The following is a 451734-nucleotide window of genomic DNA, read 5'->3' on the forward strand; positions in this document are numbered from 1 at the left end:
AAGACCCGGAGGGCGGCGCACAGGAGGTGCGCCGTTTTTCGCTGGCACAGGATGTGCCATCGAAAAATCCCGGCGCACGCTTCGATCTCGCGCGGGAGCTCTGGCGAAGCGTTTTTCTTTGGTTACTTTCTTTTGACGCTTATCAAAAGAAAGTGACCCGGCCGCTTGCGGACGGAAGCTGTTGCTGTTGCTTCCACCCACACACCCACACACCGCGAGTTCGGAGCGGATCGCGGCTCACGCCGCTCCTACAGAAGGCACATCGCGCAGAGACCGAAGCGTTCGTCGTAGGTGTGGATTCGCGGTCGCAGCTTGCGCAGCTCCTACAGCGGCGGCCGCAGCATTTGTCGTAGTGGTGGGTTCGCGGTCGCGGCTTACGCCGCTCCTACCCCGAAGCGCAAGGCGAATTGCGGCTCGCGTGCGCGCGCATATACCTATACAAAGCCTGCACAAATATAACTGGAAGCGGTTACTGCTCATATGCATGACGGGCATCACGAAGCCTGCCGGACTTGCGTCCTAATCGCGCTTGTTCCGTCGCTAGGCGCCGCTTAGCGTCGTGACCGGGCAGTAGGGGCTGCCCAGCACCATCGTTCGAGCGCAACACGCGGCACATCGCGGGTTGCGGCATTGCCTGTATCAACCGCTGGAACAACCACGCGTTCCCAACGATTGATCCGCGCTCGCCGTCGCGGCCGCCATGGCCGCGACAAGAGCGGCGAGCCGGTCATGCCCTCTACTACGGATGGAGAGAGACTCATGAAACGACTGTACGGTTCCCTGGTCCTGCTCGGATTTTCCTCGCTCGCCGCCGCGGCGCCGGGCGCGCGTCCGGCCGCCTTCGACCGCAACCTCACCGCGCTTTCGAACGTCGAAATGCGCACGATGCAGGCGGTGGACGTGCCGGCGCTGCAGGCCGAGGATCGCCAACGCGAAGCGCAAGACCTGCCGCCGCGCTACGCGCAATCGCTGTCGGTGGATCTGACTCCGCTGAATTCCGGCGTGTGGGAAGAATCCGGCAACGACATGGTCTGGCGCTTGCGCGTGCAATCGCGCGGCGCGCTGTCGCTGAACTTCGGCTTCACCGAATACAAGATGCCCGCCGGCGGCCGCCTGCTGGTGTACCCGGCCGACCAGGGCCGCAATTCCGATCCCTCGCAGATACGCACCTTCACCGCCGCCGACAACGAGTCGCACGGCCAGCTGTGGACGCCGATCGTCAACGGCGCCGAAGCGGTGATCGAAGTGGTGGTGCCGCGCGACCAGGCCGGCCAGCTCAAACTGCGCCTGACCAAGGTCGGCCACGACTACCGCGGCTTCACCCGCATGGCCCAGCGCCTGCAGTCCGGCGACATGGTCACGCCGATGGGCACCTCGGGCAGCTGCAACGTCGACGTGGCCTGCCCGGAAGGCGATGCCTGGCGCCAGCAGATCCGCTCGGTCGCGGCCATCTCCACCGGCGGCAGCCTGTTCTGCTCGGGCAGCCTGCTCAACAACGCCGCCAACGACCGCAAGATGTACTTCCTGACCGCGAACCATTGCGGCATCAGCGCATCCAACGCGGCCTCGCTGGTCACCTACTGGAACTACCAGAACTCCACCTGCCGCGCGCCGGGCAGCGCCGCCAGCGGCCAGAACGGCAACGGCTCGCTGAGCCAGACCCTGACCGGCGCCTTCCACCGCGCCTCCAACGCCGCCTCCGACTTCACCCTGGTGGAACTGGACGACGCCGCGCCGGCCGCCTACAACCTGTACTGGAACGGTTGGGACGCGCGCAGCGGCGATTACAGCGGCGCCACGGGCATCCACCACCCCAACGTCGCCGAGAAGCGCATCAGCCACGGCACCAGCGCCACCCGCACCACCAGCTACGGCGGCGCCAACAACAATCCGCCTTCGCCGGGCGACGGCAGCCACATCTTCGTGCGCTGGATTCCGGGCATCGGCGTGACCGAAGGCGGCTCCTCGGGCTCGCCGCTGTACAGCCCGGAAAAGCGCGTGATCGGCCAGCTGCACGGCGGCCCGTCCTCGTGCTCGGCCAGCGACCAGAGCAAGGCCGACTACTACGGCCGCATCTCGGTGTCCTGGACCGGCGGCGGCACCAACGCCACCCGCCTGAGCAACTGGCTGGACGCCGGCGGCACCGGGGCGACCTTCATCGACGGTCTGGATTCGACCGGCGGCGGCAACGCGGCGCCGGTGGCGAACTTCACTTCGTCGGTCAGCGGCTCCACGGTCGCCTTCACCGACAGTTCCACCGACAGCGACGGCACCATCGTCTCGCGCAGCTGGAACTTCGGCGACGGCACCACCTCCACCGCGACCAACCCCAGCAAGACCTATAGCGCCAACGGCACCTATACGGTCACGCTGACGGTCACCGACGACGACGGCGCCAGCAACACCAAGACCGGCACGGTCACCATCGGCAGCGGCCCGCAGACCTACACCAACGGCACCGACGTCAACATTCCCGACAACAACGCCACCGGCGTGACCAGCAGCATCGTGGTCTCCGGCCGCAGCGGCAACGGGCCGACCAACGCGCAGATCGCGGTCAACATCGTCCATACCTACAAGGGCGATCTGATCGTGGACCTGCTCGCTCCGGACGGCACGGTGTACAACCTGCACAACCGCAGCGGCGGCAGCGCCGACAACATCGTGACCACCTACACCCGCGACCTCTCCAGCGAGGCCCTCAACGGCACCTGGCGGCTGCGCGTGTCCGATCGCGCGTCGATCGACGTGGGCTACATCAACAGCTGGAGCGTCACCTTCTGATGCGTCGCGCCCTCTCCGGCCTTGGCCGGGGAGGGCGCCAACGCAAGCAGTCCGACGCGTCTCCCGTCCCGCCACCGCGGGGCGGGAGCGCAGCCAACCCCTTGTCTTTCCGGCACGTTAAAGAGCGGGCCCGGGCCCGCGCGTCACGGAGATTCCCATGCGCCTCGTCCATGCCCTGGCTTTGCCCCTGCTCGCCGTCGCCGCCGCCGCCGTCGCGGCCGAAGACGCGCCGGTGTTCGTCACCGCTCACTACCGCGACCAGGCGCAGCTGCGCCGCATCGCGCCGCAGTTCCAGCATTTGATCGTGGACCGCACCGCCCGCACCGTGCGCGTGGAAGCATCGCCCGACGACATCGCGGCCTTGCGCCGCGCCGGCCTGCGGGTGGAAGTGGATGCGGCCGCCACCGCGCAACTGCAGCGTATGCAGGCGGCGATGGCCAAAGCCCCGCTGATGGGCCCGGCCAGCATCCCCGGGTACGCCTGCTACCGCACGGTCGAGGAAACCTACGCGACCATGGACGATCTGGCCGCGGCCAAGCCGCAGCTGGCGCAACTGCGCAACATCGGGCCGAGCTGGGAGAAGAGCCGCAATGCCGCGGCCGGCTACGAAATGCGCGTGCTGCGCATCAGCAACACCGCCACCGACGCGGCGCTGCCGAACAAGCCGACCATGGTGGTGCTGGGTTCGATCCATGCGCGCGAATACACCCCGGCCGAACTGCTGACCCGGTTCGCCGAATGGCTGGTCAACGGCTACGGCAACGACGCCGAGGCGACCTGGCTGGTCGACAACTTCGCCTTCCAGTTCGTGCTCCAGGCCAACCCCGACGGGCGCAAGAAGGCCGAGGCCGGCGCGTCCTGGCGCAAGAACACCGACAACGCCAACGGCAGCTGCAGCGCCTCGTCCATCGGCGTGGACCTCAACCGCAACTTCCCCTTCCACTGGAACGGCGCCGGCGGCTCCAGCGGCAATGCCTGCGCGGAGACCTACCGTGGCCCGTCCAGCGCCTCCGAGCCGGAAACCCAGAACCTGGTGCGCCTGATCGCCGGCACCCGCAACGCCAACGGCGTGTACACCGGCGGCCTGTTCCCAGACCGCCGCGGCGACGCGACCAGCAGCCCGGCGCCCGACGACTACCAGGGCCTGTTCTTCGACATCCACAGCTATTCGCAGCTGGTGCTGTGGTCCTGGGGCGACACCACCGCGCCGGCGCCCAACAGCACCGCGCTGCAGACCCTGGGCCGGCGCCTGGCCTACTTCAATAACTACCGGCCGCAGCAGTCCAACGAGCTGTACCCCACCGACGGCACCACCGACGACACCATGTACGGGCTGCTGGGCGTGCCCAGCTACACCATCGAGTTGGGCGTGGCCTTCTTCGAGAGCTGCTCGAGCTTCCAGAACTCGACCCTGCCCAACAACCTGCGCGCGCTGCGCTACGCCGCGCGCAACCTGCAGGCGCCGTACCGCTATCCGGCCGGCCCGGACACGCAGAGCGTGAGCGCCTCGGCCGCGACCGTGCCGGCAGGCACGCCGGTGACCATCACCGCCAGCGTCAGCGACGCCACCTTCAACCAGAGCAACGGCACCGAGGCGGTGCAGAACATCGCCTCGGCCAGCGCTTACCTGGACGCGCCGCCGTGGGCGCCGGGCGCATCGGCCATCGCCATGAGCGCCAGCGACGGCAGCTACAACGCCAGCGCCGAGACCGTGACCCTGAGCCTGTCCACCGCCGGCCTCAGCCCGGGCGTGCACACCGTCTACGTGCAGGCCACCGACGCCGCCGGCAAGCCGGGCACGCCCAATGCGGTGCGCTTCACCGTCAGCGGCAGCGGCGGCAACGCGCCGCCAGTGGCCAACTTCACCTCCTCGGCCAGCGGCCTGACCGTAGCGTTCAACGACACCTCCAGCGACAGCGACGGCAGCATCGTCTCGCGCAGCTGGAACTTCGGCGACGGCACCACGTCCACCGCCGCCAGCCCGAGCAAGACCTACGCCGCGGCGGGCAGCTACACCGTCACGCTGACGGTGACCGACGACGATGGCGCCACGAACACCAAGACCGCGTCGGTCACCGTCGGCACGGGCGGCGTGCAGACCTACAGCAACGCCACCGACGTCAACATTCCCGACAACAACGCCACCGGCGCGACCAGCAGCATCGCGGTGAGCGGGCGCTCGGGCAATGCACCGGCCGATGCCAAGGTGTCGGTGAACATCCAGCACCCGTACCGTGGCGATCTGGTCGTGGACCTGATCGCGCCGGACGGCACCGCTTACAACCTGCACAACCGCAGCGGCACCAGCGCCGACCACGTGATCATCACCGACCGCGTCATCGACCTCAGCAGCGAGACGCTCAACGGCACCTGGAAACTGCGCGCCATCGACCGCGCGTCCCAGGACGTGGGCTACATCAACAGCTGGAGCCTGACCTTCTGACGCGCACCGCGCCGCCTGCCCGGTTGCGGCCGGGCGGCGGCGCGGCCGCGTCGCCCGCGCGGCCGGAGCTTCCCCCGGTTCGATCCGATCACGCCCCGGCCGATTCGTCCCTGCGCACCGCGCCGATCGGCCGGGAGCGCCCTGACCCCTGGAGTGCCGTCCCATGTCCCTGTCGCCCCGTCCCTTGCCGACCTTGCTCGCCCTGGCGCTGCTGTGCGCCATCGCACCGGCCAGCGCGCAGCACGCCCACGAACACGCACGCCCCGCAGACGCCAGCGACGATCCGTTCGCGCCGGTGTTCGTGGTCACTTCGCGCGACACCTACGACGCCGGCGTGAAAACCTTGGCGCGCCAGGCGCGCACCGCGCAGGACGCCAGCGGCGCGACCCTGGTGATCTCGGAAGTGCAGACCCACCAGCTGGCCGACATCACCCGCCACGTGCACGAGAAGGAACGCCGCTGCGGCGGCTACTTCGCCTTCGCCAGCCGCGCCGAGGCCGAGGCCTTCGTGCGCAGCGACCGCAGCCGCCAGGCCATGGCCGGCAAGTTCCTGGCCGCCTACACCATCGACAACCAGGCCACGGTCAATCCCTGGCTGGGGCAGGTGGCCGAAGCCAACATCCGCGGCACCATCTCGCACCTGTCCACCCAGTACCCGAACCGTTATTACGCCTCCACCACCGGCCGCACTTCGGCCGAATGGATCCGCAGCACCTGGCTGGGGCTGGCCAACGGGCGCAGCGACGTCAGCGCCGAGCTCTACACCGGCTGCACGAATTGCTCGACCCAGCCTTCGGTGATCCTGACCATCCAGGGCAGCGAGCTACCCAACGAAGTGGTGGTGCTGGGCGCGCACCTGGATTCGATCTCCAATTCCGGCAGCGGCAACGCCATGAACGCGCCGGGCGCCGACGACGACGCCTCCGGCATCGCCACCCTGACCGAGGTGCTGCGCATCGCCATGGCCTCGGGTTACAAGCCCAAGCGCACGGTCAAGTTCATGGGCTACGCGGCCGAGGAAGTGGGCCTGCGCGGCTCCAAGGCCATCGCCACCGCGTATCAGCAGCAGGGCGTGAACGTGGTCGCGGCGCTGCAGCTGGACATGACCAACTACCGCACCAGCGGCGACCCGCACGTCAAGGTCATCACCGACTACTCCAACGCCTCGATGGTGCAGTTCCTGCAGGACCTGTTCGGCGCCTACATGGGCAGCAGCGGCCTGACCCTGGCCACCGAGGCCTGCGGCTACGGTTGTTCCGACCATGCCTCATGGACCGCTGCGGGCTTCCCCTCGGCCATGTACCACGAGGGCCGCTTGTTCTCGCGCCTGCACACCTCCGGCGACACCCTGGCCAACATGGGCAACTCGGCGGTCAACAGCGTGCCTTTCGCCAAGCTGGGCCTGGCCTTCCTGGGCGAAGCGGCCAAGACCGCCGGCAGCGGCGGCAACGCACCGCCGGTGGCGAACTTCAGCTCCTCGGCCAGCGGCCTGACCGTGGCGTTCACCGACAGCTCCAGCGACGGCGACGGCAGCATCGTCTCGCGCAGTTGGAACTTCGGCGACGGCACCACCTCGACGGCGACCCACCCCAGCAAGACCTACAGCGCCGCCGGCACGTACACGGTCACGCTCACGGTCACCGACGACGACGGCGCCACCCACACGAAGACCGCCTCGGTCACGGTGAGCAGCGGCGGCGGCGTGCAGACCTACACCAACGGCACCGACGTCAACATCCCCGACAACAACGCCACCGGTGTGAGCAGCAGCATCGTGGTCTCCGGCCGCAGCGGCTCGGCGCCGGGCGACACGCGGATCTCGGTGAACATCCAGCATCCGTACAAGGGCGATTTGGTCGTCGACCTGATCGCGCCGGACGGCTCGGTCTACAACCTGCACAACCGCAGCGGCGGCAGCGCCGACCACGTGATCCTCACCAATCAGGTCATCAACCTCAGTACCGAACTGCTCAACGGCACCTGGCGGCTGCGCGCGTCCGATCGCGCGGCGCAGGACGTGGGTTACATCAACAGTTGGAGCCTGACTTTCTAATCCGCTGACACGCGTGCGGATCGCGCCACGGCGCGGTCCGCACGCGCGGCGGCGCCTCATGGACGGCCCGCGCGCGAGCGCGACGGCCGCGTTTTCGTTCGTGCCGCGTGAACGCGCGATGCCGCGATGTTTCATCGCTGCAATGCTGTGCGCGCAAGAACGCGAACACCGTTCGTCGGCCATCGCCGCGTGTAAGCGCTTACGTGGCCGTTGCTTGAAGCGCATCACGTCGTGGCACCAAAAGAGTGTCTAGTTTCGGCCGGCGGCCGCCGGCTCTGCCTGTGTCCGTAGCTAACGTCAGGGCGCCGTCGCAGGACCGACCGCCCAGGTCGTTCCGTGCGGGTCCCGACGTATCGCCACAGGAGTGGCATTCAACCTTCGGGGGTTATCACGATGTCCAAGTCTAAGTCGCGTCGCATTCGCATCCATGCGCTCGCCGCCGCCACCGCGGTCGTGCTGTCTTCCTCGCTGTTCGCGCTGCCCGCCGCCGCGGCCGGCCGCGTCGACACCAGCGGTCTGGCCTCGGCCGACACGCATGCGCAGTTCATCGTCAAGTTCCGCGACGGGTCCGCCGCGCGCAGCAGCGCGGGCACCCTGCAGAGCGCATTGACCACCGCCGCTACCGCCGCACGCGGCAACCGCGCCTTCGGCCTGAAGGCGCTGCGGCGCATGGCCATCGGCGCCGAAGTGGTGCGCAGCGATCGCGCCCTGGACCGGGTCGAGGCCGAGGCGCTGATGCGCCAGCTGGCCGCCAATCCGGATGTGGAGTCGGTGGAGGTCGACCGCATGCTGCAAGCGCTGGCCACGCCGAACGACACCCGCTACAACGAGCAGTGGCATTACTTCGAGACCGTGGGCGGCCTGAACCTGCCCAGCGCCTGGGACAACGCCACCGGCACCGGCGTGGTCGTGGCGGTGCTCGACACCGGCATCACCAACCACACCGACCTCAACGCCAACGTCATCGCCGGCTACGACTTCATCACCAACACCACCACCGCCGGCGACGGCAACGGCCGCGACAGCGACCCCAGCGATCCGGGCGACTTCTACAGCATCTACAACTCCAGCTGGCACGGCACCCACGTGGCCGGCACGGTCGCCGCGGTGACCAACAACAACTCCGGCGTGGCGGGCGTGGCCTACAACGCGCGGATCTCGCCGGTGCGCGTGCTCGGCCGCGGCGGCGGTACCATCTCCGACATCGCCGACGCCATTGTCTGGGCCTCGGGCGGCACGGTCAGCGGCGTGCCGGCCAACGCCAATCCGGCCGAGGTCATCAACCTCAGCCTGGGCGGCAGCGGCTCGTGCAGCGCGGCCATGCAGACGGCGATCACCGGCGCGGTCGGCCGCGGCACCACCGTGGTCATCGCCGCCGGCAACAGCAACGCCAACGTGTCCGGCTTCACCCCGGCCAACTGCAACAACGTCATCGCCATCGCCTCCAACGACCGCGAGGGCAACCGCGCCTCGTATTCCAACTACGGCGCGCTGATCGACGTGACCGCGCCCGGCGGCGAAACCGCGGTGGCCGGCAACGGCGTGCTGTCCGCGCTCAACACCGGCACCACCACGCCCGGCACCCAGACCTACGCCTTCTACCAGGGCACCTCGATGGCCGCCCCGCACGTGGCCGGCGTGGTCGCGCTGATGCAGTCGGTGGCCTCGCCAGCCAAGACCCCGGCCGAGATCGAGACCATCCTGAAGAACACCGCACGCGCGCTGCCGGGCACCTGCAGCGGCGGTTGCGGCGCCGGCATCGTCGACGCCAACGCCGCGGTGCTCGCGGCCGCGGGCGGCGGCAACGCCGCGCCGGTGGCCAACTTCAGCGTCAGCACCAGCCTGCTCACCGCGACCTTCACCGACAGCTCCACCGACAGCGACGGCAGCATCGTCTCGCGCAGCTGGAACTTCGGCGACGGCAACACCTCCACCGCGACCAGCCCCAGCCATACCTATGCGGCGGCCGGCACCTACACCGTCACCCTCACGGTCACCGACGACGACGGCGCCAGCAACACCAAGACCGCTACGGTCACGGTCAGCGACAGCAGCGGTCCGCAGACCTACAGCAACACCGCCGACTACACCATCAACGACAACAGCACCGTCGAAAGCCCGATCAGCGTGTCCGGCCGCACCGGCAACGCGCCGACCAACGCTTCGGTCTCGGTGAACATCGTCCACACCTACCGCGGCGACCTGGTGGTCGACCTGGTGGCGCCGGACGGCAGCGTCTACAACCTGCACAACCGCGCCGGCGGCAGCGCCGACAATCTGGTCCAGACCTATACGCGCAACCTGTCCACGGAAGCGCTCAACGGCACCTGGAAGCTGCGCGTGCGCGATGCGGCCACGCTGGACACCGGCTATATCAACAGCTGGAGCATCACGTTCTGAAGCACGACTCCGGCGCGCCCTGGCGGCGCGCCGGACCCGCTCGCATCGAACGCACACTGCCCGTCATTCCGGCGTAAGCCGGAACCCATTGGGCCTTCTGCTCTCAGCGCGAGGTTATGCGGCGCTACCAGCGTGGCTGCAACGAGCAAGTCAAGATGGATTCCGGCTTGCGCCGGAATGACGGGGTGGAGTGACGGGTTAAATCGGCCGGCAGGCGCCTCACACCGCTTCGAAGCGGTTCGCGGCCACGTTCTTGCGCACCTTGCGCGGGTCCCAGATACGCCCGTTCATGGCGATGTACACCCCCGGCGGCAGCGACTGCACCGCGCCGACCGCGCAACCGACGTTGAACTCGGCATCGGAGCCGCGGAAGCGCGCCGGACTCAGCGCGCCGGTGAGCACGATGGTCTTGTCTTCCAGCGAGGCCAGCACCTTGGCCGTTTCGACCATGGTGTCGGTGCCGTGGGTCACCAGTACGTGCTTGGCCGGCTGCGCCGCGATCGCGGCGCGGATCAGCTCGCGGTCTTCGGCGGTGATGTGCAGCGAGTCCTTGCGGATGATCGGAATCACGTTGAACTGAAAGCCCACGCCCAGCTCGCGCAGGATGCCGCCGATCTGCGGCTCGCCGATCTGGTAGTCGGACTTGTCGTCGAAGTAGATCTTGTCGATCGTGCCGCCGGTGGTGACGATGCAGAGCTGGTCCATCGAAGCAGGGTCGCGTGGCTGGGGGTGGCCGCAATTATAGGCCCGCGCGCACGGCGCCTGTGGCGGCAATAGAGGCGCAGCGGAACTGTGGGAGCGGCGTCAGCCGCGATCGGCCGCCGACGCAGCTTCGGCCTTTGCGCGGCCAGGCCATCGCGGCTGACGCCGCTCCGACAGCGAAGCGAACCCGCGCTTGCGCGGTCAGGCCCCGGGCTTGGCCCCGAAGCGCAGGCGCAGCCCCGGCAGGCTGGCCGAGAACACCACCGCCACCGCCAGCAGCAGCTCGGCCCAGGCGTAGAGCCGCTCCGGCGGCCGCGACCAGGCCACCATGACCCCGTGGCTGAACCAGGCCAGCGCCAGCACCGCCGACCAGAAGCCGGCGCGCGCGCCACCGCGCCACACGCCCAGCGCCAGCCAGGCCGGCGGCAATGCGAACACCGCCAGCGCCACCCAGTCCGCCGCCACGCCGAACCAGGCCGCGTACAGCGCCGCCAGCGCCAGCAGCGAGCCCAGCAGCATCTTGCGCGCAGCGCTCACCGGCTCACCTTGAGGGTCAGTTCGGCCACGCGCCGGCCCAGGGCGCGCGCCAGCCGCGCCTCGTCCTCGCTGGGTTGCGGGTCGTCCTGGTTGCCGGCCACGTGGCTGGCTCCATAGGGCGTGCCGCCGGTGCGGGTGCTGCTCAGCGCCGGCTCGGTGTAGGGAATGCCGACGATCACGCAGCCGTGGTGCAGCAGCGGCACCATCATGGTCAGCAGGGTCGATTCCTGGCCGCCGTGCTGGGTGGCGGTGGAAGTGAACACCGCCGCCGGCATGCCGACCAGGGCGCCGCTGGCCCATTCCGCGCCCAGCCCGTCCAGCCAGTGCTTGACCGGCGCGGCCATGTTGCCGAAGCGGGTGGGGCTGCCCAGCACCAGGCCCGCGCATTCGGCCAGGTCGCGCGCCTCGACATAGGGCGCGCCGTCCTCGGGTACCGGCGGCGCCGCGGTCTGGGTGACCGCGGCCACCGGCGGCACGCTGCGCAGGCGCGCCTGCACGCCCTCGACCTCGCCGATGCCGCGCGCGATCTGCCGGGCCAGCCGCGCCACCGATCCGCCGCGGCTGTAATAGAGCACCAGTACTTCGGTCATCGCTGTCTCCTGAGTGCCGCCAGGATAGAGGCGAGCCGCCGCGCGCGCGAGCCGCCGAGGCAGGGCCGCGGCCCGCAGCGCCCGTGCATGCCGTCCGCACGCGCCATCGGTTACCCTGCCCGGCGATGGAACCGCTGACCACGATCAACCGTTGGGGCGAGCGCGTGCGCGACCGCGCGCGCGTGAGCACCTTCTTCCGTTTCCTGGCCCGCCGTTTCCTGGACGACAACCTGTTCCAGGCCGCCGGCGCGCTGTCCTACACCACGGTGTTCGCGTTGGTGCCACTGTCGATGGTGGTGTTCGGCGTGCTCTCCGCGTTCCCGGTGTTCGGCGAATGGAGCGACCGCCTCAGCGACTACGTGTTCTCCAACTTCGTGCCCTCGGCCGCGCGCTCGGTCGAGGCCAGCCTGAAGCAGTTCTCGGCCAACATCGGCCAGCTCACCGCAGCCGGCGTGATCGCCCTGGTGGTGTCGCTGCTGATCACCCTCAACGGGGTCGAGGCCAGCTTCAACCGGATCTGGCGGGTCAAGGCGGCGCGGCCGCAGGTCGGCCGCTTCCTGGTCTATTGGACGGTGCTGACCCTGGGCGCGCTGATGGCCGCGGCCAGCCTGGCGGTGTCGGCCAAGTTCTTCGCCATGGACGTGTTCGAGACCCAGCCCGGGCGCTGGCTGGAAACGACCATGCTGCGGCTGGCGCCGGTGCTGATCGAATGGATGGCGTTCACCGCGATCTACCGGGTGGTGCCGCACCGCACCGTGCACTGGCGCCATGCGGCGGCCGGCGCGCTGCTGGCCACGGTGCTGTTCGAACTGGTGAAGTGGGGCATCGGCCTGTATCTGGGCAGCTTCGGCTCCTACTCCAAGATCTACGGCGCCTTCGCCGCGGTGCCGATCTTCCTGCTGTGGATCTACCTGAGCTGGATCGCGGTGCTGCTGGGCGCCTCGCTGGCCTCGTCGATCTCGGCCTTCCGCTACCAGCCGGCGGCCATGCGCCTGCCGCTGGGCTTCGAAATGTACGGGCTGCTGCGGCTGCTGGCGCGCTTCAACGAGGCGCGCGCCGATGGCCGCGGCCTGCACAGCGACGAGATCCAGCAACTGGAGCCCATGCTCACCGACACCCTGGTCCAGCAGATGCTCTCGCAGCTGTGCGAGATCAAGGTGGTCGCGCGCGCCGAGGCCGGCGAATGGCTGCTCTCGCGCGACCTGGACGATCTGTCGCTGGGCGAACTCTACGAAGCCTGCGGCCTGCGCATTCCGATCGCCGAAGCCCGCCTGCCCTGCCGCGACGACTCGCTGGGGCGCTCGGCGGTGGCGGCCATGGACGAACTACGGGTGCCGCTGCGCGAACTGCTCAAACGCCGCGTTTCCACCATCCACGCCGACGAGGAATGAGACCGATGACGCCACGCCGCTACGCCCCGACCCTCGTGCTGCCGCTGCTGGCCCTGGCGCTGGCGGCCTGCGACCGGCCGGCGCCCGCGCCGCCGGCCGCGCCCGAGGCGCCGAAGCCGGCGCAGCCCGCCGCGGCGCCCGACGCGCCGACAGCCGCGCCCGAAGGCGCCGCGCCCTCGGACACGCCGGAGCTGAACATCGCGACCCTGGACAAGGGCCAATACGACCTGGCCGCGCACCGCGGCAAGTGGGTGGTGGTGAATTTCTGGGCGACCTGGTGCGCGCCGTGCCTGAAGGAAATGCCCGAGCTGTCGGCGATGGACGCCATGCGCGAACACATCGAAGTGATCGGCCTGGCCTACGAGGAAATCGAGCCGGCCGACATGCGTGCGTTCCTCAAGACCCATCCGGTGGTCTACCCCATCGCCATCGTCGATACCTACGATCCGCCCAAGGCCTTCGAAACCCCGCGCGGCCTGCCCATGACCTATCTGATCGGCCCGGACGGCAAGGTCGCCGACAAGTTCCTGGGCCCGGTCACCGCGGCCATGATCGAAGGCGCGATCGCCAAGGCCGGCGGTCCCAAGCCCGGCGAATCGGTCGAGGCTAAGGCCGGCACGTGAGCGCGGCGCGCTACTACGTCAGCGGCAAGGTCCAGGGCGTGTGGTTCCGCGCGTCCACGCGCGAGCAGGCGCTGGCGCTAGGCCTGCGCGGCTACGCGCGCAACCTGGCCGACGGGCGGGTGGAAGTGCTGGCGGCCGGCGCGGACGACGCGCTGACCCAGTTGCAAGCCTGGCTGCAGCGCGGACCGACGCATGCGCGCGTGGACCGCGTGCTGCGCGAGGACGCCGGCGAACACGAGGCCGGGGACGGCTTTGTTTGCAGCTGAGCGCGGCGCTCAGGCCGGGCCGGGCTCGGCCATGAGCCGACCGCCGCGCCATTCGCGCTGCTCGCGGATGTAACCGCACCGCTGCAGGTAATCGAAGATCGAGCGCACCGTGACCACCGGATAGTCGCCGGACAGGCGCGTGGCCACCGGATGATCGGTGAAGGCGACGTTGGCCGCGAACAGCCCGCCCAGCACGCGCTTGGTGTAGGGCACATGGATGCGGTCGGGCTTGAATCCATCGGCCTGCGCGCGCCGGTAGGCCGCACGGCGGTCGCCGATGCCCGCGCCTTCGTCCGCGCTCGCGGCCAGCATCTCCAGCACCCAGGCGGTGGAGTTCTGATACTCCTTGCTGCCCGGCCGGGCGATCAGGCTGTAATGCGGCTGGTGCAGCGCGCGCTGCGGCAGCGCCTGCATCCGCGCGGCCAGCCGCTGCGCCTGCGCCGGCTGCAGCCAGACGATGCGCGCGTCCTGGTTGACCAGGTCGTCGCTGAAGAAATTGACCAGCCCTTGCGCATACAGCCGCGAGCGATCGCTGCCGCATTCGTTGAGCAGATGCACCACGGTCCAGCGGCCGTTGGCGTGATCGCGCACCGCGAAGCCGACGTGGCTGTAGACCAGGCCTTGCGCCGACAGATCCGTGCCCACGCGCGCCACCAGCGCCGCCGGCGCGTCGGCCTGGTCCAGCGCCTGCGCCACGCGCAGCGCCGTGGCCGCGGCGGCGGCGACTTTCTCCGCCGGCACGGTTTGCGTTTCGCAGTGGGTGCCGGCCAGTGCGGGCGGTGCGAACGCGGCGGCCAGCAGGGCGGCGCACAGGATCAGTGCTCGCCAAGACGAGGTGGGGTTACGCATGGGGAGTGGCTTCCTTCGGAGCAATGGGACGTCAGCCGATCGGCCGGCTATGCAGCAGCGAGCGCGCGCGCTCGTTGGGCACGAAGCACAGCTTGTGACCGTCGACGCTGAGCAGCCAGCCGGCGGCGACCGCGCTGACCACCACCGCCTGGCCCGCGCGCAGGCCCAGTTCCTTGGCCGCCTCGGCCGACAGGTAGACCACGAACGAGGCGCCCACGCCCACGGCCGACACGGTCACGGCCACGCCCTGGGCGCTGGCGCCGACCGCGGTGACCGAGAACTTGGCGCCTTCCGACAGCGCCAGCGACACCGCCACCGGTACTTCGACCGAGGCGTTTAGGCTGGCTTCGGACTGGCGGCTGACGGCGTCGGACTGCACGGCGGCAAAGGCTGGCGTCCCTGCCAGCAGGCCGAACACGGCCATCGAAACCACCACTAGGGTCGGAGTGCGGCGGGGCGGGATCCTGGCCATGGCGCTGACTCGTTGGGGAGTGCGGCCACGCTGTTCGTGGCCGCGGGCCCGTGCAAGAGGCACCGGTGAGGTGCCTCCCTAAGCGCCGCGCGGTAGCGTATTTTTATACCCCATGGCCCTGTCCCTGGAACTCGTCGACGCCCTGAAGCGCTTTCTGCGCGCCCAGGACCTCACTTACCGCGACCTGGCCGCGCGCCTGAAGCTCAGCGAGGCGGCGGTCAAACGCATGTTCTCCAAGCGCGCGATGAGCCTGGAGCGGCTGGAGCAGATCTGCGACGTGCTCGACATCGGCCTGGTCGAACTCAGCGCCGAGGCCGCGCGCGGCCGCACCGCCATGGCCGAGCTCAGCGAGGCCCAGGAACAGGCGCTGGTGGACGAGCCGGCGTTGCTGCTGGCGCTGTTTCTGACCTTGAATCGCTGGAAACAGGCGGACGTGCAGGAGCATTTCCTGTTCGACGACGCGCAATGGACGCGGTTGCTGGTGCGCCTGGACCGGCTGGGCATCATCGAGCTGATGCCGGGCAACCGCGGCCGCCCGCTGACCGCGCGCAATTTCCGCTGGCGCGCGGACGGGCCGATGGAGCGCTACTTCCGCCTGAACCTGCTGGGCGACTACTTCGCCGATCCCTTCGACGGCGAACAGGACGTGCTGTTGCTGCTCAGCGGCAGCCTCAGTCCGGCCGGCATCCGCCAGCTCAAGCAGCGGCTGGGCGAGGTGGCGCGCGAGTTCGACGCGCTGCTGGCGCGCGATGCGGCGCTGAGCGCGCAGCAGCGGGTGGGGGTGAGCCTGGTGCTGGCGCAGAAGCCTTGGTTGCTGCAGTTGTTTCATCCCTATCGGCGGTCGCAGGCGGGGTGAACGCCGGGCCGGTGGATGGGTCTCGGAGCGCGGGGCTCGGGGGAATCGCGGCTTACGCCGCTCCCACAGGAAGCAGAGCAAGCTTTCGCGCCTTTGCCTCTGATTCCCCCTTTGAAAGGGGGCTAGGGGGGATTTGCTTTTGCTTCGAAGCACCGCGATCTGCGCAACATCACGGTCGCGGCTCACGCCGCTCCTACCCCAAGGCCGAAGCGCTGGCCGGCTTACTTCTTCTTGGCGACGGTGTTCTTCGCGCCCAGCGGTTTCAGCGCCCGGTAGCGCTCCTTCTTCGGCTTGCCCGTCAGCGGCGGGAACTCGATCTTCTGCGCCGGCACCTTGTGCTCCGGCGCGCGCGCGAGCAGGTCGCGGATCAGGGTCAGCCGGCCCTGGCGCTGGTCGTTGAAGTCCACCAGGGTCCAGGGTGCGTGCTTGGTATGGGTGGCGGCGAGCATGGCCTCGCGCGCGCGGGTGTAGTCGTCGTAATGCTTGCGCGCTTCCACGTCGATGGGCGAGAGCTTCCAGCGCTTGAGCGGGTCGGCCAGGCGTTCGGCGAAGCGCTCCTCCTGCTTGTCCTGGTCGCAGCACAGCCAGTACTTGAACAGCACGATGCCGTCGTCGGTGAGCAGCTTTTCGAACGCGGGCGCCTGCTTGAGGAAGGCCGCCACCTGCGCGGGCTTGGCGTAGCCCATGACCTGTTCCACGCCGGCGCGGTTGTACCAGCTGCGGTCGAACAGCACGATTTCGCCGGCGGCCGGCAGATGCGAGACGTAGCGCTGGAAATACCACTGCGTGCTTTCGCGGTCGCTGGGCTTGGGCAGCGCGACCACGTGGCATTGGCGCGGGTTCAGATGCTGCGAGATCGCCTCGATCACGCCGCCCTTGCCGGCGGTGTCGCGGCCTTCCAGGATCACCATCACCCGCTGGCCGCTGTGCTGCACCCAACGCGCCACCTCGACCAGCTCGCGTTGCAGCGGTTCCAGCTGGGCTTCGTAGTCCTTGCGCTTGAGCTTACTCATCGTGCGGCCTTCTTGCGCGGCGCGCGGCTGCGCTTGGTGCCGGCCATGGCGCTGGCCACCTCCAGCAGCGCGCCTTGCTGGCTGCTGTTGAGCGCGCGGTAGGCGGCGAGCAGGTCGTGCTCGCCCTGGGTGCGGGCCGGGTCCAGGGTGCTGGCCAGCTCCGACAGCAGCGCCCCGGCGGGCACGCCGAAGGTGCGGGCCAGGGCGTCGAGCTGGTCCTTGCCGGGCAGCTTGTCGCCCTGCAGCCAGGCGCTGACGGTGGCCACGCCCGCGCGCGGGATCGCGGTGGCGATGTCGGCCGCGTTCATGCCGCGGGCCTTGGCGAGCAGACGCAGGGTGGTGCCTAGCGGCATGGCGAGCACTCCTTGTGAGCGGAACACGATTAACTGGGTTCGTGCAGACGCGGACGCAACGTGGCCAGGTTGCAGGGCCGGGTGCGGGCGTCGAGCTGGGCGCGGACGATGCGCTCCCAGGCGGTGCGGCAGGCCGAGGTGGAGCCGGGCAGACAGAACAGGAAGGTGCCGTTAGCCAGGCCTGCGAAGGCGCGCGACTGCAGCGTGGACGTGCCGATCTCTTCGAAGCTCAGCGCGCGGAACAGTTCGCCGAAGCCCGGCATTTCCTTGTCCAGCAGCGGCAGCAGCGCTTCGGGCGTGGAGTCGCGGCCGGTGAAGCCGGTGCCGCCGGTGACCAGGATGCCGTCGGCGCGGCGGTCGGCGATCCACTGCGACACCACCGCGCGCAGACGGTAACGGTCGTCGGGTAGGAGCTGGCGGTCGTACAGCTGGTGGCCGGCGTCGCGCAGCGCCTGGACGAGGTAATCGCCAGAGCTGTCTTCGGCGAGGGTGCGCGAGTCCGATACGGTCAGCACGCACAGTTGCAACGGGATGAAGTCGCGTTCTGCGGTCATCGGCGCAGCCTAACCGATCGTGCGCGATCGCGGCCACGCCCGCGCGGCGGCGGCGCGAACTCGGCGGTCAGCCAATCCCACACCGCCTGTTGCGCTGGACCGGCGTGGCCGCGTTGGCGCAGCAGGCGCCCGGCGGGCGCGGGCAGCTCCGGGCCGAACGGCGCGACCAGCACGCCGCGCGCCAGATCGTCCTGGACCAGGCTGTGACTGAGCAGGGCCACGCCCTGGCCGGCCACCGCGGCCTGGATCGCATGGCTTTCCTCGCTGAAGCGCAGGCCGCCGCGCACATCGCCGTGGCGCAGCCGGGCTTGGCGCAGCCAGTGCGTCCACGTCGGGCGGTCCGGCGCGGGGCGATGCCAGTCGAAATGGATCAGGCGCTGCGCGGCCAGGTCGGCGGGCGTGCGCAAGGCCAGGCGCGGACTGGCCACGGGCAGGAAACGGTCGTCGGGCAGGGCCTGCGCTTCCAGCTCCGCTTCGTCGCGGCCGCCGTAGCGCACCGCCAGGTCGGCGCCGCCGTGGGTCAGGTCGACCACCGCGTGCGAGGCCAGGATGCGCAGTTCGACGCGCGGATGCAGTTGCTGGAAGCGCGGCAGCCGCGGCAGCAGCCAATGCGCGGCAAAGGCCGGCGTCACCGCCAGGGTCACCGCCTGCGCGCGCGGCGGCGCCAGCGCGGCCAGCGCTTCGGCGAAGGCGTCGAAGCCCTGGCGCAGCACCGGCAACAGGCTGTGCGCGGCGGCGGTGAGCTCGACCCGGCGGGTGTGGCGCTCGAACAGCGCCAGGCCCAGCCAGGTTTCCAACTGGCGGATCTGGTGGCTAACCGCGGCGGCGGTGACCGCCAGTTCCTCGGCGGCGAGCTTGAAGCTGCGGTGGCGCGCGGCGGCTTCGAAGGCGCGCAGTTGCGACAGCGGCGGAAGACGGCGCATAGATGAATAAAATTTGTCTGTTACGGCAAATCTTATCGTTTGTCGCGTGATCTTGCTGGGAGGAAAGTGGTCGCCATTCCGGGGACGCACAAATCCACATCATTCATCAGGAGATGACCATGGCGACCTTGCTCCACCTCGATGCCAGCGCGCGGCCGGGCCGTTCCGGCGAGCGGCCGCACGGCTCGCATACCCGCCGCTTGTCGGCGCGCTTCGTCCAGCAATGGCGGCAGGCTCGCCCCGGCGACCGGGTGATCTACCGCGACCTGGGCCTGGCGCCGCCGCGGCCGGTCACCGGCGACTGGATCCATGCGGCGTTCACCCCGCCCGCACAGCGCGAGCCCTGGATGCACCAGGCGCTGGCCGAAAGCGATGCTCTGGTCGACGAACTGCTGTCGGCGGACCTGATCGTGGCCGGCGTGCCCATGTACAACTTCGGCGTGCCGGCGGGGTTCAAGGCCTACATCGACAACATCGTGCGCGTGGGCCGCACCTTCGGCTTCGACCGCGAACGCGTGGGCGAGCCGTACTGGCCGCTGCTGGCGGGGCAGGGCAAGCGCATCGCGGTGCTGAGCGCGCGCGGCGACTACGGTTACGACGAGCGCCTGCGCGCGATGAACCATGTCGAGCCCGCGATCCGCACGCCGCTGGGCTACCTGGGCGTGGACTGGGCCGGCTCGGTGGCGGTGGAGTACGACGAGTTCGGTGGCGAGCGGCTGCAGCGGTCGATGGAGGCGGCCGAGGCGGGCGTCGATGCGTTGGTGGCGCAGCTGCTCGCGGATGAGACGGCCGTGGCAGCCTGAGCCCACCGCTGATCTTCCCCCTTTGTTGAGGGGGACTGAGGGGGATTTGTTTTTTGGCGCAGCGGGGTAAGAGCAACAGCAAAAGCAAAATCCCCCGTCATCCGCTGTGCGGATGCCGCCCCCTTTTTCAAAGGAGGCTAAAAGCGGGCTGGTTGTTCCGGGGTGTTCTTAAGCCCGCTTTGCCATAGTTTTGACCGCCACCGCGAAATCCGCCGCGAAACCGTCCATATCGAACAGGCCGCTGTCCGCGCGCCGCTGCTCCACGGCCGCGCGCAGCGCCGCCAGCGCGGAGGGATCGCGTCCCAGTTCGACCGCGCGCGCCACGAAGGCCTCGTCGCTGTCGACGTTGAGCGCGTCCAGGCCCAAATGATGGTTGAGGCTGCCGGCCACGCGCGCGGCGAAGGTCGCGCCAGGTCGGGTCAGCACCGGGCAGCCGGCCCACAGCGCGTCGGAGGCGGTGGTGTGGGCGTTGTAGGGTTCGGTGTCCAGGAACAGGTCGGCGTGGCGCAGCCGAGCCAGATAATCCGCATGCGGCTGCTTGGCCATGAACACCAGCCGCTGCGGTTCCACGCCTTGCGCCTGCGCGTACGCGCGCAGGCGCGCATCGGCCTGGCCGGGGCCGGACAGCAGCCACAGCACGCTGCCGGGCACCGCGCGCAGCACCGCCAGCGCGCGCGCCATGCTGCGCGGGTTGAGCTTGTAGCTGTTGTTGAAGCAGGCGTAGACGGTGCCGTGCTCGGGCAGGCCGCAGTCGGCGCGCGCGGGCGGCAGCGGCACCGCACGCGCGGTGTCGGAGGGCTGGAAGCAGCGTGGCAGCCGCAGCACGGTCTCGCTGTAGTGCGCTTGCATCCAGTCGGGCAGGGCGTAGCCGTCGGCGAGCACGTAATCGATCCACGGCGCGCCCGAGGTGCCGGGGTAGGCCAGCCAGTTCACCTGCACCGGCGCCGGGCGCAAGGCCAGCGCTTCCGGCGCGCCGCCGCCGCCCCAGCCGCGCAGGTCGAACAGCACCTCGATGCCGGCGGCGCGGACGGCCGCGGCGATCTGCGCATGCGGCCACCGCGAGACGTCGTGCAACGCATGCGCCGCGGCCTGCAGGCGCCGCCGGATCGGGCTGCCGTCGTCGCCGTTGAGCGCGAACAGATGCAGTTGCAGATCGGCCTGCGCGCGCAGCGCTTCGAACAGGGCCACGGTCAGCAGGCCGGTGGGATGGGCGCCGAAACCGTTGGACAGAAAGCCCACGCGCAACGGGCCGCCGCCGTCGCCGCGCGGCGCCGGCGGCAACGGGCGCACCACGCGGGCGATCGCATCGGCGCGCAGGCGCGCGCAACGCAGCTGCTCGGCGGCGTCGGCGTCCTCGCTGAGGAAGGCGAAGGGTTCCACCGCGGCCTGTCCGGCGGCGACCGCGGCGCGTACCTGCCGCGACAGCGCGTCCAGGTCGCGCCAATCGCAGAGCTTGCGCCGCCAGGCCAGCAGATAAGCGGCCAGCTGCGGTTCCTGCGGCGCCAGCGCATGCGCGCGCGCATACGCGTCGGCGGCGGCTTCGGCTTCGCCGCTGTCTTCCAGTGCATGGCCCAGCCACACCGCGATGCCGGGGTGATCGGGCGCGCGCTGCGCGGCTTCGCGCAGGCTGGCCACCGCGTCCTCGCGGCGGTCCAGCATCCATTGCGCGCGGCCCAGCCGCGCCAGCGCTTCGGGGTGGCCGGGGCGCAGGGCCAGCGCGCGGCGCGCGGCGGCCTCGCCGGCGGCGGCGTCGCCGGCATCGAGCTCGTGTTCGGCCAGCACGATCCAGGCGAATGCGTCGCCGGGGTCGCGTTGCAGCGCCTGGCGCAGGCTCGCGCGCGGATCGTTCAAGGGCTCAGGCCGCGATCAGCGGCAGGTGGTAGCGCTGGGTGCCGTCGTAGCGGCGCCAGCCGGCGCCGTCGTACAGCGCCTGCGCGGTGGCGTTGTCGTGGTCGGTTTCCAGTTCCAGGCGCACCGCGCCGTCTTCGCGCGCGTGCTCCACCGCGGCCGCCAGCAGGGCCTGGGCCAGGCCGCGGCGGCGCGCGTCGGCGTCCACGTACAGATCGTTGAGCACCCACACCCGCGCCGCGCGCACCGAGGAGTACATGGGGTAGAGCTGGGTGAAGCCGGCGCTGCGGCCGTCGAGCTCGGCCAGGAACACCACCGATTCGTCGCGGCGCAGGCGCTCGCCCAGGAACGCGCGCGACACGGCTTCGTCGTTCTTTTGGGTGTAGAAGTGACGGTAGCGGTCGAACAGCGGCGCCAGGGCGTCGAGGTCGTCGATATGGGCGCGGCGGACGATGGGCGGCATAAGCGGGTGCGGTGGCGGACTGGGCCCGATTATGGCGCCGGGTCTGCCGGCGCGTCATGCGCTGGGGCCGGACGTGTGTGTGCACAGGCGCGCTTTTCGCGGGCGTCGGGGTGCGGATTGTCAAAAGGGGGCGTTTCACCATGGGCAGGAACGCCGCTGCTATCCGGTATCCGTCTTTCCGGCGTAAGCCGGAACCCATGTCGCTTTCGCCCTTTCCGTGGCTGGAGCGAGGTCAAAATGGGTTCCGGCTTACGCCGGAATGACGGGGGAAGGTCCGGGCCGGCGTATCGCCCACTGTGGGAGCGGCGTGAGCCGCGATGGCGATCGGCGACGGCGCCCGATCCGAGATGCGATCGCGGCTCACGCCGCTCCCACAGCAGGCGCGTGGGCGCGCTCAGTCGTCGGTCAGGCGCGCCAGTTCGTCGGCCTGGTGTTCCTGCATCAACCGGTCGGTCAGCGCGTCCAGGCCGCCTTCGATGACGTTGGGCAGGTCGTACAGGGTCAGGCCTTCGACGCGGTGGTCGGTGATCCGGCCCTGCGGGAAGTTGTAGGTGCGGATGCGCTGGCTGCGGTCGCCGCTGCCGACCTGCAGCTTGCGCGTGGCCGCCTGCGCGGCCGCGGCCTTGGCTTCCTGCGCTTCGGCCAGCATCGCCTTGAGCCGCTTCATGGCCTTGTCGCGGTTGGCGTGCTGGCTGCGCTCGGTCTGGCTTTCCACCACGATGCCGCTGGGCGCGTGGGTGATGCGGATGGCCGAGTCGGTCTTGTTGACGTGCTGGCCGCCGGCGCCGGAGGAACGGAAGGTGTCGATGCGCAGGTCGGCCGGGTTGATCTCGATCGGTTCGCCCTCGGGCTCCACCGCGATGATCGCCACCGTCGCCGCCGAGGTGTGGATGCGGCCCTGCGACTCGGTCGCGGGCACGCGCTGCACGCGGTGGGTGCCGGATTCGAACTTCAGCCGCGAGTAGGCGCCGCGGCCTTCCACGCGCGCGATCACTTCCTTGTAGCCGCCGTGCTCGCCGGCGCTGGCCGATTCCACTTCGACCTTCCAACCCTGGCGTTCGGCATAGCGCGCGTACATGCGGAACAGGTCGCCGGCGAAGATCGCGGCCTCGTCGCCGCCGGTGCCCGCGCGCACTTCCAGGTACACGTCGCCTTCGTCGCGCGGGTCCTTGGGGATCAGGTGCGCGAGCAGTTCGGCGTCCAGCCGCTGCAGGCGTTCCTGGGCCGCGGCGATTTCCTCTTCGGCCAGTTCGCGCAGTTCGGGGTCGGTGCGCATGGCCTCGGCCGAGGCCAGGTCGGCCTTGGCCTGGGCTTCGGCGCTCAGCGCCAGCACCACGGGTTCCAGCTGGGCGAACTCGCGCGAACTCTTGCGGAAGCGCTCGGCGTCGGCGATCACGCCGGGGTCGGCGAGGAGGCGTTCGAGTTCTTCGCGGCGTTCGGCCAGCGCTTCGAGTTTGCGGCGTAGGGTCGGGGTCATGGGCGGCGGCGGACGATGGAGTAGGGCGGGCGTGCGAAGGGCGGCATGGCCGCCTCGCTACGACTCGCGCTCGCCGTCGTCGCCGTGCTCGGCGCCCGTGTGCGGGAACAGTTTTTCCGCCGCGCGCGCGAGTTCGGCGTTGCCGCTGAGCGCGGCCTCGCGCAGGGCCACGGTCGGCGCGTGCAGCAGGCGGTTGGTCAGGGTGTGGGCGAGGAAATCCAGCACCTGCGCCGGGTCCTGCCCGGATTCGAGTTGCTGCCGGGCCTTGGCCAGCACGTCGGCGCGCGCGGCCTCGCCGTGCGCGCGCAGGCGCTTGAGCGGCGCGGTGCGGGTGCTGGCGGCCAGGGTTTCGGCATAGCGCGCCACCTGCAGGTCGACGATGGCCTCGGCCTCGGTCGCGGCCTCGCGGCGGCTGCGGCGGTTGTCTTCGATCGCGCGTTCCAGGTCGTCCACGGTGTACAGGAACACGTCCTTGAGGTCGGCCACGTCGGCGGCGATGTCGCGCGGCACCGCCAGGTCCAGCAGCAGCATGGGCCGGTGCTTGCGCTGGGCCAGCGCGGCGGCGACCTGGGCGCGGTGCAGGATGGGTTCGCGCGCGGCGGTGGCCGACAGCACCACGTCGGCCTCGGCCAGGTGGCGGTCGATCTCGCTCAGCGGCAGGGCCACGCCGCCGTGGCGGGTGGCCAGGTCCTGGGCGTGGGCCAGGGTGCGGTTGGCGATCAGCAGGCGCTTGGCGCGCGCCTGCACCAGGTGGCGCGCGGCCAGCTCCACGGTCTCGCCGGCGCCGATCAGCAGCACGGTGGACTCGTCCAGGCGGGCGAAGGATTCCTGCGCCAGGCGCACCGCGGCCGAGGCCACCGACACCGGGTTGGCGCCGATGCGGGTGTCGGTGCGTGCGCGCTTGGCGGTGGAGAAGGCCTGTTGGAACAGACGATCGAGTTGGCCGCCCAGGCTGCCGGCGTTGCGCGCGGCGGCCCAGGCGTCCTTGACCTGGCCCAGGATCTGCGGCTCGCCCAGCACCAGCGAATCCAGCCCGGTCGCCACGCGGAACAGGTGGCGCACGGCCTCGTCGTCGCGGTGACGGTACAGATAGGTGTGCAGATCGCCGACATCGTCGGGATGGGTGGCCAGCCAGTCGGCCAGCGCGTCGCCGCCGTCGTCGGCCACCGCGTACAGCTCGGTGCGGTTGCAGGTGGACAGCAGCGCGACCTCGCGCACCTGCGGCAAGGCATGCAGCTGCGCCAGCGCCGCCGGCACGGCGTCGGCCGAAAACGCCACGCGCTCGCGCAGGCTGACCGGCGCGGTCTGGTGGTTGATGCCGAGGACGAACAGGCTCATCGCGCGCTCAGGCGTCCGGGAGCATGCGCCGACCGGGGCCGACGGGGCGGGGTGGGAAACATCCGTTCAGGTGCTTGCGATAAGCTGCGGGCTGCTGAAGGCCGCCATTCTACCGGCCCCGCGGGTTTCGACGAATTCGATGGATTCGATGGCTTCCATTCACGGTTCCTTGCCCCGCCGTCGCGCCAGCGGCACCCCTGCCAGGCTCCTGCTGAGCGCCTCCCTGGCCCTGATCCTGTCGCCGGCCCTGGCCGCGCCGGCCGCGCGCTCCGCCGCGGCCGCGCCGCTGGACGCCTCGGCCGCGACCAGCGCCGCGCTGGAGCCGCTGCTGACCGGCGAGTTCGCCTTGCAGGCCGGCAAGCTCAAGGAAGCCGCCACCGCCTACGCCGACGCCGCGCGCGCCTCGCGCGACCGCGAACTGGCCGCGCGCGCCACCGACATCGCCATCGTCGCCAAGGAAGACGCGCTGGCCGCGCAGTCGCTGGCGCTGTGGCGCGAACTGGGCGGCAGCGGCGCACCGCTGCTGGCGTCGCAGGCGGTGCTGGCGCTGCGCAGCGGCGACGAGCGCGCCGCCCTGCGTCATCTGGACCAGCTGATGACCGCCGACGAGAGCGGCTGGCGTCGCGCCCTGGCCGCGCTGTCCACCGGCTCCAAGGACCCGCCGCAGGCCGCGCGCCTGCTGCAGAAGCTGATCGAGGGCGGCAAGCTGCCCAACGACCTCATGGCCTGGGTCGCCTACGGCCTGTACGCGCAGCGCCTGGACCAGCCCAAGCTCACCGAGCGCATCGTCGCCGAGGTGGTGCGCCGCTTCCCCGGCAACCCGCGGGTCAGCCTGCTGCGCGCCAGCCAGTTGCGCGAGGACGGCAACAAGGACGAGGCGCGCAAGGTGCTGGAATCGGTCGCCGGCCAGGCCGACGCCGATCCGCAACTGCGCGGCCTGATCGCGCAGGAATACGATGCCCTGGGCGACCTGCAGACCGCCGCCGCCACCCTCGGCCGTGGCACCCAGGACGACCAGACCTATGCCCTGCGCGCCTCGCTGCTGGCGCGCGCGGAAGACAAGACCACCCTGACCGCGCTCTACGACGAACTGCGCCGCAACGCCCACCGGCCCGAGCCCGGCCGGCGCCTGCTGCTGGGCCAGATCGCCGAGTTCCTGGAGCGCAACGAGGAAGCGCTGGACTGGTACCGCGGCGTGCCCGGCGGCCCGCAGCGCTGGGTCGCGCGGTTGCGCGCGGCCAACGTGCTGCACGAACTCAAGCGAGGCGACGAAGCCTACGCCGCGCTGCGCGCGCTCCAGTCCGACGCCTCCGCCGAAGAGGACACCCGCCGCGACGCCTACCTGCTGGAAGCGGCGCTGTATGCGCAGGACAAGAACAACGCCGCCGAGCTCGATGCCTACGCCCGCGGCCTGGCCGCGTATCCGGACGAGCCGGAGATGCTCTATGCGCGCGCGCTGAGCTACGAGCGCAACGACGACATCCCGCGCGCCGAAGCCGATTTCCGCCGCATCCTGGTGGCCGAACCCGACAGCGTGGCCGCGCTCAACGCGCTGGGCTACACCCTGGCCGACCGCACCACCCGTTATCAGGAAGCGCTGGAACTGATCCAGCGCGCGCGCACCGCCGAGCCCGACAACGCCGCCATCATCGACAGCTACGGCTGGGTGCTCTACCGGCTGGGCCGCAACCAGGAAGCGCTGGTCGAACTGCGCCGCGCCCTGACCCTGCAGAAAGACCCGGAAATCGCCTCGCACCTGGCCGAGGTGCTGTGGGTGAGCGGGCAGAAGGACGAGGCGCGCAAGTATTTCGAGCAGGCGCGCAAGCTCGACCCCGAGAACCGTGCGCTCAAGCGCGCGCTGGAAAAGACCGGCGCATGAGCGCGCGTGCCCTGACCGCTGCGGCCCTGGCCGCGCTGCTGAGCGCCTGCGCCGGCACCGCCGTGCGCGGCCCCGCGCCGCCGCCGCTGGCCCCGGCCGCGGTCGCCGCCGCGGAAGCCGCGCAGACCCAGCGCGAAACCGCGCTGCGCCTGCAGCCGCAGTGGTCGCTGAGCGGCCGCATCGCCCTGAGCAACGGCCGCAACGGCGGTTCGGGCCGGATCGACTGGCGCCAGGACGGCGAACGTTATGAAGTGGCGCTCAGCGCGCCGGTGACCCGGCAGAGCTGGCGCCTGAGCGGCGACGCCGGCGGCGCGCGCCTGGAGGGCGTGGAAGGCGGCCCGCGCCGCGGCCCCGACGCGGCCACCCTGCTGCGCGAGACCACCGGCTGGGACATCCCGGTCGCGGCCCTGAACGACTGGGTGCGCGGCCTGCGCGCGCAGGGCCAGGGGCCGGCGCGAGTGGACTACGGCGCCGACGGTCGTCCGGCCCGGATCGAGCAGGGCGGCTGGCGCATCGACTACCGCTGGCCGGAGGCCGGCGGCGCGGAGCCGGTGCTGCCGGCGCGGCTGGATGCGGTGCGCGGCGAGGCCAAGGTCAAGTTGATCGTGGACGAGTGGCAGGCCAACGCTGCGCCTTCCGGCTAATTGCTTCACGCCACACGCCCGGCGCGCTTTGCTTTTGCTCGTCATTCCCGCGAGGGCGGGAATCCAGGGCTTTACGTGCGAGAACGCCTGCCATTCTGGATTCCCGCCTTCGCGGGAATGACGAGCAAGGGTGGTGCGTTGGCGCGAACTGAACCTTGAAACGAATGTCGTAGTCCCCAAGCAGCGCCCTCGGACCGAACCCGCACCCCGCCTCATGTCTATCGACACCGACGCTACCTGGTCCCTCTGGCCCGCCCCGGCCAAGCTGAACCTGTTCCTGCGCATCACCGGCCGCCGCGCTGACGGCTACCACCTGCTGCAGACCGTGTTCCGTCTCCTGGACTGGGGAGACTCCATCCGCCTGCGCCCGCGTGCGGACGGCCGCATCGTCCGCCACGGCGGTTCGGTGGAAGGCGTCAGCGAGGATCAGGACCTGACCGTTCGAGCCGCCAAGCTATTGCAACGGGACGCCAACTGCGGTCAAGGTGCGGATATCGTCATCGAAAAGCGTATTCCCGCCGGCGGCGGCTTCGGCGGCGGCTCCTCCGACGCGGCTACCGTGCTGGTGGCCCTGAACGCGCTCTGGGACACGCGACTCAATGCGGACCGTCTGGCCGACCTGGGCCTGCGCCTGGGCGCCGACGTCCCGGTGTTCGTACGCGGCGACAACGCCTGGGCCGAAGGCGTGGGCGAGGCCCTGCGGCCGATCGCGCTGCAGCCGGCCTGGTACCTGCTGGTCGACCCCGGCGTGCACGCGCCGACCGCCGGCTTGTTCCAAGCCCCTGAATTGACGCGGGATGCGCCGCCCGCGACAATGTCGGACTTCGTTTCGGGTACGCCGCTCGGGAATGCGTTCGAGCCGGTACTGCGCCTGCGCGAACCGGCCGTGGAGGCCGCGTTCGCCGCCCTGGCGCGGGTCGGTTCGCCACGCCTGACCGGGTCGGGCAGCGGCTGTTTCGTCGAGTTCGCCACGCGCGAATCGGCGCAGGCGGCGCTGACGCAACTGCCCCCGGGCCTGCGCGCCTGGACGGCGCAGGGCGCGGCGCGGTCGCCGTTGCTGGCGGCGCTCGAAACGTGGAGCGGGAAGGGCTGAGCCCGACCCGTTGCGCAAGCTTCCGCAGGGGCGTCGCCAAGAGGCCCAAGGCACCAGGTTTTGATCCTGGCATCCGTAGGTTCGAATCCTACCGCCCCTGCCAAAAACGAAATAACGGCCTTAACCCGCCACGGTCAGAGCGAAGCGGAGAACAAACGTGCACAACGATCGCAGCCTGCTGGTCTTCAGCGGCAACGCCAACCGCCCGCTCGCCCAGGCGGTGTGCAAGGAACTCGGCATCCGTCTCGGCAAGGCCCTGGTGGGGCGCTTCTCCGACGGCGAGGTGCAGGTCGAGATCGAAGAAAACGTGCGTCGTCAGGAAGTGTTCGTGATTCAGCCCACGAACGCGCCCACGGCCGAGAATTTCATGGAACTGCTGGTGCTGATCGACGCGCTCAAGCGCGCATCGGTGGCCAGCGTGACCGCGGTGGTGCCGTACTTCGGCTACGCCCGCCAGGATCGCCGCATGCGCTCCTCGCGCGTGCCGATCACGGCCAAGGTCGCGGCCAAGATGTTCGGCGCGGTCGGCGCCGACCGGGTGCTCACGGTCGATCTGCATGCGGATCAGATCCAGGGCTTCTTCGACATCCCGGTCGACAACGTCTACGCCTCGCCGCTGCTGCTGGCCGATATCTGGCGCGCGCACGGCACCGACAACATGGTGGTGGTGTCTCCGGACGTGGGCGGCGTGGTCCGCGCCCGCGCGATCGCCAAGCGCCTCGACGACGCCGACCTGGCGATCATCGACAAGCGCCGCCCGCGCGCCAACGTCTCGACGGTGATGAACATCATCGGCGACGTGTCCGGCAAGACCTGCGTGCTGGTCGACGACATCGTCGACACCGCCGGCACCCTGTGCGCGGCGGCGGCGGCGCTGAAGGCGCAGGGCGCGACCAAGGTGGTCGCGTACTGCACCCACCCGGTGCTGTCGGGCGCGGCGATCGACAACGTGACCCGTTCGCAGCTGGACGAGCTGGTGGTGACCGACACCATTCCGCTCACCGACGCGGCGCGGGCCTGCGGCCGGATCCGTCAGCTCAGCGTGGCCGAGCTGCTGGCCGAAACCATCCGCCGCATCGCCTTCGGCGAGTCGGTGAGTTCGCTGTACGTGGATTGACCCGAATCCGCGCTCGCGGCGCAAGCCGAGAGCGCAACACCGCTCACCTGGTCGCGGGTGAGCGTTCTTTCCGCCGCGAGGCGGTCCAACGCTGTAAACGTGAGTAAACGAACATGTCCGAACACATCATCAAGGCCACTGGCCGCAACGTCGAGGGGAAGGGTGCGAGCCGCCGCCTGCGTCGTGCCGCCAGCATCCCGGCCATCATCTACGGCGGCAAGTCCGCTCCGCAGCCGGTCCAGCTCGACCATGAGAAGGTCTGGCTGGCCAGCCAGAACGAGTGGTTCTACTCGTCGATCCTGACCCTGGACGTGGACGGCAAGTCCGAGAGCGTGCTGCTGCGCGATATGCAGCGCCACCCGTTCAAGCAGATCATCATGCACCTGGACTTCCAGCGCGTGGACCAGAACCAGGCCCTGCGCGTGGCCGTGCCGCTGCACTTCCTCAACGAGGACAAGTCGCCGGCCGGCAAGTCGGCCGACGTCGTGGTCACCCACGAACTCAACGAAGTCGAAGTCAGCTGCCTGCCGAAGGACCTGCCGGAGTTCATCGAGATCGACCTGTCGGGCCTGAAGGTCGGCGACATCGTCCACCTGTCGGAACTGAAGCTGCCCAAGGGCGTCGAGATCCCCGAGCTGAAGCTGGGCAAGGAACACGACGTCGCCGTCGTGATCGCCAAGCACGGCAAGGAAGAGGCCGAGACCCCGGTCGACGCGCCGGCCGCCGACGTGCCGGCCGCCAAGGTCTCCAAGAAGGACGACGACAAGAAGTGATCGGCGTCCGGCGCGCCCCCAGCGGGCGCGCCGGGCTTCGTACGCTGATTGTCGCTCCGCCCGATGGCTGGCCTGCGCCTGATCGTCGGCCTCGGCAACCCGGGGCCCGAGTACACCCGAACCCGGCACAACGCCGGGTTCTGGTTTGTGGACGCCCTGTGCGAACGCCTGGGCGGCCGCTTCGGCCTGGAATCCAAATTGTTCGGCGAGACCGCCAAGGTCGAGATCGCCGGGCGTCCGGTCTGGCTGCTCAAGCCGGCCACCTTCATGAACCTCTCCGGCAAGTCGGTCACCGCGGCCCTGCGCTACTGGAAGATCGAGCCCGAAGAGGCGCTGCTCGCGCACGATGAGCTGGACCTGCCCCCGGGCACGGCGCGGCTCAAGTTCGACGGAGGCCACGGCGGCCAGAACGGCCTGCGCGACACCATCAAGCTGCTCGGCCACGGCAAGTTCCACCGCCTGCGCGTGGGCATCGGCCACCCCGGCCACAAGGACAAGGTCACCCCCTGGGTGCTCGGCCGTCCGGGCAAGGACGACGAGGCCTCGATCCTGCGTTCCATCGACGACGCCATCGACGTGCTGCCCCTGGCGGTGTCGGGCGACGTCAACGAGGCGATGAAGCGCCTGCATACGAGCAGGGTTTAGGGATTGGGGATTAGGGATTCACGCCGCTCAGGCCGCTACGAATCCCTAATCCCGAATCACGAATCCCGGATTTACAGCCATGGGCATCAAATGCGGCATCGTCGGCCTGCCTAACGTCGGCAAGTCGACCCTCTTCAACGCCCTGACCAAGGCGGGCATCGCCGCGGCCAACTTCCCGTTCTGCACCATCGAGCCCAACGTGGGCGTGGTGCCGGTGCCGGATCCGCGCCTGAATGCGCTGGCCGAGATCGTCAAGCCGCAGAAGCTGATCCCGACCGCGGTCGAGTTCGTCGACATCGCCGGCCTGGTCGCCGGCGCCGCCAGCGGCGAAGGCCTGGGCAACAAGTTCCTGGCCCACATCCGCGAGGTCGACGCGATCACCCACGTGGTGCGCTGCTTCGACCACCCGGACGTGATCCACGTGGCCAACCGCGTCGACCCCATCGCCGACATCGAGACCATCGACACCGAACTGGCCCTGGCCGACCTGGAATCGGTGGACAAGGCCCTGCAGCGCGCCGAGCGCAGCGCCAAGACCGGCGACAAGGACGCCAAGGCCCGGGTCGAGGTGCTGGCCCGCGTGCGCGCGGCCCTGGACGACGGCAAGCCGGTGCGCGGCCTGGGCCTGAGCGAGGACGAAGTGGCCGCGATCCGCGACCTGTTCCTGCTCACCCTCAAGCCGGTCATGTACGTGGCCAACGTGCTCGAGGACGGTTTCGAGAACAATCCGCACCTGGACGCCGTGCGCGCCCGCGCGGTGGGCGAGGGCGCCCAGGTGGTGCCGGTCTCGGCCGCGATCGAAGAGGAGCTGAGCCAGCTCGACGATGCCGACCGCGACGCCTTCCTCACCGATCTGGGCCTGGCCGAGCCGGGTCTGAACCGGGTCATCCGCGCCGCCTACACCTTGCTGGGCCTGCAGACCTACTTCACCGCCGGCGTCAAGGAAGTGCGTGCCTGGACCGTCCGCGCCGGCGCCACCGCGCCGCAGGCCGCGGCGGTGATCCACACCGATTTCGAAAAGGGCTTCATCCGCGCCGAGACCATCGGTTACGACGACTACATCAAGTACAAGGGCGAAGCCGGCGCCCGCGACGCCGGCCGCCTGCGCCTGGAAGGCAAGGAATACCGCGTCCAGGAAGGCGACGTGCTGCACTTCCGCTTCAACGTCTGAGCCCGGCGGGGCCGGGGCCGGCATGGGGCGGGAACCGGGGCGGGAATGCCCGCACTGCAGCCCCCACTGCACGAAGATAAAAAAATTTGCGAAACTTGCGTTCGGACGCGTTGACTTCCTGCCTTTCGAGCGCCAGAATTGCGGGCTCTTTGGAGGGATACCCAAGCGGCCAACGGGGGCAGACTGTAAATCTGCTGGCTCACGCCTTCGGTGGTTCGAATCCACCTCCCTCCACCAAAGGTTCCAACGCTGGCAGTGGTTTTACGGCGCGGGAGTAGTTCAATGGTAGAACTTCAGCCTTCCAAGCTGATTGCGCGGGTTCGATTCCCGTCTCCCGCTCCATTGATTCCGCTCCGCCCGGACCCCATTGCAAGGCAACAAGGTTTCACGCTCACGTAGCTCAGTCGGTAGAGCACCTCCTTGGTAAGGAGGAGGTCGAAGGTTCGATTCCTTTCGTGAGCACCATCTTCAGTACGACCAAGCAGTACGTCTCAATCAAGCCACCGTAAGCAAACAGCGAGTAGCGACAGCCATGGCCAAGGGTAAATTCGAGCGCACCAAGCCGCACGTGAACGTGGGCACCATCGGTCACGTCGACCACGGCAAGACCACGCTGACGGCCGCTCTGACCAAGGTCGGCGCCGAGCGTTTCGGTGGCGAGTTCAAGGCATACGACGCGATCGACGCGGCGCCGGAAGAGAAGGCGCGCGGCATCACGATCTCGACGGCGCACGTGGAATACGAAAGCCCGAACCGTCACTACGCGCACGTGGACTGCCCGGGCCACGCCGACTACGTGAAGAACATGATCACGGGTGCGGCGCAGATGGACGGCGCGATCCTGGTGTGCTCGGCCGCTGACGGTCCGATGCCGCAGACCCGCGAGCACATCCTGCTGTCGCGTCAGGTCGGCGTGCCGTACATCGTCGTGTTCCTGAACAAGGCCGACATGGTGGACGACGCCGAGCTGCTCGAGCTGGTGGAGATGGAAGTGCGCGAGCTGCTGTCGAAGTACGACTTCCCGGGCGACGACACCCCGATCATCAAGGGCTCGGCCCGTCTGGCGCTGGAAGGCGACCAGTCGGAGATCGGCGTGCCGGCGATCATCCAGCTGGTGGAAGCGCTGGACACGTTCATCCCGGAGCCGCAGCGCGACGTGGATAAGCCGTTCCTGATGCCGGTGGAAGACGTGTTCTCGATCTCGGGCCGCGGCACCGTGGTGACCGGCCGTATCGAGCGCGGCATCATCAAGGTGGGCGACGAAATCGAAATCGTCGGTATCCGTCCGACCCAGAAGACGACGGTCACCGGCGTGGAAATGTTCCGCAAGCTGCTGGACCAGGGTCAGGCGGGCGACAACGCCGGTCTGCTGCTGCGCGGCACCAAGCGCGACGACGTGGAGCGCGGCCAGGTGCTGTGCAAGCCGGGTTCGATCACCCCGCACACCGAGTTCGAGGCCGAGGTGTACGTGCTGTCGAAGGACGAGGGCGGCCGTCACACCCCGTTCTTCAAGGGCTACCGTCCGCAGTTCTACTTCCGCACCACGGACATCACCGGTGCGGTGACGCTGCCGGAAGGCGTGGAAATGGTCATGCCGGGCGACAACATCAAGATGGTGGTGAGCCTGATCAACCCGGTGGCGATGGACGAAGGCCTGCGTTTCGCGATCCGCGAAGGCGGCCGCACCGTCGGCGCCGGCGTGGTGGCGAAGATCATCAAGTGACGAACTGACCGGGCGCGCCCTGCGCGCCCGGCTCTGTCAGTTCGTCATCCCCGCGAAAGCGGGGATCCAGGCCACCCGCGTGGCGGCCTGGGCCCAAGCGAACGGCGGGCCGGGAACTCGGTCCGCCTTCGTTGTTTCAAAGCGCCGTACTTTCGAACACAATGTTCGGCCGACGGTCCGCCCGCCAGGGCGGCGAAGCGGCCGGAAGATTTCAAGACGATACGCCAGTAGCTCAATTGGCAGAGCAGCGGTCTCCAAAACCGCAGGTTGGGGGTTCGAGTCCCTCCTGGCGTGCCACCTAGGCAATGCGGGTCCCTCCGCAAGCCCGGTCAGTGCCGGACTTTCACCAAGCAGGCGGCTGCGCAAGCGCCGCGCGATGGACGCGATAGGACTGGATGAACAGCAAGGTCGAACAACACGATTCCGCTTCCGCCGGGGACTTGGCCAAGTACGTCGTCGCGGTGCTCCTGGTCGGTGCCGGCGTGTTCGCCTTCTACTGGTTCAGCGACTGGGCCACGCCGCTGCGCGCGCTGGCCGTCGTCGCCGGCCTGGTTGCGGCCGCCGCGCTGTTCATGACCAGCGCCAAGGGTCACCAGACCCGCGAATTCCTGTCCGAATCGCGCTTCGAGCTGCGCAAGGTGGTCTGGCCGACCCGCCAGGAAGCCATGCGCACCACCTGGGTAGTGATGATCGCCGTGACGATCATCAGCCTGATCCTGGCCGCCTTCGATCTGGGCATCGGCGCCCTGATCGAGTTCATCCTGAGGCGTTGAGGCAATGACGGAAGTCAACAAGCGCTGGTACGTGGTCCACGCCTACTCCGGCTTCGAGAAGTCGGTGGCGCAGGCGCTGCGCGATCGTATCGTGCGTTTCGAAATGCAGGACCGCTTCGGCGACGTGCTGGTCCCGACCGAAGAAGTGGTGGAAATGCGTTCCGGCCAGAAGCGTCGTTCCGAGCGCAAGTTCTTCCCGGGCTACGTGCTGGTGCAGATCGCCACCCACGATGAAGCCGGTATCCCGCGCATCGACAGCGAAAGCTGGCACCTGATCAAGGAAACCCCGAAGGTCCTGGGCTTCATCGGCGGCACCGCCGACCGTCCCCTGCCCATTCAGGATCGCGAAGCGGACATGATCCTGCAGCGCGTTCAGGAAGGCGTGGAGAAGCCCAAGCCCAAGGTCCTGTTCGAGCCGGGCGAAATGGTCCGGGTCATCGACGGCCCGTTCGTGGACTTCAACGGCGTGGTCGAGGAAATCAACTACGAGAAGAGCCGCCTGCGCGTGGCGGTGCTGATCTTCGGCCGCTCGACCCCGGTCGAGCTGGAGTTCGGGCAGGTCGAGAAGGCCTGATCCGGGCCCCCGGCCCCTCCCGCCAGGGTCCGCAAAAACCTGATATACTTGCCGGCTGCGCAGTCTAGGGCGCGCACCGAACCAGGGAGCCGCAGCCGCCGCAAGGCGGCTGTCGGCGTCTCGGCGAATTACAACGTGAAAGCCCGGGACACGCATTTCCCGGCCCGATGGGGAGCCTGCAACCCAGGCGTTAGCACCCGGAGAGAGGAAGATGGCTAAGAAAGTAGTTGGTTACATCAAGCTGCAGGTGAAGGCCGGTCAGGCCAACCCGTCGCCGCCGGTGGGCCCCGCCCTCGGTCAGCGCGGCCTGAACATCATGGAGTTCTGCAAGGCGTTCAACGCCGCGACCTCCAAGCTGGAGCCGGGTCTGCCGACCCCGGTGATCATCACCGCGTACTCCGACCGTACCTTCACCTTCGTCACCAAGAGCACCCCCGCTTCGGTGCTGCTGAAGAAGGCCGCCGGCATCAGCTCGGGCTCCAAGCGCCCGAACACCGAGAAGGTCGGCAAGGTCACCCGCAAGCAGCTCGAGGACATCGCCAAGGCGAAGGAAGCCGACCTGACGGCGGCCGACCTGGACGCCGCGGTGAAGACGATCGCGGGCTCGGCCCGCAGCATGGGTTTGGTGGTGGAGGGCTAAGCAATGGCGATCAGCAAGCGTGAGAAGGCCATCAAGGCCGCCGTGGTTCCGGGCAAGGCCTACGCCTTCGAGGAAGCCATCAAGATCGTGAAGACCTCGACCAAGGCCAAGTTCGTCGAGTCCGTCGACGTCGCGGTGCGCCTGGGCGTGGACGCGAAGAAGTCCGACCAGCAGGTGCGCGGTTCGACCGTGCTGCCGGCCGGCACCGGCAAGAGCGTGCGCGTGGCGGTGTTCGCCCCCGCGGGCGCCAAGGCCGACGAAGCCCTGGCCGCTGGCGCCGAGGCCGTGGGTATGGACGACCTGGCCGAGAAGATGCAGGCCGGCGACCTGAACTACGACGTCGTCATCGCCACCCCGGACGCCATGCGCGTGGTCGGTAAGCTCGGTCAGGTGCTGGGCCCGCGCGGCTTGATGCCGAACCCGAAGGTCGGCACCGTGTCGCCGAACCCGGCCGAGGCGGTCAAGAACGCCAAGGGCGGCCAGGTGCGTTACCGCACCGATAAGGCCGGCATCATCCACTGCACCATCGGCAAGGTGTCCTTCGAGGACGGCTCGCTGAAGGACAACCTGCAGGCGCTGCTGCTGGACCTGATCAAGGCCAAGCCGTCGACCGCCAAGGGTCAGTACCTGCAGAAGATCTCGATCAGCTCGACCATGGGCGCCGGCGTCACCGTCGACCAGACCTCGCTGACGCTGAAGTGACGATTTGACCCGCGCGCACAGCGCGCGGCTGTGTCAGATCGTCATCCCTGCGAAAGCGGGGATCCAGCACCCCTGCGCACTCCCGCTTCGTGCGGCGTGCGCAGATCGGAGCAGCCAAACTCCGACGCAACCGAAACATCCGGGTTCCGCCTCACCGCGGCACCCATGCTCTACCAGGCCCACGGCAGCCCACCGCCGCGAGCCGACACTTTTGAGGGCGCCGCAACCGGTCGTACCGGAAGCGAGCCGTCAAAGACCGCAGGTGCGGTCAGCGCGTGACGACGACGGGCAGGGACGCTCGTATTGGCAGGGAATCGCCGTCGCCACTAGCGGGATCGCTTAATCGGGCTTCCCCGGAAGCAGCCTGCGTAGATGGTGCAGCCCCCTCTGGAATTCCAGAAGGGCCACCACGGGACGCGCGAGCGTCCCCGGCGTCAGGACGATGCCGCCCAGGACCGTGAACGGCAGGAGCCGTAAGCGGAGTTCTAGAAGCCGAGATTCGAGATCGCGGCCCGACACGCGCAAGCTCCGCTTTCGCTGGTCGCCCGCCTCCGAATCCGGTTTTGGAGGAGTGCAATGGCTCTTAATCTGTCTCAGAAGCAAGAAGTAGTCGCCGAGCTGGCAGAAGTCGCCGCCAAGGCCCACTCCTTGGTCGCAGTCGAGTACGCGGGCACCACCGTCGGTCAGATGACCGCGATGCGCAAGAAGGCCCGCGAGACCGGCGTGTACTTGAAGGTTGTCAAGAACACGCTGGCGTCGCGCGCCGTGGCCGGTACCGAGTTCGAGGTCGTCAAGGACGCCCTGACCGGTCCGCTGCTGTACGCGTTCTCGCTCGAGGAACCCGGCGCTGCCGGTCGCCTGATCAAGGAAGCCGCCAAGGCTAACGACAAGCTCAAGCCCAAGCTGGTGTCCGTGGAAGGCAAGCTGCTGCCGGCGTCGCACGTCGACGTGCTGGCCTCGCTGCCGACCCGCGAACAGGCCCTGGCCATGCTGGCCCGCGTCCTCGCCGAACCCGCCTCGATGTTCGCCCGCGCCGTCAAGGCCGTGGCCGACAAGCAGGGCGGCGGCGAAGAAGCCGCTCCGGCCGAATCGGCCGAGGCGTCCGCCGAAGCCACCGAAGCCTAAGCCGTTAAGCGACTTACCAACCGATTCGCAAGATCAACATTCCAGAGGTAAACACCATGTCCCTGTCCAACGAACAGATCGTCGACGCCATCGCCGCCAAGTCGCTGATGGAAGTGATGGATCTCGTCAAGGCCATCGAAGAGAAGTTCGGCGTGTCCGCCGCCGCCCCGGTCGTCGCCGCTGCCGGTCCGGCCGCCGCTGCCGCCCCGGTCGAAGAGCAGACCGAGTTCAACGTCATCCTGAAGGACGCCGGCGCCAAGAAGGTCGACGTCATCAAGGCCGTCCGCGCCATCACCGGCCTGGGCCTGAAGGAAGCCAAGGACCTCACCGAGGCCGGTGGCGTCCTGAAGGAAGCCGTGTCGAAGGACGACGCCGCGAAGATGAAGAAGGAACTCGAGGCCGCTGGCGCGACCGTCGAAGTGAAGTAAGTTGCACCGCGTCGCCGGATTGATCCTGGCGACCACCTGAGGCTGGGGACGAAAGTCCCCGGCCTTTGGCCGTTGTTGGAGCGCCGCTTTTCCAAGAGTTCATTGGGCGCTGCGACAGGCGGCCGGGCCGTACCGAAATAGCTGCAAAAGCCGAGTTGACAGTCGGAAGTAGCGGGAGAAGGCGTGCTGGTGCCGGCAATACCAGCGACTTCCCACTGTCAGTTCTTCGTTCCCCCCAGGACCGGCGGTCGCGGACGCGCGACACGCACCGGGCGCCGCAACGGCGTACCGAAGGTCCGTAAAAAAAACCGAGGCGGTAGCTCACCATGACGTACTCGTTCACCGAAAAGAAGCGCATCCGCAAGGACTTCGGCAAGCGCAAGTCGATCCTCGAAGTGCCGTTCCTGCTCGCGATCCAGGTCGACTCCTATCGCGAATTCCTGCAGGAAAACGTCGAGCCCTCCAAGCGCGCCGATCGCGGCCTGCACGCCGCCCTGAAGTCGGTGTTCCCGATCTCCAGCTACAGCGGCAACGCCGCGCTCGAATACGTCGGCTACAAGCTGGGCGATCCGGCGTTCGACGAGCGCGAGTGCCGCAACCGCGGCCTGTCCTACGGCGCCCCGCTGCGCGTAACCGTGCGCCTGGTCATCTACGACCGCGAGTCGTCGACCAAGGCCATCAAGTACGTGAAGGAGCAGGAGGTCTACATGGGCGAGATTCCGCTCATGACCGACAACGGCACCTTCATCGTCAACGGCACCGAGCGCGTCATCGTCTCGCAGCTGCACCGTTCGCCGGGCGTGTTCTTCGACCACGACCGCGGCAAGACCCACAGCTCGGGCAAGCTGCTGTACAGCGCCCGCATCATCCCCTACCGCGGCTCCTGGCTGGACTTCGAGTTCGACCCCAAGGACGCGCTGTTCACCCGTATCGACCGCCGCCGCAAGCTGCCGGTCACCGTGCTGCTGCGCGCGCTGGGCTACAACAACGAGGAGATGCTGGCCGAGTTCTTCGAGATCAACACCTTCCATATCGATCCCAAGGAAGGCGTCCAGCTCGAGCTCATCCCCGAGCGCCTGCGCGGCGAAACCCTCAACTTCGACCTCGCCGACGGCGACAAGGTCATCGTCGAGGCCGGCCGCCGCATCACCGCGCGCCACGTCAAGCAGCTGGAGCAGTCGGGCATCGCCGCGCTGGCCGTGCCGGACGAGTACCTGGTGGGCCGCATCCTGTCCAACGACGTCGTCGACGCCAAGACCGGCGAGCTGCTGGCCACGGCCAACGACGAGATCAGCGACGACCAGCTGGCCGCGTTCCGCAAGGCCGGCATCGAATCGGTCGGCACCATCTGGGTGAACGACCTCGACCGCGGTCCGTACCTGTCCAACACCCTGCGCATCGACCCGTCGAAGACCCAGCTGGAAGCGCTGGTCGAGATCTACCGCATGATGCGTCCGGGCGAGCCGCCGACCAAGGACGCCGCGCAGAACCTGTTCCACAACCTGTTCTTCACCTTCGAGCGCTACGACCTCTCGGCCGTGGGCCGGATGAAGTTCAACCGCCGCATCGGCCGCAAGGAAACCACCGGCGCCTCGGTGCTGTACGACGCCAAGTATTTCGCCGACCGCAAGGACGACGAGTCCGTGCGCCTGCGCGGCGAGCTGGGCGCCACGTCCGACATCCTGGACGTGATCCGCGTGCTGACCGAGATCCGCAATGGCCGCGGCACCGTGGACGACATCGACCACCTGGGCAACCGCCGCGTGCGTTCGGTCGGCGAAATGGCCGAGAACGTGTTCCGCGTCGGCCTGGTCCGCGTCGAGCGCGCGGTCAAGGAGCGCCTGTCGATGGCCGAGTCCGAAGGCCTGACCCCGCAGGAGCTGATCAACGCCAAGCCCGTGGCCGCCGCGATCAAGGAGTTCTTCGGCTCCTCGCAGCTGTCGCAGTTCATGGACCAGAACAACCCGCTGTCGGAAGTCACGCACAAGCGTCGCGTGTCGGCCCTCGGCCCGGGCGGTCTGACCCGCGAGCGCGCCGGCTTCGAAGTGCGCGACGTGCACCCGACCCATTACGGCCGCGTCTGCACCATCGAGACGCCGGAAGGCCCGAACATCGGCCTGATCAACTCGCTGGCGGTGTTCGCCCGCACCAACAAGTACGGCTTCCTCGAGACGCCGTACCGCAAGGTCGTGGACGGCAAGGTCACCGACGACGTGGAGTTCCTCTCGGCGATCGAAGAGAACGAGTACGTCATCGCCCAGGCCAACGCCACCCAGGACGACAAGGGTCTGATGACCGACCAGTTCGTCGCCTGCCGTTACCAGGGCGAGTCGCTGCTGAAGCCGCCGAGCGAAATCCACTTCATGGACGTCTCGCCGATGCAGACCGTGTCGGTCGCCGCGGCGCTGGTGCCGTTCCTGGAGCACGACGACGCCAACCGCGCGCTGATGGGCGCGAACATGCAGCGCCAGGCCGTTCCGACCCTGCGTTCGCAGAAGCCGCTGGTCGGCACCGGCATCGAGCGCGCCGTGGCGCGCGACTCGGGCGTGACCGTGAACGCCCTGCGCGGCGGCGTGGTCGAGCAGATCGACGCCGGCCGCATCGTGGTCAAGGTCAACGAGGAGGAAATCTCCGGCGTGACCGACGCGGGCGTCGACATCTACAACCTGATCAAGTACACCCGTTCGAACCAGAACACCTGCATCAACCAGACCCCGCTGGTGAAGGTCGGCGACGTCATCGCCCGCGGCGACGTGCTGGCCGACGGCCCCTCGACCGACATCGGCGAACTGGCCCTGGGCCAGAACATGCTGGTCGCGTTCATGCCGTGGAACGGCTACAACTTCGAAGACTCGATCCTGCTCTCCGAGCGCGTGGTCGAGGAGGATCGCTACACCACGATCCATATCGAAGAGCTGACCTGCGTCGCGCGCGACACCAAGCTGGGTCCGGAGGAGATCTCGGCCGACATCCCGAACGTCTCCGAGCAGGCGCTGAACCGTCTGGACGAGTCCGGCGTGGTCTACATCGGCGCCGAAGTGCGCGCCGGCGACATCCTGGTCGGCAAGGTCACGCCGAAGGGCGAGTCGCAGCTGACTCCGGAAGAGAAGCTGCTGCGCGCGATCTTCGGCGAGAAGGCGTCGGACGTTAAGGACAGCTCGCTGCGCGTGCCCCCGGGCATGGACGGCACCGTCATCGACGTGCAGGTCTTCACCCGCGACGGCATCGAGAAGGACAAGCGCGCCCGCCAGATCGAGGAATCCGAGATCAAGCGCGTCAAGAAGGACTTCGACGACCAGTTCCGGATCCTGGAAAGCGCGATCTACGCCCGCCTGCGTTCGCAGCTGGTCGGCAAGGTCGCCAACGGCGGCGCCGGCCTGAAGAAGGGCGACACCGTCACCGATGCGTTCCTCAACGGCTTGAAGAAGTCCGAGTGGTTCACGCTGCGGATGAAGGACGACGAGGCCATCGACGCCATCGAGCGCGCGCAGAAGCAGATCGACGCGCACGAGAAGGAGTTCGAGCGCCGCTTCGCCGACAAGCGCGCCAAGATCACCCAGGGCGACGACCTCGCTCCGGGCGTGCTGAAGATGGTCAAGGTGTTCCTGGCCGTTAAGCGCCGCATCCAGCCGGGCGACAAGATGGCCGGCCGTCACGGCAACAAGGGCGTGGTCTCGACCATCGTCCCGGTCGAGGACATGCCGTACATGGCCGATGGCCAGACCGTCGACATCGTGCTGAACCCGCTGGGCGTGCCGTCGCGTATGAACATCGGCCAGATCCTCGAGGTGCATCTGGGCTGGGCCGCCAAGGGCCTGGGCCAGAAGATCCAGCGCATGCTGGAGGCGCAGCAGAAGCTCGCCGACCTGCGCAAGTTCCTCGACGACATCTACAACCACGACAGCAAGCTGCACGGCCAGCGCGTCGATCTGAAGCAGTTCTCCGACGAGGAGCTGCTGACGCTCGCCCGCAACCTGACCGACGGCGTGCCGATGGCCACCCCGGTGTTCGACGGCGCGGCCGAGGTCGAGATCAAGAAGATGCTCGAACTCGCCGAGCTGCCCAGCAGCGGCCAGACCATCCTGCACGACGGTCGCACCGGCGAATCGTTCGATCGCCCGGTCACGGTCGGCTACATGCACATGCTGAAGCTGAACCACCTCGTCGACGACAAGATGCACGCGCGTTCGACCGGTCCGTACTCGCTCGTCACCCAGCAGCCGCTGGGCGGCAAGGCGCAGTTCGGCGGTCAGCGTTTCGGCGAAATGGAAGTCTGGGCGCTGGAAGCCTACGGCGCGGCCTACACCCTGCAGGAAATGCTGACGGTGAAGTCCGACGACGTGCAGGGCCGCAACCAGATGTACAAGAACATCGTCGACGGCGAGTACGAGATGGTCGCCGGCATGCCGGAGTCCTTCAACGTGCTGGTGAAGGAAATCCGTTCGCTCGCGATCAACATGGAGCTGGAAGAGAACTGAGGACATCCGGCGTCCGACGCGGGCGCGCCCAACGGCGCGCCCCGGCGGCCCCGGCCTGAAGCTTCCCTTTTCTCTACCCCGATTCCCGGAGAGTTCAAATGAAAGACTTGCTCAATCTCTTCAACCAGCAGCGTCCCGCGCTGGACTTCGACGCGATCAAGATCGCGCTGGCTTCGCCCGACCTGATCCGTTCGTGGTCGTTCGGCGAAGTGAAGAAGCCGGAAACCATCAACTACCGCACCTTCAAGCCCGAGCGCGACGGCCTGTTCTGCGCCGCGATCTTCGGTCCGATCAAGGACTACGAGTGCCTGTGCGGCAAGTACAAGCGCATGAAGCACCGCGGCGTGGTGTGCGAGAAGTGCGGCACCGAGGTCACCCTGGCCAAGGTCCGCCGCGAGCGCATGGGCCACATCGACCTGGCTTCGCCGGTCGCCCACATCTGGTTCCTCAAGTCGCTGCCCTCGCGCATCGGCCTGATGCTGGACATGACCCTGCGCGACATCGAGCGCATCCTGTACTTCGAAGCCTACGTCGTCACCGAGCCGGGCCTGACCCCGCTCGAGCGCGGCAACCTGCTGACCGAAGAGCAGTACCTGCAGGCGCGCCAGGAACACGGCGACGACTTCGAGGCCGCGATGGGCGCCGAGGCGGTCTACGACCTGCTGCGCACCATCGACCTGCAGGCCGAGATGATCCAGCTGAAGGAAGAGATCGCCTCGACCAACAGCGAGACCAAGCTCAAGCGCCTGACCAAGCGGATCAAGCTGGTCGAGGCCTTCCTCGAATCCGGCAACCGTCCGGAGTGGATGGTCATGACCGTGCTGCCGGTGCTGCCGCCGGACCTGCGTCCGCTGGTCCCGCTGGACGGCGGCCGCTTCGCGACCTCCGACCTGAACGACCTGTACCGCCGCGTCATCAACCGCAACAACCGCCTGCGCCGCCTGCTCGAGCTCAACGCGCCCGACATCATCGTGCGCAACGAGAAGCGCATGCTGCAGGAATCGGTGGACGCGCTGATGGACAACGGCCGCCGCGGCCGCGCCATCACCGGCACCAACAAGCGCCCGCTCAAGTCGCTGGCCGACATGATCAAGGGCAAGCAGGGCCGCTTCCGCCAGAACCTGCTCGGCAAGCGCGTGGACTACTCGGGCCGTTCGGTCATCGTGGTCGGCCCGACCCTGCGCCTGCACGAGTGCGGCCTGCCGAAGAAGATGGCGCTTGAGCTGTTCAAGCCCTTCATCTTCGCCAAGCTGCAGCGTCGCGGCCTGGCCACCACCATCAAGGCCGCCAAGAAGCTCGTCGAGCGCGAAGAAGCCGAAGTCTGGGACATCCTGGAAGAGGTGATCCGCGAGCACCCGGTGCTGCTGAACCGCGCCCCGACCCTGCACCGCCTGGGCATCCAGGCGTTCGAGCCGGTGCTGATCGAAGGCAAGGCGATCCAGCTGCACCCGCTGGTCTGCACCGCGTTCAACGCCGACTTCGACGGCGACCAGATGGCCGTGCACGTGCCGCTGAGCCTCGAGGCCCAGCTGGAAGCGCGCGCCCTGATGATGGCGTCGAACAACATCCTGTCCCCCGCCAACGGCGAGCCGATCATCGTGCCGTCGCAGGACGTGGTGCTGGGCCTGTACTACATGACCCGCGCCCTGGAGAACAAGAAGGGCGAGGGCATGGCCTTCGCCAACGTCGCCGAGGTCAAGCGCGCCTACGACAACCGCACCGTCGAACTGCACGCCAAGTGCAAGGTCCGCATCAGCGAGACCGTGATCGCCGAGGACGGCTCGCGTAGCCCGAAGACCAGCGTGGTCGACACCACCGTCGGCCGCGCCCTGCTGCGCGAGATCCTGCCGGAAGGCCTGCCGTACGCGCTGGCCAACGTCGAGCTGACCAAGAAGAACATCAGCCGACTGATCAACTCCTGCTACCGCATGCTCGGCCTGAAGGACACGGTCGTGTTCGCCGACAAGCTGATGTACACCGGCTTCGCTTACGCGACCCGCGCCGGCGTCTCCATCGGCATCGACGACATGATCATCCCGAAGGAGAAGGAGGGCATCGTCGCCGAGGCCGAGGCCGAGGTGCTCGAGATCCAGCAGCAGTACCAGTCGGGTCTGGTCACCGCCGGCGAGCGCTACAACAAGGTCGTCGACATCTGGTCGCGCACCAACGAGCGCGTGGCCAAGGCGATGATGGACGCGATCGGTACCGATCACATCACCAACGCCAAGGGCGAGGCCGTCGACCAGAAGTCGATGAACTCGCTGTACATCATGGCCGACTCGGGCGCCCGCGGTTCGCAGGCGCAGATCCGTCAGCTGGCCGGTATGCGCGGCCTGATGGCCCGCCCGGACGGCTCGATCATCGAGACGCCCATCAAGGCGAACTTCCGCGAAGGCCTGAACGTGCAGGAGTACTTCAACTCCACGCACGGTGCCCGTAAGGGTCTGGCCGACACCGCGCTGAAGACCGCGAACTCGGGTTACCTGACCCGTCGCCTGGTCGACGTGGCGCAGGACGTGGTGATCACCGAAACCGACTGCGGCACCGTCGAGGGTCTGATGATGACCCCGATCGTCGAAGGCGGCGACGTGGTCGAGCCGCTGCGCGACCGCGTGCTGGGCCGCGTCGTGGCCGAGGACGTGTTCCTGCCGGGCAACGACGAGGATCCCATCGTCACCCGCAACACCCTGCTCGACGAAGCCTGGGTGCAGAAGCTCGAGGACGCCAGCGTCCAGTCGATCAAGGTCCGTTCGACCATCACCTGCCAAAGCGCCTTCGGCGTGTGCGCGAACTGCTACGGCCGCGACCTGGGCCGCGGCCACCTGGTCAACCACGGCGAAGCGGTCGGCGTCGTCGCCGCTCAGTCGATCGGCGAGCCCGGCACCCAGCTGACCATGCGTACGTTCCACATCGGTGGTGCGGCTTCGCGTGCGGCGGCGATCGACAACGTCACGGTCAAGACCACCGGTTCGATCAAGTTCAACAACCTCAAGCACGTCGAACACGCCAACGGCCATCTGGTCGCGGTGTCGCGCTCGGGCGAGCTGTCCGTGCTCGACCCGCACGGCCGCGAGCGCGAGCGCTACAAGCTGCCTTACGGCGCGAACATCGCCGTCAAGGACGGCGCCGAGATCAAGGCCGGCCAGCAGGTCGCCAACTGGGATCCGCATAACCACCCGATCGTGTCGGAAGTGGCCGGCTTCATCCGCTTCGTCGATTTCGTCGACGGCGTGACCGTGATCGAGAAGACCGACGAACAGACCGGTCTGGCCTCGCGCGAAATCACCGACCCGAAGCGTCGCGGCTCGCAGGGCAAGGACCTGCGTCCGGTCGTGCGCATCGTCGACAAGAACGGCAAGGACCTGAGCATCCCGGGTACCGACCTGCCGGCGCAGTACCTGCTGCCGCCGCGTTCGATCGTGAACCTGCAGGACGGGGCCGCGGTGGGCGTGGGCGACGTGGTCGCCAAGATCCCGCAGGAAGCCTCCAAGACCCGCGACATCACCGGCGGTCTGCCGCGCGTGGCCGACCTGTTCGAAGCGCGCAAGCCCAAGGATCCGGCCGTGCTGGCCGAGGTCTCCGGCATCGTGAGCTTCGGCAAGGACACCAAGGGCAAGCAGCGCCTGATCATCAAGGAAACCGACGGCAACGAGCACGAAGAGCTGATCCCCAAGTACCGCCAGATCATCGTGTTCGAAGGCGAGCACGTGGAGAAGGGCGAGACCGTGGTGGACGGCGAGCCGAACCCGCAGGACATCCTGCGCCTGCTCGGCGTCGAGCCGCTGGCCGCGTACCTGGTCAAGGAAATCCAGGACGTCTACCGCCTGCAGGGCGTGAAGATCAACGATAAGCACATCGAAGTGATCATCCGCCAGATGCTGCGCAAGGTCGAAATCACCGACCAGGGCGACAGCAAGTTCCTGCACGGCGAGCAGATCGAGCGTCAGCGCTTCATCGAGGAGAACGCCCGCCTGCTGAACCGCAACGAGATCGCGGCCAAGTACGAGCCGGTGCTGCTGGGCATCACCAAGGCCTCGCTGGCGACCGAGTCGTTCATCTCGGCCGCCTCGTTCCAGGAGACCACCCGCGTGCTGACCGAGGCCGCCGTGCGCGGTACCCGCGACGGCCTGCGCGGTCTGAAGGAGAACGTGATCGTCGGCCGCCTGATCCCGGCCGGTACCGGTCTGGCGTACCACACCCAGCGCCGCAAGAACGCCTCCGGCCTGACCGACTCGGAGATGGAGGCCCTGGCGGGCCCGGTCTCGGCCGAAGTCGTGGCCGAGGCGGTCGAAACGGCCGGCGAAGCCGCCGACCAGGCCGACCAGGCCTGAGTCCGGCGGCCCGTTCCTCCCCCGCGCGCGGGGGAGGGCGGGTCCGGTGGGTGGCCGCACTGGCGGCCTCCCGCCAAGTAACGTATAGTTAGCAATTCGGATGGCCCTTCGGGGCCTCCCAGATCACGAAATGAGGCGCAGGGAGCGCCTCGTGTTCGGCCCAGGGTAGGGCGGGATCGCCAGAAGTAGAACGACCAGACCGGCACGGCAACCCCGTGGACGCTTGGCGTTCCGATAGCTCGCGTTGACGGTAACGTCGGACGCGGGCTATACTTTTTCGTCTCGGTGGGCCGGGTGCATTCGGCTTGCCGCTCGTTTCTCCACGTAGTGGCTACACCGGCCCCTCACCAAAGAGTTCCTGATGGCAACGATCAACCAGCTCGTCCGCAAGCCGCGGCAGGCGACCACCTACAAGAGCGCCTCGCCGGCGCTGGCGAACTGCCCGCAGCGTCGCGGCGTTTGCACCCGCGTTTACACCACCACCCCGAAGAAGCCGAACTCGGCGCTGCGCAAGGTGGCCAAGGTGCGTCTGACCAACGGTTACGAGGTCATCTCGTACATCGGCGGCGAAGGCCACAACCTGCAGGAGCACAGCGTGGTGCTGATCCGCGGCGGCCGCGTCAAGGACCTGCCGGGCGTGCGCTACCACACCGTGCGCGGCTCGCTCGACGCCGCCGGCGTGGCCAAGCGCCGCCAGAGCCGTTCCAAGTACGGCGCCAAGCGTCCGAAGAGCTGATCCGTACGGGCTCGTGCCCGGAACAGCTAGGGCGGCCATGCGTGGCCGCACTTTCCATCAAAAGCATCTGATTCAGGCGAATAAACATGTCGCGTAAAGGCTCCACTCCGCAGCGTTCGGTCCTGCCCGATCCCAAGCACGGCAGCGAAACGATCGCGCGCTTCATCAATATGGTCATGCAGAGCGGCAAGAAGTCCGTCGCCGAAAAGATCGTCTACGGCGCCATGGACGTGATCGGGGAGAAGAACCCGAACGCGCTCGAGCTGGTCGAAAAGGCCCTCGGCAACGTCTCGCCTTCGGTCGAAGTGAAGTCGCGCCGCGTCGGCGGCGCCACCTACCAGGTGCCGGTCGAAGTGCGTTCCTCGCGCCGTATGGCCCTGGCGATGCGCTGGCTGATCGAGTCGGCGCGCAAGCGCGGCGAGAACACCATGCCGCGCAAGCTGGCCGCCGAACTGCTCGACGCCTCGGAAAACCGCGGCGGCGCGATCAAGAAGCGCGAAGAGACCCACCGCATGGCGGAAGCGAACAAGGCGTTCGCCCACTACCGCTGGTGATCGCAGCGCCCCGGGCCTTCGCGCCCGGGCACCGGCAGCGCGCCGCGCGCTGCCTTGGCGGTTGCATAACCGCCTAGCGAACCGGAGGCCGCCCACGAGGCGGCGTCCGGCCATCTGGAATTCGAAAACTTACGAGAGGGTCCCGTGGCTCGCACCACTCCCATCGAGCGTTACCGCAACTTCGGCATCATGGCTCACATCGATGCCGGCAAGACCACCACGTCGGAACGCATCCTGTTCTACACCGGCGTCAGCCACAAGATCGGCGAAGTGCACGAAGGTGCCGCGACGATGGACTGGATGGAGCAGGAGCAGGAGCGCGGCATCACCATCACTTCCGCCGCGACCACCGCGTTCTGGAAGGGCATGGACAAGTCCCTGCCGGAGCACCGCTTCAACATCATCGACACCCCCGGGCACGTCGACTTCACCATCGAAGTCGAGCGTTCGCTGCGCGTGCTCGACGGCGCGGTGTTCGTGCTGTGCGCCGTGGGCGGCGTGCAGCCGCAGTCGGAGACCGTGTGGCGTCAGGCCAACAAGTACTCCGTGCCGCGCATGGCGTTCGTCAACAAGATGGACCGCACCGGCGCCAACTTCGATAAGGTCGTCGAGCAGCTGAAGTCGCGCCTGGGCGCGTACGCCGTGCCGATGCAGGTGCCGATCGGCGCCGAAGACGGCTTCGAGGGCGTGGTCGACCTGCTGAAGATGAAGGCGATCCATTGGGACGTCGCCTCGCAGGGCACCAAGTTCGAGTACCGCGACATCCCGGCCGACCTGCAGTCCAAGGCCGAGGAAGCGCGCGGCTTCATGATCGAAGCGGCGGCCGAGGCCACCGAAGCGCTCATGGACAAGTACTTGAACGAAGGCGAGCTGACCGAGGAAGAAATCATCGCCGGTCTGCGCGAGCGCACCCTGCGCGTGGAGATCGTGCCGGTGTTCTGCGGCTCGGCGTTCAAGAACAAGGGCGTGCAGGCCATGCTCGACGGCGTGATCAACCTGCTGCCGTCGCCGGCCGACCGTCCGCCGGTCCAGGGCATCGACGAGGACGACAAGGAAGACAGCCGCAAGGCGTCCGACACCGAGCCGTTCTCGGCTCTGGCGTTCAAGATCATGACCGACCCGTTCGTGGGCGCGCTGACCTTCTTCCGCGTGTACTCGGGCGTGCTCAACTCCGGCGACCAGGTGTTCAACCCGGTCAAGTCGAAGAAGGAGCGCATCGGCCGCATCCTGCAGATGCACGCCAATCAGCGCGACGAGATCAAGGAAGTGCGCGCCGGCGACATCGCCGCGGCCGTGGGCCTGAAGGACGTGACCACCGGCGACACCCTGTGCGCCGCCGATCACGTCATCACCCTGGAGCGCATGACCTTCCCGGAGCCCGTCATCTCGATGGCGGTGGAGCCCAAGACCAAGTCGGACCAGGAAAAGATGGGCATCGCCCTGGGCCGTCTGGCGCAGGAAGATCCCTCGTTCCGCGTTCGTACCGACGAGGAATCCGGCCAGACCATCATCGCCGGCATGGGCGAGCTGCACCTGGACATCATCGTCGACCGCATGCGCCGCGAGTTCAACGTCGAGGCCAACGTCGGCAAGCCGCAGGTGGCGTACCGCGAGACGATCCGCAAGTCGGACGTCAAGTCGGACTACAAGCACGCCAAGCAGTCCGGCGGTAAGGGTCAGTACGGTCATGTCGTGATCGAGCTGTCGCCGATGAACGAAGCCGACCGCGCCAACGAGGATGTCGAGAACGATTTCCTGTTCGTCAACGACATCACCGGCGGCGTGATTCCGAAGGAATTCATCCCGGCGGTCGAGAAGGGCCTGCGCGAAACCATCACCAGCGGTCCGCTGGCCGGCTTCCCGGTGGTCAACGTCAAGGTCAAGCTGGTGTTCGGCTCGTACCACGACGTCGACTCGTCGGAAATGGCGTTCAAGCTCGCCGCTTCGATGGCCTTCAAGGAAGGCTTCCGCAAGGCCGATCCGGTCCTGCTGGAGCCGATGATGAAGGTCGAAGTGGTGACCCCGGAAGAGTACGTCGGCGACGTGATGGGCGACCTGAGCCGTCGTCGCGGCCTGCTGCAGGGCCAGGACGACACGCCGTCGGGCAAGACCATCAACGCGATGGTGCCGCTGGGCGAGATGTTCGGTTACGCGACCACCATCCGTTCGCTGACCCAGGGCCGCGCCACCTTCACGATGGAATTCGATCACTACGCCGAGGCGCCGAACAACATCGCCGAGACCGTGATCAAAAAGGCCTGATCAGAATCCCGCGGGCCGGCGAGTCCGGCCCGCTTCCAAGCATTCAACTAGCAACTTTAAAGAGAGATTAGCCATGGCTAAGGGTAAGTTCGAGCGCACCAAGCCGCACGTGAACGTGGGCACCATCGGTCACGTCGACCACGGCAAGACCACGCTGACGGCCGCTCTGACCAAGGTCGGCGCCGAGCGTTTCGGTGGCGAGTTCAAGGCATACGACGCGATCGACGCGGCGCCGGAAGAGAAGGCGCGCGGCATCACGATCTCGACGGCGCACGTGGAATACGAAAGCCCGAACCGTCACTACGCGCACGTGGACTGCCCGGGCCACGCCGACTACGTGAAGAACATGATCACGGGTGCGGCGCAGATGGACGGCGCGATCCTGGTGTGCTCGGCCGCTGACGGTCCGATGCCGCAGACCCGCGAGCACATCCTGCTGTCGCGTCAGGTCGGCGTGCCGTACATCGTCGTGTTCCTGAACAAGGCCGACATGGTGGACGACGCCGAGCTGCTCGAGCTGGTGGAGATGGAAGTGCGCGAGCTGCTGTCGAAGTACGACTTCCCGGGCGACGACACCCCGATCATCAAGGGCTCGGCCCGTCTGGCGCTGGAAGGCGACCAGTCGGAGATCGGCGTGCCGGCGATCATCCAGCTGGTGGAAGCGCTGGACACGTTCATCCCGGAGCCGCAGCGCGACGTGGATAAGCCGTTCCTGATGCCGGTGGAAGACGTGTTCTCGATCTCGGGCCGCGGCACCGTGGTGACCGGCCGTATCGAGCGCGGCATCATCAAGGTGGGCGACGAAATCGAAATCGTCGGTATCCGTCCGACCCAGAAGACGACGGTCACCGGCGTGGAAATGTTCCGCAAGCTGCTGGACCAGGGTCAGGCGGGCGACAACGCCGGTCTGCTGCTGCGCGGCACCAAGCGCGACGACGTGGAGCGCGGCCAGGTGCTGTGCAAGCCGGGTTCGATCACCCCGCACACCGAGTTCGAGGCCGAGGTGTACGTGCTGTCGAAGGACGAGGGCGGCCGTCACACCCCGTTCTTCAAGGGCTACCGTCCGCAGTTCTACTTCCGCACCACGGACATCACCGGTGCGGTGACGCTGCCGGAAGGCGTGGAAATGGTCATGCCGGGCGACAACATCAAGATGGTGGTGAGCCTGATCAACCCGGTGGCGATGGACGAAGGCCTGCGTTTCGCGATCCGCGAAGGCGGCCGCACCGTCGGCGCCGGCGTGGTGGCGAAGATCATCAAGTGACGAACTGACCGGGCGCGCCCTGCGCGCCCGGCTCTGTCAGTTCGTCATCCCCGCGAAGGCGGGTATCCAGGGCTCTTCGTGCGAGGACTCCTCGGTCACTGGATTCCCGCTTTCGCGGGAATGACAGCCGAAGAGATGCGAGCCCCCTCGGTCTCTGGATCCCCGCCTACGCGGGAATGACGGACCAAAGGGCTCGCAGCCCCGGATAGTGATCCAGTCTCACCCAGCAACGATCCAGCGGCGGCCCCGGGCCGCCGCGCTTTACCCAGGTCCGGCCGCCCCTGAATAGGGCGTCCGGGCGGTCCGCACGGCCACCAGGCAGGGTGCTTGCATCGCTCCTGCGTATCCGGCTAGAATGCGCGACCACCGTGCCAGTCCTGCTAAATCCAGGGCGGCACGACCAGCGAAATGAGGAGCAGGACGCGCCTCGTATTCGCCAGACAGGGATATGTCGCACGGCCTCGCTCCGTACGTTCCGGGCCCCTACGGGCTTCCAAGGAACGCTAGACGGAGCGTTTCGTGCGTTCTGCTCAGTCTGGGGCGGGTCGGGAAACCGGCCTGCTTTCGTTTTTTCCAGGCAAGGAAGCTCCGGGGCGAGGGTGCTGCCCTGGAGTGTTTGCGTTTTCGTGGGGCTCGGCACACCCAGAAGCCGGCCCGTCGCTCTTTCAACCAAGGAATTCCGTCATGGCGGACCAAAAGATCCGGATTCGGCTGAAGGCGTACGATCATCGTCTGATCGACCGCTCGGCCAGCGAGATCGTCGAGACGGCCAAGCGGACCGGCGCGCAAGTGCGCGGCCCGATCCCGCTGCCGACCAAGATCGAACGCTACACCGTCCTGGTGTCCCCGCACGTCGATAAGGACGCGCGCGACCAGTACGAAACCCGCACGCACAAGCGCGTGCTCGACATCGTCGACCCCAACGACAAGACCGTGGACGCGCTGATGAAGCTCGAACTCGCGGCTGGCGTCGACGTGCAGATCAAGCTGACCTGAGGCAAGCCACCATGACCGCGAAGAAATATTCGTTGGGCATCGTCGGCCGTAAGGCCGGCATGAGCCGCGTCTTCCTCGCCGACGGTAAGTCGGTGCCGGTGACGCTGATCGAAGCCACTCCGAACCGTATCACCCAGATCAAGACCACCGAGACCGACGGCTACAGCGCCGTGCAGGTGACGGTGGGCGTGCGCCGCGCCGCGCTCGTCAACAAGCCCGAAGCCGGTCACCTCGCCAAGGCGAAGGTCGAAGCCGGTCGCGGCCTGTGGGAGCTGCGCGTGGAAGCCGACCAGATCGGCGCTTTCGAGATCGGCGGCGAAATCAAGGCCGACATCTTCTCCGAAGGCCAGATCGTCGACGTCCAGGGCGTCACCAAGGGCAAGGGCTTCCAGGGCACGATCAAGCGCTGGAACTTCCGCATGGGCGACGCGACGCACGGTAACTCGCTGTCGCACCGCTCGCCGGGTTCGATCGGCCAGCGCCAGACGCCGGGCCGCGTTTTCCCGGGCAAGAAGATGTCCGGTCACATGGGCGCCGTCCAGCAGAGCACGCAGGGCCTGGAAGTGGTGAAGGTCGACGCCGAGCGCGGCCTGATCGCCATCAAGGGTGCCGTGCCGGGCGCTCCGGGCGGCGACGTGATCGTCCGCCCGTCGAGCAAGGGAGCATAACGATGGAACTTGCCATCAACGGTAGCGACAAGAAGCTGTCGGTTTCCGACGCCATCTTCGATCGCGAATTCAGCGAAGACCTGGTCCACCAGGTCGTTGTGGCCTACCGCAACGCGGGCCGCGCCGGCACCAAGGCGCAGAAGACGCGTTCGGAAGTCAACGGCACCACCAAGAAGTCGAAGAAGCAGAAGGGCGGCGGCGCGCGTCACGGCGCGCTGACGGCTCCGATCTTCGTCGGCGGCGGCGTGACCTTCGCGGCCAAGCCGCGCAGCTTCGCCCAGAAGGTGAACCGCAAGATGTACCGCGCCGCGATCGCCGCGATCCTGTCCGAGCTGAACCGCCAGGGCCGCATCAGCGTCGTCGAGTCGCTGGACGTCGACGCGCCGAAGACCTCGGGCCTGGTCGCCAAGCTGAAGACGCTGGAAGTGGGCCGTCGTCCGCTGCTCGTCACCGAGGAAGCCTCCGAGAACCTGTACCTCTCGGCTCGCAACCTGCCTTATGTGGAAGTCCGCGACGTGCAGGGACTCGATCCGGTCGCCCTCGTCGGCGCCGACTCGATCGTGTTCACGACCGATGCGGTCAAGAAGATCGAGGAGTGGCTGGCATGAACGACGCCAAGCTCTACAGCATCATCCGCGCGCCGCGCGTGTCCGAAAAGACCGCGCGTCTGCAGGAAGTTTCCAACCAATACGTCTTCGAAGTCGCGACGGACGCTACCAAGGCCGACATCAAGGTCGCCGTGGAAAAGCTGTTCGACGTTAAGGTCGAGGCGGTGAATGTGGTCAACGTGAAGGGCAAGAGCAAGGCCTTCCGTTTCCGCATGGGCCGTCGCGGCGACTGGCGCAAGGCGTACGTGAAGCTGGCCGAAGGCCAGTCGATCGACGTGATTGCCAAGCCCTGAGGAAAGACCCATGGCATTGATGACTTTCAAGCCCACGTCCGCCGGCCGCCGCAGCGCGGTCCGCGTGGTGACGCCGGGCCTGCATAAGGGCGCGCCGCACGCGGCGTTGGTCGAAAAGCAGAGCAAGAGCGGCGGCCGCAACCACCACGGTCGCATCACCACCCGCCACATCGGCGGTGGCCACAAGCAGCACTACCGCATCATCGACTTCAAGCGCGACAAGGTCGGCATCCCCGCCCGCGTCGAGCGGATCGAATACGATCCGAACCGCACCGCGCACATCGCGCTGCTGTGCTACGTCGATGGCGAGCGTCGTTACATCATCGCCCCCAAGGGCCTGAAGGACGGCGACCAGGTGATCGCCGGCCGCGACGCCCCGATCCGCGTCGGCAACACCCTGCCGCTGAGCAACATCCCGGTCGGCACCACCGTGTGCTGCGTCGAGATGAAGCCGGGCAAGGGCGCCCAGCTGGCCCGTGCGGCCGGCGCCAGCGCCTACCTGGTGGCTCGCGAGCAGGGCTACGCCACGCTGCGTCTTCGCTCCGGCGAAATGCGCAAGGTGCCGGTCGAGTGCGGCGCCACCATCGGCGAAGTCGGCAACGACGAGCACAGCCTGGAGAAGCTCGGCAAGGCCGGCGCCAAGCGCTGGCGCGGCATCAAGCCGACCGTTCGTGGCGCGGCCATGAACCCGGTCGACCATCCGCACGGCGGTGGTGAGGCCAAGGCTGGCCAGGGCAACCCGCATCCGGTGACGCCGTGGGGCGTTCCGACCAAGGGTTACAAGACGCGTAAGAACAAGCGTACGCAGCAGTTCATCGTTCGCGACCGCAGGAGCTAATCGGCCATGGCACGTTCCCTCAAGAAAGGTCCGTTCGTCGACCACCATCTGCAGAAGAAGGTGGAAGCGGCCGGCAACAACAAGAAGCCGATCAAGACCTGGTCGCGTCGTTCGATGATTCTCCCGGAGATGATCGGCTTCACCATTGCCGTTCACAACGGCAAGAACCACATCCCCGTGCTGGTCAACGAGAACATGGTTGGCCACAAGCTTGGCGAATTCGCCCTGACCCGTACGTTCAAGGGTCACGGCGGCGACAAGAAGTCGGGCAAGTAAGGAGATGACCATGGAAGCGAAAGCCATCCTGCGCACCGCGCGCATCTCCCCGCAGAAGGCCCGCCTGGTCGCCGACCAGGTGCGCGGTCTGTCCGCCGAGCGCGCCGTCAACCTGCTGAAGTTCTCGGACAAGAAGGCAGCTGCACTGATCCGTAAGGTCGTGGAGTCCGCCATCGCCAACGCCGAGAACAACCAGGGCGCCGACGTCGACGAACTCAAGGTCAAGACCATCATGGTGGACGAGGGTCCCGCACTGAAGCGCTTCATGGCGCGTGCGAAGGGCCGCGGCACCCGCATCCTCAAGCGCACCAGCCACATCACTGTGGTTGTGGGCGCGGGCAAGTAAGGCGGAGTCAGACAATGGGTCATAAAGTTCATCCGACCGGCATCCGCCTTGGCATCTCCAAGGATTGGAGCTCCAAGTGGTTCGCCGGCAAGAAGCAGTACGCCGAGTACCTGGCTGCCGACCTCAAGGTCCGCGAGATGCTTCGCAAGAAGCTCGCGCAGGCGGGCATCTCGAAGATCTTCATCGAGCGTCCGGCCAACAACGCCCGCGTGACCATCCACACCGCCCGTCCGGGCGTGGTGATCGGCAAGCGCGGCGAGGACATCGAGAAGCTGCGTAAGGAAGTCAGCGCGCTGATGGGCGTTCCGGCGCACATCAACGTGACCGAGGTCCGCAAGCCGGAACTCGACGCGCAGCTGGTCGCCGAGTCGATCGCTCAGCAGCTGGAGCGCCGCATCATGTTCCGTCGCGCCATGAAGCGCGCGGTGGGCAATGCGATGCGCCTTGGCGCCCTGGGCATCAAGGTCAACGTGGCCGGCCGTCTCAACGGCGCCGAGATCGCGCGTTCTGAGTGGTACCGCGAAGGTCGCGTGCCGCTGCACACGCTGCGCGCCGACATCGACTATGGCTTCGCTGAAGCCAAGACGACGTACGGCATCATCGGCATCAAGGTCTGGGTCTACCGCGGCGAAATCTTCGATTTCACCCAGGTCGGCCAGGAAAAGCAGGACGATTCGCCGCGCAGCGATCGTGGTGACCGCGGCGATCGCGGCGACCGTAACGACCGCCCGGGCCGTCCTGCCCGCGAACAGAGGTAATCCGCCATGTTGCAACCCAAGCGAACCAAGTACCGCAAGGTACACAAGGGCCGCAATGAGGGCCTGAGCTGGAACGGCAATGCCGTCAGCTTCGGCGAATACGGCCTCAAGGCGACCGCACACGGCCAGCTGACCGCGCGTCAGATCGAAGCGGCGCGCCGCTCGATCAGCCGCTACGTCAAGCGCGGCGGCAAGATGTGGATCCGCGTGTTCCCCGACAAGCCGATCACCAAGAAGCCGATCGAAGTCCGAATGGGCTCCGGTAAGGGCAACGTGGAGTACTGGGTCGCCCAGATCCAGCCCGGCCGCATGATTTACGAGATCGAAGGCGTTGCCGAAGATGTGGCGCGCGAAGCGTTCCGTCTGGCTGCCGCCAAGCTCTCGGTTACCACCACCTTCGTTACCCGTACGGTGCGCTAATGGAACTGAAAGAACTCCGCGCGAAGTCGGCCGACGAGCTCAAGGCCCACCTGGTCGACCTGCACAAGGAGAGCTTCGCTCTCCGCATGCAGAAGGCCACCGGCCAGCTCGCCAAGACCCACGAGGCCCGCCGTGTTCGCCGCGAGATCGCTCGCGTGAACACGCTGCTGGGTCAGAAGAAGTAAGGACCCTCGCCATGACCGACAACAATACAGAGAAGGCTGTGCGCACGGTTGAAGGCCGGGTCGTCAGCAACAAGATGGACAAGACCGTCACCGTGCTCGTCGAGCGCCAGGTCAAGCACGCGCTGTACGGCAAGTACATCCGCCGCTCGACCAAGCTCCACGCCCACGACGCCGAGAACGCCTGCAAGGAAGGCGATATTGTGCGCGTGAAGGAGATTGCTCCCCTGTCGAAGACCAAGAACTGGAGCGTGGTTGAAATCGTCAGCCGCGTGGCCGAATAAGAGGAGGCTGAACCATGATCCAGATGCAAAGCTACCTCGACGTGGCCGACAATTCCGGTGCCAAGGAAGTGATGTGCATTAAGGTGCTCGGTGGCTCCAAGCGCCGTTACGCCCACATCGGCGACATCATCAAGGTCACCGTCAAGGACGCGATTCCGCGTGGCAAGGTCAAGAAGGGCGACGTCTACGACGCCGTCGTGGTGCGTACCCGCAAGGGCGTGCGCCGTCCGGACGGTTCGCTGATCCGCTTCGACGGCAACGCCGCGGTGTTGCTCAACAACAAGCATGAGCCGATCGGCACCCGTATCTTCGGGCCCGTGACTCGCGAGCTGCGCTCCGAGAAGTTCATGAAGATCGTCTCGCTCGCGCCTGAAGTGCTCTGAGCGGAGGAACTAGACCATGAACCGTATCAAGAAGGGCGATCAGGTGATCGTCACCGCCGGCAAGGACAAGGGCAAGAAGGGCGACGTGGTGCGTGTGCTCGGCGACAAGGTCGTCGTGGCCAACATCAACGTGGTCAAGCGCCACACCAAGCCGAACCCGCAGGCCAACCAGCCGGGCGGCGTGATCGAGCGCGAAGCGCCGATTCACATTTCCAACGTCATGCTGTTCAACCCGGCCACCGGCAAGGGCGAGCGCATCGGTTTCAAGGTGCTGGAGGATGGACGCAAACTGCGTGTGTTCCGCTCCAGCGGTGAGGCGGTTGACGCCTGAGGAATGCTGAAATGACCACCCGGCTCGAAGAGTTCTACAAGAATGAAGTGGTTCCTGCGCTGACCGAGAAGTTCGGTTACAAGAACCCGATGGAAGTGCCGCGCCTGACCAAGATCACGCTGAACATGGGCGTGGGCGAGGCCGCCACCAACAAGAAGATCCTGGAAAATGCCGTCGCCGACATGACCAAGATCGCCGGCCAGAAGCCGATCGTGACGAAGACCCGCGTGTCGGTGGCTTCGTTCAAGATCCGCGACGGTTGGCCGATCGGCGCCAAGGTCACCCTGCGCCGCGCTAAGATGTACGAGTTCCTGGACCGCCTGATCAACATCTCGCTGCCGCGCGTGCGCGACTTCCGCGGTGTCTCGGGTCGTTCGTTCGACGGCCGTGGCAACTACAACATGGGCGTCAAGGAACAGATCATCTTCCCGGAAATCGATTTCGACCAGGTCGACGCGCTGCGCGGCATGGACATCGCGATCACCACGACCGCGAAGACCGATGCCGAGGCCAAGGCCCTGCTCGAAGCCTTCCGCTTCCCGTTCCGCAACTGAGTCTAGGATTGAACTATGGCTAAGACCTCCATGATCAACCGCGACCTCAAGCGGGCCAAGCTGGCGAAGAAGTTCGCCGGCAAGCGTGAGGAGCTGAAGAAGATCGTTTCCAGCGAGACCGCCTCGTACGAGGAGAAGCTGGAGGCCGCCGTCAAGCTGCAGAAGCTGCCGCGCGACTCCTCGCCGTGCCGTCAGCGCAACCGTTGCGCCCTGACCGGCCGCTCGCGCGGCGTCTACCAGAAGTTCGGCCTGGGCCGCAACAAGCTGCGTGAAGCCACCATGCGCGGCGACGTGCCTGGTCTTCGCAAGGCAAGCTGGTAAGATAGCCGGCTTTCCCGGTTCCACCGCCGCGGCCCCCGGGCCGCGGCGGCGTTGTTGATTCGCTGTAACCCGTTGTATTACAACTGAAATTCGCAATCCCGCGGATATCGGTGCTACTCATAGGTGACTCAATGAGCATGACTGATCCCATCGCCGACATGCTGGTCCGCATCAAGAATGCGGCCGCTGTTCGGAAGCAGACGGTGAAGATGCCGTCGTCCAAGACCAAGGTGGCCATCGCCGCCGTGCTGAAGGACGAGGGCTACATCCTGGATTCGCGCGTGACCCAGGTGGGTCCGGGCAAGTCCGAACTCGAAATCTCGCTGAAGTACTACGAAGGCAAGCCGGTGATCGAGCGCCTGGAGCGCTACTCCCGTTCGGGCCTGCGTCAGTACCGCGGCAAGGACGCGATCCCGAAGGTCCTGGGCGGCCTGGGCGTCGCGATCATCTCCACCTCGAAGGGCATCATGACCGATGCGCAGGCGCGCCAGCAGGGCGTCGGCGGTGAAGTCCTGTGCTTCGTGGCCTAAGGGAGGAATAGCCATGTCCCGAGTTGCCAAGAAGCCGGTCGCCCTGCCGAAGGGCGTCGAGCTGAACATCCAAGCCGACAGCATCAGCGCCAAGGGCCCGAAGGGCGCCCTGTCGATCGCCAAGCCGGCCGCCATCAACCTGAAGGTCGAGAACGGCGAAGCCGTGTTCGTCACCGAAGACGCCGCGCTGATCCCGCTCACGGGCACCCTGCGCGCGATCCTGGCCAACATGGTCAAGGGCGTCTCCGAAGGCTTCGAGCGCAAGCTCGAGCTGGTCGGCGTCGGTTACCGCGCCTCGATGCAGGGCCAGGACCTGAACCTGGCGCTGGGTTTCTCGCACCCGGTGCTGTTCAAGGCTCCGGAAGGCATCACCATCGCGACCCCCACCCAGACCGAAATCGTGGTCCAGGGCGCGGACAAGCAGCGCGTCGGTGAAGTCGCCGCCAAGATTCGCGGTTTCCGTCCGCCGGAGCCCTACAAGGGCAAGGGTGTGAAGTACGCCGGCGAAGTCATCATCCGCAAGGAAGCCAAGAAGGCATAAGGCAGGTCCCTCTGCGAAAAGCCCGGCCATCCATGGCCGGGGATTCAAAGAAGAGCCGCCGCGCCAATCCGCTTCTTAGGAGTAATCGAAATGAACAAGAACACCGCCCGCCTGCGCCGCGCCAAGTCGACCCGTGCGCACATCCGCGAACTCGGCGTGCCGCGCCTGTCGGTGCTGCGCACCGGCCAGCACCTGTACGCCCAGGTCTTCACCGCCGACGGCTCCAAGGTCCTGGCTGCCGCCTCGACCGTGCAGGCCGACGTCAAGGAAGGCCTGAAGAACGGCAAGAACGCCGACGCCGCCGTCAAGGTCGGCCACGCGATCGCCGCCAAGGCCAAGGCCGCCGGCATCGACAAGGTCGCTTTCGACCGTTCGGGCTACCGCTACCACGGCCGCATCAAGGCTCTGGCCGATGCGGCCCGCGAAGGCGGTCTGCAGTTCTAAGTCTTGAAGGCGAGGGGATCCGTCCCCACGCCTGAACGAGACATGCTGCCGGCGCGGCCTGCGCCGGGCGTCAGGACGGGTTTCCGTCCTGGTCGCGACACCCGATCCACATCACAACCATAAGCGGCGACGCCGCAAATCCCATAAACCTACGAGATATTCGAAATGGCTGAAGAACAGCGTGCACCGCGGGGTCGTGATCGCGACCGTAACCGCGAAGAGATCGACGACGGCATGATCGAGAAGCTGATCGCGGTCAACCGCGTCAGCAAGACCGTCAAGGGCGGCCGCCAGTTCACCTTCACCGCGCTGACGGTGGTGGGCGACGGCAACGGCAAGGTCGGCTTCGGCTACGGCAAGGCGCGCGAAGTGCCGGTCGCGATCCAGAAGTCGATGGAATACGCCCGCAAGGCGATGAACAACGTCGATCTGAACAACGGCACCTTGTGGCACGCCGTGAAGTCGGGCCATGGCGCGGCGCATGTGTTCATGCAGCCGGCGTCGGAAGGTACCGGCGTGATCGCCGGCGGCGCCATGCGCGCCGTGCTGGAAGCGGTCGGCGTCAAGAACGTGCTGGCCAAGGCCACCGGTTCGCGCAACCCGATCAACCTGGTCCGCGCCACCCTGAAGGGTCTGACCGGCATGCATTCGCCGGCCAAGATCGCGGCCAAGCGCGGCAAGAAGGTGGAGGATCTCAACCATGGCTAAGGCTGCTAACAAGCCGGTCGAAGGCGGCACCGTGACGGTGCGCCTCGTCAAGGGTCTGCGTGGCTGCCAGTCGCGTCACCGCCTGTCGGTGAAGGCGCTGGGCCTGAACAAGCTCAACGACGTGCGGACGCTGAAGGACAGCCCGCAGGTTCGTGGCCTGATCAACACGGTCCACTACCTGGTTCAGGTCGAGGGCTAAGGAGCACATCATGCGTCTCAACACTCTCAAGCCGGCTGACGGCGCCCGCGAAGACCGCAAGCGCGTCGGTCGCGGTATCGGTTCGGGCCTGGGCAAGACCGCGGGCCGCGGCCACAAGGGTTCCTTCGCCCGTTCGGGCAAGGGCAAGATCAAGGCCGGCTTCGAAGGCGGCCAGACTCCGATGCAGCGTCGTCTGCCGAAGATCGGTTTCCGCTCCAAGACCGCCAAGGACACCGCCGAGGTGCTGTCCTACCAGCTGGACAAGCTGGAAGCGGGCGAGGTCGATTTCGCCAAGCTGCTCGCGGCCAAGCTGGTTCCCAGCACCGCCAAGCAGGCGAAGATCGTCAAGAAGGGCGAGCTGAGCAAGGCGTTCGTGCTCAAGGGCGTGCTGGCTACGGCCGGCGCTAAGGCCGCTATCGAAGCGGCCGGCGGCAAGGTCGGGGAGTAAGCGATACATGGCGCGGAGCAGCAACGCGATGGCCGGTCTCGGCGGCGGTCTCGGTAAGTTCACCGAGCTCCGCCAACGTCTGCTGTTCGTGGTCGGCGCGTTGATCGTCTATCGCATCGGGTGCTACATCCCGGTGCCGGGCGTCAACCCCGAGGCGATGCTCAAGCTCATGGAAACGCAGAAGGGCACGATCGTGGACATGTTCAACATGTTCTCGGGCGGCGCCCTTCACCGCTTCAGCCTGTTCGCGCTGAACGTGATGCCGTACATCTCGTCGTCCATCATCGTGCAGCTGCTGGTGCAGATCGTGCCCAGCCTGAAGGCCATCCAGAAGGAAGGCGAGTCGGGCCGGCGCAAGATCAACCAGTGGTCGCGCATGGGTGCGATCCCGCTGGCCGTGTTCCAGGCCTGGGGCATCGCCACGGCCTTGCAGGCCGGCGGTGCGAGCCAGGGCATCCCGGTGGTCTACAGCCCCGGTCCGGGCTTCATCCTGACCGCGGTGATCGCGCTGACCGCCGGCACCATGTTCCTGATGTGGATCGGCGAGCAGGTGACCGAGCGCGGTATCGGCAACGGCGTGTCCCTGATCATCTTCGCCGGCATCGTCGCGGGCCTGCCCGCCGCGGTCGGCACGATGTTCAACCAGATCAACGACGGCACCATGAACGCCATCACGGCGGTCGTGGTCGTGGCCATCGTCCTGGTGTTCACCTACCTGGTGGTGTTCGTCGAGCGCGGACAGCGCCGGATCACGGTGAACTACGCACGGCGTCAGGGCGGCCGCAACGCCTACATGAACCAGTCCTCGTTCCTGCCGTTGAAGCTGAACATGGCGGGCGTGATCCCGGCCATCTTCGCCTCCAGCATCGTGATGTTCCCGGCCACCGCGGCGACCTGGTTCAGCCAGGGCAACCAGGCCACCTGGCTGCAGCGTCTGAGCCAGTGGCTGAACCCCGGCGAGCCGCTGCACATGATCCTGTACGCGGGCCTGATCGTCGGCTTCGCGTTCTTCTACACGGCGCTGGTGTTCAACTCGCAGGAAACCGCGGACAACCTGAAGAAGTCGGGCGCGCTGATTCCGGGCATCCGCCCGGGCAAGGCGACGGCCGACTATGTCGACGGCGTGCTGACCCGCCTCACGGCGGCCGGCGCGGCCTATCTGGTGATCGTCTGTCTCCTCCCGGAGATCATGCGCACCCAACTGGGCACCTCGTTCTACTTCGGCGGCACCTCGTTGCTGATCGTCGTGGTCGTGGTGATGGATTTCATCGCCCAAATCCAGGCTCATCTGATGTCGCATCAGTACGAGAGCCTGCTGAAGAAGGCGAACTTGAAGGGCGGCTCGCGCGGCGGTCTCGCGCGCGGGTGAGCCGGGGCCATTCCGCGCGCCAGAGTAGCGCGCGGGGCGAGTGGGGCGGGATCGCCCTGTTCAGCCAGTCCTGGTTCGTCGCCGGAGCATGGGCACACTCCCCATGCCGTGGTTCCGTGGCACCCCCGGGTGCCGCGGGGCTTCCTATTAACCCGAGACCTTGTTAAAATTTCCAGTTCACTCCGCCGGGATTAATCCGTCTCGGCCGCCAAACTCAGTTGGAGATCGCGTTATGGCGCGTATTGCGGGCGTCAATTTGCCTGCCCAGAAGCATGTCTGGGTCGGGTTGCAAAGCATTTACGGCATCGGCCGTACCCGGTCGAAGAAGGTGTGCGACGCCGCCGGCGTCAACTCCTCGACCAAGATCCGTGACCTGTCCGAGCCGGAAGTCGAGCGCCTGCGCGCCGAAGTCGGCAAGTACGTGGTCGAAGGCGACCTGCGCCGTGAAGTCGGCATCGCCATCAAGCGTCTGATGGACCTGGGCTGCTACCGCGGCCTGCGTCACCGCCGCGGCTTGCCGCTGCGTGGTCAGCGCACCCGTACCAATGCCCGTACCCGTAAGGGTCCGCGCAAGGCCATCAAGAAGTAAGGGGCATAGACCATGGCTAAGCCGGCTGCTGCCAAAACCAAGAAGAAGATCAAGCGCGTCGTCACCGACGGCATCGCTCACGTCCACGCTTCTTTCAACAACACCATCATCACGATCACCGACCGCCAGGGCAACGCGCTGTCGTGGGCGACTTCGGGCGGCGCGGGTTTCCGCGGTTCGCGCAAGTCGACCCCGTTCGCCGCGCAGGTCGCCGCCGAAAAGGCCGGCCGCGCTGCGCTCGACTACGGCGTGAAGTCGCTGGAAGTGCGCATCAAGGGTCCGGGTCCGGGCCGTGAGTCCGCCGTTCGTTCTCTGAACAACGTCGGTTACAAGATCATGAACATCATCGACGTGACGCCTATCCCGCACAACGGGTGCCGTCCGCCGAAGAAGCGTCGCGTCTGAGGAGCTGAAGAATCATGGCTCGTTATATCGGTCCCACCTGTAAGCTCGCCCGTCGCGAAGGCGCCGACCTCGGCCTGAAGTCGTCGGCGCGCGCCCTCGACTCCAAGTGCAAGCTCGAGCAAAAGCCCGGCCAGCACGGTCCCACCGCCCGCAAGGGCAAGCTGTCCGACTACGCCACCCAGCTGCGCGAAAAGCAGAAGGTCAAGCGTATTTACGGCCTGCTGGAACGTCAGTTCCGCAACTACTACAAGAAGGCCTCGACCAAGAAGGGCAACACCGGCGAGAACCTGCTGCAGCTCCTGGAGACGCGTCTGGACAACGTGATCTACCGCATGGGCTTCGCGGTCACCCGTCCGGCCGCCCGCCAGCTGGTTTCGCACCGCGGCGTCACGGTCAACGGCAAGTCGGTCAACCTGCCTTCGTACCAGGTCAAGGCCGGTGACGCGATCGCTCTGTCCGAGCGTGCCCAGAAGCAGCTGCGCGTGCAGGAATCCCTGACCGTGTCGTCGCAGATGGACCTGTCGCCGTCCTGGGTCGAGGTCGACAGCAAGAAGTTCAGCGGTGTGTTCAAGGCTGTGCCGGATCGTGCCGATCTGCCGGCCGATATCAACGAAGCGCTGATCGTCGAGCTGTACTCGAAGTAATCATCTTTGAAGCCCCGGTTCGCCGGGGCCTCGCAGGAGACACCGAAACATGACGGTTACCGCCAACCAGGTACTGCGCCCGCGTGGTCCGCAGATCGAACGACTGACCGGCAATCGCGCCAAGGTCGTGATCGAGCCGCTGGAGCGCGGCTACGGCCACACCCTCGGCAACGCGCTGCGCCGCGTGCTGCTGTCGTCGATCCCCGGCTTCGCGATCACCGAGGTCGAGATCGACGGCGTGCTCCACGAGTACACCACGGTCGAAGGTCTCGAAGAGGACGTGCTGGAAGTCCTGCTGAACCTCAAGGACGTCGCCATCCGCATGCACACCGGCGACGCTTCGACGCTGTCGCTGGCCAAGCAGGGCCCTGGCATCGTGACCGCGGGCGACATCAAGACTGACCACAACGTCGAGATCCTGAACCCCGAGCACGTGATCTGCCACCTGACCAAGGACACGGCGATCAACATGCGTCTGAAGATCGAGCGCGGTTTCGGCTACCAGCCGGCCGCCGCGCGTCGCCGCCCGGACGAAGAGACCCGTGCCATCGGCCGCCTGATGCTGGACGCCAGCTTCTCGCCGGTGCGCCGCGTCGCCTACGCCGTGGAAGCCGCGCGCGTCGAGCAGCGTACCGACCTCGACAAGCTGGTCCTGGACATCGAAACCAACGGCACGATCGACGCCGAGGAAGCTGTGCGCACCGCCGCCGACATCCTCACCGATCAGCTGTCGGTGTTCGGCGACTTCACCCACCGCGACCGCGGTGCGGCGAAGCCGGCCACCAGCGGCATCGACCCGATCCTGCTGCGTCCGATCGACGACCTCGAGCTGACCGTGCGTTCGGCCAACTGCCTCAAGGCCGAGAGCATCTACTACGTCGGCGACCTGATCCAGAAGACCGAGGTCGAGCTGCTCAAGACCCCGAACCTGGGCAAGAAGTCGCTCACCGAGATCAAGGAAGTGCTGGCTCAGCGCGGCCTGTCCCTCGGCATGAAGCTCGAGAACTGGCCGCCGGCCGGTATCGCGCAGCATGGGATGATGGGCTGATAACGGCCTTACGCGACCGCGCCTTCGGGCGCGGTTCGCGCTTGCAGTACCGCAACACCACCGACGGATCGCAAAGATCCGCGGCACGCCGGCCAAGGAACGGTCGGTTCGGACCAACCGCAGTCCAATGCAACAACGCCTGGATGGCGACAGCGAAGTCCAACAGTTCTTACATTCACTCGATTCATAAGGAATTCCCGTCATGCGTCACCAGAAATCCGGCCGTAAGTTCAGCCGTACCAGCGCCCACCGCGATGCCATGTTCACCAACATGGCGGCCTCGCTGATCAAGCACGGCCTGATCCGCACCACCCTGCCCAAGGCCAAGGAACTGCGCCGCGTCGCCGAGCCGCTGATCACCCTGGCCAAGGTCGATGGTGTGGCCAACCGCCGCCTGGCTTTCTCGCGCCTGCGCGACAAGGAAGCCGTGGGCACGCTGTTCACCACCCTGGGCCCGCGTTACGCGAGCCGCCCGGGCGGTTACCTGCGCATCCTCAAGTGCGGCTTCCGCGCCGGCGACAATGCGCCGATGGCTTACGTCGAACTGGTCGACCGTCCGGAAGCCGCTGCCGAGTAATCTTCGGCCGCGCGTCCTGCCGCATTCGATCGTGCCTGCGTTCGCGCAGGCACCCGTAAAAGCCCCGGCCCTGGTCGGGGCTTTTGCATTCCGGCAACGGTTACGTCGGCAACGGTTTCCGCAGCAACGGCACGCAACTTTCGCCGCCTGTCGGAGTCTTCTGTCGCCATAACCCACCGTTGCGTCGCGGCCGCTAGGCACGACGCGGCCCAAGACGTAAGGTGACCGCATGACCATGCCCTTGTCCGCCTCGTTCCGCACCCAATACCTGCTGGGCTTCCTGGCCTGCGCCGGCCTGCTCGGCTACGCCTTCTACCTGCAGCTGCACGACGGCCTGGAGCCGTGCCCGCTGTGCATCTTCCAGCGCGTGGCCTTCTTCGCCCTGGGGCTGGTGTTCCTGCTCGGCGCGATCCACGGCCCCAAGGGCGCGCGCGGCCGCAAGGCTTACGGCGTGCTCGGCCTGCTGGCGGCGCTGGCCGGCATCCTGGTCGCCGGCAACCACGTGCGCCTGCAGCACCTGCCGCCGGACCAGGTGCCCGCCTGCGGCCCGGGCCTGGATTACATGCTCGACGCCATGCCGATCACCGGCGTGATCCGCAAGGTCATGACCGGCTCGGGCGAGTGCGCGGCCGTGGACTGGACCTTCCTGGGCCTGGCCATGCCGGCCTGGAGCCTGATCTGTTTCGTCGTACTGGCCCTGTGGGTCGCCTACGCCTCGTTCCGCAAGCGAACGCCGGCCCCCTGATTCCTTCCCCCGCAACAACCCTGGACCCATCGCAATGAGCGCCTCCGATCGCAACCTCCGTGCCGTCAACCTGCCCGCCGACTGGACGCCCTCGTCCTGGCGCGGCCGCACCGCACTGCAGTTGCCGAGCTATCCGGACGAGGCCGAACTGAACCTGGCGCTGCAGGAGCTGCGCAACCTGCCGCCGCTGGTGACCTCGTGGGAGATCCTGGCGCTGAAGCAGCAACTGGCCGAGGCGCAGGAAGGCAAGCGCTTCCTGTTGCAGGGCGGCGATTGCGCCGAGAGCTTCGACCAGTGCTCCTCGGACGTGATCTCCAACCGGCTCAAGGTGCTGCTGCAGATGAGCCTGGTGCTGGTGCACGGCATGCGCAAGCCGGTGGTGCGCGTGGGCCGCTTCGCCGGCCAGTACGCCAAGCCGCGTTCGGCCGACAGCGAGACCATCGGCGGCGTGACCCTGCCCAGCTACCGCGGCGACATGGTCAACGCGCCGGAGTTCACCGAGGCCGCGCGCCGCCCGGACCCGCGCCGCATGATCAAGGCGCATGCGCGTTCGGCGATGACGATGAATTTCGTCCGCGCCCTGATCGACGGCGGTTTCGCCGACCTGCACCACCCCGAGTACTGGAACCTGAGCTGGGTCGGCCACTCGCCGCTGGCCGACGAATACCGGCGCATGGTCAATGCCATCGGCGACGCCGTGCGCTTCATGGAGACGCTGTCGGGCAGCGAGGTGCACAACCTCAACCGCGTCGACTTCTACACCTCGCACGAGGCGCTGCTGCTGCCGTACGAGGAGTCGCTGACCCGGCAGGTGCCGCGCCACTGGGGCTGGTTCAACCTGAGCACCCATTACCCGTGGATCGGCATGCGCACCGCCGCCGCCGACGGTGCGCACGCGGAGTACTTCCGCGGCATCCGCAATCCGATCGCGCTGAAGGTGGGCCCGTCGGTCACGCCGGACCAGCTGCTGCGCACGGTCGACCTGCTCAACCCCGAGGACGAGCCGGGCCGCCTGAGCTTCATCCATCGCATGGGCGCGACCCAGATCGCGGAGAAGCTGCCGCCGCTGCTGGAGGCGATGCGCCGCGACGGCCGCCGCGTGTTGTGGGTCTGCGATCCGATGCACGGCAATACCGAGAGCACCAGCAACGGCTACAAGACCCGCCGCTTCCGCAATATCCGCAGCGAGATCGAGCAGGCCTTCGAGCTGCATGCGGCGGCCGGCACGCGCCTGGGCGGCGTGCACCTGGAGCTGACCGGCGAGGACGTGACCGAGTGCCTGGGCGGCGCGCGCGAGCTCACCGAGAGCGATCTGGAACGCGCCTACCGTTCCACCGTGGACCCGCGCCTGAACTACGAGCAGGCGTTGGAAGTGGCGATGCTGATCGTGCGCAAGCAGGCGCAGATCGCGGCGCCGGCTTGAGTCCTGCGTTCGTATCGTCGTGATGCGAGGCCCGCCGCAAGGCGGGCTTCGTTTTTGTGGCGACTACCCCTGTAGGAGCTGCGTCCCACGGGATTTCCTTCGGTCACAAGCTGCGACCGCGAATCCTCAATAACGACGATTGTTCGATTACTACCTGTAGGAGCTGCGTGAGCTGCGACCGCGAGTTTTCAACTACGGCGAAAGCGTCGGCCTCCGCGGGATCTGCTTTCTGTGGGAGCGGCGTGGGCCGCGATTAGCTTCGAACTGGCGAAGGTGTATGGGTGTGCTCGGAAACAACAGCAACAGCTTCCGTCCGTAAACGGCCGGGTTACTTTCTTTTGATAAGCGTCAAAAGAAAGTAACCAAAGAAAAACGCTTCGCCAGAGCTCCCGTGCGAGAGCGGTGCGGGCGCCGGGATTTTCCGATCGGGCCTCCTGCCCGAGCGGAAAACGGCGCACGTCCTGTGCGCCGCCCTTCGGGTCTGCTATTGGTACTGCGAGTTCGGTGCCCAAGCGAGGATCAAGAGCATTCGCTTCGCTCATCCCCTCACCCTAGCCCTCTCCCGCAAGCGGGAGAGGGGACACGTCCGACGCCGCTGTTGCTTTAGCCCCTCTCCCGTTCACGGGAGAGGGGTTGGGGTGAGGGCACGCGGAGTTCAAATCACGGCGCGACCGCCGCCGCCTCAACCACCGGCAACGTAGGCAGAAACCGCGGCGCAATGCGCGCCTGCGTGCGCTGCTCGAACGCATAGGCGTAAGCCAGCAACTTCGCCTCGCTCCACTTCGGACCCATGAACGCCAGGCCCAGCGGCAAGCCGCGGGCGTCGCCCATGGGTACGGTCAGGCTGGGATAGCCAGCCACCGCAGCGGCGCCATAGCCTGCGCCGTTGAAGTGGTCGCCGTTGACCGGGTCGCGGGTAAAAGCGGGGCCGGTGGCGGGAGCGACCAGTGCGTCCAGGCGGTGTTTGGCCAGGATCGCATCGATGCCTTCGGCGCCTGCCAGGCGGCGGGCCTTGGCCGCGGCGTCGCGGTAGCCCGGTTCGCTCAGCGGGCCCTTGCGCGCGGCGCGCTCCAGGTGCTCCTGGCCGAACACCGCCAGCTCGGTGTCGGCGTGCGCCTGGTTGTAGGCGATCAGCTGGTCCAGCGTGCGCAGCGGCGCGCCGCTGTCGTTGAGATAGCGCTCCAGCCCGTCCTTGAATTCGTACAGCAGCACTTCGTATTCGGCCTCGCCCCACTGCCCGGCGGTGGCCAGTTCGACCTCGATCACTTCCGCGCCGGCGGCGCGCAGGGTCGCGATGGCGCGGTCCAGGCTGGCGTTGAGTTCGCGCTGATAGCCCACGCCGGACTCGTGCAGGAAACCGATGCGCGCGCCCTTGAGCGCATCGGGTTTCAGGCCGGCGGTGTAGTCGCTGGCGCGATGGCGTGCCGCGTCTCCCGCAGCCGCGTCGCCGCCGGCCTCGGCCGCGACCAGGGCGTTGAGCAGCGCCGCGGCGTCGGCGACGCTGCGCGCCATCGGCCCGGGCGTGTCCTGGCTGGCCGAGATCGGAATGATGCCGCTGCGGCTGATCAGGCCCACGCTGGGCTTGAGCCCGACCAGGCCGTTCATCGCCGCCGGGCACAGGATGCTGCCGTCGGTTTCGGTGCCCACGCCCACCGCGGCCAGGCTGGCGGCGATGGCCGCGCCGGTGCCGCTGCTGGAGCCGCAGGCGCTGCGGTCCAGCGCGTAGGGGTTGCGGGTCAGGCCGCCGCGCGCGCTCCAGCCCGAGGTGGACTGGATCGAACGGAAGTTGGCCCACTCGCTGAGGTTGGTCTTGCCCAGGATGATCGCGCCGGCCTTGCGCAGCGCGGCCACCAGCGGCGCATCGGCCTTGGGGCGGTGCTCGGCCAGGGCCAGCGAGCCGGCCGAATTGACCATGGGCGTGGCGTCGATGTTGTCCTTGATCAGCACCGGGATGCCGTGCAGCGGCCCGCGCAGCGCGCCGGCCTTGCGCTCGGCATCCAGGCGGGCGGCCTCGGCCAGGGCCTCGGGGTTGAGCTCGATCACCGAGCGCAGTTGCGGCCCGCTGCGGTCCAGCGCGGCGATGCGGTCCAGGTAGGCCTGGGTCAGCTGCGCGCTGCTGAGCTTGCCTTCGCGCAGGCGGCGTTCGAGTTGGGCGAGGTCGGCTTCGACGATGCCGTGCGGGTCGGCGACGGCGAACGCGGCCGCGGCGATGGCCGGCTCGCTGGCGGATTCGGCGGCGGTCTGGCCACGCGCCTGCGGCGCGATCGCGCAGGCGCACAGCGCCAACGTCAAGGTCGGTGCGGCGAATCTAGGCAAGAACGGCATCGGCAACCCCCTGTCCCTGGATGGGCCGGAGTATGCCCGAGCACGGGCCGCGAGCGGCGAGGAGAGGCTAGTGGCGGCGCTTGAACAGGTCGCGGCCGAGCACCCAGACCACGATCAGGTTGATCACCAGCACCGCCACCGCGATCCAGCCGGGGTGCTTGAACAGCGCGTAGATGTCGAAGGGCAGGTAGATCGCCGCGCCCAGGCAGCCCAGCCACGAGGCCCAGGCGCGCGCGCGCCACAGGCCCCAGGCTTCGACCAGATGCAGCGCGCCGTACAGCAGCACCACGGCCGCGGCCAGGTGCACCGAATGCGGGCTGATCATGTCGGCGAACTTGGCCAGCCCACCGTGCTCGGGATTGAGATGGAAGCGCGCGATCAGCTCATGGATCCAGCGCTGCAGCGGCGCCGGTCCCAGCAGCTCCAGGCCGCTGGCGGCGAGCAGGGCCAGCGTGCCCTTGGCCGCCTCGACCAGGGCGATCACGTGCAGGCCCGGGTGGGCCTGCGGTCGCAGGTCGTAATGTGGGTCGGCGCCGTCGCTCACGCGAGCATCGTATCCGGATCGTGTCCGTTACGGCGCCGGCCTTGTGCCGTCTCAGGCCGCGCGCGAAGCGCGCTTGCGGTCGGTCTCGCTGCGGAACTTCTTGCGCAGACGGATCGCCTTGGGGGTGATCTCGACCAGTTCGTCGTCGTCGATGAACTCCAGCGCCTGCTCCAGCGAGAACTTGATCGGCGGGATCAGGCCTTCGTCGTCGTCCTTGCCGGCGGCGCGGAAGTTGGTCAGCTGCTTGCCGCGCAGGGCATTGACGGTGAGGTCGTTGTCCTTGCTGTTGATGCCGACGATCTGGCCTTCGTAGATCTCCTCGCCCGGCTCGATGAACAGACGGCCGCGTTCCTGCATGGCCGCCTGCGCGTAGGCCGGCGAGGGGCCGGTGCCGTTGGAGATCAGCACGCCGTTCTGGCGCTGGCCGATCTGGCCTTCGGCCTTGGGACCGTAGTGGTCGAACACGTGGAACAGCAGGCCGGTGCCGGCGGTCAGGGTGCGGAACTCGGTCTGGAAGCCGATCAGGCCGCGCGCCGGGATCATGTAATCCAGGCGCACGCGGCCCTTGCCGTCGGGTTCCATGTTCTGCAGCAACGCCTTGCGCTCGCCCAGCCGGCCCATCACGCCGCCCTGGAACTGCTCTTCCATGTCCACCACCAGCGACTCGAACGGCTCCTGCATGACGCCGTCGATTTCCTTGATGATGACTTCCGGGCGCGACACGGCCAGCTCGTAGCCTTCGCGGCGCATGTTCTCGATCAGGATCGACAGGTGCAGCTCGCCGCGGCCGGAGACCTTGAACTTGTCGGCGTCCTGGGTGTCCTCGACCTTGAGCGCCACGTTGTGCTGGGTCTCGCGGGTCAGGCGGTCGCGCAGCTGGCGCGAGGTCAGGAACTTGCCGCCGCTGCGGTCCTTGACGCCGGCGAACGGCGAGTCGTTGACCTGGAAGGTCATCGAGATCGTCGGTTCGTCGACCGCGAGCACCGGCAGCTGTTCCACCGCGGCCGGATCGCACAGGGTGTCGGAGATGCCGATGCCTTCGATGCCCGAGAACGCGATGATGTCGCCGGCCTGCGCTTCGCCCACTTCCACGCGCTCTAGGCCCATGAAACCCAGCACCTGCAGCACCTTGGCGCTGCGCGTCTTGCCGTCGGCGGCATTGATCACGGTGACCTGCTGATTGGTCTTGACCTTGCCGCGCTGGATCCGGCCGACGCCGATCACGCCGACGTAGTTGTTGTAGTCCAGCGAGGTCACGCGCATCTGGAACGGGCCTTCCGGGTCCACCGGCGGGGCCGGCACGTGCTCGCAGATGGCCTCGAACAGCGGGGTCATGTCGCCGTCGCGCACGCTGTCGTCCATGCCGGCGTAGCCCTGCAGGCCCGAGGCGTAGACGGTGGTGAAGTCGAGCTGGTCGTCGGTGGCGCCCAGGCGGTCGAACAGGTCGAAGGTCTGGTCCAGCACCCAGCTGGCGCGCGCGCCCGGGCGGTCGACCTTGTTGACCACCACGATCGGCTTGAAGCCCATCGCGAAGGCCTTCTGGGTGACGAAGCGGGTCTGCGGCATCGGGCCGTCCATCGCGTCGACCAGGACCAGCACCGAGTCCACCATCGACAGCACGCGCTCGACCTCGCCGCCGAAGTCGGCGTGGCCCGGGGTGTCGACGATGTTGATGCGCCAGACCTCGTTGGTCTTGGGGTTGGTCCAGCGGATCGCGGTGTTCTTGGACAGGATCGTGATGCCGCGTTCCTTTTCCAGGTCGTTGCTGTCCATCACCCGGTCCGGGACCACGGCGCGCTCGCTCAGGGTGCCCGACTGCTTCAGCAGCTGGTCGACGAGGGTGGTCTTGCCATGGTCGACGTGGGCGACGATGGCGATATTGCGCAGGCGTTCGATGGACATGCGGAGTGCGCTCTTCGACGAGAGCGTAGGGGCTGGAAGGAAGCCGAACATTATACCTTGGGATTGCGGCAAATACTTGTGCGGCCGGGGTTTTTCGTTCATGCCCGGGCGCTGCCCCGGCCGCCGGCGGCCGCGCCGGCCGGCAAAAGCTGAATCCGCGGTCAGAGCAACCGCCGTCCGGCGGGGGCGCGTAGCCCTGGGCCGGACGCCGCACCGAGCGCGGGGGAGGGATCGGGTACCCTTGAGGATTGTCCGCGCCGCCGCCATCTCGGCGTCGACGCTGTCCCCTTCCGACCCGCACCACCTGGAGTCCGCCGTATGAGCCTGACCGCCACCTTCGACACCGACCGCGGCCCGATCCGCATCGAGCTCGCCGCCGACAAGGCGCCGCTGACCGTCGCCAACTTCGTCAACCTGGCCCAGCGCGGCTTCTACGACGGCCTGAACTTCCACCGCGTCATCGCCGATTTCATGGTCCAGGGCGGCTGCCCGCTGGGCACCGGCACCGGCGGCCCCGGCTACCGCTTCGAGGACGAGACCCGCAACGGCCTGGCCCACGAGCGCGGCGTGCTGTCCATGGCCAATGCCGGCCCGGGCACCAACGGCAGCCAGTTCTTCATCACCCACATCGCCTGCCCCTGGCTGGACGGCAAGCACACCGTGTTCGGCAAGGTCGTGGAAGGCCTGGACGTGGTCGACGCGGTCAAGCAGGGCGACAAGATCAAGTCGGTGAAGATCGAGGGCGACGCCGCCGCCGCGCTGGCCGCCAAGGCCGACCGCGTGGCCGAGTGGAACAAGATCCTGGCCGCCTGAGCCCAGGCGCACGGTTTCACCCCCGAAACGCCGCGGCCCCTGCCGCGGCGTTTTCGTTTGGGCGGCGCGGACGCGGTTTCGGCGGGCTCGCTCGCTGCGCCGCTCCCACAGGACCGGTCCGGCGCGGGCGATGCGCCGGCGTATCCAGGCGGCTTGCGCGGCCTTGCCGGAACGGGCTTTCCCAGCGCGCGCGGGGCCGGCGCCGCAGCGCGCTGTGCTACCATTTTGGGGCTCGATTGCGGTGGTTCCGGATGCATTCGGTCACCGTATGCAGCGCGTTCGCTCGCACACCTCCCCGCATCCGTCGTACACCACCCCACGAGGTTTCACGATGCCCCAGCTTGCCCGGCGCATCGGTCGCGCCAAGCCCAGCGCGATCATGCAGGTCGCCGAAAAGGCCAAGCGGCTCAAGTCCGAAGGCCGCGACATCATCAGCTTCTCGATCGGCGTTCCCAACTTCCTGCCCGGCGAGCACGTCTACGCCGCCGTGCGCGAGGCGCTGGCGAAAGACAGCGGCCAGTACGGCAGCAACCGCGGCGCCGACGCGCTGCTGGACGCCTTCATCGAGCACATGGCCAAGATCGGCCTGACCGGCTACGGCCGGGTCAACGTGGCCACCGGCATCGGCGCCAAGCACGTGATCTACAACCTGGCCGAGGCGCTGCTGGACGAAGGCGACACCATCGTCTTCCCCACGCCGTACTGGACCAGCTATCTCGACATCGCCGAGATCGTCAACGCCAAGATCGACCTGCTGCCGTGCCCGGCCGAGCAGGACTACAAGCTCACCCCGGCGCAGCTCGACGCGGCGCTGGCGAAGAAGCCCAAGGTGTTCCTGTTCAACAATCCGTCCAACCCGACCGGCATGGTCTACGGCAAGGACGAGATCGACGCGCTGGCCGCGGTGCTGGTGAAGTATCCGGACACCTGGATCATCACCGACGACATCTACAACCGCATGGTGTTCGACGGCCTGGGCTATCACAACTTCGTGCACGCGCGTCCGGAACTGCGCGACCGGGTGATCTTCCTGGATTCGCTGTCCAAGACCTACGGCATGCCCGGCTGGCGCGTGGGCTTCATGGCCGGTCCGGAGTCGGTGGCGCAGGCGCTGGCGACGATGAATTCCAACCACATCACCAACGTGCCGGAAATGGTCACCGCCGCCGCGGTGGCCGCGCTCACCGGCCCGCAGGACGTGCCGACGCAGAAGTGCGCCGAGTTCCAGGCCAAGCGCGACCAGGTGATGGACGCCATGGCCGCGATTCCGGGCGTGATCTGCCCGCGTCCGCAGGGCGCGTTCTACGTGTTCCCCGACATCAGCGTGGCCTACGGCAAGACCCATGGCCCCAGCGGCCTGAAGATCGGCAACGACATGGATTTCTGCAACGCGCTGCTGGAGACCAAGGGCGTGGCCTGCGTGCCGGGCTCGGCCTTCGGCGAGCCGCGCGCGCTGCGCATCAGCTACACCTGCCCGACGCCGCAGCTGGCGCCGGGGCTGCAGCGCTTCCAGGAGTTCTTCGCCGAACTCGTCTGAGTTCGGCGCGGACCGGCACGGCCCAGACGAAAGGAATCGACCGCATGCGCGTGATCACCGTCCTGTGGATCGCCGGCGCGCTCGCCGTCGGCGTCGGCGGCTACAAGGCGCTCAAGGCCAGCGGCGCGGCCGCCTGGTTCGGCGCCGGTCCGGTCCAGCTGCACCCCGACGACCCGCGCCAGCTCACCGGCGACAGCAAGATCGTGATGCTGGCGGCGGAGTGGTGCGGTTACTGCCGCAAGCAGCGGAAGGATTTCGAGCAGGCCAACGTGCGTTACCGCGTGCTCGACGTGGACACGCCCGAAGGCGCGCGCGCGGCCAGCGCGCTGCGTTCCAACGGCGTGCCCGTGACCGTGATCGGCCAGGACGTGATCCACGGTTACAACACCGATGCGCTCAAGGACAAGCTCACGCCCTTGGGCTACACCATTTACTGACGCGGGCCCGCCCGCACTTCCATCCAGCGTAAGGAATCACCCCATGAAGAATCCCGTCCGTGTTGCCGTCACCGGCGCTGCCGGCCAGATCGGCTACTCGCTGCTGTTCCGCATCGCCTCCGGCGAAATGCTGGGCAAGGACCAGCCCGTGATCCTGCAGCTGCTGGAGCTGCCGCTGGAGAAGGCCCAGGCCGCGCTCAAGGGCGTGATCATGGAGCTGGAAGACTGCGCGTTCCCGCTGCTGGCCGGCATCGTCGGCACCGACGATGCCGAAGTCGCGTTCAAGGACGCCGACATCGCCCTGCTGGTCGGCGCGCGTCCGCGCGGCCCGGGCATGGAGCGCAAGGACCTGCTGCTGGAGAACGCCAAGATCTTCACCGCTCAGGGCGCGGCGCTGAACAAGGTCGCTTCGCGCGACGTCAAGGTGCTGGTGGTCGGCAACCCGGCCAACACCAACGCCTACATCGCGATGAAGTCGGCGCCGGACCTGCCGGCCAAGAACTTCACCGCCATGCTGCGCCTGGACCACAACCGCGCGCTGAGCCAGCTCGCCGCCAAGGCCGGTGTGGCCGTGGGCGACATCGACCAGCTGATCGTGTGGGGCAACCACAGCCCGACCATGTACCCGGACTACCGCTTCGCCAAGGCCGGCGGCGTGTCGCTGAAGGACAAGATCGACGACGCCGACTGGAACGCCAACACCTTCATTCCGCAGGTGGGCAAGCGCGGCGCGGCGATCATCGAAGCGCGCGGCCTGTCCTCGGCCGCCTCGGCCGCCAACGCCGCCATCGACCACATCCGCGACTGGGTGCTGGGCAGCAACGGCAAGTGGGTGACCATGGGCGTGCCGTCCGACGGCAGCTACGGCATTCCGGAGGGCGTGATGTACGGCGTGCCGGTGACCACCGCCAACGGCGAATACACCCGCGTGGAAGGCCTGGAGGTGGACGAGTTCAGCCGCAAGGCCATGGACAAGACCCTGGCCGAGCTGGAAGAAGAGCGCGCCGGCGTGGCCCACCTGCTGGGCTGATCGACCGCGCGATGCGCAGAAGGAGGGCGGCCTTGGCCGCCCTTTTTTTGTGCGGCCGCGCCAGCGTGTAGCATCCTGGCGTCATGTCCCAATGCCTTTAGCCGATGAGCGTCCCCCTGCGCGTCCTGATCGCCGACGACCATCCGATGTTCCGCGCCGCCCTGCGCCATGCGCTGGGCGAGATCGCGCCGGGGCTGAGCGTGGATGAGGTCGCCAACCGCAGCGCGCTGGAGGCGGCGGTGGCCGAGGGCGCGCCTTACGACCTGGCGATGCTGGACCTGACCATGCCCGGGGCGATGGGGTTTTCCTCGCTGGTCTACCTGCGCGGCGAGCGCCCGGAGCTGCCGGTGCTGATCGTGTCCTCCGACGACCATGCGCGCACCATCCGCCGCGCCCAGCAGTTCGGCGCCGCCGGCTTCGTGCCCAAGTCGGCGCCGGCCGAGTCGCTGGCGCAGGCGGTGCAGGCGGTGCTGGACGGCGGCCTGTGGTTTCCGCCGCAGCAGGCCGAACGCAGCGAGGACGACGCGCGCCTGGCCGAGCGCCTGGCGCAGCTGACGCCGCAGCAACTGCGCGTGCTGATGCGCGTGGCCGACGGCCTGCTCAACAAGCAGATCGCCTACGAGCTGTCGCTGTCGGAGAACACGGTGAAGATCCACGTCACCGCGGTGCTGCGCAAGCTGGGCTGCCATTCGCGCACGCAGGCGGCGGTGCTGGTGAAGGCGCTGGCGCTGGATTCGGCTGGGGTGGCGGGGGAGGAGGATGAGGTGGGTGGGTAGGGGCGCCGCTTAAGAGCGAATCCCCGAGCCCCCCTCAACAAAGGGGGGAGCCACAACCGTCGCCTTTGATTGTCTTCCCTCTTTGTTGAGGGGGATTCGCTTCTACCCCAGCAAGCGCATCATCAACGCCCGCAATGCCGCCGGACGCACCGGCTTGGGCAGGAAACTCCAGCCCAATTCCTCCGCGCGTGCGCGCAAGCCCGGATCGGCGTCGGCCGACATCAGGATCGTCGGCGGCAACGCCTGCCAGGCGCGCTGCAGGCGCGGCGCCAGTTCGATGCCGGTGTCGTCGCCCAGGCGGTGGTCCAGCAGCAACAGTTCGGGCATGGCCGCGTAGCGCGCCTGCATCTCGGCGTCGGCGGCCGAGCGCGCGGCGGTGACCTCGCAGCCCCAGTCGCTCAGCAAACGCGTGGCCGCGTCGCGCGAGGCGTCGTCGTCGTCCACTACCCAGACCTTGCGGCCTTGCAGGGTCGAACTGTCGCGCGGCTCATTCGACGTGGCGGCCGCCACCGCCGCTGGATCGCCGTAGGGCAGGTCCACCGAGAACACGCTGCCGCGCCCCGGCCAGGAGCGCACCTGCACGCGGTGGCCGAGCAGTTGCGCAACGCGGCGCACGATCGCCAAACCCAGGCCGGCGCCGCGCGCGGGCGCGTCGGCGCCGTTGTCCAGGCGCTGGAACTCCTCGAAGATCGCGTCCAACTTGCTCTCGGGAATGCCGCGTCCGCTGTCCCACACTTCCAGGCGCACGCCACCGGCGATGCGCCGCGCGCCGAGCACGATGCGGCCGCCGCGCGGAGTGAACTGCAGCGCGTTGGAAACGAAGTTCTGCACGATGCGGCGCAGCAGCGCTTCGTCGCTGTCGATCACCGCGGCGCTGGCGACCACGCGCAACTCCAGCCCGCGCGCCTGCGCCAGGATGCGGAACGGGCCCTCGATCGCGGCCAGCAGCCGCGCCAGCGGGAATGCGCTGCGCCGCACCTGCAGCGCGCCCGATTCCAGCCGGGCGATGTCGAGCAGGCTGGCCAGGATGTCGTCCTGCGCCGACAGCGCGGCGTCGATGTGCGCGACCAGTTCGGCGCTCTCGCCCTGGCTGCGCCGGCGCAGCGAGGACAGGTACATGCGCGCGGCGTTGAGCGGCTGCAGCAGGTCGTGCACGGCCGCGGCGACGAAGCGGGTCTTGGAGCGGTTGGCGCGCTCGGCCTCGCCCTTGGCGGTCTGCAGGTCGCTGGTGCGCTGCTCGATGCCGCGTTCCAGGCTGTCGGCCAGGCTGCGCAGGTCGCGCGCGGCCTGCTTGTAGGCGGTGATGTCGGCGTAGCTGGTGACGAAGCCGCCGTCGGGCAGCGGGTTGCCGCGGATCTCGATCACGGTGCCGTCGGGGCGCTCGCGTTCGTGCAGGTAGGACTGGCCGCGCAGCAGATGATCCAGACGGCGCCGGATCGCTTCTTCCGGATCGGGGCCGAGCAGGCCGCGGCGCGCGTTGTAGCGGATCAGGTCTTCGATCGGGCGGCCGGCCTGCAGCAGTTCCGGCGGGTAGCGGAACAGTTCGGCGTAGCGCTGGTTCCAGGCCACCAGGCGCAGTTGCGCGTCGACCACGCTCACGCCCTGCGGCAGATGCTCCAGGCTCTGGCCTTCGCCCATGCTGGCCTGGCGCGCGGCGTGGACCAGGCCGTCCTGGGCGTTGCGCAGCGCCTCGGCATGGTGCTCGACCATGCGTTCCAGTTCCTGCCGGCTGCGCAGGCGCAGCGCGGCGATGCGGTTGCGCTGGATCAGCAGCAGCGCCACGGCCACCAGCAGCAGCCAGGCGCCGGCGGCCACCGCGCGCGCGATCCAGGCGGTGCGCAGGCTGGGCGTGGTGTCGCGCAGCAGGTGCAGGGTCCAGTTCTCGCGCGGCAGGTGCAGCGACTGCCACAGCATGGGTTCGCGCAGGCGCGGCTCGCGCAGGCGCACCACGCGCGCATCGCCGCCCAGGCCGCGTTCCTCGCGGAGGCTGGCCGTGCGCAGGCCTTGGCCCAGGTATTGGCGGGTGTCCTGCAACGCGCGTCGCTCGGCCGGATTCAGCGCGCGCAGCATGCGGTAGCGCCATTGCGGCTGCGCGCTCAGGAACACCACGCCGGCGGCGTCGCTGAGCAGCACCAGGTCGCCGCGCTCGCTCCAGTCCGAACGGATGTCCTCCAGTTCCACCTTCACCGCCACCGCGCCGATCGCGCGGCCGCGCTCGTCGTGGATCGCGCGGGCGATGAAATAGCCGGGCACGCGCGTGGTCACGCCGATGGCGTAGAACTCGCCGGTGCCGGTGTCCATCGCGCGCCTGAAGTAGGGGCGGAACGCGTAGGAATGGCCGACGTTGCTGCTGGCCTGGTCCCAGTTGCTGGCGGCGATGCCCATGCCGTGGCGGTCGATCAGGGTCAGGGTGCTGGTGCGGTTGGCGAAGTTCAGCTGCACCAGGCGCTGGTTGGCGCGCTGGCGCAGCGCGGCGTCGTCGGGCGCGGCCAGGGTGGCGCGCAGCTGCGGGTCCAGCGACAGCACCGCCGGCATGATCCGGTAGCGGTCGATGTGCTGCTCGATCACCTGCGCGCGCTGGGTCAGCAGGGCGCGCGCCTCGCCGGCTTGGCGCTGCAACGCGCGCTCATAGGCGATGCGGCCGGCCACCCACATCGACAGCAGTGCGCCGGCCGCAATCAGGGCGGTCCATAGCGCAAGGCGGAGCTGGCGGCGGTGCGGGATCACGGCGTGGGCGGCGGCAGGGGCGGCGGGCCAGCCTAGAGACTAACCCTTGCCGACGCGGTCGCGCCGCCTGCGGCCGGCGGCGTTCAGAACTGCACCTGCGCGCGCACTTCGACCACGTCCGGGTCGGCCGACAGCAGGCCCTTGTCGGCGTTCACGTGCACGTAGTTGGCCTGGAACTTGAGGTGGGTGCCGACGTACCAGTTCGCGCCCAGGGTCCAGTCGCGCTGGCGGCCGCCTTCGATGCCGCCGTCGTCCAGGTCCAGCGATCCGTAGCGCGCCAGCACTTCTACCGCGCCGTAGTCGTGCGCGGGTTTGACGTTGCCCAGGTTGTTGCCGTTGTAGCTGCGGCTTTCGCCGGTGAGCACCCAGCTGCCGGTGACGTAGTAGCCGGCGGCGGTGAAGTCGGGGCGACCGGCTTCGCGCTCGGCGGTGGCGCGCAGATATTCCGCCTGCACCGACCAGGGGCCCTCCAGCCACAGCGCCTCCAGGCCGTTGCGGACGATGCGATCGGTGTCGCTCAGCGCACCGGAATCGACCAGGCGCACCGCGGTCAGGCCGCTCATCGGCCGCGCGCGGAAGCGCGCCGACGGCCCGAACCAGGTGCCGCGCCCGTCGCGGAAACCGTGCGGGTTCTCGACCGAACCGGTCAGGCCAAGGTGGATCACCCGGTCCTTATCCTTCACCGGCGTCCACACCGCGCGCGCGGCGGCGGTGGTGCCGGGGTTGTCGCCCTGCAGGTCGTGGCCGAAGAAATAGGCGGTGCTGAGCGCGTAACGCGGGCGCTCCAGCGACCATTCCACGCCGGTGCGGCGGCCCTGATAGATCGCCTGCGACGCGGCCGAGGCCTCCATCAGCGCGGTCGAGCGCGACGCGGCCACGCTCTCCATGCTCACCGGCGTCTTGAAGTAGCCGATGCGCACGCGGCCGTAGTCGCTGCCGAACAGCGCGCGCGTTTCCATGCGCAGGGCCACGTCCAGCCAGAGCTTGGATTCGAAGTCCATCACCGCGGTGAAGTCGTAGACGTCCTTCTTCTTCAGATTGACGCCGAACTCGCGGCGGCGGAAATGGCCGTCGGCGGACAGGTCGGTGGCGGCGGTGCCGTAACCGTCGCCGCGGAAATCGACGCTGTCGTAGGCGAAGTTGCCGGTGGCCGCCAACTCGGTGCCGTCGGCGAAGAGGATGCGCGTGGGCCAGTCGTCCAGGCCGGCGCGCGCGGCGGCGGGCGCGGCGCACAGGCCGGCGAGGGCGAAGACTAGGGCGGGGCGGGGGCAGCGCGGCATGGTCGTGCTCCGGTGGGGGCCGCCGTCCAGGCAGCAGGGCGCCGTGCCGGGCGCAGGGCGCCGGCCAGGGGTCGTTGCGTGGTGTCGGGGGAACGGCGCGCGGGCGCGCCGCCGGCCTCAGGTCTGGCGTTCGGCCAGCGGACCGTGGTGGTCCGAGGGCAGGTCGACGTCAAGATCGGTGGCGCTGGGCGGATTCAGCAGTTCGTGCTGCAGCTTGTCGCGGTCCAGCTCGTTCTCCCAGCGCGCGACCACGATGGTGGCCACGCCGTTGCCGACGAAGTTGGTCAGCGCGCGCGCCTCGCTCATGAAACGGTCGATGCCCAGGATCAGCGCCAGGCCCGCCACCGGTACCGAGGGCACCACGGTCAGGGTCGCGGCCAGGGTGATGAAGCCGGCACCGGTCACGCCCGAGGCGCCCTTGGAGGTGAGCATGGCCACCGCCAGCAGGGTCAGTTCCTGGGTCAGGCTCAGGTCCACATTCAGGGCCTGGGCGACGAAGATGGTCGCCATGGTCAGGTAGATGTTGGTGCCGTCCAGGTTGAACGAATAGCCGCTGGGCACCACCAGGCCCACCACCGGCTTGGAGCAGCCCAGGCGCTCGAGCTTGCGCATCAGCGGCACCAGCGCCGACTCCGACGACGAGGTGCCCAGCACCAGCAGCAGCTCGTCGCGGATGTAGCGGATGAAGCGCAGGATGTTGAAGCCGGTGGCCCAGGCGATCGCGCCCAGCACCACCAGCACGAACAGCGCGCAGGTCAGGTAGAAGCTGCCCATCAGCCGCGCCAGCGGGCCCAGCGAATCCACGCCGTACTTGCCGATGGTGAAGGCCATGGCCGCGCCCGCGCCGATCGGCGCCAGCTTCATGATCATGCCCATCATGCCGAAGAACACCTTGGACATGATCTCGAAGAAGTCGATGACCTTCTCGCCGGTCTTGCCCAGGTGCAGCAGGGCGAAGCCGAACAGCACCGCCAGCAGCAGCACCTGCAGCAGGTCGCCGTTGCCGGTGAAGGCGTCGGTGAAGGTCTTGGGAATGATGTGCAGCAGGAAGTCGACCGTGCTCTGTTCCTTGGCCGCGCTGGCGTACTTGGCCACCGCGCTGGCGTCCAGGGTGGCCGGATCGACGTTGAAGCCCGAGCCCGGTTTGAGCGTGTTGACCACCAGCAGGCCGATCACCAGGGCGATGGTGGACACCACCTCGAAATAGATGATCGCCTTCACCCCGACGCGGCCGACCTTTTTCACGTCCGACACGCCGGCGATGCCCAGCACCACGGTCAGGAAGATGATCGGCGCGATCAGCATCTTGATCAGCGAGATGAAGCCGTCGCCCAGCGGCTTGAGCTTGACCGCGAACTCGGGCGCGTAGTGGCCGAGCACGCCGCCGGCGACGATGGCGCCCAGCACCCACAGGTAGAAACGCGATCCCGACTTTTTCATGGCGATGGTCCTGGGCGGTGGACGTGGTGCGGACGTGAGGCCGACGTGGGGGAGGGCGTTCAGTCGCGGTCGATGGCGGAATGTTTGCGGGTGTCGCGCATCAGCGCGTACACCAGCAGCGAACAGGCGATGCAGACGCTGACGTACCAGAAGAAGCCGTCTTCCATGCCGGTCTTCTTGAACCACAGCGCCACCGGCTCGGCGGTGCCGCCGAACAGGGCCACGGTCAGCGCATAGGGCAGGCCCACGCCCAGGGCGCGGATCTGCACCGGGAACAGTTCGGCCTTCACCACCGCGTTGATCGCGGTGTAGCCGCTGACCGCGCTGAGCAGGATCATGATCAGCCAGAACGCCTGCATCGGCGTTTGCGCGTCGCGGATCAGGTGCATCACCGGCACGGTCAGCACCGCGCCCAGCACGCCGAAGGCGATCAGGATCGGGCGCCGGCCGATGCGGTCGGACAGCGCGCCCACCAGCGGCTGCATCAGCATGTAGACGAACAGGGTCGCGGCGTTGATCAACGACGCGGTCTCCTTGTCGAAGCCGGTGCTGATGGTCAGGAACTTCAGCATGTAGTTGGTGTAGGTGTAGAACGCCAGCGTGCCGCCCATGGTCAGGCCGACCACGGTCAGCACCGCGCGCGGGTGCTGCATCAGGGTGCGCAGCGAACCCTCGCGGTGCTGCGGCTGCGCCCCGGCCTTGAGCTTGGAGAACGACTCGGTCTCCTGCATGTTGCGGCGCAGGTACAGCGCGGTGATCGCGGCCAGCGCGCCGATCGCGAACGGGATGCGCCAGCCCCAGTCCTTGAGCTGTGCTTCGTCGAGCACGAACTGCTGCAGCACGATCAACACCAGCAGCGCCAGCAGCTGGCCCAGGATCAGGGTGACGTAGAGGAAGCTGGACCAGAAGCCGCGATGGCGCTGGCTGGCCATTTCGCTCAGATAAGTGGCCGAGCTGCCGTATTCGCCGCCCACGCTCAGGCCCTGCATCAGCCGCGCCGCCACCAGCAGCACCGGCGCGAGCACGCCGATGGTCTCGTAGCCGGGGGTGAAGGTGATGATCAGCGAGCCGGCGCACATCAGCAGCACCGACCGCATCAGCGCGGCGCGGCGGCCGTGGCGGTCGGCGTAGCGGCCGAACACCCAGCCGCCCAGCGGGCGCATCAGGAAGCCCACGGCGAAGATCGCGCCGGCGTTGAGCGCCTGCGAGATGCGGTCGCCCTTGGGGAAGAACACGTGGGCGAAATACAGCGAGAACGCGCTGTACACGTACCAGTCGTAGTACTCGACCAGGTTGCCGACCGAGCCGGAGAAGATCGACTTCAGCCGCTGGCCCGCGCTCATCGGCGCGGTGCTGGGGACGGCGGCGGGGTCGGTGCTGACTGCGCTCACGGAAGGCTCCTGCTGGGCGGCGCGCGCCCGGAACGGACCGCGGCGCCGGGAACGATGGTGGTCGGGGAGGCGGCGGCGGCCAATAGCACCATAAGGCTAGCCGGAATGGGTTAGGGGGCAGGGGCAAGGGCAAATTCTCCCCAACCCTCCTCAACAAAGGAGGGAGCACATCCGCGAGCGCTCCCAAGTCGCTGCGGTCCGCTTGTCTTCCCCCTTTGTTGAGGGGGATTGAGGGGGATTCGCTTTTCGGGCCCCACCCAACCGCCCCTACCAAGGTCGTAACGCGCCCCGGCGCAGCCTGGTCTAGCCTGCCCGGGTAGCCCGGAGCGCGGAGCGCCGCATGAACTACGAGGACTTCCACCGCCGTTCGATCGAGCAGCCCGAGGCCTTCTGGGCCGAGCAGGCCGCGGCGATCCACTGGCGCACGCCGCCGCAGCGCATCCTGGACTACGACCGCCCGCCGTTCCGGCGCTGGTTCGTGGGCGGACAGACCAACCTGTGCTTCAACGCCCTGGACCGCCACCTGGACGAGCGCGGCGAACAATTGGCCTTGGTCGCGATCTCCAGCGAAACCGGGCAGACCCGCGAACTCAGCTATCGCCAGCTGCATGCCGAGGTCAACACCTTCGCCGCGGTGCTGAAGTCGCTGGACGTGGGCCGCGGCGACCGGGTGGTGATCTACATGCCCAACATGGCCGAGGCGGTGTTCGCGATGCTGGCCTGTGCGCGCATCGGTGCGGTGCATTCGGTGGTGTTCGGCGGTTTCGCCGCGCACAACCTGGCCCTGCGCATCGACGACGCCAGACCCAAACTGCTGATCTGCGCCGACGCCGGCATGCGCGGCGGCAAGGTCATCCCCTACAAACCGCTGGTGGACGCGGCCTGCGCCGAGGCGGCCGCACCGCCGCCCAGGGTGCTGGTGGTGAACCGCGGCCTGGATCCGGACCACGACTGGGTGCCCGGCCGCGACGTGGACTACGCGCCGCTGCGCGAGCGCCACGCCGGCGCTACGGTCGAAGTGGAATGGCTGGAGTCCAACGAACCCAGCTACCTGCTCTACACCTCCGGCACTACCGGCAAGCCCAAGGGCGTGCAGCGCGACGTGGGCGGCTACGCGGTGGCGCTGGCCCTGTCGATGTGGGCCATCTACGACATCCGCGCCGGCCAGGTCATGTTCTCCACCTCCGACGTGGGCTGGGCGGTGGGGCATTCCTACAACGTCTACGGCCCACTGATCGCCGGCGCCACCTCGGTGCTGTACGAAGGTCTGCCGACGAACCCCGACCCCGGCGTGTGGTGGAGCATCTGCGAGCGCTACGGCGTGCGCACCATGTTCTCCTCGCCCACCGGCATCCGCGTGCTCAAGAAGCAGGACGCGGCCTGGCTGAAGAAACACGATCTGTCGCAACTGCAATGGCTGTTCCTGGCCGGCGAGCCGCTGGACGAACCCACCGCGAACTGGATCACCGACGGTATCGGCAAGCCCATCATCGACAACTACTGGCAGACCGAAACCGGCTGGCCGGTGCTGGCGCTGATGCCGGGCCTGGACATGAAACCGGTACGCGTCGGCTCGCCCGGCCTGCCCATGCCCGGCTACCGCCTGCGCGTGATCGATGAGGCCAGCGGCGAAGACGTGGGCCCGAACCAGAAGGGCGTGCTGGTGATCGTGCCGCCGCTGCCGCCGGGCTGCCTGAGCACCGTGTGGAACGACGACGCGCGTTTCCTGTCCAGCTACTTCGGTCACTTCAAGGAACTGCTGTACAGCTCGCTGGACTGGGCGGTGCGCGACGAGGACGGCTACACCTTCATCCTCGGCCGCACCGACGATGTGATCAACGTCGCCGGTCATCGCCTGGGCACGCGCGAGATCGAGGAGTCGGTGTCCGCGCATCCGGCCGTGGCCGAGGCCGCGGTGATCGGCGTGCGCGACGAGCTCAAGGGCCAGGTGCCGGTGGTGTTCGCCACGCTCAAGGCCGGCGGTCAGGCCGACGCCGCGGCGGCCGCGGCCGGCATGCGCCAATGCGTGGTCGAACAACTGGGCGCGGTGGCGCGGCCGGCGCGGGTCTACGTGGTCGGCGCGCTGCCCAAGACCCGCTCGGGCAAGCTGCTGCGGCGCTTGCTGCAGGCGCTGGCCGAGGACCGCGACCCCGGCGATCTATCGACCCTGGACGACCCCGGCGCCCTGGACGAAGTGCAGCGCGCGCTGCAACGCGGCGCGGACGCCTGACCCTCGGCGCGCCGGCACGCAACTTGCGCATTCCTGGCGCGAGCGTCCGCACGTTTGACGCCGCTTTTAACCTCGCTCGCTTAGGATGGGCGTCCCCACACGCCACGGAACCCCCACGATGAGCCAGGACGAGGACAGCGCACCGGGCTGGGAGGCCATCGACCGCGCGCTGCAGCCCCTGTACGGCACGCAGGAGCCGCGCCATTACGGCACCCTGCTGCGCTACTCGTTGGGCGGCCCCGATCCCCTGGACGGCATCAGCGTCTACAAGCGCGAGCAGCCGGTGCCGCACTGGCACTACGTCACCTACGGCCTGTCCGAGCTGTACGCCAAGGAGTCCGAGGACGCCGAGGTCAGCGGCTGGGGCTTCGAACTGACCTTCCGCCTGCGCGACGACAGCGACGCCGACGAACCGCCGATGTGGGCCCTGGCGTTTTTGCAGAATCTGGCGCGTTACGTGTTCACCAGCCGCAACGCCTTCAGCCATGGCCACTACCTCAACGCCAACGGCCCGATCGCCGCCGACACCGACACCCGCATCCGTTCGGTCGCCTTCGTGCGCGATCCCGAATTGCCGCCCACCGACACGCCCAACGGCCGCCTGGAGTTCCTGCAGGTGGTGGGCCTGACCAACGAAGAAGAGCACGCGGCCAAGCGCTGGTCGACGGTGCAGGCGCTGAAGGTGTTCGAACCGCACATGCCGCTGTTCGTGACCGACCTGGAACGCGTCTCGCTGATGCAGGAGTCGGAGATCGCCGCCGAGATCGCCGCCGGCGCCGCGCGCGAGGGTTCCACCACCGGTTTCCTGTTCATCGACCAACTGTCCTGGGAGCAGCGCCCGCGCATGCTGCGCGCGCCGCTGACCGAGCTGGTGCTGGGCGCGCGCCAGATCGGCGAGCTGCTGTCGCTGCTGCCGCTGCGCCTGCCGTTCGACAAGCCGCTGCAGCTGATCGGCCCGGAGACGCGGGTGGTGTTCGCCCCGGGCCGGCGCAACGCCGCCGCGGCCGAGGACGGCGCCCTGCGCCTGACCTTGAGCCCCGAGACGGTCAAGGACCTGGTCGCGACCCTGCAGGCGCGCGAGGGCCGCTATGCCCTGCGCAGCTTCGACACCCTGTCGGTGCAGGTGCGCAAGACCCAGATCAAGGACGGCGAGGGCCGGGTGGTGCAGACCATCGGCTGAGCCGGCGCCCGCCGAAGGGGCGTAGCCGGGCCGCCACGGCGGCTGGGGTAAAATGGCCGGATCGCCCCGGGTTGCCGGGGCCGATCACAACGGAGTCCCCATGAGCCACGTTTCCGCCGGCGCGCAGTTCCGCGCCGCCCTGTCCGCCGAATCGCCGCTGCAGGTGATGGGCGCGATCACCGCCTACGCCGGCCTGATGGCCAAGCGCACCGGCTACCAGGCGCTGTACCTGTCCGGCGGCGGCGTGGCCGCCAATTCGCTGGGCATGCCGGACCTGGGCATCTCGACCATGGAGGACGTGCTCACCGACGCGCGCCGCATCGTCGACGCCACCGGCATGCCGCTGCTGGTCGATATCGACACCGGCTGGGGCGGGGCGTTCAACATCGGCCGCACCATCCGCAACTTCGAGCGCATCGGCGTGGCCGCCGTGCACATGGAAGACCAGGTCGGGCAGAAGCGCTGCGGCCACCGTCCGGGCAAGGAAGTGGTGAGCAAGGACGAGATGGTCGACCGGGTCAAGGCCGCGGTCGACGCGCGCAGCGACGATCGATTCGTGATCATGGCGCGCACCGACGCCGCCGCGGTCGAGGGCATCGACTCGGCCATGGAGCGCGCCGTCGCCTATGTCGAAGCCGGCGCCGACATGATCTTCCCCGAGGCCATGAAGACCCTGGACGACTACCGCCGCTTCAAGGCCGCGGTGAAGGTGCCGATCCTGGCCAACCTGACCGAGTTCGGTTCCACCCCGTTCTTCACCACCGACGAACTGCGCGAGGCGGGCGTGGACATCGCCCTGTATTGCTGCGGCGCCTACCGCGCCATGAACAAGGCGGCGCTGCACTTCTACGAGACCGTGCGCCGCGAGGGCACCCAGAAGGGCATCGTCGACACCCTGCAGACCCGCGCCGAGCTGTACGACTTCCTGGGCTACCACGCCTACGAAGACAAGCTCGACGAGCTATTCGCCCAGAACAAGTAAGAGGAAGCAACGACGATGAGCGAACAAGTCCTGCCCAAGGCCAAGAAATCGGTCGCCCTCAGCGGCACCGCGGCCGGCAACACCGCCCTGTGCACCGTCGGCCGCAGCGGCAACGACCTGCATTACCGCGGCTACGACATCCACGACCTGGCGACCAAGTCGACCTTCGAGGAAGTCGCCCACCTGCTGGTCCACGGCGTGCTGCCGACCGTGTCGCAGCTCAAGGCCTACAAGACCAAACTCAAGCGCCTGCGCGGCCTGCCGGCCATCGTCACCGACGCGCTGGAACTGGTGCCGGCCAACGCCCACCCGATGGACGTGCTGCGCACCGGCTGCTCGGTGCTGGGCACGGTGCTGCCCGAGCGCGAAGGCCACCCGGCCAGCGAGGCGCGCGACATCGCCGACCGTCTGATCGCCAGTTTCGGTTCCATGCTGCTGTACTGGTGGCACTTCACCCGCAACGGCCGCCGCATCGACTGCGAGACGGACGACGACAGCGTGGCCGCGCACTTCCTGCACCTGCTTCACGGCGAGCCGCCCAGCCCGCTGCATGCCGACTCGCTGGACAAGTCGCTGATCCTGTACGCCGAGCACGAGTTCAACGCCTCCACCTTCACCGCGCGCGTGATCGCCGGCACCGGCTCGGACCTGCATTCGTGCATCACCGGCGCGATCGGCGCGCTGCGCGGCCCCAAGCACGGCGGCGCCAACGAAGTGGCCATGGACATCATCTCGCGCTACCACAGCGCCGATGAGGCCGAGGCCGACATCCGCGCCCGGGTGGAGCGCAAGGAGATCGTGATCGGCTTCGGCCACCCGGTCTACACCATCGGCGACCCGCGCAACCCCATCATCAAGGAGCTGTCGCGCGCGCTGTGCAAGGACGGCGGCAACCAGACCCTGTTCGACGTCAGCGAGCGCATCGAGACGCTGATGTGGGATCTGAAGAAGATGTTCCCGAACCTGGATTGGTACTCGGCTTCGGCCTATCACATGATGGGCATCCCCACGCCGATGTTCACCCCGCTGTTCGTGATCGCGCGCACCACCGGTTGGGCCGCGCACGTGATCGAGCAGCGCGAGGACGGCAAGATCATCCGTCCCAGCGCCAACTACACCGGGCCGGAAGATCGGGCTTACGTGGCCTTGGATCAGCGCTGAGCCGAGCCGGGTTCGATCGCAAAAGGCCGCGCTCTTGCGCGGCCTTTTGCGTTCTGGGGGCAGGCTGCGGGCGCGGCGGCGCGCGTGCGGGCTTCATCCTTTGGTCTAAGCGCGGCGTTCGCGGGGCGGGGCGGTGGCATAGTCGGGCCTCAGCCCCGAAGCGCGAACCGCATCGCAGCCCGCACGGGCCGATCGGCGTAGGGTCGGGCTGCGGCCGGCCGCTGCCGGCGCGAGCGTGCCGGAGGGGGCCATGCGCGACCACGACATACCCAGCAAGACCCAGGCCGGTCGCGACGAGATCGATCGCCGCACGCGCCGGCTGGCACCGGTGCTGCGCTCGCTGCTGCTGGTGGTGGACGGCCAACGCGATGTGGCCCAGCTGCGGGCGATGGCGGCATCGCTGCACGGGCCGGGCGATGCGCTGGAGCAACTGCAGGCGCTGGGGCTGGTCGGGATCGGGCCGCAGGCGGCCGCGCCGCCACCGCAGGCTGCGGCGGTCGCTCCTGGGGCCAATGGCGACGCCGGCAGCCGTTACAGCGTGCTGTATGCGCTGATGTCCGATGCGGTGCGCGAGCAACTGGGTCTGCGCGGGTACTTTCTGCAATTGAAGATCGAACGCTGCACGACGCTGGCCGAGTTGGTCCAGGTGTTGCCTGAGTTGCGCGCGGCCGTGGTCAAGGCGCGCGACGCGGCCTTGGCCGACGAACTGGATCGCCGCCTGCGCACCGCCGCGCAGCTCTAAGGCTTGCGCTCCGGGGCATTGGCGGCGTAAGCCGCGACCGCGAACCCGCAACCACGACGAGTACCGCGATTGCCCCTGTAGGAGCTGCGCAAGCTGCGACCGCGAATCCACAGTTACGACCAAGGCCCCGGTCTGCGTGGGGTCTGCGCTGGCGCCTTGGGGTAGGAGCGGCGTAAGCCGCGATCAGCTCCGAACTCGCGAAGGTGTGTGGGTGTGTTGGTCGAAGCAACAGCAACAGCTTCCGTCCGCAAGCGGCCGGGTCACTTTCTTTTGATAAGCGTCAAAAGAAAGTAACCAAAGAAAAACGCTGCCCCAGAGCTCCCGTGCGAGAGCGGTGCGGGCGCGGGGATTTTCCGATCGGGCCTCCTGCCCGAGCGGAAAACGGCGCACGTCCTGTGCGCCGCCCTACGGGTCTTCTATTTGCGTGGCGAGTTCGGTGCCCGAGCAAGAGCATTCGCGCTTTGCGCTCATCCCCTCACCCTAGCCCTCTCCCGCAGGCGGGAGAGGGGATACATCCGACGCCGCTTGCTGCTTTAGCCCCTCTCCCGTTTACGGGAGAGGGGTTGGGGTGAGGGCATGCGAAACAGTCAATACCCGCGCAACCCCACCGCGATGCTCCCTCAACTCAATCCTTCCGCCTCCAACGCCGCGCGCACTCCCGCGTCCGCCTCCATCCGCTGCTTGAACGCATGCAGATTCTCCAGCCCCGACAGGTCGATCTGCTGCGCCTGAGCCCAGCGCAGCGTGATGTACAGATACGGGTCGGCATAGCTGCGGAAGCCTGCGAGCCACTGCTTGCCTTCGAGCTGCTTGTCGGCCGCTTCGTACAGCGCGCGCAGACGTTTGTGCGCGGCTTGCTTGAGCGCCGCATGATGGCTGGCGTCTTCTGCGAAGCGCGCCGGCGCGAACAGCGGCAGGAACGCGGGGTGCAGATCGGAATTCACGAAAGCCAGCCAGCGCGCGGCGGTGGCGCGCTGACGCGGGCTGCCGTCGCCGGCCAGTTGCGCGGCGGGGTAGCTGTCGGCGATATAGCCCATGATCGCCGCGTTCTGGGTGAGCACGAAATCGCCGTCTTCCACCGCCGGCACCGCGGCAGCGGGATTGATGCGCAGGAACTCCGGCGACTTCATCGACTCGCGCGTCATCACCTGCAGCTCGAACGGCTGGCCGGTCCATTGCAGGGCGATGTGATCGGCGGTCGAACACGCGCCGGGTTTGGCGTAGAGCTTCATGGCGGACTCCTGCGCTGGGAACGGGTACAGGCTAATCCTAGCCAGCGTGCAGGCCGCGTGCGAATGCTTGATGCGCTGCCGCTACGAGCCGCCTCAAGCCGCACGCATGCGCAACAAAAAAGGAACGAGCGCCAGGCGCTCGTTCCTTTCAATGGTCTTGCCAACTACCGCAGCGATTACAACAACGAACTCAAGACTTGCGCGGCTTCAGCTTCTGCACCTGATAGAAGGTGTGATCGCCGATGGTCGCGACTTGATAGGCGTTGCGCCAGCTCGGGCTGGCGATGGCGTGCGCGGCGAAGTGGCTGGCGCCGGGCACGATCTCCTTGCGCTGGCCGGCCGGCAGCGCCCAATTGCGCTCGGCTTCCAGGGCGATCTGCACCGACTCGGCCCAGGCTTCGGTATTGCTCAGGCGCGTGCCCGGCGAGACCAGGGTCGGCGCGAACTGCTTGCGGGCGGTGACCACCTCGCAGACCGAATCCCCCCACAGGCCGCTGTCGCGGCGGCGCAGGGCGACCTCGGCCACGGCCTTCTGGCCGCGGATGGACTGGTCGCGGGCTTCCAGGTACACGGTGGTGCTCAAACACAGCGAATCGGCGGGTTGCGGCGGCAGCACGGAGGCCAGCCACAAGATCCAGGCGAGTTTCATATCGGACTCCTTGCTCCGTTGCGCCGGACCGCACTGCGACCTCCGTCTCCTCCTAGTGGGAGATGGCTGACACGGTATGGACCGGCATGGCGTACTGGGGAGGGCAGCGGCTCTGCGGCGCGCTTTTGCCCCGTGCCGTGGACCGCATGGACGATGCGGGCGGCGAGGGTGTGCCACCTGAAGCGGCGGCGTGAAAGTTGGCGCACGGTAGCGGCGGCTAACTAAACGCTCGCTGAATCGCTATGGCTAAGTACGCGAAATAACTTAAGTTTTTACTCTGAATAGGCGCTAAGGCCTTGCCAGCACAGGGTATCTGCCCGGGGCGAGACGGTGCAGCAAGTGTGACGCAGGCCGCCCTAGGGTCGGCCTGGAAACGGTTTACAGCGCCGCCGCCAGGCGGCTGCCCTGGGCGATGGCCCGCTTGGCGTCCAGTTCGGCGGCCACATCGGCGCCGCCGATCACGTGGGCGCTGCGCCCGGCCGCGGCCAGCTCGGCCGCCAGCGGCTTGTACGGCTCCTGGCCGGCGCAGACCACCACGTGGTCCACCGCCAGCACCTGCTCGCTGCCGTCCACGCGGATGCGCAAGCCCTCGTCGTCCATGCCCAGGTATTCCACCCCGCCCAGCATGCGCACCTGCTTGGCCTTGAGCGTGGCGCGGTGGATCCAGCCGGTGGTCTTGCCCAGGCGCGCGCCGGGCTTGCCGGGGCTGCGCTGCAGCAGCCAGACCTGGCGCGCCGGCGGTTCGGGCCGCGCTTCGCCCAGGCCGCCGCGGTTGTCGCCGTAGCCCAGGTCCACGCCCCATTCGGCGCGCCAGCGTGCCGGGTCCAGGCTGGCGCTGTCGTGGCCGGCCGGATGCACCAGGTATTCGGCCACGTCGAAGCCGATGCCGCCGGCGCCGACGATGGCGACCTTGGCGCCGGCCACGGTGCCGCCGCGCAGCACGTCCAGATAGCTGAGCACCTTGGGGTGGTCGCTGCCGGGGAAATCGACCTCGCGCGGGGCGATGCCGGTGGCCAGCACCACTTCGTCGTAGCCCTGCAGCGCGGCGGCATCGGCGCGGGTGTTCAGGCGCAGGTCCACGCCGGTGGTTTCCAGCTTGCGCCGGAAGTAGCGCAGGGTCTCGTGGAACTCTTCCTTGCCCGGGATCTTCTTGGCCAGGTTGAACTGGCCGCCGATCTCGCTGGCGGCATCGAACAGGGTCACGCGGTGGCCGCGCTCGGCCGCGACCGTGGCGCAGGCCAGGCCGGCCGGGCCGGCGCCGACCACGGCCACGCGCTTGGGCGCGGCGGTGGGGCGGTAGACCAGTTCGGTCTCGGCGCAGGCGCGCGGGTTGACCAGGCAGCTGGCGTGCTTGTTCTCGAACACGTGGTCCAGGCAGGCCTGGTTGCAGGCGATGCAGGTGTTGATCTCGTCGCTGCGGCGCTCGCGTGCCTTGGCCACCCAGGCCGGGTCGGCCAGCAGCGGCCGCGCCATCGACACCATGTCGGCCTCGCCCTCGCGCAGGATGCGCTCGGCCACGTCGGGCATGTTGATGCGGTTGGTGGTGACCAGCGGCAGCGACACGTGCGGCTTGAGCCGCGCGGTGATGCCGGTGAAGGCCGCGCGCGGCACCGAGGTGGCGATGGTGGGTATGCGCGCCTCGTGCCAGCCGATGCCGGTGTTGATCAGGGTGGCGCCGGCGGCCTCCACCGCCTGGGCCTGGGCGATCACTTCCTCCCAGGTCGAGCCCTGGTCGACCAGGTCGATCATCGACAGGCGGTAGATGATGATGAAATCCGGACCGCAGGCGGCGCGGATGCCGCGCACGATCTGCACGGCGAAGGCGATGCGGCGCGCGGCGTCGCCGCCCCAGGCGTCGTCGCGGCGGTTGGTGCGCGGCACCGTGAACTGATTGAGCAGATAGCCCTCCGAGCCCATGACTTCGACGCCGTCGTAACCGGCCTCGCGTGCGAGCTGCGCGCTGCGCACGAAGGCCTTGATCTGCGAACGCACGCCCCAGCCGGTCAGCGCGCGCGGGGTGAAGGGGTTGATCGGCGCCTTGAGCTTGGACGGCGCCACCTGCAGCGGGTGATAGCCGTAGCGGCCGGCGTGCAGGATCTGCAGGCAGATGCGGCTGCCGTGCTCGTGCACGGCGGCGGTGACCTGGCGGTGCTTGCCCGCTTCCCAGCGCCAGCTGAGCTTGCCGCCGAAGGGCTTGAGCCAGCCGACGATGTTGGGGGCGAAGCCGCCGGTCACGATCAGGCCCACGCCGCCGGCCGCGCGCTCGCCGAAGTAGGCCGCCAGCTTGGGGAAATCCGCCGCCTTGTCTTCCAGCCCGGTGTGCATGGAGCCCATCAGCACGCGGTTGGGCAGGGTGCAGAAGCCCAGGTCCAGCGGCTCGAACAGCTTGGGGTACACAGGGTGCGGGGCGGTCGATGAGCTGGCGGCCGTCATGGCGAAAGTACGCTGGCGTATGGAGCGCGCACGATGCCGGGAAAACGGCTGGGATTCAACCACCGCCCGGCGGCGGCCGGTGGCCCGCATGGCGGCGCAACGCTGCATCCCGCCGCGCGCACCGCGGCGGCCGTTGACTCCGGCGCGGCCGCCCCTACTCTATGTGCACCCATCACCCGGTCCAGGCCGCCCATGACGTCGTACCCGCTGCTGATATCGCTGCATGCCCTGCGCGCGAGCGCGGGCCGGGTGCGCCTGCCTCCTGTGATCTGCGGTTGCGTTGCGGCTTAGTCCGGCGCCTCCGCCGCCACACCGAACAGAGCACCCGCAAGGGTGCTTTTTTTTTGGCCCGCCGTCCGGCCCGGAGCCCGCTCCGGAGTCCGCAACCCCACCACTCAAGCAACCGAGAAACCAAGGAGAACGTGTCGTGAATACCGCGGCCGAGACCGAACCCTAGCCGCGCGCTGCGTTGCCAACCGCCGCGCGCGGCCTCCCGTGTTGGCAACGAACAGCGAGCTTCATATGAACACCACCACCACCTCCACCACCACCGTCTCCCGCTGGCGCAACCTCGGCATCATCGCCCACGTCGACGCCGGCAAGACCACCCTGACCGAACGACTGTTGTGGAAGACCGGCGCGATCCATCGCACCGGCGAAGTGCACGACGGCGCCGCCACCACCGACTTCAATCCGATCGAGCGCGATCGCGGCATCACCATCGGCGCCGCGGCGGTGCAGACGCATTGGACACCGGCCGGGCAGGACCCGCATCGGCTGACCATCATCGACACGCCGGGCCATATCGACTTCGCGATCGAAGTTGAGCGCTCGCTGCGCGTGCTCGACGGCGCGGTCGCGGTGTTCAGCGCCGTGGACGGCGTGCAGCCGCAATCGGAAACCGTGTGGCGCCAGGCGCGCCGGCACGGCGTGCCGCTGCTGGCCTTCGTCAACAAGATGGACCGCGTAGGCGCGTCCTTCGACGGCGTGCTGGCGCAGATGCGCGACAAGCTCGACGCGGTGCCGTGGGCGCTGGGTCGGGCCGTGGGCGCCGAAGGCGAGCTGCAGGGCTGGATCGACTACGTGACGCGCGAAACCGTGCTGTGGGACGCGCAAGCGGCGCTGTCGCGCCGGCCGTGGACCGCCGAGGAAGCGCGCGCGCACGAGCCCGCACGCCTGCGCCTGGTCGAGGCCGTGGCCGATGCCGACGACGAACTCGCCCTGGCCTATCTGGAAGGGCGCGAGGTCGACGCGGCCGCGCTCAAGGCCGCGCTGCGTCGCGGCACCCTGAGCGGCGCCGGCACCCCGGTGCTGGCCGGTTCGGCGTTCAAGAACAAGGGCGTGGAAACGCTGCTGGACGCGATCGTCGATTACCTGCCTTCGCCGCTGGACCGCCCCTGGGTGCGCGCCGACAGCGAAGGCGGCGACGTCGCGCTCGCGCCCGACGCCGCCGGTCCGCTCGCGGGTCTGGTGTTCAAGATCGTGCACCAGGAACACGGCGCGCTCTCGTTCGTGCGTCTGTACTCGGGCACGCTGCGGGTGGGCGACACGGTGTGGGCCTCGCGGCGCGAACGCGCCCTGCGCGTGGGCCGCCTGGTCGTGGTCCAGGCCGACCAGGGCCGCGACGTGGACGCGGCCTATGCCGGCGAGATCGTCGCGGTGCAGGGCTGGAAGGACGCGGTCAGCGGCGAGACGCTCAGCGCACCTGCGCGGACTCTGCTGCTGGACGCGATCCAGGCCCAGCCCGCGGTGCTGTCGTGGCGCTTGAACGCGGCCCAGTCCGGCGACTTGATCCGGCTGGGCCAGGGACTGGCCAGCCTGGTCCAGGAGGATCCGTCGTTCCGCGTCGGCAGCGACGAGGACACCGGCGAGACCCTGATCTGGGGCATGGGCGAGCTGCACCTGGAGGTCATGGTCGAACGCCTGCGGCGGGAGTGGAAGGTGGAAGTGCGCACCGGCTCGCCGCGCGTGGCCTATCAGGAAACGCCCAGCGGCGCGGTCGCGGGCGTGGAAGGCAAGGTGTCCAAGCGCAACGGCGGCGTCGGCCAGTTCGCGCGCGTGGTCATCGACGTCGCCCCGCGCGAGGACGGCGGCTTCGAGTTCCTCGACCGCACCAGCGGCGGCGTGGTCCCGCGCAACTTCGTCCAGGCCACGGAGAAGGGCCTGCGCAGCGCGCTGATGGAAGGCCCGCGCGGCTGTCCGGTGGTGGGCCTGACCGTGACCCTGGTAGACGGCGAGACCCACGTGGTGGATTCGTCGGAACTGGCGTTCCAACGCGCGGCGGCCGAGGCGCTGAAGGCGGCGCTGGCGATCGCCGGCACGACCCTGCTGGAGCCGGTGATGGCGCTGGTGGTGGACACGCCGGCCGGCAACGTCGGCGACGTGGTCGGCGACCTGCAGCGCCGCAGCGGGCGGGTGCTGGCTATCGACGACAAGGGCACGCGCGCGGACGTGAGCGCACGCGCGCCGCTGGCGCAGTTGTCGGGCTACAGCACCGCGCTGCGTTCGCTGACCCAGGGACGCGCCTCGGCCTCGCTGGTCTTCAACGGCTACGAGGTCGCGCGCGGGCACTGAGCCGCGATGCAGCGAGCAACAGGGGAGGGGCCGGCCATGCCGGCCCCTTTTTATGCGGCCGCCGCCGGCCGCCAGCGCAGCAGGCTCAACCCCATCGCGGCGTAGCCCGTACCCAGCACGCGGTTGAACCAGCGCGCGCGTTGCGGCGTGGCCAGCCAGCGCCGCAGCACGCCGGCCAGGCCGACGTAGCACAGGTGCGAGAGCACGGTGCAGGCGGCGAAGCTCAGGGTCAGGGCGAAGAACTGCGGCAGCAGCGGCGCGTCGGTGCGCATGAACTGCGGCAGCAGCGCGGTGAAGAACAGGATGCTCTTGGGGTTGGTGGACGCGACCAGCAGGCCTTGCAGGAACAGGCGCCGCGTCGCGCCCGCGCGCGTGGGTTCGGGCACGCGCGCGAACAGGTCTGCGCGCTGGCGCCATTGGCGCAGGCCGAGCCACAGCAGATAGAGCGCGCCGGCGAGCTTGAGCGCGGCGAACAGCCAGGCCGAGGTCTTCAGCACCGCGCCCAGGCCCAGCATGGCGGTGGCCGAGACCAGAAACACGCCCAGCGCGTTGCCGGCCGAACCCAGCAGCGCGCGGCGCGGGCCGTGCGCGGCGGCATTCGACAAGGCCAGCAGCACCGCCGGTCCCGGACTGAACGCGGTCAGCAGGGCCAGGGAGCAGAACAGCCACCAGGCGGCGGCGTCCATGCGCTTACCAGCCGGCCAGGGTCAGCTTGCCGATGGTGCTGCCCGATTCCAGGCGGCGGTGCGCCTCGCGCAGCGTCGCCGCGTCGATGCGGCCCAGCGTTTCGTTATGGATGCCGCGCAGCTCGCCGCTGTCGATGAGCTTGGCCACGCGGTCCAGGATGCGCGCCTGTTCGACCATGTCGGCGGTCCGGAAACGCGGACGCGAGAACATCATTTCCCAATGGATGCCGATGCACTTGGCCTTGTACGGATCGCCGATGCGCAGCGCGCCGGCGGGCTCGACGATCAGGCCCACATGACCCTGCGGCGCCAGCAGTTCGCCGATGGCGTCCCAGTAGCGGTCGGTGTCGGCCAGGTTCAGCACCGCCTCGACCTGGGCGTGGCCCAGCGCCTGCAACTGCGGCAGCAGCGGCTGGCGATGATCGATGACGTGGTGCGCGCCCATGGCCTTGCACCAGGCCACGGTGGCCTCGCGCGAGGCGGTGGCGACCACGTTGAAGCCAGCGCGGCGCGCGAGCTGGATCGCGATGGAGCCCACGCCGCCGGCGCCGGCGATGATCAGCACGGTCTTGCCGATGCCGCCCTTGTCGGCATCGAAGGGCATGCGCTGGAACAGCAGTTCCCAGGCGGTGATCGCGGTCAGCGGCAGCGCCGCGGCCTGGGCCGCGTCCAGCGACTGCGGCGCGTGGCCGGTGATGCGTTCGTCGACCAGCTGCAACTGCGCGTTGCTGCCGGGGCGGGTGATGTCGCCGGCGTAGTAGACGCGGTCGCCGACCTTGAAGCGGGTGACCGCATCGCCCACGGCCACCACCACGCCGGCGGCGTCGTAGCCGAGCACGCGCGGCTGCGCTTCCACCGTCGGCTTGGGTGCGCGCACCTTGGTGTCCACCGGATTGACCGAGATCGCCTCCACCTGCACCAGCAGGTCGTGGCCTTGCGGCGCGGCGGGGTCGGGCAGGGTGAGGTCGAGCAGGGACTCGGGATCGTCGATGGGCAGGTAGCGGGTCAGGGCGACGGCTTTCATGGCAGCTCCGGAACTTTGCGATGTCTTAGGGAAAGGGGAATCAGAACGCCGACAGCACCAGGCCGCCTTCGGCGCGGATCGCCGCGCCGTTGACCACCGAGGCTGCCGGGCTGGCGACGAAGGCGACCACGCGCGCGATCTCGGCCGGTTCGGCGAAGCGCCGCAGCAGCGAAGTCGGGCGCGCGGTGTCGAAGAACTGCTTTTCGAACTCCGCCGCGCTCACGCCCTGCTGCTGCGCGAGTTGTTCGACGAACACGCCCACGCCTTCGGAACGGGTGGGGCCGGCGAGCACCGAATTGACCGTGACCGCGGTGCCGGTGGTGAGCTGGGCCATGCCGCGCGCGAGCGCGATCTGCGCGGCCTTGGTCACACCGTAGTGGATCATTTCGGGCGGGATCTGCAGGCCGGATTCGCTGGACAGGAACACCACCCGGCCGCGGTCGCGTTCGAGCATGCCGCCGAAGTAATGGCGCGACAGGCGCACGCCGCTCATGACGTTGGCGTCCCACAGCTTCTGCCATTCCTCGTCTTCGATCCGGGCGAAGTCGGTGGGCACGAAGATGCCCAGGTTGTTGATCAGGATGTCGGCCTGCGGCACCGCGGCGATGAATTGCGCCGCGCCTTGCGCGCTGGCCAGATCGGCGGCCACGCCGCGCAGGCGCGCGCCCGGCACGGCGGCGGTGAGCGCGGCCAGCGCCGCGTCCACGCGCGCTTGGCTGCGGCCGTTGACCACCACGTCGGCGCCGGCGCGCGCGAGTTCCTCGGCGATGGCGTAGCCGATGCCGGCGGTGGAACCGGTGACCACGGCGGTCCAACCGGAAAGGGAGGCAGTGTCCATGTGCGTTCTCGAGTGAGCGGGGAAGGAGGGGCGAATCAGACCGGCGGCGGCGTGCGCTCGGCGAACATGCCGTTCCAATACGGGTAGTAGGGATAAGGCGGCGTGACGCGGCTGGCCTCGTCCAGCGCGGCGACCTGCGCGGGGCTGAGGTTCCAGCCTACCGCGCCCAGGTTCTGCAGCAGCTGTTCCTCGTTGCGCGCGCCGATCAGCACCGTGGACACGGTGGGCCGCTGCAGCAGCCAGTTCAGCGCCACCTGCGGCACGGTCTTGCCGGTTTCGGCGGCGACCGCGTCCAGCGCGTCGACCACGCGGTACAAGCGCTCCTCGTCCACCGGCGGGGCGAAGCCCGCGGTTTCATGCAGGCGGCTGCCCGCGGGCAGCGGCTGGCCGCGGCGGATCTTGCCGGTCAGCCGGCCCCAGCCCAGCGGGCTCCACACCACCGCGCCCACGCCCTGGTCCTGCGCCAGCGGCATCAGCTCCCATTCGTAGTCGCGGCCGATCAGCGAGTAATAGGTCTGGTTGGCGACGAAGCGCGAATAGCCGTAGCGCTCGGCGACGGCCTGCGACTTCATCAGCTGCCAGCCCGAATAGTTGGACACGCCCAGGTAGCGCAGCTTGCCCGCGCGCACCAGGTCGTCCAGGGTCGACATCACCTGTTCCGCCGGCGTCTGCGCGTCGTAGTGGTGCAGCTGCAGCAGGTCGATGTAATCGGTGTCCAGGCGTTGCAGCGCGCGATCGACCGCGCGGATCAGGTGGTGGCGCGAGGCGCCCACGTCGTTGGCGCCGTCGCCCGCGCGCAGGCTGAGCTTGGTCGAGACGATGGCGCGGTCGCGGCGGCCCTTGAGCGCGGCGCCCAGGATGGATTCGGAGGCGCCGTCGGAATACACGTCGGCGGTGTCGAACAGATTGGCGCCGGCCTCCAGGCAGAGGTCGATCAGGCGCTGCGCCTGCGCCACGTCGGTGTTGCCCCAGGCGCTGAACAGCGGGCCCTGGCCGCCGAAGGTGCCGGCGCCGAAGCCGAGCACGGGAACCTTGAAGCCGGAACGGCCGAGAAAACGGGTGTCCATGACGAGTCCTTGAGTGGGGCGCGCGGCGCGGAGCCGCGCGCTGAAGAGAGAAGAATCAGCCGGCCGGGCAGGCTGCGGCGGCATCCAACGACGGCGTGCGTGCCGACGCGTCCAGGCGCGCGGCCCACAGCGCCAGGGCGATGCCCGACACCGTCACCAGTGCCGCCACCCAGGTCACCGCGCCCAGGCCCAGGCCCACGTCGATCACCGCGCCGCCCAGCCACGCGCCCAGCGCGTTGCCCAGGTTGAAGGCGCCGATGTTGAGGCTGGAGGCCAGGTTGCGGCCGGCCGCGTCGGTCTTCTGCAGCACCCACAGCTGGATCGGCGAAACCGTGGCGAAGGCGGCGATGCCGAGCAGCAACACGAACACCACCGCGGCGATCTTGCTGTGCAGGGCGAACGTCATCAGGCCCAGCACCACCGCCAGCGCCATCAGGGTGCCGACCAGGGCGCGCGCCAGACGGCGGTCGGCCAGGCGGCCGCCGAGCAGGTTGCCGGCGATCAGGCCCACGCCGAACACCAGCAGGATCGGCGACACTGCGCTTTCGGCGAAGCCGGTCACCTGGGTCAGGATCGGCTGGATGTAGGTGAACACGGTGAACACGCCGGCGAAGCCGAGCACGGTCATGGCCAGGCCCAGCAGCACCTGCGGGTGGGTCACGGCCTGGATCTCCTGGCGCAGCGGCACGTTCTGCACCGCGCCGCGGTCGCGCGGCACCAAAGCGGTGATGACGATGGTGGCGATCACGCCGATCAGCGCCACCGCCCAGAAGGTCGCGCGCCAGCCCAGGTGCAGGCCCAGCCAGGCGCCGGCCGGCACGCCGAGCAGGGTGGCCACGGTCAGGCCCACGAACATGATCGAGATCGCCGAGGCCTTGCGGTCTTCGGCCACCAGGCCGGTGGCGACCACCGCGCCCACGCCGAAGAAGGTGCCGTGGGCGAGCGAGGTGATGACCCGCGCGACCATCAGCGTGGCGTAGTTGGGCGCGATCGCGCAGGCGATGTTGCCCAGGGTGAAGATTAGCATCAGCGCCACCAGCACGGTCTTGCGCGGCAGGCGGCGGGTGGCGCTGGTCAGCAGCGGCGCGCCGACGAACACGCCCAGAGCGTAGCCGGAGATCAGCAGGCCGGCGGCGGCGATAGTGACTTTGAGGTCGGCGGCCACCTGCATCAGCAGGCCCATGATCACGAATTCAGTGGTGCCGATGCCGAAGGCGCCGGCGGTGAGGGCGTACAGCGCGATCGGCATGCGCTGCTTCGGCGCGCCGGGCTGTGAACGGGGGAGGGCGAGGGGTTCCATGACGGGCATCCGCAGGGGAGGCGCGCAGTCTGGAAGCTTGCATATTCAGCAGAAAGCACCAAGATGGCTAATCAGTTTCAATAATTTGTTGATAAAGCCATGGACCGAGTCGGCGACCTTTCCCTGTTCCTGCGGGTGCTGGACCTGGGCTCGATCAGCGCCGCCGCGCGCAGCCTGGACCTGTCGGTGGCGGTGGCCAGCCAGCGCCTGAAGCGGCTGGAGCGCGACCTGGGCGTGCGCCTGTTGCACCGGACCACGCGCCAGCTGCGGCCCACGCCCGAGGGCGCGGCGCTGGCCGAGCAGGGCCGGGCCCTGGTCGAGGATCTGGAAGCGCTGACCGGCGGCCTGCGCCAGGCCGCCACCGAGATCGCCGGCACCCTGCGCCTGACCGCCTCGGCCTCGTTCGGGCGCCAGTACCTGTCGCCGCTGCTGCCCGAGTTCCTGGCCCTGCACCCCAGGCTCAAGATCAGCGTGAACCTCAGCGACCAGCTGCTGGACCTGGTCGGCTCGGGCTTCGATCTGGCCATCCGCATCGGCGCGCTCGAGGATTCGACCCTGGTCGCGCGCAAGCTCGCGCCCAACCGACGGGTGATCTGCGCCTCGCCCGATTACGTGCGCCGCCACGGCATGCCCAACTCGCCCGAGGAACTCGCGCGCCACGACTGCCTGCTGCTGGTCGGCAGCCAGGGCCGACAGGACCTGTGGCGCATCCGCGACCGCCAGGGCCGCGAAACCGCGGTGCGGGTGTCGGGGCGTTTCGAAAGCAACCTGGGCGAGCTGCTGCGCGACGCGGTGGTCGCCGGCCTGGGCATCGCCGTGCATTCCACCTGGCACGTCAACGAGGACCTGCGCGCCAAGCGCCTGATCCCGGTGATGCCCGATTACAGCGTGGCCGAATCGGGCATCTACGCGGTCATGCCGCAACGCCGCCTGATCCCGCCGCGCGTGCGCGCCTTCGCCGACTTCCTGGCCGAACGCTTCGGCGAGCATCCGCCGTGGGAGCGGTACGAACTGTCGGTGCCGTAGCGCCAGCAACCCCATTGCTACGCAACAGCTTTGGGGTAGGAGCGGCGTGAGCCGCGACCGCGTCAAGACGATTACGGCGCTGGCTTCGCAATTGAGGTGTCGCGGTCGCGGCTCACGCCGCTCCTACCCCAAGGCAAGCGCTGTGATGGCTCAATCGAACGCGAACGCATCCAAAGCCAGCGTGCCCAACTCATGCGAGCGATGGATCGCGCGCACCGACGCCTGCTCGCCCGCCGCGCCCAGCGCCACGAACAGCGGCATCAGATGCTCCACGGTCGGATGCGCGTGGCGCGCATTCGGCGCCTGCCGCTGCCAGTCCAGCAGCGCGTCCAGGTCCTGCGCGTCCAGTCGCTCGTGCATCCACTGCGCGAAGGCCTGCGCCCACGGCGCCAGCGGCGCGTCGCGGTGCTGCCAGTCCAGATCGCCCAGGTTGTGGACGAAGCCGCCGGAGCCGATCACCAGCACGCCTTCCTCGCGCAGCGGCGCCAGCGCGCGGCCCAGCGCATAGTGCTGCGCGGCGTCGCCGTGCGGCATCACCGACAGCGGCACCACCGGAATCGCCGCCTGCGGATACATCCGCCGCAGCGGCACCCACACGCCGTGGTCCAGTCCGTGCGCCTCGCGCACCTTGGGCCGCAGGCCCGCGGCTTCCAGACGCTCGCGCAGCGATTCGGCCAGCGCGGGATGGCCGGGCGCCGGATACCGCAGCTCGTACAGCGGCGCCGGGAAGCCTCCGAAGTCGTGCACCGTGTGCGGCGCCGCATGCCCGCCCAGCATCGGCCGGTCGGTGAGGAAATGCGCGGACGCCACCACGATCGCCTTGGGCCAGGGCAATTGCGCGCCCAGGCCGTCGAGGAAGCGGCCGGCCGGCGTGTCGTCGATGGCCAGCATCGGCGAACCGTGCGACAGGAACAGCGTGGGCAGGCGGGTGGGTATGTCCATGGCGGCAGAATGGCGGCGGGCGCGGACCCCGACTAGCCTGCACCCGCGCGCCGCTGCGTTCCAGCCTTGGTGGCGCCGCCGCCGCCGCGATGACGCCGCCGTCGCCGACGAACGGGCACCATCGCCGCCATCCGTCGCCACCGGCCGCGCCCATGAGCCACCCCGACCTGCGTTCCGCCGTGCGTCCGCCGACCGACCCGTCGCTGCAGGCCATCGCCGACTACGTGGCCGACTACCGCGTGCGATCGGCGCTGGCCTACGACACCGCGCGGGCCATGCTGCTGGACTCGTTGGCTTGTGCGGCCCTGGCGATGGAGCATGCCGACTGCGTGCGCCACCTGGGCCCGCTGGTGCCCGGCGCCGAACTGAGTGGCGGCGCGCGCGTGCCGTATACCGGCTACGAACTGGACCCGGCGCAGGCCGCCTACAACATCGGCGTGCAGATCCGCTGGCTGGATTTCAACGACACCTGGCTCGCGGCCGAGTGGGGCCATCCTTCCGACAATCTCGGTGCGATCCTCGCCGTCGCCGACTACAGCGGCCGCCGCGCGCAAGCCGCGGGCGGCCGCGCGCTGAGCATGCGCGACGTGCTGGGCTACGCGATCAAGGCGCACGAGATCCAGGGCGTGTACGCGCTGCGCAATGCGTTCAACCGCGTCGGCCTGGATCACACGATCCTGGTGCGGCTGGCTTCGACCGCGGTGGCCACGCAACTGCTGGGCGGCGACCGCGACGCCATCGCCGCCGCGGTCTCGCAGTCGTGGCTGGACAACGGCGCCTTGCGCGCCTATCGCCACGCGCCCAACACCGGCCCGCGCAAGAGCTGGGCCGCCGGCGACGCCTGCCGGCGCGCGGTGATCCATGCCTTGAACGCGGTCAAGGGCGAGCCCGGCACGCCCAGCGCATTGTCCGCGCCCAACTGGGGCTTCTACGACGTGGCGTTCGAAGGGCAGGCCTTCGAGTTCGAACGCGACTTCGGCAGCTACGTGATGGAAAACGTGCTGTTCAAGCTCAGCTTCCCGGCCGAATTCCACGGCCAGACCGCGGTGGAGTGCGCGCTGCAGCTGCACGCGCTGGTCGAGCATCGCATCGCCGACATACAACGCATCGAGATCGAAACCCAGCAGGCGGCGCTGCGCATCATCGACAAGACCGGTCCGCTGGATAACTACGCCGACCGCGACCACTGCATCCAGTACATGGTCGCGGTGGCGCTGATTTTCGGCCGGCTCACCGCGCAGGACTACGGCGACGACGTCGCGCGCGATCCGCGCATCGACGCGCTGCGCGAGCTCACAGCCGTAAGCGAACGCGCGCAGTTCACCCGCGACTACTACGACCCCGACAAGCGCTACATCGGCAACGCCGTGCAGGTGTTCTTCCGCGACGGCACGGCCACTCCGCGCGTGGCCATCGACGCGCCCATCGGCCACCGCGAGCGCCGGGCCGAAGGCCTGCCGGTGCTGATGGCCAAGTTCGACGCCGCCATCGGCGCGCGGCTGCCGGCGGCGCGGGCGGAGGGCTTGCGCGCGCTGGCGCGCGACCCGCAACGCCTGGACGCGCTGCCCGTGACCGACTTCATGGCCTGGCTGCAGGCCTAGGTCCGTTTGTGCCACCAGGCCACACCCCCTGTGGAGCGTGCCGGCATGGCGGGCCAATGTTATTTGGTCGTTAACATGACTTTCACATAGGCAAACCTAACCTGCGCGGGATGGCGCCGGAAGGCGTCTGTAACAGCGGACCGGAATCTCGCAGCAGCGGTTTCCCTCATTCACCTAGGAGCCTCAGCATGAATAAGAAACTACTCTGCGCCGCCCTGCTCGGTGGCCTGGGTTTGGCCCAAGCCGCCAGCGCGCAGGATTTCGACGACCGTTGGTACCTGACCGGTACGGCCGGCATGAACATCCAGGACAACGACCGTGGCACCCGCAACGCGCCGTTCCTGGGTCTGGGCGTGGGCAAGTTCATCAGCCCGAACTGGTCGGTCGACGGCGAGCTGAACTATCAGCACCCGAAGTTCGACGCCGACCAGGACCTGTCCTGGAGCCAGTACGGCGTGTCGCTGGACTTCCGCCGCCACTTCATCACCGAAGGCCGCAACTGGAATCCGTACGCCCTGCTGGGTATCGGCTACCAGCGTTCGGAAGAAGAGTTCAACGCCTTCCCGTCGCCGAACTCGCCGGGCCGCCGTGAAGACGGCAACCTGGCCGCCAAGGTCGGTCTGGGCATCCAGGGCGATCTGGGCCGCGTCGGCATCCGCACCGAGCTGGCCTACCGCGCCGATTTCGACGACACCAGCGTGGCCGCTCCGGACGAAGACTGGTTCGGCGACGTGCTGGCCTCGGTCGGCATCGTGGTGCCGCTGGGTCCGGAACCCACCGAACCGGTCGCTCCGGCTCCGACGCCGGTCGCTCCGAACTGCGCCGACGGCGACGACGACGGCGACGGCGTGAACAACTGCGACGACAAGTGCCCCGGTTCGCAGGCTGGCCAGACCATCGGTCCGGACGGCTGCCCGGTGCCGATCACCATCGACCTGAAGGGCGTGAACTTCGACTTCGACAAGTCGACCCTGCGTCCGGACGCGATCGCGATCCTGAACGAGGCCGTCGAGATCCTGAAGCGCAACCCGTCGCTGCGCGTGGAAGTGGCCGGTCACACCGACCAGTGCGGTAAGGACGGCTACAACCAGGGCCTGTCCGAGCGCCGCGCCCGCGCCGTGTACGACTACATGACCAGCAACGGCGTCGACGCCGGTCGTCTGGCCGGTCCGATCGGCTACGGGGAGAGCCGTCCGCTGGAAGACATGGGTCAGGCCTTCCCGGGCTGCAAGAGCGAGAAGAACCGCCGTACCGAGCTGAACGCCCAGAACTGAATGGGTCTCAGCTGGACTGAGCAAAACCGCTAAGTAAGGAGAGAGGCCCGGCCTTTTGCCGGGCCTCTCTTTATTTAGGAACCACTCTTAAACCTGAACGTTAAGTGGTATTAACAATCGTCTTGACAGTGTATTATCTGGCCGGCCAGTGACCCCCTGACGGCCAGACGCGCCAGACCGAGTCCCTGTCACGCGATTGCGCCGTGAATCAAACCGTTCCCCGATCTGAAGGAGTTAGATGATGAAGATCCGTTTGTTGAGCACCGCACTGCTCGCGGGCTTGGCGTTTGCCCAGGCGGCCAGCGCGCAGGATTTCGATGACCGCTGGTACCTGACCGGCACCGCCGGCATGAACATCCAGGACAACGACCGTGGCACCCGCAACGCGCCGTTCCTGGGTCTGGGCGTGGGCAAGTTCATCAGCCCGAACTGGTCGGTCGACGGCGAGCTGAACTATCAGCACCCGAAGTTCGACGCTGACCAGGACCTGTCCTGGAGCCAGTACGGCGTGTCGCTGGACTTCCGCCGCCACTTCATCACCGAAGGCCGCAACTGGAACCCGTACGCCCTGCTGGGTATCGGCTACCAGCGTTCGGAAGAAGAGTTCAACGCCTTCCCGTCGCCGAACTCGCCGGGCCGCCGTGAAGACGGCAACCTGGCCGCCAAGGTCGGTCTGGGCATCCAGGGCGACCTGGGCCGCGTCGGCATCCGCACCGAGCTGGCCTACCGCGCCGATTTCGACGACACCAGCGTGGCCGCTCCGGACGAAGACTGGTTCGGCGACGTGCTGGCCTCGGTCGGCATCGTGGTGCCGCTGGGTCCGGAAGCCGCTGAGCCGGTCGCTCCGGCTCCGACGCCGGTCGCTCCGAACTGCGCCGACGGCGACGACGACGGCGACGGCGTGAACAACTGCGACGACAAGTGCCCCGGTTCGCAGGCTGGCCAGACCATCGGTCCGGACGGCTGCCCGGTGCCGGTCTCGATCGACCTGAAGGGCGTGAACTTCGACTTCGACAAGTCGACCCTGCGTCCGGACGCGATCGCGATCCTGAACGAGGCCGTCGAGATCCTGAAGCGCTATCCGGAGCTGAAGGTCGAAGTCGCCGGTCACACCGACTCGAAGGGCACCGACGCTTACAACCAGAAGCTGTCGGAGCGCCGCGCGTCGGCCGTGTACGACTACCTGACCAGCAACGGCGTCGACGCTTCGCGTCTGGCCGGCCCGAACGGCTACGGCGAGAGCCGCCCGATCGCTCCGAACACCAACGAAGATGGTTCGGACAATCCGGAAGGCCGTGCGAAGAACCGCCGCACCGAGCTGAACGTCCAGAACTAAGGACGTCGCGGGTTCCTCGGAACCCGAAAGCAACACCGCGAAGCCCGGCGCAAGCCGGGCTTCGTTTTTTTGCGCCGCCGAAACCTGCCGATCCCCAGCGTCATCCCCGCGAATGCGGGGTTCAGGGCTTCATCCAGACAGCGCCCCGAAGCGCTTCATCCTCATCCGGTCGCGGCCGCCTGCTCCCCTTCGTCATCTCCGCGAACGCGGGGATCCAGGGCTTCATCCAGGCAGGGCTGCGAAGTCTCGGATCGCGCCTTCGCAAGATTGGCGCGACCCAACTTCGCCGCCGATTCGCCCCAACACAGGGGAATGTGAGCGCGATCCGCTCCCCCGCGGTTGTCCGATCCGCCCCCCGCGCCTACACTCCCCGGGGTCGGGTCCGCGCCAGTCGGGGCACCGCGACGGACAAGACCGGGAGGAGTTCGCCATGCATCGTGTCCTAGCCGCAGCGCCGCTGCTGTTGATCGCCCAGCTCGCCCAGGCCGAAGTCGGCAACTGCGGCTCGCTGACCCTGCCGGCGCTGCCGGTGCAGCCCACCGTGATCGCACCGATCTCCTCGGAACTGGTCGCGCCCACGCATCAGCTAGGCGCGCCCACCGGCGTGCTCTCGCAGGCCTTCGACGAATCGCTGTCGGTGGACCGCGTGCTGCTGCGCATGCGCATCGACGGTTGCAACCTGGCCCGCGCCACCCCGGCCTCCAGCGGCATGCCCAGCGCCAACGATCCGGCCGCGTACAAGCCCAAGACCCAGTTCGACAACACTCCCTGGCGCTTCGACATGAGCCAGGGCGGCAAGCGCATGACCGCCGACGAGTTCAGCGCCTGGATGAAGGCCAAGGGCGTGCGCGTGGCCCGCGGCGCGCCGGGTTCGGCGCCTGCCGCCGCGGCGACGCCGGCACCGGCGCCCGCGCCGGCCGAGCCGCCCAAGGACGAGAAGAAGGGCAAGAAGAAGTAAGCCCGCCGCAGCGCGCCCGCGCCCGCGCGCGGTCCGCGCCGCCATGAACGCCACCCCCCGCCACGGCTTGGCCCGCGTGCTGTCCAAGCACGGCCTATGCTCGCGTACCGAAGCCGCGCGCTGGATCGCCGACGGCCGCGTGCAGGTCGACGGCCGTGTGGTGCGCGATCCCGAGTTCCCCATTCGGCGCGACCCGCGCGGCCGCCAGCGCATCGCCGTGGACGGCCGCGAGCTGGACCGCGCCGAGCCGATCTACCTGATGCTCAACAAGCCGCGTGGCCTGGTCACCAGCGCCCGCGACGAGCAGGGCCGCGACACCGTCTACCGCTGCTTCGACGGCGCCGTGCTCGACGGCGCGCCGCTGCCCTGGCTCGCGCCCGTGGGCCGGCTGGACCGCGCCAGCGAGGGCCTGCTGCTGTTCTGCAACGACCCCGAGTGGGCCGCGCGCATCACCGATCCCGAGCACGGGCCGGACAAGACCTACCACGTGCAGATCGACCGCGTACCCACGCCCGAACTGCTGGCGGCGCTGGTCGCCGGCGTGGACGAGCAGGGCGAACGCCTGCGCGCGAAATCGGCCGTGCTGCTGCGTCATGGCGAGAAGAACGCCTGGCTGCAGATCGTGCTCGACGAAGGCCGCAACCGCCAGATCCGCCGCCTGCTGGCCGCGCTGGACATCGCCGTGCTGCGCCTGCTGCGCGTGGCCATCGGCGAGCTGGCGCTGGGCGAATTGCCCAAAGGCCAGTGGCGGCGCCTGAGCGCCGCCGAAGCCGCCGCGTTGCGGCGCTGAGGCCTCGTCCGCGCGCAGTGCGACGCGCGTGCTGAACCGCCGCGTTCGCGTTCCGAAAAAACAGTGCGCCAGCACGCAACCGCAACGTGCGTTCGCGCCGCGAACGGATGCCCGAATGCAGGGCTCACGCGAGAGTGTGCGGCGCTTCACCGTTTCGCATCTTTGGGTTGCATCTAGACTCGCCGCCGACGTTCGGGGAGACGAAACGATGCGTGCGATCGCGATGGTGCTGCCGTGGCTGTTGTGTGCGGGCGCGGCGTACGCGCAGGAACCCGCTTGCGCGGGCGAAGAGGCCAGGGCAATGCCCTTGCTGCTGCAACCGGCCGCGGCCGGTGCGCAACCGATGCGCGAACGTGCGGCCGCGCCGTCCGCTCTGGCGGCGTTGGCGGGCGCGCAAGCGCCGTCGGCGCATGCGGGCCTGGCCTCGCCGCTGGCCGCCTGCGGCGAGCTCAGCGCGCGCCGCAGCAAGCCACCGCGCACGCGCAGCGCGGCCGGCAACGATCCCGCCACGTACAAACCCAAAACTCGCTACGACAACACGCCCTGGCGCTTCGACATGGAACAGAACGGCCGGCGCATGACCGCCGACGAGTTCGACGCCTGGATGAAGGCCCGCGGCGTGCGCGTGGCCAAGGGCGCGCCGGCGGTGAAGGCACAGCAGGAAAGCAAGCGCCGCCGCATCGCGCGTGCGGAGCGCGGGCGCTGACGCGCGGCCATGCATTCTGGCTTAGCTCCCTCCTTTGTAGAGGGTGAGGGCGTGCGCTTGCGAACCGCAGGTTCGCGCACGATCGAATGCCAGCAAGCTGCGCTTGCTGGCCGGGCGGGCTGGGGAGGATTTGCTTCTTGGCGCAGATCGCTGCGTATAGCGAAAAAGCGCATCCCCCTTAATCCCCCTTTTTCGAAGGAGGAGACAGCCACGGTGTAGCTGGCGCTCGCATCGCGCGCATCTGCTCGCGATCTTCACCCCGCGCGGCACTGGCCCCGCATCGCAAGCATCGGCTAGGCTGCCTCCGCCGCCCCGGCCGCGCATTCGCGCCGCCGCGCCGGCCGCGTCCATGACGGGCGCGCTATCCGCACAAGGAGGTGGCCGCCGGCCCGGATCGCCCGATCCGCCTACAGACCGGTTTCGACGACATACGCCGCACCCGGCCCGGATGTCCGGCGCCGGCGTCTTACCGCGCGCACGGTTGCGCGCTTCCCCCATCCTCATGGAGAGCACACATGCGTCATACCCCCAAGTCCGCCCTGCAGGCTCTGATGCTGCTGCTGATGCTGGCCCTGGCCCCGCTGGCCTCGGCCGATCCGGTCGTGGCCAACCAGAAGCTGCAAGTGGCCAAGCTCAACTTCGCCCAGGTCCAGCTGCAGCACCAGATCGCGGTGATGCACGCCAACGCCGGCCGCGTGAACGAAGCCCGCGTCGCGTTCACCACGGCCAACGTGCAGAGCCAGATGCTGACCCTCTCGCTGTTGCAGTTGAAGCAGGAGAACCAGCTGACCTACAACAACGGCCAGTACACCAACGGCCCGGCGCAGCAGCGTGCGGTGGCGCAGACCGAGCTGGCCAGCCTGAACTCGCAGCAGCTGAACCTGGACTACGCGGTGTTGCAGCAGATTCCGACTTCGCCGGCCTATCTGGCGCAGGCGCAGGTCCATTTGCTGATGCTCACCCAGAGCATGCTGCGGGTGGAGCAGGAAATGATCGCGGCGCAGCAGTAAGCGCCCGATACGCACGGGCCGCCCTTGCGGCGGCCCGTGACCAACACTTGCATCGCGGCGCCCAGGTGGCGCCGCGGTCGTTTCGACCCGGCCCGATCAGGCCGGAATCACGCCCAGTTCGCGACCGATCTTGGTGAATGCCGCGATCGCGCGGTCCAGGTGTTCGCGCGTATGCGCGGCCGACATCTGCGTGCGGATGCGCGCCTGGCCCTGCGGCACCACCGGGAAGAAGAAGCCGATGGCGTAGATGCCTTCTTCGAGCAGGCGCTGGGCGAACTTCTGCGCCAGCGGCGCGTCGTACAGCATCACCGGACTGATCGGGTGCACGCCGGGCTTGATGTCGAAACCGGCCGCGCCCATGCGCTCGCGGAAGTAGGCGGTGTTGGCGGCCAGGCGCTCGCGCAGCTCGCCGGCGGCCGACAGCATCTCGAACGCCTTGATCCCGGCGGCCACCACGTGCGGCGGCAGCGAGTTGGAGAACAGATAGGGGCGCGAACGCTGGCGCAGCAGTTCGATCACTTCCTTTTTGGCGGTGGTGAAACCGCCCAGCGCGCCGCCCATGGCCTTGCCCAGGGTGCCGGTGAAGATGTCGATCCCGTCCATCACGCCCTTGACCTCGGCCGAGCCGCGGCCGGTCGCGCCGAGGAAGCCGGTGGCATGGCATTCGTCGATGTGCACCAGCGCGCCGTACTTCCTGGCCAGGGCCACGATCTCGTCCAGCGGCGCGATGAAGCCGTCCATCGAGAACACGCCGTCGCTGGTGATCAGCTTGGTCTTGCAGCCGGCCACGTCGGCGGCCTGCAGCTGCTTTTCCAGGTCGGCCATGTCGCAGTTGGCGTAGCGGAAGCGCTTGGCCTTGCACAGGCGCACGCCGTCGATGATCGAGGCGTGGTTGAGCGCGTCGGAGATGATCGCGTCGTTCTCGTCCAGCAGCGGCTCGAATAGGCCGCCGTTGGCGTCGAAGCAGGCGGCATAGAGGATCGTGTCTTCAGTGCCGAAGAAATCCGCGATGGTCTTTTCCAGCTGCTTGTGCAGGTCCTGGGTGCCGCAGATGAAGCGCACCGAGGCCATGCCGAAGCCGTGCGTATCCAGCGCGTCCTTGGCCGCCTGGATGATGTCCGGATGGTCGGCCAGGCCCAGGTAGTTGTTGGCGCAGAAGTTGAGCACCGTGCGCCCGTCCTCGAGCACGATCTCGGCCGACTGCGGGCTGGTGATGATGCGCTCGGCCTTGAACAGGCCGGCGGCGCGGATCTCGTCGAGGGTATCGGCGTAGCGTTGGGTCAGGGACATGGTGGCGTCGTCTTTGGCGGGGCGGCGGGGCGAAAAAATAGAAGGTAGGAGTTAGGAAATAGCGAAAGCAGGGGCGGAGACAGCTTTCGCTATCTCCTAACTCCTATCCGCTATCTCCTACTACTCAGTTCCAGCTAAGTACGACCTTACCCGCCTTGCCCGTCTCCATCAGGTCGAAGCCCTTCTGGAAATCGTCGATCGGCAGCTGGTGGGTGAGCACCTTGCCCAGCGGGAAACCCGACAGCACCAGCTGGGTCATCTTGTACCAGGTCTCGTACATCTTGCGGCCGTAGATGCCGTGCAGGGTCAGGCCCTTGAAGATGATCTTGTCCCAGTCCACGCCGGCGCCCTTGGGCATGATGCCGAGCATGGCGATCTTGCCGCCGTGGTACATGCAGTCGAGCATGTCGTTGAACGCGCGCGGATTGCCGCTCATTTCCAGGCCCACGTCGAAGCCTTCCATGTGCAGGTCGGCCATCACGTCCTTCAGCGACTGGTTGGCCACGTTGACCACGCGGGTGGCGCCCATGTCGGCGGCCAGCTTCAGGCGGAAGTCGTTGACGTCGGTGACCACCACGTTGCGCGCGCCGATGTGCTTGCAGATGCCCGCGGCGATGATGCCGATGGGGCCGGCGCCGGTAATCAGCACGTCCTCGCCGACCACGTCGAACTCCAGCGCGCAGTGCGCGGCGTTGCCGTAGGGGTCGAAGAACGCGGCCAGCTCGGACGGGATCTGGTCCGGGATCGGCCACAGGTTGCTGGCCGGCATCACGATGTACTCGGCGAAGGCGCCGTTGCGGTTCACGCCGATGCCGGTGGTGTTCGGGCAAAGATGCTGGCGGCCGGCGCGGCAGTTGCGGCAGTGGCCGCAGACGATGTGGCCTTCGGCCGACACGCGCTGGCCGATGCTGTAGCCCGACACGCCCGCGCCCAGTTCGACCACGCGGCCGACGAACTCATGGCCGATGACCAGGCCCGGCTTGATCGTGCGCTGGCTCCACTCGTCCCACAGGTAGATGTGCAGGTCGGTGCCGCAGATCGCGGTCTTCTCCAGCTTGATCAGGACCTCGTTGGGGCCCGGCGCGGGCACCGGCACCTGTTCCATCCAGATGCCCTTGCCGGTTTCGCGCTTGACCAGCGCCTTCATCGTTTGCGTCATGGGGATGCATGCCTTGGGGACCGCGCGGAAGGCGCGGAAACGGGACGAAATTATACGCGCCCCGCCCGGCGGCGCCCCGTGCCGGCCCCGGCACGCGTTTGCCGCACCCGGCGGCAATCGCCTATCGTCGCCGCTCCCCAGCGATCCGGAACGACCATGCGCCCCCGTCTGTTAGCCCTGTCCCTGGCCCTGTGCGCCGCGCCCGCCCATTCCGACGAGGGCATGTGGATGCCTTCGCAGCTGCCCGAGATCGCCGGCCAGCTGCGCGCGGCCGGTTTCCAGGGCGAGCCGGGCGACCTGGCCGAGCTGGCCAAGCCGCCGATGAACGCGGTGGTCAAGGTCGGCGGCGCCACCGGCGCCTTCGTCTCCGCCGACGGCCTGGTGCTGACCAACCACCACGTCGCCTTCGGCGTGATCCAGTACAACTCCAAACCCGAGCGCGACCTGATCGGCAACGGCTACATCGCCGCCGACCGCGCCGCCGAACTGCCGGCCAACCCCGATTACCGCGTGCTGGTGACCACCGGCTTCGACAAGATCACCGACCGCATCCTGGCCGGCGCACGCGGCAAACGCGGCCGCGCCTATTACGACGCCGTCGATGCGGCGACCAAGGCCGCGGTGGCCGAATGCGAGCGCGAGGCGGGCACCCGCTGCAGCGTGGCCAACATGTACTACGGCACCGACTTCTACCTGATCCGCCAGCTCGAACTGCGCGACATCCGCCTGGTCTACGCGCCGCCGGACGCGATCGGCAATTACGGCGACGAAGTCGACAACTTCATGTGGCCGCGCCACAGCGGCGACTTCACCCTGCTGCGCGCCTACGTGGGCAAGGACGGCAAGCCGGCCGACTACTCGCCCGACAACGTGCCCTATCAGCCGCCGGGCCATCTGCAGATCGGCACCGACCCGGTGCGCGAGGGCGATTACGCCATGCTCGCCGGCTACCCGGGCGTGACCTTCCGCCATCGCATGGCCTCGGAGTTCAAGCAGCAGATCGAATGGCAGCTGCCGTCGCGCGTGGCCCTGTTCGACCGCATGATCGACACCATCGAGGCCGCCGCGGCCAAGGACGCCGACGCCAAGGTGCGCTACGCCGCGCAGGTGGCCAGTTTCAAGAACACGCTCAAGCGCGCCCAGGGCGAGCTCGACGGCCTGCGCCGCAGCGACGCGGTGCGCGTGCGCGGTCAGGACGAGGCCGCCATGCTCACCTGGCTGGATAAGCAGCCGCAGGCCAAGGCCACGCGCGCCGACATCGACGCCGCGCAGAAGGTGCTGGACGCGTCCGCGGCCACGCGCGAGCGCGACCAGTTGCTCAGCGCGATCCGCAACCAGACCCAATTGCTCAACGCCGCACTGACCGTGCAGCGCCTGGCGTTGGAACGCGCCAAGCCCGACGCCCAGCGCGAGTCCGGCTACCAGCAGCGCGATGAAGTGCTCATCACTGGCCGCCTCAAGCAGGTGCAGCGCCGCTACGCGCCGGCGGTGGAGCGCGAGCTGTTGCTGTACTTGCTCAAGCAGTACAAGGCGCTGGCGCCGAACCTGCGCGTGGCCGAGATCGATCAGGTGTTCCCGGGCGAGGACGAGGCCGCGATCAGGCGCGGCATCGACGCGGTCTACGCACGCACCGGCCTGGGCGAGGAAGCCGCGCGCCTGCAGGCCATCGGCGCCGACGCCAAGACCCTGCAAGGCGCCGACGACTCGCTGCTCCAGGCCGCCGCGATCCTGACCCCGGCCTTCATGCGCCTGGAAGACGAGGGCAAGACCCGCGACGGCGAACTGCTGCGCCTGCGCCCGGCCTACATGCGCGCGCTGATCGGCTATCGCAAGTCGCAGGGCCGCGCGGTCTATCCCGACGCCAACTCCACCCTGCGCGTGAGCTACGGCAAGGTCAGCACCATGGATCCGCGCGACGGCGTGCGCTACCGCCCGCTGACCACGGTGCAGGGCATTATCGAGAAACACACCGGCACCGCGCCCTTCGCCGCGCCGCAGGCGCTGCGCGAGGCCATCGCCCAAGGCGATTTCGGCAGCACCGCCGATCCCGAGCTCAAGACCCAGACCGTGGATTTCCTGACCAACCTGGACACCACCGGCGGCAATTCCGGCTCGCCGGTGCTCGACGCCCACGGCAAGCTGATCGGCCTGAATTTCGACAGCAACTGGGAGGCGGTCAGCGCCAGCTGGATGTTCGACCCGCGTTACAAGCGCGCGATCCACGTCGACATGCGCTACCTGCGCTGGCTGCTGGCCAAGGTCTACCCGGCGCCGCATTTGCTCAAGGAAATGAACCTGCCGGCGGAGTGAGCGCCATCGGGCCAGGCCCGAGGGCCGTCGGCCTTCGGAGTCATGCCTGGATGAAGCCCTGGGTTCCCGCCTTCGCGGGAACGACGGGGACACCTCACCCGTCATCCCCGCGAAGGCGGGGATCCAGAGGCTTCAGAGCCATCTCCCCAGGGCCCCAGGCCTCCAATCCGGTCACACCTGAACGGCCCGGGCAGGACTTTAGTCATACCCGGGCCTCCATCCCGGCGGGCTAGACTCGCCGGTCGATTACCGTAAGGAGAGTTGCATGCGTTACACGGCGTTGGCTGCGGCCATGGCGATGACGGGGACGTTCGCGGTGGGTCTGGCCCAGGCGGGCGAGGGCATGTGGGTGCCGCAGCAGCTGCCGGAGATCGCCGGCCCGCTGAAGAAGGCCGGCCTGAAGTTGAACCCCAAGCAGCTGGCCAACCTGACCGGCGACCCGATGGGCGCCGTGGTCTCGCTGGGCGGCTGCACCGCCAGCTTCGTCTCCCCGCAGGGCCTGGTGGTCACCAACCACCACTGCGCCTACGGCGCGATCCAGCTCAACTCCACCGCCGAAAAGAACCTGATGCGCGACGGCTTCAACGCCGCCACGCCGGCCGCCGAGGTCTCCGCCGGCCCGAACGCGCGCATCTACGCCCTGGATTCGATCCAGGACGTCACCGCCGAAGTGAAGGCCGCCATCGCCGCCGCGCCCGACGCGATCGGCCGCACCCGCGCGCTGGAAGACGTGGAAAAGCGCCTGGTCGCTGCCTGCGAAGCCGAAGCCGGCTTCCGCTGCCGCCTCTACAGCTTCTCCGGCGGCAACACCTACCGCCTGTTCCGCAACCTCGAAATCAAGGACGTGCGCCTGGTCTATGCGCCTCCGGGCAGCATCGGCAACTACGGCGGCGAGGTCGACAACTGGATGTGGCCGCGCCACACCGGCGATTTTTCCTTCTACCGCGCCTACGTCGGCAAGGACGGCAAGCCCGCCGCCTACGCCGCCGACAACGTGCCCTACCAGCCCAAGCACTGGCTGAAGATCGCCGACAAGCCGCTGGGCGCGGGCGACTTCGTCATGGTCGCCGGCTATCCGGGTTCGACCAGCCGATACGCCCTGGCCGAGGACTTCGACAACACCGCGCAGTGGACCTATCCCACCGTGGGCGGCCACTACAAGAAGCTGGTGGCCATGGTCGAAGCCGAGGGCAAGAAGACCCCCGAGATCGGCGTGAAGTACGCCAGCACCGTGCGTGGCTGGCAGAACGCGATGAAGAATTACGACGGTCAGCTGGAAGGCTTCCAGCGCATCGGCGCCAGCGACAAGAAGCACGCCGAGGACGCCGCCGTGCTCGACTGGCTGCGCAAGCAGGGCGCCAAGGGCCAGCCCGCGCTGGCCGCGCACGACACCCTGGTGCGGGTGGGCGGCGAAGCCCGCGCCAACCGCGAACGCGACCTGATCTTCAGCCAGTTCCGCAACACCGGCGCGGTCGGCGCCGCGCTGCAGCTGTACCGTCTGTCGATCGAAAGCGCCAAGCCCGACGCCCAGCGCGAGCAGGGCTACCAGCAGCGCGATATGCCTTCGTTCGAAGGCGCGATGAAGCAGATGGAGCGCCGCTACGATCCGAAGATGGACCGCCAGCTGCAGGCCTACTGGCTCGCCGAATACGTCAAGCTGCCGGCCGCGCAGCGCATCCCGCAGCTGGACAAGTGGCTGGGCGGCAACGACGAGAAGGCGATCAAGCGCGCGCTGGACAAGCTGGCCAAGACCAAGCTCGGCGCCACCGACCAGCGCCTGGCGCTGATGAAGACCGACCGCGCCGCGTTCGAGAAGAGCAAGGACCCGGCGATCCAGCTGGCCGTGGCGATCATGCCCGCCGTGCTCAAGCTGGAAGAGGAAGGCAAGGCCCGCGCCGGCGAAACCCTGGTCGCGCGCCCGGTCTACCTGCAGGCCGTGGCCGACTACAAGAAGAGCAAGGGCCAGTTCGTCTACCCGGACGCCAACTCCTCGCTGCGCATCACCTTCGGCAACGTCATGGGCTACACCAAGACCGACGGCAGCAAGCAGGTGCCGTTCACTAAGCTCGAGGAAGTCGCGGCCAAGGCCACCGGCGCCGACCCCTTCGACGCACCGCAGTCGTTGCTAGACGCCATCGCCGCCAAGCGCTACGGCGGCCTGGCCGACAAGCGCCTGGGCACGGTGCCGGTGAACTTCCTGGCCAACCTGGACATCACCGGCGGCAACTCCGGCTCGCCGGTGCTGGACGGCAACGGCAAGCTGGTCGGCCTGGCCTTCGACGGCAACTGGGAATCGGTGAGCTCGAACTGGGTCTTCGACCCGGCCATGACCCGCATGATCTCCGTCGACCAGCGCTACATGCGCTGGATCATGCAGGAGGTCTATCCGGCGCCGCAGTTGTTGAAGGAACTGAACGTCGCGCCGAAGTAAGGCGCGGCGTTGCAGGCCACACCCGAAGGCCGGTCAAGGACCGGCCTTCTCTTTTTCGTGGCGCTCGCTCTCTGTGGGAGCGGCCCTACAGGAATCTCCTGTGGCCATAAGCCGCGATCTCGGCTCCCCCGATCGCGAATCCGCTTTGGGTAGGAGCGGCGTAAGCCGCGACCACGAAAGCACGTCAACGGCGACTGCGACGTAACCGAGTTTCACTGTCGCGGCTTACGCCGCTCCTTTCCCCAAGGCTCCGCGCCAAGCAGAAAGGCCGGGCAGCGCCCGGCCTTCCCAACTTCGACAGTGCACGGGGCCGATCAATCCCCCGGGCAGAACGCCTTGCCCGAGCTGTAACGGGACGTCAGCACGCCGGACTGGTAGTAGGTGCCTTCGCAGTCCATGGACGACTCGCCGACGACGTGGCCGTTGGCGTCGAAGTAGACGTAGAACTCGCCGATCTCGTCGGCGATGGGCGGGCGGGCGAGGGCGGCGGTGGCGTACAGGGCCAGGGCCAGGCCCAGGGCGACGATGAGGCGCTTACGCATGGTGGATCTCCTTGGCTGCGGCGCAGGCAGCGCGGTGCGCGGCGGGCGCCGAGTGGCTATGGTGGTGGGCTGGGCGCACGCGCGCTGGGCGGCGTGCGCAGGTCGCGTCGGGGTCAGCGCGGATCGGGATCGCAGATGAAATAGCCGTCCGCGTAGTTCTTGGTGAACTTGCCCCAGGACGTGCGGTTGCCGTAGCAGTCGATGGCTTGGTAGCCCACCACCGCACCGTTGGCGTCGTAGTAGTAATAGAACTGGCCCGGGCCGGTCGGGCCCACCGCGGCGATGGCCGCACCCATGGCGGCCGCGGCCAGCAGGCCCAGCGTCCAGGCGGTCTTCTTACGCATCTTCCACTCCCTGTCGTCGAATGCGCCGGCGTCGGTGCCGGCCCGGCGACCCTAGGGCGAAATTTGTTGGCATCAGGTGAGGCGGAAGCTAGAAATCCGTGTAGTTGTGACCGCGGTCCGTGCGGCTGTCGCGAATTGCCGGCGCCGGCACATCGCGGCAGTGACGGCGGTGCCGCGCTTGCAACCGGGCACGGCTTTGCTACTCTGCGCCTTCAGTCGCGGATTCCCATGCCAGCCGGCCCCGTCTCCCGACCCGTGTCAGATGCCGCCTCCGTGCGGCCGCGCTACCCAAGGTCCGTCCGTATCCCGGGCCCTGACGTAGCCGAACCTGTTCCCGCTGTGCCGGCTCGCAGGCTTTCCGCGCTCCCATTCCCCAAGGAGCTTGCGATGAAAGTACTGGCCTGCGATGGCATCCACGAAGACGGCTTGGCCCTGTTCCGCGAGGCGGGATGGGACGTAGTCGTGGCCCCCGCCCCGATCAAGGATCCCGACGTGCTGGCCCAGGCCCTGGCCGAGGTCGACGCCGTGCTCGTGCGTTCGGCCACCCAGGTCCCGGCCGAAGCCCTGCGCGAGGCGCGCAACCTGCGCGTGATCGGCCGCGCCGGCGCCGGCGTGGACACCATCGACGTCGACGCGGCCACCGCGCGCGGCATCGCGGTGATGAACGCGCCCGACGGCAACACCCTGGCCGCGGCCGAGCACGCGATCTCGCTGCTGTTCGCGCTGGCCCGCCACATCCCGCGCGCCGACGCCGGCATGAAGGCCGGCGAATGGCCCAAGGCCGGTCTGACCGGCTTCGAGCTGGAAGGCAAGAAGCTGGGCGTGATCGGCCTGGGCCGCATCGGCGGCACCGTGGCGCGCAAGGCCCAGGGCATCGGCATGGAGGTGGCCGCGCACGATCCGTTCCTGCCGGCCTCGGCCGCGGGCAAGGGCAGCGTGCCGCTGAAGACCCTGGACGAACTGCTGGCCTGGGCCGACGTGGTCACCCTGCATATCCCGCGCACCAAGGAAACCACCAACCTGCTGTCGGAAGCGCGCATGCGCGCGATGAAGAAGGGCGCCTACCTGATCAACGCCGCGCGCGGCGGCCTGGTCGACGAGGCCGCGCTGCTGACCCTGCTGGAGGAGGGACACATCGCCGGCGCCGCGCTGGACACCTTCGCCACCGAACCGCTGCAGGCCGACTCGCCGCTGCGCGCCAACGCCAAGCTGATCCTGACCCCGCACCTGGGCGCATCCACCAGCGAGGCGCAGCAGGCGGTCAGCACCATCCTGGCGCGGCAGATCATCGACTTCGTCGCCACCGGCGCGGTCGCCGGCTGCGTCAACCTGCCGCCGCTGACTGCCGAGGCCGCGCGCGAAGTGGGCCCGTGGATGCCGCTGATGTCCTCGCTGGGCCGCCTGGCCGCGCGCCTGGTGCCCGCGCCCACGCGCCTGGAAATCACCTACGCCGGCCGCACCGAAGCGTTGGACACGCGCCCGCTGTCGCGCCTGCTGGTCGCCGCGCTGCTCGGCACCGCGTCCGGCCGGGTCACGCCGGTCAACGCGCTGCAGGAAGCCGCCGCGCGCGGCCTGACCGTGTCCGAAACCCTGGGCGGCGACGGCGACGGTTTCGACCGCCTGCTCAAGCTGCGCGTGGTCGGCGAACACCGCACCCGCGAGATCGAGGCCACCTTGCACCGCGGTCCGCGCGTGGTCCGTCTGGACGGCGTGGAAATCGAGTTCGATCCGCAGGCGCACGTGCTGCTGCTGCGCAACGAAGACCGCCCCGGCATGATCGGCACGGTCGGCAGCCAACTCGGTGCGGCCGGCGTGAACATCGTCAACTTCGCCCTGGGCGCGGCCGGCGACGGCCAGGCGCGCGCGGCGATCACGGTGGACCGCCCGGTGGCCGAGGAACAACTGGCCGTGCTGCGCGCGACGCCCGGCATCCTCTCGCTGGCGCAGGTGTAAGCATGCGCATCCTGCTCGCACGCCATGGCGAAACGCCCTGGAACGCCGAAGGCCGCTACCAGGGCCAGGAAGACATCCCGTTGTCGCCGATCGGACAAGCGCAGGCTGCCGCCTTGGGCGAACGCCTGCGCGAAGTGCCGATCACCCGCGCGGTGGCCTCGCCGCTGGTCCGCGCCCGCCGCACCGCCGAACTGGCGCTGGGCGCGGAACGCGCCGCCACGCTGCAGCTCGATCCGGGCCTGATGGAGATCGCGCACGGCAGTTGGGAGGGCCTGCTCGCCAGCGAAATCCGCGAGCGCGACGGCGACCGCCTGCGCGCCTGGCGCGATACCCCGCACGAGGTGCTGATGCCCGGCGGCGAATCGATCCAGCACGTGCTCGACCGCGCCTGGCCCGCGTTCGCGCGTGCCGCGCAAGGCTTGGGCGACGACGACACCTTGCTGGTGGTCGCCCACGACGCGGTCAACCGCGTGTTGCTGTGCCAGGTGCTGGGCATCCCGCTGGCCAAGCTGTGGACCTTCCGCCAGGCGCCGACCACGCTGAACTTGCTCGAAGGGCCCGACGTCGATCACCTCGATGTGGTGCGGTTGAACGATTGCAGCCATCACACGCTGTTGTTCGGCGAAGCGGTGCACAGAGCGCTGTAAGGCACGGGGAGGCTCTGTCGGATCTCCATCGCGGCCTCAATCCCGTCATTCCGGCGTAAGCCGGAACCCATCTTGATCTTGCTTGGTTTCCCGTCGCCGTCGAATCCCGAGGCGCAAGCAAATGGGTTCCGGCTTGCGCCGGAATGACGCAGTAGGGAGCGACGGGACAGGGCGCATCGGCAGTGGGTTTCGAGCCTCGCCGCCGGCATGGGGAGCGGTGCCAGACCCCCTATGCCCCGGCCGGATCGGCGACAATAGCGCCATGCAACGCACGCTCGCCGACTGGCTGTCCTACATCGAACGCATCCATCCCAAGACCATCGACATGGGCTTGGAACGCATCCGCATCGTCGCCCGGCGCCTGGGCCTGGGGCGGCCGGCCAAGAAGGTGATCACCGTCGGCGGCACCAACGGCAAGGGCTCGACCGTGGCCTTCATCGAGGCCATCGCGCGCGCCGACGGCCGCCGCGTGGGCGCCTACACTTCGCCGCATCTGCTGGCCTACAACGAGCGCATCCGCATCGACGGGCGCGACGCGGGCGACGCCGAGATCGTCGCCGCGTTCGAAGCCATCGAGGCCGCGCGCCTGGGCGCGGCGGGCGGCGGCGAAGTCGCGCTGACCTATTTCGAATACGGCACCCTGGCCGCGCTGTGGCTGTTCGAGCGCGCCCGGTTGGACCTGGCGATCCTGGAGGTCGGCCTGGGCGGGCGCCTGGATGCGACCAACATCGTCGATCCCGACGTGGCGGTGATCACCACCGTCGATCTGGACCACCAGGATTATCTGGGCGAGGACCGCGAGGCCATCGGTTTCGAGAAGGCCGGCATCGCCCGCGCCTGGAAGCCGCTGGTGCTGGGCGACGACGATCCGCCGTCCAGCGTGCTGGGTCACGCCTACCGCATCGGCGCCTCGGCGCTGCGGGCGAATTGCGATTTCTTCTTCGAGCCGCTGCCATCGCGCGCCGACGCCGCGCCGCAGTGGCGCTGGCGCGAGGTCGGTTACCGCGCCGATCTGCCGCTGCCGCAGCTGGCCGCGCCGGCGCAGCTGCGCAACGCCGCCGTCGCCATCGCCGCGTTGCGCGCGCTGGGCGGCGCGCCGGGCAAGGCCGAACTGGCGCAGGGCGTCGCTAACGCGCACGTGCCCGGCCGCCTGCAGCGCTTCGAGCGCGGCGGCGTGGACGTGCTGGTGGACGTGGGCCACAACCCGCAGGCCGCACGCGAACTGGCGGCCTGGCTGGCGGCCGTGCCCGCGCCCGGCCGGGTGCGCGCGGTGTTCGCCGCGCTGGGCGACAAGGACGTGGCCGGCGTGGTCGCGGCGCTGGCCGATCGCATCGACGAATGGCATCTGGCCGGCCTGGCCGACAGCGGCCCGCGCGGCATCGACGTCGACGCCTTCGCCCAGCGCCTGCACGGCAGCGCCGCGGCCGAAGGCCAGCGCCATGCCGATGTGGCCGCCGCCCTGGACGCCGCGCTGGCGCGCGCCGAACCCGGCGACCGGGTGCTGGTGTTCGGTTCCTTCCACACCGCCGCCGCCGCGCTGCAACGCCTGTCCGCGCGCTGAGCGCGGCTTTGCGCCGAAGCGGTGGCGCCCGCGCTAGCCGCTGCGGGCGGACGCGCGCGATACTGTGCGTCCGGGCGTGGGGACGCCCGTTTTCTCAGGGGAATACCGACATGTGGAAGTGGATGCTGTGCGGCCTGCTGGCCGTGTCGGCCGGCGCGCATGCGCAGGCCGCGGACGAGGCCGCGCGCGAACAGGCCGAGCAGCGCGCGCGTGCGTTCGCGCAAAGCCTGCAGTACCAGCAAGGCCAGGTGGCGGTGGCGCCGGCCGATGCGCAGCTCAAGCTGGGCAAGGACTTCCGTTATCTGGGCGCGGCCGACGCGCAGAAGGTGCTGGAGCAGCTGTGGGGCAATCCGCCCGACAGCGACGTGCTCGGCCTGATCGTGCCCGCCGGCGTGGACCTGCTGGACGAACACAGCTGGGCGGTGGTGGTGACCTATGTCGACGAGGGCTATGTGTCCGACGAGGACGCGGCCAAGATCGACTACGCGCAGATGCTCAAGGACATGCAGGAGGGCACCCAGGAAGCCAACGCCGAGCGCCGCAAGGCCGGCTACGAGGCCATCGAACTGGTGGGCTGGGCCGAGCCGCCGCGCTACGACGCGGCGACCAAGAAGCTGTACTGGGCCAAGGAGCTGGCGTTCGAAGGCAGCCCCAACCACACCTTGAACTACGACATCCGTGTGCTCGGCCGGCGCGGCTACCTCAGCCTCAACGCCGTGGCCGGCATGGGCGAGCTCGCCCAGGTCCGCAGCGGCATGCAACGGCTGCTGCCGCAGGTGGAGTTCGACGCCGGCGCGCGCTACGCCGACTACGACTCCAGCACCGACAAGACCGCGGCCTACGGTCTGGCGGCGCTGGTCGGCGGCGGCCTGGCCGCCAAGGCCGGCCTGTTCGCCAAGATCGGCGCGCTGCTGCTGGGCCTGAAGAAGCTGCTGATCCCGCTGGTGCTGGTGGTGGGCGCGGCGTTCGGCAAGCTGATCGGCTTCTTCCGCGGCAAGAAACGCGACCAGGGTGGCACGGTGAGCTGAGCCGAGCGCTCGATCCCAAGCGCTGTGCGACTCCTCCGGCGACGGGGGAGTCGCCGTTTTTGGAGCCCGCGCACGCGGCCCGTAGCCTTAGCTGAACACCGCCGCCAGCGCCGGCACCGGCGGCTGCGCCCATGGGCGCTATAATCGCGTCACCGCAACCGGCCCTGCGAGCGATCGAGTAGCGATGGAACCTGCCCTGAAACAGCGACTGATCGGCGCGACGGTGTTGGTCGCGCTGGCGGTGATCTTCCTGCCCATGCTGATCAAGGGGCCGGCTCCGGAGAGCAGCGCCTCCGACGTGCCGCTCAACCTGCCCGACCAGCCCGATGGCCAGTTCGAAACCCGCGAACTGCCGCTGGTGGGGCCGGGTACCGCGCCCGACGGTGGCGTGGTCGGCATGTCGCCCGGCGCCGACGGCCAGGGCGAGCGCCTGCCCACCGTGGACACCGCCACCCAGACGCCCGCACCGGTCAGCGAGGCCTTGCCGGCCAGCGCCGCCGGCGGCGACTACGCGGTGAGCTTCGGCAGCTATGCCACCTCCGCCGACGCCGACCGCGTGGTCGCGGCGCTGCGCAAGGCGCAGCTGCCTGGCTACCAGGAACCCGTCGACAGCAGCGGCCGCACCCTGCACCGCGTGCGCATCGGGCCCTACGGCTCGCGCGCCGACGCCGAAACCGCGCGCCTTGCTTCGACCAAGATCAATAGCGCCGTCAGCGCCAAGGTGGTGGCCCTGGATGCCGACGCGTCCGCACCGGCCTCCACCCCGGTGGCCGCGGCCGCGCCTTCGGTGTCGGCGCCGGTGCCGCTGGAAACCCGCCCCGCGGCGACCCAGCCGGCCGCGCTGCCGCCCGAGCGCGCCACCGCCGCCAAGCCGCCCGCGACCGCGCCGGCCAAGCCGCCGGTGGTCGCCGCCGCCAAGCCCGCGGCCAAGCCGGTCGAACCGGCCAAGCCCGCGGCGGTGCCCGCGCCGACCAAGCCGGCCGCATCCAACACCGGTTTCGCCGTGCAGCTGGGCGCGTTCGGCAATCCCGACGAGGCCAACAAGCTGCGCGACCGCGCGCGCGCCGCCGGCTTCAGCGCCTTCGTCGAGCAGGTGCGCACCGACAAGGGCTCGCTCAGCCGCGTGCGCCTAGGTCCGGTCGCCGACCGCGCGGCCGCGGACAAACTCAAATCCCAAGCCGCCGCCAAGATCGGCGTCGACGGCATCGTCCGTCCGCATCCCTGAGGGCCTGACGCGATGGGCGCCGCCGATCTGATCCTGCTGGCGGTCGTCGCGATATCCGCGCTGTTGGGCATGATGCGCGGCTTCATCGGCGTGGTCGCCTCGCTGGCGGCGTGGATCCTGGCCGGCTGGGCCGCGTTCGGTTTCGGCGGCGCCACTGCGATGATGCTGGCCGAGGACGGCCGCCCGGGCTTGGGCGCCATGTTCGGCGGCTACGCGCTGAGCTTCGGCGTGGTCCTGGTGACGGTGTGGATCGTGGGCTACGTGGTCAAGCGCATGGTGCACGAGTCCGGCATGTCCGGCGTGGACCGCGCCCTGGGCCTGATGATCGGCACCGTGCGCGGCGGCCTGATCGCCAGCATGCTGGTGCTGCTGGTCAGCTTCACCCCGCTCGCGCACCAGCGCGAATGGCGTTCCTCCTCGCTGGTGCCGCTGTTCTCGCCCGGTGCGCGCATGGTGCGCAGCTGGATGCCGGACTGGACCGCGCGCGCCATCGATTTCAGCGGCGGCGTGCCGGCCTGGATGCCCAGCCTGCCCAAGCTCGATCAGGTCAATCTGCAGAATCTGCCGGCGCTGGCCGGCGCGGGCGCGCACCAGCCTTACGGCCAGGACGTGCTGCCCATCCTCAACGAGGGCGTGCTGCCCCTGCTCAAGGGCGTGGGCTTGAAAGGCGCCCACGCCGACGGCATGGAGGGGGTCCAACGCATACCCACGCGCGACCCGCTGCAGGTCTCGCCACGCAAGGATCGCGACGACGCCCTGCCGATGCCGGTCGAGCAGGACGAAGCTTTCGTGATGTGAATCCTCGCTCCAATCGCTTGCTCCAATCGCCTCGTTCCAAATCGCCTCGCTCCAATCGCTCTCTCAGCAGGACACAGACCCATGTGCGGCATACTCGGCATCGTCGGCCATAACGACGTCGCGGCCCAGCTTTACGACGGCCTCACCGTGCTCCAGCACCGCGGCCAGGACGCGGCCGGCATCGCCACGGCCGACGGCGCGCGCCTGCGCGTGCACAAGGGCAACGGTCTGGTCAGCGACGTGTTCGACGAAGGCGCCATGCGCCTGCTCGAAGGCCGTGTGGGCATCGGCCACTGCCGCTACCCCACCGCCGGCAGCGAGGGTTCCGACGAAGCGCAGCCGTTCTACGTGAACTCGCCGTTCGGCATCGCCCTGGCCCACAACGGCAACCTGATCAACACCGACACCCTGCGCCGCGAGGTGTTCGAGCAGGACCGCCGCAACGTCAACACCGAGTCCGATTCGGAAGTGCTGCTCAACGTGTTCGCGCACGAGCTGGACCTGCAGCGCGGGCTGACCCCGGAGGCCGCGTTCAAGGCCATCGAGGGCGTGCACCGCCGCTGCGTCGGCGGTTACGCCGTGGTCGCCACCGTGCTCGGCCTGGGCCTGGTCGCGTTCCGCGACCCCAACGGCATCCGCCCGCTGGTGCTGGGCAAGCGCCGCAGCGGCGGCCAGGACGAGTACGCGATCGCCTCCGAATCGGTGGCGCTGGACCTGCTGGGCTTCGAGCGCGTGCGCGACGTGCGCCCGGGCGAGGGCATCGTGGTCACCCCGCGCGGCGAGCTGTACGAGCGCCAGTGCGCGCCGGAGCGCAAGCACACCCCGTGCATCTTCGAGTTCGTGTACTTCGCCCGTCCCGACTCGATGATGGACGACGTGTCGGTGCACAAGGCGCGCATGCGCATGGGCCAGGCCCTGGGCGAGAAGATCCTGCGCCTGCGGCCGGACCACGACATCGACGTGGTGATCCCGATTCCGGATACCTCGCGCGATGCCGCGCTGGAAATTTCCAACGTGCTGGGCGTGAAGTACCGCGAGGGCTTCATCAAGAACCGCTACGTCGGCCGCACCTTCATTATGCCGGGGCAGGGCGAACGCGCGAAATCGGTGCGACGCAAGCTCAACCCGATTCCGCTGGAATTCCGCAACCGCGTGGTGCTGCTGGTCGACGACTCGATCGTGCGCGGCACCACCTCCAAGCAGATCGTGCAGATGGCGCGCGACGCCGGCGCGCGCAAAGTCTATCTGGCTTCGGCCGCGCCCGCAGTGCGCCACCCCAACGTCTATGGCATCGACATGCCCTCGGCCGAGGAACTGGTCGCGCACGGCCGCAGCGACGACGACGTGCAGACGCTGCTGGGCTGCGACTGGCTGATCTATCAGGATCTGGACGCGCTGGAGCAGGCGGTGTCGGGGCCCAAGCACCGCATCGACCACTTCGATTCGTCCTGCTTCAACGGCGACTACGTGACCGGGATCGAACCGGGCTATTTCGAGCGTTTGCAGCAGCTGCGCTCGGACGACGCCAAGAAGACCCGACGGGCTTGAGCGGGGCGGTACCCGTGCCGCCCGCATCGTCTGTGCATGCGGTTAAGCCATAGGCCGTCATTCCGGCGAAAGCCGGAACCCATTCCGACTTCCGCGCGATCGAATCGACGCAGGGGCGTGAACGCAGTATGAGCTTCGCTCCCACCAACCTGTTCGACGCCGCGCGCGCCTGCCTGGATGCGGCGACGCCCGAGGCGAAGGTCGAGACGACCTTCGCCTCCGCGCAGGCTTACGCGCGCGGCGAACTGACGCTGCCCGACGACGCGCCCGCGCCCGAACCGATCCGCATGCCCGGCCGCCCGCCGCGGCCGCGGCTGGTGCACCCGCGCGAGCTGCCCCGGCGCGGCTTCGGCAGCGACGAAGGCCGCGCCGCGTTCGTGCATGCGATCGCGCATATCGAATTCAACGCCATCGACCTGGCCTGGGACGCGGTCTACCGCTTCCGCGGCCTGCCGGCCGAGTTCTACGCCGACTGGGTGAGCGTGGCCCGCGACGAGGCCCGCCATTTCCAGCTGCTGCGCACGCGCCTGCAGGAACTGGGTTACGACTACGGCGATTTCGACGCCCACAACGGGCTGTGGGAAATGGCCGAGAAAACCGCGCACGACGGCCTGGCGCGCATGGCCCTGGTGCCGCGCGTGCTCGAGGCGCGCGGCCTGGACGTGACCCCGGGCATGATCGTGAAGCTGCAGTCGCTGGGCGATGCGGCCACCGTGGCGATCCTGGATGTGATCCTGCGCGAAGAGGTGGCCCATGTCGCCGCCGGTTCGCGCTGGTTCCGTTGGTACTGCGAGCGCGCCGGGCTGGCGCCGGCGCCGCGCTTTCGCGAACTGCTGGCCGAGTACGCGCGCGCCGTGCTGTACGGGCCGTTTAACCTCGAGGCGCGCAGCGCGGCCGGCTTCGACGAGGAAGAGCTGCGCATGCTCGAGGCCTTCGTCGAGGGCTGAGGTGCGCCGGGCGCGGCGCCTGTTTCGCGCTGCACTGTATCTGCCCAAGCAGAACCACGAGTTCTTCCGCAACGATGCCTATTACGCGCGGCGGATGTGGGATTACTTCGTCGAGCATCTGATGGGGGCGAGGCCGCCGGCGAATTATGCGTTGAAGCCGCCGAGTGATTGATCGCCGCGCGGCCCTCACCCCAACCCCTCTCCCGCAAGCGGGAGAGGGGCTAAGAGCCAGCAAGCGCCGTCGGATGTGTTCCCTCTCCCGCTTGCGGGAGAGGGCTAGGGTGAGGGGGTGAGCGCAAAGCGCGAATGCTCTTTATCTCAAGCCACCCTAACCAACACCCACCGCTGCGCGAACGCGTTGTTCAGCGAGGTGCTCGGATAGTGGTGATACAGCTTCACCGCGCTCCCATTGGCCGTATTCGCCCCGTACACGTCCAGCACCGAGTGCGGCGCATGCTTCGGGCTGATCGAGAAAGCACCGCCTTCGCGGTCGAACTTCCACAGCTGGCCGGCCTGATCGTTCCATTGCTCGGCCGTGATCGCCGTGCCGTCCGCCGTGGAGCCCCCCGCGACTGTCAGCACCTTGTTGCGGTCGCTCATCGAATGCAGCCGGTAGCGTCCGTTGCCCGCATCCTGCAACTGCCAGCGCTGCGAGGCCGAAGTAGGCAGCGGCGCAGGCAGCGCCAGCGGCGGCGGGATACCGAGCAGCCCCGGCAGCGAGGGCAGCGGGATGTCGGGCAGCGCCTGGAAGATGCCCACGGAGTGGCCGTCGCCCAGCACGGTCAGCCGGCTGTCCAGCGCCAGCCGCGGCCGCAGCTCGTAGGTGGCCCAGTCGCACAGGCGGTCGCTGGGGTTGGCGCTGACGATGGCGGCGATCAGGTCGTGCTGCATGCCGCCGGTGAACTGCTCCGGATAATCCATGGGCACGATGCCGTAGCGGCCCGGTCGGGCGCCGACGAAGTAGCCGTACAGCTTGGGGTTGGTGGTCTCGGCCAGGGTGGCCGGCCAGACCGTGCCGGTGCCGCTGGCGAAGTTGATGAACAGCTTGTGCGGGTCTTTGTCGTTCACCGCGTCGCGCAGGGTATCGAGTACGTAGGCGTCGAACTTCTTGTCGCGGTTGGCGTGGGTGTAGACCTCGAACTCATCCTGCACGTCGAAACTCACGCCGTCGCCGTTGAGCTTGCGGAACGGACAGTTGCGCGGCCAGTAGGTGGCGTCGATGCCCTGCGTGCCTTCGCTGTAGCGGCGCAGCAGCACCATCTTGCGCCGCACCTCGCCCAGCGTGGGCACAGTCTTGCCGGTGTGCCAGTACTCGCTGCGCGCGCGCACGCCGATCGTGGCCTCGAACAGTTGGGCGAAGGCGCGGGCATCGTCCTGGTCCGGACGGTCGTTCTTGATCGACACGACGATGGTTTCGTGGTTGTGCGCGCTGAGGAAACGCTCGCACACCCCCAACACATAGCCGAAATCCCGCTCCATGTCCGACTTGCCGTGGCACAGCCGCAGCACCGGCTGCTTGCCCGAGCTGTCGTAGCGCAGGCGGATGTCGAGGAAACGGATGCCGCGTTGCAGTTGCTCCTCGATCATCAGGTCCTGGCAGCGGGTCCAGCCCTCGACCATGCCGATGCCGCTGTGGAACAGCGCGGTCACGCTGTCGTGGGTGCCGGGAATGCTGAGTTCGCTGAGGTAGCGGCCATCGTCGATGTAGCGCATCCAATCGCCGACGACGCCGCGCGTAGCCTGGGGCATGGCGGTCTCCTGGGTTGGTTTCGGCCGCATGCTCGCGCCCGCGGGCGCGGGCGGCAATCGCCGAAATCAGGTAGCCGGCTGCCGCCTCCGGCGCCTTGCGGCCTCGACTCGGTCGCAATCCGCGCCCGCGCGTAGGCAACTGCCTTCTGCCTGCAATCTCGCGTACACACGATCTGGACAGACTTCCGCGGCTTCGCTCTGCACGCCGCCCGGAGTGAGTTGCGCCAACGCGCGGCGGTCCGACTAGGAAATCCCCAATGACGACGAAGACGACGATCCTCGCCGCCTCGATCCTGCTTTGCCTGTACGCCGGCGCCGTGCGCGCCGAAAGCCCCGCCGAAGCCCCCGCCGCGCAGCCCGACGCCTCCGCGTCCGCCGCGGACGACGCCACCACCCTGGACGCGGTGTCGGTGGTCGGCACCGGCCAGACCCGTCAGGTGCAGGCCCTGGGCCTGGCCGAGCTGCAGCGCGACGCCGCCGGCACCAGCCCGCTCAAGATCATGGCCAAGCTGCCCGGCGTGCACTTCCAGAGCTCCGACCCTTGGGGCAATTACGAGTGGGCGAGCAAGCTCAGCATCCGCGGCTTCTCGCAGCAGCAGCTGGGCTTCACCCTGGACGGCGTGCCGCTGGGCGACATGAGCTACGGCAACCACAACGGCCTGAACATCAGCCGCGCGATCATCAGCGAGAACCTGTCCGGCGCCGAACTGTCGCAGGGCAGCGGCGCCATCGACACCGCGTCCAGCGGCAACCTCGGCGGCACCCTGCGCTTCTTCAGCAGCGATCCTTCGACCGAATACGGCGTGCGCCTGGCCCAGACCTTCGGCAGCGACGCCACCCGCCGCAGCTATGCGCGCGTGGACACCGGCGACCACAACGGCTTCAGCGCCTACCTCAGCGGCGCCTTCCACACCACCGACAAGTGGAAGGGCGAGGGGCCGCAGCGCAACGCCCAGTTCAACAGCAAGCTGGTCTACGCCACCGAAGACCTCAAGCTCACCGGCTACGCCGCCACCTCGCGCCGTCGCGAGACCGACTACGCCGACCTGTCGCTGCAATCGGCGCGCCGCCTGGGCATGGACTGGGACAACTACGCCGGCGACTGGCAGCGCGCGATCGACGCGGCCGGCGGCCGCTTCAGCGGCGGCGTGACCAGCCTGGACGACGCCTACTACATCGCCCGCGGCCTGCGCGACGACGACCTGCTGTATGTGTCCGCCGACTGGCAGGCCAACGCCGACCTGAGCCTGGCCGCCACCGTCTACTACCACCGCAACGAAGGGCAGGGCCACTGGGCCACGCCCTATGCGTCCTCGCCGGACGTGCCGATCGCCATGCGCACCACCGAGTACGACATCGAGCGCACCGGCATCATGCCCAGCCTGACCTGGCAGATCGGCAACCACCGCCTGCAGGCCGGCCTGTGGCTGGAGCAGAACGCCCACGGCGTGCAGCGCAACTTCTACAACCTGCGCCGCGATACCCCGCCGGACCGCATCTACTTCCTGCGCGATCCCGACGCGCGCGTGTTCCGCCAGCGTTTCGACACCGACACCCGCCAGTACTACCTGACCGACCGCATGGAGTTCGCCGACGGCCGGGTCACGGTGGATGCCGGCTTCAAGGGCACGCGGGTGGAGACCGACGGCAAGAACCTGATCGGCAGCCGCGCCGGCGGCAAGCTGGTGGCCAAGGACAACTTCCTGCCGCAGGTCGGTGCGCGCTGGCAGTTCAGCGAGCACGAGGAAATCTTCGGCTCCTACAGCGAGAACATGGCTGCCTTCCGCACCGGCGTGAACGGCCCGCATTCCACCAGTCAGGCCGCCTTCAATGCCGCCGTGGCCTCGCTGGAACCGGAAACCTCGCGCACGATCGAGGCCGGCCTGCGCACCAGCCGCGACAATCTGCAGGCCTCGCTGGCCGTGTACCGCGTCGATTTCGAGAACCGCCTGCTGGCGATCGCGCGTTGCGCCGGCATCGTCGGCTGCGCCTCCAGCTTCGCCAACGTCGGCGACGTGGAAACGCGCGGCGCCGAGCTGACCGTGCAGTGGACGCCGATCGAAGGCCTGAGCTGGTACAACTCGCTGGCCTGGAACAAGTCCGAGTACGCCTCCGACTACATGGACGGCACCACGCTGATTCCGGCCAAGGGCAAGGACGTGGTGGATGCGCCCAAGCGCCTGTACGCCACCGAGCTGCGCTGGATCCAGGGCGGTCTTTCGGCGCAGCTGGCGGCCAAGTTCACCGACCGCCGCTACCTGACCTACCTCAACGATTCCAAGGTGGATTCGTTCTGGGTCGCCGACGCGGCGGTGTCGTACGAGTGGAGCGAACTGTCCTGGGCCGATGCGTTCAAGCTGCAGCTCAACGTCACCAACCTGTTCGATGAAGAATACTTCGGCAGCATCGGCACCAACGGCTTCGTGACCTCGGACCCGACCGGCCTGAACTACACCCTGCAGTCCGGCGCGCCGCGACAGGCGTTCCTGACCGCGGAAGTGCGGTTCTGATGTGATGGCGGCCGCTCCGGCAGGAGCGGCCTCGCAGGGTGCGGTGAGCCGCAGGCGAACCGCACCAATGCGGCGATGCGGCCATCGCCGCATCCAACGGCTTTAGCTCAAGCCTTCCAGCTTCATCATGTTCGCGTTCACCCGCAGCACCGAGCCCTGGTCGTACCAGTCGCCCAGCACCACGCGCCGGCGCGGGCGGCCGCCGGCCATCAGCTCGTGCACGGCCGGGCGGTGGGTGTGGCCGTGGATCAGGGTGTCCAGGCCGTAGCGCACGAACACGCTGTCGACCTCGGCCGGCGACACGTCGGTCAGGGTCTCCATGCGGCCGGCATCGCGCAGGCCGGATTGATGGGCCTTGCTCGCCGCGCGCGCCTGCTGGGCGAAGGCCAGGCGAGCGGCCAGCGGCTGGGCCAGGAACTGCGCCTGCCAGGCCGGGTCGCGGGTCTGGGCGCGGAACTGCTGGTAGGCCACGTCGTCGATGCACAGCTGGTCGCCGTGGCCGATCAGCACCGGATGGCCGTACAGCATCACCACCGAGGGGTCGGCCAGGATGCGCATGCCGGCGCGGCGGGCGTAGTCGTCGCCGAGCAGGAAATCGCGGTTGCCGCGGATGAAGTACACCGGCACGCCGGACCCGGCCAGGGCGCGCAGCTCGGCGGCGACGAAAGCACCGGTTTCGGAGGGGTCGTCGTCGCCCACCCAGGCCTCGAACAGGTCGCCCAGGATGTACAGCGCGTCGGCGCCGCGGGCCTCGGAGCGCAGGAAACGGCCGAACAGCTCGGTGGTCTGCGGGCGTTCGGCGTCCAGGTGCAGGTCGGAAATGAACAACGTGGTCATGGCGCTAGTGTAGGGCATGGCCGCAGCGGGCCCGGCGCCGGCGCGGCCGCTCCGGTAAAATGCGGCGTTTTCCGCCCCCCTGAGCCCCGCATGAGCTGCCGCACCCGCTTCGCCCCCAGTCCCACCGGCTACCTGCACATCGGCGGCGCGCGCACCGCGCTGTACTGCTGGCTGGAGGCGCGCCGCGCGGGCGGGCAGTTCATCCTGCGCATCGAGGACACCGACCAGGAGCGCAGCACCCAGGCCGCGATCGACGCGATCCTGGAGGCGATGGACTGGCTGGGCCTGGGTTACGACGAAGGCCCGATCTACCAGACCCAGCGCCTGGCGCGTTACCGCGAAGTGGCCGAGCAGATGGTCGCCGCCGGCACCGCCTACTACGCCTACGAGACCAAGGAGGAGCTGGCCGCCGCGCGCGACGCGGCGATGGCGGCCAAGGAGAAGCCGCGCTACAACGGCGCCTACCGCGACCGCAACGAGCCCTACCGCGACGATCCCAACCGGGTGATCCGCTTCAAGAACCCGCTCGAGGGCACGGTGACGTTCGAGGACAAGGTCAAGGGCACCATCGAGATCGCCAACAGCGAACTCGACGACCTGGTGATCTTCCGCGCCGACGGCTATCCCACCTACAACTTCGCCGTCGTGGTCGACGACCTGGACATGGCGATCACCGACGTGGTGCGCGGCGACGACCATGTCAACAACACTCCGCGCCAGATCAACATCTACCGCGCGCTGGGCGCGCCGGTGCCGCGCTTCTCGCATCTGCCGATGATCCTGGACGAGGAAGGCAACAAGCTGTCCAAGCGCACCGGCGCGGCCGACGTGATGCAGTACCGCGACGCCGGCTACCTGCCGCACGCGCTGCTGAACTACCTGGTGCGGCTGGGCTGGTCGCACGGCGATCAGGAGATCTTCTCGATCGAGGAAATGACCCGCTTGTTCAAGCTCGAGGACGTGAATTCCAAGGCCTCGCGCCTGGACGCGGCCAAGCTGGGCTGGCTGAACCAGCAGTACCTGAAGAACGACGCTCCGGCCGACGTGGCCCGGCACCTGGAATGGCACCTGCGCGAGTTGGGCTACGACCTGGCCGCGGGCCCGGCGCCGGCCGACGTGGTGGTGGCGCTGCGCGACCGCGTGCAGACCCTGAAGGACATGGCCGAGCGCGCGGCGGTCTGGTACCGCCCGCTGGAGCAGTACGACGAGGCCGCCGTGGCCAAGCACCTGACCGCGGCCGCGCAGGCGCCGCTGGCCGAGGCGCGCAGCCGCCTGGCCGCGCTGGACGCGTGGACCGCCGAGGGCGTGGCCGCGGCCCTGCACGCCGCCGCCGAGGCCCTGGGCATCGGCATGGGCAAGGTCGCCCAGCCGCTGCGCGTGGCCATCACCGGCACCCAGGTCAGCCCCGACATCTCGCATACGGTCTACCTGGCCGGCCGCGACGGGGCCTTGCAGCGCATCGACGCCGCCCTCATTAAGATTCCCGAATAAGCGAGTCGAGCGCATCCGCGCCCCGGAGGCCGCCATGAACGCCAGCCACGCCTGCACCGACCCCCAGCACCATGTCCACGACGGCGACGCCTTCGTGCACGAGGTGGAGCGGGCCTGCGAACAGCGCGGCCTGCGTCTGACTCCGATCCGCGCCCACGCGCTGCGGCTGATCGCCGACGCCGGGCGCCCGATCAAGGCCTACGACCTGCTCGACCAGATGAAGGCCACCCACGACGCCGCGGCGCCGCCCACGGTGTACCGCGCGCTGGACTTCCTGCTCGAGCACGGCTTCATCCACAAGCTCGCCTCGATCAACGCCTACGTCGGCTGCCACCATCCCGGCGCGGCCCAGCACGCGGTGCCGTTCCTGATCTGCGACAACTGCCAGTCGGCGACCGAGCTGGAGGACGAGCGCATCGTCGACCTGCTCGATGCCCGCGCCCGCGCACTGGGCTTCGTGCCGCAGGCGCAGACCTTGGAAGTGCATGGCTTGTGCGCGGATTGCGTCGAGGCCAAGGCTAAGGCCTGAAGTTGCGGCTTCTTCGACACGCCGCCTTGGGGTAGGAGCGGCGTGAGCCGCGACCCGTATCGCTATCGAAGTTGCGCGGTCGCGGCTTACGCCGCTCCTACCCCAAAGCTAAAGCAAGGCCTCACGCCGGCTGCAACACGGCTCGTTGCACCCGCGCCTCGCGGATCGGCAGATTGGCCGCCGCGGCCAGCAGCGCCAGCACGATGTCGGCGTACCACATCCAGCTGTAGTCGCCGAACTTGGCCATGGCCAGGCCACCGAACCAGGCGCCGAAGAAACCGCCGATCTGGTGCGAGAGCAGGGTCAGGCCGAACAGCGTGCCCAAGTAGCGCGGGCCGAACAGCTTGCCGACCAGGCCGGCGGTGGGCGGCACCGTAGCCAGCCAGGTCAGGCCCAGGCCGGCGGCGAACACGTAGAAGGTCAGCGGCGTGGGCGGCGCCATCAGGTAAATGCCGACCATCGCCGCGCGGCTGGCGTACATCGCGGCCAGCAGATACTTCATACGGTAGCGCTGGCCCAGCGCGCCCGCGGCCAGGCTGCCGGCCACGTTGAACAGGCCGATCAGGCCCAGCGCCACCGCCGACACGTTGTCGGACAAACCGCATAGCGCGATCTCGCTGGGCAGATGGGTGACCAGGAAGGCGATGTGGAATCCACAGGTGAAGAAGCCGATGTGCAGGCACCAGTAGCTGCGATCGCGCAGGGCAATGCGCAGTTGTTCGCGCAAGCCTATGCCAGGCGCGGCCGCCGCCGCCGCGGTGGCGGGCGTCGCCGCTTCGCGCTTGCGGCGCAGCGGCCAGGCCAGCGGAATCGTCGCCAGCGCGGCCGCGGCCAGCGCCCACATGCCCGCGGCCCAGCCGGCGGCGTTGATCACCGCCTGCGCGAACGGCGCGAACAGGAACTGGCCGAAGGAACCGCCGGCGTTGATCACGCCCGCGGCCATGGAGCGGTTCTGCGCCGGCACGCGCGCGGCGGTGGCGCCGATCAGGATCGAGAAACTGCCCGCGCCCGCACCGGCCGCGGCCAGCACGCCCAGGGTCAGCAACAGGCCCCATTCGCTGGCGAACATCGGCGCCAGCGCCATGCCCGCCACCAGCAGCGCGCTGCCCAGCAGCAGCACCCGTCCGGGCCCGCGCTGGTCGGCGACCGCGCCGAACAGCGGCTGCACCGCGCCCCACACCAACTGGCCGATGGCCAGGGCGAAACTGATCTGGGCGATGGTCAGGCCGGTGTCGGCGCCGATGGGCTTGACGAACAGGCCCAGCGACTGGCGCACGCCCATGGTGATCATCAGCATCAAGGTCGCCGCGATCACCAGCGGCCAGTAGCGCGGAGCGGGAGGTGCGTCGGTGGGGTTCATGCGTCGCGTTCCTTCAGGTGCCCGATCGCCAGATCGAGCTGTTCGTGCAGCGCTTGCAGGCCGGCGGTGCCCAGCCTGCGTTCGATGTCGTCCTGCGCGCCCAGCCACAAGGGCTCGGCGCGGGCGATGGTGCGGCGGCCGGCGGCGGTCACGCGCACGCGGCGCTGGCGTGCGTCCTCGCCGGGCGCGGTGTCGACCCAGCCGGCGGCGATCAGCGGCTTGAGGTCGCGGCTGAGCGTGGTGCGGTCCATGCCCAGCACCAGCGCCAATTCGCCGATGCTGCGCGGCACCGCGTCGGCGCGGCGCAGGATCGAATACTGGTTGAGATTGAGCCCGGCCGGCGCCAGCGCCTGGTCGTAGCGCTGGCTCATCAGCCGGGTGAGCTTGCGCACCCGGAAGCAGGTGCAGCGCGGCAATGCGGCGCCGGCGGGTGGCGGGGCGACGGCGGCGGCACGGGACTTCGGTGGCGGGCGAGGGGCCATTAGGTGCATATGCATGGAATTAGAGTGCATATACACCTATCTGGCCGAGCGACGCAAGCTCGGGCGCTCGCACGGGCGCGAAAAACGCAGCGCGCAGACCGCAGCGGTCACCGGCCGCGCGCCTGTAGCCCAGTCGCGCCCGTTTGTCCTATTCGGCAAAGCCCATGCGTTTACCCGGGCACATGGAGTTACGCGGCCAACCCGGCCGCCATACCGGCGACGCCCACGGCGCGCCGACAGTCGACACGACAAGGAGACATACATGCCTGGCGATATCTTCATCAACGGCAACCCGTTCATCGAAATCCTCTACAAGTTCCCCTGTCCGCAGCGCATCCTGATGGTCGCCGACAGTTCGCTGGACTTCGGCACCGGCGGCTTCGGCCTGTCCGAGTTCGTGCAGATCGTGCGCAACGCGGGCCACACGGTGATTACCGCGCACCGTTCCGGCGCCGGCGCGGGACTGAGCATCGCCGGCAACTACAACTTCGCCACCGCCGCCACTGCGGTGACCGTCGCCAACTACGATCAGATCTGGCTGTTCGCCTTCAGCACCACCGCGCTGCAGCCGGCCGAGCAGCAGAAGATCGCCCAGTTCATGCGCGACGGCGGCGGCATGTTCGCTACCGGCGACCACGACACCATCGGCGCGGGCATGGGCGCGAACCTGCCGCGCATCCGCAGCATGCGCGATTGGTCCAGCATTCCGATGGCCACGGTGGACCGCCACGACACCGTGCTCGAACCCGGCGCGGACGGCATCAAGCAGTTCAACGACCAGGCCGACGCGATTCCGCAGCGCATGTTTCCGGTGTTCTTCTCCAACGGCGGCGATCCCTTCGTCGCCTCGACCTGGGCGGTGCACCCGGTGCTGCGCCACAGCTCGGGCGCGGTGGACTACCTGCCCGATCATCCGCACGAGAGCCGCTGCCTGGCGCCCACGCCGGTGGCCGGCAACTTCGCCGGCATCGAGGAATGGCCGGCGCCCAGCGGCGGCGGCGCGCGCATCGCGCCGGTGGTGGTGGCGGTGTCGATGTCCGCGGGCCGTTTCATCGTCAGCGGTGCGCCCACCGCCAGCGGCACCAAGCCGCCGGTGTACCCGCGCAGCTTCGGCGCGATCTCGGCCTACGACGGCGATCCGGCCGCGGCCGGACGCATCGTCTGCGACGCGACCTGGCACCACTTCGTCAACATCAACCTCAACGGTTCCGGCGCGGGCAACGACCCGACCACCGGCCTGCCGCGCACGGGCCTGTACGCCGGCGGGCTGCCCACGCCGGAGTACCAGAAGATCCGCGCCTATTACCTCAACGCCGTGCGCTGGCTGGCGCCGATCGGCCGCCGCTACTGCTGGCCGTTCCTGGTCGCGGCGGCGCTGCGCTTCGACTACGAGATCGCCGAACTGCGGCTGCCGCATCCGCATCCCTGCCCCTGGGATCCGCTGTTGAAGATCGGCCGTGCGGCGGAGGAAGTGCTGCTGGGCCGCCTGGGCCAGGGCGCGCTGGCGGACGTGGTCGACGGCATGCTGGCCACGGCCGGGCGCGGTTCGGGCCTGGCGCGTTTGCTGGATACCGCGCAGGCGCAGGCCGAACGCAAGGAAGGCGAAGCGCCGTTGTCGCTGCTGCCGCTGCAGGACATGCGGCGGGCGGTGCTGGGCACCTTCGTCAACCTGCTGGCGGCCAAGCTGCCGGAGGACGAGCAGAAGCTGGCCTCGATCATGCGCGACCACGACGGCCTGGCCATCGAGGGCATCGCCGAGAGCCTGCGCGCCGCCGAAGCGGTGATCGTGGAGCAGATCGGCAAGGCGCTGGAGGCCACGGCCGGGCAGTTGCAGACGCTGCGCGCGCAGCCGGTGACGGCGGGCAAGCCGGTGAAGCGGCCGGTGGCCGGCGGCGCCAAGGCCGCTGCGGCGAAGAAGGCCGCGGCCAAGCCGAAGAAAACGACGCGTAAATAACACCGCGCCGCCGCAGCGACCGTCCGAAGCCGGACGGCACTGCGGCGGCGGCAGCGGCGGCGGCGCATCCGACTGACGGATGCGCTGCCGCGCGGACGCGATCAGAAGAACATGCGCACGCCGAAGGCCACGCCGCGGCCCGGCAGCGGCGCCACGTCCTTGAGGAAGGAGGTGTGCGCGCGCGCTTCCTCGTCCAGCAGGTTGCTGCCGTCCAGGAACACTTCCCAGGCGTTGCCGGCCGGGGTGTCCGAATGCCAGGCCAGGTGCGCGTCGACCAGGGTGTAGCCCGGGGTTTCGCTTTCGAACTGTGCGACCTCGTCCTGGCGCGCATAGCGCACCGCGCCCAGCGAAGCGCGCCAGCCGGCGCGTTCCCAACGCAGCTCGCCACCCACGCGCGAGGGCGCGATGCGCGGCAGGTTGCCGCCGCGCGCCAGGTCCACCACGTAGTCGTGACTGTGGTCGCCGTGCGGCACCGAGAACTCCAGCTCGCGAGTGCCGCTACCAGCCAACTTGCCGCGTACCACGTCGCCGAACACGCGCAGTTCCCAGGCGCCGCTGGCATTGTCGGCGAAGGCCCAGTTGAACTCGGCTTCCGCGCCGGTGAAGCGCGCGTCGTCCTGCGCCCACACCCGCACCGGGCCATCGTGCTCTTCGATGCCGGTGTCGGCCAGGTAGATGAAGTCGTCGTAACGCACGTGGTAGAGCGATGCGCTCAGCTTGAACGGGCCGTGGTGCCAGTGCAGGCCGAGTTCGGCGCGGTTGGCGGTTTCCGGGTCCAGCTCGGTATCGCCGACCTCGACGCTGCCGGTGGCCACGTGCAGGCCGCTGGAGTACAGCTCCTCGGCGGTGGGCGCGCGCTGGGCGCGGTCCAGGCCGAAGGACAGGTGCAGGTCGTCGCTCAGGTTCCACTTGAATGCGGCCGACAGGCTGGTGGTGTTGAAGTCGCGGTCCGGGCGGATCAGGCCGGTGGCTTCGACCACGGCATCGTCGACGTCGATCTTGTTCTGGTCGTGGCGCGCGCCCAGTTCGACCTTGACCGGGCCGAAGTTGCGCTCGCCCAGCCAGAACAGGCCGGCGTCGCGCGACTTGGAACCGGGCACGAAGGCTTCCTCGCCGATCGCGGAGAATTCGCGTTGGCCCCATTGCAGGCCGAACGCGCCGTCCCAGCCGCCCCAGGGGCGGTGCACCAGCTCGACGCGCGCTTCGGTGCTGTCGTTGTCGAACACGGTGCCGACTTCCTCGCCCTCGTATTCGGTGTGGGTGTAGTCGGTGCGCGCGACCTTGGCGCGCAGCGACTTGAACGGGCCCAAGTCGTCCAGACCGGCGCGCACTTCGTAGCGGCGCTGATCCATGCCGATGCTGACGCCGCCTTCTTCGCCTTCGGCGTGTTCGTCGTCCGGGCCATGGCCGTGGTCGTCGTCGCCGTGTTCGTGCTCGTGGCCGGGCACGCCGTAGCGGGTGTCGAACAGGCTCGCGCCCACGCCCAGGTAGCCGCGGCTGCCGACCCAGGTCAGGCCCAGCGCGCCGCTGTCGGTGCGCACGAAGCTGTTGCGCAGCACGCCCTTGTCGGCCGGATCCGGGGTCTCGCCTTCCTCGGCCATGTGCGCCTTGCTTTCGGCGTAACCGGGAATATCGTAGTCGCCGGTTTCGCGGTGCAGGCCGTCGATGTGGAACACGAAGTTGCCCGAAGCCGAGGTGCCGTCCAGACGGAACATGCCGGTGCGCTCGTCGTTGACGGTGTTGCCGCGCAGCTCGGCGCGGCCCTGCAGCGGCTGCTCGGTGGCGCGCTCGGGAATTCGGCCGTCGACCACGTTGACCGCGCCGCCGATGGCGCCGCTGCCGTAGAGCAGGGTGGCCGGGCCCTTGAGCACTTCGATCTGATCGGCCAGGAACGGCTCGATGCTGACCGCGTGGTCGACGCTGACCGTAGACACATCGCCCGAGCCCAGGCCGTCGCTGAGCACCTGCACGCGTGCGCCGTCGAAGCCGCGGATGATCGGGCGACCCACGCCGGGGCCGAAGTAGGACGATTGCACGCCTGGCAGCTTGCCCACGGTTTCGCCCAGCGAATTGGCCTTGGCTTCGTCCAGCTTCTCGCCGGCCAGCACTTCGACCGGGCGGGCCAGGTCTTCGGCGGTGCCGGCCAGCGGCGTGGCCTGCACTTCCACCGCGGCCAGGTCGGTGGGGTCGTGGTCGTCGTGGCTGGAGGTCGGCGCGGTCTGCGCCGCGGCGGCCAGGGGGAGGGCGGCGACCAGTGCCAAAACGAGGGGAAGGCGACGCAATGGGAGGCGCGGGGAGCTGGGCATGAGGTAAAGTGACGGTGTTGGGGGTCCGAAATGTTATAGTATTACAAAACCGGTCCCGGTATCCCCCGAAAGTCACCCCTGCCCATGCCTCCCTCCCGACCCCGCCGCCTGCTAGACCGTCTTGGTGCCTTCGGCTCGCTGCTGTGCGCGGTGCATTGCGCGCTGCTGCCGCTGCTGATCGCGACCCTGCCGACCCTGGGCGTGGCCGGCTGGTTCGACGACAGTTTCGAGCTGGCCTTCGTGATCTTCGCCAGCCTGCTGGGGCTGTTCAGCGTGATCTGGGGCTATCGCCGCCACCACGCCGTGCGCGCGCTGTCGCTGCTGGCGCCGGGCCTGGTGATCCTGTGGCTGGGCGTGCTGTATTCGCCGCTGCACCATTCGGTGGTGCCGCACGCGATCGTGATGACCCTGGGCGGGACCCTGGTCGGCCTGGCCCATCTGGCCAATCTGCGCCTCAACCACGGCCATATCCACGACGCCAGCTGCGCGCACTGAGCGGCCCCGGGGCCGGAAAGGGCGGCTTGTGCTAGGCTGCGCAGCCTCGCGCGCGACGCGCGGGCCCGATCGACCGTCGACCGCGCCCGTCCGGCGCGCCGTCGCATCGGCTAAAACCGCATTCCGCAGTACATTTAATTCAGGAGCACGACCATGGGTAAGGGCGACCGCAAGACCGCCAAGGGCAAGCGCTACAACTCCAGCTACGGCAACGCCCGCAAGGCTGTGACCAAGGCTACCGGCGCGGTGGCCGCGCCCGCCAAGAAGACCGCCAAGCAGCCGGCCGTGGCCAAGGCGCCGGCGGCGAAGAAGGTCGTGGCCAAGAAGGCCGCCACCAAGGAATAAGCGCCGGCAGCGGCGTGACCCGAAAGACCCCGCCCCGGCGGGGTTTTTCGTTTGTGGCGCCAGACGCCTTGGGGTAGGAGCGGCGTAAGCCGCGACCGCGAGTCCTCACCTGCGACGAGAGCACGCGCGCCCCGTGTAGGAGCTGCGCAAGCTGCGACCGCGAATCCGCACCTGCGACGAACGCCACGCTTGCCCCCCGTAGGAGCTGCGCAAGCTGCGACCGCGAATCCTCAACTACGTCGAACGCTTCGGTCTCTGCGGGATGTGCTTTCTGTAGGAGCGGCGTGAGCCGCGATCCGCTCCGAACTCGCGAAGGTGTGTGGGGGTGCTGCTTTGAAGCAACAGCAACAGCTTCCGTCCGCAAGCGGCCGGGTCACTTTCTTTTGATAAGCGTCAAAAGAAAGTAACCAAAGAAAAACGCTTGGCCAGAGCTCCCGTGCGAGATCGGAGTTTGCGCGGGGATTTTTCGCTGGCACATCCCTGTGCCAGCGAAAAACGGCGCACCTCCTGTGCGCCGCCCTCCGGGTCTGCTGTTGGGACGGTGAGTTCGGTGCCCGAGCGAGGGTCAAGAGCATTCGCTGCGCTCACCCCCTCACCCTAGCCCTCTCCCGCAGGCGGGAGAGGGAATGCATCCGCCGCCGCTTTGCTTTAGCCCCTCTCCCGCTTGCGGGAGAGGGGTTGGGGTGAGGGCACGCGCAGCGACACCCTCGCGGCGCCGCCCACCTTCGTGGCGCTTACCGCGCAGCCTTAGACACCGCCTCCACCTCGCGCCACACCCGTAGCAGGTTCTCGCCGAGGATCTTGCGGATGTCCGCATCGCTATGGCCGCGCGCCTGCAGCCCGGCGATCAGGTTCGGGTAGTCGGCGACCGTGCGCAGGCCCTCGGGCAAGGCGCCGCCCACGCCGTCGAAATCCGAGCCGATGCCGACGTGGTCCACGCCCAGCAGCTTCACCGCGTAATCGATCTGGTCGAGCACGGCGTCGATCTTGACCGGGTGCGGCGGATGGTCGCGCTCCCACTGCTGGTCGAACTCTTCCACCGTCTTGGGCTTCTCGCCGCGCGCGGCCGCCTCGGCCTGGGCGCGATCGAACTCGGGGCGCGCGCGGAAGTAGGCGGTGGTGTCGGCGGCGGTCTTGGGGTCGACGAAGCCGTTGCCGAACACGATCTGGACCACGCCGCCCTTCTTGGCGATGGCCTGAGCGAGTTCGTCGCTGAGGTTGCGCTCGAAGCCCGGGGTGAAATGGCGCAGGCCGGAGTGGCTGGCGATCACCGGCGCGCGGCTGGCGGCCAGCGCGGCCACGGTGGCGTCGTCGCTGAGGTGGGACACGTCGACCATGATGCCCAGACGGTTCATCTCCGCGATCACCTGCGCGCCGAACGGGCTCAAACCCTTCCACGGACGATCCAGGCTGTAGGAGCCGTCGGCGATGCGGTTGCTGTGGCTGTGCGCCAGGGTGATGTAGCGCACGCCGCGCGCATGGAACTGCTGCAGGCGCTTGAGATCGCCTTCGATCGGCGCGCCGTTCTCCATGCCCAGCGCCAGCAGCACGCGGCCGCCGTCGACCAGGCGCCGGTAGTCGTCGGGCGAGCGCAGGATCGCGAACTTGTCGGGGTGGCGGCCGACCATGGCTTCGACGCCGTCGATCTGGGTGTTGGCGATCTGCCACGCGGTGCCGGCCTTGTCCTGCTCGGGCGAGGTGTAGATGGACATGAAGGCCACATCCAGGCCGCCCTGGCGCGCGCGCGGGTAGTCGAATTCGACCTTGGGCGCGTCCAGGCCCAGATCGTTCCAATGCTTGAGCAGCTCGGTGGGCGCGTCGATATGGGTGTCGACGATGACCGACTCGCGCGCGAACTTCTGCGCCGCGCTCAGCGGTTCGTCCGCGCGCGCGGCGCCGGCGGTCAGGGCGAGGGTGCAGGCCAGGGCGAGCAGGGTGCGCATTCGGTGATCCTCGGCTAGGAAAGGGAAACCGCGATTTCGGGATTCAGCCCGCGCCACCCACGCGGCGGCCGCCGGCATAGACGTCGCCGGCCAAGGCGCCGCCCAACCAGTAGCACAGTTCGGACGGGTGGCCGATGGTCCAGCGCACGAAGTCGGCGCGCGCGCCGGGCTTGAGCACGCCGCGATCGCGGTGGCCCAGCGCGCGAGCGGCGTGTTCGCTGGCGCCGCGCAACGCCTCCAGCGGGGTCAGGCGGAAGTGGGTGCAGGCCAGCTGCATCGCCTGCCGCAGCGACTGCAGCGGCGAGGTGCCGGGGTTGCAGTCGGTGGCCACGGCCATGGCCACGCCGTGCGCGCGGAACGCGTCCAGCGGCGGCAGCCTGGTTTCGCGCAGCACGTGGAAGGCGCCGGGCAGCAGCACGGCCACGGTGCCGTGCGCGGCCATCGCACGCACGCTGTCCTCGGAGGTGTACTCGACATGGTCGGCCGACAGGCCGGAGAACTCGGCCGCGAGCGCCGCGCCGCCCAGGTCGCTGAGCTGGTCGGCGTGCAGCTTGACCGGCAGGTCCAGCGCGCGCGCGGCCTCGAACACGCGCCGGGTCTGCGCGGGGCTGAAGCCGATGCCTTCGCAAAACGCATCGACCGCATCGACCAGGCCTTCGCCATGCAGGCGCGGCAGCCATTCGCAGACCGCATCGATGTATTCGTCGCTGCGGCCGGCGTATTCCGGCGGCAGCGCATGCGCGCCGAGGTAGGTGGTGCGCACCTGTATGCCCAGGGTCTGGCCCACCTGCCGCGCCACGCGCAGCATCTTGCGTTCGTTGGCGTAGTCCAGGCCGTAGCCGGATTTGATCTCCAAGGTGGTGGCGCCGTCGTTCACCAGCGTCCGCGCGCGCGGCAGCGACTGGCGCAGCAATGCGTCCTCGTCGGCCTCGCGGGTGGCGCGCACGGTGGAGACGATGCCGCCGCCGGCGCGCGCGATCTGCTCGTAGCTGGCGCCCTGCAGGCGCAGTTCGAACTCGCGCGCGCGGTCGCCGGCGAACACCAGGTGGGTGTGGCAATCGACCAGGCCGGGGGTGATCCAGCCTTCGCTCTCGATCACCTGCGCGGCCAGCGCCTCGGGCGCGCCGGGCAGGGCCGAGCGCGGACCCACGTAAGCGAGCAGGCCGTCGCGCCAGCCCAGCGCGCCATCGGCGATCTCGCCGTAGCCCTCGCCATCCAGGGTAGCCAGGTGCACGCCCAGGATCAGGCCGTCGTAAAGCCGATCCTGCGGTACGGCGGCGGATGGGGCGGGGCGGTCGGCGGTCGGGCTCATGCGGCGATTCTAGCCGAGGCGCTCTGGCCGAGCCCTCTGCGGCGGACGGTGCGCGCCAGGCGGCATCGGCGGCGGGCCGAATGTTTAGAATCCGCGTATGGAAACCTTGCACGCGACTTCGTTGTGGACCCCGGAGGGCTGGCGCAGCGACGTCGGCCTGCGCATCGGCGACGACGGCCGGCTGGCCGCGCTGGACCCCGGCACCGCCAGCGGCACCCGCCGTGTCGTGCCCGGCATCGCCAACCTGCATTCGCATGCGTTCCAGCGTGCGATGGCCGGCATGGCCGAGCGCCAGACCGACCCCAGCGACAGCTTCTGGACCTGGCGCGAGACCATGTACCGCTTCGCCGCGCGCTTCAGCCCGCAGAGCCTGTACGACGTGGCCGCGCAGCTGTACGTGGAGATGCTGGAAGCCGGCTACACCACGGTCTGCGAATTCCACTACCTGCACCATGCGCCCGACGGCCGCGCTTACGACGACCCGGCGGCGATGTCGCGCGCGCTGATTGCCGCCGCGCGCGACACCGGCATCCGCCTGACCCTGCTGCCGGTGCTGTACATGACCGGCGGTTTCGACGGCCGCCCTCTGGGCGAGCGCCAGCGCCGCTTCGGCCACGACGTGGACGCCTACCTGCGCCTGTTGCAGATCCTGCGCGCCGATGCCGGCGACGGCGTCGCGGTAGGCTGCGCCCTGCACAGCCTGCGCGCGGTGCCGGAGCAGGCCATGGCCCAGACCCTGGCCGCGCTGCCTAGCGATGCGCGCGTGCACATCCACATCGCCGAGCAGATCGGCGAGGTGCAGGACTGCCTGGCGATCCGCAATGCGCGCCCGGTGGAGTGGCTGCTGGATCATGCGCCGGTGGACGCGCGCTGGACCCTGGTCCACGCCACCCATCTGACCTCCGAGGAAACCCAGGCGGTGGCGCGCAGCGGCGCCACCGTGGCCATCTGCACCACCACCGAGGCCAATCTGGGCGACGGCCTGTTCCCGGTGCGCGAGTACTTCGACGCCGGCGGGCGCTGGGGCGTGGGCTCGGATTCGCATATCTCGGTGTGCCCGGTGGAGGAGCTGCGCTGGCTCGAGTACGGCCAGCGCCTGATCACCCGTCACCGCAACATCGCGGTGAGCGTGGAGACGCCCAGCGTCGGCGAGACCCTGATGCGCGGCGTCGCCGCCAGCGCCGGCGATTCCAGCGGCCACGCGATCGGTACGCTGCGCGTGGGCGAGTACGTCGATGCGGTGGTGCTGGACGAAGCCGCGCCGGTGTTCGCCGGCGCGCGCGACGAGGACGCGTTGGATCGCTGGCTGTTCGCCGGCAACCGCCGCGCGGTGCGTGAGACCTGGGTCGGCGGACGCCGCGTGGTCGCGCAGGGCCGCCATCGCGACCGCGATGCGGTGGCCGCGCGTTACGCCGACACCCTGCGCGGCCTGCTGGCCGCGGACTGATCGTGGCGGCAGCAATCAATCCGTTCCTGCTCGCGGGCGGGATACTCAGCGCGCTCGCTGCCTTGGCCCATCTGGGCTGCATCGCGTTCGGGCCGTCGTGGTACCGGTTCTTCGGCGCGGGCGAACGCATGGCGCGCATGGCCGAGGCCGGGCAGTGGCAGGCCGGCGCGATCACCCTGGCGGTAACGGCGGTGCTCGCGCTGTGGTCGCTGTACGCCTTGTCCGGCGCGGGCATGTTGCCGCGCTTGCCGCTGCTGCGCCTGGCCCTGTGCGCGGTTGCCGGCGTCTATCTGTTGCGCGGGCTGGCGTTCGTGCCGTTGATGGCGCGCATTCCCGGCAACAGCTTGACCTTTTGGCTGGTCAGTTCGGGGATTTGCCTGACGATCGGCGCGATCCATGCGATCGGCTTGCGCCAGGAGTGGGCGCGGTTGTGAGGGGCGCCAGCGTTTCGGCGGTGTAGGTCGGGACCGCTTCTTCCTTTGCTGTCATTCCCGCGAAGGCGGGAATCCATGCTGGTTATCTGGCCCCGGGGGCGGCTATGGCCTCGGTCTGGATTCCCGCCTTCGCGGGAATGACGAATCGGGGCATTGGCGGGAATGATTGGACGTGGCAGACGCTCACGCCCGGCGCAGCGCGCTAACCGAATAGATCGTCGGTAGCGGGCGCGAGCGCGCCCTCCAGCTCCAGCAGATAGCGCTTGGTCGGCAGGCCGCCGCCGAAGCCGGTCAGGCTGCCGTCGGCGCCGATCACGCGGTGGCAGGGCAGCACGATGGGCAGCGGGTTGCGGCCGTTGGCCGCGCCGACCGCGCGCGTGGCGCTGGGTTGGCCAATATGCCGGGCCATCTGCGCATAACTCCAGGTCGCGCCGAACGGGATCAGCGCCAGCGTGCGCCAGCACTGCAGCTGGAACGGGGTGCCGTGCGGCGCCAGCGGCAACGAGAACTCGCGGCGGCTGCCGGCGAAGTATTCGTCCAGCTGCGCGCGCGCGGCCTGCAGCACCGCGTCGTCGCCTTCGCGCCAGTGCGCGTCCATCGCCACCGGGTGCCAGGGCGCTTCGAATTCGATCAGGCGCAAGCCGTCCTCGCCGCTGGCCAATAGCAGCGGGCCCACCGGGCTGGCGATGCGCTGCCAGGTGACAGCGCCGGATTTGAGTCGGATCGTGCTCATCGGATCGTGCTCAACGAATCGTGCTCAACGAATCGTGCTCAACGAATCGTGCTCATGCGGCCTTGCGCGACTTCTTCGGTGCCGCGGCCGGCGCGGCGGCGCGCGCCAGCGGCACGGTCATGCTGTCGCGCCAGGTGTGGATCACACCGTAGGCGCGCCAGGGGCGCCAGCTTTCGGCGCGCGCGGTCAGCGCCTTGGCGCTCATGCGCACGCCGTCCTCGGGCACCGCCTTTTGCAGGACCAGATCGTCGGCCGGGAACGCGTCGGGGTGGCCTAGCGCGCGCATCGCGATGTAGTGCGCGGTCCAGGGGCCGATGCCGGGCAGGGCGACCCAGCGCGCGACGAAGTCGTCGAGCACGCGCTCGGCGCGGAAGTCCACGCGGCCGTCCAGCAGCGCGCGCGCGACCGTGCGCACCGTGTCGGCGCGGGCGCGGGTCACGCCGATCTGCTGCAGGTCGGCATCGGCCAACGCTTCGGGCGTGGGGAACAGATGCTCCAGCCCCGGCGCGAACGGCGTTTCCAGAGCCCGGCCGAAACGCTGCGACAGGCGCGCGGCCAGGGTGCGCGCGGCGGCCACGCTGACCTGCTGGCCCAGGATCGCGCGCACCGAAATTTCGAAGCCGTCCCAGCCGCTGGGCAGGCGCAGGCCCGGGCGTTGCTGCAGCAGCGGGCGCAGGCGCGGGTCCACCGACAGCGCATCGGCGATGGTGCCGGGGTCGGCGTCCAGGTCGAACATGCGGCGCAGGCGGTTGATGATCTGCAGCAACTGCGAAGGCGCCGGCCCGTGCAGTTCCAGTTTCAGCGCGTGCTCGCCGCCGGGCCAGGCGCTCACGCGCAGCCAACCCGGGTGTTCGATCGGACCGGTTCCGACCGTGCCGATCACGCGCGCGTAGCTGTGCGCATCCACGACTTCCACACCGGGCAGGGCGCGACCGCGCAGGAAGTCCAGCATGGCGGCGAAGTCGTACGGCGGGCGGTAACCCAGGCGCAGCACCAGGGTGTCGCGGCCGGCCGTCGCGTCTTCGTTCGGGCGCCGGCGCAGATCGCGCGGGGCCATGCGGTAGGCGTCGCGGAAAGCGGTGTTGAAGCGGCGCAGGCTGCCGAAGCCGGCAGCCATGGCCACCTCGGTGATCGGCAGCGCGGTTTCGGTGAGCAACTGCTTGGCGAACAGCAGGCGGCGGGTGCCGTGCACACCGATCGGCGCGGCGCCCAGGCGGTCGACGAACAAACGCCGCAGCTGACGTTCGCCCAGGCCCACGCGCGCGGCCAGGGCCGACAGCGGCTGTTCGGCCAGCAGGCCCTGGTCGATGAGTTTCAGCGCGCGCGCCACCGCCGCGTCGCCGCGGCGCCAGGCGCCGTCGCCGGGCGACAGCTCGGGACGGCAGCGCAGGCAGGGGCGGAAGCCCGCGGCTTCGGCGGCCGCGGCGTTGCCGTAATAGACCACGTTCTCGCGTTTGGCGGCGGGCGCCGGACACACCGGCCGGCAATAGATGCGGGTGCTGGTGACGGCGGTGAAGAACAGGCCGTCGAAACGCGGGTCGCGGCTCAGCCGCGCCTGCTCGCAAACGCGCCAGTGCGGCAGGGTCTCGGGGGCGGCGGGAGCGGGTTGGAAGGCCATGGACCCCAGGCTAGCACCGGCGAGGCGCCCGGACTCGCCGGATTCGGACATGAACGTGGCCGGCTCATCCGGGCGCATACTGCGGCCACCGCCATCGGAAGGAGCCGCCATGAACCGTTTCTTCGCCGCCTGCGCGATCGCCGCCAGCCTGACCGGCTGCGCCAGCTCGGCCGACTCGGCGGGCGCGGCGTCCACGACCGGCGAACGCCGCCTGGTCGTCGCCGACGCCAACGGCCCGGTGCAATTGCAACCGGGCGAGGTCGTGGTGCTGGACCTGGAGGCCAATCCCAGCACCGGTTACGGCTGGATCGTCGACACCACCGCCGCGGCCGGCGTGATCGAGCAGATGGGCGAACCGTCGATGGCTCTGTCCAATCCGGGCGCGGTCGGCGGCGGCGGTACCCAGACCTGGCGTTTCCGTGCAGCAGCCAAGGGCCGGGGCGTGCTGCGCCTGGATTACCGCCGCGCCTGGGAAAAAGACGTGGCGCCGGTGCGCAGCGTGTCCTGGAACATCGAGGTGCGTTAAGGCGCCGGCGTGTCGCGCAGCGCCGGCAACAGCGGCGCGATGTCGCCGTCGTTGTTTGCCGGCTCGATGCCGATCAGCCGCGCCAGCAACGGATAGACGTCGACGTTGTCGAACGCAGGGATGCGCTCGCCCTGGCGGAACGCGGGGCCGCGCGCCAGGAAGATCGCACGCATCGAGGCCAGCGCGGGGTCGTAACCGTGCGAACCGCGATCGGCGTTGGGGCGCTTGGCCAGATTCGCGCGCAGGATCGCGTCCCAGCCTTCGTCCATCTGACAGACGATGGGCGGCACGCGCGGGTGGCGGCCGTACGCCCAGCGCGCGGGCAATTCCTGCTTGCGCCAGCATTCGTAGTGCTCGTGGCGGCCCAGCAGTTTGCGCTCCACCGCCGCCTCGAAACCGGGGCGCGGTGCGATGCCGATGGACTGGCCGATCGACGTCACCGCGGCTTCCTCCATCGTCACCATGTCTTCCACCGCGATGGCCTGACCGGGCGGCACCGTCGCCATGCCGTGGTCGGAGACCACCACGATGTTCACCTGGTCCAGCCGGTCGCGCGCGGCCAGCCCGTCGATCAGCCGGCCCAGCGCGGTGTCGATGCTGCGCAACGCGTCGCGCGTCTGCGCCGAATCCGGGCCGTATTCGTGCCCGGCTTTGTCCAATGCATGGAAGTACAGCGTGATCACGCGCGGACGCGTGGCCGCCGGTTCGCCCAGCCAGGCCAGCACTTCGTCGGCGCGCGCGTTGTCGCTGACTTTTTCGTCGTACACGCGCCAGCGGCTGGGGCGCACGCCCTGCACCGGCGCTTCGCTGCCCGGCCAGAACAGGGTCGCGCTGCGCAGGCCGGCCTTTTCCGCGCCGACCCAGATCGGCTCGCCGCCCCACCAGCGGCCGTCGCCCACGGCGACCGGGTCGGCGTTGCGGAAGGTGCCCAACTCCGGGTCGAGCATGCTGTTGTGGATCACGCCGTGGTGGTCGGGACGCAGCCCGGTGACCAGGGTGTAGTGGTTGGGGAAGGTCAGCGAGGGGTACGAGGGGTTCATCCACTCGGCGCGCACGCCCTCGCGCGCGATGCGCGCCAGGTTGGGCGTGAGGCCGCGGTCGAAATAGTCGTAGCGGAAGCCGTCGATGGAGATCAGCAGCAGCGGCGCGGGCTCGGTCGCGGCGGGGCGCGGCGCGGTGGCGCAGGCGGACAGCAGCAGGGCGAGCAGGGCGGCGGCGGCCGCGGGGGCATGGAAACGCATGCCCGCATGATAGCGGCCGCAGATTGCGGCTAGACGTCGCCATGACTTCCGCCGCTGGCGCGCGCGCGGGCCTGTGCCGATAGTGGCCTGGCCCTTTGCCTGGAGAGCCGTCATGCGCGCCATCGCCTTCCGTCGCTGCGTTGCCGTCCTGGCCCTGGCCGCGTCGGCACCGCTGTGCGCGCAGACGCCGGCCGCGCCGCCGCCGGTACCGGCGCACAGCGCGGCCGAATGCCAGGTGTGGGCGCGCGAGCTCAGCTTCGCCCGTTCGGTGGCCGACCACGACGCGGCCGCGTTCGCCGCGCACCTGCGCGACGGCGCCGCCTTCGGCGCCAGCCGCGTCGAGCCCACGCGCGGCCGCGCCGCGATCGCCGAGCGCTGGGCGGGCATCGTCGAGGGCAAGGCGGTGCGCCTGGAGTGGTACCCCACCCGGGTCACCATCGGCGGGGCGCAGGACGTGGCCTGGTCCAGCGGCCCCTCGCTGTTCGAGGACCGCGCGCCCGACGCCAAGCAGCGCTACGCCATCGGCGCCTTCCATTCGGTCTGGCACCGCGACGCCGACGGCGTATGGCGGGTGCTGTTCGACGACGGCGTGGCGCCCAGGCCGGCCACCGAGGCCGAGGCCCTGGCGTTCCGCCGCGACCGGCCCACGGCCTGCCCGCAAGGCTGACGAGCGCCTAAACGCCCGGCGCGCGTTCGGTCTGGGGCCAGGGTCGGAGGCGTAAGGTGAGGCCTTGGCTACGGCCTATCCCTTTCCCGCGATACCGAGGTGTTCCATGAAACGTGTACTGCTCGCCAGCCTGATCGCGGCCTGCGCTTTCGCGGCCTCGGCGCAAACCGTGTCCGCCACCGCCGACGTGTCCGCCCAGGCCGGCACCGACGCCCAGGCCAAGACCTCGCTGCAGGCCGAAGCCCGGGCCGACCGCGCGGTGGACCGCAACTGCCTGCGCCACACGGGCACCCATATCCGCGACCGCGCGGCCAAGGATGCGCAGGGCGGCAAGGACAAGAAGCGCTGCGTGGCCGCCAATGGCCGGGTGTATACGCGCGGCGATATCGAGAGCACCGGCGAGACCAATATCAACGAGGCGCTGCGGCGCTTGGATCCGTCGATTCGTTGATGGCTTCTAACGGCTAAAAGCAAATCCCCCTCAATCCTCCGGCCAGCAAGCACAGCTTGCTGGCGTTCGATCGTGCGCGAACCTGCGGTTCGCAAGCGCACGCTCTCACCCTTTTTCAAAGGGGGAAGACAAGCAAGTCGCCGTGATGGGTTCCCTCCTTTGAAAAAGGAGGGCTGGGGAAGATTCGCTTTTCGCGCTCTACGCGCGCAAGCCGTCGAGCAGCCGGCCCAGCGAGGCCTCGTAAAACGCCCGGAACGCGCGCTCGTCGTAGCTGAAACGTCCCGCGCGGTACAGCGCGATCAGCCCATGCGAATGCGCCCACAGCGTCATCGCGATATCCCAGGCGTCGCCTTCGCGCAGCTCGCCGGCGCGCTGCGCTTCCTCCACCACGTCGGCGGCCACGTTCAAGGTCGGCGAGCGGCGCGCGCGGAAATCCTCGGGATAGCGGCGGGCGTTGCCGCGGCGCATCGAGAAGGCGTGGTCGAACAGGTGCGGATGGGCGAGGGCGTAGTCCAGGTAGATGCGCTGGATCGCGAGCAGGCGCGCGATCACGTCGCCGCCCTCCTTGCGCGCGCTCCAGTGGTGGGCGATCTCCTGGAAGCTGTCGTCGCTGATGCGTTGCAACAGCGCCTCGCGATTGGGGAAATGGCGGTAGAGCGCCATCGGCGTCAGGCCCACCGACTCGGCCACGCGGCGTATGCTGACCGCGTCGGCGCCGTCGCGCTCGAACAGGCTGCGGGCGGCGCGCAGGATGCGGTCGGCGGTGGTGGGTGCGCTCATGTATACAGCGTATACTTTTGCCGCTCGCGACGGCAAAAAGGCCGCTCTAACCCCCGATTAAGGCCACGTCCGGCCTTGCGCCGTCTGGTGGGGGCTCGGAACGCGGCGCGATAATTTCCGCATCCCACCCCATGCCGGAAACCGCCATGTCCGCAGCCAGCCGTCACGATCCCAGCCGCGTCATCCGCGCCCCGCGCGGCAGCGAGAAGACCTGCAAGTCGTGGCTGAGCGAAGCCGCCTACCGCATGATCCAGAACAACCTGGACCCGGAAGTGGCCGAGAACCCGGCCGAACTGGTGGTCTACGGCGGCATCGGCCGCGCCGCGCGCGACTGGGCCAGCTTCGACGCCATTCTCAAGTCGCTGCGCGAGCTGGAAGACCACGAGACCCTGCTGGTGCAGTCGGGCAAGCCGGTGGGCGTGTTCCCCACCCATGCCGACGCGCCGCGCGTGCTGCTGGCCAATTCCAACCTGGTGCCGCATTGGGCGACCTGGGAGCACTTCAACGAGCTCGATAAGAAGGGCTTGATGATGTACGGCCAGATGACCGCGGGCAGCTGGATCTACATCGGCTCGCAGGGCATCGTCCAGGGCACCTACGAGACCTTCGTCGAGATGGGCCGCCAGCACTACGACGGCGACCTCAAGGGCAAGTGGATCCTGACCGCCGGTCTGGGCGGCATGGGCGGCGCGCAGCCGCTGGCGGCCTCGCTGGCCGGCGCCTGCTCGCTCAACATCGAATGCCAGCAGAGCCGCATCGACATGCGCCTGCGCACCCGCTACGTGGACGAGCAGGCCGCCGACCTGGACGACGCGCTGGCGCGCATCGCCAAGTACACGGCCGCCGGCGAGGCCAAGTCGATCGCGCTGCTGGGCAACGCCGCCGAAATCCTGCCCGAGCTGGTCAAGCGCGGCGTGCGCCCGGACTGCGTGACCGACCAGACCTCGGCGCACGATCCGGTGCACGGTTACCTGCCGATCGGCTGGACCGTGGAGCGCTGGCTGCAGGCGCAGAAGAGCGACCCCAACGGCGTGCGCGACGCGGCCAAGCGGTCGATGCGCGTGCATGTGGAGGCCATGCTGGCCTTCCACGCCCAGGGCATTCCCACCGTCGACTACGGCAACAACATCCGCCAGATGGCCTTCGACGAAGGCCTGAAGAACGCGTTCGATTTCCCCGGTTTCGTGCCGGCCTACGTGCGCCCGCTGTTCTGCCGCGGCGTCGGCCCGTTCCGCTGGGTCGCGCTCAGCGGCGATCCGGAGGACATCTACAAGACCGACGCCAAGGTCAAGGAACTGATCCCAGACGACGCCCACCTGCACCGCTGGCTGGACATGGCGCAGCAGCGCATCAGTTTCCAGGGCCTGCCGGCGCGCATCTGCTGGGTCGGCCTGGGCCTGCGCCACAAGCTGGGCCTGGCCTTCAACGAGATGGTGCGCAACGGCGAGCTCAAGGCGCCGGTGGTGATCGGCCGGGATCATCTGGACAGCGGCTCGGTGGCCTCGCCCAACCGCGAGACCGAGGCGATGAAGGACGGCAGCGACGCGGTCAGCGATTGGCCGCTGCTCAACGCCATGCTCAACGTCGCCGGCGGCGCCACCTGGGTGTCGCTGCACCACGGCGGCGGCGTGGGCATGGGGTATTCGCAGCACTCCGGCGTGGTCATCGTCTGCGACGGCAGCGAAGCCGCCGACCAGCGCCTGGCGCGCGTGCTGTGGAACGACCCCGGCACCGGCGTGATGCGCCATGCCGATGCGGGCTACGAGATCGCGCAGAACTGCGCGCGCGAGCAGGGGCTGAAGCTGCCGATGCTTTGAGGATCTCCGGGCGCTGCCTGTAGGAGCGGCGCGAGCCGCGACCGCGAAATCGCGGTTCGCGGCGGAGGTTCCGTTGTAGGGGTGGTGTCGCGGTCGCGGCTTGCGCCGCTCCTACAGGGAGCTGGCGCGCATTCGATGCCGTCGTGGCGCGGCGAGCTTAGGCCTGCCCCGTCCACGCCCGAATGAACGGCGCCAGCTGCGGCAGCAGGTCGACCATGCCGTGCAGCGGCACGATCAGCCACAGCGAGCGCGTGCGCGCCCACAGCACGCCGAAGGCGATGCCGGCCGGTGCGATCATCACGATGGAATAGGCCACGGCCCAGGCGGGCGTGGCCTGGGCCACGCCTTCCATCAGGTGCGCGCCGCGCAACCATAGGCCGGGCGCATGGGCCAGGCCGAACAGTAGCGAAGCCCAGGCCACCGCGGCCACTTGCGAGCGGCTGGCGATGGCGAGTTTTTCCTGCAGGATGCGGCGGAACAGCACTTCCTCGCACAGCCCCGCTTCCAGCGTCTGCCACAGCCAGCACAGCGGTATCGCCCAGACCAGCGTCGCCGCCGACGGCGACAGTTCGCCCAGCGTGGTCAGGCCGCGGCCGAACACGGACTGCATGGCCAGGTAGGCCAGCGACATCAGCACGAAGGCTAGCAGCAGCCTGCGCGGCGGCAGGGTCGCGCGCGTGCTCAGGCGCAGGCCCAGGAACAGCCAGGCCGGCAGCGCGACCATGGTCGCCAGCTTCACCGCCAGCTGCACCACCGATTGCGCGGGTTCCTGCGGGAATGCGGCATTGACCGCGCTGAAACCCCAACCCAGCACCGCGATTGCGAACACGGCCAGATACAGCAGAGTGCCGGGCAGTTGCGCGGTTTCGGCGGTGGCCGGCACCGGCCGCGGCTTGCGCGTGCAGGCCCAGGCCAGCAGCGGGAACACCACGCCCAGGCAGGCCAGCAGGAACAGCGGCTCGGCCAGGCTGGCGCCAGACTGGCGCATCAAATAGGCCAGTGCGCCCAGATAGATCGCGCCGACGACGGTCAGAGCGAGCGCGGCAGGGCGGCGGCGGGCGAGCGCGAACATGGGCGCAGTGTGCCCGCACGCGATGGCGCGGCCTTCGCCCGATGGTTGCCCAACCTATGGCAGGGCGGGGCGGCCCGGTCGCCCGGGCCGCCCCGCGCCCCGGTCACTCGGGGATGGTCGGTTCCACCAGTCGTTCCAGCAGGGTCAGCGATTCCTGCCAGCCCAGATAGCACTGCTCCGGCGGGATCACGTCGGGGATGCCTTCTTGCACCACCTGCAGTTCGGTGCCGCAGGACACGGCGCTCAAGGTGATGGTGGTGACCATGGTGCCGGGCAGGTTGGGGTCGTCGAAGCGGTCGTCGTGGACGATGCGCTCGTTGGGCACCAGCTCCAGGTAGGTGCCGCCGAAGGCGTGGCCGTTGCCGGTGGTGAAGTTGGCGAAGCTCATGCGATAGCGCCCGCCGACCTTGGCTTCCAGTTCGTGCACAGTGCAGGTGAAGCCGTCCGGCGGCAGCCATTTGGCCAGGGCGGCGGCATCGAGGAAGGCGCGGTAGACGCGCTCGGGCGGGGCGGTGAAGACGCGGTGCAAGCGGACGGTGCCGGACATGGCGATCTCCTGAAACATTTCGTTACGAGGCGGATTCCTCACCCTATAGGACGAACGGGGAGGGCGCGGATCGACATCCGATGCTAGCCCGGCAGGACGTAAGGCCGATGTGCATGCACGCCATTCAGTTTATGGTGCGCGCGGATGTCGAATTCCGGCCCGCTGGATCGTCGTCTGGGAGTGTCGCCGGCTGGATCGGGCATCGGGCCCTGTCCTGCGCCGGCGCACTCATGTTCTTGGAGCCAATGATGACCGATCCGTCTCCTCCTGCTTCCGCAGCCAACGATGCCCACGACGCGCCCACGTCGTTGTGGGGCGAACTGCGCGACGCGGTCCGCGGCACCAACGCCGACTACACCAAGATCCCTTTGCGCCGCGCGGTGTTCCTGCTCGCGGTGCCGATGGTGCTGGAGCTGGTGCTGGAGTCCACCTTCGCGGTGGTGGACATTTTCTTCGTCGCCAAACTGGGCCCTTCGGCGGTGGCCACGGTGGGCCTGACCGAGAGCTATCTGTTCCTGTTGTACGCGGTGGCCATGGGCCTGGCGATGGCGGTGACCGCGGTGGTCGCGCGGCGCATCGGCGAGGGCAAGCGCGAGGAAGCCGCGATGACCGCGGTGCAGGCGATCTTCATCGCCTTGCTGGTGTCGGTGCTGCCGGCGGTGGTCGGCATCGTCTACGCCCAGGACCTGTTGCGGCTGATGGGCGCCGACGCCTGGAGCATCGAGCACGGCTACCGCTATACCCAATGGATGCTGGGCGGCAACGCGGTGATCATGCTGCTGTTCGTGATCAACGCCATCTTCCGCGGCGCCGGCGACGCGGCCATCGCCATGCGCGTGCTGTGGCTGTCCAACGGCCTGAACATCCTGCTGTGCCCGCTGCTGATCTTCGGCATGGGGCCGGTGCCGGCGCTGGGCATCGAAGGCGCGGCCATCGCCACCAACATCGGCCGCGGCGTGGGCGTGCTGTTCCAGCTGTGGGTGCTGTTCCGCGGCGGCAAGCACATCTCCGTGTCGCTCTCGCAACTGGTCTGGCGCGGAGCGATGCTGTGGAACATCGTGCGCACCTCGCTGGGCGGCGTAGGCCAGATGATCGTGGCCATGACCTCGTGGATCTTCCTGATGCGCATCCTGGCCAGCATCGGCAGCGAGGCGGTGGCCGGCGCGACCATCGCCATCCGCATCATGATGTTCGTGATGATGCCGGCCTGGGGCATGTCCAACGCCGCCGCCACCCTGGTCGGGCAGAACCTGGGCGCGCAGCAGCCCGAGCGCGCCGAGGCCTCGGTGTGGCGTATCGGCTGGTACAACATGGCCTACCTGGTGGTGGTGTCGGTGGCCTTCTTCGCTTTCCCGCAGGCCCTGGTCGGCTTCTTCAGCGACGATCCCAAGGTGGTGGCGGTGGGCGCCGAATGGCTGCGCATCCTGTCGTATTCGTTCTTCGTCTACGGCTGGTGGATGGTCACGGTGCAGGCCTTCAACGGCGCCGGCGACACGGTTACGCCGACCAAGATCAATGTGGTGTTCTTCTGGCTGATCCAGATCCCGCTGTCCTACCTGCTGGCCATCCACCTGGGCTGGCAGCATTCGGGCGTGTTCTGGGCGGTGTTCTTCTCCGAGACCTCGGTTGGCCTGTTCACCCTGTGGCTGTTCCGGCGCGGGCGCTGGAAGACGGTGCAGGTGTGATCGCTTGAACCTCCGCGCCCGCCGGTGTCGGCGGGCGCGGATCGGGTCAAGGCGCTTTCTTTTCCTTGCCCAGCTGTTCCAGCACCTGGGCCTCGAAGGCCTTGCCCGCGCGCTCGGACTCGGCCGGATCGCCCGGCGTGAGCAGCTTCTGCGCGAGCGCGGCGTCGATGGCCGCGCGCGGCCCGCCGACCACGATCAGGGTCTGGTCGCCGGTGCCCAGCGGCAGGAAGCGGTCGGCCGACTTGCGCGCCTGCAGCAGTGTGTCGAGCAGGCGCAGCACCGCGTCCACGTCGTACCAGTCGCCCTGGTTTTCGGCGCGGGTGCGGTAGATCTTGCCGTCGGCATAGGCCACGAGCTGGTAGGGGCCTTCGTCGTCCTCCGGCGCGATCTCTTCGAACACCACGCCGCTGAGCGACGGGCGCACCAGCGCGGCCAGCTCGCGCAGCAGGCTGTCGTGGGCGTTGGGGAACTGGCCGGTCTCGACGTCGAACCAGTGGGCGTAGCCGGCGGCCATCAGTACCGAGACCACATCGGCGCCTTCCAGCGCGCTGGGGTCGGCGTCGACGACGCGGGTGAAGCCCATGGCCTGCAATTGCTCGATGCGCGCACGCACGCGGGCGGGGTCGGCCTTGGACGGTTCGACTTCGGCGGCCTCGGGCTTGCTCGGCTTGCGCAACTGGGTGCAGATCGGATCGTCGACGCGGCGGCTGCAGGCCAGTTGCAGCTGGGTCTGGCCGATGCGGCTGTCGCTATGGGCGAAGGCCATGGCGACGTGGTCGGCACGCTCCTGGCTCTCGGCTCCTTGGGCGCTGAGCTGCGTGTGCAGGCGTTCCAGGGCGGCGGTGGCCTCAGGCTGGCGCAGTTCTGCCATGACGAAAGCCGCGCTGCGTGCCTGGAGCTCATCGTCGCCCTGCATCAGCGCGCGAGCCGCGCGCTCCAGGCGCGGATCGAACGCGGGCGGCGGGCCAGCGCGCATGCTGTCCAGATCGTAATAGGCCAGCACCGCCAGATCCGGAGTGTCGGCGCGCAAAACCACGGGCGCGTCGGCCAGCGTCGCGCATTCTTGGGCGAAGGCCGGCATCAGCGCGCGGCGCAGGTTGGAATCGGGCTCCGCGGCGATCTTGCGCACCGACTCGCAAAACGCGGGCGCCAGCGTGCGGTACTGCAGCCGCTGCCGCCATTGCTCGGCCCACGCCCCGGCGTCGGCGGCGGGCACCGCGTCGGCGCTGCGACGCAGGCGCGCGATCCAGCCCGCGTCGCCGCTGGCGATACCATCGGTGGCATGCATGATCGGCGGGAAGCGTTTGTCGTCTTCCCACCAGTCGCGCAGTTCTGCGGACGTGGTCGGCAAGGCGGCCGCGTAGCGCGCCGGCAAGGGGCCGGTTTCCACGCTGACCCGCGTCGCAGCGGGATCGGAGAAGGCGATGCGGCCGCCGGCATCAGCGGCCGCGACGGCGGGCGGAGACGCCGGTTCGCCGCAGGCCGACAGTCCTGGCGCTAACAGCAACACCAGCAACAGCTTGGAATTCGAGCGCATCCGTTCTCCCCAACGGCAAGCGAATGCGCCCGATTGTTCCAGCCTGGGCGGGCGCGGTAAAGCCGAGCGGCGGCTACAGTTCGATGAAGGGCTTGAAGCCGCCCCAGAACATGCGCATGGCGTCGAAGGGCAATTTCTTCGGATCCATCGAATCGCCCAGGCGCGGATCGGCCATGACCTTCTTGATCACTTGGTCGCGGTGCCGGCGCGACTTGTACACCGCCCACGAGAACACCACGACTTCGCCCGGCTTGAGCTTCACCGACTGCGGGAACGAGGTGACCTTGCCCGGCTCCACATCGTCGGCAACGCATTCCACGTAGGCCAGCGCGCCGTGCTCGCGCCAGATCCTGCCGGACTTGCGCGCCAGCTTGCGGTAGGCCGCCAGGTTCTTTTCCGGCACCGGCAGGACGAAACCGTCTACATAGCTCATACATCCTCCATGGCTGCGGAGAGATCGCGGGCCGAGCCTACGACGGGCGGCGGCAAAGCGCGATGACGCGGATGTGCATAAAACGCGAAGAACCGCCGCGCCGCCGCCGTCACCGGCCGGTCGCAAAGCCTGAGATGCAGGCCGTCTCCAATGCCGGTTCCGCTCCGGTTTGGATTCGCTGCGCCCATGCTGACCACGCTCGCCGTCGCCCATTACCGCTCGCTGCACGAGTTGATCGTGCCGATGGCGCGCTTGAACCTGGTCACCGGCGCCAACGGCAGCGGCAAGTCCAACCTCTACCGCGCCTTGCGCCTGCTGGCCGAGACCGCTCAGGGCGGGGTGGTGCCGGCGCTGGCGCGCGAGGGCGGTCTGGGCTCCACCCTGTGGGCAGGGCCGGAGCGGTTGTCGCCGCGCATGCAGCGCGGCGAGGTGCCGGTGCGGGGCGGGCCGCGCCAGCAGGCGGTGTCGCTGCGGCTGGGTTTCGCCGGAGAAGAGTTCGGTTACGCGATCGATCTGGGCCTGCCGACGCCTTCGCAGTCGGCCTTCGCCCTGGACCCGGAGATCAAGCGCGAGGTCATCTGGAGCGGTCCGTTCCTGCGTGCCTCCAATCTGCTGGTCGACCGCCGCGGCGCGATGGCGCGCGCGCGCGACGGCCGCGGCTGGCGCGTGGTGGCCGAGCACCTCAACGCTTACGAAAGTCTGTACACGCAGATCGCCGATCCGGTCGGTGCGCCGGAGGTGCTGAGCCTGCGCGAGACCATCCGCGGCTGGCGCTTCTACGACCACTTCCGCGCCGACGGCGAGTCGCCGGCGCGGCAACCGCAGCTGGGCACGCGTACGCCGGTGCTCAGCCACGACGGCCGCGACCTGGCTGCGGCCTGGCAGACCATCGTCGAAATCGGCGATCGCGGCGCGCTGGACGCGGCGGTGGCCGATGCGTTCCCGGGCGCACGCGTGAACGTGGTCGCCGACGGCGGCCGCTTCGGCCTGGAGTTCAGCCAGCACGGGCTGCTGCGGCCGCTGTCGGCGGCGGAACTGTCCGACGGCACCTTGCGTTATCTGCTGTGGATCGCGGCCCTGCACACGCCACGGCCGCCGCCGCTGATGGTGCTCAACGAGCCCGAGACCAGCCTGCACCCGGATCTGCTGCCGGCGCTGGCGCGGCTGATCGCGCACGCGGCCCGGCGCACCCAGATCTGGGTGGTCTCTCACGCCACGCGCCTGATCGCGGCGCTGGAACAGGAGCCGGGTTGCAATACCTTGCGGCTGGAGAAGGCGATGAGCCGCACCACGTTGCAGGGGCAGGGGCTGCTGGATGCGCCGGCCTGGCATTGGCCGGAGCGTTGAGCCTCGCGCGACGGCTCAGCCACCACGATTCCGTTCCGTCATTCCGGCGGAAGCCGGAATCTATTTTGATCTTCGCTGAGATTCGCGACGGAAGCGAACAGCAACGTCAACATGGGCTCCGGCTTTCGCCGCAATGACGGGGGCTATCGCGCTCGCGGACCGGCCCAGCAAAGCAAAAGGCCGCCTCGCGGCGGCCTTTCGCGACAACCGGATCGCGGCGGCTTACTTCGACAGCTCCAGCGCCAGCGAGGTGACCCAGCCCTTGTTGCCCATTTCGTCTTCCACTTCCCACATGGCGCCCTGCTTGTTGCCGGTGGGGTACAGCATCATGCCCACTTCCAGCGAACGCACCACCTTGCCCTTGCCGCTGGCGTCGGTGTACAGGCGGCCGGGCTTGACCACGGTGACGGCCTGCTGCGCGTTCGAAGCCGAGGCGTTGGCGGACACGCCGCCGAGTTCGCCGACCAGTTCGGTATAGGCCTGCAGGTAGGCCAGGGTGATGACCTGGCCCAGCTCGGTGTTGGCGTAGCCGGACACACCGGCGCCGCCCAGGCCGCTGCTGCCCCACAGCGCGCCGCTGGCGCCGAAGCCGATGTCGGTCTTCTTGGCGTGGCCCTCGGCCATGGCCACCTGCTCGGACGAGCGCACGTCGGTCAGGGTCAGGACCACGTCGGCGGTCTTCTTGCGGAAGTTGAGGTTGCCGGCCACGCGGCCGACATCGCCGCCGACCAGGCCGCCCAGCAGGCCGCCGATGGCGTTGCCGCCGGCGTTGTTGTTCTGCGCGATCAGGTCCGGCACCAGCACGTAGTCGGCGGCCTTGATCTGGCCCTTGCCGATGTTGGAGCGGTTGCGCAGCTGGCCGCTGGAGGCCAGTTCGCGTTCGCGCATGGCCATGTCCATGCCGGCACCGCGGTCGACCAGGGTGAAGCAGCGCGACTTGCTCACGAACACCTTGATCAGCTTGCTCGGCGCAGGCAGCTGTTGGCCGCTCCACCAGTTCACCGAATCCTCCGGCTCGATCACCGAGATCGTGCCCAGGCTCTTGGCGCAGGTCGGAATCTGCGCGGTCTTCTCGGCGCGCTGTTCCTGCGCGCTCTTGCGCTGCGCCGAAGCGGGCGTGGCGGTCAGCGTCAGGCCCAGGCCCAGCGTGCAGGCCAGGGCGAGGCCGGCGGACGAGATGCCCCTGAGTGCGGTCTTCATTGTGCGGTTATTCCTTCAACGACTAGCGAAAAGCCGACGCGCGGGCGCCGGCACCAGTGGAGTCCGTTCGTCCTGTCCGGCCCTGCCAGCGGCAGCGGTCCGGTCCCCAAGCGAGCCGGAGACGGCAGGGCCGTCGCCGTGGCGACTCACACCGGCATGATAACGTGACTTACGTCGGATTTAGGACGCGGTCGGGGCGGCACGTAGCCGCCACGTTCCGCCAATACGCGTGGCGGGCGCTCGCGCCGGGCCGCGCGGCTTGCCTTACCATCGCCGGCCGCGAACAGGGGAGAGCGCGCAAGGATGATCGTTCCAGCCTATTGGGCCGAGGCGCGGCTGCAGCACCGCAGCCATCGCCGCCAAGTCACCGTGCGCCGCTTCGGCTGGTCCGATTCGAGCCTGGCCGACGCCCAGGCGCACGCCGACGCGCGCGTGCAGGAGGCGTTGCAGCGCATCCTGGCCGGCGAGCCGCTGCCGCGGCGCGAACACCGCGTGGGTTACGGCGGCAGCGAAGGCCTGCCGATCCGCGAGGAGATCGTCGAACGCCACGGCGATGCGGTGATCACCCGCAACAGCTACGGCGCGCTCTGCCTCAACACGCCCGACGTGCTGTTCGCCGATGTCGACTTCGACGCCGAGCCCGGGGGCGCGCTGTCGTGGCGCGGCTTGCTGGCGGTGCTGGTCGCGGCGATCGCCGTGGGCGTGTGGAAGGGCTCGTTCGCGCTGTTCCTGGGCGTGCTGGTGGCCACGGTCGTCATCGCCACGATGGTGGTGCGGCGCCTGCGCCGGCGCGCCTACCAGGCCCAAGGCGGGCCGGAAGCGCGCGCCCGTGCGCGCATCGACGCCTTCATCGCCGCGCGTCCGGACTGGCGCCTGCGCCTGTACCGCACCCCGGCCGGCTTCCGCCTGATGGCCTTGCACCGCACGTTCGCGCCGCGCGAGGCGGAGGCGGCCGAGGCTTTTCGCGCGCTGGGCGCCGACGGCCGCTACGCCGCCATGTGCGTGGCCCAGAACTGTTTCCGCGCGCGCGTCAGCCCCAAGCCCTGGCGCATCGGCATCGCCCGCAAGATCGTGCCGCCCACCGCGGCCTGGTCGCAGGAACAGGCGCAGTTGCCCGCGCGGCTGGCCTGGCTGGTCGACTACGCGCAGGCGGCCCTGGGCTACGCCTCCTGCCGCTACGTCGCCGACTTCGGCGATGCGCCGCTGGACCCCAAAGCCGAAGCCCTGCGCGAACTGCACGACCTGCTGTGTCGCGCCGACGAGGCGCTGCCCATCGCCTGAAGCGGTGGCCTGGGCGGCGCGCCTCAGCGCGCGGCGATCACCCGGATTTCCATGCCCTGCCAGCGCACGGTCTGGCCGGCGTGGATCTTGCAGGTCTTGCGCAACTCGACCTGGCCGTCGACCGTGACTTCGCCGCTGGCGACGATGGCCTTGCCCTGGCCGCCGCTGCCGCACAGCCCGGCCAGCTTGAGCAGCTGGTTGAGTTCGACGTGATCGCGGTCGAGTTCGAAATCGATGGGGTTCATGGGCATCGTTGCGGGAATTCGCCGAGCAGGGTCGCAGCGCCGGCCGCCGCGCGCAAGCGCCGCCGGCGGAGTAACGTGGCGGCAGGCCCGGTCCGGGCGCCCCCAATGGAGTAAGCGATGAAGCAGGCCCGATACGAGCAGCGCGGCCCGGTGCCGCAGGACGTGATCGCCGCGGTCGAATCGGCCACGCCGGCGCCCGCGCCCGGGCAGGTGCTGGTGGAGGTGCTGGCCGCGCCGATCAATCCGTCCGACCTGCTGACCCTGACCGGCGAGTACGGTCTGCTGCCGCCGCTGCCGGCGGTGGGCGGCAACGAAGGCGTGGGCCGGGTGGCGGCGCTGGGCGAGGGAGTGAGTGCGCCGGCGATCGGAACCGTGGTGCTGCTGCCGCCCAGCGGCGGCAGCTGGAGTACGCACCTGCTGGCCGACCCGCGCGCCTTGCTGCCTTTGCCCGAAGCCGATCCGGTGCAGCTGTCGATGATCACGGTCAATCCGCCGACGGCGCGTTTGCTGCTGACCGAATTCGTCGACCTGCAGCCCGGCGACTGGGTGATCCAGAACGCGGCCAATTCGGCCGTGGGCGGGTACTTGGTGCAACTGGCCGCGCTGCGCGGCCTGCGCACGCTCAACGTGGTGCGGCGCGAGTCGGCGGTGGCCGGCGTGCGCGAGCTCGGCGGCGACGTGGTGCTGGTGGATGGCGACGATCTGTCGCGCCGCGTGCGCGAGGCCACGGACGGCGCGCCGGTGCGGCTGGGCATCGACGCGGTCGGCGGCGGCGCCACCGAGCGCCTGGCGCAGTCGCTGTCCGAGGGCGGGGTACTGGTCAACTACGGCGCGATGAGCGGCGAGGCCTGCGCGTTGTCGCCGGCGCAGTTGGTGTTCCGCGACATCGCCCTGCGCGGCTTCTGGCTGGCGCGCTGGTACCGTCTGGCGCCGATGGCGCAGCGGGTGGGGCTGTTGCAGGAGCTGGCGGGGTTGATCACGCAAGGCGCACTGCGCACGCGGGTGCAGGCGGTGTACGGCATCGACCGGATCAAGGACGCGGTGGCGGCCGCGGCGGCGGGCGAGCGCGAAGGCAAGATCGTACTGGTGCCGAATCAGACCTAAGCCACTGCCCAGCGCTGCCGGACCGCCATCCGCACCGCACAACTGCGACGAAGGCCGCGATCGCCCCTGTAGGCGCTGCGCAAGCTGCGACCGCGAATCCACAGTTACGACCAAGCCCTCGGTCGGCGTGGGGTCTGCTCTGACGCCTTGGGGTAGGAGCGGCGTAAGCCGCGATCAGCTCCGAACTCGCGAAGGTGTGTGGGTGTGCTGGTTGAAGCAACAGCAACAGCTTCCGTCCGCAAGCGGCCGGGTAACTTTCTTTTGATAAGCGTCAAAAGAAAGTAACCAAAGAAAAACGCTACACCAGAGCTCCCGTGCGAGATCGGAGTGGGCGCGGGGATTTTTCGATGGCACGTCCCTGTGCCAGCGAAAAACGGCGCACCTCCTGTGCGCCGCCCTCCGGGTCTTCTATTGGGGCTGCGAGTTCGGTGCCCGAGCGAGGGTCGAGAGCATTCGCTGCGCTCACCCCCTCACCCTAGCCCTCTCCCGCAGGCGGGAGAGGGAATGCATCCGACGCCGCTTTGCTTTAGCCCCTCTCCCGCTCGCGGGAGAGGGGTTGGGGTGAGGGCACGCGCAGCGACAACCTCGCGTCGCAACACGCGTCATCCATCCTCGATCCCCCCCCATCACGGCGGCAACCGCTCCCCCGCGCACAGCGCCCACTTCCGCTCCGGCGCCAGCCGCTTGATCGCATGCTCCGCTCGCTGCGCCGCGGACCGGTCGGGGTACTCGAAGCTGGCCAGCAGCCGCAGCGGCGGGTGGGCGCGGGTGTAGCGCGCGCCCTTGCCGGCGGCATGCTGGGCGTAGCGGCGCTGCACGTCCACGGCCACGCCGGTATAGACGCTGCCGCCGCGGCATTCGATCAGATAGACGTGCCAGACGCTCATGCCGCCAGGGTAGCCCGGGGCCGGCGAGCGCGGGAATCCGGATGAACATCACAACCCTACGCCAGCGCACGTCATTGCAGCGCCATCGTTCGCCTCCGACAATGGGTCTCCTTCCAGGAGAATCCGCTTGAGCGCCCCCGCCGAACCGTCCGTCGCCGCCCAACTGCGCCAGCTGTGCGCCCGCTACGCCCAACCGCACCTGGGCCGCGCGGTCTGGCAACTGATCAACACCCTGTTGCCGTTCGCCGCCTTGTGGGCCCTGATGGCCTGGAGCCTGGTCGGCGACTGGGGCTACGGCTGGACCCTGCTGCTGGCGCTGCCCACCGCGGGCCTGTACGTGCGTTTGTTCATCATCCAGCACGACTGCGGCCACGGCTCCTTCTTCGCCAGCCGCCATGCCAACGACACCGTCGGCCGCTGTCTGGGCCTGGTGACCCTGTTCCCCTACGGTTACTGGAAGAAGACCCACGCCGTGCACCACGGCACCTCGGGCAACCTGGACCGCCGCGAGATGGGCGACATCGAAACCCTGACCGTGGCCGAGTACCGCGCGCGCTCCTGGCTGGGCCGCATGAGCTACCGCCTCTACCGCAGCACGCCGGTGCTGCTGGGCATCGGCCCGGTCTACCAGTTCGTGCTCAAGCACCGCTTCCCGTTCGACCTGCCCTTCACCTGGAAGAAGGAGTGGGCGAGCGTGCTGCTCAACAACCTGACCCTGCTGCTGGCCTTCCTGGGCCTGGGCTTCGCGATCGGCTGGGGCACGGTGCTGATGGTGCACCTGCCGGTGGTGTTGATCGCCGGCGCCACCGGCGTGTGGCTGTTCTACGTGCAGCACACCTTCGAAGAAGCCTACTGGACGCGCAAGGACGACTGGAGCTCGCAGGAAGCGGCGATGGCCGGCAGCTCGTACTACGACCTGCCGCGGGTGATGCATTGGTTCACCGGCAACATCGGCTACCACCACATCCACCACCTCTCCAGCCGCATCCCCAACTACCGCTTGCGCGAGGCCTTCGAGTCCAGCGCGCTGCTGCAGTCCGCGCCGCGGCTGACCCTGTGGACCAGCCTGAAGTGCGCGCGGCTGAAGCTGTGGGACGAAGAGCTGCAGCGCATGGTCGGCTACCCCAAGCGCGTGCGCGCCCGCGCCTGAGCGCGCCCGGCCGCGGCGGCTCGCGCCGCGGCCTGAAGCAGGGGCCCGGGACACCCGGGGCCCCTGATCCATTCCCCCGCATCCGCTCTCCGCAGCATGCCGACGAACGGCGCTTGACTTGCCGCGATTTGTATTTAGCATTTTAGTTAAATAAACAAATAGCTAAATCCGAGGAGCAAGGCCATGATCGAAACCGCCGTCGTCACCCAGTTCAGCCTGCTGGCCTACCTGGCCATTTCCATCGCCATGACGATCTGGGTGGCCCGCACCCTGTCGCGCAACGGCGAGGTGTTCCTGGTCATGTGCTTCGGCCAGAACGAGACCCTGGCCCGCTCCACCAACCACCTGCTGGTGGTCGGCTTCTACCTGATCAACATCGGCTTCATCGCCCTGCGCCTGGACGGCTGGAACACCGACGCCCTGCTCGGCAATCCGGTGGCCCACGTGGGCAGCAAGATCGGCGTGTCGGTGCTGATGCTGGGCGCCATGCACTTCTTCAACATGCTGATGATCTCGCGCTACGGCCGCACGGTCGCCGGCTGGATGCGCGACCAGCGCTACGAGCAGGAAGTGGCGCAGGCCGCCGGCCGCGGCGCGCCGCCGCCGCTGCCGGGCTCGATGCGTTGAGGCGCATGCGCCGCACCGCAGCTGGCGTGAACCGGGCCGCGACGGGGACCTCCCCGCCGCGGCTGCGGCGTTCGCGCGCCCCGCGATTGCGGCCCCGGTCATCCGCCGCCCGCGCGCAGGGCTATCATGGGCTTGCGCTCGGCGCAGGCCTTTCCCGTTCGCTCCTTCGGTGCCCATCGCCATGATGCAGGACAAGATTTTCGAAGCTTTGGCGTCCAGCCCGCGGCGGCAGATCCTGGCCTACCTGTCGGAGCAGGAACTGCCGGCCGGCGACATCGCCGCGCGCTTCAACATGAGCGCTCCGGCGGTGTCGCGGCACCTGTCGGTGCTGGTCAACGCCGGCCTGATCAGCAGCGAGCGGCGCGGCCAGTACGTGGTCTACAAGCTGGTGCCCGACAACCTGGTCAACACCCTGACCCAGTTCGCGTTCGAGATCTGCCCGGTCGGCGGGCCGCTCAAGCGCGAAAGCCGGCGCGCCAAGAAAGCGGCCGGCTGAGCGCCGGCCGTTGGGGAAAGCGGCGGGGCAGGCGCCTCACTCGCGTTCGAAACGCAGCACCTCGTCCAGCGCCGCCTGCGCGCGGCGCAGGCTGTCGCCGGTAATCGCATCGTCCATCGCCCGGGCCAGGCGCGGCCGGCTGGGATGGCGCGACCAGCGATGGAACCAGGCCGTGGCCAGCAGGCCCGCCGCGCCGCCGGCCAGGCCGCCCCAGACCAGTCCCGGCACGCGCGCCAGCAGGTCCACGTCGCCCAGTCCGGCCAGGGTCATCAGCAGCGGCACCCACAGGAACCACCAGGGCAGGCCGGCGAACATGCCGGTGCGCACGTACAGGCGGCGCAGCCGCGCCAGTTGTTTCTGGATCTCCACCACCGGCGCGGCGTAATCGATCCTGCCGATCTGCCCCAGCACCACGCCCGCGCAGATCAGGGTGATCACGCCGTAAACGTGGATGACGATGCCGGCGACGATGGACGAGGGGTGTTGCGGCGCGCTCATCCACAGCAGCGAAGCCAGGGCCACGAAGGCCAGGCCGAAGGGAATCTGCAGCAACTGCCCCCAATACAGCGGGCGCAGGCTGCCGCGCGCCTGGTCCAGCTTGCGCTCGCGCAGCAGCTGCAGGTTGAGTGCGTTCTGGGTTTCCAGTTGCCGGTCCAGGCTCTGCCAGGCCAGCTTGAGATCGTCGAGTTCCATGGTGTGGCTGCTCATGTCGGTCGTCTATGGTCGGTAGCGGCGCTCAGGCCGTCAGGTCGTCGCGGATGCGTTGCTTGAGGCGGTTGATCTTGGTCGCCACGTTGGTTTCGCTGATGCCCAGCACCTCGGCGATCTCGCGGTAGCTGCGGTCTTCCAGGTACAGCAGGAGCAGGGCGCGGTTGAGCGGCTCCAGTTGCTGGATCACCCGGTGCAGGGCGCGCACGCGCTGCGCCGCTTCATGGTCGGCGCTGTCGTCGGCGAGGTCGTGCAGGTCTTCGTCCAGCGGCACCGCCAGGCGTTGGCGCGGGCCGTCGCTGCGTACGTAGGAGATCGCCACGTTCAAGGCGATGCGGTACATCCAGGTCGAGAACGGACGCTCGGGGTCGTAACCGGGATAGGCGCGCCACAGCTGCGCGGCGATCTCCTGGGCCAGGTCGGCGCGATCGTCCGCGTGCCGGCAATAGGTATGGCAGACCTTGAACACGATCTTGCGGTGCGCCTCCAGCAGCGCGCCGAAACGCTGCCGGACCTGCTCGCCTGCGGCCGTCCCTTGCCTGCCCACCTGTCCCCCCAACCGTTCCATGCCCGTATGCCGTAGTGTCTAGTCGAACACATGATTCGCGGCGGCGGGCGAATCCTCACACGGGGCCGGGCAGGGGCTCAGACCGGGGGCGCGGCCTCGGCGCGGTGGCGGTAGAAGTCCAGCAGCACCTGGCACTGGTTGCCCAGCAGCCAGCGCGCCAGCGGCGCGGCGTACCAGTCGAAGCCGGTGCTGACCCGGTAGCTCATGCTCACCTTCAGCTCGGTGCCGCCCTCGCGCGGGATCAAGGTGTAGGTGGTGTCGCGCAGGTCGAAGTATTCGCCGCCGATGCGCACGTGGTCGTCCAGCGCACCGGGCGGGACCGAATCCTCGTCGAAGGCGTACTGCCAGCGCACGTAGCGCTGCGGCTGCCAGTCGGTGGAGAGCTGGCGGAAATGGATGCCTTTGCCCATGCGCACCTCGCGCACCAGACCGCGCGCGTCCTCGTGGACCAGGCCCGACAGCGGCTTGGGCACGCCGATGCGGTAGCTCCAGGCCGCGTCGACCTCGTCGGGGCGGATCGCGTCGGCGCGCATCAGTTGCTGCCATACCGCTTGCGGGGTCGCGGCCACCGCGACCGTGCGTTCGACCTGCTCGATCCGGCCTTGCGGCTGCGGGTTTTCCAGCGCGCCCAGCACCAGGGGCAGGGCGAGGAAGCCATACAGCGGCGGCTTGGGCCGAGCGGTGAAGCGGAAGATCGCGCTCATCAGCAATCCGCCGGCACCGCCGATCAGGGTGAAGATCGGCGACGCCAGGATCGCGCAGATCGCACCTTCCCAGCCCATCACCATCGTGCCGATGATGAAGAACACATTGGCCAGCACGCCCAGGCCGAAATGCATGGCCCAGTGCTGCGGTCCGCGGCGTTGCGCCACATAGGCCGCGACCATGCCCACCACCAGCGGGGCCAGCAGCACGAACGACACCAGCATGGTCGCGTAAGCTTCGCCGGCCTTGGCGCTGAACACCCAACGCAGGCCCAGGCCGACCGCCACGCCGGCCACCAACGGCCACAGCCATTGGATCGGCGAACGCCGCGCGCGCGGTGCGGGCGCGTTCATGGCGTCACCGCCTGGCGCGGGGCGCGGCAGCAGGCACGTGGCGGCGGTTCGGGCAGGCGCCGCAGTTCCGGCCGCGGCGGCAGGTGTTCGGGCAGGCGCAGCCGGCTCACCCAGCCCAGTCGTTCCAGTCCGCGCAGCAGCCACCAGCCCGGATCCCATTCGCCCGGATACAGGCCCAGCCGCGCCGAACCGGGAAAGGCATGGTGGTTGTTGTGCCAGCACTCGCCCATGGTCAGCAGCGACACGAAACGCACATTGCGCCCCTGCACCGCGGCGCCGCGCACCTCGTGGTGCATGCAGCCGTGGTTGTGGGCGTAGTAGCCGATCAGCCAATGGCCGAACACGCCCGCGGTCACCCGCGCGCACACGCCCCAGAACACCCAGCCCCAGCCGCCCAGCGCGTAGAACAGCAGTGCCCAGGGCAGGTGCTGGGCCATCCAGGTGCTTTGCAGAAAGCGGTAGACGCGGTCCTGGGCGATGCGCGGTTCCAGCTCGATGCGCGGCGGCCGCGTCAGGCGCAGTTCGCAATGCAGCTGCCACCAGGCATCGGTGAGCGGCCCGCGCGCATGGGCCAGATAGTCGTGGCACTGCGGCAGCCGCTGCGCGTAATCGCGCAGATCGTGGGTGCGCACCAGCCCGATCGGGCCGGCCAGCCCCACTTGCACGCCGCAGTACACCAGCAGGTACTCCAGCCATTTGGGGCAGTCGTAGCTGTCGTGGATCAGCTTGCGATGCATGCCCAGCGAATGGCCGAGCAGCAGCACGGTGGCGGTGCTCGTTATGAACAACGCCAGTGCGCTCCAACTGAAAGTCAGCGCACTGCCGATGGTCGCGCCCAACGCCATCGCCGTGAACCACAGCGAGCGCACCGGCTCCCATACCACGCGTCCTTCGCTGACCGCGCGCACCGCAGCGCCGGCATCGGGCAGGGAACGCACGCGGTGTGTGTGCAAGCTGTCGGGCAGGGCGTGCATGGCGGCTCCTGGATCGTGATGGACAAGCCTTCGGAGGCCCGCGCCGGGACGCGAGCGCGGCTTGAATTCAATAATTAACTAATTTGCTAAATGCTTTATCGAGCCGAAGCCGCTGTCAAGTCTGCCCCGACCGGCGGTAGGCGTCCGCGGCCGTGCCCTCACCCCAACCCGCCCCGGGTGCAGTGCGAGCCAATGGCTCGCAAGCGCTGCCCCTCATCCTGTGAGCGGGAAGGGCTAGGGTGAGGGGGATGAGCGCAGCGCGCGAATGCTCTTGATCGCAAACGCCGTTACCGCCCTCGCGGTCCCAATCGGAAGACCCGAAGGGCGGCGCACAGGATGTGCGCCGTTTTTCGCTGGTGCAGGGATGCACCATCGAAAAATCACCGCGCCCGCCCCGACCTCGCCGCGCACGGCGTCGAAATAACACTGCCCTTCTCTTTGGTTACTTTCTCTTGGGCAAGCAAGAGAAAGTGACCCGCATGCGCAGCAGGCGGAAGCTGTTGCTGTTGCCTGTAAGAGCAACAGCCAAGGCAAATCCCCCTCAGTCTCCCTTTTCCAAAGGGGGAAGACACGCAAAGGGGGATAGGCAGGACGGAGCCGTCGCTCTAGCCCGGAACATCACTCTACAAAGTCGTACAACCGATAAATCCAAGACAACTCATAAGCCAACCCGAACACCACGAACCCCCGATGGAACCATTCCGAACGCGTACGCATCGCCACCAGGCACAGCACGACATAAACCGCGTTCCGCACCGGATACTCCGCGCCCATGCTGTCGAAGTACTCCCGCCCCTTGATCGCCGTATCGATGAAGTCGATCAGGAAACTCAGCGCCATGATCCCGAAGAACCACTGCCGCCGCGACAGAAAGTAGTCCTGCCAGCCCCGGTAATCGCCGATGTCGTCCGGGAACAACAGCGTGCACAGCAGGAACAGCACCACCACGTAGGCGATCAGGAAGGCATAGGCGGTGAAACTCCACGGGTGCAGATGGATCAGCCGGAACTCCCACCACCAGAAATGCGCGAGCAGAACGAACACCGAGATCGCCCAGCCCAGATGCACCCAGTAGATGCGCTCGCGGCCAGGGTGCTGGACGAAGCGCGCCATCCCCTTGAGCAGCGTGGTGATGGCCAGGCCGAGCACGATGCCCAGCAGGATGCGTACGTGGGTGAATTGCGGGTCCATGCGCAGGCTCCGTACCGGCCGGGCTGCCGCGGCCGCCGCCTCAGGATAAGCCGGCGCGGCGCCTGGAGCGCAGGCTCGGCCCAATGCTGCGATCATGTGGCATGAACCAGACTTCCGCCGTCCCCCCTTCCGATTTCGCCTCGCTGCCGCTGTCGCCGGCCCTGCTGCAGGGCGTGGCCGCGCTCGGCTACGAGCGCATGACCCCGATCCAGGCCCAGGGCCTGCCCGCGATCCTCGACGGTCGCGACCTGATCGCGCAGGCCCCCACCGGCAGCGGCAAGACCGCCGCTTTCGGCCTGGGCCTGCTGCAGCGGCTGGACCCGGGGCTGGGCCGTACCCAGGCGCTGGTGCTGTGCCCCACGCGCGAACTGGCCGATCAGGTCGGCCGGCAGCTGCGCAAGCTGGCCTACGCCATCGCCAACCTGAAGGTCTCGGTGCTGTGCGGCGGCATGCCGCTGGGCCCGCAGCTGGCCTCGCTGGAGCACGCGCCGCACATCGTGGTCGGCACGCCCGGCCGCATCCAGGAACTGCTGCGCAAGCAGGCGCTGCGCCTGGACGGCGTGAGCGTGCTGGTGCTGGACGAAGCCGACCGCATGCTGGACATGGGTTTCGAGGAACCGATCCGCGAGATCGTCGGCAAGACCCCGCGCACGCGCCAGAGCCTGCTGTTCTCGGCCACCTTCCCGGAGCCGATCCGCGCGCTGGCGGCCAAGATGCTGCGCGACCCGGTCGAAGTCACGGTCGAGGGCGGCGAGGCGCAGCCGCAGGTGGAGCAGCATTTCTACGAAGTGGAGCCGGCCAAGAAGACGCCGCTGCTGGCCGCGCTGCTGCTGGAGTTCCGCCCCGAGTCCTGCGTGGTGTTCTGCAACATGCGTCGCGACACCGAAGAGGTGGTGGGCTCGCTGAACCACTACGGCTTCGCCGCGCTGGCCCTGCACGGCGACATGGAACAGCGCGACCGCGACGAGGTGCTGGTGCGCTTCGCCAACCGCAGCTGCAGCGTGCTGGTGGCCAGCGACGTGGCCGCGCGCGGGCTGGACGTGCAGGACCTGGCGGCGGTGGTGAATTACGAGTTGCCCACCGATCCGGACGTGTACGTGCACCGCATCGGCCGCACCGGCCGCGCGGGTCGCGGCGGCGTGGCGCTGAGCCTGTGCGCGCCGCGCGAGGTCGCGCGCGCGCAGGCGTTGGAGGAGCGCCAGGGTCGGCCGTTGCGCTGGGAGCGCGCGAATCCGCTGGGCGGCAAGCCGCCGCAGGTGCCGCAGGCGCCGATGGCCACGCTGCGCATCGACGCCGGCCGCACCGACAAGCTGCGCCCCGGCGATGTGCTCGGCGCGCTGACCGGCGACGCCGGCCTCAAGGCCGACCAGGTCGGCAAGATCGACGTGTTTCCCACCCGCAGCTACGTGGCCGTGGCCCGCGCGCAGGCCGCGCAGGCCTTGGCGCGGCTGCGCGAGGGCAAGATCAAGGGGCGCAAGTTCCGGGTCCACCGGTTGTAAACGGCGACTGGGCGGAGCGTGCGTCTAAGCGGCTTTCACATCGCCGTCGTACAGTAAGCCCACCGCCGCCGGCCCCGCCGGGGCTCGGTCTACAGGCCCCATGATCAAACCGTCGACGCCGGACAACGAAAGCGAACGCCTGGCCGCGCTGCAGCGCTACGCCATCCTCGACACACCGCCGGAAACGGCCTTCGACGATCTGGTCGCCATCGCCGGCGCGATCTGCGCCACGCCGATGAGCACGGTGTCGCTGATCGACACCGACCGGCAGTGGTTCAAGGGCCGCCGCGGCATCGAGGCCGAGCAGACGCCGCGCGACCATGCCTTCTGCGCGCACGCGATCCTCGAACCGGAAAAGGTGATGGTGGTGCCCGACGCGCGCGACGATGCGCGCTTCAGCGACAACCCGCTGGTCACCGGCAATCCCAACATCCGTTTCTATGCCGGCGCGCCGCTGGTCACGCCCGACGGTTATGCGCTGGGCACCCTGTGCGTGCTCGACGACGAGCCGCGCGAGCTGGCGCCCTATCAGGTGCGCGCGCTGGAGGCGCTGTCGCGCCAGGTCAGCCATCTGCTGGAACTGCGCCGGGTCAGCCGCGAACTCAACCACCAACTGACCGAGCGCAACTGGTACGAACAGCAGCTCAAGCGCTACCAGCAGGAGCTGGAGGCGCAGAACGCCGATCTGACCGAGCAGACCCGCACCGATGCGCTGACGGGCCTGGCCAACCGGCGCGCGTTCAACGTCGCCTTGGAGCAGGCGTTGCAGGCCGGACGCGAGGTTGCGGTGGCGGTGGTCGACGTGGACCATTTCAAGGTGGTCAACGACGTGCACGGCCATGCCACCGGCGACGAAGTGCTGCGCGACGTGGCCGGCGTGTTGCGGGCGACCGGCGCGGCCAGCGGCCTGGTCGCGCGCTACGGCGGCGAGGAGTTCGTGTGGCTGATCTACGACCGCGCGCTGGCCGACGCCGCGTTGCAGTGCGAGTACCTGCGCCAGGCCGTGGCGCATGCCACGCAGACCCTGGCGGTCACCGTCAGCGTGGGCGTGGCGGTGGCGCAGGACGGCGACAGCGCCGAGCGCCTGTTCGCCCGCGCCGACCAGGCGCTGTACGCAGCCAAGCGCGGCGGACGCAACCGCGTGGTCGCGTCCGAGGACTAGCCGGGCGGCTTACTTGCCGTTGGCGCTGAAACGGCCGGGGCCGAGCAGGGCCAGGGCCAGGCCGGAGACCAGGAACATGGCCTGCAGTTCCAGCGCCCAGCCGCCCTGGCCGTTGAGGTCGTTGAGCTGGCCCATGTGGACCAGGAAGATCGCGAACAGCATGTTGATCGCGACCAGGGCGCCGCCCACGCGCGCATGCCAGCCCACGATCAACAGGATCGGCGCCAGCACCTCGCCCAGCAGCACGCCGTAGCCGAGGAAGCCGGGCAGGCCGCGCGACTCCACCAGATCCACGATCCCGCCCATGCCGCCGTTGAGCTTGGCGATGCCGTGCATCAGGATCAGCGCGCCCAGGACGATGCGCATGAACAGTCGGGCTAGGTCTTGCTGGGTGTTCGGGTCCATCGGGGTTCCTGGCGCGGATGGGTAACGGGACGATCCGAAGGATAGTCGGCGCGGGCGCCCGTGTCTGCGGGGAGCGCGATTGACCGGCCCGCGCGGGCATCGCCACAATCGCGCTACCTTCCTCCTAAGCGGTCCGCATGCGCATCGTTGTGGCGTTCTGGCTACTGGCCTCGATGGGAGCGGCCCAAGCCGCGCAGAGCCTGGACACCGTGATCGCGTCGGCGCAGGAGCGGGCCTACCGTTCCTCGCACGTCGATTGGCCGCAGGTGCGGGCGCAGGCCGAATCCATCGAGCGGACGCAGGGCGAAGATGCCGCCATCGCTTACGTGCTGCGCGCCCTGGGCGACAAGCACACGTTCTATCGGCCCCCCGCCGCCGCGGCGGTTGCAACGGTCGCACCGGCACGCCCCATCAGGGACCCCATGCCGGTGCCCGCGATCGCGGTCGCACGGCCGGCGCAGCAGGGCATCCCCGTGCTGCGGATCAACGCCTGGAGCGGACAGGACCAGCCGGCGGCGGCGCTGCGCGTGCGCGACGCCCTGATCGCCGCGCTCGCGCAATCCGACTGCGGCCTGATCCTGGATTTCTCGGCCAACACCGGCGGCAACATGTGGCCGATGGTGACCGGCCTGGCGCCGCTGTTGTCGCAAGGCAGGTTGGGGGCTTTCCGCGATGCGAAAGGCGTGGAGACCCCGATCGAGAATCGCGACGGCGCGATCTACTACGACGGCAACGCGCATTTCCTCAACCCGTCGCTAAGCCGTCTACCGCCGCGTTTGCCCAAGTCCATCGCCTTCGTCATCGGCCCGCGCACCGCGAGCTCGGGCGAGATCACGCCCATCCTGTTCCGCGGTCAGGCCGGCGTGCGCTACTTCGGTGCGCCCACGGCCGGTTATTCGACTGCGAACACCACGATCCGTTTGCCCAACGGCGGCCTGCTGGCGCTGACCACCGCCGCGACCGTGGATCGCAACGGCCAGGCCTATGAGCACGAGCTCGTGCCCGACGTACGCACCGAGGAACCGATCGCGCAGGCCGCGCAGTGGGTGGCGGCGCAATGCCGGCGCTGATGGTGTGGCGAGCCGGAGCGGCCTGAGCGTGCAGACCCGCATGCGTCGGACAAGGACGTCAGGCGTGGGCACGAGCTGGGCGCTGTGGCTGATCGCGCCAGGTCGGCGCGCGGCCGCTGAGGGTCTGGACACGCGGCTGGATGGAGCACCCGCTGCCAGTTCTGGCGAGCGATGAAACCGGCGCATGGATTGCCTTCGCTTTGGGGTAGGAGCGGCGTGAGCCGCGACTGCGCAGTTGGCCGAAGCATGGCGGTCGCGGCTCACGCCGCTGCTACCCCAAGGCAACGGCTTTGGTCGTACAGGAAGCGCGCCTACTCGGACAACTGCTTGGCTTCCGCCGTACCCAGCAGCTCCGGCTGCGAAACCGCGCGCGGCCGGCTGATCAGCGGATGCACGAACACCGCCGACAGGATGATCGCCACGCCCACGTAGAACAGCGCGCTCAGCTCACGCTGCTCGCCGAGCAAGGCGATCGCCAGCACGATCGCGTACACCGGCTCCAGGTTGATCGCCAACTGCGCCGCGAACGCGGTCATGTGCCGCAACGCCACCAGCGACAGCGCGAACGGCAGCAGGGTGCAGGCCAGCGACAGGGTCACCAGCAGGGCCGCGTCGTGCGCGTCGGGCAGGATCAGCAGCGGCCCGGCGAAGGCGGGGAAGATCAGCGGCATCAGCGGCGCGAGCAGGGTCAGCGCCAGGGTGCCGGCGCCCAGCTCCAGCGCGGTCACGGTCAACGGATCGCCGTGTTCGACCAGGCGCTTGTTGAGCGAGGAGAACAGCGCCACCAGCAGCGCCGAGACCGCGCCCACCACGATCCCCAAGCGCATGCCGGCGGGCACGCCGCCCACCACCAGGGCCACGCCCGGCAGCACCGCGATGCCCAGCGCCAGTTCGCGCTTGGAGAAGCGGCGCCGCGCCAGCTTGGGTTCGATCAGGGCGGTGAACACCGTGGCCAGCGCGATGCAGGTCGCGGCCACCGAGGCGTTGGCCAGCTTGATCGCGCCGTAGAAGGTCAGCCAGTGCAGCGCCACCAGCACGCCGATGCCGGCGTAGGACCAGCGCAGCCGCGCCGGCATCGCGCGCAAGCCGCGCCAGACCTTGGGCAGCAGCGCCAGCGCCGCGACCACGATCAGCATGCGCCACCACACCAGCGGCAGCGCGGGCAGGGTGATCAGCTTGCCCAGGATCGCGGTGCAGCCCCACAGCAGCACGCAGAAGTGGATCTGGAACTGGGCCTTGGCGGTGGGACTCATCGGCATCGGCAGGTGGGGGTCGGTAACGGATCGGGATTATCGCGGGCCTGGGCGGCGGCCGGCCGGGGCATGGCCCGGACCCGGCCGCCCGTCGCAAATCTTTAGCAAAATTTTCACATTCGGCGTCCATACGGCCAGGAATCCCCTTAGGCTAGGCCACCAAGTCCATACCTGGGGAGAGGGGAATGAGGCAGCACCGCACGCGTTTGTTCCGCGCCGTCCGTGGCGCGTTGTGGCTGGCCGGCGGGCTCGCCGTGGCCGTGCCGGCTCTGGCCCAGGAGGCGCAGGCTCCGCAGGAGCAGCCGGCTCCCGAGCAGTCGTCCAGCCAAGCCACCACCTTGGAAACCGTGTCCGTGCTGGGTTCGCGCCGCAGCCAACGCTCGTCCGATACCGCTTCGATCTCGCCGGTGGACGTGCTGCCGATGGCGCAGGCCACCGAAGAGGGCGCCCAGTTCGACCTGGCGCAGTCGCTGCAGTACGCCGCGCCTTCGTTCAACTCCACCCGCCAGACCGGCGCCGACGGCGCCGACCTGATCGACTCGGCCGCGTTGCGCGGACTGGGTTCGGACCAGACCCTGGTCCTGGTCAACGGCAAGCGCCACCACACCACCGCCCTGGTCAACCTGTTCGGCGCGCGCAACCGCGGCAACACCGGCACCGACCTCAACACCATCCCGCTGATGGCGATCGACAGCGTCGAGATCCTGCGCGACGGTGCCGCCGCGCAGTACGGCTCCGACGCCATCGCCGGCGTGATGAACATCGGCCTGAAGAAGCGCAAGGGCTGCGAGGCGGTGGCCGGCTGGGGCCAGTATTCGCGCGGCGACGGCGAGAATTGGCTGGCGTCGGGCTATTGCGGCGTGGGCCTGGGCAGCGACGGCGTGCTCGGCATCACCCTGGAGTACCAGGACCGCGGCCGTTCCGACCGCTCCGAGCCCAAGGGCAGCCCGCGCATCATCGGCGACTCCAAGATCCGCAACCAGACCCTGTTCCTCAACGGCGAGAAGCCGCTGACCGAGAACGCCACGCTGTACTTCGTCGCCGGCCTGCAGAACCGCGATGCGTCCTCGGCCGCGTTCGCGCGCGAAGGCATCGGCTCGGAGGACATTCCCTCGCGCAACTCCGCGGCCATGTACCCCGACGGCTTCGTGCCCTTCATCGACGGCGATCTGGAAGACCGTTTCGGCACCCTGGGCGTGCGCTGGAGCATGGGCGAGTGGCAGGCCGATCTGTCGGCCACCCACGGCCACAACGAGCTGCGCTACGACATCAACCACACGCTCAACGCGTCGATCGCCAACCTGGACCTGCTCAACGGCGGTCGCGGCGTCAGCGCGTCCAGCTTCGATGCCGGCGGCTTCTCGTTCCGCCAGAACACCTACAACTTCGACGTCAGCCGCTACTTCGACGGCGTGTTCAACGGCTTCAACCTGGCCTTCGGCGCCGAGCGCCGCGACGAGCGCTACACCATCTACGCCGGCGAGCCGGGCTCCTACATCGACGCCGACGGCGTGGGCACCGGCGGCAATGCCGGCAGCCAGGGCTTCCCGGGCTTCCAGCCCGGCGACGCCGGCAGCCACGAGCGCGACAGCTGGGCCGCCTACCTGGACCTGGAGGCGGATTTCACCGACCGCCTGACCGCCGGCTTCGCCCTGCGTTACGAGGACTACAGCGACTTCGGCGACACCCTCACCGGCAAGCTCGCCGCCGGCTTCCGCGCCACCGACACGCTGATGCTGCGCGCCTCGGCCAGCACCGGCTTCCGCGCGCCGTCGCTGCAGCAGAAGTATTTCTCGTCCACCATCACCGACTTCATCAACGGCGAGCCGGTGGACGTGGTGATCGCGCCCAACGGCGGCACCATCGCCGACGCCGCCGGCCTGCCGTTGCTGCAGGACGAGACCTCGAAGAACTACACCCTGGGCCTGACCTGGTCGCCGACGGCGAACACCTCGTTCACCCTGGACGCCTACCGCATCAACATCGACGACCGCATCGTGCTCAGCGGCCGCTTCGACACCAGCGACCCCAGCATCGGCCCGATCCTGCAGGCGCTGGGCGTGGGCCAGGCGCAGTTCTTCGTCAACTCGGTGGACACCAAGACCGAAGGCCTGGACCTGACCTTCAACCACGAGGCCGACTGGGCCGGCGGCAAGCTGGGCACCTTCGTCGCCGTGAACCTCAACCGCACCAAGGTCACCGGCATCCACGCGCCGCCGGCCCTGGTCGGGCGCGAGGACGTGCTGCTGTCCGAGCGCGAGCGCTTGTTCATCGAGCAGGGCGCGCCGCGTTCCAAGGCCATCGTCGGCTTCGACTACAGCCGCGGTGCCTGGGAAGGCGACCTGAAGGTGATCTACTTCGGCCCGCAGACCCTGGGCACCTTCTCCGGCACCGCCGCCGGCGTGCCCAACGCGCGCTACGAGGCCAAGACCTCGGCCGATCTCAGCGTGACCTACGCCTTCAGCGAGAACACCAAGCTCACCGTCGGCGGCGCCAACATCTTCGACGTCAAGCCGACCCGGCAGGACCCGAACGAGACCGACAACGGCCACGTATTCGACAGCGTGCAGTTCGGCCTGAACGGCGCGGCCTACTTCGTGCGCGTCTGGCACCGCTTCTGAGCGAAGGTGCCCGCCTCCGGCCTGGCGCCGGAGGCGGTACGCGGATGAGCGACTACCTGGACTACCTGCGCGAACTGATGACCGGCTTCGGCACGGTCACGGTGCGGCGCATGTTCGGCGGCCACGGCCTGTACCGCGACGGCGTGTTCTTCGCCGTGGTCGACGACGACACGCTCTACCTCAAGACCGACGAACTCAACCGCGCGCGCTTCGAAGCCGCGGGTTGCGTACCCTTCGCCTTTCCCAAGCAGGGTGAGCTCGTCGTAACCAGCTACTGGTCGGTACCGGAGTCGGCCCTGGATTCGGCCGACGACTTACGGCCCTGGCTGGATTTGGCGTACGCAGCCGCGTTGCGCAAGGCCAAGGCGCCGGCGAAGCGGGGGAAGCGCGGGAGCTGATCGCGAGGCCGGGCTTTGGTATCGGCGCGATTTGTCATTTCGCGTGCCCTCACCCCAACCCGCACCCCGGCCCGACCGCATAGCGGTCGGGCGTTCGGTACAGCGCGAGCCAGTGGCTCGCAAGCGCTGCCCCTCACCCCGCAAGCGGGAGAGGGGCTAAAAGCGGCGGCGTCGGATTTGTCCCCTCTCCCGTTTACGGGAGAGGGCTAGGGTGAGGGGATGAGCGCAGCGAATGCTCTTGATCCTCGCTCGGGCACCGAACTCGCCATGCCCAATAGAAGACCCGTAGAGCCTGCCCCCGCGAAGGCGGGGGGCGGCGCACAGGAGGTGCGCCGTTTTTCGCTGGCACAGGATGTGCCATCGAAAAATCCCCGCGCCAACTCCGCTCTCGCACGGGAGCTCTGGTGTAGCGTTTTGGTTACTTTCTTTTGACGCTTATCAAAAGAAAGTAACCCGGCCGCTTGCGGACGGAAGCTTTTGCTGTTGCTTGAAGGCAAAAGCAAATCCCCCTCAATCCCCCTTTGTCAAAGGGGGAAGACAAGCAAAGGCGGAAGCAGGCGGCGAAGGTTGCGACGTGGGTGAGGATTCGCGGTCGCAGCTTGCGCAGCTCCTACAGGGGCAATCGCAGCATTCGTCGTAGTGGCAGATTCGCGGTCGCGGCTTACGCCGCTGCTACCCCAAGGCGGATCAGTCTTTCTCTACGGACAGCAGCCAATCCAGGAACAACTGAGCCGAGGCGCGCAGGCGGCGGTGCGCGGGGTAGACGATGTAATAGCCCCAGCGCGCCTTCACCGATGGGCCCGGCAGCCGGCACAGCTGCCCCGATTGCAGATAGGGCACCGCCACCTGCTCGCGCGCCAGCGCCGCGCCCAGCCCGTGCACCGCCGCGTTGAGCGCGTCGGTGGTGTCGCTGAAGGTGTAGCGTTCGTCCAGCTTGACCCCGTGCACCTCCGCCGCGCGGAACCAATCGTGCCAACCCTGGCGCGCGTGGTCCGAGATCAACGGCAGCCGCGCGATGTCGGCAGCCTCGCGCATGGTGTCCATCCCGGCCATGCGCGGCGAGGCCACCGGGAACAAGTAATCGTCCATCAGATGGTGCGCGGTCAGGCCCGGCCAATGGCCGGGGCCGTGGCGGATGCCCAGGTCCGGTCCGCCGTCGTCGAAGCGGGTCAGCGCGATCTCGGTGTCCACGCTCAGGCGCAGCTGCGGGTGCAGCGCGACGAAGGCGGGCAGGCGCGGCATCAGCCAGGTGTAGGCCAGCGAGTGCAGGGTGGTGATGCGGACCCGGTCGTGCTCGATGCGCGCCGCGCGCAGGCTGCGCAGCACGCCTTCCATGTCGGCCATGGCCGAGCCGGCGGCGTCGGCCAGCTGCCGGCCCTCGGCGGTCAGCGACACGCCGCGTGCATGGCGCTGGAACAGGCTGACTTCCAGCCGCGCCTCCAGCTTGCGCACGTGGTGGCTGACCGCGCTGGCGGTCAGGTGCAGCTCTTCGGCGGCGTGGGCGAAATTCTGGTGGCGGGCGGCGGCTTCGAACGCCGCCAGCGCCGGCAGCCAGTCGGAACGCAGGGCCATGGCGAGCCTCGGATGAGTCGCAAACAAGGTTTGTGGCTGACCGCGAAAGTATGCGCTTGTGGGCCCTGAAGATGCGAGGAAAATAGGCCCAGGCAGAAATCTGGCTGTTGCCGACGACCGGCTCGGGCCGTGGCCCGCGCCGCAGCGATCCGCCCCCCTCACCGCACCCGCACCCCACGCGAGTCCCTCATGTCCTCCATCGATCCCTCCGTGCCCTTGTCGACGCCCGCCGCCCGCGCCTGGCTCAACCCGCTGGAACTGTGCGTGCTCGGCGCGATCTGGGGCGCCTCGTTCCTGTTCATGCGCGTGGCCGCCAACGACTTCGGCCCGATGCCGCTGGTGGAAGTGCGGCTGGGCCTGGGCGCCCTGGTGCTGCTGCCGTTCCTGTGGCGCGCGCGCGCGCAGTTCCCGGCCAGGCTGTGGCCGAAGATCGCGCTGATCGGCGCGATCAACTCGGCGGTGCCCTTCATGCTGTTCGCCTGGGCCGCGCAGCGCGCGCCGGCCGGCATCGGCGCGATCGCCAACGCCATGACCGTGCTGTTCACCGCCCTGGTCGGCTTCCTGTTCTTCGGCGAGAAGATCGGCGCGCGCCGCAGCATGGCGCTGCTGGTCGGTTTCGCCGGCGTGGTGGTGCTGGCCAGCGGCAAGACCGCCGGCGCCAGCGTGAGCTGGGCGGTGGCGGCCGGCGCGGGCGCGGCCTTCCTCTACGGCATCGGCATCAACCTGGTGCGCCGCCACCTGACCGGCCTGCCTCCGGCGGCGGTGGCCTCGGCCACGCTGGGCGCGGCGGCGTTGCTGACCCTGCCGTTCGCGTTGGCGCAGTGGCCCAGCGAGCCGATCCCGGCCAAGTCCTGGTTCTCGGCGGCTATGCTCGGTGTGCTCTGCACCGGCGCGGCCTTCGTCATGTACTACCGCCTGATCGCGCGCATCGGCGCCAACCGCGCCTCCACCGTGACCTACCTGATCCCGGTGTTCGGCGTGGCCTGGGCCTGGTTGCTGCTGGACGAGCCGCTGACCGTGACCATGGGCATCGCCGGCGCGATGATCCTGGGCAGCGTGGCGCTGAGCCAGCGCGCGGGCCGCTGAGGAGCACGCACATGGCCGACAGCAACCCCGCACAGCAGCACCGCGTGCGCTTCGACTTCGATTTCGAATTCACCAACGGCGGCGGCATACAGGGCCAGGACTTCCGCCTGGACATCGACGGCGACGACATCGACGACGCGGCGCTGGTGGACTACATCGTGCGCGACCTGCGCCTGCTCATGGTCGGCCGCGCGCGCATCCTCAACAAGGCCATCATCGTCGAAGCGCACAAGCGCAAGGCCGATGCCGACGAGCCGGGCCGGCGGATCTACGTGGATCTCAGCCACACCATCGAGGACGGCCTGGTCACCTACCCGGGGTTGCCGGCGGCGCGCATCTGCGACTACCTCAGCCGCGAGGACTCGCGCGCGCTGTACGCGCCGGGCACCGAATTCCAGATCGCGCGCATCGACATGGTCGCCAACACCGGCACCTACCTGGACTGTCCGTTCCATCGCTACCACGACGGCGCCGACCTGGCCCAGCTCAAACCCGAGGACTGCGCCGACCTGGACGGCATCGTGGTGCGCGCCGATCACCGTCAGGTCCAGGCCATCGACGCGTCCTGGTTCCGCGACAAGGAACTGCGTGGGCGCGCGGTGCTGGTGCACACCGGCTGGGACGCGCACTGGGCCAGCCCGGACTATGCCACCGGCCATCCGTTCCTGACCGAGGACGCGGCGCTGTACCTGCGCGACTGCGGCGTGCGCCTGGTCGGCATCGACTCGATGAACATCGACGACACCCGCGGCAAGGCGCGGCCGGTGCACAGCGCGCTGCTGGGCGCGGGCATCCTGATCGTCGAGCACCTGCGCAATCTGTCGGCGCTGCCCGACGAGGGCTTCGCCTTCAGCGCGGTGCCGCCCAAGCTGCGCGGCGTAGGCACCTTCCCGGTCCGCGCGATGGCCAAGCTGCGCTAAACGCCGCTACCCGCCCCCCCTTGAAAGCCCAATCCAATTCCCCCTTTGAAAAAAAAGGGGGCTAGGGGGATTTGCTGTTGCTCCCCCTCAATCCCGCAAATACTCCTGCAACGCCGCAATCGCCAACCGTACCTTGGCCGGCTGCGAATCGCGTTGCGCGGTCACCGCGTACACCCCGAGCGGCGCCATCGCCCATTCCGGCAGCACCGTCAGAGCACGGCCTTCTGCCAGTAGCGGCGCGGCATCGGGTTCGGGCAGGCGGACGATGCCCAGGCCCTGCAGCATCATCTGCTTCAGCGCCTCGGCGCTGTTGCCGACGATGCGACCGCCCACACGCACGCGCCGCGCGGGTTCGCCGGCGCGGTGCAGCTCCACGTACTCGGGGCGGTTCATCACGCTCAGGATCAGCATGGGGTGCTGACCCAGCTCCTCGGGCGTGCGCGGCAGCCCGTGCGCCTGCGCGTAGGCGGGCGCGGCCAGCAGCAGGTGGCGCCATTCGGCCAGGCGGCGCGCGATCAGGTTGGAGTCCGGCAGCGAACCCACGCGCACCGCCAGGTCGATGCGCTCGCCGATCAGGTCGATCTGGCGGTCCTCGGCGAACAGGCGCAGCGACAGCGCCGGGTGCGCGCGCAGCAGCGGCGCCAGCGCAGCAGCCAGGTGGCTGGCGAAACCCACCGGCACCGCGATGCGCAACTCGCCGCGCGGCTCGTCGCGCAGGTCGCCCAGCCGCCGTTCGGCCGCGCGCGCCGCGTGCAGCATGGCCGCGCAGTCCTCGTAGTAGGCCTGGCCGGCCTCGGTGGTGGTGAGCTTGCGGGTGGAGCGGTGCAGCAGGGCCACCCCGGTCTCGGCCTCCAGCCGGCGCAGCTGCTGGCTGACCGCCGAGGGGGTCATGTCCAGCTCGCGCGCGGCCGAGCTCATCGAGCCCAGCTCGACCACGCGGGCGTACAGAGCCATACGCTTGAGGCGGTCTATTGTGTAGTCCAGCTTCATGGTCCTGGCCTGGATACGGGTCTTATCGCCGGATATTGCAGTGCCGATACTAGCTGCATTCCCCAGCAACGGAGCAAACCCCATGCATATCGCCCTGATCGGCGCCAGCGGCTACATCGGCTCGGCGCTGCGCGAAGAAGCCCTGTCGCGCGGCCACCGCGTCACCGCCCTGGTCGGCAACCCGGACAAGCTGGCGCCCGCCGCCGGCCTGACCGTGGCCGCCGCCGACGCCCTCGACGCCCAGCGCCTGAGCGCGCAACTGGCCGGCCACGACGCCGTGATCAGCGCTTTCAGCGGCCATGCCCAGGACGACGTGCGCGGTTACTACAACCGCGGCATCGCCGCCATAGTCGAAGCCACCAAGCTGGCCGGCGTACCGCGCCTGCTGATGGTCGGCGGCGCCGGGAGCCTGGAAGTGGCGCCGGGCGTGCAGCTGGTGGACACGCCCGAATTCCCCGAGCAATACAAGGCCACCGCGCTGGGCGCGCGCGACACCCTGGAACGCCTGCGCGGCGAGACCGCGCTGGACTGGACCCTGTTGAGCCCGGCCGCGCTGATCTCCCCCGGCGAACGCAGCGGCCGCTTCCGCCTGGGCGGCGACCAGTTGCTGGTGGACGAGCAGGGCCGCAGCGCGATTTCGGTGCAGGACTATGCGGTGGCGATGATCGACGAACTGGAGCATCCGGCGCATACGCGGCGGCGGTTCACCGTGGCGTACTGAGCCGCCGCGACGCGGGCGCCACGCCTGCCCGCGTCGCCTGGTACCGGCATCGGCTAGGCTGTGGCCATCGCACAGTCGGGCCGGTGCCGGGCACCGGTGGGGGAGCATGAGGATTCGGATCGTCGCCGCGGCGCTGGCCGCCGGCTTCCTCTGCGGGCCGTCGACGGCCGCCGCGGCGGATTTGGATTGCGACCGTCTGGGCGCCCAAGCCACCGAGGCCGAGCGTTGGCGCCGCCCCTTGCTGCAACGTAGCTATGAACGCCGCCGTGCCGCGGGCCTGGCGTTGGCCGAATGCGCCTACCGCACGCAGGCCGATCGCGCCTTGAGCGCGGCCATCGACGACCGCCGCTTCGCCCGGCTCACGCCGGAGCAGCGGCGCCTGACCTTGTCGACGGCGGCGATGAACGCCTGGCGGCTGGAACAGCTCGAGCGCGCCCGCGACCGGTACATGCGCGCCTTGGCCGCCGATCCGCACGATCCGGACGACTGGTACCGCCTGTCCATCCTGGAGCGCGTGCGCGGTCAGAACGACGTGTCCGCCGAGGTCCTGCTGCACCTGATCGAAACCTGGCCGGAGCTGCTGGACCGGCTCGACGATCAGCACGTGTTCGGTCTGATTCACGGGTTGGCGCCGGAGTCGCGCAGGCGTCTGGACCTGCTGCAGGCCTTGTTCGACGCCAACTGGAACCGCGCCGGCAAAGGCGCCGACCCGGCCTGGTACGAGTTGGCGCTGATGCGCATCGTGCGCGGCGAACCCGAGGCGGCGCGCGCGGCGATCCGCCGCATCGATACGCCGGGCGAGCTGATCAAGTTGCGCGCCGACCGCCGCTTCGACGGCCTGGTGGACCGCGATGCGGCCGCGTTCGACGTAGGCCAGGCCGCGCAGCGCCAGATCGACCGCTACCGCGTGCTGGCGCAGTCCCAGCCGGATTCGCTGGAACTGCGTATGGAGCTGAGCTATGCGCTACTCAGCGCCGGCCGCGAGCAGGAAGCCTTGGCCTATTCCAATCAAGTGCTGGCGGCCATTGCCGAAGCGCCTGCCGACGCTCCGGCATTTGCCGACCTGGGCGACGAAGTGTGGTTGATGAACAATCGTGCCATCGCCCTGCGCCGCCTGGGCCAGACCGACGAAGCCCTGCTGGAGCTGCAGCGTGCCAGCCGCTATCGCGAAAGCGGCAGCATCAATGTCAGCCAGGCCCTGAACCTGGGCGGCTACTACGCCGCGCTGGGGCGCGCCGACGAAGCGCTGGCCGCAGCGGCGCGCGCCGGCGACGACATCAGCGGCTACGGCCGCATGGTGCAGGCCCAGGTGCAGCTGCGCGGCGCCGTGCTCAAAGGCGACCGGGCCGGCGCACAGCGCGCGCTGGACTACCTGCGCGAACATCGCGCCGATGCGCATACGCTGTGGTTGGAAGCGTTGCTGCAAGCCGCGCGCGTGGATGAGGCGCAAACCGCGTTGCTGGAGCTGCTGGCCTCGCCCACCGAACGCAGCGACGCGCTGGCCTGGCTGCAACGCTACCGCGAAGCGCCCGTGCTGCCCGGCGACCGCGAATGGCTGGCGCGCAAGGCCGAGCTGTTATCGCGTGCAGGCGGCGGTGGCGCAGGTCGGCCGCATCGAGCCTTATCCGATCTACGCGGCCAACGAGCTGTAGCGTCGCGGCGCTGGCGCGCTGGCATACTGCGGGGCCGTCCGCCGCACCGGAGCCCCGCATGCACGGCCCCGATCCCAGCGACCCGCACCCCATGCGCGGCTTCCCGCAGATCTGCTACATCCGCAACACCATCGATAATCCGCAGATCCAGGTCGGCGAGTACACCTACTACGACGATCCCGAGGATTCGGAAGGTTTCGAGCGCAACGTGCTCTACCTGTTCCCGTTCATCGGCGACAAGCTGGTGATAGGCCGCTATTGCGCGATCGCGCGCGGCGCGACCTTCGTGATGAACGGCGCCAACCATCGCATGTCGGGTTTTTCCACCTATCCGTTCAACATCTTCGGCAACGGCTGGGAGCGCATCACGCCGCTGCCGGAGGAACTGCCTTACAAGGGCGACACGGTGGTCGGCAACGACGTATGGATCGGCTACCAGGCCATGCTGATGCCGGGCGTGCGCGTGGGCGACGGCGCCATCGTGGCCGCGCGCTCGGTGGTGGCCTCGGACGTGCCGCCGTACGCGGTCGTGGCAGGCAATCCGGCGCGGGTGCTGCGCATGCGCTACGACGAGGAGCAGGTGCGGCGGCTGCAGCGGATCGCGTGGTGGGATTGGGACGCCGACAAGGTCAGCCGTCATCTGGAACTGATCGTCGGCGGCGACCTGGACGCGCTGGAAGCCGCGCGCTGATCAGCCCGCTTCCGGATCAGCCCGCCTCGGCGGGCGGCGCGGCGGCCTGGCGCGTTTGCGCGCGCGCCAGGCTGGCGCCGGTGTAGGCCCAGGTCAGCGCGATCGCCACGCCGATCAGCATCGCCAGCGCCGGGTGCTGGGCCAGTGCGTCCAGGCCTGCCTTGACCCAGCCGCTGACCGCGTCGGCGCCGCGGTAGACCACCGAATCGATGAAGTTCTTGGCCTTGTACTTGGCCTGCGCCGGCACCGAGGTGAACAGCATCTCGCGCCCCGGCCGCACCAGTGCGTATTCGCCGGCGCGGCGCACCACCATGACCACGGCCAGCACCGCGAACACCGGCGACAGCGCCAGCCACAGGAAGCCGCCGGCGATCACCAGCGGCACCGCCACCAGCAACACGCCCACGCCCAGGCGCTGGGCGATGCGCCCGGTGAAGAACAGCTGGGTCAGCAGGGCCAGGCTTTGCACGATCACGTCGATGGTGCCGAACACCTGGGTCTGGGTGGTGCGGTCGGGGAAGTGCGCTTCCACCAGCCGTGCCTGCTCGAAATACAGGAAGGTGGTGACGCTGGCCAGCAGCAGCACGAAGGCGGCGATGCCGAGCAGGTAGGGCGAGCGCAGCACGTCGGAGAAGCCGGCGAAGGGGCTGCCGCCCAGCGGCCGCGCGCGTGCCGGCGCGCTGGCCTGCACCGGCGTGGGGTGCGCATCGCGCCAGCGCTGCAGCCACTGCGCCGCGGCGATGGCCGACAGCAGCAGCGCCGCCGACAGCCACAGCAGGCCGGCATGGCCGATGCGGCCGACCAGGGCCACACCCAGCAGCGGCCCGACCAGGCCGCCGACGCTGGCGCCGGAGGCCATCAGGGCGAAGGTGCGCTTGGCCTGCGCGGTGGGGAACAGATCGGCCAGCACGCTCCAGCCCACCGAGATCGCGATCAGGTTGAACACCGAGAGCCAGATGTAGAAGCCGCGCGCGAACCACAGATTGTCGGGCAGCCAGTGGAAGCCCAGGGCGAAGCCGGCCAGGTTGAGAGCGAAGAAGCCATAAGTCCACGGCAGCACGCGCCGCCGCGGCACGCGCGCGGCCAACCAACCGAACAGCGGCATCGCCGCCAGGGTGGCGACGAAGGTGCCGGTGAACAGCCATTGCAGGTTGTCCACGCCGCCGGCCACGCCCATGGTCTCGCGCACCGGGCGCAGCATGAAGTAGCCGGCGAACAGCAGGAAGAACATCAGCACGCCGGCCAGCGCCGGCGCGGCCTCGCTTGGCTCCACGCCGAACAGGCGCGCCAGTCCGCGCTGGGCCAGGCTCATGCGCGACTCAACCGACGGCCGCGATCAGCGCATCGCGCTGGCGCCGGTCGAGCAGGGCGCCGACGCCGGCCTTGAGGTTGTCGGTCTGGTTCTTGGGCTTGGAGGTGGCGGGAATCACCACGGTCACCGCCGGCTCGCTGAGCACGAACTTCAGGAACAGTTGCGCCCACGAATCGGCACCGACTTCGGCCGCCCACTCGGGCACCGGCTTGTCGCGCACCTGCGCGAACAGACGCCCGTCCTCAAAGGCGCGATTGATCATCACCGCGATGCCCAGTTCGCGCGCGAGCGGGAAGATCTCGCGCTCGGCGCCGCGCGAGACCGGCGAATAGTTGATCTGGACGAAGTCGGGCTTGAGCGCGCGCATGTCCTGGGCCAACTGCGCCTGCGAGTCCTCGCGGTAATGGGTGAGGCCGACGTAACGCACCTTGCCCTGCTGCTTGAGTTCGCGCGCCAGCGCCAGCTGGGTCTGGGTGTCGCGCAGGTTATGCACCTGCAGCAGGTCGATGCGCTCGCTCTTCAGCCGCTGCTGCGACTGCGCGAACTGGGCCAGGCCTTCCTCGCGGCCGCTCACGCCGGACAGCTTGGTGGCCAGGAACAGCTTGGGCCGCAGCTGAGCCTCGGCGACCAGATCGCCGAGCACGTCCTCGGCGCTGGAATAGGTGGGTGCGGTGTCGATCACCGTGGCGCCGGCATCGACGAAGCGGCGCAGCACTTCGCGCAGCGGATCGCGCGCCTGCGCGCCGTCGCCGACCTCGAAGCTGCCCGAGGTACCCATGCCGATGACTGGAATCTGTTCGCCGCTGCTGGGAATGGCGCGGCGCAGCAGGGTGCCCCGGAACGGTGGCTCGTCCACCCGGGCGCCGGCGGGTTTGACGGCGCCGGCCGCGCCTTGCGGCGGCGGGGCCTCGCGGCTGCAGGCGCTCAGCGGCGCCAGTGCCAGCGCGGTGCCGGCAAGACCGGCGGTGGCGAGAAAATCCCGACGACTGACCATGGCGCGACCTCGCGTGGCGGAAGGCGTGGATCGTCGCAGCCTCCCGCGCGCCGGCCACGGCCGACAGTGCCGTTAGCCATGCCCGATGCGACCGGCGTCGCGCTGGGGTCAGCGCGCGCCCAGGCGCTGCAACAGCGCCATCGCCGCGGCCGGGTTGCGCGCCTTGGCGGCGCTGATGAAGTACAGGTAGACCTCGCGCCGCAGCTTCGCCGCTTCGCCGGCCGTGCCCGCATGCGGCAGCTCGGCCGGGTCGCCGCCTTGCGCCCACTGCTGCGCGCGCTGCGTCCATTGGTCGAGTTCGTCGTCTGAGTAGCCGGTGGCGACGTCGGCGCGCGAGCGCATCAGGCGCGCGTAGACGAAATCGCCGGTGAGATCGGCCAGCGACGGGTATTCGCCCGAATCGGTGAACACCGTGACGATGCCGCGCTCGCGCGCCAGGCGCACGTAGGCCGGATCGCGGAAACTGTCGTGGCGCACTTCCAGCACGTGCTTCAGCGGCCGGCCCTCGAGCGCACGCGGCAGGGCATCGAGGAAGGCCGCCACGTCGTCGGCATCGAATACGCGGCTGGGCGCGAGTTGCCACAGGATCGGGCCCAGGCGCGTGCCGAATTCGGCCAGGCCGCCGTCGATGAAGGCCTGCGCGGCCTTGCCGCTGCGCGCCAGCGCGCCGGACTGGGTGATGCGACCGGGCGCCTTGAGCGAGAACACGAACGACTCCGGCGTTTCCGCCGCCCACTTGGCGTAGGTGGCCGGCTTCTGCGCGCTGTAGAAGGTGCCGTTGATCTCGATGCTGCTGAGCTGGCGGCTGGCGTATTCCAGCTCGCGCCGCTGCACCAGGCCGGCCGGATAGAAATTGTCGCGCCAGGGCGCGTAGGTCCAGCCGCCGATGCCGACACGGATGCCCTGCACCGGCGGAACGCCGCGCTCACGCTCGTCGTGGGCGGCGGGGGCGGAGAACAGGTCGCCGGCGGGTGCGTTCTTCTTCATGCGCGGGGGCTCGTCCATGCGTGGCCAGCGGGGGATTGTAGGTGCGTCATGAGCGCGGTGGCGCGTCGCGGCGACGCCCTGCGCCGACGGGCGGGCGATTCGGCAAGGCCAAGGCCAGAGCATAGCCATGCAAGGTGAAGCGTTCGTGGATGCGGACCGCGCGTGCGGCTCCGGCCGCGATCAAGCTCCGCAGTCGGGCCGCTGCAGTCGCTCGCGCCCGCGCTCGGTCAGCACGGCGACCTGGCTCTCGCCTCGCGTCTCCACGCGCACCCAGCCCGGGCCGGCCTGGCCGCCGATCGCGGCCTCGCCGATCCAGGCCAGTTCGCGCAGCAGCACGCTCATGCGCACGCGCAGGCGCTTGCACAGGCGCGGCAGCGACACGCCCTCGGGCGCGTCGGCCAGCGCCGCCAGCAGCGGCTCAGTCAATTCGGACAAGGCCGATGTCCCGCGCCGATCGCAGGCCCTGCGCCGGCTGCGGCTGATGCGCGTACACGATCACCGGGATCGACTTGGAGGTGGGCGTGCGCGCCTCGTCGGCGAAGCTCGACAGCGGCACCAGCGCGTTGGTCTCGGGGTAGTAGGCGGCCAGGCAGCCGCGCGGGATGTTGTACTCCACCAGCAGGAAGCGCCGGGCGATGCGTTGCACGCCGTCCTCGCACAGGCTTTCCAGGTCGACCCAGTCGCCGGCCTGCAGCCCCAGTTCGGCGATGTCGTCGCGGTGGATGAACAACACCCGGCGTTCGCCGAACACGCCGCGGTAGCGGTCGTTGGTGCCGTAGATGGTGGTGTTGTACTGGTCGTGCGAACGCGTGGTGGCCAGGGTGAACACCGGCTGCTCGCGGCCGGCGCGGGCGCGGTGCACCGGCAGGTCGGTGGGTACCGCATGGGCCTTGAACAGCGCCTTGCCTTCGGGATTGGTCCAGCGCCGTTGCGCGGCGGAGTTGGTCAGATGGAAGCCGCCGGGCACGCGCACGCGCCGGTTGAAGTCGTGGAAGTCGTCGAACACCGCGGCGATGCGGTCGCGAATGCGGTCGTAGTCGCCGATCAGCCACAGCCACGGCACTTTGCTGCGTTCGCCCAAGGTCGCCGCGGCCAGGCGGGCGACGATCGCCGGTTCCGACAGCAGCTCCGGCGAGGCCGGCGCGTTGATGCCCGCCGACAGGTGCACCATGCTCATCGAGTCCTCGACCGTGACCGCCTGCGCGCCGGCTTCCTGGATGTCGATCTCGGTGCGGCCCAGGCAGGGCAGGATGTAGGCGTCGCGGCCGTGGACCAGGTGGCTGCGGTTGAGCTTGGTGGTCACGTGCACGGTCAGGTCGCAACCCCGCAGAGCGCGGTGGGTCGCTTCGGTATCCGGCGTGGCCGTGGCGAAGTTGCCGCCCAGGCCGAAGAAGGTCGTGCAGCGGCCGTCGAGCATGGCTTCGATCGCGCCGACGGTGTCGTGGCCGTGCTCGCGCGGCGGCTCGAAGCCGAACACGTCGCGCAGCCGGTCCAGGAACTCCGGCGCGGGCTTTTCGTAGATGCCCATGGTGCGGTCGCCCTGCACGTTGCTGTGGCCGCGCACCGGGCAGGGGCCGGCGCCGGGGCGGCCGATATTGCCGCGCAACAGCAGCAGGTTGCAGAGCATCTGGATGGTCGCGACCGAATGCTTGTGCTGGGTGATGCCCATGCCCCAGCAGCAGATCACGCTCTTGGCCTGCAGGTAGATATCGCCGGCACGCTCGAGCTGGGCGCGGGTCAGGCCGGATTCGGTTTCGATGGTGTCCCAGGATTCGCCGGCGACTTCCGCGGCGAAGGCCTCGAAGCCCTGGGTGTGTTCGGCGATGAAGTCCAGGTCGATGACCCGTTCGCGGCCGTCGCGCTGGGCCTGGGCGTCGACCTCCAGGGTGCGCTTGATCATGCCCTTGACCGCGGCCAGGTCGCCGCCGATGCGCAGTTGGAAGTAGTCCGACGAGATCCGGGTCGAGCCGTCGTGCAGCATCTCCAGCGCGTCCTGCGGGTCGGCGAAGCGCTCCAGCCCGCGTTCGCGCAGCGGGTTGAACGACACGATCGCAGCGCCGCGCTTGGCCGCCTTGCGCAGCTCGCCGAGCATGCGCGGGTGGTTGGTGCCCGGATTCTGGCCGAAGATCAGGATCGCCTCGGCGATCTCGAAATCGTGCAGCTGCACCGTGCCCTTGCCGATGCCGAGCTGGGCCTTCATCGCCGTGCCCGAGGGCTCGTGGCACATGTTCGAGCAGTCGGGGAAGTTGTTGGTGCCGTATTCGCGCACGAACAGCTGATACAGGAACGCGGCCTCGTTGCTGCAGCGCCCGGAGGTGTAGAACAGCGCGCGGTCGGGCGAGTCCAGCGCGTTGAGGTGCGCGGCGATGCGGGCGAAGGCCTCGTCCCAGGCGATGGGCAGATAGCGGTCGCTGGCCGCGTCCCAGCGCATGGGGTGGGTCAGTCGGCCCAGATTCTCCAGCCATTGGTCGCTGTAGCCGGCCAGCTCCGCCACGGTGTATTGGCCCAGCAGTTCCGGGGTGGCGCGGTGGCGGGTGGCTTCGGCGGCCACGGCCTTGGCGCCGTTCTCGCAGAACTCGAAGGTGGAGGTGTGGTCGCGGTCGGGCCAGGCGCAGCCGGGGCAGTCGAAACCGTCGGGCTGGTTGGCCGACAGCAAGGTGCGCGCGCCGTGCACCGGCACGTCCTGTTCCAGCAGATGCTTGGCCACACTGCGCAGCGCGCCCCAGCCGCCGGCCGGTCCGTTATAGGGGCGGATGACTTTCTTGCTCATGGCTTGCGTTCCGTGGCCTTCGCGCGCGGACGCGCCGGCGTTGCGTGTGGCGCGTCGCCGTCGAGCAGGCGCTGCGCATGGGTGTAGACCGCGTGGCCGTCGTCGCGGGCGAAGCCGATCAGGGTCAGCCGGGCCGACTGCGCCAGCGCGATCGCCAGCGCGGTGGGCGCGGAGATCGCGGCCAGCAACGGTATGCCGGCTTGGGCGGCCTTCATCGCCATTTCGTAGCTGGCGCGGCTGGTGACCACGGCGAAGCCTTGCAGCGGATCGTGGCCGGCCTGGGTCAGCGCGCCGATCAGCTTGTCCAAGGCGTTGTGGCGGCCGACGTCTTCGCGTACCAGCACGACCCCGCCGTCCCGGCCGGCCCAGGCGGCGGCGTGGGTGGCGCCAGTCAGGGCATTGAGCGGCTGGCGGTCTTGCAGTTCGCGCAGCGCGCGTTGCAGCGCCGCTGCGCGGATCGGCGCGCTGTCGCCGACCCGCGGCGGCGGGCGCAGCACCGCTTCGATGCTTTCGCTGCCGCAGATGCCGCAGCCGCTGCGGCCCTGCAGGTTGCGGCGGCGCTGCTCCAGCGCGGCGGCGCGCGCTTCGGGAATGCGCAGCGCCAGGCTCACGCCTTCCAGCGAGGTCTCGATCGCGTCGATGCGCAACTCGTCGGCGCGGGCGACGATGCCCTCGCTGAGCGAGAAGCCCAGGGCGAAATCGCCCAGGTCCTCGGGCGTGGCCATCATCACCGCGAACGGCGTGCCGTTGTAGGCCAGCGCCACCGGCACCTCGGCCGCGATCGTGTCCAGGCTCTCGCTGACCTGCGCGCCGCGGCGGCGGCGCACGCGGCGTTGCACGGCGCCGGCGGCTGGGGGCGATTCGGGTCGGGGCGGGGCTGGATTCATCGTGGCTCGATGGGCCGGGCGCATCGGCTCGCGTAGCGGCTCGGCTTGCCGGCCAGGATATACGAAACCCCTTGGCGCTTCCGCGCCCGGGCCGGCGCGCGCTGGCCGGCGAACGCTCTGCCGTAACGTTGCGACCGACACGCGCAGGCAACGCCGTCGCCGCGCTAAGCTCCGCGTTCGCCGATCAGGGCGTGCCCACCCATGAGGCTGAAATGACGACGCACACCGGCAGCTGCCATTGCGGCAAGGTCGCTTACCAGGTCGAAGGAGAGATCGACCAGGTCCTGGATTGCAATTGTTCGATGTGCCACCGCCGCGGGGGCCTGCTCTGGTTCGTGCCGCGTTCGGCGCTGCAGGTGACCAGCGGCGAGGCCGAGATGGGCACCTATCGCTTCAACACGGGCAAGATCGCTCACCACTTCTGCCCCGATTGCGGGATCTCGCCCTTCAGCGAGGGCACCGGGCCGGACGGGGCGGCGATGGGGTGCATCAATGTGCGCTGCCTCGAAGGCGTGGATCTGAAGTCGCTGACGATCGTGCCTTGGAATGGGCGGGATCATTGAGGAGCAAAAGCAAATCCCCCTGGCCCCCCTTTTTCAAACGGGGGAAGCGAAGCGCCGGCATTGCTCGGGGTAACCCCAACGATCTCGCCTGCGGTTCCCCTTTGAAAAAGGGGGGCTAGGGAGGATTTAAGGGCAGTCGGCATCCGGCGAACCCCCGCTGCCATGGCGCTTCCCCCAACCGTCATTCCCGCGAAGGCGGGAATCCAGCGACCTGGTGCGTGGTGGCGGGTTGCGATGCTTCGCAGAAAAAGGACCGGCGCTTGTGGCGCCGGTCTTGGGCTAGCTAGCGATGTCCCGTAGCTTCGCGCTGAAGCTACTGGATCCCCGCTTTCGCGGGATGACGATCCGGCAAAGCCGTGCGCACAGCGCACGGGCCGGATCGTCACTTAATCGGCTCATCCAACATCATCTGCCGCACGAACCGCACCGGCGGGGCGCCGTAGGACAGGACCTGGTCGTGATAGGCCTTGGCGTTGAACTGCGCGCCGAGCTTGGCCTCCACCGCCTTGCGCATGTCGAAGTGCTCCTGCGCGCCGACGAAGTAGGTCGGCAGCTGCGCCGAGGTCAGCTGCGCGCGCACCCACTTGCCTTCAGCCTCGCTGGCCTGCTGGAAGGCCTGCTGGGTCATCAGCGCCATCGCCTGTTCCTTGCTCCAGTTGTCGACCTGCACGCCCTGGTCGAGGATCGCGTTGGCGATGGTGCGCAGGTAGAACTTCAGCTGGACCAGGCGGAACAGCGGGTCGTTGTCCAGGTAGCCGGCGTCGGCCATCACGTCTTCGGTGTAGACCGCCCAGCCTTCGGCGAACAGGCCCGAACGCAGCACCGCGCGCAGGGTCGACTTGGCCTTGGCCGAATGCGCGCCTTCCAGATAGTGGCCCGGCATCGCCTCGTGGATCGACAGCAGGTGGATCATGCGGTTGTTGTATTCACGCAGGAACGAGTCGACCTGCTTGTCGCTCCAGTCCTCCGGAATCGGCGAGATCGCGTAGTAGGTGTCCAGGCCGCGGTCCAGCGGGCCCGGCGAGTCGCAGTAGGCCACCGCCACGCCGCGCTGGAATTCCGGCATCAGGATGATCTTGACCGGATCGCTGGGCACGGTGACCAGATCCTTGGCGCGGGTGAACTCGGTGGCCTGGGCCAGGGTCTGCTTGGCGAACTCCACCACCTGCTCGCGCTTGGGCTTCTCGGCGTAGGCCAGCTCCAGCGCGGCCTCGATCGCCTTCTGCTGCTGCGCCGCGTCGGGCTTGTCCGGCAGCGCCGGCGCCTTGGGTTTGTCCTTGAGCACCTGCTGGGCGATGGCGTACATCTCGCCGCGCACGCGCGCCAGTTCGGATTCGGCGCGCTGCTTGATCTCGGCACGCGACAGCGACGAGTTCAGCGAGTACTGCAGCTTTTCGTCGTACAGGGTCTGGCCGATGCGGAAATTGCCCTTGGCATTGGGGACCAGGGTGCCGTCCAGCCACTTCTGCTGCTCGGCCACGGCCGCGCGCAGGCCGGCCACCGCCGCGTCCAGGCGCTTGCGGTCCTCGCCCTTGAGCTGGCCGGCGTTGGGGGTGATGAAGGTGTCGACCAGGCTGAGCACGCCGGCGTTCTGCTTGGCCACGGTCTCGGCGTGGATCTTGGGCACGCGGTTGGGGTCGAGGTTGGCGCGCGCCTGGGCGAAGATCTGCGGGATCTTCTCCATGCGCGCGGTCGCCGACTTCAGCCGCTGCGGCATCGGCGCGAATTCGCGCGCCATCAGGTTGTAGATCGCGCCGCCGGCCAGGCCGCTGTAGGCCTGCGGATCCCAGGCCCAGCTCTGCAGTGTCTCGATGCCCCACACGTCCGAGCGCAGCTGGTTGCGCAGGATCGCCGCGTCGATCTGGTTCTCGCGCGAGAGCTTGCTCAGGTCCAGCGTGTCCAGCTCGGTCAGCAGTTTGCGCGCGAAGTCGACCTGGGCCTTGCGGCCGGCCTCGCTGAGATCGTCGACCTCGCTGTCGTAGCGGTGCTCGCCGATCTGGGTGGCCGAAACCGGGTTGAGCTTGAGCCAGCCATCCAGCCACTGCTTGGACAATTCGGCGAAGCGCGCGTCCACCGCGGCGTCCGAAGCCGGTGCCGCCGCAGCGGCGGCCGCGGCCGGCGCCTGCGGCGCATCGGTCGCCTTGGGCTGGCAGGCGGCCAGGGTGACGGTCAGCAGGGCCAGGGCTAGCGGCGACTTACGCAGGCGCATACGGGGTCTCTAAAGAGCGGCCGGCGGCCGCGATCCGCCCAGGATATCGCGGCGGTATGGCCGGCCGCATAGGCCGTTGGTCGCGGCTGGTCGGGCGCCATCGCCTATCCGGGTGCCTTTTCTCCCGTGGGAATGCGCGTGGGCGCGGTGCCCGGATCGGCGCAGACGTCGTCGCCTGGGCGACGCGGCGGGCGGGTCTGGCTCAATGCGTACATAACCATCGCTTATGGAGCCATGGAGCATTGCTGCGTCAGGCGACTCTGCGTGCTTTACCGCGATCGTCGCGCTACCAAGGCTGTCGGCCCGGCGATTGCAAGCCGCCATGCGCGTGGCATCTGCGGTGTGCACGATCGCTCGTATTCAGTGTTCGTTCGGATTAGCGCATGACACCGAATCGCGACACGCATTGCGCTGCGAAGCGGCGCTTGACGCGCGCCTGCCGCAATGCAACAAATTCGCCATCGCCGCACCGTTGCGGTTCTAGCCAGACCCCACGCCGTGATCGCCATCGGACTATCGAACCACCGCCGCCCGCCGGCGCGTCGCTGTCGAATGCAGACCTGTCGCCGCTGAATCGGCGTTGCCCAGGCTGTACCCCGACAGTGCTCTAGGTTTCGAGTTCCGCATGATCCGCCCGTCTTCCTCTCTGTTAACGATGCTCCGCGCGAAACCTTCGCGCCATCGCCGCGCCGCGGCATACCGCTGCCCGCCGTGTAGACCGCAGGCCATGCCCCACACCGGCTGAGCCTGCCGACTTTTCGCCGCCCGCAGCGGCGCGCCCGCGAATTCAGACCCGCGGCGCTTCTCTCCCTCTCCCAGGTTTGCCGCTTCGGCGGCGACGCGGGTGCGGCGTGCCGCTGCGGCCGGCCTTTTTCTTCGCTTGCCTTTCCTTGCTACTGGAGCCGTCGCCATGCCTTACCCGTCCCTTCCCGCGCGCAGCCGTTACCGACGTCTGACGCTGGCCTTGGCCATCGCCCTGGCTGCGCCGCTGGCGCAGGCCGACGAAGCCGCCGCCGATGCCGGCGTCACCCTCGACACCGTCCAAGTCACCGGCACCAATCTGCGCCGCAGCGACGAGGCCGGGGTCAACCCGGTGCTGGTGCTGGACCGCGCGCAGATCGAACGCAGCGGCAAGGTCACCGTGTCCGACCTGCTGCGCAGCCTGACCGCCAACAGCGGCAACAGCTTCAACGAGCAGTACACCGGCAGCTTCGCCAACGGCTCGGCCGGCGTATCGCTGCGCGGCCTGAGCCAGAAGAACACCCTGGTGCTGGTCAACGGTTATCGCGTGGCCGCCTACGGTTTCGCCCAGAACACGCAGGACAACTTCGTCGACCTCAACGCGCTGCCGCTGGGCGCAGTGGAGCGCATCGAGGTGCTGAAGGACGGCGCGTCGGCGCTGTACGGTTCCGACGCGATCGCCGGCGTGGTCAACATCCTCCTGCGCCGCAAGATCGAGGGCGTGGAACTGGACGCGGCTTACGGCGCGGCCACCGAGGGCGGCATCGACCAGCGCAGCCTCGGGCTGCGCGCGGGGCTGGGCGAACCGGATAAGGACGGCTACAGCCTGCGCTTCAGCCTGGACGTGCTCGATCGCGGCCGACTGGACGCCGACGAGCGCGACCTGACCCGCGACGGCGACTACCGCGACCAGCCCGGCGGCCGTCTGGCCGGCTGGTCGACCCAGGGCGGCGCCTACCTGAGCAATCCGCGCGCGCCGCAGCGTTTCGCGGTCTGCCAGCCCGGCACCCAGGCGCGGCCTTACGCCGATTTCGGCAGCCCGCTGCCCGGCGAGGCTTGCGCCTTCAACACCCAGCCCTATCGCACCCTGCTGCCCGATGCCGAGCGCTACCAGGCCTCGCTGGCCGGCGACTACTGGTTCAACGAGCGCGTGCAGGGCTTTGCCGAGATTCTCTACAGCGCCAGCCACAACGGCACGTACTTCGGCGCGCCGCTGTCGGTGGGCGCAGGCCTGCGCGCCTACGACCGCAACACCGGCCGCCTGGTCGACATCCCGGTGGTGCTGCCGGTGGGGCATCCGAACAATCCCTTCGGCGTGCCCACGCCGTTCGAAACCACCTTCCTGGACCTGGGCCCGCGCTACAAGATCAACAAGTCGCGCTTCCAGCGCACCTTGCTGGGCCTGCGCGGCCGCGGCGAGGTTTGGGACTGGGAGCTGGCGGCGAACTATTCGGCCAGCGAGCAGCGCGAATACGTGCGCAACTTCGTCGACCGCTATGCGTTCCAGCGCGTGCTCAACGACGGCAGCTACGACTTCCTCCATCCTTCGCGCACGCCGCAGGCGCTGGAAGCGTTGCGTCTGTCCACACGCCGCCCTGGCACCTACCGCCTGGCCACGCTCAACGCCAAGGTGTCCGGCTTCCCCTGGCAGTGGCGCGCGGGCGACGTGGGCGTGGCCGCGGGCGTGGAGTTCCGCGACGAGAGCCAGGACGCGCGCACCAGTCCGCAGGTGCTGTCGGGCACCGAACTGCGTCCGGCGATCAACCTGATCGACGGCCAGCGCCGGGTGTCGGCGGCGTTCTTCGAGTTGAGCCTCAAGCCGTTCGAGACGATGGAGGTGCAGCTGGCCGGACGCGGCGACCACTACAGCGACTTCGGCAGCGCGTTCTCGCCCAAGCTCGGCCTGCGCTGGCAGCCGGCCGAAGACTGGCTGCTGCGTTTCAACGCTTCGCGCGGCTTCCGCGCGCCGTCGCTGCCGGAGATCGCGCAGAGCACCACGATCAGCTACGGCAGCGTCATCGATCCGTTCGATCCGGTGCAGCCCGGCGCCTCGCGCGGCGTGACCATCCTGCGCGCCGGCAACCCGGACCTGGATGCCGAGCGCTCCAGCAATCTCAACCTGGGCGTGCTGTGGTCGCCCAGCGCGGACAGCAGCCTGGGTATCGACGTCTACCGCATCCGCCAGCGCGACCTGATCGCGCCGGACAATCTGCAGACCATCGTCTCCAACCCGGCCGCGTACCCGGGCCGGGTAACCCGCGATGCGCAGGGCCGCCTGCAGCTGATCGAGAACCACTACGCCAACCAGGGCACGCTGACCACTACCGGTTTCGACATCGAAGGCCGCCAGGTTTGGCATGCCGGCGACACCGAGTGGACCCTGGACGGCAGCTGGACCCGGTTGTTGAGCTACGAGCAGCCGCAGGTGGCCGGCGAGCGCGCGCTGGAAGGCGCGGGCGGCAACCGCTTCGGCGCGCTGCCCAAGTGGCGCGGCCTGACCTCGCTGGGCGTGGCGCGCGGCGATTGGAACGCGCAACTGAGCTGGCGCTACATCGGCGGCTACGCGCAGCAGGTGGTGGACGCGCGCAGCAATCCGGGCCTGCGCGCCAAGGTCGAGGGCAGTCATACCTTCGACCTGCACCTGGCCTACGAAGGCGTGCGCGACACCACGCTGTACCTGAGCGTGCAGAACCTCAGCGATCGCGATCCGCCGTTCGATCCCGCCGGCGGTGCGCTGCCTTACGACATCACCCAGTACGACGGGCTGGGCAGGTTCGTGACTTTGGGGGTGAAGCACCGGTTTTGATGGGAGTGGAGCGCGCGGGGCTTGGTACCCGTGCGCCTTACACCGCTGGCGATGGCTTGCGCCGCGCTGAATGCCCCTTGCCCGCCCCGCTGGCGAACGCCGGCGGGGCGGTGCCATAGTCGGCCGGCCCATGGGGCCTTAGCGACGGGGGATCTTCGATGCGCAGCGTTTGCACCGCGGCCGTGCTGGCCGCGACCCTGGTGGCCTTGGCCGCCTGCAGCAGGCACCAGCAAAGCGAGGAGATGACCGCCTCGGCGCCAGTGGCCGCGGCCGACACGGCCCCCAGCGCCGGCAACGCGCGCGCGGGCGACGCCGACCTGGGCGTCAAGCTGGCCTACGAACACGACGTCGAGCTCAAGGTCGAAACGGCCGAAATGCCCAAGCGCGTGCGCGCCGCCCAGGACGCCTGCACCTCCGGCAAGTTCGGCCCCTGCGCGGTGCTGGGCCTGCAGCAGCAGGGCGGCGACACCCCCAGCGCCAGCCTGATGGTGCGGGTGGTGCCGGCCGGGGTGGACCAGCTGATCGCCCTGGCCGGGCAGGGCGACGAGATCGCCAGCCGCAACACCCGCGCCGAAGACCTGGCCGTGGCCATGCGCGACAACACCTTGCTGCAGGACCGCCTGCGCAAGGAGCACGCCCGCCTGCTCGAATTCCAGGGCCGCAGCGACCTGAAGATTCAGGACATGATGCTGCTGTCCAACCAGATCGCCCAGATCGAGGCGCAGTTGCAGCAGGCGCAGCAGGAAGGCGCGCAGCACCAACGCCGGGTCGATACCCAACTGCTGACCCTGCGCTTCAATGCGCCGCAGTCGCAGGCCAACCGCAGCGAGATCGGCCAGGCGCTGTCCGACTTCGGCAGCATCGTCACCGGCGTAGTGGCGTGGATGATCCGTGCGTTCGCGGTGCTGCTACCGCTGGGCGTGGTGGTGGTCGCGATCGTCTGGTTGGCGCGGCTGTGGCGGCGCCGGCGCAAGGCCGCCTGAGGCACGCCGCGGTGGCCGCTACCGGACGCAATGGCACTCGGTTCGCGGCCTTGCCGGCGTGGCGGCGCGACCCGGCCGCGCCCCTGCCTGCGGCTTGTGCGCGCGCCGTGCCGCCCGGCGTGGTCGCTACCCTGAAAGCGCCGCGCTAGGCGCGCCGCGGCTCAGCGTTCTTCGTCGGTCTCGAACTCGACCAGCACGTCCAGGTCGAAGGCCAGCGCCTCCACCGCCTCGCGCACCTTGTCGGCGGTGGCGCGGTTGGGCGCGTCGATCTCGATCTCGTGGGTGCCCGGGCCCTGGTCGTCGGGCAGGCCGGCCGAACTGGAATCGTCGTCGTCCATGCGCGGCATCAGGTCGGCCACTTCCTCGACGTGTTCGATACCGTCCAAGCTGGACAGGAGGTTGCCGATGGCGCGGGCATCGTCGTCGCTACCGGTCAGGCGCAAGCGCAGCAAAGGCATGGCGAGTCGTTCCGTGTGGACCGCGAACGAGGCTAGCGCGGTGCGCGCAAGGCAGTGTGACGGCGCGGTATTCGTTAGGCGCGCTGTCATCCGCACGGCGCCGCGCCGGCGTAGGCTAGGCGGCATGAACCCCGAACGTGCCACCCCCACCGTGAGGCTGCGCCCGCTGGAGCGCGGCGACCTGCATTTCGTCCATCAGCTCAACAACAACCGCAGCGTGATGAGCTACTGGTTCGAGGAGCCTTACGAGTCCTTCGTCGAACTGGAGGAGCTGTTCCGCAAGCACATCCACGACCAGTCCGAGCGCCGCTTCATCGTCGAGGACGCCGATGGCGAGCGGGTGGGGCTGGTGGAACTGGTCGAAATCGACCACCTGCACCGGCGCGCCGAGTTCCTGATCATGATCTCGCCCGAGCGCCAGGGCCGCGGCTACGCGCGCGCGGCCACGCGGCTGGCGATCAGCTACGCCTTCCGGGTGCTGAACCTGTACAAGCTGTACCTGCTGGTGGACGTGGACAATGCGCGCGCCATCGCGATCTACGAGGGCGTGGGCTTCCAGCGCGAAGGCGTGCTGGTGGACGAGTTCTTCAGCGACGGGCGCTACCGCAGCGTGGTGCGCATGCGCCTGTTCCAGCACGAGGCGCTGGCGGACGCCTGAGCCGCCAGCGCGGCTCCGCGGCGCGAACGCCGCGGAGCGCGTGTGTTTATTTGGACTTGGATTTGCCCTTGGCCGGAGCGGGCGCCGCGGCCGGGGTTTCGCGCGTCGGCAGCGGCACGTTGCACAGGTCGATGTGGCCGGCCGGGTGCTTGTACCACTCGTCGCGGCGGTTGCGGCGCGATTCGATGATCTCGTCGAAGGCGGCGCTGTCGGTGCGCAGCACCTCGATCGCCACGCGGTCCTTCTTGGCCACGTCGGCGGCCAGGCGGATGGAGGTGATCGGCACGCGCTGGGCCGGGTTCTCGTAGAAGCCCAGCGGGCCGGTGCCGCGCGGCAGCACCGACAGCAGCTCCATGCCCTGGACCACGCGGCCGACCACGGTGATGTTGCGATCGAGCTGGCGCGGCGACTGGCCGATCACCACATACAGTTCGGTGCCGTTGCTGGAATCGGCGGCCACGTCGCGGCCGGCGCCGACCATGCCGTAGCAATGCGCGAGCCAGGCGCGCTTGGCGCCGGTGTCGCGCGCGGCCGGGAAGCCGTCGGCGAAACCGACCTGCGGCGCCCAGCCGTCCGGGTCGGGCAGCACGTGGAAGGGCAGCTTGTCGCTGCTGCGCTCGAACTCGGCCGGCAGCTTGGCCTTGGTGCCCTTGCCCAGCGGCTTGCGGCTCTTGTCGTCCTCGGCCGGGTCGCCCCACTGCACGACGAAGTTGTCCTGCGAGCGGTTGATGCTGAGTTTGTTCCAGTAGCCGTTGCGCGCCAGCGCGCGGATGTTGGTCGCGTGCTGCGGCGCGAACTCGGGCGCCAGCTCGATGACCACGCGGCCGCGCGGCAGGTCCAGATAGAGGGTGTCGCGCGGGTCGAGCGCGCGCCAGTCGCCGGGCTTGGTCGCGTCCAGGATTTCCTGCATGGAACGCGGCTTGGCCGAATCGGCGGCGCCGGCGCTCAAGGGCAGGGCCAGGCCCACGGCCAGCGCGGCGGCCAGCAGCGGCGACAGCCGGGTGTTCGACGGACGTGCGGTGCGCGACCGGGCGTGCAGCTTCATCGGCAATTCTCCCCTTCAGGTCGGGCGAGTGTAGTGCGCGCGCGTGAAATCGGTGAAGTCGTTACGCGCGCGAAAGCGGTGATCGATCACGAAGCGGCGATGCGAGCGCGTCGTGCTTGCGCGTTCGTTGGAGGTGGCGGTGTCCGCCTCTCGCGTTCGCCCCGAGGTGGCCGCTTGGCGGCCGGCTTCGATGGCGGCGCGGCCTAGCTAGTAAGACCCAATGACTAATGGCATGCGCGGTATACCGAACTTCGCACTACTGTGAACCCCAAGCTAGTGGCCATAGGGCCAAAAGGGGGGGCGGCCATGACCGACCTGGAACTCCACCTACGCAAATTCCAGAAAGAGCTCAGCGCCGGCACCGTGTCGCTGGCGCTGCTGGCGGTGCTGGGTGCCGCCAGCGAGCCCATGTACGGCTACCAGATCGCCAAGCGCCTGGAGCGCGAAGGCGAGGGCGTGCTCAGCGGCAAGCAGAGCGCGCTGTATCCGGTGCTGCGCAACCTGGGCGCGGCGGGTCTGCTCGACAGCCATGTCGAGCCTTCGGTGTCGGGCCCGCCGCGCCGCTACTACCGCATTACCGACGCAGGCCGCGATGTGCTGCGCGAATGGGCCGCCGCCTGGCGCGCCACCCGTGATTCCGTCGATTCCGTCCTTGAAGGGCCGTCCGCATGAACGCCACCCACGACACCCCGCTGCCCCGCTCGATCCCCGAGTACCTGGAGCGACTGCGCGAGTCCCTGGCCGGGGCCGACCCGGCGCTGGTCCAGGACGCGCTGTACGACGCCGAGGAGTACCTGCGCGCCGAAATGGCCGAAAACCCCGGCAAGAGCGAGGCCGAGGTGATCGCCTCGGTGGCCGGCAGCTACGGCGCGCCCGACGAGGTCGCCGACATCTACCGCGACACCGAGGTGAAGGTGCAGACCGCGCTGCGGCCGCCGGCGCCGAAGCCGCGCAAGTCGCCGTGGGGCCAGTTCTTCGGCGTGATCGCCGAGCCGCGCACCTACGCTTCGCTGTTCTACATGCTGCTGTCGCTGGCCACGGGCATCTTCTACTTCACCTGGGTGGTGACCGGCGCTTCGCTGTCGGCGGGCCTGGCGGTCCTGATCATCGGCATCCCGTTCGTGATCCTGTTCCTGGGCTCGGTGCGGATCCTGTCGCTGGTGGAAGGCCGCCTGGTCGAGGTGATGCTGGGCGAGCGCATGCCGCGCCGGCCGCTGTACGCCAGCCGCGGCAAGCCCTGGCTGGAGCGGATTAAGGAGATGTTCACCGATCCGCGCACCTGGGGCACGCTGCTGTACATGCTGCTGATGATGCCGCTGGGTATCGTGTACTTCACCATCGCGGTGACGGGCCTGACGCTGTCCTTGTCGCTGATCGCCGCGCCGGTGGCGCTGATGCTGAGCGGTACGGTGTTGGTGGACGGGGTCGATCTGGCGTCGAGCAGCCAGCCCTGGACCTGGCCGCTGGCGATCGGGGCGGGCGTGGCGCTGCTGTTCCTGACGCTGCACATCGCGCGCTGGGTGGGCACGTTGCACGGGATGCTGGCCAAGCATTTGCTGGTGAAGTCGGCGCAGTACAGCTGAGGGCGTTAGCGCTGGAGAATGAGCAAGGCCCGGCGTGAGTCGGGCCTTGTGCTTTTTTGCAGCGAACATCAAAGGCATTCGCGCTTCGCGCTCATCCCCTCACCCTGACCCTCTCCCGCAAGCGGGAGAGGGAAGCCAAACGCCGCAGCTTGCTGCTTTAGCCCCTCTCCCGTTCACGGGAGAGGGGTTGGGGTGAGGGCACCCGGGGCCGCAAATCGCGGCGCAAACCACCCAACCTCAGCCCGCGTACTTGGCGATGAACTCCCGCACCTGCGGATACACCTGCTCGCGCCAGCGGCGGCCGCTGAAGATGCCGTAGTGGCCGGCGCCCTGGACTTCGATATGGGCGCGGTCGGCCTCGGCGATGCCGGTGCACAGGCGGTGCGCGGCGCGGGTCTGGCCCGAGCCGGAGATGTCGTCCAGTTCGCCTTCCACGGTAAGCAGGGCGGTGTCGGCGATGGCGCCGGGGTTGACCCGCTCGCCGGCCACGTCCCACAGGCCGCGCGGCAGCAGGTGTTCCTGGAACACCACGCGGATGGTGTCCAGGTAGTACTCGGCTGGCATGTCCAGCACCGCGTTGTACTCGTCGTAGAAGCGGCGGTGCGAGGCCGCGTCTTCCAGGTCGCCCTTGACCAGGTCCTGGTAGAAATCCCAGTGCGACTGGAAATGGCGTTCCGGGTTCATGGCGACGAAGCCGCCGTGCTGCAGGAAGCCCGGATACACGCGGCGCCCGCTGCCGGGATAGTTCACGGGCACGTGGTGGATCAGGTTGCCTTCGAACCACCACAGCGGCTTGTGCACGGCCAGGTCGTTGACCTGGGTGGGGCTTTCGCGGGTGTCGATCGGGCCGCCCATCATCACCAGCGAACGCGGCGTGGTTTCGCCGCGCGCCGCCATCAGCGAGACCGCGGCCAGCACCGGCACGGTGGGCTGGCAGACGCTGATCACGTGCAGCTTGTCTGCGCCGATCTGGCGGATGAATTCCTGGATGTAGCCGACGTAGTCGTCCAGGGTGAAGGCGCCCTCGCACGCCGGCACCATGCGCGCGTCGATCCAGTCGGTGATGTAGACCTTGTGGTCGCGCAGCAAGGTGCGCACGGTGTCGCGCAGCAGGGTGGCGTGGTGGCCGGACAGCGGCGCCACCACCAGCACCGGCGGATCGTCCTTGAGTTCGGCGATGTTGCCGGCGTCGTCGGCGTAGCGCTTGAAGCGCAGCAGACGGCAGAACGGCTTGCGCTTCATCTCGCGCTCGATCACCGGGTAGGTCTCGCCGTCGATCTCGATGGAGTGGATGCCGAACTCGGGCTTTTCGTAATCCTTGCCGATGCGGTACATCAGCTCGTAGCCGGCGGCCAGGCGCGAGGCGCCGGGAACGCTGGACAGCCAGCTGCCGGGGGCGGCGAACATCTTGGCGCCGGCGTCGGCCCAGTAGGTCATCGGCGCCAGCCAGGCGCGGCCGAGTTCGTGCATCTGATACAGCAGCATGCGGACGGATCCCCTAGCAGGTGGTTGAAAGCCCGCATCCTGCGTGCGTTTCAAGGCCGCGGACGCGGGGAGGCCCCGCCCGGCGGTTCTTGCTGCGGCGCAGCATAACGGATCGGCGGGCCGGCGGCGTTAAGCCGGCCGGGGCGTTCAGGCCCCGGTTTCCAGGGCCGCGGCGTCGGCGCGCAGGGCCGGGCCCAGCCACAGGTGCGAGCCCAGCGGGGCGAAGCCGGCGGCGGCGAAGCGCTCGCGGTACCAGCGGGCCGGGCGGCGCTTGAAGCCGACGGTGTCGCCGTCCACGCCGTCCTCGCGGGCGAAGGTTTCCAGGAAGGCGACGCCGCCGGTCAGTTCGGCCAGGCCGGGCAGGCCGCGCTCGAGTTCGCGGGACTCCAGGTAATGCAGCACGTCGCTGCACACCAGCAGGTCCACCGGCGGGCAGGGGCGCAGCGCTTCGAAATCGCCGAAGCGGGCGTAGTGCAAGTTGCGGCGCGCGCCGTAGCGGGCCACCGCGTATTGGCTGCTGTCGAAGCCCAGATAGCGCAGCTTGGGGCGCAGCTTCAGCAACGGCGCGCGCCATGCGCCTTCGCCGCAGCCCACGTCGAGCACGCTGCGGATCGGTCGCTCCAGGTGGTATTCGGCGCTGGCCACGGCCAGCGCGACCTTGCGCTGCAGCCGCGCGCGGCCGCCGATCTCGGGATCGCGGTACCAGCGCTGGAAGTAATCGCGGTCGTACTGTTTGCTCATCGTGTCCGAAGGGGGCGGCGGCCGGCGGCGGCGTGGCATCCTAACGCGGCCACTGCATCTCCGTTGACTGCCGCCACCGCTCAGGAAGCCCGCGATGAACGCCTACCTTTGGACCAAGACCGCCCACCTCGTGTTCGTGATGGCCTGGATGGGCGGGGTGTTCTACCTGCCGCGGATCCTGGTCAATCTGGCCGAGGCCGGCGACGAGCCGGCGGTGCGGGCGCGGCTGGTGCTGATGGGGCGGCGGCTGTACCGCTTCGGCCACGTCATGTTCGGCTTGGCGGCGATCCTGGGGCTGACGCTGTGGCTGCACTTCGGCATGAGCGGTGAGTGGCTGCACGCGAAGCTGACGCTGGTGGTGCTGATGCTGGGGCACTACGTGATGTCGGGGCGCTGGCTCAAGGGCGTGGAAAAAGGACGCGCTCTGCCTGGCGCGACGACGTTGCGCTGGTTCAACGAGCTGCCGGTGCTGTTGCTGGTGGGTGTGGTCTATCTGGTGCTGGCCAAGCCGTTCTGAGCACCCGCCGCTCCGCTTCGGGGTAGGAGCGGCGTAAGCCGCGACCGCGAACCCACCGCTACGACGAGTGCTGCGCATGCCCGGTGTAGGAGCTGCGCAAGCTGCGACCGCGAATCCCCGCCTATTACCAAGCCCTCGGTCGGCGTGGGGTCTCCTCTGGGGCCTTGGGGTAGGAGCGGCGTGAGCCGCGACCAGCTCCGAACGCGCGAAGGTGTTTGGGTGTGTTGGTCGAAGCAACAGCAACAGCTTCCGTCCGCAAGCGGCCGGGTAACTTTCTTTTGATAAGCGTCAAAGGAAAGTAACCAAAGAAAAACGCTTCGCCAGAGCTCCCGTGCGAGAGCGGAGTTGGCGCGGGGATTTTTCGATGGCACATCCCTGTGCCAGCGAAAAACGGCGCACCTCCTGTGCGCCGCCCTCCGGGTCTTCTATTGGAGCGGCGAGTTCGGTGCCCGAGCGAGGAGCAAGAGCATTCGCTGCGCTCATCCCCTCACCCTCACCCTAACCCTCTCCCGCAAGCGGGAGAGGGGATGCATCCGACGCCGCTTTGCTTTAGCCCCTCTCCCGTTTACGGGAGAGGGGTTGGGGTGAGGGCACGCGCAGCCGCACTTACGGCGTGCGGAACGCTTCCGGCTTCGGCAGTTCCACCGGCACGCCGTTCGCGTCGCAGCTGCGTTTGGCGCACAGCGCGGCGCGCAGTTTGGGCATGGACTGCAGCATGAAGTGGAAGATGGTGTTCTGTTCCACGCTGCCGCGCACGGCGTCGCTGCCGGGGCCGCGCGCCCAGATGCCGACGTCGTCGCCGCCGTGGGATTCGTTGCTGGTGGGCACCAGGGCTTCTTGCAGATAGTCGGGGTGCTGGGTGTCGACGTCGGCCAGGTTGGGGCGGCCGTGTTCGGCCTGCTGGGTGCCGCTGGCGGTGTGCAGGAAGCGCTTGGGGCCCTCGGGCTGCTGGGCGCTGGCGCCGACGTAGCCGGGGCCGTTGCTGTAGCTCAGGGTGGTGTAGGGCATGCCCAGCGCGTCGCGCGCGTAGTCGGCGGCGTCGCCGTCTTCGCCGCTGGTGCCGCGCACCTTGCCCAGGATGGGATTGCCGCGAACCGGGTAGCCGACGAAGCTGAGCGTGTGCGAGTGGTCGGCGGTGACCAGGATCAGGGTGTCGTCGGCCGAGGTCGCTTCGCTGGCCGCGCGCACCGCGTCGCTGAGGGCCACGGTTTCGGTCAGCGCGCGGTAGGCGTTGCCGTAGTGGTGCGCGTGATCGATGCGGCCGCCCTCGACCAGCAGCACCCAGCCGCTGTCGCCCTTTTCGGCGCTGAGGCGGTTCAGGCGTGCGATCGCCGCGCGGGTCATCTCGGCCAGGGTCGGCTCGCCGGCGCCGTCCTGCGGGCGGTCGTGCGAGAACTGCATGTGGTCGGGCTCGAACAGGCCCAGCAGCGGCTTGCCCGCGGGTGCGGCGGCCAGCTGCTTGGCGTTCCAGACGTAGGCGCCGCCGGGGTGGCGCTGCTTCCAGGTGGCGATCAGGTCGCGGCCGTCCAGGCGCTGGCCGACCTTGTCGTCGTACTCGGGGTCGCGCTGGGTGACCGGCATGAAGTTGGTGCGGCCGCCGCCCATGAGCACGTCGGGGCCGGTGCCGTAGGGCGATTCGACCATTTGCCGGGCGATGTCGGCGCAGCCGGCGGACTTGGCGTCTTCGGGCAGGTCGGCGTCGTTCTCCCAGTTGCGGTCGGCCGAATGGCTGAAGGTGGCGCCGGGCGTGGCGTGGGTGACGCGGGTGGTGGTGACTACGCCGGTGGCCAGGCCGCTGCTCGCGGCCAGTTCCCACAGGCTCAGCACCGGCGCGGCCAGCGCGCCGACGCAGCTGCCGCGCGGTGCGATCTGGCCGATGCTGAGCACGCCGGCGCGGGTCTTCACGCCGGTGGCCATGGCGCTCATGGTGCCGGCCGAGTCCGGGGTCTGCGAATCGGTGTTGTAGGTCTTGCTCAGCGCGGTGGACGGAAAGCGCTCCCAGCTCAGGCGGTTCTCTTCGCCCGGGCCGCCCTTGAGCTGGCCTTCGAAGATGCGCGCGGCGGCCACCGTGGTCAGGCTCATGCCGTCGCCGACGAACAGGATCACGTTCTTGGCCTTGCCGCCCATTGCGCCGCGCGCGGCGGCCTGGCTGGCGCCGTCGCGGAACCACCACTGCGCGGTTTCGTTCTGCGGGTGGGCGATGTTGGGGACATCGACCTGGATCGCGGCGTTGGAAAGCGGAGCGGGGCCGGGACCTGCAGCGCCAGAATCGGTGCGCGTGGGCGCGGAGCTGGCGCAGGCGGCCAGGGACAGGGTGACGGCGAGGGCCAGACAGGCGGTGCGCGTTGCGGGCATCGTGGGGTCGGAATCGGGACGAAACCGCGATTATGCCCTGGGGTTGTTGCTGGAATGGGATACCGGTGTTGCAGCGGCGGGGGTCGCGGGCGCCGCGCCGCTGGTCTAAGGTGCGGGACGATCGTAGCGAGGTGCGCGCATGGCCCTGGTGTCTGCCTGGTTCAAGATCCCGTTCTGGCAACGGGTGCTGGGCGGCTTCGTGCTCGGCGCCCTGGCCGGCTGGCTGATGGGGCCGGCCGCGGAGACCTGGTTCGGCCCGCTGGGCAAGCTCTACGTGACCCTGATCAAGATGATCGCGGTGCCGCTGGTGCTGTTCGCGGTGATCAACGCCGTGGCTTCGCTGCACGGGCAGAAATCGGTGGCCGCGCTGGGCGGGCGCACGTTCGCCTGGTTCGCCTTCACCGCGATGCTGGCGGTGGGCGTGGGCCTGCTGGTCGCGCACCTGGTGTCGCCGGGCGAGGGCGTGGGCACGCTGCAGATCGCCGGCGACTACAAGCCCAAGGACGTGCCGCATTGGACCGAGGTGCTGCTGAGCGTGGTGCCGTCCAACCCGTTCCAGGCCATGGCCGAAGGCAAGGTGCTGCAGGTGATCTTCTTCGCTGGCCTGGTCGGTTTCGCCCTGGTCAAGCTCGGCGACCGCGTGGCGGGGCTGCGCAAGCTGGCCGGCGAGGCCAGCGACACCATGATCCAGATCACCCGCTTCGTGCTGGAGTTCACGCCGCTGGGCACCTTCGGCCTGATCGCCGCGCTGATCGGCGGCTACGGTTTCGAGAAGCTGCTGCCGCTGGGCAAGTTCGTGATCGCGCTGTACCTGGCCTGCGGCCTGCACATCGCCGTGGTCTACAGCGCGCTGCTGCTGGCACACGGCTTGAATCCGCTGAAATTTTTCCGGGGCGCGTTCCCGGGCATGCAGGTGGCGTTCGTGGCCTCGTCCAGCTTCGCCGCGCTGCCGGTGTCGCTGCGCAGCGTCACCCACAACCTGGGCGTGGACAAGAACTACGCCGCGTTCGCGGTGCCGCTGGGCGCGACGATCAAGATGGATGGCTGCGGCGCGATCTATCCGGCGATGGCGGCGGTGTTCATCGCCCAGTACGCGGGCCTGGACCTGTCGCTGACCCAGTACGTGGTGATCATGCTGGCTTCGGTGCTGGGCAGTTTCGGCACCGCCGGCGTGCCCGGCACCGCGGTGGTGATGGCCACGGTGGTGCTCAGCGCCGCCGGCCTGCCGCTGGAAACCATCGGTTATCTGTACGCGATCGACCGCGTGCTGGACATGATGCGCACCATGACCAACGTGACTGGGCAGATGCTGGTGCCGGTGCTGGTGGCCAAGGAAACCGGCTTGCTGGATCGCGCGGTGTACGAGGCGGCGCCGACCAACGTGGGCCTGGAGTCCGCGCAAGCCGGCAACGATCGCCCTTGATGCCGTTGCATCGGTGCCGGCTTGGTGCCGGCATCTGAACGGACCCTTCATGCGCCTGCGCTAAGGTAAGCGCGGACGCACACAGGGGGCGGGATGGATCCGCAGCAGATCGTTTTCCTATTGATTCTCGTCGCCACGCTGGCGCTGTTCGTCAGCGAGAAGCTGCGGGTCGACCTGGTGGCGATGCTGTCGATGCTGGCGCTGGCCCTGACCGGCGTGCTGTCGCCGAAGGAAGCGTTGTCGGGTTTTTCCAGCGAACCGGCGATCATCGTCGCGGCGGTGTTCGTGCTGTCGGCGGGCCTGTCGGCCACGGGCATCACCGACCGCATCGGCGCCGCCATCGGCCGCGCCGCCGGCGGCAGCGAGGCGCGCGCGATCGCGGTGGTGATGCCCGCGACCGCGGCCATGGCCGCGTTCTCGCACCATCTGATGGTCACGGCGATGATGCTGCCGATCCTGATGCGGCTGGCGCAGGAAAAGAAACTCGCGGCCTCGCGCCTGCTGATGCCGATGTCGCTGGCCGCTTCGCTCGGCACCACCCTGACCCTGATCAGCGCGCCGGCCTTCCTGCTCGCCAACGATCTGCTGCGGCGCGCGGGCGTGGGCAGCCTGGACCTGTTCGCGATCACGCCCATCGGCGCGGCGCTGGTGCTGATCGGCGCGGTCTACATGCTGGCCGGGCGTTGGCTGCTGCCGCGCCGCCAGGGCGAAAGCGGCAACGTCGACTATCTCAAGCTGGACCGTTACTACACCGAGTTGGTGGTGGACGCCGAGTCGCCCTGGGACGGCAAGACCCTGGCCGCGTTCGACAAGGCCTTCAAGGGGCGTTTGCAGGTGGTGGACTGGCTGCGCTACGGCCTGCGCCGGCGCGAGCAGAGCTGGGACAGCCCGCTGGCGGCCGGCGATGTGTTGCTGGTGCGCGCCTCGCCGGAGGAGATCGCTTCGGTGCGAGACGAGCCCGGTCTGTCGCTGCATGCGGTGGTCAAGTACGGCGAGCAGCCGCGTGAAGGCGCCGCGCCCGAGACCTTGGGCGAGGAACGGCTGGTGCAGGCGGTGGTCGCGCCGCGCTCGGAATTCCTGGGGCGCAGCGTGTCGGAGATCGATTTCCTCAGCACGCTGGGCGTGGTGGTGGTGGGCCTGTGGCGCAAGGAGGGTTGGCTGCGCGGCGAGTTGTCCGAGCAGCGCCTGGAGGAAGGCGACCTGCTGGTGCTTTGGGGCGCGCAGCCGCGCCTGGAGCAACTGGCCGCGCACCGCGCCTTCCTGATGCTGATGCCGTTCGACGCGCGCGGCCATGCGCGCCGGCGCGCACCGGTGGCGCTGGCGATCATGGCCGGCTCGATCGCGCTGGCGGCCAGCGAGTTGCTGGCGCCGCAGATCGCCTTCCTGCTGGGCGCGGTGGCGATGGTGCTGTCGCGCTGCGTCAGCGTGGAGCGCGCCTACGAGGCCATCGACGTGCGCATCTTCGTGATGATCGCCGGCGTGATTCCGTTGGGCATCGCGATGGACAAGACCGGTACCGCGGATCTGATCGCGGACCTGTTGGCGCGGCATGCGCAGGGGCTGCCGGTGCTGGGCTTGCTGTTGCTGATGTTCGCCGCCGCGGCGCTGCTGACCCAGATCCTGTCGGACGCGGCGACCACGGTGCTGCTGGCGCCCATCGCATTGGCGCTGGCGCAGAGCCTGGGCTTGTCGCCGCTGCCGTTCGTGGTGTGCACGGCGATGGGGGCGGTGGCGTCGTTCCTCACTCCCATCGGCCACCACGGCAATCTGCTGATCCTCAATCCCGGCCAATACACGTTCGGCGATTTCCTGCGCGTGGGCGTGCCGCTGACCAGCCTGATCGCCGTGACGGTGGCGTGGCTGTCGCGCTGGCTCTGGCTGGGCGGGCCGTTGCTGCCGTTCTGAGCGGCGCGCAGTGGGCGGCGCAGGATCGCCGCCCGGCCGCGGGAGCGCGCTCAGGCGGGCAGGGCGCCGGCGTCGTAGTTCTGCGCGTACTCCGCGCTGGGCGGGATCGGCTTGATCACGTCGATCAGCACGCCGTTGGGGTCGGCGGTGATGAAGTGGCGCTGGCCGAAGTCCTCGTCGCGCAGCGAGCGCAGGATCGGCAGGCCGGCGGCCTGCAGGCGCTCGTGCACCGCGTCCACGTCCTCGACCTCGAAATTCAGCAGCAGGCCGGAAACGCGGCCGCGGCCGGATTCGGGAATGGTTTCGTGGCTGCCGTCCAGCACGGCCAGGTTTACGGCAGGGTCGTCCTGCAGCTGCAGGTGCACGTACCAGTCGGCGGTGAACAGCTCGATGAAGCCGAAATGCTCGCGGTAGAACGCGGCCGTGCCGGCGACGTCGGCGGTCATGACCACGGGGTAGTAGCTGGTGACTTTCACGGCTGGTCTCCTGGCGGGGGCTGACATACAGTCTGTATGTGGATCTAAATTAAAATACAGGCTGTATGTATGTCAATAGACCAGGCTAGGACCAATCGCGAGCGCACCGAGGCCACCCGCAGCGCCCTGCTAGACGCGGCCCGCGCGCTGTTCATGGATCGCGGTTATGCCGACACCTCGACCCCCGACATCTGTGCGGCGGCCGGGATCACCCGCGGCGCCCTCTATCACCACTTCGCCGATAAGCGCGACCTGTTCCGGCACGTGCTGGAGCGCGACGCCGCGGCCGTGGCCGCCGAGATCGCCTACGCCACGCCACCGGCGATGGCGCCGCGCGAGGCCCTGGCCGCGGGCAGCCACGCCTATCTGCGCGCCATGGCGGCACCCGGGCGCACGCGCCTGCTGCTGATCGACGGGCCGGCGGTGCTGGGGCTGAGCGAGCTGCTGGCAATCGATCGGGCGCACGCGGCGCAGTCCCTGCGCGAAGGTCTGGCCGCGGCCATGGGGCGCAGTCCGGAAGATGTCGACGTATTGGCGCGGTTGCTGTCGGCCGCGTTCGACCGCGCGGCGCTGGAAATCGACGCGGGCACCGATACCTACGCGGTCACCGCGGCCATGCTGGCCTTGCTGGACCGTGTGATCGGCCACGCATGAGCCACGCAGCCGCCGGCCAGCCGCGTGCGCGCACGCGCCGCCCTTCGGAATCCCGGCTGCGGCCATGACCTGGTTGACCAGCGGCGATCCGGATTCCCTGCACAGCCCCAGCACCGGGCGCTGCTATCTGTACGTGTTGCCTTGCGCCTACGAGGATCTGCTCAAGCTGGGCTTCTCGCGCGACCCACTGCGCCGGCTGCACGAGTTGCAGTCGCGCTACTACGAAAGCTTCGACCTGCAGCGCGCCTTCCTGGTCGAAACCGAGACCGTGCGCGACGCGCGCGCCCTGGAACTGCAACTGCAACGCGTGCTGGCCGCGCACCAGGCGCCGGCGCCGCTGACGATCCGGCGCGAGGCGGCCGGCCACACCGAGTGGTATCGCGGCGCCTATGCGACCTTGCAGGCGCGTGCGCAAGCGCTGGGCGAGGGCGGGCATCGCCTGCATGCGCCGCTGCGCGGCTGGGTGGCGGCGCAGTTGGATGCGCGCAGCGACGCGCTCTACGCCTGGGCCTCGACCGTGCTGGACGCGCTGAGCGGCGAGCCCGAGCAACTGGACGCGGCGCCGCTGGCCGACCTGCGCCGCCGCGTGCTCGACTCCCTGGATGCCTATCCGGCCCTGGACCTGCGCTTGGACGGCCGCCTGCCGGATGCGCTGCTGCAGTGGTACCGCGCCCGCCGCTGAGCGCGTCTTCACGCGCGCGGCGCGGCCGCGTTCCTGAGCGATAGGGGCAAGGGCCGCGCGCCGGATCGCCCCACCGGCGAGCGGGCTCCGCTCGCGCGCGCCGTTGCGCTTCGGCCCAGCCTCAGGAGCAAGCTCATGTCCGTTTCCGGCGAAGTCACCTTCACCCTCAAGTCCGGCAAGGTCTGCGGCCCTTATCAAGCCACCTACACGGCCGAAGACAACTACGTCGACGTCACCAAGGGCGGCAAGGACTATCCGACCAAGCTGGACTTCACCAAGTTCAAGACGGTTGCCTCGATCACCTTCAAGCCCGGCGTGGGCAAGGCCACCAGCTGGACCAGCTGGACCTATTTCAACAACGGTCAATGGGCGGTGGATCGGTTCACCAACCTGGGATAAGGGGCGGCGCGCGGCTGGAGATCGCAGTGCGTTTTCGCTCTTGCGCAGGGCGGTGGGCTAGGTGCGTCCTTCTTTTGGTTTGTCAGGCGCACCAATCACCATCCGGCGCGGAGCCAATCGCGGCTTACGCCGCTCCCACAGGGGCGGCGGTGCAGGGAGGCCTTGAGGTGTTCTGCCTTTGGAGGCGCGGTCGCAGCTTGCGCAGCTCCTACAGGGGCAGGCGCGGGGCCGTCGTGGTTGAGGAGGCGTGGTCGCGGCTTATGCCGCTCCTGCCCCAAAGCAGGGCGGCGTTTTCGCTGGCGGCGGTGGCCGCTATGCTGCGCGCCACTCCCGCTACCCCAGGAGCCAGCGTTGGATCTGGCGCTATTCGATTTCGACGGCACCATCACGCAGCGCGAACTGTTCGTCGAGTTCGTAGCTTCGGTCATGCCGCCCTCGCGCATGCGGGCGGGGCGGTTGCGCGTGTTGCCGACCTGGCTGGGCTACAAGCTCGGGCTGGTGTCGGGCTCGACCATCCGCGCCCAGGTCGCGCGCCTGGGCTTCCGCGATCTGCCGCAGGCGCAACTGGAAGAGGCCGGTCGCCGTTTCGCCGAGCAGGTGATTCCCACCGCGCTGCGGCCGGAGGCGATGGCGCGCATCGCCTGGCACCGCGAACGCGGCGACACGGTGGCGGTGGTGTCGGGCGCGTTCGACGTCTACCTGCGTCACTGGTGCCAGGCGCAGGGCCTGGACTGGCTGTGTTCGTCGCTGGAGGCGCGCGACGGCGTGCTGACTGGGCGCTACCACGGCGCCCAATGCGTGGGCGCCGAGAAACCGCGGCGCGTGCGCGAGCGCTACCAGCTCTCGCGCTACGCGCAGATCCACGCCTACGGCGACACTCGCGAAGATCGGGAGCTGTTGGCGTTGGCGCACCATCGCTGGTACCGCTGGCAGCCGCTGGCCTGAGCCGCGCGGGCGGCGCTCATTCCGCCGCCGCCCACAAGCGCTGCGCCTCCTCGGCGACCACGTCGGGGCGTTCCTCCGGCCAGAACAGCTTGCTGCCCTCGAGCCGGCGCACGCCGTGCAGGTTGCCGAACGCGCCTTGCAGGTGCGCCAGGCCGGCCGGCGAAAAGATGGTGTCGCCCATGCCCCAGACGACGCGCACCGGCGCGCGGCTGCCGGCCAGACCCGCGGCCACGCCGGCCAGCACGTTGTGGTCCAAGGCCGTGGCGTAGTCGTGCACGCGCTGCTTGCTCGCGGCCGAGACCACCATCGGCGAGAAATAGGCGTCCAGCGCTTCGTCGGTGGGCTGGTTGGGATCCAGGTAGCACATGCCGCCGATGCCGTCCTTGGAGCGCGCCAGCGCCTTGTCGGCCAGCCACGGCGCCAGCCACTGGTCGACGAACTTGCCTTCGCGCGCGAGCGCGATCACCGGCAGCATCGCCGGGGGCGGGCATTCGATCTCGGTGTCGCAATTGGCCAGCAGCAGGCTGCGCACGCGCTCAGGGTGACGCGCCAGCAACAACTGCGCGACCGCGCCGCCGCTGTCGCTGGCGATCACGTCGGCGCGGTCCACCTTCAATCCATCGAGCAGGGCCAGCAGCATGTCCACCTGGGCATCGGGCGCCACGCTCTGGCCCGGCGCGACTTCGGTGTGGCCCAGGCCGAGGAAGTCCGGCGCGATGCAGCGTCGCTGCGGCGCCAGGCGTTCGATCGCGCCGCGCCACTGGTAGCCGTTGAGCGGGAAGCCATGCAGGAACAGCGCCGCCGCGCCGCGGCCGCGTTCGACGTAGGCGATGCGGCCGTGGCGGGTGCTCAGGTAACGGCGCGCACCGTGGAACACGGCGGCTTCGCGTGCGGAGGCGCTGGCGGGAGCGGCAGCGCCGGCCAGACCGGCGAAGGCGCCGGCGGCCAGGGTGGTGGCGGTAGCGGTGAGGAAGCGCCTGCGGTTCATATCGCGATCTCCATCGAAGGACCGTCCTTCGTTGGCGCAAATGATTGGCCCGGCAGGTCATGCGCTCAATGTCGTCGCAGGTCATGCATGCATGACCTGGCAGGTCATGGTTTCGCGGCAAGGCGCTGCGTAAGATCCGGCCCATGGATACCGCTGCCCGTTCCGTTCCCGCCCCTGCCCAAGTGGGCGTGCTGTTGCGCGAATGGCGTGCGGCGCGACGTCTGAGCCAGCTGGACCTGGCGCTGGACGCCGGCCTGTCGGCGCGGCACCTGAGCTGCGTGGAGACCGGCAAGTCGCACGCCAGCCGCGAGCTGATCGTGCGCCTGGCCGATGCGCTGGAAATGCCGCTGCGCGAGCGCAATGCCCTGCTGGTGGCGGCTGGCTATGCGCCGCAGTATCCCGAGACCGCGCTGGACACGCCCGAACTGTCGCAGGTGCGCCGCGCGATCGAATTCATCCTGGCCCAGCAGGAGCCGTATCCGGCCTTCGTGCTCAACCGGCGCTGGGACATCCTGATGGCCAACGCCGCCGCGGCCCGGGTCAACGCCTACGTGATGGACGGCCGCCCCAATCGCCACGCCAACATGATCCGGCAGATCTTCGATCCGCAGGATCTGCGTCCGGCGGTGGCCAACTGGGAGGAGGTGGCCGGCGACCTGATCCGCCATCTGCACGACGCGGTGGCGGCCACGCCCGGCGACACCGCCACGCGCGCGCTGCTGGACGAGGCCCTGGCCTACCCGGGCGTGCCCGCGCGCTGGCGCCGGCGCGAGCTGGGCGCCGCGCCCACGCCGCTGCTGACCACGGCGCTGCGCCGCGACGGCCAGGTGCTGCGCTTCTTTTCCACCATCACCACCTTCGGCACGCCGCGCGACGTGACCATCGACGAGCTGCACATCGAATGTTGCTTTCCGGTCGACGACGCCACGACGCAGTTGTGTCGCACGCTGGCACGCGACGGCGCAGCGGACTAGGTGCGATCAGTCCGGCGCAATCGGATAAGAGCGGCCCACGTCCCGCCGCAGCGGACTACCGGTTCGCCGCAATAACGCCCCCGCCAACTGGCTGCAGGCGTCGCCGCGCGCTCCAATGTCGGTAGCTCGAAGCGGGGCCGCCGACCGTTCCGCGTCCTCGGCACGTCGGCACCGTTTCGAGCACCCTCTTTCGTGAGTTGCCAGGGACGGCGACGCTTTTTGCGGCTCCAAGGCCCGTCGTCCCTCCGGGATGCCGCGCGCCGGACTTGGTCGCAGGGCGTCGGCATCGGAGAATTCGGCTTGCCTTACTCCAGTCTCGCCGCCGCATGATTCCGACCGCCCCTGCCGTTCCCGCCGCCGCCCCGCTGCCGGCGCCGCATCGAGGGCGCTGGCTGTGGCTGTCGGTACTGGCGCGGCTGTTCCTGGCCGGCTGCACCCTGCTGATCGCGCTGCCCTCGGTGGAGAACCGGGACGAGACGGTCTATTGGGCGACCTTCCTGCTGGCCAACCTGTTCTGGATGTCCCCGCTGACCGCGATCCAGCACCTGTTCTGGCGTCGCGGCACGCCGAAGTGGACGGTGGTGGTGGCGCTGCTGGCGATCACCTACGCCATGTCGGTGACCAGCAACGTGGCCGCGCACTGGATGGCCAACACCGCCGGCTGGGAGACCCGCCTGTCCGGCGATTGGACCCAGATCTTCAGCGGCACCGCCGGCTGCTGGCTGGTGCTGGTGGCCTACTGCGCGATCCAGTCGGTGATCATCTATTACGCCGACCTGCAGTTCGCGCGCGAGCGCAACCGCCGGGCGATGGCGCTGGCCCAGGACGCCGAACTGCGCGCGCTGCGCTATCAGCTCAATCCGCACTTCCTGTTCAACACCCTCAATGCGATCTCGGCCCTGGTCGCCGACGGCCGCAGCGCCCAGGCCCAGCAGATGATCGCGCGCCTGGCCGAGTTCCTGCGCGCGACTCTGGACGGCAGCGAGGGCCACGAGGTGGCGCTGGCCGAGGAGCTGGCGCTGACCGACACCTACCTGGAAATCGAGCGCGCGCGCCTGGACAAGCGCCTGCTGCTGAAGTGGCACATCGGCCCGGACACCCTGCGCGCGCGCGTGCCCATGCTGCTGTTACAGCCTTTGGTCGAGAACGCGATCCGCCACGGCATCTCGCAACGCACCGAACCGGGGCAGCTGGAGATCCGCATCGAGCGCGACGGCGAGCGTTTGCAGTTGCGCGTGGCCAACGACGGCGTGCCCGAACCGGTGCGCGGCGGCGAGGCGATCCAGCGCAACGGCGCCTCGATCGGCCTGCGCAACACCGCCGAGCGCCTTCAGGCGTTGTATCCGGGGCAGCACGCGATCGAATCGGGCGCGCGCGGCGACGGGGGTTACGAGGTCAGGCTGACGCTGCCGTTCCGCGAGTCGGAGGCGGCGCCTAGGGAATGGGAGAGGGAGATATGAGGATGCGAGTAGCGGTCATAGACGACGAGCCCCTGGCGCGCAGCGGGGTAATCACCCGGCTGGCGGCGCATGCCGACGTGGAAGTGGTGGGCGAGTTCGCCGACGGGCCCTCGGCCCTGGAGGGCATTGCCGCCCTGGCGCCGGACCTGGTGTTCATCGACGTGCAGATGCCGGGCATGACCGGGCTGGAGGCGCTGGCCGCATTGCCGCCGGCGCAGCGGCCGATGGCGGTGCTGCTGACCGCGTACGAGAACTTCGCCGTGCGCGCGTTCGAACTGCAGGCGGTGGACTATCTGCTCAAGCCTATCGACGACGAGCGTTTCGCCGAGGCGCTGGAGCGTGCGCGCCAGGCCCAGCCCTACCGCCGCAGCGCCGCGCCGGCCGCGTCCGCGCAGGTCGCCGCCGCCAACGGCGAGGACGCCAGCTGGCTCAACCGTTTCGTGGTGCGGGTGGGGCGGCGCGTGGCCTTCGTCGAGGCGGCCGAGGTCGAATGGATCCAGGCCGACGGCGACTACGCGACCTTGCACGTGGGCGATCGCGCCTACCTGCTGCGCGAGTCCATGGGCCGCTTGTCGCGTCAGCTCGATCCGGCCCAGTTCGTGCGCGTGCACCGCTCCACCATCGTGCGCATCGACTGCGTGGCCGAACTGCAGCCGCTGTCCAACCGCGACGCCATGCTGCGCCTGCGCGACGGCACGCCGGTGCGCGCCAGCCGCACCTACATCGAACCGCTGCTGGCGCGCCTGCACGGGCGGCCGGGCTTCGGCGGCTGAAGCCGGGGCTGGTCCGGCGGCGCGCGAGGCAGCAGAATCGGGCTTCCGCATCGCAGCCAGCGCCGGCAGGCGACATGAACGCGCCCGAGCATCCGCCCGAAGACTCGTACGCCGCTCTTTACCCTGAGCCGCCGCAGTCGCTGCCCAAGGCGGCATCGCCGTACTGGCTGCCGGTGATGGCCTGCGTGCCGATCGGTCTTTGCACGCTGATGATGGTGCTGCCGGTGATCGATCAAGGTCGCGCGGTGATCTACTTCGCGATGAGCATGATCGTCAACATGGCCTGGCTGTGGCCACTGACGCTGTTCCAGCGGTGGCTGCGCCAGCGCGGTACCGGGACCTGGACCACCGTGATCGCGCTGCTACTGGCGACCTACCTGATGTCGTCGGCCAACAATGCGTTCGCTTATGCGATGGGCCAGTATTTGGGGTGGTCCTACAGGCTCACGCTGATAAGGATGATATTCATCGGCGTGGACAGCAGCTGGATGGTGTTGTCGATGTATTGCGCCGTCCACGCCGTGGTCGCGTACTACAGCGACCTGCAACAGGCGCAGCTGCGCCAGCAGCGCGCGCTGGCGCTGGCCCGCGACGCCGAGTTGCGCGCGCTGCGTTACCAGCTGCATCCGCATTTCCTGTTCAACACCCTGGGCGCGATCTCGTCGCTGGTCGACGATCAGCGCAACGGCGACGCGCGGCAGATGATCGGCCGCCTGGCCGAGTTCCTGCGCGCGACTTTGGCCGACAGCGACCGTCCCGAGGTCAGCCTGGCCGAGGAACTGGCGCTGACCGAAACCTACCTGGAGATCGAGCGTGCGCGCCTGGGCGATCGGCTGCAGCTGAAGTGGCGGATCGGTCCCGACGTGTTGCGCGCGCGGGTGCCGGCGCTGTTGCTGCAGCCGCTGGTGGAGAACGCGGTGCGCCACGGGATCGCCCAGCGCAGCCAGCCCGGCAGCCTGGACATCCATATCGAACACGACGGCGACCGCCTGCACCTGAGCGTGTACAACGACGGCCCCGCCAAGCCCACGCTCAGCGAGACGGCCGAGCGCCGCGCCGGCGCGGTGGGACTGCGCAACGTGGCCGAGCGGCTGCGCGCGCTGTACCCGCAGGCGCATTCCTTCGACGCCGGCGCGCGTGGCAACGGCGGCTACGAGGTGCGGCTGTCGCTGCCGTACCGAGAGGTCGCCGTTCCGCGGACCGCGGTCGCCGCCGCGGCCTGAGCCGGCCGCCGCAACCGCGGCGGCGCCAGCGGTATCCCCTGCTGCGATCCCGGCCGCCGGCCGGGCGCCGACGGAGCCGCCGCATGCAATCGCCGATCCTCCCGGGCCTGATCCTGGGCCTGATTCTGAGCGGGCCGGCGCTGGCCGCCGCGCCGACTGCGCCCACCGCGTCGCCCGTGCCAGCCGGCTTGGACGCTTATGTCGCCGACTATGCGGCCCGCCACGATTTCAGCGGCACCGTGCTGGTCGCGCGCGAAGGCCGCACCGAAGTGCTGCGCAGCTACGGCGAGGCCGACCTGGGCTTCCACATCGCCAACACCACCGACACGCGCTACAAGATCGCCTCGATCACCAAGCTGTTCACCGCCGTGCTGGTGCTGCAGCTGCGCGACGAGGGCAAGCTGGCGCTGGACCGGCCCATCGGCGATTACCTGCCGGACTACGCCGGCGAGGCCGCGCGCCGCAGCAGCGTGCACCAGCTGCTCAACCACACCTCGGGCCTGGCCAATCCCGATGCCGCGGTCGATGCGGCCCGCGCGATCCGCGACGGCTTGCCGCTGTACCAGCTGCCGCGCAGCAGCGATGCGCTGCTGCGCGATTACTGCGGCGGCAAGCTGGTGCGCGCGCCCGGACAGGCCTTCGACTACAACAATTGCGACTACATCGTGCTGGGCAAGCTGATCGAACGGCTGACCGGGCAGGAGTATGCGCAGGCGCTGCAGCAGCGAATCCTGCAACCGCTGGGACTGCGCGATACCGGCGTGCTGCGCCAGGACCGCATCGTCGAGCGTCTGGCGGCCACCTATTTCGCCCGCGACGGGTCGCCGCGGATGACGCCGGATCTGCCGGTGTATGCCGAGAACTGGTATGCGGCCGGAGCGATGTATTCGACCGCGCGCGACCTGGCCGTATTCGCCGATGCGCTGTACGGCGGGCGCCTGCTCAGCGCCGATTCGTTGCAGCGTCTGCTGCGGCCGGGCCTGGACGACTACGGCTACGGGCTGTGGAGTTACGAGATGCGCGTGGGCGACCGCAAGCGCTGGGTGGCCAAGCGGCCGGGGCAGATCATGGGCGCGCGCACGCAACTGCTGCGGGTGATCGAACCGTGGGTCACGGTGGTGATCCTGAGCAACGCCGGCAGCGCCGACCTGGACGAATTCGCCGCCCAGCTCGCGCGCCGCGCGGCCTCGCCCTGATCGCTCAGGCCTTGGGCTTGAGCTGGTGCAGCAGGATCGAGTTGCCTTCGCTGTCCAGGCACACGGCCATGCGGCAGACCGGGCTGTGGATGACGTCGCTCTTGAACTGCACGCCCTTGCCCTTGAGGTCGGCGATCAGCGCGTCCAGGTCGGCCACTTCCAGGGCGATGGTGCCGCCGGCGGTGTCGCTGGGCGCGTCGGGCACGAAGTTGGTCAGCGCCAGGCAGCCGCCTTCGGGCAGGTCGTACTCCAGCCACCACTGGTCGCCGCGATTGCCGTGCGAGCTCAGGCTCAGGCCCAGGGTTTGTTCGTAGAACGCGCGGGCGCGGGCCACGTCGTGGATCGGGTATAGGGTGAAAGCGACTTTGCGCAGCATGGTCTGGGTCCTGGAGGGGTGGACGGGCGAGGGATCAGCGGCGGAGCCACCAGCCGCCGAGCAGGCAGCACGGCGGGCCGGTCACGGCCACGCCGATGGCGTACCAGGCCGGCCCGAATTCGGGGCCGCGGCCCCAGGTGGCGACCACGCCGGCGATGCCCAGTACGGCGCCGATCCCCGCCAGCGTCCACACGTGCGCCATCGGCCGGTACGGCGCCAGCCGCGCGGCGAGGTAGCCGCCGAGCAAGGTGTAGAGGGCGCGATAGCTCAGGGCCAACAGCCACAGCTCCGTGGCCATGGGCTGCATCGTCGGCGGATACACGCCGCTGGCATGCAGGGCCAGATCGGTGAGGGTGGACAGGATCACCGTGACCAGCAGGCCGGCCAGCACGGCCAGCAGGCTGCGGCCCAGGCGGCGCCGCTGCGGCGCCGGCGTTGCGATGGATGCGTTCATGGGCGAACTCCGCGCTCGCGCGCGTGCGAGGGAAGGGCGCCGTCAGCCGGCGGCGGTGGAGGTGTCGGCAAGGAAGGCTTCGAGGCGGTCGTAGCCGGCGGCGATGCCCTGTTCCATGTTGGTGGCCAGGGCGCCATCGCGCGCCTCTCGCGAGGCGTAGACCACGGTCGTCGTCAGCGTGGTCTTGCCGTCGCGTTCGCTGAGCACCGCGGTGCCCACGGTTTCGCCGCCGGTCCAGTCCATGTCGTAGCGTTCGGTGCGCACGATGCGTTCGGGCCGCAGGATGTCGCGGTGCACGCCGCCCATGCCCATCTCCACGCCGTCGGGCCCGCGCCAGACGAAGCGGTAGGCGCCGCCCACGCTCAGGTCGACTTCGCACACGACCAGGGTCCAGCCGTCCGGGCCGTGGAACCAGCGCAGCAGCAGCTCGGGCCGGGTGAGCGCGTCGAACACCAGTTCGCGCGGCGCATCGAAGGCGCGGGTGATGACGATCTCGCGCTCGCCGGGGGCGGTCACGGTGAGGATGTTGGCGGAACGGTGCATGGCGCTGGCTCCTTTAGCGTTTTTTGGCAGGGGTGGGACGCTGCTGTGTCTGCAATTCGTCCAGCAGCGCGTCTAGCCGCTGGTAGTTGCGTTCCCAGATGCGGCGGTAGTGCTCGATCCAGACGTTGGCCTCGGCCAGCGGTTGCGCTTCGATCCGGCAGGGCCGGCGCTGGGCGTCGCGGCCGCGGCTGATCAGGCCAGCGTGCTCCAGCACCTTGAGATGCTTGGAGATCGCCGGCTGGCTCATGGCGAAGGGCTCGGCCAGCTCGGTGACGGTGGCTTCGCCGCTGGCCAGGCGCGCGAGGATCGCGCGCCGGGTGGGGTCGGCGAGGGCGGCGAAGGTGGCGTCGAGGCGGTGGGTCTGGTTCTGCATATAACCGTAAAGTTACATAACTTTTGGGTTATATACAGGTTGCGCTACAACGCGTCAATGCCTTGTGCGTCGATTCGGGAGGGCAGCCGACGGGCGGCTGAGGGACCGGCAATGGCCTCAGGCTAGTGCAGGCGACGAATCTCGGATGGCGGCTGCATGCGTCCTTGTTCGACATCCTGCGAATGCGAGAAGCGCAAAGACTTCGGAGTCATGCCTGGGTGGAGCGCTGGATCCCCGCCTTCGCGGGGATGACGAATCGTGAGATCGGACCAGCGATGCTGGTCGCTGTCGATGGAAGCCGATCAGTGCGCTTGCGCGGCGGCGTCCTCGCGGCAGTCGGCGTGCGCTATCGCATCGCTGGTGCCGGCACAGGGCTGAAAGCGGTCGGGCAGGCCCACCACTTCGCGGCTTTCGCCCACGGCCAGGCTGAAGCGCTCGAACGGCGCGGCCTGGCAGGCGGCGGGCTGGGGCGCGCAGGCCTGGGCGAACAGCGCGTAATGGCAGCGACCGCTGGCGCTGGCGATGCATTCGAAGCGGGCCACGCCCGCGTGCAGGCGGGTGCGCGCGTGCAGGGTGTCGCGCCCGTCCTGGCTGGCGCGCGCGATCCAGGTGGTGCCGCCGCCGTCGCAGCCGATCAGGGCCAGCAGGAAGTACACCAGGGCGAGCAGGTTGCGCATGGCGGAACTCATAAATGCAGGACTCGTCGGTCGCGTGGCAGTCGGATCACATGTTGCGGAACAGGGCCATGAACGGCTGGCTCACGCTCAGCGTTTCCGGCCGCTGCTTCAGGCGCAGGCTGCCGCGGCCGCTTTCGTCGCGGACCACGGCGGCCACCGCCTTGAGGTTGACGATGGTGGAGCGGTGGATCTGCTTGAACACGTTCGGGTCCAGCGCGGCCACCAATTCGCGGATCGGCGTGCGCAGCAGCGCTTCGCCGTCGGCGGTGACGACGGTGGTGTATTTCTGGTCGGCGCGGAAATAGGCGACGTCGTCGACCAGGATCAGCCGCGTTTCGCGCCCGGCGCTGGCGGTGATCCAGGTCAGCGGCGGCCTGGCGTCCTGGCGCGGCAGGCCGGCGCCGAGCTGGCGCAGCAGGCCGGCCAGCGCTTGCGCGTCGCCGCCGCCGTCGGCGATGCGCGCCTGCAGGCGCTGCACCGTGGCGGCCATGCGTTCGGGCGCGATCGGCTTGAGCAGGTAGTCCACCGCGCCGCGCTCGAAGGCGTCGATCGCGTACTGGTCGTAGGCGGTGACGAACACCACGTGGGTGCGCGGGCTGGCCTCGGCCGCGGCGGCGGCCACGTCCAGGCCGCTCAGGCCGGGCATGCGGATGTCCAGGAACGCGACCTCGGGCTGGTGCGCGGCGATGGCTTCCAGCGCCTCGGCGCCGTCCTCGCAGGAAGCCACCACGTCCAGCTGCGGCCAGGCCGTGGTCAGCAGGTCCAGCAGCGCCTGCCGCAGCAGCGCTTCGTCTTCGGCGATGACGGCCTTAGCCATGGCGGGACTCTCGATGAAAAGCGGCGGGCACGCTCAAGGTGGCGGCCACGCCGTTGGGGAAGTTGGCGACCACGGCCAGCGACGCCTCGTCGCCGTAAACCAGGCGCAGGCGTTCGCGCACGTTCTTCAGGCCGATGCCGGTGCCGCTGGGCTGACTGCCGAAGCCTTCGCCGTCGTCGGCCACGGTCACCGCCACGCGCTCGCCATCGCGGCGCGCCAGGATCCACACCGTACCGCCGCCGCTGCGCGGTTCCAGGCCGTGCTTGATCGCGTTCTCGACCAGGGTCTGCAGCATCATCGGCGGCAGCGCGGTTTCGCGCAGCGACTCGGGCACGTCGATCTGCACGGCCAGGCGCGGGCCCATGCGGATGCGCAGGATTTCCAGGTAGGCCTGGGCGCGTTCGAGTTCCTCGCCCAGGCTGGACAGCGCGTCCTCGGTGCGCGGCAGCGAGCGGCGCAGGTACTGGATCAGATGCCCGAGCATCTCGTCGGCGCGCGCCGCATCGGTACGGGTGAGGTATTGCGCGCTGGCCAGGGTGTTGTAGAGGAAGTGCGGTTCGACCTGGGCGTGCAGCAGGTTGAGCTTGGCCACCGCCAGTTCCTTGTCGGTGGCGGTGCGCGCGCTCACCGCGCGTTCGTTGCGGCGGCGTTCGGCGACGCGGCGGGTGATCGCGCGCGAGATCGCCTCGGCGTTCTCCAGGTTGGTGCCGTCGTCGACCCGGAACCAGTCGCTCCAGGCGCCGCTTTCGGGTTCGCATACCAGGGTCACGCTGCCGCTGTCGTCGCCGGGGGTGACCGTGGCCAGGATCTGGTTGCGCGGGGTGCCGAACCAGTTGAGCGGGTTGTAGCGGCCCCAGGGACGGCGGCCGTAGGTGTCGGGACGGCGCACCTTGGCGCGGATCTGCAGGCTGTCGCGCGCGCTTTCGATCTCCTCGCTGCGCGGCAGTTCGCGGATCGCGGCATCGAGCAGGTCGAAGGCTTCGCCGGCCTCGAACGGCACTTCGATTTGGCGGCGCTGGCGGTTGGCCAGGGTGCCGCCGTCGATATGGCCAGCGATCAGGCGCACCCGGCGCAGGTGCGAAAACGCGCCGGTGAGGACGAAGGCGCCGACCACCAGGCCGAGCAGGAACACCGGCGCGGGGTCGCTGTCGGGTGAGCCATCGATCGTGGGCAACACCGTCCACAGCAGGGCCAGCATGAAGAACAGCGCCGTCCAGGCGGCGGCGATGCGGGCTAGGAAGAACAGGCTCTTGATCACGGTCCGATCCGGCGGGCGTCAGTGCAGCGAAGCATAGCCACGAGCGGCCACCGGGCTAGGGGGCGGGCGACGAAATGGGGTTTGGGGCGACGAAATGGGGCGGTGTGGGGGGGAGGGGGTGCCTGCCCTCACCCCAACCCACACCCCGGCCCGACCGCATAGCGGTCGGGCGTTCGATGCAGCGCGAGCCGATGGCTCGCAAGCGCTGCCTCTCACCCCGCAAGCGGGAGAGGGGCTAAAGCAAAAGCGGCGGCGTCGGATGTGTTCCCTCTCCCGCTGGCGGGAGAGGGCTAGGGTGAGGGGGTGAGCGCAACGCGCGAATGCCCTTGATCTTCGCTCGGGCCCCGAACTCGCAGTCCGAAATGAAGACCCGTAGGGCGGCGCACAGGATGTGCGCCGTTTTTCGCTGGCACAGGATGTGCCATCGAAAAATCCCCGCGCCCACTCCGCTCTCGCACGGGAGCTCTGGGGCAGCGTTTTTCTTTGGTTACTTTCTTTTGACGCTTATCAAAAGAAAGTGACCCGGCCGCTTGCGGACGGAAGCTGTTGCTGTTGCTTCAACCAACACACCCAAACACCTTCGCGAGTTCGGAGCGGATCGCGGCTCACGCCACTCCTACAGAAAGCAGATCACACGCAGACCGAGGCCGTCGCAGTAGTTGCGGGTTCGCGGTCGCAGCTTGCGCAGCTCCTACATGGGAGCCGCGGCTTTCGAGGAAATTGCAGGTTCGCGGTCGCGGCTTACGCCGCTCCTACCCCAGAGCGGCGGCGCCTATCCGGAGCTGGCTACCGGCCTATTTCGCGCCGCTTACGTAGCGGTCCTGCGGGTCCGGGCAGGGCGCGTCGGCCGACGCCGGGCAGGGCCACAGCGCGCGCGGCACGCTGTCGCGCACTTCGAAGCCGTCGCCGTTCCAGATCACGAAACCGGCATGCGACTTGTAGCCGCCCTGGAACACGCGCTCGTCCTTGGCGGGCAGCGGCTGTTCGGGATCGGCGTTGACCACCCAGCGCAGCGTAGGCGCCGCGTCGATTCGGCTGTCGTCGACGGCGATGGGATCGGCGCCCTGGGCGTCGTAGCGGTCCAGGCGCGCGCGTCCCAAGGCCCGCTCGGGTGCCTTCAGGCTCGCGCTCACGTCCTCCGGCGCCTGACCGTCGGCGATGCGGTAGGCGCGCAGTCCGGTGTCGGCGTACTCGGCATGCGCCTGCGCGCAGGCGCGGCGCGCGGCACTGAGGTCTTCTTCCTCGGCTTGCGCCTGCGCCGCATCGATCGCGCTGCAGGCCATGCGCATCTGCAGCAGGTAGCCGGTGGTGCCCGGCTCGCGGCCCTGGAAGCTGCGCAGCCACAGGCTGTAGCGCGCGCCGTTCTGATCGGCCAGCAGGTAATCGCTGCGGCCGCCGGTGCCGGGCAGGGTACGCAGGTAGACCTGGCCCGACAGCAGTTTCTGCCGCAGCGACACCGGCAGCAACACCGACTGCGTGGGCAGCGCGGCGACGAAGGCCACGACCGAAGCGGGCGCCTGCGTGTAGCGGCCGTCGCGGACCACCGGCCCGCTGACCGGCGAGAAACCGGGCAGGGCGGCAGCCGCGGCTTTGGGCGGCGCGCTGCCGGCGCTGGCGCAGCCGGTCAGCAGCAAGCCGGCGAGCAGGTACTTGGAGCGTAGGGGCACGGGGGTACTCCTGTGGGGTCGTGGATTACTGCGCGCGACGCTGCAGCGGTTCCTGCTGCTGCACGCGCTGCGGTTCCTCCATCGTCGGCTGGTTCGCGGCCTGGGTACGGTTGATCGCGTCCAGCCGATTCAGGCTGGCCTCCGGCGTGGCATGGGTGGCGGCGTCGGCCGAGACCGACACGCGCGCGGCCGCCGGATCGCCGGGGCGGCCCTGGACCAGGAACAGGGTTTCGCCCGCGCGCAGGTTGGCGGTGGCGTTGTTGGTGGCGATCGCGTCGACCTGGGTCAGGTTGCCGCGCTTGGCCTCGGCCAGCAGGTGCAGGCTGACGGCTTCGTGATTGCGCTCGTAGGCGGTGCCCAGGCCGCGCACGTGGCCGTCGATCTGGGTGTAGAGGCGGTGATCCGGATGGTCGGCATTGCGCGGGTCGGCCGGCGGGCGGGCTTGACCGTCCTGCGCCGGCGTGGCCTGGTTGCGCTCCTGCTGCTGGCCGGGCGCGACCGAGGTCAGCACGTACTGCCAGCGGTCCTGGTTGGGATTGCCGCGCACGGTGTTGATGAAGTCGGTGTGCTCGCCGCCGCCGATGGTCTGGCAGCCCGCGGAATCGGTGTTGGTGTTGCTGCCGCGGTGGATCTTGAAGGTGTTGTTGAGGTCCTGCACGCCGTTGACGTCGCGCGAGTCGAACCAGCCGTCGGCGTTGGTGTCGCGCTCGACCCGGTTGGCGCCGTTGCGCACGGCCTCATCGGAGGGGCGCAGCGAGAACTCGCGGCCGTTGCGGGTGTGGCCGTTGCTGGCGTGCACGGTCTCCACCATCTCGACCGTGCCTTCGGACAGGCGGCCCATGTCGCGCACGCGGTCGCCGTTGACGTCGTCGCCTTCGATCTTGCGCGTGCGCACGTTCTCGTAGCCGGGCGAGGCCGCCAGCCGCGGCGCCTGGCGCTGGGTATCGGCGTAGATGCGGTTGCCGTCGCTGCCGGCGTGGTGGTCGTACTGCGCGGTGGGCTCGGTGGTCACCTGATTGAATTCGCGCGCGTGGCGGCCGCCGTCGGCGTCGCGCCAGACCACCACCATGCGGTCGTCGTACTGGCCGCGTCCGCTGTTCTGGGTGGTCTGGGTTTCGTTGCGCATGCCCAGGATCACCCGGTCCTGGCCGCCTAGCGCGTCGCGCGCGGCCTGGGTGCCGCGCGCGGCGATCACGCTGGCGTAGACGTCGTACTGCTGCGCCTGCGACAGGGTCGCGGTTTCGTTCTCGGCGGGGAAGCGCGGCGCCGCGGTCGCGGTGCGCAATCGGTCCAGGGTGGGGTTGAGCGCGGTGGCGTCGTCGCCGGTCAGCGCATTGGGCGCGCGCAGGGCGGTCAGCCGGTCCTGGCCGCGCACGGCCACGTAGCGGTCCAGCGCTTCCTGCACCACCACGCTCTGGTCCTGGCGCAGCGCGTCCAGCCGGGCCGCGGCTTCGCGGTTCTGGCCGCGGTTGAGCAGGGCGACGACTTCGTCGGCGGAGGCGTTGATGTCGAGTTCGGGCATGGGAATTCCTTTCCGGTTGGGCGTACGCGCCGGCCAACGCCGGGCTCGCGCGTGGGCGATCCGTGCCGCCGTCGGAGCGAGCGTAGCATTGGCGTGTGAATCGCAGGCAAGGCCGCGCGCGGCCAGCGAACGGTTTGCGCACGAAGCGGCGGCGCCGGCGCGCGCCGCGGCACCGTGAATGCGCCCTCAGGGCCCAGCCGGCCTCAGCCCATGCGGCGCGGCGCGGCGTCCTGGCCTGGCGCCTGCTCCGCTGCCTGCGGCGCGGCCGGGTTGGCGTCTGCCTGGTTGAGGGCGTCCAGCCGCGCCAGGCTGGCCTGCACCGGCGTGCTGGCGGCCAGTTCCACCGACAGCGCCACCCGTCGCGCGGCCGGGTCGCCGGGGCGGCCCTGGATCAGGAACAGGGTTTCGTCGGCCTGCAGGCCGTTGTCGGCGCGGTTGGGCACCAGGCTGTCGGCCTGGGTGATCTGGCCGGCCTTGGCCGCGGCCAGCAGGCTCAGGCCGATCGCGTCGGCGTTGCGTGCGTACTCGCCGCCGAGCGCGCGCAAGTGGCCGTCGATCTGGCCATGCAGGCGATGGTCGGCATGGGGCGGGTTCGCAGGATGGCGCGGGTCGGCGCCCTCGGGCGTGCCCGCGTCGGCGCGCGGACCCGCGCCGCCGGCGGGCTGCGCGCGCTGCTGGGTCTGCGCCGGCGCCACCGAGGTCAGTACGTACTGCCAGCGCGTCTGCTGCTGGTTGCCGCCGACGGCGGTGATGAAGTCGTCGTACTCGCCGCCGCCGATGGTCTGGCAGCCGGCCGAGTCGGTGTTGCTGCTGCCGCCGCGGTGGATCTTGAAGGTGTCGTTCAAGGCCTGCAGGCCGTTCACGTCGCGCGCGTTGAACCAGCCGTCGGCGTTGGTGTCGCGCTGCACGCGGTTCGCGCCGGCGCCCACCGCCGCCGCGGTCGGGCGCAGGGCGAATTCCTCGCCCGGATTCGCGCCGTAGGTGGGGTGCGCATCGGCGCGCATCTCGGTGGTGCCTTCGCCCAGGCGCCCCATGTCGCGGATGCGGTCGTTGTTGACGTCCTCGCCTTCGATCTTGCGCGTGTCGACGTGCTCGTAGCCGCGCGACGGCTTCAGGCGCGGCGCGACCTGGCCGCCGCTTTCGGCGATCACGCGGGTGCCGTCGCTGCCGGCGTGGTGGTCGTACTGGGCGCTGGGCTCGGTGTTGGAATGGTTGAACTCGCGCGCGTGGCGGACGCCCTTGTCGTCCTTCCACACCACCACGATGCGGTCGTCGTAGACGCCGGCGCCGTGGTTGGCGGTGGTGCGGGTGTCGTTGCGCATGCCCAGGATCACGCGGTCCTGCGTGTTCAGCGCAGCCCGCGCGGCCTGGTCGCCGCGCACGCCGATCACGCTGGCGTAGATGTCGTACTGCTGCGCCTGCGACAGGCGCGCGGTCTCGCTGTCGGCGGGGAAGCGCGGCGCGGTGTAGTTGGCCGCGATCAGCCGTCCCAGCGGTTCGCTCGGCGCCACCGCGTCCATGCCCGGCATCGGCAGCAGGCTCAGGGCGTACATGGCGTTGACCTCGGCGGTCGCGCGCCGGGCGACGTAGCGGTCCAGGGCTTCCTGCACCACCGGCGGCTGGCCGTGGCGCAGGGTGTCCAGGCGGGCCAGGGCATCGGTGCCGCGTCCCTGCTTGAACAGGGCGGCGACCTGGTCGGCCGAGGCGTTGATGTCGAACTCCGGCATGGCCGAACTCCTTGTCCTGCGCCGCATTGCGCGGCGCGTCCCCTTGGCGCCTGGGCCTATCCCGGGCCTCGCGGGCAGCCTAGCACTGTCACCCATGTGTGACAAAGCGCACATTATTTCGACCTGTGAGGGCCGCCGGGGAGAGGCTCAGCCCGGCTCGCCCTTCTTGCGCCGCTTGGCGCTGTACATGGCCTGGTCGGCCTTGTGCAGCAACTCGCCCAGGTCGTGGCCGTCGTCGGGGTAAATGGCGCAGCCGATGCTGGCCTGCAGCGGAATGGCGCTGTCGTCGAAGGCGAAGGGCGGGTCCAGCGATTCGGCCAGGCGCTGGGCCTGGGCGATGGCGCCGTCGCGGTGCTCGATGCCGGGCAGGATCACGCCGAACTCGTCGCCGCCGACGCGGGCCACGGTGTCGCCGCTGCGCGCGCTGCGCTTCATGCGCGTGGCGAATTCCACCAGCGCGGCGTCGCCGGCGCGGTGGCCCATGCGGTCGTTGACCGGCTTGAGCCCGTCCATGTCCAGATTGAGGATGCCGATGCGGCGGTGGTCGCGCTGGGCCTGGGCCAGGCAGTGGCGCAGGCGGTCGTAGAACAGCGCGCGGTTGGGCAGGCCGGTGAGCGCGTCGTGGGTGGCCTGGTGGAACAGCTCGTCGGTTTCGTAGCGGGCGGCGTGGTACATGGCCGCGCCGATCAGGCCCGACATCAGGTCGAGCATGCGCAGGTCCTCGGCGTCGAACGCCGCCGGCGCGGCACCCATGACCTTGAGCACGCCGACCACCGCTTCGTGGTGCTTGAGCGGCACCACGATCATCGAGCGCAGGCCGACCGCGCGGCAGGCCTCGCGATCCACGCGCGGATCGGTTTCCGAATCCTCGCAGCTCAGCGGCGCGCCGACCGCGACGCAGGCGCCGGACAGGCTGGCCGCGCGGCTCAGGCGCAGGCCCAGGCTGGGCTCGGCGATGCCGGAGGCGGCGCGGTAGACCATCTGCTCGCCTTCGGCCAGTTCGACCACGGCGCCGACCGCGTGGGTCAGGGTCTGCGCACGGCGGGTGACCAGGTCCATCACTCCGCCCAGGTCCAGGCCCAGGCGTGCGATCTCGGTCTGGGTCTGGATGACCTGGAGCAGGCGCGAGGCGTCGTCGGTGGCGGGCAGTTCGACGGCGCTCATGGCCGGCTCCGGCGGGGAGTGGGGGCGAGGATAGCCGGCAAACCTCGCGGCGTTGCAGGCGGAACCGGCGTCCCTGCGGTTCGCACGCATTTGATGCGCAAATATTGTGTCGTTTTCATGGCAGTGCGAGCGGTGCGCCGCCCCCGGACCGAATCGTTCGCGAGTCCGTTCGCCATGGCGCGGCGCGAGCGCCGCGTTGCGGCCGGCCCTGAGGCCGGCCGCGGTTCGCAGCTTACGCCTCGGCGTCTTCCTTGTAGGCGTCGACCGGGATGCAGGCGCACATCACGTTCTTGTCGCCGTAGACGTTGTCCACGCGCGCCACCGGCGGCCAGTACTTGACCAGCTTCAGGCCGGGCAGCGGGAACGCGGCCAGCTCGCGCGGGTAAGCGTGGGTCCACTCGCTGGCCGAGACCGCGGTGGCGGTGTGCGGGGCGTGCTTGAGCGGGTTGTCCTCGCGGTCCAGCTTGCCGTCCTCGACCGCGCGGATCTCTTCGCGGATCTGGATCATGGCGTCGATGAAGCGGTCCAGCTCGTGCTGCGATTCGCTTTCGGTCGGCTCCACCATCAGCGTGCCGGCGACCGGGAAGCTCAGGGTCGGGGCATGGAAGCCGAAGTCGATCAGGCGCTTGGCCACGTCCTCGGCGCCGATGCCGGTGGCGTCCTTGATCGGGCGCAGGTCCAGGATGCACTCGTGCGCGACCAGACCGTTGCGGCCGGTGTACAGGGTCTCGTAGTGCGGGGCCAGGCGCCGGGCGATGTAGTTGGCGTTGAGCAGGGCGACCTGGGTCGCCTTGCGCAGGCCGGCCGCGCCCATCATGGTGATGTACATCCAGCTGATCGGCAGGATCGAAGCCGAGCCGTAGCTGGCCGCGCTGACCATGCCCACCGCGCCTTCGCCGCCCAGGGTGCGCGGCAGGAACGGCGCCAGGTGCGACTTGACCGCGCAGGGGCCGACGCCGGGGCCGCCGCCGCCGTGCGGAATGCAGAAGGTCTTGTGCAGGTTGAGGTGCGACACGTCCGAGCCCCAATGACCGGGCTTGGCCACGCCGACCAGGGCGTTCATGTTGGCGCCGTCGGTGTAGACCTGGCCGCCGTGGTTATGGACGATCTCGCAGATCTCGACCACGTCCTCCTCGAACACGCCGTGCGTGGACGGGTAGGTCATCATGATCGCGGCCAGGCGGTCGCTGTACTTCTCGGCGTTGCGGCGGATGTCCTCGACATCGACGTTGCCGTTGCCGTCGCACTTGGTCACCACCACCTGCATGCCGCACATCTGCGCCGAGGCCGGGTTGGTGCCGTGCGCGGATTCCGGGATCAGGCAGATGTCGCGGTGGCTCTGGCCGCGCGAGCGGTGGTAGGCGCGGATCGCCAGCAGGCCGGCGTATTCGCCCTGCGCGCCGGAGTTGGGCTGCAGGCTGACCGCGTCGTAGCCGGTGCATTCGACCAGCATCGCTTCCAGGCCGTCGATGAGTTCCCGGTAACCGGTGGTCTGGTCTGCGGGAGCCAGCGGATGGATGTTGCCGAACTCCGGCCAGGTCACCGGGATCATCTCGGCGGTGGCGTTGAGCTTCATGGTGCAGCTGCCCAGCGGGATCATGGTGCGATCCATGGCCAGGTCCTTGTCGGCCAGCTGGCGCAGGTAGCGCAGCAGTTCGTGCTCGCTGTGGTGGGTGTTGAACACCGGGTGCTGCAGGAAGGCGCTGTCGCGGCGCAGGCCGGCGGGCAGGGCGTCTTCGGTGGCGGCGTCGAGCGCGTCGATGTCGTCGATGCGCGCGCCGAACAGCGCGGCCAGCTGCACGATCTCGTCGCGGGTGACGGTCTCGTCCAGGCTGATGCCGACGCGGCCCGGGTCGCCGCAGTAGTTGAGGTTGATGCGCGCGGCCACGGCCTTGGCGCGCAGCGCGTCGGCGTCCACGCCGACCACGTCCAGGGTGTCGAAGAAGTCCGGGCCCACGGTCAGGCCGGCCTGGCGCAGCGCGGCGGCCAGGATCGCGGCCAGGCGGTGCACGCGGCGGGCGATGCGGGTCAGGCCTTCGGGGCCGTGGTAGACGGCGTACATCGAGGCCATCACCGCCAGCAGCACCTGCGCGGTGCAGATGTTGGACGTGGCCTTCTCGCGGCGGATGTGCTGTTCGCGGGTCTGCAGGGTCAGGCGGTAGGCGGGCTTGCCTTCGGCGTCGATCGACACGCCGATCAGGCGGCCGGGCATGGAGCGCTTGTAGGCGTCGCGGCAGGCCATGAAGGCCGCGTGCGGGCCGCCGAAGCCGAACGGCACGCCGAAGCGCTGGCTGTTGCCGACCACGATGTCGGCGCCCCACTCGCCGGGCGCGGCGATCAGGGTCAGGGCGAGCAGGTCGGTGGCCACCGCGACCAGGCCGCCGCGCGCGTGCACGGCGTCGGCCAGGGCCTTGTGGTCGCCGATCTGGCCGCGGGTGTTGGGGTACTGCAGCAGCACGCCGAAGCTGTCGACGTTGAGCGCCTGGCTGTCGTCGCCCACCTGCAGGTCGATGCCCATGGCCTCGGCGCGGGTGTGCAGCACTTCCAGGGTCTGCGGGTGCACGTCCTGGGAGACGAAGAACAGGTTGGATTTGGACTTGGCCGAACGCTTGGCCAGGGTCATGGCCTCGGCCGCGGCGGTGGCTTCGTCCAGCAGCGAGGCGTTGGCGATCTCCATCCCGGTCAGGTCGGCGACCATGGTCTGGAAGTTGATGAGCGCTTCCATGCGGCCCTGCGAGATTTCCGCCTGATAGGGCGTATAGGCCGTGTACCAGGCCGGGTTCTCGAGGATGTTGCGCAGGATCACGTTCGGGGTCAGGGTGCCGTAGTAGCCCTGGCCGATGTAGCTGCGGAACACCTGGTTCTTGTCGGCCAGGACGCGGATCTTGGCCAGTGCCTCCACTTCGGTCATCGGCGCCGGCAGCGCCAGCGGCGCGGGCGACTTGATCCGGGTCGGCACGATGGCGTCGGTCAGCGCTTCCAGCGAGTCGTGGCCGACCACGCGCAGCATGTGCGCGATCTCGGCGTCGTTGGGGCCGATGTGGCGCTCGAGGAAGGCGTCGTGGTGCTCGAGGTCGCGCAGGGAGGCGCGATTGACAGCTGAAGTCATGGCAGGGGGCGTCCGTAGGCAGCGTGCGGTGCCGCACGCGAGGCGCCCCTCTGTCCTTTTGCCTGAGAGTTTGGAAGCGCCGCTGCATACAGGCAGCTGGGGGAGGGATTCCCGTTCGGGAATGCTCCTGTACGGCTCGCTTCGTGCCCCTTCGGCGCCGGTTCCGTCCGATGGTCCGGGCGGGCGGTCTCTCCAGAGTTTTGTACACGCGGCGGTATGGGGCCTGAGCGATTACGGGCGTTGCGCCTTCGGCAGCGGACGTTCCCTTGCGGGGCCGGCCGGCTTCTCCCACCGCGTGTTTCAAGCCCGGGATTATAGCCGCATGGCGCCGCCGGGGTCAGGGTGCGGCCGGTTCAGTTTGCGAGTCCAGGCCGTACCATGGGGCTCCGCCGCCAGGGGCCCTGCGCCGTCTCATGCCTACACGCCAAGTCGAGGGGATCCAGGGGGATCGACCGGCCGTATGTCCCGCCCGCTCGTACCGGGCGAGCGCCGCCGTGCAGCGCAGCGGGGCGCGGCCATGAGCGACGGTTCCGGCGCGCCGCCGTCGCAGCGCGGCAAACGCAAGCGCCAACGCGCCCAGGCCGCGGCCGTCGCCGCGCCGGCCGAGCGGCAGGCACCGCCTGCGCCGCCGGCCGTAGCCGACGCGAGCGGCGCCGACGTATCCCTGGCCCTGCGCGCCTGGCGCCGGCTGGTCCGCGAACCCAGCCTGGGCCTGAGCGCGGCCTATGTGCTGGTGTCGATGATCGGCCTGTGGGCCAATTACTGGTTCTACCGCCAGTTCGACCTGCCGGTGCTGGAGTACATGCAGGCCGGCGACTACCTGGTGGCCGGCCTGCGCGATCCCAGCTACGCGCTGGTGCTGGCGCTGTCGGTGCTGATGTCCTGGCTGGTCAGCTGGCCGGAGATCTACCGTGCGCGCCACCCGCAGCGCGCGGCCGCCTACCAGCGGCGCTGGTGGGGACGCCTGGTGTTTCCCAGCTCGGACTGGTTCCGCTGGACGCTGCTGCGGCTCAAGCCGGAAACCGGCATCGCCCTGGTGGTGTTCATGGGCATGGCCATGACCACCTGTTCCTATGTGATCAGCAAGGCCAGGCTGATCCGCGATCAGGGCAGCGGCTCCGTGGTGCAGGTGACCCTGGCCGGCGAATCGGCGCCGTTGCCCGGCACCGCGCGCCTGCTCGGCACCAGCAGCGCCTATGTGTTCCTGTGGTGGCCGGATGCGCGCCGCGCCGAGGCGGTGCCGATCGAGAGCCTGGGCCGCTTGCAGGCGCTGCCTTCGCGCAAGCGCGAGCCGGCACCGGCGTCGCGTGCGCCGGCTGCCGCGCCTTGAACGCGTGGCGATGGCGAGCATGCGAAACGACCGGTTGCGACAGGCGCGCATGACGCTGCCGCGGCGGCGCGGTTGTATGCTGTGACGACCACCACGGCCCCCGCGATCCCACACCGCATGAGCGCTCCTCCGTTCCAGTTGTTGCACCTGGACCACGTGGTCCTGCGGGTGCGCGATCCCGAAGCCATGGTCGCGTTCTACTGCGACGTGTTGGGCTGCAGCGTGGAGCGCCGCCAGGACGCGATCGGCCTGATCCAGTTGCGCGCGGGCCTGTCGCTGATCGACCTGGTCGACCTGGACGGCAAGCTCGGCCGCATGGGCGGCGCCGGCCCCGGCGCGGAAGGGCGCAACATGGACCACCTGTGCCTGCGCGCCGATCCCTTCGACCGCGACGCCATCGTCGCCCACCTGCAGGCGCATGGCGCGCGCATCGGCGATTTCGGCTCGCGCTACGGCGCCGAGGGCGAGGGGCCGTCGCAATACCTGTTCGACCCCGAGGGCAACCTGGTCGAACTCAAGGGCCCGCCCGACGAAGTGCCGATCGACACCGGCGCGGCCACGGCCGCCACCTGATGAGCGAACCGGCGACACCGCGCGGCGCCGCCAAACCGGCGCGTTACCTGGCGCCGCTGCTGGCGGGCCTGGCCATGTTCGGCCCGTTCTCGATCGACACCATCTTTCCGGCGTTCCCGGCGATGGGCGCCGAGCTGGGCGCCGACAAGCTGGCGATGCAGCAGACCATCAGCGTCTACCTCATCGCCTACGCGCTGATGAGCGTGGTCCACGGGCCGCTGTCGGACGCGATCGGACGGCGCCGCGTCATCATCGGCGGGCTGGTGGTGTTCACCCTGGCCTCGGTGGGCTGCGCGCTGTCGCGCGACCTGGGCACCCTGCTGGCGTTCCGCGCGGTGCAGGGCCTGTCGGCGGGCGTGGGCCTGATCGTGGGGCGCGCGGTGATCCGCGACGTGCTGCAGGGCGACGATGCGCAGCGGCTGATGAGCCAGGTGTCGATGATCTTCGGCATCGCCCCGGCGATCGCGCCCATCATCGGCGGCTGGATCCTGGGCTGGAGCCACTGGCCGGCGATCTTCTGGTTCCTGGTCGCGTTCTCGGTGCTGCTGCTGGTGGCCACGCTGCGGGTGCTGCCGGAAACCCATCCGCCGGCCTCGCGCCTGCCGCTGGTGCCGCGGCGACTGCTGCGCGACTACTTCGCGATCTTCGTCAACCCGCGCTTCCAGCGCCTGACCGCGGCCAGCGCGCTCAACTTCGGCGCGCTGTTCCTGTACATCTCCTCGGCGCCGGCGTTCGTGCTGGAACTGCTGCGGCTCAACGAGCGCGAGTTCGCCTGGTTCTTCGTGCCCATGATCGGCGGCATGGTCGCCGGCGCGTTCGTGTCCGGGCGTACCGCGGGCAAGGTCGGCGGCCAGCGCATGGTTCGCATCGGCTTCGCCTGCAGCATCGCGGCCATGCTCTTGAACGTGGCCTACAACCTGTTCGACGCCACCCCTCAGGTGCCGTGGGCGGTGATCCCGATCTCGCTGTGCTCCTTCGGCGTGGCCCTGGTGTTCCCGATCGTGACCCTGGCCATCCTGGACATGTACCCGCGCCAGCGCGGTTCGGCCTCGTCGCTGCAGGCCTTCACCGGTCTGGTCCTCAACGCCCTGATCGCCGGCGTGCTGTCGCCGCTGGTCAGCGGCAGCGGCCTGAACCTGGCCCTGGCGGCGCTGGCCTTCGTGGTCGCCGGCTGGGGTTTCTGGCGCTGGGAATCGGCGCGCACGCGGCAGGGCCCGCCCACCCCGGACACGCCCGCGATCGAGCCGCCGGAAACGCTGTAGGCGCATCGACGATGGTGCCGCGACAGCGTCCCGATATCGGTTGGCTCGATCTCGCCTGCGCCGCGGCCTACACCTTGCGCGGAGGCGACAGCGCACGCGCCCAGGCCCAGGCCGAGGCCGCTGCCGACGAGCTCGCCGGCGACGGCCGCCATGCGCTGGTCAGCCTGTCGGTGCGCAGCGGTTTCGATCGCCTGCTCGCGACCCTGGCCTTGCCGCCGGGCAGCGAGGTGCTGGTGTCGGCGGTGACCATCCGCGACATGGTCGCGGTGATCGAGCATCACGGCCTGCGCGCGGTGCCGGTGGACCTGGATGCCGAGACCCTGGCCCTGGACGAAACCGCGCTGGCCGCGGCGCTCACGCCGCGCAGCCGCATGCTGCTGGTGGCGCATCTGTTCGGCAGCCGCATGCCCCTGCAGGCTGCGCTGGCCTTCGCGCGCCGGCACGGCCTGCTGCTGGTCGAAGACGGTGCCCAGGCCTACACCGGCGATGGCTGGTTCGGCGAACCGGGCTGCGATGTCAGCCTGCTCAGCTTCGGTCCGATCAAGACCGCCACCGCGCTGGGCGGTGCCGTGCTGCGCTTCGCCGATCCGCGACTGTGCGGGCGCGTGCGTGCGGCACAGGCCTTGCAGCCGCTGCAGGCCGGCACGGCGTTCGCGCGGCGGGTCGGCAAGTACGCCTTGCTCAAGGCCCTGACCGGACGCGTCGCCTACGGCCTGGTCTGCGGCGCCTGCCGCGTGCTCGGGATCGACCACGACGGCTTGATCAACCGTTCGGTGCGCAGCTTCGCCGGTGGCGAACTGTTCCAACGCGTTCGCCAGCGGCCGTGCGCGGCACAGTCGCGGCTGTTGCTGCGGCGCCTGCGCGGTTATCCGCGGGCGCGTGCGGCCTTGCGCGCGCAGCGCGGCGAACGCCTGCTGGCGGCCTTGCCGCTGGCGCGGCCGGGCCGTGCCGCCACCGGCGCCAGCCATTGGGTGCTGCCGGTGCTCAGCCCGGACCCGGCGCGGCTGATCGCCGGCCTGTACGCGCGCGGCTTCGATGCGACCTGTGGCGCGTCCAGCCTGTACGCCGTGCCGGGCGCGGTGCCGGCGGGTGCCGGCGATCTGCGCAGGGTCATGGCCGCGGTGGTGTATTTGCCCGCGCCGGAGCGCGAGGGCGACCTCCAGGGCTTGGCCTTGGCCGTGCGCGCGACGCTGGGGGACGGCGCGTCGCTGGTATGAGCCGCGGTCCCGGCGCCGGTACGCGCTCGTTCAAACGGACCGCGGCCGGGGACGCTAGACTTCGCTCGATCACGGCGGCATGACGGAACGAATGGCTCAGGGCAGGGAAACGAACGCGACCCAAGCGCGCTGGCGCCGGCCGATCGGCTGGGCCTTGGCCGCGGTTCTGGCGTACGCGATGCCGGCGATGGCGCGCGACTTCGACGTGCGCCACTACATGGCCCGGATCGAGCCCGACCTGCAGACCCGCAGCGTCAAGGGCGAGGTCTCGATCCGCTTCGCCGCCACCGTCGACTCCACCGATCTGATCGTGCTCGACCGCGACGGCCTGGACATCGACCGGGTGCGCGAGGGCGAGCGTTCGCTGTCCTTCGACCAGACCGGGCGCGTGCTCAAGGTGCGTCTGCCGCGGCCGGCGCTGCGCGGGCAGCTGCGCGAGATCAGCGTGAGCTACCACGGCACGCCGCGCTTCGGCCTGCAGTTCCATCCCGACAAGCGCCAGGTCTACACCCTGTTCGCGACCACGCAGTGGCTGGTCGGCGTGGACGCGCCGGACGAGCGCGCCTCGCTGGACCTGAGCGTGGTGCTGCCGGCCGGGCTCAAGGCGGTGGGCAACGGCTACCTGGTCGGCCGCCGCAGTCTGGGCAAGGGCAAGGAACTGCACCGCTGGCGCCAGACCGTGCCGATGCCGGCCTACACCTACGGCTTCGCCGCCGGCCCGTTCGAGGAGGCCAGCGACCGCGGCAGCCGCGTGCGCCTGCGCTACCTGGGCGCCGGCTACAGCCAGAACGACCTGCGCAAGCTGTTCGCCGACACCGGCGACATGCTGCGCTACTTCGAGCGCCGCGCCGGCGTGCCTTATCCCGGCGGCGTTTATACCCAGGCCCTGGTCGCGCGCACCATCGGCCAGGAGCACGCCGGCTTCGCCCTGCTGTCGGAGGAATACGGCCGCGGCGTGCTCGGCGACCGCCGCGACGAATCGCTGATCGCGCACGAGACCGCGCACCAGTGGTGGGGCAACCTGGTCACCTGCCGCGACTGGACCCAGTTCTGGCTCAACGAGGGCTTCGCCAACTTCCTCGCCGCCAGCTACATGGAGCAGCGCTTCGGCCGCGACGAATACCTCAAGCAGGTCGACGGCTGGCGCCGCCGCTACGAGAGGCTCAAGGAGGCCGGCAAGGACAAGCCGCTGGTGTTCCCGGACTGGGACAAGCCCAGCGGCGACGACCGCGCGGTGGTCTACCAGAAGGGCGCCTACGTGCTGCACCTGTTGCGCGAGGACCTGGGCGAGGCCGCGTTCTGGAACGGCCTGCGCGAATACACCCGTGCCCATCGCGGCGCGTCGGTAACCAGCCAGGATTTCCAGCGCGCGATGGAGCAGGCCAGCGGCCGCGATCTGTCGGCCTTCTTCGCGAACTGGGTCTACCCGGCCGCCCCCGCGCGCTGACGCGGGCCGGGGCTGCGCCCGGCCGGGCGCGAGTTCGCCCCTGCGCTCGGGCACAATGGCGCGCAGCTTCGTTCAACGCATGCGCCGGCTGCGCGCAACAGGGGGTTCCCGGCTATGAAGACGATCGCATGGCGCATCGCGCCGCTGTTGCTGGTCCTGCCCTTGCAGGCGATGGCCGCCAGCGCCTCGGAGTACGACCGGCTCTACGGCGCCTGTGTCGACAAGCACGGCCCGATCAACAATGCCGTGGTCGAGGCCTGCTCCGGCGAGGTCTCGGATCGGGCCAAGGCCGAGATCACGCGCCAGTACAAGGCCATCCATGCGCGCCTGAGCGAAGCCAATGCGGATGATGCGGCCAAGTTCGAAGCGTCGCAGCAGGCCTGGCTGAAGTACCGCAACGCGCATTGCGAGCTGGCCGGTTCCTACATCGGATCGCCGATGTACGGCTACTGCCCGATGCAGCTCAACGCCGAGCGGGCGCTGCAGCTGCGCGAGCTCAACGGCGAATAGGGCGCTGGGCGTCTATTGGCGCGTGACGACGCGGCGCCGCCGCCGCCACCAATGCAGCGGCAGCCCGGCCACGATCAGCGCCGTGCCCCATAGCAGCGCCTGCGCGCCGATGCCGGCCAGCGCATACAGGCTGTACAGCAAGGCCAGTGCCGCTACCGTGCGGCCGCGCTCGCCGCGCAGCAGCCAGGCCAGGCTGCCGGCCACGTAGGGCAGCAACGTGGCCGCGGTGGACAGCAGGATGGCGAAGGTGAACACCTGCACCAGCGAGCGGCTGTAGTTGGCCAGCACCAGGGCCGATGCCAGCGCCGAGGACAACAGCACCCCGGCCTGCGGCGTGCCGTGCGCGTCCACGCGCGCGAACAGCGCGGGGAACAGGCCGTCGCGGGCCGCCGCCAGCGGCAGCTGCGCCGACAGCAGCACCCAGCCGTTGAGCGCGCCGAAGCAGGACACCGCCGCGGTCAGCGCCAGCAGCGTACCGGCGGTGGGGCCCCAAAGCGCACGCGCGGCGTCGGCCATGGGCGCGGAGGAATTCTGCAGCGTCGATGCCGGCACCGCGTCCAGCACGGCGGTGCAGGCCAGCACCGTGGCGACGCCGGCGACCAGGGTGCCGAGCAGGGTCGCGCGCGGCACCGTGCGCGGCGCATCGCGAACCGCGCCGGCCGGCACCGTCGCCGCTTCCAGGCCCAGCAGCGCCCACAGCGCCAGCGCCGCGGTGGCGTGGGCGACCTGCGGCAGCGGCAGGCCGCTGGGATTGAACGGCGCCTGCGGCCGCGCGTCGCCGGCGAACCACAGTGCGGCCGCGGCGAACAGCAGCAGCGGCAGCAGCTTCAGTGCGGTGGTCAGCAACTGCACCCGGCCGGCTTCGCGCAGTCCGGCCAGATTGATCGCGCTGCAGGCCCACAGCGCCGCCAGCGCGCAGCCGGCCGCGCGCGCGGGGCTGGCGATGGCGGCGGGAAACAGCGCGCCCAGGCTGCCGGCGAAAGCGATCGCGATGGCCGCGTTCGCGCACCAGATCGAAATCCAATAGCTCCAGGCCACCACGAAGCCGGCGCTGTCGCCGAAGGCCGCGCGCGCGTACACATAAGGCCCGCCGCTGTGCGGCCAGCGCGCCGACAGGCGGGCGAAGGTCGCCGCCAGCAGCAGCGCGCCGCACAGGGTCAGCGCCCAGCCGATCAGGCTGGCGCGTCCATAAGGCGCGAGCGAAGACGGCAGCAGGAAAGCGCCGCTGCCGATCATGCTGCCGGCGACCAGGGCTGCGGCCGACCAGAACCCCAGGGGCCGGCCGGCTTCGCTCATGCGCCGCGCGCGGCGGCGTCGCGGTAGGTCGCGCGCAGCAGTTCGTGGAAGTGGTGGACCGCGTTCTCGCGCAGCGGGTTGAGCCGCCCGGCGACGTAGGAACCCGAGGCCAGGCCGCGCTGCACGTCCTCGCAGATGGTCAGGTCTTCCACCTGCACTTCGTCGCTGAAACGCAGGTCGGCTTCGCGCCGCGCCTGCGCCTGCTCCGAGTCGTCGCGGCGGTAGTAGAAGTCGAACACCACCCGGCAGCGGTCCACGCCCAGCGGCACCACCCGGTTGGTCTGCAGCCGGCCGGGCAGGATGTTGAGCATGGTGTTGGGCCACAGCCAGTAGTACAGCGCGTCGCCGTCGCCGTAGAGGCCGTCGCCGCTTTCCAGCGGGCTCCACTGGTAGGAGTACCAGCGCGCGGTTTCGGTCACGTAGCTGCGGTAATCGAGCAGGCGGTTGAGGCCGGGATGGATGTGCGGGACGTGATAGCCCTCCAGGTAGTTGTCGACGTAGACCTTCCAGTTGCAGGCCACGTCGTAGCTTTCCCGGTGGTGATGGCCGTAATCGGCCAGGCCGCGTTCGGCGCCGATGCGCGCATCGATGCCGGCGACGAGTTCGTCGAAGTCCATCGCCGGCACATCGACGCTGGCGAACACCAGGCCCTGCCACACGCGCACGCGCAGCTGCGGCAGGCGCACGTCCTCGGGCGCGAAGTCCGGCGCCTGGCCCATTTCCGGCGCCGAGCGCAGCACGCCGTCCAGGCCGTAGGTCCAGCCGTGGTAGCGGCAGCGCAGCGAGCGCGCGGCCAGGCCGTCGCAGCTGGCGATGGGGCCGGCGCGGTGGCGGCAGACGTTGTGGAACACGCGGATCTCGCCGTCGCCGCCGCGCACCGCGATCACCGGCAGGCCGGCGAAGTCGCCGATCACGTGGTCGCCGGCCTCCTGCAGCTGGCAGACGTGGGCGAGCAGCTGCCAGCCGGGGTCGAACACCGCGCGCCGGTCCAGCGCGGCCATGCCGGCCTGCGCGTAGTAGCGCGCCGGCAGGGCGATGGCGTGGGTCAGCGGCTGCGCGGCCAGTTCGTCGGTCGGGGCGGGGGGCGGCGTCATCGCCGCAGTATCGCGCCAGCGCGGCGGCGGGCGCCAGAAGGGCGCTGAGCGGTGGAAGAACGCGCGGCCGGCGTAAGGGGGACGCCGGCCGCGCGCGGTATCGCCTGCGGGATCAGCCGCAGCAATAGCACTGCAGCGGCTGGCCCGGGCCGCCGGGGCCGAGGTCGCCGCCGAAGCCCTGGCATTCCTGCCGGCAGGCCCAGGCGCTGCAGGCTTCGCTGTCGGCCTGCACGCCGACGCCGTCGCCGGCGACGACCTGGAAGGCGCCGAAGCTCATCGCGGTGGAAAACAGCAAGGCAGCCAGAGCGATGCGCACACTGCGTGTCCGATGCTTCATTTCAACTCTCCTTGGTGGTGGGACCCGCCGCCGACGCCTCCGTGCGCCGCACCGCGGTCAGTACGCCATTGACGCCGTCCTTGGTATTGATCGCGCCCACGCGCGCATAGCGCACGCGGCCGTCGCGTCCGACCACCAGCAGCAGCGGCACGCTGCGCGCGCGGAACAGCATGGCGCTGCGCCGGTCCTGGGTGGCGACGATGGGGAATGCGAAGCCGTGCTCGCGCGCGTAGGCGCCGGCCGCATCGGCCGGATCCAGGGCCACGCCGATGAGTTCGGCGCGGCCGCCGGAGGCGCTGTCGAGCTGGCCGGCGATGGATTTCACCAGCGGCGCGGACGCGCGGCAGTAGGGACAGCCGGTGGTGAAGAAGTACAGCACCTGGTAGTCGGCCGCGGGCTGGCCCAGGGTTCGCGCGGCGCCGTCGAGGGTGGTGGCGGCGATGCGCGGCACGTACATGCCGATGTAGGGCTGGGTAGCGCGCTTGGCCAGCCAGCGCTGGTTCTCGCGCGCGTTGTGCAATTGCCAGCCCAGCGTCACCACCAGGGCGGTGGCCAGCGCGAGGGCGATCAGCAATATCGCCACGGTGCTGCGCGAGGCGGCCCGGCTGTCCTTAGGTGGGGGCGTCGACATGGAGGCGACCGTAGCAGCGCGCGCCGATGCATAACTTGACGAGGCTCACATCGAGGCGATGCGAGCGGTGGCGATGGCGAGCGCTTGCTCGCGCGGCAACGAAGTTTTCGACAGTTTCAAAGTCGGGAAATCGTCGCCGACAGCGACGCCTGCTTTTGGGGTAGGAGCGGCGTAAGCCGCGACCGCGAATCCTCACCTGCGACGAGAGCCACGCGCGCCCCGTGTAGGAGCTGCGCAAGCTGCGACCGCGAATCCGCACCTACGTCGTAACCCTCGTTCCCTCTGCTTCCGCCTTTGCCTGTCTTCCCCCTTTGGAAAAGGGGGATTGAGGGGGATTTGCTTTGGCTGTTGCTCTTGCTTAGGAGCAACAGCAACAGCTTCCGTCCGCAAGCGGCCGGGTCACTTTCTTTTGATAAGCGTCAAAAGAAAGTAACCAAAGAAAAGCGCTTCCCCAGAGCTCCCGTGCGAGAGCGGAGTGGGCGCGGGGATTTTTCGATGGCACATCCTGTGCCAGCGAAAAACGGCGCACATCCTGTGCGCCGCCCTTCGGGTCTTCTATTGGCGCTGCGAGTTCGGTGTCCGAGCGAGGGTCAAGAGCATTCGCGCTTTGCGCTCACCCCCTCACCCTAGCCCTCTCCCGCTAGCGGGAGAGGGGATACATCAGATTCCGCTTGCTGCTTTTAGCCCCTCTCCCGCTTGCGGGAGAGGGGTTGGGGTGAGGGCAGCGCGATACGGGAAGCAAAACGAACAAGGCCGGCTTGCGCCGGCCTTGCTCCAACCGCATGCGGCTGCGCGGAACTCAGCCCTTGCCGGCCGCCGGCTTGGCCGCGACGGCGACCTTTCCATCGGCTTGCCAGCCGCAGGTCTTGCCTTCGTTCTGCTGCTTCAGCCAGGTCTGCAGCGGCGCGAAGTATTCCAGCACCGCCGAGGCGTCCATCTTCTCGCCGCCGGTCAGCTCCTTCAGCGTCTGCTGCCAGGGCTGGCTCTGGCCCTTGCTCAGCATGGCCTGGAAGCGCTTGCCGGCTTCCTTGTTGCCGTAGAAGCTGCACTCGTACAGCGGGCTCTTGTAGCCGGCCGCGTCGCACAGCGACTTGTAGAACTGGAACTGCAGCACGTGCGAGAGGAAGTAGCGGGTGTACGGGGTGTTGCCCGGCACGTGGTACTTCGCGCCCGGGTCGAAGAATTCCTCGCCGCGCGCGCTGGCCGGAGCAACGCCCTGGTACTTGGCCTTGAGCTGCCACCAGGCCTTGTTGTAGTCGGCCGGCTTGATCGAGCCGTCGAACACGCCCCAGCGCCAGCGGTCGATCATCAGGCCGAACGGCAGGAACGAAACCTTGGCCAGGGCCATGCGCATCTGCGCGTTGATCAGCGCTTCCTGGCTCTGCTGCTGGTCGCCGACCAGGCCGATCGACTGCAGGTATTTGGGCGTCATCGCCAGCACGATGGTGTCGCCGATGGCCTCGTGGAAGCCGTCGTGCGCGCCGCCCTGGAACAGCGGCGGCTGCTGGTTGTAGGCCATGTAGTAATAGACATGGCCCAGCTCGTGGTAGATGGTGGTGAAGTCTTCCTCGTTGGGCTTGATGCACATCTTGGTGCGCACGTCGCCGGCCATGTTCATGTCCCAGGCGCTGGCGTGGCAGACCACGTCGCGGTCGCGCGGCTTCACGAACTGGGTCTTGCTCCAGTAGCTCTCCGGCAGCTTGGGCATGCCCAGCGAGACGTAGAAGTCCTGCGCGCGCTCGGTCATCAGCTTGGCCGTGGCGGTGGCCGCGTCGACTTCCAGCTGGGCCTGCTGCTGCGGCTCCTGCGAATCCGGGTTCTTGGCCATCTGCGCGTCCAGCTGCTGCTGGTACTGCGCGGCCAGGGCGCTGGTGATGTCCAGGCTGCCGGCGTCCTTGTACGGCTGCAGGATGTCCCAGAGGTTGCCCCAATCCTGCTGCCACATGTTGCCCATCAGGTGCGCGGGCAGCATGTTGCCGGCGACGTGGCCCTTGTCGGTGCCGTACTTGGCGTCGAGCTGGGTGCGCGCATAGCAGTGGAGCTGTTCGTACAGCGGCTTGACCTGGCCCCACAGGCGGTCGGTCTCGGCGGCGATCTCGGCCGGGCTCATGTCGTAGCCCGAGCGCCACATCTCGCCGGTGTCGGCGTAGCCCATGTCGCGGGCGCCTTCGTTGACCAGTTCGACGAAACGCACGTAGTCCTTGCGCATCGGCTGGGCGATGCTGTGCCAGCCCTGCCAGGCGTCGAGCTGGGCGTCGTAGTCGCGGCTGTTGCGCAGCACTTCTTCCAGGTCGCCGAGCTGGCGGCAGTTCTGCTCGCCTTCGCCCTTGCAGTAGCGGCCGGCGCCGTACATGCCGTCCATCTTGACCGCGATCTTGGTCAGCTCGGCCAGCTTGGCCGGGTCCTTGGGCGCGGGCATCGCGGTCATCAGCTTCAGCAGCTGGATCGAACGCGCGGTTTGCGGCGACATCTGCTGGCCTTCGAAGCGCTTGGACTGCTCGATCCAGCTGTTGAGCTGCTGCAGCCAGCGCTCGTTGTTCTTGGCCGCGATCAGCGCGCTGTCGTCGTTGATGTAGGTCGCCGACAGCCACTGCGCCGAGCTCATCTCGGGGTACAGGGCCTTGTATTCGGCGTTGACGCGGGCGATGAACTCGTCGGCGGTCTCGCCCTTGGGCGCGGTGGTCGCTACCGGGCCGGTGACGGGGGTCGGTTCTTTCTTGCAACCGGCCACGCCGATGACGGCGGCGGCGATGCTGAGCGCGAGCAGGGCGCGTAAGGGCTTCATGAGGCGGTTCTCTCCAGGACGAATGCACCGCGCCGGGGCGCGGGGTGCACCGAGGCTAGAGGCCGATCCGGCGGGGCGCAAGGCCGCAAAGTCGCGGGTGGGGCAGGCTTGGCCGGGTCTGGCGGCAGGCGTTGCGGGTCGGGTCGTGGCGCGGTTTTCGCGCAATGGGCGCGGGCGAGTGGGGCCGCATAACGCAAAGGGTGACGTAGGGCGGCAACGAGCATGCCAATGATATTTATCTATCGTTCATGTTTGGGTGAATTATGGGTGAGGCCTATGCCGGCATCGCCGCGATTCATGCGATCTAATGCCGCTAAGTGACGATAAATTCGGATAAAACTCGCTTAGTTCTCCAAATGCGCAGACCCCTTGCCGCGGCTGAACGCATCCATTACAACCGGACTCAGTCATAAAAGAATCATTTGATTTGTGACCCAAAAGCGGGAAAGGTGACGCTCCGGGACAGGTTCGCGGTGGTCGCCCGGTACGCCACGGAAGGTCTGATTCCGCGCAGGCGCACAGCGCCACGCAGGTCGGGCGGTCCGGCGCCGGGGAGGGCGCCAGGACACGCGGCTACGGTCACCGTGCAAGGGGTTTAGGGAGTGGTGTGAATGCTCGTCGGCGTGCGCCTGGACGGCCGCGTCGAGCCATGGATGCTCGTCCGCGGTCACGGCCGCCGGGCGCGAGGTAGGAGCTGGACCGGTCGCCGGCGGCCAGGGAGGCCGACGGGACGTCAGCGGCGGTGGTGATGGGGGTTGGAGTTATCGGACTCGGCGGCTACGTCTGGACGACGGCAGCCGCAGCGACGGATCGCACGCCGGGGCACGGGCCGCAAGGCCGGGTGCCGGGCGCGGGAACCCATCGGATCGACGTGCCAGGGACGGTATCGAATTCGGGGCTGTAGCGAGCCCCAATGCGCGCGTCCAGCGGACGGGCGTGGCGGCCGCGGGGCCGCCGGGCGGAGGCGCTTGCGGGCGCACCGCGCGGCGGCGTCGCGAACGCCGAACTTTATTCTGTGCTTATGGGTGCAGGCCGGCCGGGTCCGTCTGCCCAGCGTGGGCTGCGCCGCGAGTTCGCGGCTTGGGTCTGCCCTCACCCCAACCCCTCTCCCGCAAGCGGGAGAGGGGCTAAAGCAGCAAGCGGCGTCGGATGCATCCCCTCTCCCGCTTGCGGGAGAGGGTTGGGGTGAGGGGATGAGCGCAGCGAATGCTCTTGATCTTTGCCCGGCCCCCGAACTCGCAGCACCAATAGAAGACCCAAAGGGCGGCGCACAGGACGTGCGCCGTTTTCCGCTCGGGCAGGAGGCCCGATCGGAAAATCCCCGCGCCAACTCCGATCTCGCAAGGGAGCTCTGGGGCAGCGTTTTTCTTTGGTTACTTTCTTTTGACGCTTATCAAAAGAAAGTTACCCGGCCGCTTGCGGACGGAAGCTGTTGCTGTTGCTCCTCAAGCAAGAGCCAAAGCAAATCCCCCTCAATCCCCCTTTTCCAAAGGGGGAAGACAAGCAGGGCGGAAGCAGGGGAAACGAAGGTTGCGGCGTAGGTGTGGATTCGCGGTCGCAGCTTGCGCAGCTCCTACGGGGGCGATCGCGGCGTTCGTCATAGTGGTGGATTTGTGGTCGCGGCTCACGCCGCTCCTACCCCAAGGCGCTAGGGCAGGTCCCACGTCGTCGTTGCGGGTTCGCGGTCGCAGCTTGCGCAGCTCCTACAGGGGTGGGCGCGGCGTTCGTCGTAGCTGTGGGACGCGGTCGCGGCTTACGCCGCTCCTACCCCAAGGCGCTAGAGCAGGTCCCACGTCGTAGTTGCGGGGTCGCGGTCGCACATGGCGCCGTTCCTACGGGGGGCGGCGCAGGTCGGTTAGGGCAGGCGCAGGCTGCGCGCGGCGGCGTCGGCCAGGCCGCGGTCGTGCAGCCATTGCCAGGCGCTGTCGGCGTCGGATTCGACGTAGGCGCGGGCCGAGCCCAGGCGGAAGGTGTAGCCCCAGGCGTCCATGTCCGCGTACACGCGTTCGCGGCCCACGCCGGGCAGGGCATCGCCGAGCAGGCATTGCAGCACGCACACCGCGTCCTCTTCCTCGACCGAATCGGTGGCGTCGGTGTGCACCGCCGCGCGGCGCTCGTCGGGCAATACGATCAGGTGCGCGGCCTCGTGCAGCAGCGAATGCAGCGGCGTGTCGCCGCGCGCATACACCGTGCTGCCGATCAGTCCGGCCTCGCTGTCGCCCCAGTAACTGCCGGGAATCGGCTCGCCGTCGGCCACGCGCGCCAGCGCCAGCCCGTAGCGGGCGAGCAGCGCCGCGACCGCGGCATGATCGATGTCGGCCAGGGTGAGCATGGGAGGAGCTGGAGATGGAAGATAGGAAATAGGAGTTAGCGAGAGCGGCTTTCGCTAGCTCCTAACTCCTGACCGCTAACTCCTGAGCCCCACGCCTCAAGCCGGACTGGGGCGGTCCGGCAGGGCCACGGAAATATCGAGCACGTCGTGCTCGCCTTCCTTGACCACGTCCACCTTGACCGCTTCCACGTCGACGTTGACGTACTTGCGGATCACCTCGAGCAGCTCGCGCTGCAGCATCGGCAGGTACTCCGGGCCGCCGCGGCCGGCGCGCTCGTGGGCGACGATGATGCGCAGACGGTCCTTGGCCACCGCCGCGGTCTGCTTCTTGGCCAGCAGGAAGTCGAACAGTCCCATGCTCAGCCTCCGAAGATCTTGCTGAAGAAGCCCTTCTTTTCCACCTGCGTGAAGCGCATCGGGCGGGTGTCGCCGAGCAGCCGCGCGACCGCGTCGTCGTAGGCCTGGGCGGCGTCGGACTCGGTTTCCAGGATCACCGGCTCGCCCTTGTTGGAGGCGTTGAGCACATCGCTGGATTCGGGGATCACGCCCACGGTCTTCAGGCCCAGGATTTCCTCGACGTCGCCGATGCTGAGCATCTCGCCGGTTTCCACGCGCTTGGGGCTGTAGCGGGTCAGCAGCAGATGTTCCTTGACGCGCTCGCCGTTCTCGGCGCGGCGGGTCTTGGACGCCAGCAGGCCCAGGATGCGGTCGGAGTCGCGCACCGAGGACACTTCCGGGTTCACCACCACGATCGCCTGGTCGGCGAAGTACATGGCCAGGAACGCGCCCTTCTCGATGCCGGCCGGGGAATCGCACACGATGTAGTCGAAGCCGTCGGCGGCCAGGTCTTCGAGCACCTTCTGCACGCCTTCCTTGGTCAGCGCGTCCTTGTCGCGGGTCTGCGAGGCAGCCAGCACGTACAGGTTTTCGAAGCGCTTGTCCTTGATCAGCGACTGCTTGAGCGTGGCTTCGCCGTTGACGACGTTGACGAAGTCGTACACCACACGGCGTTCGCAACCCATGATCAGGTCCAGGTTGCGCAAGCCGACGTCGAAGTCGATGACGGCGACCTTGTGGCCGCGGCGTGCGAGCCCGCAGGCGACGCTGGCGCTGGTGGTGGTCTTGCCGACGCCGCCCTTGCCCGAGGTGACTACGATGATTTCGGCCAAGTTGTGTTCCTCCTAAAGAGCGGCCCTCACTCCAGGGCCGCGATCATGATCTGTTCGTCTTCGAGCCAGACCTGCACGGCCTTGCCGCGCAGGGTCTTGGGGATGTCTTCCAGCACTTTGTAGTGGCCGGCGATGGCCACGAGTTCGGCATGGAACTCGCGGCAGAAAATGCGCGCCTGGGCATTGCCCTGGGCACCGGCCAGCGCGCGTCCGCGCAGCGGGCCGTAGATGTGCACCGAGCCGTCGGCGATCACCTCGGCGCCGGCGCCGACCGCGGTCAGCACGGTCAGGTCGCGGTTGTCGGCGTAGATCTGCTGGCCCGAGCGCACCGGCGCGGACTGGATCAGGCCGGGCGAGGCGGTTTTGGCGGGCGCGGCGGCCGCGGCCGGTGCGGGCGCTTCCCGGCGCGGCGCGGCGGCGGGCGCCGGCGGCGCTTCGTCGTCGCGTTCGTACTGGGCGCGGAACTTGGCCAGCAGGGGCAGGCCCAGGGCCTCGGCCAGGCGTTCGGTCTCGCTGCTGCCGTAGGCCAGCGCCACCGGCAGCACGCCGGCTTCGCGCAGGCCGTCGATCAGGGCCTGGGCGACGTTGGCGTCGGGCGTGCGGCTGAGGCCGCCGAAGTCGATGACCACCGCGGCGCGCGCGAACAGCTTGGGCGCGCGCTGCACGCGGCCGCGCATTTCCTCGACCAGACGCGGCACGTCCAGGCTGCGCACGCGCAGGTTGGCGATGCCGACCTGGCCGATCTTGAGTTCGCCCGCCTGTTCGTAATCCACCGCCACGCTCACGGGCAGGTACCCGTCGGGCGCGGCGCCAGCGTGCCGTGCGCGGGCGTGGCCACGCGCGGACGCGCGAGCCAGGGCTCGTCGGGCAGGCGCTCGCCGTAGGTGTCGCGCACCCAGGGGTAGCTGCACAGCGGTTTCATCAGCATGGCCGCGCGCACGTCGGCCTCGGCCATCACGTGCTGGCCCACTTCGCGGAAGCCGAAGCTGCCGTGGAACAGCAGCGCCGGATCGTTGCCGCCTTCCAGGAACACCTCGCAGGCCAGCTGCGGATAGCGCAGCTCGGCATAGCTCTGGGCGTCGGCATAGAACGCGCGGCCCACGCCGCCGCCGCGGCGGCGGCTGGCGACCACGATGCGGTCGATATAGAAGAAGTCGGGATAGCGCTCGCGGAACCAGCGGAAATTGCTGCTGTCGTGCTCGCAATGGCTGCCCAGGCCGATCAGGAAACCGGCCATGGTGCCGTCGCGCTCGGCGACGCGGAAATATTCGGCGCTGTCGTAGAAGTGGCGCAGTCGCGCCGCATCCAACGGCAGGATCGCAGGGCCCGCGGCGTTGTTCAGTGCAAGGACGGAATCCAGCTCGTGCTCGCGCACGTCGCGGACGACGATCGACATTCCGGGCTCCAATATTCGCAAACCGGCCACGAAATCGGTGGCCGGCATCGCCGATTATCGCATGGACGCCCCCGCCGGGCGACCGGCCAAAAACCGCCGCGCTGGACCGCTCGGGGGCGCAGGCCGCGGCGTTGCGCCGGGTCCGCCGGTGCGGGGATCGGGCAAGACCAGGACGGATTTGTCCAGGTTCGGCAAAGCGCCCGGCCAGGGGCCATGACTTTCGGACGGCTCCGGTGGCCCGGTGCAGCCGTTAGCATGCGTTCATGCTGGCGCGCCTCACCCATACCCGACTGCTGCGTTACGCGGGCCTGTTCACCTGGGCGCTGCTGGGCTGCTGGCTGCTGTCGATCTGGCTGGATCCGAGCTATTTCCAGCTCGAGCCCGGCCAGTCGCCGATGCCGGTCTACCTGCAGGTGCTGCGCTGGGTCGCGGTCTACCTGACCTTCGGCGTGGTCTATTGGTGGATCACCCGCTCGCTGGGCGAGCGCCAGACCGGCGCCTTCGACCATCTGCTGCTGCTGGTGCTGACCGGCTGCGCGATCGGCGTCAGCTACTACTCCAACACCGGCCTGGGCAGCGTGCTGTTCATGGTCATCGCCGGCCTGCTGCCGTGGATGCTGCCGCTGCGGGTGGGCATCGTCTGGCTGCTGGTGGGCAACCTGGCGATCACCCCGGTGTTCGTGCAGGCGCTGGACATACCGCCGCTGGTGGCGGTGCTGCAGTCGCTGCTGTACATGGGCTTTTCCAGCTTCGTGTTCGTGACCGCGCTGGTGGCGCTGCAGCAGACCCAGGCGCGCGAGGAGCAGCGCCGGCTCAACGCCGAACTGCGCGCCACCCGCGCGCTGCTGGCCGAGAGCGCGCGCATCAACGAGCGCACCCGCATCTCGCGCGAGCTGCACGACCTGCTCGGCCATCACCTGACCGCGCTGAGCCTGAACCTGGAGGTGGCCGGCCACCTCTCCGACGGCCGCGCCAAGGAGCACGTGCAGCAGGCCCACACCCTGGCCCGGCTGCTGCTGACCGACGTGCGCGAGGCGGTGAGCCAGCTGCGCGAGAACGGCGCCATCGACCTGGGCGTGGCCCTGCGCCCGCTGGCCGAGAACGTGCCGGCGCTGGACATCCGCATGGACATCGAGTCGCCGCTGACCCTGGACGACCCCGAGCGCGCCCACGTGCTGATGCGCTGCACCCAGGAAATCATCACCAACGCCGTGCGCCACGCCGGCGCGCGCCATCTCGAGATCCAGATCCGGCGCGACCGCGACTGCATCGTGATGGACGCGCGCGACGACGGCCGCGGCGCCGACAATCCCGTCTCCGGCAATGGACTGCGCGGCATGCGCGAGCGTCTGGTCCAGCACGGCGGCGATCTTCGTATCGAAACCCGGCCGGACGCGGGCTTTTGCCTGCACCTCACCCTGCCGGCCTCGGCGGCCGCGGCCGCCGCTTGTGAAGGAGTCACCGCATGACCCCCAGCTCCGACAATTCCCCGCCCGGCAAGGCGATCCGCGTGTTGCTGGTCGACGACCAGACCCTGGTGCGCCAGGGCGTGCGCTCGCTGCTGGCCCTGGCCGAAGGCATCGAAGTGGTGGCCGAGGCCGGCGACGGCCGCCAGGCCGTAGAAATCGTGCCGCAGGTGCGCCCGGACGTGGTGCTGATGGACATGCGCATGCCGGTGATGTCCGGCCTGGAAGCGCTGCAGGCGCTGGCCCGCGCCGGCAACCTGCCGCCGACCATCATCCTGACCACCTTCGACGACGATCAGCTGGTGCTGGCCGGGCTCAAGGCCGGCGCCAAGGGCTATCTGCTCAAGGACGTGTCGCTGGAGCAACTGGTGGGCGCGATCCAGACCGTGGCCGACGGCGGCTCGCTGGTGCAGCCGGCGGTGACCCAGCGGCTGCTGTCGGGCCTGGAGCACATGCGCAACGATTTCGTCAGCCTGGACCGCCCGGACCCGCTGACCGAGCGCGAGACCGAGATCCTGCGGCTCATGGCCGGCGGCTTCTCCAACAAGGAGATCGCCAATTCGCTGGGCGTGGCCGAGGGCACGATCAAGAACCACGTGTCCAACATCCTGTCCAAGCTCGGCGTGCGCGACCGCACCCGCGCGGTGCTCAAGGCTTTCGAGCTGCAGCTGGTCTGAGCCTGGCCGGCCTGGCGCCGCGCGCCGGGCCGCGACCTGCTCGCGGCAGGGGGGCGATTGGCGCGCGGCGCAGGTCCGTGTGCCGGTCCTTGTGCTCGTCATTCCCGCGTTCGCGGGAACGACGGTTTGGACTTTCGCGGGGCAGGGCTGCGCCATGGGCCCGAATTGCGATTTTCCCCGCGCTGCCGCCCATGCCCGGTCCTCCGAACCGGCCCGTATGTGCCGCAAAGCCTTATGCGGCGGGCGTCTGCGCCCCTCCGAGCCCCGGCGCTTGCCACGATAAGTCGGTTGCGCGGGATGACTGCCCGGACCGCGGCTTCCTTGATACGATTGTGGGTCTGCGCCCCGGCCCGACCCGGGTCCCGGCCCTGGAGAAACCTGAATGACCCGTCTTATCGAGTTTTTGATTTCCTTGGCGATCGTCGCCGTGCTGTTCCTGATCGTCGGCGTGGTCCTGCCGTCGAGCCGCCACCTGTCGCACTCGGTGGAGACCAACCGCAAGATGACGATCGTGTTCGACACCTTGAACAGCCTGCAGCGGTTCAAGGATTGGAATCCGCTGGTCATGAAGGACCCCAACATGCAGCTCAAGCTCGTCGGCCCGACCTCGGGCGTCGGCGCGCGTCTTGAGTACTCGTCCAAGGAAAAGAGCCTGGGCGACGGCAGCTGGGAGATCACCGCGTCCGAGCCGGGCAAGCGCGTGGCCTACAAGATCGACGACGTGATGCGCGGCAGCAACAAGCGCACCGAGTTCACCCTGCGTCCGACCGGCCGCAACAACCGCAACGTCCAGGTCACCCAGACCTACGACGTCGAATACGGCTGGAACATGCTGGGCCGCTACTCCGGCCTGTACGTGAGCAGCAGCGTGGGCGAGGACATCAAGCTCGGCCTGGCGCGCCTGTCGACCATGCTGGCTTCGGTGCCGAACTACGACTACGCCGAGCTGAGCAAGGACAACCCGGCCAACGCGCCGAAGTTCGTCCAGCGCGACGCCGAGAACCTGCTGATCGTCACCGCCGCCGTGGACCGCGACAACGCCAAGGTCCAGGGCCAGATGAACAGCAACATGGAGTGGATCAAGAAGGTGATGGCCGCCAACGGCCTGGAAGCCGCCGGTCCGATGCGCATCATCACCAACGAGTTCGGCGCCGAGACCTATTCGTTCGACGTCGCCCAGCCGGTGCGCAAGATCGGCGCGACCGGTCCGGCCACCGAACTGCAGGTCAAGCTCGAGGGCCCGGTCAAGGCCGTGTTCCTGGGCCCGGCCAAGGTCGCCACGGTGCCGTTCAAGGGCCACATGGCCAACCTGCCGAAGGTCCGCGACGCGCTGCGCGCCTGGTCGATGACCCAGGGCACCGAGACCATCGACCGCCCGTACGAAACCTGGAAGGCCGGCGTCGAGAAGGGCTTCACGGAAGAGGGCGACTACGACGTGTACTGGACCATCAAGCAGTAAGCCGTCCAGACAGGATCGTTACGAAACGCGCCGCGGATTCCGCGGCGCGTTTTTTTTTGCGCATCGCAAGAAGGCCGAGGCAATCGCGGCTCACGCCGCTCCCACAGCGGCCGACCGGCAAGACCGGTGTGGGAGCGGCGTGAGCCGCGATTCGAGCGCCGGCGAAATCCCGCGACCGGCGCTTGCGGCGCGCGGCGCGCCTGTTATCGTGCGGCCACGCACGATCGGACCCGACCATGACGCCGCTTTCCCCGAATCCTCCCGCCGCGCGCGCATTGGCCGTCGCCGGCGCGATCCTGGCCGCCGCCGCGGTGGCGCTGTCGGCGTACGCCGCGCACGTGGCCGACGCGCTCGCGCAGTCGCGCCTGCAGACCGCCGCGGTGTTCGCCTTCGGCCACGGCGTGGCCCTGGCCGCGCTGGCGCCGCAGGCCGCGCGGCGGTTGGCGCGCGTCGCCCTGATCGGCCTGCTGCTGGGCGTGCTGCTGTTCTCCGGCGGATTGGCTTCGGCCCATTTCTTCGCCACCTCCACCCGCCTGCTGCCTTACGGCGGCAGCCTGATGATCCTGTCGTGGCTGCTGTACGCGGCCGCCGCGGCGAGGCGCTGAGCATGCCGCGCCACGCCCGCGGCTTCGACACCCAGGCCGCCTACGTGCACCTGAGCCAGCGCGACCGCAAGCTGGGCGCATGGATGAAGAAGATCGGCCGGATCGCGCCCGATCCGCGCTGGCGCAAGTCCTTCGACCCGGTGGACGCGCTGGCGCGCGCGATCCTGTACCAGCAGCTCAGCGGCAAGGCCGCGGCCACCATCGTCGGCCGGGTCGAGACCGCCATCGCCAGCGACCGTTTCCACTGCGACACCCTGGCGCGCTGCGACGACGCCACGATCCGCGCCTGCGGCGTGTCCGGCAACAAGCTGCTGGCGCTGCGCGACCTGGCCGCGCGCGAGTCGCGCGGCGAGATCCCCGACCTGCGCCGCATGAGCACGATGGACAACGACGCGATCATCGCCGCGCTGGTGCCGGTGCGCGGCATCGGCCGCTGGACCGTGGAGATGATGCTGATGTTCCGCCTGGGCCGCGCCGATGTGCTGCCGGTGGACGACCTGGGCATCCGCAAGGGCGCGCAGGCGGTGGACCGGCTGGAGGAAATGCCCGCACCCAAAGTGTTGGCCGAAACCGGCGAGCGCTGGGGGCCGTACCGCACCTACGCGAGCCTGTACCTGTGGAAGATCGCGGATTGGGCGGGCGCGGCGAAGAGCGAGACCAAGCGTTCGCAGGATTGAGCGACTGCGGTTAGCCCTACGTTCGGCGCAGGCATCGAGATCAACGACAGCGTCGTTCCCGTCTCATGACGTTTGCGCCGCCGGCAGCGGCTCCGGTGCGGTCGGTGCGTGCGGATCGGTGCGCGCGCCGAAGCGCGGCTTCAGGCGCAGCGCCGGGCGTTCGACCAGGTACCACGACAGCGCCGCCAGCGCGCCGGCCAGCGCGGTGGCCCAGGCTACGTTCGCCAGCGGGCCGGTGCCGGGCGCGAGGTATTGCACCAGTTGCTGCGCCGGCCAGCCGTAGAGGTACAGACCGTACGACAGGTCGGTGTGGCGGATCTGCGGCAGCTTGGGCACGAAGGCCAGGAACAAGGTGGTGTAGCTGAGCGCGGCGAAGTAGGCCAGGAAGTAGTAGGGCCGGTCGCGCATCAGCGCCGCCACCGCCAGCAACAGGCCCAGCAGCCACCAGCGCAGCGGCACGCGCTGGCGGTTGTGCCAGGCCAGGCTGCCGACCAGGAAGTAAGCGGTGCAGTAGAGGAAGTTCGACTTCTCCGGGGTGAGTTCCTTGCCGCCGTAGGACACCACGCCGGCGATCAGCAGGATCACGCACACCAGGTTGAAGCGCAGCGGGGTGAACAGCCGCAGCAGCGCGAACAGGGCCAGCCACAGGTACAGCCGCACTTCGATCGGCAGCGACCACAGCGAGCCGTTGATCGCCTGGCTGGGCTGGCCTTCGAACATGCCCGGCAGGAAGTACTGGGTGTTGCGGCTGAGCAGGGCGTTGGCCTTGAGGTATTTCCAGGTCTGCGGCGAGTTCCAGTAGTCGGCGGCGGTGGTCAGCAGCGGTCCGAGCACGAACACCGACAGCAGCACGCACACCAGCAGGGCAGGGAAGATGCGCAGCGCGCGCGCGGCCAGGTAGGCGGGCAGGCGGTTGCGCTCCAGGCTGGCGGCGATCAGGAAGCCGCTGATGACGAAGAACATGTCCACGGCGATGCCGCCGGCGAACTTGATGTGCACCAGCTGCAGCAACAGGTCCTGTTCGCCGCTGCCGGTGATGGGGTAGGCATGGCCGTAGATCACCAGCCAGGCGGCGATCAGGCGGATCAGGTTGAAGTTGTTGCGGCTTTGGGCGTGGCCGTTGGCGAGGGTACGCGGGGTCATGGCGGGCATTGTGCCCGTTTCCCGCGCAGTTGCCCCAAGCGCCCGCCTTGGGCTAGGAGCGGCGTCGGCCGCGACCGCGATCTTCATCCACCACGAAAGCCACGCCCACCCCTGTAGGAGCTGCGCAAGCTGCGACCGCGAACCCGCAACTACGACGAATGCTGCGGTCTGTGTGGGATGCGCTTTCTGTAGGAGCGGCGTGAGACGCGATCCGCTCCGAACTCGCGAAGGTGTTTGGGTGTGTTGGTCGAAGCAACAGCAACAGCTTCCGTCCGCAAGCGGCCGGGTCACTTTCTTTTGATAAGCGTCAAAAGAAAGTAACCAAAGAAAAACGCTTCCCCAGAGCTTCCCTGCGAGATCGGAGCGTGCGCCGGGATTTTTCGATGGCACATCCCTGTGCCAGCGGAAAACGGCGCACCTCCTGTGCGCCGCCCTACGGGTCTACGATTCGGACTGCGAGTTCGATGCCCGAGCGAGGATCAAGAGCATTCGCGCGCTGCGCTCATCCCCTCACCCTAGCCCTCTCCCGCAGGCGGGAGAGGGAACACATCCGACGCCGCCGCTCGTGCTTTTAGCCCCTCTCCCGCTTGCGGGAGAGGGGTTGGGGTGGCGCGCGGGGCCGCAAGTCGCGGCGCGCGTGCGCAGCGATGGCGCGCATCAACCCCCGCCCAAGTCCACCCACACCAAATGATGGTCGCTGCCATCGGCGATCGCCGCGTCGGCGCTCTCGCGCGCCGGCCAGAACACTCCGGAGTCGCGCAAGCGCAGGTTGCGCGAGGGCAGCACGTAGTCCAGGCGCAGGGTGCCGGCCTTGGGGCCGAAGTCGCCGGTGTGGGTGGCGGTGTCGCCGCGGCGGGGCAGGCCGTAGTCGGCCGCGCGCTGCGGCGCGCCGGCGCTGCGCGGGGCCGGCGCGTCGTTCACGCGCGGGTGCTGCAGCAGTTGCGCGATCGCGCCTGGCGCGCCGTCGCCGTCGACCGGATCGGCGTTCATGTCGCCCAGGATCACGAAGGCGGCGTCGGCGGCCAGGCCGCCGCAGCGGCCGGCGTCGTCGCACAGCCAGGGGCGTTCGCCGGCCGAGAGATACTCGGCCCACAGGCGGATCTCGTCGTGGTTGCGCGCGCCGTTGCGGTCTTCGGGGCCGTCGAACACCGGCGGCGTGGGATGCGAGACCAGCATGTGGACCACGCCCAGCGGCGTGCGCACCGGCACGTCCCAATGCGACTTGGACGACAGCCGCAGCTGCGACCACACCGCCGGCGGATACCAGGCCGCGCCGCTGGCCGGGTCTTGCTTGCTAGGAGCGCGCGGTACGCGCGCGCCGGGCAGGGCGCTCCATTTGAACTGCTGGAAGCTGCGCACCTGCGCCGCGTCGATGGGGTAGCGCGACAGCAGCAACATGCCGTACTGGCCCGGGTGCAGGCCGTACCCCCAGGCGTCGTTGCCGCGCGCGCGGCCTTCGCCGCCGACGCGTCCGTCGCGGTCCAGGTCCAGGCCGCTGGGCACGCCGGTGTTGACCGGGGCGTAGTAGCGATACGCGTAACGCAGCGGTTCGCCGCCGTGCTGCGGCACGTCCAGATAGCGGCGTTGGAACAGTTCGGCGGCGCGGCCGTCGGCGTCGTAATCGAATTCGTTGAGCAGCACCACGTCCGGGCGCACGCGCTGCAGCACCGCGGCGATCTTGCGCGCGCCGTCGTCCCCGGCTTCCAGGCGCCGGATCAGGCCCTGGTCGGCGTCGTCGTACAGCGAAGTGTTGTAGGTGGCGATGCGCACGGGAGTATCGGCGGCGAGCGCGGCCGGATCGCCGTGCACCTGCACGCGCACGCAGGCGGTGAGGGCGAGCAGCGCGGTGGCCAGCAAGGTCAGGGAGGTTCGCATCGCGCGATGATCGCATGCGCGAGTGACAGGCCGCGCAAACGAAAACGCCCCGGCGGACCGGGGCGTCGGGGCTCGCGGCGGAGGCGCTTAGAACGCGCAGCCGAACGAGGTGTACTGGGCCTTGGCCTGTTCCATCGTGGTCTTGCAGGCCTGGGCCAGGCTGGCCTTGCTGGCCGGGTTGGCGGCCGCCTGCTTCCACATGGCGCGGCTGCTGTCCAAGCCGCTCTGGAACATGGCGCGCTGGTCGGCCGGGACCTTGTCGTTGAGGCAGGCGGAGACCTTGTTCAGATAGTCGTCGCACTCGGGGATGCCGACGCTGTCGGCGGCGGCCACGGGAGCGGCGGCCGGATCGGTGGCGGCCGGCGCGGCGGCGGCCGGATCGGTAGCGGCGGGTGCGTCGGTGGTGGCGGCAGGCGCATCGGTCGTGGCGGCCGGAGCGGCGCCGTCGGCCGGCTTGTCCGCAGGCTTGGTGCAGGCGGCCAGGGCCAGGGTCGCGGCGGCGGCCAGGATCAGAGCGGTGTGCTTCATCGGTATTCCCCGTTGAGATGAGTGGTAGGCGGCGGCTCCATGCCGAACACAGTGCCGACTCCGTCGCGTCAGTGGAACGCGACGGGCACTAGGTACACGAGTCCGGCGCGGATCGTGTTAGCACCTCGTAAAGCCCGGCCTCCTAAGGCACCCGTTGCCGACCGATCGCGGCCAGCATGCTGCGCTGCGGTGCGGTCTTGCGCGAGCTACATCGCGCAGCCGAAACCCGCGTATTCCTCGCGCGCCTGTTCCTGGGCGATGGCGCAGGCCTGCGGCAGCGCGGCGCGGTGGGTGGGGTTGGCGGTGGCTTCCTTCCAGCTGTCGTACTGCTGCGAAATGTTCGCGCGCAGCGCCGCGCGCTGCGCTTCGGGCACCTTGTCGTTGAGGCAGGCGGCGACTTTGCTCAGGTAGTCGTCGCACTGCACGATGCCGATGGCGTCGTCGACTTTGCCGCCGCTGCCGCTGGCGGAAGAGCAGGCGGTCAGGGTCAGGCAGGCGGCCGCGAGCGCGGCCAGGGTCCAGGCGTGGGAGGTCATGGCGTCGGTTCGGAGGGAGTCGAGGGGCGCGGGGTCCGTCGCCGCGTCGTGCATCCGGCCCGGCCATCGCTGCGCGCGCGTCGGTTCCGAAATCGCCGTCTTTGTATGCGACGCCGGTTACAGATTGATGAAGTCGTCGTCCATGTCGCGCCAGTGGTGGCCATCGAAGGCTTCCAGCGGACGGTAGCGGCGCTTGTAGTCCATCTTCGGATGGCCGGCGATCCAGTAACCCAGGTACAGATGCTCGCGCCGTTCGCGCCGTGCCCATTCGATCTGACGCAGGATGCCCAGCGTGCCCAGGCCGCGATCGGCCAGTTCGGGTTCGTAGAAGGTGTACACCGCCGACAACGCGGTCTCGACCACGTCGGTCACCGCCACCGCGAGCAGGCGCTTGTCTTCGCGCAATTCCAGGAAACGGCCTTCGCTCCAGCTGCCGATCAGGAACTGGTCGAACTCGGCCGCGCCGTGTCCGTCCATGCCGCCGCCAGCGTGGCGCGAGGCCAGGTAGCGGCGGTACAGGGCCAGGTGTTCCTCGCTGCGTTCGGCCGGACGCACGCGCATCTCCACGCGTGCGTTGCGCGCCATGCAGCGGCGCTGGCTGCGGTCGGGGCGGAAGCGGTCCACCGGTATGCGCACCGCGACACAGGCGCGGCAGGCGCCGCAGTGCGGGCGGTAGACGATGTCCCCGGAGCGGCGGAAACCCCAGCCCAGGGCGTGCGGGTACCAGGCGCGCAGGCGCGGATCGCGCGGGTCCAGCACCAGGTCGCGGGCCACGCGCTCCGGCCAGTAGCCGCAGGCGTGCTCGCCGGTGTGGAACAGGCGCAGGTCCTCGCTGTCCGGCTGCGGTTGGGTGCCCATGGGGGCAGCATAGCGCCGTCTCCGCGCGGCGGTGCTGGCGCGGCGTTCACGTTTCCGTCCACGGGCGTGTCAACCGCCGCCCGCCCCGGGCGTTGATTCCTGCATCGGCGCCGCCCCGGCGCCCCCGCAGGAGTCAACGCATGAAACGTTCCACCTTGCTCGTGGCCGCGCTGGCGGCCGCCGTTGCCGGCGCCGCCCTGGCCGCCCCGCAGGGCGAAGGCCGCGAAGGCCGTGGCGGACGCCCGTCGCTGGACAGCAACCAGGACGGCGCCATCGACCGCAACGAAGCCGCGGCCTCGCCGCGCCTGGCCCAGGCCTTCGACCGCCTGGACAAGAACGGCGACGGCCGGATCAGCGCCGATGAGCGCCCCGCGCGCGGCGGCCATGGCAAGCGCGGCGGCCACGGCGGCCGCCACGGTGGCATGGGCGGCGTGATCGGCGCCGATGCCGACGGCGATGGCCGCCTGAGCATGGCCGAGGCGGCCAAGCTGCCCAAGCTGGGCGACCAGTTCGCCGCCATCGACCGCAACCGCGACGGCTACCTGGTGCGCAGCGAACTGCGCGCCTATCACGACAGTCAGCGCCCGCAGCGCGAGGCCGAGCGCGCCAAGCGTTTCGACCAGCGCTTTGCCGAGGCCGACGCCAACCGCGACGGCAAGCTCAGCAAGGCCGAAGTGGGCGAAAAGATGCCGCATCTGGCCAAGGCCTTCGCCTTCATGGACGAGGACCGCGACGGCTATCTGACCCGCGACGATCTGCGTCAGCCGTCGCGCCGCTGAATCTCTGGCCGGTCGCCAGGCCGGCGGGCGTTGCACCCAGTTGTAAGCAGGTAGGGAAAGTTTGCCCCTCCAGATTCCCGTGCCGTCCCGCGGCACGGGTCTTTTTTTGCGCGAAGGATTTGTGCGCCGATCGCGCCGCAACTTGTTGTATCGCGTGCCCTCACCCCAACCCCTCTCCCGTAAACGGGAGAGGGGCTAAAGCAGCAAGCGGTGTCGGATGTATCCCCTCTCCCGCTTGCGGGAGAGGGCTAGGGTGAGGGGATGAGCGCAGCGAATGCTCTTGATCCCCGCTCGGGTACCGAACTAGCCACGCACATAGAAGACCCAGAGGGCGGCGCACAGGACGTGCACCGTTTTCCGCTCGGGCAGGAGGCCCGATCGGAAAATCCCCGCGCACGCAACGCTCTCGCACGGGAGCTCTGGGGAAGCGTTTTTCTTTGGTAACTTTCTTTTGACGCTTATCAAAAGAAAGTTACCCGGCCGCTTGCGGACGGAAGCTGTTGCTGTTGCTTGAAGCTAAGAGCAAATCCCCCTCAATCCCCCCATTTTTTTTAAAGGGGGAAGACCAGCAGGAACGAAATGGGTTCCGGCTTTCGTCGGAATGACGGAACCAGGATTCGGATCGGGGAGGGAACCTACAAGCGCCCGGATTCGATCAGGCCCAGCACCAGACCGCCCAGGCCGCAGCCCACGCCGACCACCAATCCCAACCAGCTCTGCACGCGCTCGCGCCGCCGCTGCCGTGCCGCCGCCAGCGGATCGCGCGCGGCTTCCAACGCATGCCGCCGGCGCAGCGCGCGCGGCTGGGTGACTTGGGTCTGCCACATCACCACGCCGATGAAGGCCAGCGTGGCCGCGGTGGGCAGCCACCAGCCGCCGCGGCCGCTGTGCGCGATCAGCATCAGCGCGGCGACGAAGGCGATGGACACCAGCGCGCAGATCACCGCGCTGCGGATCAGCGCGTAGCGCTCGGCGGCGTCGATCGCGCCCTTGAGCTGCTTGCGCAAACCCAGGTAGATGCCGGCGAACGCCGCGACCAGGGCGAAGGCGATGCTGCCGGCCGCGCCCAGCAGCACCTGCGCCAGGGTCTTGCCGCCGGCCGCGGCGCCGGCGCCGAGCAGACCCGCCGCCGCGGCCGGCGGGCTGGCCACGGTCAGCGCGGTGGCGACCAGACTGGTGAAGGCCAGCGAGGGCGCGCTGTCCAGGGCGAAACGGCCGAAGCGCGCGAGCATTTCCTCGCGCACCGCGGCGCGCGCGCGCGACAGGCGCTTGCGCACCGCCGCGTCGCTCAGGCCCAGCAGCGCGGCGACCTGTTGCGAACTCTGGCCCTCGCGGTAATACAGCAGCAGCACCTCGCGGCTGTCGTCGGGCAGGGCCGAGATCAACTCGGCCGCGGCGCGTTGGCGCTCGTCGTCGAGCAGGCGCTCGCAGGGCGTGGGCTGCGGATCGGCCGCGGCTTCGATCGCCGCGTCCACGTCGTCCACGCCGCGCGGCGCGCGCTTGCGCGCACGCAGGTGGTCGCGGGCCAGGTTGCGGGTGATCTGGCGCAGCCACGGCAGGAAGCTGGCCGGGCTCTGCAGCCGGCGCAGGTTCTGCCAGGCGCTGAGGAAGGCTTCCTGGGCGATGTCCTCGCTGGCCGGCACGTCGCGCACGATCGCCAGGGCGATGGCGGTGACCGAGTTCTGGCACAGGGCGACGATGCGCGAGTAGGCGGCGCGGTCGCCGGCCGCGGCGGCGGGCAGTTCGGCGTGGATGGCGGCGGTGAGGGCGTCGGCGGTCATGGCGATGGCGGCGATGGGGTCTTGCTCCCAGACGCGCGGGCGTGCCCGATGTGACCGACCGCCGCCGGCCTACATCGCCACGTGGCGCACGGTGCGCACCACCTGCCAGTCGCCGTCCACCGACTTCACTTCCAGGGTCTTGTAGGACGCCGACATGCGGTGGTGGTAGCCCTCGTACTGGATGGTCCCGGCGTCGCGGGCGCTGGGCTTGAACGCGCGTACGTCGGCCAGCAGAGCGGGGTGGCCGGAGGCGCGATGCACGCTGCCGGTTTCCTCGTCGGGGTTGCGCACGCACTCGGAGGCCGGCGCCAGGCGACGGCCGCGCAGCTGCGCCTGCAGCCCGTCGAGCAACGCCTTGGACGGATCCTTGCCGTCGATGGACAGGCACACCGTGTCGATCGGCGCGGCCTTGGCCAGTTCGTGCAGGAACACGGTCGCGGCCAGCGGTTGCGGGATCGGCGCGGTGCTGCCGTCCAGCGGATGCTTGGCCAGCGCGGCGCTGGCCGGGTCCTGGCTGAGCGAGCGCACGATGGCCAGCGCCAGCACCACGGCGATGCCGCCGATCAGCGCCAGCTTGATCCGGAACGCGCGCTTCTGCGCCGGCGTGCGCGCGGGCGCGAGTTGTTCGGCCGGGCGGAAGCTCATCGCGGCGAAGCCTTCGCCGCCGCGTGTGGAATCGATCAGGCCGGCCTCGCGCAGGATTTCGCGCGCGCGCACCTGGTCGTCGGACTTCACCACCCACACCGCGGGCTTGGCCGATTCCTGGTCGCTGTAGCTGAAGCCGCTGCGGCGCTTGCCCTTGTAGGAGCGGTCGTTGCTGATGCGCACTTCGATCTGCGCCTCGCGCAGCATCTTGGCCACGGCTTCGACGTTCTCAAGGCGCGCGCTGGAAAATACCTGTCTCATCTCAGTCCTTGGACGGCACGTGCTTGGCGGCGGCAGCGTCCTTGACTACACGGATCAGGCCTTCCTGGGCGGTGCTGGCCACCAGGTGGCCGTGGCGGTCGTAGATCTGCCCGCGCGCCAGGCCGCGCCCGCCCTGGGCGCTGGGGCTGTCGATGGAATACAGCAGCCAGTCGTCGGCGCGGAACGGGCGGTGGAACCACAGCGCGTGGTCCAGCGAGGCCATCTGCACGTTGGGCTGGTAGTAGCTGATGCCGTGCGGGAAGGTCGCCGTGCCCAGCAGGTGGAAGTCCGAGGCGTAGGCCAGCAGCGCGCGGTGCAGCTCGGGCGCGTCGCCCACGGTTTCGCTCAGCCGGAACCAGACCTGCTGATAGGGCGGGCGCTTGGGCGGGTTGAGCTCGTCGCGCGGGTAGACGTGGCGGAACTCGAACGGGCCCTGCCGCGTCAGCCAGCGCTGGATCTTGGTCGGCAGCGTGGCCATCACTTCCGGCGGCACCGCGGGCGCGGCGTCCAGGTCCTCGGGCTTGGGCACTTCCGGCATCGACAGCTGGTGCTCGCCGCCTTCTTCCTCCTTCTGGAACGAGGCGGCCAGGAAGAAGATCGGCTGGCCGTGCTGGATCGCGGTGACCCGGCGCACCGAGAAACTGCCGCCGTCGCGGGTGCGGTCGGCCTGGTAGACGATGGGCGCTTCGATGTCGCCGGCCTTGAGGAAGTAGGCGTGCAGCGAATGCGCGGTGCGCGGCGCTTCCAGGGTGGCCTGCGCGGCCGACAGCGCCTGCCCCAGCACCTGGCCGCCGAACACGTACTTGGTGCCGATGTCGCGGCTCTGGCCGCGGAACAGGTTGTCCTCCAGCCGCTCCAGCGACAGCAGTTCGATCAGTTCGGAGACGGGGGAGGAAGGCATCGAGGCATTCGAAGCGTGACTGAGCCGTCAGTATAGCGAAGGGCAGATCGCGGCCGATGCCGCAGCTCCGCGGACCGGTGCCGCGGGTTCGGGCGGGCGAGGGGCGCGCTCGAAGGCCGCTGAGGCGGCCCGTCGCGCGCTTATCGCGCGCGCAGGGAGCGATGGGCAGGTAGGGAGCCCGATGCGGCAGGGATCCGAATCGATCGGGTAGACCTTGTTGGCGGCAACGCCGGAGTCTGCGATCAGACTGCCGGCGTTGGACGCGCACACCATCCCATGCTTCAGGCATCGAGTACTGGCCGCCGGAGGCTCTCCGACAGCCTCAGCACAGTGCTTAGTCCGGCTGTACCACGCTGGAATCGGACAAGTACACCATGGTTGCGTTGACCGGCACGGTATTGGCGACCAGGTCGCCGTAGGCGCTATGGAACACCACTCGCTGTCCATCGCCGCTGATCGAGGGGCGGCCGCTGTCGTCGGCATTGATGGAGCGCGGGACCAGGGGCTGATTCAACCATTCATCGGCGCCGGTCGACAGATTTCGACGGTAGACACCGACGGGCGGATCGGAGGGCTGCAAAGGCAACGGCCATTGATGGGCGACAAAGGCCAGCCAGCCGTCATTTTGACTCAATGCCGGATAGTGCGTGGCGACCCGGCCGGTTTGCCCGTTCGGATACAGACTGACGATGCTGATCCTCTTGGAGTGCAAGTCATGGAGGAAGAGATGCCTGCGGCGTTCCACTTGGGGAGATTCTTCGGAGGGCGTCGACACGGCAGGTTCCATGTTCGGCCAGATGTTCTTGGCCTCGGTGGAGAACGCGCTGAAGCGGCCGCTGCCGCTGATCGAAGTGATGTAGTTCGCGCTGGAGACGGCGACGTCGCCGCTGACGTTATCGCGGTCGAGCAAGAGGTTGGCGGCTTGAACGGGGGTTGTCGTCCCCAAGTCGCGCGAGTAGGCATGGGCGGCCGACCACAACGTCGGTGGATCGATCATCCTGGTAGACCCTGCGTGGAACACGATTCGACTGCCATCGGCGTTCAGCTCCGGGAAACTGCCGCCGTCGCCTAGCGGGGGATTGCCCTGAAAGTCGCGACTGGCCAAGCTGATCCCATTGCCCTTTTGGCCGCCGATCTCGCCGACGACTCTGTAGCGGAACACGTTCTGGATCCCCAGATTGGGGTCGGTCACCAAGTTCCTGGCGGTGGAGTCGAAGCTCAGCCAACGCCCGTCGGCGCTGAACGTCGGGTTCGAACTGGTGCCGTCGCCGGCTTGGGTGCGGTTGGGCGTGCGGGTGATCAGGGTGACGCTGTTGGTCAAGCGGTCGACCATCACGATCTGGTTGTGGTTGGCCGGCGCCGGGGAGCTGAGCCCCGTATTCACCAGGTTGGGCGCCCGGGTAGCGAACGCCACATAGCGACCATCGCCGCTGATGGCCGGGCGCCCTTCGATGATGCCGTTGGCCTCAGCGCCGCTGCTGGTCAAGCTGACGCGTGCGGCGGTGCCTTCCACAAGGTCGTAGACGAAAACATCGGGAAGGTTATTGGTGTCGGGTTCGAGGGCGCCGTCGTGGCCGACCAGATTGGTTGCGGTGGAGCGGAACGCGACGAAGCGGCCGTTTGCGCTGATGACCGGATCTGCGCCGTGAGCGGCGAGCTGATTGTTGTTGTAGGCGTGGCTGACCAAGCGCAGCGTGCCGGTTTGGGCCAGGGCCAGCGACGGCAAAGCGATCGCCACCGCGGCGGCGAGCAGGGTTTTGAGCGACATAGAAGAGCGTCCGTGTTCTGTAGCGGGAAGGGGCGGCGCGCGGCGGCGGTCATGCGGCCGCGACGTTGCATATGTACAGCTGTACTAGCTGTACTAGTTCAGTCTAAATATGCGTCGCGGCGATGCGCAAGTCCGGCCGCGCTGGCCTCACAGGCGCTGCAGCCCGCACGCCGCCAGCACCTGCGCCCACGGGAAGCGCGGGCCCGGGTCGAGCTTGCGCTGCACCTGCACCCCGGGATCGTCGCTGGCCTCGACCCGGGTGGTGTCCAGGTCCTCGTGGCCGGCGATCCAGCGCAGCGCCGGCAATTCCTCCCGCAGACGCGCCAGCAGCGCGACCAGGGCCTGGATCTGCGCCGGCGTGTAGTCCTCGTCCATGGCCTGGTGGCGCGAGTCCAGCCAATGCGGGTAGCGGCCGGTGTTGACCAGTTCGATGCCGACCGAGCGCGGATTGTAGCCGCGGGTGTGGTGGGCCACGCGCAGCGGGTCCACGTAGCGGTGGGTGCCGCCGTCGCGGTCGATGTAGTAGTGGCCGCTGTTGCCGGTGCCTGAGCCCGGGTAGAGCACGCGCTCGCCGTACTCGCGCGCGGTCGCCAGGTCCGGCAGTTCGGTGCAATGCACCACCACCAGATCGACGTCTGCGGCCGCGCGCGGCTGCAGCAGGGCCTCGTAAGGCAAGGGGTCCAGGCGCAGGTCGGGCGGGGGCGGCATGGGGCCGGATGCTAACATTCGCCCCTGTACCGGAGCCCGTCATGACCCTGCCCCCCGCCGACTCCGCGCTAGGCCGCCTGATGGCCACGCTGCCGCGCCCCGGGCGGGTGGAGTGGATCGGCCTGCGCCCCAAGCGCGATGTGCCGATGCAGGAAGTCGAGCACGTGCTGGCCCAGGCCGGGCTGGGGCTGGTCGGCGACCGCTACGCCGGCGGCAGCGGCAAGCGCGGGGTAACCCTGATCCAGGCCGAGCACCTGCCGGCGATCGCCGCCCTCAGCGGCCACGCCCAGGTCGCGCCGGCCACCCTGCGCCGCAACGTGGTGGTCTCCGGGCTGCCGCTGGTCGCGCTCAAGGGCCGCCGCTTCCGTTTGGGCGATGCGCTGCTGGAAGGCACCGAGGAATGCGACCCCTGCTCGCGCATGGAAGACGCTCTCGGTCCCGGCGGTTACAACGCGATGCGCGGCCACGGCGGCCTGTGCGCACGCATTCTCGAAAGCGGCACGATCCGGCGCCTGGATGCGCTGGTGGTGCTGCCGGATTGAACGCGCGCGCCGCAGCGGCGCGCCTTCCTTCGCAATTACCGGACACGCATGAGCACGCGCGGACACTGCATTCTTTCCCATGGCTTCGAAAGCGGCCCCGACGCGACCAAGGTCGCGGCGCTGGCGCAGGCCGCGCAGCGCCTGGGCTGGAGCCACGAGCGGCCGGATTACACCGACCTGGATGCGCGCCGCGAGGTCAGCGAACTGGGCGACGTGCCGCAGCGCATGCAGCGCCTGCTGGCGCTGGCCCAGGCCGCCGCGCAGCGCGGGCCGTTGGTGCTGGCCGGTTCCAGCCTGGGCGCCTATATCTCGGGCCTGGTCTCGTTGCAGGTGCCGGTGGCCGGTTTGTTCCTGATGGCGCCGCCGGTGCAGATGGGTCCTGCGCCGCGTTTGCAGGCGGCGCAGGTGCCCACCGCCATCGTCCACGGCTGGGACGACGAACTGATCCCGGCGCAGGACGTGGTCGGCTGGGCGCAGCCGCGCCGCGCGCGCCTGCTGATGGTCGACGACGGTCATCGCCTGTCCGCGCATGTCGAGGCCAGCGCCGAGGCCTTCGCCGAATTGCTGGTGCGCCTGTGACGGCCGCCGTCCGTAACGCCTGCAACGGAGCGGCGCGATGAAGTTCTACGTCAGCTGCGGCAAGGGCCTGGAATACCTGCTCGCCGACGAGTTGGTCGCGCTGGGCTGCGCGCGCGCCACTGCGGCGCTGGCCGGCGCCAACGCCGAGGGCGAACTGATCGATGCGCAGCGCGCGGTGCTGTGGTCGCGCCTGGCCAGCCGTGTGCTGTGGCCGATCGCCGAATTCGACTGCCCCAACGAGAACGCGCTCTACGCCGGCGTGGCCGCGATCGACTGGACCGAGCACCTCACCGCCAACGACACCATCGCCGTGGACGCGCACGTGTCCGGCACCGCGATCACCCACGCGCGCTACGCCGCGCAGCGGGTCAAGGATGCGGTGGTCGACACCCTGCGCGCGCGCACCGGCGCGCGCCCGGACGTGGACGTGGACGCGCCCGACGTGCGTTTGAACCTGGTGGTGCGCAAGAACCGCGCGATCGTTTCCATCGACCTGGGCGGCGGCTCGCTGCACCGGCGCGGCTGGCGGCAGAAGCAGGGCGAGGCGCCGCTGAAGGAGAACCTGGCCGCGGCGGTGCTGCTGCGCGGCGGCTGGCCCGCGGTCTACGCCGAGGGTGGCGCGTTGCTGGACCCGATGTGCGGCAGCGGCACCTTGCTGATCGAAGGCGCGCTGATGGCCGCCGACGTCGCGCCCGGCCTGCTGCGCCACGAGGGCTTGCCGCCGACGCGCTGGCGCGGTTTCGACGCCGCGCTCTGGCGCACGCTGTGCGAGCAGGCGCGCGCGCGCGAAGACGCCGGCCGCGCCGCGCTGCGCCCGGTGTTCTACGGCAGCGATCTGGACCCGCACGCTATCCGCGCGGCGCGCGACAACGAAGTCATGGCCGGCCTGGCCGGCGTGATCCAGTGGCAGGCCGCCGCGGTCGAACAACTGCAATGGCCCGCGGACGCGCTGCCCGCGAACGGCGTGGCGGTCTGCAATCCGCCTTACGACGCGCGCCTGGCCGCCGATCCGGCGCTGTACCGCGCGCTGGGCAACAGCCTCAAGCGCTTGGTGCCGCAGTGGCGCGCCAGCCTGCTCTGCGGCGACGCCGATCTGGCCCAGGCCACCGGCCTGCGCGCGCAGAAGAAATATCAGGTGTTCAACGGCGCCATCGAGTGCAGCCTGATCGTCTGCGATCCGGTCGCGCCGCCGACGCGCGCGCAGACCGAGGCTGAGCCGGTCGCGCTGTCCGAGGGCGCGCAGATGGTGGCCAACCGCCTGCGCAAGAACCTGCACAAGCTCAAGCGCTGGCGCCAGCGCGAAGGCGTCAGCTGCTACCGCGCCTACGACGCCGACCTGCCCGAATACGCGGCTGCCATCGACGTGTACGAAACCGCGAGCGAGCCTGCGGAACTCTGGCTGCATGTGCAGGAATACGCGGCGCCGGCATCGATCCCCGAAGCCGACCAGCGCCGGCGTTTGAACGAACTGCTGGCGGCCGCGCGCGAGGCCTTCGCGGTGCCGCGCGAGCGCATCGCCCTGAAGACCCGCGCGCGCGGCAAGGGCGGCAGCAAGTACGGCCGCTTCGACCGTCGCGGCGAAGTCCTGGTGGTGCGCGAAGGCGCCGCGCGCCTGCGCGTGAACCTGCACGACTACCTCGACACCGGCCTGTTCCTGGACCACCGTCCGCTGCGCCTGCGCATCGCCGAAGAGGCGCGCGGCCGCCGCTTCCTCAACCTGTTCGCCTACACCGGCGCGGCCACCGTGCACGCGGCGGTGGGCGGCGCGGCGCAGACCACCACGGTGGACCTGTCGGCGACCTACCTGCAGTGGTGTTCGGACAACCTGCGCGAGAACGGCATCGGCGGCGCCGAGCACCGCCTGGTCCAGGCCGATGCGGTGGCCTGGCTGGAAGCCGACCGCGGCCGCTACGACCTGATCTTCTGCGACCCGCCCACGTTCTCCAACTCGGCGCGCGCCGACGACTTCGACATCCAGCGCGAGCACGTGCGCCTGCTGCGCGCGGCGGTGGCGCGGCTGGCCGACAACGGCGTGCTGTATTTCTCCAACAATTTCCGCCGTTTCCGCCTGGACGACGAAGCCGTGGCCGCGTTCGCCGACTGCCAGGAGATCAGCGCCGAGACCATTCCGCCCGATTTCGCCCGCGATGCGCGCATCCATCGCTGCTGGCGGCTGCAGCCCCGGTGAGCGACGCCATGCAGCCCCGCAAGCCCGGCGCCTGGACCTTCTTCCGCCAATGGCTGAAGAACCCGCTGCGCACCGCGGCGGTGGCGCCTTCCGGCCCGGAGCTGGCGGCGGCGATGATCGCCGAGTTGCCCGACGACGCGCGCCGGATCATCGAACTGGGCGGCGGCACCGGCGCGATCACCCGCGCCCTGCTAGACGCCGGCATCGCCGACCGCGACCTGCTGGTGCTGGAGCTCAACGAGGAACTGCACGCCCACCTGCACCGGCGCTTTCCGCAGGCGCAGGTGTTGCTGGGCGATGCGCGCTCGCTGCCGGCGCTGGCGCGCGCCAACGGCTATCTGGACGCGGGCCCGGCCGATGCGGTGGTCTCGGGCCTGGGCCTGCTGACCATGCCGCCGCCGCTGCAGCGCAGCCTGCTGGCGGCCGCGTTCGAATGCCTGCGCCCGGGCGGGTCCTTCGTGCAGTTCACCTACGGCCCGGCCGCGCCGGTGGCCGACACGGTCATGCGCGAACTGCGCCTGCACGTGCGCCGCGGCGAATTCGTGCTGCGCAACGTGCCGCCGGCGACGGTGTACGTGTACACGCGCGAAGCCGCGGCGTAGCCGACGCAGCATCGAAGAGACGCGCGCTGCGGCCTTTCGGGGTTCGCTTCAGGCCAGACCCTGCTTCCACTCCCGCGGCGACACCCCCAACTGCGCCTTGAACGCGCGCGACAGCGTCGACTCGCTGCCGTAGCCCACATCCTCGGCCACGCGCTTGAGCGGCCGCCCCTGGCGCAGCGCGCGCTGCGCCAACGCCACGCGCCACTGCTGCAGGTAGGCGCCGGGCGTGCTGCCCACCGCCTCGCGGAAGCTGTTGGCGAACACGCTGCGCGACATGCCGGCGGTGGCCGCCAGCGCGTCCAGCGTCCACTCGCGCGCCGGCGCTTCGTGCATGGCCACCAGGGCCAGGCGCAGGCGCGGATGGCCCAGGCCGGCGAGCATGCCGGCCTGGGTCTGGCCATGGTCCATCAGGTGCCGCAGCACCTGGATCAGCACCACTTCGAACAAGCGGTCGAGCAGGGCGCGGCGCCCGCAGCGCTGGTCGAAGGCTTCCTCGAACAGCAGCGCGAGCGTGCCCTGCAGCGCCGGCACCTGCTCCAGCGGCAGGCAGGCGTAGTCGGGCAGGGCGGCGGCGATGGGGTGCGCGCTGCCGCCGTCGAAGCGCAGGTGCGCGCAGGTCAGCTGCGCGCCGGTGTGGGGGTCGCTGACGAAGCGGTGCGGCAGCGGCCGCGGGTACAGCAGCAGGCTGGGCTGTTCGACCTGCAGCGCCGGGGTCGCGCCGTCGCCGTGGTACACGGCCACCGGGCCGCGTTGGATCAGATGCAGCTGGCCGCTGTCGCCGTCCGGTGCCAGGTCGTTGATGCCGCACAGCACGCCGGCCTGAAATACCTGGGCACGGACCGAAAAGCGTTCGAACAGGGCCTCGAGGCGGTCGGCCATTTCGATACTCCTGGCAATGTTTTCAGGACTGTACGCATCCAATGGTATCAGTCGGGCGCGCAAAGTACGTCCTGCCGACAGGCAACGCGACATCACCGCCTCTCACCCCGAACAGGAGTCCCGCCATGAACGCTCTGCACCGCACCTCCCTCGCCCTGGCCCTGCTGGCCGCCTCCGCCGCCCCGCAGGCCCTGGCTGCGCCCGCCACCGCCGCCGCCCCGTCCGCCGCCAGCGCCATCGAAACCAGCGCCGGCTACGTCACCACCCGCGATGGCGTGCGCCTGTATTACAAGGACTGGGGCCCGAAGAACGGCCCGGTCGTCACCTTCAGCCACGGCTGGCCGCTGAGCTCGGACAGCTGGGAGTCGCAGATGCTGTTCCTGGCCGAGCAGGGCTACCGCGTGGTCGCCCACGACCGCCGCGGCCACGGCCGCTCCAGCCAGCCCTGGGACGGCAACGACATGGACCACTACGCCGACGACCTGGCCGCGGTGATCGAAGCGCTGGATCTGAAGGACGTGACCCTGGTCGGCTTCTCCACCGGCGGCGGCGAAGTGGCGCGCTACATCGGCCGCCACGGCACCTCGCGGGTGAAGAAGGCGGTGCTGGTCAGCGCGGTGCCGCCGTTGATGCTCAAGACCGCCGACAACCCCGGCGGCCTGCCGATCGAGGTGTTCGACGGCCTGCGCAAGGCCTCGCTGGAGAACCGCTCGCAGTTGTATCTGGACATCGCCTCGGGCCCGTTCTACGGCTACAACCGCGCCGGCGCCAAGCCTTCGCAGGGCCTGATCCAGTCGTTCTGGGTGCAGGGCATGCAGGCCGGGCACAAGAACACCTACGACTCCATCGCCGCGTTCTCGGCCACCGATTTCCGCGAGGACCTCAAGCGCATCGACGTGCCGGTGCTGGTGATCCACGGCGACGACGACCAGATCGTGCCGATCGACGCATCGGGCAAGGCTTCGGCCGCACTGATCAAGAACGCGCAGCTGATCGTGTATCCGGGCGCGCCGCATGGCCTGACCGACACGCACAAGGACCGCGTCAACCGCGACCTGCTGGCGTTCCTGCGCAAGTAAGCGAGAGTACTGGCGATACCAAGGCCGGCGCCCACGGGCGCCGGTTTTTTTTGCGCGCCGTTCGCTCAACTCGCCGCCAGCGTGCCTGCGGCCATGGCCACCAGTCCGCCGGACACGCCTTCGACGCAGCGCCGTCGGCGGTCGCTGTAGGCACGGCCGCGTCCGCCCCAGGCCAGCACCAGACTCAACACCGTGTACACCAACGCGCACAGGGCGATGAACACCGCCGACAACAACAGTGCCTGCATCGCCGCTGTGTCGTGGCCGTGCATGAACTGCGGCAGGATCGCGAAGTAGACGGTCATGCCCTTGGGATTGAGCGCGGCGGTGAGGAAGCCGCGGCGGAACGGTGCCGGGCTTGCTTGCTGCGTCGGATTGGCGGCGCCCGGTCGCAAGGCCGAGCGGATCAGACGCAGCGCCAGCCAGGCCAGGTAGAGCACGCCAGCCCAGCGCAGCGCGGCGAACAGCAGCGGCGAGGCGGCCAGCAGCGCGGCCAGGCCCAGCGTCACCAGCAGCGAGTGCAAGACGTAGCCGGCGCAGACGCCCGCGGTCGCACGCAGGCCGGCGCCGGCGCGGCCGCCCAGCGCCTGCGAGGCGATGAACAGCATGTCCGGACCGGGGGTGCAGATCAGCGGCAGTACGGTGGCGGCGAACAGCAGCAGGCGAGGGGTGTCCATGCCGGCATGCTAGGGCGGATCGCGCGCAATCGGCTTGCGAATGTTTCCTGATCTATCCGTTTATTGGAATTTAATGCCAACGATCGAAGCCGATTTGACGGCCCATGCCCGACTAAGACCCTTGGAACGATAGGGTTGGTATCGGTTCTATTGTTCTATATTTGTAAATGATGTTCCCGCGCATGGTGGTTTCGTTCTGCCCATGCGGTGTCATTCTGTGCCCAACGCCGCAGGGCGAACCACACAGGAGAGAGCCATGGCCACCGCCACCCTAGACACCACCCGCTACGCCCGCGTCGGCCGCAAGCTGCAGGGCCAGGCCACTTCGGACGGCGCCGGCGTGCGTCTGACCCGGGTGATCGGCGGCCAGCAGCTGCCCGATCTGGATCCGTTCCTGCTGCTGGACGAATTCGGCACCGACCGCGCCGAGGACTACATCGCCGGCTTCCCCGAGCATCCGCACCGCGGCTTCGAGACGGTGACCTACATGCTCGACGGCCGCATGCGCCACAAGGACAACCACGGCAACGAAGGCGTGCTGGTGCCCGGCAGCGTGCAATGGATGACCGCCGGCCGCGGCCTGGTGCATTCGGAAATGCCCGAGCAGCAGGAGGGCCGCATGCGCGGCTTCCAGTTGTGGGTGAACCTGCCGGCGCGCGAGAAGATGACCGATCCGCGTTACCAGGAGTTCGCGCCCGAGCGCATTCCGCAGCTGCAGCCAGCCGCGGGTGTGACGGTGAAGCTGATCGCCGGCCGCGTCGGCGACACCGTGGGCCCGATCGTGCAGCCGGCGACGCAGCCGGTGTACCTGGACATCGGCCTGGATGCCGGCGCCGCTTGGGAATACGAATTGCCCGAAGGCCATAGCGCGTTCGTCTATGTGTTCGAGGGCGCGGCCAGCATCGGCCAGGGCGAGGACGCCCGCGCGGTGAATGCGCAGGAACTGGCGGTGCTGACCACGGGCAACGTGGTCAAGCTCGCCGCCGGCGCGCAGGGCGCGCGCGCCATCCTGGTCGCCGGCCAGCCGCTGCGCGAGCCGGTGGCGCGTTACGGCCCGTTCGTGATGAACACCAAGCAGGAAGTGATGCAGGCCTTCGTCGATTTCCAGGAAGGCAAGTTCTGAGGGCTGCATCGTAACGACCGCCGTGGGCTGCGACAGTCGCAGCTCACGGCGTTGCGGTTCGGAGGATGGCAGCACCAGGATTCATCGTCGCTGCGGCGCAAATCGCAACGCCCGATCTCGTCCTTACGGCGTGCGCGGCATCCTCCGTTCACCGTCATTCCGGCGTAAGCCGGAACCCATTTTGATCTTGCTTGTCGTAAGTACGGAAAGCCAAATGGGTTCCGGCTTACGCCGGAATGACGGGCTGGGGCTGGGGCTGGGGAGGTCGAGCCTTGCGATCGCGCGGCTCAATCCATGAACAAGGAACGATGCGCGGAGACGCCCGCCAGCATGCCCGCCGCCACCGCCGTCGCCACGCTGGCCATCGCCATGCTCGCGTCGCCCGCCGCGAACACGCCAGGGACGCTGCTGCGCTTGGTGTCGTCCACGCGCAGCAGGGGCCCCCAGGGGCCGTCGTCGTACTCGCAGCCCAGCTGCTCGGCCAGGGCACTGCTGGGATGGATCGTCGGCGCCACGAACAGGCCGGCCAATTCCACTTCGCGCCCGTCTTGCAGGCGCACCGCCGACAGCGCATCGCCTTCGCCCAACACCTCCACCACGGGGCTGGGTTCGATACGCACGCCGCGCGCGGCCAGTTGCGCAGCTTCTTCCGCAGTGGGTTCGAATTGCCCCTGGGTGAAGTAGGTGGTCGGCCCCCAATCGGGGACGAGCAAGGCCTGATGCATCGACGTGGCCTTCACGGCTAGCACGCCCAGCGGCCGCTGTTCGAATTCGTAGCCATGGCAATAGGGGCAATGCACCACGCTGCGGCCCCAGCGTTCGCGCAGGCCGGGAATCGGCGGCAGTTCGTCGCGCACGCCGGTGGCCAGCACCAGCCGCTGCGCGCTCAGGCGGCGGCCGTCGGACAGGGTTAGCGCGAAGCCGTTGCCGTCGCGCTGCGCCTGCACCGCTTCGGCGGCGATGAAGTCGACGGTGGGGTAGGCCGACAGCTGCAGCACCGCCTGGTCCAGCATGTCCTGCGGCGCCCAGCCGTCCATGCCGAAGAAGCCGTGCGAATGGCCGGCGTAGCGGTTGCGCGGGCGGCCCGCGTCGATCACGGCCACGCGCCGGCGCGCGCGCGCCAGCGGCATGGCCGCGGCCAGGCCGGCGTAGCTGCCACCGACCACGATGACTTGGTAGTCCATAAACGCTCCTGGGTGAGGGCTGCGGCGCGGCTGCGCCGCTTCACGTATCAACTGAAGTTACGTTTTAGCACCGCCCGGCGCGTTCATGCAACTATATTTGTTACGTAATACGGCCGCGCTGTTAAGATCGCCCCGAACCCCGAGCAGGACCGCGCGATGCGCAACGACAACCGGCTTTCGCGCATGCTGCATGTGCTGATCCACATGGCCCAGCATCCCGAGCCGGTGACCTCCGAATTCATCGCCGGCATCCTCAGCACCAACGCGGTGGTGGTGCGGCGGACCATGGCCGGATTGCGCGAGCAGGGCTATGTGCGCTCGGTGAGGGGGCACGGCGGCGGTTGGACCCTGGCCCAGCCGCTGGACGGCATCAGCCTGCTCGACGTGTACCGTGCCATCGGCGAGCCGCCGGTGTTCGCGCTGGGCCTGTCCGACGACCACGCGCGCTGCCTGGTCGAGCAGGGCGTCAATGCCGCGCTGCGCGGCGCGCTGGACGAGGCGCGCGAGCGTTTGCTGGCGCGTTTCGCCGCGACCAAGCTGGACGGCATCGCCCGCGATTACGAAGCGCGCATGGCCCAGCACCCTGGCTTCAAGCCACGCTGGGAGCGCTGAAGCGCAACGGGCCGCGCCCTCGCGGACGCGGCCCGTGGTGAACGACTGGCGTCGCGCTCAGTCCTTGCCGAACCAGCGGTAGATCACGCCGCCGAGCAGCCCGCCCAGGATCGGCGCCAGCCAGAACAGCCACAGCTGCGAGATCGCCTGCGAACCGGCGAACAGGCCCACGCCGGTGGAGCGCGCCGGGTTCACCGAGGTGTTGGTGACCGGGATGCTGATCAGGTGGATCAGGGTCAGGCCCAGGCCGATGGCGATGGGCGCGAAGCCGGCCGGCGCGCGCGGGTGGGTGGCGCCCAGGATGATGACCAGGAACATCGCCGTCATCACCACTTCGCACAGGAACGCCGCGGCCACCGAGTAACCGCCGGGCGAATGCGCGCCGTAACCGTTGCTGGCGAAGGCGCCGGCGGCGTTGGGGTCGACCGAGAATTCCGGATTGCCCGAGGCGATCTGCCACAGCACGAAGCCGGCGAAGATCGCGCCCAGCACCTGGGCCACGATGTAGGGCAGCAGGTCCTTGCCGGCGAAGCGCCCGCCGGCCCACAGGCCGAAGCTCACCGCCGGATTGAAGTGGCCGCCGGAGATATGGCCCAGCGCGTAGGCGCCGGTCAGCACGGTCAGGCCGAAGGCCAGCGACACGCCGAGCAGGCCGATGCCCAGCGGATTGCCCACGCCGCCGAAATTGGCCGCCAATACCGCGCTGCCGCAACCGCCGAGTACCAGCCAGAACGTGCCGATGAATTCGGCGCCGAGTCGCTTGATCATGATCTTCCTCCTGGATGACGGATCGAACTTCGGGGATGTGGCGCGGGCCGCGCGCGCAGGCGCCTCCGCGCCCACGCACAAAGTACGCCGGTCGCGCGAGCGCGCCTAGCCTGGGTGGGGAGGGACATAAGCTGCGGCGGCCGGTTCGCGGCCGCCGCAGCGTCATCGGATCACTTGCTGCTCAGTCGCGCGGACGGAAACCGCAAGCCCTGGGTGAGGTTTTGGATCTCGCCCAGCTGGGCCGGGTTGGCGGCCTGCAGCCAGATGTGGGCGACGCGGCCGTCGCCGAGTTCCAGCAGGGTTTCGCGCACCTGTACATCGGGTTTGCCCGCCAGTTCGCCGCGGTACCAGTACATCGGTTTGCCGTCGATGGTGCCGGCCTCGGCGCGGTCGCCGCGCTTGGGCACGAACGGCGACTTGGCCGCGATGTACATACCGAAGGCTTCGCTGCCGTCCTCGCGCAGGGCGCGGCAGAAATCGGAACCGGCGTTGGCCTTGTGGTCCCAGGCCAGTTGCGACGAAGGCGGCAATTGCGGGCAGCCGTCCTGGCTTTGTGCCTGCACGCTTCCGGCGTACAGGAGCCCGACGAGCACGGGCAGGATCGACATGCGGCATGCCGGCACTTTCATGACTGTTCCCCCTAGTGGCCACGCGACGAGAATCGTGACCTGCGTCAGAACATAAGGCAGTTCCGGGGGATTGACAAATCCTGTGGTTTCGGATGCAACTGAATGGGCGCCTGGCGGTCCCGACCCCCTCGCAGGCGGGGTCGGCGGGGCTCAGCGCTCCGGCAGGGGGATGAACTCGTGCTCGCCCGGGACCTGGCCGAAGCGGCCCTGCTGCCAGTCCTCCTTGGCCTGCTCGATGCGCTCGCGCGAGCTGGACACGAAGTTCCACCACAGGTGGCGCGGGCCGTCCAACGGCTCGCCGCCCAGCAGCATGGCCTTGAGCGGGCTGCGTGCGCGCAGCACCGGGCGGGTGCCCGGGTCCAGCACCACCAGGTGCTTCTCCGGCAGGTCGGCGCCGTCGAGCTGGGCCGCGCCTTCCAGAATATAAAGCGCGCGCTCGGCGTGGCTGTCCTCGATCGCCAGTTCGGCGTCCGGGTCCAGGTCGATGGCCACGTACAGGGTGTCGCTGAACACCTTCACCGGCGCTTCCTCGCCGAAGCCGCGGCCGGCGACGATGCGCAGCCAGGCGCCGTCGCGGCGCTGCTGCGGCAGGCTTGCGGCGGGGTGGTGGTGGAAGGCCGGCGCGGTTTCCTCGAACGAGCGCGGCAGCGCCACCCAGGTCTGCATGCCGTGCAGCGGGTGCTCGCCCTCGCGCAACAGCTGCGGGGTGCGCTCGGAATGGGCGATGCCGCGGCCGGCGGTCATCCAGTTCACGTCGCCGGGGGCGATGTCCTGCGCGCTGCCCAGGGTGTCGCGGTGGTGGATGCGCCCCGACCACAGGAAGGTGACCGTGGCCAGGCCGATATGCGGGTGCGGGCGCACGTCGATGCCGTGGCCGGGTTCGAACACGGCCGGGCCCATGTGATCGACGAAGACGAAGGGCCCGACCGAACGCGCCTGGATCGAGGGCACCGCGCGGCGCACCTGAAACCCGCCCAGGTCGTGGACGCGGGGGGCGATGATCGTGGTCATGGGACGGCTCCGGTGGACTGTGCAGGCGCCATCGTGTCACGGCCGCGGCGACGGCGGCGGCCGCGGCGCGCAACGGGCTGTTGCGGCGGCGGGCATGGTGGCCGCCGCGGGCGTCCGCACTGGCCGGCGCCGGCGCGCGCCGACTAAGCTGCGGCTTCCGTCCGCGTGGGGAACCTGCATGTCCGCAGTCCATTCGTTGCTGCGCACGCTGCTGCTGTGCGCGCTGTTGCTGCCGCAGGCCGCGCTGGCCCAACGCATCGCCCTGGTCGGCGGCACCCTGGTCGACGGCACCCTCAAGGAGCCGATCCGCAACAGCGTGATCCTGATCGAAGGCGAGCGCATCCGCGCAGTCGGCACGGTCGGCTCGCTCGCGGTGCCGCAGGACGCGCAGGTGATCTCCACCGAGGGCATGACCGTGCTGCCCGGGCTGTGGGACATGCACGTGCACCTGATGATCAACGGCCACGCCGACTACGTGCATTGGGACAAGACCTATCCGCCGCAGTTCCGCGACGTGATCATGCCGGCCTCGGCCAAGCAACTGCTGCTGGCCGGCGTGACCGGCGCGCGCGACCTGGGCGGGCCGCTGGAGGAGTCCATCGCCGTGCGCGATGCGATCAACGCAGGGCGCATTCCCGGGCCGACCTTGTTCGTGTCCGGTCCCTTCATCCAGAAGAAGCCTTACCCCGGCACCGAGCAGTTCCGCTGGGGCGTGGACTCGCCCGCCGATGCGCGCGCCAAGGTGCGCAAGCTGGCGCAGGCCGGCGTGGACGTGATCAAGCTCATCGACCAGGACCAGATGAGCGACGAGGAAGTACGCGCGGTGGTCGCCGAGGCGCATGCGCACGGCCTGCCCGTGGTCGCGCACGCGCACCGTCCCGAGGAGATCCGCCGCGGCCTGGCCGCGGGCGTGGACTGCTTCGAGCACACCGGCCTGGGCGCGTCGCCGGAGTACCCGGCCGACGTGATCGCCGCGCTGCGCGAACGCACCGCCAACATGGCCGCCGGACCGCTGTTCTGGACGCCGACCATCGAGGGCTTGTTCAACTTCCCCTACACCGTGCAGCACCACGAGTTCATCGACGGCGACGCCTGGCACGAAGGGCTGACGCCGGAGATCGTCGCCGACATCCGCCGCTCGCTGGAGAACCCCGAGCGCATCGCCTATTTCCAGCAGACGCCGCAGCGCTGGCCGACGCTGAAGCGCAAGTTCCAGCAATTGCGCGAGAGCGGCGCGTTATTGCTGATCGGCACCGACTCGGGCATCCCGATGAAGTTCCACAGCGGCAGCACCTGGAACGAACTGGACGTGTGGGTGAACCAGCTGGGCGTGCCGGCGATCGATGCGATCCGCGCGGCCACCTATTGGCCGGCCGTGGCGATGAAGGCGGACCAGGATTACGGCAGCGTGGTCGAAGGCAAGTACGCCGACATCATCGCCGTGCGTGGCGACGCGCTGAAGCAGGTGGCGCTGCTGCAGCGCGTGGACCTGGTCATCAAGCACGGGCGCCGGGTGAAGTAAGCCGGCGCGCGCCTGGCTCAGGGCGCGGCGGCGATGCGCAGCGTCGCCGCCGGCGCCTCGCCCGGCGCCAGCTGCTGCAGTTCGAAATCCCAGCCGCCGGCGCTGAGCCGGGTCGTGCGCTCGGTGTTGAACGCCAGCGGCAAGGCTTCGCCCTGCGCGGGCTTGAGTTCGAAGTTGACGTCGGCGTCGCCGGCGCGGATGCACTGCACGTTGGGCGGGCAGCGCGAGTCGTTGCTCACGCCCAGGTAATGCAGTTGCGAGCGGTCGGACAGGGCGATGCTCTCGCCGGGCTTCAGGATCGCGGTGCGCTCGCCCGCGGGGCCGGTGCCGCCGCCGGCGGCGCAGGCGGACAGGGCGGCGAGCGAGAACAGGGCGGCGAACAGTCGGGTCATGGCGCGGGCGCTGCGTGGGGGTGGCCGGATCGTAACGCAAGCCACCGCAACACCGCCTTCACCGCGCGGCGGCCGCCGCGCGCCCGCGCCGGCGCGCCAGCCCGATGCCGGCGGCGATGGTCACGGCCGCCAGCACGGCCGGCGCCAGCACCATGCCCAATACGCGCTGACTGTGCTCGCGCAGCGCCACCGGATCGGGCCCGGCATAGCGCATCGGATCGATGAAGGTGATCTGCGCCCAGTAGGCGAAGGCCGCGGCGGTGGCGGCGACCGCGAGCAGGGCGATCAGCCGCGGCGCGGCGGCGTAAGGGCCGGCGCCCAGAACGCGGTGGGCGGCGAAGCTGGCGACGTAGTAGACGCCGGCATAGGCCAGCAGCGCAGTGAGAAACAACACGCCGTGCATGGTTCGTGTCCTTACGGGTTGCGTATCGCGGCGAGCTTAGCCGCACGTTCCCGCCGGCGATGGCGCTGGACATGCGCTAGCGCCAAGACGTGGCTGCGCCGCGCCGAAACGGTGCCGGTTGCGCGCCTTATTTCGTATCGCGGCGCGAGGCCAGGCGGTCGGCCAGGCGCGTGGGTTCGGGCAGGCGGTAGCCGCGCAGGCAACGCAGCACCTGCGCCACGGCCGTCTCCATCGATACCTTGTGCCCGGGCGAGACGATCAGCGGCAGGCAGCGCGCCTTGCTGCGCAGCACGGTGCCGATGACGCGGCCGCGGTAGCGCAGCGGCGAGCGGTCGCCGGGCGTCGGCCCCGGCGGTTCGTGCTGCCCGGCCAGCACCTTCTTGGCCACGCCGATGCTGGGCAGGCCGGTGGCCACGCCGAAATGCGCGGCGATGCCCAGGCCGCGCGGATGGGCGATGCCGTGGCCGTCGACGAAGACGAGGTCGGGCTGGCGTTCGAGCCGGTCCAGCGCCGCCAGCAAAGCGGGCAGTTCGCGGAAGCTCAGCAGGCCCGGGATGTAGGGCATGCGGGTGGGGATGCGCGCGACCTGCGACTCCAGCGGCTGCAGCGTGTCCGCGTCCAACACCACCGCGGCCGCGCGCGTGGTCGCGCCTTCGTCTTCGAAACCCACGTCGAAGCCGGCGAGATAGCGCAGCGGAGCGGGCAGCTCGTCCTGCAGCGACACCTGCTGCGCCAGCGTTACCTGCAAGGCGCGCGCGGCGGCGACGTCGCCATCCCACTCCGGCAGCGCCGGCACGGCCATCAGTAGCGCGTCTGGCTCAGGGTGGCGCGGCCCTGGGCGTCGAAGGAGATGCCGATGCGGCGGTCGAACTCGTCCTCGGCCATCGGCGCCACCTCGCAGCCGCACAGCGCGGCTGCCAGTTGCGGCACGGTGTTGCTGTGGCCCACCACCAGCACGCTGCCTTGCGGGTGGTCGCTGCGCAGGCGCGCGGCCAGTTCGGTGGGCGGGGACTGGGCGTTGTAGATCGTCAGCGCAAGACGATGGCCATCGGCGCTGGGCTGCGCGGTCTCGCGCGTGCGCCGGTAGTCGGTGCTGTAGACGGCGACGAGCTTGCCCTTGCCCAGGTCCGACGCCAGGCGTTGCGCACGGGCCTGGCCGGCGGCGCTCAGGTGCGGATCGCGCGGGTCGTCGCTGCCCTTTTCGGCGTGGCGCACCAGCACGAATTCGGACACGGGTGCGGTCGCGGTCGGCGCGCTGGCGCAGGCGGTCGACAGGCAGAGCAGGGCAGGCAGCAGGAATCGCATGGTGTCGGTTCTCTTATTCGTCCAGCAGCGCGGCGCCCGCGCGCGCGATTTCGCCGTCCTGTACCGCCGGCGCACCGGACACGCCGATCGCGCCGACGAGCTGGCCGCGGTGCAGCAGGCACACGCCCCCTTCCAGCGGCAGCGACCGCGGCAGGCCCAGCACCACGTGCTGCCCTTGCGCCAGCAACTGCTGGTGGAAGACCGTGTCGCGGCGGTAGTTGGCCGAATGCTCGGCCTTGCCGATGGCGACCGTCACGCTGGCATTGGGCGTGCCGTCCATGCGCCGGAACAGCAACAGCCGCCCGGCTTCGTCGACGATCGCTATGGCCACCGCATGCCCATCGTCGCGCGCCTTCGCTTCCGCGGCCTGCGCGATGCGCTCGGCGGCGGCCAGCGTGAGGACGGTGCGGGTGGAGAGCAAGTCGTGCATGGGCGGTGATTGGGTGGGGATGTCGAATCGTACGCGCAATAGGGCTTGGCTGGAGTGGGCTTTGGGTGACGACGATGGTGGTGGGCGGCCCTCACCCCAACCCCTCTCCCGTAAACGGGAGAGGGGCTAAAGCAAAGCGGCGTCGGATCTGTCCCCTCTCCCGCTTGCGGGAGAGGGTTAGGGTGAGGGGATGAGCGCAGCGAATGCTCTTGATCCTCGCTCGGGCACCGAACTCGCAGTGCCAATGGAAGACCCGTAGGGCGGCGCACAGGACGTGCGCCGTTTTCCGCTCGGGCAGGAGGCCCGATCGGAAAATCCCCGCGCAAACTCCGATCTCGCACGGGAGCTCTGTCCAAGGACAGCGTTTTTCTTTGGTTACTTTCTTTTGACGCTTATCAAAAGAAAGTGACCCGGCCGCTTGCGGACGGAAGCTGTTGCTGTTGCTTGAAGGCAAGAGCAAATCCCCCTCAATCCCCCTTTTTCAAAGGGGGAAGACAGGCAAAGGGCGGAAGCAGGAGGAGCGAGGGGTTGCGACGTAGGTGCGGATTCGCGGTCGCAGCTTGCGCAGCTCCTACAGGGGGCTGGCGGGGCTGTGTGGCTATGAGCGCAGCGCGTTGGGGATGTAGAGGCGCATCGACAGGTCTTCCAGCGGCGCATCGCCGCCCGGTATCGCCGCCACCCACGCGCTCAGGCGCTGCCGGGTCACACGCTCGCCCTCGACCCACAGCGTGGGCCCGGCGAACGCCGAATCGCCGCCGGCCTTGGGCTGCAGATCGCGGCCCTGGACGACGATCCCGGCCAGGCCCCAGCGCTCGCCGTCGTGCCAGAACACCGGGCCGCCGCTCATGCCGCTGAGATTGTTCGCGTCCACCGGCGCATCCAGCTCGTGGATCATGCGCAGATAACGGCCGTCTATCGTGGTCAGCGCGGCTACAGCCTCGACGAAGCGCACCACCAGCGTCGCGATCAACTCGTTGCGCGGGCGCAGGCGGCGGCCGGCTTCGACGTAGCCGGCGGCGACCGCGGTCTGGCCGCGACGGTCCTCGTCGCCGTCCGCGTCCAGGCGCTCGAACGGAATGGCGCGCGCGCCGAAGCGAGCCGGCAGCCCGTCGGCCACCCGCGCGATCGCCGCGTCCGGCGCGGGCTCGCCCGCGTGGTCGGCGGGCACGGCGTAAAAACGGGCGTTGACGTGGATGTGGTCGTCGCCGTGCGGCACGAACAATTGCGGCCGTTGCCGTTCCGGGAAATCCACGCCGTGGCGCTGCAGGTTCGAAGCGCGTTCGCGCTCGCGCAGATCCTGCAGCGCCTGGATCACATGGCGGCAGGTCAGGGCGTACGTCGCTCCCTGATACGACACGAAGGTCAAAGTGCCGTTGCGCAGCAGCGCCTGCTCGCCGTCCTCGCTGCGCAGGGTCGGGTCTTGCAGCTGCAACTGCATGCGGTCGCCGATGAACACCGGCGCGCAATAGGCGCGCGTCTCGACCTCGTCCTGCGCCCCGTCCACCACGCTCAGGCCGCCTGCCGCAGCACGGTCAGCAGGCCCTTGGCCGCGGCCAGGCGCGACGGCGGATCGGGCAGGTCCAGCTTGACCCGCAGCTTGTCGGCGCCGTCCATCTGGTAGAGCTTGGACTGGGTCTGGATCAGGCGGATCACCGCCATCGGGTCCACGTTCGGCTTCTCCACGAACTGCACCCGGCCGCCCTTGTCGCCCAGGTCCAGCTTGCGGATGCCCAACTCGGTCGCCGCCAGCTTGAGCTCGGCCACCGCGAACAAATGCTTGGCCGGGTCGGGCAGCAGGCCGAAGCGGTCGATCATCTCCACCTGCAGCTCGCGCAGCTCTTCGACGTTGCGCGCGCCGCTGACGCGCTTGTACAGGGTCAGGCGGGTGTGCACGTCGGGCAGGTAGTCGTCGGGGATCAATGCCGGCAGGTGCAGTTCCACTTCGGCGCCGCGCGCCTCCACCGCGTCCACGTCGGGCAGTTTGCCCTGGCGGATCGAGCGCACCGCGCGTTCCAGCAGTTCGGTGTACAGGCTGAAGCCGACCTCGGCCATCTGCCCGCTCTGGTCCTCGCCCAGCAGTTCGCCGGCGCCGCGGATTTCCAGGTCGTGGGTGGCCAGGGTGAAACCGGCGCCCAGCTCGTCCATGGCCGCGATCGCGTCCAGGCGCTTGCGCGCGTCGGCGGTAATCGCGCGCTGCTCGGGCACCACCAGGTAGGCATAGGCGCGGTGATGCGAGCGGCCGACGCGGCCGCGCAGCTGGTGCAGCTGGGCCAGGCCGAACTTGTCGGCCCGATTCATGATGATGGTGTTGGCGTTGGGAATGTCGATGCCCGATTCGATGATGGTGGTCGCCAGCAGCACGTTGTAGCGCTGCTTGTGGAAATCCAGCATCACCCGTTCCAGCTCGCGCTCGGCCATCTGGCCGTGGGCCACGCCGATGCGCGCCTCCGGCACCAGTTCCTGCAGCTGGCGCTGCATGCGGCCGATGCTTTCCACGTCGTTGTGCAGGAAGTAGACCTGGCCGCCGCGCGCCAGCTCGCGCTGGAAGGCCTCGCGCAGCTGGGCGTCGTCCCAGGGCACCACGAAGGTCTGCACGGCCAGGCGGTGCGCGGGCGGAGTGGCGATGATCGACAGATCGCGCAGGCCGGCCATGGCCATGTTGAGCGTGCGCGGAATCGGCGTGGCGGTCAGGGTCAGCAGGTGCACGTTGGCGCGCAGCGCCTTCAGCGCTTCCTTCTGGCGCACGCCGAAGCGCTGCTCCTCGTCCACGATCACCAAACCCAGGTCGGCGAAACGTACGTCCGGCTGCAGCAGGCGGTGGGTGCCGACGATCACGTCGATCTTGCCCTCGGCCAGCTTGTCCAGTTCGGCCTTGATCTCCTTGGCGGTCTTGAAGCGCGACAGCACTTCGACCTTGAGCGGCCAGTCGGCGAAACGGTCGCGGAAATTGCGGTAGTGCTGCTCGGCCAGCAGGGTGGTGGGCACCAGCACCGCGACCTGCTTGCCGGCCGCGGCGGCGACGAAGGCGGCGCGCACCGCGACCTCGGTCTTGCCGAAGCCGACGTCGCCGCAGACCACGCGGTCCATGGGCTGGCTGCTGCCCAGGTCGCGGATCACCGCTTCGATCGCGGCGTGCTGGTCCGGGGTCTCCTCGAACGGGAACGCGGCGGCGAAGGGTTCGTACATGGCGCGGTCCACGTCCAGCGCCAGGCCGGCGCGGGCCTGGCGCTTGGCCTGGATCTCCAGCAGTTCGGCGGCCACGTCGCGGACCTTTTCGGCGGCCTTCTTCTTAGCCTTGGTCCATTGCTCCCCGCCCAGCGAATGCAGCGGCGCGGTTTCCACCGAGGCGCCGGAGTAGCGGCTGATCAGATGCAGCTGCGCCACCGGCACGTACAGGCGGTCGCCCTTGGCGTATTCGATTTCCAGGTATTCGCCGGGCAGGCCGCCGGCTTCCAGCACCACCAGGCCGCGGTAGCGGCCCACGCCGTGGTCCTCGTGCACGATCGGCGCGCCTTCGGACAACTCGCCCAGGTCGCGGATGATCGCTTCGGGTTCGCGCCCGGCGCGCTTGCGCCGGCGCGGCTGCGAGGCGCGCTCGGGGAACAGCTGGCGCTCGGTGAGCAGCGCGTAAGCCGGCTCGGTGAGCGCGAAGCCGTCGTCCAGCGGCGCCACCGCGATGGCGAAGCGCGCGTTGCCGGCGACGAAGGCGCGCCAGTCCGGCAGCACCTCGGGGCGCAACTCGGCCGCGTGCAGCAGTTCCAGCAAGGCTTCGCGGCGGCCGGCGCTGTCGGCGGCGATGAGCACGCGGCCCGGGTAGTGCTGCAGGAAGGATTTGAGCGCCTGCGCGGGCGCGGCGTCCTTGGCCGCCACCGGCAGCGACGGCGCGGGCTGGTCGCCCAGCGCCTGCGCGCGTTCGCGCTGGGCATGGCCTTCGCCGCAGATTTCGATGCGCTCGCCGCGGTTGAGCCGTTCGCGCAGCGCGTCCGGCGGCAGGTACAGCGCGTCGGGCGGCAGCAGCGGGCGTTCCAGGTCGTGGCGGCGCTGTTCGTAGCGCTCGCCGGTGTGCGTCCAGAACTGTTCGGCCGCTTCCAGCGCGCCGTCGCCCAGCACCGGCAGCGCGCGTTCGTCCAGGTAGTCGAACAGGGTCGCGGTTTCGGCGAAAAACAGCGGCAGGTAGTACTCGATGCCGGCCGGCGCCAGGCCAGCTTTGAGGTCCTGATACAGGCCACTGCGGCGGGTGTCCAGGTCGAAGCGGTCGCGCAGCGCGTCCAGCGCGCGCTTGAGCGAAGCCTCGTCCAGCGGCACTTCGCGGCCGGGCAGCAGGCGCACCGCTTCGATCTTGTCCAGCGAGCGCTGCGATTCGGGATCGAAGGCGCGGATGGTGTCGATCTCGTCGTCCAGCAGCTCCACCCGGAACGGCGACGTGGCGCCCATCGGATAGACGTCGAGCAGGCCGCCGCGCACGGCGAAGTCGCCCGGGTCCAGCACCTGCGGCACGTGGCGGTAGCCGGCCGATTCCAGGCGCCGCTGTTCGGCGTCCAGGTTCAGGCGCTGGCCGACACGCACGTCGAAGCTGCCGCCGACCACGTGGCGCAGCGGCGCCAGCCGCTGCAGCAGGGTCTGCACCGGCACCACCACGATGCCGCGTTCCAGCGCGGGCAGGCGGTGCAGCGCGGCCAGGCGCTGGGAGACGATGTCCGGGTGCGGGCTGAACTGGTCGTAGGGCAGGGTTTCCCAGTCCGGGAACGGCAGCACCGGCAGCGCGGCGTCGTCGCCGATCAGGGTGCGCAGGTCGGCTTCCAACTGGTGCGCGCTGTGGTTGTCGCGGGTGATCGCCAGCAGCGGGCCGGTGTGGGCGGCCGCGGCGGCGGCCAGGTGCAGGGCCAGCGCGGACGGCGAGGCCGGGGCGCGCCACCAGGCGCGTTGCTGGCCGGCCTTGGGCAGCGGCGGGGTGGGGAGCTGGGTGCTGGGCATCGTCCGGGGGCTGAAGAAAACGAGTGCAGCGCCGGCAGCCTTTCGCCGCCAGCGCAGAGGGCGCCGAGTGTACGCGAGGGCGCCGTGGCGGCCGCGTGCGTATCGGCCTGAGCCTTGTAGACAGGTGGCGTCGCAGCGGCTAAGACCTGGGCCGCGTTTGAGGAAGAATTTACCCGGCATTCATTAAATAGCTTGCAATTAAATAGCGCGCTATGTAAATTTCCGTCCCATGACGAAGCCCACCGCCCCCGCCGCCCCGACCGCAGGCTCGCTGAAGCTCGACGACCAGCTGTGCTTCGCCCTGTACTCGACCGGGCTGGCGCTGAACAAGGTCTACCGCAAGCTGCTCGCCGGCCTGGGCCTGACCTACCCGCAGTACCTGGTGATGATGGTGCTGTGGGAGCGCGACGGGGTGAGCGTGTCGGAGATCGGCCAGCGCCTGTACCTGGACTCGGCCACCCTGACCCCGCTGCTCAAGCGCCTGCAGAGCGCGGGCCTGGTCGACCGCAGCCGCGCCCGCGGCGACGAGCGCCAGGTGATCGTGAGCCTGACCCAGGCCGGCCGCGCGCTGCAGGAACCGGCGCGCGCGGTGCCGCTGGGCATCTTCGGCGCCGCCGGCTGCGCCCCCGAGGTCGCCGGCTCGATCAAGTCGCAGTTGGAAGACCTGCGCACCCACCTGATGCGCCACGGCTGACCCCATTCGAACAACCCGGCGCCGGCGACGGCGCCGTCCTGCACGACCCACCCCACTAGCGGAGTTCTGCCATGTCCCTCGAACAAGTCCTGTACACCGCCACCGCCACCGCCACGGGAGGCCGCGACGGCCGCGCCGTTTCCTCCGACGGCATCCTCGACGTCAAGCTCACCACCCCGCGCGAGCTGGGCGGCGGCGGTGGCGAAGGCACCAACCCCGAGCAGCTGTTCGCGGCTGGTTACTCGGCCTGCTTCATCGGCGCGCTGAAGTTCGTCGCCGGCAAGGAAAAGGTCGCGCTGCCGGCCGACACCTCGATCCAGGGCTCGGTCGGTATCGGCCCGATCCCGGCCGGTTTCGGCATCCAGGCCGAGCTCAAGATCTCGCTGCCGGGCCTGCCGCGCGAACAGGCGCAGGCGTTGATCGAGAAGGCGCACCAGGTGTGTCCGTACTCGAACGCGACCCGCGGCAACATCGACGTGACCCTGACCCTGGTCTGATCGCGAGGGCCTGCAGCGTCCGATCCCGGCGCGGCGACGCGCCGGGATTTTTGTCGTCCGTCAAGGCCGCGCCTCCAGCACCAGATTGAAGGGCGTTTGGGTGGCGCGCCGGAAGCGGCCGAAACCGCCTTCGCTCATCACCTGCTGCAGCCGCGCCTGCCCGGCCTGCGCGCCCAGCGCCGGGCCGTTGCGCGCCAGCGACACCGGCACGCAGATCTGCGAGGACGCGCCGTAGTACACGCGCCCCACCGGATTGAGGTTGTCCTGCACGCTGTCGCCCGCGTAGGGCTCCACCAGCAGGCAGTGCCCGTCTTCCTTGAGTGCCTGACGCGCATGCCGCGCCGCGCCCACCGGATCGCCCATGTCGTGCAGGCAATCGAAGAACGCGATCAGGTCGAAGTCGCGCCCGCCGTAGCCGGTGGCGTCGGCGACCTCGAACTGTGCGTTGTCGATGCCGGCTTCCTGCGCGCGCTGGCGCGCGGTCTCGACCGAAGCCGCGTGGTAGTCGTAGCCGACGAAGCGGGAATTGGGATAAGCCTGGGCCATCAGCGTGGTGCTGGCGCCGTGGCCGCAGCCCACGTCGGCGACGTGGGCGCCCTGGCGCAGCTTGTCCACGGCGCCGTCCAGCGCCGGCAGCCATTCGCCCAGCAGGTGGGCGTTGTAGCCGGCACGGAAGAAGCGTTCGGTGCCGTGGAACAGGCAGGGGTGGTGCTCGCCCCATTCCATGCCGGCGCCGCTGCGGAAGTTGTCCTTGGTGCGCTCCAGGGCATGGAAGACGGCTTCGACCACGTAGTAGGCGCCGGGCAGGTCCACCGGGCCGCCCGGATCGGCCAGGCACAGCGCCTGTTCGGCGCTGAGCGAATAGCGGCCGTGCTCCGGGTCGTATTGCACGTAGCCGCCGGCGGCCTGGTTACCCAGCCATTCGCGCGCATAGCGCTCGTGGGTGCCGGTGCGCGCGGCCAGTTCGGCCGCGGTCAGCGGCTCGGCCGCCAGCGCGCGGTAGTAGCCCAGCGCGTCGCCGACCAGCATCAGGCTGGCGCTGATGGCCGCGCCCAGATCGCCGACCGCGCGGCCTAGAAATTCGTTCAGACGTGCTTCGTCGATGCCCATGCTCGCGCTCCGACCGGCCCGTCCCTGGGTGTGCGGCACGGCCTGCCGCTGGCCCCCGATGCATAGCCAGCCAACGCGGCGGCGCGGCGGCTCCGGCCAGCGGCCGCCGCCGTCGACGCTTATGAGCGATCAGGGGGCGTCGGGGGTCTTGCGCAGGTCCAGCGAGACCCGGATCAGCCCCGGCGCGTCCTGCTGGAACTCGCGCTCGAAGCCCAGCGACTGCGCCAGCGCCAGCATCGCCAGGTTGTGCTCGAACACGTCGCCGTAGATGCGCTGCACCTTCTTGCCGCGCGCCCACTTCACCAACCGGGTCATCAGATAGCGGCCCAGGCCCATGTGGGCGATGTAGCGGCTGACCAGGATCGCGAACTCGGCGTCCAGGCCGTTGTCGTCGATGGCGATGCGCGCCACCGCGCCCACCAGGGCCTCGCCCGGCGGCAGCGGCTCGGCCGCGACCAGAGCGAATTCGGTCTTGGGGTTGACCCGGGTGAAGCGCTCGGCCATCTCCGGGGTGAGTTCCTTGAGCGCGTAGAGGAAGCGCTGGCGGACCTCATCGGGTTGCAATAGCCCGAAGCCGGCGCGCAACGGTTCTGCGTCCTCCGGTCGGATCGGACGGATCAACACCTCGCGTCCGTTGGGGAGACGCTGGCGTTCGTGCCAGGGCGGGAGTCTTTCGCGCGCGGCCATGACCCGATATTGGCACACTGCAGGGTGAAAGCGTGTCATTCCGGGGGCCGTATGAACGAAAAATCCTTACGCGCCTGCGTTTCGGCCTGGCCGGGGGTGGTCGAGGACCTGAAATGGAAGGAAGTCACCGTGTTCTCGGTCGGCGGCCGCATGTTCTGCGCCTGGCGCCTGCAGGGGCCGGAACCGGGCGGGCTCAGCTTCCGGGTCGAGGACGAGCGCTTCCTGGAACTGACCGAACGGCCGGGCTTCCGCCCGGCGCCGTACCTGGCCCGTGCCCACTGGGTCAACGTGCCGCAGCCCGAACGGCTACCGGCGGCGGAACTGCGCGCCTTGTTGCGGCGCAGCTACGAGTTGATCCGCGCCCGCCTGAGCAAGAAGCTGCAGCGCGAACTGGCCGACTGAGCGGCCCGCCGCGGGCCGCGCCGGCGCCCGCTGGGGCGTGCGCAGGCGGATGCTAGACTCCGCCGCTTCCGACCTCAGCAGCAGGACCGACCATGGCAGGTGGTGGTGACTCGACCCGCGCGATCTTGTTCGCGCTGGGCGCCAATTTCGCGATCGCCGTGGCCAAAGGCGTGGCCGCGTTCTTCACCGGTTCCAGCGCCATGCTGGCCGAGACCGTGCACTCGCTGGCCGACTGCGGCAACCAGCTGCTGTTGTTGCTGGGCTTGCGCCAGGCCAAGCGCCCGCCGTCGCCGGACTATCCGCTGGGCTACGGCAAGGCGATCTATTTCTGGTCGTTCCTGGTCGCGGTGATGCTGTTCACCGTCGGCGGCATGTTCTCGCTGTACGAGGGCATTCATAAGCTGCAGCACCCCGAACCGCTGAAGCAGTGGTGGTGGGCGGCCGGCGTGCTGACCTTCGGCATCGCCGCCGAGGCGGTGTCGATGCGCGCCTGCCTGCAGGAAGTGAACAAGGCGCGCGGCCGCCGCAGCCTGTGGCAGTGGTTCCGCGAGAGCCGCCAGGCCGAACTGGTGGTGATCTTCGGCGAGGACCTGGCCGCGCTGCTGGGCCTGGTGTTCGCCCTGGCCGCGGTGCTGCTGGCGGTGTTCACCGGCAACCCGATGTGGGATGCCATCGGCACCATCGCCATCGGCGCGCTGCTGATCATCGTGGCGGTGTTCGTGGCCATCGAGGTCAAGGCCATGCTGATCGGCCAGAGCGTGGACCCGGCGCGCCAGCAGCAGATCCGCGATTTCCTCGAGGCGCGTCCGGAGATCGGCAAGGTCATCAGCCTGATCACCTTGCAGCTGGGCAACGAGGTCATGGTCTCGGTGCAGGCGCGCATGCGCGAGGAGCAGAGCGTGAGCGCGTTGACCGAGCAGATCGACGCGGTCGAACGGGCGATGAAGCAGGCCTTCCCGGAAGTGCGCTGGAGCTTCTTCGAGCCGGACACCAAGACGCGCTGAACCAAGCTGCGCCGAACCCGGTTCGGCGCAAGACGTGCGCCAGAACGCCGCGGCCGGTCCGCGGCGTTCTTGGTTTTGGGCTGCAGGCGCGATACTGGGCGCATGGGAATCGGGAGCTTGGCGTGAAGACTTACCAGGCGGTGTTGCTGTCGACGGGGCTGGTGCTGGCGATGGGCGGGGCGGCGGCGTACGGCGTGTACCGTTTGGCCGGGATGTCCAAAGGCGCGCACGAGCGCGAAGTCGAGTTCCTCGCGGCCGAACGCGAGCGCTCCGCGGGCGCGGTGGACGAGATCCTGGCGCCGGCTCGAGCGCGCCTGGCCGCGACCGAGCGCGATCTGCTGCGCATCGAACTGGCGCCGATGGCCACCGATGAGCTCAAGGCCAGCAAGCTCGGCGGCCGCGCCTACTGGGCGGCCGGGCGCGACTGGCCGCGCGACCCGGACGGCCATCCGTTGCAATTGCTGGCGCAGATCGACCTGGCCCAGGCGCGCCTGCCGGGCTATCCGCAGCAGGGCCTGCTGCAGTTTTTCATCTCAGGTCGCGGCGATTATTACGGGGCCAACTTCGACGACCCGCAGCGCGACGGCATGAACGCGCTGGCGCAGCCGCGCAGCTTCCGTGTGGTGCATTGGCCGGACGCGAGCGCGCCGGCGGTGGCGCCGCCGGACGGCGCGAGCCAGGCGGGGCAGCTGCCGTTCGAACCGGGGTCGCCGCGGCGCATGCGCTTCAGCGCCGCGCGCGAAAGCATCGGCGCCAACGACGCGCGCCTGCCGCAGGTGCTGGGCCGACCGCTGGACGAACTGGCCGCGGCCTACGCCGCCCGCCATCCCGGGCAGCGGGCCGAGGCGCTGAGCGATGCGGCCTACGAGGCGCTGGCGCGCGGCGGCCACAAGCTCGGCGGCCATCCCGACTTCACCCAGAGCGATCCGCGCGAGGCCGAGGACCGCCACGTGCTGTTGCTGCAGCTGGACAGCGACGACACGCTGATGTGGGGCGATTCGGGCATCGCCAACTTCTTCATCGATCCCGACGACCTCGAACGCGGCGAGTTCGACCGCGTGGCCTATCACTGGGACTGCTATTGATGACGCTGCGGCCGTACACGCCTGCCGATCGCGACGCCTGTCTGGCCCTGTTCGCCAGCAACGTGCCGGACTACTTCGCCCAGATCGAGCTGGACGACTTCGTCGATACCCTGGACCACAGCGAGCATTACTTCGTGATCGAACTCGAGGGCGAGGGCATCGTCGCCTGCGGCGGCTACGACGCGCTGGATCAGCCCGCCGGCGCGGCCGGACTGTGCTGGGGCATGGTCCGGCGCGACCTGCACGGGCGCGGCCTGGGCGAGCGCTTGCTGCGCGAACGCTTGCAGCGCATCGACGCAGACCCGGAGCTTGGGCCGGTGCTGATCGAGACCACCCAGCGCACCCAGGATTTCTTCGCCCGCCATGGCTTCCTGGTCACGCGCATCGTCGCCGACGGTTTTGCCGCGGGTTACGACCTGGTGGAGATGGTGCGGCCCGCGCCCCAGCGTTGAGATTCGCCGCCGCTTCGGCCACCCTTGCCGGCACTCGAGGGGGAGAGCGGCATGGCGGCAGCGGTGAGCGTGGCGTTGAACTGGACCTGCGTGGAGTGGCATCCGGAAGACACCTGGACGCGCGATCTGCTTCCGCGTCTGGTCGAGGCCGGCGCCTATGCGCCGTATCTGGCCCGCGCCGTGTACGTGATCCGTCTGGCCGGCAACTTCGCCATCAGCTATCCCAAGGGCGACACGCCCGCGGTCTACGTGGGCGAGGGCAGTTTCGGCAGCCGCATCCAGAGTCATAAGCGCTGGGCATCGCAATTGGAGGAACTGGTCGGCGAATTCCAGTTCGAGGTCTGCGTGGCCACGCCGCGCGTGCGCAACTGCCCGACGACCTACCTGGACTGCGAGGCGGTGGTGCTGCAGCGCTTCCGCGACCGTTTCGGCTCGGCGCCGCTATGGAACAAGCAGATCGAGCGCCGCCGCCATCCGCACCACGAGTACAGCCAGCGCAAGCTCGACTACGCGATCAGCAAGCGCAGCGGTGCGCGCTACCACTGGGCGCTGAAGCCGCTGCCGTCTTCGCCGTTCTACGCCAGCTACCAGCGCACCCACGTCTAGGCGCGGCTCAGGCCTCGGCCTGGGCCAGCCAGTTCACCGGCGCGGCCGCGTCCGCGGTTTCGCCCAGCGCGCGCGCCAGCAGCGGCAGCACCGCTTCCAGGGTGCGGTCTAGCTGCCAGGGCGGATTGAGCAACAGCAGGCCGCTGCCGTTCATGCGCAGCGGCGAATCGTCGGCGCGCACCAGCAGTTCGGCGGTCAGCACCGACTTGGCCGGCAGGGTGGCGGCGCGACGGTAGAAGGGCTGCAGCGCGCGGCGGCGCTTGATCGGGTACCACAGCGCGTAGCAGGCCTGCGGCCAGCGCGACAGCGCCTCGCGCAGCGCGCCCAAGGCGGTGTCGAATTCGTCGAGTTGGGCCTCGAACGGCGGGTCGATCAGGACCAGCCCGCGGTTGTAGCGCTGCGCGCCGATCTTGGGCGGCAGCAGCGCCTTCATCGCCGTGTAGCCGTCGCGCGCATGCACGGCCACGCGCGCATCGCCGGCGAAGTTGTGCTTGAGCTGGGCGGCCTCTTCCGGCTGCAGTTCGCAGGCGGCGATGCGGTCGTCCTCGCGCAGGGCGTGGGCCAGCAGCCAGGGCGAGCCGGGGTAGGCGGCGGCGCCGTGGGCGACGCGGCAGGCGCGCACCGCGGCCAGATAGCGTGCCACCGCCGGGTGCTTGGGCGCCTCGGCGATGAGCCGGGCGATGCCGCCCTCGGCTTCGCCGGTGCGCAGGGCGGAGTTGCCGTCCAGCGCATACAGGCCGCGCCCGGCGTGGGTGTCCAGCGCGAACAGCGGTGCCGGCTTGACCGTGAGGGCGTCGCACAGCGCCAGCAGGGCGACGTGCTTGAGCACATCGGCGTGGTTGCCGGCGTGGAAGGCGTGGCGGTAATTCATTGAGCAGGGAATAGAGGGTAGGAGCTAGGAAATAGGAGGTGGTGGCGGGGCGCCATGGAGCCATTATGCTTGTCCGGCCGCCTTCCGATTCCTCCTTGCCCACATTCCGGCCTTTATGCCCCGCATCCTGCTGGTCGACGACGAGCCCGCGATCGCCGCCACCGTGCTCTACGCCCTGCGCGCCGAGGGCTTCGAAGCCGAGCACTGCCTGACCGGCGGCGAGGCCCTGCGCGAGGCCCGGCGCCAGCCCTACGATCTGGCGGTGCTGGACGTGGGCCTGCCTGACATCGGCGGTTTCGCCCTGTGCCGCGAGCTGCGCCGCGAGCGCGACCTGCCGGTGATCTTCCTGACCGCGCACGACGCCGAGGCCGAGCGCATCCTGGGCCTGGAGATCGGCGCCGACGACTACGTGACCAAGCCGTTCTCGCCGCGCGAACTGGTCGCGCGCATACGCGTGGTGCTGCGCCGCGGCGCGCGCGCGCCGGAATCGGCCGCCGCCGGCGCGGGCCCGGCCTTCGTCCACGACAGCGAAGGCAAGCGCATCCGCTACCGCGGCCAGGCGCTGGACCTGACCCGTTACGAATACGGCCTGCTGGCCGCGCTGCTGCAGCGCCCCGGCGCGGTGCTGTCGCGCGCGCAGCTCATGGACCGCGTCTGGGGCGACGCGCTGGACAGCGGCGACCGCACCGTCGACACCCACATCAAGACCCTGCGCGCCAAGCTGCGCGAAGTCGACGGGCAGGCCGATCCGATCCGCACCCATCGCGGCCTGGGCTACTCGCTGGACGCGGGCTGAGCCGGCGGCATGAAGATCGGGCTGCGCATCTTCCTGGGCTATTTCGTGATCGTGGCGCTGGCCGCGCTGCTGCTGACCCGGGTGTTCCTGGCCGAGGTCAAGCCGGGCGTGCGCCAGGCGATGGAAGACACCTTGGTGGATTCGGCCAACGTGCTGGCCGAGCTCGCCACCGACGATTTCCTGGCCGGGCGCATCAACGACGGCGCCTTCGCCCGCCGCGTGCGCGAACTGCGCGGGCGCGATTTCGGCGCCGAGATCTGGGGCTTCGGCAAGCGCGCGTCCAACTACCGGCTGTACATCACCGACGCGCGCGGCACCGTGGTGTTCGACAGCGACGGCAAGGATCTGGGCCGCGACTACTCGCGCTGGAACGACGTCTACCTGACCTTGCGCGGCCGCTACGGCGCGCGCTCGACGCTGGAAGACGCGAACGACCCCAGTTCCAGCGTGATGCACGTGGCCGCGCCGATCCGCGACGGCACGGGCCGCATCGTCGGCTCGCTGACCGTGGCCAAGCCCAATCGCACCATCGCGCCCTTCATCGAGCGCAGCCAGCGCGTGGTGCTGCGTTGGGGCGGCGTGCTGATGGGCGCGGCGCTGCTGATCGGCCTGATCGCGGCCTGGTGGCTGTCGCGCCAGCTCGGCCGCCTGCGCCGCTACGCGCACGCCGTCACCGCCGGCCGCCGCGCCGAACTGCCCGAGGCCGCCGGCGAGTTCGGCGAACTCGGCCGCGCGCTGGAAACCATGCGCACGCGGCTGGAAGGCAAGCAGTACGTGGAGCACTACGTGCACACCCTGACCCACGAGATGAAGAGCCCGCTGGCGGCGATCCGCGGCAGCGCCGAGCTGCTGGAAACCCGCCCCGGCGAAACGCCGATGGCCGAGGAGGACCGCGCGCGCTTCGCCGCCAGCATCCGCCGCCAGAGCGAGCGCCTGGCGCAGATGATCGACAAGCTGCTGGCGCTGGCCGCGGTGGAGCATCGCCAGCGCCTGGACAAACCCGAGCGCGTGGATCTGGCCGAGCTCGCGCGCGAAGCCGCCGAGCAGTGCGCGCCGCGCCTGGCCCAGGGCGGACTGAGCCTGGACCTGGCGCTGGCCAGCGACCTGCCGACGCTGGACGGCGACCCCTTCCTGCTGCGCCAGGCGCTGGTCAACCTGATCGACAACGCCGCCGATTTCTCGCCCGCGCACGGCCGCATCGAACTGCGCCTGTACCGCGACGGCGAAGCCCAGCGCGTGGACGTGTCCGACCGCGGCACCGGCGTGCCCGACTACGCGCTGCCGCGCGTGTTCGAGCGCTTCTATTCGCTGTCGCGCCCGGCCGGCGGCAGCCGCAGCAGCGGCCTGGGCCTGTGCTTCGTGGCGGAGGTCGCGGCCCTGCACGGCGGCCATGCCGACCTGAGCAACCGCGAAGGCGGCGGCGCCGTCGCCAGCCTGATCCTGGCGCGCGGGTTCTGACCGGCGGAGCTTTCGGCGCGATCAAATCGGTTCCTATCCGTCATTCCGGCGAAAGCCGGAACCCATTTTGCCGTTGCTTTGGACGCCGGTTCGTCGCAATCGCGGAGAGAAATCAAGATGGGTTCCGGCTTTCGCCGGAATGACGGTGTAGAGAAGAGGTGCAAAGGGACATACCTTTCCACTTCACCGACGCTTCACCCTTCCTCCATCCTCCCCACGCAGCCTCCGCCCAAGCTTTCCCCAACTCACGACGGGAGAGCGACATGCGACTGTGGTTGAAAATCATCCTGGTGCTGGGCATGACCCTGGCCATCCTGGTGCCGCTGCTGATGATCCGCGGCGTCATCGACGACCGCCAAGCCCACCGGCAGCAGGCGGTGGCGTCGATCGCGTCCAGCTATGCCGGCGCGCAGTCGTTCTCCGGCCCGGTGCTGGTGGTGCCCTATACCGACACCGTCACCACGCAGGAAAAGGACGCGCAGGGCCGCGTCGAGACCAAGATCAGCGAGGAGCCCGGCCAGTGGGTCTACTTCCCGCAGAGCCTGGACGTGCGCGGCCCGCTCAAGCCCAGCACGCGCCGCCTGGGCCTGCACGAAGTGCGGGTGTACGAATGGCAGGGCACGGCGCAGGCCGATTTCCGCGTCGAGATCCCGAACGAAGCCCTGGCCGCGGGTCGTAGCCGCGCGATCGGTCAGCCCTGGCTGAGCTACGGCTTCGCCGACGTGCGCGGCCTGCTGTCCACGCCGACCCTGCGCATCGACGGCGCGGCGGTGGCGGTGGAGGAGGGCATGGGCAGCCGCAGCGGCGGCGGCGTGCATGCGCGGCTGGCCGCGCCCGTCGCCGGCCAGGCGTTGAGCCTGAAGACGCGCCTGGACTTCAGCTTGGGCGGCACCGAATCGCTGGCGCTGGTGCCGCTGGGCAAGAGTAACCGCTTCGCCCTGCAATCGAGCTGGCCGCACCCGCGCTTCGGCGGCAGCTTCCTGCCGCGCACCCGCGATATCGGCGCCCAGGGCTTCAACGCGCAGTGGGATGTGTCCTCGCTGGCGACCAGCGCGCAGCGTCAGTTCCGCGAAGGCAAGTCGGTGGTCGAGGCGCCCGAAGGCGCAGCCTTCATCGACGCCGCCGCGATGCCGGCCGCCGGCATCGACGCGGTCTCGGTGGCCCTGGTCGATCCGGTCAACGTCTACAGCCAGGCCGACCGCGCCAGCAAGTACGGCCTGCTGTTCGTGCTGCTGACCTTCGTCGGCTTCTTCATCTTCGAACTGATCAAGCAGCTGCCGATCCACCCGATCCAGTACGGCCTGGTCGGCCTGGCGCTGGCGATCTTCTTCCTGCTGCTGGTCAGCCTGAGCGAGCACATCGCTTTCGTCTGGGCCTACCTGATCGCCAGTCTGGCCTGCATCGGCCTGCTCGGCTTCTACCTCAGCGCGGTGTTGCGTAGCGTCGGCCGCGGCCTGGGCTTCGCCGCCATGCTCGCCACCCTGTACGCGGCGCTGTACGGGCTGCTGGTGTCGGAAGACAACGCCCTGGTGCTGGGCGCCGGCCTGCTGTTCCTGATCCTGGCGGCGGTGATGGTCATCACCCGCAAGGTCGACTGGTATCAACTGGCCAGTGCGCGTCCGCAAGCGCGCGCCTGAGCCTGCCCCACGCCGCCGCGGTTGCGACCGCGGCGGTTTTTTTGTGCGCCGCCGATCGGCGCGGCGGCACGCTTCGTCCGAGCGCCGCACCTGCCGCGCCGGGCTGGCCTAAGATGACGCTCATGAACGCCTCCGCGATCGAAGTCCGCTGCTACTCGGGCGCCGCCATCGCGCCCTACCTGGACGACCTGGCGCGCCTGCGCATCGAGGTCTTCCGCGACTGGCCCTATCTCTACGACGGCGACGCCGCGTACGAGGCGCAGTACCTGGCCACGTATCTGCGCTCCTGGCGCAGCGTGGCGGTGCTGGCCTTCGACGGCGCGCAGGTGGTCGGCGCCTCCACCGGGCTGCCGCTGGCCGACGAGTCCGATGCCTTTCTGGCGCCGTTCGCCGACAGCGGCCTGGATCCGGAGCGGGTGTTCTACTGCGGCGAGTCGGTGCTGCTGCCGGCCTACCGCGGCCGTGGCCTGGGCCACCGCTTCTTCGACGAACGCCATGCGCATGCGCGCGCGCTGCAGGGCTATCACTGGACCGCGTTCTGTGCGGTCGAGCGGGACGCCAAGGATCCGCGGCGGCCGCCGTTCCAGCGTTCCAACGAGGACTTCTGGCGCAAGCGCGGCTATCAGCCGCGGCCGGAGCTGCGCGCCAGCCTGCCCTGGCGCGAAGTCGGGCGCGGCGAGGCCGAACACACGCTGGGCTTCTGGCTGCGTCCGCTGGAGCGGCAGCGATGAAGGTGGCGGTGGCCAAATACACCATCGACGCGCCGCGCAGCTACGCCGAGTTCGCCGACAAGCAGGCGCGCTGGCTGGGCGAGGCGCGCGCCGCCGGCGCGGAGCTGGCGGTGCTGCCGGAGTACTTGGCGCTGGAGCTGGGCGCGACCTTCGGCGCGGCCACCCAGGGCGACCTGCACGCCTCGCTGATCGCGATCCAGCAGTACCATGGCGCCTGGCTGGAACTGTACGGCCTGCTCGCGCGCGAGCTGCGCATGCACGTGGTCGCCGGCAGTTTCCTGATCGCCGCCGGCAACGGCCGCTACCGCAACCGCAGCTATGCCTTCGCGCCCGACGGCGGGGTGCTGTGGCAGGACAAGCTGCAGCTGACCGGCTTCGAAAAGCGCGCCGCGGTGATCGAGCCCGGCGACGCGCTGCGGGTGTTCGCGTTGGGCGCGGTGCGCGCGGGCATCGCGATCTGTTACGACCTAGAGTTTCCGCTGCCGGTGCGCGCGCAATGCGAGGCCGGCGCGCGCCTGCTGGTCGCCCCCAGCTGCACCGACACCGAAGCCGGCGCGACCCGCGTGCGCGTGGGCGGGCTGGCGCGCGCGTTGGAGAACCGCTGTTTCGTCGCCCAGGCCGTGACCGCCGGCGACGCGGCCTGGAGCCCGGCCTTGGACACCAACACCGGCGAAGCGGCGATCTACGCGCCCATGGACGTGGGCCTGCCCGCCGATGGCGTGCTGGCGCAGACGCGCGGCAGGCAGCGTTGGGCGGTGGCGGATCTGAACTTCGCCGCGTTGGACGCGAGTCGCGAACAGGCGCAGGTAGCTAACGACCGCGATTGGGCCGGGCAGGGGGCGCCTGCCATCCGGCGCGCTGCGTTGACGGAGTGGAGCGCGGATCTGCCGTGAATTGCAGCGCGAGCTCGTGGCTCTGCGTGCCCTCACCCCAACCCGCACCCCGGCCCGCCCGCATAGCGGTCGGGCGTTCAGTGCAGCGCGAGCCAATGGCTCGCAAGCGCTGCCCTTCACCCCGCAAGCGGGAGAGGGGCTAAAGCAGCAAGTAACATCGAATGCATCCCCTCTCCCGCTTGCGGGAGAGGGTTAGGGTGAGGGGGTGAGCGCAAAGCGCGAATGCTCTTGATCTTCGCTCGGGCACCGAACTCGCAGCCCCAACAGCAGACCCGGAGGGCGGCGCACAGGAGGTGCGCCGTTTTTCGCTGGCACAGGGATGTGCCATCGAAAAATCCCCGCGCACGCTCCGCTCTCGCAGGGGAAGCTCTGGCGAAGCGCTTTTCTTTGGTCACTTTCTTTTGACGCTTATCAAAAGAAAGTGACCCGGCCGCTTGCGGACGGAAGCTGTTGCTGTTGCTTAAACCAGCACACCCAAACACCTGCGCGAGCTCGGAGCTGATCGCGGCTCACGCCGCTCCTACAGAAAGCAGATCACACGCGGACCGAGGCCCTCGCAGTAGTTGCGGATTCGCGGTCGCAGCTTGCGCAGCTCCTACAGAGGTGGGCGCGGCGTTCGTCGTAGTTGCGAGTTCGCGGTCGCGGCTCACGCCGCTCCTACCCCAGAGCGTGGAGCTTGGAGCCTCAAGAGAACAGCGACACCCCAGGCACCAGCCACAACGACAGTCCCGCCAAGCCGCTGCCGATCGCCGTCGCCGCCAGCACGTCGCTGGGGTAGTGCAGGCCCAGCACCACGCGCGAAGCCGCCACGCTGGCGGTGAACGGCACCAGCAGCCAGGCCAGCGCCGGGTAGTGCGCCATCGCCACCAGACTGAAAGCCACCGCATGCAGCGTGTGCCCCGAGGGAAAGCTGAACTCGTCCAGCGGCGCGACCCAGGCGTGGATGCGCGCGTCCGAGGCGAACGGCCGCGGGCGCCGGGTCCAGCGCTTGAGCAGCTTGTACAGCGTCAGCGCGATCACCCCGGTCGCGGCCAGATGCGCCGAGGCCATCAGCCCGTCGTAACCGTCGGCGACGATCAGCGCGGCCATCAGCACATACCAGAACACCCCGTCGCCGAGGCGGCTGATCGCGGCGAAGTAGACGCGCGAGCCGCTGCGTTCGCAGACCCGGTTCGCGCGCAGGCACCAGCCCGAGTCGTTGGCGTTGAGGCGCTTGCGCAAAGTGGCGCGGTTCATACGACCTCCCGTTCGTCTTGCGGGGACACTGCCCGGCCCTGCCGGCGCGGCGCGGTTTCGGCCAGGCCGTGCAGCAGGGCATCGAAGTCGGCCGCGACCTGTTCGGGGCGCAGCCCGGCGACCGCGGTGCGGCCGGCCACCGACATGGCCGCGCGCAGCGCGTCGTCGCCGGCGATGCGTTGGGCTGCGGCCACGAAGGCCCGATCGTCGCCGTCGGCCACCGCCGCGCCGTGCACGCCGTCGCGCAGATACTCGTGCGCGGCGCCGTAGTCGAAGGCCACCGTGGCCACGCCGCTGGCCATGGCTTCCAGGGTCACGTTGCCGAAGGTCTCGCTGCGGCTGGGGAACAGGAACAGGTCGCCGCTGGCGAAATGCGCGGCCAGCTCGGCACCGCGGCGCAGGCCGCAGAACACGAAGTCGGGGTGCTCGCGCTGCAGCTTCTCGCGCGCCGGACCGTCGCCGACCCAGACGAAGCGCGCCTGCGGGCGCTGCTGCTGCAAGGCGCGGAACGCGCGCACCGCCAGGTCCAGATTCTTTTCCGGCGCGATCCGGCCGACGTAGATCGCCGCCAGCTCATGCTCGCCCACGCTCCATTGCGCACGCAGCGCCTGGCTGCGGTGGCGGGGATCGAACAGCGCGGTGTCGACCGCGCGCGGCAATCGCACCACATCCTGGAAACCTTGCGCGCGCAGGAACTCGGCCAGCTCGCGCGTGGGCACCAGGGTGGCGTCGGCGCCGTTGTGGAAGCGGCGCATCCAGCGCAGCGCGGTGCCGACCAGGAACGGCGCGCCGTAGTCGCGCATGTATTCGTCGAAGCGGGTGTGGAAGCCGGTCGCGGCCGGTATGCCCAGCGCGCGCGCCGCGCGCAGCGCCGACCAGCCCAGCGGGCCTTCGGTGGCGACGTAGATCGCATCGGGCCGGCGCTGCGTCCAGGCCCGGCGCAGGCGGCCGGTCGCGGGCAGGCCCAGGCGCAGGCCGGGGTAGCGCGGCAGCGGCGCGCCGCGCACCAGCAATTCGTGCCCGGCGCTGTCGCGCTCGTGCGGCTGGCGCGGCCGCACCAGCGAGACCTCGTGTCCACGCGCGCGCAGACCCTGCTCCAGCCCCTGCACGGTCAGGGCCACGCCGTTGATTTCCGGCGGGTAGGTCTCGGTGACGATCGCGTAGCGCATGCGCGGCTCCGGGTTTGCGCAAGCCTGGGCGGCGGCGGTTAAGCGGCCATGTCACTGCCGTGACCGCGGCATGACGCACGATCGCCGGCTTGCGACGAAAGCCCGTATAGGCCGACGGACACGGTTGACGGTGCGGGCCGCCTTTGCTGTACTAGTTAAAACAGTACAGTTGGTACAGCCAGGAGCACGCCAATGGCCCGAACCCAGGCCCTGATGATCCAGATCGCCACCGGCGACCCGCGACCGATCGGCAAACAGATCGTGGACGCGGTGCGGATGAAGATCGCCACCGCCGAACTCGCGCCCGGCGACCAGCTGCCCAGCGTGCGCGGCCTGGCCCAGCAGCTGATGGTCAATCCCAACACCGTGGCCAAGGCCTACGCCGAACTCACCGCCGAGGGCTGGCTGGAGTCGCGCCAGGGCCTGGGCCTGTACGTGGCGCCGCCGCGCCAGCGCCTGAGCGAGGCCGAACGCGCGCGCCGCCTGGACGAGGCGGTGCAGCGCTTCGTCCACGACGTGATCGCGCTGGGCTACGCGCCCGACGAACTGCTCGCGCGCCTGCGCGAGGAACTGCATGCGCTGCAGCCGCGCATGAGCGCCTGAACTCACGACCCCGGTATTTGGCCATGTCCGACTACGACTACGTGATCCAGACCGAGGCGCTGAGCAAGCGCTACGGCCGCAAGCTCGCCCTGGACCGCCTGGACCTGCGCATCCCGCGCGGGCGCATCCACGCCATTGTCGGCGCCAACGGCGCGGGCAAGTCGACCCTGTTCCGGATCCTGCTCGGCTTCCTCGCGCCCAGCGCCGGCAGCGCCCGCATCCTCGGCCGCGACAGCGGCCAGCTGCGACCGCAGGACCGCAGCCGCATCGGCTTCGTCAACGAAGAACACACCCTGCCGGGCTGGATGACGGTGGCGGCGGTGATCGACATGCACCGGCGCCAATACCCGCGCTGGAACCACGCCGCCTTCGACGGCGTGCTCGGCCACTACCACGTGCTGCCCGAGCAGAAGGTGGGCCAGCTCTCGCGGGGCGAGCGCGCCGGTTTCAACCTGGCCCTGGCGCTTGCGCAAGGCCCGGAACTGCTGGTGCTGGACGAGCCGACCCTGGGCCTGGACGTGGTCGCCAAGCGCGCGTTCCTGGAGTCGCTGCTGTACAGCAACGCCAGCGAGGACTGCACCGTGGTGTATTGCTCGCACCAGATGGAGGAGATCGAGCGCGTCGCCGACAACCTGATCATCCTCGAGCGCGGCCAGCTCAAGAACATGTCGGCGCCCGACGATTTCCGCGCCCGGGTCAGCCACTGGGTCGCCGACATTCCGTTCAAGGGACCGGACCCGAACACGGTGCCGGGCCTGCTGCAGGTGCAGCGCCTGGACGGCCTGCACCACTACCTGGTGCTGGACCAGGACGAGGACTTCGCCGGCTTCCTGCGCAGCTGCGGCGCGCGGTCGGTGCAGAGCATGCCGGTGAGCCTGGACCGTGCGGTCAACGGCTTTTTGGCCAAGAACCATGCGACGCCGGCGCAGGCCGCCGACGCGCGCGCCTGAGCGGAGCGGGGATCGAATCATGTGGGATCTGTTCAAAGCCGAATTCCTGCGCTTCCGTCTGTGGGCCGCGCTGTACGCGTTGTTCCAGCTGATGGTGCTGGGCTTCATGACACGGGTGGTGGACCTGGCGCAGCAGCCCTTGATCGTCTATCAGGCGGTCGGCGGTTTGTACGCGCTGACCGGTCTGCTGCTGGGCCTGTACCAAATGGGCGGTTACCGCCGTCCCAATGCCTGGCTCAATCTGCTGCACCGGCCGCTGGCGCACTGGCGCGTGGCGGCGATGCTGACGTGCGCCGGCGCGGCCTTGCTGGCGATCGCGGTGCTGCTGCCGCTGCTGGCCATCGCCGGCTGGCAGGAGTTCATGACAGCGCGCGTGGTCGACCTGCGCCACTGGCTGCTGCCGCTGTCGTCGCTGCTGATCGCGCTGTGCGCCTACCTGGCCGGCGGCTACGCCATGCTCGCCGACAAGCGCTACAGCTGGTGCGGCCTGGTGCCGCTGCTGTGGCTGTTCTTCGGCAAGGCCAGCGGTTTCGGCGCGATCGCGGTGCAGGCGCTGGTGCTGGCCTGGCTGGCGGCGATGCTGGTGACCGCGTTCAAGCCCGACCTGAGCGCAGCACCGCGCGACGCCGCGGGCACGGTGCTGACCGCGCTGCCCTTGCAGGTGGGCCTGTGGTTCGTGCTGGTGCTGGTGGGCATGGGTGTGGAATTCGTCTGGATCGCGCAGGGCTCGCATCCGAACAACCTGACGGTGCCGCTGCGGGGCGGGGAGAAAGAGGCGGAGTTCGCCGACGGCAAGGACCTGATCCGCGCCGGCCTGGCCGGCAGCCGCGATCCGCAGGCGGCGCTGTGGCGCGAGCAGGCGCAGATCTCGCAGATCCACGGCGTGGGCCCCGGGCTGCGTTCGCCGTCGCAGCGCAACGAGCTGACCAATCGCCAGCCCATGGAGTTCGACGACGGCGAGCGGCGCACGCGCTGGGTGTTCAGTCACGACAACATGCGTTTCGAAGGTTACGGCCTGGTCGACCAGCGCAGCGCCGGCCGCCTGGGTTCGGACGGCCAGGCCGCGTTCCCGCAGCCGGTGCAGCCCGGCGGCGACGGCATCCTGTTCGGCCGCAACGAGATCTATCAGTACGACGGCGACGAGCAGCGGATCCTGCCGCGCGCACGCCTGCCGGCCGACGAGGTGTTGACCGGTTACGGCCGCGCCGGCGAGAACGCGCTGGTGCTCAGCGACCGCGCGCTGTACTTCTACGACCTGCGCGAACTGGACGACGACGACGGCGTGCTGCAGCCGCGGCAGCGCATGCCGCTGCCCGGGCGCACCGGCGATCTGGTGCGTATCGACGTGATGGAATTGCTGGACGGCTACCTGGTTTCGTTCCTGTTCTCCTACGCCTCGCACAATGCCGAGGGCGTGCCGCCCTACCAGCAGATGCTGCGCAGCGACGGCAACGGCCAGGTGCACAGCGTGGCCCGGCGCGAACTCAAACGCGATTACCCGGTGCTGTGGCGCTATCAGAACTGGTACACCTCGCCGCTGATCTACGTCACCCAGAAGGCCGCGCTGCGCCTGTGGTCCGGCTATCGCCCCGGCGACGATCGCGACACGCCGCCGCCGCCGCTCGCGGCCTGGATCGCCGCCGGCGTGCTGACTCTGCTGTCGCTGCTGGCCGCCTGGTGGCGCCTGCCGCGCACCGGCCTGTCCTGGCCCGCGCGCGCGGCCTGGCTGCTCGCCTGCGCGGCGATCGGACCGCCGGCGCTGCTGAGCCTGTGGCTGATCTACCGGCCGCGCGAAGCGCTGGACGAATGGCCGCAGACACAGCCGGACGCGGCCCGCGCCTGAGCACAGAACCCTAGTCATGGCCCGCGTCCGCGCGGGCCGGTTGGAGACGCCGATGAACCTGTTCCCGATCGCGCCGTGGGCGCGGGCGCTGGCGCGTTGCGCCGCGGTGCTGGCCTTGCTGGGCGCCAGCGCCGCGGCGCTGGCCGACGACGCGTCCGACTTGCGCACCGCCGTCGCCGCCGAGCGCGTGCGGCCGCAGGCGCCGGCCTATAGCCGCGCGCAGTTCCTGGCCAAGCCGGCGTTGCTCGGCGCCTGGCTGTCGCCGGACGGGCGCCAAGTGGCTTACCTGCTCGAAGGCGAGCGTAATCGCGGCGTGTGGCTGCTGCCCACGGCCGGCGGCGCGCCGCGCCGGCTGCTGGCGCACACCGACGCCAACGCGCTGAGTTGGTCGCGCGACGGCCGCTGGCTGTTCCTGCAGACATCCAAGCAGTTGTACGCCTTGGCCACGGCGGGGCAGGCGGGTTCGGGCGCGATCGCCGAACTCGGCGGCCGCCGCCCGCGCAACTTCGAAAGCGTGGACCCGGCGCTGCCGGCCGCGGTGGTGGTGTCGGAAAGCCCGCCGCCGGTGTCGCGGCTGCCCAAGCGCTGGCGTCTGTACCGCGTCGATGTCCACGGCAAGCAAAGCCTGCTGCACGAAGACACGCGGCCCATCGCCGATTTCGCTTTCGACGCGCGCGGCCGCCTGGCCTATGTGATTCGCGCCGAGGCCGACCATTACGCGATCTACCGCAAGCACGGCGCGCGCCTGGGTCTGGCGATGCGCTGCGTGCAACTGCAGCGCTGCTCGGTGCTGGCGATGGAGGGCGAGCGCTTGTGGCTGCTCAGCGACGCAGGCCATGGCCACCAACGCCTGGCATCGCTGGAGGCCGACGGCCGCTTGCGCACCGCGCACGCCGACCCGCGCGGCGAAGCCGACCTGGACCAGGTGGTGCTGGATCCGATCAGCCAACAGCCCTTGATCGCGGCCTATCGCAGCACCCGCGCGGCCAACTACGGCCTTACTCCGGAAGCCGCGCGCCGGGTGCAGGCGATCGAGCGGCGCCTGCCCGATCGCAACCTGCGCATCCAGGCCGGCAGCGGCGCCGGCGCGCGCTGGCTGGTGCAGGAGCGCGCGGGTTCACAGAAGGGCGAGCGCTACTACCTCTACGAACCCAATGGCGACGGCCTGCGCGAGATCTTCGCCGACGCCGGCTTGCGCCAGGGCCGAGCGCCGGTGGCGCGCATTCCCGAGTCCTCGCTGGCGCGCAAGATCGCGTTCGCCTATCGCGCCTCCGACGGCATGCGCCTGCACGGTTTCGTCAGCGTGCCGCCGGGCGTGGACCCGGCGCATGCGCCGCTGGTGGCCAACGTGCACGGCGGCCCGTTCAATCTGTCGCGGCCCGAATTCAGCGCCCAGTCGCAGCTGCTGGCCAATCGCGGCTACGTGGTGTTCGAACCCAACTTCCGCGGCTCCACCGGCCACGGCCGTGCCTACATGACCGCCGGCCGCGGCGACTTCGGCAATGGCCGGGTGCAACAGGACATCGTCGAAGGCGTGCGCTATCTGCTGGCCCAGGGCATCGGCGACGGCGCGCGCGTGGGCATCGTCGGCGCGTCCTTCGGCGGCTATTCGGCGCTGCAGGGTGTGACCTTCCAACCCGAGCTGTTCAAGGTGGCGGTGGCCGCGGTGCCGCCGGCGGACTTCGGCTGGGTGCTGCGTGCCTACGCGCGTGGGCAGGATCAGTTCTCGCGCGGCATCCCGCTGGCCACCACCATGCGCCTGCTCGCGCTGGACCCGGCCGACCCGGCGGTGGCCGAACGCCTGCGCGCGCAATCGCCGGTGGCCAACGCCGCGCGCCTGCGCCGGCCTGTGCTGCTTTTGGCCGGTGGCGACGACGAGCGCGTGCCGATCCGCAGCGTGCTGCACTATGCGGCTACCCTACGCGCCCTCGACAAGGACGTGAGCCTGTTCGTCGACGCCGAAGGCGGTCACCACCTGGTCGACCCGCTCACGCGCGAGGCCTATCTGTATCTGCTGGAAGATCTGCTGCACCGCCGCCTGGGCGGCGCCGCGCCGTCCGCACCCACGCGGCCCTTGCGTGCGCACCTGCGCAATAACCTGCGCCTGGCCGGCAGCGACCTGGCCACGCTGGCCCGGCCGCGGCCGCCGTCAACCGATGCCACGGCGATGCGTTGATGCCGGCGCCACCACTTTTCGAACCGACGTGCGTACGTCTTGGTTCGTCCCCCAAACCCCGGCTCACGCCGGGGTTTTTTTATCGTTAACGTGAACTGGGTTGCATGTAAACGATTACCCATCATCCGCGCATGCGTACGAACGCTGCGTGTCGCGGCTGCCTTAACAACTCACTCCCTACAATCGCCCGCTGTGAGTTGAAGAGGAGCGCGCATGCGCCGACGTGAATTGGTCCTGGCCGGACTGTCGTGGCCCGTGTTGGGCCTGTGGGGCGCGAACGGAAACGCGCGCGCGGCGCAAGCCGCCGGAGCGTCCGCCAGCGCGGGCGAGGGCGAGGGCGCATTGCAAGGCGGCGGCAAGTTCGACGACGGCACGGTGCCGGCGCTGGCCAGCGCGCTGGCCGCGCAGCCGTTCCGTGCCCAATCCAAACAGTTGCCGGCGTCGCTGGAGAAGATCGGCTACGACCAGTACCGCAGCATCCGCTACAACCCGGATCGGGCGCTGTGGCGCGCCCAGGGGCTGCCGTTCCAGGCGCAGTTCTTCCACCGCGGTTTCTTCTTCCGCGACCGCGTCGACATCTTCGAAGTCGCCGACGGCCGCGCGTCGCCGGTGACCTACAAGCCCGAGCAGTTCCGTTTCGACGGCACCGCCGCGCCGCGCGAGAACGATCTGGGCTACGCCGGCTTCCGCCTGCACGCGCCGATCAACCGCGCCGATTACTTCGACGAGGTCTGCGCCTTCCTAGGCGCCAGCTATTTCCGCGCCGTGGCCAAGGGCCAGGCCTACGGCCTGTCCGCGCGCGGTCTGGCCTTGAAGACCGCCGATCCGGCCGGCGAGGAATTCCCGGTGTTCCGCGCGTTCTGGCTGCAGCGGCCCGCGCGCGGCGAGAACAAGGCGGTGGTGCATGCGCTGATGGACAGCCCCAGCGTGGCCGGTGCGTTCCGTTTCGAGATCGTGCCGGGCGCGGAAACCGTCTTCGACGTGAGCGCGCGCCTATACCCGCGCGTGGCGCTGGATCGCGTGGGCATCGCGCCGCTGACCAGCATGTACCAGTTCGACGCCAGCGACCGCCACGGCATCGACGACTACCGCCCGGCGGTGCACGACTCCGACGGCCTGGCCCTGATCAACGGCCGCGACGAGCAGATCTGGCGGCCGCTGCACAATCCCTCGACGGTGCAGGAGAGCGCGTTCGAGGACCGCGGCCCGCGCGGCTACGGCCTGATGCAGCGCAAGCGCGCGTTCGCCGACTACGCCGACAGCGAAGCGCATTACGAGCGCCGGCCCAGCCTGTGGGTGGAGCCCAAGGGCGACTGGGGCGAGGGCAGCGTGCGCCTGATCGAAATCCCCACCGCCGACGAATTCCACGACAACATCGTCGCCTACTGGCGTCCGGCGCAGCCGCTGGCCGCCGGCCGCGAGCACCGCTACGACTACCGCCTGCACTGGTGCGACCGCCACGAATGGAAGCCGGCGCTGGCGCGGGTGACCGACACCCGCATCGGCGCCGCCGGCAAGGGCGTGCGGCGCGTGGTCATCGATCTGCAAGGCGGCACGCCGGCCGCGCTGCCGGCCGGCAGCGAACCGCGCGCGGTGGTGTCGGCCAGCCAGGGCCGCGTGAGCAACGCGGTGGCCCATGCCATGCCCGGGCGCGAGGCCTGGCGCATCGCCTTCGAACTGGACCCGGAGCAGGAACGCAGCATCGAATTGCGCGCGCGCCTGGAAGACGCGCGCGGCCCGCTGTCGGAAACCTGGTTGTACCGATGGACGGCGTGAGCGGGGGACCTATGAGCAGCGCACCCACGAGCAGCGCACCGCCTGCCGCTGCCGGCGCCGCCGTCGCGGGCGTGTCCGCCTCGATCCTGCCGGCCGAAGCGCCGCTGGACATGCCGATCCAGTCGCTGGGCGAAGGCCGACTGGCGCAGCCGCAGCTGCCGACCACGCCGAACCGCATGGCCTGGCGCCGCGCCTACATCATCGGCGGTTCGGCCTTGATGACCCTGATCGCGGCCTACCAGATCTGGTGGGTGCTGCGCGGCGGTGGCATCAACCTGCTCGAAGCGCTGCTGCTGGTGCTGTTCATCGCGCTGTTCGCCTGGATCGCGCTGGCCTTCTTCAGCGCGCTGGCCGGCTTCGTCCAGATCGTCTCGCGCCGGCGCATGCGTCTGGGCCTGGACCCCGACGCGCCGCTGCCGGCGCTGCGCACGCGCACCGCGCTGCTGATGCCCACCTACAACGAAGACCCGCGCCGCCTGCTGGCGGGCTTGCAGGCGATCTACGAATCGGTAGACGCGACCGGCCGCCTGGACGATTTCGATTTCTTCGTGCTCAGCGACACCACCCGCGAGGCGATCGCGCAGGACGAGCTCGCCGCTTTCGACGCGCTGCGCACGCGCGTGCGCGATCCGTCGCGCCTGTACTACCGCCGCCGCGACGACAACGCCGAGCGCAAGGCCGGCAACATCGCCGAGTGGGTGCGCCGCTTCGGCAACGCCTATCCGCAGATGCTGATCCTGGACGCCGACAGCCTGATGAGCGGCGACACCGTGGTACGGCTGGCGGCGGCGATGGAATCGCACCCGGACGTGGCGCTGATCCAGACCCTGCCGATGATCGTCAACGGCAACACCCTGTTCGCGCGCATGCAGCAGTTCGCCGGGCGCTTGTACGGGCCGGTGATCGCGCACGGCGTGGCCTGGTGGCACGGCGCGGAGAGCAACTACTGGGGCCACAACGCGATCATCCGCACGCGCGCCTTCGCCGAGCACGCCGGCCTGCCGGAACTGCGCGGCTACCGGCCCTTCGGCGGCACCGTGCTCAGCCACGACTTCGTCGAGGCCGCGCTGCTGCGTCGCGGCGGCTGGGCGCTGCACATGGTGCCGGGCCTGGGCGGCAGCTACGAGGAAGGCCCGCCGTCGCTGACCGACATGCTGGTGCGCGACCGCCGCTGGTGCCAGGGCAACCTGCAACATTCGGCGGTGCTGCCGGCCAAGGGCCTGCACTGGGTCAGCCGCTGGCATTTGCTGATCGGCATCGGCCATTACTTCACCGCGCCGATGTGGGCGATGCTGATGCTGATCGGCCTGGCGATTCCGCTGGAGCGCGCGGGCTTCGTCTGGACCCGCCTGGCACTGCCGGGCTTCTCGCCGACGAACTATTGGCGCGAGCAGGACCCGGAGCGCTTCACCTGGGTGTTCGTGTTCACCATGGCGGTGCTGCTGGCGCCCAAGTGCATGGGCTACCTGGCCTCGATGACCGATGCGGCGACCCGGCGCGGCTGCGGCGGCGCCTTGCGCGCGCTCGTCGGCATGATGCTGGAGACCCTGCTCGCCGCGCTGATGGCGCCGGTGACCATGTACGTGCAGTCGCGCGGCATCGCCGAGGTGCTGGCCGGCAAGGACTCGGGCTGGGAATCGCAGCGCCGCGACGACGGCACGCTGCCGCTGTCGGGGCTGGTGCGCAGCTACGGCGGCGCGACTTTATTAGGGCTGCTGAGCCTGGTCATGGCCTATATGGTCTCGCCGTCGCTGGCGGCGTGGATGGGGCCGGTGATCGCGGGCTTGTTGCTGGCCATTCCGATCGTGGCGCTGACTTCGGCGCGCGCGCCTGGGCGCTGGTTGCGACGCATCGGGATCTTCCGGATTCCGGAAGAGGTGGCGCCGCCGGAGGTGCTGCGGCGTGCGGCGGAGTTGCGGCGGGCGATACCGCCGGCCTAGTTCGCGCGGAGCAAAAGCAAATCCCCCGTCGTCCGCTGCGCGGCCGCCCGCCCCCTTGGTCATAGGGGGCTAGAGCCAGCGCTGCGGGACTACTTCGCCTCTGCTTGTCTTCCCCTTTTGAAAAAAGGGGGATTGAGGGGGATTTGCTTTTAGCAGCACCCAACCAACGACTTAGCCGCACTGCCCATCGCCGCCCTTCACCGTTACCCGCTCGTACCCCGCCTCTTTCAACGCCCGCAAAGCAAACGCGATGTAGCGATAGTCGATATCGGCCTTACAGCCCTGCAGGATCACTTCCGTGCTCGCCGGCGGCCCTAGCGCGCGGATCGCCAGCGGCAGTTCCACCGGACCCTGCGCGCTGTGCGCGCGCCCGTCATCGCGCAAGAGCAGATGCCGCACGCCGCCGGCGGCGGGCGTCGCCGCTGCCTGTTGCGGCAGCTTCACGTCCGCCTGCGCAGTCAGCGGGTTCTTGTCCGGCTCGCAGCCGGCGGCCAGGGCCAGGATCGGCAGTAGGACCAGCAGGGCGGCGCGGTAGGGGGCGTTCGAGCGCATCGGAGCGGGAGCGGCGGCGACGGGAACCGCATCATCCGGCAGCCCTTACGGCCATGCAATCGGTCGCGCCGATCAGGCCGCCAGCAGTTTCAGCGATACGCCCAGACCCGCCGCGTCCTGCGGTTCGCCTTCCAGGTCCGCGCGCACCAGCGGCCGCGAATCCAGCCAGCGCTTGGACACGGTCAGCGTGAGGGTGCTGCCCTCGGCCTGCGCGTCCAGCTGCGGAATCGGATCGGCCTCGTGCGCGCGGTGCAGCAGCACCGCCAGGCGCAACAGCGCGGCGCTGCGGCGCGCGGCGTTCAACAGGCGGTCGGGCAGGGCGTCGAAGGCGCTCTTGGGGATGCCGCGGCGGTGGGTGCGCAGCAGCGCGGCCAGGAACTGCTGTTGCTGGCGCGAGAAACCGGAAATGTCGGAGTGCTCGACCACATAGGCGCCGTGCACGTGGTACTGGCTGTGGGCGATGGCCAGGCCCAGTTCGTGCAGGCGCGCGGCGCGCTGCAGCATCAGGCGGTCGTCCGGGTCCAGGCCCCAGGCCGGCGCGACCTGGTCGAACAGGCGCAGCATCGTCGCTTCCACGCGCGCGGCCTGGCCTTCGTCGATGCCGTAGCGCTGCATCAGCGCGGCCACCGATGCATCGCGCGGATCGTCGGCGCCGCCGCGGCCGAGCATGTCGTAGAGCACGCCTTCGCGCATGGCCGCCTTGCTCACCGCCATGCGGCTCAGGCCCAGCGCGTTGAACGCGGCCTCCAGCACCAGGATGCCGCCGGCGATCACCGGGCGGCGGTCGGCGGACAGGCCCGGCAGGTCGATGGCCTCGATGCGGTCGGCCTGCAGCAGGCGGTCGCGCACCTGCGGCAGCGCCTCGGCGGTGACCGCGCCCTTGGTCAGCTTCATCGCCGCGCAGATCTCGCCGATGGCCTTGTTGGTGCCCGAGGAGCCCAGCGCTTCCTGCCAGCCCAGCGCGCGGTAGGTGCCGGCGAACTGCTGGAACTCGGCGGTGACTTCGGTCAGCGCCTCGCGCCAGCGCTTCTTCGACAGCTTGCCGTTCTCGAAGAAACGGCGGGTGGTGGCGATGCAGCCCAGCTGCAGGCTTTCGCGCTCGATCGCCTCGAAGCCGCTGCCGATGATGCATTCGGTGGAGCCGCCGCCGATGTCGATGACCAGGCGCAGCTCGCCGGGCTTGGACGGCTGGGCGTGGGCCACGCCCAGGTAGATCAGGCGCGCCTCTTCGCGGCCGGCCACCACTTCGATGGCGTGGCCCAGCGCGGTTTCGGCCGGCATCAGGAAGCTCTGCGGCGCGGCCAGGCGGCGCACGGTGTTGGTGGCGATCGCGCGCACCCGCTGCGGCGGGATGTCGCGCACGCGCTGGCCGAAGCGCGACAGGCATTCCAGCGCGCGCTGGCGCACCTCCGGCGCCAGCCCGCCCTTGCGGTCCAGGCCCTCGGCCAGGCGCACGGTCTCGCGCAGTCGGTCGACGATGCGCAGCTGGCCCAGCACGTACCTGGCGACCACCATGTGGAAACTGTTCGACCCCAGGTCGACGGCGGCGAGCAGGTCGCCGTCCTGGAGCGGCAGGGCGGTGGTCGGGTAGGCGTCGTTCATCCGCAGATTTTCGCCAACAAAGTGGCCTGAGCGGAATGGGGCATGGCGTCGTCTTGCGGCACCACCCGGTCGTAGCCGCCGTCGGCGCGCAGTTCCCAGGCGTTGAGGTTGTCGGCCAGGTAGTTGCTCAGGGCTTCGTCCCAGACGCGTTCGGCCAGCGCCGGGTCCAGGATCGGGAAGCCGGTTTCGACCCGGCGCAGCAAGTTGCGTTCCAGCCAGTCGGCGCTGGAGCAGAACAGGTCGGGCTCGCCGTCGTTGCCGAACCAGTACACGCGGTGGTGTTCCAGGAAGCGGCCGACGATGGAGCGCACGCGGATGTTGTCCGACACCCCCGGCACGCCCGGGCGCAGGGTGCAGGCGCCGCGCACGATCAGGTCGATCTGCACGCCGGCCTGCGAGGCCTGGTACAGCGCGCGGATCACCTGCGGCTCGTTGAGGGCGTTCATCTTGGCCACGATGCGCGCGGGCTTGCCGGCGCGCGCGTGCTTGGTCTCGCGGTCGATGCGCTTGAGCACACCCGCATGCAGGGTGAACGGCGATTGCAGCAGGCGCTTGAGCTTGAGCGACGGCGCCAGGCCCGAGAGCTGCTGGAAGATCAGGTGCACATCGTTGCCGATGTCCGCATCGGCGGTGATCAGGCCGAAGTCGGTGTAGGCGCGCGCGGTGCCGCTGTGGTAGTTGCCGGTGCCCAGGTGCACGTAGCGGCGCAGCTTGCGGCCTTCGCGGCGCACGATCAGCAGCATCTTGGCGTGGGTCTTGTAGCCGACCACGCCGTACACGACCTGCACGCCGGCTTCCTGCAATCGGTCGGCCAGGCCCAGGTTGGCCTCTTCGTCGAAGCGCGCGCGCAGCTCGACCACCACGGTCACGTCCTTGCCGTTGCGCGCGGCCTGGACCAGCTGTTCGACGATGGGCGAATCCTTGCCGGCGCGGTACAGGGTCTGCTTGATCGCCAGTACGTTGGGGTCTTCGGCGGCCTGCCGGATCAGTTCCAGCACCGGCGAGAACGCATCGAAGGGATGGTGCAGCAGAACGTCGCCGTGGCCGACCTTGTCGAACATGCTTTCCACGCCCGGCAGCTGGCGCTGCTGGTAGGGCGGGAACTTCAGTTCCGGGCGCTGGACCAGGTCGTAGACCTGGATCACGCGGTTGAGGTTGACCGGGCCGTTGATGCGGTAGACCGCGTTCTCGGGCAGGTCGAAGTTCTCCAGCAGGCTGCGCACGATCGGCTTGGGGCACTGCTCGGCGATCTCCAGCCGCACCGCGCGCAGGTAGCCGCGGCCGACCAGTTCGTCGCGCAGGGCCAGGGCGATGTTGTCGACCTCTTCCTCGTCCACCAGCAGCTCGGAGTTGCGGGTCACCCGGAACTGGTACGCGCCCTTGACCTCCATGCCCGGGAACAGCTCGTCGACGAAGCTGGACAGCACCGAGGACAGGAACACGAAGTCGTGCTTGCCGCCGGACACGCTCTCGGGCATCTGGATGATGCGCGGCAGCGAGCGCGGCGCGCGCACGATGGCCAGGCCGCCGGCGCGGCCGAACGCGTCCTTGCCTTCCAGCACCACCACGATGTTGAGCGACTTGTTGAGGATCTTGGGGAACGGATGCGCCGGGTCCAGGCCCAGCGGCGACAGCACCGGCATGATCTCGTCGCGGAAATAGGCGCGCAGCCAGCGGGTCTGGCGCGCGTTCCAGGAATCGCGGCCCAGCACGCGCACGCCGGCGTCGAACAGCGCCGGGCGGACCACGTCGTTCCAGCATTCGTATTGCGACTTGACCAGTTCGGCCGCGCGGTCGTGGATGCGCGAGAGCACCGTGGCCGGGGCCAGGCCGTCGGCGCCCGGCGCCAGGCCCAGGTCCTGCGCGTGGCGCAGGGTGCCGGCGCGGATCTCGAAGAACTCGTCCAGGTTGGTGCAGGAGATGCACAGGTACTTGAGCCGCTCCAGCAGCGGCACCTGCGGGTCCTGCGCCTGCGCCAGCACGCGGAAGTTGAAGTCCAGCTGCGACAGCTCGCGGTTGAAGTACAGGCCGGGGTCGCGCAGCGGATCGGTGTCGTGGGCGTCGGGCAGCGCGTTGCTGAGGGCGGCGTTCATGTCGGACTCGAAGTTCACGGTGGGCGCGCTGTGTGGTCGCTAGGGGTACATCAAGGCATTGCGTCGGGCAGGGTATCGAAATACCCCTGGTCGCGGCTGCGCACGCGGTCGGCGCCGAAGTGGCAGGCGAAGGTGCTGCCGCGGCCCACTTCGCTGGCGATTTCCAGCCGCGCCTGGTGCAGGTTGAGCACGTGCTTGACGATGGACAGGCCCAGGCCGGTGCCGCCGCTTTCGCGCGAACGGCTGGTCGAGACCCGGTAGAAGCGTTCGGTGATGCGCGGCAGGTGCGCGGCCGGGATACCGTAGCCGCTGTCGATCACTTCCAGCACCACGCCGCGGGCCATGCCGCCTGCTTCCGGGCGGAAGCGGATACGGATCGAACCGCCGGCCGGGGTGTAGCGGATCGCGTTGCTGACCAGGTTGGAGAACGCGCTGTGCAGCTCCTTGTTGGAGCCCCACAGGTCGACCCCGGCCAGGTCCTCCATCGCGATCTCGTGGCGGTTCTGGCTCAGCGCCAGCGCCTCGCGCTTGAGCGTGGCCAGCATCGAGGACATGGCCACGGTTTCCTCGCCAGGCAGGCTGTCCTGCGATTCCAGCCGCGACAGCATCAGCAGGTCTTCCACCAGTTGGGTCATGCGCTGCGACTGGCGCTGCATCTCGGCCAGCATCGGCGCCCAGTCCGGGTGCTCGCTGGGGTCGAGCATGTCCAGGTAACCGTGGACCACGGTCAAGGGCGTGCGCAGCTCGTGCGAGACGTTGGCGACGAAGTCGCGGCGCATCTGCTCCAGTTGCAGCAGCCGGCTGACGTCGCGCGCGACCAGCAGCCACAGGTTTTCCGAGTACGGGATCAGGCGCAGGCTCAGCGTGGCCGCCGGGTTCCAGGGCGAGGGCGCTTCCAGCGGTTCGGCGTTGCGGCCGGCGGCCAGCCAGTGCGCCAGCTGCAGCGGCTGCAGCTTCTGCGACAGCGAGCCGCCGATGTCGCGCGGGTAGCGCAGGTTGAGCAGGCCGTTGGCGGCCGCGTTGAACCATTGGATGCGCTGGCTGTTGCGCTCCACCACCACGATCGCGTCGGGCAGGGCGGCGGCGGCGGCGCGGTAGGCGCGCAGCATCTCGATCAGGCGGCGCTTGCGCCCGCGCATCTCCGCCTGGCTACGGTGCAGCAGACGGTCGAGCTCGTTCCAGATGCCCTCGCCCAGCGGCGGGGTCAGGCGCTGGCGCGCGGTCAGCCGGATCAGCACCCCGCGCAGGCGCCAGTAGTGCCAGGCCACCACGCACAGGGCGGCCAGGGTCACCACCGGCCAGGGGTGGCCGATCAGGAAGCCGGCCAGGGCCGCGGCCGCCAGGACCAGCAGCAGCTGTCCCAGGGTGCGGAGCCAGGCGGATCGGGCGCGGGGTGGCATACCCGCCAAGCTTACGCGGCGAGCGAGGCGGAAAAGCGATAGCCGGCGCCGCGCACCGTCTGGACCATGCCGTCGAGGCGGTGCGGTTCCAGGGTTTTGCGCAGGCGGCGGATATGCACGTCCACCGTGCGCTCTTCCACATAGACGCTGCCGCCCCAGACGTGATCCAGCAGTTGGGTACGCGAATACACGCGCTCGGGGTGGGTCATGAAGAAATGCAGCAGGCGGTATTCGGTCGGACCGATCTGCACCGGCTGGTCGCCGCCGTCGCCCTGGGCGAACACGCGGTGGGCGGCGCCGTCGATGCGCAGCGGGCCGATGCCCACGCTGCCGTCCTCGTCGTCCTCGCGCGAACGGCGCAGCACCGCGCGGATGCGCGCCAGCAGCTCGCGCGCCGAGAACGGCTTGACCACGTAGTCGTCCACGCCGGCTTCCAGGCCGCCCACGCGGTCGTTCTCTTCGCCGCGCGCGGTCAGCATGATGATCGGGATCTCGCGGGTCAGCGATTCCTTGCGCCAGCGCCGGGCCAGCTCCAGGCCGCTGGTGCCGGGCAGCATCCAGTCCAGCAGGATCAGGTCGGGGACGCGGTCGGCGATCGCCGCCTGGGCCTCGCGGGCGTCGCCGGCATGGATCGGATCGTATTCGCCCTTGCGCAGGGCGAAGGACACCATGTCGCGGATGGCGGGTTCGTCTTCGACTATGAGGATGCGTTTCTGCACGCGGTCACCGGGGGAGTGGTTGCAGGGTTCCTTGAAACCGCGCCAGTACACTACCGTTTTGTGACGGCCCCGTGACACTGTCGCAAAGCCGGTGCTGCGCGAGCGCCGTTCTGCGACGGATTCGGCAAAGCCGGGGCCCGTCAGGCCCGGCCGATCAGCGCTTGCGCAGGTCCTCGTCCTTCACGCCCTGGCGCCGCAGTTCCAGCACGGTGGGGGTGATCGCGGCGATCCGGGCCTCGATCCGGGCGCGCGCGTAGTAGTCCAGCTCGGGTTTGGACTTGAGCGTGTTCAGCTGGACCAGGGCCTGCTCCGGGCGGCCGCCCAGGTAGGCGGCCTCCGCATAGGCCTCGCCGGCGCGAATCGGGTCGCCCGCGATCTCACAGGCCCGTGCGAACACCTGCTGGAACACCGCGTCCTCGGACGAGGCGCCCAGCAGCGGCCGCAGCACCGCCTGGGCGCGCTTGCCGGCCTCGACCGTGTTGCGCTCGGACAGGGCGCGGGCGTAGGTCAGGGCCACCGAGCGGTTGGTCGGCATCTGCCGCAGCAGGGCCTCGAAGCGGGCGTCGGCGGCGGCGGCCTTGCCGCCCTGGGAATCGGCCTCGGCCAGGGCCAGGCTCAGCCACAGGTGGCCGGGGTGGCGCTCCAGCAGTTCGGCGAACACCGGCGCGGCGACGCCGGGCTGGTTGGCGCGCATGCGCGCCAGGGCCAGGCCGTAGCGCTGGCCCTCGTCCAGGGGCGCGGCCTTGGCCAGGCGCTCGTACTCGGCGATGGCGTCGCGCGGCGACTCCGCGCTGAGCACGCGCATGCGCTCGCGCGCGTAGCCGAACAGGCCGGTGTCGCCGCCGGACAAGGCATACCCCGACAGGCGCAGCGCGCTGGGCAGCAGCGGGTTGCTCAGGCCGCGGTCGTCGTCGCCCAGGCTGTAGCCGTTGCGCGGGATGCGCTCGCTGCGGCTGGCGTTGGGCGTGCTGGTGGTGGCGACCACGGTGTTGCGCTCGATCTGTTCGGCGCGCGCCTTGGCCTCGCTGATGCGGGTGGTGGTGACCGGGTGGGTGAGCAGGTAGTCCGGCGCCGGGCCGTCGTAACCGGCGCGGTTGCTGCGCGACCTGGCCTGCATCTTGGCGAAGAAATCGGCCATGGCGTCCGGGTCGTACTGGCTGCGCGCCAGGGTCTGGATGCCCAGGCGGTCGGCCTCGGATTCGTTGGAGCGGGTGTAGTCGATCTGGCGCTGCTGGATCAGGCCCATGGCCGAGACCATGGCCGCCTGCGCGGCGTCGTCGGCGGAATTGCCGCCGGCGGCCTGCGCGGCCACGATCGCGCCGAGCATGGCCAGCAGGATCGGCAACTGGTCGCGCTGGGCGCGTTCCACGCCGCGCAGCACGTGCAGCTGGGTGACGTGGGCGATTTCGTGCGACATCACCGCCGCCACTTCGTCCTCGCGCTCGGCCGCCAGTACCAGGCCCACGTTGACGCCGATGTAGCCGCCCAGGGTGGCGAAGGCGTTGATCTGGCGCTGGCGCATCATGAAGAAGGTGAAGGGCTGGCGCGGGCGGTCGCTGGCCGCGGCCAGGCGCGTGCCCAGGGTGTCCAGCCAGCTGTTGATCAGCGGGTCTTCCAGCAGGTAGTCGTAGTGGCGCAGCTGCGCCAGCATCATCGCGCCGTATTCGCGCTCCTGCGCCGGGGTCAGCAGTTCGCGCGCGGAGGAGCCGATGTCGGGCAGGCCGCTCTCCTGCGCCCGCACCTGGGTGCACAGGCCGGCGATAGCGAAGGTGACTGCGGCGGAAAGCAGGGCGATGCGGCGCAAGCGGGAATCCTCGTCGCGGACGGCCGCCCGCGCTGCTAACGGTATGAATACTTCAGGTGGTTCAGGATGCGGGGCGCGGCGTCCGGCCGGGTGAATCGTGCATTAATTCGTGCCGTCCCGCGCGCCGGCCGCAGGCTCCATACCGGTGCCGATGGACGACAGCGTTCCGCTGGCGCGGTTTAATGACGCCCCAGCCGCACCCACTATGACCGCAGGCAAGCCGCCGAGTTTCACTGGAGAACCCTCTTGAGCGCCACAGAATCCGCTGCGCCGGAAAAAATCGTCATCTACACCACCGCGATCTGCCCCTATTGCGTGGCGGCGAAGAACTTCCTCAAGAGCCGCGGCGAGACCTGGGCCGAGGTGCGCATCGACCTGGACCCGGCCGAGCGCGAGAAGATGGTCGCCATGACCCGCCGCACCAGCGTGCCGCAGATCTTCATCCGCGGCACCCATGTCGGCGGCTACGACGACATGATGGCGCTGCACCGGGCCGGCGGCCTGGAGCCCTTGTTGGCGGGCCAGCCCTGACCGTAACCTCGCGCCGCGCGTCCTTCGATCCCCAGGAGTAGTTTGTGAGCCAAGATCCCAGCCAAGGCGGCGAAGCCGACCGCGTCGCCGAGTTCACCGCGTTCCGCAAGCGCATGAACGAGCGCATCCTGGCCGAACCCAACCAGGTCGTGCGCCGCTTCTTCGCCCTGGACACCCAGACCTACCAGCCCGGGGCGCTGGATCTGAAGACCAAGGAACTGCTGGGCCTGGTGGCCTCGATGGTGCTGCGCTGCGACGACTGCATCAGCTACCACGTGGCCCAGTGCAAGGAGGCCGGGGTCAATCGCGACGAGATGTTCGAGGCCTTCTCGGTGGGCCTGGTGGTGGGCGGCTCGATCGTGATTCCGCATCTGCGCCGCGCCGTCGACTTCCTCGACCGCCTGGAGCAGGGCGAGGCCGCCGCGCCGGCCGGACACGACCACGGCTGAACGGGCGGGCAAGCCCGACCATCGTCCAATACGGCCCCGAATGCAGGGCGGGGCCGCTTCCGGCATAATTACGGGGCTAAACACCTCGCGCGCCGCGCTGCCTGCGCCGCGCCCTTTCGCTGGAAGAAACCCCTCATGACGCAAACCATTACGGTCATCCGTGGCGACGGCATCGGCCCGGAGATCATGGACGCCACGCTGTACGTGCTCGACGCGATGAAGCTCGGGCTGTCCTACGAGTTCGCCGATGCCGGCCTGGTCGCGCTGGAAAAGCACGGCGAGCTGCTGCCGGCGGCCACCATGGACTCGATCCGCAAGAACCGCATCGCCCTCAAGAGCCCGCTGACCACGCCGGTGGGCGAGGGCTTCAGCTCGATCAACGTGGAGCTGCGCAAGCGCTTCGACCTGTACGCCAACGTGCGTCCGGCCAAGTCGTTCCCGAACACCAAGTCGCGCTTCCCCTCGGGCGTGGACCTGATCACCGTGCGCGAGAACACCGAAGGCGCCTACATCGGCGAAGGCCAGACCCTGTCGGAAGACGGCGAGACCGCCACGCTGACCCAGAAGATCACCCGCCGCGGCTCCGAGCGCATCGTGCGCTACGCCTTCGACCTGGCGCGCAAGACCGGCCGCAAGAAGGTCACGGTGGTGCACAAGGCCAACATCCTGAAGTCGACCTCGGGCCTGTTCCTGAAGACCGCGCGCGAAGTGGCGCAGCAGTACCCCGACATCCAATGCAACGAGATGATCGTGGACAACACCTGCATGCAGCTGGTGATGCGTCCGGAGCAGTTCGACATCATCGTCACCACCAACCTGTTCGGCGACATCATCTCCGACCTCTGCGCCGGCCTGGTCGGCGGCCTGGGCCTGGCCCCGGGCGCCAACATCGGCACCGACGCGGCCATCTTCGAGGCCGTGCACGGTTCGGCCCCGGACATCGCCGGCAAGGGCATCGCCAACCCCTGCGCCCTGCTGCTGGGCGCGGCGCAGATGCTCGACCACCTGGCCCAGCCGGAAAAGGCCGCGCGCCTGCGCGAGGCCATCGTCGCCACGCTGGAAGCCAAGGACTCGCTGACCCCGGACCTGGGCGGGGAGGGCAATACCATGTCCTTCGCCAAGGCCATCGCCAGCCGCGCGGTCTGAGCGGCCCGCCGCCGCTGGGACCACGACGGGGCGCCTTCGGGCGCCCCGTTGCGTTTCAGGGGTAGGGCGGGCGCGAGCGGCCCTCGACAAGGCTCTTGTTGCACCGCAAAATAACGATCTTAACCAATCCATTCGGATGAAGAGATGAATGCCCCGGTCCGCCCCAGCGCCCTCGCGCTGACGCCGCTGCTGCTGTTCCTGGCGCTGTTCTTCGGCGCCGGGCTGTACTTCACCACCCACGGCGAGGCGATGGGCTTCTACCAATTGCGCGCGCCGGTGGCGATCCTGCCGGCGCTGGCGCTGGCCGCGTTCATCGCCTGGCGGCGCAAGCTTCGTCCGCTGGACACGCTGCTGGAGGGCATGGGCGACCACAACGTGGTGCTGATGTGCCTGATCTTCCTGCTCGCCGGCGGCTTCGTCGAAGTGTCCAAGGCCATCGGCGCGGTCGACGCCATCGTCGCCCTGGGCATCGGCCACGTGCACCCGGCGCTGCTGCTGCCGGCGCTGTTCGTGGTCGCCGGTTTCATCTCGCTGTCGCTGGGCACGTCCATGGGCACCATCGCCGCGGTCGCGCCGATCGCGCTGGGCGTGTCCGACGCCTCCGGCCTGGATCGCGCCCTGGTGCTGGGCGCGGTGATCGGCGGCGCCACCTTCGGCGACAACCTGTCGGTGATCTCCGACACCGCCATCGTCGCCAGCCGCACCCAGGGCTGCACCATGCGCGAGAAATTCCGCGAGAACCTCAAGCTGGCGCTGCCGGCCGCGCTGCTGACCCTGGTGGTGCTGGGCTTCGTCGGCGACACCGAGCCGGTGGCGCCGCTGGAGCCGGTCACGCCCTGGCTGATCCTGCCTTACCTGATCGTGCTGGGCCTGGCCCTGGCCGGCGTGGACGTGATCGTGGTGCTCAGCGTGGGCCTGATCGTGGCCGGCGGCTTCGGCGCGTTCTTCGCCGACGACTTCGGCCTGGCCGCCTATGCCGGCCATATCTGGGACGGTTTCGAGAGCATGGTCGAAATCACCCTGCTGTCGCTGCTGGTGGGCGGCCTGGGCGCGCTGATGAAGGCCACCGGCGGCCTGGCCTGGCTGGCCCAGGTGATCGGCCGCTTCGCCCGCGGCCACAAGAGCCGCCGCGCCGGCGAGGTCAGCATCGCCGCGCTGTCGGCCACCACCGACGTGTTCACCGCCAACAACACCGTCGCCATCCTCATCAGCGGCGGCCTGGCCCGCGACATCGCCCAGCAGCACGGCGTACCGCCGGCGCGCGCGGCCAGCGTGCTCGACATCTTCGCCTGCGTGACCCAGGGCGTGCTGCCTTACGGCGCGCAGATCCTGCTGGCCGCCTCGCTGGGCGCGGTCTCGCCGCTGGCCCTGGCCGGCAGCGTGCACTACAGCTGGCTGCTGGGCGGCATCACCGTGTTGGCGATGCTGTGGTCCTCGCGCAAGCGCGCGCCGGAGCAAGTGGCGGCGGGCGAGGGCGCCTGAGGCCGAGAACTAGACGCGAACGACAATCCCGTCATTCCGGCTTTCGCCGGAATTACGGAGTGGTGGCACGCAAATAAACTCGACGCGCAGGCAAAGAAAAAGGGCGCTTTCGCGCCCTTTTTCGTGCGTTGCGCCAGCCGCGCTCAGTTGCGCGATTGCAGCTTCGACAGCAAACGCAGGAACTCGATGTACAGCCACACCAGGGTGACCATCAGGCCGAACGCGGCGTACCACTCCATGTACTTGGGCGCGCGCTGCTCCACGCCGGTTTCGATGAAGTCGAAGTCCAGCACCAGGTTCAACGCCGCCACCACCACCACGAACAGGCTGAAGCCGATGCCGATCAGGCCGGACTCGTGGATGTAAGGCATTTCCTTGCCGAACAGGCGCATGCCGAAGCTGACCAGGTAGAGCACGAAGATGCCGCCGGTGGCCGCGGCCACGCCGAGCTTGAAGTTCTCGGTGGCCTTGATCAGGCCCGAACGGTAAGCCAGCAGCAGACCGAACAGGGTGCCGAAGGTCAGCATCACCGCCTGCATCACGATGCCGGGGTAACGCGCCTCGAACATCGACGAGATCGCGCCCAGGAACAGGCCTTCCACCAGCGCGTACAGCGGCGCGGTGACCGGCGCCCATTCCTTCTTGAACACCGTGACCATGGCCAGCACGAAGCCGCCAATGGCGCCACCCAGTGCCAGCGGCAGGAAGGGCCCGGCGATTTCGCCGTTGACCACCGAGATCTGGCTCCAGGCGAAAGCCGCGGTCAGCACCGTCAGCAGCAGCAACAGGCCGGTCTTGTTGACCGTGCCGTTCAAGCTCATGGCCTGGCTGTCGCCCTGGACCACCGAGCCGGTGGCGAGGTCGAGAAAGGTCGATTCCTTCAACGCGGGATTGCCGCTGCGCATGTCTGCTCCCCTGGGTTCCTGTATGAACGGTTGTTCACGACGCCCGAGCATACACGGCCATGGTGGCCGCCGGCAGCCGGCATCGTTGACAGCGCGGCGGCCGCCGCCCAAACTATGCGACCTTTCGCGGCGTTGGCGCGCAACGAGAGACCTGGCTTCGGGGTATAGCTCAGCCTGGTAGAGCGCCAGCTTTGGGAGCTGGATGTCGTGGGTTCGAATCCCTCTGCCCCGACCATCCGCTACTCAGGCTGGGGCGTCAGTTAAGATGGTTCGACTGGCGCCCGTAGCTCAACTGGATAGAGCACCGGCCTTCTAAGCCGGTGGTTGTGGGTTCGATTCCCGCCGGGCGCGCCAAACCCGCAAACGTTTTACGGTGGCTGTAGCTCAGCTGGTTAGAGTACTGGATTGTGATTCCAGATGTCGGGGGTTCGAGTCCCCTCAGCCACCCCATTGTTGTAAGGAACGGAATGCTTCTGCTAGAATTCCGCTCCTAACGAAGTTCCGGGCCGTTAGCTCAGTTGGTAGAGCAGTTGACTCTTAATCAATAGGTCCAAGGTTCGAATCCTTGACGGCCCACCAATACAAGAAACACCTGGACGCGAGTCCAGGTGTTTTTTTTTGTGCGTCGCCCCGAGAGTACGGGGCCGTGGCGCCCGTTTGTTTGCCGGATACGGGGCCGTTTCAGGCCCTCGGCGCGGTTCCGAGGGGCTATGCCGGCGTGGGCTGGCCGCGCGCTGCCCGCGTTTCTGGCGCATTGTCGATTCGAGCCCGCCTGGTTCGTCGTCCATGCATATCCCACTGGAGGACCCGTCATGAAGTATCTCGGCCTGGCCTACTACACCCCGGAAAAGTTCGCCGCGATGGCGCCGTTCGACGTCCAAGCACTGGAGGGCCAATGCCCAGCGCTGGACGAGAAGATGCAGGCGACCGGCAAGATGCTGGTGTCGGCGTCGCTGGGCGATCGGACGCAGTGGAGAACGCTGCGGCCGAGTGGCGGCAAGGCGCGCATCACCGACGGGCCTTACACCGAATCGAAGGAAGTGGTCGGCGGCTTCTTCATCATCGAAGCGGGCGACCCCGACGAGGCCCTGCGCATCGCCTCCATGCATCCTGCCGCCACGCTGGGCGAAGAGGGCGGGTGGGCCGTCGAACTCATCCCCATGGACTTCTATCTGGCCGGCTGATGCCGCGCACCTGACGCGTAAATCAGTGCTCTGCCCCCTGTTTAGCACGTTGGGCTGACCGCCTAGCGCACGTCTTGCTCGGCACGGAGTAGGTCCGGCTGCGCTACAGATCCAGAACCTATAAGGCCGTTTAGTTCGATCGCGCAGATTTCGGCAGCGACACTCCTCGGGCATCGCGTCGACTGCGCTCAAAGTGCAAGCCGGTGCCTCGTGTCCGTTCTGCGCTCACGTAAGAAACTGCATCGCCGTTGCGTTGATGCGGCATCGGAACTGCCAAGCCCGCGCCGCCGACACCTGAATCCCTTGCCTCAAGTGCCGGCAAACGACAATCGGCCATCGGTGGGCGCGTGACGCATCCTTGACCGTACAACACTACGGGAGACTGGCTCCATCGAGAGACCACCAGATCGCCACATCCGTCGTGGTTAAGGTCGCCTGCCGTGAAGTAGTTGGCGCGCCCCATGCTCTGATAGGCATTGACGACGGTTTCTGGCGTGAAACCGGTACTTGTCTGAAGGAAGTATCCGACATAGCTCCATCCGCTATGCGCGATCGCCAAGTCGGTTCGGCCATCCCGGTCGAGGTCGCTGGCGATCAGCGAGCCGCTTCCTCTTTGCCTGGCGACCTCGAGGCTCGGTGAGAGGTTGCCTTGCGAATCCTGGAAGTACAGGCGCAGATTTGCGTAATCCTTCGCTTCATCCAACGCCAAATCGCCGCGACCATCTGCATTGAAATCGCCGACGGCAAGTGACCCCGCAGGATTGGAACCCAACGGCAGGGAAAGTACCACCGGCGTGGCGTACCCGCCTGAAGCGAGTGCCGGGTAGATGTGGAATTCCTCCAGCGGCCTATTGAAGACCGCGGCGAGTATGAGGTCGTCCATGCCGTCGCCCGTCACGTCGCCCGTTGTCCGAACACCAGAGGAAGGCAGCGTCAGGGTGGATGTACCCTCGATGCCGCCAGGGCCGCCATGAACGACCGTGGCCCACGTATCTCCCGAGTCGACGAGCACGTCCAGGTAACCGTCGCGATCGACGTCGGTTACGCGAAGCTCGTGTGGATCGCCGGCAGCCGCCGCGCTCGACGTGAACGTGCCGTCCACGTTCGAGCGCAACACCATGACGTCATCGCGAGCGGTGGTAATGATGTCACCTACGCCGTTGCGGTCCAGGTCGGCGATCAGGAGCTGGTAGTCGAATTCGTTGCCCCATTCCGCGATCTTGATTGCCGTATCAAGGCGGCCATCAACTCGCTGGTGGGCGACGTAGACCTGCATGCGGCTGTCGTTCGGGTTGGGTGCGGTGCGTACGGACAGGAATACGAGATCGTCCCTGCCGTCACCGGAGACATCGCCCACAGCGATGGACCGGGCCGCTGCGGCTGCGGGATCCGAAAGGAATTCGGGCGCGACCAACGAATAGGCCGGCTGCTCAAAGGACATCGTCAGCATCGGCGAGGATGCTGCGCCAAACCGCCCGCCTGGACGCGCTACAGGCGTAGTCCTCGCCCGCGGGGCTGCATACGTCCACGGGCGTGCGCTGTGTGCCGCGCCAGCCCGCGGACGTGCGTCCGACGTCGCGCCTGCCATAGCGTCAGGCCGCGAGTCGGAGGGCTGGCGAACGAGATCGGCCAGACTCTGCGAAAACCAAAGCAGGCCCGCGCATGCGCCGCCGGCCATGAGCATCAACGCCGCACTCGATCGCTTGAGCATGTGTATCCCCACGTTCACCCGGGCCGAGTATATCGGCTGGTGTTGGGGGAAAAGCGACTCGGCTTCGGAGCTGGCCAACGCTAGGGCGCATTTTTAGTGCACTGCTAGTGCCTAGGCGGAATAGCCGATCTCGCTTCCGACAAAGCAGCACGCTACGCGCATCACACCGACAGCCCGGCATCGCCCTCCAGAATGGTCTGCCGCAGCTGCGGCCGTTCGCCCGGCTGCCACAGCGTCACCTCGTGGCGCATGCGGTAGCGCAGTGGGCCGCCCTCCGCGCCGGGTTTGCGTTCCAGCGGGCGCGGTATGCAGACGAAGTCGGTGGTCATCGCGTGGGCGTCGACGCGCACCGTGGTGTAGCCGTGTCCGCCCATGTCGACGAAGGTCAGGTGCGGTGCCAGGTCGGGGTTGCTGGCCGCATGGGCCTTCGCCAAGTCGCCGCTGCTGGCGTACTCCAGCGCCGAACGCACGCCGTGTTGCAGCAGCAGGTTGACGGTGTGCTGCGGCGCGCCGCCGTTCGGGTTGGTGATGTACAGCGGGCGCAGGGGATTGTCCGGCTTCAAGTTGTGCTCGTTGGACTCGGCCATGCCGGGCGACGAGAGCGAGCCGGTCACGAAGGCCACGCCCACGGGTTCGAACGCGGCGGGCGGCAAGGCTTTGGCGGCGTAGCCGGCCCAGAAGCTGTGGCGATCGCCGGCGACGATGGCGAAGCCGGTGATGCCGGCATCGCGCACGGCATCGAAAATCTCGGCGCGTTCGTGGTAGGTGCCGCCCCAGTCGCTGGTGGCCATCAGGCCGTAGCCTGCGTCCGGCCACTTGCCCAGCGCGGCAGGAAGATGCTGCGGATCGACGCGCCAGTCCAGCGTTCCCAGCGAGCTGCCCCAGATTTTCCAGGTCGCCGTCGCGCCGCGCAGGCGCTCGAGGAACCAGGCTTTCTGCTTGGCGCCGAGCATGGTCTGCGCGGCTTCCTTGGCGCGGTAGTTGGCCACGCTCTTGGCGCCGAAGGACAGCTTGGCCGGCGGTTTGCCGTTGGCATAGTCGCGGCCGCCGTCGAGCTGCCGCACCAATTCTTCCGGCACCCAACCCAGGGTGTCGCCTTCGAACAGCGGGGCGATTTCGTCGTGGTTGCCGGGATCGCGCGAGCGGAAGCTGCGCTGGTCGGTGACGATCAGGTCGATGTGCCGGCCCCAGCGCAAGGCGCGGTACGCGATCAGACTGTTGATCGCGGCGAGGTTGTTGGCTTCGGTTCCCAGACCGTCGTCGTCGAAGTCCTTGATCGGCGTGTCGACGACCTTAGGTGCGTCGAAAGCGTCCAGCTTCGAACCCGGCGGCAGCACGCGCGCGGGTTGGTATTCGAACCAGGCCTGGTTCGCGGCTACCTTGAGCGTCTGCGCGGGAATCCAGCCCTCGTCGCCGGGGAATTCCTGGATCGACTGCCAGGCCAGCCAGGAGAACTCGTGGTTGTCCCAGATCGCCACGAACGGCCAGCGTGCGCGTGCGTCCTGGATCTCGGGGTCTTGCAGGTAGGCGTGGTAGAGGACGCGATAGTCCTGCAGCGATGCGGGCGCCATGAAGCGGTTCTTCGCAACGGCCTTGCCCTGCGGAAAGCGGATCGGGAAGCGGATACGGCGGTCGTAGCGGTGGCCGTTCTTGACCTGCTCGGGGTACTGCACGACCTCGTAGACGAAATCGCCCAAGTGCAGCACGAAGCCGAGGCGTTCGTCCGGCGCCGCGCGTTCGTCCTCGAAGATCATCCGGCGATAGGCGTTTTGCGCGCCCTCGCAGATGGTCTGGCAACTAACGAAGGCGAAGCGTGCCGGGCGCGGGTCGTCCGGCGAAGGCGCCGTGAGCGTGCGGCCGATGCGGCTGCCGTTGCCTTCCTCGTCGACGAAGCGGTACCAGTACTCGCCGGCCGGCGGCAGGTCGCCGACCAGAACGCGGCAGGTCCAGTCGGCCTGCGCCAGCACCGGTGCCGACGCGGTCGCGATCACGCGGGTGAAGGCCGGATCTTCCGCGACCTCGACCAGCAGGGTGGCGCGCTCGCGACCGTCGTCGTAGGGGCGCCGCGTCCACAGCAGGGCGCTGTGGTGATCGGGATCGCCCGAGGCCACGCCCTGCGGGTACAGATCACGGCGCTCGCGCCAGCCGCTGGCGGAAGGCCGCACCAGCGAACACCCCCAGGCCAGGGTCGCGCCCAGCGCGGCGGCGAGCTGCAGGAACTTGCGGCGGTTGTGCGTCGGCATGCGGCCCACCGATTGCGGTGTAGATGCGCGGCAACGCTAGACCCCTACCCTGGGCCGGTGGACGTGCCGGAAGTACCGCGGTTATGGATCAGCCGATTGTCGGGGTGGCCGATCGCCGTCGCATTGCCGCCGACCGTCGCGTCGGTCGTAGGTTGGTTTGCGTATCGGTTCCTGGTGTCCTGCTCCTTTTGCAAGGCAGTAGGCGCTGGAAGAGCAGGTTGAATCTCTGGCAGGCGCTAGATAACGTTCTAGCTGCGCTGCCGTTTAGAGGCCGCGAATCGGACGACCTATGTCATTGAACGCCGATAGTTCTGAAGCGGCCTCCGGGCCGTCGAAACTTGCGCGAGTCGCTGCGGCCATCGCCGCGACTTTAAGTGGCCTGGCCTTCCTTCTCGCGCTCGCATTCGGAGCCGCCACGATCTTCGCTTCTGCGACGATTCCTGAGGGGGAGGTCAACGAGGCAGGATTTGGCTTCGTGTTCACCCTCATTTGCGTGCTCGCCGGGGCAGTTCTGCTCGTGATTGCCAAGCGTCTGCGACGGGGAGTCAATAGACCCGCCGAGTCCACCGGCGTTTAGGGCTTTTCCTCGCGGCTCGCTCGCGCACGCTCGGAACTTAAGCGCGCGCGCGACTTGCCGTCGCCCAGCGCCGCGCCGCGTTCGAGCAGCGCCAACGCGGCTGCGCGGTCGCCTTTGGCCCCGCGCTCCAGGCGCATGAGCGCGGCGTTGTAGGCAGCGATGGCGCTGCCCTTGTCCGCCGCGAGTTCGAAGCCGGCCAGCGCCTTGTCCGGGCACAGGAACAGGATGTCCCAGCCGGCGGCGGCGCGCATGAGCAGGTCGGGCTCGTCTGCGGAAATCTGATCTTGCACAAAGGCGGGCCAACCGGCCACGAGAGCGGTGAACACCTCGGCGCCCCGGGGCAGGGAATACGAGCCCGCTCCTTCGCGAACGGTGTAGGCCTGACGCGTGGTGCGGCGCGATCCGTCCTTCGCCAGCCACAGGAAGCCGTCCTCGCCCTTGACCGGAAAACCGCCTAGCGCCTTGGATACGCGATCGGCCAGCGAGGGCAGGCCCGGTGCAGGCGATACGCCCGTCCACGAGGCGATCAGCTCGACGCGTTGCGGTTTCCCGTCTAGCTTGGGCTTGATCGCGTTGGCCAAGTCGTCGGCGGTCAGCACACGCATCTCTCCGTCGTACATGCGCCAGGGGCTGGCATGCAGGCCGATGGTGATCACTTCGTCGTCGTCCGCCACCGCCTCCATGTACTCATACAGCGCGCTAGTGGATGCCACGCAGTCCTTGGCCTCCTGCCTCGGGGAGCAGGTCGTCACGTTGACCGAGCCCGACAAGTGCAGGTGCGAGGTGTCGCAGGCCAGCGCGGCTGGGCTGAGCAGGCAGAGGGCGAGCAGGGTGGGCTTCATTCCGCCATTAGGGGGAAAGTGCGGGCGGAAAGCAAAGCCCTGTGGCGGGCCCGGACCGGCTTGCCGCGCCTGCGGCAGGATGCGGGGCGTGAGGTCTAGAATCCGGCCTGACGGATCTGGAGTCGATGGCCGGCATGAAGCACTTGTTGCAGCTCAGACTGATAGTGACCGCGCCGCCGGCGGGCGTTGCGTTCGCGGTGCAGCGCGGTCGTTCGGAACTGCTGGCGCCCAGCGCCGCAACGGCCGAGTCGCTGGTGTTCGACTTCCCGATCGCCGTTGCGGACGCGACGTCCGACCCGCCCCGGTTGACCGGCGAGTTCGCGCAAGGCCCGCCTGGCGGGCGCTTCGTCTACGTCAATTCGGGTACCTACGCGGGGCAAACGGGCACCCAGTGGTCCCGGCGCGCGAAGGTGCCGCTGTCGGGCATCTCTACCGCGCAGATCGAGGCGGCGCTGGCGAAGGCGGCGGTATTGCAAGCCAGCATTCGTGGAACCGGAAAAGACGGCGGGCCAGCTTGCGCGAGCGTGCCGCTGTCCTCGGCTTGGTCGGTGGTCGCTTAGCTCCGGGGCGTCGAGTCGCGTTCCGCCTCGCCGCTTAGGAAGGTCTGCAACTGCGCCTCGAAGGCGCGCCGGTAAGCGGGCCGCGCGGTGGCGCGGGCCATGTAGGCGGCCAGGTTGGGGTAGTCGTTCACCATGCCGAAACGCTCCAGCCGCATCAGCACCGTGACCATCAGCAGGTCGCCGGCGCTGAAGTCGCCGTCCAGCCAGTCGGCGTCGCCCAGGTGGCGGGACAGTTCGCTCAGGCGCCAGTGCACGCGTTGGTCCAAGGTCGCGGCGCGCTGCGCGTGCCACGGCTCCTCGCGTTCCAGCACCTCGGTCAGGGAGCGCTCGAACACCGGCGGTTCCACGGTGTTGAGGGCGGCGAACATCCAGGCGATCGCGCGCATGCGCGCGTGGGAGTCGCCGGGCAGCAGGCCGGGGTGGGTTTCGGCCAGGTGCAGCACGATGGCGCCGGATTCGAACAGGGTCTGTTGGCCGTCCTCGTAGGTCGGGATTTGTCCGAACGGGTTCCGCGCCAGATGCGGCGGCTGCTTCAACTCGGCGAAGGACAGGGTGCGGACCTGATAGGGCAGCCCCAGCTCTTCCAGGGTCCAGCGGATGCGCATGTCGCGCGCCAGGCCGCGACCGCGGTCGGGGGAGCGCTCGAAGGCGGTGATGGTCGGGGTCATGGCGGTGCTCCGGAAGTAGGTGGGCGGTAGTCGGGTGGCAGTGCGGGCCTGTCTGCGATGGGTGCCGCAACCGGCCTCTCTTGTTGTCGACGAACGGCAGCCGCCCGAATCGACAATCGGTGCATCAGCAGGACTGTCCCGGCCCGGCGCATACCCGCAGCGCGCGCCCTCGGCCGCCGGCCGTGTCCGCTAGAATCCGGCCATCACCGACCAGGAGGGTGTCATGCGTGCAGTGCAAGGGATTGCGGTGTTGGTGTTCGCGGGGCTGGCCGCCGTATCCGGCGGTGCCGCGGCCTTGGACAGCCAGGGGGCGGTGCGCGCGGCTAATCGCTGGAACGCGCTGCGCACCGGCGACGACATCCAATTCGACCACCGCGCCAGCCGCGTGCTGATCGCCGACCTGGATCGAGACGGCGTCGACGAAGTGGTGTACCTGCTCACTGCGACCTGCGTGCAGGCGAACTTCGATTGCGAAAACGAGGTCGTGGTGATGACGCCGCTGCGCAAAGGCGACCCTCGCATTCGGATCAGCTCCCTCGACCATCCGGAAACGCTCGCGAAGTGGCGGCAGGTGGAGCAGGCCGGCTATGCCGACGACGCCTCGCTGCAGGTGCCGGGCGAAGTGCGTGCGCTGGCGATCGTGGACGGCCGTATCCGCGTCGAATTCGACGCAACGCTCAAGTCGCCCACGTGCAAACGTTCGGATCGCGGTGCGGCGGAACCCTGCCCGGAGCCGGGCCGCTATCGCTGGACGCTGGCTTGGCAGCCGGGCGAACTGACCCGCGCGCGCGAGACGCGCTGACGCGCATGCGGCCCCCGGATCAGGACCTGGACGACCGCGCTCCGGTCTGGGACGCCATGCAGTACTTCTGGATGGACACCGACCCTGCCTACGTATTGGCCGGTGCCGCGCGCACCTGCGCGGCGTCCAAGTATTCGCTGGACGAACTGGAAGCGATCTACTGGAACGAGGTGCGGCCTGCGGTGGCGTTCAACCTGTCCGCGGGGCCGGCGCCGGAATGGGCGGGGTTCGAGCTGGAGTGGCTGAAGCAACGCGTGTTGGCGAAGTCGCGCTACGGGCGGCGCCTGCCATGGCATTGGCTACAGCCGGAAACGGCGCGCTGGTGGCGGGAGTTGCGCGATGCGATCGTCGAAGCCCGGCGAAGCTAGCTCCTGCGATAGGCCGGGTGATGGCGATTTTCGCAACTTGGGCATAGATCGATCGCGCGTGTCGCTCACTTGGGCACAACATTTGCGCGGTATCCTGAAAATCCGCGAGGTCGCGGCCGTCTTGCGGCTGCCGCATCTGCATTCCGGCCCGGCTTACGTGGCCGGCTCCCGGTCCATGGGCCTCGGCTCGTTCATTCCCCTGCACTCAGGAGCATCGAGATGATCGCCAAGAACACCGTTTGCTTGTGGTACGACGGCACCGCGCTGGACGCGGCCAAGTTCTACGCCGACACCTTTCCCGATAGCGAAGTGACCGCCATCCACCGGGCGCCGGGCGACTACCCGGACGGCCACGAGGGCGATGTGCTGACCGTGCAGTTCACGGTCATGGGCATTCCCTGCCTGGGGCTCAACGGCGGCCCGGCGTTCAAGCACGACGAAGCGTTCTCGTTCCAGATCGCCACCGACGACCAGGAGGAAACCGACCGGTTGTGGAACGCCATCGTCGACAACGGTGGCCAGGAAAGCGCCTGCGGCTGGTGCAAGGACAAGTGGGGGCTGTCTTGGCAGATCACCCCACGCATCCTGACCGATGCTTACACCAGCTCCGACCGCGCAGCGGCCAAGCGCGCCTTCGACGCGATGATGGAGATGAAGAAGATCGACATCGCCAAGATCGAGGCGGCGCTGCGCGGCTGAAGCGGCGGCCGGCGCGGTGCATGCCGTAGCCGGAGCGCTGCACTTACGGTTGCGCATACAGGATCGCGCCGGCGATGCGGCGCCGGCGCGAAGCAGCCGCCTGAGCTCAGGCGGCGAGTTGCTCGACTTCGGCCAAGGCCGCCGCGATCGCCGCATCGCGCTGTGTGGGCGCCATCGACACGCCCTCCGCGCGAATGAAACGCACGTCGTCGATGCCGATGAAGCCGAAGAAGCCGCGCAGGTAGGTTTCCTGGTGATCGAGGAAGGCTCCCGGCGCGCCTTCGCCGTACAGGCCGCCACGCGAGGACGCAACGATCACCCGTCGACCGCCGGCCAATCCGCGTACGCCGTTCTCGCCGTAACCGAAGGTTTTGTTGGCCACCGCCAGCCGGTCCAGCCAGGATTTGAGCTGGGTGGGCAGGGAGAAGTTGTACATGGGCGCGCCGACCACGACGACGTCGGCGGCCAGGAACTGGTCCAGCCACTGGGCGTTGCGCGCGGCCAGACGCTGGGCCGCCTCGTCCTGCGGCTGCACGCCCTGGAAGGCCAGGAATTCGGCCGCGGACAAATGCCCGGCCGGCTCGGCGGCCAGGTCGTTGTGCACGACCTCGGCGTCAGGGTGCACGACGGTGAGGCGCTGGACGATGGCGGCGGTGAGCTGCCGGCTCACGGACTGGTCGCCGAGGATGCTGGTGTCGATGTGCAGAAGTTTCATGTCGGCCCTTAGGTATAAAATTGTTACTGGGGCTAACAATGTAAGTACCCGCCATTTGTGAAACAATAAGGCACTTTTTCTTTTCTTAGTGACATGAATGTAACCAATAACCCGCCCGGCCTGGAGCACACCGACTGCCAGAAGGTCAGCCAGGTGCTGGCCCGCGTGGGCGAGAAGTGGAGCGTGCTGATCATCATGTTCCTGGCCGAAAAGCCGCGCCGCTTCACCGAGATCAAGCGCGCGGTCAACGGCATCTCGCAGCGCATGCTGACGCTGTGCCTGCGCGGGCTGGAGCGCGACGGCCTGGTCAAGCGCACGGTGTTCCCGGTGGTGCCGCCGCACGTGGAGTACGAGCTGACGGCACTGGGGCGTTCGCTCACCCAGCCGGTGATCGCGCTGGGCACCTGGGCGCGCGACCACATCCCCGATATCGACGCGGCGCGCGCGGATTTCGATGCGCGCGAAGGCGTGCAGGCGGCGCAGGCGCCCGGACAGCGTTGAGGATGGTCGCGCGCGGCAGGGCGCCGCGCGGCCGGCGTCACTCGCGTCGCTTGCGTGGCTTGCGCGTACGCGGCTTGCCGCTGTCGCGCGCGGGCGCATCGGCCACCGCGAGCACCTGGCCCGCGCTCATGTGCTCCAGCCACGACAAGGCGTCGACGTAGTCCAGGAAGTGCTGCAGGTAGCCCGGCGACAGTTCCTGCATCAGCTGCAGCGAGCGATGGACCAGGCGGCCGGAATTGAGCGGGCCGGCATCGTTCGACAAGGGCTCCAGCGAGCGCCGCACCTGGCTGTCGCTGCGCACCTGCGACCAGAGCTTGCGGAAGTCTTCGAGCACGGGCAGTTCGGGCAGTGGCGTGGTCGCCGCGGTCTTGCCGCCATTGCGCGCGGCGGCGCGAGCCGCGAGTTCGTCGGTCAATTCGCCCAGTGCGCTACGCGCGGGCTCCGCATTCGCGGCCGGTTGGCCCGCACGCGCGAGCGCGGCGGCGTAGGCGCCGATGCCGTCGGCCAGCCGATCCTGCAGCGCGCTGCGCAGCGTGCCGCCCTGCGCCTGTGCGCGCCGATGCAGCGCCTGCAGGTAGTGGAAGGCGAGAGGGTCGAGGCAGTCGGCGCCTTGCTTACCCCAAGTGTCGAGGATCGCGGGGTCGTGCGTGGGGGGGACGTTTTCCAGCTTCAAGCGTGCAAGCCTCGCTCGTCATTCCCGCGAAGGCGGGCTCCGCTGTACTTCGGCGCAAGCCGAACATCCAGCGCTCGCGCTGAAGCCATTGGTTTCCCGCCTTCGCGGGAATGACGAGCAAAAGCTTCACGCGAGCTGGTAATGGCGATCTCAGCGCCCATCCGCGCCCACCTGCGTGCGCTGCAAGCGCGGCACCGGCGCCAACTCCACGCGCCGGTTGCGCGCGCGCCCCGCTTCATCGCCGTTGCTGCCCACCGGCTGCTGGGCGCCGAAGGCGGCGGCGAACACCGAGGACGCAGGCAGGCCTTCGGCGATCAGCGCGCGGGTCACGGTCAGCGAGCGCTGCGCCGAGAGCTCCCAGTTGTCGGCGAATTCCGGATTGTCGGCGCTGACCTGGCGGTCGTCGGTGTAGCCGCTGATCATCAGCACCTCGTCGCGCGTGCGCAGGTATTGCGCGAGCGGGCCGGCCAAGGTCTTGAGCAACTCGCGGCCTTCGGGCTGCAACCGGTCGGAGTTCAAGGCGAACAGCAGGTTGCCGCGGATGCCGATGCGGCCGTCGACCAGGGTGATGCGGCCGCTGGCCAGGGGCGCGGCCAGTGCGCGCTCCAGGGTCAGGCGGCGCTGGGTCTCGGCCTTGCGCTGGGCGATCTCGTGGTTGAGCTTGATTTCCAGCTGCAGCTGCATGGCGATCATGCCGATCAGGATCAGCACGAAGGCGCCGAGCAGGATCGACATCAGGTCGCCGAACGCGGCCCACACCGGCACCGCGGCTTCGCCGCCGCCGTCGATGTCGGCATCGATATCCGGGCTCATGCCGCGGCCGCGCCGTGCTGGCCGCGCGCGGCCGGCAGCCGCTGCAGGTCTTCGACGATCTGCTTCTGCGCGAGCAGGCTCAGGTCGACGACTTCGCGCGCCTGGGCGACGTAGTAGGCCAGTTGTTCATCGCTGCGCAGCAGCGATTTCTGCAGCGCGTCTTCGATGCCTTGCAGGCGCTGCGCCAGTTGCCCGTTGGCCTCGCCGAACACACGTGCCGCCGCTCCGAAGGCCTCGCCCAGGCTGGCCACTTCCACCGCGCCCAGGCTTAGCCGCTCGGCGACCACGTCGAGCTTGCCGGTCTCGCCTTCCACATGCGCCATGAAACGGCCGCCGACGCGGTCGAGCAGGTCGGCCGAGGTGGTGACCAGCGCGTCGATGGCGCCGCGCTGTTCGCTGGAGGCGTGATTGACGGCCGCGAGCAGGGTTTCCAGCGTGGCCATCAAACGGGTGCGCTCTTCGAGCACGCCGTTGTCGCGGGCCATGCTTTCGGACAAGTTTTCGCGCAGCTCGGCGATCACGCCGGCGGCGGCCTTGGGCGCTTCCGACGCGGTGTCGACCAAACGCGAGATCTCGGCGATGGTGTCGCTGGCGTGGGCCTGGGTGCGCGCGCCGATCTCGTCGGCGCTGCGCGCGAGCGCGTCGCAAATCTGCTGCTGGCGCTGGGCGACCTCCTGGCCCGCCCGGGCCCAGTCTTCGCACAGGGCCGCGCTCATCGCGGCCAGCGATTCGGTCCAAGCGGTCAGGCGTTGCTCGTCCTGCGATGCCAGCGCGGTGCGCAGTTCGACCTGCGAACGGTCCACGGCTTGCAGCAGCGACGCGGCCTGGCCTTCGAACGCGGCGGTGACAGCGGTCAACGCATGCTGGTTGCGCTCCGTCAGCGCGGCCTGGGTTTCCTGTTGCTGCGCCAAGGCCAGGGTCCATGCCTTGGCGACTTCGACGGCGGTGCCGTCCATGCGCGCGCCCACGCCCTCGAGCAGCGCGGCGGAGCGCTGTTCGAAGCCGGCGCCGAAGCGCTCCAGCGCCTCGCCCAGTTCGGCGGTCAGGCGGCTGTTGCTCCGATCCTGTGCCTCCAGCGCGCGGTTCCAGCGCTCGGCGACTTGCGCGGTCGCATTGTCCAGGCCGGCCGACACGCCCTGCAGCTGGCGTTCGACGGCCTGGCCCACGGCCTGCTGCAGCGCCGCGGTCTCGCGCGCCACCGCCGCCAGGGTGGTCTGCACCGCGGGCTGCATGGCCTCGCTGGCGATGCGCACGCTGTCGGCCACGCTGTCCTGCAGCGAGCGCTGCACCGAAGCGGCCAGCTGCGCGAAGGCGTCGCGGGTCTGGGCATGGAACTCGTGCTGGTTGGCGAGCTGGCGTTCGCTAGCGGCCTGGCTGTGCCGCTCCATCGCGCCCATCATGTCCTGCAGGCGCTCGATCAGCGCCGGCATCAGTTCGGTCTGCGATTGCAGCAGTTGGTAGCTCTGCTCGCGGCGATGGGCGAGCGACAGCGGGCGCAGCGTGGTCGCGATCTTGGCGTCCAGCGCCTGCGCGGCGCGCAGCCGGTCGCGCCGGCACAGCGCCGACAGCAGGCCGAGCATGGCCGAGGTGGCCACGCCCGCGATCGAGGTACCGAAGGCGAAGCCCAGGCCCTGCACCGGCGCGGCCAAGGAATCGCGCACCGCCTGCAGGTCGGTCGCGGTTTCCAGCGCCAGGCCGGTGCCGCGCAGCATGGCCATCATGCCCAGCAGCGTGCCGAGCATGCCCAGCAGCACCAGCAGGCCGACCAGATACGGTGTGAGCGTGGGGCCGGGCAGCGGCAGGCGCTGGCCTTCGATGCGCTGGCGCACCGCATGGCGCAGGGAGGGATCCAGCGTGGCGGTCCATTCGTCCAGGCTCGCCGGCGGTGCGGACAGTTCGGCCAGGCCGTGTTCCAGCGTGGCGGTGGCGCGGCGGTAGCGCAGCAGCTCCCAGGCGCCGGCGACGTAGCCCGTGCCGATGAGCAGCGTGACCGCCAGACCCAGGGGGTTGGTGCCCAGGTAGCCGGCGGCGATCCAGCACACCGCGATCGAGCCGAGCAGGAACACTCCGATTTGGAGCGCGAATCCATCGAGCAACTTTTTAAGCATGACGCACCGGTGATTGGCTGGTCAGCGCTGCGATCAGCGCCTCCAGCGGTAGAAAACGCATATCCAGTTCGGCCGTGAGCACGTCCTGCATGTCCTTGCGAAATTGCGCCAGCCAGCGGTCCCCGGCCGTGTCGCCGCGGACGGACGCCGCCGCGCGCAGGCGCTCGTAGTGCTCGCCCAGCAGTGCCGGCACCGAGGCCAGCAGGCTGTGCTCGCGCGGGCTCAGCACCGCTTCCATCAGCGCGTCCAGCTCGGCCAGGCGTGCCGCATCGCCCGAACGCGCGGCCAGCTGCCAGCGCAGGCGGTCGCGCAGCCGACCGGTGGCGGCCAGCATCGAGCGCTGCATGGCCAGGTAGTGCTGACGGAGCGGCGCGTAGTCGGCGGGCGCGTCCGCGTCGTCCGCCGCCGCCAGGCCTTCGCCGATCGCCTTGGTCAAGGAGGCCCGCGTCGCGGCGTAGGCGGCGGCTTCGGCGTCGTCGTAGGCCGGCGCGCCCGCGCTGGCGCTCGGCGGCGCGCCGTCCAGCGTTCGCGCCAGCGCCACCGCGCGCGTCCAGTCGATCCAATCGCTCAGCCGATCCGCTAGCGAAGCCTGGGGCGGCGAGACGTCGGCATCGCTGAGGCGGGCGAGCAGACGTATGAAGGTCGGGCCACGGACCGGGGCCCGTTGTGTAGCTTCCAAGATGCGAATGGCCAAAAAACGACCAGTTTACAGGCTAGGGGCGACCGGACGCTGACTGGCATTTCTGTACGGCTGGCCACCGCTGGGCCCTGGGACCGCAGCGAGGCGCAAGCCATGTGCCTCCTGGCACGCCGCTCCCCAGTCGTGCCGAATCGGGCAGGAGTCCATTTGCATCTGAGAATCGTTTGCGTTAACCGGTCCGGATTCCCATAATCCCGCGACGATTTCGCTTTGGGGGAATGCCCGATGTCCCGTTTCACGCACCACCGCACCGCCCTGACGCTCGCTCTGCTGGTCCCCAGCGTGCTGGCCTCGGCCCTCGCCCAGGCGCAGAGCGCCGGCGACGAGGCCCATGCCCTGGACGCGGTCACCGTGGTCGCCGAGCGCGCCACCACCGCGACCAAGACCGACACGCCGCTGACCGAAACGCCGCAGGCGATCAGCGTGATCAGCTCCGACCTCTACACCGACCGCGGCGCGCGCAACCTGCAGGAAACCCTGCGCTACAGCGCCGGCGTCACCGCCGAAGCCTACGGCCTGGACACGCGCGGCGATGGCAGTTCGATCCGCGGCCTGGACCCGGTGCAGTACCTGGACGGCATGCGCAAGCTCTACAACTTCAGCCCGATGGCGCGACCGGAGGTGTACGGCCTGGAGCGCGTGGAAGTGCTGCGCGGCCCGTCCTCGGTGCTGTACGGCGCCGGCGCCACCGGCGGCATCATCAATGCGATCAGCAAGCGCCCCAGCTTCCAAAGCGCGGGCGAGGTCGGCCTGCAGGTCGGCAACTTCGACCGCCTGCAGCTGCAGGGCGACGTCACCGGCCAGCTCGGCTCGTCGGGCCACCTGGCCGGCCGCATCGTCGGCGTGGTCCGCGACTCGGGCATGCAGACCGACGGGATCGACGACGATCGCATCTACCTGGCGCCCTCGCTGACCTGGCGCGGCGAGCGCAGCAACCTGACCCTGATGGCCAGCTATCAGCGCGACCGCACCGCGTCCAGCCAGCAGTTCCTGCCGGTGGCGGCGACCTTGAAAGCACCCCCGGGCCGCAAGCTCGACCCGTCCACCTTCTTGGGCGACAAGGATTTCGACAAGCTCGACGCGCGCAGCGTCAGCGCCACGGTGTTGTTCGACCACGCCTTCAACGATGTGGTCACCTGGCGCTCGAACCTGCGCTACATCGACGCCAAGACCGATTTCCGCGAAATCTTCCCGGACACCTACAGCAATCCGGAAGATCCGTTCATCGACGCCGACGACCGCGTGCTCAACCGCCTGACCTACGGCGTCAAGCCCGACAACCGCATCCTGACCGCCGACAATTCGCTGCAGTTCGACTTCGCCACCGGCGCGTTCCGCCACCTGCTGCTGGCCGGCGTGGACTACACCGATTTCCGCGAGGAATCGTGGACCTTCTCGGGCGCGACCACGCCCATCGACATCTACGACCCGGTCTCCACCGGCGTGACGGTGCCGGCCTACACCCGCCTGCCCAACCAGCGCACCACCCAGACCGGCCTGTACGTGCAGGACCAGATCCGCTACGCCGACCGCATCTCGCTGGTGCTGGGCGCGCGCCGCGACCATGCGCGCAGCCAGACCCAGGGCCTGCCGGACCAGACCGACAACGCCACCACCTACCGTGTGGGTGTGATCGGCGACCTGACCGACACGCTGTCGCCGTACGTCAGCTATTCCGAATCCTTCCTGCCCGTGCCGGGTCAGGACCTGTACGGCAACGCCTTCGATCCCATGCGCGGCCACCAGGTCGAAGTGGGCCTGAAGTGGCAGCCGTCGCGCAACGCCATGCTCACCGCCGCGGCCTACCGCATCACCGAGACCAATCGCCAGACCAACGATCCGGACAACGTGCTCAACGTGGTCCAGACCGGCGAGATCGAGTCCAAGGGTTTCGAGCTCGAAGGCGCCTACGTGTTCGATGGCGACCTCACCGTGACCGCGAGCTACAGCCACAACGAAGCCGAGGTGACCAAGAGCAACTTCGCTCCGGAAGTGGGCCGACGCCTGAACGACACGCCGCAGGACCTGGCTTCGGTGTGGCTGTCCAAGGGCTTCCAGGTCGGCGACGAACTGCGCCTGCGCGCGGGCCTGGGCGGCCGCTACGTGGGGTCCACCGTGTCCACCGGCGCCACCAGCGTGGTGCGCACGCCCAGCTACACTCTGGCCGACGCCTTGCTGGAGCTGCAGATGCCGGAATGGACCTTCGCCGTCAACGTCACCAACCTGTTCGACAAGGCGTACTACGCGCCGTGCCGCAACTTCGGCGACTGCTTCAGCGGCAACAAGCGCAGCATCGTCGGCACCGTGACCTACCGGTTCTGACCGCCGCATGCAGCGCAGCACGCTCAAGGCCTGGTTTCTGGTCCACAAGTGGACCAGCCTGGTGTGCACGCTGTTCCTGTTGCTGCTGTGCCTGACCGGCCTGCCGCTGGTGTTCTGGGAGGAGATCAGCCACCTCACCGGCGCCGATCCCGAGGTCGCGCCGGCGGCGGCGGGCGCGCGGCCGGCCAACATCGACGCGCTGGTGGCCAAGGCGCTGGCGCAGTACCCGGGCGACGTGCCGCTGTTCTTCGGCTGGGACGACCACAGCCCCAGCGTGTACGTGAACACCGGCGCGCGGCCGGACACGCCGCCGCCGGAGATGCATACGGCGGTGCTGCACCAGTACAGCGGCGAACTGCTGCCCGCGGCGCAGTTCAACGAAGGCGTGATGTATTTCGTCTACCGCCTGCACACCGACCTGTTCCTGGGCTTGCCGGGCATGCTGTTCCTGGGCGCGATGGCGCTGCTGTTCGCCACCGCGATCGTGTCGGGCCTGGTGCTGTACGGCCCCTTCATGCGCAAGCTGCCGTTCGGCACGTTACGCACCGGGCGCAGCCGCCGCCTGGCCTGGCTGGACCTGCACAACGTGCTGGGCGTGGTTACCTTGGGCTGGGCGCTGGTGGTCGGCATCACCGGCGCGATCAACACGCTGGCCGGTCCGCTGGAGTCGGCCTGGCAGTCGGAGCAATTGGGCGAGTTCGCCGCGCGCTACCAGGACCGGCCGCGGCCGCAGCGGCTGGCATCGCTGGACGCGGCGGTCGCCACCGCGCGCGCCGCCGAGCCGGGCATGACCCCGGCCTTCGTCAGCTTTCCCGGTACCGGCTACAGCGGCGACCATCATTACGGCGTGTTCATGCACGGCAATACGCCCTTGACCGAGCGCTTGTACCGGCCGGTGCTGATCGACGCCCAGACCGGCGAACTCACCGCGCAGCCGCAACTGCCGGGCTACATGAGCCTGCTGCTGCTGTCGCAGCCGCTGCACTTCGGCGACTACGGCAGCATGCCGCTGAAGATCCTGTGGGCCTTGCTCGACCTGCTTACCATCGCGGTGTTGGTGTCGGGCCTGACCCTGTGGTTCAAACGCGGCAGCACCGAAGCGCGCCTGCGCGAGATCGAGCGCGCCGGCGTCGACGAGAACGGTCGCGCCGAGGGCCGGGCATGAGCCGGCCGCGCGCGCCGCGCAGCCCCTTCGTCGCGCCGGCATGGATCGCGCTGGCGAGCCTGGTCGGGTTGGTCAGCGCGCTGGTCGGCGACGGGGTGTTCGACGTGCTGTCCTGGCTGGTGTTCGCCGCGTTGATCGGGCTGACGGCCTGGGCGTGGTTGCGGCGCGATCGCGGGCGTTGAAGCCGGGCCGCAACGTGTAGGCTTGGTCGCTCCACCGAGCGAGCAACCGATGCTCGAAGATCTGAATCACTGGGAACGCGATCCGGACCTCCGCGAGCCCGCAAACTGGCGCGCACGCGCGCAGGTGCTGGACGCGCTGGAGCGCAAGCTGGACCTCGCCCCCCAGGGCGCGGTCGGACTCATCGCGCGAGCGCAGTCGCTGCGCGACGCGCTGGAGCACGCGAGCACCGCGTTGTACGAGCAACTACGTGAGGCCGTGCGCAGCGGGCAGGGCGCGCGCTTGCGCGCGTACGCCGACGATCCGGCGCCCGAGGGCGACCACTACGACGCCTTGGACGAACTGCTGGCCGGCGTGCTGCGCCTGCCCGCGCCCGGCGACGCCATCGCCGCGCTGGCCCCTGAGCTGGTGGCCTACCAACCCACACCCGCGCGCCATGCCTTCGACCTGCTGCGGCGCGTGCCGCTGGCGCCCGACGATCTGCTCGTGGACGTGGGCGCCGGCCTGGGCCACCTGCCCTTGCTGGTCGCCGCCTGCACGCCGGCGCGCGCGCTGGGCGTGGAGATCGAACCGGCCTATGTCGCCAGCGCGCAAGCCTGCGCCGACGATTTGCGCCTGGACCGTGCCGCCTTCGTTCGCGCCGACGCGCGCGAGGTCGAATGGCCGCCGGCGACGGTCTACTACCTCTACACCCCGTTTACCGGCGCGGTGTTGCGCCAGGCCCTGGATGCGCTCGCAGTGCAGGCGCGGCACCGGCCGATCCGCGTCTGCACGCTCGGCCCTTGCACTGCGACCGTCGCCGCCGAGCCTTGGCTCGACGGCGACGGGGCCGCGCGCAGCGACCGCATCGCGGTGTTCCTCAGCCGCTGAGCGCTGCGCTCAGAACCACCAGATCTGCACGTCGGAGAAGGTCAGGCTCCAGTTGGTGTTGCCGCCGCCGTTGGTCGCGGCGATGAACCACCCGGCCTGGTGGGTGGGCAGGTTCGGGTACCAGGTGTCGGCCAGCGAGTGCGAATGGACGATGTTGCCGGCGGTATCGCGGATGTCGTAACCCACGCCCACCGCGTTCACGTGCAAGGTCACCAGGTACCAGGTGTAGTCCTGCAGGCCCGAGCTCCAACTGGCCGGGGGTACGGTGCTCTGGGTGCCGCCCCACAGCTCCACCGCCGACGAGGCCGGACTGGTCGCGCCCATGAGCAGGCCACGGCCCTGGATGAAGGCTTCGGACTGCGGGGTTTTGGGATTGTCCGGCGTCCAGGTGCCCTTGATCATCACCGCCAGGTGCTCGTTGGGGCTCTGGGTGAAGTAGCCGTCGGAACGGAACCAGAAGCGCATGGCCTGGGTGGTGGTGCCGGCCGGCGGCGTGGCGTTCTGCACGCCGTAGTGGAACCACAACGGCTCGTAGGGATGGTTGGGCAACTGGGTCCAGCCGGTGCTGGTGAGATTGCGGATGCGGGCCAGGCCGTTATAGAAGTCGTAGACGTAGGTGCCGTGGTTCTGCAGGCCGATCTGCTGGGCCTGGGCGAACGGGGCGCACAGCGCGAGCAACACGAACAAGAGAATTCGCATGGGTGACGATCCTTGTGGTTCCGATACGAGGGGAGGAGACGACCGGCGCAGCGCTCCGGCCGCCATTGGATTCTGCGTGGATGCCGTCGCCAGGACTGAGATCGTTTGCACGGAGTCCGCCTCGGTCATGCAGGCCTCACCGGCCTGGCGCAAGCCCGCGACGGTTAAGCCTGGGTACGGTTCGGCGCCGTAGCCTGGGCTACACCCTCCAGGGATTCGGGAGTACGGCGATGCGCAGCAAGATCTTGTTGGCGGCCCTGCTGGGCCTGGCTTGGACGCTGCCGGTTTGGGCCAGCGACTCGATCGCGTTCGGCAACCGGGTGCTGGTGCTGGGCGACGCCGTCGGCCAGGTCTACCAACTGGCCGGCACGCCGGACCGGATCAAGCGCATCGAGAACAAGCGCGGCGCCGAGGTCGGCGAGCGCTTCGAGTACTACCGCGACGGCAAGACCATCCTGATCACCATCCGCGACGGCAGGGTCGCCGCGATCGAGGAAGTGCGCGGCAGCACTGCGATACCGCCGCCGGCCGTCGACGCGGCCAGCTGATCGGGGCACCGCTGCTCTGCCTTTGCGCGCCGCCCCGCCGCGCGCCTAGAATGCCGGGCCCGCCGACGCGGGCCGGCGCGAACGCGAAAGTGGCGGAATTGGTAGACGCACTGGATTTAGGTTCCAGCGGGTAACCCCCGTGCGGGTTCGAGTCCCGCCTTTCGCACCAGCCCGGTGCCGCTCCGGCGCCGCAGTACCGCCATGACCGACCTGTTCGCCCCCGCCGACCGCTTCGAGCCCCTGGCCCTGGACCGGGCCGACGTGTCCCTGCTGCGCCGGTTCGACCTGGGCCTGCCCGATACCGAACTGCTGGCCGAGCTCGTCGCCGACACGCCCTGGCGTGCCGAGCGCATCGTGGTGTTCGGGCGCGAGGTGGCGCAGCCGCGGCTGAGCTGCTGGTACGGCGACGCCGACGCGCATTACGCCTATTCGGGGCTGCAGCTGGCGCCGCTGGCCTGGACCGCGCGCCTGGCCGACCTGCGCCGGCGGGTCGAGGCGGCCACGGGCGAGGCCTACAACAGCGTGCTGTTGAACTACTACCGCGACCATCGCGACGGCATGGGCTACCACAGCGACGACGAGCCCGAACTGGGTCCGGCGCCGGCCATCGCCTCGCTGAGCCTGGGCGAGCGCCGGGTGTTCTCGATGAAGCCCAAGGGCGCCACCGGGCCGGCGCCGGTCAAGATCCCGCTGGATTCGGGCAGCCTGCTGCTGATGCGCGGCCCGACCCAGCGCCACTGGCTGCACGGTTTGGCCAAGCTGGCCCGGCCTTGCGGACCACGGCTCAACCTCACGTTTCGGCGGATCCTGCGACCCAGCGCCCGAAACCGGGCCCCGGCCTAGGCCCGGCCGCGCCGGCCCCGGCTGGCAGCCGGCCCGGGAATCGGCGAAACTAGTAAGTTCCGCTGGCGGGCCCCCGGTCCGGTCGGCGGTCTGACACGTCTTCAACATCGTGCCGCGGCCGGGTCGCCGCGGTAGCAGGAGTGGATATGCAAGTTTCGGTCGAATCGCTGGGCAATCTGGAACGTCGCCTCACTTTCAGCCTCCCGGCGGATCGCCTGGAGAGCCAGGTCGGCGGTCGCCTGCGCGAGATCGCGCGCGGCGCCAAGATCAAGGGCTTCCGTCCCGGCAAGGTGCCGGCCAAGGTGATCGAGCAGCGCTTCGGCGAGCAGGTCCGCGCCGAGGTCCTCGACGGCCTGCTGCGCGAGGGCTTCAGCAACGCCGTGCGCCAGGAATCGCTGCAGCTGGCGGGCAATCCGACCATCGAGCCGGCCGACGCCGGCGCGGGCGAGCTGGCCTACACCGCCACCTTCGAAGTGGTGCCGGATTTCGGCGACATCGACGTGGCCCAGCTCAACGTGGTGCGCCACACGGCCGAGGTCGCCGATGCCGACATCGAGGCGATGATCGAGAACCTGCGCCTGCAGCGCCGCACCTGGAACCCGGTGGAGCGCGCGGCCCAGGCCGGCGACGCGGTCGAGATCGAGACCTGGTCGATGGTGGGCGATGAGCGCGTCCCGGCCGAGGGCGTGGAGCGCGGTACCACCGCGATCGGCTCCGGCGCCATGCTGCCGGCGATCGAAGACGCCCTGGTCGGCCTGAAGGCCGGCGAGGACAAGGTCGCCACGATCGAATTCCCGACCGACTGGCGCGTGGCCCAGTTCGCCGGCCGCAGCGTGGAGGTGCACCTCAAGGCCGTGTCGGTCTCCGAGCCGGTGCTGCCGGAAGTCGATGCCGCCTTCATCAAGAGCTTCGGCATCCGCAGCGGCGACGCCGACCAGTTCCGCGCCGACATCCGCACCAATCTGGAGCGCGAGCTCAAGGGCGCGCTGATGACCCGCCTGCGCCGCGAAGTCGGCGAGCAGCTGATCGCCGCCTACGCCAACGTGGAAATGCCGCCCAAGCTGGTCGAAGGCGAGGCCCGCAACATGGCCATGCAGACCGTGGAGGCCGCGCGCCGCCAGGGCCGCCACATCGAGGCTCCGGCCGACGCGCACCTGAGCTTCCTGGATAGCGCGCGCAAGCGCGTGCTGGTGGGCCTGCTGGTGGGCGAGATCGCGCGCCGCAACCAGCTGATGCTGGACCCGCGCCGCCTGAACGAGACCCTGAAGCTGATCGCCTCGACCTACGAGGAACCGCAGCAGGTGATCGAGCTCTACCGCAACGACCAGCAGCTGATGTCCGGCCTGCAGGCCCGGGTGATGGAGGAGCAGGTGATCGACTGGATCGCCGAGCGCGCCCAGCACACCGAGCAGCCGCTGTCGTTCAGCGAGGCGATCCGCCAGTAATCGTGGCCCCATGCGCGGCGCGCCGCATCGCGGCCGCCGCGCCGGTACCGGGCCGGGTGCGCGCCCTGTGACGGGCCGCCCTTGCGCTGGAGCCGGGTTGGCCCCAAGTTGGGGCTATCCGCAGCGCCGCCGATTCGGGCGGCGCCCAGCATCCAACGTCAGCCATAGGTGCCGTTTCTGATGGACAACCGTATCCAAGCCCTGAACCTAGTGCCGATGGTGGTCGAGCAGACCAGCCGCGGCGAGCGCGCCTACGACATCTATTCGCGCCTGCTCAAGGAGCGCGTGATCTTCCTGGTCGGCGGCGTCGACGACCATGTCGCCAACGTGATCGTGGCGCAGATGCTCTTCCTCGAGGCCGAGAACCCCGAGAAGGACATCAGCTTCTACATCAACTCCCCGGGCGGCGTGGTTACCGCCGGCATGGCGATCTACGACACCATGCAGTACATCAAGCCGGACGTGAGCACGATCTGCATCGGCCAGGCCGCCTCCATGGGCGCGCTGCTGCTGGCCGCCGGCGCCAAGGGCAAGCGCTACGCGCTGCCGAACTCGCGGGTCATGATCCACCAGCCCTCGGGCGGCTCGCAGGGCCAGGCCACCGACATCGAGATCCAGGCGCGCGAGATCCTGACCCTGCGTCAGCGCCTGAACGAGGTCCTGGCCAAGCACACCGGCCAGCCGATCGAGACCATCGCCCGCGACACCGAGCGCGACAACTTCAAGAGCGCCGAGGCCGCGCGCGAGTACGGTCTGGTCGACCAGGTGCTGGAACGCCGCCCGGACGACTCGATCCAGGCCGCCTGACGGCAGGGTCGACGGCCATAACGCGCAAGTCGTTGATCCGGAACCCCTTTGACATGGCGTCCGGCCCGCGGGACGGGCCGGAGCGCTGTGTTATCCTCGGGCCGAATCGGCATAAAGCAGCATCGCGGACGTACCCTCCACGGCACGTTCCGAGAACCAGGCACCAACGGGCAAAAGCATGAGCGACGATCGACAGGGACGCAGCACCGGCGACAGCAGCAAGATTCTGTACTGCTCGTTCTGCGGCAAGAGCCAGCACGAGGTCCGCAAGCTGATCGCGGGACCGAGCGTGTTCATCTGCGACGAGTGCGTCGAGCTGTGCAACGACATCATCCGCGAGGAGCTCGAGGAGAAGGCGCAGTCGGCGCGTAGCCACCTGCCCAAGCCGCGCGAGATCCTCGAGGTGCTGGACCAGTACGTGATCGGCCAGCAGCGCGCCAAGCGCACGCTCGCCGTGGCCGTGTACAACCACTACAAGCGCATCGAGAGCCGGCAGAAGAACGACGACGTCGAACTGGCGAAGTCGAACATCCTGCTGGTCGGCCCGACCGGTTCGGGCAAGACCCTGCTGGCCGAGACCCTGGCCCGCCTGCTCAACGTGCCGTTCACCATCGCCGACGCCACCACGCTGACCGAAGCCGGTTACGTGGGCGAGGACGTGGAGAACATCATCCAGAAGCTGCTGCAGAAGTGCGACTACGACGTCGAGAAGGCGCAGCAGGGCATCGTCTACATCGACGAGATCGACAAGATCTCGCGCAAGAGCGACAACCCGTCGATCACCCGCGACGTGTCCGGCGAAGGCGTGCAGCAGGCGCTGCTGAAGCTGATCGAAGGCACCATCGCCAGCGTGCCGCCGCAGGGCGGGCGCAAGCATCCGCAGCAGGAGTTCCTGCAGGTCGACACCCGCAACATCCTGTTCGTGGTGGGCGGCGCGTTCGCCGGCCTGGACAAGATCATCCAGCAGCGCAGCACCGAGGCCGGCGGCATCGGCTTCGGCGCCAAGGTCAAGAGCAGCGAGCGCAAGGTCGAGGTCGGCAAGATCCTGGCCGACGTCGAGCCTGAGGACCTGATCAAGTTCGGCCTGATTCCCGAGTTCGTCGGCCGCCTGCCGGTGGTCGCCACGCTCGAGGAGCTGGACGAGCAGGCCCTGGTCACGATCCTGACCGAGCCCAAGAACGCCATCACCAAGCAGTTCAAGAAGCTGTTCGAGATGGAAAGCGTGGAGCTGGAGTTCCGCCCCGACGCCCTGACCGCGATCGCGCGCAAGGCGCTCAAGCGCAAGACCGGCGCGCGCGGCCTGCGCACCATCGTCGAGTCGGTGCTGCTGGACACCATGTACGAGCTGCCCTCGCTGGAGAACGTCAGCAAGGTGGTGGTGGACGAGTCGGTCATCGACCACAAGAGCGAGCCCTACCTGATCTACCAGAGCCCGCCGGCCGCCGCGCCCAAGGTCGCCGCCGCCGACTGAACCGGCGCCCCATGGACGCCTTGCGACCTAGGTCGCAATCGGCTGTAAGCGGCTGATTCAACGATGGTTTCCTGCCCCGGCCCGCGCTGCGAAGCGCGGGCCGCTTGCATCCTATCGCCCAGGCCCCCATAACCGTGGCCAGGGGCCTCGTTGCCCGAAAAATCCGGTCCCGGGCGCCCGCATGGCGCCGGGCCGCCGCCCGTTCACCTCCCCCCCGGAGCTGTCATGACCGAATCCACCGAACGCGACGTACTGGATCTGCCGGTACTGCCGCTGCGCGACGTCGTCGTGTTCCCGCACATGGTCATCCCGCTGTTCGTCGGCCGCGACAAATCGATCCGTGCCCTCGACCTGGCGATGGAGTCCGACAAGCGCATCCTGCTGGTCGCGCAGAAGTCCGCCGAGACCGACGATCCCGGCGCCAAGGACCTGTACGAGATCGGCACCCTGGCCCAGGTGCTGCAACTGCTCAAGCTGCCCGACGGCACCATCAAGGTGCTGGTCGAGGGCGTGGCGCGCGTGGCCATGGACGGCGTGGACGAGCGCGACGGCGCGCTGTCCGGCCGCGCCCACGTCGTCGAACCGGAGATCGACCGCGAGGAGCGCGAGATCGAGGCCATCGCGCGCTCGCTGATGACCCTGTTCGAGCAGTACGTGAAGACCAACCGCAAGCTGCCGCCGGAGCTGATGCAGACCCTGGCCGGCATCGACGAGCCCGGACGTCTGGCCGACACCATCGCCGCCCACCTGGGCGTGCGCATCGGCGACAAGCAGAAGCTGCTGGAGACGCACGCCGTGGGCGCGCGCCTGGAACAGCTGGTCGGCCTGGTCGACGGCGAAATCGACGTGCAGCAGCTGGAAAAGCGCATCCGCGGCCGGGTCAAGTCGCAGATGGAGAAGAGCCAGCGCGAGTACTACCTCAACGAACAGATGAAGGCGATCCAGAAGGAGCTGGGCGAGATCGACGACGCGCCCAACGACGTCGACGAGCTCGCCCGCAAGATCGCCGAGGCCGGCATGCCCAAGCCGGTGGAGACCAAGGCCCGCAACGAGCTCAACAAGCTCAAGCAGATGTCGCCGATGTCGGCCGAGGCCGCGGTGGTGCGCAACTACCTGGACTGGCTGCTGGGCGTGCCGTGGAAGAAGCGCAGCAAGATCCGCAAGGACCTCAAGGCCGCGCAGGACGTGCTCGACGCCGACCACTTCGGCCTGGAGAAGGTCAAGGAGCGCATCCTCGAGTACCTGGCCGTGCAGTCGCGGGTGAAGAACATGAAGGGCGCGATCCTGTGCCTGGTCGGCCCGCCGGGCGTGGGCAAGACCTCGCTGGGCCAGTCCATCGCCAAGGCCACGAACCGCAAGTTCGTGCGCATGTCGCTGGGCGGCGTGCGCGACGAGGCCGAGATCCGCGGCCACCGCCGCACCTACGTGGGTTCGATGCCGGGCCGGATCGTGCAGAACCTCAACAAGGTCGGCAGCAAGAACCCGCTGTTCGTGCTCGACGAGATCGACAAGATGTCGATGGACTTCCGCGGCGATCCGTCCTCGGCGCTGCTGGAGGTGCTGGACCCGGAGCAGAACAACGCCTTCAACGATCACTACCTCGAGGTCGACCTGGACCTGAGCGAGGTGATGTTCGTCGCCACCTCCAACTCGCTGAACATTCCTGGCCCGCTGCTGGACCGCATGGAAGTGATCCGCATCCCCGGTTACACCGAGGAGGAGAAGCTCAACATCGCCATGCGTTACCTGCTGCCCAAGCAGATCAAGAACAACGGCCTCAAGCCCGAAGAGATCAAGATCGCCGAAGGCGCGGTGCGCGACATCGTGCGCTACTACACGCGCGAGTCCGGCGTGCGCAACCTGGAGCGCGAGATCTCCAAGATCTGCCGCAAGGTGGTCAAGGAAATCGCCCTGGCCGGCCCGGCGCCCAAGAAGAAGGGCAAGGACGGCGCGGTCAACGTCACCTCCAAGAACCTGGACAAGTACCTGGGCGTGCGCCGCTTCGACTTCGGCCGCGCCGAGGAAGCCAACGAGATCGGCCTGGTCACCGGCCTGGCCTGGACCGAGGTGGGCGGCGACCTGCTGCAGGTCGAGGCGACCCTGGTACCGGGCAAGGGCCAGCTGCTGCTGACCGGCCAGCTCGGCGACGTGATGAAGGAATCGGCCTCGGCCGCGTTGTCGGTGGTGCGCGCGCGCACCGAGCGCCTGGGCATCGATCTGGACTTCCTGCAGAAGCACGACGTGCACGTGCACGTGCCCGAGGGCGCCACGCCCAAGGACGGCCCCAGCGCCGGTATCGCCATGGCCACGGCCCTGGTGTCCATGCTGACCCGCAACCCGGTCAAGGCCGACGTGGCCATGACCGGCGAGATCACCCTGCGCGGCCGCGTGCTGCCCATCGGCGGGCTCAAGGAAAAGCTGCTGGCGGCGCTGCGCGGCGGCATCCGCACCGTGGTGATCCCGGACGAGAACCGCAAGGATCTGGCCGACCTGCCCAAGAGCGTGACCCAGGGTTTGAAGATCGTTCCGGCGCGCTGGATCGACGAGGTGCTGGACATCGCGCTGGAGCGTCCGCTGACGCCCACGCCGGTGTCCGGACCCGACGAAGTTCCGGTGCGCGAGGGCGGCCAAGCATCGAGCCAGCCGGACGTCAAGCACTGAGTAATTCCGCTGGTCGGAAAGCGCACGAATGGGCTGGAAGGCCCGTCGTTGCTAGCTTTCACGCTTGCAGCACCAAAATACCGCTGGTATAACGACCGCAACCGCGCGCACGCTGCTCAAGACGCAGCAAGACGCGGCGAAAACGATCGACGTGGCCCGCTCGCGCAGCGCGCCGCGCCGATTCTCAGAACACGCGGTAACACCGCACAGGGAGTCCAAAAGAATGAACAAGGGTGAATTCATCAGCGCCGTCGCCGATGCCGCCGAGCTGTCCAAGACCGACGCGGCCAATGCCGTCGACGCCGTGATCGACGTGATCACCAAGGCGCTGAAGAAGGGCGATACCGTTACGCTGGTGGGCTTCGGTACGTTCCAGGTCCGTAAGCGCGCTGCGCGCCAGGGCCGCAACCCGAAGACCGGCGCCACCATCAAGATCAAGGCCTCGAAGAATCCGGCGTTCAAGGCTGGCAAGGCGCTGAAGGATGCTGTAAACTAAGCGACTCGCTCGGGTGCTTAGCTCAGCGGTAGAGCGTCTCCTTTACACGGAGAGGGTCGGGGGTTCGAAACCCTCAGCACCCACCACCTACTGCGGAGCCGCCCACCGGTAACGGTGGCGCCAAGCTCGGAGACAGGTTTCAAAGCGCGGAGTGGTAGTTCAGTCGGTTAGAATGCTGGCCTGTCACGCCGGAGGTCGCGGGTTCGAGTCCCGTCCACTCCGCCAGTTTCGCCAAAGGCGCCGGAAACGGCGCCTTTGTTTTTATATAAGTGAGGGTCGTCGATTTTGCTGCGCAGCGGCAAAACCGGCGGGCCCAGGTTTCAAAAGCGGAGTGGTAGTTCAGTCGGTTAGAATGCTGGCCTGTCACGCCGGAGGTCGCGGGTTCGAGTCCCGTCCACTCCGCCAGTTTCGCCAAAGGCGCCGGAAACGGCGCCTTTGTTTTTATATAAGTGAGGGTCGTCGATTTTGCTGCGCAGCGGCAAAACCGGCGGGCCCAGGTTTCAAAAGCGGAGTGGTAGTTCAGTCGGTTAGAATGCTGGCCTGTCACGCCGGAGGTCGCGGGTTCGAGTCCCGTCCACTCCGCCAGTTCTGCCTCAAGGGCGCCGGAAACGGCGCCCTTGTTTTTTGCCCGTCCGCCGGGCGGGCCGGGCCGGGGCCCCGGCCGGACTGCGACGGCGGTTGGATCGGCGCCCCCGGCGATGCGCGGCCGGCCCGTGCGGGCGGCTCCAGGCGCGCTAAACTGTCCGGCTCACGACCCACGCGACCCGGACATGCTGCAGAAACTTCGCGACAAGACTTCGGGCTGGATCGCCACCGCGATTCTCGGCCTGCTGATCATTCCTTTCGCCTTCGTCGGCATCGAGCAGTACATGGGCCAGCGCACCGATACCTCGGTGGCGCATATCGACGTGCCGCCCTCGTACTGGCCGTCGGCGCCGTCGTGGTGGCCGGTGTCGATACTGTGGCAGCACGAGAAGATCGAGACCGCCGACTTCCGCGAGCGCTTCGAGCAGGAGCGGCAGCGCCGCCGCGCGGTGGAAGGCGAGGCCTTCGACGCGCGTGCGTTCGAGAGCGCCGAGAACAAGCGCGCCGTGCTGGACATGCTGATCGATCAGCGCGTGCAGCAGCTGGCGGCCAAGGGCGAGGGCCTGATGGTCAGCGACGCGCTGATCAAGAAGATGATCGCCGAGGAACCGGCCTTCCAGGTCGACGGCAAGTTCAACCTGGACCGCTACCGCCTGGCCCTGTCCGGCCAGCAGCCGCCGATGTCGCCGACCCAGTTCCAGGAAGATCTGCGTCGGCGCCAGCAGGAAGTGATGCTGGCGCGCGCGATCGTGGACAGCGAATTCGTGACTCCGGGCGAGATGGACCGCCTGATCCGGCTGATGAGCGAAACCCGCGACGTGAGCCTGGTCATGCTGCCGGCGCCGGCCGCGGACACCGCGCCGGTCAGCGAGGCCGACCAGCAGGCCTGGTTCAAGTCGCACGCCTCCAGTTACCGCGCGCCTGAAACGGTGACTCTGGAATACGTGGAAGTCAGCGCGGCCAGCGTGCCGCCGCCGGCTCCGGCCAGCGACGACGATCTGCGCAAGCGTTACGAGCTGGAAAAGAGCCGCTTCCAGTCGCAGGAACAGCGCCTGGCCTCGCACATCCTGGTGCGCGTGGCCGAGGGCGCCGACGCGGCCGCGCAGAAGGCCGCCGAGCAGAAGGCCGCGCAGCTGGCCACGCAGGCCAAGGCCGCCGGCGCCGACTTCGCCGCACTGGCCCGCACCAACAGCGACGACACCGGCTCCAAGGCCGGTGGCGGCGATCTGGGCTGGGTGACCAAGGGCATGATGGTGGCGCCGTTCGAGCAGGCGCTGTTCGCCGCCCAGCAGGGCGCGATCGTGGGCCCGGTCAAGACCGACTTCGGCTGGCACGTGATCCAGGTGCGCGAGGTCAAGGCCGGCGCGCAGCAGAGCTTCGAGCAGGCGCGCGAGAGCCTGGCCCGCGAGCAGGCCGAGGCCGACGCCGAGCGCGGCGTCAACGACTTCACCAGCCGCCTGGTCGACCTGGTCTACAAGAACCCGACCTCGCTGGCCCCGGCCGCGCGCGAGATGAAGCTGCCGGTGCAGAAGCTGGGTCCGCTGACCCGCGACGGCGCCCGCAACGGCGCGCAGGGCCTGGCCGCCAACGCCACCCTGCTGCGCGCGGCGTTCTCCGACAGCCTGATCCAGGACGGCACGGTCAGCGACCCGATCGAGCTGGCCCCCGGCCACAGCGTGCTGATCCGGGTGACCGCGCATACGCCCGAGCGCGCGCAGACCCTGGCCGAAGTGCGCGAGCAGGTGATCGCCGCGGTGCGCGCCGACCGCTCGGCCAAGGCCGCCGAGAAGGACGCCGAGGCCCTGCTGGCGCGCGTGCGCGGCGGCGAGACCTTGGAGGCGGTGGCCGCCTCCAAGCAACTGCCGGCGCCCAACGCCATCCCCAACCTGCCGCGCGGCGCGCCGATCCCCGATCCGTCGGTGAGCGAGGCGGTGTTCGCGGTGCAGCCGCCGGCTGCGGGCAAGGTCTCGCCCGGCAAGGCGGTGCTGCCGGACGGCCGCGCGGTGCTGTTCGCGGTCAGCAAGGTTACCCCGGGCGACCTGAGCACGGTGCCGCCGCCGCAACGCGAGCAGATGATGCAGCAGCTGGCGCAGTTCAGCGGCGCGGACGATCTCAAGGCCCTGGTGGCCGCGCAGCGCAAGCGCATGAAGGTGACGGTGATCGATCAGAACCTGTGATCGGGCGGTTAGCGGAATGAAAAGCCCGGCATTCGCCGGGCTTTTTTTATTGTTGTTTGCGCGACGATTGGTTGCCCCGCGTGCCCTCACCCCAACCCCTCTCCCGTGAACGGGAGAGGGGCTAAAGCAGCAAGCGGCATCGGATGTATCCCCTCTCCCGCTTGCGGGAGAGGGCTAGGGTGAGGGGATGAGCGCAGCGAATGCTCTTGATCCTCGCTCGGGCCCCGAACTCGCCGTCCCCATAGAAGACCCGAAGGGCGGCGCACAGGACGTGCGCCGTTTTTCGCTCGGGCAGGATGCCCGATCGGAAAATCCCGGCGCCCGCTTCGATCTCGCAAGAGAGCTCTGGCGCAGCGTTTTTCTTTGGTTACTTTCTTTTGACGCTTATCAAAAGAAAGTTACCCGGCCGCTTGCGGACGGAAGCTGTTGCTGTTGCTTCTAAAGCCAAAAGCAAATCCCCCTCAATCCCCCTTTTACAAAGGGGGAAGACAAGCAAAGCGGGAAGCAAGCGGAACGGGGCCTGCGCAGCAAGTGCGGATTCGCGGTCGCAGCTTACGCAGCTCCTACCCCAAGGCAGGGTGCTTACGCGCAAAGAAAAAGCCCGGCATCGCGCCGGGCATTTTTTTTCACGCAAGCGCGGCGGACTTATTCGCCGTCGATGCCCGTCATGCCCAGGATGTTGTAGCCCGAGTCCACGTAGGTCACTTCGCCGGTCACGCCCGCGGCCAGGTCCGAGCACAGGAACGCGGCGACGTTGCCGACCTGCTCGATGGTGACCGTGCGGCGCAGCGGCGCGTTCTCTTCCACGTGGCCCAGGATCTTGCGGAAACCGGCGATGCCGGCCGCAGCCAGGGTCTTGATCGGGCCGGCTGAGATCGCATTCACGCGCGTGCCTTCCGGGCCCAGGTTGTAGGCCAAGTAACGCACCGTGGCTTCCAGGCTGGCCTTGGCCACGCCCATCACGTTGTAGCCGGCCAGCGCGCGCTCGGCACCCAGGTAGCTCAGGGTCAGGATCGAGCCGTTGCGGCCCTGCATCTGCGGGCGCGCGGCCTTGGCCATGGCGGCCAGCGAATAGGCCGAGATGTCGTGGGCGATGCCGAAGTTCTCGCGGGTCAGGCCGTCCAGGAACTGGCCGGCGATGGCCTCGCGCGGGGCGTAGGCGATGGCGTGGACCAGGATGTCGAAGCCGTCGCTCCAGTGCTTGCCCAACTCGTCGAAGCAGGCCGCGATCTGCTCGTCGCTGGTCACGTCCAGCGGGATCACGATGTCGCTGCCGTACTCCGCGGCGGCCTTTTCCACGCGGGTCTTGAGCTTGTCGTTCTGGTAGGTGAACGCCAGCTGCGCGCCTTCGCGGTGCATGGCCTCGGCGATGCCGCTGGCGATCGAGCGCTCGCTGGCGATGCCGGTGATCAATGCGCGCTTGCCTTGCAGGAAACCCATGTGCACTCCTAGAACTTGCGGTGGAGGCGGCCGTTCGGGCCGCGGTTCGGAACCGCCCGGCCGATGCGCGGCCGAGCAAAGACTCTAGTGTACCCGCGTGGCCGCAGTGGACGATCCGGTACGGACGCTCACGGCGCCACGGCCGGGGCGTCGATGAGCAAGGCCTGGCCGGGCTTGAGCACGGCGTTGGCGGCCAGGCCGTTGCGCTGCAGCAGGTCGGCCACGCGCACGCCGTAGCGGCGGGCGATGGTCCAGGCGTTGTCGCCGCGCGCCACCGTGTGGCGGCGCGGTTCGGCGCCGGCGGCGGTGGCCGCGCTGGCGTCGCCGGAGGTAGTGACGGCGGCGGCCGCCCCTGCGGCCGAATCCAGCGGTGCGGCCGCGACGGCGGTGGTCTCCGTGGCGCCGCCATCGACCGCACCCACGGCCGTGGCCGGCAGGCCGAGCACGGGCGCGCGCGCGCCGCCCGCGCGGCCGATGCGGCCGCCGGCGAACACCGGGTTCAGGCGCTGCAGCTGGGCCGCGTCGTGGCCGCTGCGGCGCGACCAGGCAGCCAGGTCGGCGACGTCGTCGGGCACGGTCACCGCCTGTAGCCGCGGCACCGGACGGTCCAGCGCGCGCAGCCATTCCTCGCGGTCGTCGGCCTGCTCCATCAGGCAGGACAGCGCGTGCAGCTTGCGCACGTAGGCCTGGGTGATGTCGGACAACCCGGGCAGCTGCTCGGGCTTGGCGTTGCGCGCGGTCTGGCCGCTGCGCTTGAGCGCGCCCAGAATGCGGTACTCGCCGGCGTTGTAGGCCATGACCGTCAGGCGCCAGTCGCCGGCGAACATGCCGTGCAGGGTTTTCAGGTAGCGCACCGCGGCCTGGGTGGAGTCCACCGGCGACAGGCGGCCGTCGTAGCCCTCGCGGATCGGCACGCGGTGGTTGCGTGCGGTCAGCGCGATCATCTGCCACAGCCCGGCCGGGCCGGCGGAACTGCGCGCGCCGGGCTTGTAGCCGCTTTCGACGAAGGGAATCAGCGCGTATTCGGTGGGCAGGTGCGCCTCGCGCAGCGCGTCGACCACGTAGCCGAACAAGGGCAGGGTGTCGTCGCCGTGCGTGGCCAGGCGCTTGGGCGCGGTGGCGAAGTGCTGGCGCCAGCGCGTGCTGACGCCGGCCTCGCAGGTGGGATCGGCCAGGCCTTCGCGGAAGCGCTCGTAGATCTCGCGGCCGTTGCGGCTGGCCGTGGGCACGGCGGCCTGCGCCGGCGCGGCGGCGGGGTCGGGCGCGGTCTGCGCGAACGCGGGCGCGGCCAGCGCCGCGAACAGGGCGCAGGCGGACAGGGTCGCGCGCCTCATGCCTGGAACCCGTCCTTCCAGCGCCGTAGCTCGGCGAAGGCTTCCACGTCGTCCTCCGGCTCGCGGCGCAGGCGCGCGCGCAGGGCCGCGCGCACGCCCGGCTGGGCCACGCGCAGGAAGGGGTTGGCCGCGAGTTCGTCGGCGAGGGTGCTGGGCAGGGTCGGACGTCCGGCGTTGCGCATGGCCTGGGCTTCCTCGATGCGGCGCAGCAGCGCCGGGTTGGTCGGTTCCACCGCGCGCGCGAAGGCGGCGTTGGACAAGGTGTATTCGTGGCCGCAGCACAGGCGGGTGTCGCCGGGCAGGGCGGCCAGGCGCGACAGGGAGCCGTGCATCTGCGCCGGCGTGCCCTCGAACAGGCGGCCGCAGCCCAGGCTGAACAAGGTATCGCCGCTGAACAGCAGGCCGTGGCCGCCCACATCCTGCAGGTAATAGGCGATATGGCTCAGGGTATGGCCGGGCACGGCCAGCACCTGCGCGCTCCAGCCGGCCACGCGTACCCGCACGCCGTCGCCCACGCGCGCGGTGGCGGCGCCGATGCGCTCGTCGTTGGGGGCGAACACCGGCAGGCCCGGGTAGCGCTCCAGGATCGCGGCCACGCCGCCGATGTGGTCGTTGTGGTGGTGGGTCAGCAGGATGCCGGTCGGCCGCAGGCCGTGCGCGGCCGCGGCCAGCACCGGCGCGGCGTCGCCGGGATCGACGATCAGCGCCGCCTCGTCGTCGGCCGAGAGCGCCCAGATGTAGTTGTCGTTGAGGGCGGGCAGGGCCAGCAATCGCATGGTTCGCTCCTGGGCGGCGGCCGCGCCCACCCGGCTGAACAGGCCGCGCCGCGGTGTGGGTGGGACCGCGGCGTCCAACGGTGTTGTATCGGCGGCATGTTCCGACAGAATGGCGACCATGCCCGCCCTCTCCACCGGCCGTCAACCCGACGCCGCCCTCGCCTGGTTCGGCGGGGTGGCCGGCCAGGGTCTGCTCGACGTGGAGCAGGCCGCAATGGCGCGGGTGCTGGCCGGCTGCCCGGCGCTGCCCTGGGCCTGGATCGGGGTGGACGCGACCTCGCCGCCGGCCGGCGCGCGCGGGGTGCGCCTGCGCCGCGCCGGCGCGGGCTTCGACGGCGCCTTCCGCAGCGTGCTGCCGCTGCCGCTGGCCAGCGAGGCGCTGGGCGCGGTGCTGCTGCAGCACGTGCTCGACGACGGCGTGGACCCGCTGCCGCTGCTGGACGAATGCGCGCGCGTGCTCGCGCCTGGCGGCACCCTGTGGGTGGCCGCGCTGAATCCCTGGAGCCCGTACCGCGCGCGCTGGGCGCGCACCGGCCTGCAGGCCCATACCACCGGCGACTGGCAGGGGATGCTGCGCGGCGCCGGCTTCGCCAGCGATTCGGTGAGCCTGCAGTGGCTGGGCCCGCTGTGGCGGCCCGCGCACGGCGCGGTGGGCATAGGCGCGGCCGACCGCCTGCGCGCAGGCATCGCCATGACCGTGTCCAAGCGCGTGCACGCGCTGGTGCCGCCGGCGCGGCTGCGCAACCTGCGTTGGCAGGCCGGTGGCGCCTTGGCCGGACCCAATCTGCGCCGTTCCGCGTCGCAGCGGCGATAATGCGCGGCCCTCCCACAGGACCGCAGGCTTTGCACGATTCCGTACCGGCGAGCGACGCCAAGACCGTCGAAATCCACACCGATGGCGCCTGCCTCGGCAATCCCGGGCCCGGCGGCTGGGCGGCCCTGCTGCGTTACAAGGGGCACGAACGCGAACTGGCCGGCGGCGAGCCGGACACCACCAATAACCGCATGGAGCTGATGGGCGCGATCATGGCCCTGGAAATGCTCAGCGAGCCCTGCCAGGTGGTGCTGCACACCGACTCGCAGTACGTGCGCCAGGGCATCACCACCTGGATCGGCAACTGGGTGCGGCGCGGCTGGAAGACCGCCGGCGGCGACCCGGTCAAGAACCGCGACCTGTGGGAGCGCCTGCACGCGGCCAGCCTGCGCCACAAGATCGATTGGCGCTGGGTCAAGGGCCACTCCGGCGATCCGGGCAACGAACGCGTGGACCAGCTGGCCCGGGTGCAGGCCCAGCATCAGCGCGCCGCGCGCTGATCGGTCCGCAGCGAACTGGCAGAATCGCCCCATGCGTCAAGTCATCCTGGATACCGAAACCACCGGCCTGAGCTGGGAGCGCGGCAACCGCGTGGTCGAAATCGGCTGCGTGGAGTTCGTCGAGCGCCGCCCCACCGGCCGCACCTTCCATGTCTATCTCAACCCCGAACGCGAGTTCGAGGCCGGGGCGCAGGAGGTCACCGGCCTGACCCTGGAGTTCCTGGCCGACAAGCCCAAGTTCGCCGACGTGGTCGACGAGTTCCTGGCCTTCGTCGACGGAGCCGAGTTGGTGATCCACAACGCCGCCTTCGACGTGGGCTTCCTCAACAACGAACTGTCGATGTGCGGACCGCAGTACGGCAAGCTCGGCGACCGCTGCAACATCGAAGACTCGCTGCTGCTCGCTCGCCAGCGCTATCCCGGCCAGCGCAATTCGCTGGACGCGCTGTGCAAGCGCCTGGGCGTGGACAACGCGCATCGCCAACTGCACGGCGCCTTGCTCGACGCCCAGTTGCTGGCCGAGGTCTACATCGGTCTGACCTCGGGCCAGGACGATTTGGGCTTCGGCCAGGCCGACGATGGGGCGGGGCAGGCGGCGGTCGCGCAGTTCGCGCTGGACGCGAGCGCGCCACGCCCGCGCGTGCAGGTGAGCGCGGAGGAGTTTGCGGCGCACGAGGCGCGGCTGGAGAAGCTGCGCAAGAAGGGCAAGTGCTTGTGGGATGCGCTGGAGGCGCCGGCGACGGTGCAGTAGCGCGGTCGGTCCGGATTCGCGTGCCCTCACCCCAACCCCTCTTCCGTGAACGGGAGAGGGGCTAAAGCAACAGCGGCGGCTCTGTCCCCTCTCCCGCTTGCGGGAGAGGGTTAGGGTGAGGGGGTGAGCGCAGCGAATGCTCTTGATCCTCGCTCGGGCCCCGAACTCGCAGGACCAATAGAAGACCCGAAGAGCCTGCCCCCGCGAAGGCGGGGGGCGGCGCACAGGAGGTGCGCCGTTTTTCGCTGGCACAGGGATGTGCCATCGAAAAATCCCCGCGCGCGCATCGCTCTCGCAGGGGAGCTCTGGACAAGCGTTTTTCTTTGGTTACTTTCTTTTGACGCTTATCAAAAGAAAGTGACCCGGCCGCTTGCGGACGGAAGCTGTTGCTGTTGCTTAAGAGCAAAAGCAAATCCCCCTCAATCCCCCTTTGTTAAAGGGGGAAGACAAGCAAAGGGCGAAGCAGAAGACTGGACCTGCGCCGTAGGTGCGGATTCGCGGTCGCAGCTTGCGCTGCTCCTACAGGGGCCGGCGTGGTTTTCGTCGTATGCGCGATTCGCGGTCGCGGCTCACGCCGCCCCTACCCTAAAGCGGGCACCGCTCAGTGGCTGCGCACCAGGATCACGGTGACGTTGTCCGAGCCGCCGCCGTCCAGCGCGGCCGCGACCAGGCTGTCCACGCATTCCTGCGCGCTGCAGTCGTTGTGCGCGAGCACGCGGGCGATGCTGCGGTCGTCCACTTCCTCGGTGAGTCCGTCGCTGCACAGCAGCAGCTGCATGCCCGGGCGCAGTTCGCCGGTCATGGTCTCGACGTTCAAGTTGCGCGGATCGGTAACCCCCAGCGCCTGGGTGACCACGTTGCGGTGCGGGTGGCTGCGCGCCTGCTCGTGGGTGATCGCGCCGTTGGCGATCAGCTCCTGCACGTAACTATGGTCCTGCGATAACTGCGCCAGCTGGCCGTCGCGCCACAGGTAGACCCGGCTGTCGCCGACCCAGGCCACTTCGAAGCGGCTGCCGTTGACGCGCGCGGCCACCACCGTGGTGCCCATGGGCAGGGCGTCGTTGCGGCGGCGCGAGGTGCGGATGATCTCCTCGTCGGCGATGCGGATGGCCTGGGCCAGCGGCGTGCCGTCGCGCACTTCGCGCACGATGGTCTCGCGCGCCAGCGCGCTGGCGACCTCGCCGTACTCGTGACCGCCCATCCCGTCGGCGACCAGCCAGAGCCCGAGCTCGCTGTCACCGTAATAGGTGTCTTCGTTCAGTTCGCGGCGCAGGCCGACATGCGTCAGGTGTCCGAATTCGATCATGAGTCGGTCATACCGGTCGCGTAGTCGGGGCTCTTCGGGTAGGTATACGGAATCTTCGGCGGCCAGCGGCCGCGCGGCAAGCGCGGTCGCGGACCCTGCCGGCCATGATCGACGTTGCGCGAACGCAACATGACCGGCCGGTCGCGCATCATCTCGCAAAAGACGTGCCGTGCAACACGTTTCAGCGCCGTTTCATGACGTTGCGGCGCAAAAAAAAGCGGGCCCACGAGGGGCCCGCTTTGCAAAACTTGGCGGAGAGGGAGGGATTCGAACCCTCGGTACGCTATAAACGTACGCCTGATTTCGAGTCAGGTACATTCAACCACTCTGCCACCTCTCCGGGTGCAGTGAGCCGACTATGATACGGGCCGCAGGCGCCGACCACAAGGCGGGGCTCCGGGCGGCTACACTGTGGTCCCCCTGAACGAAGCCGACCCCATGTCCGAGATCCTGGTTCCGGTGTCCTTCGGCGAGCTGCTGGACAAGATCGCCATCCTGCAGATCAAGTCCGAGCGCATGTCCGACCCGGCCAAGCTGGCCAACGTGCGCAACGAGCTGTCGGCGCTGGAAAACACCTGGATGGCCCACCCGGCCGCCGGCCACGATATCGTCCGCCTGCGCGCCGAGCTCAAGGCCGTGAACGAGCGCCTGTGGGTGATCGAGGACGACATCCGAATCAAGGAAAAGGCCCAGGCCTTCGACGCCGAGTTCGTGCGCCTGGCCCGCAGCGTCTATTTCGAGAACGACGAGCGCGCCCGGATTAAGAAGGACATCAACCTGGCCCTGGGCTCGTCCTACGTCGAGGAAAAGTCCTACCAGGACTACAAGACCGGCGACTCGCCGCTCTAAGCCGGCCGTTGCGACGGCGCGGCCGCGAGCCGCGATCGCCGCCACCGCCTTTGCCCCGGCGAACGTCTTTCTACACAGCCTGCCCGCCCCCGGTAGCGGCGCCAGCCGCCGTCGCGTGGCGGCCTACGGCCGCGGCCCCTGAGCCGGCGTCCGGCCAACCGGAGTGGCCGGGGCCGGCGACTGCCTGCCCATTTTTCGTCTTCGGCCCCGCCTAAGGTGGCCGCGCTCCGCACCGGCCCGCCCTGGGCGCGGTCGGAGCGGCACCGGCGTTCGCTCCGGCCCGGTCCGGTGCCGGGCGGGCGCCGCCAACGCGGGCGGATCGCGGCCAGGAGGCCGCAGCCCGTTCGACCAATGGATGGACGAACCCAAGGAGCAGCAACGTGAAAAAGGAACACGTGTTAGGGACGATCTGGATGGCGGTCCTGCTGGCGGTGTCGCCGCTGGCCATCGCCGAGGAATCCGAAGCCGAAACGCCCAAGGAGGAGCAGGAGCTCAAGCGCAATCAGTCGGAAACGCCCGAAGCGGTGAAGGCGCACCTGGCCTACGTCGAGGAGTTGGACCGGCGTTATCCGGACAGCTCCAAGGTGGACCCGGAGCGGTTCATGGCCGAGGAAGGCGAGAAGGCCGCGCTGATCTACTGCCGCGCCCTGGGCTTCGAAGGCCCCTGCGAACCGGACAAGGGCCAGTCGGCGTCCGCCCGCGCCGGGTTCGTGGCCCTGGATGTCGACCGCGCCGCGGCCAAGGTCGGCCGCTTCGGCTGGTTCGACTGGCTGTTCAATCTGTTCTACAGCGTCGGCGTGATCCCCGACAAGGCCTCGTGCCCGTCGCCGCACGTGCTGGTGCAGATGCACATGGACGACGAGGACCGGCGCAACGCCAACTCGCGTTGGGGCTGGATCGGCGCGACCGTGTCCAACAACAACACCACCTGGCGCTTCTGCCGCTTGAACTGGGACGCCTCGTTCGCGTTCAAGCCGCTGGCCAACTGGGGCAACCAGTACGACTACGCGGTGCAGAACCTGGGCGTCTTCTGCCCGCCGGGTTCGCGCCGCGTGCTGCGCCGTCACGACAACGAGGACTGGGCCAACGCCAACTGGTCCAGCGGCGGCGTGTATCCCAGCGTCAACCTGATCGGCAACTGGTGGACCTACACCTGCCAGTTCGACGGCGGCACGCCCACGCCGCTGATGTCGTCCTTCCCGACCCTGGGCTTCGGCTACGGCGTGTTCTCGCCGACCAACCTGCCGTGGCCGTACGCGCTGGCCAACGGCTACGTCTACCAGGACGATGAGGACTTCCTCAACCTCAACTTCTGGGCGCTGAGCTGGCCGGACAACGTCATGGGCGGCAGCAACAACACCTGGCGCGGTTTGTCGCGGGTGAAGTAAGCCGCGTACGAGGCAACCACGGCGGCGTCCGCGAGGGCGCCGCCGTTCTTTCATAGCGGCCGGCGTGCGATGTCGAGTCCGACTATCGCAGTTGCATTACTCCACATCCCGTCATTCCGGCGAAAGCCGGAACCCATTTTGCTTTGAGTGCAGCACACCAGCCGAAGCGAAACAAAATCAACATGGGTTCCGGCTTTCGCCGGAATGACGGTGAGAGGAATGCTGGGCAGGATTCGGAGCCGGCGCTCAGGCCGAATCGCGGTCCGCGACGTAACGCTCGAACGCCGCGACCGCATCGTCCACCGTGACCAAATCCATCACGCCCTCGCGCTCGATCTTGGCGCCCCAGCGCAGCTCGGCGGCGGGCTTGCCCAGGTACTTGCGCGCGGCGTCGTCGTAGCGGTCCACGCAGTAGCGGCGGTCGGAATAGGGGCCGCTGCGGGCCGGGTTGCTGGCCGCGTGCAGGCCCAACACCTTGGTGCCCATGGCGTTGGCGATGTGCATGGGCCCGGAGTCCGGGGTGACCAGCAGCGCGGCACGCGCGAGCAGGGCCGGCAGCTGTTTCAGGGTGTCCTTGCCGACCAGGTCCAGCGCCGGCGCGCTCATGGCCGCGAGGATGGCGTCGGTGGTGTCGCGTTCGAGCTGGCTGCGGCCGCCGCACAGCACCACCCGCCAGCCGCGCGCGGCGGCGTGATCGGCCAGGGCCGCGTAGCGCTCGGCGCGCCAGTTGCGCAGGGCGTGGCTGGAACAGGGCGAGATCAGCAGGGCGGGGTGGCCGTCTTCGGGCCATTGCGCGGCCGCCCATTCGTAGGCCTCGGCCGGCACCGGCAGGTCCCAGCGCACCTGGGTCTGGCGCAGGCCCAGCGGCTCGCAGAAGCTGCCGATCGCATCGAGCACGTGGATGCCCGGGCGGTCGGGGATGCGCTCGTTGATGAAAAGGCCGTGCAGGTCCTTGGAGCGCGAGCGGTCGTAGCCGATGCGCCGGCGCGCCGGCACGAAGGCCGACAGCAGGTTCGCGCGCGCGGCCACCTGCATCTGCAGCAGCGCGTCGTAGCGGCGCTCGCCGCCGAGCTCGCCGCGCAGCTGCGTGCGGACCGCGCGCATGCCGGCCCAGCCGGTTTTTTTGTCGTATTCGACGAAATGCACTCCGTCCAGGCCATCGAGCAGGCGCCGCTCGCCCTTGCCGATCACCCAGGTCAGCGCGGTCTGCGGCCAGGCCTCGCGCAGGGTACGCACCAGGGGGACCACATGGGTCGCGTCGCCCAGGGCGGACAGCCGCAGCAGGCAGATCGTACGGGGTGCGTTGTTCACGTGACTTGCTAGACTCCGGCGGATGACGGGCTACGACGCCGCCGAAGGATTGACGCCGTTCCGCGACGACAGCGGCTACGGCGCGATTCTGTTCGACCGCACCCGGGTGCGGCAAGCGAGCCCGGAGTGGTTCTCGCCGGCGTTCTGGGGCGCCAACGCGCGCCCGGTGGACAGCGGCGGCCGCGGCGGCGCCTGGTTCGTCGACGCGCCCTTCGGCCCGACCGTGCTGCGCCGCTACCTGCGCGGCGGCCTGGTCGCTCGTTTCAACCGCGACCGCTACTGGTGGCGCGGCGCCAACCTGACCCGCAGCTTCGCCGAGTTCCGCCTGACCCGCGCGGTGGCGGAAAAGGGCCTGGCGGTGCCGCGGCCGGTGGCCGCCTACTACCGCCGCGACGGCTTCCACTACTACGCCGCGATCCTGCTGGACCGGCTCACCGACGTGCGCTCGCTGGCCGACCGCGCCGCGGTGGCCGGCGACGGCGCGCCCTGGGAAGAGGCCGGCCGCCTGATCGCGCGCTGCCACCGCATCGGTCTGGACCACGCGGACCTCAACGCGCACAACCTGCTGTTCGACCCGACCGGGCGTGGCTGGGTCATCGACCTGGACCGCGGCCACTTGCACATTCCCGCCACCGGCTGGCGCGAGCGCAACCTGGCCCGGCTCAAGCGCTCGCTGCTGAAGCTGCGCGGCGCGCGCTCGGTGGAGGAGGTCGAACGCGACTACGGCCGCCTGCGCGCGGCCTACGACCGCGCCTGGAACAAAGGAACCTGATGAGCTGGCATCTGCGCCTGCACGGCGTCGGCAATGCGTCGGCGGTCGAGCTGGGCTCGGCCATGGCCACCCTGGAGCGCGACGGCGCGCCCTGGCTGACCATCGACTGCGGCGGCGAGGGCCTGACCGCCTACCTGGCGCATTACGGCCAGCCGCCGGACGCGCTCTACATCACCCATACCCACCTGGACCACGTGGCCGGTTTCGAGCGGCTGTTCGTGTCCGGCTACTTCGACCCCGAGCGCCGCGGCCGGATCAAGCTGTACGTGCCCGCGCCGGTGGTGCCGCTGCTGCACCAGCGCGTGGGCGACTACCCCAACGTGCTGGCCGAGGGCGGGGTGAATTTCTGGGACGCGTTCCAGGTGATCCCGGTCGGCGCCGCGTTCTGGCACCGCGGCGTGCGCCTGGAGAGCTTCGCCACCCGCCACCACTGGCCCGACACCGCCTTCGGCCTGCGCCTGCGCGGCAGCGTGGTCTGGACCGGCGACACCCGGCCGATCCCCGAAGCTTTAGCGCGCTACGCCGACGCCGGCGAGCTCATCGCCCACGACTGCGCGCTGCACGGCAACCCCTCGCACAGCGGCATCGAGGACCTGGAGCGCGAATATCCGCGCGAGCTGCTGGCGCGCTGCCTGCTCTACCACTACGCCAGCGCGGCCGAGGGCGACACCCTGGCGGCGCGGGGGTATCGTGTAGGACGGCCGGGCGAACGCATCGCCCTGGCCGAGCCCACCGCCGAACAGGTGCCGCCGTCGTGAGCGCGTTGCCCGAACCGTCGCCGCTGCCGCTGGACGTCCTGGGACGGCCTTTGCGCGATCTGCGGCTGTCGGTGATCGAGGCCTGCAATTTCCGCTGCCCCTACTGCATGCCGGCCGACCGCGTGCCGGACGACTACGGCCTGGACGCGGCCTCGCGGCTGAGCTTCGACGAGATCGAAACCCTGGTGCGCGGCTTCGTCCGCGTGGGCGTGCGCAAGCTGCGCCTGACCGGCGGCGAACCGCTGCTGCGCAAGCGCCTGCCCGAACTGATCGCGCGCCTGTCCGCCATCGGCGGCCTGGACGACCTGGCCCTGACCACCAACGGCGCGCTGCTGGCGCGGCAGGCGCGCGCGCTGCGCGAGGCCGGGCTGCGCCGTCTCACCATCAGCCTGGACGCGCTCGATCCGGCGCTGTTCCGGCGTCTGTCCGGCGGCCGCGGCGAGATCGCCGACGTGCTCGCCGGCATCGATGCCGCCCAGGCGGCCGGTTTCGATTCGATCAAGCTCAACTGCGTGATCCAGCGCGGCGTCAACGAGGACCAGGCGCTGCCGCTGGCCGAACGCTTCCGCGGCAGCGGCCACGTGTTGCGCTACATCGAATACATGGACGTGGGCACCTGCAACGGCTGGGACGCCGCGCGCGTGGTGCCTTCGGCGCAGTTGCGCGACCAACTGCAGCAGCGCTGGCCGCTGCGCGCGCTGGACGCGCACTACCGCGGCGAGGTGGCCACGCGCTACGCCTATGCCGACGGCGCTGGCGAGGTCGGTTTCGTGTCCTCGATCAGCGCGCCGTTCTGCGGCGACTGCCACCGCTCGCGCGTGTCCGCCGACGGCCGCCTGTACACCTGTTTGTTCGCCGCCGACGGCACCGACCTGCGCCCGGCGCTGGCCCAGGGCGAGTCGGCCCTGGCCGAACGCGTGGCCGCGCTGTGGTCGCGCCGCGCCGACCGCTACAGCGAACTGCGCGCCGCCGACGCGCCGCGGCCCCAGCGGCATGTGGAAATGTTCCTGGTCGGCGGATGAGCGCGGTCGCGGCGACCTGCTTATCATGGGTCGCAGCCTGACGGAGTCCGATGTTGAGCACACGATCTACCCCCGTCGCGAAAGCGCGCTCGCCCAAGGCGCACGCCGCACTGACCCATATCGACGCCGCCGGCCGCCCGGCCATGGTCGACGTATCGGCCAAGGCCGCGACCGCGCGCGAGGCCACGGCGCAGTGCCGGGTGAAGTTTCCGGCCGCGGTGGCCGCGCAACTGCGCGCCAGCGGGCTGCGCAGCGCCAAAGGCGGCATCGTCGATACGGCCATCGTCGCCGGCACCCAGGCGGTCAAGCGCACCGCCGAGCTGATTCCGTTCTGCCATCCGCTGCCGATCGACGGCTGCCGCCTGGTCATCGACTGGCACGACCAGACGTCGCTGCGCATCGATTGCACGGTGCGCACGGTGCACCGCACCGGCGTGGAGATGGAGGCGCTGACCGGCGCCACGGTCGCGGCGCTGACCGTGTACGACATGTGCAAGGCGCTGTCGCACCGCATCGTGCTGGGGCCGGCGCGCTTGTTGGCGAAATCCGGCGGCAAGCGCGATTTCCGCGCGGGGCAGGGCGCATGAGCCGGATCACCGTGCTGTATTTCGCCAGCCTGCGCGACGCCGCGGGCCGCGCCGACGAGGTCTTGGACACCGATGCGGCCGACCTGCGCGCGCTGTACGAGGCACTGCGCTTGCGCTACGGCTTCGCCCTGCCGACCGAGCGCCTGCGCGTGGCCATGGACGGCGCGTTCGCGCGCTGGGACGAAGCGCCGCGCGAGGGCAGCGAGGTCGCGTTCATTCCGCCGGTGTCGGGAGGCTGAGACGATGCGCTTCCGCCTGTCCGAAACGCCGTTCGACCCCGCCGCCACGCGCGAGTGGCTGATGCGCGACGAGGCCGGCGCCTACGCCAGCTTCGAAGGCTGGGTGCGCGACCACCACGCCGGCCGTGCCGTGATCGGCCTGCAATACGAGGCCTACGCCGCGCTGGCCGAGCGCGAGGGCGAGGCGGTCATGGCCGAGGCCCTGGAGCGGTTCGCGATCGTCGAGGCGCGCTGCGTGCATCGCGTGGGCGAACTCGGCGTGGGCGAACTGGCGGTGTGGGTGGGCGTGAGCGCCGCGCACCGCGACGCCGCCTTTGCCGCCTGCCGCTACATCATCGACGAGACCAAGGCGCGGGTGCCTATCTGGAAGCACGAGCGCTATGCCGAAGGCGACGCCGGCTGGCTGCACCCGGAGCCATCGCCGGGCTAAAGACTGCGCAGGCATCCGCCCATTCCACAGGTATAACGGAGACCATGATGCGACTTCGAACGCTGGCGCTGTCCCTGTCCCTGATCGCCGCGACCGCACCCGCTGCTGCGGCCGAATTGCTGGTGGGCAACAAGTCCGCCGACACCGTCTGGCGGCTGTCGCTGGACGACGGCCGCAAGCTGGGCGAATTCGCCAGCGGCCAGGCGCCGCACGAGATCGTGGTCGCGCCCGACGGCGCCGGCGCTCTGGTCGCCAACTACGGCGGTCCCCAGCCGGGCAACAGCCTGAGCGTGCTGGACCTGGGCACCGGCACGGCGCGCACGCTGGACCTGGGTCGCCACGGCCGCCCGCACGGCCTGCGCTACCTGCCCGGCGGCCGCGAGGCCGTGGTCACCACCGAGGAATCGGGCCACCTGCTGCGCGTGGACGTGGCCAGCGGCAAGACCCTGGCGGAAATTCCGATGGGCGAGGGGCGCGGCCACATGGTGGCGGTCTCCGCCGACGGCCGCAGCGCCTATGTCACCAAGATCGACCGCGGCACGGTCAGCCGCGTGGACCTGGTCGCCGGCGCCAAGACCGCCGAAGTCGCCGCCGGCGACGGCGCCGAGGGGGTGGCGGTGCGGCCGGGCAGCAACGAGGTCTGGGTCAGCAACCGCGCCGCCGACACCGTGACCGTGCACGACGGCGACAGCCTGAAGGTGCAGGCCACGCTGTCCAGCCCCGGCTTCCCGATCCGCGTGGTCTTCGACGCCGACGGCCGCCACGCCCTGGTCAGCAACGCCCGCGCAGGCACCTTGTCGGTGTTCGACGCGCGCAAGCGCAAACCCGTGGCGACGGTGGCGCTGGCGCGCGAGGGCGTGGAGTACCGCGACACCCTGCTGGGCCGCGCGGCGCTGCCGATCGGCGTGATCGCCGACCCCAAACGCGCGCGTGTTTATGTGGCCATCAGCGGCGGCGACGAGATCGTGGTGATCGACAGCAAACGCTGGAAGCCGATCGCCCAATGGCGCACCGGCCGCGAACCCGACGCCCTGGCGATCGCGCCTTAACGCCTCGCGGTTTCCAGCACCCCCTGGCGTCATTCCGTCGCAAGCCGGAACCGATTTGGACGTTCGCTCTCATCGCGAGAACAACGCAGAGAGAATCGAAATGGGTTCCGGCTTACGCCGGAATGACGGTGAAGGGGAATGCCTCTGTTCGTCGTTCCCGCGAACGCGGGAACCCAGGGCTTCATCCAGGTTGAAGCAGCGTGCCGGGGCCAACTACGGTGAGCGAACGGGAAACCGCAGCGCAGCCCATGATCCATTGCTCGCAAAGCCCCCTGAGTCAGGGGGCGCTCGCGCAGCGAGCGGGGGTTTGGAAGAAACGAGCCGGGGCCCGAGATTCGCGCAACGAATCTTGGGCTTCATGGGCGACGCCCATGAAGGGCGGCGGCCCCGCCGGCTGACCTCGGCGCCCGCGTCAGTCGATACCGTTGCTGCCTTCCGGCCCTGGCGGGGTTTTCGACCTAGCGTCGCGAGGGGCCGACGGGGCCACCATGGACTGGCGCCTTGCGGCGCTGACGTACCGCCGAGGCGGGACGATGGGGATGTGGCGGAGAGAGCGGGATTCGAACCCGCGAAGCGGGGTTTAGCCGCTTACACACTTTCCAGGCGTGCTCCTTCAACCACTCGGACACCTCTCCGGACCTGACCGATCGCGACATCCGGGCGGTTCAGGGCCGCAAATTCTAGCCGTCGCGGCCTGCCGCCACAAGTCGCCGGCTTGCGGTCGCGGCCGCTGCGACCGGGCGTGGCACAATGGAGCGGACCCTGCCGCGACGGCGCCCACCCGGCGCGCGCCGCGGCCGCCGCAGGCCCGCGGCGCTCACCGCAAGCCGAAGGATCCGATGTCCTACCTCGTCCTCGCCCGCAAATGGCGCCCCAAGCGTTTCGCCGAACTGGTCGGGCAGGAGCACGTGGTCCGCGCGCTCACCAATGCGCTGGACTCCGGCCGCGTCCATCACGCCTTCCTGTTCACCGGCACCCGCGGCGTGGGCAAGACCACCATCGCCCGCATCTTCGCCAAGTCGCTGAATTGCGAGCGCGGCACCTCGGCCGACCCCTGCGGCGAATGCAACGCCTGCCGCGACATCGACGCCGGCCGCTTCATCGACCTGCTCGAGATCGACGCGGCCAGCAACACCGGCGTGGACGACGTGCGCGAGGTGATCGACAACGCCCAGTACATGCCCAGCCGCGGCCGGGTCAAGGTCTACCTGATCGACGAAGTGCACATGCTGTCCAAGTCGGCTTTCAACGCGTTGTTGAAGACGCTGGAAGAGCCGCCGGGGCACGTGAAATTCCTGCTCGCCACCACCGACCCGCAGAAGCTGCCGGTGACGGTGTTGTCGCGCTGCCTGCAGTTCAACCTCAAGCGCCTGGACGAGGCGCAGATCGCCGGCCAGATCGGCCGCATCCTCGAGGCCGAGGGCATCGCCAGCGAGCCCGGCGCGATCCGCCAGCTCAGCAAGGCCGCCGACGGCAGCCTGCGCGACGGCCTGTCGCTGCTGGACCAGGCCATCGCCTACACCGGCGGCCAGCTCGGCGACGCCGCGGTGGCGGCCATGCTGGGCACGGTGGACCGCACTCGCGTGGGCGCGCTGCTGCAGGCGCTGGCCGACGGCGACGGCGCGCGGCTGCTGGCCGAGGTCGCGGCGCTGTCGGAGTTCTCGCCCGACTGGGGCGGCGTGCTCGACACCCTGGCCGAGGCCCTGCACCGCGTGCAGGTGCGCCAACTGGTGCCCGATGCGGCGCTGGAGGCCGACGGCGTCGAGGTCGACGCGCTGGCCGCCGCGCTGCGGCCCGAGCTGGTGCAGCTGTGGTACCAGATGGCGCTCAACGGCCGCCGAGATCTGCCGCTGGCGCCGAGCCCGCGCGCGGGTTTCGAAATGAGCGTGCTGCGCATGCTGGCGTTCCGCCCGGCCGGCGGCGACGACGGCCGTGGTGCGGTGCCCGGCGGCGCCGGTGCGGGCGAGTCCACGCGCGGCTCGGCCGCCGCCGCGGCGGCCGCGGCACTGGCCGAACCCGGGTCGCGCTCGGCGCCCGCGCGCATGGACCTGCCGCGCGCCGAAGCGCCGCGGGTTGAAGCCCCTCGCGTTGAAGCGCCCCGCCAGGAATACGTACGCCAGGAAGCTCCCCAGGAGCCCGCACGTCAGGCCGCGCCCCGCCCGGAACCACGCGACGACGCCCCGCCGTGGCCGCGGCCCGAACCCGCCGCACCGCCGCCGCGTCCTGCGCCCGAACCCGAGCGCGCCGCCGCGCCGCCGGTGCGCGAAACCGCACCGCCCGCCGCGCCGCGCGCCCATCACCCCGTGGGCGGCATCGCCGATGCCGACGCCTGGCACGACCTGGTCGCCGGCAGCGGCCTGCGCGGCCCGGCCCGGCTGTTGGCCGAGCACGCCGGTTTCATCGGCTACGGCGAGGGCGTGCTGCGCCTGTCGCTGCCGGCCGACGACGACCACCTGCGCGCCCCGGCGCTGATCAAGATGGTCGCCGACGCGCTGGCGCCGCGCCTGGGCGAGGCGCCGCAGATCCGCTTCGAAGCGGCGCAGTCCGGCGAGTCCATGCGTGAGCGCAACGAGCGCGCGCGCGACCAGCGCCAGGCCTCGGCCGAGGACGCGTTCATGAACGACCCCGACGTGCAGCGGCTGATCTCCCAGCACGGCGCCCGCGTGGTGCCCGATTCCATCCGCCCCTACGACGAGGCTTGAGGATCGCCCCAGGCGTCCGCATTCCTACCGTTATGCCGCCGCTTGCGGGCGGCCACCGACCCACCTCAGACACAGGCAGACCACCATGCGCGGCAACATCGCCCAACTCATGCAACAGGCGCAGAAGATGCAGGAAAACGTGCAGCGCGCCCAGGAAGAACTGGCCAAGATCGAAGTCGTCGGCAACGCCGGCGGCGGCATGGTCAACGTGACCCTCACCGGCCGCATGGAATGCCGCAAGGTGCGCATCGACCCCAGCGTGATCGCCGACCCGGAAATGGCCGAGGATCTGGTCGCGGCCGCGTTCAACGACGCGGTCAACAAGATCAACGCCGAGTCGCAGGCGCGCATGTCCGCCGCCACCGCCGGCATGCCGATGCCGCCGGGCATGAAGCTGCCGTTCTGAGCGGAGCCGCACGATGATTCCGCATTTGGGCTACGTCGCCGTCGCCGTGATCGCCGCGGTGTTCGGCCTGGACCTGTACGCCACCTGGGCGATCTGGCGCGAGCCGGACCTGACCGGCGCGCAGAAGGGCGTGCAGTCGGCGCTGGTGTGGCTGCTGCCGCTGCTGGGCGCGATCCTGTGCATCAACGTGGTGCGCGCGATGAACCGCGAGCCTGCGCCGCGCAGCAACTTCACCACGTCCGAGTGAGCGCGGCCGCCGGGTCCGCCGCCGCATGAGCAGCGCCTTGCTGGAACAGCTGATCGAGGCCTTCCGGGTGTTGCCCGGCGTGGGCCAGAAATCGGCGCAGCGCATGGCCTACCACGTGCTCGAACGCGAGCGCGCGGGCGGCCAGCGCCTGTCCGCGGCCTTGGCCGAGGCGATCGAGCGAGTGGGCCACTGCGCGCGTTGCCGCGATTTCAGCGAAACCGACGTCTGCGCCACCTGCGCCAGCGCCGCGCGCGATGCGCACCTGCTGTGCGCGGTGGAGTCGCCGGCCGACCGCCTGGCGATCGAACAGGCCACCGGCTACCGCGGCCTGTACTTCGTGCTGCAGGGCCGGCTGAGCCCGCTGGACGGCATCGGCCCGCGCGAGCTGGGCCTGGACACGCTGGCCGCGCGCCTGGCCGAAGGCGAGGTGCAGGAACTGATCATCGCCACCAACCCCACCGTCGAAGGCGAGGCCACCGCGCACTACCTGGCGCAGCTGGCGCGCCAGCACGGCGTGCGCCCCAGCCGCCTGGCCCACGGCGTGCCGCTGGGCGGCGAGCTGGAGTACGTCGACCGCGGCACTTTGTCGCATGCCTTCGGCAGCCGCAGCGAAATGGGCCCCTGAGGCCGAACCTCAACAAACCTCAAGTCGGCTGCGCGTAGCGCCGATCCGTCATCCCCGCGAAGGCGGGGGTGAGAGGATGCGTTTGCGAGCCACTGGCTCGCGCATCCACGAACGCCCGAGCGCTATGCGCTCGGGCCGGGGCGCCGCACACTGCGGCCAAGCAATACTCGATGAGACCGGGCTCCGCCTCCGCTGGGACGACCAGCAAAGCTAAACTCCCCGCAGCCCTTACGGAGTTCCACCCTATGGACCCCACCATCTTCGGCAAGATCATCCGCCGCGAAATCCCCGCCGACATCGTCTACGAAGACGAGCACCTGATCGCCTTCCGCGACATCGCTCCGCAGGCGCCGGTGCATGTGCTGTTCGTGCCCAAGGTGCACGTGCCCACCCTCAACGACCTGCAGCCCGACCAGGCCGAGGTCGTCGGCCGCCTGGCCCAGGCCGCCGCGGCCTACGCCAAGCGCGAAGGCTTCGCCGAGGACGGCTACCGCATCGTCATGAACTGCAACGGTCATGGCGGGCAGACGGTATTCCAGATCCACCTGCATTTGCTGGCCGGCGCGCAGTTGGGCCGGTTCGGGACGCCGCATTGAGGCGGTAGAGTCCGCGGCGAGTTGACGGTCGCAATAGCTGTTGCTGTTGCTACTCAGCGCCAACACCGAACTCGCCAATCAATAGCAGACCCGGAGGGCGGCGCACAGGATGTGCGCCGTTTTTCGCTGGCACAGGGATGTGCCATCGAAAAATCCCGGCGACCGCTCCGATCTCGCAAGGGAGCTCTGGCGAAGCGTTTTTCTTTGGTTACTTTCTTTTGACGCCTATCAAAAGAAAGTGACCCGGCCGCTTGCGGACGGAAGCTGTTGCTGTTGCTGCTAACAACAACAGCAAAGGCAAATCCCCCTCGATCCCCCTTTGTCAAAGGGGGAAGACAAGCAAAGGCGGAAGCACAGAGAGAACGAGGGTTGCGACGTAGCTGCGGATTCGCGGTCGCAGCTTGCGCAGCTCCTACGCCGAGGCGAGCGTAGCCATCGTCGCCGCTGCAGGTTCGCGGCAACGGCGTGCGGCAACGAAAAACGCCCGGGGAGACCGGGCGTTTTCGTATGCGTCGTTACGCGCAGGCCGGCTTACCACCAGCCCCACCACGGCCACGGCGCCGGGCGCGTCATCACCACGTCCACCTGCTCGCGTACCGGCCACAGATAGACCACGTCGGCGTCGACCAGCGGGAAGCGGTAGTCGTACTGGCCGATGCGGCGGTTCTCGTAACCGGCGATGCGGCCGGTGAAGGTGACCTCGCGGTTTTTCTCGAACAGCGCCGGATCGTAGAAGCCCGTGCGGCAGGCCAGGAAGCGGCCGCCCACGTCGTCGCTGGCCCAGTAGGGACGGCCGCTGCCGCCCAGCCGGGTCGAGATCATCACGAAGCAGGTGCGGTTGGACTGCGGTTCGACCTCGACCACGCGGCCGCCCCAGCGCACCACCGCGCCGGTGCTGTCGTTGGCCGTGGCCTGGGCCGGGGTGATCGGATTGAATGCGCCCTGCAGCGGTTGCGGCTGGGTGGCGCAGGCGGCCAGCAGGCCGACGCTCGCGGCCAGCAGGACCAGGCGGGGGGCAAGACGGATGTTCATCGGCCTTCTCCATTAGGGCCCGGGCGGTGCGCGCGCAGCGCCCTGATCAGTTCGCGCTTGTCACGGGCGTCGCGCCGCCCGGTTTCGGCAACAGCGTACCGCCAATCGGCGAAACGTTGGCTGAGCGCCGACAGCGCCGGGCCCAGGTCCGGGCGGCGCGCGGCCACCCGCTGCGCCCAGTGCCCGGCCGGCTCGTGCGGTTCGCGTTCCAGCCCCAGCCGGCGGTAGCGCCGGCCCAGTGCGTGCCAGGCGCGCAGCACCGGATCGCGCTCGCGTTCGCCGCGGCTGCTCAGCCAGACCATCCACAGCAGGGTCAGGCCGGCCGCCACACCGAACAACGCTACCAGCCGGCCGGTGTCCAGTTTGTCTACGCCCAGCGGCCGCAGCAGGGTCTGCTGGCGGTTGGCGTCGAAGCCCAGGACGAAGTCGTTCCAGCCGCGCCGGGCCCAGTCGCCCAGGTCGAAGATCGGGGTCGCGCCCAGGCCGCCGAACAGCGCCGCGCCGGGGGCGCGATCGGCCAGGGTGTCGTAGACGCGCTCGGGCGCGACCGCGGCGGTGGGGTCCACGCGCACCCAGCCGCGCTGCGGCAGCCAGACCTCGGCCCAGGCATGGGCGTCGGAACGGCGCACCAGCCAGTAGTCGCCGATCGGGTTGCGGTAGCCGCCGGCATAACCGGTGACCACGCGCGCGGGAATGCCGGCGCCGCGCATCAGCACCACGAAGGCGGAGCTGAAGTGTTCGCAGTAGCCGGCCTTGTAGTCGAACAGGAATTCGTCGACGGCGTGGCGGCCGGGCAGGGGGGTGTCCAGGGTGTAGGCAAACTCGCGGCGCACCCAGCCCAGCGCGCGCTGGACGATCGCGGCGTCGTTGCTGCCGGCCTCGCTGCGCCAGCGCTGGGCCAAGGCCAGGGTGCGCGGGTTGTAGCCGGCGGGCAGCTCCAGCGCGGCGTCGCGCATCACCCGCGGCAGTTGCGCCTGGTAGCGCGCCGGCGGCGCCGAGCGCATGCGCCAACGGGTCAGCGCGGTCAGCGGCTTGGCCACGTACAGGCCGTGGTCGATCGACATGCGCGCATCGCGCGGCGCGCGCGTGGGCAGGTCCAGCGCGACCAACTGGCGGCCGTCGGTGGCTTCCAGTTCGATCTCGTAATCCCAGGCGGCCGCCGCGGGCTCGACTTCGGCCGCGGGCAGGCCGCGGTACCAGCGCGTCTGGGTCCATTCGCGGCCGTCGAAATCCCACAGCACCGGGCCGCGCCAATACATCTGCGGCGGCAGCGGTGCGGGGCCGTTAAAACGCACGCGCAGCGCGGGCGTTTCGTCGTTCATCAGTTCGGCCCAGCCGCCCGGGGTCATGCTGCCGGACAGGCCGGGGCGGCTGACCGCGCGATCGGGCACGCCCCACAGCGGCGTGCCCAGGCGCGGGAACAACCAGAACACTGCCAGTGCCAGCGGCAAGCCGATTCCGACCAGGCGCAGGATCGTCAGCAATCGCCGGGCGTGGCTTTCGTTGCGTTCGCGCTCGCCGGATTCGAATTCGGCCAGCCGCTGCAGCGTGGCCAGCGACAGCAGCGCGCCGATCAGGCCCAGGGTCAACGACAACGGCCCCTGATCGAGCAGGAAGGTGCCGAACGGCGCGAACAGGGCGAAGCCGATCAGGCTGCGCGCGTCGCGCAGGCTCGCGGTTTCGGCCGGCTTGATCGCCAGCATGGCCGCGAGCAGCGCGCAGCCGGTATCGCGGCCCAGGCCGAAGCGCATCTGCACCAGCACCGTGCCGATCAGCAGCAGCGCCAGCAGCAAACGCACGAAACCGTTGAGCGGGCGCCGCCACGACAAGGCCGCGATGACCACGCCGCAGGCGGCGATCAATACGGCCATGCCCGGTTGCAGTTGCAGCAGCAGCGGCAGCAGGCAGGTGGCCGCGGCCAGCAGGGTCCAACGCCGGCTGCTGGCGTCCAGGGCGGGCGAGGACGCGCGCTTAGCCATGCGGCAATAGCGCCAGCGCGCGCAGGCAGGCGTGGCGGTGCTGCGCACCGCTGCCGGGGCCCAGTTCGGGCTGGCCGGGCAGGCGCAGGCGATAGCGGCGCCCGTCGCGTTCGGCTTCGTCGACCCAGCGCGCCAGGCGGGCGATGCGCGACTCGTAAGCCATCGCCGGCAACTGGCCCCAGTCCAGCACCACGTCGGCGCCCAAGGGCTGTTCGTACTCGCGCACCAGCAGGGCGTCGCGTCGCGCCGAGGGTTTCCACGCGATCGCGCGCCGCGCGTCGCCGGGGCGGTAGGCGCGCAGGTGGTGCACGTCGTCGCCGCTGGGGTGCAGGCGGCTCAACACCTGATCGCCGCTGCCGGCCGGCAAGGGCGGCCCGTGCGCTTCCGGCGCGGGATACACCAGCAGCGGCGCGTCGGCCCAGACGTAGCCCCAGGCGCGCGCCAGGCCCAGCGGCCGCGTGGTCGACACGCGCAGGCGCGGCAGCTCGAACCAGCCGCGGCGCTGGGTGGCGAAGGACAGTTCGGCCTGGCCGCTGCCGCCGTCCAGGTCCAGACGCGCATCGGCGTCGGAGTCGCCGTCGTCGTCCACGCGCAAACCGCGGCGCGCGCGCTCGGGGCCGGCCTTGGCGTGCACGCGCACCTGCAGCGGCTGGCCCGCGGCCACGGGTTCGGCATCCAGCGCGACCACGCTCAGCCCGGTGAGCTGCATCTGCGCCGCGATCAGGCTGGCCAGGCCGGCGCCGGCGAGCAGCAGCGCCAGCAGCAGCGCGGGGTTGTTGTTGTAGTTCAGCGCGCCCATCAGCATCGCGCACAGCAGCACCGCGAAGAACAGGCCGAAGCGCGTGGGCAGCACGTAGACGCGGCCGCGATGCAGCAGCGCGGGCAGGGCTTCGGGATCGCGCGGACGTGCGAACTTGCGCAGCCGTGCGCGCAGCCCGGACCACGGAGCGGCCATGGCGCTCAGTCCACCGGCACCGCGTGCAGGATGGCCTTGGCCAGCGCGCCGTCCTGACCGGCGTCGGCATCGGCCACCAGGCGATGCGCGGCGACATGGGTGAACAAGGCTTGCACGTCTTCGGGTACGACGTGGTTGCGGCCCAGCAGCAGCGCATAGGCGCGCGCCGCGCGCAGCAGCGCCAGGCCGGCGCGCGGCGACAGGCCCACGCGCACGCCGGGATGGCGGCGGCTGCGCGCGAGCAGCGATTGCACGTAGGCGATCAGGCTTTCGCTGGCGTGCACCGCGGCCACCGCCTGGCGCGCGGCGATCACGTCGGCGGTGCCCAGCAGCGGCGAGGTCTTGGCGATCAGGTCGCGGCGGTCGGCGCCGGCCAGCAGGTCGCGCTCGGCGGCCTCGCCGGGGTAGCCCAGCGCCAGGCGCAGCAGGAAGCGGTCGAGCTGCGAATCCGGCAATGGATAGGTGCCGGCCAGATCCACCGGGTTCTGGGTGGCGATCACGAAGAACGGATCGGGCAGGGCATGGCTGGTGCCGTCGACGGTGACCTGGTGTTCGGCCATCGCTTCCAGCAGCGCGCTCTGGGTGCGCGGCGGCGCGCGGTTGATCTCGTCGGCCAGCAGCACCTGCGCGAACACCGGGCCGGGGTGGAACTGGAAGCCGCGCGAGGTCGGGTCGAACACCGACACGCCGACCACGTCGGCCGGCAGCAGGTCCGAGGTGAACTGCACGCGCTGGAACTCCAGGCCCAGGGTCGCGGCCATCGCGTGCGCGAGCGTGGTCTTGCCCAGGCCGGGCAGGTCCTCGATCAGCAGGTGGCCGTCGGACAGCAGCGCCACGAACGCCAGCCGCACTTCCTGCGGCTTGCCCAGCACCAGGCCGTTGACTTGCGCCTGCGCGCGTTCCAAGGCGCCGCGCAGGCCATCGGTTAGCATGGATGCGGTCGTGGGGGATGCCGCCATCGTGCGAATCTCCTGGGGGTGGGAACACCGGACAGCGCGCCGTGGAGCGCGGCTGCGGTGGAGCGGAGCTGATCGGGCGTGGTCCGCATCGGTCGGTCAGAGTGTAGCGAGGTCGCGAGTCGATGCGGGACGGCGTGGTGCAGGACGGCGTAGTGCGGCACGAAAATCGCGAGCACGCGATGCGCCGCGCATTCTGGTGTCTATGGGCGCTGGCCTTCGCGTTCAAGGCGGCCATCGCCGCGCGCCTGCCGTTGTTCGTGGACGAGGCCTTCTACTGGTGGGAAAGCCGCCATCCCGCCGCGGCCTATTCCGACCTGCCCGGGCTCACCGCCTGGCTGGCGCGGCTGGGCACGGGCCTGGGCGGCGAGCACCCGCTGGCGCTGCGCGCGCCGTTCCTGCTGATCGCCGCGGCGCTGCCGTTGCTGGTGCGGCGCATCGCCGCGCGCGAGTACGGCGAACGCGCCGGCAGCATCGCCGGCTGCTTCGCGATCCTGCTGCCCTTGGGCGGCACGCTGGGACTGCTGGCGTTGCCGGACGTGGCGATGACCCTGGCCACGGTGCTGTGCGTGGACGCGGGCGCGCGCCTGCTGCGCGGCGTCAGCGCCGGCGCCGCGCTGGAATTGGCGGCGGGCCTGGCCATCGGCGCGCTCAGCCATTACCGCTTCGCTGCGGTGATCGGCATCGGTTTTCTGGCGCTGCTGTCGCTGCCCGCCGGCCGCCGCGCGCTGCGCGATCCGCGCAGCATGATCGCCATCGCCATCGGCGCCGCGGCCTGGGCGCCGCTGGTGTGGTGGAACCTGGAGAACGCCGACGCGGGCTTGCGCTTCCAATTGGTCGACCGCCATCCCTGGGCCTTCCATGCCGACGGTTTGTGGTTCGTCGCGATCCAGGCGGTGCTGGTCACGCCGCCGTTGTTGTGGGCGCTGGCGCAGGCCGCTTGGCGCGGCCGCGACGACCGCGCCGAGGCCACGCGCTATTTCGCCCGCCTCGGCGGCTGGGTGGTGCTGGGCTTCTTCGCCCTGGGCTTCTTCGCCGATCGCGACCGGGTCAGTTTCCACTGGCCGCTGCCGGGCTACTACGCCCTGCTGCCGCTGCTGCCGGCGGTGCTGGACGGCTGGCCGCGCTGGGCGCGCCGTCTGAGCTGGATCGCCGCGCTGCTGGCTCTGCTGTCCACGCTGGGCTATTACGTGGCGGTGTCGGTGCCCAGCGTGCGCGCGCTGAGCGCGGCGGAAAAGTGGTACCCGTCCAACTTCGCCGGTTGGGACGAACTGGCCCGGCGCGTGCGCGAGCGCCAGGCGCGCATGCCCGCGGGCACGCGCGTGCTCGCCGACAACTTCAAGCTCGGCGCCGAGCTGGGTTTCGCCCTGGGCGATGCGCGCATTGCGGTGCTGGACCATCCCTTGAACCACAAGCACGGCCGCGCGCCGCAACTGCGCTTGTGGGGCCTGCACAGCGACGGCGGCCGCGACTGGGACGCGCGGCCCACGCTGTTGGTGGTCGGCGCCACCGACGTGGAATACAAGCATCTGCTCGACCGCTACCAGACGCTGTGCGCGCTGCTGGGTCCGTTGCCGCCGCCCGAGGCGATCAACATCGATCACGGCCGTCAGCGCTTCCTGCTGTTCGCGCTGGACCGGCCGCGCAGCGGCGACTGCACCGCGCCGGCGATGGCCTGGATCGATGCGCCTCTGCCGCGCAGCGAACTCGGCCGCCGTTTCGCATTGCGCGGTTGGGCGTTCAAGGACGGCGTGGGCGTGGCCCGGGTGGAGGCGACGCTGGACGGCCGCGTCGTGGGCGAACTGCGTTACGGCCTGCCGCGGCCCGACGCGGCTGCGTATTGGGCGCGCTCGCGCGATGCGCAGCAGCCGAACGTGGGGTTCGAAGGCGAGATTGCGCTGGACGCGAGCGTCGCGCCGGGCCGGCATTGGCTGGGCCTGCGCCTGCATGGCCGCGACGGCAGCGTCGAGGATTGGCCGCAGCAGCCGGTGCAATTGCGCGACTGACAGGCGGATGCGCTCGCGCGCGTCCGCCCGCAAAACTTATTCCTGCGGCACCACGTTGACGTAGCCGCCGGCCGCCGCCACCGCGGCCCAGAATTCGGGCTTCTTCTTGAACGCGCGATCGAGCAGGCGCTCGCCGCCGGCGCGGTCGCCGTTCATCAGGTAATAGGCGCCGATCTCGGCCAGTTGGGTCGAGTCGTTGGGATTGGCGTCGGCGTAGCTTTGCAGCAGCGGCCTGGCGCGTTCCCATTCGCCGGCTTCGCGGTAGACCCGGCCGATGCGGAACAGGTCGCTGCTTTCCGGGTCGTCGGCCAGGATCGCGTCGAAGATCGCCTGACCCTCGGCCTTCTGTCCGCCCAGGTAGTAGACGCGGCCGATGGCGATGCGCTCCCAACTGCCCTTGCCGGCCAGGGTCTTGGCGGTTTGCAGCAGCGCGTTGGCCGCCTCTTGCGGCGCGCGTTCGCGATAGGAGGGCGTGGCCGCCTTTTGCGCGGCGTAGCCCACCGCGATGCCCGAGACGAACAACACCCCCGCGACCGCTGCGGTACGGATCTTCATGCTGGTTTTCCCCCTGTTGGAGGCGCCAGCATAGCCAAGCCCGCCGCGCTCAGGGCAGGGCGTAGCCGGCGGCGCGCAGCAATTTCGCCGTGGCGATCAGCGGCAGGCCGATCAGGGCGCTGGGGTCCTGGTTGTCGATGGCCTCGAACAGGGCGATGCCCAGGCCTTCGGACTTGAAGCTGCCGGCGCAGTCGTAGGGCTGCTCGGCGTCGACATAGCGCTCGATCTCGGCCACCGACAGCTCGCGAAAGCGCACCACCGTGGTGTCCAGGGTCTGCCGCGAGGGCTGGCCGGCGCGGGCCAGGCACAGGCCGGTCAGAAAGCGCACCTCGCGCCCGGACATGGCCTGCAGCTGGGCGATGGCGCCGGCGCGGCCGCCGGGCTTGCCGATCGGGCGGCCGTCGAACTCGGCGACCTGGTCCGAGCCCAGCACCCAGGCCTGCGGCGCGCGCGCGGCCACGTCCTCGGCCTTGGCCACGGCCAGGCGCAGGGCCAGCTCGGCCGGCGCCTCGCCCGGCCGCGGGGTCTCGTCGACCTCGGGGCGGGCGGTGGCGAAGGACAGCCGCAGGCGCTGCAGCAGCTCGCGCCGGTAGGCGGAGGTGGAGGCTAGGATCAGTTCCATAAGAATCAGCCCAGGCGGGCGCGCTCGATCTGGTGCAACTGCTGGTCGATGCGCTGGCGGGCGTGGTCGATCTGGGCCCTGACCTCGTCCAGCTGGCTCAGGCTGGCGGTGCGGCCGTGGTCGCGCAGCCACAGGCGCTGGCGCAGCATCTCGCGCATGGCCTCGCCGACCGGGTCCAGGCTGTCGTCGCCGGTGACGGCCTCGATCTCGTTGCGGGCGTCGCGCAGGCGCGCCTCCAGGGCGTCGGCGGCGTCCAGCAGCTCGCGCACCGCGCGCTGGCGGCGGGCGGGGCCGCGGCTCAAGCTGAACGCGATCGCGGCGGCCGCCAGGACGGCCAGGAGCAGGATCAGGGCGGTGGTCACGGGCGATCGGTCGGGCGTGGGGCCGGGCAGGGACGAAACCCCGAGTCTGAGGCCGCGGCCGGGGCGGCGGCAAATCGCCGCCGGGGCGGGCTTTCCGGTTTGACATCAGAGGCTTGGGTCTCTAACATTCCGCGGCTTATGTCAGCGGACGTGCCAGCGGGGCGGGTGCCCGAGGTTCTCGATGCCTGGCGCCTGGTGGCCGCAAGGCGCGGCGTCGCAGGGCGCGTGCCGCTGGCGTCGCTGACCCGGCTGCAGGGCAGCCTGCTCGATACCGAGGGTGACGTGACGTTCTCGCTGGATTTCGGCAGCGACGAACTGCAGGTGCCCTACGTCGAGCTCAAGGCCGAAGCCGAGCTGCCGCTGCTGTGTCAGCGCAGCCTGGAACGCTTCCTGCTGCCGGTGCGCATCGTGCAGCGTCTGGGCTTGATCCGCGATGAGGCGGACGAGGCCGCGCTGCCGCCGGGCTACGAGCCGTTGCTGATGCCGGAAGACGGCATGCTGCGGACCGTGGAACTGGTCGAGGACGAATTGATCCTCGCCGTACCGGTGGTGCCGATGGCACCGGGTTCGGAGGCGGTGGAGCAGGAATGGGCGGCCCCCGCGGCCGAACAGGAACGCGCCAACCCTTTCGCGGCCTTGTCGGCGCTGAAGAACAAATCGAATTGATCCACCGGGGCGCGGCGGTTACCGACGGCGCTCCAATAGTTTCCACAGTTTCTCTTGGAGCAAGACCATGGCTGTCCAGAAGTCCCGCGTTTCCCCGTCCCGCCGCGGCCAGCGCCGCTCGCACGACGCCCTGACCAGCAAGCAGCTGGCCACCGATCCGACCACCGGCGAGACCCACCTGCGCCACCACGTCACCGCCGACGGTTACTACCGCGGCAAGAAGGTGATCAACACCCAGTCCAAGGTCGTCGACGAAGAGTAATCTTCGCCACGCCCGCCGTGCCGCGCGCCCGCACCTGCGGCGCGCGCAGGCGCGCCGACGCTCCTGCTGAGGACCAGCACGCGCCTTACCGGCGCGAGGACTTGCGGCCGTAACGGCGGGGCTTTGCATTGCACCGCCAGCGCGGCTGGCGGTTCGACTGGCGCGGTTCCGCAGCGGAGTGGTGATGACTGAGCAACGCAAGCAAGACAGGATCTTTTCCCGCATCGCGGGCACCGGCAGCTACCTGCCGGAAAAGGTCCTGACCAACGAAGACCTGTCCAAGATCGTCGATACCAGCGACGAATGGATCGCGGCCCGCACCGGCATCCGCGAGCGTCATGTCGCCGCCGAAGGCGAAACCACCGTCGACCTGGCCTACCACGCCTCGCTGCGTGCGATGGAAGCCGCCGGCGTGACCGCCGACCAGATCGACCTGATCGTGATGGGCACCACCACGCCCGACCTGATCTTCCCGTCCAGCGCCTGCCTGCTGCAGCACCGCCTGGGCGCCAACGGCTGCCCCGCCTTCGACGTCAACGCCGCCTGCTCGGGCTTCGTTTACGCGCTGACCGTGGCCGACAAGTTCATCCTGTCCGGCGCGGCCAAGACTGTGCTGGTGGTGGGCTCGGAAACCCTGACCCGCATGATCGACTGGACCGACCGCGGCACCTGCGTGCTGTTCGGCGACGGCGCCGGCGCGGTCGTGCTCAAGGCCGACAGCGAGACCGGCATCCTCAGCACCCACCTGCACGCCGACGGCGGCAAGAAGGAACTGCTGTGGAACCCGGTGGGCGTGTCGGTCGGCTTCAAGCCGGAGCTGGAGAACGCCGGCGTGAAGGTGCTGATGACCGGCAACGAGGTGTTCAAGCACGCGGTGAAGGCGCTGGACAGCCTGGTCGACGAGACCCTGGCCGCCAACGACCTGGACCGCCACGACATCGACTGGCTGATTCCGCACCAGGCCAACCTGCGCATCATCGAAGCCACGGCCAAGCGCCTGGACATGCCGATGGAGCGCGTGATCGTGACCGTCGACCGCCACGGCAACACCTCGTCGGGCTCGGTGCCGCTGGCGCTGGACGAAGCGGTGCGCTCGGGCCGCGTGCGGCGCGGCCAGCTGCTGCTGCTGGAAGCTTTCGGCGGCGGTTTCACCTGGGGCTCGGCGCTGATCCGCTACTGATCCGCCGCGCCTGTGCGATATCGAAACGCGCCCGGTGTTCCGGGCGCGTTTTTTTTCGCCTGCGCGCAGGGCGCGACTGCCGCAACGCGTCACGATACGCGCGGGTACAGACGCTGACGGCGTTTGCCTCGTATCATGCCGGTCCGTTATTCGCTTGGACCGGCGCTCGCGCCACGACTCGATGAGCCAAACCTCTCTCGCCTTCGTGTTCCCCGGACAGGGCTCGCAATCGCTGGGCATGCTGGCCGAGTTGGCCGAGCTGCACCCGTCGGTGCGCGAGACCTTCGCCGAAGCCAGCGACGGCGCCGGCGTGGACCTGTGGGCGCTGAGCCAGGGCGGCCCCGAGGACATGCTCAACCGCACCGAATACACCCAGCCGGCGCTGCTGGCCGCGGGCGTGGCGGTGTGGCGCCTGTGGCAGTCGCGCGGCGGCGCGCGTGCGGCCGTGCTGGCCGGCCACAGCCTGGGCGAGTACACCGCCCTGGTCGCGGCGCAGGCCTTGTCGCTGAAGGACGCCGCGCATCTGGTGCGCCTGCGCGGTCAGTTCATGCAGGACGCCGTGCCCGCGGGCAGCGGCGCCATGGCGGCCGTGCTCGGCGCCGAAGACGCGCTGGTCGAGGACGTCTGCGCCGCGGTCTCCGGCAAGGAAGTCGTGGTGCCGGCCAACTACAACTCGCCGGGCCAGATCGTGATCGGCGGTCACGCCGGCGCGGTCGATGCCGCGCTGACCCAGCTGGCCGAGCGCGGCGTGCGCAAGGCGGTCAAGCTGGCCGTGAGCGTGCCCTCGCACACCCCGCTGATGCGCGATGCCGCCAACCGTCTGGCCGAAGCCATGGCCGGTCTGGCCTGGCAGGCGCCGGCGCTGCCGGTGGTGCAGAACGTCGACGCCCAGGCGCACGATCAGGTCGAGGCGATCCGCGATGCGCTGGTGCGCCAGCTCTACCTGCCCGTGCAGTGGACCGGCTGCGTGCAGGCCCTCGCCGCGCGCGGCGTCACCCGCGTCGGCGAATGCGGCCCCGGCAAGGTGCTGGCCGGCTTGGTCAAGCGCATCGACAAGTCGCTGGATGCGCGCCCCCTGGGCGGCGTGGGCGATTTCGACGCCGCCCTGGCCGACTGGGCCTGAGCCCGGCCGAATCCCCTCACCGCGAGCCGCGCGGCTGCGCGTCGGGCCCGTTTCGGGCGATGATCGCCGCCGAGGCCTGTAGCGTTCGCGCACACGTTCATACGAATCTGTAGGAGCCCCCCATGAGCACTGGACCCCTCGCGGGCGAAATCGCCCTGGTCACCGGCGCCAGCCGCGGCATCGGCGCGGCCATCGCCGACGAACTGGCCGCGCAGGGCGCGACCGTGATCGGCACCGCCACCAGCGACGCCGGCGCCGCCGCCATCGGCGAGCGCCTGGCCGCGCACGGCGGCCACGGCCGCACCCTGGATGTGGCCGACCCGGCCTCGATCGAGGCGGTGCTCGACGGCATCGCCAAGGACATCGGCGCGATCTCGATCCTGGTCAACAACGCCGGCATCACCCGCGACAACCTGCTGATGCGGATGAAGGACGAGGACTGGCAGGCCATCCTCGACACCAACCTCAGCAGCGTCTACCGCACCAGCAAGGCGGTGATGCGCACGATGATGAAGGCGCGCAAGGGCCGCATCATCAATATCGCCTCGGTGGTGGGCGTGACCGGCAACGCCGGCCAGGCCAACTACGCCGCGGCCAAGGCCGGCGTGATCGCCTTCAGCAAGTCGCTGGCCAAGGAGATCGGCAGCCGCGGCGTGACCGTCAACGTGGTCGCGCCGGGCTTCATCGACACCGACATGACCCGCTCGCTGCCCGAGGACGCCAAGAACGCCCTGTTTGGCCAGATCGCGCTGGGCCGTTTCGGCGAACCGGCCGACATCGCCCGCGCGGTGGCGTTCCTGGCCGGCCCGTCGGCGGCCTACATCACCGGCGAGACCCTGCACGTCAACGGCGGCATGTACATGCCCTAAGCCGGGCAACCCTTAAGTTTGGCAAGCGTAAACGATTGAACCCAAAGGGGTTTCGCGCGAGGTAGCGCGAGCCTCCGATTCCATTAGACTATTCCATCGAAAACCCCTCCCGGGAGGAGCACAAACCCATGAGCAGCATCGAAGAACGCGTCAAGAAGATCGTGGTCGAACAGCTTGGCGTTAAGGAAGAAGAAGTCACCAACAACGCTTCGTTCGTCGACGACCTCGGCGCGGATTCGCTCGACACCGTCGAGCTGGTGATGGCGCTCGAAGAAGAATTCGAGTGCGAGATCCCGGACGAAGAGGCCGAGAAGATCACCTCGGTGCAGCAGGCCATCGACTACGTCAAGGCGCACGTCAAGTCGTAATCGCCTCGACGGCGCGGCGGTTTCGCTAGCGCAACCGCCGATGCCGTCGGCATAACCGGACCGGGGCCGCATTGCGCGGCCCTGTGTTTTTGGGCCGGTCGATACGCCGGCGTAGCGTCGGCAGTGGAATACATAGAGGTAGCTTGCATGTCCAACCGCTCCTTCAACCGCCGCGTGGTCGTCACCGGCCTGGGCCTGGTCTCTCCGCTGGGCAACGACGTCGCCAGCAGCTGGGACGGCATCGTCAACGGCCGTTCGGGCATCGGCCCGATCACCCACTTCGATCCCGCGCTGTTCACCACCCGCATCGCCGGCGAAGTGCGCGACTTCGATATCACCCGCTGGGTGACCCCGAAGGACGCCAAGAAGATGGAGGAGTTCATCCATTACGGCGTGGCCGCGTCGCTGATGGCCATGGAGGACGCCGGCATCGTCGTCGACGACTCCAACGCCGAGCGCATCGGTGCGCTGATCGGCTCGGGCATCGGCGGCCTGCTGGGCATCGAGGAACAGACCATCAAGTACCACGAGGGCGGCCCGCGCAAGATTTCGCCGTTCTACGTTCCCAGCACCATCATCAACATGCTGCCCGGCCAGGTCTCGCTGTTGACCGGCATCAAGGGCCCCAATTTCTCCGCCGTCTCGGCCTGCGCCACGTCCAACCATTCCATCGGCATGGCCATGCGCATGATCCAGTACGGCGACGCCGACGTGATGATCGCCGGCGGCGCCGAGCGCGGCTCCTCGCCGACCTCGGTGGGCGGCTTCTGCTCGATGAAGGCCATGTCCACGCGCAACGACGATCCCACCCGCGCCTCGCGGCCCTGGGACAAGGAACGCGACGGCTTCGTGCTCGGCGACGGCGCCGGCATCCTGGTGCTGGAAGAGTACGAGCGCGCCAAGGCGCGCGGCGCCCGCATCTATTGCGAACTGGTCGGTTTCGGCGCCAGTTCCGACGCCTTCCACATGACCGCGCCCAGCGAAAACGGCGAAGGCCCGGCGCGCTGCATGGTCGCGGCGCTCGCCGACGCCGGCGTCAACGCCGACCAGGTCGGCTACCTCAACGCGCACGGCACCTCCACGCCGCTGGGCGACCTGGCCGAGACCCTGGCGATCAAGCGCGCGCTGGGCGATCACGCCTACAAGACCATGGTCAGCTCGACCAAGTCGATGACCGGCCACTTGCTGGGTGCGGCCGGCGGCGCCGAGGCGATCTTCTCGGTGCTGGCGCTGCACCACGGCATCATCCCGCCGACCGTGAACCTGGACGAGCCGGGCGAAGGTTGCGACCTGGATTACGTGCCCAACACCGCGCGTCAGCAGCAGGTCGAGGTGACGGTGTCCAACGGCTTCGGCTTCGGCGGCACCAACGGCACCCTGGTGTTCAAGCGCATCTGATCGCCGCCGGCCGGGCCCGCACACGCCCCTCGTTCCCGCTGCTGGCGGGAGCGGGGGGATTTGCTTTTCGCAGGCCCGCGCCGCGTAATTCCCTGCCGCAACCCGACCACGCCCGATGCTGCTGACCCGCGCGCTGCCCGCCGCCCCCGACCTGCTGTCGCTGCAGCGGCTGGCGCCGGAACGCTACCCCATGCTGCTGGAGTCCAGCGCCGACGGCACCGCCCAGGGCCGCTGGGACCTGCTGCTGGCCGCGCAGGGGCCGTCACTGCGCCTGGACGCCGACGGCCGCGTGCGCGATCAGGACGGCGGCGTCTGCGCCGGCGATTTCCTCAGCGAACTGGATGCGCGCTGGCAAGCGGCGCGCGTGCCGAGCGACGAGCCGCGCTGGCCGTTCCGTGGCGGCTGGGCGCTGCTGCTGGGTTACGAACTGGCCGCACAGGTCGAACCGGTGCTGCGGCAGCCGGCCGCGCCCGGCGGTCTGCCGGTGGCGCTGGCGCTGCGTTGCCCGGGCGCGGTGCTGCGCGACCGCACCAGCGGCGAATGCATCGCCCTGGCCGAGACCGGGCACGAGGCGCTGCTGGAGGCGATCCTGGCCGACAGCGCGCGCGCCGCGGCGCTGGCGCCGCTGCCGGTCTGGCAGCCGCCCTCGGCGCTGGAAGAAGACGAGCCGCAGCGCTACACCGACGGCGTCGCCCGGGTGCTGGACTATCTGCGCGCCGGCGACGTGTTCCAGGTCAACCTCTCGCGCGGCTGGCGCGCGCGCTGTGCCGCGCCGCTGGCGCCGGCGGCGTTGTTCCAGCGCCTGCGCCAGCACAACCCCGCGCCGTTCGCCGGCCTGTTCGCCGGTGCCCACTGGGCCGTGGTCAGCGCTTCGCCCGAGCGCCTGGTGTCGGTGCGCGGCGACGTGGTCGAAACCCGGCCCATCGCCGGCACCCGCGCGCGCGTGGCCGGCGACGACGACAGCGCACGCATCCGCGAACTGGTGGGCCACCCCAAGGAACGCGCCGAGCACGTGATGCTGATCGACCTGGAGCGCAACGACCTGGGCCGCGTGTGCACCGCCGGCAGCGTCGAGGTCGACGAGCTGATGACGGTGGAGAGCTATGCCCACGTCCACCACATCGTCAGCAACGTGCGCGGGCGCCTGCGCAGCCAGGCCACGCCGGGCGAGGTGATCCGCGCGGTGTTCCCCGGCGGCACCATCACCGGTTGCCCCAAGGTGCGCTGCATGCAGATCATCGCCGAGCTGGAAGGGCAGGGCCGCGGCGTCTACACCGGCGCCATGGGCTGGCTCAACCGCGACGGCGACCTGGATCTCAACATCCTGATCCGCAGCGCCGAGGTCGAAGACGATGCCGACGGCGGCAGCGTGCTGCGCTTCCGTACCGGCGCCGGCATCGTCGCCGACTCCGATCCGCAGCGCGAACTCGACGAGACCCGCGCCAAGGCGCGCGGCATGCTGCGCGCGCTGGGGCTGGCCGGATGAGGCTGCGCGTCTACGTCGGCGAGCGCGAGGCCGACGGCGTGCCGCCGAACGACCGCGGCATGGCTTACGGCGACGGCCTGTTCGAAACCCTGCGCGCGCACCGCGGCGAGTTGCCGTGGTGGGACGCGCATTGGGCGCGCCTGCAACGCGGCGCCGCACGCCTGCGTTTGCCCTTGCCGGCGCAAGCGCAGGCGCACGCCCAGGCGCGCGAGCTGCTCGCTGGCGAAGACGCGGTCCTCAAGCTGCTGGTCAGCCGCGGCGCGGGCGGCCGCGGCTATGCGCCGCCGGCGCAGGCCGTGCCGACCTGGCAGCTGTCGGTGCACGCCTTGCCGCCCGCGTCGGCCGCGGGACTGAACCTGCGCTGGTGCCAGACCCGCCTGGCCGCGCCCTCGGCGCTGGCCGGGCTCAAGCATTGCAACCGGCTCGAGCAGGTACTGGCGCGCGGCGAGTGGAACGAGGCCGGGATCGACGAGGGCCTGATGCGCGACGGCGACGGCTGGGTGGTCAGCGCCACCGCGGCCAACGTGTTCGTGCTGCGCGATGACCGCTGGCTGACCCCGGACATCTCGCGTTGCGGCGTGGCCGGCGTGTGCCGCGGCTGGCTGCTGCAGACCCTGGGCGAGCAGGCCGGCGAAACCTCGACCCTGTCGCAACACCAGCTCGAAACCGCCGACGCGGTTTTCCTGTGCAATGCGGTGCGCGGTATCCTGCCGGTCGCCCGGCTGGGCGAGCGCGTCTGGCGGCCGCATCCGGCGGTGGCCGGACTGCAGCGCCGCCTGGCCGCAGCCCATCCCGCATTCGCAGCTGCGGCCCCGGCGGGCCCGGAGGTGTCGTGAGTCGCAAAACCAAGCGCCGTTTCGGCGGATTCCTGTTGCTGCTGCTGTTGGCCGCCGCGATCGCGGGCGGCTGGGCCTGGCAGCGCTACAACCGCTTCGCCGATGCGCCGCTGGCCGGCCTGCAACCGGGCACCAGCCTGGTGGTCGAGCGCGGCGACTCGCTGCCCGCGGTGCTGCGCAAGCTGCGCGCCGCCGGCGTGCGGGGAGGGCAGACCTTGGAATGGCGCGCGCTGGCCAAGCAACTCGGCGCGGCCGGCCGCCTGCAGGTCGGCGAGTACGCCTTGCTGCCCAACACCACACCGCGCGAACTGCTGACCGCGATGCGCGACGGCAAGGTCGTCAGCCACCGCTTCACCCTGATCGAAGGCTGGAACCTGCGCGATCTGCGCGCCGCGCTCAAGCGCACCGAAGGCTTGAAGCAGGAAGCCGCGCAACTGGACGACGCGGCGCTGATGAAGGCGCTGGACCGCCCCGGCCAGCATCCGGAAGGCCGCTTCCTGCCCGAAACCTACCTCTACACCGGCGGCGACAGCGACCTGGACGTGCTCAGGCGCGCGATGACGGCCATGGACAAGGCCCTGGCCGCGGCCTGGGAGGGCCGCGACAAGGACAGCGTGCTCAAGTCGCCGGCCGAGATGCTGATCCTGGCCTCGATCGTGGAGAAGGAAACCGGCATCGCCGACGAACGCCCGCAGATCGCCGGCTTGTTCGAGCGCCGGCTTAAGCAGGGCATGAAGCTGGAGACCGACCCCACCGTGATCTACGGGCTGGGCGCGGCCTACGACGGCAACATCCGCAAGCGCGACTTGCAGACCGACACGCCCTACAACACCTACACCCGCGCCGGCCTGCCGCCGACGCCGATCGCCATGCCTGGCGCCGGCGCGCTCAAGGCGGTGGCCAACCCCGCGCCCGGCGACGCGCTGTTCTTCGTCGCCGCCGGCGACGGCAGCGGCCGCAGCCTGTTCGCCGCCACCTACGCGCAGCACCAGGCCAACGTGCGCCTGTACCTGCAGCGCTACCGCCAGCAGCGCCGCAACGACCAGCCCGAAGAGGGCAAGGCGGTGCTGGAAGAGGCGCAGGAACAAGGTCAGGCGCCGGCCGCGCCCGCCGCCGAGGCCGCCGGCCGATGAGCCTGCAGGTCCAGCCGCGCCTGATCACGCTGGAAGGCGGCGAGGGCGCCGGCAAGTCCACCGTGCTGGCGGCGCTGCGCGAGGCGCTGGCCGCCACCGGCGCCGAAGTGCTGTGCACGCGCGAGCCCGGCGGCACGCCGCTGGCCGAGCAGATCCGCGGCTTGCTGCTGGACACCCACCACGAGCCGGCCACGCCCGAAGCCGAATTGCTGCTGGTGTTCGCCGGCCGCGCCCAGCACGTAAGCGAGACCGTGCTGCCGGCGCTGCGGCGCGGCGCCTGGGTGGTCAGCGACCGCTTCACCGACGCCAGCTACGCCTACCAGGGCGAAGGCCGCGGCCTGGACCCCGAGTTCATCGCCGAACTCGAGCGCCGCGTGGTCGGCATCGAACCGGCGCTGACCCTGCTGCTGGACGTGCCGGTGGCGATCGGCCTGCAGCGCGCGCGCGGCCGCGGCGCCGCCGACCGCATCGAGGCCGAGCGCGAGGATTTCTTCGAGCGCGTGCGCGCCGGCTACCGTGCGCGCGCGCAATCGCAGCCGCAGCGTTTCCACGTGATCGATGCCAGCCAGCCCGCGGACGTTGTCGCCGCCGAAGCGGTGGCGCGCGTGCGGCGCCTGCTAGAGGCCGGCGCATGAGCGCGCCCGCGTTCGCGCCCTGGCAACGCCGTATCTACGCGCAGGCCACCGCCGCGCTGGATGCCGGACGCCTGGGCCACGGCTTGTTGTTCTGCGGCCCGGCGCAGCTGGGCAAGCGCGCGGTCGCCGAACGTCTGGCCCAGCGCCTGCTGTGCCGCGAGCGCGACGCGCAAGGCGAACCCTGCGGCCGTTGCCGCGGCTGCCTGCTGCTGGCCGCGGGCACGCATCCGGATTTCCAGACCGTGTCCTTCATTTTGAACAAGGAAGGCACGCGGCTGCGCACCGAGATCGTGATCGAACAGATCCGCAACCTGTCCGAGCGCCTGGCGCTGACGCCGCAGTACGGCGGCGCCCAGGTCGCGATCCTGGACCCGGCCGACGCGATCAATCACGCCGCCTGCAACGCGCTGCTCAAGACTCTGGAAGAACCGGTGCCCGGCCGCTACCTGTGGCTGGTCAGCGCGCATCCGCTGCGCTTGCCGGCGACCATCCGCAGCCGCTGCCAGCGCCTGGAATTCCGCCTGCCGCCGGCGGACGAAGCGCTGGCCTGGCTGCAATCGCAAGGCCACGCCGCGAACGCCGCGCGCGAGGCGCTGGACGCCGCGCGCGGCCACCCGGGCCTGGCCCACGAGTGGCTGCAGGGCGAGGGTTTGAAACTGCGCCGCGACGTAGGCGCCGATCTGGCCAAGCTCGCGCGCGGCGATGCATCGGCCTTGGAGGTCGCGCAGCGCTGGGTCGGCGACGAACATGCCGAACTGCGACTGCGGCATGCCGCCGACCTGGTCCTGGCCGAGGCTTCCGGCTTGACCGACCCGGTGCGAACGCGCAGTCTGGCCGCGTGGTTCGATCGCGCCAACCGCACCCGCGAACTGTTGCGCACCACGGTGCGCGCGGACTTGGCGGTCGTTGAATTGTTGATGGCCTGGCGCCCCGATGGCGCGCGGGCCGCAGGAGGAAGCAGGGCATGAGCGGAGCGACCGGAGCGGGCGCGGCCAGACAGGGCATCCTGTCGCTGGCGGTGAAGGACAAGGCGGCGCTGTACGGCGCCTACATGCCGTTCCTCAAGACCGGCGGCATCTTCGTCGCCACGCCCAAGCGGTATTTCCTCGGCGACGAGGTGTTCCTGCTGTTGACCCTGCCCGAATCCAGCGAGCGACTGCCGGTGGCCGGCAAGGTGGTGTGGGTCACGCCCACGGGCGCGCAGGGCAACCGTCCCGCGGGCATCGGCGTGCAGTTCGCGGATTCGGCCGAAGGCGAAGCGGTCAAGGGCAAGATCGAGGCCCTGCTGGCCGGCACCCTCACCGCCGACCGCGCTACGCACACGATGTAAGCGTAGCTCCGCGGCTCCCTGTAGGAGCTGCGCAAGCCGCGACCGCCAATCCACAACCACGACGAATGCCGCGTCCACCCCTGTAGGAGCTGCGCACGCTGCGACCGCGAACCCCCGCTTACGACCAAGCCCTCGGTCGGCGTGGGGTCTGCTCTGGCGCCTTGGGGTAGGAGCGGCGTGAGCCGCGATCAGCCCCGAACTCGCGAAGGTGTGTGGGTGTGTTGGTCGAAGCAACAGCAACAGCTTCCGTCCGCAAGCGGCCGGGTCACTTTCTTTTGATAAGCGTCAAAAGAAAGTAACCAAAGAAAAACGCTGCCCCAGAGCTCCCGTGCGAGATCGGAGTTTGCGCGGGGATTTTCCGATCGGGCCTCCTGCCCGAGCGGAAAACGGCGCACGTCCTGCGCCGCCCTCCGGGTCTTCTATTTGCGTGGCGAGTTCGGTGCCCGAGCGAGGAGCAAGAGCATTCGCGCTTTGCGCTCACCCCCTCACCCTAGCCCTCTCCCGCAAGCGGGAGAGGGAATACATTCGACGGCGCCGCTTGCTGCTTTAGCCCTCTCCCGCTTGCGGGAGAGGGGTTGGGGTGAGGGCAGGCGGAGTATCAACCGCCGCGCCACTCAGCCCCGCAGCGCCGGACTATCCCAACCCGGTCGCGGCGCGAAGCGGTCGCCGTAGCGCGCGTGCAGCGTCTTCAAGCGCTCCAGCAGCGCGTCCGCGCCGGTTTCGCGCACGTACTGGATCGGGCCGCCGCGGAAGGGGGCGAAGCCGGTGCCGAAGATCACGCCGGCGTCGAGCAGGTCGGCGTCGCTGACCACGCCGTCGTGCAGGCAGGCCACCGCCTCGTTCACCAGCGGCAGGATCAAGCGGTCTTCCAGGTCCGATGGCGTCTGGTAGTCCTTGGGCAGTTCCGGCTTCTGCGCGCGGCCGTTCTCCCACTTGTACAGGCCCTGGCCGTCCTTCTTGCCGCGCTTGTTCGGCTCCACGCCGCTGAGCGCGGCCGGCACGCTCAGGCCCAGGAACGGCGCCAGTTCGGCGCCCACGCCCGCGGCCACGTCCAGGCCCACGGTGTCGATCAGTTCGATCGGGCCCATCGGCATGCCGAACTTCACGGCGGCCTTGTCGATGGCCGGACCGGGGATGCCTTCGGCGTAGGCGGTCGCCGCTTCCAGCATGTATGGGAACAGCACGCGGTTGACCAGGAAGCCCGGCGTGCCCGCCACCGGCACCGGCAGCTTGTCGATGGCCTTGCAGAACGCGGCCAGGCGCTGCTCGGTCTCCGCCGCCATCGCGTCGTGGCGGATGATTTCCACCAGCGGCATCAGCGCCACCGGATTGAAGTAGTGCAGGCCGCCGAACTGGGCGGGACGGCGGATGTGGTCGCGCAACTCATCCAGCGGGATCGACGAGGTGTTGGTGGTCAGCAGCGCGTCGGGCTTCATCTTCGGCTCGACCTGATCGTAGAGCTCGCGCTTGGCCTCGGGCTTTTCGATGATCGCCTCGATCACCAGGTCGGCCTGCGCCGCGCCTTCGCCGGCCAGGTCGCCCTTCAGCCGCGCGGCCACCGCCGGGCGCTTGCTCTCGTCCTTGACCCGCTTGGCGAACAGGTCCTGCGCGCGGGTCAGCGCGCCGTCGATGAAGCGCTGCTCGCGGTCGCTCAGGGTGACCTCGAAGCCCTTGTAGGCCGACCACGCGGCGATGTCGCCGCCCATCACGCCGGCGCCGACCACGTGCACGTGGCGGATGCCGTGTTCCTTGCCGCCCTGGCCCTTGAGCCGCTCCTGCAGGAAGAACACCCGGATCAGGTTGCGCGCGGTGGGCGTGGAGGCCAGCTTGACCACCGACTTGCGCTCGGCCGCCAGCCGCGCCTGCACGCCGCCGCTGCTGCGCGCCCAGGTGTTGATCAGCGCGTACGGCGCCGGGTAGTGCTCCTTGCGCGCCTTGCGCGCGACCTGCTTGGTCAGCATGCCCGGCAGGATCTTGCGCGCCAGCCAGCTGTTGCTGGCCCAGCCCATGAAGCGCTGCTTGAACGGCCGCTGCGTGCCCTTGAGCGCCAGCGCGACCGCGGCGTCGACCAGCAGCGGCGCTTCCACCACCTTGTCGACCAGGCCGATCGAGCGCGCATTGGAGGCCGAGAGCGCGCGGCCGGTCAGCATCATGTCGAACGCGGCCGGCGCGCCCACCAGCGGCGGCAGGCGCACGCTGCCGCCCCAGCCCGGGTAGATGCCCAGCTTCACTTCCGGCAGGCCGATCCGGGTCGAGGGGTCGCTGCTGGCCACGCGGTAGCGGCAGGCCAGGGAGATCTCGGTGCCGCCGCCCATGCAGAAGCCGTGGATGGCCGCCACGGTGGGGAAGGGCAGCTCGGCCAGGCGCTGGAACACCTGCTGGCCGCGGCGGATCGCGTCGGCCACGGTGCCCTTCTGGTCGAAGGTCTGGAATTCCTTGATGTCGGCGCCGGCGATGAAGCCCGAGGCCTTGGCCGAGCGCAGCACCAGGCCCTTGGGCGGGTCCAGCGCCAGCCGCTCCAGCAGCGAGTCCAGCTCGATCAGGACGTCCTGTCCGAAGGTATTGACCGACGAACCGGCGCGGTCGAAGGACAGCACCACGATGCCGTCCTCGCGCAGCTCGGTCTGCCAATGTTGGAAACGAAGTCCGTCCAGGCCAGCCATCATGACTGCACCATCCGTTCAGGTATGGAGATGGCCGCTATCATCCCGAGGATGTTTCATCCCCGTCAAATCGCCCCATCGAATCTGGCGGTCCGGGACCGGGGAGGGGCGGCCGGAACCGCGACCGCCGTCGCGCCGCGCCGGCCGTGACCCCTGGCGGTTGCGCCGGCGTTGTTGCGGCCCCATTTATGATCGTGATCGATCGTTTTGAACTTTCGCCCACCAGGGCTGTCCCATTGTTCGGCCACGGCCGAGCTGACAGGAGTGCCGGCGCGGCATGGCCGAGAATGAGTTGGACCAAGAGCTGGTCAGGCGTGTCCAGCGTGGCGACAGTGCGGCATTCGATGCCTTGGTGCGCAAGTACCAGCATCGGATCACGGCGCTGATCGGGCGCTACATTCCCGACTGGAGCGAATGCCAGGACGTGGCCCAGGAAACCTTCCTCCGCGCGTATCGCGCGTTGCCGAATTTCCGGGGAGACGCCCAGTTCTATACCTGGTTGCACCGGATCGCAGTGAATACCGCCAAGAACTATCTAGTCGCGCAAAACCGCAGGCCGCCCACCGACGACATCGACGCCGGCGACGCGGAGCAGTTCGAGACCGGCCTGCGCCTGCGCGACAGCGACACCCCCGAACACGAATTGCTGCGGCAGGAAATCGAACGCACGGTGATGCGTGCGGTCGAATCCCTGCCGGAGGAACTGCGGGCCGCGATCACCCTGCGCGAGGTGGACGGCCTGAGCTACGAGGAGATCGCGCAGAAGATGGGCTGCCCCATCGGCACCGTGCGTTCGCGGATCTTCCGCGCGCGCGAGGCCATCGACCAGGAACTGCGGCCCCTGCTGGACCATCAAGACACTCGCGAGCGCGCCCTACGATGACGTCGAATCAGGCTCCCAACAACGGCTCCAACGTTCAGCCCACCGACCGCGAAGCGCTCAGCGCGCTGTTCGACGGCGAGCTCGACGGCGACGCGGCGCGTTTCGCGCTCAAGCGCCTGAGCCACGACGCGCAGTGGCGCCAGGCCTGCGAGAGCTGGCAGCTCTGCGGCGACGTGCTGCGCGGACAGGCCGCCACGCTGGCCGCGCCGGGCTTCGCCCAGCGCGTGGCCGCGGCCGTGGCCGCCGAGTCGACCGTGTTGCAGGCCGCGGCCAGCGAACCCGCCGCGCCGGCACCGCGCCGCCGCTGGCTCGGTGGCGCCGCCCTGGCCGCTTCGGTGGCGGTGGTGGCCCTGTTCGTCGCCCGTCCGTTCTCCGGCAACACCCCCGATGCCGCCGCGCCGCAGACCCAGGTGGCCAGCGCCGAAACCGCCGCGCCGGCTGCGGCGCCGGCCGAACCCACCGCGCCGGCCGAAACCGCCGCTGTGCTCGGCGCCGCCGTGGCCGTGGCCGACGTGCCGCGCCGGGTGGCCGAGCGCCGCAGCACGCGCAGCCAGAACCAGCGCGCCGCCTTGCGCCGCCAGACCCAGACCGCGGCGGCCGCGCCGCCGCTGGAAGCGGTGGCCGCCGTCAACGGCGCGGTGGCCGGCAGCACCGCCAACCCGTTCCGTCCCCAGCACGTGGAGCCGGCGGCGACCCGCCCCTGGCCACGCGCGGTGCTGCCCAACTACCCGGCCACCGGCGGCTACACCGCCAGCTACGGCAGCAGCACCAGCTCCGCCAGCTCGCCTTCGTTCTATCCGTTCGAGCCCAAGGCCGCCGACGCCAACCCGTCGCCGCCGCCCGCCGACAGCGAAGCGCGGATGCCGCAACCCTGATCCGGGCGCCGCGGCCGCGGCGCCCTTCGAACAACCCCCTGTTGTCCCCATCACGCGCGACCGACCGGCCGCGCGACAGACTCCCCGCAACTTTACGAGGCCGACTCCATGACTCGTCCGCTCCGCTCCCTCGCCCTGGCCGGCGCGCTGGTCGCCGTGCTGCCGGTGGCCTGCACCGCGCAAGTGCCGTCCACGCCGATCGCACCGCCGCCCGCGGCCACGCCCGCCGCGCCGCTGGTCAGCGGCCTGCCGGACTTCACCGCGCTGGTACAGCGCGTGGGTCCGGCGGTGGTCAACGTGCGCGCCGACATCGCCCCGCGCCGCGCCAGCCGCGGGCAGATGCCCGATGAGGACCAGATTCCCGAGATCTTCCGCCGCTTCTTCGGCCCGGACATGCCCGGCGGTCCGCAAATGCCGCGCGGTCCGCGCGGCGGCGGCAGCTCGCTGGGCACCGGTTTCCTGATTTCGCAGGACGGCTACCTGCTGACCAACCACCACGTGGTCGACGGCGCCGACACGGTCAAGGTGACCCTGTCCGACCGCCGCGAGTACACCGCCAAGGTCGTGGGCAGCGACGAGCGCTCCGACGTGGCCCTGCTCAAGATCGACGCCAAGGGCCTGCCGTTCCTGCGCCTGGCCAACGCCGGCCTGACCAAGCCGGGCCAATGGGTGATCGCGATCGGTTCGCCGTTCGGCCTGGACCATTCGGTCACCGCCGGCATCGTCAGCGCGATCGGCCGCAGCAACCCCTACGCCGACCAGCAGTACGTGCCCTTCATCCAGACCGACGTGGCGATCAACCAGGGCAATTCCGGCGGCCCGTTGCTCAACACCAGCGGCGAGGTGGTCGGCATCAACTCGCAGATCTTCTCCAACTCCGGCGGCTACATGGGCGTGAGCTTCGCGATCCCGATCGACGTGGCCATGAACGCCGCCGAGCAGCTGCGCTCCACCGGCAAGGTCCAGCGCGGCCTGCTCGGCGTGGGCGTGCAGGGCATCACCGCCGAAAGCGCCAAGGGCCTGGGCCTGCCCGACACCCGCGGCGCGCTGGTCAACAGCGTCCAGGCCGGAGGCGCGGCCGAGAAGGCCGGCGTCCAGCTCGGCGACGTGATCCTGGCGGTCAACGACCGGCCGGTGAACCAGTCCAGCGACCTGCCGCCGCTGATCGGCGCGCTGGCGCCGGGGGCCAAGGTCCAACTGCAGATCAACCGCGGCGGCAAGACCCTGACCGAAACCGTGGTCCTGGGCGCGCTGGACGCCGAAGCGGTCGAGACCGCCGCCCGCGCGGCCAACGACGACGCCGACGCGGCCCCGGGCCGCGCCGGCAGCAATCCGCTGGGGGTGGTCGCTCAGGACCTCAGCCCGGCGCTGCGCCAGCGCCTGGGCCTGAAGACGGGCGAGGGCGTGCTGGTGCAGACCCCCGGCGACGACGGCGCCGAGGCCGGCCTGCGCCCCAACGACGTGGTGCTGTCGGTGGGCCGCACCGCGGTCGGCAGCGCCGCGGCGCTGAACCGCGAACTGGCCGGGGTGCGCCCCGGCGACACGGTGATGCTGCTGGTGCGCCGTGGCGCGGCCACCCAGTTCATCGCGGTGACCGCGCAGGCCAAGGCCGGCTGAGCGCGGCCTCGGCGTCCGGCCCCGCCCCAGGCGGGCGCCGGACGAAGGCGCGGCGGGGTGTGCGATAATCTCCCGTTAACTCCAAGGAACCGGTGAGCTTCGCGCCGTCCCGCATGCAGCAGATCAGAAACTTCTCCATCATCGCCCACGTCGACCACGGCAAGTCGACCCTGGCCGACCGCATCATCCAGATCTGCGGCGGCCTAGAGGCGCGCGAGATGGAAGCGCAGGTGCTCGACTCCAATCCGATCGAGCGCGAGCGCGGCATCACCATCAAGGCGCAGTCGGTGTCGCTGCCGTACAAGGCGCGCGACGGCAAGACCTACCAGCTCAACTTCATCGACACCCCCGGCCACGTCGACTTCAGCTACGAAGTCAGCCGCTCGCTGGCCGCCTGCGAGGGCGCGCTGCTGGTGGTGGACGCGGCCCAGGGCGTGGAGGCGCAGTCGGTCGCCAACTGCTACACCGCGGTGGAGCAGGGCCTGGAAGTGGTGCCGGTGCTCAACAAGATCGACCTGCCCACCGCCGACATCGAACGCGCCAAGACCGAGATCGAGGCCGTGATCGGCATCGACGCCGAGGACGCGGTGGCGATCAGCGCCAAGACCGGCCTGAACGTGGTCGAGGTGCTGGAGGCCATCGTCCAGCGCATTCCGCCGCCGCAGCCGCGCGACACCGACAAGCTGCAGGCGCTGATCATCGACTCCTGGTTCGACAACTACCTGGGCGTGGTCTCGCTGGTGCGGGTCATGCAGGGCGAGATCGGGCCGGGCAGCAAGATCCTGGTCATGTCCACCGGCCGCACCCATCAGGTCGACAAGGTCGGCGTGTTCACCCCCAAGCGCAAGGAGCTGCCCAAGCTGGGCGCCGGCGAAGTGGGCTGGATCACCGCCTCGATCAAGGACGTGCACGGCGCGCCGGTCGGCGACACCCTGACCCTGGCCGCCAGCCCTGCGCCCAAGCCGCTGCCGGGCTTCCAGGAAATGCAGCCGCGCGTGTTCGCCGGCCTGTTCCCGGTGGACGCCGAGGATTACCCGGCCCTGCGCGAAGCGCTGGAAAAGCTGCGCCTGAACGATGCCGCGCTGCGCTTCGAGCCGGAAAGCTCCGAGGCCATGGGCTTCGGCTTCCGCTGCGGCTTCCTGGGCATGCTGCACATGGAGATCGTGCAGGAGCGCCTGGAGCGCGAGTACGACCTCAACCTGATCACCACCGCGCCCACGGTGATCTACGAAGTGCTCAAGACCGACGGCGGCATCGTGCCCATGGACAACCCGGCCAAGCTGCCGCCGGTGAACATGGTCCAGGAGATCCGCGAGCCGATCATCCGCGCCAACATCCTGACCCCGCCGGACTACATCGGCAACGTCATCAAGCTGTGCGAAGAAAAGCGCGGCGTGCAGATCGGCATCACCTACATGGCCAGCCAGGTGCAGGTGAGCTACGAGCTGCCGATGGCCGAGGTGGTGCTGGACTTCTTCGACAAGCTCAAGTCGGTCAGCCGCGGCTACGCCTCGCTGGACTACCACTTCCTGCGTTTCGACGCCGGCCCGTTCGTGCGCGTGGACACGCTGATCAACGGCGACAAGGTCGATGCGCTGAGCATCATCTGCCACCGCAGCCACGCCGACCGGCGCGGCCGCGAGCTGTGCGAGAAGATGAAAGAGCTGATTCCGCGGCAGATGTTCGACGTGGCCATCCAGGCCGCGATCGGCTCGCAGATCATCGCCCGCAGCACGGTCAAGGCCATGCGCAAGAACGTGCTGGCCAAGTGCTACGGCGGCGACATCACCCGTAAGAAGAAGCTGTTGGAAAAGCAGAAGGAAGGCAAGAAGCGGATGAAGCAGGTCGGCCGCGTGGAGATTCCGCAGGAGGCCTTCCTGGCGGTGCTGCAGGTGGACAGCAAGTAAGCCAGTGGTGGCCGGCGGTACCTGCCGGCCATGACGCAGACCGGCGCCCTGGGTATGCTCGGGCCGTCGGCGTCGCCCGGGGCAGGGGCGGCGTCCGCGCCGCGCCGCCGGTCCCCCCCGCTCCAGATTCCCCGCTCCAGATCCCCCGTTCCCGGTTTCCAAGGAATACGCATGCGCTGGTTTGAAATCGCCCTGGTGTCGCTGACGTTGTTCTCCGGTGCCGTCTGGCTGCTGGACAAGCTGTTCCTGGCCAAGCGCCGCGCCGCCCGCGAAGGGTTGCTCGACGACGGCAAGGAGCCGATCGTGATCGACTACTCCAAGGCGTTCTTCCCGGTGCTGCTGGTGGTGCTGATCCTGCGCAGCTTCGTCGCCGAGCCTTTCCGCATCCCCTCCAATTCGATGATGCCGACCCTGCTGACCGGCGACTTCATCCTGGTCAACAAGTTCACCTACGGCCTGCGCCTGCCGATCAGCAACCAGAAAGTGTTCGCCCTGGGCGAGCCCCAGCGCGGCGACGTGGTCGTGTTCAAGCCGCCGCACCACCCCGACCAGGACTGGATCAAGCGCGTGGTGGGCCTGCCGGGCGACCGCATCGGCTACCACGACAACCAGGTGACGGTGAACGGCAAACTGGTCAAGTACACCCCAATCGGCACCTACGAAGGGCACGGGAAAGGCACCGAAATGACGGGCGCCCAGGAGCTGAGCGAGGACCTGATGGGCCGCCAGCACCGCGTCCTGGAGCGGACCAATATGCCGTTGTTGGATCAGGGAGAGGGCGACTGGGAAGTCCCCGCCGGCCACTATTTTGTGATGGGCGACAATCGTGATAATAGCGAGGACAGCCGATACTGGGGCGTCCTGCCGGAGGGGAACCTGCGGGGCAAGGCGTTCCTGATCTGGTTGAATATCGATGGGGGCATCGACTTCAAGCGCATCGGCAACAGCATTCCGTGACGGCGCCCGCCGTCGCGGTAGCGGCGGCAAACCTACAATCGCGGTTTGCGCCACACGCACCAACAACGTGTTCCAACGACGGGGGATGATCGGATGAAGCGTAATCAAAGCGGCATGACCCTGATCGGGTTCATCATCGTGCTGGCCGTGGTCGGCGTGTTCGTTTACATGGGCATGAAGCTGATCCCGATGTACACCGAGTACTACGGCGTGAAGCGCGCCTTGACCAGCCTATCCGCCGAGCCCGGCATCGCCGATCGCGATCCGGCCAAGATCGAAGACCTGTTTTTCCGTCGCTTGTATGTCAGCTACGCCGATAACGTGAAACCCGAGCACGTGAAGATCCAGCGCAAGGACGCTGGCTATGAAATTCTCGTGAGTTACGAAGTGCGCCGCCCGCTGATCGCCAACCTGGACGTGGTCGGCCATTTCGAGGCCAAGCAGGACATCCGCCGTGGTAGCGGTGGCGCCGACTGACCGCATCGGGCATAGCTTCGCGAATCCGGGCCTGCTCGAGCAGGCCCTGACCCACCGCAGCGCCGGGGCCCCGCATAACGAGCGGCTGGAGTTCCTCGGCGACTCGCTGGTCAACCTGATCGTCGCTGAGGCCCTATACGCGCGCTGGCCGCGTGCCGACGAGGGCGCGCTCACCCGCGCGCGCGCCGAATTGGTGCGCGAATCGGCGCTGGCGCCGATCGCGCGCGAGCTGGAACTGGGCGCGCGGCTGACCCTGGGGCCGGGCGAGATGAAATCCGGCGGCCACCGCCGCGACTCGATCCTGGCCGACGCGCTGGAAGCGGTGGTCGCGGCGATCTACCTGGATTCGGGTTTCGAAGCCTGCCGCGCACGCGTGCTGCCCTGGTTCGAGCCGGCCATGGACGCGCTGCCGCCGCCGCACAAGGTCGGCAAGGACGCCAAGACCCGGCTGCAGGAATGGCTGCAGGGCCGGCAGAAGCCGCTGCCGGTGTACGCCTTGCTGGCGGAGTCCGGCGAAGACCATGCCAAGACCTTCCGGGTCAGCTGCAGCGTGGCCCAGCCGCCGATGCTGACCGAGGGCGAGGCCGGCTCGCGCCGCGCCGCCGAGCAGTTGGCCGCCGAGGCCGCCCTGCGCGAGCTCGATCCGGACGGCTGATCCGCGGGCGTTTGCCCTGCGGCCCGCGCGCGCGGACAATTCGCGCATGAACGCATCTCCCTACCGCGCCGGCCACGTCGCCGTCATCGGCCGCCCCAACGTCGGCAAATCCACCCTGGTCAACGCCCTGGTCGGCGCCAAGGTCAGCATCACCTCGAACCGCCCGCAGACCACGCGCCATCAGCTGCTGGGCATCGCCACCTTCCCCGAAGGCCAGCTGTTGCTGGTCGACACCCCCGGCATCCACCGCGAACAGAAGCGGGCGATGAATCGCTGGATGAACCGCGCCGCGCGCGGCGCGCTGGAAGGCGTGGACACCGCGCTGCTGGTGGTGCGCGCCGGGCAGTGGGACGACGAGGACGGCCTGGCCTACGACGCGCTGAAAAAGGCCGGCCTGCCGGTGATCCTGGTGGTCAACCAGGTCGACAAGCTCAAGGACAAGACCGCGCTGCTGCCGTACCTGGCCAAGATCAGCGAAGGCCGCGATTTCGCCGGCGTGCATCCGGTCTCGGCGCTCAAGCGCAGCGGCCTGGAAGCGCTGGTGCGCACGGTGCTGGCGCAGCTGCCCGAGCAGGCGGCGCTGTACGGCGAGGACGAGATCACCGACAAGAGCCAGCGCTTCCTGGCCGGCGAGATGGTGCGCGAGCAGCTGATGCGCCAGCTCGGCGAAGAGCTGCCGTACGCGACCACGGTGGAGATCGAGAAGTTCGAAGTCGACGGCGCGCTGCTGCGCATCGGCGCGGTGGTCTGGGTGGAGCGCGACGGACAGAAGGCGATCGTGATCGGCAAGGGCGGCGAACGCCTGCGCGAGATCGGCGCCAAGGCGCGCCTGCAGATGGAGCGCCTGTTCGGCGCCAAGGTGTTCCTGGAAACCTGGGTGCGCGTGCGCGAAGGCTGGTCCGACGACGAAGCCGCGCTGCGCGCGTTCGGCTATCACGATTGAAGCAGAAGTTGGCGGGTAGGCGTTAGAAGGTAGTCCGTGTCCCTCCGCTTTCGCTAACTCCTAACTCCTACCGGCTACCTCCTAGCTCCATGCGTTATACGGCCGAGCCCGCCTTCGTCCTGCACGCGCGCCCCTGGCGCGAGACCAGCCTGCTGGTGGAGGCGCTGAGCGAGCGCCACGGCCGCATCGGCCTGGTCGCGCGCGGCGTGCAGGGGCCGAAGCGGCAGGCGTTGCGCGCGGCGCTGCAGCCTTTGCAATGGATCCGCTTCGAGGCGGTGCAGACCGGCGAGCTGGCGCGGCTGACCGCGGCCGAGGCGCAGGACGCCGCGCCGCGCCTGACCGGCGACGCGATGCTGGCCGGCTTCTATCTCAACGAACTCACTCTGCGCCTGGCGCCGCGTCACGACCCATCACCGGAGCTCTACGCGGCGTACGGCCGCGCGCGCGCGCGGCTGGGCGCGCTGTCGCCGCCGGCGTGGACCCTGCGCCGCTACGAACGCGACCTGTTGGATGCGCTGGGCTTCGGTTTCGACTGGAGCCACGACGGCGACGGTGCGCCGATCGATTCGGCCGCGCGTTACCGCCTGGACCCGGAGCACGGCCCGCGGCGCCTGCTCAGCGACCGCGGCCACGCCGACCGCAGCGGTGCGGCGACTGGGCGCGCCTTGCTGGCGCTGGCGCAGGATGCCGCTCCGGAGAGCGAAGACTTGGCGGGCCTGCGTCGGGCGATGCGCGGCGTGCTCGCGCACCACCTGGGCCCGCGCGGTTTGAAATCCTGGGAGCTGCTGAGCGAGTTGGCGCGGGTGGCGCCCAGGGCCAAACCAACCGATAGCGCCTAAGCCGCGACCGCCAATCCACAACCACGACGAATGCCGCGTCCACCCCTGTAGGAGCTGCGCAAGCTGCGACCGCGAATCCGCAGTTACGACCAGGCTCTCGGTCGGCGTGGGGTCTGCTCTGGCGCCTTGGGGTAGGAGCGGCGTGAGCCGCGATCCGCTCCGAACTTGCGAAGGTGTTTGGGTGTGTTGGTTGAAGCAACAGCAACAGCTTCCGTCCGCAAGCGGCCGGGTAGCTTTCTTTTGATAAGCGTCAAAAGAAAGTAACCAAAGAAAAACGCTTCGCCAGAGCTCCCGTGCGAGAGCGGAGTGGGCGCGGGGATTTTTCGATGACACATCCCTGTGCCAGCGAAAAACGGCGCACTTCCTGTGCGCCGCCCTCCGGGTCTTCTGTTGGGGCTGCGAGTTCGGTGCCCGAGCGAGGAGCAAGAGCATTCGCTGCGCTCATCCCCTCACCCTAGCCCTCTCCCGCAAGCGGGAGAGGGGACAGATCCGGCGCTGCTGCTTTAGCCCCTCTCCCGCTCGCGGGAGAGGGGTTGGGGTGAGGGCACGCGGGATAGCAAATCGCAGCGCGAGTTAGCTGCAAGCCCGCCAGCCGCCTCAGGCCCCCGCCAACGTATCCTGCACCGCCTCGTCGAACCGCGCCAAATGCTCGCGCGACTGCGGTTCGCCGTGCAGTCCCTGCACCGCATCGAACAGGCGCGCGGCGCCGACGAAGCCGCAGCTGGCGCGCAGCTTGTGCAGTTCGTTGCGCACGGTGGTCAAGTCCGCGCGGTGGGCCGCGCCCAGGATGGCTTCGTGGGTGACCGGCAATTCCTGCAGGAACAAGCCGCGCAACGTATCCACGTGGGCGCTGTTGCCGTTGAGCGCGCTGGCCGCGGCCTGGTCGTCCCAGATCGGGCGCTTGTCGCCATAGGCCGTCTGCGCGATCGCGCGCTGGTCGTGCGGCTCCAGGCCCAGGGCGCGCGCGACGGCGGCGCGCACCGCGGCCGCGGGCAAGGGCTTGACCAGCACTTCGACAAAACCGGCCGCGATCAGCGTGTCCAGCACGTCGGCGTCGGCGGCCGCGGTGTGGGCCAGCGCCGGCGTGCGCGGGTGGCGCGCGCGCAGGCGCGCCAACAGCTCCACGCCGCTGCCGTCGGGCAGGTTGGCGTCGAACAGCCACAGCGCGTAGTCCTGTGCGTTGCCCAGCGTAACCGCGGCCGCCAGGCTGTCGGCGGCGTCGACTTCGGCGGGTAGGGCCTGCAGGGCGGCGGTGAGGAAAGTGCGGCTGGTCGGATCGTCTTCCACCAGCAACAGGCGCGGCGCGCGCGCCGGATTCATCGTCGATTCCATCGGGTGGGGGGCTCCGCTGGTTATGCTGACGTCATGTCCCGTCCGATAGTACGCCTGCTGCTGTGCCTGTCGCTGCCCGGTTTGTGCTTGGCGGCACAGTCCGCCGACGCCGGCGGTCTGACCGCCAAGATCGGCCGGGTGCAGACCGCGGTGGCGACATTGCGTGAAGTCCGCGTGAGGCTGGATTGGCCGGCCGCGGCCGAGCACGGCGAACTGCAGTTGCAGGCCGCCAGCGTGGTCGCGCCGGACCTGGGCTATCGCTATACCGACGTGGTCTGGCGCTGCCCGCTGCAGCGCGACGGCCAGGGCGGTTGGCGCTGCGATGGCGAGCTGCGCTCCGGCCGCGCGGCGCCACTGCGGCTGTCGCTGGACCTGGGCGTGGCAGTCACCGACGCGCGCCTGTCGCGCGGCGCGGCGGTGGTGGCCCTGCACCGCAACGCGGCCTCGCCGGACGCCACCCGCATCGACCTGACCCGGGTGCCGTTGGCCTGGACCCAGGCCCTGGCCGCGCAGGCCTGGCCCGAGGGCCGCTTCAAGGGCGGCGAGGTCGATGCGCAGCTGACCATCACCGCCGCCGAGCGCGAGCCTTTGCGCGTCGCCGGCCCGATCGCCTTGCGCGGCGGCGCCGTCGATACGCCCGACGGCCTGATCGCGGCCGAGAACCTGGGTGCGCAGTTGCAGCTCGACGCGCGCTTCGGCGAAACCAAGCGCTTCGATCTGGACGGTCGCGTGCAAGGCGGCGAACTGCTGTTCGGCAGCACCTACGTCTCGTTGCAGCAGCGCGCGTCGGCGCTGCAGTTGACGGCGCAGAGCCTGCCCGGCGGCGGCTGGAACCTGCCGCGCCTGCGCTGGAACGATGCGGGCGTGCTCGACGCGCACGGCCGCGCCGCGCTGGACGCGCAGTCGAACGTGAGCGGCCTGGAACTGGACTTGCGCAGCGACGACCTGTCGCGGCTGCGCGACGGCTACCTCAGCGGCTACCTGGGCCTGGCCGGCCTGGGCCAGCTGCAACTGCGCGGCAGCGCCGACGCGCGTCTGCGCATGGCCGGCGGCGAACTGCACAGCGCCGACGCCAGCTTGCAGGCGGTGGCGTTGGACGATGCGCAGGGGCGGTTCCGCTTCGACGGCCTGGACGGCAACCTGCGCTACTCCGCCGCTGCGCCCGTGGCCAGCGAACTGGGCTGGCGCGGAGGCGCGCTATACGGCTTGGATTTCGGCGCGGTGCGTTTGCCCTTCGCCAGCGGCGCCGGCGAGCTGCGCCTGCAACGCGCGGTGACGGTGCCGATGCTGGGCGGCACGGTCGGGTTCGACGACCTGCGCCTGCGACCGCCCTCGGGCGGGCGCGGCCTGGACATCCGCTTCGGCCTGAGCCTGGACCGGTTGGACATCGCGCGCATCGCCAAGACCCTGGACGGCCCGGCGTTCAGCGGCCAACTCAGCGGGCGCATCCCGCAGGCGCGCTACGCCGACGATCGGCTGGATTTCGACGGCGGCCTGAGCATGCAGCTGTTCGGCGGCAGCGTGCGGGTGTCGTCGCTGGCGATGGAGCGGCCGTTCGGCGTGGCGCCCACGCTGTCGGCCGACCTGGCACTGGACGACCTGGACCTGGAGGCGCTGACCGGCGTGTTCGGTTTCGGCAGCATCACCGGCAAGCTCGACGGCCGCATCGATGCGCTGCGCCTGGTGGACTGGACGCCGGTGGCCTTCGACGCGCGCCTGCAAACCCAGCGCAAGCCCGGCGTGCGCCAGCGCATCAGCCAGCGCGCAGTGCAGGACCTGTCCAGCGTCGGCGATTCGTCCCTGGTCGGCAGCCTGCAGGCCAGCCTGATCGGCTTCTTCGATGACTTCGGCTACGCCCGCCTGGGCATCGCCTGCCGCCTGGCCGACGAGGTCTGCCACATGGGCGGCTTGGAGTCGGACGATGGCGGTGCAGAAGGTCGTGATTCAGGCACCAAGGGATTTATTATCGTCCAGGGCGCGGGACTGCCGCGCCTGGACGTGGTCGGCTATCACCGCCGGGTCGACTGGCCGACCTTGCTGGAACGGCTCGAGGCCGTGGGCAAGGGCGACGTCAAACCGGTAGTCCAATAACCTGAAGGGAAGGAAACGAACATGCGCCGTTGGATGGGTTTGCCGGTCGCCGCCGTGATGCTCACGGCCTGCGTCACGATCAACGTCTACTTCCCCGCCGCCGAGGCCAAGGAAGCGGCCAAGGAGTTCGTCGAGAAGGTCATCGGCGAGAGCGCGCAGCCGGTCACGCCGGCCCCGGCGCCCCCGTCCGGCGGCAGCGCCTCGCTGAGCCCGCGCATCGACCTGTGGTCGCTGGTCGGCATCGGCAGCGCCTATGCGCAGTCCTCGCCCGACATCACCATCAAGACCCCGGCGATCCAGGCGATCCAGGCGCGCATGAAGGGCCGTTTCGACGGCCAACTGCGCGCCCACTTCGACTCCGGCGCGCTGGGCTTCGGCAACGACGGCACGGTCAGCGTGCGCGATGCGGCCAAGATCCCGCTGGCCGAGCGCGTGGGCGTGAACCAGGCGGTGGCCGACCAGAACCGCGACTCGGCCGCGGTCTACCGCGAGGTCGCGGTGGCCAACGGCCATCCCGAATGGGAGCCGCAGATCCGCAAGGTGTTCGCGCGTCAGTGGATCGACAGCGCGCGCGGCGGCTGGTGGTACGAGGATGCGGGCGGCGGTTGGAAGCAGAAGTGAGCCGCTGGCGGCCGTAGCCGTTCGCGAAAGGCCCGCCATCGGCGGGCCTTTTCGTTGGGCGGGAGGGTAGACGCCGATAGTCGGTGCCAGTGGGGCCGGTCAGGCCGAAGGGCAGGGCCCGCCGCAGCGGCGTCGTCCCGTCATTCCCGCGAAGGCGGGCTCCGCTTTACTTCGGCGTGAGCCGAACATCCAGGGCTCCACCGAGACATGGCTCCGAAGTCTCCGGACTCCCGCCTTCGCGGGAATGACGGTCGACAGTGGAGCCATCCGCCCCAACCGGATCGCCCCGCCCGAATCTGCGACAATGCGCGGCCTTTTGATTCCTGCCAGCAGCTGTGGCCCGCATCGATCAAACCCCCTTCGAGGCCGCCATTACCGGCCTCACCCATGATGGCCGTGGCGTCGCCCGGCGTCCCGATGGCAAAGCGGTCTTCGTCGCCGGCGCCCTGCCGGGCGAACGGGTGATGGCCAGGCAGACCGCGCGCTCGCGCAGCTTCGACGAAGCGGTGACGCTGGAGGTGCTGGAAGCCTCGGCCGAGCGCGTGAGCCCGCGCTGCGCGCATTTCGGCACCTGCGGCGGCTGTGCCCTGCAGCACCTGGCCGAGGACCGCCAGATCGTGGCCAAGCAGCACGTGCTGCTGGAGAACCTGGAGCGGATCGGCCATGTCGCGCCCGAGCGCGTGCTGCCGGCTTTGACCGATTCCGCCTGGGGCTACCGGCGCAAGGGCCGGTTCTCGGTGCGGCGGGTGGAGAAGAAGGACAAGACCCTGGTCGGCTTCCGCGAAACCGACCCGCGTTTCGTCGCCGACATCGCGCGCTGCGAGACGGTGATTCCGGCCATCGGCGACAAGGTTTCTGCGCTGGCCGCGCTGATCGACGGCCTGCAGGCGCGGCGCGAGATTCCGCAGGTGGAGTTCATCGGCGGCGACCGCATGAGCGACCACGGCGGCATCGCCCTGACCTTCCGCCACTTGGCTCCGCTGTCGGAGGCCGATCGCGAAGCGCTGATCGCTTTCGGCCGCGAGCACGAGTTCGCGATCTTCCTCCAGCCCGGCGGCGTGGACAGCGTGCACCCGCTGTGGCCGGCCGATCCGCAACTGCAGTTCTCGCTGCCGGAATGGGACCTGCAGCTGAAGTTCCGACCGTTGGATTTCATCCAGGTCAACGCGGGGCTCAACGGCCGCATGATCCAGCACGCGCTGGAACTGCTGAAGCCGCAGCCCGAAGACCGGGTGCTCGATCTGTTCGCCGGCCTGGGCAACTTCACCCTGCCGCTGGCGCGCCGCGTGCGCGAGGTGGTGGGGGTGGAAGGCGAGGCCGGCCTGGTTCAGCGCGCGCGCGAAAACGCGGCGCACAATGGGCTGGGCAATGCGCAGTTCTACGCGGCCGACCTGGGCAAGGACCTGAGTTCGGAGCCGTGGATGCGCGAGGGTTTCGACCGGCTGCTGCTGGACCCGCCGCGTTCGGGCGCGGACTTCGTGCTGACCCAGCTGCCGTTGAAGCAGTTCAAGCGCATCGTCTACGTGAGCTGCCACCCGGCTTCGCTGGCGCGCGACGCGGGCTATCTGGTGCGGGAAAAGGGCTGGAAGCTGCGCGCGGCCGGTGTCATGGACATGTTCCCGCATACTGCGCATGTGGAGTCGATCGCGATGTTCGAGCGCTGAACGCGCTCGACCCTGCACCTTGCCCGCTGTAGGAGCTGCGCAAGCTGCGACCGCGAATCCGCAGCTACGCCGCAACCCTCTTTCCCCTGCTTCCGCCTTTGTTTGTACTTTAAAAAAGGGGGATTGAGGGGAATTTGCTCTGGCTGTTGCTGTTGTTAGCAGCAACAGCAACAGCTTCCACCCGCAAGCGGCCGGGTCATTTTCTCTTGCTCGCCCAAGAGAAAGTAACCAAAGAGAAGGGCAGACTTATTTCGACGCCGTACGGCGCGAGGTCGGAGCAGACGCGGTGATTTTCCGATCGGGCATCCTGCCCGAGCGGAAAACGGCGCACGTCCTGTGCGCCGCCCTTCGGGTCTTCTGTGGGGACGGCGAGTTCGGGGCCCGAGCGAGGATCAAGAGCATTCGCGCGTTGCGCTCACCCCCTCACCCTAGCCCTCTCCCGTGAACGGAGAGGGGACACATCCGACGCCGCTTACTGCTTTTAGCCCCTCTCCCGCTTGCGGGAGAGGGGTTGGGGTGAGGGCACGCGAGGTCACGAGCTCGCGCCGCCCGGTCCGCCTGCCCGTTCAGCCGCCACAAAGCCCGTCAACCGCGTTGCTACACTGCGCCTCCACCGAGAGCAGTTTCCGAATGGGCATCGAAATCGAACGCAAGTTCCTGGTCACCGGCGAGGGCTGGCGGGCGCAGGCGCATGAGGCCCAGGACCTGGCCCAGGGCTACCTGAACGACTCCGCCAGCCTGGACAGCGGCGCCATGCGCGCCTCGGTGCGCGTGCGCATCGCCGGCGATACCGCCTACCTGAACCTGAAATCGCGCGAATTGGGCCATACCCGCCAGGAGTTCGACTATCCGATCCCGGTGGCCGACGCGCGTGCGCTGATGGCGTTGTGCACCGGCGGGGCGATCGACAAGCGCCGCCATTACGTCCAGCACCAGGGCCACCTGTGGGAGGTCGACGAGTTCTTCGGCGACAACGCCGGGCTGGTGGTGGCCGAGATCGAGCTGGAGCATGCCGACGAGGCGTACGCGCGCCCGGACTGGCTGGGCCGCGAGGTCACCGATGCGGCGCGCTACTACAACCTGGCCCTGGCCACCCGGCCTTATGCGCAATGGAGCGCCGAAGAACGCTCCGGCCAGGCGCCATGAGCGCCCGGGCGCGCACCGCCGCCCTGCATCCGTCCCCCCAACTGCGCGACAATCGCCCTGGCGCATCCGCGCAGTCCCACCGTTAGGAGTCCCCGCATGCTCGTGATCGGCGTCGCCGGTACCGAACTCACCGCGCAGGAGCGCGACTGGCTGCAGCACGATGCCTGCGCCGGCGTGATCCTGTTCACCCGCAATTTCGCCTCCCGCTCCCAGGTCGCCGAGCTCAGCGCCGCGATCCGCGAGGCCGCGCCGCGTCCGCAGCTGATCTGCGTGGACCAGGAGGGCGGGCGCGTGCAGCGTTTCCGCGACGGTTACAGCGCGCTGCCCGCGCTGGACGGTTTCGGCAGGCTCTATGCCAGCGACCGCGAGGCCGCGCTCAAGCTCGCCGAGGAGCACGCCTGGCTGATGGCGCAGGAAGTGCGCGCCAGCGGCGTGGATCTGAGCTTCGCGCCGGTGGTGGACCTGGGCCGCGGCAACCTGGCCATTGGCGACCGCGCCTTCGATCCGGACCCGCAGGTGGTGGCCGAATTCACCCGCGCCTACGTGCGCGGCATGCACGCGGCCGGCATGGCCGCGACCCTCAAGCACTTCCCGGGCCACGGCTCGGTGCTGGAGGACACCCATTTCGACAATGCCGTCGATCGGCGCAGCCTGGAACAGCTGCGCGAGACCGACCTGATCCCGTTCGTGGCCGGCATCGAGGCCAAGGCCGACGCGGTGATGATGGCGCATGTGGTCTATCCGGAAGTCGCGCCCGAGCCGGCCGGTTATTCGCCGCGCTGGATCGAGCAGATCCTGCGCCAGGACATGGGCTTTCGCGGCGTGGTCTTCAGCGACGACATCGGCATGGCCGCGGCGTTCTCCGCCGGCGGGGTCAAGGCGCGCATCGACGCGCATCTGGACGCCGGTTGCGACGTGGTGCTGGTGTGCTCGCCCAAGCTGGTCGAGGAATCGCTGGCCGCGGTGTCGGGCCGCGCGCTCAACACCATGGCGCTGACCGGCCTGATCGGCCGCGGTGCGATGGGCTGGGACGGCCTGCTCGCCGACGCGCGCTACGGCGACAGCCGCGGCCGCGTGGAGGGTCTGGCCTGATGGGCGCCAAGACGAGCGGCGCCGCCGACCTGGCCGGCGCGCTGGCCAATGCCGATCTGCTGTTCGACCGCCGCAGCCTGGAGCAGGCGATCGTGCGCATGGCCGAACAGATCCGCGGCGACTATGCCGATGGCGAGCTGCGCCCGGTCTATCTGACCGTCATGCACGGCGGCCTGCCGTTCGCGGCGCAGTTGGCGATGGAGCTGGGCGAGCGCGGCCTGGACCTGGAGTTCGACTACCTGCACGCCACCCGCTACCGCGGTGCGACCTCGGGCGGCGAGCTGACCTGGAAGCATCGGCCGGCCACGCCTTTGTCCGGACGCCGTGTGCTGCTGGCCGACGACATCCTCGATGAAGGCCACACCCTGCATGCGATCCGCGAGTGGTGCCTGGAGCAGGGTGCGGCCGACGTGCGCATCGCCGCGCTTGCGGTCAAGGCACACGACCGTTGCGTGCCCGGCTTGTGCGCCGATTACGTCGGCATCGAAGTGCCGGACCGCTACGTGTTCGGCTACGGCATGGACTACCACGAGCAGGGCCGCAATCTGCCCGCGATCTACGCACTGAAGGACTGAGATGGAACCGGCACGCATCGACCTGGCCGTCATCGGCGGCACCGGCCTGTACAAGCTCGCGCAGCTGCAGGACGTGGACACCCAGCAGCCGGTCACGCGCTACGGCGCGCCGTCGGGACCGATCCGCATCGGCACTTTGGGCGGGCGTCGCGTCGCCTTCCTCGCGCGCCATGGCGAAGGCCATTCGCTGCCGCCGCACCAGATCAACTACCGCGCCAACCTGGCCGCGCTGCAGGCGCTTGGCGCGCAGCGCGTGCTGGCCTTGAACACCGTCGGCGGCATCACCGAGCGCTACGGCCCGCGCGTGCTCGCCTGTCCCGACCAATTGATCGACTACACCTGGGGCCGCGTGTCGACGATCTGCGAGGTCGATGCCGAGGGCCGCGGCGGTGGCGAAGTGATCCACGTCGATTTCGGCGAGCCTTATGCGCGCTCGCTGCGCCAGGCGGTGATCGCCGCGGCGGCGCAGGCGAACGTGGCCATGGTCGATGGCGGCTGCTACGGCGCCACCCAGGGCCCGCGCCTGGAGACGCGCGCCGAGATCGCGCGCATGCGCCGCGACGGCTGCGACCTGGTCGGCATGACCGGCATGCCCGAAGCCGGCCTGGCCCGCGAACTGGGTTTGGACTACGCCTGCCTGGCCATCGTCGCCAACTGGGCCGCGGGCGCCGGACCGGACCCGGACGAGGTCATCACCCTGCAGGACGTGCTCGACCATGTGGCCGCGGCCACCGCCGAACTGCCGCGGCTGCTGGAGACGCTGCTCACGCGGTGATCGGGGCGTCGCGATCCGGACAAAGTGCTTGGTGTCCGGACAAAGTGATCTGGATCGCATAATTTCTGACGCTCTGCGTCAGTCGGCCTGGGATCCCGCGCCGCCCGTCGTCCCGATGGCGTCGGGCGCGCGACCGGTGCTTGTCATAAGCCTGTTCAGTTTGCATATACTCGCGCTGCGTTCGGTCGCCCATAGCGACGGCGCACGACAACGCACCCAGCATGAGGTCAATAAGGATATGCAGTACGGCACCGTGAAATGGTTCAACGACGCCAAAGGCTTCGGCTTCATCTCGCCCGAAGACGGTAGCGCCGACGTGTTCGTCCACTTCTCCGCCATCAGTGCGAAGGGATTCCGCAGCTTGCAGGAAGGCCAGCGCGTCACCTATCAGCTGACGCAAGGACCGAAGGGCGCACAAGCGTCCGAGGTAGCGGTGGCCCCCGCAGGGTGATCGACTTGCGATATCTGAATTCCAGGACGCGATCCGGATCGGACTATTCCCAAGGCCCCGCCCAGGCGGGGCCTTTTTCTTGCCCGGTGCGCGCATGAGCCGCGCGCTGCGCATCGGCATCGTCGGCTACGGCAGCGGCGGCCAGGCCGCGGCCTTGCTGCTCTCGCGCGACGGCCATGCCGTGGACGTGTTCGAACGCGCGCCGGTGCTGGGGCCGGTGGGCGCGGGTTTCCTGCTGCAACCCACGGGCTTGTCGGTGCTGTGGGAACTGGGCTTGCTGGATGCGGCGCTGACCCATGGCGCGCGGGTGCGGCGCCTGTACGGCGAGACCGTGGCCGGGCGTCCAGTGATGGACATGCGCTACCGCGAACTGGACGCGTCCTACTTCGGCCTGGGCCTGCAGCGCGGCGCTCTGTTCGCGGTGCTCGACCAGGCCTGGCAGGAAGGGCGGCGCGTGCATTGCGGCCGCAGCATCGTCGCCGCCGATGCCGAGCAGGGTCTGTTGCGCGATGCCGACGGCGTCGAACACGGGCCCTACGATCTGCTGGTGATCGCCAACGGCGCGGCGTCGCTGCTGCGCGACGCGGTCGCACCGCCGGCCTTGAACCGGCCCTATCCCTGGGGCGCGCAGTGGTGCCTGGTGGAGCGCGCCGACTGGGCCTGGCAGGACGAACTGCGGCAGCGCTACGTGGGCGCGCGGCGCATGATCGGCATGCTGCCGGTGGGTACGCGGCCGGACGATGCGACGCCGCGGCTGAGTTTTTTCTGGAGCTTGCCGGTGGCGGCACTGGACAGTGAGGCGGTGAGCGACGAAGGCGCCTGGCGCGCGGCGGTGACGGCGGTATGGCCGGAAGCCGCGCAACGCTTGCGCGACACCGCGGTGCCGCAAGGCCTGGCGCAGGCGCGCTACCGCGACACCGTGGCCAAGCGCTGGCATCGTGGCCGCGCGGTGCTGCTGGGCGATGCCGCGCACGCGATGAGCCCGCAGCTGGGGCAGGGTGTGAACATGGCGCTGATGGACGCGCTGGCGCTGCGCGATGCCCTGCGCGAGGGCGGCGGATTGGAATCGGCCTTGGCGCGCTACCAGCGCGTGCGCCGCCTGCACGTGGGCATCTACCACTTCTGGAGCCGCTGGTTGACGCCGCTGTTCCAGTCCGACCACGACCGCATCGCCGCGCTGCGCGACCGCATGTTCCACCCGCTCTCGCGCGTGCCCGGGGGGCGCGGGCAGATGCTGCAGGTGCTGACCGGCCTGCGCCGCGGCTGGCTGGGGCGGCTGGCCTTGCCGTCGGAATTCCTGAAGGCACTGTGCGAGCGTGCCGGGTAGCGGCGGCTGGACGATACGTCGGTTTCTGTGAGCGCGGGAGTCTTCCGACTCTTCGTCATTCCGGCGCAAGCCGGAACCCATCTTGATCTTGCTCGTCCTGCGCACGGGAAAGCCCAGGTCAAAGTGGGTTCCGGCTTGCGCCGGAATGACGGCCAACAGAGGCACCAGGCGCGCCCAGCATCGATTAGGCGGACGCGGCTGGACTCCGGCCAGCGCTTGCGTCCAGTCGTTGGTCGGCTCTAACGGCCCAGGTCTAGAATTGGCGCAGAAGGAGCCGGGATGCTCCACTGGAGCCGCCGATGTCCGAGCCGTCCAACAACGCGCTGCCGCCGTTCGCCACCCATCGCGTCGAGAACCAGCCGCCGCCGTTCGCGCCGCGCGATCTCTGGCGCGACGACCACGCGTTACGCGAGGCGGTCGAACGCGAGGGCGGCGGCGCGCATGCCGACGCCCTCGCGCGCTACGGCGCGCTGGCCGGCGACAGCCTCTACGCGCTCAGCTTCGACGCCCACCGCGACCGCCCGCGCCTGCGCAGCCACGACCGCTACGGCCAGCGCACCGACCTGGTCGAGTTCCATCCCAACTACCACGCGCTGATGCAGGCGGCGATCGAGCACGGCGTGGCCGGTTACTCCTGGCATCGCCCGGGCCCCGGCGCGCATGTGGCGCGTGCGGTGCTGAGCTATCTGCATCATCAGGTCGAACCCGGCACCAGCTGTCCGCTGACCATGACCCACGCCGCGGTGCCGGTGCTGCGGCATGCGCCCGCACTGGCGCCATGGGCGGCCAAGGCCGCCGCGCCGCATTACGACGGTCGCGACCTGCCCATGGCCGACAAGGCCGGCGTGACCCTGGGCATGGGCATGACCGAGAAGCAGGGCGGCTCGGACGTGCGCGCCAACGCCACCGTCGCCACGCCGCTGGGCGGCGATGCGTATCGTCTGGTCGGGCACAAGTGGTTCTTCTCCGCGCCCATGTCCGACGCCTTCCTGGTATTGGCGCAGGCGCCCGGCGGTTTGAGCTGCTTCCTGCTGCCGCGCTGGCGCGAGGATGGCAGTCGCAACGCGCTGCGGTTGATGCGGCTCAAGGACAAGCTCGGCGACTGGTCCAACGCCTCGTCCGAGGTCGAGTTCGAAGGCGCCTGGGCGCAGCGTATCGGCGAGGAAGGCCGCGGCGTGGCCACCATCATCGAGATGGTCATGCTCACCCGGCTGGACTGCATGCTCGGCTCGGCCGCGGAAATGCGCATGGCCCTGGCCCAGGCGCTGCACCACACGCGCCACCGCCGCGCCTTCGGCAAGACCCTGGCCGAGCACGCGCTGATGCGCAACGTGCTGGCCGATCTGGCGATCGAGTCCGAGGCCGCGCTGCAGTTCTCGCTGCGGGTGGCGCGCGCGGTAGACCGCGCGCCGCAGGACCCGGCCGAAGCCGCGTTCGCGCGCGTGGCCACCGCGGTGGGCAAGTACTGGATCTGCAAGCGCGCGCCGGCTTTCGTCAATGAAGCGCAGGAATGCCTGGGCGGCGCCGGCTACGTCGAGGAATCGCTGCTGCCGCGCCTGTACCGGCAGGCGCCGCTGAACTCGATCTGGGAAGGCAGCGGCAACATCCAGTGCCTGGACGTACTGCGCGCGCTGGCGCGCGAGCCCGAGGCCGGGCCGGCCGTGCTGGACGAGCTGCGGCGCGCGCGTGGCCTGCATCCTGCGTTGGACGCGCGCAGCGACGAACTGGCGCAGGCCCTGGGCGGCCGCATCCAGGAAGCGCAGGCGCGGCTGTGGACCGAGCGCCTGGCGCTGGCGCTGCAAGCGGCCGTACTGCTGCGGGCCGGCAGCCCCTGCGCCGAGGCGTTCTGCCGCAGCCGCCTGGACAGTGCGCACGGGCTGGTGTTCGGTACCTTGCCGAGCGATGTGGACTTCGAAACGCTGTTGCAACGCGCGTTGCCTGAGTGAAGCCGCTGCATGCCGCCGCCGTGTTCGCATTGCTGGCCATGGCCGGCTGCGCTTTCGAGCCCGCGTCCGCCCCGGTCGCAACGCAGGCCACCGCGGCGCGCCGAGCGCCGCCGCCGTTGGCGCCATCGGAACAGCGCGCCGACCGCATCGTGGTCGACAAATCCGAGCGACGCATGCAACTGCTACGCGAGGGACGCGTGCTGGCCAGCTATCGCATCGACCTGGGCGACGCGCCCAGCGGGCACAAGCACCGTCAGGGCGACGAGCGCACGCCCGAAGGCGAGTACCGCATCAGCGAGCGCAATCCCAATAGCCTGTTCCATCTATCGCTGCGCGTGTCCTATCCCAATGCCGCCGACCGCGAGCAAGCGCGCGCGCAGGGCGCCGATCCGGGCGGCGACATCATGATCCACGGCGGTAGCGCGCGCTGGTGGCGCGAGGACTGGACCGACGGCTGTGTGGCGGTGACCGATGCGGAGATAGAGCAGATCTGGCAGCGCGTGCCGGTGGGCACGCCGATACGCATCGACCCCTGAACCAGGGCGCGCGACGGCCGCAAACGCGCACGATTGGGTTGCATGTGCTTGCGCGGGTTCGAACGGCCGCCGCATCGTCGTTCAGACGTTAATTCGCTCTTCACCGCGATGAACATCGCCGGGTGCGATGCGTTCTTGTGATTCGCTTCAAGAATCCGCTGTGATCCGGGTCTGTGCACGGCGATTGCCGCCGGCGCGGGCGTTTGCTTCCTTGGACCGGCCTGTCGCCCGTCGTGGCACGGAACGCGCCCCGGCGCAGGCCGCCGCCGTCGTGCGGCGCCTTGGCCCACATCCGGGCCCATTCAAAAGAGCGCAAACGCTCGTCTCAGGAGGAGTACGCCATGCAAGGTTCCAAGGTACGTCGCAACCTGCTGTCGCTCGCCGTCGCCGCCGTTTCCGTCACCGCCATCGGCGCGGCCACCGCCGCCGATCAGGTCGATTCCGAATTGAAGTTCGCCATGCAGCGCGATCTGGGGGTGATGCCCGGTCAGCTGTCGCAATACCTGAAGGTCGAGCGCATCGCCGAGCAGCAGGCCGGCGCGGCCCAGCGCCGTTTCGGCGCGGGCTATGCGGGCAGCTGGATCGAGCGCAAGGCCGACGGTTCGTTCGGTTTCGTGGTCGCCACCGCCGGCGCCCAGGCCGACGCGGTGCCGGGCGCCGAAGTGCGCCGCGTGCGTTACAGCCTGCGCCAGCTGCAGGCCGCGATGGACCAGCTCGACGGCAACGGTCGCGGCCGCGTGCTCGGCATCAGCAAGGCCTACAGCGGCGTGCATTCCTGGCACGTGGATCCGCAGAGCAATTCGGTGGTGGTCTCGGTCGCGCCGGGCGCCAGCGAGGAAGCGGTGGACCTGGTCGCCGCCAGCGGCGCCGACGCGTCCACGGTGCGCTTCGTCGAATCCATCGGCGAGCCGCGCACGGTGGCCAACATCATCGGCGGCATCGAATACACCATCAACAACCAGTACCTGTGCTCGGTGGGCTTCTCGGTCACGCGCGGCTCGACCAAGGGCTTCGCCACCGCCGGTCACTGCGGCTCGGCCGGCGCCACCGTGCGCATCGGCGGCGCGGTGGTGGGTTCGTTCTCGCAGTCCAACTTCCCCGGCACCGACCGCGCCTGGGTGCAGGTGGGCTCCACCCACACCCTGCTGCCCTACGTCAGCAACTACAGCGGCGGCAACGTGATCGTGCGCGGCAGCACCGAAGCGGCCACGGGCGCGGCGGTGTGCCGTTCCGGCCGCACCACCGGTTACCGCTGCGGCACCATCACCGCCAAGAACGTGACCGTGAACTATCCGCAGGGCGCGGTGTACGGCCTGAGCCGTTCCAACGCCTGCGTGGGCGGCGGCGACTCCGGCGGTTCCTGGATCACCTCGGCCGGACAGGGTCAGGGCGTGAGCTCGGGCGGCCAGATCCCGCAGGGCAGCAACAACAACTGCGGCGTCCCGCAGGCGCAGCGGGTGACGTTCTTCGAGCGTCTGAACCCGATCCTGAGCCAGTACGGGCTGACCCTGGTCCGCCAGTAACCGCGCAAGCCCATCGGGCGCTCCGCACTCGCGGAGCGCCCGATGCGTGCGATGCGGTCAGTCGGCCGCGCCTTCCAGCACCGCGGCGCGACGCTTGCGGCTGAGCTTGGCCAGCGCCTGCCGGTAGGACCAGTCCACCAGTTCGCGCAGGTAGTCGGCCGGCACCGTGCGCACGTCGACGATGGTGACCCAGCGGTAGCGTCCCATCCAGCGCGCGGGCTTGATACCGGGCACGCCGGTGAGTTCAAGGAAGCGTTCGGGCGTGACCTTGATGCTGAAGCGCCAGCGTTCGGGTTCGCTGGTCTTGAAGTAGGCGAACGTCTTGCCGCCCACGCCGTAGGTGAGGATGTTGGCCGGGTGGCCGTGCTCGGTGGCGACGGCGCCCGGGTAGCGGCCGCAGTGGCGTTTCAGCGCGGCGGTGTCCATCGCCGGCTCAGTCCAGGAATTGCAGCTTGGCCAGTTCGGCGTACAGCCCGCCCTGGGCCAGCAGTTCGTCGTGGGTGCCTTCGGCGACGATGCGGCCGCGGTCCATGACCACGATGCGGTCGGCCTTGAGCACGGTGGCCAGGCGGTGCGCGATCACCAGGGTGGTGCGGCCGCGCATCAGCGTTTCCAGCGCCTGCTGCACCGCGCGCTCGCTCTGCGCGTCCAGCGCGCTGGTGGCCTCGTCCAGCAGCAGGATGGGCGCGTCCTTCAGCAGGGCGCGGGCGATGGCGATGCGCTGCTGCTGGCCGCCGGACAGGCGCGCGCCGCGCTCGCCCAATTCGGTGTCCAGCCCCTGCGGCAGGTCGTCGATGAAGTCGGCGGCGTAGGCCGCGCGCACCGCGGTTTCGACCTCGGCGTCGTCGGCCTGCAGGCGGCCGTAACGGATGTTGTCGCGCGCGCTGGCGGCGAAGATGGTCGGCTGCTGCGGCACCAGGGCGATGGCCTCGCGCAGCGCGGCCGGGTCGAGCAGGCGCGCGTCCATGCCGTCCACGCGCACCGTGCCGGTCTGCGGATCGTGGAAGCGCAGCAGCAGCGAGAACACCGTGCTCTTGCCGGCGCCGGAGGGGCCGACCAGGGCCACGGTCTCGCCGGGGCGCACGCGCAGGTTGAAATGTTCCAGCGCCGGCAAGTCGGCGCGCTGGGGGTAGTGGAAGCCCACGTCCTCGAACACGAGCTCGCCGCGCACCGGCGCGGGCAAAGCCTGCGGCTGGGCGGGGGCGGCGATGGCGTTGTCTTCGTTGAGCAGTTCGCTGATCCGGCCCATGCCGCCGGCCGCGCGCTGCAGGTCGTTCCAGACTTCGGCCAGGGCGCCGACCGAGCCGCCGGCGATCAGCGCGTACAGCACGAACTGGCCCAGGGTGCCGGCGCTCATGCGCCCACCGACCACGTCGTGCGCGCCCGACCACAGCACCAGCACGATCGCGCCGAACACCAGGGTGATGGCCACCGCGGTGACGATGGCCTGCGCGCCGATGCGCTTGCGCGCGGTCGCCACGGCGACCTTCAGCGCCGCGCCGAAGCGGCCGCGCTCGTAGGGTTCGCGCGCATGCGCCTGCACCGTGCGCACCGCGCCCAGGGTTTCCGCAGCCAGCGCATTGGCGTCGGCCACGCGGTCCTGGCTGGCGCGCGAGATCTTCTGCAGGCGGCGGCCGCCGATCACGATGGGCAGCACCGCCAGCGGTATGCCGACCAGCGCATAGGCGGCCAGGCGCGGGCTGGTCACGAACAGCATGCCGATGCTGCCGATCACGGTGACCGAGCTGCGCAAAGCCACCGACATGCTGGAGCCGACCACGCTGCGCAGCAGCTCGGCGTCGGCGGTCAGGCGCGAGACCAGTTCGCCGCTGCGGCTGCGGTCGTGGAAACCGGCGTCCAGACCGATCAGGTGCGCGTACAACTGCTGGCGCAGGTCGGCGACCACGCGCTCGCCCAGCAAGGACACGAAGAAGAACCGCGCCGCGGTCGCCAGCGCCAGGGCCACGGCCACCACGAACAGCAGCACGAAGGCGCGGTCGATCGCGCCGCCGCCCTCGGCGAAGCCCTGGTCGATCATGGTCTTGAACGCCGGCGGCAGGCTCAGGGTGGCCGCGCTGGAGGCGGCCAGCGCCACCAGCCAGGCCACGAACAGACCCAGGTGCCGGCGCACGAAGGGCCACAGGGTGCTCAGGCTGCCGATCGGCGCCTTGGCGGAGGGCGGGGCCGGCGAGGCGGCGGCGGAGTCGGTCATCGGCGGTCAGTCGGGGGCGTCTTCGACGAGAAGACGTACCCGATCACGGGTGGCGTCGCGCAGCTGCGCTTTCAAGGCGTCCAGGCCCGATTCGGGCAAGCGCGCACGCAAATGGGCGCCGTCGGCGTCGTAGCGCTCGTCCAGCTTGTCCGCGCCGTGCGCGGCCAGGGCGGCGTGGACCGCGCCAGTGTGTTCGAACGGATAGCGCAGGGCGACGGTGCGGCTCACGATCAGCGCGCGGCGTTCGGCGCGGCGCAGGCATTCGGCCGCGCAGCCACCGTAAGCGCGGACCAGGCCGCCGGCACCGAGCTTGATCCCGCCGTACCAGCGCGTCACCACTGCCACCACCTGGTCCAGGCCCTGGCCGTCGATCGCGGCCAGGATCGGCCGGCCGGCGGTGCCGCTGGGCTCGCCGTCGTCGTTGAAGCGGTACTGGCCGCCGATGCGGTAGGCCCAGCAGTTGTGGGTGGCGGCCGGATCGGACACCCGCGCCAGAAACGCCAGCGCCGCCTCGGGCGTGGCCACCGGCGCGGCCAGGGTCAGGAAACGGCTGTGCTTGACCTCGATCTCGTGCGAGACCTCGGCCGCGAGCGTGGCCGCGCTCACGGCGCGGGCCTCATCGCGGCTGCAGCGCGCGCAGGTCGGCGGGGATGCGCACGCGCGGATGGGCCTTGCGGAACTCGCCCAGGCTGGCGCGGGCCTCGTCCAGGCGGCCGGCGTCGCGGCGCGCGCGGATGCGTTCCAGCCACTGGGTGCGTTCCAGTCGCTGGTCCTCGCCGACCGGCGGGAACGCGGCGTCGCGCGCGAAGTTCCCGACCGGCTGGGCGGGTTCGACGTCGGCACGCTTGATCCGCGAACCGGTGACCTCGATGCGGTCCAGCGCGACCGATTCGCGCGCCTCGGCTTCGCGCTGCGCGCTGTAGGCCTGCTTGGCGGCGTCGGTTTCGCGCCGCTCCTGGTGGGCGGCGGCCTGCTTGGCCTCGGCGGTGTCGGCGCGCGCCTTGGCCGCGTCGGCGGCGAGGCGGGAGCGCGACGGCACCAGGCCGAAGTTGTCCTCGCGCGCGGCGCCGCCGGCGGGCGCTATGGCCGGCGCGGCGGCGGGCATGGGCGGCGCAGCCATGGGCGCGGCGCTGGCGGCGGCGTCTTGCGCGATCTCGCCATAAGCCATCGACTCCGCGGGCGCGGGCGGCACGCTGCGCTGCCGGCGCGGCTCCGGCGGCGCCGGTTCCGGGAATGCCTGCGCGCTGCGTGCGACATCGGCGGCGGGCTTGGCCGCCGCCGCCGGTGCCTGGGCCGCGGCCGACAGCTCGCGCCGGTCCATCCGGGCTTCGGGCAGGGCCGCCGCATCCGCCGGCGGCGGAGGCGGGGCGATGGTCGCGCGCGGGCGCTGGATCATCTCGGCGGCGGTGTAGGCATCGCCGGATTCGTGGCTGGGTGCCTCCCGCGACGGCGCGATCGGGCGCAGCTGCCAGACCACGCCCACGGCCAGGGCCAGGGTCGCGGCGATGCCCATGCCGGTGATCAGGCTGCCGGGAATCGCGCTCAGCGCCCAGCGCCGGCGCGCGCGCTGGCTGGCGGCCTGCGGCGCGCGCGGCGAGGCGGCCGCCGCGGCGTGCGCGGCGGCCAGGATCCTGGCGTCCAGCGCAGGCGACGGACCCTCGTGCGGGCCCAGCCGCGCCAGGCGGTCGGCCAGGGCGCGTTCTTCGGGCGACAAGGGGTCGGGGGTCTGGCGCTTCATTCGTTCAGCCTCGATCGCAGCTTGTCCATGGCGTAGCGCAGCCGCGATTTCACGGTTTCTCGTCCGGCGCCGGTGATCTCGCCGATTTCCTCCAGGCTCAGCTCCTGCTCCAGCCGCAAGATCACCACCTCGCGCTGTTCCTCGGGCAGCTCCTCGATCGCGCGCTGCAGGCGGCGGCGCTGTTCGAACTCGGACAGCTCGCGCTCGGGCGTGGTCGGGTCGGGCACGCGCGCGGCGCGCTCGTCGCCGTCTTCGGGGGCGGCCGGGCGGTGCTTGAGCGCGCGCCAGTGGTCGTTGAGGCGATTGTGGGCGATGCGGTACAGCCAGGTCGTGAACGCGGCGTCGGGCTTCCAGCCGTGGCGCGCGGCGATCACGCGCTGCCAGACGTCCTGGAAGAACTCATCGGCCAGCGCCGAATCGCGCACTTGCCGCAGCATGAACCGGTACAGCGGGCCGCGGTGGCGCGCGTATAGGGTCTCGAACGCGACGGTGTCGCCGGCCGTCCAGGCCAGCATCAGTACGTCGTCGCTCGCGTCCGCTGCCGAATTCATCCGCGGCAGGGTACGGGTTGGCGCCGCCGACGGGAAGCCATGGGACCGGCTGGGGATGGCGTGCGGGGCGGCGCGCAGGGCGGGGAGGGTGGCCAGGTGCATGTCCGGACGAACGGCCCAAGGGCCGCGACGGGGTTGGCGGTTCGCGGGCGGCCGGTCAGGCTATGCTTCGAATTGCGTTCTAGTCCGTGAACGAAGTCAGGGGCCTGTAGCGGTGCAGACAACCGGAAGGCCAGCCGCCGGCGCCAACACGGAGGCGCCCGCAGTGGGCAATGCGCTGGCCGGCGCGTTGCGCGAGGCGCTGCCTGCGGGCTCGCAGGTGGCGGTGCGCTGGCGCGACGGACGCGGGCTGTACGGCGGCTCCGAACTCGGCGCGGACGCCCAGGACCGCGCCGACTCGCTGCTGAACGGCAGCCGCGCCGCCTGCAGCGAACAGCGCCTGGAAGCCGCCTGGGACCTGGACGACGGCACCCGCGTGTCCTTGTGCGCGCACGCCGGCGCGCCGCTGACGGCGGAGGCCGGCGCGGCCTGGCTGGCGCTGGCGCAGCGCCTGGTCGGCGCGCAACTGGTGGCCGCACGTGCGCAGGCGCGCGCCGAATCGCTGGAAAAATCCGAGCGCCTGCAGCAGGCGCTGTACGAGATCGCCGACCTGGCCGGCTCGGACCTGGAAATGGTCGACATGCTGCGCCGCATCCACGGCGTGGTCGGCGGCCTGATGTACGCCGAGAATTTCTACATCGTGCTCTACGACGATGTCCGCGACAGCCTGCGCTTCATCTATTTCGCCGACCGCATCGACCCCTACGTGGCCGAGCCGGATCTGGAAATCCGCGCCGCCGAGATGCCCAACAGCCTGACCCTGGCGCTGCTGCGCCATGGCGAGCCGCTGCTGGGCCCGTCGGTGGCGATCCGCGAACAGCTGGACGTGCCGCGCGACATCGCCCACGGCCCCGACAGCGAGGACTGGCTGGGCGTGCCCATGCGCCGCGAAGACCGCGTCTGCGGCGCGATCGTGGTGCAGAGCTACGACCGTCCCGACCTGTACGGCGAGGAGGAGCGCGCGCTGCTGGCCTTCGTCGCCCAGCACATCCTGACCGCGCTGGACCGCTTCCGCGCGCGCGAGGAACTGGAACGCCGCGTGGCCGAGCGCACCCAGGCGCTGCAGCTGAGCAACCGCGACCTGCAGGCCGAGATCATCGAGCGCCAGCGCGCCGAACGCCTGCAGCGCGCGCTGTTCCGCATCGCCGAGCTGTCGATCACCTCCGAGACCCTGGAGCGCTTCTACGCCCAGGTCCACGACGTGGTCAGCGAGCTGCTGTACGCGCGCAACTTCTACATCGCCCTGATCACCAACGACGGCGAACACCTGGAATTCCCGTACTCGATCGACGAGCGCGATTCCACCCGCGAAAGCCGGCGCCTGGGCTCGGGCCTGACCGAATACGTGATCAAGCGCGGCCAGGCCCTGCTCGCCGACCGCAGCCGCATCGCCGGGCTGGAGGCCGCGGGCCTGGTCCGCAGCCTGGGCTCGCAGGCGCATTGCTGGCTGGGCGTGCCGCTGTTCCGCGACGACCACGTGGTCGGCGTGATCGCGGTGCAGAGCTATTCGCCGGCGATCGCCTTCACCGTGCGCGACCAGGAGCTGCTGACCTTCGTCGCCCACCACATCAGCAACGGCCTGGCGCGCAAGCAGACCCAGGACCGGCTGGTGGCCGCGCATTCGGAACTGGAGCAGCGCGTGGCCTCGCGCACGCGCGAGCTGGCCCAGGCCAACGCCGAACTGCTGTCGCAGATCGGCGAGCGCCTGCGCGCCGAGCAGCAGCTCACCCACCAGGCCTTGCACGACGCGCTGACCGGCCTGCCCAACCGCAGCCAGCTGCTGGAGCGGCTGGAGAGCGCGATCGTGCGCGCCCAGCGCGACGTGCGCCGCCAGTTCGCGGTGCTGTTCCTGGATCTGGACCGCTTCAAGCTGGTCAACGACAGCGTCGGCCACGCGGCCGGCGACGAACTGCTGGTCGAAGCCGGCCGCCGCATCGTCAACGCGGTGCGCGGCGACGACACCGTGGCGCGCCTGGGCGGCGACGAATACGCGATCCTGGTCGACAACATCGACGGCCTGCGCGTGGCCGAGGAACTGGCCCAGCGCATCCTGCGCGCGCTGGGCGAGCCGTGCTGGGTGGCCGGGCGCGAGGTCTTTCCTTCGGCCAGCCTGGGCATCGCCATGTGGCACCCGCGCTACCGCAGCGGCGCCGAGCTGCTGCGCGACGCCGACGCGGCCATGTACCGGGCCAAGTCCGCCGGCCGCGACCGCTGCGCGGTGTTCGACGAGGCCATGCGCGAACAGGCGGTACGCATCCTGGACCTGGAAGCGGACCTGCGCCGCGCGATCAACGGCGACGGCTTCGTCGCCTTCTACCAACCCATCGTGCGCCTGAGCGACCGCAGCGTGATCGGCCACGAGGCCCTGCTGCGCTGGAGGCACGAGCGCCGCGGGCTCCTGGTGCCCAGCGACTTCATCGGCCTGGGCGAAGACAGCGGACTGATCGAGGAAGTGGACTGGCTGCTCTACGCCCAGGTGATGAAGCAGCTGGCGCTGGGCGGAGAGGGCTATGTGTCGGTGAACGTGTCGCCGCGGCATTTCCGCGCCGCCGACTTCGCCGACCGCCTGCTGCGCATGATCGACGAGGCCGGCGCCGACCCGCACCGGCTGCGCATCGAGATCACCGAAGGCGCGCTGCTGGACGACGTGCCGCGCGCGCTGCGCATGCTGCGCACCCTGCGCGGCCACGGCGTGCTCGCCCAGCTCGACGATTTCGGCACCGGCTTCTCGGCGCTGTCCTACCTGCACCGCTTCCCGATCGAGTGCCTGAAGATCGACCAGAGCTTCGTCGCCGGCCTGGTCGGCGAAACCCGTCCGGAGAGCGTGGCGGTGGTGCGCGCGATCCAGGCGCTGGCCGGCACCCTGGGCATCCACACCATCGGCGAAGGCGTGGAAAACGACGCCCAGCTCGCGGCCTTGCGCGAACTGGGCTGTGCCTACGGCCAGGGCTATCTGTTCGGGCACCCGGCCGAGGCTTACTCGACGCCGCTGCGCCAGGCGGTCAGTCGCTGACCGACGCGGTCCGCGGCTTGTCGCCCTCGATCTGCTGGCGGGCGCGTTCGACCAAACCGACGAACTCGCGACGCTGGCCCCAGCGGTCGTCCAGGCGGGTGGAGCGCGCGGCCGCGGCGATGCGGTCCCAGCCCCAGCCGTCGTAGCGGCTGCCGCCGCGCAGCGCATCGGCGAAGGCGGCCACCGCGGCGGCGAAGCGCATCGCCTCGCCCGGTTGCGCGCGCAGCTGCGAACGCAGGATCGGCGTTTCGATCAAGCGGCTGTCGCTGGCGCCGGGGCGCTTGTAACGCAGCTTGAGCGTGGCCACTTCGCCCGATCCGACGGCCTGCGGCGCGGGCTTGGTGCCGTAGCGCAGCGCGGGCAGGCGCGCGGCCGTGGAGCCGACCGGGGTCAGTTCGTACAGCGCGGTGACCTCGTGACCGGCGCCGATGTCGCCGGCGTCGACCTTGTCGTTGGCGAAATCCTCGTGCTTGAGCACGCGGTTCTCGTAACCGATCAGGCGGTACTCGGCGACCTGGGCCGGGTTGAACTCGACCTGGATCTTCACGTCGCGGGCGATGGTCAGCATGGTCGAGCCCATCTCTTCCACCAGCACCTTGCGCGCTTCCTGCAGGGTGTCGATGTAGGCGTGGTTGCCGTCGCCCACGTCGGCCAGCTTCTCCGACAACGCGTCGTTGTAGTTGCCCTGGCCGAAGCCCAGCGTGGTCAGGGCGATGCCGCTCTTGCGCTGGTCGGCGACCAGTGTTTCCAGAGCGTCCTGGCTCACGGTGCCGACGTTGAAGTCGCCGTCGGTGGCCAGGATCACCCGGTTCACGCCGTCCTTGACGTAGGCCTGCTTGGCCATGGCGTAGGCCAGGCGGATGCCGTCGCCGCCGTTGGTGCTGCCGCCGGCCTGCAGGCGCTCCAGCGCGTCGAGGATCTCGCCCTGGCGGTCGCCCGGGGTAGGCGGCAGCACCAGGCCGGCGGAACCGGCGTAGACCACGATGGAGATGCGGTCCTGCGGGCGCAGCTGCCTGGTCAGCAGCGAGAACGCGCTCTTGAGCAGGGGCAGCTTGTCCGGCTGGTCCATGGAGCCGGAGGTGTCGATCAGGAACACCAGGTTGGCCGGGGGCAGGGTGGCCTTGGGCACGTCGTAACCCTTGATGCCGATCATCAGCAGCTGGCGCTGCGCGTTCCACGGCGCGGGCGCGAGTTCGGTGGTGACCCGGAACGGAGTTTCGCGCGTGGCCGGCGCGGGGTGGCCGTAGTCGAAGTAGTTGATGAACTCCTCGGCGCGCACCGCGTCGGCGGGCGGGCGCTGGCCCTGGTTGAGCATGCGCCGCACGTTGGCGTAGCTGCCGGTGTCGACGTCGATGGAGAAGGTGGACAGCGGTTCGTCGGCGGTGCGGCGCACCGGGTTGTCTTCGCGCTCGGCGTATTTTTCGGTGTTGGCCGGCTGTTGCTGCGGCGGGGTGAGGTTCGCCTGCGGCAGCTGGGCCATCGGTGCGCCGGCGACTGGGGCGCTCTTCACGCGACTGCTGGTGACGACGATGCCGTCGAGGGACGGCTCGGCCGGGGCGGCGTAACCATGGGCGCGGACGAACGCCGGAGGCGGTGCGGGCGGCGGGGGCGGGGCCATGGCCAGGCGGGCCATGCGCCGTGCGCTCTCGGCAGGTTTGGCCTGCTGGCTGAGCGCCTTGGCTTCGGTCCGGTAGCGGGCGTCGGCCGTGGTTTCCGCCGCCGCATCGGCTGCCGAGGCGGCGGCATCGGCGGCGGCCATGGCGGCATCGACGGTCTGGTCGTATTCGGCCTGGCGTTGGGCGTCGCGGCGGGCCTGAGTGTCGGCCGCGCTGGGCGGGTCGTTGCGGGTGCTGTTCTGGCAGGCGCTCAGGGCCAGGGCGGCCAGGATGGCGGAGAGCAGGGCGGTGGTGGACTTGGGCTGCGGCGTGGCGGTCATGCGGGCGGTCCCCTTGGAGGTCCTAGGGGCAAACGCCCGGCCCGCGGGAATGGGGTTAACCGCCTTGGCCTTGGGGTAGGAGCGGCGTAAGCCGCGACCACGAACCCGCATCTACGACAAACCTTGCGACCCCCTGTAGGAGCTGCGCAAGCTGCGACCGCGAATCCTCACCTACGACGAAGGCTTCGGTTTCCGTAGGATCTACGCTCTCTGTAGGAGCGGCGTGAGCCGCGATCCGCTCCGAACTTGCGAAGGTGTTTGGGTGTGTTGGTTGAAGCAACAGCAACAGCTTCCGTCCGCAAGCGGCCGGGTCACTTTCTTTTGATAAGCGTCAAAAGAAAGTAACCAAAGAAAAACGCTTCGCCAGAGCTCCCTTGCGAGATCGGAGTGGGCGCGGGGATTTTTCGATGGCACATCCCTGTGCCAGCGAAAAACGGCGCACTTCCTGTGCGCCGCCCCCCGCCTTCGCGGGGGCAGGCTCTCCGGGTCTTCTATTGGACGGCGAGTTCGGTGCCCGAGCGAGGGTCAAGAGCATTCGCTGCGCTCATCCCCTCACCCTAGCCCTCTCCCGCAGGCGGGAGAGGGGACATATCCGACGCCGCTTGCCGCTTTAGCCCCTCTCCCGCCTGCGGGAGAGGGGTTGGGGTGAGGGCTGCGCGCTGCGCGTGGATCACGCCACCGGATCGCGTATCACCAGCAACCGCTGCTCGGTCATATCCTCGATCGCATAGCGCACGCCTTCGCGGCCCAGGCCCGAATGCTTCACGCCGCCATAGGGCATGTTGTCGACGCGGAAGCTGGGCACGTCGCCGACGATGACGCCGCCCACGTCCAGGCGGTCCCAGGCGCGCATGGCGTGGTCCAGGCGGCCGGTGAATACGCCGGCCTGCAGGCCGAAGTCGCTGTCGTTGACCTGCGACAGCGCATCGTCGAAGTCGTCGAACGGAGCCATGAACGCGACCGGGCCGAAGGCTTCCTGGCGGTACAGGTCGCTGTCGCGCGGCACCTTCTCCAGCAGCGTCGCCGGCAGCAGATTGCCTTTGCGCGCGCCGCCGGCGATGCGCTTGGCGCCGCCCTTGCGCGCCGCGTCGATCCAGGACTCGATGCGCTTGGCCGCGGCCTCGTCCACCACGGGGCCGATGAAGGTGCGCTCGTCGCGCGGGTCGCCCATGCGCAGCTGGGTCACCGCCTCCTTGAGCTTCTTGCGCAGCTTGTCGTAGATGGCGGCGTGGGCGTAGATGCGCTGCACGCTGATGCAGCTCTGGCCGCTCTGGTAGTAGGCGCCGAACACCAGGCGCTCGACCACGTGGTCCAGCGGCACGCCGGGGTCTTCGTCGACGATGCAGGCGGCGTTGCCGCCCAGTTCCAGCGTCACCTTCTTGCGCCCGGCGCGTGCCTTAAGCTCCCAGCCGATCAGGCCGCCGGTGAAGCTGAGCAGGGCGATGCGCTCGTCCTCGGTCAGCGCCGCGGCGTCCTCGTTGGAACAGCAGATCACCGAGAACGCGCCCTTGGGCAGGTCGGTTTCGGCCAGCACCTCGGCGATGATCAGCGCGCCCACCGGCGTTTTCACCGCCGGCTTGAGCACGAAGGGGCAGCCGGCGGCGATGGCCGGGGCGACCTTGTGCGCGACCAGGTTGAGCGGGAAGTTGAACGGGGTGATGAAGCTGCATGCGCCCACCGGCACGCGCTTGACCATGCCGCGGTAGCCGCGCGTGCGCGGCGAGATCTGCAGTTCGATCAGCTCGCCGCCCAGGCGGGTGGCCTCACCGGCGGCGATGCGGAAGGTGTCGATCAGGCGGGTGACTTCGCCGCGCGCGTCCTTGATCGGCTTGCCGGCTTCGATGCACAGCGCCACGGCCAGTTCCTCGTGGCGTTCGCTGAAGCGGCGCACGCAATGCTCGAGCACGTCGCGGCGCGCGTCCGGCGGGAACGCGGCCATGGCCTCGCGCGCCTTGTGCGCGGCGACGATGGCCTTGCGCACCACCGCCGCGTCGGCGAAGGCCACGCGGGTGGCGACCTTGCCGCTGTACTTGTCCAGCACCTCCAGGTCGGTGTTGGCCGCGACCGGGCGGTTGGCCAGGTAATAGGGGTAGCTGCTGTTGAGGCCGGAGCCGGCGGATTTCTTGGCGGAGGTCTTGGCCATGGGGGCGTCCTGTGGCGTAAGGAGAGGCGGGCGCTCAGCTCACCGCCGCGCTCAGGCGCGGGATGTCCTGGTTGAGGATACGGTCGTCGTCGCCGTAGTCGATGGGCACTTCGATCAGGTCCACGCCGGGCGTGTCCAGCGCGCGCTGCAGCAGCGGCAGGAACTGCGCGGTGTCGGCCGGGCGGTGGCCGCGCGCGCCGTAGCTTTCGGCGTAGCGGACGAAATCCGGGTTGCCCAGATCCATGCCGAAGCTGGGATAGCGCTCGTGCGCCTGCTTCCACTTGATCATGCCGTAGGCATCGTCGCGCAGCACCAGCACGGTCAGGTCCAGGCCCAGCCGCACCGCGGTTTCCAGTTCCTGCGAATTCATCATGAAGCCGCCGTCGCCGCAGACCGCGAGCACGCGCCGGTCCGGGTGGACGATGCGCGCGGCGATCGCCGAGGGCAGGCCCGCGCCCATGGTGGCCAGAGCGTTGTCCAGCAGCAGGGTGTTGGGCCAGCGGCAGCGGTAGCCGCGCGCGAACCACAGCTTGTACAGGCCGTTGTCCAGGCAGACGATGTCGCGCTCGCCCATGGCCGCGCGCACGTCGGCGACCAGGCGCTGCGGCACCAGCGGGTAGCGCGGGTCGGCGTTGCGCTCGTCGATCTGCGCGTCCAGCGCCGCGCGCACGCGGTCGAAGAAGGCGAAGTCCCAGTGCGGCTGCGGTGTGACCGCTTCGGCCAGCTGCCAGACCGCGTTGGCGATGTCGCCGATCACTTCGATCTGCGGGAAATAGACCGCGTCGACCTCGGCGCTGGCGTAGTTGACGTGGATCACCGTGCGCCGGCCTTCGCGCATGAAGAACGGCGGCTTCTCGATCACGTCGTGGCCGATGTTGACGATGCAGTCGGCCGCGTCCAGGGCGCGGTGGACGAAGTCGTGGTCGGACAGCGCGGCGTTGCCCAGCCACAGCGGGTCGGTCTCGTCGACCACGCCCTTGCCCATCTGGGTGGTGAAGAAGGGGATGCGCAACTTGGCGATCAGCGCGCGCAGCTGGCGCGCGGTGGCCTTGCGGTTGGCGCCGGCGCCGACCATCAGCACCGGGTGGCGCGCGCGCATGATCGCCGCCGCCGCGTGCGCCACCGCCTTTTGTTCGGCGGTGGGGCGGCGCGCGTACGAGGGCGGGATCAGCAGCGCCTGGGTCGGGTCGCCGGCGATGTCCTGCGGCAGTTCCAGATGGGTGGCGCCGGGGCGCTCCTCTTCGGCGCGGCGGAAGGCCTCGCGCACGCGCGCGGGGATCGCGTCGGCAGAGACGATCTGGCGGGTGTACTTGGTCAGCGGGCGCAGGGTGTCGACCACGTCGACGATCTGGAAATGGCCCTGCTTGCTGGTCTTGATCGGCTTCTGTCCGGTGATCATCAGCATGGGCATGGCGCCGAGCTGGGCGTAGGCCGCCGCGGTGACCAGATTGGTCGCGCCCGGGCCCAGGGTGGACAGGCACACGCCGGCCTTGCCGGTGAGGCGGCCGTAGGTCGCGGCCATGAAGCCGGCGGCCTGTTCGTGGCGGGTCAGAACCAGGCGGATGCGCGAGGTGCGCAGCGACTCGAGCAGGTCGAGGTTTTCCTCGCCGGGAATGCCGAAGACGTACTCGACGCCTTCGGCTTCGAGCGCGGCGACGAACAGGTCGGACGCCTTGGTCATGCGCAACTCCGTGACGGGGCCGGGCCCGGTCCGGCGATGGTGGCGCAGATCGTGTTAGCGGTGGGCGATGGCGGGATAGCCGCGGCGGAACATAGCGTCGCGCTGGCTGGAGGCTTTGGGGTAGGAGCGGCGTGAGCCGCGATTGCGCGGCCAGTCGAAGGTGCGTGGTCGCGGTTCACGCCGCTCCTATCCCAAGGCTAAGACCTCAGGCCTCGCCCTCGCCGCCGCCTTCCACCTTCAGCCGCAGCTGCCCGTCCTGCACCCGCGCCTGCAGGCGCTCGCCCGGGGCGGCGTCGAGCACGCTGCGCACCACCCGGCCGTCCTCGCGCTGCAGGATGGCGTAGCCGCGCGCGACCGTGGCCAGCGGGCTGACCGCTTCCAGCGAGCGGGCCAGGCCGCGCAGTTGCAGCGACTGGTGGGCCAGACGCCGCAGCAGGGCCGCGCGCGGCCGCGGCGCCAACGCCGCCAGACGCTCGCGCAGGGCGGCCAGGCGGCGTTGCGGATGGGTCGCGCGCAGCACCGCGTCGGCGTGGCGCAGGCGCGCGCGTTCGCGCTCCAGGCGCCGCTGCCAGGCCGCGGCCAGGCGCCGGGCGGCTTCGTCCTGGCGCCGGCGCAAGGCGTCCAGGCGCGTCTGCGGGCGCAGCGCGTTGAGCCGCAGCGCGGCGCGGTCGCCGCGTTGCATGGCCTGGCGCAGCCGCTGCAGTTGCAGGCTGCGCAGACGCGCGCCCAGCTGGCGCAGGCGGCGCAGCAGTTCCTCGCGTTCGGGCACCAGCAGCTCGGCCGCCACCGACGGCGTCGGCGCGCGCACGTCGGCGGCGAAGTCGGCCAGGGTGAAGTCGGTCTCGTGGCCGATCGCCGATACCACCGGCACCGCGCTGGCGGCGATGGCGCGCGCCAGGCGTTCGTCGTTGAAGGCCCACAGGTCTTCCAGCGAGCCGCCGCCGCGCGCCAGCACCAGCACGTCGTAGCGGCCGGAGGCGGCCGCGCGCTGGAGCATGGCCACGATGCGTTCGGCCGCGCCGTCGCCCTGCACCGGTACCGGCAGTACCTCGGCTTCCAGCAGCGGGAAGCGCCGCGACAGCACGCTGAGCACGTCGCGCACCGCCGCGCCGCTGGGCGAGGTGATCACGCCCACGCGCGCCGGGTAGCGCGGCAGCGGCCGCTTGCGCTCGCTGTCGAACAGGCCCTCGGCCTGCAGCCGCGCCTTGAGCTGCTCGAACGCGCGCCGCAGCGCGCCTTCGCCGGCCTCTTCCATGTGGTCCAGTACCAACTGGTAGTCGCCGCGCGCCTCGTACAGGGTCAGACGTCCGCGCGCGAGCACGCGCAGGCCCTCGCGCGGCACGAACTGCAGCCAATTGCTCTTGGGCTTGAACATCGCGCAGCGCACCTGCGCGCGCGCGTCTTTCAGGGTCAGGTAGAGGTGGCCGGAGGCGGGGCGCGAGAGGTTGCCCAGCTCGCCCTCGACCCAGACCAGGGGAAAGGTGTCTTCCAGCAGGTTGCGCGCCAGGGTGTTGAGCTGGCTGGGGCTGAGGACTTCGTCGGGGGCGGCGGGGGGCATGGCGGTGCGGAGCGGTACGGCTTGGCTGCGGGGTGGCTCGGGCCGATGGTAACGCGTCCGGGGAGGCCGCCTGTGGATGCGCCGTCCGGGATTCATCCCGATTCGCCTGTCATCCCGCGTCTTCCAGCACGGTCATTCCCGCGCAGGCGGGAATCCAGGGCTCCATCCGGGCATGACGCTGAAGGCTCTGGATTCCCGCCTGCGCGGGAATGACGGCCGCCACGGCGCGGGTTTAATCCGGCATGAGCCGCGATGCGTGGCCCGGTCCTATCCTCCGCTGCCCGGGCGTTACAATGCGCGCATGAATTCCGACAGCGTCCTTCCCTGCGCCGACCCCGGCTTCGGCCCCCTGCCGCGGCGTTTGACCCGCTCCGTCCGCATCGGCGGCGTGGACGTGGGCGGCGGCGCGCCGGTGGTGGTGCAGTCGATGACCAACACCGACACCGCCGACGTCGCCTCCACGGTCAAGCAGGTGGCCGAGCTGTGGCGCGCCGGTTCCGAGCTGGTACGGGTCACGGTGAACACCGCCGAAGCCGCGGCCGCGGTGCCGCGCATCGTCGACAAGCTGGCGATGATGGGCATCGAGGTGCCGATCATCGGCGACTTCCACTACAACGGCCATCAGCTGCTGACCGCCGAGCCGGCCTGCGCGCAGGCGCTGGGCAAGTACCGCATCAACCCCGGCAACGTCGGTTTCGGCAAGAAGAAGGACAGCCAGTTCGCCACCCTGATCGAACTGGCGATCAAGTACGGCAAGCCGGTGCGCATCGGCGCCAACTGGGGTTCGCTGGACCAGGCGTTGGCCGCGCAGCTGATGGACGAGAACCACCTGCGCGCCGAACCCTGGGACGCGGGCCGGGTGCTGCGCGAGGCGCTGATCCGCTCGGCGCTGGATTCGGCCGCGCGCGCGGTGGAGATCGGCCTGCCGGCCGAGCGCATCGTGCTCAGCGCCAAGGTCAGCGGCGTGCAGGAACTGATCGCGGTCTACCGCGAGCTGGCCAACCGCGGCAATTACGCGTTGCACCTGGGTCTGACCGAGGCCGGCATCGGCAGCAAGGGCATCGTCGCTTCCAGCGCCGCGCTGGGCGTGCTGCTGCAGGAAGGCATCGGCGACACCATCCGCATCTCGCTTACGCCCGAACCGGGCCAGGCGCGCAGCAACGAAGTGGTGGTGGCGCAGGAGCTGCTGCAGACCATGGGCCTGCGCGCGTTCACGCCCATGGTCACCGCCTGCCCGGGCTGCGGCCGCACCACCAGCACCTTCTTCCAGGAACTGGCGCAGAAGGTGCAGACGCACGTGCGGGCGAAGATGCCGGAGTGGAAGATCAGCCACCCCGGCGCCGAGAACCTGACCCTGGCGGTGATGGGCTGCGTGGTCAACGGGCCGGGCGAATCTCGCCACGCCAACATCGGCATCTCGCTGCCGGGCACGGGCGAAGCGCCTTCGGCGCCGGTGTTCGAGGACGGCGAGAAGACCGTGACCCTGCGCGGCGAGGGCATCGCCGACGAATTCGTGGCCCTGATCGACCGCTACGTCGAGCGCAACTATGGCGCCCGCGGACCGGGCGCCTGAGTCCACCGCGCGCGGCGGCGACGCCGCGCTGGCCCAGGAGGCGCGTTTCGGCGCGGCCTTCCTGCGCCGCTACGGCCTGCGCCTGCTGCTGGTGTTCCTGGGCCTGCTGTTGCCGCTATGGGCCTTCGCCGAACTGGCCGACGAGATCCACGAGCAGGAAACCATACCCTTCGACGAACCGATCCTGCAGTTCGCGCATTCGCTGGCGCGCGAGGGCTTCGATCGTTTCTTCGTGCTGATCAGCAAGGTCGGCTATCTGTATGGCGTGGTGCCGTTCGACGTCGCCTTCGTACTGGTGCTGACTTACCTGCGCCGCTTCCGCGAAGCGACGTACGCGGCCATCGCTCTGGGAGGCTCGGGCCTGCTCAACCTGGCCGCCAAGCAGGCCTTCGCCCGCGACCGGCCCTCGCTGTGGGAGTCGGTGGCGCCCGAGCACAACTACAGTTTCCCCAGCGGCCATGCCATGGGCTCGGCTACCTTGGCCTGCGTGCTGGTGCTGCTGGCCTGGCGCACGCGCTGGCGCTGGCCCCTGGCCGTGCTGATGACCGCGTTCGTGGTCCTGGTGGGCCTGTCGCGGGTCTATCTGGGCGTGCATTACCCCTCCGACATCCTGGCCGGCTGGGCGGTGGCCACGGCTTGGGCGGTGGCGGTGTATTTGGTGGCGTTTAGGGGTGGGGTGGGGCCCTGGCACAGTACCGCTGCGAGTTAAGCCCGCCGAGACCGGCTGCACCTGGACTGTGTGTTAGCCCACATAGTCCCTTGCCGAATCGACACCCTCGATGTGCCAATTGAGGTAGGGCGATTCCCGTCCCTCCCCGTTGTTCCCCTATAGGCGCCCAGGGGAAGGCGCCCGATGGCGCCCAGAACGGCCTGCACATTCGCGGCCGCGAGCGCCGTCCCGCACGACTCTCCGATCAGGGCCGCCGGCCCGGCGCGATGCCGGGCGGGCGGCGTACGCATCGCGGTCATCGCATTAGGGGACGTAGCAATGTCGATACGATTCAACCGGTGGACGGTCGGGCTGGCGCTGGGTGCGCTGGCGGCGATCGCCGGAGCCTCGGTCATGCTGGGGGGCGGCTTCGGCGCTTCGGCGCCGTCGGTGGGCGGTGCGCCGCCGGCCGCGGCGGGCGGCGGCGGGAACATGGAGCAGCAGCTGCGCACTTACATCGTGGTCTACCGCGAGGCGCCGCTGGCGACCTACCGCGGCGAGATCCGCGGTCTGGCCGCGCCCGAGCGCCTGCCGGCCGACGGCGCGCCGCAGATGGCGCGCGCGCAGGCCACGGCGGCCGGCGAGGGCCGGGTCAACGTGCATAGCGCCAGCGCGCGCGCCTACCTCAGCCACCTCGACGGCGCGCAGCGCCAGCACGAGGCCAGCATCACCGCCGCCATCGGCCGCGCGCCGCAGGTGGAGCGGCGCATGCGCCACGCGCTCAACGCGGTGGTCACCGAACTCAGCGAGGCCGAGGCCGCGCGCGTGCAGCGCCTGTCCGAGGTGCAGTTCGTCGAGGAATACCGCGAGTACGAGCAGGACACCGACGTGGGTCCGGGCCTGATCGGCGCGCCGCCGCTGTGGAACGCGGCGACCAATCCGGTCAAGGGCGAGGGCATCGTCTTCGGCATCCTGGACTCGGGCATCAACTTCGGCAGCCCGTCGTTCGCCGCGCAGGACGAGACCGGCTACACCCACACCAATCCGTTGGGCGCCGGCGTCTACCTGGGCACCTGCGCCGCGGGCGGAGTGGACGAAGGCCGTTGCAACGCCAAGCTGATCGGCGGTTACGACTTCGTCTGCGGCGCGCCGGGCAACACCTGCGGCGCGGCCAATATCCGCGAGGAACCGGGCTTCGGCGACACCAACAGCCACGGCAGCCACACCGCGTCGACCTCGGCCGGCAACGTGCGCACGGTGCTGTTCAAGGGCCGCAACACCCAGATCTCGGGCGTGGCGCCGCGCGCGAACATCATCGCCTACGACGTGTGCTACACGAACACGGCCACCGGCCGCGGCCTGTGCCCGAACACGTCCTCGGCGGCGGCGGTCGACCAGGCCATCGCCGACGGCATCGTCGACGTGATCAACTTCTCCATCGGCGGCGGCGAAAACCCGTGGAGCGATTCGGTGTCGCTGGCGTTCCTCAACGCCGTCAACGCCGGCATCTACGTGGCCACCTCGGCCGGCAACAGCGGCCCGGGCCCGAACACCATGGGCCACCTGGAGCCGTGGACCGCGTCCACCGCGGCGGCGCAGCACGGCCGCCAGGACTTCGGTCCGGTGCTGCAGGTGACCGGCCCGGGTACGGTGCCGGCCGCGCTGCAGACGATCATGATGAACGAAGGCACCGGCGCGGTGCCGTTCGTCTCGCCGATGGCCAACACCACGCCGTTGAAGCTCAGCCCCGGCATCGACAGCGGCGACGACGGCTGCGCGGCCTATCCGGCCGGCACCTTCACCGGTGCGATCGCGGTGATCCGCCGCGGCACCTGTTCGTTCGTGATCAAGGGCAACAACGCCGCGGCCGCGGGCGCGGTGGCGGTGGTGATCGCCAACAACGCCGCCGGCGGCCTGGTTCCGACCTTGACCGGTGTGACCATTCCCGGCTTCGCGATGCTGCAGGCCGACGCCAACGCCGTGCGCGATTTCCTTGCCGGCAATCCGGGTACCGCCGGCATCACCGTGCTGCCGATTCCGAACACGCCCGACGTGCTGGCCGATTTCAGCTCGCGCGGACCGGCGGGCACCTACGACCTGCTCAAGCCCGACGTGGCCGCGCCCGGCGTGGCCGTGCTGGCGGTGGTCGCGGGCACGTCGATCAGCGGCTCCGAGGGCGCGGTGGGCCTGATGAACGGCACCTCGATGGCCTCGCCGCACCATGCCGGCGCCGCCGGCCTGATGCGCCAGGCGCAGCCGACCTGGACGGTACCGGAAGTGAAGTCGGCGCTGGTCATGACCGCCGAGCAGGTGATGTTCAAGGAAGACTCGGTCACCCCGGCCACACCGTTCGATCGCGGCGGCGGCCGCCTGCGCGTGGATCTGGCGGTGCGCGCCGGCCTGGTGCTCAACGAGACGCGCGCCAATTATCTGGCGGCCAACCCGGCCACCGGCGGCGATGCGGCCAACCTCAACCAGCCCAGCCTGGCCAAGGCGCGCTGCGTCGAGCGCTGCGTGTTCACCCGCACCTTCCGCAACACGCTGTCGGTGCGCCAGGGCTGGACGGTCAAGCTCAACGGCCTCAGCGGCACGATCTCGCCGGCGCTGTTCACGCTCAATCCGGGCGAGAGCAAGGCGGTCAAGATCACCGTCAACAGCTACCAGCTGCCGGCCGACGGTTCCTGGAACTTCGGCACCCTGGTGCTCACGCCGACCTCGATCGGCACCCTGGACCAGCCGACCCTGCGCCTGCCGGTGGCGGTGTCCGTGCCGCCGCCGGTGATCGCGCTCAATCCGGCGCAGATCGCGGCGACCCTGCCCGCGGGCGGTAGCGGCTTCGCCAACTTCCGCATCGACAACCTGGGCGGTTCGCGTCTGGATTACACGATCGACAACACCGGACAGGGCTCGCGCACCTTGCTCGACGCCCCGCGCGGCGCGGTCAGCAGCGGCTTCCGCGCCACGATCTATTCCGATCCGGCGACCGCGGGTTCG

The 451734-nt window shown here is 69.4% G+C and carries 415 protein-coding genes, 16 tRNA genes, 1 other RNA gene, 2 pseudogenes and 1 riboswitch (1 of these 435 only partly in view); of the genes and pseudogenes, 267 read left to right on the forward strand and 167 right to left on the reverse strand.

Annotated features, from left to right (window positions below):
* From DX914_RS20435 to DX914_RS20750, 6 genes and pseudogenes are all read left to right on the forward strand, one after another.
* On the forward strand, window positions 1-353 hold a 353-nt coding region (locus tag DX914_RS20435; protein ID WP_231118071.1), incomplete at its 5' end, for a hypothetical protein.
* Window positions 354-759: 406 nt separating this feature from the next.
* Window positions 760-2784: a PKD domain-containing protein gene (locus DX914_RS20655; RefSeq protein WP_269204233.1), complete on the forward strand. Its 2025-nt coding sequence runs from the start codon at window positions 760-762 to the stop codon at window positions 2782-2784.
* A gap of 157 nt (window positions 2785-2941) precedes the next feature.
* Window positions 2942-5227 carry a M14 family zinc carboxypeptidase gene (locus DX914_RS20660; RefSeq protein ID WP_158549164.1) on the forward strand — a complete coding sequence of 762 codons (2286 nt, stop codon included), beginning with the start codon at window positions 2942-2944 and terminating at the stop codon, window positions 5225-5227.
* Window positions 5228-5390: 163 nt separating this feature from the next.
* A complete protein-coding gene (locus DX914_RS00015; protein ID WP_115857063.1) occupies window positions 5391-7280 on the forward strand; it encodes a M20/M25/M40 family metallo-hydrolase in 1890 nt (629 codons plus the stop codon).
* A gap of 393 nt (window positions 7281-7673) precedes the next feature.
* Window positions 7674-9338 (forward strand): annotated as a pseudogene (locus DX914_RS00020) (S8 family serine peptidase); the annotation flags it as partial.
* 111 nt (window positions 9339-9449) lie between these two features.
* Window positions 9450-9680, forward strand: a pseudogene (locus DX914_RS20750) (proprotein convertase P-domain-containing protein); the annotation flags it as partial.
* A 219-nt stretch (window positions 9681-9899) separates the two neighbouring features.
* Here the strand turns inward: DX914_RS20750 and DX914_RS00025 are convergent.
* The 3 genes from DX914_RS00025 to wrbA form a co-directional block, all read right to left on the reverse strand.
* Window positions 9900-10385: an asparaginase domain-containing protein gene (locus DX914_RS00025; protein WP_115857065.1), complete on the reverse strand. Its 486-nt coding sequence runs from the start codon at window positions 10383-10385 to the stop codon at window positions 9900-9902.
* Window positions 10386-10583: 198 nt separating this feature from the next.
* Window positions 10584-10901 carry a DUF2069 domain-containing protein gene (locus DX914_RS00030; protein WP_115859057.1) on the reverse strand — a complete coding sequence of 106 codons (318 nt, stop codon included), beginning with the start codon at window positions 10899-10901 and terminating at the stop codon, window positions 10584-10586.
* A 14-nt stretch (window positions 10902-10915) separates the two neighbouring features.
* Window positions 10916-11509, reverse strand: coding sequence for an NAD(P)H:quinone oxidoreductase (wrbA, locus tag DX914_RS00035; protein ID WP_115857066.1), 594 nt, complete (start codon window positions 11507-11509; stop codon window positions 10916-10918).
* Window positions 11510-11634: 125 nt separating this feature from the next.
* On the opposite strand from wrbA, the gene DX914_RS00040 reads away from it, so the two are divergent.
* Genes DX914_RS00040 through DX914_RS00050 form a run of 3 tightly spaced genes read left to right on the forward strand, consistent with a single transcriptional unit; the run spans window position 11635 to window position 13789 of the window.
* Window positions 11635-12900 (forward strand): YihY family inner membrane protein, encoded by a 1266-nt coding sequence (locus DX914_RS00040; protein ID WP_115857067.1) that lies wholly within the window; start codon window positions 11635-11637, stop codon window positions 12898-12900.
* Window positions 12901-12905: 5 nt separating this feature from the next.
* Complete coding sequence (locus tag DX914_RS00045) at window positions 12906-13523, forward strand: TlpA family protein disulfide reductase (RefSeq protein ID WP_115857068.1); 618 nt, start codon at window positions 12906-12908, stop codon at window positions 13521-13523.
* On the forward strand, window positions 13520-13789 hold the full coding sequence (locus DX914_RS00050; protein WP_115857069.1) for an acylphosphatase: 270 nt from the start codon (window positions 13520-13522) through the stop codon (window positions 13787-13789). Before DX914_RS00045 ends, DX914_RS00050 begins: the two co-directional genes overlap by 4 nt.
* Before the next feature lie 9 nt (window positions 13790-13798).
* Here the strand turns inward: DX914_RS00050 and DX914_RS00055 are convergent, their stop codons facing one another.
* Window positions 13799-14638, reverse strand: coding sequence for a DUF2145 domain-containing protein (locus tag DX914_RS00055; RefSeq protein WP_115857070.1), 840 nt, complete (start codon window positions 14636-14638; stop codon window positions 13799-13801).
* Window positions 14639-14669: 31 nt separating this feature from the next.
* On the reverse strand, window positions 14670-15110 hold the full coding sequence (locus DX914_RS00060; protein ID WP_147300553.1) for a hypothetical protein: 441 nt from the start codon (window positions 15108-15110) through the stop codon (window positions 14670-14672).
* Between the two features lie 112 nt (window positions 15111-15222).
* On the opposite strand from DX914_RS00060, the gene DX914_RS00065 reads away from it, so the two are divergent.
* On the forward strand, window positions 15223-15966 hold the full coding sequence (locus DX914_RS00065; RefSeq protein WP_115857072.1) for a helix-turn-helix domain-containing protein: 744 nt from the start codon (window positions 15223-15225) through the stop codon (window positions 15964-15966).
* A 221-nt stretch (window positions 15967-16187) separates the two neighbouring features.
* Here DX914_RS00065 and ppk2 read toward each other — a convergent pair whose 3' ends face one another.
* Genes ppk2 through DX914_RS00085 form a run of 4 tightly spaced genes read right to left on the reverse strand, consistent with a single transcriptional unit; the run spans window position 16188 to window position 18809 of the window.
* Complete coding sequence (gene ppk2, locus DX914_RS00070; RefSeq protein WP_115857073.1) at window positions 16188-16979, reverse strand: polyphosphate kinase 2; 792 nt, start codon at window positions 16977-16979, stop codon at window positions 16188-16190.
* Window positions 16976-17332 carry a helix-turn-helix domain-containing protein gene (locus tag DX914_RS00075; RefSeq protein WP_115857074.1) on the reverse strand — a complete coding sequence of 119 codons (357 nt, stop codon included), beginning with the start codon at window positions 17330-17332 and terminating at the stop codon, window positions 16976-16978. Before DX914_RS00075 ends, ppk2 begins: the two co-directional genes overlap by 4 nt.
* 29 nt (window positions 17333-17361) lie before the next feature.
* Window positions 17362-17886 (reverse strand): molybdenum cofactor biosynthesis protein B, encoded by a 525-nt coding sequence (gene moaB, locus DX914_RS00080; protein ID WP_115857075.1) that lies wholly within the window; start codon window positions 17884-17886, stop codon window positions 17362-17364.
* The gene (locus DX914_RS00085; protein WP_115857076.1) at window positions 17883-18809 is read right to left on the reverse strand and encodes a LysR substrate-binding domain-containing protein; all 927 of its coding nucleotides are present in this window, start codon (window positions 18807-18809) and stop codon (window positions 17883-17885) included. Before DX914_RS00085 ends, moaB begins: the two co-directional genes overlap by 4 nt.
* Window positions 18810-18928: 119 nt before the next feature.
* On the opposite strand from DX914_RS00085, the gene DX914_RS00090 reads away from it, so the two are divergent.
* The gene (locus DX914_RS00090; protein ID WP_115859058.1) at window positions 18929-19612 is read left to right on the forward strand and encodes an FMN-dependent NADH-azoreductase; all 684 of its coding nucleotides are present in this window, start codon (window positions 18929-18931) and stop codon (window positions 19610-19612) included.
* A 168-nt stretch (window positions 19613-19780) separates the two neighbouring features.
* On the opposite strand, the gene DX914_RS00095 is transcribed toward DX914_RS00090, so the two are convergent.
* The 4 genes from DX914_RS00095 to hemA all read right to left on the reverse strand — a co-directional run bounded on the left by DX914_RS00095 (window position 19781) and on the right by hemA (window position 24738).
* Window positions 19781-21463, reverse strand: a complete 1683-nt coding sequence (locus DX914_RS00095) for an O-linked N-acetylglucosamine transferase, SPINDLY family protein (protein ID WP_115857077.1) — start codon at window positions 21461-21463, stop codon at window positions 19781-19783.
* 4 nt (window positions 21464-21467) lie between these two features.
* Entirely contained in the window at window positions 21468-21923 is a 456-nt protein-coding gene (locus DX914_RS00100; RefSeq protein WP_115857078.1) for a GNAT family N-acetyltransferase, read from the reverse strand.
* A 394-nt stretch (window positions 21924-22317) separates the two neighbouring features.
* Window positions 22318-23400 carry a peptide chain release factor 1 gene (gene prfA, locus DX914_RS00105; protein WP_115857079.1) on the reverse strand — a complete coding sequence of 361 codons (1083 nt, stop codon included), beginning with the start codon at window positions 23398-23400 and terminating at the stop codon, window positions 22318-22320.
* 57 nt (window positions 23401-23457) lie between these two features.
* Window positions 23458-24738, reverse strand: coding sequence for a glutamyl-tRNA reductase (hemA, locus tag DX914_RS00110; protein WP_115857080.1), 1281 nt, complete (start codon window positions 24736-24738; stop codon window positions 23458-23460).
* A gap of 169 nt (window positions 24739-24907) precedes the next feature.
* On the opposite strand from hemA, the gene DX914_RS00115 reads away from it, so the two are divergent.
* The 54 genes from DX914_RS00115 to DX914_RS00385 all read left to right on the forward strand — a co-directional run bounded on the left by DX914_RS00115 (window position 24908) and on the right by DX914_RS00385 (window position 68578).
* Window positions 24908-26617, forward strand: a complete 1710-nt coding sequence (locus DX914_RS00115) for a tetratricopeptide repeat protein (protein ID WP_425480643.1) — start codon at window positions 24908-24910, stop codon at window positions 26615-26617.
* Window positions 26614-27261, forward strand: a complete 648-nt coding sequence (lolB, locus tag DX914_RS00120; RefSeq protein ID WP_115857081.1) for a lipoprotein insertase outer membrane protein LolB — start codon at window positions 26614-26616, stop codon at window positions 27259-27261. Before DX914_RS00115 ends, lolB begins: the two co-directional genes overlap by 4 nt.
* 214 nt (window positions 27262-27475) lie before the next feature.
* Complete coding sequence (ispE, locus tag DX914_RS00125; protein ID WP_115857082.1) at window positions 27476-28354, forward strand: 4-(cytidine 5'-diphospho)-2-C-methyl-D-erythritol kinase; 879 nt, start codon at window positions 27476-27478, stop codon at window positions 28352-28354.
* 26 nt (window positions 28355-28380) lie between these two features.
* Window positions 28381-28457 (forward strand) — tRNA-Gln (locus DX914_RS00130).
* Window positions 28458-28511: 54 nt separating this feature from the next.
* On the forward strand, window positions 28512-29471 hold the full coding sequence (locus DX914_RS00135; RefSeq protein WP_115857083.1) for a ribose-phosphate diphosphokinase: 960 nt from the start codon (window positions 28512-28514) through the stop codon (window positions 29469-29471).
* 113 nt (window positions 29472-29584) lie between these two features.
* Window positions 29585-30244: a 50S ribosomal protein L25/general stress protein Ctc gene (locus DX914_RS00140; RefSeq protein ID WP_115857084.1), complete on the forward strand. Its 660-nt coding sequence runs from the start codon at window positions 29585-29587 to the stop codon at window positions 30242-30244.
* Between the two features lie 63 nt (window positions 30245-30307).
* Window positions 30308-30889, forward strand: a complete 582-nt coding sequence (gene pth / locus DX914_RS00145; protein WP_115857085.1) for an aminoacyl-tRNA hydrolase — start codon at window positions 30308-30310, stop codon at window positions 30887-30889.
* Between the two features lie 79 nt (window positions 30890-30968).
* The gene (gene ychF / locus DX914_RS00150; RefSeq protein ID WP_115857086.1) at window positions 30969-32060 is read left to right on the forward strand and encodes a redox-regulated ATPase YchF; all 1092 of its coding nucleotides are present in this window, start codon (window positions 30969-30971) and stop codon (window positions 32058-32060) included.
* A gap of 151 nt (window positions 32061-32211) precedes the next feature.
* Window positions 32212-32297, forward strand: a tRNA-Tyr gene (locus DX914_RS00155).
* Between the two features lie 31 nt (window positions 32298-32328).
* Window positions 32329-32402, forward strand: a tRNA-Gly gene (locus tag DX914_RS00160).
* Window positions 32403-32449: 47 nt separating this feature from the next.
* A tRNA-Thr gene (locus DX914_RS00165) sits at window positions 32450-32525 on the forward strand.
* A 67-nt stretch (window positions 32526-32592) separates the two neighbouring features.
* Window positions 32593-33783, forward strand: a complete 1191-nt coding sequence (gene tuf / locus DX914_RS00170; protein WP_115857087.1) for an elongation factor Tu — start codon at window positions 32593-32595, stop codon at window positions 33781-33783.
* A 221-nt stretch (window positions 33784-34004) separates the two neighbouring features.
* A tRNA-Trp gene (locus DX914_RS00175) sits at window positions 34005-34080 on the forward strand.
* A 98-nt stretch (window positions 34081-34178) separates the two neighbouring features.
* Window positions 34179-34556, forward strand: a complete 378-nt coding sequence (secE, locus tag DX914_RS00180; RefSeq protein WP_115857088.1) for a preprotein translocase subunit SecE — start codon at window positions 34179-34181, stop codon at window positions 34554-34556.
* 4 nt (window positions 34557-34560) lie between these two features.
* On the forward strand, window positions 34561-35130 hold the full coding sequence (nusG, locus tag DX914_RS00185) for a transcription termination/antitermination protein NusG (protein WP_115857089.1): 570 nt from the start codon (window positions 34561-34563) through the stop codon (window positions 35128-35130).
* A gap of 211 nt (window positions 35131-35341) precedes the next feature.
* Window positions 35342-35770: a 50S ribosomal protein L11 gene (rplK, locus tag DX914_RS00190; RefSeq protein WP_115857090.1), complete on the forward strand. Its 429-nt coding sequence runs from the start codon at window positions 35342-35344 to the stop codon at window positions 35768-35770.
* A 3-nt stretch (window positions 35771-35773) separates the two neighbouring features.
* Window positions 35774-36472 carry a 50S ribosomal protein L1 gene (rplA, locus tag DX914_RS00195; protein WP_115857091.1) on the forward strand — a complete coding sequence of 233 codons (699 nt, stop codon included), beginning with the start codon at window positions 35774-35776 and terminating at the stop codon, window positions 36470-36472.
* A gap of 576 nt (window positions 36473-37048) precedes the next feature.
* Window positions 37049-37597 (forward strand): 50S ribosomal protein L10, encoded by a 549-nt coding sequence (gene rplJ / locus DX914_RS00205; protein WP_115857093.1) that lies wholly within the window; start codon window positions 37049-37051, stop codon window positions 37595-37597.
* Window positions 37598-37653: 56 nt separating this feature from the next.
* Window positions 37654-38025: a 50S ribosomal protein L7/L12 gene (gene rplL / locus DX914_RS00210; protein ID WP_115857094.1), complete on the forward strand. Its 372-nt coding sequence runs from the start codon at window positions 37654-37656 to the stop codon at window positions 38023-38025.
* A 326-nt stretch (window positions 38026-38351) separates the two neighbouring features.
* Window positions 38352-42503 carry a DNA-directed RNA polymerase subunit beta gene (rpoB, locus tag DX914_RS00215; protein WP_115857095.1) on the forward strand — a complete coding sequence of 1384 codons (4152 nt, stop codon included), beginning with the start codon at window positions 38352-38354 and terminating at the stop codon, window positions 42501-42503.
* Between the two features lie 98 nt (window positions 42504-42601).
* Window positions 42602-46834 (forward strand): DNA-directed RNA polymerase subunit beta', encoded by a 4233-nt coding sequence (gene rpoC, locus DX914_RS00220; RefSeq protein WP_115857096.1) that lies wholly within the window; start codon window positions 42602-42604, stop codon window positions 46832-46834.
* A 361-nt stretch (window positions 46835-47195) separates the two neighbouring features.
* Entirely contained in the window at window positions 47196-47570 is a 375-nt protein-coding gene (gene rpsL, locus DX914_RS00225; RefSeq protein WP_036115437.1) for a 30S ribosomal protein S12, read from the forward strand.
* A gap of 86 nt (window positions 47571-47656) precedes the next feature.
* Window positions 47657-48124, forward strand: a complete 468-nt coding sequence (gene rpsG / locus DX914_RS00230; RefSeq protein WP_115857097.1) for a 30S ribosomal protein S7 — start codon at window positions 47657-47659, stop codon at window positions 48122-48124.
* 144 nt (window positions 48125-48268) lie between these two features.
* Window positions 48269-50386 (forward strand): elongation factor G, encoded by a 2118-nt coding sequence (gene fusA, locus DX914_RS00235; protein ID WP_115857098.1) that lies wholly within the window; start codon window positions 48269-48271, stop codon window positions 50384-50386.
* A gap of 73 nt (window positions 50387-50459) precedes the next feature.
* Window positions 50460-51650, forward strand: a complete 1191-nt coding sequence (gene tuf, locus DX914_RS00240; RefSeq protein WP_115857087.1) for an elongation factor Tu — start codon at window positions 50460-50462, stop codon at window positions 51648-51650.
* 684 nt (window positions 51651-52334) lie between these two features.
* A complete protein-coding gene (gene rpsJ / locus DX914_RS00245; protein ID WP_022968186.1) occupies window positions 52335-52646 on the forward strand; it encodes a 30S ribosomal protein S10 in 312 nt (103 codons plus the stop codon).
* Between the two features lie 11 nt (window positions 52647-52657).
* Window positions 52658-53314 (forward strand): 50S ribosomal protein L3, encoded by a 657-nt coding sequence (rplC, locus tag DX914_RS00250; protein ID WP_115857099.1) that lies wholly within the window; start codon window positions 52658-52660, stop codon window positions 53312-53314.
* 2 nt (window positions 53315-53316) lie between these two features.
* The gene (gene rplD / locus DX914_RS00255; RefSeq protein WP_115857100.1) at window positions 53317-53922 is read left to right on the forward strand and encodes a 50S ribosomal protein L4; all 606 of its coding nucleotides are present in this window, start codon (window positions 53317-53319) and stop codon (window positions 53920-53922) included.
* Complete coding sequence (gene rplW, locus DX914_RS00260) at window positions 53919-54215, forward strand: 50S ribosomal protein L23 (protein ID WP_115857101.1); 297 nt, start codon at window positions 53919-53921, stop codon at window positions 54213-54215. The genes rplD and rplW overlap by 4 nt, the downstream gene beginning before the upstream one ends.
* Before the next feature lie 10 nt (window positions 54216-54225).
* The gene (gene rplB, locus DX914_RS00265; RefSeq protein WP_115857102.1) at window positions 54226-55053 is read left to right on the forward strand and encodes a 50S ribosomal protein L2; all 828 of its coding nucleotides are present in this window, start codon (window positions 54226-54228) and stop codon (window positions 55051-55053) included.
* Window positions 55054-55059: 6 nt separating this feature from the next.
* Window positions 55060-55329 carry a 30S ribosomal protein S19 gene (gene rpsS / locus DX914_RS00270; protein ID WP_115857103.1) on the forward strand — a complete coding sequence of 90 codons (270 nt, stop codon included), beginning with the start codon at window positions 55060-55062 and terminating at the stop codon, window positions 55327-55329.
* A 10-nt stretch (window positions 55330-55339) separates the two neighbouring features.
* The gene (gene rplV / locus DX914_RS00275) at window positions 55340-55675 is read left to right on the forward strand and encodes a 50S ribosomal protein L22 (RefSeq protein ID WP_056176302.1); all 336 of its coding nucleotides are present in this window, start codon (window positions 55340-55342) and stop codon (window positions 55673-55675) included.
* A gap of 14 nt (window positions 55676-55689) precedes the next feature.
* Window positions 55690-56433, forward strand: coding sequence for a 30S ribosomal protein S3 (gene rpsC, locus DX914_RS00280; RefSeq protein ID WP_115857104.1), 744 nt, complete (start codon window positions 55690-55692; stop codon window positions 56431-56433).
* A 6-nt stretch (window positions 56434-56439) separates the two neighbouring features.
* Window positions 56440-56853, forward strand: coding sequence for a 50S ribosomal protein L16 (gene rplP / locus DX914_RS00285; protein ID WP_055902334.1), 414 nt, complete (start codon window positions 56440-56442; stop codon window positions 56851-56853).
* A complete protein-coding gene (gene rpmC, locus DX914_RS00290) occupies window positions 56853-57038 on the forward strand; it encodes a 50S ribosomal protein L29 (protein ID WP_115857105.1) in 186 nt (61 codons plus the stop codon). Before rplP ends, rpmC begins: the two co-directional genes overlap by 1 nt.
* 11 nt (window positions 57039-57049) lie before the next feature.
* Window positions 57050-57319 carry a 30S ribosomal protein S17 gene (rpsQ, locus tag DX914_RS00295; RefSeq protein WP_115857106.1) on the forward strand — a complete coding sequence of 90 codons (270 nt, stop codon included), beginning with the start codon at window positions 57050-57052 and terminating at the stop codon, window positions 57317-57319.
* Window positions 57320-57333: 14 nt separating this feature from the next.
* Window positions 57334-57702, forward strand: coding sequence for a 50S ribosomal protein L14 (gene rplN, locus DX914_RS00300; RefSeq protein ID WP_064747314.1), 369 nt, complete (start codon window positions 57334-57336; stop codon window positions 57700-57702).
* A 16-nt stretch (window positions 57703-57718) separates the two neighbouring features.
* Window positions 57719-58033, forward strand: a complete 315-nt coding sequence (gene rplX / locus DX914_RS00305) for a 50S ribosomal protein L24 (protein ID WP_115857107.1) — start codon at window positions 57719-57721, stop codon at window positions 58031-58033.
* An 11-nt stretch (window positions 58034-58044) separates the two neighbouring features.
* Entirely contained in the window at window positions 58045-58587 is a 543-nt protein-coding gene (gene rplE / locus DX914_RS00310) for a 50S ribosomal protein L5 (protein ID WP_115857108.1), read from the forward strand.
* A 15-nt stretch (window positions 58588-58602) separates the two neighbouring features.
* A complete protein-coding gene (gene rpsN / locus DX914_RS00315) occupies window positions 58603-58908 on the forward strand; it encodes a 30S ribosomal protein S14 (RefSeq protein ID WP_115857109.1) in 306 nt (101 codons plus the stop codon).
* A 131-nt stretch (window positions 58909-59039) separates the two neighbouring features.
* A complete protein-coding gene (rpsH, locus tag DX914_RS00320; protein ID WP_115857110.1) occupies window positions 59040-59438 on the forward strand; it encodes a 30S ribosomal protein S8 in 399 nt (132 codons plus the stop codon).
* A gap of 13 nt (window positions 59439-59451) precedes the next feature.
* Entirely contained in the window at window positions 59452-59979 is a 528-nt protein-coding gene (gene rplF / locus DX914_RS00325; protein ID WP_115857111.1) for a 50S ribosomal protein L6, read from the forward strand.
* A gap of 84 nt (window positions 59980-60063) precedes the next feature.
* The gene (gene rplR, locus DX914_RS00330) at window positions 60064-60423 is read left to right on the forward strand and encodes a 50S ribosomal protein L18 (protein ID WP_115857112.1); all 360 of its coding nucleotides are present in this window, start codon (window positions 60064-60066) and stop codon (window positions 60421-60423) included.
* A 165-nt stretch (window positions 60424-60588) separates the two neighbouring features.
* Window positions 60589-61131 (forward strand): 30S ribosomal protein S5, encoded by a 543-nt coding sequence (rpsE, locus tag DX914_RS00335; protein ID WP_055902361.1) that lies wholly within the window; start codon window positions 60589-60591, stop codon window positions 61129-61131.
* Window positions 61124-61330 carry a 50S ribosomal protein L30 gene (rpmD, locus tag DX914_RS00340; RefSeq protein WP_036111762.1) on the forward strand — a complete coding sequence of 69 codons (207 nt, stop codon included), beginning with the start codon at window positions 61124-61126 and terminating at the stop codon, window positions 61328-61330. The genes rpsE and rpmD overlap by 8 nt, the downstream gene beginning before the upstream one ends.
* Before the next feature lie 10 nt (window positions 61331-61340).
* Window positions 61341-61778, forward strand: a complete 438-nt coding sequence (gene rplO, locus DX914_RS00345; protein WP_115857113.1) for a 50S ribosomal protein L15 — start codon at window positions 61341-61343, stop codon at window positions 61776-61778.
* A gap of 28 nt (window positions 61779-61806) precedes the next feature.
* Window positions 61807-63147, forward strand: a complete 1341-nt coding sequence (gene secY / locus DX914_RS00350; protein ID WP_425480644.1) for a preprotein translocase subunit SecY — start codon at window positions 61807-61809, stop codon at window positions 63145-63147.
* A gap of 232 nt (window positions 63148-63379) precedes the next feature.
* Window positions 63380-63736 carry a 30S ribosomal protein S13 gene (rpsM, locus tag DX914_RS00355; protein ID WP_115857115.1) on the forward strand — a complete coding sequence of 119 codons (357 nt, stop codon included), beginning with the start codon at window positions 63380-63382 and terminating at the stop codon, window positions 63734-63736.
* Between the two features lie 12 nt (window positions 63737-63748).
* Window positions 63749-64141: a 30S ribosomal protein S11 gene (gene rpsK / locus DX914_RS00360; RefSeq protein WP_055902370.1), complete on the forward strand. Its 393-nt coding sequence runs from the start codon at window positions 63749-63751 to the stop codon at window positions 64139-64141.
* A gap of 14 nt (window positions 64142-64155) precedes the next feature.
* Window positions 64156-64785 carry a 30S ribosomal protein S4 gene (rpsD, locus tag DX914_RS00365; RefSeq protein WP_115857116.1) on the forward strand — a complete coding sequence of 210 codons (630 nt, stop codon included), beginning with the start codon at window positions 64156-64158 and terminating at the stop codon, window positions 64783-64785.
* Between the two features lie 49 nt (window positions 64786-64834).
* Window positions 64835-65833, forward strand: coding sequence for a DNA-directed RNA polymerase subunit alpha (locus DX914_RS00370; RefSeq protein WP_115857117.1), 999 nt, complete (start codon window positions 64835-64837; stop codon window positions 65831-65833).
* A gap of 202 nt (window positions 65834-66035) precedes the next feature.
* Complete coding sequence (gene rplQ / locus DX914_RS00375) at window positions 66036-66410, forward strand: 50S ribosomal protein L17 (protein WP_115857118.1); 375 nt, start codon at window positions 66036-66038, stop codon at window positions 66408-66410.
* Between the two features lie 235 nt (window positions 66411-66645).
* Window positions 66646-67155, forward strand: a complete 510-nt coding sequence (locus tag DX914_RS00380; protein ID WP_115859060.1) for a disulfide bond formation protein B — start codon at window positions 66646-66648, stop codon at window positions 67153-67155.
* A gap of 34 nt (window positions 67156-67189) precedes the next feature.
* Window positions 67190-68578 carry a class II 3-deoxy-7-phosphoheptulonate synthase gene (locus DX914_RS00385; RefSeq protein ID WP_115857119.1) on the forward strand — a complete coding sequence of 463 codons (1389 nt, stop codon included), beginning with the start codon at window positions 67190-67192 and terminating at the stop codon, window positions 68576-68578.
* Between the two features lie 660 nt (window positions 68579-69238).
* On the opposite strand, the gene DX914_RS00390 is transcribed toward DX914_RS00385, so the two are convergent.
* From DX914_RS00390 to typA, 3 genes are all read right to left on the reverse strand, one after another.
* Window positions 69239-70903: an amidase gene (locus tag DX914_RS00390; RefSeq protein ID WP_115857120.1), complete on the reverse strand. Its 1665-nt coding sequence runs from the start codon at window positions 70901-70903 to the stop codon at window positions 69239-69241.
* A 67-nt stretch (window positions 70904-70970) separates the two neighbouring features.
* Window positions 70971-71447, reverse strand: a complete 477-nt coding sequence (locus DX914_RS00395) for a DUF2127 domain-containing protein (protein ID WP_231118072.1) — start codon at window positions 71445-71447, stop codon at window positions 70971-70973.
* A 51-nt stretch (window positions 71448-71498) separates the two neighbouring features.
* Window positions 71499-73349, reverse strand: a complete 1851-nt coding sequence (typA, locus tag DX914_RS00400; protein WP_115857121.1) for a translational GTPase TypA — start codon at window positions 73347-73349, stop codon at window positions 71499-71501.
* 318 nt (window positions 73350-73667) lie between these two features.
* Between typA and DX914_RS00405 the strand changes: the two genes are divergently transcribed.
* From DX914_RS00405 to DX914_RS00425, 5 genes are all read left to right on the forward strand, one after another.
* A complete protein-coding gene (locus DX914_RS00405; RefSeq protein ID WP_115857122.1) occupies window positions 73668-74162 on the forward strand; it encodes a peptidylprolyl isomerase in 495 nt (164 codons plus the stop codon).
* A gap of 331 nt (window positions 74163-74493) precedes the next feature.
* Window positions 74494-75699, forward strand: coding sequence for a pyridoxal phosphate-dependent aminotransferase (locus DX914_RS00410; protein ID WP_115857123.1), 1206 nt, complete (start codon window positions 74494-74496; stop codon window positions 75697-75699).
* Window positions 75700-75743: 44 nt separating this feature from the next.
* Window positions 75744-76136 carry a glutaredoxin family protein gene (locus DX914_RS00415; protein ID WP_115857124.1) on the forward strand — a complete coding sequence of 131 codons (393 nt, stop codon included), beginning with the start codon at window positions 75744-75746 and terminating at the stop codon, window positions 76134-76136.
* A gap of 43 nt (window positions 76137-76179) precedes the next feature.
* Complete coding sequence (locus tag DX914_RS00420) at window positions 76180-77166, forward strand: malate dehydrogenase (RefSeq protein WP_115857125.1); 987 nt, start codon at window positions 76180-76182, stop codon at window positions 77164-77166.
* Between the two features lie 104 nt (window positions 77167-77270).
* Window positions 77271-77942 carry a LuxR C-terminal-related transcriptional regulator gene (locus DX914_RS00425; RefSeq protein ID WP_115857126.1) on the forward strand — a complete coding sequence of 224 codons (672 nt, stop codon included), beginning with the start codon at window positions 77271-77273 and terminating at the stop codon, window positions 77940-77942.
* 102 nt (window positions 77943-78044) lie between these two features.
* Here the strand turns inward: DX914_RS00425 and DX914_RS00430 are convergent, their stop codons facing one another.
* The 4 genes from DX914_RS00430 to DX914_RS00445 form a co-directional block, all read right to left on the reverse strand.
* Window positions 78045-80669, reverse strand: coding sequence for a hybrid sensor histidine kinase/response regulator (locus tag DX914_RS00430; protein WP_196778789.1), 2625 nt, complete (start codon window positions 80667-80669; stop codon window positions 78045-78047).
* Window positions 80670-80752: 83 nt separating this feature from the next.
* Window positions 80753-81949, reverse strand: a complete 1197-nt coding sequence (locus tag DX914_RS00435) for an OprO/OprP family phosphate-selective porin (RefSeq protein WP_115857128.1) — start codon at window positions 81947-81949, stop codon at window positions 80753-80755.
* Between the two features lie 117 nt (window positions 81950-82066).
* Window positions 82067-83389, reverse strand: coding sequence for a dicarboxylate/amino acid:cation symporter (locus DX914_RS00440; RefSeq protein WP_115857129.1), 1323 nt, complete (start codon window positions 83387-83389; stop codon window positions 82067-82069).
* A gap of 59 nt (window positions 83390-83448) precedes the next feature.
* The gene (locus tag DX914_RS00445) at window positions 83449-84780 is read right to left on the reverse strand and encodes an MFS transporter (RefSeq protein ID WP_231118074.1); all 1332 of its coding nucleotides are present in this window, start codon (window positions 84778-84780) and stop codon (window positions 83449-83451) included.
* A 340-nt stretch (window positions 84781-85120) separates the two neighbouring features.
* Here DX914_RS00445 and prpE point away from each other — a divergent pair, with 340 nt between their 5' ends.
* The 5 genes from prpE (at window position 85121) to DX914_RS00470 (ending at window position 91075) form a co-directional block, all read left to right on the forward strand.
* Window positions 85121-87010 (forward strand): propionate--CoA ligase, encoded by a 1890-nt coding sequence (prpE, locus tag DX914_RS00450; protein ID WP_115857130.1) that lies wholly within the window; start codon window positions 85121-85123, stop codon window positions 87008-87010.
* Window positions 87011-87128: 118 nt separating this feature from the next.
* Window positions 87129-88190, forward strand: a complete 1062-nt coding sequence (locus tag DX914_RS00455) for a suppressor of fused domain protein (RefSeq protein WP_115857131.1) — start codon at window positions 87129-87131, stop codon at window positions 88188-88190.
* 100 nt (window positions 88191-88290) lie between these two features.
* Window positions 88291-89172 carry a methylisocitrate lyase gene (prpB, locus tag DX914_RS00460; RefSeq protein ID WP_115857132.1) on the forward strand — a complete coding sequence of 294 codons (882 nt, stop codon included), beginning with the start codon at window positions 88291-88293 and terminating at the stop codon, window positions 89170-89172.
* Between the two features lie 15 nt (window positions 89173-89187).
* Window positions 89188-90333: a bifunctional 2-methylcitrate synthase/citrate synthase gene (prpC, locus tag DX914_RS00465; RefSeq protein WP_115857133.1), complete on the forward strand. Its 1146-nt coding sequence runs from the start codon at window positions 89188-89190 to the stop codon at window positions 90331-90333.
* Between the two features lie 250 nt (window positions 90334-90583).
* On the forward strand, window positions 90584-91075 hold the full coding sequence (locus tag DX914_RS00470) for a hypothetical protein (protein ID WP_115857134.1): 492 nt from the start codon (window positions 90584-90586) through the stop codon (window positions 91073-91075).
* Between the two features lie 620 nt (window positions 91076-91695).
* On the opposite strand, the gene DX914_RS00475 is transcribed toward DX914_RS00470, so the two are convergent.
* The 3 genes from DX914_RS00475 to DX914_RS00485 form a co-directional block, all read right to left on the reverse strand.
* The gene (locus DX914_RS00475) at window positions 91696-92307 is read right to left on the reverse strand and encodes a glutathione binding-like protein (protein WP_115857135.1); all 612 of its coding nucleotides are present in this window, start codon (window positions 92305-92307) and stop codon (window positions 91696-91698) included.
* Window positions 92308-92497: 190 nt separating this feature from the next.
* Window positions 92498-92956 (reverse strand): cell wall hydrolase, encoded by a 459-nt coding sequence (locus tag DX914_RS00480; RefSeq protein ID WP_115857136.1) that lies wholly within the window; start codon window positions 92954-92956, stop codon window positions 92498-92500.
* 378 nt (window positions 92957-93334) lie between these two features.
* The gene (locus tag DX914_RS00485; RefSeq protein WP_115857137.1) at window positions 93335-95389 is read right to left on the reverse strand and encodes an NADPH-dependent 2,4-dienoyl-CoA reductase; all 2055 of its coding nucleotides are present in this window, start codon (window positions 95387-95389) and stop codon (window positions 93335-93337) included.
* A gap of 522 nt (window positions 95390-95911) precedes the next feature.
* Here DX914_RS00485 and fusA (DX914_RS00490) point away from each other — a divergent pair.
* A complete protein-coding gene (gene fusA / locus DX914_RS00490; protein WP_115857138.1) occupies window positions 95912-97963 on the forward strand; it encodes an elongation factor G in 2052 nt (683 codons plus the stop codon).
* A gap of 50 nt (window positions 97964-98013) precedes the next feature.
* Here the strand turns inward: fusA (DX914_RS00490) and DX914_RS00495 are convergent, their stop codons facing one another.
* The 5 genes from DX914_RS00495 to DX914_RS00515 are packed head-to-tail and all read right to left on the reverse strand — an operon-like array spanning window position 98014 to window position 102827.
* Window positions 98014-98649 (reverse strand): LysE family translocator, encoded by a 636-nt coding sequence (locus DX914_RS00495; protein WP_115857139.1) that lies wholly within the window; start codon window positions 98647-98649, stop codon window positions 98014-98016.
* Window positions 98650-98653: 4 nt separating this feature from the next.
* Window positions 98654-99673, reverse strand: a complete 1020-nt coding sequence (locus tag DX914_RS00500; RefSeq protein ID WP_115857140.1) for a zinc-binding alcohol dehydrogenase family protein — start codon at window positions 99671-99673, stop codon at window positions 98654-98656.
* Between the two features lie 40 nt (window positions 99674-99713).
* Complete coding sequence (locus tag DX914_RS00505) at window positions 99714-100511, reverse strand: SDR family NAD(P)-dependent oxidoreductase (protein ID WP_115857141.1); 798 nt, start codon at window positions 100509-100511, stop codon at window positions 99714-99716.
* A gap of 35 nt (window positions 100512-100546) precedes the next feature.
* On the reverse strand, window positions 100547-101578 hold the full coding sequence (locus DX914_RS00510; protein WP_115857142.1) for an aldo/keto reductase: 1032 nt from the start codon (window positions 101576-101578) through the stop codon (window positions 100547-100549).
* Between the two features lie 55 nt (window positions 101579-101633).
* Entirely contained in the window at window positions 101634-102827 is a 1194-nt protein-coding gene (locus tag DX914_RS00515) for an MFS transporter (RefSeq protein ID WP_115857143.1), read from the reverse strand.
* Between the two features lie 150 nt (window positions 102828-102977).
* Here DX914_RS00515 and DX914_RS00520 point away from each other — a divergent pair, with 150 nt between their 5' ends.
* Window positions 102978-103904: a LysR family transcriptional regulator gene (locus DX914_RS00520; RefSeq protein WP_115857144.1), complete on the forward strand. Its 927-nt coding sequence runs from the start codon at window positions 102978-102980 to the stop codon at window positions 103902-103904.
* 150 nt (window positions 103905-104054) lie between these two features.
* Here the strand turns inward: DX914_RS00520 and DX914_RS00525 are convergent, their stop codons facing one another.
* Window positions 104055-104846 carry a DODA-type extradiol aromatic ring-opening family dioxygenase gene (locus tag DX914_RS00525; RefSeq protein WP_115857145.1) on the reverse strand — a complete coding sequence of 264 codons (792 nt, stop codon included), beginning with the start codon at window positions 104844-104846 and terminating at the stop codon, window positions 104055-104057.
* 152 nt (window positions 104847-104998) lie between these two features.
* Between DX914_RS00525 and DX914_RS00530 the strand changes: the two genes are divergently transcribed.
* From DX914_RS00530 to DX914_RS00560, 7 genes are all read left to right on the forward strand, one after another.
* A complete protein-coding gene (locus tag DX914_RS00530; RefSeq protein ID WP_115857146.1) occupies window positions 104999-106447 on the forward strand; it encodes a bifunctional 2-methylcitrate dehydratase/aconitate hydratase in 1449 nt (482 codons plus the stop codon).
* Between the two features lie 188 nt (window positions 106448-106635).
* Window positions 106636-107721: an OmpA family protein gene (locus DX914_RS00535; RefSeq protein WP_115857147.1), complete on the forward strand. Its 1086-nt coding sequence runs from the start codon at window positions 106636-106638 to the stop codon at window positions 107719-107721.
* A gap of 241 nt (window positions 107722-107962) precedes the next feature.
* Window positions 107963-109057, forward strand: a complete 1095-nt coding sequence (locus tag DX914_RS00540) for an OmpA family protein (RefSeq protein WP_115859063.1) — start codon at window positions 107963-107965, stop codon at window positions 109055-109057.
* A gap of 430 nt (window positions 109058-109487) precedes the next feature.
* Window positions 109488-110015, forward strand: coding sequence for a hypothetical protein (locus tag DX914_RS00545; RefSeq protein ID WP_115857148.1), 528 nt, complete (start codon window positions 109488-109490; stop codon window positions 110013-110015).
* Window positions 110016-110058: 43 nt separating this feature from the next.
* Window positions 110059-110805, forward strand: coding sequence for a pseudouridine synthase (locus tag DX914_RS00550; RefSeq protein WP_115857149.1), 747 nt, complete (start codon window positions 110059-110061; stop codon window positions 110803-110805).
* A gap of 208 nt (window positions 110806-111013) precedes the next feature.
* Window positions 111014-111511: a hypothetical protein gene (locus DX914_RS00555; RefSeq protein WP_231118076.1), complete on the forward strand. Its 498-nt coding sequence runs from the start codon at window positions 111014-111016 to the stop codon at window positions 111509-111511.
* Window positions 111512-112026: 515 nt separating this feature from the next.
* A complete protein-coding gene (locus DX914_RS00560) occupies window positions 112027-112521 on the forward strand; it encodes a hypothetical protein (protein ID WP_115857150.1) in 495 nt (164 codons plus the stop codon).
* Between the two features lie 96 nt (window positions 112522-112617).
* Here DX914_RS00560 and kbl read toward each other — a convergent pair whose 3' ends face one another.
* Both kbl and tdh read right to left on the reverse strand, forming a co-directional pair.
* Window positions 112618-113811 (reverse strand): glycine C-acetyltransferase, encoded by a 1194-nt coding sequence (kbl, locus tag DX914_RS00565; protein ID WP_115857151.1) that lies wholly within the window; start codon window positions 113809-113811, stop codon window positions 112618-112620.
* Between the two features lie 124 nt (window positions 113812-113935).
* Window positions 113936-114970 (reverse strand): L-threonine 3-dehydrogenase, encoded by a 1035-nt coding sequence (tdh, locus tag DX914_RS00570; RefSeq protein ID WP_196778790.1) that lies wholly within the window; start codon window positions 114968-114970, stop codon window positions 113936-113938.
* 156 nt (window positions 114971-115126) lie between these two features.
* Here tdh and DX914_RS00575 point away from each other — a divergent pair, with 156 nt between their 5' ends.
* Window positions 115127-117280 carry a S46 family peptidase gene (locus DX914_RS00575; protein WP_231118078.1) on the forward strand — a complete coding sequence of 718 codons (2154 nt, stop codon included), beginning with the start codon at window positions 115127-115129 and terminating at the stop codon, window positions 117278-117280.
* 265 nt (window positions 117281-117545) lie between these two features.
* Complete coding sequence (locus DX914_RS00580) at window positions 117546-119711, forward strand: S46 family peptidase (RefSeq protein ID WP_425480645.1); 2166 nt, start codon at window positions 117546-117548, stop codon at window positions 119709-119711.
* Window positions 119712-120025: 314 nt separating this feature from the next.
* Here DX914_RS00580 and DX914_RS00585 read toward each other — a convergent pair whose 3' ends face one another.
* Together DX914_RS00585 and DX914_RS00590 are read right to left on the reverse strand one after the other, a co-directional pair.
* Complete coding sequence (locus DX914_RS00585) at window positions 120026-120253, reverse strand: DUF6289 family protein (protein WP_115857153.1); 228 nt, start codon at window positions 120251-120253, stop codon at window positions 120026-120028.
* A 113-nt stretch (window positions 120254-120366) separates the two neighbouring features.
* Window positions 120367-120597: a DUF6289 family protein gene (locus DX914_RS00590; RefSeq protein ID WP_115857154.1), complete on the reverse strand. Its 231-nt coding sequence runs from the start codon at window positions 120595-120597 to the stop codon at window positions 120367-120369.
* A gap of 387 nt (window positions 120598-120984) precedes the next feature.
* Between DX914_RS00590 and serA the strand changes: the two genes are divergently transcribed.
* From serA to DX914_RS00630, 8 genes are all read left to right on the forward strand, one after another.
* Window positions 120985-122550, forward strand: coding sequence for a phosphoglycerate dehydrogenase (gene serA, locus DX914_RS00595; protein WP_158549165.1), 1566 nt, complete (start codon window positions 120985-120987; stop codon window positions 122548-122550).
* A 2-nt stretch (window positions 122551-122552) separates the two neighbouring features.
* On the forward strand, window positions 122553-123197 hold the full coding sequence (locus DX914_RS00600; protein WP_115857156.1) for a histidine phosphatase family protein: 645 nt from the start codon (window positions 122553-122555) through the stop codon (window positions 123195-123197).
* Window positions 123198-123459: 262 nt separating this feature from the next.
* Window positions 123460-124758 (forward strand): bifunctional tetrahydrofolate synthase/dihydrofolate synthase, encoded by a 1299-nt coding sequence (gene folC / locus DX914_RS00605; protein WP_115857157.1) that lies wholly within the window; start codon window positions 123460-123462, stop codon window positions 124756-124758.
* A gap of 110 nt (window positions 124759-124868) precedes the next feature.
* Window positions 124869-125786, forward strand: coding sequence for a DUF2167 domain-containing protein (locus DX914_RS00610; protein ID WP_115857158.1), 918 nt, complete (start codon window positions 124869-124871; stop codon window positions 125784-125786).
* A 184-nt stretch (window positions 125787-125970) separates the two neighbouring features.
* On the forward strand, window positions 125971-127011 hold the full coding sequence (locus tag DX914_RS00615; protein WP_115857159.1) for an SPOR domain-containing protein: 1041 nt from the start codon (window positions 125971-125973) through the stop codon (window positions 127009-127011).
* Window positions 127012-127023: 12 nt separating this feature from the next.
* A complete protein-coding gene (locus tag DX914_RS00620) occupies window positions 127024-127809 on the forward strand; it encodes a CvpA family protein (RefSeq protein ID WP_115857160.1) in 786 nt (261 codons plus the stop codon).
* Between the two features lie 81 nt (window positions 127810-127890).
* Window positions 127891-129357: an amidophosphoribosyltransferase gene (gene purF, locus DX914_RS00625; RefSeq protein WP_115857161.1), complete on the forward strand. Its 1467-nt coding sequence runs from the start codon at window positions 127891-127893 to the stop codon at window positions 129355-129357.
* 128 nt (window positions 129358-129485) lie between these two features.
* Window positions 129486-130304 carry a ferritin-like domain-containing protein gene (locus DX914_RS00630; protein ID WP_115857162.1) on the forward strand — a complete coding sequence of 273 codons (819 nt, stop codon included), beginning with the start codon at window positions 129486-129488 and terminating at the stop codon, window positions 130302-130304.
* Window positions 130305-130622: 318 nt separating this feature from the next.
* Here the strand turns inward: DX914_RS00630 and DX914_RS00635 are convergent, their stop codons facing one another.
* On the reverse strand, window positions 130623-132053 hold the full coding sequence (locus tag DX914_RS00635) for a phosphatidylinositol-specific phospholipase C domain-containing protein (protein ID WP_158549166.1): 1431 nt from the start codon (window positions 132051-132053) through the stop codon (window positions 130623-130625).
* A gap of 257 nt (window positions 132054-132310) precedes the next feature.
* On the opposite strand from DX914_RS00635, the gene DX914_RS00640 reads away from it, so the two are divergent.
* Window positions 132311-134563, forward strand: a complete 2253-nt coding sequence (locus tag DX914_RS00640) for a TonB-dependent receptor (protein WP_115857164.1) — start codon at window positions 132311-132313, stop codon at window positions 134561-134563.
* Window positions 134564-134665: 102 nt separating this feature from the next.
* Here the strand turns inward: DX914_RS00640 and lpxH are convergent, their stop codons facing one another.
* Window positions 134666-135400, reverse strand: a complete 735-nt coding sequence (gene lpxH / locus DX914_RS00645) for a UDP-2,3-diacylglucosamine diphosphatase (protein WP_115857165.1) — start codon at window positions 135398-135400, stop codon at window positions 134666-134668.
* A 90-nt stretch (window positions 135401-135490) separates the two neighbouring features.
* Between lpxH and gltX the strand changes: the two genes are divergently transcribed.
* Together gltX and DX914_RS00655 are read left to right on the forward strand one after the other, a co-directional pair.
* Complete coding sequence (gltX, locus tag DX914_RS00650) at window positions 135491-136891, forward strand: glutamate--tRNA ligase (protein WP_115857166.1); 1401 nt, start codon at window positions 135491-135493, stop codon at window positions 136889-136891.
* A 34-nt stretch (window positions 136892-136925) separates the two neighbouring features.
* Window positions 136926-137420 carry a transcriptional repressor gene (locus DX914_RS00655; RefSeq protein ID WP_115857167.1) on the forward strand — a complete coding sequence of 165 codons (495 nt, stop codon included), beginning with the start codon at window positions 136926-136928 and terminating at the stop codon, window positions 137418-137420.
* Window positions 137421-137541: 121 nt separating this feature from the next.
* Here the strand turns inward: DX914_RS00655 and DX914_RS00660 are convergent, their stop codons facing one another.
* Window positions 137542-138780, reverse strand: a complete 1239-nt coding sequence (locus DX914_RS00660; RefSeq protein WP_115857168.1) for an MFS transporter — start codon at window positions 138778-138780, stop codon at window positions 137542-137544.
* A complete protein-coding gene (locus tag DX914_RS00665) occupies window positions 138777-139196 on the reverse strand; it encodes a MarR family winged helix-turn-helix transcriptional regulator (RefSeq protein WP_231118080.1) in 420 nt (139 codons plus the stop codon). The genes DX914_RS00660 and DX914_RS00665 overlap by 4 nt, the downstream gene beginning before the upstream one ends.
* 328 nt (window positions 139197-139524) lie before the next feature.
* Between DX914_RS00665 and DX914_RS00670 the strand changes: the two genes are divergently transcribed.
* Window positions 139525-141216 (forward strand): hypothetical protein, encoded by a 1692-nt coding sequence (locus tag DX914_RS00670; protein WP_115857170.1) that lies wholly within the window; start codon window positions 139525-139527, stop codon window positions 141214-141216.
* 101 nt (window positions 141217-141317) lie between these two features.
* Here the strand turns inward: DX914_RS00670 and DX914_RS00675 are convergent, their stop codons facing one another.
* Entirely contained in the window at window positions 141318-143522 is a 2205-nt protein-coding gene (locus tag DX914_RS00675; protein ID WP_115857171.1) for a TonB-dependent receptor, read from the reverse strand.
* 84 nt (window positions 143523-143606) lie between these two features.
* Between DX914_RS00675 and DX914_RS00680 the strand changes: the two genes are divergently transcribed.
* Both DX914_RS00680 and DX914_RS00685 read left to right on the forward strand, forming a co-directional pair.
* Window positions 143607-144017, forward strand: coding sequence for a MerC domain-containing protein (locus tag DX914_RS00680; RefSeq protein WP_115857172.1), 411 nt, complete (start codon window positions 143607-143609; stop codon window positions 144015-144017).
* 153 nt (window positions 144018-144170) lie between these two features.
* Window positions 144171-144362 (forward strand): 30S ribosomal protein THX, encoded by a 192-nt coding sequence (locus DX914_RS00685; RefSeq protein WP_115857173.1) that lies wholly within the window; start codon window positions 144171-144173, stop codon window positions 144360-144362.
* A 734-nt stretch (window positions 144363-145096) separates the two neighbouring features.
* Here the strand turns inward: DX914_RS00685 and DX914_RS00690 are convergent.
* A complete protein-coding gene (locus DX914_RS00690) occupies window positions 145097-146305 on the reverse strand; it encodes a dipeptidase (protein WP_115857174.1) in 1209 nt (402 codons plus the stop codon).
* Window positions 146306-146348: 43 nt separating this feature from the next.
* Entirely contained in the window at window positions 146349-147617 is a 1269-nt protein-coding gene (gene hutI / locus DX914_RS00695; RefSeq protein WP_115857175.1) for an imidazolonepropionase, read from the reverse strand.
* Between the two features lie 97 nt (window positions 147618-147714).
* On the opposite strand from hutI, the gene DX914_RS00700 reads away from it, so the two are divergent.
* Both DX914_RS00700 and DX914_RS00705 read left to right on the forward strand, forming a co-directional pair.
* Entirely contained in the window at window positions 147715-149064 is a 1350-nt protein-coding gene (locus DX914_RS00700; protein ID WP_115857176.1) for a formimidoylglutamate deiminase, read from the forward strand.
* A gap of 2 nt (window positions 149065-149066) precedes the next feature.
* Complete coding sequence (locus DX914_RS00705) at window positions 149067-149498, forward strand: hypothetical protein (RefSeq protein WP_115857177.1); 432 nt, start codon at window positions 149067-149069, stop codon at window positions 149496-149498.
* Between the two features lie 202 nt (window positions 149499-149700).
* Here the strand turns inward: DX914_RS00705 and DX914_RS00710 are convergent, their stop codons facing one another.
* Window positions 149701-150231, reverse strand: a complete 531-nt coding sequence (locus DX914_RS00710; RefSeq protein ID WP_115857178.1) for a methylated-DNA--[protein]-cysteine S-methyltransferase — start codon at window positions 150229-150231, stop codon at window positions 149701-149703.
* A gap of 52 nt (window positions 150232-150283) precedes the next feature.
* Window positions 150284-151849: a DNA-3-methyladenine glycosylase 2 gene (locus tag DX914_RS00715; RefSeq protein WP_115859067.1), complete on the reverse strand. Its 1566-nt coding sequence runs from the start codon at window positions 151847-151849 to the stop codon at window positions 150284-150286.
* A 109-nt stretch (window positions 151850-151958) separates the two neighbouring features.
* Here DX914_RS00715 and DX914_RS20155 point away from each other — a divergent pair, with 109 nt between their 5' ends.
* Window positions 151959-152375 carry a protease inhibitor I42 family protein gene (locus DX914_RS20155; RefSeq protein ID WP_158549167.1) on the forward strand — a complete coding sequence of 139 codons (417 nt, stop codon included), beginning with the start codon at window positions 151959-151961 and terminating at the stop codon, window positions 152373-152375.
* Here the strand turns inward: DX914_RS20155 and DX914_RS00725 are convergent.
* Window positions 152372-153616: an alkaline phosphatase family protein gene (locus DX914_RS00725; protein WP_115857179.1), complete on the reverse strand. Its 1245-nt coding sequence runs from the start codon at window positions 153614-153616 to the stop codon at window positions 152372-152374. The genes DX914_RS20155 and DX914_RS00725 overlap by 4 nt on opposite strands.
* 112 nt (window positions 153617-153728) lie before the next feature.
* Between DX914_RS00725 and DX914_RS00730 the strand changes: the two genes are divergently transcribed.
* On the forward strand, window positions 153729-154283 hold the full coding sequence (locus tag DX914_RS00730) for a YybH family protein (RefSeq protein ID WP_115857180.1): 555 nt from the start codon (window positions 153729-153731) through the stop codon (window positions 154281-154283).
* Window positions 154284-154389: 106 nt separating this feature from the next.
* Window positions 154390-154734: a hypothetical protein gene (locus DX914_RS00735; protein WP_115857181.1), complete on the forward strand. Its 345-nt coding sequence runs from the start codon at window positions 154390-154392 to the stop codon at window positions 154732-154734.
* A 198-nt stretch (window positions 154735-154932) separates the two neighbouring features.
* Here the strand turns inward: DX914_RS00735 and DX914_RS00740 are convergent, their stop codons facing one another.
* Entirely contained in the window at window positions 154933-155514 is a 582-nt protein-coding gene (locus DX914_RS00740; protein ID WP_115857182.1) for a TetR/AcrR family transcriptional regulator, read from the reverse strand.
* A 146-nt stretch (window positions 155515-155660) separates the two neighbouring features.
* Between DX914_RS00740 and hutU the strand changes: the two genes are divergently transcribed.
* Window positions 155661-157331, forward strand: a complete 1671-nt coding sequence (gene hutU, locus DX914_RS00745; RefSeq protein WP_115859069.1) for a urocanate hydratase — start codon at window positions 155661-155663, stop codon at window positions 157329-157331.
* A 157-nt stretch (window positions 157332-157488) separates the two neighbouring features.
* On the opposite strand, the gene DX914_RS00750 is transcribed toward hutU, so the two are convergent.
* Together DX914_RS00750 and DX914_RS00755 are read right to left on the reverse strand one after the other, a co-directional pair.
* A complete protein-coding gene (locus DX914_RS00750) occupies window positions 157489-158403 on the reverse strand; it encodes a CPBP family intramembrane glutamic endopeptidase (protein WP_115857183.1) in 915 nt (304 codons plus the stop codon).
* A 103-nt stretch (window positions 158404-158506) separates the two neighbouring features.
* A complete protein-coding gene (locus DX914_RS00755; RefSeq protein WP_331250635.1) occupies window positions 158507-158968 on the reverse strand; it encodes an SRPBCC family protein in 462 nt (153 codons plus the stop codon).
* Between the two features lie 230 nt (window positions 158969-159198).
* On the opposite strand from DX914_RS00755, the gene DX914_RS00760 reads away from it, so the two are divergent.
* A complete protein-coding gene (locus DX914_RS00760; protein ID WP_196778791.1) occupies window positions 159199-160635 on the forward strand; it encodes an MATE family efflux transporter in 1437 nt (478 codons plus the stop codon).
* 46 nt (window positions 160636-160681) lie between these two features.
* Here the strand turns inward: DX914_RS00760 and DX914_RS00765 are convergent, their stop codons facing one another.
* Together DX914_RS00765 and DX914_RS00770 are read right to left on the reverse strand one after the other, a co-directional pair.
* Window positions 160682-162172: a hypothetical protein gene (locus DX914_RS00765; protein WP_115857184.1), complete on the reverse strand. Its 1491-nt coding sequence runs from the start codon at window positions 162170-162172 to the stop codon at window positions 160682-160684.
* Between the two features lie 73 nt (window positions 162173-162245).
* A complete protein-coding gene (locus tag DX914_RS00770) occupies window positions 162246-162605 on the reverse strand; it encodes a DUF1428 domain-containing protein (protein WP_115857185.1) in 360 nt (119 codons plus the stop codon).
* 186 nt (window positions 162606-162791) lie between these two features.
* Between DX914_RS00770 and DX914_RS00775 the strand changes: the two genes are divergently transcribed.
* Window positions 162792-163952 carry an AAA family ATPase gene (locus DX914_RS00775; RefSeq protein ID WP_115857186.1) on the forward strand — a complete coding sequence of 387 codons (1161 nt, stop codon included), beginning with the start codon at window positions 162792-162794 and terminating at the stop codon, window positions 163950-163952.
* 222 nt (window positions 163953-164174) lie between these two features.
* Here DX914_RS00775 and DX914_RS00780 read toward each other — a convergent pair whose 3' ends face one another.
* The gene (locus DX914_RS00780) at window positions 164175-165152 is read right to left on the reverse strand and encodes a CsgG/HfaB family protein (protein WP_115857187.1); all 978 of its coding nucleotides are present in this window, start codon (window positions 165150-165152) and stop codon (window positions 164175-164177) included.
* Window positions 165153-165455: 303 nt separating this feature from the next.
* Here DX914_RS00780 and DX914_RS00785 point away from each other — a divergent pair, with 303 nt between their 5' ends.
* Window positions 165456-166433 (forward strand): hypothetical protein, encoded by a 978-nt coding sequence (locus tag DX914_RS00785; RefSeq protein WP_115857188.1) that lies wholly within the window; start codon window positions 165456-165458, stop codon window positions 166431-166433.
* A 23-nt stretch (window positions 166434-166456) separates the two neighbouring features.
* On the opposite strand, the gene DX914_RS00790 is transcribed toward DX914_RS00785, so the two are convergent.
* The gene (locus tag DX914_RS00790) at window positions 166457-166678 is read right to left on the reverse strand and encodes an RNA-binding S4 domain-containing protein (RefSeq protein WP_115857189.1); all 222 of its coding nucleotides are present in this window, start codon (window positions 166676-166678) and stop codon (window positions 166457-166459) included.
* 117 nt (window positions 166679-166795) lie between these two features.
* Between DX914_RS00790 and DX914_RS00795 the strand changes: the two genes are divergently transcribed.
* Entirely contained in the window at window positions 166796-167782 is a 987-nt protein-coding gene (locus DX914_RS00795) for a zinc-dependent alcohol dehydrogenase family protein (RefSeq protein ID WP_115857190.1), read from the forward strand.
* Between the two features lie 626 nt (window positions 167783-168408).
* Here DX914_RS00795 and DX914_RS00800 read toward each other — a convergent pair.
* Window positions 168409-168669, reverse strand: a complete 261-nt coding sequence (locus tag DX914_RS00800; protein WP_115857191.1) for a GIY-YIG nuclease family protein — start codon at window positions 168667-168669, stop codon at window positions 168409-168411.
* 127 nt (window positions 168670-168796) lie between these two features.
* Here DX914_RS00800 and DX914_RS00805 point away from each other — a divergent pair, with 127 nt between their 5' ends.
* The 3 genes from DX914_RS00805 to DX914_RS00815 all read left to right on the forward strand — a co-directional run bounded on the left by DX914_RS00805 (window position 168797) and on the right by DX914_RS00815 (window position 170942).
* Complete coding sequence (locus DX914_RS00805; RefSeq protein ID WP_196778792.1) at window positions 168797-169819, forward strand: fatty acid desaturase; 1023 nt, start codon at window positions 168797-168799, stop codon at window positions 169817-169819.
* 183 nt (window positions 169820-170002) lie between these two features.
* The gene (locus tag DX914_RS00810) at window positions 170003-170446 is read left to right on the forward strand and encodes a hypothetical protein (RefSeq protein WP_196778793.1); all 444 of its coding nucleotides are present in this window, start codon (window positions 170003-170005) and stop codon (window positions 170444-170446) included.
* A gap of 181 nt (window positions 170447-170627) precedes the next feature.
* A complete protein-coding gene (locus DX914_RS00815) occupies window positions 170628-170942 on the forward strand; it encodes a metalloregulator ArsR/SmtB family transcription factor (RefSeq protein WP_115857193.1) in 315 nt (104 codons plus the stop codon).
* A gap of 36 nt (window positions 170943-170978) precedes the next feature.
* Here DX914_RS00815 and DX914_RS00820 read toward each other — a convergent pair whose 3' ends face one another.
* The 5 genes from DX914_RS00820 to DX914_RS00840 form a co-directional block, all read right to left on the reverse strand.
* The gene (locus tag DX914_RS00820) at window positions 170979-171650 is read right to left on the reverse strand and encodes a serine/threonine protein kinase (protein WP_231118083.1); all 672 of its coding nucleotides are present in this window, start codon (window positions 171648-171650) and stop codon (window positions 170979-170981) included.
* 28 nt (window positions 171651-171678) lie between these two features.
* Window positions 171679-172218 carry an RNA polymerase sigma factor gene (locus DX914_RS00825; RefSeq protein ID WP_115857194.1) on the reverse strand — a complete coding sequence of 180 codons (540 nt, stop codon included), beginning with the start codon at window positions 172216-172218 and terminating at the stop codon, window positions 171679-171681.
* Window positions 172219-172295: 77 nt separating this feature from the next.
* Window positions 172296-173276: an SRPBCC domain-containing protein gene (locus DX914_RS00830; RefSeq protein ID WP_115857195.1), complete on the reverse strand. Its 981-nt coding sequence runs from the start codon at window positions 173274-173276 to the stop codon at window positions 172296-172298.
* Window positions 173273-174250 (reverse strand): acyl-CoA desaturase, encoded by a 978-nt coding sequence (locus DX914_RS00835; RefSeq protein WP_115857196.1) that lies wholly within the window; start codon window positions 174248-174250, stop codon window positions 173273-173275. The genes DX914_RS00830 and DX914_RS00835 overlap by 4 nt, the downstream gene beginning before the upstream one ends.
* A gap of 618 nt (window positions 174251-174868) precedes the next feature.
* Window positions 174869-175441: a hypothetical protein gene (locus DX914_RS00840; RefSeq protein ID WP_196778794.1), complete on the reverse strand. Its 573-nt coding sequence runs from the start codon at window positions 175439-175441 to the stop codon at window positions 174869-174871.
* Between the two features lie 101 nt (window positions 175442-175542).
* Between DX914_RS00840 and dbpA the strand changes: the two genes are divergently transcribed.
* The gene (gene dbpA, locus DX914_RS00845; protein WP_115857197.1) at window positions 175543-176940 is read left to right on the forward strand and encodes an ATP-dependent RNA helicase DbpA; all 1398 of its coding nucleotides are present in this window, start codon (window positions 175543-175545) and stop codon (window positions 176938-176940) included.
* A 100-nt stretch (window positions 176941-177040) separates the two neighbouring features.
* Entirely contained in the window at window positions 177041-178102 is a 1062-nt protein-coding gene (locus DX914_RS00850; protein ID WP_115857198.1) for a GGDEF domain-containing protein, read from the forward strand.
* Window positions 178103-178111: 9 nt separating this feature from the next.
* Here the strand turns inward: DX914_RS00850 and DX914_RS00855 are convergent, their stop codons facing one another.
* Window positions 178112-178507, reverse strand: coding sequence for a DoxX family protein (locus DX914_RS00855; protein ID WP_115857199.1), 396 nt, complete (start codon window positions 178505-178507; stop codon window positions 178112-178114).
* Between the two features lie 137 nt (window positions 178508-178644).
* Between DX914_RS00855 and DX914_RS00860 the strand changes: the two genes are divergently transcribed.
* Window positions 178645-179577, forward strand: a complete 933-nt coding sequence (locus DX914_RS00860) for a S41 family peptidase (RefSeq protein WP_115857200.1) — start codon at window positions 178645-178647, stop codon at window positions 179575-179577.
* A 311-nt stretch (window positions 179578-179888) separates the two neighbouring features.
* Here DX914_RS00860 and DX914_RS00865 read toward each other — a convergent pair whose 3' ends face one another.
* Window positions 179889-180836, reverse strand: coding sequence for a DMT family transporter (locus tag DX914_RS00865; RefSeq protein ID WP_115857201.1), 948 nt, complete (start codon window positions 180834-180836; stop codon window positions 179889-179891).
* Between the two features lie 179 nt (window positions 180837-181015).
* Here DX914_RS00865 and DX914_RS00870 point away from each other — a divergent pair, with 179 nt between their 5' ends.
* Together DX914_RS00870 and DX914_RS00875 are read left to right on the forward strand one after the other, a co-directional pair.
* Window positions 181016-183451, forward strand: a complete 2436-nt coding sequence (locus DX914_RS00870; protein ID WP_115857202.1) for a TonB-dependent receptor plug domain-containing protein — start codon at window positions 181016-181018, stop codon at window positions 183449-183451.
* Between the two features lie 44 nt (window positions 183452-183495).
* Window positions 183496-183849 carry a TfoX/Sxy family protein gene (locus DX914_RS00875; protein ID WP_115857203.1) on the forward strand — a complete coding sequence of 118 codons (354 nt, stop codon included), beginning with the start codon at window positions 183496-183498 and terminating at the stop codon, window positions 183847-183849.
* 687 nt (window positions 183850-184536) lie between these two features.
* Here DX914_RS00875 and DX914_RS00880 read toward each other — a convergent pair.
* The gene (locus DX914_RS00880) at window positions 184537-185421 is read right to left on the reverse strand and encodes a LysR substrate-binding domain-containing protein (RefSeq protein WP_115857204.1); all 885 of its coding nucleotides are present in this window, start codon (window positions 185419-185421) and stop codon (window positions 184537-184539) included.
* 189 nt (window positions 185422-185610) lie between these two features.
* On the opposite strand from DX914_RS00880, the gene DX914_RS00885 reads away from it, so the two are divergent.
* Together DX914_RS00885 and DX914_RS00890 are read left to right on the forward strand one after the other, a co-directional pair.
* Window positions 185611-186507, forward strand: coding sequence for a DMT family transporter (locus DX914_RS00885; protein ID WP_115857205.1), 897 nt, complete (start codon window positions 185611-185613; stop codon window positions 186505-186507).
* Between the two features lie 11 nt (window positions 186508-186518).
* Entirely contained in the window at window positions 186519-187427 is a 909-nt protein-coding gene (locus DX914_RS00890; protein WP_115857206.1) for a cyclase family protein, read from the forward strand.
* An 87-nt stretch (window positions 187428-187514) separates the two neighbouring features.
* Here the strand turns inward: DX914_RS00890 and DX914_RS00895 are convergent, their stop codons facing one another.
* On the reverse strand, window positions 187515-188417 hold the full coding sequence (locus DX914_RS00895) for a LysR family transcriptional regulator (RefSeq protein ID WP_196778795.1): 903 nt from the start codon (window positions 188415-188417) through the stop codon (window positions 187515-187517).
* A gap of 82 nt (window positions 188418-188499) precedes the next feature.
* Here DX914_RS00895 and DX914_RS00900 point away from each other — a divergent pair, with 82 nt between their 5' ends.
* Together DX914_RS00900 and DX914_RS20745 are read left to right on the forward strand one after the other, a co-directional pair.
* Window positions 188500-189138: an NAD(P)-dependent oxidoreductase gene (locus DX914_RS00900; protein WP_115857207.1), complete on the forward strand. Its 639-nt coding sequence runs from the start codon at window positions 188500-188502 to the stop codon at window positions 189136-189138.
* A gap of 1710 nt (window positions 189139-190848) precedes the next feature.
* A complete protein-coding gene (locus DX914_RS20745; protein WP_115857208.1) occupies window positions 190849-191481 on the forward strand; it encodes a CatB-related O-acetyltransferase in 633 nt (210 codons plus the stop codon).
* 16 nt (window positions 191482-191497) lie between these two features.
* Here the strand turns inward: DX914_RS20745 and DX914_RS00910 are convergent, their stop codons facing one another.
* From DX914_RS00910 to fdhD, 6 genes are all read right to left on the reverse strand, one after another.
* Window positions 191498-192793, reverse strand: a complete 1296-nt coding sequence (locus DX914_RS00910) for an NTP/NDP exchange transporter (RefSeq protein WP_115857209.1) — start codon at window positions 192791-192793, stop codon at window positions 191498-191500.
* 7 nt (window positions 192794-192800) lie between these two features.
* Entirely contained in the window at window positions 192801-193787 is a 987-nt protein-coding gene (locus tag DX914_RS00915) for an aldo/keto reductase (RefSeq protein WP_115857210.1), read from the reverse strand.
* A 108-nt stretch (window positions 193788-193895) separates the two neighbouring features.
* Window positions 193896-194792, reverse strand: a complete 897-nt coding sequence (locus DX914_RS00920) for a DUF72 domain-containing protein (protein WP_231118087.1) — start codon at window positions 194790-194792, stop codon at window positions 193896-193898.
* 162 nt (window positions 194793-194954) lie between these two features.
* Entirely contained in the window at window positions 194955-195209 is a 255-nt protein-coding gene (locus DX914_RS00925) for a hypothetical protein (RefSeq protein WP_231118088.1), read from the reverse strand.
* On the reverse strand, window positions 195193-197544 hold the full coding sequence (locus tag DX914_RS00930) for an FdhF/YdeP family oxidoreductase (RefSeq protein WP_115857212.1): 2352 nt from the start codon (window positions 197542-197544) through the stop codon (window positions 195193-195195). The genes DX914_RS00925 and DX914_RS00930 overlap by 17 nt, the downstream gene beginning before the upstream one ends.
* Window positions 197541-198431, reverse strand: coding sequence for a formate dehydrogenase accessory sulfurtransferase FdhD (fdhD, locus tag DX914_RS00935; protein ID WP_115857213.1), 891 nt, complete (start codon window positions 198429-198431; stop codon window positions 197541-197543). Before fdhD ends, DX914_RS00930 begins: the two co-directional genes overlap by 4 nt.
* A gap of 212 nt (window positions 198432-198643) precedes the next feature.
* On the opposite strand from fdhD, the gene DX914_RS00940 reads away from it, so the two are divergent.
* Window positions 198644-198994, forward strand: a complete 351-nt coding sequence (locus tag DX914_RS00940; RefSeq protein ID WP_115857214.1) for a GFA family protein — start codon at window positions 198644-198646, stop codon at window positions 198992-198994.
* Window positions 198995-199376: 382 nt separating this feature from the next.
* Here the strand turns inward: DX914_RS00940 and DX914_RS00945 are convergent, their stop codons facing one another.
* On the reverse strand, window positions 199377-201197 hold the full coding sequence (locus DX914_RS00945; protein ID WP_115859076.1) for a DUF885 domain-containing protein: 1821 nt from the start codon (window positions 201195-201197) through the stop codon (window positions 199377-199379).
* Between the two features lie 916 nt (window positions 201198-202113).
* Between DX914_RS00945 and DX914_RS00950 the strand changes: the two genes are divergently transcribed.
* Together DX914_RS00950 and DX914_RS00955 are read left to right on the forward strand one after the other, a co-directional pair.
* On the forward strand, window positions 202114-204750 hold the full coding sequence (locus DX914_RS00950) for a TonB-dependent receptor (RefSeq protein ID WP_115857215.1): 2637 nt from the start codon (window positions 202114-202116) through the stop codon (window positions 204748-204750).
* Window positions 204751-204908: 158 nt separating this feature from the next.
* On the forward strand, window positions 204909-205733 hold the full coding sequence (locus DX914_RS00955; protein WP_115857216.1) for a DUF4349 domain-containing protein: 825 nt from the start codon (window positions 204909-204911) through the stop codon (window positions 205731-205733).
* A 161-nt stretch (window positions 205734-205894) separates the two neighbouring features.
* On the opposite strand, the gene DX914_RS00960 is transcribed toward DX914_RS00955, so the two are convergent.
* Window positions 205895-206191 (reverse strand): hypothetical protein, encoded by a 297-nt coding sequence (locus tag DX914_RS00960; RefSeq protein WP_115857217.1) that lies wholly within the window; start codon window positions 206189-206191, stop codon window positions 205895-205897.
* Between the two features lie 124 nt (window positions 206192-206315).
* Here DX914_RS00960 and speG point away from each other — a divergent pair, with 124 nt between their 5' ends.
* Entirely contained in the window at window positions 206316-206849 is a 534-nt protein-coding gene (gene speG, locus DX914_RS00965) for a spermidine N1-acetyltransferase (RefSeq protein ID WP_115857218.1), read from the forward strand.
* A gap of 46 nt (window positions 206850-206895) precedes the next feature.
* Here the strand turns inward: speG and DX914_RS00970 are convergent, their stop codons facing one another.
* Window positions 206896-207894: a peptidylprolyl isomerase gene (locus tag DX914_RS00970; protein WP_115857219.1), complete on the reverse strand. Its 999-nt coding sequence runs from the start codon at window positions 207892-207894 to the stop codon at window positions 206896-206898.
* Window positions 207895-208200: 306 nt separating this feature from the next.
* On the opposite strand from DX914_RS00970, the gene DX914_RS00975 reads away from it, so the two are divergent.
* Together DX914_RS00975 and DX914_RS00980 are read left to right on the forward strand one after the other, a co-directional pair.
* Window positions 208201-208566 (forward strand): PadR family transcriptional regulator, encoded by a 366-nt coding sequence (locus DX914_RS00975; protein WP_115857220.1) that lies wholly within the window; start codon window positions 208201-208203, stop codon window positions 208564-208566.
* Window positions 208563-209477: a sensor domain-containing protein gene (locus DX914_RS00980; RefSeq protein WP_115857221.1), complete on the forward strand. Its 915-nt coding sequence runs from the start codon at window positions 208563-208565 to the stop codon at window positions 209475-209477. The genes DX914_RS00975 and DX914_RS00980 overlap by 4 nt, the downstream gene beginning before the upstream one ends.
* Window positions 209478-209714: 237 nt before the next feature.
* Here the strand turns inward: DX914_RS00980 and DX914_RS00985 are convergent, their stop codons facing one another.
* The gene (locus DX914_RS00985; RefSeq protein ID WP_115859077.1) at window positions 209715-210959 is read right to left on the reverse strand and encodes a polyhydroxyalkanoate depolymerase; all 1245 of its coding nucleotides are present in this window, start codon (window positions 210957-210959) and stop codon (window positions 209715-209717) included.
* Window positions 210960-211109: 150 nt separating this feature from the next.
* On the reverse strand, window positions 211110-211703 hold the full coding sequence (locus DX914_RS00990) for a class I SAM-dependent DNA methyltransferase (protein ID WP_115857222.1): 594 nt from the start codon (window positions 211701-211703) through the stop codon (window positions 211110-211112).
* A 94-nt stretch (window positions 211704-211797) separates the two neighbouring features.
* Between DX914_RS00990 and DX914_RS00995 the strand changes: the two genes are divergently transcribed.
* Window positions 211798-212220, forward strand: a complete 423-nt coding sequence (locus DX914_RS00995) for a CopD family protein (RefSeq protein ID WP_115857223.1) — start codon at window positions 211798-211800, stop codon at window positions 212218-212220.
* Window positions 212221-212826: 606 nt separating this feature from the next.
* On the opposite strand, the gene DX914_RS01000 is transcribed toward DX914_RS00995, so the two are convergent.
* Complete coding sequence (locus DX914_RS01000) at window positions 212827-214575, reverse strand: alkaline phosphatase (RefSeq protein ID WP_115857224.1); 1749 nt, start codon at window positions 214573-214575, stop codon at window positions 212827-212829.
* Between the two features lie 139 nt (window positions 214576-214714).
* Between DX914_RS01000 and DX914_RS01005 the strand changes: the two genes are divergently transcribed.
* Together DX914_RS01005 and DX914_RS01010 are read left to right on the forward strand one after the other, a co-directional pair.
* Complete coding sequence (locus DX914_RS01005; protein WP_115857225.1) at window positions 214715-215998, forward strand: dicarboxylate/amino acid:cation symporter; 1284 nt, start codon at window positions 214715-214717, stop codon at window positions 215996-215998.
* Window positions 215999-216091: 93 nt separating this feature from the next.
* Complete coding sequence (locus tag DX914_RS01010; RefSeq protein WP_115857226.1) at window positions 216092-217903, forward strand: SLC13 family permease; 1812 nt, start codon at window positions 216092-216094, stop codon at window positions 217901-217903.
* A gap of 50 nt (window positions 217904-217953) precedes the next feature.
* Here the strand turns inward: DX914_RS01010 and DX914_RS01015 are convergent, their stop codons facing one another.
* Window positions 217954-218379 (reverse strand): VOC family protein, encoded by a 426-nt coding sequence (locus DX914_RS01015; RefSeq protein WP_115857227.1) that lies wholly within the window; start codon window positions 218377-218379, stop codon window positions 217954-217956.
* Between the two features lie 69 nt (window positions 218380-218448).
* Between DX914_RS01015 and DX914_RS01020 the strand changes: the two genes are divergently transcribed.
* From DX914_RS01020 to DX914_RS01035, 4 genes are all read left to right on the forward strand, one after another.
* Complete coding sequence (locus tag DX914_RS01020) at window positions 218449-219033, forward strand: TetR/AcrR family transcriptional regulator (protein ID WP_115857228.1); 585 nt, start codon at window positions 218449-218451, stop codon at window positions 219031-219033.
* A 64-nt stretch (window positions 219034-219097) separates the two neighbouring features.
* A complete protein-coding gene (locus tag DX914_RS01025) occupies window positions 219098-219715 on the forward strand; it encodes a GIY-YIG nuclease family protein (RefSeq protein WP_115857229.1) in 618 nt (205 codons plus the stop codon).
* A gap of 135 nt (window positions 219716-219850) precedes the next feature.
* Window positions 219851-220114 carry a hypothetical protein gene (locus DX914_RS01030; protein ID WP_115857230.1) on the forward strand — a complete coding sequence of 88 codons (264 nt, stop codon included), beginning with the start codon at window positions 219851-219853 and terminating at the stop codon, window positions 220112-220114.
* 351 nt (window positions 220115-220465) lie between these two features.
* Entirely contained in the window at window positions 220466-221059 is a 594-nt protein-coding gene (locus DX914_RS01035) for an HAD family hydrolase (RefSeq protein WP_115857231.1), read from the forward strand.
* Window positions 221060-221075: 16 nt separating this feature from the next.
* Here DX914_RS01035 and DX914_RS01040 read toward each other — a convergent pair whose 3' ends face one another.
* On the reverse strand, window positions 221076-222047 hold the full coding sequence (locus tag DX914_RS01040) for an alpha/beta fold hydrolase (RefSeq protein WP_115857232.1): 972 nt from the start codon (window positions 222045-222047) through the stop codon (window positions 221076-221078).
* A 143-nt stretch (window positions 222048-222190) separates the two neighbouring features.
* On the opposite strand from DX914_RS01040, the gene DX914_RS01045 reads away from it, so the two are divergent.
* The 5 genes from DX914_RS01045 to DX914_RS01065 all read left to right on the forward strand — a co-directional run bounded on the left by DX914_RS01045 (window position 222191) and on the right by DX914_RS01065 (window position 227673).
* On the forward strand, window positions 222191-223021 hold the full coding sequence (locus tag DX914_RS01045) for a helix-turn-helix domain-containing protein (protein ID WP_115857233.1): 831 nt from the start codon (window positions 222191-222193) through the stop codon (window positions 223019-223021).
* A gap of 326 nt (window positions 223022-223347) precedes the next feature.
* Complete coding sequence (locus DX914_RS01050) at window positions 223348-224481, forward strand: sensor histidine kinase (protein WP_115857234.1); 1134 nt, start codon at window positions 223348-223350, stop codon at window positions 224479-224481.
* A 2-nt stretch (window positions 224482-224483) separates the two neighbouring features.
* Window positions 224484-225254: a LytR/AlgR family response regulator transcription factor gene (locus DX914_RS01055; protein WP_231118090.1), complete on the forward strand. Its 771-nt coding sequence runs from the start codon at window positions 224484-224486 to the stop codon at window positions 225252-225254.
* A gap of 74 nt (window positions 225255-225328) precedes the next feature.
* Window positions 225329-226477 carry a sensor histidine kinase gene (locus DX914_RS01060; protein ID WP_115857236.1) on the forward strand — a complete coding sequence of 383 codons (1149 nt, stop codon included), beginning with the start codon at window positions 225329-225331 and terminating at the stop codon, window positions 226475-226477.
* 83 nt (window positions 226478-226560) lie between these two features.
* On the forward strand, window positions 226561-227673 hold the full coding sequence (locus DX914_RS01065; protein WP_115857237.1) for a serine hydrolase domain-containing protein: 1113 nt from the start codon (window positions 226561-226563) through the stop codon (window positions 227671-227673).
* A 4-nt stretch (window positions 227674-227677) separates the two neighbouring features.
* On the opposite strand, the gene DX914_RS01070 is transcribed toward DX914_RS01065, so the two are convergent.
* The 12 genes from DX914_RS01070 to gcvP form a co-directional block, all read right to left on the reverse strand.
* Complete coding sequence (locus DX914_RS01070; RefSeq protein ID WP_115857238.1) at window positions 227678-228049, reverse strand: VOC family protein; 372 nt, start codon at window positions 228047-228049, stop codon at window positions 227678-227680.
* A gap of 34 nt (window positions 228050-228083) precedes the next feature.
* Complete coding sequence (locus DX914_RS01075; RefSeq protein ID WP_115857239.1) at window positions 228084-228503, reverse strand: hypothetical protein; 420 nt, start codon at window positions 228501-228503, stop codon at window positions 228084-228086.
* A 42-nt stretch (window positions 228504-228545) separates the two neighbouring features.
* The gene (locus tag DX914_RS01080) at window positions 228546-229046 is read right to left on the reverse strand and encodes an SRPBCC family protein (RefSeq protein WP_115857240.1); all 501 of its coding nucleotides are present in this window, start codon (window positions 229044-229046) and stop codon (window positions 228546-228548) included.
* Between the two features lie 13 nt (window positions 229047-229059).
* The gene (locus DX914_RS01085; RefSeq protein ID WP_115857241.1) at window positions 229060-229419 is read right to left on the reverse strand and encodes an ArsR/SmtB family transcription factor; all 360 of its coding nucleotides are present in this window, start codon (window positions 229417-229419) and stop codon (window positions 229060-229062) included.
* 302 nt (window positions 229420-229721) lie between these two features.
* Entirely contained in the window at window positions 229722-230108 is a 387-nt protein-coding gene (locus DX914_RS01090) for a hypothetical protein (RefSeq protein ID WP_115857242.1), read from the reverse strand.
* Between the two features lie 34 nt (window positions 230109-230142).
* Window positions 230143-230913 (reverse strand): LytR/AlgR family response regulator transcription factor, encoded by a 771-nt coding sequence (locus DX914_RS01095; protein ID WP_115857243.1) that lies wholly within the window; start codon window positions 230911-230913, stop codon window positions 230143-230145.
* The gene (locus DX914_RS01100; RefSeq protein WP_196778796.1) at window positions 230906-232171 is read right to left on the reverse strand and encodes a sensor histidine kinase; all 1266 of its coding nucleotides are present in this window, start codon (window positions 232169-232171) and stop codon (window positions 230906-230908) included. The genes DX914_RS01095 and DX914_RS01100 overlap by 8 nt, the downstream gene beginning before the upstream one ends.
* Window positions 232172-232965: 794 nt before the next feature.
* Window positions 232966-233838, reverse strand: a complete 873-nt coding sequence (locus DX914_RS01105) for a hypothetical protein (protein ID WP_115857244.1) — start codon at window positions 233836-233838, stop codon at window positions 232966-232968.
* Between the two features lie 25 nt (window positions 233839-233863).
* On the reverse strand, window positions 233864-235360 hold the full coding sequence (locus DX914_RS01110; protein WP_231118092.1) for an XVIPCD domain-containing protein: 1497 nt from the start codon (window positions 235358-235360) through the stop codon (window positions 233864-233866).
* Window positions 235361-235563: 203 nt separating this feature from the next.
* On the reverse strand, window positions 235564-237087 hold the full coding sequence (locus DX914_RS01115; protein ID WP_115857245.1) for an XVIPCD domain-containing protein: 1524 nt from the start codon (window positions 237085-237087) through the stop codon (window positions 235564-235566).
* A 147-nt stretch (window positions 237088-237234) separates the two neighbouring features.
* Window positions 237235-238251, reverse strand: a complete 1017-nt coding sequence (locus DX914_RS01120) for a sensor domain-containing diguanylate cyclase (RefSeq protein ID WP_196778797.1) — start codon at window positions 238249-238251, stop codon at window positions 237235-237237.
* Window positions 238252-238483: 232 nt separating this feature from the next.
* Window positions 238484-241360, reverse strand: coding sequence for an aminomethyl-transferring glycine dehydrogenase (gcvP, locus tag DX914_RS01125; protein WP_115857247.1), 2877 nt, complete (start codon window positions 241358-241360; stop codon window positions 238484-238486).
* A gap of 40 nt (window positions 241361-241400) precedes the next feature.
* Window positions 241401-241566, reverse strand: a riboswitch (glycine riboswitch).
* Between the two features lie 311 nt (window positions 241567-241877).
* On the opposite strand from gcvP, the gene DX914_RS01130 reads away from it, so the two are divergent.
* The 6 genes from DX914_RS01130 to DX914_RS01155 all read left to right on the forward strand — a co-directional run bounded on the left by DX914_RS01130 (window position 241878) and on the right by DX914_RS01155 (window position 247699).
* The gene (locus DX914_RS01130) at window positions 241878-242690 is read left to right on the forward strand and encodes a hypothetical protein (RefSeq protein WP_115857248.1); all 813 of its coding nucleotides are present in this window, start codon (window positions 241878-241880) and stop codon (window positions 242688-242690) included.
* Window positions 242691-242807: 117 nt separating this feature from the next.
* Entirely contained in the window at window positions 242808-243263 is a 456-nt protein-coding gene (locus DX914_RS01135) for a VOC family protein (RefSeq protein WP_115857249.1), read from the forward strand.
* On the forward strand, window positions 243263-244525 hold the full coding sequence (locus DX914_RS01140; RefSeq protein WP_115857250.1) for a multidrug effflux MFS transporter: 1263 nt from the start codon (window positions 243263-243265) through the stop codon (window positions 244523-244525). Before DX914_RS01135 ends, DX914_RS01140 begins: the two co-directional genes overlap by 1 nt.
* A gap of 11 nt (window positions 244526-244536) precedes the next feature.
* Complete coding sequence (locus DX914_RS01145) at window positions 244537-245742, forward strand: DegT/DnrJ/EryC1/StrS family aminotransferase (RefSeq protein ID WP_115857251.1); 1206 nt, start codon at window positions 244537-244539, stop codon at window positions 245740-245742.
* Window positions 245743-245833: 91 nt separating this feature from the next.
* Window positions 245834-247189: a M1 family metallopeptidase gene (locus DX914_RS01150; RefSeq protein WP_115857252.1), complete on the forward strand. Its 1356-nt coding sequence runs from the start codon at window positions 245834-245836 to the stop codon at window positions 247187-247189.
* Window positions 247190-247303: 114 nt separating this feature from the next.
* Window positions 247304-247699, forward strand: coding sequence for a lysozyme inhibitor LprI family protein (locus DX914_RS01155; protein ID WP_196778798.1), 396 nt, complete (start codon window positions 247304-247306; stop codon window positions 247697-247699).
* A gap of 12 nt (window positions 247700-247711) precedes the next feature.
* Here the strand turns inward: DX914_RS01155 and DX914_RS01160 are convergent, their stop codons facing one another.
* From DX914_RS01160 to DX914_RS01205, 10 genes are all read right to left on the reverse strand, one after another.
* The gene (locus DX914_RS01160) at window positions 247712-248995 is read right to left on the reverse strand and encodes an amino acid permease (protein ID WP_115857253.1); all 1284 of its coding nucleotides are present in this window, start codon (window positions 248993-248995) and stop codon (window positions 247712-247714) included.
* On the reverse strand, window positions 248992-250089 hold the full coding sequence (locus DX914_RS01165) for an aromatic ring-hydroxylating oxygenase subunit alpha (protein WP_196778799.1): 1098 nt from the start codon (window positions 250087-250089) through the stop codon (window positions 248992-248994). Before DX914_RS01165 ends, DX914_RS01160 begins: the two co-directional genes overlap by 4 nt.
* Before the next feature lie 112 nt (window positions 250090-250201).
* Entirely contained in the window at window positions 250202-250426 is a 225-nt protein-coding gene (locus DX914_RS01170; protein ID WP_196778800.1) for a hypothetical protein, read from the reverse strand.
* A gap of 1 nt (window position 250427) precedes the next feature.
* A complete protein-coding gene (locus tag DX914_RS01175) occupies window positions 250428-251057 on the reverse strand; it encodes a peroxiredoxin family protein (protein ID WP_231118094.1) in 630 nt (209 codons plus the stop codon).
* 799 nt (window positions 251058-251856) lie between these two features.
* Window positions 251857-253842 (reverse strand): M2 family metallopeptidase, encoded by a 1986-nt coding sequence (locus DX914_RS01180; protein WP_115857254.1) that lies wholly within the window; start codon window positions 253840-253842, stop codon window positions 251857-251859.
* A gap of 1855 nt (window positions 253843-255697) precedes the next feature.
* On the reverse strand, window positions 255698-256174 hold the full coding sequence (locus DX914_RS01185) for a hypothetical protein (RefSeq protein WP_115857255.1): 477 nt from the start codon (window positions 256172-256174) through the stop codon (window positions 255698-255700).
* 96 nt (window positions 256175-256270) lie between these two features.
* The gene (gene minE, locus DX914_RS01190; protein ID WP_115857256.1) at window positions 256271-256531 is read right to left on the reverse strand and encodes a cell division topological specificity factor MinE; all 261 of its coding nucleotides are present in this window, start codon (window positions 256529-256531) and stop codon (window positions 256271-256273) included.
* Window positions 256532-256533: 2 nt separating this feature from the next.
* Complete coding sequence (gene minD, locus DX914_RS01195) at window positions 256534-257343, reverse strand: septum site-determining protein MinD (protein WP_115857257.1); 810 nt, start codon at window positions 257341-257343, stop codon at window positions 256534-256536.
* 26 nt (window positions 257344-257369) lie between these two features.
* Window positions 257370-258128 carry a septum site-determining protein MinC gene (minC, locus tag DX914_RS01200; RefSeq protein WP_231118095.1) on the reverse strand — a complete coding sequence of 253 codons (759 nt, stop codon included), beginning with the start codon at window positions 258126-258128 and terminating at the stop codon, window positions 257370-257372.
* Complete coding sequence (locus tag DX914_RS01205; RefSeq protein WP_115857258.1) at window positions 258125-258739, reverse strand: GNAT family N-acetyltransferase; 615 nt, start codon at window positions 258737-258739, stop codon at window positions 258125-258127. Before DX914_RS01205 ends, minC begins: the two co-directional genes overlap by 4 nt.
* A 263-nt stretch (window positions 258740-259002) precedes the next feature.
* On the opposite strand from DX914_RS01205, the gene DX914_RS01210 reads away from it, so the two are divergent.
* The 5 genes from DX914_RS01210 (at window position 259003) to DX914_RS01230 (ending at window position 263623) form a co-directional block, all read left to right on the forward strand.
* Entirely contained in the window at window positions 259003-260208 is a 1206-nt protein-coding gene (locus DX914_RS01210; protein WP_115857259.1) for a sensor histidine kinase, read from the forward strand.
* Window positions 260205-260882 carry a response regulator gene (locus DX914_RS01215; protein ID WP_115857260.1) on the forward strand — a complete coding sequence of 226 codons (678 nt, stop codon included), beginning with the start codon at window positions 260205-260207 and terminating at the stop codon, window positions 260880-260882. The genes DX914_RS01210 and DX914_RS01215 overlap by 4 nt, the downstream gene beginning before the upstream one ends.
* 382 nt (window positions 260883-261264) lie before the next feature.
* Window positions 261265-262341, forward strand: a complete 1077-nt coding sequence (locus DX914_RS01220) for a polyketide cyclase (RefSeq protein ID WP_115857261.1) — start codon at window positions 261265-261267, stop codon at window positions 262339-262341.
* A gap of 236 nt (window positions 262342-262577) precedes the next feature.
* Window positions 262578-262946, forward strand: coding sequence for a DUF423 domain-containing protein (locus DX914_RS01225; protein ID WP_115857262.1), 369 nt, complete (start codon window positions 262578-262580; stop codon window positions 262944-262946).
* 2 nt (window positions 262947-262948) lie between these two features.
* Window positions 262949-263623, forward strand: coding sequence for a DNA-3-methyladenine glycosylase family protein (locus tag DX914_RS01230; protein ID WP_115859084.1), 675 nt, complete (start codon window positions 262949-262951; stop codon window positions 263621-263623).
* Window positions 263624-263686: 63 nt separating this feature from the next.
* Here DX914_RS01230 and DX914_RS01235 read toward each other — a convergent pair whose 3' ends face one another.
* The 5 genes from DX914_RS01235 to DX914_RS01255 all read right to left on the reverse strand — a co-directional run bounded on the left by DX914_RS01235 (window position 263687) and on the right by DX914_RS01255 (window position 268563).
* Complete coding sequence (locus DX914_RS01235) at window positions 263687-264766, reverse strand: acyltransferase family protein (protein ID WP_158549168.1); 1080 nt, start codon at window positions 264764-264766, stop codon at window positions 263687-263689.
* A 657-nt stretch (window positions 264767-265423) separates the two neighbouring features.
* Window positions 265424-266641 carry an endonuclease/exonuclease/phosphatase family protein gene (locus tag DX914_RS01240; RefSeq protein ID WP_115857264.1) on the reverse strand — a complete coding sequence of 406 codons (1218 nt, stop codon included), beginning with the start codon at window positions 266639-266641 and terminating at the stop codon, window positions 265424-265426.
* A gap of 87 nt (window positions 266642-266728) precedes the next feature.
* Window positions 266729-267169, reverse strand: a complete 441-nt coding sequence (locus DX914_RS01245; protein ID WP_115857265.1) for a hypothetical protein — start codon at window positions 267167-267169, stop codon at window positions 266729-266731.
* A 206-nt stretch (window positions 267170-267375) separates the two neighbouring features.
* The gene (locus tag DX914_RS01250; protein ID WP_115857266.1) at window positions 267376-267705 is read right to left on the reverse strand and encodes a hypothetical protein; all 330 of its coding nucleotides are present in this window, start codon (window positions 267703-267705) and stop codon (window positions 267376-267378) included.
* A gap of 117 nt (window positions 267706-267822) precedes the next feature.
* The gene (locus DX914_RS01255; protein WP_115857267.1) at window positions 267823-268563 is read right to left on the reverse strand and encodes an arginyltransferase; all 741 of its coding nucleotides are present in this window, start codon (window positions 268561-268563) and stop codon (window positions 267823-267825) included.
* Window positions 268564-268703: 140 nt separating this feature from the next.
* Between DX914_RS01255 and DX914_RS01260 the strand changes: the two genes are divergently transcribed.
* Complete coding sequence (locus DX914_RS01260; protein WP_115857268.1) at window positions 268704-269342, forward strand: EF-hand domain-containing protein; 639 nt, start codon at window positions 268704-268706, stop codon at window positions 269340-269342.
* Window positions 269343-269977: 635 nt separating this feature from the next.
* On the opposite strand, the gene DX914_RS01265 is transcribed toward DX914_RS01260, so the two are convergent.
* From DX914_RS01265 to DX914_RS01285, 5 genes are all read right to left on the reverse strand, one after another.
* Window positions 269978-271123 (reverse strand): RNA polymerase sigma factor, encoded by a 1146-nt coding sequence (locus DX914_RS01265; protein ID WP_115857269.1) that lies wholly within the window; start codon window positions 271121-271123, stop codon window positions 269978-269980.
* A gap of 69 nt (window positions 271124-271192) precedes the next feature.
* Window positions 271193-272029, reverse strand: a complete 837-nt coding sequence (locus DX914_RS01270) for a hypothetical protein (RefSeq protein ID WP_115857270.1) — start codon at window positions 272027-272029, stop codon at window positions 271193-271195.
* Window position 272030: 1 nt separating this feature from the next.
* Window positions 272031-272930 (reverse strand): acyl-CoA thioesterase II, encoded by a 900-nt coding sequence (tesB, locus tag DX914_RS01275; RefSeq protein ID WP_115857271.1) that lies wholly within the window; start codon window positions 272928-272930, stop codon window positions 272031-272033.
* A 334-nt stretch (window positions 272931-273264) separates the two neighbouring features.
* The gene (locus DX914_RS01280) at window positions 273265-274698 is read right to left on the reverse strand and encodes a TolB family protein (RefSeq protein ID WP_115857272.1); all 1434 of its coding nucleotides are present in this window, start codon (window positions 274696-274698) and stop codon (window positions 273265-273267) included.
* A gap of 147 nt (window positions 274699-274845) precedes the next feature.
* Window positions 274846-275406: an N-acetylmuramoyl-L-alanine amidase gene (locus DX914_RS01285; protein ID WP_115857273.1), complete on the reverse strand. Its 561-nt coding sequence runs from the start codon at window positions 275404-275406 to the stop codon at window positions 274846-274848.
* A gap of 41 nt (window positions 275407-275447) precedes the next feature.
* Between DX914_RS01285 and DX914_RS01290 the strand changes: the two genes are divergently transcribed.
* From DX914_RS01290 to DX914_RS01305, 4 genes are read left to right on the forward strand one after another with little or no spacing between them, the layout of a single operon-like run.
* Window positions 275448-275948 (forward strand): MOSC domain-containing protein, encoded by a 501-nt coding sequence (locus DX914_RS01290; RefSeq protein ID WP_115857274.1) that lies wholly within the window; start codon window positions 275448-275450, stop codon window positions 275946-275948.
* Between the two features lie 48 nt (window positions 275949-275996).
* Window positions 275997-276527, forward strand: a complete 531-nt coding sequence (locus DX914_RS01295; protein WP_115857275.1) for an alpha/beta family hydrolase — start codon at window positions 275997-275999, stop codon at window positions 276525-276527.
* A 37-nt stretch (window positions 276528-276564) separates the two neighbouring features.
* The gene (rlmKL, locus tag DX914_RS01300) at window positions 276565-278715 is read left to right on the forward strand and encodes a bifunctional 23S rRNA (guanine(2069)-N(7))-methyltransferase RlmK/23S rRNA (guanine(2445)-N(2))-methyltransferase RlmL (RefSeq protein WP_115857276.1); all 2151 of its coding nucleotides are present in this window, start codon (window positions 276565-276567) and stop codon (window positions 278713-278715) included.
* Between the two features lie 8 nt (window positions 278716-278723).
* Window positions 278724-279317, forward strand: a complete 594-nt coding sequence (locus tag DX914_RS01305; protein WP_115859085.1) for a class I SAM-dependent methyltransferase — start codon at window positions 278724-278726, stop codon at window positions 279315-279317.
* Between the two features lie 48 nt (window positions 279318-279365).
* Here the strand turns inward: DX914_RS01305 and DX914_RS01310 are convergent, their stop codons facing one another.
* Entirely contained in the window at window positions 279366-280196 is an 831-nt protein-coding gene (locus tag DX914_RS01310; RefSeq protein ID WP_115857277.1) for an AraC family transcriptional regulator, read from the reverse strand.
* Window positions 280197-280321: 125 nt separating this feature from the next.
* Here DX914_RS01310 and DX914_RS01315 point away from each other — a divergent pair, with 125 nt between their 5' ends.
* Window positions 280322-281275 (forward strand): alpha/beta fold hydrolase, encoded by a 954-nt coding sequence (locus DX914_RS01315; protein ID WP_115857278.1) that lies wholly within the window; start codon window positions 280322-280324, stop codon window positions 281273-281275.
* Window positions 281276-281340: 65 nt separating this feature from the next.
* Here DX914_RS01315 and DX914_RS01320 read toward each other — a convergent pair whose 3' ends face one another.
* Window positions 281341-281952 carry a LysE family translocator gene (locus tag DX914_RS01320; RefSeq protein WP_115857279.1) on the reverse strand — a complete coding sequence of 204 codons (612 nt, stop codon included), beginning with the start codon at window positions 281950-281952 and terminating at the stop codon, window positions 281341-281343.
* Window positions 281953-282208: 256 nt separating this feature from the next.
* Here DX914_RS01320 and DX914_RS01325 point away from each other — a divergent pair, with 256 nt between their 5' ends.
* Complete coding sequence (locus DX914_RS01325) at window positions 282209-283075, forward strand: pirin family protein (protein ID WP_115857280.1); 867 nt, start codon at window positions 282209-282211, stop codon at window positions 283073-283075.
* Window positions 283076-283362: 287 nt separating this feature from the next.
* Here DX914_RS01325 and DX914_RS01330 read toward each other — a convergent pair whose 3' ends face one another.
* Window positions 283363-284259 carry an NAD(P)/FAD-dependent oxidoreductase gene (locus DX914_RS01330; protein WP_115857281.1) on the reverse strand — a complete coding sequence of 299 codons (897 nt, stop codon included), beginning with the start codon at window positions 284257-284259 and terminating at the stop codon, window positions 283363-283365.
* 156 nt (window positions 284260-284415) lie between these two features.
* Between DX914_RS01330 and DX914_RS01335 the strand changes: the two genes are divergently transcribed.
* Window positions 284416-284871 (forward strand): Rrf2 family transcriptional regulator, encoded by a 456-nt coding sequence (locus DX914_RS01335; protein WP_115857282.1) that lies wholly within the window; start codon window positions 284416-284418, stop codon window positions 284869-284871.
* Window positions 284872-284928: 57 nt separating this feature from the next.
* On the opposite strand, the gene aqpZ is transcribed toward DX914_RS01335, so the two are convergent.
* The 3 genes from aqpZ to DX914_RS01350 form a co-directional block, all read right to left on the reverse strand.
* A complete protein-coding gene (gene aqpZ, locus DX914_RS01340) occupies window positions 284929-285639 on the reverse strand; it encodes an aquaporin Z (protein WP_115857283.1) in 711 nt (236 codons plus the stop codon).
* A 170-nt stretch (window positions 285640-285809) separates the two neighbouring features.
* Window positions 285810-286247, reverse strand: a complete 438-nt coding sequence (locus DX914_RS01345) for a hypothetical protein (RefSeq protein WP_147300555.1) — start codon at window positions 286245-286247, stop codon at window positions 285810-285812.
* Between the two features lie 171 nt (window positions 286248-286418).
* Window positions 286419-287279 (reverse strand): pirin family protein, encoded by an 861-nt coding sequence (locus tag DX914_RS01350; RefSeq protein ID WP_115857285.1) that lies wholly within the window; start codon window positions 287277-287279, stop codon window positions 286419-286421.
* A gap of 178 nt (window positions 287280-287457) precedes the next feature.
* Between DX914_RS01350 and DX914_RS01355 the strand changes: the two genes are divergently transcribed.
* Window positions 287458-288801 (forward strand): amidohydrolase family protein, encoded by a 1344-nt coding sequence (locus DX914_RS01355; RefSeq protein ID WP_115857286.1) that lies wholly within the window; start codon window positions 287458-287460, stop codon window positions 288799-288801.
* Between the two features lie 17 nt (window positions 288802-288818).
* On the opposite strand, the gene DX914_RS01360 is transcribed toward DX914_RS01355, so the two are convergent.
* From DX914_RS01360 to mfd, 7 genes are all read right to left on the reverse strand, one after another.
* Window positions 288819-289193, reverse strand: a complete 375-nt coding sequence (locus DX914_RS01360; RefSeq protein WP_115857287.1) for a hypothetical protein — start codon at window positions 289191-289193, stop codon at window positions 288819-288821.
* Window positions 289194-289251: 58 nt separating this feature from the next.
* A complete protein-coding gene (locus tag DX914_RS01365) occupies window positions 289252-289596 on the reverse strand; it encodes a hypothetical protein (protein WP_115857288.1) in 345 nt (114 codons plus the stop codon).
* A 127-nt stretch (window positions 289597-289723) separates the two neighbouring features.
* The gene (gene nfi, locus DX914_RS01370) at window positions 289724-290398 is read right to left on the reverse strand and encodes a deoxyribonuclease V (protein WP_115857289.1); all 675 of its coding nucleotides are present in this window, start codon (window positions 290396-290398) and stop codon (window positions 289724-289726) included.
* Window positions 290398-290901 carry a SixA phosphatase family protein gene (locus DX914_RS01375; RefSeq protein WP_115857290.1) on the reverse strand — a complete coding sequence of 168 codons (504 nt, stop codon included), beginning with the start codon at window positions 290899-290901 and terminating at the stop codon, window positions 290398-290400. The genes nfi and DX914_RS01375 overlap by 1 nt, the downstream gene beginning before the upstream one ends.
* A 13-nt stretch (window positions 290902-290914) precedes the next feature.
* The gene (locus tag DX914_RS01380; RefSeq protein WP_115857291.1) at window positions 290915-291331 is read right to left on the reverse strand and encodes a GlcG/HbpS family heme-binding protein; all 417 of its coding nucleotides are present in this window, start codon (window positions 291329-291331) and stop codon (window positions 290915-290917) included.
* 598 nt (window positions 291332-291929) lie between these two features.
* The gene (locus tag DX914_RS01385) at window positions 291930-292838 is read right to left on the reverse strand and encodes a trypsin-like peptidase domain-containing protein (protein ID WP_115857292.1); all 909 of its coding nucleotides are present in this window, start codon (window positions 292836-292838) and stop codon (window positions 291930-291932) included.
* A gap of 2 nt (window positions 292839-292840) precedes the next feature.
* A complete protein-coding gene (mfd, locus tag DX914_RS01390) occupies window positions 292841-296305 on the reverse strand; it encodes a transcription-repair coupling factor (RefSeq protein ID WP_115857293.1) in 3465 nt (1154 codons plus the stop codon).
* A 229-nt stretch (window positions 296306-296534) separates the two neighbouring features.
* Here mfd and DX914_RS01395 point away from each other — a divergent pair, with 229 nt between their 5' ends.
* Both DX914_RS01395 and DX914_RS01400 read left to right on the forward strand, forming a co-directional pair.
* Window positions 296535-296999: a MarR family winged helix-turn-helix transcriptional regulator gene (locus DX914_RS01395; RefSeq protein ID WP_115857294.1), complete on the forward strand. Its 465-nt coding sequence runs from the start codon at window positions 296535-296537 to the stop codon at window positions 296997-296999.
* A gap of 71 nt (window positions 297000-297070) precedes the next feature.
* On the forward strand, window positions 297071-297496 hold the full coding sequence (locus tag DX914_RS01400) for an organic hydroperoxide resistance protein (RefSeq protein ID WP_115857295.1): 426 nt from the start codon (window positions 297071-297073) through the stop codon (window positions 297494-297496).
* Window positions 297497-297556: 60 nt separating this feature from the next.
* On the opposite strand, the gene DX914_RS01405 is transcribed toward DX914_RS01400, so the two are convergent.
* Window positions 297557-298606 carry a class I SAM-dependent methyltransferase gene (locus DX914_RS01405; protein WP_115857296.1) on the reverse strand — a complete coding sequence of 350 codons (1050 nt, stop codon included), beginning with the start codon at window positions 298604-298606 and terminating at the stop codon, window positions 297557-297559.
* A 129-nt stretch (window positions 298607-298735) separates the two neighbouring features.
* Entirely contained in the window at window positions 298736-299293 is a 558-nt protein-coding gene (locus tag DX914_RS01410; protein ID WP_115857297.1) for a GNAT family N-acetyltransferase, read from the reverse strand.
* 51 nt (window positions 299294-299344) lie between these two features.
* Between DX914_RS01410 and DX914_RS01415 the strand changes: the two genes are divergently transcribed.
* The 5 genes from DX914_RS01415 (at window position 299345) to DX914_RS01435 (ending at window position 302842) form a co-directional block, all read left to right on the forward strand.
* Window positions 299345-299695 (forward strand): MmcQ/YjbR family DNA-binding protein, encoded by a 351-nt coding sequence (locus tag DX914_RS01415; protein WP_115857298.1) that lies wholly within the window; start codon window positions 299345-299347, stop codon window positions 299693-299695.
* 92 nt (window positions 299696-299787) lie between these two features.
* Window positions 299788-300699 (forward strand): cation diffusion facilitator family transporter, encoded by a 912-nt coding sequence (locus DX914_RS01420; protein WP_115857299.1) that lies wholly within the window; start codon window positions 299788-299790, stop codon window positions 300697-300699.
* A gap of 122 nt (window positions 300700-300821) precedes the next feature.
* Window positions 300822-301784: a YwqG family protein gene (locus DX914_RS01425; RefSeq protein ID WP_115857300.1), complete on the forward strand. Its 963-nt coding sequence runs from the start codon at window positions 300822-300824 to the stop codon at window positions 301782-301784.
* Window positions 301784-302236: a GNAT family N-acetyltransferase gene (locus tag DX914_RS01430; RefSeq protein WP_115857301.1), complete on the forward strand. Its 453-nt coding sequence runs from the start codon at window positions 301784-301786 to the stop codon at window positions 302234-302236. Before DX914_RS01425 ends, DX914_RS01430 begins: the two co-directional genes overlap by 1 nt.
* A gap of 51 nt (window positions 302237-302287) precedes the next feature.
* Window positions 302288-302842: a hypothetical protein gene (locus DX914_RS01435; RefSeq protein ID WP_115857302.1), complete on the forward strand. Its 555-nt coding sequence runs from the start codon at window positions 302288-302290 to the stop codon at window positions 302840-302842.
* 7 nt (window positions 302843-302849) lie between these two features.
* Here DX914_RS01435 and DX914_RS01440 read toward each other — a convergent pair whose 3' ends face one another.
* Entirely contained in the window at window positions 302850-303713 is an 864-nt protein-coding gene (locus tag DX914_RS01440; protein ID WP_115857303.1) for a 23S rRNA (adenine(2030)-N(6))-methyltransferase RlmJ, read from the reverse strand.
* 115 nt (window positions 303714-303828) lie between these two features.
* Here DX914_RS01440 and creB point away from each other — a divergent pair, with 115 nt between their 5' ends.
* The 5 genes from creB (at window position 303829) to DX914_RS01465 (ending at window position 309228) form a co-directional block, all read left to right on the forward strand.
* A complete protein-coding gene (gene creB, locus DX914_RS01445; protein ID WP_115857304.1) occupies window positions 303829-304509 on the forward strand; it encodes a two-component system response regulator CreB in 681 nt (226 codons plus the stop codon).
* Window positions 304510-304518: 9 nt separating this feature from the next.
* A complete protein-coding gene (gene creC, locus DX914_RS01450) occupies window positions 304519-305967 on the forward strand; it encodes a two-component system sensor histidine kinase CreC (protein WP_115857305.1) in 1449 nt (482 codons plus the stop codon).
* 263 nt (window positions 305968-306230) lie between these two features.
* Window positions 306231-307604, forward strand: a complete 1374-nt coding sequence (gene creD, locus DX914_RS01455; RefSeq protein WP_115857306.1) for a cell envelope integrity protein CreD — start codon at window positions 306231-306233, stop codon at window positions 307602-307604.
* 113 nt (window positions 307605-307717) lie between these two features.
* Window positions 307718-308335 carry a GNAT family N-acetyltransferase gene (locus tag DX914_RS01460; RefSeq protein WP_425480646.1) on the forward strand — a complete coding sequence of 206 codons (618 nt, stop codon included), beginning with the start codon at window positions 307718-307720 and terminating at the stop codon, window positions 308333-308335.
* On the forward strand, window positions 308332-309228 hold the full coding sequence (locus DX914_RS01465; RefSeq protein WP_115857308.1) for a carbon-nitrogen hydrolase family protein: 897 nt from the start codon (window positions 308332-308334) through the stop codon (window positions 309226-309228). The genes DX914_RS01460 and DX914_RS01465 overlap by 4 nt, the downstream gene beginning before the upstream one ends.
* Before the next feature lie 684 nt (window positions 309229-309912).
* Here the strand turns inward: DX914_RS01465 and DX914_RS01470 are convergent.
* Window positions 309913-310464, reverse strand: a complete 552-nt coding sequence (locus DX914_RS01470; protein WP_115857309.1) for a phosphatase PAP2 family protein — start codon at window positions 310462-310464, stop codon at window positions 309913-309915.
* Complete coding sequence (locus tag DX914_RS01475) at window positions 310461-311633, reverse strand: glycosyltransferase family 4 protein (RefSeq protein ID WP_115857310.1); 1173 nt, start codon at window positions 311631-311633, stop codon at window positions 310461-310463. The genes DX914_RS01470 and DX914_RS01475 overlap by 4 nt, the downstream gene beginning before the upstream one ends.
* A 192-nt stretch (window positions 311634-311825) precedes the next feature.
* On the opposite strand from DX914_RS01475, the gene DX914_RS01480 reads away from it, so the two are divergent.
* The 6 genes from DX914_RS01480 (at window position 311826) to mdoH (ending at window position 320921) form a co-directional block, all read left to right on the forward strand.
* The gene (locus DX914_RS01480) at window positions 311826-312236 is read left to right on the forward strand and encodes a GntR family transcriptional regulator (RefSeq protein ID WP_115857311.1); all 411 of its coding nucleotides are present in this window, start codon (window positions 311826-311828) and stop codon (window positions 312234-312236) included.
* A 23-nt stretch (window positions 312237-312259) separates the two neighbouring features.
* Window positions 312260-313186, forward strand: a complete 927-nt coding sequence (locus DX914_RS01485) for an ABC transporter ATP-binding protein (protein WP_115857312.1) — start codon at window positions 312260-312262, stop codon at window positions 313184-313186.
* Between the two features lie 19 nt (window positions 313187-313205).
* Window positions 313206-315029, forward strand: a complete 1824-nt coding sequence (locus tag DX914_RS01490) for a hypothetical protein (protein WP_115857313.1) — start codon at window positions 313206-313208, stop codon at window positions 315027-315029.
* Window positions 315030-315045: 16 nt separating this feature from the next.
* The gene (locus DX914_RS01495) at window positions 315046-317205 is read left to right on the forward strand and encodes a S9 family peptidase (protein ID WP_115857314.1); all 2160 of its coding nucleotides are present in this window, start codon (window positions 315046-315048) and stop codon (window positions 317203-317205) included.
* 213 nt (window positions 317206-317418) lie between these two features.
* The gene (locus DX914_RS01500) at window positions 317419-318981 is read left to right on the forward strand and encodes an OpgD/OpgG family glucan biosynthesis protein (protein ID WP_115857315.1); all 1563 of its coding nucleotides are present in this window, start codon (window positions 317419-317421) and stop codon (window positions 318979-318981) included.
* Window positions 318969-320921 carry a glucans biosynthesis glucosyltransferase MdoH gene (gene mdoH, locus DX914_RS01505; protein WP_425480647.1) on the forward strand — a complete coding sequence of 651 codons (1953 nt, stop codon included), beginning with the start codon at window positions 318969-318971 and terminating at the stop codon, window positions 320919-320921. Before DX914_RS01500 ends, mdoH begins: the two co-directional genes overlap by 13 nt.
* A 171-nt stretch (window positions 320922-321092) precedes the next feature.
* On the opposite strand, the gene DX914_RS01510 is transcribed toward mdoH, so the two are convergent.
* From DX914_RS01510 to DX914_RS01535, 6 genes are all read right to left on the reverse strand, one after another.
* Window positions 321093-321473, reverse strand: coding sequence for a hypothetical protein (locus DX914_RS01510; protein WP_115857317.1), 381 nt, complete (start codon window positions 321471-321473; stop codon window positions 321093-321095).
* A 72-nt stretch (window positions 321474-321545) separates the two neighbouring features.
* Window positions 321546-323075, reverse strand: coding sequence for an exopolyphosphatase (gene ppx / locus DX914_RS01515; protein WP_115857318.1), 1530 nt, complete (start codon window positions 323073-323075; stop codon window positions 321546-321548).
* On the reverse strand, window positions 323072-325168 hold the full coding sequence (gene ppk1 / locus DX914_RS01520; RefSeq protein WP_115857319.1) for a polyphosphate kinase 1: 2097 nt from the start codon (window positions 325166-325168) through the stop codon (window positions 323072-323074). Before ppk1 ends, ppx begins: the two co-directional genes overlap by 4 nt.
* A gap of 50 nt (window positions 325169-325218) precedes the next feature.
* Window positions 325219-326568, reverse strand: coding sequence for a phosphate regulon sensor histidine kinase PhoR (gene phoR, locus DX914_RS01525; protein WP_115857320.1), 1350 nt, complete (start codon window positions 326566-326568; stop codon window positions 325219-325221).
* 11 nt (window positions 326569-326579) lie between these two features.
* Window positions 326580-327287: a phosphate regulon transcriptional regulator PhoB gene (phoB, locus tag DX914_RS01530; protein ID WP_115859086.1), complete on the reverse strand. Its 708-nt coding sequence runs from the start codon at window positions 327285-327287 to the stop codon at window positions 326580-326582.
* 154 nt (window positions 327288-327441) lie between these two features.
* The gene (locus DX914_RS01535; RefSeq protein WP_115857321.1) at window positions 327442-329091 is read right to left on the reverse strand and encodes a M48 family metalloprotease; all 1650 of its coding nucleotides are present in this window, start codon (window positions 329089-329091) and stop codon (window positions 327442-327444) included.
* A 246-nt stretch (window positions 329092-329337) separates the two neighbouring features.
* Between DX914_RS01535 and grxC the strand changes: the two genes are divergently transcribed.
* From grxC to DX914_RS01555, 4 genes are all read left to right on the forward strand, one after another.
* Window positions 329338-329622, forward strand: coding sequence for a glutaredoxin 3 (gene grxC / locus DX914_RS01540; protein ID WP_115857322.1), 285 nt, complete (start codon window positions 329338-329340; stop codon window positions 329620-329622).
* Window positions 329623-329735: 113 nt separating this feature from the next.
* The gene (locus tag DX914_RS01545; protein WP_115859087.1) at window positions 329736-330071 is read left to right on the forward strand and encodes a carboxymuconolactone decarboxylase family protein; all 336 of its coding nucleotides are present in this window, start codon (window positions 329736-329738) and stop codon (window positions 330069-330071) included.
* Between the two features lie 135 nt (window positions 330072-330206).
* Window positions 330207-331217: an isocitrate dehydrogenase gene (locus DX914_RS01550; protein ID WP_115857323.1), complete on the forward strand. Its 1011-nt coding sequence runs from the start codon at window positions 330207-330209 to the stop codon at window positions 331215-331217.
* A 144-nt stretch (window positions 331218-331361) separates the two neighbouring features.
* A complete protein-coding gene (locus DX914_RS01555) occupies window positions 331362-332699 on the forward strand; it encodes a Na+/H+ antiporter NhaC family protein (RefSeq protein WP_115857324.1) in 1338 nt (445 codons plus the stop codon).
* Window positions 332700-332842: 143 nt separating this feature from the next.
* Here DX914_RS01555 and DX914_RS01560 read toward each other — a convergent pair whose 3' ends face one another.
* Window positions 332843-333604 (reverse strand): Bax inhibitor-1/YccA family protein, encoded by a 762-nt coding sequence (locus tag DX914_RS01560; protein WP_158549169.1) that lies wholly within the window; start codon window positions 333602-333604, stop codon window positions 332843-332845.
* A gap of 158 nt (window positions 333605-333762) precedes the next feature.
* Between DX914_RS01560 and DX914_RS01565 the strand changes: the two genes are divergently transcribed.
* The 5 genes from DX914_RS01565 to DX914_RS01585 all read left to right on the forward strand — a co-directional run bounded on the left by DX914_RS01565 (window position 333763) and on the right by DX914_RS01585 (window position 334788).
* Window positions 333763-333839: transfer RNA gene (locus DX914_RS01565), tRNA-Pro, on the forward strand.
* A gap of 42 nt (window positions 333840-333881) precedes the next feature.
* Window positions 333882-333958, forward strand: a tRNA-Arg gene (locus tag DX914_RS01570).
* Between the two features lie 19 nt (window positions 333959-333977).
* Window positions 333978-334054 (forward strand) — tRNA-His (locus DX914_RS01575).
* Between the two features lie 53 nt (window positions 334055-334107).
* Window positions 334108-334183, forward strand: a tRNA-Lys gene (locus DX914_RS01580).
* 233 nt (window positions 334184-334416) lie between these two features.
* Complete coding sequence (locus DX914_RS01585; RefSeq protein ID WP_115857326.1) at window positions 334417-334788, forward strand: YciI family protein; 372 nt, start codon at window positions 334417-334419, stop codon at window positions 334786-334788.
* Between the two features lie 130 nt (window positions 334789-334918).
* Here DX914_RS01585 and DX914_RS01590 read toward each other — a convergent pair whose 3' ends face one another.
* Entirely contained in the window at window positions 334919-336238 is a 1320-nt protein-coding gene (locus tag DX914_RS01590) for an FG-GAP repeat domain-containing protein (RefSeq protein WP_158549170.1), read from the reverse strand.
* A gap of 422 nt (window positions 336239-336660) precedes the next feature.
* A complete protein-coding gene (locus DX914_RS01595) occupies window positions 336661-338742 on the reverse strand; it encodes an alkaline phosphatase D family protein (RefSeq protein ID WP_115857328.1) in 2082 nt (693 codons plus the stop codon).
* A 289-nt stretch (window positions 338743-339031) separates the two neighbouring features.
* Here DX914_RS01595 and DX914_RS19875 point away from each other — a divergent pair, with 289 nt between their 5' ends.
* Window positions 339032-339319 carry a hypothetical protein gene (locus DX914_RS19875; protein WP_147300557.1) on the forward strand — a complete coding sequence of 96 codons (288 nt, stop codon included), beginning with the start codon at window positions 339032-339034 and terminating at the stop codon, window positions 339317-339319.
* Here the strand turns inward: DX914_RS19875 and DX914_RS01600 are convergent.
* Entirely contained in the window at window positions 339316-340161 is an 846-nt protein-coding gene (locus DX914_RS01600; RefSeq protein ID WP_115857329.1) for an SEL1-like repeat protein, read from the reverse strand. The genes DX914_RS19875 and DX914_RS01600 overlap by 4 nt on opposite strands.
* Window positions 340162-340295: 134 nt before the next feature.
* Between DX914_RS01600 and DX914_RS01605 the strand changes: the two genes are divergently transcribed.
* The gene (locus tag DX914_RS01605; protein WP_147300558.1) at window positions 340296-340721 is read left to right on the forward strand and encodes a DUF5990 family protein; all 426 of its coding nucleotides are present in this window, start codon (window positions 340296-340298) and stop codon (window positions 340719-340721) included.
* Here the strand turns inward: DX914_RS01605 and DX914_RS01610 are convergent.
* Window positions 340718-341389 (reverse strand): glutathione S-transferase family protein, encoded by a 672-nt coding sequence (locus DX914_RS01610; protein ID WP_115857331.1) that lies wholly within the window; start codon window positions 341387-341389, stop codon window positions 340718-340720. The genes DX914_RS01605 and DX914_RS01610 overlap by 4 nt on opposite strands.
* 247 nt (window positions 341390-341636) lie before the next feature.
* Between DX914_RS01610 and DX914_RS01615 the strand changes: the two genes are divergently transcribed.
* The 3 genes from DX914_RS01615 to DX914_RS01625 all read left to right on the forward strand — a co-directional run bounded on the left by DX914_RS01615 (window position 341637) and on the right by DX914_RS01625 (window position 343258).
* Window positions 341637-342191 (forward strand): hypothetical protein, encoded by a 555-nt coding sequence (locus DX914_RS01615; protein WP_147300559.1) that lies wholly within the window; start codon window positions 341637-341639, stop codon window positions 342189-342191.
* 5 nt (window positions 342192-342196) lie between these two features.
* On the forward strand, window positions 342197-342559 hold the full coding sequence (locus tag DX914_RS01620; RefSeq protein ID WP_147300560.1) for a DUF7079 family protein: 363 nt from the start codon (window positions 342197-342199) through the stop codon (window positions 342557-342559).
* Window positions 342560-342778: 219 nt separating this feature from the next.
* Complete coding sequence (locus DX914_RS01625) at window positions 342779-343258, forward strand: VOC family protein (RefSeq protein ID WP_115857334.1); 480 nt, start codon at window positions 342779-342781, stop codon at window positions 343256-343258.
* 106 nt (window positions 343259-343364) lie between these two features.
* Here DX914_RS01625 and DX914_RS01630 read toward each other — a convergent pair whose 3' ends face one another.
* Window positions 343365-343973, reverse strand: a complete 609-nt coding sequence (locus DX914_RS01630) for an FMN-dependent NADH-azoreductase (protein WP_115857335.1) — start codon at window positions 343971-343973, stop codon at window positions 343365-343367.
* Between the two features lie 93 nt (window positions 343974-344066).
* Here DX914_RS01630 and DX914_RS01635 point away from each other — a divergent pair, with 93 nt between their 5' ends.
* Window positions 344067-344474 (forward strand): winged helix-turn-helix transcriptional regulator, encoded by a 408-nt coding sequence (locus DX914_RS01635; RefSeq protein WP_115857336.1) that lies wholly within the window; start codon window positions 344067-344069, stop codon window positions 344472-344474.
* A 37-nt stretch (window positions 344475-344511) separates the two neighbouring features.
* Here the strand turns inward: DX914_RS01635 and DX914_RS01640 are convergent, their stop codons facing one another.
* From DX914_RS01640 to DX914_RS01655, 4 genes are all read right to left on the reverse strand, one after another.
* Window positions 344512-345147, reverse strand: coding sequence for a DUF2894 domain-containing protein (locus DX914_RS01640; RefSeq protein WP_231118097.1), 636 nt, complete (start codon window positions 345145-345147; stop codon window positions 344512-344514).
* A gap of 150 nt (window positions 345148-345297) precedes the next feature.
* Window positions 345298-345960, reverse strand: coding sequence for an OmpA family protein (locus DX914_RS01645; RefSeq protein ID WP_115857337.1), 663 nt, complete (start codon window positions 345958-345960; stop codon window positions 345298-345300).
* On the reverse strand, window positions 345957-348068 hold the full coding sequence (locus DX914_RS01650; protein ID WP_115857338.1) for a DUF802 domain-containing protein: 2112 nt from the start codon (window positions 348066-348068) through the stop codon (window positions 345957-345959). Before DX914_RS01650 ends, DX914_RS01645 begins: the two co-directional genes overlap by 4 nt.
* Complete coding sequence (locus tag DX914_RS01655; RefSeq protein WP_425480648.1) at window positions 348061-348762, reverse strand: DUF3348 family protein; 702 nt, start codon at window positions 348760-348762, stop codon at window positions 348061-348063. The genes DX914_RS01650 and DX914_RS01655 overlap by 8 nt, the downstream gene beginning before the upstream one ends.
* 231 nt (window positions 348763-348993) lie before the next feature.
* Between DX914_RS01655 and DX914_RS01660 the strand changes: the two genes are divergently transcribed.
* From DX914_RS01660 to DX914_RS01675, 4 genes are read left to right on the forward strand one after another with little or no spacing between them, the layout of a single operon-like run.
* Complete coding sequence (locus DX914_RS01660) at window positions 348994-351090, forward strand: TonB-dependent siderophore receptor (protein ID WP_115857339.1); 2097 nt, start codon at window positions 348994-348996, stop codon at window positions 351088-351090.
* A gap of 7 nt (window positions 351091-351097) precedes the next feature.
* Window positions 351098-352255, forward strand: a complete 1158-nt coding sequence (locus DX914_RS01665) for a PepSY-associated TM helix domain-containing protein (RefSeq protein ID WP_115857340.1) — start codon at window positions 351098-351100, stop codon at window positions 352253-352255.
* Entirely contained in the window at window positions 352252-352437 is a 186-nt protein-coding gene (locus DX914_RS01670) for a hypothetical protein (protein WP_115857341.1), read from the forward strand. Before DX914_RS01665 ends, DX914_RS01670 begins: the two co-directional genes overlap by 4 nt.
* 49 nt (window positions 352438-352486) lie before the next feature.
* On the forward strand, window positions 352487-353305 hold the full coding sequence (locus DX914_RS01675) for a class I SAM-dependent methyltransferase (protein ID WP_115857342.1): 819 nt from the start codon (window positions 352487-352489) through the stop codon (window positions 353303-353305).
* 9 nt (window positions 353306-353314) lie between these two features.
* On the opposite strand, the gene DX914_RS01680 is transcribed toward DX914_RS01675, so the two are convergent.
* Window positions 353315-354004, reverse strand: a complete 690-nt coding sequence (locus DX914_RS01680) for a hypothetical protein (RefSeq protein ID WP_147300561.1) — start codon at window positions 354002-354004, stop codon at window positions 353315-353317.
* A 230-nt stretch (window positions 354005-354234) separates the two neighbouring features.
* On the opposite strand from DX914_RS01680, the gene DX914_RS01685 reads away from it, so the two are divergent.
* From DX914_RS01685 to DX914_RS19880, 14 genes are all read left to right on the forward strand, one after another.
* Window positions 354235-354552 (forward strand): DUF2845 domain-containing protein, encoded by a 318-nt coding sequence (locus DX914_RS01685; protein WP_115857344.1) that lies wholly within the window; start codon window positions 354235-354237, stop codon window positions 354550-354552.
* 83 nt (window positions 354553-354635) lie between these two features.
* Window positions 354636-354721 (forward strand) — tRNA-Leu (locus DX914_RS01690).
* A 32-nt stretch (window positions 354722-354753) separates the two neighbouring features.
* Window positions 354754-355395, forward strand: a complete 642-nt coding sequence (locus tag DX914_RS01695) for an alpha-ketoglutarate-dependent dioxygenase AlkB family protein (protein WP_115857345.1) — start codon at window positions 354754-354756, stop codon at window positions 355393-355395.
* A gap of 146 nt (window positions 355396-355541) precedes the next feature.
* On the forward strand, window positions 355542-356840 hold the full coding sequence (gene tig / locus DX914_RS01700; RefSeq protein WP_115857346.1) for a trigger factor: 1299 nt from the start codon (window positions 355542-355544) through the stop codon (window positions 356838-356840).
* Between the two features lie 180 nt (window positions 356841-357020).
* On the forward strand, window positions 357021-357647 hold the full coding sequence (gene clpP, locus DX914_RS01705) for an ATP-dependent Clp endopeptidase proteolytic subunit ClpP (RefSeq protein WP_115857347.1): 627 nt from the start codon (window positions 357021-357023) through the stop codon (window positions 357645-357647).
* Between the two features lie 178 nt (window positions 357648-357825).
* Window positions 357826-359118, forward strand: coding sequence for an ATP-dependent Clp protease ATP-binding subunit ClpX (clpX, locus tag DX914_RS01710; protein ID WP_115857348.1), 1293 nt, complete (start codon window positions 357826-357828; stop codon window positions 359116-359118).
* Window positions 359119-359343: 225 nt separating this feature from the next.
* Window positions 359344-361779 (forward strand): endopeptidase La, encoded by a 2436-nt coding sequence (gene lon, locus DX914_RS01715; RefSeq protein ID WP_115857349.1) that lies wholly within the window; start codon window positions 359344-359346, stop codon window positions 361777-361779.
* A gap of 151 nt (window positions 361780-361930) precedes the next feature.
* A complete protein-coding gene (locus DX914_RS01720) occupies window positions 361931-362275 on the forward strand; it encodes an HU family DNA-binding protein (RefSeq protein ID WP_269204246.1) in 345 nt (114 codons plus the stop codon).
* An 11-nt stretch (window positions 362276-362286) separates the two neighbouring features.
* Window positions 362287-362361, forward strand: a tRNA-Val gene (locus tag DX914_RS01725).
* 62 nt (window positions 362362-362423) lie between these two features.
* Window positions 362424-362500 (forward strand) — tRNA-Asp (locus DX914_RS01730).
* 103 nt (window positions 362501-362603) lie between these two features.
* Window positions 362604-362680 (forward strand) — tRNA-Asp (locus tag DX914_RS01735).
* A gap of 103 nt (window positions 362681-362783) precedes the next feature.
* Window positions 362784-362860 (forward strand) — tRNA-Asp (locus DX914_RS01740).
* Window positions 362861-363045: 185 nt separating this feature from the next.
* The gene (locus tag DX914_RS01745) at window positions 363046-365037 is read left to right on the forward strand and encodes a peptidylprolyl isomerase (protein WP_115857351.1); all 1992 of its coding nucleotides are present in this window, start codon (window positions 363046-363048) and stop codon (window positions 365035-365037) included.
* Between the two features lie 187 nt (window positions 365038-365224).
* On the forward strand, window positions 365225-365479 hold the full coding sequence (locus tag DX914_RS19880; RefSeq protein WP_147300562.1) for a hypothetical protein: 255 nt from the start codon (window positions 365225-365227) through the stop codon (window positions 365477-365479).
* Window positions 365480-365682: 203 nt separating this feature from the next.
* On the opposite strand, the gene DX914_RS01750 is transcribed toward DX914_RS19880, so the two are convergent.
* From DX914_RS01750 to gloB, 3 genes are all read right to left on the reverse strand, one after another.
* Window positions 365683-366477: an enoyl-ACP reductase FabI gene (locus tag DX914_RS01750; RefSeq protein ID WP_115857352.1), complete on the reverse strand. Its 795-nt coding sequence runs from the start codon at window positions 366475-366477 to the stop codon at window positions 365683-365685.
* 128 nt (window positions 366478-366605) lie between these two features.
* Window positions 366606-367811, reverse strand: coding sequence for a lytic transglycosylase domain-containing protein (locus DX914_RS01755; protein WP_115857353.1), 1206 nt, complete (start codon window positions 367809-367811; stop codon window positions 366606-366608).
* Window positions 367808-368587 carry a hydroxyacylglutathione hydrolase gene (gene gloB / locus DX914_RS01760; protein ID WP_115859090.1) on the reverse strand — a complete coding sequence of 260 codons (780 nt, stop codon included), beginning with the start codon at window positions 368585-368587 and terminating at the stop codon, window positions 367808-367810. The genes DX914_RS01755 and gloB overlap by 4 nt, the downstream gene beginning before the upstream one ends.
* Window positions 368588-368705: 118 nt before the next feature.
* Here gloB and DX914_RS01765 point away from each other — a divergent pair, with 118 nt between their 5' ends.
* Genes DX914_RS01765 through dnaQ form a run of 3 tightly spaced genes read left to right on the forward strand, consistent with a single transcriptional unit; the run spans window position 368706 to window position 370652 of the window.
* Entirely contained in the window at window positions 368706-369401 is a 696-nt protein-coding gene (locus tag DX914_RS01765) for a methyltransferase domain-containing protein (RefSeq protein ID WP_158549171.1), read from the forward strand.
* Window positions 369402-369430: 29 nt separating this feature from the next.
* Window positions 369431-369901 carry a ribonuclease HI gene (gene rnhA / locus DX914_RS01770; protein WP_231118099.1) on the forward strand — a complete coding sequence of 157 codons (471 nt, stop codon included), beginning with the start codon at window positions 369431-369433 and terminating at the stop codon, window positions 369899-369901.
* A 31-nt stretch (window positions 369902-369932) separates the two neighbouring features.
* Entirely contained in the window at window positions 369933-370652 is a 720-nt protein-coding gene (gene dnaQ / locus DX914_RS01775; protein WP_115857356.1) for a DNA polymerase III subunit epsilon, read from the forward strand.
* A 601-nt stretch (window positions 370653-371253) separates the two neighbouring features.
* Here the strand turns inward: dnaQ and DX914_RS01780 are convergent.
* Window positions 371254-371958, reverse strand: coding sequence for a PP2C family protein-serine/threonine phosphatase (locus DX914_RS01780; protein ID WP_115857357.1), 705 nt, complete (start codon window positions 371956-371958; stop codon window positions 371254-371256).
* Between the two features lie 249 nt (window positions 371959-372207).
* Window positions 372208-372298: transfer RNA gene (locus DX914_RS01785), tRNA-Ser, on the reverse strand.
* A 98-nt stretch (window positions 372299-372396) separates the two neighbouring features.
* Here DX914_RS01785 and DX914_RS01790 point away from each other — a divergent pair.
* Both DX914_RS01790 and DX914_RS01795 read left to right on the forward strand, forming a co-directional pair.
* Entirely contained in the window at window positions 372397-372807 is a 411-nt protein-coding gene (locus DX914_RS01790; RefSeq protein ID WP_115857358.1) for a DUF6165 family protein, read from the forward strand.
* 380 nt (window positions 372808-373187) lie between these two features.
* Window positions 373188-374195: a hypothetical protein gene (locus DX914_RS01795; RefSeq protein ID WP_147300563.1), complete on the forward strand. Its 1008-nt coding sequence runs from the start codon at window positions 373188-373190 to the stop codon at window positions 374193-374195.
* A 246-nt stretch (window positions 374196-374441) separates the two neighbouring features.
* On the opposite strand, the gene DX914_RS01800 is transcribed toward DX914_RS01795, so the two are convergent.
* Window positions 374442-375506 carry a glycosyltransferase family 9 protein gene (locus DX914_RS01800; protein WP_115857360.1) on the reverse strand — a complete coding sequence of 355 codons (1065 nt, stop codon included), beginning with the start codon at window positions 375504-375506 and terminating at the stop codon, window positions 374442-374444.
* A gap of 22 nt (window positions 375507-375528) precedes the next feature.
* Here DX914_RS01800 and DX914_RS01805 point away from each other — a divergent pair, with 22 nt between their 5' ends.
* The 7 genes from DX914_RS01805 to DX914_RS01835 are packed head-to-tail and all read left to right on the forward strand — an operon-like array spanning window position 375529 to window position 380363.
* Window positions 375529-376278, forward strand: a complete 750-nt coding sequence (locus tag DX914_RS01805) for a 3-deoxy-D-manno-octulosonic acid kinase (RefSeq protein ID WP_115857361.1) — start codon at window positions 375529-375531, stop codon at window positions 376276-376278.
* Window positions 376278-377036: an MBL fold metallo-hydrolase gene (locus DX914_RS01810; RefSeq protein WP_115857362.1), complete on the forward strand. Its 759-nt coding sequence runs from the start codon at window positions 376278-376280 to the stop codon at window positions 377034-377036. The genes DX914_RS01805 and DX914_RS01810 overlap by 1 nt, the downstream gene beginning before the upstream one ends.
* Window positions 377033-378058 carry a GTP 3',8-cyclase MoaA gene (moaA, locus tag DX914_RS01815; RefSeq protein WP_115857363.1) on the forward strand — a complete coding sequence of 342 codons (1026 nt, stop codon included), beginning with the start codon at window positions 377033-377035 and terminating at the stop codon, window positions 378056-378058. Before DX914_RS01810 ends, moaA begins: the two co-directional genes overlap by 4 nt.
* A 53-nt stretch (window positions 378059-378111) precedes the next feature.
* Window positions 378112-378645: a cyclic pyranopterin monophosphate synthase MoaC gene (moaC, locus tag DX914_RS01820; protein ID WP_269204234.1), complete on the forward strand. Its 534-nt coding sequence runs from the start codon at window positions 378112-378114 to the stop codon at window positions 378643-378645.
* The gene (locus DX914_RS01825) at window positions 378642-378884 is read left to right on the forward strand and encodes a MoaD/ThiS family protein (RefSeq protein ID WP_115857365.1); all 243 of its coding nucleotides are present in this window, start codon (window positions 378642-378644) and stop codon (window positions 378882-378884) included. Before moaC ends, DX914_RS01825 begins: the two co-directional genes overlap by 4 nt.
* A 4-nt stretch (window positions 378885-378888) precedes the next feature.
* Window positions 378889-379314 (forward strand): molybdenum cofactor biosynthesis protein MoaE, encoded by a 426-nt coding sequence (locus DX914_RS01830; protein WP_115857366.1) that lies wholly within the window; start codon window positions 378889-378891, stop codon window positions 379312-379314.
* 47 nt (window positions 379315-379361) lie between these two features.
* Complete coding sequence (locus DX914_RS01835; RefSeq protein ID WP_147300564.1) at window positions 379362-380363, forward strand: YncE family protein; 1002 nt, start codon at window positions 379362-379364, stop codon at window positions 380361-380363.
* A 384-nt stretch (window positions 380364-380747) separates the two neighbouring features.
* Here DX914_RS01835 and ffs read toward each other — a convergent pair.
* An RNA gene (ffs, locus tag DX914_RS01840) (signal recognition particle sRNA small type) lies at window positions 380748-380844 on the reverse strand.
* 61 nt (window positions 380845-380905) lie between these two features.
* A tRNA-Ser gene (locus DX914_RS01845) sits at window positions 380906-380998 on the reverse strand.
* 204 nt (window positions 380999-381202) lie between these two features.
* Between DX914_RS01845 and dnaX the strand changes: the two genes are divergently transcribed.
* The 5 genes from dnaX to DX914_RS01870 all read left to right on the forward strand — a co-directional run bounded on the left by dnaX (window position 381203) and on the right by DX914_RS01870 (window position 384939).
* A complete protein-coding gene (gene dnaX, locus DX914_RS01850; RefSeq protein ID WP_115857368.1) occupies window positions 381203-383065 on the forward strand; it encodes a DNA polymerase III subunit gamma/tau in 1863 nt (620 codons plus the stop codon).
* 85 nt (window positions 383066-383150) lie between these two features.
* Complete coding sequence (locus DX914_RS01855) at window positions 383151-383471, forward strand: YbaB/EbfC family nucleoid-associated protein (protein WP_115857369.1); 321 nt, start codon at window positions 383151-383153, stop codon at window positions 383469-383471.
* Window positions 383472-383484: 13 nt separating this feature from the next.
* Complete coding sequence (locus tag DX914_RS01860; protein WP_115857370.1) at window positions 383485-383718, forward strand: hypothetical protein; 234 nt, start codon at window positions 383485-383487, stop codon at window positions 383716-383718.
* 25 nt (window positions 383719-383743) lie between these two features.
* On the forward strand, window positions 383744-384343 hold the full coding sequence (recR, locus tag DX914_RS01865) for a recombination mediator RecR (protein WP_115857371.1): 600 nt from the start codon (window positions 383744-383746) through the stop codon (window positions 384341-384343).
* 245 nt (window positions 384344-384588) lie between these two features.
* Window positions 384589-384939, forward strand: a complete 351-nt coding sequence (locus DX914_RS01870) for a histidine triad nucleotide-binding protein (protein WP_115857372.1) — start codon at window positions 384589-384591, stop codon at window positions 384937-384939.
* A gap of 531 nt (window positions 384940-385470) precedes the next feature.
* Here the strand turns inward: DX914_RS01870 and DX914_RS01875 are convergent.
* Genes DX914_RS01875 through DX914_RS01890 form a run of 4 tightly spaced genes read right to left on the reverse strand, consistent with a single transcriptional unit; the run spans window position 385471 to window position 389864 of the window.
* Entirely contained in the window at window positions 385471-385971 is a 501-nt protein-coding gene (locus DX914_RS01875; RefSeq protein ID WP_115857373.1) for a Slp family lipoprotein, read from the reverse strand.
* The gene (locus tag DX914_RS01880; RefSeq protein ID WP_115859091.1) at window positions 385968-387950 is read right to left on the reverse strand and encodes a transglutaminase TgpA family protein; all 1983 of its coding nucleotides are present in this window, start codon (window positions 387948-387950) and stop codon (window positions 385968-385970) included. Before DX914_RS01880 ends, DX914_RS01875 begins: the two co-directional genes overlap by 4 nt.
* Window positions 387943-388905, reverse strand: coding sequence for a DUF58 domain-containing protein (locus DX914_RS01885; RefSeq protein ID WP_115857374.1), 963 nt, complete (start codon window positions 388903-388905; stop codon window positions 387943-387945). Before DX914_RS01885 ends, DX914_RS01880 begins: the two co-directional genes overlap by 8 nt.
* Window positions 388906-388910: 5 nt before the next feature.
* On the reverse strand, window positions 388911-389864 hold the full coding sequence (locus DX914_RS01890) for an AAA family ATPase (protein WP_115857375.1): 954 nt from the start codon (window positions 389862-389864) through the stop codon (window positions 388911-388913).
* A gap of 152 nt (window positions 389865-390016) precedes the next feature.
* On the opposite strand from DX914_RS01890, the gene DX914_RS01895 reads away from it, so the two are divergent.
* On the forward strand, window positions 390017-391867 hold the full coding sequence (locus DX914_RS01895; RefSeq protein WP_425480649.1) for a glycosyltransferase family 39 protein: 1851 nt from the start codon (window positions 390017-390019) through the stop codon (window positions 391865-391867).
* 36 nt (window positions 391868-391903) lie between these two features.
* On the opposite strand, the gene DX914_RS01900 is transcribed toward DX914_RS01895, so the two are convergent.
* The 3 genes from DX914_RS01900 to DX914_RS01910 are packed head-to-tail and all read right to left on the reverse strand — an operon-like array spanning window position 391904 to window position 393406.
* Window positions 391904-392422 carry a tetratricopeptide repeat protein gene (locus DX914_RS01900; RefSeq protein ID WP_115857376.1) on the reverse strand — a complete coding sequence of 173 codons (519 nt, stop codon included), beginning with the start codon at window positions 392420-392422 and terminating at the stop codon, window positions 391904-391906.
* A gap of 49 nt (window positions 392423-392471) precedes the next feature.
* The gene (locus tag DX914_RS01905) at window positions 392472-393044 is read right to left on the reverse strand and encodes a Maf family protein (RefSeq protein WP_115857377.1); all 573 of its coding nucleotides are present in this window, start codon (window positions 393042-393044) and stop codon (window positions 392472-392474) included.
* Between the two features lie 5 nt (window positions 393045-393049).
* The gene (locus DX914_RS01910; protein WP_115857378.1) at window positions 393050-393406 is read right to left on the reverse strand and encodes a hypothetical protein; all 357 of its coding nucleotides are present in this window, start codon (window positions 393404-393406) and stop codon (window positions 393050-393052) included.
* A 138-nt stretch (window positions 393407-393544) separates the two neighbouring features.
* Between DX914_RS01910 and DX914_RS01915 the strand changes: the two genes are divergently transcribed.
* The 13 genes from DX914_RS01915 to DX914_RS01975 all read left to right on the forward strand — a co-directional run bounded on the left by DX914_RS01915 (window position 393545) and on the right by DX914_RS01975 (window position 404692).
* Complete coding sequence (locus DX914_RS01915) at window positions 393545-394072, forward strand: YceD family protein (RefSeq protein WP_115857379.1); 528 nt, start codon at window positions 393545-393547, stop codon at window positions 394070-394072.
* Window positions 394073-394139: 67 nt separating this feature from the next.
* The gene (gene rpmF / locus DX914_RS01920) at window positions 394140-394334 is read left to right on the forward strand and encodes a 50S ribosomal protein L32 (protein ID WP_115857380.1); all 195 of its coding nucleotides are present in this window, start codon (window positions 394140-394142) and stop codon (window positions 394332-394334) included.
* Between the two features lie 184 nt (window positions 394335-394518).
* On the forward strand, window positions 394519-395514 hold the full coding sequence (locus DX914_RS01925) for a beta-ketoacyl-ACP synthase III (protein ID WP_115857381.1): 996 nt from the start codon (window positions 394519-394521) through the stop codon (window positions 395512-395514).
* A 181-nt stretch (window positions 395515-395695) separates the two neighbouring features.
* Complete coding sequence (fabD, locus tag DX914_RS01930) at window positions 395696-396637, forward strand: ACP S-malonyltransferase (RefSeq protein ID WP_115859093.1); 942 nt, start codon at window positions 395696-395698, stop codon at window positions 396635-396637.
* Between the two features lie 122 nt (window positions 396638-396759).
* Window positions 396760-397506 carry a 3-oxoacyl-ACP reductase FabG gene (fabG, locus tag DX914_RS01935; RefSeq protein ID WP_115857382.1) on the forward strand — a complete coding sequence of 249 codons (747 nt, stop codon included), beginning with the start codon at window positions 396760-396762 and terminating at the stop codon, window positions 397504-397506.
* A 128-nt stretch (window positions 397507-397634) separates the two neighbouring features.
* Window positions 397635-397874 (forward strand): acyl carrier protein, encoded by a 240-nt coding sequence (gene acpP, locus DX914_RS01940; protein ID WP_031373652.1) that lies wholly within the window; start codon window positions 397635-397637, stop codon window positions 397872-397874.
* A 147-nt stretch (window positions 397875-398021) separates the two neighbouring features.
* Window positions 398022-399272, forward strand: coding sequence for a beta-ketoacyl-ACP synthase II (gene fabF, locus DX914_RS01945; protein WP_115857383.1), 1251 nt, complete (start codon window positions 398022-398024; stop codon window positions 399270-399272).
* 115 nt (window positions 399273-399387) lie between these two features.
* Window positions 399388-400758 (forward strand): aminodeoxychorismate synthase component I, encoded by a 1371-nt coding sequence (locus tag DX914_RS01950; protein ID WP_115857384.1) that lies wholly within the window; start codon window positions 399388-399390, stop codon window positions 400756-400758.
* Window positions 400755-401594 (forward strand): aminodeoxychorismate lyase, encoded by an 840-nt coding sequence (gene pabC / locus DX914_RS01955; protein ID WP_115857385.1) that lies wholly within the window; start codon window positions 400755-400757, stop codon window positions 401592-401594. The genes DX914_RS01950 and pabC overlap by 4 nt, the downstream gene beginning before the upstream one ends.
* Window positions 401591-402727, forward strand: a complete 1137-nt coding sequence (gene mltG / locus DX914_RS01960) for an endolytic transglycosylase MltG (protein ID WP_425480650.1) — start codon at window positions 401591-401593, stop codon at window positions 402725-402727. Before pabC ends, mltG begins: the two co-directional genes overlap by 4 nt.
* Complete coding sequence (gene tmk, locus DX914_RS01965) at window positions 402724-403362, forward strand: dTMP kinase (RefSeq protein WP_115857386.1); 639 nt, start codon at window positions 402724-402726, stop codon at window positions 403360-403362. Before mltG ends, tmk begins: the two co-directional genes overlap by 4 nt.
* Entirely contained in the window at window positions 403359-404330 is a 972-nt protein-coding gene (locus tag DX914_RS01970; protein WP_115857387.1) for a DNA polymerase III subunit delta', read from the forward strand. Before tmk ends, DX914_RS01970 begins: the two co-directional genes overlap by 4 nt.
* A complete protein-coding gene (locus DX914_RS01975; protein WP_115857388.1) occupies window positions 404327-404692 on the forward strand; it encodes a PilZ domain-containing protein in 366 nt (121 codons plus the stop codon). The genes DX914_RS01970 and DX914_RS01975 overlap by 4 nt, the downstream gene beginning before the upstream one ends.
* A 614-nt stretch (window positions 404693-405306) precedes the next feature.
* On the opposite strand, the gene DX914_RS01980 is transcribed toward DX914_RS01975, so the two are convergent.
* A complete protein-coding gene (locus DX914_RS01980; RefSeq protein WP_115857389.1) occupies window positions 405307-407358 on the reverse strand; it encodes a 3-hydroxyacyl-CoA dehydrogenase NAD-binding domain-containing protein in 2052 nt (683 codons plus the stop codon).
* Between the two features lie 274 nt (window positions 407359-407632).
* Between DX914_RS01980 and rpoE the strand changes: the two genes are divergently transcribed.
* The 9 genes from rpoE to recO all read left to right on the forward strand — a co-directional run bounded on the left by rpoE (window position 407633) and on the right by recO (window position 416508).
* Entirely contained in the window at window positions 407633-408238 is a 606-nt protein-coding gene (gene rpoE, locus DX914_RS01985; RefSeq protein WP_115857390.1) for an RNA polymerase sigma factor RpoE, read from the forward strand.
* A complete protein-coding gene (locus DX914_RS01990; RefSeq protein WP_115857391.1) occupies window positions 408235-409113 on the forward strand; it encodes a sigma-E factor negative regulatory protein in 879 nt (292 codons plus the stop codon). The genes rpoE and DX914_RS01990 overlap by 4 nt, the downstream gene beginning before the upstream one ends.
* Before the next feature lie 108 nt (window positions 409114-409221).
* Window positions 409222-410730: a DegQ family serine endoprotease gene (locus DX914_RS01995; RefSeq protein ID WP_115857392.1), complete on the forward strand. Its 1509-nt coding sequence runs from the start codon at window positions 409222-409224 to the stop codon at window positions 410728-410730.
* Window positions 410731-410843: 113 nt separating this feature from the next.
* Window positions 410844-412637 (forward strand): translation elongation factor 4, encoded by a 1794-nt coding sequence (gene lepA, locus DX914_RS02000; protein ID WP_115857393.1) that lies wholly within the window; start codon window positions 410844-410846, stop codon window positions 412635-412637.
* Window positions 412638-412808: 171 nt separating this feature from the next.
* Window positions 412809-413594 carry a signal peptidase I gene (gene lepB / locus DX914_RS02005; RefSeq protein ID WP_115857394.1) on the forward strand — a complete coding sequence of 262 codons (786 nt, stop codon included), beginning with the start codon at window positions 412809-412811 and terminating at the stop codon, window positions 413592-413594.
* A gap of 93 nt (window positions 413595-413687) precedes the next feature.
* A complete protein-coding gene (locus tag DX914_RS02010; RefSeq protein WP_115857395.1) occupies window positions 413688-414071 on the forward strand; it encodes a DUF4845 domain-containing protein in 384 nt (127 codons plus the stop codon).
* Window positions 414058-414726, forward strand: a complete 669-nt coding sequence (rnc, locus tag DX914_RS02015) for a ribonuclease III (RefSeq protein WP_231118101.1) — start codon at window positions 414058-414060, stop codon at window positions 414724-414726. Before DX914_RS02010 ends, rnc begins: the two co-directional genes overlap by 14 nt.
* Before the next feature lie 46 nt (window positions 414727-414772).
* On the forward strand, window positions 414773-415669 hold the full coding sequence (gene era / locus DX914_RS02020; RefSeq protein ID WP_115857397.1) for a GTPase Era: 897 nt from the start codon (window positions 414773-414775) through the stop codon (window positions 415667-415669).
* Window positions 415670-415758: 89 nt separating this feature from the next.
* Complete coding sequence (gene recO, locus DX914_RS02025) at window positions 415759-416508, forward strand: DNA repair protein RecO (RefSeq protein WP_115857398.1); 750 nt, start codon at window positions 415759-415761, stop codon at window positions 416506-416508.
* A gap of 597 nt (window positions 416509-417105) precedes the next feature.
* Here recO and DX914_RS02030 read toward each other — a convergent pair.
* On the reverse strand, window positions 417106-417840 hold the full coding sequence (locus DX914_RS02030) for a hybrid sensor histidine kinase/response regulator (protein ID WP_115857399.1): 735 nt from the start codon (window positions 417838-417840) through the stop codon (window positions 417106-417108).
* 33 nt (window positions 417841-417873) lie between these two features.
* Between DX914_RS02030 and DX914_RS02035 the strand changes: the two genes are divergently transcribed.
* The 12 genes from DX914_RS02035 to DX914_RS02090 all read left to right on the forward strand — a co-directional run bounded on the left by DX914_RS02035 (window position 417874) and on the right by DX914_RS02090 (window position 431587).
* Window positions 417874-419931: an intermembrane phospholipid transport YdbH family protein gene (locus DX914_RS02035; RefSeq protein ID WP_115857400.1), complete on the forward strand. Its 2058-nt coding sequence runs from the start codon at window positions 417874-417876 to the stop codon at window positions 419929-419931.
* A gap of 21 nt (window positions 419932-419952) precedes the next feature.
* Entirely contained in the window at window positions 419953-420552 is a 600-nt protein-coding gene (locus DX914_RS02040; protein ID WP_115857401.1) for a YdbL family probable chaperone protein, read from the forward strand.
* Window positions 420553-420875: 323 nt separating this feature from the next.
* Window positions 420876-422216, forward strand: a complete 1341-nt coding sequence (rlmD, locus tag DX914_RS02045; RefSeq protein WP_196778867.1) for a 23S rRNA (uracil(1939)-C(5))-methyltransferase RlmD — start codon at window positions 420876-420878, stop codon at window positions 422214-422216.
* Between the two features lie 630 nt (window positions 422217-422846).
* On the forward strand, window positions 422847-423362 hold the full coding sequence (locus tag DX914_RS02050; protein ID WP_115857403.1) for a CYTH domain-containing protein: 516 nt from the start codon (window positions 422847-422849) through the stop codon (window positions 423360-423362).
* 96 nt (window positions 423363-423458) lie between these two features.
* On the forward strand, window positions 423459-424454 hold the full coding sequence (gene nagZ / locus DX914_RS02055) for a beta-N-acetylhexosaminidase (RefSeq protein ID WP_115857404.1): 996 nt from the start codon (window positions 423459-423461) through the stop codon (window positions 424452-424454).
* The gene (locus DX914_RS02060; RefSeq protein WP_115857405.1) at window positions 424454-425029 is read left to right on the forward strand and encodes a hypoxanthine-guanine phosphoribosyltransferase; all 576 of its coding nucleotides are present in this window, start codon (window positions 424454-424456) and stop codon (window positions 425027-425029) included. Before nagZ ends, DX914_RS02060 begins: the two co-directional genes overlap by 1 nt.
* A gap of 1 nt (window position 425030) precedes the next feature.
* A complete protein-coding gene (locus DX914_RS02065) occupies window positions 425031-425804 on the forward strand; it encodes an S-methyl-5'-thioinosine phosphorylase (protein WP_115857406.1) in 774 nt (257 codons plus the stop codon).
* 238 nt (window positions 425805-426042) lie between these two features.
* Window positions 426043-426255: a cold-shock protein gene (locus tag DX914_RS02070; RefSeq protein WP_115857407.1), complete on the forward strand. Its 213-nt coding sequence runs from the start codon at window positions 426043-426045 to the stop codon at window positions 426253-426255.
* Between the two features lie 94 nt (window positions 426256-426349).
* Entirely contained in the window at window positions 426350-427582 is a 1233-nt protein-coding gene (locus DX914_RS02075; protein ID WP_115857408.1) for an FAD-dependent oxidoreductase, read from the forward strand.
* Between the two features lie 299 nt (window positions 427583-427881).
* Window positions 427882-429528: an acyl-CoA dehydrogenase family protein gene (locus DX914_RS02080; protein ID WP_115857409.1), complete on the forward strand. Its 1647-nt coding sequence runs from the start codon at window positions 427882-427884 to the stop codon at window positions 429526-429528.
* A complete protein-coding gene (locus tag DX914_RS02085; protein WP_231118105.1) occupies window positions 429525-430064 on the forward strand; it encodes a L,D-transpeptidase family protein in 540 nt (179 codons plus the stop codon). Before DX914_RS02080 ends, DX914_RS02085 begins: the two co-directional genes overlap by 4 nt.
* Before the next feature lie 341 nt (window positions 430065-430405).
* Window positions 430406-431587 (forward strand): S1 family peptidase, encoded by a 1182-nt coding sequence (locus tag DX914_RS02090; RefSeq protein WP_115857410.1) that lies wholly within the window; start codon window positions 430406-430408, stop codon window positions 431585-431587.
* A 57-nt stretch (window positions 431588-431644) separates the two neighbouring features.
* Here DX914_RS02090 and DX914_RS02095 read toward each other — a convergent pair whose 3' ends face one another.
* Genes DX914_RS02095 through DX914_RS02115 form a run of 5 tightly spaced genes read right to left on the reverse strand, consistent with a single transcriptional unit; the run spans window position 431645 to window position 436088 of the window.
* A complete protein-coding gene (locus DX914_RS02095) occupies window positions 431645-432013 on the reverse strand; it encodes an MmcQ/YjbR family DNA-binding protein (protein ID WP_115857411.1) in 369 nt (122 codons plus the stop codon).
* 7 nt (window positions 432014-432020) lie between these two features.
* On the reverse strand, window positions 432021-433799 hold the full coding sequence (locus DX914_RS02100; RefSeq protein WP_115857412.1) for an ABC transporter transmembrane domain-containing protein: 1779 nt from the start codon (window positions 433797-433799) through the stop codon (window positions 432021-432023).
* A 6-nt stretch (window positions 433800-433805) separates the two neighbouring features.
* Complete coding sequence (locus tag DX914_RS02105; protein ID WP_115857413.1) at window positions 433806-434405, reverse strand: IMPACT family protein; 600 nt, start codon at window positions 434403-434405, stop codon at window positions 433806-433808.
* A 10-nt stretch (window positions 434406-434415) separates the two neighbouring features.
* A complete protein-coding gene (locus DX914_RS02110) occupies window positions 434416-435537 on the reverse strand; it encodes a hypothetical protein (RefSeq protein ID WP_115857414.1) in 1122 nt (373 codons plus the stop codon).
* The gene (locus tag DX914_RS02115) at window positions 435534-436088 is read right to left on the reverse strand and encodes an RNA polymerase sigma factor (protein WP_115857415.1); all 555 of its coding nucleotides are present in this window, start codon (window positions 436086-436088) and stop codon (window positions 435534-435536) included. Before DX914_RS02115 ends, DX914_RS02110 begins: the two co-directional genes overlap by 4 nt.
* A gap of 265 nt (window positions 436089-436353) precedes the next feature.
* Here DX914_RS02115 and DX914_RS02120 point away from each other — a divergent pair, with 265 nt between their 5' ends.
* Window positions 436354-439200 carry an EAL domain-containing protein gene (locus tag DX914_RS02120; protein WP_231118107.1) on the forward strand — a complete coding sequence of 949 codons (2847 nt, stop codon included), beginning with the start codon at window positions 436354-436356 and terminating at the stop codon, window positions 439198-439200.
* Here DX914_RS02120 and DX914_RS02125 read toward each other — a convergent pair.
* The 4 genes from DX914_RS02125 to xseA all read right to left on the reverse strand — a co-directional run bounded on the left by DX914_RS02125 (window position 439190) and on the right by xseA (window position 446518).
* Window positions 439190-440680, reverse strand: coding sequence for a vWA domain-containing protein (locus DX914_RS02125; RefSeq protein WP_425480667.1), 1491 nt, complete (start codon window positions 440678-440680; stop codon window positions 439190-439192). The genes DX914_RS02120 and DX914_RS02125 overlap by 11 nt on opposite strands.
* Before the next feature lie 1126 nt (window positions 440681-441806).
* Entirely contained in the window at window positions 441807-443279 is a 1473-nt protein-coding gene (locus tag DX914_RS02135) for an aldehyde dehydrogenase family protein (protein ID WP_115857417.1), read from the reverse strand.
* Between the two features lie 34 nt (window positions 443280-443313).
* Entirely contained in the window at window positions 443314-444960 is a 1647-nt protein-coding gene (locus tag DX914_RS02140) for an acetolactate synthase large subunit (RefSeq protein WP_115857418.1), read from the reverse strand.
* Window positions 444961-445165: 205 nt separating this feature from the next.
* Window positions 445166-446518 carry an exodeoxyribonuclease VII large subunit gene (xseA, locus tag DX914_RS02145; RefSeq protein ID WP_115857419.1) on the reverse strand — a complete coding sequence of 451 codons (1353 nt, stop codon included), beginning with the start codon at window positions 446516-446518 and terminating at the stop codon, window positions 445166-445168.
* 301 nt (window positions 446519-446819) lie between these two features.
* Here xseA and ispG point away from each other — a divergent pair, with 301 nt between their 5' ends.
* From ispG to DX914_RS02160, 3 genes are all read left to right on the forward strand, one after another.
* Window positions 446820-448091 (forward strand): flavodoxin-dependent (E)-4-hydroxy-3-methylbut-2-enyl-diphosphate synthase, encoded by a 1272-nt coding sequence (gene ispG, locus DX914_RS02150; protein ID WP_115857420.1) that lies wholly within the window; start codon window positions 446820-446822, stop codon window positions 448089-448091.
* Window positions 448066-448800, forward strand: coding sequence for a phosphatase PAP2 family protein (locus tag DX914_RS02155; protein ID WP_115857421.1), 735 nt, complete (start codon window positions 448066-448068; stop codon window positions 448798-448800). Before ispG ends, DX914_RS02155 begins: the two co-directional genes overlap by 26 nt.
* Before the next feature lie 279 nt (window positions 448801-449079).
* Window positions 449080-451734, forward strand: partial view of a S8 family serine peptidase gene (locus DX914_RS02160; protein ID WP_115857422.1) — the 5' portion only. Its footprint extends 669 nt past the window's final position; the window shows 2655 of its 3324 coding nt (coding positions 1-2655); the start codon lies at window positions 449080-449082; its stop codon lies beyond the right edge, outside the window.

This window comes from Lysobacter silvisoli, assembly GCF_003382365.1.
Classification (GTDB): Bacteria; Pseudomonadota; Gammaproteobacteria; order Xanthomonadales; family Xanthomonadaceae; genus Lysobacter; species Lysobacter silvisoli.

Bases quoted from the DNA above. Each gene is read 5' to 3' on its own strand.
- DX914_RS01680 (WP_147300561.1), bottom strand. From the start codon at position 354,004: ATGCGAATTCTCTTGTTCGTGTTGCTCGCGCTGTGCGCCCCGTTCGCC.
- DX914_RS01180 (WP_115857254.1), bottom strand. From the start codon at position 253,842: ATGAAGCCCTTACGCGCCCTGCTCGCGCTCAGCATCGCCGCCGCCGTC.
- tesB (WP_115857271.1), bottom strand. From the start codon at position 272,930: ATGCCTTCCTCCCCCGTCTCCGAACTGATCGAACTGCTGTCGCTGGAG.
- DX914_RS00770 (WP_115857185.1), bottom strand. From the start codon at position 162,605: ATGAGCTATGTAGACGGTTTCGTCCTGCCGGTGCCGGAAAAGAACCTG.
- rplV (WP_056176302.1), top strand. From the start codon at position 55,340: ATGGAAGCGAAAGCCATCCTGCGCACCGCGCGCATCTCCCCGCAGAAG.
- DX914_RS01145 (WP_115857251.1), top strand. From the start codon at position 244,537: ATGGTGCCGCGACAGCGTCCCGATATCGGTTGGCTCGATCTCGCCTGC.
- DX914_RS00740 (WP_115857182.1), bottom strand. From the start codon at position 155,514: ATGAGCGCACCCACCACCGCCGACCGCATCCTGCGCGCCGCCCGCAGC.
- DX914_RS00480 (WP_115857136.1), bottom strand. From the start codon at position 92,956: ATGAAACTCGCCTGGATCTTGTGGCTGGCCTCCGTGCTGCCGCCGCAA.
- DX914_RS19875 (WP_147300557.1), top strand. From the start codon at position 339,032: ATGTCATTGAACGCCGATAGTTCTGAAGCGGCCTCCGGGCCGTCGAAA.
- DX914_RS01780 (WP_115857357.1), bottom strand. From the start codon at position 371,958: ATGATCGAATTCGGACACCTGACGCATGTCGGCCTGCGCCGCGAACTG.
- DX914_RS01875 (WP_115857373.1), bottom strand. From the start codon at position 385,971: ATGAACATCCGTCTTGCCCCCCGCCTGGTCCTGCTGGCCGCGAGCGTC.
- DX914_RS00730 (WP_115857180.1), top strand. From the start codon at position 153,729: ATGCGCGCCATCGCCTTCCGTCGCTGCGTTGCCGTCCTGGCCCTGGCC.
- DX914_RS00495 (WP_115857139.1), bottom strand. From the start codon at position 98,649: ATGGACGCCGCCGCCTGGTGGCTGTTCTGCTCCCTGGCCCTGCTGACC.
- DX914_RS01635 (WP_115857336.1), top strand. From the start codon at position 344,067: ATGAATGTAACCAATAACCCGCCCGGCCTGGAGCACACCGACTGCCAG.
- DX914_RS02095 (WP_115857411.1), bottom strand. From the start codon at position 432,013: ATGGACACCGCCGCGCTGAAACGCCACTGCGGCCGCTACCCGGGCGCC.
- DX914_RS00890 (WP_115857206.1), top strand. From the start codon at position 186,519: ATGGCCGACAGCAACCCCGCACAGCAGCACCGCGTGCGCTTCGACTTC.
- DX914_RS01185 (WP_115857255.1), bottom strand. From the start codon at position 256,174: ATGCTCACCCTGGCCGACATCGATCATGCCGCGGTCGCGGCGCTGCTC.
- gltX (WP_115857166.1), top strand. From the start codon at position 135,491: ATGAGCTGCCGCACCCGCTTCGCCCCCAGTCCCACCGGCTACCTGCAC.
- hutI (WP_115857175.1), bottom strand. From the start codon at position 147,617: ATGAGCCCGACCGCCGACCGCCCCGCCCCATCCGCCGCCGTACCGCAG.
- tig (WP_115857346.1), top strand. From the start codon at position 355,542: ATGCAAGTTTCGGTCGAATCGCTGGGCAATCTGGAACGTCGCCTCACT.
- DX914_RS01020 (WP_115857228.1), top strand. From the start codon at position 218,449: ATGTCAATAGACCAGGCTAGGACCAATCGCGAGCGCACCGAGGCCACC.
- DX914_RS00990 (WP_115857222.1), bottom strand. From the start codon at position 211,703: ATGAGCAAACAGTACGACCGCGATTACTTCCAGCGCTGGTACCGCGAT.
- DX914_RS00025 (WP_115857065.1), bottom strand. From the start codon at position 10,385: ATGGACCAGCTCTGCATCGTCACCACCGGCGGCACGATCGACAAGATC.
- DX914_RS02035 (WP_115857400.1), top strand. From the start codon at position 417,874: ATGTCCCGTCCGATAGTACGCCTGCTGCTGTGCCTGTCGCTGCCCGGT.
- xseA (WP_115857419.1), bottom strand. From the start codon at position 446,518: ATGCCCCCCGCCGCCCCCGACGAAGTCCTCAGCCCCAGCCAGCTCAAC.
- DX914_RS00415 (WP_115857124.1), top strand. From the start codon at position 75,744: ATGCGCGTGATCACCGTCCTGTGGATCGCCGGCGCGCTCGCCGTCGGC.
- rpsM (WP_115857115.1), top strand. From the start codon at position 63,380: ATGGCGCGTATTGCGGGCGTCAATTTGCCTGCCCAGAAGCATGTCTGG.
- fabG (WP_115857382.1), top strand. From the start codon at position 396,760: ATGAGCACTGGACCCCTCGCGGGCGAAATCGCCCTGGTCACCGGCGCC.
- rpoE (WP_115857390.1), top strand. From the start codon at position 407,633: ATGGCCGAGAATGAGTTGGACCAAGAGCTGGTCAGGCGTGTCCAGCGT.
- DX914_RS01550 (WP_115857323.1), top strand. From the start codon at position 330,207: ATGACGCAAACCATTACGGTCATCCGTGGCGACGGCATCGGCCCGGAG.
- DX914_RS01240 (WP_115857264.1), bottom strand. From the start codon at position 266,641: ATGCGAACCTCCCTGACCTTGCTGGCCACCGCGCTGCTCGCCCTCACC.
- tmk (WP_115857386.1), top strand. From the start codon at position 402,724: ATGAGCCTGCAGGTCCAGCCGCGCCTGATCACGCTGGAAGGCGGCGAG.
- DX914_RS01355 (WP_115857286.1), top strand. From the start codon at position 287,458: ATGTCCGCAGTCCATTCGTTGCTGCGCACGCTGCTGCTGTGCGCGCTG.
- DX914_RS00775 (WP_115857186.1), top strand. From the start codon at position 162,792: ATGCTGACCACGCTCGCCGTCGCCCATTACCGCTCGCTGCACGAGTTG.
- DX914_RS00785 (WP_115857188.1), top strand. From the start codon at position 165,456: ATGATCGTTCCAGCCTATTGGGCCGAGGCGCGGCTGCAGCACCGCAGC.
- DX914_RS01420 (WP_115857299.1), top strand. From the start codon at position 299,788: ATGGCAGGTGGTGGTGACTCGACCCGCGCGATCTTGTTCGCGCTGGGC.
- DX914_RS00920 (WP_231118087.1), bottom strand. From the start codon at position 194,792: ATGGACGAGCCCCCGCGCATGAAGAAGAACGCACCCGCCGGCGACCTG.
- DX914_RS01205 (WP_115857258.1), bottom strand. From the start codon at position 258,739: ATGTCGATCGTCGTCCGCGACGTGCGCGAGCACGAGCTGGATTCCGTC.
- DX914_RS00910 (WP_115857209.1), bottom strand. From the start codon at position 192,793: ATGAGCCTGGCCCAGCGCGGACTGGCGCGCCTGTTCGGCGTGGAGCCA.
- DX914_RS01660 (WP_115857339.1), top strand. From the start codon at position 348,994: ATGTCCCGTTTCACGCACCACCGCACCGCCCTGACGCTCGCTCTGCTG.
- DX914_RS01905 (WP_115857377.1), bottom strand. From the start codon at position 393,044: ATGGAACTGATCCTAGCCTCCACCTCCGCCTACCGGCGCGAGCTGCTG.
- DX914_RS00385 (WP_115857119.1), top strand. From the start codon at position 67,190: ATGAGCGCCTCCGATCGCAACCTCCGTGCCGTCAACCTGCCCGCCGAC.
- rplC (WP_115857099.1), top strand. From the start codon at position 52,658: ATGACCGCGAAGAAATATTCGTTGGGCATCGTCGGCCGTAAGGCCGGC.
- DX914_RS00065 (WP_115857072.1), top strand. From the start codon at position 15,223: ATGGCCCTGTCCCTGGAACTCGTCGACGCCCTGAAGCGCTTTCTGCGC.
- DX914_RS00055 (WP_115857070.1), bottom strand. From the start codon at position 14,638: ATGCGTAACCCCACCTCGTCTTGGCGAGCACTGATCCTGTGCGCCGCC.
- DX914_RS01380 (WP_115857291.1), bottom strand. From the start codon at position 291,331: ATGCACGACTTGCTCTCCACCCGCACCGTCCTCACGCTGGCCGCCGCC.
- moaB (WP_115857075.1), bottom strand. From the start codon at position 17,886: ATGACCGCAGAACGCGACTTCATCCCGTTGCAACTGTGCGTGCTGACC.
- DX914_RS00800 (WP_115857191.1), bottom strand. From the start codon at position 168,669: ATGAGCGTCTGGCACGTCTATCTGATCGAATGCCGCGGCGGCAGCGTC.
- DX914_RS01315 (WP_115857278.1), top strand. From the start codon at position 280,322: ATGAACGCTCTGCACCGCACCTCCCTCGCCCTGGCCCTGCTGGCCGCC.
- lepA (WP_115857393.1), top strand. From the start codon at position 410,844: ATGCAGCAGATCAGAAACTTCTCCATCATCGCCCACGTCGACCACGGC.
- gloB (WP_115859090.1), bottom strand. From the start codon at position 368,587: ATGCGATTGCTGGCCCTGCCCGCCCTCAACGACAACTACATCTGGGCG.
- DX914_RS01870 (WP_115857372.1), top strand. From the start codon at position 384,589: ATGGACCCCACCATCTTCGGCAAGATCATCCGCCGCGAAATCCCCGCC.
- DX914_RS01810 (WP_115857362.1), top strand. From the start codon at position 376,278: ATGAGCTGGCATCTGCGCCTGCACGGCGTCGGCAATGCGTCGGCGGTC.
- DX914_RS02075 (WP_115857408.1), top strand. From the start codon at position 426,350: ATGAGCCGCGCGCTGCGCATCGGCATCGTCGGCTACGGCAGCGGCGGC.
- creD (WP_115857306.1), top strand. From the start codon at position 306,231: ATGCGACTGTGGTTGAAAATCATCCTGGTGCTGGGCATGACCCTGGCC.
- DX914_RS00435 (WP_115857128.1), bottom strand. From the start codon at position 81,949: ATGCCGCGCTGCCCCCGCCCCGCCCTAGTCTTCGCCCTCGCCGGCCTG.
- rpsH (WP_115857110.1), top strand. From the start codon at position 59,040: ATGAGCATGACTGATCCCATCGCCGACATGCTGGTCCGCATCAAGAAT.
- DX914_RS00630 (WP_115857162.1), top strand. From the start codon at position 129,486: ATGAGCTTCGCTCCCACCAACCTGTTCGACGCCGCGCGCGCCTGCCTG.
- DX914_RS02110 (WP_115857414.1), bottom strand. From the start codon at position 435,537: ATGAAGCGCCAGACCCCCGACCCCTTGTCGCCCGAAGAACGCGCCCTG.
- DX914_RS02135 (WP_115857417.1), bottom strand. From the start codon at position 443,279: ATGGCCAAGACCTCCGCCAAGAAATCCGCCGGCTCCGGCCTCAACAGC.
- DX914_RS00855 (WP_115857199.1), bottom strand. From the start codon at position 178,507: ATGGACCCGAACACCCAGCAAGACCTAGCCCGACTGTTCATGCGCATC.
- DX914_RS02060 (WP_115857405.1), top strand. From the start codon at position 424,454: ATGGGCGCCAAGACGAGCGGCGCCGCCGACCTGGCCGGCGCGCTGGCC.
- DX914_RS01060 (WP_115857236.1), top strand. From the start codon at position 225,329: ATGAACGCGCCCGAGCATCCGCCCGAAGACTCGTACGCCGCTCTTTAC.
- DX914_RS00560 (WP_115857150.1), top strand. From the start codon at position 112,027: ATGCGTCATACCCCCAAGTCCGCCCTGCAGGCTCTGATGCTGCTGCTG.
- DX914_RS01675 (WP_115857342.1), top strand. From the start codon at position 352,487: ATGCTCGAAGATCTGAATCACTGGGAACGCGATCCGGACCTCCGCGAG.
- DX914_RS01435 (WP_115857302.1), top strand. From the start codon at position 302,288: ATGGCGGCAGCGGTGAGCGTGGCGTTGAACTGGACCTGCGTGGAGTGG.
- wrbA (WP_115857066.1), bottom strand. From the start codon at position 11,509: ATGACCGAAGTACTGGTGCTCTATTACAGCCGCGGCGGATCGGTGGCG.
- rpmD (WP_036111762.1), top strand. From the start codon at position 61,124: ATGGCTAAGGCTGCTAACAAGCCGGTCGAAGGCGGCACCGTGACGGTG.
- DX914_RS02050 (WP_115857403.1), top strand. From the start codon at position 422,847: ATGGGCATCGAAATCGAACGCAAGTTCCTGGTCACCGGCGAGGGCTGG.
- DX914_RS01075 (WP_115857239.1), bottom strand. From the start codon at position 228,503: ATGAACGCATCCATCGCAACGCCGGCGCCGCAGCGGCGCCGCCTGGGC.
- DX914_RS01880 (WP_115859091.1), bottom strand. From the start codon at position 387,950: ATGGCTAAGCGCGCGTCCTCGCCCGCCCTGGACGCCAGCAGCCGGCGT.
- DX914_RS00030 (WP_115859057.1), bottom strand. From the start codon at position 10,901: ATGCTGCTGGGCTCGCTGCTGGCGCTGGCGGCGCTGTACGCGGCCTGG.
- DX914_RS01560 (WP_158549169.1), bottom strand. From the start codon at position 333,604: ATGCGCAGCGGCAATCCCGCGTTGAAGGAATCGACCTTTCTCGACCTC.
- DX914_RS01350 (WP_115857285.1), bottom strand. From the start codon at position 287,279: ATGACCACGATCATCGCCCCCCGCGTCCACGACCTGGGCGGGTTTCAG.
- DX914_RS00530 (WP_115857146.1), top strand. From the start codon at position 104,999: ATGAGCCACCCCGACCTGCGTTCCGCCGTGCGTCCGCCGACCGACCCG.
- DX914_RS01310 (WP_115857277.1), bottom strand. From the start codon at position 280,196: ATGGCCGACCGCCTCGAGGCCCTGTTCGAACGCTTTTCGGTCCGTGCC.
- DX914_RS01970 (WP_115857387.1), top strand. From the start codon at position 403,359: ATGAGCGCGCCCGCGTTCGCGCCCTGGCAACGCCGTATCTACGCGCAG.
- DX914_RS01360 (WP_115857287.1), bottom strand. From the start codon at position 289,193: ATGACCCGACTGTTCGCCGCCCTGTTCTCGCTCGCCGCCCTGTCCGCC.
- dnaX (WP_115857368.1), top strand. From the start codon at position 381,203: ATGTCCTACCTCGTCCTCGCCCGCAAATGGCGCCCCAAGCGTTTCGCC.
- DX914_RS01465 (WP_115857308.1), top strand. From the start codon at position 308,332: ATGAAGGTGGCGGTGGCCAAATACACCATCGACGCGCCGCGCAGCTAC.
- DX914_RS00700 (WP_115857176.1), top strand. From the start codon at position 147,715: ATGGAAACCTTGCACGCGACTTCGTTGTGGACCCCGGAGGGCTGGCGC.
- creB (WP_115857304.1), top strand. From the start codon at position 303,829: ATGCCCCGCATCCTGCTGGTCGACGACGAGCCCGCGATCGCCGCCACC.
- rlmKL (WP_115857276.1), top strand. From the start codon at position 276,565: ATGAAGTTCTACGTCAGCTGCGGCAAGGGCCTGGAATACCTGCTCGCC.
- DX914_RS20655 (WP_269204233.1), top strand. From the start codon at position 760: ATGAAACGACTGTACGGTTCCCTGGTCCTGCTCGGATTTTCCTCGCTC.
- DX914_RS01890 (WP_115857375.1), bottom strand. From the start codon at position 389,864: ATGGCGGCATCCCCCACGACCGCATCCATGCTAACCGATGGCCTGCGC.
- DX914_RS00525 (WP_115857145.1), bottom strand. From the start codon at position 104,846: ATGGACATACCCACCCGCCTGCCCACGCTGTTCCTGTCGCACGGTTCG.
- phoR (WP_115857320.1), bottom strand. From the start codon at position 326,568: ATGCCACCCCGCGCCCGATCCGCCTGGCTCCGCACCCTGGGACAGCTG.
- ychF (WP_115857086.1), top strand. From the start codon at position 30,969: ATGGGCATCAAATGCGGCATCGTCGGCCTGCCTAACGTCGGCAAGTCG.
- DX914_RS01115 (WP_115857245.1), bottom strand. From the start codon at position 237,087: ATGCCGGAGTTCGACATCAACGCCTCGGCCGACCAGGTCGCCGCCCTG.
- prpE (WP_115857130.1), top strand. From the start codon at position 85,121: ATGAACTACGAGGACTTCCACCGCCGTTCGATCGAGCAGCCCGAGGCC.
- DX914_RS00880 (WP_115857204.1), bottom strand. From the start codon at position 185,421: ATGGCCCTGCGTTCCGACTGGCTGCCGGCGCTGGCGGCGTTCGAAGCC.
- tuf (WP_115857087.1), top strand. From the start codon at position 50,460: ATGGCTAAGGGTAAGTTCGAGCGCACCAAGCCGCACGTGAACGTGGGC.
- DX914_RS01285 (WP_115857273.1), bottom strand. From the start codon at position 275,406: ATGCCGCCCCCGCCCGACCTGCGCCTGGACCCCTTGCCTTACGAGGCC.
- DX914_RS02125 (WP_425480667.1), bottom strand. From the start codon at position 440,680: ATGGCCCAGCTGCCGCAGGCGAACCTCACCCCGCCGCAGCAACAGCCG.
- recR (WP_115857371.1), top strand. From the start codon at position 383,744: ATGAGCAGCGCCTTGCTGGAACAGCTGATCGAGGCCTTCCGGGTGTTG.
- DX914_RS01220 (WP_115857261.1), top strand. From the start codon at position 261,265: ATGACCCGTCTTATCGAGTTTTTGATTTCCTTGGCGATCGTCGCCGTG.
- rpsL (WP_036115437.1), top strand. From the start codon at position 47,196: ATGGCAACGATCAACCAGCTCGTCCGCAAGCCGCGGCAGGCGACCACC.
- DX914_RS01750 (WP_115857352.1), bottom strand. From the start codon at position 366,477: ATGGGTTTCCTGCAAGGCAAGCGCGCATTGATCACCGGCATCGCCAGC.
- DX914_RS01070 (WP_115857238.1), bottom strand. From the start codon at position 228,049: ATGCTGCGCAAAGTCGCTTTCACCCTATACCCGATCCACGACGTGGCC.
- DX914_RS01855 (WP_115857369.1), top strand. From the start codon at position 383,151: ATGCGCGGCAACATCGCCCAACTCATGCAACAGGCGCAGAAGATGCAG.
- DX914_RS02080 (WP_115857409.1), top strand. From the start codon at position 427,882: ATGTCCGAGCCGTCCAACAACGCGCTGCCGCCGTTCGCCACCCATCGC.
- prpB (WP_115857132.1), top strand. From the start codon at position 88,291: ATGAGCCACGTTTCCGCCGGCGCGCAGTTCCGCGCCGCCCTGTCCGCC.
- DX914_RS01590 (WP_158549170.1), bottom strand. From the start codon at position 336,238: ATGCTGACGATGTCCTTTGAGCAGCCGGCCTATTCGTTGGTCGCGCCC.
- DX914_RS01065 (WP_115857237.1), top strand. From the start codon at position 226,561: ATGCAATCGCCGATCCTCCCGGGCCTGATCCTGGGCCTGATTCTGAGC.
- DX914_RS00550 (WP_115857149.1), top strand. From the start codon at position 110,059: ATGAACGCCACCCCCCGCCACGGCTTGGCCCGCGTGCTGTCCAAGCAC.
- mfd (WP_115857293.1), bottom strand. From the start codon at position 296,305: ATGCCCAGCACCCAGCTCCCCACCCCGCCGCTGCCCAAGGCCGGCCAG.
- rpsS (WP_115857103.1), top strand. From the start codon at position 55,060: ATGGCACGTTCCCTCAAGAAAGGTCCGTTCGTCGACCACCATCTGCAG.
- ppk2 (WP_115857073.1), bottom strand. From the start codon at position 16,979: ATGAGTAAGCTCAAGCGCAAGGACTACGAAGCCCAGCTGGAACCGCTG.
- DX914_RS01120 (WP_196778797.1), bottom strand. From the start codon at position 238,251: ATGAGCGCCGTCGAACTGCCCGCCACCGACGACGCCTCGCGCCTGCTC.
- rpsK (WP_055902370.1), top strand. From the start codon at position 63,749: ATGGCTAAGCCGGCTGCTGCCAAAACCAAGAAGAAGATCAAGCGCGTC.
- rplA (WP_115857091.1), top strand. From the start codon at position 35,774: ATGGCGATCAGCAAGCGTGAGAAGGCCATCAAGGCCGCCGTGGTTCCG.
- creC (WP_115857305.1), top strand. From the start codon at position 304,519: ATGAAGATCGGGCTGCGCATCTTCCTGGGCTATTTCGTGATCGTGGCG.
- tdh (WP_196778790.1), bottom strand. From the start codon at position 114,970: ATGACGCAAACGATGAAGGCGCTGGTCAAGCGCGAAACCGGCAAGGGC.
- era (WP_115857397.1), top strand. From the start codon at position 414,773: ATGAACGCATCTCCCTACCGCGCCGGCCACGTCGCCGTCATCGGCCGC.
- lpxH (WP_115857165.1), bottom strand. From the start codon at position 135,400: ATGACCACGTTGTTCATTTCCGACCTGCACCTGGACGCCGAACGCCCG.
- DX914_RS00870 (WP_115857202.1), top strand. From the start codon at position 181,016: ATGAGGCAGCACCGCACGCGTTTGTTCCGCGCCGTCCGTGGCGCGTTG.
- DX914_RS01150 (WP_115857252.1), top strand. From the start codon at position 245,834: ATGGCTCAGGGCAGGGAAACGAACGCGACCCAAGCGCGCTGGCGCCGG.
- DX914_RS01155 (WP_196778798.1), top strand. From the start codon at position 247,304: ATGAAGACGATCGCATGGCGCATCGCGCCGCTGTTGCTGGTCCTGCCC.
- DX914_RS01605 (WP_147300558.1), top strand. From the start codon at position 340,296: ATGAAGCACTTGTTGCAGCTCAGACTGATAGTGACCGCGCCGCCGGCG.
- DX914_RS01510 (WP_115857317.1), bottom strand. From the start codon at position 321,473: ATGCGCTCGAACGCCCCCTACCGCGCCGCCCTGCTGGTCCTACTGCCG.
- DX914_RS01630 (WP_115857335.1), bottom strand. From the start codon at position 343,973: ATGAAACTTCTGCACATCGACACCAGCATCCTCGGCGACCAGTCCGTG.
- hutU (WP_115859069.1), top strand. From the start codon at position 155,661: ATGTCCGCAGCCAGCCGTCACGATCCCAGCCGCGTCATCCGCGCCCCG.
- DX914_RS01175 (WP_231118094.1), bottom strand. From the start codon at position 251,057: ATGTCGACGCCCCCACCTAAGGACAGCCGGGCCGCCTCGCGCAGCACC.
- DX914_RS01080 (WP_115857240.1), bottom strand. From the start codon at position 229,046: ATGCACCGTTCCGCCAACATCCTCACCGTGACCGCCCCCGGCGAGCGC.
- DX914_RS01755 (WP_115857353.1), bottom strand. From the start codon at position 367,811: ATGAGGCGCGCGACCCTGTCCGCCTGCGCCCTGTTCGCGGCGCTGGCC.
- DX914_RS02070 (WP_115857407.1), top strand. From the start codon at position 426,043: ATGCAGTACGGCACCGTGAAATGGTTCAACGACGCCAAAGGCTTCGGC.
- DX914_RS00660 (WP_115857168.1), bottom strand. From the start codon at position 138,780: ATGAACCCCACCGACGCACCTCCCGCTCCGCGCTACTGGCCGCTGGTG.
- DX914_RS00810 (WP_196778793.1), top strand. From the start codon at position 170,003: ATGATCGAAACCGCCGTCGTCACCCAGTTCAGCCTGCTGGCCTACCTG.
- DX914_RS01625 (WP_115857334.1), top strand. From the start codon at position 342,779: ATGATCGCCAAGAACACCGTTTGCTTGTGGTACGACGGCACCGCGCTG.
- DX914_RS00410 (WP_115857123.1), top strand. From the start codon at position 74,494: ATGCCCCAGCTTGCCCGGCGCATCGGTCGCGCCAAGCCCAGCGCGATC.
- DX914_RS01950 (WP_115857384.1), top strand. From the start codon at position 399,388: ATGCTGCTGACCCGCGCGCTGCCCGCCGCCCCCGACCTGCTGTCGCTG.
- DX914_RS00510 (WP_115857142.1), bottom strand. From the start codon at position 101,578: ATGGACACCCGTTTTCTCGGCCGTTCCGGCTTCAAGGTTCCCGTGCTC.
- DX914_RS20660 (WP_158549164.1), top strand. From the start codon at position 2,942: ATGCGCCTCGTCCATGCCCTGGCTTTGCCCCTGCTCGCCGTCGCCGCC.
- DX914_RS01140 (WP_115857250.1), top strand. From the start codon at position 243,263: ATGAGCGAACCGGCGACACCGCGCGGCGCCGCCAAACCGGCGCGTTAC.
- DX914_RS01440 (WP_115857303.1), bottom strand. From the start codon at position 303,713: ATGAATTACCGCCACGCCTTCCACGCCGGCAACCACGCCGATGTGCTC.
- DX914_RS01365 (WP_115857288.1), bottom strand. From the start codon at position 289,596: ATGCACGGCGTGTTGTTTCTCACTGCGCTGCTGGCCTATGCCGGCGTC.
- hemA (WP_115857080.1), bottom strand. From the start codon at position 24,738: ATGAGCCTGTTCGTCCTCGGCATCAACCACCAGACCGCGCCGGTCAGC.
- DX914_RS01835 (WP_147300564.1), top strand. From the start codon at position 379,362: ATGCGACTTCGAACGCTGGCGCTGTCCCTGTCCCTGATCGCCGCGACC.
- rpsD (WP_115857116.1), top strand. From the start codon at position 64,156: ATGGCTCGTTATATCGGTCCCACCTGTAAGCTCGCCCGTCGCGAAGGC.
- DX914_RS01415 (WP_115857298.1), top strand. From the start codon at position 299,345: ATGAACGAAAAATCCTTACGCGCCTGCGTTTCGGCCTGGCCGGGGGTG.
- DX914_RS00635 (WP_158549166.1), bottom strand. From the start codon at position 132,053: ATGCCCCAGGCTACGCGCGGCGTCGTCGGCGATTGGATGCGCTACATC.
- DX914_RS01375 (WP_115857290.1), bottom strand. From the start codon at position 290,901: ATGCGATTCCTGCTGCCTGCCCTGCTCTGCCTGTCGACCGCCTGCGCC.
- DX914_RS01290 (WP_115857274.1), top strand. From the start codon at position 275,448: ATGACCCTGCCCCCCGCCGACTCCGCGCTAGGCCGCCTGATGGCCACG.
- kbl (WP_115857151.1), bottom strand. From the start codon at position 113,811: ATGTCCCTGACCCAACGCTACGCCGATACCCTCGACGAGATCCGCGCC.
- DX914_RS00960 (WP_115857217.1), bottom strand. From the start codon at position 206,191: ATGCCTTTGCTGCGCTTGCGCCTGACCGGTAGCGACGACGATGCCCGC.
- DX914_RS00725 (WP_115857179.1), bottom strand. From the start codon at position 153,616: ATGCGTTTCCATGCCCCCGCGGCCGCCGCCGCCCTGCTCGCCCTGCTG.
- DX914_RS01215 (WP_115857260.1), top strand. From the start codon at position 260,205: ATGACCCCCAGCTCCGACAATTCCCCGCCCGGCAAGGCGATCCGCGTG.
- rplB (WP_115857102.1), top strand. From the start codon at position 54,226: ATGGCATTGATGACTTTCAAGCCCACGTCCGCCGGCCGCCGCAGCGCG.
- DX914_RS00380 (WP_115859060.1), top strand. From the start codon at position 66,646: ATGCCCTTGTCCGCCTCGTTCCGCACCCAATACCTGCTGGGCTTCCTG.
- DX914_RS00575 (WP_231118078.1), top strand. From the start codon at position 115,127: ATGCGCCCCCGTCTGTTAGCCCTGTCCCTGGCCCTGTGCGCCGCGCCC.
- DX914_RS00615 (WP_115857159.1), top strand. From the start codon at position 125,971: ATGGAACCTGCCCTGAAACAGCGACTGATCGGCGCGACGGTGTTGGTC.
- DX914_RS00850 (WP_115857198.1), top strand. From the start codon at position 177,041: ATGATCAAACCGTCGACGCCGGACAACGAAAGCGAACGCCTGGCCGCG.
- DX914_RS01295 (WP_115857275.1), top strand. From the start codon at position 275,997: ATGAGCACGCGCGGACACTGCATTCTTTCCCATGGCTTCGAAAGCGGC.
- DX914_RS01170 (WP_196778800.1), bottom strand. From the start codon at position 250,426: ATGAAGCATCGGACACGCAGTGTGCGCATCGCTCTGGCTGCCTTGCTG.
- DX914_RS01585 (WP_115857326.1), top strand. From the start codon at position 334,417: ATGAAGTATCTCGGCCTGGCCTACTACACCCCGGAAAAGTTCGCCGCG.
- prpC (WP_115857133.1), top strand. From the start codon at position 89,188: ATGAGCGAACAAGTCCTGCCCAAGGCCAAGAAATCGGTCGCCCTCAGC.
- DX914_RS02155 (WP_115857421.1), top strand. From the start codon at position 448,066: ATGGCGCCCGCGGACCGGGCGCCTGAGTCCACCGCGCGCGGCGGCGAC.
- DX914_RS01085 (WP_115857241.1), bottom strand. From the start codon at position 229,419: ATGCAGAACCAGACCCACCGCCTCGACGCCACCTTCGCCGCCCTCGCC.
- DX914_RS01860 (WP_115857370.1), top strand. From the start codon at position 383,485: ATGATTCCGCATTTGGGCTACGTCGCCGTCGCCGTGATCGCCGCGGTG.
- fabF (WP_115857383.1), top strand. From the start codon at position 398,022: ATGTCCAACCGCTCCTTCAACCGCCGCGTGGTCGTCACCGGCCTGGGC.
- DX914_RS00955 (WP_115857216.1), top strand. From the start codon at position 204,909: ATGCGCAGCGTTTGCACCGCGGCCGTGCTGGCCGCGACCCTGGTGGCC.
- DX914_RS01480 (WP_115857311.1), top strand. From the start codon at position 311,826: ATGGCCCGAACCCAGGCCCTGATGATCCAGATCGCCACCGGCGACCCG.
- DX914_RS00675 (WP_115857171.1), bottom strand. From the start codon at position 143,522: ATGCCCAGCTCCCCGCGCCTCCCATTGCGTCGCCTTCCCCTCGTTTTG.
- DX914_RS20745 (WP_115857208.1), top strand. From the start codon at position 190,849: ATGCACGGCCCCGATCCCAGCGACCCGCACCCCATGCGCGGCTTCCCG.
- DX914_RS01040 (WP_115857232.1), bottom strand. From the start codon at position 222,047: ATGAACCGCAGGCGCTTCCTCACCGCTACCGCCACCACCCTGGCCGCC.
- DX914_RS00500 (WP_115857140.1), bottom strand. From the start codon at position 99,673: ATGAAAGCCGTCGCCCTGACCCGCTACCTGCCCATCGACGATCCCGAG.
- DX914_RS01475 (WP_115857310.1), bottom strand. From the start codon at position 311,633: ATGCGCTACGCGATCGTCACCGAGACCTACCCGCCGGAAATCAACGGC.
- DX914_RS01225 (WP_115857262.1), top strand. From the start codon at position 262,578: ATGACGCCGCTTTCCCCGAATCCTCCCGCCGCGCGCGCATTGGCCGTC.
- DX914_RS02090 (WP_115857410.1), top strand. From the start codon at position 430,406: ATGCAAGGTTCCAAGGTACGTCGCAACCTGCTGTCGCTCGCCGTCGCC.
- ispG (WP_115857420.1), top strand. From the start codon at position 446,820: ATGAATTCCGACAGCGTCCTTCCCTGCGCCGACCCCGGCTTCGGCCCC.
- fdhD (WP_115857213.1), bottom strand. From the start codon at position 198,431: ATGAATCCAGCCCCGCCCCGACCCGAATCGCCCCCAGCCGCCGGCGCC.
- serA (WP_158549165.1), top strand. From the start codon at position 120,985: ATGAAAGTACTGGCCTGCGATGGCATCCACGAAGACGGCTTGGCCCTG.
- DX914_RS01395 (WP_115857294.1), top strand. From the start codon at position 296,535: ATGACGAAGCCCACCGCCCCCGCCGCCCCGACCGCAGGCTCGCTGAAG.
- DX914_RS00930 (WP_115857212.1), bottom strand. From the start codon at position 197,544: ATGAGCAAGAAAGTCATCCGCCCCTATAACGGACCGGCCGGCGGCTGG.
- DX914_RS00590 (WP_115857154.1), bottom strand. From the start codon at position 120,597: ATGCGTAAGAAGACCGCCTGGACGCTGGGCCTGCTGGCCGCGGCCGCC.
- DX914_RS00790 (WP_115857189.1), bottom strand. From the start codon at position 166,678: ATGAACCCCATCGATTTCGAACTCGACCGCGATCACGTCGAACTCAAC.
- DX914_RS00090 (WP_115859058.1), top strand. From the start codon at position 18,929: ATGGCGACCTTGCTCCACCTCGATGCCAGCGCGCGGCCGGGCCGTTCC.
- DX914_RS00820 (WP_231118083.1), bottom strand. From the start codon at position 171,650: ATGAGCAGCCACACCATGGAACTCGACGATCTCAAGCTGGCCTGGCAG.
- DX914_RS01335 (WP_115857282.1), top strand. From the start codon at position 284,416: ATGCGCAACGACAACCGGCTTTCGCGCATGCTGCATGTGCTGATCCAC.
- DX914_RS01235 (WP_158549168.1), bottom strand. From the start codon at position 264,766: ATGACCCCGCGTACCCTCGCCAACGGCCACGCCCAAAGCCGCAACAAC.
- DX914_RS00840 (WP_196778794.1), bottom strand. From the start codon at position 175,441: ATGGACCCGCAATTCACCCACGTACGCATCCTGCTGGGCATCGTGCTC.
- rpoB (WP_115857095.1), top strand. From the start codon at position 38,352: ATGACGTACTCGTTCACCGAAAAGAAGCGCATCCGCAAGGACTTCGGC.
- nfi (WP_115857289.1), bottom strand. From the start codon at position 290,398: ATGGCCGTGCCGGCGCTGCCGGAGTGGGATGGCGACGTCGCCGCCGCG.
- DX914_RS01925 (WP_115857381.1), top strand. From the start codon at position 394,519: ATGACTGAGCAACGCAAGCAAGACAGGATCTTTTCCCGCATCGCGGGC.
- DX914_RS00670 (WP_115857170.1), top strand. From the start codon at position 139,525: ATGCCTGGCGATATCTTCATCAACGGCAACCCGTTCATCGAAATCCTC.
- DX914_RS00620 (WP_115857160.1), top strand. From the start codon at position 127,024: ATGGGCGCCGCCGATCTGATCCTGCTGGCGGTCGTCGCGATATCCGCG.
- DX914_RS00075 (WP_115857074.1), bottom strand. From the start codon at position 17,332: ATGCCGCTAGGCACCACCCTGCGTCTGCTCGCCAAGGCCCGCGGCATG.
- rpsQ (WP_115857106.1), top strand. From the start codon at position 57,050: ATGACCGACAACAATACAGAGAAGGCTGTGCGCACGGTTGAAGGCCGG.
- ppx (WP_115857318.1), bottom strand. From the start codon at position 323,075: ATGAACGACGCCTACCCGACCACCGCCCTGCCGCTCCAGGACGGCGAC.
- DX914_RS01650 (WP_115857338.1), bottom strand. From the start codon at position 348,068: ATGCTTAAAAAGTTGCTCGATGGATTCGCGCTCCAAATCGGAGTGTTC.
- DX914_RS00455 (WP_115857131.1), top strand. From the start codon at position 87,129: ATGAGCCAGGACGAGGACAGCGCACCGGGCTGGGAGGCCATCGACCGC.
- DX914_RS02115 (WP_115857415.1), bottom strand. From the start codon at position 436,088: ATGAATTCGGCAGCGGACGCGAGCGACGACGTACTGATGCTGGCCTGG.
- rpsN (WP_115857109.1), top strand. From the start codon at position 58,603: ATGGCTAAGACCTCCATGATCAACCGCGACCTCAAGCGGGCCAAGCTG.
- DX914_RS01830 (WP_115857366.1), top strand. From the start codon at position 378,889: ATGCGCTTCCGCCTGTCCGAAACGCCGTTCGACCCCGCCGCCACGCGC.
- DX914_RS00060 (WP_147300553.1), bottom strand. From the start codon at position 15,110: ATGGCCAGGATCCCGCCCCGCCGCACTCCGACCCTAGTGGTGGTTTCG.
- rplK (WP_115857090.1), top strand. From the start codon at position 35,342: ATGGCTAAGAAAGTAGTTGGTTACATCAAGCTGCAGGTGAAGGCCGGT.
- DX914_RS01685 (WP_115857344.1), top strand. From the start codon at position 354,235: ATGCGCAGCAAGATCTTGTTGGCGGCCCTGCTGGGCCTGGCTTGGACG.
- DX914_RS01270 (WP_115857270.1), bottom strand. From the start codon at position 272,029: ATGAGACAGGTATTTTCCAGCGCGCGCCTTGAGAACGTCGAAGCCGTG.
- DX914_RS00980 (WP_115857221.1), top strand. From the start codon at position 208,563: ATGAACGCCACCCACGACACCCCGCTGCCCCGCTCGATCCCCGAGTAC.
- rpsJ (WP_022968186.1), top strand. From the start codon at position 52,335: ATGGCGGACCAAAAGATCCGGATTCGGCTGAAGGCGTACGATCATCGT.
- secE (WP_115857088.1), top strand. From the start codon at position 34,179: ATGAACAGCAAGGTCGAACAACACGATTCCGCTTCCGCCGGGGACTTG.
- nusG (WP_115857089.1), top strand. From the start codon at position 34,561: ATGACGGAAGTCAACAAGCGCTGGTACGTGGTCCACGCCTACTCCGGC.
- rplO (WP_115857113.1), top strand. From the start codon at position 61,341: ATGCGTCTCAACACTCTCAAGCCGGCTGACGGCGCCCGCGAAGACCGC.
- ppk1 (WP_115857319.1), bottom strand. From the start codon at position 325,168: ATGAACGCCGCCCTCAGCAACGCGCTGCCCGACGCCCACGACACCGAT.
- prfA (WP_115857079.1), bottom strand. From the start codon at position 23,400: ATGACCCCGACCCTACGCCGCAAACTCGAAGCGCTGGCCGAACGCCGC.
- DX914_RS00815 (WP_115857193.1), top strand. From the start codon at position 170,628: ATGATGCAGGACAAGATTTTCGAAGCTTTGGCGTCCAGCCCGCGGCGG.
- DX914_RS01055 (WP_231118090.1), top strand. From the start codon at position 224,484: ATGCGAGTAGCGGTCATAGACGACGAGCCCCTGGCGCGCAGCGGGGTA.
- rpsG (WP_115857097.1), top strand. From the start codon at position 47,657: ATGTCGCGTAAAGGCTCCACTCCGCAGCGTTCGGTCCTGCCCGATCCC.
- DX914_RS00655 (WP_115857167.1), top strand. From the start codon at position 136,926: ATGAACGCCAGCCACGCCTGCACCGACCCCCAGCACCATGTCCACGAC.
- nagZ (WP_115857404.1), top strand. From the start codon at position 423,459: ATGCTCGTGATCGGCGTCGCCGGTACCGAACTCACCGCGCAGGAGCGC.
- DX914_RS01050 (WP_115857234.1), top strand. From the start codon at position 223,348: ATGATTCCGACCGCCCCTGCCGTTCCCGCCGCCGCCCCGCTGCCGGCG.
- DX914_RS00040 (WP_115857067.1), top strand. From the start codon at position 11,635: ATGGAACCGCTGACCACGATCAACCGTTGGGGCGAGCGCGTGCGCGAC.
- DX914_RS00140 (WP_115857084.1), top strand. From the start codon at position 29,585: ATGTCCGAACACATCATCAAGGCCACTGGCCGCAACGTCGAGGGGAAG.
- DX914_RS01230 (WP_115859084.1), top strand. From the start codon at position 262,949: ATGCCGCGCCACGCCCGCGGCTTCGACACCCAGGCCGCCTACGTGCAC.
- DX914_RS00545 (WP_115857148.1), top strand. From the start codon at position 109,488: ATGCATCGTGTCCTAGCCGCAGCGCCGCTGCTGTTGATCGCCCAGCTC.
- DX914_RS00875 (WP_115857203.1), top strand. From the start codon at position 183,496: ATGAGCGACTACCTGGACTACCTGCGCGAACTGATGACCGGCTTCGGC.
- DX914_RS01610 (WP_115857331.1), bottom strand. From the start codon at position 341,389: ATGACCCCGACCATCACCGCCTTCGAGCGCTCCCCCGACCGCGGTCGC.
- fabD (WP_115859093.1), top strand. From the start codon at position 395,696: ATGAGCCAAACCTCTCTCGCCTTCGTGTTCCCCGGACAGGGCTCGCAA.
- DX914_RS01320 (WP_115857279.1), bottom strand. From the start codon at position 281,952: ATGGACACCCCTCGCCTGCTGCTGTTCGCCGCCACCGTACTGCCGCTG.
- pth (WP_115857085.1), top strand. From the start codon at position 30,308: ATGGCTGGCCTGCGCCTGATCGTCGGCCTCGGCAACCCGGGGCCCGAG.
- rpsE (WP_055902361.1), top strand. From the start codon at position 60,589: ATGGCTGAAGAACAGCGTGCACCGCGGGGTCGTGATCGCGACCGTAAC.
- DX914_RS01670 (WP_115857341.1), top strand. From the start codon at position 352,252: ATGAGCCGGCCGCGCGCGCCGCGCAGCCCCTTCGTCGCGCCGGCATGG.
- lon (WP_115857349.1), top strand. From the start codon at position 359,344: ATGACCGAATCCACCGAACGCGACGTACTGGATCTGCCGGTACTGCCG.
- DX914_RS01405 (WP_115857296.1), bottom strand. From the start codon at position 298,606: ATGGGCATCGACGAAGCACGTCTGAACGAATTTCTAGGCCGCGCGGTC.
- DX914_RS01745 (WP_115857351.1), top strand. From the start codon at position 363,046: ATGCTGCAGAAACTTCGCGACAAGACTTCGGGCTGGATCGCCACCGCG.
- DX914_RS00755 (WP_331250635.1), bottom strand. From the start codon at position 158,968: ATGTTTCAGGAGATCGCCATGTCCGGCACCGTCCGCTTGCACCGCGTC.
- DX914_RS01885 (WP_115857374.1), bottom strand. From the start codon at position 388,905: ATGGCCGCTCCGTGGTCCGGGCTGCGCGCACGGCTGCGCAAGTTCGCA.
- DX914_RS01995 (WP_115857392.1), top strand. From the start codon at position 409,222: ATGACTCGTCCGCTCCGCTCCCTCGCCCTGGCCGGCGCGCTGGTCGCC.
- pabC (WP_115857385.1), top strand. From the start codon at position 400,755: ATGAGGCTGCGCGTCTACGTCGGCGAGCGCGAGGCCGACGGCGTGCCG.
- DX914_RS01005 (WP_115857225.1), top strand. From the start codon at position 214,715: ATGGCCCTGGTGTCTGCCTGGTTCAAGATCCCGTTCTGGCAACGGGTG.
- DX914_RS19880 (WP_147300562.1), top strand. From the start codon at position 365,225: ATGAGCGCAGCGAATGCTCTTGATCCTCGCTCGGGCCCCGAACTCGCC.
- DX914_RS00440 (WP_115857129.1), bottom strand. From the start codon at position 83,389: ATGAAAAAGTCGGGATCGCGTTTCTACCTGTGGGTGCTGGGCGCCATC.
- DX914_RS00830 (WP_115857195.1), bottom strand. From the start codon at position 173,276: ATGAACGCGCCCGCACCGCGCGCGCGGCGTTCGCCGATCCAATGGCTG.
- DX914_RS00865 (WP_115857201.1), bottom strand. From the start codon at position 180,836: ATGCCGATGAGTCCCACCGCCAAGGCCCAGTTCCAGATCCACTTCTGC.
- DX914_RS01500 (WP_115857315.1), top strand. From the start codon at position 317,419: ATGCGCCGACGTGAATTGGTCCTGGCCGGACTGTCGTGGCCCGTGTTG.
- DX914_RS00835 (WP_115857196.1), bottom strand. From the start codon at position 174,250: ATGCACGCCCTGCCCGACAGCTTGCACACACACCGCGTGCGTTCCCTG.
- rpoC (WP_115857096.1), top strand. From the start codon at position 42,602: ATGAAAGACTTGCTCAATCTCTTCAACCAGCAGCGTCCCGCGCTGGAC.
- DX914_RS00760 (WP_196778791.1), top strand. From the start codon at position 159,199: ATGACCGATCCGTCTCCTCCTGCTTCCGCAGCCAACGATGCCCACGAC.
- DX914_RS00470 (WP_115857134.1), top strand. From the start codon at position 90,584: ATGCGCGACCACGACATACCCAGCAAGACCCAGGCCGGTCGCGACGAG.
- DX914_RS00970 (WP_115857219.1), bottom strand. From the start codon at position 207,894: ATGAAGCTGCACGCCCGGTCGCGCACCGCACGTCCGTCGAACACCCGG.
- DX914_RS01490 (WP_115857313.1), top strand. From the start codon at position 313,206: ATGTGGGATCTGTTCAAAGCCGAATTCCTGCGCTTCCGTCTGTGGGCC.
- DX914_RS01975 (WP_115857388.1), top strand. From the start codon at position 404,327: ATGAGCGGAGCGACCGGAGCGGGCGCGGCCAGACAGGGCATCCTGTCG.
- DX914_RS01255 (WP_115857267.1), bottom strand. From the start codon at position 268,563: ATGGGCACCCAACCGCAGCCGGACAGCGAGGACCTGCGCCTGTTCCAC.
- typA (WP_115857121.1), bottom strand. From the start codon at position 73,349: ATGTCCATCGAACGCCTGCGCAATATCGCCATCGTCGCCCACGTCGAC.
- DX914_RS01025 (WP_115857229.1), top strand. From the start codon at position 219,098: ATGACCTGGTTGACCAGCGGCGATCCGGATTCCCTGCACAGCCCCAGC.
- DX914_RS00710 (WP_115857178.1), bottom strand. From the start codon at position 150,231: ATGAGCACGATCCGACTCAAATCCGGCGCTGTCACCTGGCAGCGCATC.
- minE (WP_115857256.1), bottom strand. From the start codon at position 256,531: ATGGGACTGTTCGACTTCCTGCTGGCCAAGAAGCAGACCGCGGCGGTG.
- dbpA (WP_115857197.1), top strand. From the start codon at position 175,543: ATGAACCAGACTTCCGCCGTCCCCCCTTCCGATTTCGCCTCGCTGCCG.
- DX914_RS00900 (WP_115857207.1), top strand. From the start codon at position 188,500: ATGCATATCGCCCTGATCGGCGCCAGCGGCTACATCGGCTCGGCGCTG.
- DX914_RS01280 (WP_115857272.1), bottom strand. From the start codon at position 274,698: ATGTCGCTCAAAACCCTGCTCGCCGCCGCGGTGGCGATCGCTTTGCCG.
- DX914_RS00975 (WP_115857220.1), top strand. From the start codon at position 208,201: ATGACCGACCTGGAACTCCACCTACGCAAATTCCAGAAAGAGCTCAGC.
- DX914_RS01260 (WP_115857268.1), top strand. From the start codon at position 268,704: ATGAAACGTTCCACCTTGCTCGTGGCCGCGCTGGCGGCCGCCGTTGCC.
- clpP (WP_115857347.1), top strand. From the start codon at position 357,021: ATGGACAACCGTATCCAAGCCCTGAACCTAGTGCCGATGGTGGTCGAG.
- DX914_RS00640 (WP_115857164.1), top strand. From the start codon at position 132,311: ATGACGACGAAGACGACGATCCTCGCCGCCTCGATCCTGCTTTGCCTG.
- DX914_RS02100 (WP_115857412.1), bottom strand. From the start codon at position 433,799: ATGACCGACTCCGCCGCCGCCTCGCCGGCCCCGCCCTCCGCCAAGGCG.
- DX914_RS01555 (WP_115857324.1), top strand. From the start codon at position 331,362: ATGAATGCCCCGGTCCGCCCCAGCGCCCTCGCGCTGACGCCGCTGCTG.
- DX914_RS01210 (WP_115857259.1), top strand. From the start codon at position 259,003: ATGCTGGCGCGCCTCACCCATACCCGACTGCTGCGTTACGCGGGCCTG.
- clpX (WP_115857348.1), top strand. From the start codon at position 357,826: ATGAGCGACGATCGACAGGGACGCAGCACCGGCGACAGCAGCAAGATT.
- DX914_RS00515 (WP_115857143.1), bottom strand. From the start codon at position 102,827: ATGCCGATCGCGCTGTACGCCCTCACCGCCGGCGCCTTCGGCATCGGC.
- DX914_RS01250 (WP_115857266.1), bottom strand. From the start codon at position 267,705: ATGACCTCCCACGCCTGGACCCTGGCCGCGCTCGCGGCCGCCTGCCTG.
- DX914_RS00555 (WP_231118076.1), top strand. From the start codon at position 111,014: ATGCGTGCGATCGCGATGGTGCTGCCGTGGCTGTTGTGTGCGGGCGCG.
- DX914_RS01595 (WP_115857328.1), bottom strand. From the start codon at position 338,742: ATGCCGACGCACAACCGCCGCAAGTTCCTGCAGCTCGCCGCCGCGCTG.
- rplW (WP_115857101.1), top strand. From the start codon at position 53,919: ATGAACGACGCCAAGCTCTACAGCATCATCCGCGCGCCGCGCGTGTCC.
- rplF (WP_115857111.1), top strand. From the start codon at position 59,452: ATGTCCCGAGTTGCCAAGAAGCCGGTCGCCCTGCCGAAGGGCGTCGAG.
- DX914_RS01000 (WP_115857224.1), bottom strand. From the start codon at position 214,575: ATGCCCGCAACGCGCACCGCCTGTCTGGCCCTCGCCGTCACCCTGTCC.
- DX914_RS00825 (WP_115857194.1), bottom strand. From the start codon at position 172,218: ATGGAACGGTTGGGGGGACAGGTGGGCAGGCAAGGGACGGCCGCAGGC.
- DX914_RS00780 (WP_115857187.1), bottom strand. From the start codon at position 165,152: ATGAAGACCGCACTCAGGGGCATCTCGTCCGCCGGCCTCGCCCTGGCC.
- DX914_RS00600 (WP_115857156.1), top strand. From the start codon at position 122,553: ATGCGCATCCTGCTCGCACGCCATGGCGAAACGCCCTGGAACGCCGAA.
- DX914_RS00950 (WP_115857215.1), top strand. From the start codon at position 202,114: ATGCCTTACCCGTCCCTTCCCGCGCGCAGCCGTTACCGACGTCTGACG.
- DX914_RS00940 (WP_115857214.1), top strand. From the start codon at position 198,644: ATGACGACGCACACCGGCAGCTGCCATTGCGGCAAGGTCGCTTACCAG.
- tuf (WP_115857087.1), top strand. From the start codon at position 32,593: ATGGCCAAGGGTAAATTCGAGCGCACCAAGCCGCACGTGAACGTGGGC.
- DX914_RS00885 (WP_115857205.1), top strand. From the start codon at position 185,611: ATGTCCTCCATCGATCCCTCCGTGCCCTTGTCGACGCCCGCCGCCCGC.
- DX914_RS01325 (WP_115857280.1), top strand. From the start codon at position 282,209: ATGGCCACCGCCACCCTAGACACCACCCGCTACGCCCGCGTCGGCCGC.
- DX914_RS01410 (WP_115857297.1), bottom strand. From the start codon at position 299,293: ATGGCCGCGCGCGAAAGACTCCCGCCCTGGCACGAACGCCAGCGTCTC.
- DX914_RS02040 (WP_115857401.1), top strand. From the start codon at position 419,953: ATGCGCCGTTGGATGGGTTTGCCGGTCGCCGCCGTGATGCTCACGGCC.
- lepB (WP_115857394.1), top strand. From the start codon at position 412,809: ATGCGCTGGTTTGAAATCGCCCTGGTGTCGCTGACGTTGTTCTCCGGT.
- rplQ (WP_115857118.1), top strand. From the start codon at position 66,036: ATGCGTCACCAGAAATCCGGCCGTAAGTTCAGCCGTACCAGCGCCCAC.
- DX914_RS01110 (WP_231118092.1), bottom strand. From the start codon at position 235,360: ATGCCCGAACTCGACATCAACGCCTCCGCCGACGAAGTCGTCGCCCTG.
- ispE (WP_115857082.1), top strand. From the start codon at position 27,476: ATGTCTATCGACACCGACGCTACCTGGTCCCTCTGGCCCGCCCCGGCC.
- rplP (WP_055902334.1), top strand. From the start codon at position 56,440: ATGTTGCAACCCAAGCGAACCAAGTACCGCAAGGTACACAAGGGCCGC.
- DX914_RS00680 (WP_115857172.1), top strand. From the start codon at position 143,607: ATGCCTCCCTCCCGACCCCGCCGCCTGCTAGACCGTCTTGGTGCCTTC.
- DX914_RS01305 (WP_115859085.1), top strand. From the start codon at position 278,724: ATGCAGCCCCGCAAGCCCGGCGCCTGGACCTTCTTCCGCCAATGGCTG.
- DX914_RS01645 (WP_115857337.1), bottom strand. From the start codon at position 345,960: ATGAGCCCGGATATCGATGCCGACATCGACGGCGGCGGCGAAGCCGCG.
- DX914_RS00540 (WP_115859063.1), top strand. From the start codon at position 107,963: ATGAAGATCCGTTTGTTGAGCACCGCACTGCTCGCGGGCTTGGCGTTT.
- DX914_RS01900 (WP_115857376.1), bottom strand. From the start codon at position 392,422: ATGAAGATCCGTACCGCAGCGGTCGCGGGGGTGTTGTTCGTCTCGGGC.
- DX914_RS00580 (WP_425480645.1), top strand. From the start codon at position 117,546: ATGCGTTACACGGCGTTGGCTGCGGCCATGGCGATGACGGGGACGTTC.
- DX914_RS01090 (WP_115857242.1), bottom strand. From the start codon at position 230,108: ATGAGTTCCGCCATGCGCAACCTGCTCGCCCTGGTGTACTTCCTGCTG.
- rplN (WP_064747314.1), top strand. From the start codon at position 57,334: ATGATCCAGATGCAAAGCTACCTCGACGTGGCCGACAATTCCGGTGCC.
- DX914_RS01915 (WP_115857379.1), top strand. From the start codon at position 393,545: ATGTCAGCGGACGTGCCAGCGGGGCGGGTGCCCGAGGTTCTCGATGCC.
- rpsC (WP_115857104.1), top strand. From the start codon at position 55,690: ATGGGTCATAAAGTTCATCCGACCGGCATCCGCCTTGGCATCTCCAAG.
- DX914_RS01030 (WP_115857230.1), top strand. From the start codon at position 219,851: ATGTCCGTTTCCGGCGAAGTCACCTTCACCCTCAAGTCCGGCAAGGTC.
- DX914_RS01470 (WP_115857309.1), bottom strand. From the start codon at position 310,464: ATGAACCGCGCCACTTTGCGCAAGCGCCTCAACGCCAACGACTCGGGC.
- rplX (WP_115857107.1), top strand. From the start codon at position 57,719: ATGAACCGTATCAAGAAGGGCGATCAGGTGATCGTCACCGCCGGCAAG.
- DX914_RS01265 (WP_115857269.1), bottom strand. From the start codon at position 271,123: ATGACCGCCGACGCCCTCACCGCCGCCATCCACGCCGAACTGCCCGCC.
- recO (WP_115857398.1), top strand. From the start codon at position 415,759: ATGCGTTATACGGCCGAGCCCGCCTTCGTCCTGCACGCGCGCCCCTGG.
- DX914_RS01980 (WP_115857389.1), bottom strand. From the start codon at position 407,358: ATGATGGCTGGCCTGGACGGACTTCGTTTCCAACATTGGCAGACCGAG.
- DX914_RS01400 (WP_115857295.1), top strand. From the start codon at position 297,071: ATGTCCCTCGAACAAGTCCTGTACACCGCCACCGCCACCGCCACGGGA.
- DX914_RS00405 (WP_115857122.1), top strand. From the start codon at position 73,668: ATGAGCCTGACCGCCACCTTCGACACCGACCGCGGCCCGATCCGCATC.
- DX914_RS01130 (WP_115857248.1), top strand. From the start codon at position 241,878: ATGAGCGACGGTTCCGGCGCGCCGCCGTCGCAGCGCGGCAAACGCAAG.
- DX914_RS02140 (WP_115857418.1), bottom strand. From the start codon at position 444,960: ATGACCAAGGCGTCCGACCTGTTCGTCGCCGCGCTCGAAGCCGAAGGC.
- DX914_RS00390 (WP_115857120.1), bottom strand. From the start codon at position 70,903: ATGCCGTTCTTGCCTAGATTCGCCGCACCGACCTTGACGTTGGCGCTG.
- DX914_RS01665 (WP_115857340.1), top strand. From the start codon at position 351,098: ATGCAGCGCAGCACGCTCAAGGCCTGGTTTCTGGTCCACAAGTGGACC.
- DX914_RS01460 (WP_425480646.1), top strand. From the start codon at position 307,718: ATGACGCTCATGAACGCCTCCGCGATCGAAGTCCGCTGCTACTCGGGC.
- DX914_RS01495 (WP_115857314.1), top strand. From the start codon at position 315,046: ATGGCCCGCGTCCGCGCGGGCCGGTTGGAGACGCCGATGAACCTGTTC.
- DX914_RS01135 (WP_115857249.1), top strand. From the start codon at position 242,808: ATGAGCGCTCCTCCGTTCCAGTTGTTGCACCTGGACCACGTGGTCCTG.
- DX914_RS00475 (WP_115857135.1), bottom strand. From the start codon at position 92,307: ATGAAGCTCTACGCCAAACCCGGCGCGTGTTCGACCGCCGATCACATC.
- DX914_RS00915 (WP_115857210.1), bottom strand. From the start codon at position 193,787: ATGGTCAGTCGTCGGGATTTTCTCGCCACCGCCGGTCTTGCCGGCACC.
- DX914_RS01045 (WP_115857233.1), top strand. From the start codon at position 222,191: ATGGATACCGCTGCCCGTTCCGTTCCCGCCCCTGCCCAAGTGGGCGTG.
- DX914_RS01620 (WP_147300560.1), top strand. From the start codon at position 342,197: ATGCGGCCCCCGGATCAGGACCTGGACGACCGCGCTCCGGTCTGGGAC.
- DX914_RS00585 (WP_115857153.1), bottom strand. From the start codon at position 120,253: ATGCGTAAGCGCCTCATCGTCGCCCTGGGCCTGGCCCTGGCCCTGTAC.
- fusA (WP_115857138.1), top strand. From the start codon at position 95,912: ATGAACACCACCACCACCTCCACCACCACCGTCTCCCGCTGGCGCAAC.
- DX914_RS01430 (WP_115857301.1), top strand. From the start codon at position 301,784: ATGACGCTGCGGCCGTACACGCCTGCCGATCGCGACGCCTGTCTGGCC.
- DX914_RS00895 (WP_196778795.1), bottom strand. From the start codon at position 188,417: ATGAAGCTGGACTACACAATAGACCGCCTCAAGCGTATGGCTCTGTAC.
- DX914_RS02010 (WP_115857395.1), top strand. From the start codon at position 413,688: ATGAAGCGTAATCAAAGCGGCATGACCCTGATCGGGTTCATCATCGTG.
- DX914_RS01600 (WP_115857329.1), bottom strand. From the start codon at position 340,161: ATGAAGCCCACCCTGCTCGCCCTCTGCCTGCTCAGCCCAGCCGCGCTG.
- DX914_RS02030 (WP_115857399.1), bottom strand. From the start codon at position 417,840: ATGGAATCGACGATGAATCCGGCGCGCGCGCCGCGCCTGTTGCTGGTG.
- lolB (WP_115857081.1), top strand. From the start codon at position 26,614: ATGAGCGCGCGTGCCCTGACCGCTGCGGCCCTGGCCGCGCTGCTGAGC.
- DX914_RS00735 (WP_115857181.1), top strand. From the start codon at position 154,390: ATGAAACGTGTACTGCTCGCCAGCCTGATCGCGGCCTGCGCTTTCGCG.
- DX914_RS01330 (WP_115857281.1), bottom strand. From the start codon at position 284,259: ATGGACTACCAAGTCATCGTGGTCGGTGGCAGCTACGCCGGCCTGGCC.
- DX914_RS00370 (WP_115857117.1), top strand. From the start codon at position 64,835: ATGACGGTTACCGCCAACCAGGTACTGCGCCCGCGTGGTCCGCAGATC.
- rplJ (WP_115857093.1), top strand. From the start codon at position 37,049: ATGGCTCTTAATCTGTCTCAGAAGCAAGAAGTAGTCGCCGAGCTGGCA.
- DX914_RS01990 (WP_115857391.1), top strand. From the start codon at position 408,235: ATGACGTCGAATCAGGCTCCCAACAACGGCTCCAACGTTCAGCCCACC.
- folC (WP_115857157.1), top strand. From the start codon at position 123,460: ATGCAACGCACGCTCGCCGACTGGCTGTCCTACATCGAACGCATCCAT.
- DX914_RS01165 (WP_196778799.1), bottom strand. From the start codon at position 250,089: ATGACGCCGCCCCCCGCCCCGACCGACGAACTGGCCGCGCAGCCGCTG.
- DX914_RS00795 (WP_115857190.1), top strand. From the start codon at position 166,796: ATGAAGCAGGCCCGATACGAGCAGCGCGGCCCGGTGCCGCAGGACGTG.
- DX914_RS00995 (WP_115857223.1), top strand. From the start codon at position 211,798: ATGAACGCCTACCTTTGGACCAAGACCGCCCACCTCGTGTTCGTGATG.
- DX914_RS00685 (WP_115857173.1), top strand. From the start codon at position 144,171: ATGGGTAAGGGCGACCGCAAGACCGCCAAGGGCAAGCGCTACAACTCC.
- DX914_RS00610 (WP_115857158.1), top strand. From the start codon at position 124,869: ATGTGGAAGTGGATGCTGTGCGGCCTGCTGGCCGTGTCGGCCGGCGCG.
- speG (WP_115857218.1), top strand. From the start codon at position 206,316: ATGAACCCCGAACGTGCCACCCCCACCGTGAGGCTGCGCCCGCTGGAG.
- DX914_RS01245 (WP_115857265.1), bottom strand. From the start codon at position 267,169: ATGAAGCACACCGCTCTGATCCTGGCCGCCGCCGCGACCCTGGCCCTG.
- DX914_RS00045 (WP_115857068.1), top strand. From the start codon at position 12,906: ATGACGCCACGCCGCTACGCCCCGACCCTCGTGCTGCCGCTGCTGGCC.
- DX914_RS01805 (WP_115857361.1), top strand. From the start codon at position 375,529: ATGACGGGCTACGACGCCGCCGAAGGATTGACGCCGTTCCGCGACGAC.
- rpmC (WP_115857105.1), top strand. From the start codon at position 56,853: ATGGAACTGAAAGAACTCCGCGCGAAGTCGGCCGACGAGCTCAAGGCC.
- DX914_RS01095 (WP_115857243.1), bottom strand. From the start codon at position 230,913: ATGGCTAAGGCCGTCATCGCCGAAGACGAAGCGCTGCTGCGGCAGGCG.
- rpmF (WP_115857380.1), top strand. From the start codon at position 394,140: ATGGCTGTCCAGAAGTCCCGCGTTTCCCCGTCCCGCCGCGGCCAGCGC.
- DX914_RS01545 (WP_115859087.1), top strand. From the start codon at position 329,736: ATGAACGAGCGCATCCTGGCCGAACCCAACCAGGTCGTGCGCCGCTTC.
- DX914_RS01485 (WP_115857312.1), top strand. From the start codon at position 312,260: ATGTCCGACTACGACTACGTGATCCAGACCGAGGCGCTGAGCAAGCGC.
- DX914_RS01160 (WP_115857253.1), bottom strand. From the start codon at position 248,995: ATGAGCGAAGCCGGCCGGCCCCTGGGGTTCTGGTCGGCCGCAGCCCTG.
- DX914_RS00750 (WP_115857183.1), bottom strand. From the start codon at position 158,403: ATGTTCGCGCTCGCCCGCCGCCGCCCTGCCGCGCTCGCTCTGACCGTC.
- DX914_RS00535 (WP_115857147.1), top strand. From the start codon at position 106,636: ATGAATAAGAAACTACTCTGCGCCGCCCTGCTCGGTGGCCTGGGTTTG.
- DX914_RS02065 (WP_115857406.1), top strand. From the start codon at position 425,031: ATGGAACCGGCACGCATCGACCTGGCCGTCATCGGCGGCACCGGCCTG.
- DX914_RS01345 (WP_147300555.1), bottom strand. From the start codon at position 286,247: ATGTCGATCCTGCCCGTGCTCGTCGGGCTCCTGTACGCCGGAAGCGTG.
- DX914_RS01010 (WP_115857226.1), top strand. From the start codon at position 216,092: ATGGATCCGCAGCAGATCGTTTTCCTATTGATTCTCGTCGCCACGCTG.
- DX914_RS01695 (WP_115857345.1), top strand. From the start codon at position 354,754: ATGACCGACCTGTTCGCCCCCGCCGACCGCTTCGAGCCCCTGGCCCTG.
- DX914_RS00715 (WP_115859067.1), bottom strand. From the start codon at position 151,849: ATGGCCTTCCAACCCGCTCCCGCCGCCCCCGAGACCCTGCCGCACTGG.
- DX914_RS00420 (WP_115857125.1), top strand. From the start codon at position 76,180: ATGAAGAATCCCGTCCGTGTTGCCGTCACCGGCGCTGCCGGCCAGATC.
- DX914_RS00485 (WP_115857137.1), bottom strand. From the start codon at position 95,389: ATGACGGCCGCCAGCTCATCGACCGCCCCGCACCCTGTGTACCCCAAG.
- DX914_RS00015 (WP_115857063.1), top strand. From the start codon at position 5,391: ATGTCCCTGTCGCCCCGTCCCTTGCCGACCTTGCTCGCCCTGGCGCTG.
- DX914_RS00690 (WP_115857174.1), bottom strand. From the start codon at position 146,305: ATGCGCACCCTGCTCGCCCTGGCCTGCACCCTCGCCCTGACCGCCGGC.
- DX914_RS20155 (WP_158549167.1), top strand. From the start codon at position 151,959: ATGAACCGTTTCTTCGCCGCCTGCGCGATCGCCGCCAGCCTGACCGGC.
- DX914_RS00520 (WP_115857144.1), top strand. From the start codon at position 102,978: ATGGACCGAGTCGGCGACCTTTCCCTGTTCCTGCGGGTGCTGGACCTG.
- mdoH (WP_425480647.1), top strand. From the start codon at position 318,969: ATGGACGGCGTGAGCGGGGGACCTATGAGCAGCGCACCCACGAGCAGC.
- DX914_RS00765 (WP_115857184.1), bottom strand. From the start codon at position 162,172: ATGCGCTCGAATTCCAAGCTGTTGCTGGTGTTGCTGTTAGCGCCAGGA.
- purF (WP_115857161.1), top strand. From the start codon at position 127,891: ATGTGCGGCATACTCGGCATCGTCGGCCATAACGACGTCGCGGCCCAG.
- DX914_RS01825 (WP_115857365.1), top strand. From the start codon at position 378,642: ATGAGCCGGATCACCGTGCTGTATTTCGCCAGCCTGCGCGACGCCGCG.
- aqpZ (WP_115857283.1), bottom strand. From the start codon at position 285,639: ATGATCAAGCGACTCGGCGCCGAATTCATCGGCACGTTCTGGCTGGTA.
- DX914_RS00505 (WP_115857141.1), bottom strand. From the start codon at position 100,511: ATGGACACTGCCTCCCTTTCCGGTTGGACCGCCGTGGTCACCGGTTCC.
- DX914_RS00085 (WP_115857076.1), bottom strand. From the start codon at position 18,809: ATGCGCCGTCTTCCGCCGCTGTCGCAACTGCGCGCCTTCGAAGCCGCC.
- DX914_RS00860 (WP_115857200.1), top strand. From the start codon at position 178,645: ATGCGCATCGTTGTGGCGTTCTGGCTACTGGCCTCGATGGGAGCGGCC.
- rplD (WP_115857100.1), top strand. From the start codon at position 53,317: ATGGAACTTGCCATCAACGGTAGCGACAAGAAGCTGTCGGTTTCCGAC.
- secY (WP_425480644.1), top strand. From the start codon at position 61,807: ATGGCCGGTCTCGGCGGCGGTCTCGGTAAGTTCACCGAGCTCCGCCAA.
- dnaQ (WP_115857356.1), top strand. From the start codon at position 369,933: ATGCGTCAAGTCATCCTGGATACCGAAACCACCGGCCTGAGCTGGGAG.
- DX914_RS00100 (WP_115857078.1), bottom strand. From the start codon at position 21,923: ATGCCGCCCATCGTCCGCCGCGCCCATATCGACGACCTCGACGCCCTG.
- DX914_RS01765 (WP_158549171.1), top strand. From the start codon at position 368,706: ATGCCCGCCCTCTCCACCGGCCGTCAACCCGACGCCGCCCTCGCCTGG.
- rplL (WP_115857094.1), top strand. From the start codon at position 37,654: ATGTCCCTGTCCAACGAACAGATCGTCGACGCCATCGCCGCCAAGTCG.
- acpP (WP_031373652.1), top strand. From the start codon at position 397,635: ATGAGCAGCATCGAAGAACGCGTCAAGAAGATCGTGGTCGAACAGCTT.
- DX914_RS00425 (WP_115857126.1), top strand. From the start codon at position 77,271: ATGAGCGTCCCCCTGCGCGTCCTGATCGCCGACGACCATCCGATGTTC.
- DX914_RS01790 (WP_115857358.1), top strand. From the start codon at position 372,397: ATGTCCGAGATCCTGGTTCCGGTGTCCTTCGGCGAGCTGCTGGACAAG.
- gcvP (WP_115857247.1), bottom strand. From the start codon at position 241,360: ATGACTTCAGCTGTCAATCGCGCCTCCCTGCGCGACCTCGAGCACCAC.
- rplE (WP_115857108.1), top strand. From the start codon at position 58,045: ATGACCACCCGGCTCGAAGAGTTCTACAAGAATGAAGTGGTTCCTGCG.